This window comes from [Empedobacter] haloabium (assembly GCA_008011715.2).
GTDB classification, from domain to species: domain Bacteria; phylum Pseudomonadota; class Gammaproteobacteria; order Burkholderiales; family Burkholderiaceae_D; genus Rugamonas; species Rugamonas haloabia.
On record CP136508.1, the window covers coordinates 6,089,470 to 6,478,808 of the forward strand.

Below are 389,339 nucleotides of genomic sequence, written 5' to 3' on the forward strand. Positions count from 1 at the left end.
TTGTCCGCCCCGGTGCCGTTGGCCGAGATCAGCCGCATCAGCTGCTCGGTGTCCGTGATGCCGGCCTTGCGGATCGTGTCGAACGTGATCGTCTGCACCGGCAGCGCGCCCTCCTTCGCCACGCGCTTGATGCTGCTGCCCGTGATCTCCACGCGCGGCATCGGCTGGCTGGCCTGCGCCTCCTGCGCCATGGCCGTCACCGGACCGACCGCTCCCATCAGCGCAATCAGGTGCGCCAGCTTCTTTACTTGCACGGATCTCTCCCTTTCATGTGCGGTCCCCACCGTGGCTGGGGGCCAGTAGGGGCGCATGGCGGCGGCGATGTCCTGGCATTGCCCTGTCCTGCCGGGCGCCCGGCGAATTCAGGGTAGCGCGCGCTCAAGCACGCCACCTAATGAAAATTGCGGACGCTGCCATAACTTTATGGAATGCATCCGTTGCAATTGTCAGCGCGACATTTTAGCGGCCCGCTGGCGCGCAGCCATATCGATGTCGAGATAGCGCCAGTTGGTGAATTCGACGGGATGCCGTTTGTAGTTTTTTAGCCACGGTTGCCGGATGTCGGCGGAGATCGGGTGCGTCAGCAGCACCCAGGGGTTGTAGGCGTGGATCAGCTGCGCCATCTCGGTGTACAGGCGCTGGCGTTCCGGCCCATCCGCCAGCTTGCGCGCCTGCTCGTAGCGCAGGTTATAGGCCGGCAGGTTGAAGCGGGCGTAGTTGGCGCGACCCGCATTGGGGCCGTACAGCAGCTGGTAAAAATTGTCGCCGTCGGGGAAGTCGGCCACCCAGTTCGTCTCGAACATCATCACTTTGCCGAGGCGCGAGGCCTTGATGATTTCCGTCTTCTTGTCCGTGATGAATTCCACGCGCAAGCCCAGCGCGTTCAGGTTCTTGCGCCACAACTCGTCGCGCAGGCGTCCCACCATCGACGGTTCGCTGTGCATCCGCAACGTCAATGGCCGGCCGTCCGGCAGGGTGCGGAAGCCATCCCGGCCCTTGCGGTAGCCGTGGCGCTCCAGCAGCGCGCGCGCCAGGGCCAGGTTGTACGTGATCGGGCTGCGGTAGTGCGGGTCGTAGCCCAGCACATTGGGCGGCAACGGCGTCTGCGCCGGCAGCGCCAGCCCCTTTTTCAGCAACGCCACGTCCTCGGCGCTGTTGTAGCCCAGCGCGATGGCGCGGCGCAGCGCGATCTTGTCCGGCGTGTAGCCGCCGATGACGGGGTCCTCCATGTTCATCCACATGTAGTAGGTCTGCAGCACCGGGAATGGGTCGAGCACCATGCCGCGCCGCGCCAGCTCCGGTTTCAGGACGGGCGTGGCGGACGCCGGATCGAGCACCAGGTCGCGCATCGATTCGGGCACCTGCTCGATATAGTCGAATTCGCCGTTCAGGTAGCCCAGCACGCGTGACTGGTACTCCTCCATGATCTTCACGTCGACCCGGTCCACCAGCGGCAGCGGGCCACCATGTAAGCGCGCGTGGTATGCGCGGTTGGCCGCCAAGATGATGCGGTCGCTGCGCTTCCATTCCTGCATCACGAACGGCCCGCTGCCGACCGGGTGGTTGCCCAGCTGCGTGCCGTACTGCTCGGCCGCCTCGCGCGCGACGGCGCCCGTGGCGGGCAGCGCCAGATAGAACAGGAAGCTGGGATCGGGCGCCTTCAGCCGGATTTGCAAGGTGTAGCGGTCGATCGCCCGCAGGCCGGGAATCGCGGTGGCGTAATCGAACTGGTCGCGCCAGGCCTCGTCGCCCAGCAGCTTTCCCTCGAACAGGAACAGCCACGGCGACTTCAGCGCCGGGTCGTACAGGCGTTGCAGGCTGTAGACGTAATCCTCGGCCGTCACTTCACGGCGCTTGCCCCCGAACGCCGGATCGGGCGCGAACGTCATGCCCCGCTTCAGGCGGAACGTCCAGGTGGTGCCGGCCGCATCCACCGACGGCATGGCGACCAGCGCGTTCGCCTGCAATTTCACCGGCCGGGCCAGGTAGTCGTAGCGCAGCAGCGGGTCGAACAGGTTTTCCAGCAGCGACAGGCTGGCCAGGTCGGAGGCGACGGCCGGGTCCAGGCCCGTCTCGCCTGTCGACAGCAGCGCATGCAGCACTTTGGGTGGCGCCGCGACGGCGGCCGTGGCACAGGCCAGCGCCAGCGCGGCGATAAGGGAACGGGGCGATGTCATGGCGTAGGAGCATAAAGCAGCGGCCCGTCCCGCGCCAGCACGGCACGGCCCCGGCACGTTTCACTTTCCCCGCGCCGGCCGGGCTGTCCTCTATACTCTGCCTGGCCTGGGTTTCTTGGAAAATGCAATCATGTCTCTGAATTACATCTGGTCCGGCTTCTTCCTGGTCGGCTTTGCCGCCGCATTCGCGCAATGGCTGTTCCTGGGCGATACGGAAATCTTCAAGAAGGTCATCGACGGCACGTTCGACGCCGCGCGCATGGGCGTGATGGACATCGCCCTGCCGTTGGCCGGCGTGATGACGCTGTGGCTGGGCATCATGAACATCGGCGAAAAGGCCGGCGTGATCGGCTGGCTGGCCAAGGTCATCGCCCCCTTCTTCTCGCGCATCTTCCCGGAAGTGCCGAAGGACCACCCGGCCACGGGCCACATGGTGATGAATTTCTCGGCCAACCTGCTGGGCCTGGACAACGCCGCCACGCCGTTCGGCCTGAAGGCGATGGAGAGCCTGCAGACGCTCAATCCGAACAAGGACGAAGCCAGCAACGCGCAGATCATGTTCCTGGTGCTGCACACCTCCGGCCTGACCCTGATCCCATTGGCGATCATGGCGCAGCGCGCGATCCTGGGCGCGGCCGACCCGTCCGACATCTTCATTCCCTGCATGATCGCGACCTATGCCGCCACCCTGGCCGGCATCGTCGCCGTCTCGATCCGCCAGCGCATCAACCTGTTCGACAAGGTCGTGCTGGCGTGGCTGGGCGGCCTGACAGGCGCCATCGTGGCGTTGATCTGGTATTTCACCCAGTTCCTGTCGAAAGGCGAGATCGAGACCGTGTCGAAGGTCGTCAGCAACTTGATCCTGATGAGCGTCATCGCCATCTTCCTGATCAAGGCGCACCTGCGCAAGGTGAACGTGTACGAGGCCTTCATCGAAGGCGCCAAGGGCGGCATCCAGACCTCCTTGACGGTGATTCCATACCTGGTCGGCATGCTGGTCGCCATCAGCGTGTTCCGCAATGCGGGCGTGTTCGGCTTCATCGTCAGCGGCTTCGAATGGATATTTTCGAGCCTGGGCCTGCGCACCGACTTCGTGCCGGCACTGCCGACGGCGCTGATGAAACCCCTGTCCGGCAGCGGCTCGAAGGCCATGATGATCGACGCGATGACGACCTACGGACCGGATTCCTTCGTCGGCCGCCTGGCCTGCATCTTCCAGGGCTCGGCCGACACCACCTTCTACATCGTCGCGCTGTATTTCGGCTCGGTCGGCATCCGCCGCACCCGTTACGCGATCTCGTGCGGCCTGATCGCCGACCTGGCCGGCGTGGTCACGGCCATCGGCGTGGCTTACCTGTTCTTCGGTTAAGGAGCTTGATGTTGTTACGTCGTCTGCTTTGTACCGCCCTGCTTGCATGGGCGCCGTGCTCCCACGCGGAGCTGCCGGATCCAGTGGCCAAACTGGCGCTTGCGGCCGGCATTCCGGAAGACGCCATTGGCGCGGTCGTGCTGCGCGGCGACACGATCCTTGTCTCCAACGCGGCCGATACGGCGATGAATCCCGCCTCGACGATGAAAGTCGTCACCACGCTGGTCGGGCTGGAACAGCTGGGCCCAGCGTTCCGCGGCCGCACCGAATTGCGCAGCAACGGCAGCATCGCTGGCAACGTGCTGAAGGGCGACCTGATCCTGCGCGGCGGCGCCGACATGGATCTGACAGCGGACGCGCTGACGCACCTGCTGGAGCGCCTGCGCAACCTGGGCGTGCGCAAGGTCGCGGGCGACCTGGTGCTGGACCGCCAGCTGTTCCAGCCGGCCCGGCCCGACGCCGGGCTGCCGCCGTTCGACGAGGCGCCGGAGGCGTACTACAACGTCATCCCGGACGCACTGCTGCTGAACATGAACATGCTGTACGTGGAGCTGGCCGCCGACGGCCGCGCGCTGACGGCATCGATGCTGCCGCAGCTGGACAAGGTGGACGTCAAGCCCGCACTGACGCTGGTGGACGGCGACTGCGCCAAGTGGGACGCCGGCTGGCAGCCGCCCACGGTCGAGCGCCGCGGCGCCAGGCTGACGGTGGCCCTGCACGGCACCTTCCCGCGCAACTGCCGCAAGAACGTCGGCCTCAACGTGCTCGATCGGGACGACTACGCCGACCGCCTGGTGCGCGCCACGTGGCAGCGCCTGGGTGGCACGATCGCGGGCAAGACGCGCACCGTGGACCTGGCCACGTACACCTCCACGCTGGCCGCCAGCGCCGTCGCGCAGGGAGCGCTGGGCAGCGATACGCCGCCGCCCGCGACGCCGGAAGACCAGACGACCCTGCTGGCCGAACACGTCTCGCGCGCGCTGCCGGAACTGGTGCGCGACATGCTGAAAACCTCGGACAACGCACTGGCGCGCACGCTGTTCCTCAGCCTGGGCAGCCTGCAGCCCGACCCGCTGCTGGGCAGCCGCCCGCTGCCGGCCGGCGAACGGCTGGCGATGCTGATGGCCGCGCACGGCCCGGACAAGACCGTGCCCGCCACCACGGCGGCGCGCGCCGAGCAGGCGATTCGCCAGTGGCTGAAGGAACAGCAGATCGACGGCGACGGCATCGTGTTCGAGAATGGTTCCGGCCTGTCGCGCACGGAACGCATCCGCCCCGTGCAGCTGGCGGCGGTACTGCGTGCCGGCCAGACGTCACCGTGGCTGCCCGAATTCCAGGCCAGCCTGCCGATCGCCGCCATCGACGGCACGATGCGCAAGCGCCTGAAGGAGAGCCCGGCGGCAGGGCGCGCCCGCATCAAGACGGGCACGTTGAACGGCGTGGTCGCGGTGGCCGGTTACGTGCCGGACGCGAACGGCGAGGAATGCATCGTCGTCGCCATCGTCAACCATGAGCGGGCCGGCAATGGCGTCGGGCGGGGGATTGTCGATGCGTTGATCGACTGGACGGCCGGTAGCAGTGCCGGGAGCGCGATGTAGCAGATAGCCGCTTTCTCAAACCCCGGTGACAGGCACCTGTCTTCGGGTCTGCTCCTTACAATACCCGAATAAACCCTGCCCGCACCGCCACCCGGTCGCCGCAATCGAAGTGCCACCACTCGCTGTTAATGCCGACAAAGCCGGCACCGAACATCGCATCGCGCAGCAACTGCCGGTTGGCGACCTGCCGCGCCGTCAATTCGCCGCGCGCCAGCATTTCCGCTTCCAGCACCGGATGCGAGCGCTCGCTCATGTCGTCGAAGCCGGTGCCCATGTCCAGCTCGCGCCCGGCCTCATCGAGGATCGTCACGTCCACCGCCATGCCGTACGAGTGAATGGAGCCGCGGATCGGGTCGGCCAGGTACATGCGCAGGTCGGTGCCCGCCAGCGCGTCCCACAGCTGTTCCTGCACGCGGTGCGGGCGCAGCGCGTCCAGGATCAGCAGCGTATGGCCGGGCCGCGCGGCCGCCAGCCAGGCTACGGCGCGTTCGATGGCGGCGGCCGCGTCGCGGTGCAGCCAGGCGCAGTCGAGCGGCGAGTACAGGTCGCGCCCGACGAAGTTGTCGCGGCTGGCGTAGCGCAGGTCGACGGCGATGCCGGCGATCGTCGACAGGTGGCGGAACTCGGGACAAGCCGGCACCTGTTCGCTGGTCAGGGTGCGCGTGGTCATGATGGCGTGTCCAGGCAGGCCAGCGCCGCCGCGCCGATGGCATCGGCCAGCTGGCGCGCGCCATGCGACAGCGGCGCGTGGCCGGCGGTCAGCAGGTACAGCCGGATTGGAATGGCCGGTGCCAGTGGCCGACGCTGTATGCGGCCCGGCTGCGCGGCGGCGGCCGTGAACGGATCGACGACGGCCATGCCGCCGCCCGCCTCCACCAGCGAGCGCGCGATCTGGTAGGTTTGCACCACGGTGCGGAACACCGGATGCACGTCTTGCGCCTCGCAGGCGGCCAGCAGCAATTCGCCCAGCGGGTCGTTGTCGGCATAGCCCACCAGTTCTGCCTGCAGGCCGGACGGCGACAGCGGCGTCGCCAGCTCCTCGACGGTCCACGTACCGGCAGGCGCGATGACGGTCATCACACCCTGCGCCAGCGGCTCGGCCACGATGCCGGGATGGCGCGGGTCCTGCAGCGACAGCGCCAGGTCCGCTTCGCCCAGGCGCAGCATGTTGACAATTTCGCTGGTGTGGTGCGTCGCCAGCTCGCAGCGCGTGTCCGGAAACGCGCGGCGCCAGCGGTTCATCGCGGGCGGCAGCACGCTGCCGGCGATCGTTGGCGTGCAGACCAGCCGGATCGTTTCGAGCGCGCCTGTCTTCAGGCTCGCGGCGAGGCGGCGGATGCCCTGCAGGTCGCGGTGCAGCTTCTCCGTTTCAGCAAAGAGGCGGTGCGCTTCCGGCGTCGGATACAGCTTGCCGCGCACCCGTTCGAACAGCGGCATGCCCAGCTGCAGCTCGCAATGCTGCAGCACCTTGGTGACGGCGGGCTGCGAGATGTGCAGGACCTGGGCCGCGCCGCTGATGGTGCCGACCTGCATGATCGCGTGGAACACCTCGATATGACGCAGCCGCATGGCAGTCCTTCCGCTACTGCGCGGCCGCAGTGGCCGGCGCTGGCGCCGGCTGCGCGATCTTCGGTTTCGGTGCCGTCAGCACGTCCAGGATCGCGGCGCTTTCCGCGTCCGGCACGCCGTCGAAGTTGGCTTGGCGGTACTTGGTCTGGAACGCCACCAGCACGTTGTGCGTGGCCTGGTCGAACACGCCCGTCTGCGGCACCGCGTAGCCGTGCTGCGCCAGGCGCTTCTGGAACCATACCGCATCGGGGACGTTGTTCTCGTACTTGGTGCGCATCGCCGCCACCAGGCTGGCCTCCGGCCACGCCACCAGGCCTGCGTCCGCCAGCTGCTTCCACGGGAACAGCGGGCCCGGGTCCTGCTTGCGCTGCGGCGCGATGTCGGAGTGGCCCAGGATGTTCTCCGGCGCCACCTGGTGACGGGCGACGATATCCTTCAACAGCGGAACCAGCAGGTCGATCTGCGCCTGCGGGAACGGGTAATAGGTGCGCTTGCCGTCCGGCGTTTCCGTGAAACCGGGATTGACGATCTCGATGCCGATCGAGCTGTTGTTCAGGTTCGTGTAGTTCTTCCAGCTGGACAGGCCGGCGTGCCAGGCCGAATTCTTCTCGTCCACCAGGCCGTAGATCTTCGGCGTCGCGCCATCGGTCAGCAGGTAGTGCGCCGACACCTCCTTCTCCGTCAGCAGCATGATCGAGCGCTGCACATCCGCGACCGTGTAGTGCAGCACGACGAAGCGTACGCGGCTGTTCTGGCCTTTCGAGACCAGGCTGCGGTCGATCGTTGGCCCGCCCGGCGGTGGCGCCGTCGCGCAACCGGCCAGCAGCGCCAGCACGGCAAGGGTGGAAGCAAAGGGCAGTCGTTTCATCATCGGTGTCAATCAGTGGTGGGCCGGGCCGCCAGACGGGCCGCGGCGAGAATGGGGTTGGGCGGTGCGATGCGTCAGCGCCTGCGGGTCAGGCACGGCTGCGCGCATCGTTTCGTGAATCAGCGGATGCAGCGCGGCGGCACGGCCGGCCAGCACGATGGGACGTGGTCCGAAGCGCGCGACCAGGGCGCGCGCCAGCCGCGCCAGTTCCATGCCGGCGCCTTGCAGGATGGCGCGGGCCTCTTCGTCCACGTCGGCGCTGCGCGCCACGGCGAGGGCCAGCTGGCCGATCTCGCCGCGCTCGCGCCCGTAGATGAACTGGCGCGAATACGACCAGTCGCTGCCGCCCACGTGCTCGAACACGGCACGGGCCAGTGCCGAATGCTGCCAGGCGCCCGGCGTTTCGTCCTCGCGCCGCCAGATCAGGCGCATCGCCTCGCGCGCGATCCAGAAACCGCCGCCGCCATCGTCGAGCACGACGCCACGGCCGCCGGCCCGGTGCAAGGTGCCGTCCGGGTCGATGTAGGCGGCGATCGAGCCCGTGCCCGCATAGACGAGGTAGCCGGCGCCGGGCGCGAAACTGTCCAGGTAGGCGATTTCGATGTCGTTGCACAGGCTGATGGCATCGCCCGCCACGTCCAGCAGTTGCGCCAGCCAGTCCGTCAGCACGGCGCTGTCGCCGCCAAAGCCGGTCAGCCCGGCGCAGATGCGCGCAGGCCGGCCATGGGCCAGCACCTGCGCCGCCAGTGCGGCAAACACGGCCTGCAACCGCTCGCGCCCGGCCGGGCTGGCCATCTGCAGTGCCGACATGCCGGCCACGTGGCCGGCGGCGACGATGCCGCCGTCCGGCCGTGCCAGTGCCCAGCGGGTTTCGGTGCCGCCGGCGTCGATGCCCAGGCCCAGGTCGGAAGCGGAACGGTCCATAATCGTCGAGTGTACGGCCAATCGCCGGCGGCTGCCGGCGTCAGGTTGTCATCATGCTACAGCCTGGCGCTGGCGCGCGGGCTCTCGTTGCCCAGCCGGTCCACCGCCGTGACGACGACGGAGCGGGCGGGCACGCCGCCATCGTCGGCCAGCACCACTTCGCCACGGCTGGCCGCGGCCGTCGTGAAGCGCCATTCGTCGCCGTAGCGGGCCCAGATCGCGTACTGCACGGCGTTCTTCGGCGTGGTCAGGCTGACGGTCAGGCCGTTGGCGCCACGCTTCAGGGCCACCGTCGGCGCCGGCGGCGCCTGGTCGCCCAGCCAAGGCGAGGCGGGAATCAACGCGGCGCTCTGGTAACTGTTGCGTTTGAGCTTGTCGGCCAGGCCCGCGCGGTTCTGCATCAGTGCCGCCATGCTGAAGTGCACGTGGCCGTTGACGGTGGGGCGCATGCGCGTCACGTCGATCTGCTGCACGATCTCGTCGGCGCTGAACGGCTTCGTGCTGCCGTCCGCCGTCTTGCTGGTGAAGATGCCGGGCCAGACATGGCGCGCATGGGTGTTCTGCGCCAGCCAGTAATCCAGCAACACCGGGAAGGCCTGCGGCGCCTGCGCGATCGGCCAGTACAGCTGCGGCGCCAGGTAGTCGAGCCAGCCCTTCTGCAGCCAGGTCTCGGCGTCCGCATACAGCTTGTCGTACTGCGAGAAGCCGGCGATGCCGGGCGGGCGGCGGTCCGGCCGGCCGATGCCGAACGGGCTGATGCCGAACTTGACCCAGGCCTTTTCGCGGTGAATGCCGGTGTAGATGGCTTCGATCAGCTTATCGACGTTCTGGCGCCGCCAGCTGGGGCGATCCAGTTTGCCGCCGCCCTGCACATAACGCTGCCACGAAGGCTGGTCGGGGAACTCCACTTCCGGCTTCTGCCAGGCCGGCACGTCCAGCGCGGCGGCTTCCGCGCCGGTGGCGCTGGGCGCCTCGATCGGATACGGATAGAAATAATCGTCGATATGCACGCCGTCGATGTCGTAGCGGCGCACCACGTCGAGGATGACCTCCAGGGTGTGGCGCGACGCCGCTTCCTCGCCCGGGTCCATCCACAGGTATTTGCCGTATTTTTTTACGGCCTGCGGTTGGGTATTGGCGATATGTTCCTTCGCCAGCGGCGAACGGGCCGCCGAGTGGCGCGCGCGGTAGGGATTGAACCACGCGTGCAGCTCCAGGCCACGCAGGTGCGCCTGCGCCACCCAGAACTGCAACGGGTCCCACGCCGGTTGCGGCTCCTTGCCCTGCTTGCCGGTCAGGTATTCCGACCATGGCTCCAGGGGAGACGGATAGATCGCGTCCGCGCTGGGGCGCACCTGCAGCACGATGGCGTTCAGGTTCAGGGCCTTGGCGCGGTCCAGGATCGCCAGCGCCTCGGCCTGCTGCTTCGCCGGCGGCAGGTTGCTGCGGCTGGGCCAGTCGATATTGGCGACCGTGGAGACCCAGGCGGCGCGGAACTCGCGCGGCGCCGGCGGCGGCTGCTCGCCCGTGAAGTGGGGCGGCTCGTGGCTGACCACGGGCACGCCGGCCGCGCCGGGACCGGGCCGCGGCGGCGTCGTCGTGCATGCCGCCAGAATCGCCGCCAGCCCGCCGGCGGCACCCGCGGCCAGGGTCAGCCGCTTTTTCGCATTGAAAGCCAAAACCATACCTCGTCGTATCAAACCGCGCCCGCTGGCGCAGCGCGGTATTGTAATCGCTGCCTTTACCCCACCCCTGCCCTATTCGCGTCCGAACGCCGGATCGACCTTGATCAGCGCCGTCATGATGAAGGCCGGGATCGTGGCCAGGCAGACCCAGATGAAGAAATGCTGGTAGCCCAGCCACTGCTGCAGATAGCCGCTGGCCATCTGCGGCACCATCATCCCGAGGGCCATGAAGCCGGTGCAGATGGCGTAGTGGGCCGTCTTGTGCTCGCCGTCCGCCACCATGATCATGAACATCATGTACGAGGTAAAACCGAGGCCGTAGCCGAACTGCTCGACCGCCATCGCCACGGCGATGACGAGGATATTGTCCGGCAGCGCCGTGGACAGGTAGACGAACACCAGGTCCGGCGCGTGGATGATCAGCGCCATCGGCCACAGGCAGCGTTTCAGGCCATAGCGGGAAATCAGGACGCCGCCCAGCAGGCCCCCCACCGTCAGCGCGATGACGCCGACGGTGCCGTAGACGATGCCGACCTGGGTATTGTCCAGCCCCAGGCCGCCCTTCTCGGCCGGATCCAGTAAGAACGGCACCACCATTTTCAGCAACTGCGACTCGCCCAGGCGAAACAGCAGCAGGAAGCCGAGAATGGTGACGATGCCCTTCTTGCGGAAGAACGACACGAAGGTGGCGAAGAACTCGCCGGCGCCGCCGCCGGACGAGCGCACCGGGCCATCGGTGGCCGGGTGCGGCAGTACGAACAAGTGGTACACGGCCAGCACGGCAAAGACACTGGCCAGCAGCGCGAAGATGATGGCCCAGGCGAGATGGGCGTCGCCGGTCTGGCGGATCAGGAAGCCGGACAGGGCCACCAGCACGCCCTGCCCCGTGATGTTGGCGAGGCGGTAGAAGGTGCTGCGCACGCCGACAAACGCGGCCTGCTGCTTCTGCGCCAGCGCCAGCATGTAAAAGCCGTCGGCCGCGATGTCGTGCGTGGCGGAACTGAACGCCATCAGCCACAGCACCGCCAGGCTGGCCTGGAAGAATGCGGGCAGGTGCGTCGTGAACGCGACCAGGGCGAAGGCGACGGCGATCGCGGTCTGCAGCGTGACGACCCAGCGCCGCTTGGTGCCGAACATGTCGACGACGGGCGCCCACAGCGGCTTGATCACCCAGGGCAGGTACAACCAGGAAGTATAGAAGGCGATGTCGGCGTTGGAAAAGCCGGTGTTCTTGTACATCACCAGCGCCAGGGTCATCGCCGTGAAGTAGGGTATGCCCTGGCCGAAGTACAGGGTGGGAATCCAGGCCCAGGGGTTGCGCGGTGCCGCCGTGGCGGCACCCTTGATTGCTGCGTCCATCACATCCTTGTCTCGTTATCGTTGCCGCGGGATGCGCGCGGCCCCGCCGCGGCTTATCCGTCCACGGCCGCGCGCAGGCTGCCACCGGCACGCGCCAGCAGCGCCGCCGCCTGCTCCACCGGCACCTGACGCCGCAGGGCGACGATCGCCACCTTGACATGATGGCCACACGCCTCCAGCGTGGCGCGGGCCGCCGCTTCGTCCGCGCCCGTCGCATGCATCGTCAGGCGCAACGCGCGCGCGTACAGCTTGGCGTTGGTGGGTTTCAAGTCTACCATCAAGTTTCCATACACCTTGTGCAGGCGCACCATGATGGCGCTGGAAATGGTGTTCAGCGCGATTTTCTGCGACGTTCCCGCTTTCAGGCGCGTGCTGCCGGAGATGATCTCGGACCCGGTGTCCAGCGTGATGCCGATCGCCGCCTCGTTTGCCAGCGGCGAGCCGGCGTTGTTGGCGATGCCGATCGTCAGGGCGCCCGCCTTGCGGGCCGTGTGCAGCGCGCCCAGCACGTAGGGCGTGGCGCCGGACGCCGCCAGCAGCAGCACCACGTCGCGCTCGCCCGGCTGCGCGGCACCCATGTCGCGCCCGCCCTGGTCGTAGTCGTCCTCGGCGCCCTCCACGGCGACGAACATGGCGCTCTGGCCGCCGGCCAGCAGCGCGACGGCGCGTTCGTGCGGCCAGGAGAAGGTCGGGTACAGCTCGACGCTGTCCAGCACCCCGAGCCGGCCCGAGGTGCCGGCACCCACGTACAGCAGCCGTCCGCCCGCCTCGATGCGCGGCACGGCCGCCTCGACGGCGCGAGCGATGCGGGGCACGGCGTTGCGCACGGCCTGCACGGCATTGAACTGGTCGTCGACAAATGCGGCCACCAATTCCGGCACGGGGTACTGGTCCAGCAACGGATGTTGTGGACTGGGGGTTTCGGTTTTCAGCATCGGCATCTTCATCCGTTGATACGGATTCAGTGTAATACCGGAACCCCCATGCTTGCGTATGAAACGTACTGTGCGGGGCATTCCTGCAAGTTATGCCAGGTCAGCCGCGCCGCATTTCCGCCACAAAGTCGTAGTGATCGCTGCGGCAGTACGAGTGCGTCAGCTCCACCGCTTCGCCCGAGGCCAGGTAGGCGATGCGGGTGATGAACAGCACGGCCTGCCCTTCCGGCACGTCCAGCTGGCGCGCCAGCTCGGCCGACGCATTCATCGCGCGGATGTGCTGCAGGGCGCGCACCGGCGCTTTGCCGCTCTTTTCCAGAAACTGGTACAGCGAATCGCCGACGGCCTCCGGCTGCGGTACCACGCTGTAGGGCAGCACGCTGACCTCGTAGGCCATCGCCACGTCGTCGGCCAGGCGCAGGCGCTCCAGCCGGGCCACCTTGCTGTGCGGCGACAGCCCCAGGCTCATCTGCTCATCGGCGCTGGCCGTGACGATCTCGCGCTTCAGCCAGCGCGAACCGGGCTTGTAGCCGCGCTGCTGCAGCTGCTCGGAAAAGCTGGACAGGTTCGACAGCGGCTGCTCGATGCGCGGCGCGATGTAGTTGCCGGAACCGCGCCGGCGCACCACCAGGCCCTGCTCGACCAGCTGGTCGATGGCCTTGCGCGCCGTCACACGCGAGACGTTCAGCAACTCGGACAGCGTGCGTTCCGAGGGTAAGGCCTGGTCGACCTGGTAGCGGCCGGCCCGCACGTCGTCGGTCAGCTTGCGCGCGATCTGCATGTACAGCGGTGAATTGTCGGTGGTGTCTTGCTGGTCTTGCACGGTCATTACCCTTCTCCTGGAGGTGGTAGTGTACCGGCGTTGCAGAACGACCTGTCAAAAGCTGCAAATGAAAATTGACGCGGCCTGTATAACGGCGGCTCATGCGCGGGTCTGCGGCACGCGTACCAGCGTGCGTCGCAGCAGCCGATAACCCTGCCGCGTGCGGTAGCGCAGGCGGCAGACCAGCATGTCGCCGGGTGGCGTGCGCACGATCACGGTCACCGTGTCGCCGGCCACGCGCAGCAGTGCGCCACCGGGCGCCGGCAGGGCCAGGGCGGTGGCCATGGTTGTCACCAGTTCGCCCGGCACGGCGCTGGTGTGCAGCGCGGCGTGGCCCAAGCGGGTGCCGCGGCCGTCGAGCCGGATCAGGCGCACGGTGGCACCGTCGACATGCACGCTGGTGCGATCGCCGTTCGGGTGCAGCGCGACCGCGGCCGGCTGGCCACTCATCGGGCGCACGGCGCGCCGGACAACGGCGGCGCGACAGGTAATGGCAGGCGGGGCATGGCGGCTCTCGGGCAATGGGGTGACTATTGTAAAAATATCCACTGCCGGGTATTGGCGGATTTCGTAAGCAAATGTCGCGAAATTGTCGCGCTGTCGTGCATCACCGCAGGTTATGCCTCGCCCATCAGCATTCATTGGCAGCGTTGCACCGGTAGCGCGTAAGCTCGTCCACCATGTTTGAAACCATTCATTCTTCCAGCCAGCACGCGCTGGTCATCGGCGGCGGCGTGGTCGGCCTGACCAGCGCCTGGTGGCTGATGGAGGCGGGCTTTCGCGTCACCTTGCTGGAACGCGCGCCGGATGTCGGGCTGGGCGCCAGCTACCGCAATGGCGGGCAACTGAGCTACCGGTATGTATCGCCGCTGGCCGATGCCGGCGTGCCGCTGAAAGCCTTGCGGTGGCTGTTCCAGGCGGATGGACCGCTGCGCTTCCGCCCGGAGGCGGACTGGCGCCAATGGCGCTGGCTGGCGGCCTTCCTGGCCAACTGCAATGCCACCAGCAACCGGCGCACGACGTCGAAACTGCTGGAGCTGGGTGAACTGAGCCGGCGCAGGATGGCGCAGCTGGCCGTGCACGTGCCGTTATCCGAATTCGGCTGGCGCGAGGCCGGCAAGCTGGTCGTGTATCGCAGCCGGACGCTGTTCGACGCGGTCGTGGCGCGCCCCGATCCCGGCAACGCGCGCCGTGTCGTCAGCGCGGCCGAGATGGCGCGACTGGAGCCGGCGTTGGCGCAGCTGGCGCCGCAACTGGCCGGCGGCATCTATAACGCGGGCGAGGCAGTGGCCGACTGCCATGCCTTCTGCGTGGCGCTGGCCGCGCGGCTGCGCGAGCATCCCCGTTTCGAGGGCATCGTGCACGGGCGTGCCACCAGCCTGTTCGTGGAGGACGGCCACATCGCCGGCGTGGAGACGGATGAAGGCTGGCTGCAGGCCGACCAGTACGTGCTGGCGGCCGGCATCCACAGCCGCGACCTGGCGGCCAGCGCCGGCATCGGCCTGCCGCTGTATCCCTTGAAAGGCTACAGCCTGACGGCGCCGATCCGCCCCGGCGACGTGGCGCCCGCCATCAGCGTCACCGATTTCGAGCGCAAGACCTTATACGCCCGCATCGGCGACCAGCTGCGCGTGGCCGCGATGGTGGACCTGGTGGGCGACGACCCGGCGCTGGACGCCCGCCGCGTGACCGGCCTGACGCGCCTGGCGCGCGAATCGCTGCCCAAGGCGGCCGACTACACGCAGGTGGAAGCCTGGGCCGGCCTGCGCCCGGCCACGCCGAACAGTGCCCCGCTGCTGGGCCGCACCCGCCACGCCAACCTGTGGCTGAACGTGGGCCACGGCCCGCTCGGCTTCACGTTCGCCTGCGGCACCGCCTCCATCCTCGCCGACCTGATGCGCGGCGAGGCGCCACCGTTCGCCCTCGACTTCCTGGCCTGGAAATAGTTGCCCAGAAAATGGGGACAGACCCCATTTTTCCTGCATTCCCGGACTGTCCCGGATTTTTCCGACGCAGACACCCGCGACCGATATGGCGGATAATGTCGGCTTTACATTGTCCGACTTGCAAATGTCCAAATCGAAACCGCCCGCCGGCTGCCCCTGCGGCGGGCCCGCGCTGGCGACCTGCTGCGGCCCCTTTCTCGACGGCTGGCTGGACCCGGCCCGGCAACCGCCCACGGCCCAGGCGCTGATGCGCTCGCGCTATACGGCCTACACGCTGGGCAACGAGCCGTATCTGCTGGCGACGTGGCACCCCAGCACCCGGCCGACCGAGCGCATTATCGACCCCGAGGAGTCGTTGCAGTGGCTGGGACTTGAGGTAAAATCTGCTTTACGTTTACGTCAACGTAAAGTAGAACCGGCGAACCCGGACGAGGATTTCGTCGAATTCGTCGCCCGCTTCCGCGTCGCCGGCAAAGGCCAGCGCCTGCATGAAGTGAGCCGCTTCCTGCGTGAGCCGGACCCGGCCCTGGGTGGCGCCGCGCGCTGGTTCTATGTGGACGGAGAATTTCCAGAAAAAGCATAAAGGGGACCGAATGCCGCACATCGAAAGCAAACTCAATTCGCGCAGCGAAGACTTCAAGGCCAACGCGGCCGCCATGCAGGCGCTGGTCGACGACCTGCGCAGCAAGGTGGCCAAGGTCGCGCAGGGCGGCGGCGAAGCCGCCAGCGCGAAACACGTCGCCCGCGGCAAGCTGCTGCCGCGCGACCGCGTCCAGATGCTGCTCGATCCCGGCACCCCCTTCCTCGAATTTTCCCAGCTGGCCGCCTTCGACATGTACAAGGAAGCCAGCGGCATTGATGCGGCGCCGTCGGCCGGCATCATCACCGGCGTCGGCCGCGTGGCGGGCCAGGAATGCGTCATCGTCTGCAACGACGCCACCGTCAAGGGCGGCACCTACTACCCGATGACGGTCAAGAAGCACCTGCGCGCGCAGGAGATCGCCGAGCAGAACAACCTGCCGTGCATCTACCTGGTCGACTCGGGCGGCGCCAACCTGCCGAACCAGGACGACGTGTTCCCCGACCGCGACCACTTCGGCCGCATCTTCTACAACCAGGCCAACCTGTCGGCCAAGGGAATTCCGCAGATCGCCGTCGTGATGGGTTCCTGCACGGCCGGCGGCGCCTATGTGCCGGCGATGAGCGACGAGTCGATCATCGTCAAGGAGCAGGGCACCATCTTCCTGGGCGGCCCGCCGCTGGTGAAGGCGGCCACCGGTGAGGTGGTCAGCGCCGAGGACCTGGGCGGCGGCGACGTGCACACGCGCCTCTCCGGCGTGGTCGATCACCTGGCGCAAAACGACATGCATGCGCTGTCGCTGGCGCGCACCATCGTCTCGAACCTGAACCGCCAGAAGCCGCAGCAGGCGCCGGTGCGCGAAGTGGTCGAGCCGAAGTACGCGCCCGAAGAGCTGTACGGCGTGATCCCGGTCGATACGCGCAAGCCGTTCGACATCCGCGAGGTCATCGCCCGCATCGTCGACGGCAGCGAATTCGACGAGTTCAAGGCCCGCTACGGCACCACGCTGGTGTGCGGCTTCGCCCACATCTACGGCATGAAGGTCGGCATCATCGCCAACAACGGCATCCTGTTCTCCGAGTCCGCCTTGAAGGGCACGCACTTCATCGAGCTGTGCTGCCAGCGCAAGATCCCGCTCGTGTTCCTGCAAAATATCACCGGCTTCATGGTGGGCCGCAAGTACGAGAACGAGGGCATCGCCCGCAACGGCGCCAAGATGGTGACGGCCGTCGCCACGGCGGCCGTGCCGAAATTCACCGTCATCATCGGCGGCAGCTTCGGCGCCGGCAACTACGGCATGTGCGGCCGCGCCTACTCGCCGCGCTTCCTGTGGATGTGGCCCAACGCGCGCATCTCCGTCATGGGTGGCGAACAGGCCGCCTCCGTGCTGGCCACCGTCAAGCGCGACGGCATCGAAGCCAAGGGCGGCCAATGGTCGGCGGAGGAAGAGGCGGCGTTCAAGCAGCCCATCAAGGAGCAGTACGAGCACCAGGGCCACCCGTACTACGCCAGCGCGCGCCTGTGGGACGACGGCATCATCGATCCGGCCGACACCCGCATGGTGCTCGGCCTGGGCTTGTCGGCCGCGCTGAACGCGCCGATCCCGGACACGAAGTTCGGTGTCTTCCGCATGTAAAGGAACGATCATGCATTACGAAACCCTGAACATCGACATCGCCGAGCGCCTGGCCACCGTCACGCTGGACCGGCCGGACGTGCGCAACGCCTTCAACGAGCAGACCATCGCCGAGCTGACGGCCGCCTTCACGGCGCTGGGCCAGGTCGACTCGATCGGCGCCATCGTGCTGGCCGCGAACGGCACGGCCTTCTGCGCCGGCGCGGACCTGAACTGGATGAAGAAAATGGCCGGCTACTCGCACGACGAGAACCGCGCCGACGCCATGCAGCTGGCGAACATGCTGCGCGCGATCTACCTGTGCCCCAAGCCCGTCGTGGCGAAGGTGCAGGGCGACTGCTACGCCGGCGGCATGGGCCTGGTGGCCGCCTGCGATATCGCGGTGGCCGTCGAGGAAGCCCACTTCTGCCTGAGCGAAGTGAAGCTGGGCCTGATCCCGGCCACCATTTCACCGTATGTCATCAAGGCGATGGGAGAGAACGCGGCGCGCCGCTACTTCCTCACCGCCGAACGTTTCAATGCCAGGGAGGCATTGCGCATCGGCTTCGTGCACGAGGTGGCCACGGCCGCCGCGCTGGACGGCCAGGTCGACATCATCGCGAAAGCGCTGATGGCGAACAGCCCGAACGCCGTGCGCGAGGCGAAAACGCTGGTGCGCGACATCGCCGGCCAGTCCGTCACGGACGCGCTGGTGGCGGACACCGCCCAGCGCATCGCCAGCATCCGCGCATCGAGCGAAGGGCGCGAAGGCGTCCGTTCGTTCCTCGAGAAGCGCAAGCCCTCCTGGCTCGCCTGATTAGGAGTTCTTGTTGTCGAATCAAAGCAGCGATTGGGTGTCCCGCAGCCTCACCAGCGTGTGGCACCCGTGTACGCAAATGCAGCACCACGAGACCACGCCGCTGATCCCCGTCAGCCACGGACGCGGCGCGTGGCTGTACGACCATGACGGCCGCCGTTACCTGGACGGCATCAGCTCGTGGTGGGTCAACCTGTTCGGCCACGCCAATCCGCGCATCAACGCGGCCTTGCGCGACCAGCTGGACAAGCTGGAGCACGCGATGCTGGCCGGTTTTACGCACGAGCCGGTCATCGAGCTGTCCGAGCGGCTGGCCGCCCTGACAGGCCACCGCCTGGGTCACGCGTTCTATGCGTCGGACGGGGCATCGGCCGTCGAGATCGCGCTGAAGATGAGTTTTCACTCGTGGCGCAACCGCGGCCGCGCCGAGAAACAGGAATTCGTCTGCCTGCAGGGCAGCTACCACGGCGAAACCATCGGCGCGCTGGCCGTCACGGACGTCGCGCTGTTCAAGGACGCCTACGGCCCGCTGCTGCGCGCGGCGCAGACGGTGATGTCGCCCGATGCGCGCCAGGCCCGCGCGGATGAGACGGCGCAGGACGTGGCGCGCCGCGCCGCGCAAGAAGTCGAGCGCCTGTTCGAACAGAAGGCGGACAGGATCGCCGCCATCATCGTCGAGCCGCTGGTGCAGTGCGCCGCCGGCATGGCGATGCACGATCCGCTCTACCTGCAGCTGGTACGCGCGCTGTGCGACCGCTACGGCGTGCACCTGATCCTGGACGAAATCGCCGTCGGCTGCGGCCGCACCGGCACCTTCTTCGCCTGCGAGCAGGCCGGCATCTGGCCGGACTTCGTCACGCTGTCGAAAGGCATCAGCGGCGGCTACCTGCCGCTCTCGCTCGTGCTGACCACCGACGACGTGTACCAGGCCTTCTACAGCGCCGACGTGACGCGCGGCTTCCTGCACTCGCATTCGTACACCGGCAATCCGCTGGCCTGCCGCGCCGCGCTGGCCACGCTCGACATTTTTGCGCAAGACGACGTGCTGGCCGCCAACCGCACCAAGGCCGAGCGCATCACGGCCGCGCTGGCGCCGCTGCGCGAGCACGCGCGGGTGAAAAACTTCCGGCAGCAGGGCATGATCTGGGCCTTCGACGCGATCGACGTCGACAACACGTTCTCGCGCCGCTTCTTCGCCAACGCGACGCAGCAGGAACTGCTGCTGCGCCCCATCGGCGGCACGGGCTACCTGATGCCGCCCTACATCCTGTCGGACGACGACATCGACCTGCTCGCGGCCCGTACGCTGGCCGTGTTCGACCAGACCATCGCGAGCCAACCATGAAACTGCTGAACCAACTGGAAGCGCGCCTGCACGAGCTGCACGAGCAAAGCCTGATCCGTGTGCGCAAGACGGTCGAGACGCCATGCGGCCCGCGCGTGACGGTGGACGGGCGGCCCATGCTGGCCTTCTGCAGCAACGACTACCTGGGCCTGGCCGGCCATCCGGCCGTCGTCGCCGCCTTGCAGGAGGGCGCTGAGCGGTATGGCGCCGGCAGCGGCGCGTCGCACCTGATCAGCGGCCACACCAGCGCCCACGTCGCCCTGGAGGAGCGCCTGGCGGCATTCGTCGGCCCGTACCTGGTCGAGCCGCGCGCCCTGAGCTTCTGCACCGGCTATATGGCCAACCTGGCCGTCATCACGGGACTGGCGAACGTCGACAAGGACACGGCCATCTTCAGCGAAGCGCTGAACCATGCCTCGCTGATCGACGGCGCCCGCCTGGCCCGCACCACGGTCAAGGTCTATCCGCACGCGGACCTGGAGGCGCTGGCGGCGCTGCTGGAACAGAGCACCGCCGCCAATAAAATCGTCGTCACCGACAGCGTGTTCTCGATGGATGGCGACCTGGCACCGCTGCCGGCGCTGCTAGCGCTGTGCGAGCGGCACGAGGCCTGGCTGGTGGTGGACGACGCGCACGGCTTCGGCACGCTGGGCGAGAACGGCCGTGGCGCGCTGGCGCATTTCAAGCTGCGCTCGCCCAACCTGGTCTATATGGGCACGTTGGGCAAGGCCGCCGGTGTCGGCGGCGCTTTTGTCGCCGCCCACAAGACCGTGATCGAGACGCTGATCCAGCGCGCCCGGCCCTATATCTTCACGACGGCCGCGCCGCCGGCGCTGGCCCATGCGCTGCTGACGAGCCTGGACCTCATCGCGGGCGAGGAGGGCGACCGCCGTCGCGGCCAGCTGCACGCTTTGGTGGCACAATGGCGCGATGGCCTGCGCCTGCGCCGCTGGCAGCCGCTGGCGTCCGACACGGCGATCCAGCCGGTCGTCATCGGCCGCAACGACGAGACGATGCGCGTGGCCGCCGCCCTGTACGAGCAGGGCCTGTGGGTCGGCGGCATCCGTCCGCCCACCGTCCCGGCCGATACGGCACGGCTGCGCGTCACGTTCTCGGCCGCGCACACGGCGACCGAGGTGGCGCAGCTGATCGCCGCCCTGAATCAATTGGAGAACACCTGAGATGGCACTGGAAGATCCTGTGATCGCCCCTGACACCGGCATCGTCGCGGACTTGGCGCCGGCGGTCGCCACGGAACCGGCAACGGCGGCGGCGCCGGCCGGCATTCCGCCGCGCTTCGCCTGCTTCGTCACCGGCACCGATACGGAAATCGGCAAGACGCTGATCTCGTCCGCGCTGTTGCACGCGCTGGTGCAGCGCGGCGTGCGCGCTTGCGGCATGAAACCCATCGCGGCGGGCGCCGTGCTGCGCGACGGCCGCCTGCACAACGACGACTGCGACCAGCTGGAAGCGGCTGGCAACGTGCACCTGCCGCAGTCGATCACGACGCCGTTCCTACTGAAGGAACCGGCCGCGCCGCACATCGCCGCCGCGCTGGAAAACGTGGCGATCGACCCGGTGCCGATCCTGGCCGCCTACCTGGAAGTGGCCGCCGCCAGCGATGCGACGGTGGTCGAAGGCGTCGGCGGCTTCCGCGTGCCGCTGACCGACAGCTACGACACCGCCGACCTGGCCCAGCAGCTCGACCTGCCGGTGATCCTGGTCGTCGGCATGCGCCTGGGCTGCATCAACCACGCGCTGCTGACGGTGGAAGCGATCGCCGCGCGCGGCCTGAAGCTGGTCGGCTGGGTCGCCAACGCGCTGGAACCGGAGATGGCGTTCGGCGACGAGAACGTGGCCGCGCTGGCCGCTCGCATCCCCGCGCCGCTGCTGGGCCGCGTGCCGCGGCTGCGCGAACCGTCCGCGGCCGCCTGCGCCGGTCACCTCGATTTTTCGGGCCTGCCGAACTGGCCGGCCCACCGCAACAACCCGCAGTAACCAATGATTAAGGAAGAACACGATGTCCCTGCATGAACCGAAAACCGTCGCCCTGCACCGCCCGACCGCGGCCATCAAGCTGCCCGAAGCGGCCACCTGGCCACGCGAAGACGTGCTGGCGCTGTTCGAGCTGCCATTCAACGAACTGATGTTCCGCGCCCAGGAAGCCCATCGCGCCAACTTCCCGGCCGGCGACGTGGAACTGGCCACGCTGCTGTCGATCAAGACCGGCGGCTGCGAGGAAGACTGCGGCTACTGCCCGCAGGCGGCGCGCTACGACACCGGCGTCGAGGCCAAGAAGATCCTCGACACGGCCACCGTGCTGGAGGCGGCCAAGCAGGCCAAGGACAACGGCGCCACCCGCTTCTGCATGGGCGCCGCCTGGCGCAGCCCGAAGGACCGTGACATGGACAAGGTCGAGGAAATGGTGCGCGAGGTGAAAGCGCTGGGCCTGGAAACCTGCGCCACGCTGGGCATGCTGGAAGAGCAGCAGGCCGAACGCCTGAAGGCCGCGGGCCTGGACTACTACAACCACAACCTGGACACGGCGCCGGAGTTTTACAACAACGTCATCTCCACCCGTGAATACCAGGACCGCCTGGACACGCTGGGCCACGTGCGCAACGCCGGCCTGAAGGTGTGCTGCGGCGGCATCGTGGGCATGGGCGAGACGCGCGAGCAGCGCGCCGGCCTGATCGCCCAGTTGGCCAACCTGAACCCGTACCCGGAGTCGGTGCCGATCAACCACCTGGTGCAGGTGGAAGGCACGCCGCTGCACGGCATGGACCGCCTCGATCCGCTGGAATTCGTGCGCACGATCGCCGTGGCGCGCATCACGATGCCGAAGGCGCGCGTGCGCCTGTCCGCCGGCCGCCGCGAGCTGGGCGAAGCCGTACAGGCGATGTGCTTCCTGGCCGGCGCCAACTCGATCTTCTACGGCGACAAGCTGCTGACCACCGATAACCCGGAAGCCAACGACGACCGCGCCCTGCTGGAGAAACTGGGCCTGCCGACGCGCGCCGCCACGCTCGATTCGGTACAGAAGGAAGCCTGCGGCTGCTGAGCCGTATCGACCCCATAAAAAAGGCCCGAGAGCCAGAGGAGGAGGAGACATGTTCAAGAAGATCCTGATCGCCAACCGGGGCGAGATCGCCTGCCGCGTGGCCGCCACCGCCCGTCGCATGGGCATCAAGACGGTTGCCGTGTATTCGGAAGCGGATGCCAACGCCAAGCACGTCGCGGTGTGCGACGAGGCCGTGCTGCTGGGCGCGGCGCCGGCCAAGGAAAGCTACCTGTGCGGCGACAAGATCATCGCCGTCGCGCTGGCCACCGGCGCGGAAGCGATCCACCCGGGTTACGGCTTCCTGTCCGAGAACGCCGAGTTCGCGGAAGCGTGCGCCGAGGCGGGGCTGGTGTTCATCGGCCCGCCGGCATCGGCCATGCGCGCGATGGGCTCGAAGTCGGCGGCGAAGTCCTTGATGGAACAGGCCAAGGTGCCGCTGGTGCCGGGCTACCACGGCGACGAGCAGGACCCGGACTTCCTGCAGCAGCAGGCCGACCGCATCGGCTACCCGGTGCTGCTGAAGGCCTCGGCCGGCGGCGGCGGCAAGGGCATGCGCGTGGTCGAACATGCCGAGGGGTTCAAAGAAGCGCTGGCCTCGTGCAAGCGCGAAGCCATCAGCTCCTTCGGCGACGACAAGGTGCTGGCCGAAAAATACCTGCAGCGCCCGCGTCACATCGAGATCCAGGTGTTCGCGGACACGCACGGCGACTGCATCTACCTGTTCGAGCGCGACTGCTCGGTGCAGCGCCGCCACCAGAAGGTGCTGGAGGAAGCGCCGGCGCCGGGCATGACGGACGCGCGCCGCGCCGCGATGGGCGACGCCGCCGTGGCGGCCGCCAAGGCCGTCGGCTACGTCGGTGCCGGCACCGTCGAATTCATTGCAAACCAGGACGGCTCGTTCTACTTCATGGAGATGAACACGCGCCTGCAGGTCGAACACCCGGTCACGGAAATGATCACGGGGACCGACCTGGTGGAATGGCAGCTGCGCGTGGCGGCCGGCGAGCCGCTGCCGAAACAGCAGGACGAGCTGCGCATCCACGGCCACGCCATCGAGGCGCGCATCTACGCGGAAAACCCGGACAAGGGCTTCCTGCCGTCGATCGGCACCTTGCGCCACCTGGAGACCCCAAGCGCCGTCAATTTCGAACTGGGCGGCAGCGACACGCAGCCGGCCGCCGTGCGCGTCGATTCCGGCGTGCGCGAGGGCGACGCCATCTCGCCGTACTACGACCCGATGATCGCCAAGCTGATCGTGTGGGGCGCGGATCGCAAGCAGGCCCTGGCCCGCATGGCGCAGGCGCTGGCGCAGTACCAGATCGTCGGTCTGGCCGCCAACATCGCGTTCCTGAAGCGCCTGGTCGAGTCGGAGGCGTTTGCCAACGCCGACCTGGACACGGGCCTGATCGAACGCAACAAGGAAGCGCTGTTCCCGCCGGCCCGTTCGGTGCCGGTGGCCGCGCTGGCGCTGGCCGCCGTCGCGCTGATCGAGGAAGAAAAGGACCGCTCGGCCGCGCAGTCGGGCGGCAACAGCGGCGATCCGTGGGGCCAGGCGCTGGGCTGGCGCATGAACACGCGCTTCGTGCGCACGCTGTCGTTCACCGACGAACATGGCAAGGAGTACCGGCCCTGCTTCAAGTACCTGCCGCACGGCTGGGAACTGACGATCAAGGGCATCGACGTGGACGTCAGCCTGATGGCGCGCGGCGCCGTGGAGCTGTCGATCAAGCTGGGCGACACCTCGGTGCAGGGCTGCGTGCGGCGCGATGGCGACGCGTTCCACGTGTTCGTCGGTGGCGGCCACCACACACTGCACTACAACGACCCGCTGGCCCATGCGGGCGAGGTGGAGAGCGAGGGCGGCCGCCTGACGGCACCGATGCCGGGCAAGGTCGTGGCGGTGCTGGCCAAAGAGGGCCAGGACGTGAAAAAGGGCGAACCGCTCGTCATCATGGAAGCGATGAAGATGGAGCACACCATCGCCGCGCCGCACGACGGCACGGTGGACGAGGTGCTGTATGCGGTGGGCGACCAGGTGACGGACGGCGCGCCGCTGCTGGCGTTCCGCGCCGCCGCCTGACAGGGGACGCGCCATGCGTATCCTCCTGTACCGGGCCGACGGCAACACCGGGCCGTGGGCCGACGACTTCGCCCGGCACCTGCCGGACGCCACCTGCGTGGCGTGGACCGAAGGCGAAAAGCCGGCGCCGTGCGACTACGCCGTCGTGTGGGCGCCGCCGGAAACCATGCTGCGCGAACTGGCCGAAGTGAAGGCGATCTTCCTGATGGGCGCCGGCGCCGACGCCATCCTGCGCCATGGCGACGCGATCCCGCGCCACATCCCGATCGTGCGCCTGGGCGACGCCGGCATGGGCGTGCAGATGGCCGAGTACGTGGTGCATGCGGTGCTGCGCTACTTCCGCCGCTTCGACCAGTACGACGACCAGGCCGCCGTGGGCGAATGGCGCCCGCTGCCCGCCCACGACAAGGCCAGCTTTGCCGTCGGCGTCATGGGCGCCGGCGTGCTGGGCCAGCGCATCCTCGAGTGCTTGAAGCCGTTCGGCTTTCCGCTGCATGCGTGGAGCCGCAATCCCAAGCAGATCGAGGGCGTGACCAGCTTCGTTGGTAGCGACGGGCTGGATGCGTTCCTGCAGCGCACCAGGGTCGTCGTCTGCGTGCTGCCGCTGACCGAGGACACCAGCAATATCCTGAACCGCGCCAACCTGGCCAAGCTGCCGCCCGGGTCCTACGTGATCAACGTGGCGCGCGGCGCGCATCTGTCCGAACCGGACCTGTTGACGTTCATCCGCAGCGGCCATATCGCCGGCGCCACGCTGGACGTGTTCCGCAACGAACCGCTGCCGCTCCAGCACCCGTTCTGGCAGGAGCCGCGCATCACGATCACGCCGCACATCGCCGCGCTGACGCTGCGCGGCGAAAGCGTGCGGCAGATGGCGGAAAAAATCATGCAACTGGAGCAGGGGCTGCCCTGCGCCGATATCGTCAACCGGGACTTGGGATATTGATATGAGCTTGCCGCAGAAAGTAAAAATCGTCGAGGTGGGGCCGCGCGACGGCCTGCAGAACGAGAAGGAAAACGTCCCGGCCGACGTCAAGATCGAGCTGGTGAACCGGTTGACGGCGGCGGGCTTCGCCAACATCGAGGCGGCGTCGTTCGTGTCGCCCAAGTGGGTGCCGCAGATGGCGACCAGCGCCGAAGTCATGGCCGGCATCGCGCGCAAGCCCGGTGTCATCTATTCCGCACTGACGCCGAACATGCAGGGCTTCGAGGCGGCGCTGGCCGCCGGTGCCCACGAGGTGGTGATCTTCGGTGCCGCCTCCGAAGCGTTCTCGCAACGTAACATCAACTGCTCGATCGCCGAATCGATCACCCGTTTCGAGCCGGTGGCGAAGGCGGCCAAGGAGCACGGCCTGCGCCTGCGCGCCAGCGTCAGCACCGCCTTCGGCTGCCCGTACCAGGGCGAGGTGCCGCTGGAATCGGTGGCCTACGTGGTGGCGCGCATGCGCGACCTGGGCTGCGACGAGATCGACATCGCCGACACCATCGGCGTGGCCACGCCCCGCAAAGCCCAGGCGGTCATGCAGGCGGCGATCGGCGAGTTCCGCATCGATGGCCTGTCCGGCCACTTCCACGACACCTACGGCCAGGCGCTGGCCAATATCTATGCCGCGCTGGAACTGGGCATCACGATCTTCCACTCGTCGGTCTCGGGCCTGGGCGGCTGCCCGTATGCCAAGGGTGCGACGGGCAACGTGGCGACCGAGGACGTGGTCTACATGATGAACGGGCTGGGAATCGAGACGGGTATCGACCTGGATGCCGTGGTGGACGCGGGGGCGTTCATTTCGCAGTTCTTGGGGCGCAAGGGGGCGAGCCGGGCGGGGAATGCGCTGTTGGCGAAGCGGGCTGGCTAGGAACCCATGGTGTCAGGCACCTATCTGGGGGCCTCCCGGCCCCCAGATAGGTGCCTGACACCGGTGTTTCACGTGATGCGGATAAAAAAAACCCCGCAAGCCGAAACTCGCGGGGTTTTCTTTTGAATCTTGGTCGGAGTACAAGGATTCGAACCTTGGACCCTCTGGTCCCAAACCAGATGCGCTACCGGGCTGCGCTACACTCCGAAGAAGCAAGATAATACCGGCCGCCACCGATCCCGTCAACCCCATCCATAATTTATTTTGCGAAAGCGTGGATGCCAAATAAACAATGTGCGAAGATTGACACCTTTCGTTACGCCGGTTTCTCGCCATGCAGTCAACGTCTCCCTTCCTTGCCCCGCGCCGTCATGCGCTGTTCGCAGGGCTGGCCGTTTCCGTGCTGCTGCACGCGCTGCTGCTGTTCTACCTGCGGCTGCCAACCGCTACGCAGGCCGCGCCGGACACGCGCCAGTGGACGCAGCTGCTGACGGTGCGCCTGCTGCCGCCACCGGCACCGCCGCAGGCCGCCGCGCCGGCACCCGCGCCACCCACGCCGGAGCGGCCCACGCGACCACGCCGCGCGGCACCGGCCCCGGCGCCGATCACCGCCGCGCCCCGTTCCGCGCCAGCCGATGTCAGCGCGCCGCCCTCCGAGACGGCAACCGCCGAGGCGACACCGCAGGGGGCGCCCCAGGTGGACCTGAACGCCGCCCGCGCGACCGCACGCGCGCTGGCAAAAGACCTGCCGACATCGGATAACTGGGCGGCCGACAAGCTGGCCAGGCAAAAAGCACTGGAGGAAACCGAGAGCGAACGCCTGGGCAAGAACATCGCCCGCTCGGCCCGGCCGGACTGCCGCAACGGCCAGGGCGGCCTGCTGGCCCCGCTGATCTGGCTGATGGACAAGAAGGACAGCGGCTGCAAATTCTGACCACCTACCAAACAGGACACTCATGCTGACCATACTGGGCAAGGAAACCTCGATCAACGTGCGCAAGGTGCTGTGGACCTGCCGTCTGCTGGATCTGCCATGGCAGCTGGAGCCATGGGGCAGCGGCGTGCGCGACCCGCGCGTGCCGGAGTTCCTGGCCTTGAATCCGAACGCCCAGGTGCCCGTGCTGCGCGACGGCGACACGGTGCTGTGGGAATCGAACACGATCTGCCGCTATCTCGCCACGCGCGCGGGCGATACCCCGCTGCTGCCGGCCGACGCGCTGGCGCGGGCCCGCGTGGAGCAATGGATGGACTGGCAGGCCACGGAGCTGAACACCGCCTGGCGTCCGGCCTTCATGGCGCTGATGCGCGGCAGCGACAAGTTCGACAGCACGGCCGTCGCAGCCAGTGTGCAGGACTGGAACGACAAGATGCGCATCCTCGACGCCCAGCTGGCGCGCACCGGCGCCTACGTGACCGGGCCGCAGGTGTCGCTGGCGGACGTCGTCATCGCCTTGTCCGCCCACCGCTGGCGCATGACTCCGATCGAACATGCGTCGCTGCCGGCGGTCGAGGCGTACTTGCGCCGACTGGAAGGCGTGCCCGGCTTCGCCCAGTACTGCGGCCCGGACACGCCGTAGTCTCAGTCGCCCTTCAGCGCCAGCGCCCGCTCGTACAGGGCGTTTTTCTTGCGGCCCGTGATTTGCGCCGCCAGGCTGGCGGCCTGCTTGACGGAGCACTCGGCCAGCAGGATGTTCAGGATGCGCTCCGCTTCGGCGTCGCCGGCATCCGCCGCGGCCGGCGCGCCTTCCAGCAGCACGACGTATTCGCCCTTCTCCCGATGCGCATCGGCCTGCAGCCAGGCGGCGGCATCGGCCAGCGGGCAGCGGTGGATTTCCTCGAACAGCTTGGTGAGTTCGCGCGCGAACACCACCTGGCGCGTCGGTTCGAAGGCGGTGGCCAGCGCCTGGGCGCAGTCGACGATGCGGTGCGGTGCTTCATAGAAAACCAGCGTCGCGGTCACGCCGCGCAGGCCGTTCAACACCGTCTCGCGCTGCTTGCCCTTGGCGGGCAGGAAGCCGACGAAGTGGAACTGGTCGTTCACCAGTCCGCTGGCCGACAGCGCGGTGATGGCGGCCGAGGCGCCCGGCAGCGGCACCACGCGCAGGCCGGCGGCGATCACCGCGTCGACGATCTTCGCGCCCGGGTCGGAGACGCCCGGCGTGCCGGCATCCGACACCAGCGCGATGCGCTCGCCCGCCTGCAGCCGCCGCACCAGTACCTCGGCCGCCTCGCGCTCGTTGTGCATGTGCGCCGCCACCAGCGGCTTGTGGATGCCGAAGCGCTGCAGCAGGTGCGCCGTGTTGCGGGTGTCCTCGCAGGCGATCGCGTCCACCAGGGTCAACACGTGCAACGAGCGCAGGGTAATGTCGGTAACATTGCCGATAGGGGTGGCCACTACATACAATGTGGCCGTAGGATAGGTCTGGAGCGCCGTTTCGCCGAGCACGGGAAGCGTCGCGAGCACGCTGGAGTCTTGAACTGTCATTGGGGGTAGGATGCTGGCAAATAAGATAAAAACACTGGTTCTGGGCGTGACCGCCGCGCTGGCGCTGTCGGCCTGCAGCACGCCCTGCGACAGCCCGGGGGGATTGTGCGCGCCTATCGAGACGGTGGCAAGCCCGCCGCCGGTCGAGCGCACGCGCCTGCCGGACCGGCCGCCCGAGCCGCCGCCCGAGGAAGCGCAGGTCTACGCGGTGGCCATGCCGCCTGGCACCTCCACGGACGAAGCCACGCCCGCCGTGCCCGGCCAGGTCGTGCGCATTGGCCTGATGCTGCCGCTGCGTTCGGAAACGCTGGGCCAGGCCGCCGACGCGCTGCGCGCCGGCTTCATGGCCGCGTGGGAGCGCGACAAGACCGGCTTCGACGTGGCCGTCATCGAAACGGGCGACGCGCCCGACGAGGTGCTGCCGGCCTACCAGGCCGCGCTGGGCCAGAACGACATCGTCGTCGGCCCGCTGGCCCGCTCGGCCGTCACCGCCCTGGCGGCCAGTGCGCTGGTGACGAAGCCGACGATCGCGCTGAACCGCCCGGAAGGCCGTGACGACGCCAGCCTGCCCGCCAAGCTGCTGACCATCGGCCTGTCGATCGAGGACGAAGCGCGCCAGGTCGCCGACTGGGCCGCGCAGGACCACCCCGGCGGCGAGGCCTTGATCCTCTCCGGCGGCAAGGAATGGCAGCGCCGCATCGCCAACGCGTTCAACGCGCAGTGGCAGCGGCTGGGCCACGCGGCCAAGACGCTGGAGCTGAGCACGCCGAACGGCTACCTGAGCGATCCAGAATTGACGGCGCTGCGCGCGCGCCTGGCCAGCGAGCCGGTCGAGCTGCTGTTTGCCGCGCTGGACGCCGACCAGGCGCGCCAGCTGCGCACCGCCTTGAACGCGCCGCCGCTGGGCGATATTCCGCTGTATGGCACCTCGTCGCTCAATCCCGGCCGCGTCAACCTGCTGCAGGGCGCCGAGCTCGATGGCGTACGGCTGCTGGACCTGCCGTGGCAGGTCCAGCGCGACCATCCCGCCGTGATGACCTACCCGCGCCCCGAGCCGCGTGACGAGGCACGCCTGTCGGCGGACATGGAGCGGCTGTACGCGCTGGGCATCGACGCCTTCCGCGTGGCGCGCGAGATCGCCCTGAAACCCGGCCAGCCGCTGGTGCTGGACGGCGTGACAGGCCGGCTGGACATCGACTTCGGCAACGGCCCGGCGAAGTTCCGCCGCGTCGAGCCGGCCGCCGTCTACCGCAACGGCGTGGCCGTGCCGCTGCCGCCGGCAAGCAGCCAGCAGTAACCAGCAGCAGAGGCGTCCCATGCCGCGCACCGCGCAGCAGGACAAGGGCCAGCAGGGCGAGGACGCCGCCCTGGCCCACCTGCTGCGCCAGGGGCTGGCGCTGGTCGAGCGCAATTTCCGCTGCCAGGGCGGGGAGCTGGACCTCATCATGCGCGATGGCGCCTGCCTGGTCTTCGTCGAAGTGCGGCGGCGCCAGAGCCGCGGCTTCGGTGGCGCGGCCGCCAGCATCACGCCGGCCAAGCAGCGCCGCCTGGTGCACGCGGCCGAGACCTTCCTGCTGCGTTACCCGCGCGTGCCGCCCTGCCGCTTCGACGTGATCGCCATCGACGCAGGCCGCATCGAGTGGCTGCGCGACGTGCAATTTTCATAACACCGCCTCCCGTCGTTATCGCACAGGTGTAAGCAGATTTAACGGCGCTTGCGGGGCGGCTGGCCGCGCCGCACTATATAATCCAATGACTATGACTAATCAACGCATCCTCTCGCACTTCCACGAAAGTGCCGAAACCAAGATTCAGTCCGCAACCGTCCTGGCGCAACCGATTGCGCAGGCGATCGAACTGATGTTCGCAGCCCTCTCCAACGGCAACAAGATTCTCGCCTGCGGGAATGGCGGCTCGGCGGCCGACTCGCAGCACTTCGCTGCCGAGCTGGTTGGCCGTTTCGAGCGGGAGCGCTTCCCGCTGCCCGCGCTGGCCCTGACCACCGACACGTCGCTGCTGACGGCCGTCGCCAACGACTACAGCTACCGCGAGATCTTCAGCAAGCAGGTGCAGGCGTTCGGCCAGGCCGGCGACATCCTGCTGGCCATCTCCACCTCCGGCAATTCGGCCAACGTGATGGCCGCCATCGAAGCGGCGCTGGAACGCGAAATGCGCGTGGTGGCGCTGACGGGCAAGGGCGGCGGCGCCATCGGCAAGATGCTGACCGACGCGGACGTGCACATCTGCGTGCCGGCCGAGCGCACCGCGCGCATCCAGGAAGTGCACCTGACCTGTATCCATTGCATTTGCGACGGCATCGACGTCGCCCTGTTCGGAGGAGACGTGAATGAGTAAAGCCCTGCTGCGCCGCCTGCAACGTCCGGTCGCCGCCGCCCTGTTGGGCGGCATGATGATGAGCAGCCTGTCCGGCTGCGTGGCGCTGGTCGCCGGCGGTGCCGTCGCCGGCACGATGGCCGCGTCCGACCGCCGCACCTTCGGCGCGCAGACCGAGGACAAGGCCATCGCCGTCAAGGCCGATGTGCGCATCCGTAACGTGGTCGGCGATGCGGGGCACGTCAACGTCAACTCGTTCAACCGCAAGGCGCTCGTCACGGGTGAAGTGCGCGACGAGGCGATGAAGGCCGCCGTCGAGCGCGAGGTGAAGGGCATCGAGGGCGTGCAGTCGGTCGTCAACGAACTGGAGATCGCCGGCCCGGCCAGCTACACGTCCCGTTCCAACGACGCGCTGATCACGACCAAGGTCAAGGCCAGCCTGGTCGATGCGAAGGACATCTCGGCCAACTCGTTCAAGGTCGTCACCGAGCGCGGCATCGTCTACCTGATGGGCCGCGTGACGCAGCGCGAAGCCAACAAGGCCACCGAGATCGCGCGCGGCGTGGACGGCGTGACGAAAGTGGTGCGCGTGTTCGAGTACATCACGGAAGAAGAGTGGAAGCAGTACCAGCCGAATCCTGCCCCGCAGGGGTAAGCACCTCGAGGTAACACCATGACGACGTCTTCGAAAGCCTGGGTCAAGCCGGCCATCGCGGCAGCGCTGCTGGCCGCCGCCGGCTTCGCCGCCTACCAATCGCTGAACAGCGCGCCGACGGCGCCGCCGGTCACCTTCATCGATATCAAGGGCGGCCGCATCACGCCGGAAGAGCTGCGCGGCAAGGTCGTCATGGTCAATTTCTGGGCCACGTCCTGCACCACCTGCGTGGCCGAGATGCCGGAAATGGTCGACACGTACAACAAGTACAAGGGCCAGGGCCTGGAATTCATCGCCGTGGCGATGAAGTACGACCCGCCCAACTACGTTGTCAATTTCACGGAAACGCGCCAGCTGCCGTTCAAGGTCGCGCTGGACGTGACGGGCGAGGCCGCGAAGGCCTACGGCGACGTGTCGATGACGCCGACCACCTTCGTCATCGACAAGGACGGCAAGATCCTCAAGCGCTACGTGGGCAAGCCGGAGTTCGCGGCCTTGCACAAGCTGCTGGAGAAGGCGCTGCGGGGCTGACGCTTCAGCGCTTCTTTTCGTCCTCTTCCCTGGCTTTGCGCGCCCGATACCACTCGCGCGCGAGCGGCGACAGCGCGGCCATGATGCCCGCCACGATGATCGCCAGCCCCACGTACAGCATGGCTTACTGCGCCGGGTACAGCACCATCTGGGTGCAGCGGAACAGCGCGATCGTCTTGCCGTTGGCCTTGTTCGTCACTATCGCATCCCATACCTGCGTCGTTTTCCCCAGGTGGACCGCCTTGGCCGTGACGGCGATCGCGCCGTCGCGCGCCGTGCCCAGGTGGTTCGACTTCAGTTCGATCGTCGTGAAGTTCTGCGCGCCTTCCGGCAGGTGCGAGAAGCACGCGTAGCCGCAGGCCGTGTCGGCCAGCGTGACCACCGTGCCGGCATGCAGGTAGCCGTTCGGCGCCAGGTGGTGCTTGGCGATCTCCAGCTCCGCCGACAGCTCGCCCTGGCCGGTGGCAGTGATGCGGATGCCCAGGTGGTCCGGCAAGGTGCCGTTGGCGAAGGTGTTGAAGTACTCCGGGTTGAATTTGGTGTCTGCCATGATGGTTATTATTCGTTACTGAAAAATCCATCATAAACCAGATTCGCACGGGCGTTCTAATCGGCCCGGAAATTCTGCCCCAGCGACATCGGCTTGTTCAGCAGGATCGTTTGCGGGTTGCGGCAGATGATGACCAGCACGACAATCGTGGCGAGATACGGCAGCATCGACAGGAACTCGGACGGCACCGCCAGCCCCAGGCCCTGGCCGTGGAACTGCAGCACCGTGACGCCGCCGAACAGGTAGGCGCCCAGCACCACGCCGCGCGGCTTCCAGGTGGCGAACACCACCTGCGCCAGCGCGATCCAGCCACGCCCCGCGGTCATGCCCTCGGCCCACATCGGCGTCAATGCCAGCGACAGGTAGGCGCCGCCCAGCCCCGCCAGCGCGCCGCCGAACAACACACTGGCATAGCGCAGCCGCACCACCGGCATGCCGATCGCATGGGCGCTGTGCGGCGCCTCGCCGACCGCGCGGATCTGCAGGCCGATGCGGCTCTTCGCCAGCAGCCAGGCGACGATGGCCACCAGCGCCAGCGAGCCGTAGACGACGCCGTCGAAGCGGAACAGCAGCGGACCGACGAACGGCAGCTCCGACAAGATGGGCAGGTCCAGGCGCGGCAGCGGCGTGACGGTCTGGCCGACCAGGTCGCGCCCCAGGAAGGCCGACAGGCCGATACCGAACAAGGTCAGCGCCAGCCCCGTGGCGACCTGGTTGGTCTGCAAGGTCAGCACGAGAAACGCGAACACCAGCGCCAGCGCCATGCCGGCCGCCAGCGCGGCCAGCAAGCCCAGGCCCAGCGAGCCCGTATGCAGCGTCACCGAGAAGCCGGCCACCGCGCCCACCAGCATGATGCCCTCCAGCCCGAGATTGAGCACACCGGAGCGTTCGGCCACCAGTTCGCCGGTGGAGGCCAGCACCAGGGGCGTGGCGGCACCGGCGGTGCTGGCCAGGAAGGCGATGACGTAGTCGGAATTCATGCCGGGATCTCCGCAGGATTGGTGAGGGCGCGCTGGCGCGGCTTGAAGCGGTAGTGGATGAACAGGTCGGCCGCCAGCAGGTAGAACAGCAGCAGGCCCTGGAAGAGTCCTGTGATGGCCGATGGCAGCTGCAATTCGATCTGCGCGCTCTCGCCGCCGATGTACAGCAGCGACATCAGCAGGGACGCCAGCAGCACGCCGACCGGGTGCAGGCGCCCGACATAGGCGACGATGATGGCGGCGAAGCCGTAGCCGGGCGAGACGGACGGCTGCAGCTGGCCCAGCGGCCCGGCCACCTCGCCGACGCCGGCGATGCCGGCCAGCGCGCCGCTGACGAGGAACGCCAGCCACACGTTCTTCGGCGCCGAGAAGCCGGCATACAGCGCGGCCGCCGGCGCCATGCCGCCGATGCGCATGCGGTAGCCGGCAAAGGTGTGCTTGCAGAAGAACCACGCGCCCAGCACGCACAGCAGCGACAGCGGCAACGCGGCATTCACGCGCAATCCTTCGACCAGCAGCGGCAAGGTGGCGGATTCGCCGAACATCTTCGACTGCGGGAAGTTGTAGCCGGCCGGGTCGCGCAGCGGCCCGTGCACGAGGTAGGACAACAACAGGTAGGCGATATACACCAGCATCAGGCTGACCAGGATCTCGCTGGTGTTGAAGCGTGTGCGCAGCAGCGCCGGGATCGCGGCCCAGGCCATGCCGCCCAGCGCGCCGGCGACGAGCATCAGCGGCAGCACCCAGCGCGCCTCGACGCCATCGAAGTAGAGCGCCACGCAGCCGGCCGCGATGGCGCCCATCGTCAGCTGGCCGTCCGCGCCGATGTTGTGCACGTCCGCACGAAAGCCGATCGCCAGGCCCACGCCGCACAGGATCAGCGGTGTCGCCTTCAGCAGCAGTTCCCCTATGCCGTAGGCAGTGCTGGCTGGCTTGATGAAGTAGACGTAGAACGCATGCAACGGCTCCTGGCCGAGGAACAGAAACAGCAACGAGCCGGTGGCCAGCATCGCCAGCGCGGCCAGCAGCGGCGAGGCCAGCATCATGGCGCGCGACGGTTCGGGGCGGGATTCAAGCCGCGGCATGGGCTGCTCCTTCGGTTTGCGCGGCATCGGTGCGAGCGGCGGCGAAATCGCCGCTCATCCACCTGCCGATCTGGTTGACGGTCACGTCGGCCACCGGCACGGCGCGCGACAGGCGGCCTTGCGCCAGCACGGCGATGCGGTCGCACAGCATGAACAGCTCGTCGATCTCCTCGGAGACGACCAGGATCGCCACGCCCTGATCGCGCAGGTCGACGATGGCCTGGCGGATCAGCATGGCGGCGCCGATGTCGACGCCCCAGGTGGGCTGCGCCAGCACCATCACCTGCGGCGCCAGGCCGATCTCGCGGCCGACGATGAACTTCTGCAGGTTGCCGCCGGACAGGCTGGTGGCCGCCGCGCCGGCGCCACCGCATTTCACCTTGAAGCGCTCGATGACGCGGGCCGCGAAGGCGGCCACGGCACCGCGCCGCACCAGCCCATGGCGCAGCATGCCGCTGGACGGCGCGAGATACCCCGTCAGCAGCGCATTGTCCGCCAGCGACAGGTCCGGTACCGCGCCGCGGCCCAGCCGCTCTTCCGGCACGAAGCCCAGTCCCAGGCGGCGGCGCGCGGCGGCGCCCAGCCGGCCCACGCTGCGTCCCAGCAGGCGGATGCTGTCCGCCTGCGGCACCGGCGCTTCGCCGGAGATGGCTTTCAGTAGTTCCTGCTGGCCGTTGCCGGAAATGCCGGCCAGGCCGACGATCTCGCCGGCGTGCACGTCCAGCGTGATGTCCCGTAGATGCGTGCCGAACGGGTCGGGACTGGCGACGCTGAGGCCTGCCAGTGCCAGGCGCACTTCGCCGGGCGCGCGCGGCGCCACGGTGCAGGTCGGCAGGTCGCCGCCGATCATCAGTTCGGCCAGCGCGTGCGCCGTCTGCGTGCGCGGCGTGGCGGTGCCGGCGACGCGGCCGGCGCGCAGGATCGTTGCGCGGTCGCACAAGGCCTGGATCTCGTCGAGCTTGTGGCTGATGTAGAGAATGCTGACGCCTTCGGCCGCCAGCTGGCGCAGCGAGACGAACAGTTTCTGCACGGCGTCCGGCGTCAGCACCGACGTGGGCTCGTCCATGATCAACAGGCGCGGCGACTGCAGCAGGCAGCGCACGATCTCGACACGCTGGCGCTCACCGACCGACATGCTGTGCACGCGCCGCGCCGGGTCCAGCGGCAGGCCATAGCGCGCCGAGACCTCGCGGATGCGCGGCGCCAGCGCGGCCGGGGCGATCTTCTCGTCCAGCGCCAGCGCGATGTTTTCCGCCACCGTCAAGGTCTCGAACAGCGCGAAATGCTGGAACACCATGCCGATGCCGAGGCGGCGCGCCGCGGCCGGGGACGGGATGTCGACCTGGCGGCCTTCCCACAGGATCTCGCCCGCGTCAGGCTGCGTGACGCCGTAGATCATCTTCATCAGCGTGCTCTTGCCGGCGCCGTTCTCGCCCAGCACGGCGTGGATCTCGCCAGGCAGCACGGTCAGGTCGACGTCGGCGTTGGCCACCACGGACGGATATACCTTGGTGATGCCCAGCAGGCGCAGGCGGGGCTCGGGGGCCCGGGGGTCGGTCATGACGGCTCCTTCGTTCATCGAGGATGGGACGGCGGATCGTTGCCGGAAAAATGGGGTCTGTCCCCATTTTCTTGGCAATAGTGCCCGGCAGCGAACGAAGACTGAGCACGCAATTTGCATGCCACCGCAGATGGGCATTTTCGTATACATAATGCACCAATACTGTCGACAAAATCACCAGGAACGTGCACAGAGGAGCGCTATGACTCAATCCACATCCCCCCCGCGCGCGACGGTGCGCGGCAGTTCGGCGGTCGATCTGCGCATCCATGGCGCCGTCGTCAACGCCGTCATGAGCCACCGCCTGCCGCCCGGAACGCGTCTGGCCGAGGCGGAGCTGTGCGAGCTGTACCAGGTCAGCCGCACCACGGTGCGCAAGGCGTTGCAGCGCCTGGCGCACGACCATATCGTCGTGCTGCGGCCGAACCGTGGCGCCGTCGTCGCCTCGCCGTCGCCGCAGGAGGCACGTGACATTTTTACCACACGGCGGGCACTGGAACGCACGGTGCTGCCGCTGGTGATCGAGCACCGCACGCCCGCTTCGCTGAAGCGCATCCGCGCGGCGATCACGGCGGAAGAGCAAGCGCGCCACAGTGGCGACCGGGCCGCCTGGATCCGGCTGGGCGGCGAGTTTCACCTGCTGCTGGCGGAGCTGGCGGGCAACGCAGTGCTGCAGCGCTTCATGGTGGAACTGGTGTCGCGCTCGTCGCTGATCATCGCGCTGTATGAGAACCCGGGCGTGCCGATGTGCGGCAACGACGAGCACGAGCGCTTGCTGGCCCTGATCGAACAGGGTGACGTGGCGAACGCGGTGGCTCTGATCGACCACCACCTGGTGGAGATCGAAGGGCGCCTGCACCTGGGCGCCCCGGAACGCAAGCTGAGCCTGGCCGACGCACTGGCGGGTTACTGATGTGGAAAATTGCATACAAATCGCGCGCCGATTGTGTGCACAATGCACTGACCTCGTGCAAATTACGGTGCCGCGCCTGCCTGCCGGGCTGGTCCGCAAATTGCTACAGGTACGGGACATCGCCCTCACCACGACAACAAGGACAAGCATGAAGACACCACGCATCGCCGCCGGCCTGCTGCTGCTGGCCTCCTGCGCCGCCCACGCGGCCGACTGGAGCGACACGTCGCTGAGCTACCGCTACGGCAGCAAGTTCTCCGAGCCGTACAACGGCGCCGACATCGTCAAGCACGTCGTCAACTTCAGCCATGTCAGCGGCTACAAGTACGGCAAGAACTTCTTCAGCGTGGACTACCTGCTCTCGGACGAGAACGACCCTTCGGCGGTCGGTTCGCGCAGCGGGGCGCACGAGGCATACGCGGTGTATCGCCACACACTGGACCTGGGCAAGGTGACGGGCCAGGCGATGGCGTTCGGCCCCGTGCGCGGCGTGGGCGTGACGGCGGGCTTCGACATCAACAGCAAGACCGACGCCGGCTACAACTCGAAGAAGCGCATGCTGGTGCTGGGCCCCACGCTGATGTTCGACGTGCCCGGTTTCCTCGACGTCAGCCTGCTGGCGCTGCACGAATCGAACGCGCCCTACAACGGCTTTACGCAGACGGCCACCGACCGCTATCGCTATGACACGCATGCGATGCTGACGGCCGCCTGGGGTATCCCGTTCACGCTGGGCGTGCCGCTGTCGTTCGAGGGCTATGCCAACTACATCGGCACCAAGGGCAGGAACGAATTCGGCGGACCAACCGCCGTCGAGATCAACGTCGACATGCAGCTGATGTACGACCTCAGTGGCGTCGTGGGCGCGGCCAAGAACACGTTCAAGGTCGGCCTCGAATATCAGTACTGGAAAAACAAGTTCGGCAACCCGGCCCGCACGGTGCCGGGTGCCACCGCACGCACGCCGATGGTGCGCGCCGAGTATCACTTCTGATCCCCGACCCTGAAAGGACCGTCATGAACCGTCGCACCCTGTTTGCCCTGGCCGCGCTGGCCGCCTCGCTTGCCGTTGCCGCGCCCACCCATGCGGCCGATCCGCTGAAGGTCGCCTTTGTCTACATCGGCCCGGTCGGCGATGCCGGCTGGACTTATGCCCACGAACAGGGGCGTCTCGCCATGGAGAAGGCGCTGGCCGGCAAGGTGAAGTCGACCTATGTCGAAAACGTGCCGGAAGGGGCGGACTCGGAACGCGTGATCCGCAAGCTGGCGGCGGACGGCAACAAGCTGATTTTCACCACCTCGTTCGGCTACATGAACGCGACGGAGAAGGTGGCGCGGGCCTTCCCGAACGTCGTGTTCCAGCACGCGACCGGCTTCAAGACGGGCAAGAACATGGGCGTCTACGAGACGCGCATGTACGAAGGTGCCTACCTGCTGGGTGTCGTGGCGGGCAAGATGACGAAGTCGAACACGCTGGGCATGGTGGCCTCGTTCCCGGTGCCCGAGGTGATCCGCAACATCAACGCCTTCACCTTGGGCGCACAAAGCGTCAACCCGGCCATCAAGATGAAGGTCTTGTGGGTCAACAGCTGGTACGACCCGGCCAAGGAGCGCCAGGCGGCCGAGACGCTGATCGCGCAGGGCGCCGACGTGCTGACGCAAAACACCGACTCGCCGGCCACGCTGCAGGCCGCGCAGGAAAAGGGGAAGTATGCGTTTGGCTGGGATTCGGACATGCAGCGCTTCGCACCGAAGGCGCACCTGACCGCCAGCACCAACCAGTGGGGCGACTTCTATACGAAGACGGCGCAGGCCGTCATGGCGGGCACGTGGAAGACAGGCGAGACACGCGGCGGCCTGCAGGAGGGCATGGTGAAGATGTCGCCGTTGAATCCCGTTGTGCCGGCCGATGCGGCCAAGGTGTTCGAGGAGAAGAAGACGGCCCTGGCCAGCGGCAAGATGCGTCCGTTCCAGGGCCCATTGAAGGACCAGTCGGGCGCCGTCAAGGTGCCGGCAGGATCGGAGCTGCCGTTGAAGGACCTGCTGTCGATGAACTGGTACGTGCAGGGCGTCGAGGGCAAGATTCCGAAATGAGCCAGTTGACCGAACAGGACGAACGCCGGCTGCAAGAGGTCATCGCGCTGGCGCAACGCTCGCGCGACAGCGGCCACCACCCGTTCGCGGCGATGGTGGTCGGGGCCGACGGCCACGTCATCGCCGAGGCCATGAACGCGTCCAGCATGGACCGCACGGCACACGCGGAGATGAACGCGCTGCGGCTGGCGTCGTCGCAATACGGCCCGGCCGCGCTGGCCGGCGCTACCTTGTACAGCAGCGCGGAGCCGTGTGCGATGTGCGCCGGGGCCACCTACTGGGCCGGCGTCGGGCGCGTGGTGTATGCGTTGTCGGAAGCGCGGCTGCTGCGGCTGACGGGCAGCGACCCGGAAAACCCGACCCTGTCGCTGCCATGCCGGCAGGTGTTCGCCAGCGGCCAGCGGCCCACGCAGGTCATCGGGCCGCTGCACGAGGAAGAGGCCAGCGTGGCGCACGAGGGCTTCTGGCGCCATGGGTAGCGCCACGGCGAGCATCGGCGGACGCTAATCCCGCGCTGCCGACACGCGACGATCCCGTCCTTATCCCCAGGTGATCGGATCCTGCCCCGTCCGCTCCAGGTAGGCGTTCGCCTGCGAGAACGGCTTGCTGCCGAAGAAGCCGCGGTGCGCCGACAGCGGCGACGGGTGCGGCGACGTGATGACGTGGTGTTTGGTCGTGTCGATCAGCGCCTTCTTGGCAATGGCATAGCTGCCCCACAGGATGAACACCAGGTGCTCGCGCTCGCGCGACAAGGTGCTGATGGCACTGTCCGTAAACGTCTCCCAGCCCTTGCGCGCATGGGAACCGGCGCTGCCCGCACGCACCGTCAGCACGGCATTCAGCAGGAACACGCCCTGCTCGGCCCAGTCGGACAGGTCGGTACGGGTACGCTTCACGCCCAGGTCGCTTTCCAGTTCCTTGAACATGTTCTGCAGGCTGGGCTGCGGGCGGTTGCCTTCCGGGACGGAGAAACAAAAACCCATCGCGGCACCGGGCGTGTGGTACGGGTCCTGGCCCAGGATGACCACCTTGACCTTGTCGAACGGCGTCAGGTCGAAGGCGCGGAAGATGTCCTTGCCGGGCGGGCAGCAGTGGCCGGCGGCGTATTCTTCGCGGACGAATTGCGTCAGTTCGTTCCAGTAGGGCTGGTCGAACTGGGCTTGCAGTTGCTGTTTCCAGCTGGGCTCGATGCGGACGTTCATGGCGGTATCGGTTAAAGATCGGCGGCGCAGGATGAGCCCGTGTCCCACTTGGTGACTGACCCCGTGGTGGGACACGAACTCTGCTTTGTGATGGCGCGGCGATTATACGCGGCTAGTTTGCTGAGAACGTGCAGTCGGTGCCCTGGAATATCTGGCCGAGGTAGTGCTTCAGGTCGGCGGGCACGCTGGCGCCGTCGAACGTGATCGTGACGCCGTCGAGACCGTCGGCGTACGCGTTGTCGTCGGCCAGCACCAGCGTGAAGCTGTTTTCGCCCAGCGCGGCGCTCTGGATGCCGCCGTAGCCCGATGTCTCGGCATCGTTGATTTCGAGGAAGTACGTGGCGGGCTCATCGTCGTCGGGCTCCACGGAGCGCTGCAGGATGATGTATTCCTGCGGCTGGGTGCGGCTGTCGGCGAAGCCGACGATGTAGCTTTCGTCCGCTTCTTGCGCGGCGATGGAGGCGGCGCGGATGGTGAGGATGTTTTTCATGGGTCCAGGAGTGTCGGTCTGATCGGTGGCCAGGCAGTGCGCTGGCCAAGCGCGGACTTTACCTTACTTCCGGAACGGCGGTGCGGTTTTGCCGGCGCGATCGCGCCGGCGGCGGGATATGTTCCGCGGATAGGTCGCCGAATCCTTCAGCGACCTATCACAGACGGCTAAAGAGCGTCCCCTGATGACGGTACGCCTTACATTCGCATTATTTCATCGTATAGGTTTGTTGCACGGTATCGACAGCGTGATTGGCGGCGGCGTCCCAGTACGTAAAATTGTAGCGAACCACGTCGCCTGCCTTCAATCCGCTGGCCTCATATGTGTTAACGCCATTTTGAAGACGCATGCGCACGTTCATCGGGGAGCCGTTATTGACGGTGTAGTGCACGTCAGCCCATTCGCCTACGGTCGAGGTGAATTGGAGCGTGGTCGGAGAAAGCTGTGTCACATTTTGCGGGCCGGACTGGACAGGCGTGCCGGCGTCCCACACGATGTCATCGATCGCAAACTGGAAGGCGGCCGTTGGAATATTGTTGCCGTCACTGGAGAACATGAACAGATCCACGACCGACTGCAACGCGACCAATGGACCGGCCAGCGTCGACACCGGTATGGTAGCCGTCGCCCAGTCGCCATTGCGCACCAGCCCGAACGTGGTGGTGTTGGCCGGGAAATTCAGCCAGTTCACATTGGTGTACGTATCGGCCAGACCGATGTTGAAAGAGACATTCGCAGGGATCTTGATACGGAACTTCACGGTGCCGTTACGGAAATTCGTCAGATCACGGATCGAGCGTGACTGGATCGACGCGCCAAACCAATCACCTGGCTTGGTATAGCTCCATGCGAGGACGTTACTGCCTTCGTAGGGGGCCAGGGAGCCAGCGGCTATCGAGTTGTTGTTCCATACCCAGATGTCGGAGGTGGTGCCGGCTTCCAGCTTGGCATTGACGGCGGAGTTATCCGTGTAGACACCGAACTTGCCCACTTCGGGCACGGTCTGATTGCCCAGCTTGACTTCGCCCAGGCCATCCAGTTGATAAACCCGTACATAGTCGACATACATCGTGCTCGGCAAGGGTGCAGTGACTTGGCTTGGCGTGGCCGCGTCGGTGAAATTACCGCCGACGGCCAAATTCAGCAGCAGGTAGAACGGCGCCTTCAAAGCATCGGAATTGACCGGCAGTGGCTTGTCGTACAGGTCGTGTTCGACGCCATTGTCCTCTACCGTAAAACGCATCTCGGTATCGGTCCAATACAGCCGGTACTTCACAAAGCGATTGACCAGGGATGTGGCCGGGACATACCAGTTCTTGGTCTTCCAGGCTGTCGAGGCGGCGCACGTTTCGTTACCTGGCACACAAGCAGCCTGGTTCCAGGTGATGATATTGGCGCCGACAAAATGGTTTGCCGAAGCCGCCCCCGACTGTGACCATTCGGAGGCCTTGTGCCCCATTTCCATGATGTCGATTTCGCCTTTGCGTGGCCAGGCCTGTGCACTGGTACCCAGCATCCAGGCAGCGGGCCACAGGCCGGTGGTGAGGTCAGGTGTGCTCATGCGAACCTCCACCATGCCGTACTTTACCTGGACCTTGTTGTACGAATCGATTTTGCCCGACGTGAACTCGTTGCTGCCCTGGCGTTCGCGCCGGGCCTGGATTGCCAGTGCACGCGTGCCGCGTTCGAATGGCACATCGCTAATGGCCAGGTTCCTCGGGCTGTAGTATTCGAGCTCCGCATTTCCGTAGCCGCATAAGCCGATTTGGCAGCCATTGCCGTCATAGGGCGTCCAGATTTTTGTGTCCAGCACCGTGCCGTTGAATTCCTCAGACCAGATCAGTCCACCGATCCTTGGGTTGGTGACGCTTGCACTCGCTTGTACGGCACAGGCCAACAGCAGGCCTGGCAACAATGTTTTGAATGCTCTGCCCGACTCGTTAAAACGACCTTCGTTCATCTTGTCTCCTCGGTTGGAAGTGCTGCGGTGGCGACCGAGAGACAATGCCAGTTGTCAGCAATGTTTCGGTCTTATGGTTTATTTCATGAACGCTACATCAAAGCTGGAACACGACTATGGAAACGATTCCACAACGCCAAGGATAGGTAAAGATGTATGGGTTTGTCAAACCAATTCTGGGATGCGACAGCCTACCTACAGCTTATGGTCTTGGCTTACGGAATTGAAACTTGTCGGCTGAGACCCATACTTTGCGCTGGGCTTTTGCAGGGGATGGAAGATTGCCTGGAGAGGTACTGACGGGTTGTCGAAAAAACCTGGCTCGACGACGCGCGATAGGTAGAGGAAAACGGAAGGTCGGTTTCGGCGGATCGACCGGTTCGGGAAGTTCACCGAACCAATCGATACGCCGGAAATGTCCGTCTTGGGGCAGGGCCCTGGGGAAGGTAAGTGCTGTTTTCTTCAGGCTGTTCGAATCGAGGATGGTCTTACAGCTTCTGAATTTTTCTCGCCAAGTTCTAGCTGTTCACCGCTTCGAGCAGGTTATGCGCCTGCACGTCGGCGTGATACGAGCTGCGCACCATCGCGCCCACGGCGGCGTGGCCGAAGCCCATCTTGTATGCTTCTTCCTCGAACATCTTGAACACGTCCGGGTGCACGTAGCGGCGCACCGGCAGGTGGCTGTTCGACGGCGCCAGGTACTGGCCGATCGTCAGCATGTCGATGTCGTGCTCGCGCATGTCGCGCATGACCTGCAGGATTTCCTCGTCCGTCTCGCCCAGGCCGACCATCAGGCCCGACTTGGTCTTCACGTGCGGGTACATCGCCTTGAAGTCCTTCAGGAGCTTCAACGAATGCAGGTAGTCGGCGCCCGGGCGCGCTTCCTTGTACAGGCGCGGCACCGTTTCCAGGTTGTGGTTCATCACGTCCGGCAGGCCGTCCGCGAAGATGTTCAGCGCCTTTTCCAGGCGGCCGCGGAAATCCGGCACCAGCACTTCGATCTGCGTCTTCGGCGACAGCTCTTTCGTCTTCGTGATGCACTCGACGAAGTGGCCGGCGCCGCCATCACGCAGGTCGTCGCGGTCCACCGACGTGATGACCACGTACGACAGGCGCAGCTTGGCGATCGTGTTGGCCAGGTTGGCCGGTTCGTTCACGTCCAGCGGGTCCGGGCGGCCGTGGCCCACGTCGCAGAACGGGCAGCGGCGGGTGCACTTGTCGCCCATGATCATGAAGGTGGCCGTGCCCTTGCCGAAGCATTCGCCGATGTTCGGGCAGGAGGCTTCCTCGCACACGGTCACCAGCTTGTTCTCGCGCAGGATGTCCTTGATCTCGTAGAAGCGGCTCGAGGCCGACGCCGCCTTCACGCGGATCCACTCCGGCTTCTTCAGGCGCTCCACCTGCTCGACCGGCACGATCTTGATCGGGATGCGCGAGGTCTTGCTGGCGCCTTTTTGCTTCTCGCTGGGGTTGTAAGCGGGGGCGGTGCTGGAAGTGGTCTCGGTAGTCATGACAGTTGCCCTTGCGGGCTTTTCAGGTAAATTCGGTTAGGCGACGGCGGCTTCGGCGCCCACGTCGAGCAGCGCGACCAGTTCGTTGGCCAGCGCCCGCTGCACGTCGGCCAGCGGGGGCGCGACACCCATCGTGCGCATGTCGACCGTTTCCAGGCCGGCGTAGCCGCACGGGTTGATCCAGGTGAACGGCGCCAGGTCCATCGCCACGTTCAGCGACACGCCGTGGTAGGTGCAGCCGTTGCCGCGCACTTTCAGGCCCAGCGCGGCGATCTTGGCGCCCCGTTTCGGGCCGTCGGCGATATAGATGCCAGGCGCGCCTTCGACCCGTTCGCCGGCCAGATTATACGCCGCCAGCACATTGATGATGGCCTGCTCGATTTTATGGACGAACTGGCGCGCATACAGCTTGCCGCCGGGTTTGTTGCGGCGCAGGTCCATCAGCAGGTAGATGACGACTTGGCCGGGGCCGTGGTACGTCACCTCGCCGCCGCGGTCCGTCTGCACCACCGGGATCCGCGCCGCGCCCGCCAGCAAGTGGCCGCGATCGGCGCCCAGGCCCAGGGTGAATACGGGCGGGTGCTCGACGATCCACAGCTCGTCGGGCGTGTCGGCCGTGCGCGCATCCGTAAAGGCGCGCATCGCGGCGAAGGTCGGTTCGTAGTCGGCTTGACCGAGGTGGCGGATCACCGCCGGTTCGGGTCGGGTCGTGGACATGGGCAGCTTGCGTGGATCGAAGCCTGCCATTATACGCGCCGTCTCAGGCGCGTGCTCAAGAAGCAGGCAGCCGCCCGGGGCAGTACCGTTACAGCACCACCTTGACCATCGGGTGGCCCGACAGCTCGGCGTACAGCGCATCCAGCTGCTCGCGGCTGATCGCGCGCACGGTCACGGTCAGGCCCGTGTAGTTGCCGCTGGACGAAGGACGCGTCTCGACCTTGCCTTCATGGAAAGTCGGATCGTGCTTGACGATGACGTCGATGATCGTGGCGGTGAACGTTTCGTGCGTCGGACCCATCACCTTGATCGGGAAGTCGCTCGGGTATTCGATGAGGGACTCTTTGGGCGGAATAGCGGACATGATGTTTCCAATCGTAGATGAGGACAAGCGGCGCACTGCGCCAACCGGTATTGTAGCCAAAGGTGGGGATCGTTCAGGCAAAAAAAAGCCAGCCCGAAGGCTGGCCGAAAAACTATTCGTGATAACGGAATAGTCGGGACGCTGGTGCGGTCTCGAGAATGCCTGGGTTGCGGACCGTGTCGTCGGTCCTGTCGTACCCGTGTTCCCGTACGTCGTACTGTACGAAAGTGTAGGGGCGCCGGGCTACGGCTTTGTGACAAGCTGCACGAATCCCGCCCCGAATGGTCGAAAACCGGGGCCGGACGTATGCGCTCAGCGCTCGCGGATGCCGTCCTGGCGCGGCTGGCGCGGACCGCGGTGCTGGCCGCCGGGCTGCGCCGGCGCTTGCGGCTGCGGTTGGGCCTGCGGCTGCGCTGGCAGCGGTGCGACCGGCGCAGGGGGCGGCGGTGCGGGCCGTGGCGCGACCACTGGCGGCGGCGCGGCCGGCGGCGGCGCGGCCGGCGTGAACACCGCGCGCGGATTCGGTGCCGTGGCGATCGGTGGTGGCGCGGCCGGTGCCGGCTGGACCGGGCGCCCGTTCCAGCGCTGCTCGTTCTGCTGGCGGCGCGCGTCCATCAATTCGCGTCGGCGTTCCACCTGCTCTTCCAGCAGGCGGTGACGGCGCTCGGCCTGCTCGGCGGCCGGAGCGAACTGGCCTGGCGTCATCGTTGTGATCACGTGGCCCTGGGCGCGGTCGGCGATGCCGTCGCCGTTGCGGTCATGGCGCGGATCGACCAGGCCCTGGGCGCGGTCCGGGATGCCGTCGCGATTGCGGTCGGCGCGTGGATCGGCCAGGCCTTGCGCCGCGTCGGCGATGCCATCGCCGTTGCGGTCGCGCTGCAGGCGGTCGGCGACCCCGTCATGATTGCGGTCGCGCTCCGGCCAGCGCTCGGTCGTGATGATGCGGTCCGGGCGCGGCTGCAAGCCGTCGGCAATACCGTCGCGGTTGCGGTCCGGCGTCTGCAAGCGGTCGGCGACACCATCGCGATTGCGGTCCGGCCCTTGCACGCCATCGGCGATGCCGTCGTGGTTGCGGTCGCGCTGCAGGCGGTCGGCGACGCCGTCGCCATTGCGGTCGCCCGGCCGCGCCGTGACGCCCGGCGGCGTCACCGGCACGCCAGGGGGCAGGGTGCTGATCGTGTTCGGGAAGATCGTGGCGCGCGGCACGTTGTTGACAGCCACCGTGCGGCGCTGCTCGAAGCGGTCGCGCGGCACGATCGTCAGGCCGTCGCGGCGGCCGTCCGGCGCGTAGCGACCGCGCCGGTCGCTGTCGTGGAAGCGCCAGCCCAGCCGTTCCTCGTAGCGCGGCGAGACCGGGTAGTGCGGCACGTAGCGGTCGCGCGGCGTCAGCGGATACCAGCCCAGGCCGGGCGCGCGGCGGCGGTCGCGGAATTCGACAGCCCAGCCGGGACCGCCCACCCAGCCCACCAGCGCCGGCGCCCACACCGGCCGGCCGACGACGCGGCCTGGCGCCCAGCACCAGCGCCGGTTGACCAGCACCCAGCGGCCGTAATGGCTGGGCGCATAACCCCAGGGCGCATTGTCGATCCAGGTCCAGCCCCACGGCGACAGCCAGGTCCAGCGGCCGTCGCGGTAGGGCGCCCAGTCCGAGGCCACATTGCGCGGCGCCCACAGCGGGCCGTAGTCGCTGCTGACAGTCCAGCTGCCGTGGCGATCCAGCTCTTCGTATCCAGTAACGTCGGCGGGAACGTAGCGGGTGGCGATCGCCGCCTCGTCGCGGCGGTCGCGGTTCTGCGCCCAGGCGTCGAAATTGTCGGCCAGCGCCTGGCCCGTGGCGATATCGTCATCGCGCACGTCGGCGCGCTTGCCGGCGCGTAGCGTCAGCGCGGTGCCGCCGCCTTCGACGCGGGCGATCCCCTCCAGCGTGGACACCCGCGTGCTGTCGGGCACGCGCTCGGTCTCGACCTTGACGACGCCCGGCTCCGTCAGCAGCACGCGCGCGTGCGCGGTGGCCAGCTCGAAACCGCCCAGCAGGGCCGGATCGCGCAGGTGCACGCTGACGGCGCCGTGGTGCAGGCGCAGGCGCATCACGTCGTCGTCCAGTTGTTCGATTGCCAGGTCGCTGTCGCCGTCGAGCCGGATGGCGGCGGCCCCCACGCGCACTTCGGCGCGGGCACCGGCCGCCGTGATGACGTGGTGGTCCGAGCTGACGGGCCAGTTCAGCAGCGAGCCGGACTCGCTGCCGTCACCGGTGCGCACCGTCACCGCGCCCTCGGCGGCGGCGATACGGCCCACCCGGGCGGGCGGATCGGCCAGCGCAAAGGAAGAAGCGGCCACGAGGGCCGCCAGCAACAGGAAGTGCAGGGTCTTGCGGTTCATCGATGTCTCCGGAGCGTTATCCCGATTTAACGCTCGGCCGCGCCGCGCGCCGACAGCCGTTACAAATTGAAGCAGTTCAGGCCTGGCGCTTGACGAAGAACAGCGCCGTGCCGACCGCCATCAGCAGCCCGCCGAACACGCGGTTCTGCACCCGCAGGGCGCGCGGGTCGCGGAAATAGCCCTGCATCGTCGAGGCCAGCAGCGCGTAACCATGCATGACCGTCATGTCGATCGCCACCATCGTCACGGCCAGGATCAGCAGCTGGGGCAACACGGGCTCGCCCTGCGTGATGAACTGCGGCAGCACGGCCACCATGAAGATGATGCCTTTCGGATTCGTGGCGTTGGTGAGAAAGCCCGTCAGCACGCGGCGCCCCGTCGAGGGCAACGTTGCCTGCCTGGCCACGCCGACCTCGGCGCCACCGTCCACCTTGGCGCGCCATTGCGACAGGCCCAGCCAGATCAGGTACAGCGCGCCCACCGTCTTGACGACGTTGAACGCGAATTCGGACGCCAGCAGCAAGGAACCCACGCCGGCACCGGCAATGAACAGCACCAGCAACAGCCCCAGCTGGAGTCCCATGACCGTGGCGCTGGCCTTGCGCACGCCGTACGACAAGCCATGCGACATCGACAACACGGCACCGGAACCGGGCGAGATGGCGATGATGATGGCGGAGATGGCAAAACCGAGCCAGGTGGCAAAACTCATGGGGGATCCAGGCAAGAACAATGCATGTAGAGTAACGCAGATTGCAGCACAGCGCAGCGCCGCCGCCGGGTAAGGTAAGATTATCGGTTCAACCACTTCCCTAGAGAGAGCCACCGATGGCCGGAACCAGCCTGCTTGCCCTGATCGACGATATTGCCACCATTCTCGACGACGTCGCCGCCATGAGCAAGGTGGCCGCGAAAAAAACCGCCGGCGTGCTGGGCGACGACCTGGCGCTCAACGCCCAGCAGGTGGCCGGCGTCAAGGCCGACCGCGAATTGCCCGTCGTCTGGGCCGTGGCGGTGGGGTCGACCAAGAACAAGGCGATCCTCGTGCCCGCTGCGCTGGCCATCAGCGCCTTCGCGCCGTGGGGCGTAACGCCGCTGTTGATGATCGGCGGCGCCTACCTGTGCTTCGAGGGCTTTGAAAAGCTCGCGCACAAGTTCCTGCACAGCAAGGAAGAAGACGAGCAGCACCATGCCGAGCTGGTGGCCGCCGTGACCGATCCCGAGGTCGACCTGTGCGCGCTGGAGAAGGAAAAGATCAGCGGCGCCATCCGGACCGACTTCATTCTGTCCGCCGAGATCATCGTCATCGCGCTGGGCACCGTGTCGGCCGCGCCGTTCAGCCAGCAGGTGGCCGTGCTGGTCAGCATCGCCGCCATCATGACCGTCGGTGTGTACGGCATCGTGGCCGGCATCGTCAAGATGGACGATGCCGGTCTGTACCTGAGTCAGCGCGCCGGGGCCGGCATGGCGGCCGTGCGCGCGCTGGGCCGCTTCCTGCTGGCCGCGGCGCCCAAGCTGATGAAGCTGCTGTCGGTGCTGGGCACCGTGGCGATGTTCATGGTCGGCGGCGGTATCCTCACGCATGGCATTCCGCAGCTGCACGATGTCATCCACCACGCCGCCGAGTCGGCCCATGCGGTGGGGGGCGTCGGCCCGGCGCTGGGCTGGCTGACGCCGCACGTGGCCGACATCGTCGTCGGCGTGCTGACCGGTGCCATAGTGCTGGCAGCCGTTTCCGTGGTCACTAAAGTGTTGCGCAAATTCAAGGGCAAGGCTTAAATTTTTGCCATCATGCAACACGCGGCGCCGTGCCGCGATAGCAAGGAGATTTCATAAAGAACGTACAACGACCCACCGCCGCGTTTGTCGGCGCTGCCTGGCTGGCCATGCTGATCGGTGCCTTCGCCTATGTGGCGGGTGTGTTCAACGCCACGCTGGCGCCCAGCGAAAAGGGTTTTATGCGATGGCTTACACGCTGAGCCTGTTTGCCGCTGTCGCCGTGCAGAAAAACGTGCGCGACATCGCGGCCGCCGGCGGCCAGAAGGCCATGGAAGAGCCCGCCTGACCATGTAATGCCGAGCTCGTGTCCCACCGCGGTGACTGACCCCGCGGTGGGACACGAGCTCTACCGTAGTTGCCTCCCCGTGCGGCGTTCGCCGCAGCGTGTTTCCACTCCGTCATCCCCCGCCGTTGCAGCGGCGCGAAGCCCGCGCCGCATGTGTCTCCCATTCCTCCAATTTTGATCTAAATCAAGGTTTTTGGAGGTTGCCCTCCCTAAACTGATTCCTGTGGTGTATTGCCGCACAGAAATTACAGCAGTTCATAACATTCAGGACAGAGCGCCAACGAAGGCGCCGCCAGAACAACACAGGCTTAGGAGTAAACCCGATGCGCAAGAATTTGCCCGTCACCAACCAGGAAGTGGACCTCGATCCGGATCAGGCGATCGTCTCTAAAACGGATTTGGATGGCAATATCGTTTATGTGAACCCGTATTTCATCCAGGTCAGCGGTTTCACGGAAGAAGAACTGATCGGCGCCCCGCAGAACATCGTGCGCCATCCCGACATGCCGCCGCAGGCGTTCGCCGACCTGTGGACGTCGATCCGGGCCGGCACGCCGTGGACGGGTCTGGTCAAGAACCGCTGCAAGAACGGCGACTTCTACTGGGTGAAAGCCAATATCACGCCGATCAAGGAAGCCGGCCGCACCGTCGGCTACATGTCCGTGCGCACCCGCCCCGAACGCAGCCAGGTGAACGCGGCCATCGCCGCCTACCGCGCGCTGGCCGAGGGCAGCAAGGATATCGAGATCCGCAACGGCCAGATCATCCGCCGCGGCCTGCCGCACCTGCTGGGCCGGCTGTCGCACGTGTCGCTGGCGATGCGCATCTGGCTCTCGACCAGCGTCGTCAACACGCTGCTGCTGGGTGTCTGCGTTGCCAGCTTGTTCGCCGAGAGCACGACGGGCGCCGTCCGCTACGGCATCTTCGGCGCCACCTTCATTGGCCTGTTGATCAACGTCTTCCTGTGGTACACGCTGCGGGTCGGCATGCTGCAGCCGCTGGCGCGGGCCGTGGAAGGCGCGCGCCGCATCGCCGCCGGCGACCTGTCCGGCACGTTCGAGACGCACAGCACGGACGAAGCGGGCCAGCTGCTGCGCGCGCTGGAGCAGATGAACAACAACCTGATCGCGACCATCCGCGATGTGCGCGTCAACGTCGAGACGATGGCCGTCGCCACGCGCCAGATCGCCGCCGGCAACGCCGACCTGTCCGGCCGCACCGAGTCGCAGGCCGCCAGCCTGGAAGAGACGGCATCGTCGGTCGACGAGTTCTCCTCGACCGTGAAGGCCAATGCCGACAACTCGCTGCAGGCCAATACCCTGGCCATGGCCGCCTCCGACGTGGCGGTGCAGGGCGGCGCCATCGTCTCCGAAGTGATCACCACGATGGACGAGATCAACAACTCCTCCAAGCAGATCGTCGACATCATCGCGCTGATCGAGGGCATCGCCTTCCAGACCAATATCCTGGCGCTGAACGCGGCCGTCGAGGCGGCGCGCGCCGGTGAACAGGGCCGCGGCTTTGCCGTGGTGGCGGGCGAAGTGCGCAACCTGGCGCAGCGTTCGTCGGTGGCCGCCAAGGACATCAAGCACCTGATCGAAGTGTCGGTGTCGAAGGTCGGCACCGGCATGGAACGGGCCCACCGCGCCGGCGCGACGATGGAGCAGGTCGTCACGTCCGTCAAGCAGGTCACCAGCATCATGCAGGAGATCTCGATCGCCTCGCGCGAACAGAGCGCCGGCGTCGACCAGGTCAACAAGGCCATCGCCCACATGGACCAGGTGACGCAGCAAAACGCCGCCCTGGTCGAGGAAGCGGCGGCCGCCGCCAGCAGCCTGGCCGAGGAAGCCAACGGCCTGACGCAAGCGGTCAGCCTGTTCAACTTCGGCAAATCCAACGTGCGTGCCCCGGCACGCCGCCCCGCGGCCAGGGACGTGAAACGGCTGGCCGCCTGACCCACCCCAGAAACAGAAGAACGATCATGAACATCGCCACCGCCTCCCTGGTCCCCTCCGTGCAGTTCGACGCCAACGTCATCGAGAAACTGAGCATGTCCGGCCCGCGCTACACGTCGTATCCGACGGCGGACCGCTTCACGCCCGGCTTCGGCTACGGCAGCTTCCTGGAAGCGCAGGCGGGTCTGAAAATGCGCGGCGGGCGGCGGCCGCTGTCGCTCTACGTGCACGTGCCGTTCTGCGAGAACATCTGCTACTACTGCGCGTGCAACAAGATCGTCACCAAGGACCGCAGCAAGGCGGCCACGTACCTGTCGTACCTGAAGCAGGAGATCGACATGCAGGGCACGCTGTTCGACGGCATCAACCGCGTCGAGCAGCTGCACTTCGGCGGCGGCACGCCCACCTACTTCAGCGACCGCCAGATGGAAGACCTGATGGCGCACCTGCGCCGCAACTTCGACTTCGCGCCGGACGCCGAAGGCGAGTATTCGATCGAGATCGATCCGCGCACCGTGGACGCGGCGCGCGTGCAGTCGCTGCGCCGGCAGGGCTTCAATCGCCTGAGCCTGGGCGTGCAGGACTTCGATCCGGACGTGCAGAAGGCCGTCAACCGTATCCAGCCGGCCGAGGACACCATCGCCATCATGGCCGCCGCGCGCGACGCCGGCTTCCGCTCCATCAGCATCGACCTGATCTACGGCCTGCCGAAGCAGACGATGGCGACGATGGAGCAGACGTTGTCGAAGGTCATCGTCGCCAATCCCGACCGCATCGCGCTGTACAACTACGCGCACATGCCGCACCTGTTCAAGCCGCAGCGGCGCATCGCCGAAAGCGAGCTGCCGGCACCGGAGGTGAAGCTGGAGATGCTGGCGCTGTGCATCAGCCGCCTGACGGCTGCCGGCTACGTCTACATCGGCATGGACCATTTCGCCAAGCCGGAGGACGACCTGGCCGTGGCCCAGCGCCAGGGCCGGCTGCACCGCAACTTCCAGGGTTATTCGACGCACGCGGAAATGGACCTGGTCGCCGTCGGCGTCTCGGCCATCAGCGCCGTCAACGCCACCTACAGCCAGAACGAAAAGACGCTGGACGATTATTACGCCCGCCTGGACGAAGGCAAGCTGCCCGTGGCACGCGGTTATAAGCTGGACAGCGACGACCTGCTGCGCCGGATCATCATCCAGCGCCTGATGTGCAACTTCGAGCTGTCCACGAGATCCGTCGAACAGGGCTGGCCGATCCGCTTCGAGGACTACTTCGCGCGCGAGCTGGAACAGCTGCGCGAGTTCGTCGCCGACGGCCTGGTGACCATCGAGGACGGCTGGATCTCCGTCACCTTGAAAGGCCGCCTGACGATCCGCAATATCTGCATGCTGTTCGACCGCCATCTGCAGCAGGCGCGCGCGCAGGCGGCCGCCAGCGCGCAGCCGCAACCGCTGCGGTATTCGAAGACGATCTGATCATCATGTCCCTCAACCTGCTCCCCGTGTTCGTCGTCGGCCTGGCCGGCAGCGTGCATTGCATCGGCATGTGCGGCGGCATCGTCGGCGCGCTGAGCGCGGGCGCGCCACGGCGCACGATTCCGATCGTGCCGGCCAATGGCACGGCGGTGCTGGCGCTGGCCGACAGCGGCGTGGCGCGGGTGCTGGCCTACAACGCGGGCCGCATCGGCAGCTACATGGTCGCCGGCGCGCTGGCGGCGGGCCTGGTCAACGGTGCCGCCAGCCTGGCTCGCATCGCGGCATGGCAGGGCTTCGCCTACCTGCTGGCCAACCTCATGCTGATCGCGTTGGGCCTGTACCTGATGGACGCCTGGCGCGGCCTGGCCCACGTCGAGCAGGCCGGCAAGATGCTGTGGCGCCGTGTGCAACCCCTGATGCGGCCGCTGCTGCCGATGGACACGCTGCCGAAGGCCTTTGCGCTGGGTGGCCTGTGGGGCTGGGTGCCGTGCGGGATGGTGTACAGCGTGCTGCTGACGGCGCTGCTGTCCGGCTCCGCCGCCGGCGGCGCCGCCGTCATGCTGGTCTTTGGCCTGGGCACATTGCCGATGCTGCTGGCCCTCGGCCTAGCTGGTACGCGCCTGCGCGCGATGCTGCAGCAACGCCGCGTGCGTCTTGCCTGCGGCCTGCTGGTGCTGGCCTTCGGCCTGCTGGGCATCGCCCGCTACGCCGGCGGCCTGCAGCATGGCTGGCTGGACGCCCTGTGCGTGGGCGCAGCATGAACGCCGTACCGCAAATCCTAGCATGCTTCCACTGCGGCCTGCCGGTACCGGACGGCGCGCGCTGGCACGTGCCGATCGACGGCGTCGACCGCGCCATGTGCTGCCCCGGCTGCGAAGCGGTGGCCCGCACCATCGTCGACATCGGCCAGGCCAGCTACTACCGTGAACGCACGGGCTTTGCCGCCACCGCCGGCACGGCGGCGGACCTGGTGCCGCCCGAGCTGCGCCTGTACGACAGCGATCCCCGTTTCGCCGCCGACGAGAAAGAGCAGGTGGAAGCGGTGCTGCTGGTCGAAGGCATCCGCTGCGCCGCCTGCGTGTGGCTGATCGAACATCGCCTGCTGAAGATCGACGGCGTCACGGCCGCCAGCCTGAACGTCGCCACCGAACGGCTGACAGTGCGCTGGCGTGCCGGCGCCGTCAAACTGTCCGACCTGCTGCAGGCACTGCGCACGATCGGCTACGCGGCGTTCCCGTATGATGCGGCGCGCCACACGGAGCAGCTGCGCAAGAGCGGCCGCACCCTGGGCCGCCAGCTGTTCGTGGCCGGCTTGTCGATGATGCAGGTGATGATGTACGTGGCGCCGGCCTACATGGCCGACGACGGCACGCTCGACAACGACATGGCCGCGCTGATGCGCTGGGCCAGCCTGCTGCTGACCCTACCCGCCGTGGTCTATTCGGCGCAGCCGTTCTTTGCCGGCGCGTGGGCCAGCCTGCGCGCGCGCGTGCTGGGCATGGACGTGCCGGTCGCGCTGGGCATCGGCGCCGCCTTCCTCGGCAGCGTGGTCGCCACCTGGCGCGGCCAGGGCGACGTGTACTTCGATTCCGTCACGATGTTCATCTTCCTGCTGCTGGCCAGCCGCTACCTGGAGCTGCTGGCGCGGCGCAAGGCGGCCGGTGCACTGGAACGCATGCAGCATGCGCTGCCCGCGTCGGCCAGCAAGCTGACGGCCTGGCCAGCGCGCGATACCACGGTCGTGCCGGCAGCCGCGCTGGTGGCGGGCGACCATATCGCCGTCAAGCCGGGCGAGGCGTTCGCCGCGGACGGTGTCATCGCCGAGGGCCGCACCGCCGTCGACCTGGCGCTGCTGACGGGAGAGAGCGTGCCGCAGCCGAAGGACGTCGGCGACGCGGTGCCCGGTGGCGCCATCAATACCAGCAGCGCCGTTGTGCTGCGCGTGACGAAACCCGTGGCCGACAGCACCCTGTCGGGCTTATTGAAACTGGTGGAACGCGCGGGCGCGGCCAAGCCGCGGATCGCGCAGTGGGCCGACCGCGCCGCGTCACACTTCGTGCTGGCGCTGCTGCTGTTTGCCGTGGCCACGTTCGCATTCTGGAGCTGGCACGATCCGGCACGCGCCTGGCCCGTCGCCATCGCCGTGCTGGTGGTGTCGTGCCCGTGCGCGCTGTCGCTGGCCACGCCGTCCGCGCTGGCCGCCGCCACGGACAGCCTGCTGGCCAAGGGCATCCTCGTGGTACGCCCGCACGTGCTGGAGACGCTGCACCGCGCCACCCACATCGTGTTCGACAAGACCGGTACGCTGACCACCGGCCGCCCGGCCGTGCAGTCGGTCGAGGCCTTCAACGGCATGGATGGCGCGACCGCCGCGCAGCTTGCCGCGGCACTGGAAGCGGGCAGCCTGCACCCGATCGGCCGCGCCATCGCCACGCATGCGCAGGCGCTGCCGCAGCTCGTCACCGTGCATGCGGAGGAGCTGCTGGAGCTGCCGGGCCAGGGCCTGGAAGGCATGATCGCCGGTCAGCGTTACCGCCTTGGCAATGCGGCGTTCGCGGCCATGCTGGCGGGCGGTACGCCGCCGGAGAGCCATGCGCGCGCAGATGCCACGACCGTCTGGCTGGTGTCGCAAGGCCGCTGGCTGGCGTGCTTCGCGGTCAGCGACAGCTTGCGCCCGGATGCGCAGCAGACGGTGGACCGCTTCCGCGCAAAGGGCAAGCAGGTGGTACTGCTCAGCGGCGACCGCCAGGCGCTGGCGGACCAGGTGGCGCGCCAGCTCGGCATCGACATCGCGCTGGGCGACTGCCTGCCCGAGCGCAAGCTGGCCTATGTGCAGCAGCTGCAGGCCGCCGGCGCTGTCGTCGCGATGGTGGGCGACGGCATCAACGACGCGGCCGTGCTGAGCGCCGCCGACGTCTCGTTCGCGATGGGTTCGGGCGCGGCGCTGGCGCAGGTGCATGCGGACACCGTGCTGCTGCATGGTCAAATCGGCATGGTGGGCGAGACGGCGGCCAAGGCGTCCGCCACGATGCGGGTGATTCGCCAGAGACCTGGCCTGGGCCACCGTGTACAACATCGTCGCCATCCCCGCCGCCGCCTTCGGCCTGCTGGGGCCCTGGCTGGCCGGCGTGGGCATGGCCGCCAGCTCCGCCATCGTCATCGTCAACGCATTGCGCCTGCGCGCGAGGTAAGTCATGGAATCGTTATACCTGCTGGTCCCCTTGAGCATCGCACTGGTCTTCGGCGCGCTGTGGGTCTTTTTCAAAGCCTCCGACGACGGCCAGTTCGAGGACCTGGAAGGTCCGGCGCTGCGCATCCTGCACGACGACGACGACCCCCTTCGCTAGCGCATACTGCTCTAACCGGGGTCAGGTCTGGCAATCGGACAAATGTCCGATTGCCAGACCTGACCCCGGTTGCTGTGCCAGACCAGACCCCGGTTGCTGTGCCGCTCGATTCATCTTGTCTTCCTGCTCACCTAGTCATTTCGAACTAGGCCTTATGCCATAAGGCCTCCTGCGGCGCGCCCGCCACACTGGATCGTTCAATTAGCCACACAGTAGTACGTCCCGGCAATTTTTGATCCACATCAAAGTTTTTGCAGGTCCGCTTGCGTAACCTTGAGGCACATCTACCACAAGTGTTCTCGGGGTCCTCAAATGGAACAACAACTGAACTACAACTACAAGGTCGTGAAGCAGTTCGCGATTGCGACCGTAGTGTGGGGCATCATCGGCATGCTGGTCGGCGTCATCATCGCCGCCCAGCTGGCGTGGCCCGCACTGAACTTCGACATTCCCTGGCTGACCTACGGCCGCCTGCGCCCGCTGCACACCAATGGCGTCATCTTCGCGTTCGGCATCAGCGGCCTGTTCGCGACCTCGTATTACGTGGTGCAGCGCACCTGCCAGGTCCGCCTGTTCTCGGACAAGCTGGCCGCCTTCACCTTCTGGGGCTGGCAGGCCGTGATCCTGTCGGCCGTCATCACGCTGCCGATGGGCCTCACGCGCGGCAAGGAATACGCCGAGCTGGAATGGCCGATCACGATCCTGATCGCCATTGTCTGGATCGCCTACGCCATCGTCTTCTTCGGCACGATTATCAAGCGCAAGGTCAAGCACATCTACGTGGCCAACTGGTTCTTCGGCGGCTACATCCTGGCCGTGACGATCCTGCACGTGGTGAACGGCATGAGCATGCCAGCCACGCTGACGAAATCGTATTCGATGTACACCGGCGTACAGGACGCGATGATCCAGTGGTGGTACGGCCACAATGCCGTCGGCTTCATCCTGACGGCCGGCTACCTGGGCATGGTGTACTACTTCATCCCGAAACAGGCCGAGCGCCCCGTGTATTCGTATCGCCTGTCGATCGTGCACTTCTGGGCCCTGATCTTCACCTACATGTGGGCCGGTCCGCACCACCTGCACTACACCGCGCTGCCTGACTGGACGCAGTCGCTGGGCATGGTGTTCTCGCTGATCCTCCTGGCACCGTCGTGGGGCGGCATGATCAACGGCATCATGACCCTGTCCGGCGCCTGGCACAAACTGCGCACCGATCCGATCCTGAAGCTGATGATCGTCTCGCTGTCGTTCTACGGCATGGCCACGTTCGAAGGCCCGATGATGTCGATCAAGACCGTCAACTCGCTGTCGCACTACACCGACTGGGGCATCGCCCACGTCCACGGCGGCGCGCTGGGCTGGGTCGGCTTCATCACGATGGGTTCCATCTACTACCTGCTGCCGCGCCTGGCCGGCCGCGAAAAGATGTACAGCACCCGCCTGATCGACCTGCACTTCTGGGTCGCCACCATCGGCATCGTCCTGTACATCGCCGCGATGTGGATCGCCGGTGTCATGCAGGGCCTGATGTGGCGCGCGGTGAACCCGGACGGCACGCTGACCTACACGTTCGTGGAAAGCGTCAAGGCCACCTATCCGTACTACGTGGTGCGCTTCGTCGGCGGTGCGATGTACCTGAGCGGCATGATCATCATGGGCTACAACACCTACATGACCTTGCGCGGTCGCGAAACCCCGGTGGCCGTCATCCCGGAACTCAAGGCGGCGTAAGGAGAGATTGAAATGAAATTTTCGCATGAATGGATCGAGAAGAACCCCTGGCTGCTGATCGCCCTCGTCACGCTGGTCGTGTCGGTGGGCGGTGCTGTGGAAATCGTGCCGCTGTTCTTCCAGAAATCGACGACGGAGCCGGTGGCCGGCCTCACCCACTACACGCCGCTGCGCCTGGCGGGCCGCGACATCTACGTGCGCGAAGGCTGCTACGCCTGCCACTCGCAGATGGTGCGACCGTTCCGCGCCGAGACCGAGCGCTATGGCCACTATTCGGTGGCCGGCGAGTTCGTGTTCGACCGCCCGTTCCAGTGGGGCTCCAAACGCACGGGCCCGGACCTGGCGCGCGTGGGGGGCCGCTACAGCGACGAATGGCACCGCACCCACCTGCAGAACCCGCGTGACGTGGTGCCGGAATCGAACATGCCGGGCTACCCGTGGCTGGCCAAGACCAAGCTCGATGCGCAAGGCATCGTGCCGAAGCTGCGTGCGCTGCAGCGCCTGGGCGACGGCTACACGGAGGCGGAAATCGCCGCCGCGCCGGCCGAGCTGACGGACAAGACCGAAGAAGACGCGCTGATCGCCTACCTGCAGGGCCTCGGCACGCTGATCAAGTCGAGGAATTAATCATGGCGATCGAGCATATTTTTGACAGCGCCAGCAGCGTCATGACGGTGGTTTCGTTCATCACGTTTGCCGGCATCTGGGCCTGGGCCTGGTCCAAGCGCAAGCAGGCCGATTTTACGGAGGCCGCGCAGCTGCCGTTCGCGGACGAGGAGAAACAAGATGTCTGACTTCACCAACAACTTCTGGAACCTGTACATCGTCGTGCTGACGGTACTGGGCGTGCTCGGTTGCGCCGTGCTGCTGTACTCGCAGTCGAAGTACAAGGTCGCCAAGCACAATGGCCCCGTGGGCACCACCGGCCACGTGTGGGACGAGGACCTGACGGAACTGAACACGCCGATGCCGCGCTGGTGGATGTGGATGTTCTACCTGACGATCGTGTTCGGCATCGCCTACCTGTTCCTGTATCCCGGCCTGGGCTCGTACGCGGGCAAGCTGGGATGGAACTCGGCCAAGGAATACAAGACCGAACTGGCCAAGGCCGACAGCGAATACGGTCCCCTGTTCGAGAAGTACCGCCAGCAGGATTTGAAGGCCGTCGCCGCCGACCCGCAAGCCCACGCCATCGGTGAGCGCCTGTTCCTGACCTACTGCGCGCAGTGCCACGGCTCCGACGCGCGCGGCAACAAGGGCTTCCCGAACCTGACCGACAAGGACTGGCTGCACGGCGGCGCGCCCGAGACGATCAAGCAGACCATCATGAACGGCCGCCACGGCGTGATGCCGGCCATGGGCGCCGCGCTGGGGTCGGACAAGGACATCGAGAACGTCGCGCACTACGTGCTGAGCCTGTCGGGCAGCGCCGCGTCGGACCCGATCAAGAGCGTGTTCGGCAAGTCGAAATTCTCGGCCTGCATGGCCTGCCATGGCGCCGGCGGCGTCGGCAACCAGGCCATGGGCGCGCCGAACCTGGCGGATAAGACCTGGCTGTACGGCGGCAGCGCCGAGACCATCATGGAAACGATCCGCAAGGGCCGCGACAACACCATGCCCGCGTTTGGCGACTTCCTGGGCGAATCGAAGGTCCACGTGCTGTCCGCCTACGTGTGGAGCCTGTCGAACGAAACCAAGTAATCAGAGAGCACTGAAGGCCGTATCATGAACGCCCCCGAGCCCCAGGTCATCCGGATGTACGAAGCGCGGCAGGAGATCTATCCGCGCGAAGCCAAGGGACGCTATGCCAGCCTGCGCTGGTTGTGCGTCTGGCTCACACAGCTGGCCTTCTATGGCCTGCCATGGCTGACCTGGAACGGTCGCCAGGCCGTGCTGTTCGATCTCACGACGCGCAAGTTCTATCTGTTTGGCCTGGTGCTGTGGCCGCAGGACTTCATCTACCTGGCCGCCCTCCTGATCATCTGCGCGTGGCTGCTGTTCCTCGTCACCGCGGTGGCGGGGCGGGTATGGTGCGGCTTCGCCTGCCCGCAGACGGTCTACACGGAGATCTTCCTGTGGATCGAACGCAAGATCGAAGGGCCGCGCAGCGCCCGCATCGCCCTGGCCAAGCAGGGCCCGTCGCTGCAGAAGTTTTCCAAGAAGACGGCCAAGCACCTGGCCTGGGGCGCTGTCGCGCTGTGGACCGGTTTCACCTTCGTCGGCTACTTCACCCCGATCAAGGTGCTGGGCGCCGAGTCGTTCACGCTGGCGTTCGGCCCGTGGGAATGGTTCTGGGTGCTGTTCTACGCGCTGGCCACCTACGGCAACGCCGGCTGGCTGCGCGAGCAGGTGTGCAAGTACATGTGCCCGTACGCCCGCTTCCAGAGCTCGATGTTCGACCGCGACACCCTGATCGTGACGTATGACGCCAAGCGCGGCGAACCGCGCGGCAAGGTCGCCAAGGACACGGGCAAGAGCGTCAACGGCGGCTCCTGCATCGACTGCACGATGTGCGTGCAGGTGTGCCCGACCGGCATCGACATTCGCAACGGCCTGCAGTACGAATGCATCGGCTGCGCCGCCTGCGTGGACGCGTGCAACAGCGTGATGGACAAGGTCGAGCAGCCCCGTGGCCTGATCCGCTACAGCACCGACCGCGCGCTGGCCACCGGCATGTCGGCGCAGGACATCCGCCGCCGCGCCATGCGTCCGCGCGTGCTGATCTACACCGCCGGCCTGCTGCTGGTCGTGATTGCCGTCGGTACCTCGCTGGCACTGCGCACGCCATTGAAGATGGACGTGATCCGCGACCGCGGCTCGATGGGCCGCGAGGTCGACGGCGGCGCGATCGAGAACGTGTATCGCCTGCAGATCATGAACACCACCGAGCAATCGCACCGCTACCGCATCACGGCCGCCGGCATGCCGGGCCTGGCGCTGGCGACAAAGGACGAGGTGACGCTGGCCGGCACCGAGACGCGCGCCGTGCCGATCCGCCTGCGTGCCCCACACGGCGCCGGCGCGACCGGTTCGAACAAGATCACCGTGCAGCTGACGGCGCTGGACGACCCCGCCCTGACGGTCAAGGAAACCGCGGTCTTCATCGTGCCGCGCTAGGAGAATGCAATGGATACCGCACTGAAAATGAGCCCGCCCTGGTACACGCAACGCTGGCCATGGCTGCTGATGGCCGGTCCCGCGATCGTGCTGGCCGCCTGCGGCTACACGGGCTGGATCGCGTTCGCTCAGCAGGACGCCCTGGTCGTCGGCGACTATTACAAGAAGGGCAAGGCGATCAACCAGGACCTGCGGCGCGACCGTGCGGCCGCCGCGCTGGGCCTGTCGGTCGCCCTGCGCTTCGACGCCGCCGACGGCAAGCTGGCCGGCCGCCTCACGGCCCGGGAAGGCGGGACGGTGCACGGCCCGGTACTGCTGCACCTGGCCCATGCGACGCAACCGGACAAGGACATCCGTCTGCTGCTGCGGCCGGACGCGGACGGCGCCTTCAGCATCGGTCTGCCGATGCTCGAGCGCAGCCGCTGGGTGGTGCTGGTGGAAGACGACCGCAGGACGTGGCGGCTGGAGGGAACGTGGTTGTGGCCGATGGAGCGCGAGATCACGCTCAAAGCCGCTGAATAAAAAAACCCGGGACAGACCCGGGTTTTGAGGCAGATTTCCTGAAACAGTGGACTGTCCCGGGTTTCAGGCGCAGACCTCGGTCCCCGCGGTGATGGCCTTCAGCCGCGGCAGATCGAGCACCTGCAGTTCGCGGTTGCTGACAGTGAGCAGCCCCAGTTTCTTGAACTTGTTGAGCAGCCGGCTAATGCTCTCGATCGTCAGCCCCAGGTAGTTGCCGATGTCCTCGCGCGACATGCGCAACTGGAACGCCGTGGCCGAGTAACCGCGCGCCTCGTAGCGCGAGGCCAGGTTGACCAGGAAGGCGGCGAAGCGCTGCGTCGCCTGCATATTGCCGAGCAAAAGCATGACGCTCTGCTCACGCGTGATTTCCTGGCTCATCATGCGGTGGAAGTGGCGTAGCAAGGTCGGCATGTCGACCAGCAGCTGTTCCAGGCTGGAGAACGGGATCTCGCACACCTCGGAATCCTCCAGCGCCATCGCGCTGCAGTAGTGCTTGTCGGTGCTGATCGCGTCCATGCCCAGCAGTTCGCCGCCCATCTGGAAGCCGGTCACCTGCTCCTCGCCGCCGGCGTTGATCTGGTAGGTCTTGAAGTGGCCCAGGCGGATCGCGTACAGGCTCGTGAACGGATCGCCGATCCGGAACAGCACGTCGCCCTTGGCGACCTTGCGGCGGCGGCCGATGATCTTGTCCAGCTTGTCCATATCACCCATGTCGAGTCCCATCGGCAGACACAGCTGGTGCATGCTGCAGGTCGCGCAACGGGCTTTGAGCACGTCGATCGTCGTCCCGGGTAGCGTATAGGAAGGAACTGCTTGCATCATTTGTACATCCTCTGTCAATTGGCCCACAGTGTACTGTAACCAGATGGCGACAGGGCTGTTCCTTATTGGTTTGCTATGGCATTTCAGTCGGAATTGCGCCACAGCATTAGCAAGCTGTCCAGTTCCCATGCCATGACGATAAAATCTTACCCGTGTGGCCGCCCGAACAGTAGCAGGCTTATGATGCATGCATACTGCTAACCACCACCGGCATGCCGATGCGAGGGGGGATGAGACCGCTGGGTATCAAGGCCAAGGTCGCGCTGGCGACCACGCTGACGTCGATCGTCATGATCGCGCTCGTCACTGCGCTGCAGGCGCAGCGCATGCGTGACGATTTTACACGCGTGCTGTTCGCCCAGCAGGACGCCCTGGTCGCGCGCACCGCGCAGGAGCTGGACGACAAGCTGGTGATGCTGCGCGAGATCGTTGGCCAGTCGGTGCGCTACCAGCCGCGCGACCTGTGCAGCGATCCGGCCGGGCTGCGCGGCTTCTACGAGAACCGCGCGCTGCTGACATTGTTCGACGACGTGCTGGTCGTGAGCGCGCAGGGCATCATCATCGCCGATATTCCGGCACTGCCCAACCGCCCCGGCGTCAGCGTGGCCGACCGGGCCTATTTCCAGCGCGTGCTGGCCGAACGGCTGCCGCTGATCGCCGAACCGGTGATCGGTCGTGCCGGCAAGCGCCCGATCGTGCAAATGGTCGCGCCCGTGCTGGGTGACGATGCCCAGGTGCGCTGCGTCGTCATCGGCGTACTGCGGCTGTACAAGGACAATCTGCTGGGCCACCTGCGCACCGCGAAAGTGGGCCGTACCGGCTTCTTCTACGCGGTCACGCGCGACGCGCATCCGGTCTACGTGCTGCATCCCCAGGTGGATCGACTGATGAAGCCACGGCTGCCGGGCGGCGCGACCGCCATGACGCGGGCACTCAACGAGGGCTTCCAGGGTACCCTGATCAGCAACAACGTCGATGGCGTGCGCATGGTGACCAGCGTGCGGCAGCTCAAATCGGTGCCATGGGTCCTGGCCGCCGCGTTGCCGGAAGACGAGGCCTTCGCGCCGTTCGCCGGCATGCAGCTGCGCCTGGCATTGTGGGCCACGCTGGCCTCGCTGGCGGCGGCGGCGATCATCGCGCTGGTGACGTCGCGCCTGATGTCGCCGCTGGTGCGCCTGCGCGACAAGATCCATGCCCTGCGCAATGCGCCGCAGGACTACGCGCCGCTGCGGGTCAAGGCGCGCGACGAAATCGGCGAACTGACACTGTCGTTCAATGACCTGATGGCGCAGCGCCAGGCTGCCGATGCGCGTGCCCATGCCTTGCTGGTCGAGCTGGAAGCGCGCGCCGCCGAGCTGGAACGCGAGCGCGATCGGGCCGAGCGGGCCAACCGCGCCAAGAGCGATTTCGTCGCCAACATGAGCCACGAGATCCGCACGCCGATGAATGCCGTGCTGGGCATGGCCTACCTGCTGCAGAACACGTCGCTGACGGCGCAGCAGCGCAAGTACCTGAACATGATCCGTACGGCCGGCGATTCGCTGATGGGCATCCTGAACGACGTGCTGGACTTTTCCAAGATCGAGGCCGAGCGCATGGAATTGTCGCCGGTCGAATTCGACCTGGACGAATCGATGAGTACCCTGGCCACGACGATGACGATGAACGCCGGCGAGAAGGAGCTGGAACTGGCCATCGTGGTCGCGCCGGACGTGCCGCGCCTGCTGCGCGGCGACGCGCTGCGCCTGCAGCAGGTGCTTGTCAACCTGGCCGGCAATGCGATCAAGTTCACGCAGCAGGGCGAGGTGGTGGTGCAGGTCGACGTGGCGCAGCGCGACGAGAACCGCGCCGTGCTGCGCTTCGAAGTGCGCGACACCGGCATGGGCATGAGCACCGAGCAGCTCAGCCACCTGTTCCAGGCATTCACGCAGGCCGACGAGAGCATCACCCGGCGCTTCGGCGGCACGGGACTGGGCCTGGCGATCACGCGCCGCCTGATCGAACTGATGGGCGGCGCGATCCAGGTGCGCAGTGCGCCGGGCGAGGGCAGCCGCTTCTGGTTCGAGCTGCCGTTCGACCTCATGCCGCACCGCGAAGCGCCGCGCCAGCCCGCGCTCGGCCCATTATCCGTGCTGGTGGTCGAGGACAACCGCACCAACCGCGACATGATCGCGCAGCTGATCCAGGCCTGGGGCTGGCAGGCCGACCTGGCCGATTCCGGCCCGGCCGCGCTGGAGCTGTTCCAGCGCAGCATGCGCGGCCACCACCCCTACGACGTCGTGCTGGCCGACTGGCACATGACGGGCCGCGACGGCTTCGCAGCGGCGCACGCCATCCGCCAGGCCGCCGATGGCCGGCGCCAGCCCATCGTCGCGATGGTCAATGCGTTCGCGCGCGAGCGCCTGGAGGAGATCTCGAACACACCGGAGGCGGACGTGGTGCTGGTCAAGCCCATCACCAGCTCGACGTTGTTCGAGGCGCTGCACCAGGCGGTGGCCGCCAAGAGCGGTGACGAAGCGGCCTTGCCGGACGACGTGCGCGCCGACCGGCTGGCCGGCTATCACTTCCTGCTGGTGGAGGACAACCTGCTGAACCAGGCCGTCGCGCGCGGCTTGCTGGAGCAGGCGGGCGCCACCCTGGATGTGGTCGGCGACGGCCAGCAGGCCGTGGACGTGCTGGGCGCGGAGCCGGGCCGCTACGACGTCGTGCTGATGGACATGCAGATGCCGGTGATGGACGGTTTTACCGCCACGTCGATCCTGCGCAAGGAACTCAAGCTGCGGCTGCCCGTGATCGCGATGACGGCCGGCGTGCTGGCCTCGGAGCGGGACCGCTGCGTGGAGGCCGGCATCACCGATTTCATCGCCAAGCCGGTGGTGGTCGAGGAGATGATGGCCGTGATCGAGCGCCACCTGCCCGCCACGCGCCGCAGTACAACGGCGCCGGCACCGGTGGCGCCGCCGCCACCAGCCGATCCGGCCGAACCGGTATTCAATATGGACAGCCTGATGCGCGTGATGGGGCGCGACCCGAAAGGGCGCGCGCTGATGTGCCGCATGGTGCAGGGCGCGCTGGAAGGCGGCATGCAGCCAGTCGACGCTGCCGACCGTGCGCTGGCCGAGGGCCGGCCGCAGGACGCGTCGAAAATCTTCCACTCGCTGCGCGGCGCCATCGGCGTGCTGGGCGCCAAGCGCCTGATCCGCGCGACGATGGAGGCCGAGATGGCAATCGGCGAGCGGCCGGCTGGCGAGCTGGCGCCGTACTTCGCCGCGGTGCGGCAAGAGCTGGCCCTGGTGCTCGAGGCCGGGCGGGAGTGGCTGGAGCAGGCGGAGCCTTGTGCTTGACGGCTCTCGCTATTGGGGTCTGTCCCGCTTTTGGGGACTGACCCCGAAGTTTGCCCGCGCATCCCGATGGCCCACACAAACTTCAGGGTCAGTCCCCGAGGGGACAGACCCTAGCCGGTGCTAAGCCTTGTCGCGGTGGTTGAACAACGCCCCGGCCGCCAACCCCACCGCAAACGCCCCGTACACCAGCGCCAGCGACTTCTTCGACACCCGCTCCTCGTAGCCCGGCTTCAGGCGCTGCGGCGTCAGCTGATAGTCGACGAAGCACGCTGTCGCGGCGGCGGCCGCGGCGGCGGCGGCCGTGCCGGCGACCGACTTGCGATCCAGTACCTTGCCGGCCACCTGCTCGAAGATCGTGGCCCAGAACAGCGAGCTGGCATGGTGGATGCCATAGCCGACCAGCGTGTACTTCCAGGACGGCGCGTCGCGGCGAAATGCCTTGTCGCCCCACAGCCAGTGGCTGATCGCGTTCGCGCCGGCGAACATGCTGCCGCTCTCCTCGCGCGAGCGCAGGGCCAGCGCCGCCGTCGATGTCAGGCTGGCCAGCGCGCCCGGTACCATGCCCTTCACGACCACCTGCTTCCAATTGTCCATAGCGTTTTCCCCTGGTGTGCGGGAAGTGCTGGCGACAGCCTTGTCGCGACTTCCCTATACTGTGCATAACCCATCCGAAGAGGGCACCCAATGCTGATCCTGTTGACCGGCGCAACCGGTTTTCTTGGCTCCCACCTGGCACCGCTGCTGCTGGCGCAAGGCCATCGCGTGCTGAGCGCGGGACGGCGCCGCTGCGCCGATCCCCGCATCGGCTTCGTCCAGGCGGACTTTGCCCACGATAGCGAAAAAACGGATTGGGTGGCGCGCCTGTCCGGCGTCGATGTCGTCATCAATACCGTCGGCATCATCCGCGAGACGGCCGGACAGACGTTCGCGGCGCTGCATACCGGGACGCCGAAGGCGCTGTTCGCGGCCGCCGCCGAAGCCGGCGTGAAACTGGTGATCCAGGTCTCCGCGCTGGGCGCGGACGACGCGGCCGTTACACCTTACCATCGCAGCAAGAAGGCGGCCGACGATTTCCTGGCCACCTTGCCGCTGCGCTCGCGCATCGTGCAGCCCTCGCTGATCTACGGTCCCGAGGGCGCCAGCTCGAAGATGTTCCGCACCCTCGCCACGATGCCGTTCGCGCTGCAGTTCGGCAGCTCGCCGCAACCGGTGCAGCCGGTGCATATCGACGACGTGTGCCAGGCCATCGTGGCCCTGCTGGCCGAGCAGGGCGGGCCGCGCAGCGAACGGGTCGCGCTGGTGGGACCGGCGCCGTTGCCGTTCATCGGCTACCTGGGCGCGCTGCGCCGTGGCCTGGGGCTGGGACGCCTGCGTGTATGGCGCCTGCCGTCCTTCGTGGCCCGGCTGGCGGCGCAACTGGGCAGTGTCATCCCCGGTAGCCCGTTGACCCCGGACGCGCTGCAAATGCTCGACCGCGGCAACACGGCCGACCCGGCGCAGACGGTGCGCTTGCTGGGCCGGCCGCCCCGTCCTGTGGAAAAGTTCATCGATCGTCCCCAGGCGGTCCGGCTGGACGCGCAACTGGGCTGGCTGCTGCCGCTGCTGCGCCTGGCCATCGCCATCGTGTGGCTGTGGACCGCATACGTGTCCGCCTTCGTCTGGCCGGTGGAGGACAGCTACCGGCTGCTGGAACGCAGCGGCATCCCATCAGTTTTGACGCCGCTGATGCTGTACGGCGCCAGCGCCATGGACCTGCTGTTCGGCATCGGCACGCTGGCGCTGCCGCGTCGCCGGCGCCATTGGCTCTGGCTGGCGCAGGTCGCGCTGATCGGGTTTTACACGGTCGTCATCGCCGTCCGCCTGCCGGAATTCCTGTGGCATCCGTACGGCCCGCTCAGCAAGAACCTGCCGATGCTGGCCGCCATCTGGCTGCTGTACGAACTGGAAAAGCAACCCAAGGAGAACTGATGGAATACCTGATCGTCAAGTGGCTGCACATCCTGTCGTCCACCTTCCTGTTCGGCACCGGCATCGGTTCCGCCTGGTACCTGCTGTTCGCCGTCATCAGCCGCAACGTGGCGGCCATCGCCGTGGTCACGCGCATCGTGGTCATCGCCGACTGGCTGTTCACCGGCACCACGATGATCGCGCAGCCGGCCACCGGCTTCTACCTGATCCACCTGGCCGGCTACCCGATGCACAGCGCCTGGATCATGTATTCGATCGCGCTGTTCGTGCTGGCCGCGCTGTGCTGGTTCCCGGTGGTATGGCTGCAGATGCGGCTGCGCGACCTGTCCGCCGCCGCGGCCAGCGCCGGCACGCCGCTGCCGCCCGCCTTCTGGCGCTACTTCAAATGGTGGATCGTGCTGGGCGTTCCCGCGTTCTTCGCCTTCCTCGGCGTGTTCTACCTGATGGTGGCCAAGCCGATGTAATGGGGCATAACCCGGGGTCAGGTCTGTCATTCGGACATTTTGTCCGAATGACAGACCTGACCCCGGTTTGACCCCGGTTTATGGGTGCAGCTTCTCGCCGCGCGCCAGCATCTGCAGGAACTGCTCGAGGCGGCGCGTGCGCGTCTCCGCCTTCTTGGCCGTCTGCAGGCGGTGCAGGATCGCGTAGCGGTTGCGGCTGTCGAGCGTGGCGAAGAACTTTTTTGCGGCCGGGTTGGCGTCCAGCGCCGCCTGCAGTTCCGGAGGCACGGTGGCCTGGCTGACGGAGTCGTAGGCGGCATCCCAGCGCCCGTCCGCCTTGGCCCGTTCGATTTCCTTCAACCCGGCAGGGCGCATGCGGCCGCTGTCGATCAGCGCCTGCACCTTGTCGCGATTGACTTTCGACCAGATGCTGCGCGCCGTGCGCGGCGTGAATTTCTGCACCCACCAGCCGTCATCGATGCGGCGCTTGACGCCGTCGATCCAGCCATAGCACAACGCCACCTCCAGTGCCTCGGGATACTGCACCGTCGTCGCCCCGGCGCCGCGTTTGGCGATGCGCAGCCAGGCGCCGGGCGCGCGCGCATGCTCGCGCGCCAGCCAGGTTTCCCACGCGGCGGCATCGGCAAAGGTCAGTTCGGGCAGTTCCGCTTTCGGTGTCGTGGCCATCGAGCTTCCTCCGTTTTTGGCCCTATTCTAATGCGCTATCATCGCTTGGTCACCGTGGAGGAACCATGTCGCACCCGCTGCTCAACCTGCCGCCGCTGGACGCCCTGCGCGGCTTCGTGGCGACGGCCCGCCGCCTGAGCATCACGGCGGCAGCGCAGGACCTGTGCCTGACCCAATCGGCCGTCAGCCGACAGATCCAGGCGCTGGAAGAACGGCTTGGCACGCCGCTGCTGGTGCGCGGCAACCGCCAGGTAACTTTAACCGACGCCGGCCGCCAGCTGTTCGCGCTGGCCTCGCCCTGGCTGGACCAGCTGGCCGAGTTGACGGCCACGCTGCGCCCGGACGGCCGCGCGCAGCCGGTGACGATCTCCGCCAGCATCGGCGTGGTCTCGCTGTGGATTCTGCCCCGCCTCGGCCACTTGCAGGCGGCCCATCCGGATGTCGAGCTGCGTGTGGAGACCAGCAACCGCGTGATGGACCTGCAGCGGGAAGGCGTGGACCTGGCGATCCGCTACGCACCGGCCGGCGCCGTGCCGGCCGACGCGCTACGCCTGTTCGACGAGGAGATCGTGCCCGTCGCCAGCCCCACCCTGGCGGCCAGCGCATTTGCCGATGGCGCCGCGCTGGCGCGGCACGTGCTGCTGGAACTGCACGACCGCTCGCACCCGTTCCTGCAATGGACACCGTGGCTGCGGCAGCGCGGCCTGGAGACGGCGGCCCGCGCCACGCTGCGCTTCAACCAGTACGACCAGCTGATCCAGGCCGCGATCGAGGGCAATGGCGTCGCGCTGGGACGCCTGCCGCTGATCCTGCCCGCATTACGTGACGGCCGCCTCGTCGCCGACCTGCGCCAGCGCGCCGCCGGCGACGGTTACGGCTACTGGCTGCTGCAGGCCACCTCACCTGCGCGGCCAGAGGTCGCTACCGTGCGCGACTGGCTGCTGCGGCAGGTCGCGGACACCCAGGAAGCATTGCTGGCCATGCGCTGAGCTCCATGCGCGCGACGCATGGCTGCCATGCGGATTTGACGCTCGTGCCGTTTGTCCGGCGCCGTTATGCTCGGCGCAGGAGGAAATCGTCATGAAAAAAACCGTCTCGCCGCTCACCGTGGTCGTCTGCGGCGGCATCGTCATCGGCCTGGCCATGGGCGTGCGCCATGTGCAGGGCCTGTTCATGCTGCCGATGACGGCGGCGCGGGGCTGGGGCCGCGAGGAATTCGCGTTCGCGCTGGCCTTGCAAAACCTCGTCTGGGGCCTGGCGCAACCGCTGACCGGCATGCTGGCCGACCGCTGGGGCGCACGCCGCGTGCTCGCCGCCGGCTGCCTGGCGTACGGCGCCGGACTGGCGCTGATGGCGCATGCGGGCAGCGCCACGCAACTGGCCCTGTCCGGCGGCCTGCTGATCGGCCTGGCGCTGGCCGGGACCACGTTCGGCGTCGTGTACGGCGCCATCAGCCGTCTGGTGCCGGCCCAACGGCGCAGCTGGGCGCTGGGCATGGCCGGGGCGATCGGCGGCGTAGGCCAGTTTGCCATGGTACCGGCCGCGCAGGGCCTGATCGACGGCATCGGTTGGGCCGCGGCGCTGGGCGCGCTGGCGCTCGTGCTGGCCCTGGCGCTGCCATTGGCCGCGCCACTGGACGACCGCGCCGATCACGCCGACCGGGCCGCACAGTCGATGCGGCAGGCCATCGGCGAGGCGCTTTCGCACCGCGGCTTCTGGCTGCTCAACCTGGGTTTTCTCGCCTGTGGCTTCCAGCTGGCCTTCCTGGGCGCGCACTTTCCCGCCTATCTGCTGGACCGTGGTTTTACGGCCCAGACCGGGGTGGCCGCGCTGGCGATCGTCGCGCTGGCCAACGTGGCGGGCACCTATGCTTGGGGCCAGCTGGGCAGCCAGTACCGCCGCAAGCACCTGCTGGCCTACCTGTACCTGCTGCGCGCCGGCGCAATGCTGGCGTTCGTGCTGCTGCCGCTCGACAGCGCCAGCGTCTACCTGTTTGCCTTTGTCATGGGGTTGACCTGGCTGGGCACCGTGCCGCTGACGAACGGGCTGGTGTCGCAGGTGTTCGGCGTGCAGTACATCGGCACGCTGTTCGGCTTCGTGTTCGTGGGCCACCAGCTGGGCGGTTTTCTTGGCGTGTGGCTGGGCGGCCTCGTATTCGATGCCACGCGCTCGTATGACCTGGTCTGGCTGGCCTCCATCCTGGTCGGCCTGCTGGCGGCCGCGCTGCACTGGCCCATCGACGACCGCGCCTTGGCGCGCTTGCAGGTGGCATGACGATGGGCCCGCGCCGCGAACGGCTGCGCCTGATGGCCGTCGTGCTGGTGCTTTGCGCGCTATGTGGCTGGGCCACGCACGCGCTGCTGGCGCCGGCACATGCGCTGGCGTTCGCCAACGTGCTTACGCTGTGCCAACGCTAGTCTTGGCGACACCGCGGGCGATTTCGGCAAAGGCCTGCACGGCCGGCGCCGCGCGGCCCAGGTTGCGAAAGATGAGTCCCACGCGGCGGCGCACGGCCGGGCGCAAGGGCCGCAGCACGATGCGCGGATGCGTCTGCGCCAGCGCGTGCGGCAGCGCCAGCTCGGCCAGCACCGTGATGCCGTCGCCGTTGTCCACCAGATGCAGCACCGTTAGCATCTGCGACATGCGGTAGCGCACCTGCGGCGCCAGCGCCGCCGCCGCGAACAGCGGCTCGATCAGTGCCGAGCAACCCGCTTCCGGCATGATGAACGGATACTCGCTCAACTCCGCCAGGGTCACCGTGTCGCGCTGCGCCAGCGGATGGTCGCGCGGCAGCAGGGCGCTCAGTTCGTCCTCCACCAGCGGCACCGTATCGAAGCGGTCGTCCGGCAGCACGGCAAAGCCCACGTCGACGCGCCGGTCCGCCACCCACTGCAGCACGGCCGCGTCCGGCCCCTCGTCGATCTGCACTTCCACGCCGGGATAGCGGGCCCGGTAGGCCTGCAGGATGGCCGGCAGCAGTTTCAGCGACGACGTCGGACCGAAGGAGCCGATGCGCAGCAGCCCCTTGTGCAGCCCGCGCGCCACCGCGGCATCCTGGCGCATGGCTTCGGTCAGGCCGAGGATCTCGCGGGCGCGCAGCAACAGGCGCTGGCCCAGCTCCGTTACCGTGACGGCGGCTTGCTCGCGCTCGACCAGCTGGGCGTCGAGCTCCTGCTCGAGCGACTTGATCGCGTGCGACACGGCCGACTGGCTGATGCCGAGGCGTAGCGCGGCCGACGTGAAGCCGCGCATCTCCGCCACCATGACGAAAATTTCCAGCTGGGTGAAGGTCATGAGCTTTTCCTCATTTGTCCATGAGTTTGGATAAGCATTAATGTATGCCTACCGTAACCCTTCCGCAAGGTCCCCCGATGAAAACCGCCGCCCTACCGCTAGCTCCCGCCGCCGCCACGTCACCGCTGGTCTATATAAAGCTCGTCTTCGTCACGTTGTTCTGGGGCGGCACCTTCATTGCCGGCCGCATCGTCGCCCATGCGTTGCCCGTCATGACGGCGGCCGCGTTGCGCTTTGCCGTCGCCAGCGCCTTGCTGCTGCTGGTGGCATGGCAGCGCGAGGGCGGGCTGCCGCGGCTGTCGCGCCAGCAGGTGCTGGCCACCGCCGTGCTGGGACTGACCGGCATCTTCCTGTACAACCTGTGCTTCTTCGGCGCGCTGGGGCGCATGCCGGCCGGTCGCGCCGCACTGTTCATCGCCCTGAATCCCATCGTGACGGCGCTGGCGGCCGCGCTGCTGCTGCGCGAACGGCTCACGGCGGTGAAATGGGCGGGCATCGCGCTGGCGTTCGGCGGCGCGGCCATCGTCATCACGCGGGGCGACCCGGTCGCTGCGCTGCGCGACATCAGCCAGTCGGTCGGACTGGGCGAACTGCTGATGGTGTGCGCGATCAGCAGCTGGGCGGCCTATACGCTGGTGGGCCGCTCCGCGCTGAAGGGCCTGAGCCCGATCGCCGCCACCACGTATGCCTCGCTGTGGGGTCTGCTGTTCCTGACCATCGGCGCGGCGCGCGACTTCGCCACGGTCGAGTGGTCCGCCATCGGCTGGCAGGTGTGGACGGGCCTGTGCTACCTGGGTGCGTTCGGCACCGTGCTGGGCTTCGTCTGGTATTACGAGGGCGTGAAGGCCATCGGCGCCTCGCGCACGGCCGTGTTCAACAACCTGGTGCCGGTGTTCGGCATCAGCCTGGCGGCACTGCTGCTGGGCGAGCAGGTATTGGCATCGATGATCGCCGGCGGCGTGCTGGTGGCCGCCGGAGTGACACTCACCAATCGCTGACCGGCCTTACTTGGCAAGGATGACGATCGGCTGGTTCTTCTCGACCACGTAGGTGGCCAGCTCGGAAATGATGCCGTTACCGATGTTTTTCGCCGAGTGCACCGCGCCGGCTGGGATGTAGAGCGACTCGCCGGCCTGCAGGCGTACGGTCTTGCCGTCCATCTCGTACTCGATCGTCCCGCTCAGCACGTAGGCGATTTCCACGCCCGGGTGCGAATGCTTCGGGAACGACGCGCCAGGCGCGAAGTCGACCCGCACCTGGATCGCATCGCGCTCGCTGTCGAATGCGTGGCGCACGGTTTCCGTGCGCGCGATGCCTTTCGAATCGAACTTCGGTTGCGCCGCCGCGGGTTGCTGTGCCAGTGCGGGTGCGGCAAGCAGGGCCAGCGCGATGGCGCCGGTGGTGAGTCGAGCGATGGGTTTCATGAATTCTCCTGTGTTGAATAGGGTTGCTGCGATTTGCCGGCTGTTTACCGGCTGGTTTACACTGTCCGCCGTCCCGCCGCCGACCTTATGGAGCTCCAGCATTGAGCAGCACTGCACCACCGATCCGCCTTCTTCTCGTCGACGACCATCCGATGGTGCGGGCCGGCCTGGCCGATACGATTTCCAGCGAACCCGATATGTGCGTGGCGGGCGAGCGCGAGGACGGCACCGGCATCGTCGAAGCCTTCCGCAGTGCCCGGCCCGACGTCACGATCCTCGACATCGCGATGCCGCAGGTGGACGGGATCGAGGCGCTGGAAGCGCTGCGCGCGGAACATCCCAATGCCCGCGTGATCATGCTGACCACGCTGCGGGGCGATCACCAGATGCGCCGCGCGCTCGAACTGGGCGCCGCCGGCTTCCTGTTCAAGAGCACGGTGCGGCGCGACCTGCTCGACGCCATCCGGGCCGTCCATGCCGGTCGGCGCTGGATTCCCGCGGAAGTGGCCCAGACGCTGGTCGAGCACCTGGGCCAACCCGGCTTGTCCGAGCGCGAACTGGCCGTGCTGGCTTGTGCCGCGGGTGGCAACGGCAACAAGCAGATCGGCGTGCGGCTCGGCATCGCCGAGGACACGGTGAAGGCGCACATGCGCACGATCCTGGCGAAACTGGGTGCGCACGACCGCACCCACGCGGTTGCGATCGCCGTCAAGCGTGGCATCCTGACCTTGTAGTGGCAGGCTAAGCGTCAGCCCTTCAGGAAGGCCAGCAGGTCGTCGTTGACGCGGTCCTTGTGCGTGTCCGTCAGGCCGTGCGGCGCGCCGGGATAGACCAGCAGCTTGGCATGCTTGACGATCGCAGCGGACGCGCGGCCGGATGCATCGACCGGCACGATCTGGTCATCGTCGCCATGGATGATCAGGGTCGGCTTGTCGAACTTCTTCAAGTCGTCGCGGAAGTCGGTTTCCGAGAAGGCCTTGATCGAGTCGTAGGTGTTCTTGTGGCCGGCCATCATGCCCTGCATCCACCAGGCATCGATCAGGCCTTGCGAGACCTTGGCACCGCTGCGGTTGAAGCCGAAGAACGGGCCGCTGGCGATGTCCTTGTAGAGCTGCGAGCGGTTCGCCAGGGAGCCGGCGCGAATGCCGTCGAACACGTCGCGCGGCAGGCCGCCCGGATTGTCGGCAGTTTTCAGCATCAGCGGCGGCACGGCCGAGACCAGCACCAGGCCGGCGACGCGGCGCGTGCCATGCCGGCCGACGTAGCGGGCCACTTCGCCGCCGCCCGTCGAGAAGCCGACCAGTACCGCCTTGTGCAGGTCCAGCGCTTCGATCACCTGGGCCAGGTCGTCGGCATAGTGGTCCATGTCGTTGCCGTCCCAAGGCTGGGTCGAACGGCCGTGGCCGCGGCGGTCATGGGCGATGCAGCGGTAGCCGCGCTCGGCCAGGAAGATCATCTGCGATTCCCAGCTGTCCGAGTTGAGGGGCCAGCCGTGGCTGAAGACGACAGGTTGGCCGTTCTTCGGGCCCCAGTCCTTGTAGTACAGCACGACGCCGTCGCGCGTCGTCACGCTGCCGACGGCGCGCTGGGAGGCGGCCGGCGTAGCGGCGGTGGCGCCGAGCGACACGCCGGCGGCGGCGGCACCGGCGGCGGCCGTGGCAGCGCTCATCAGCACGTTGCGGCGGCGCTGATCCGGGTGGGTGGAATTGACCATGCGTTGTTCTCGCTTCTCTTCAGGTTATCGGTATTGGCATATCGGTCATGCCAACCGCAGCGTACCGAAGAGGGCCGTCGGCGCCATCGTCACGGCGGGCGCCGCCGCACTAGCTCGATCGAGCTAGCCGGATCTATGCCCGGCGGGCTTGCGGCCGGCGGCGCTGGCGCAAGCGCTGGAACAAGGCGGCCGAGCGCTGCCCCGCATAAGCGTGTTCCGCAGGGATGGCCAGATGCACCGAGGTGCCCTTGCCGGGAGCGGACAGCAGCGTGTATTGCGCCCCCAGGGCACGGGCGCGCTCGCCCATGCCGGCGATACCGTAATGGCCGGGCCGGCCTTCGCTCGACAACGCGGCCGGCATGCCGCAGCCGTCGTCGCGCACCAGCAAGGTCAGGCCGTCGCCACGGTAGTCGAGAATGAGCTCCACATGGCTGGCGCGGGCATGCCGCGCCGCATTGATCAGCGCTTCGCGCGCGATCGTCTGCACTTCGTCGCGCACGCGCGGCGTGATCGCGCGCGCCTCGCCGTGGATGCTGGCCGTGAAGCGCTGCTGCAGCAGCACCGCGCCGTACTGCGCCAGCGCCTGTCCCAGTTCCTCCGGCTCGCCGGGCGCGCGCAGGTCGGCGATGCGGTCGCGTCCTTCCGACATCAGCTCGTCGGCCAGGTCCAGCGTCTGCTCGATCCGGGTACGCTGTTCGGATCCGGGCGGCAGGCCGCGCGCCTGCTGGTCGAACAGCATGACCAGGCCCTGCACGCTTTGCAGGAAGGTGTCGTGCAGCCCGCGCGCGATGCGTTCGCGTTCAGCCAGGCGCTCCTGCATCAGGTCCTGCAGCCGCGCGGTAAGGCGGCGCACGCGCAGCACGTACAGGCCGCCCAGCAGCAGCCCTGCCGACAGCACCGTCAAGGCCGTGAACCAGCCGGTTTCCACGAAGCGCGGCGGCACCACCAGCGCCAGCGTGGCGCCGTCCTCGTTCCACACGCCGTCTTCGTTGGCGGCGATGACACGGAAGCGGTAGCTGCCCGGTCCCAGGTTGGTATAGACAGCCTCGCGGCGCGTGCCGGCCTCCTGCCAGCGCTCGTCGAAACCCTCCAGGCGGTAGCGAAAGCGCACCCGCTCCGGCATGGCCAGGCTGGGCGCCGTGTAGGCGATGCGCAGGTTGCGGCTGCCGACCGGCAGGCGCACCTCGTCCTGGGCCGGATAGCTGGCGTCGCCCGCGCGCACGGACAGCAGCTGCACCGGCGGCGCCAGGGCATTGCGGGCGATCCCCGCCGGGTCGAGGCTGGCCACCTCGCTGGCGGTGGCGAACCACAGGCGGCCGTCCGCGCTTTGCGTCAGCGAAGGCAAGGGGCGCAGCTGCTCGGCACTGCCGACCAAGCCATCCAGGGCATCGAAGCGCTCATACGGCAACGGCCGCGCGGGTTCGCGCAACAAGCGCTCGACATCGGGTGCGGCGACGCGGCCGATGCCGTCCGCACCGTGCAGCCACAATTCACCGGTGCGGGTGCGCACGAGACCTGAAATACCGCGCAGCGGTCGTTCTCCGGCCGGTGTCACGTGGTGCCAGCGCCGGCCGTCGAACCACGCCAGCCCGTTCTGCCCGCCGGCCCAGACCCGCGGGCCGTCCGGCAGCAGCACCTGGACATGCCCCAGCTGCAGGCCCTGTGCGGCACCGAACACGCGCACGCGCCCGGCTTCGATCAGCGCGATCCGATTGCGCTGGTAGCCAGCCCAGACCCGACCCGCATCGTCGGTCGCGAGGGACATCGCATACCCGTCCGGCAGGCCGGCCACGTCACCGTCCTTGCGCCAGCGGCTGCCGTCGATCCGGAACACGCCGGCGCCCGGCAGCGAAATCCACATGCGCCCGTTGTGGTCGACCGTCATGGCCTGGGTATCGCGATCGCCCAGGCCAGACGGATGTGGCAGTTGGGTCAGCGTGCCGGCCGCGCTCCGGCGCCAGCGCGCCTTGCGGTCGGCGAACCACAACGTGCCATCGGGTGCACGGTAGCTGCAGGTCAGCTCGAGCTGGCCCAAGGTCTCGCGTGCGCCGGCCACGGTGTAGCGCCGCAGCGCCTGGCGCCGGTCGCCGATGATGACGCCATCCCCGTCGCCGATCACGCCCGGCCGGTCGAATGGCGTTGCCACCGGCACGCCGTGGAGGCGGGTGCGGCGCAGGCGATCCAGGCCGGCCGAGGTGCCGACCCACAGGTTGCCCTCGCGGTCTTCGAACGCCGTCTGCGGCAGCGGCCCGCTCATGCCGTTCGCCTTGCTCAGCTGCAGTGCGCCGGCCGCGCTGCCGACATACGGCGGCTTGCGCAGCTCCAGCGCATTGACCTTCAGGATCCACATATTGCCGGCGCGGTCGAACAGCGCGCCATTGCCACCGAGTTCGGCGCGCGGCGCCGGATTGCCGGGCGGCGCATCGGCCAGCACGCGATAGTGCTTGTCGATGCCGTCCGATCCCCAGATGGTGCCGTCCGGCGCTTCGGCCATGGCCATCAGGTCGAGATAGGGCCATGCGCGCCGGTAGCCCAGCGCGCCGGGATCGCGCAGGTAGATCCCGCCCGCCACCGATACCCACTGCCGGCCGTCGCGGCCAAACAGCACCTGTCGGGTGCTCGCTTCGGGCAGGCCCTCGGCCCGGCCGACACGACGAAACCGCGCGGCGCCCGGCGCCAGGTGTCCGAGTCCGGTCGCTGTGGCGACCCAGACGCCGCCATCCGGGCCTTCCGTCATCGTCAGCACGGTGCCGGAAGGCAGCCCGTCCGCCGTCGTGAACAAGCGCATGCGGCCGCGGTCGAACATGCTGACACCGCCGAAGCGGTCGCCGACCCACAGGCGACCGTCGCGTGTCGCCAGCAGGGCCAGGGGGCTGGTCGACGGCAGGCGATGGCCCTGCACGCTGTCCATGCGCTGGAAATCGACGCCGTCGAAGCGGAACAGGCCGTTGGGCGAGCTGACCCACAGCCAGCCATCGGGCGTCTGGGTGAACTGGACGACATCGGCCGGCGCGCCGCGCTGGCCGTTCCAGGAAGTGTGGGCGTACTCGCCCAGTTGATGGGTGGCGGCGCTGGTCGGCAGGGACAGGGCGAGAAACGCCAGCAGCGCGGCGCGGCGCAGCAGGGGCAACGCCATCGTTACCGCCGCGCGCAAGGCTGGCGCGGGACCGCAGTGTTCATCGAGCCAGATTCAAGTGGTTGCCGATACCGGACGGGGAGGAGGCGCGCTGCCAGGGCAGCGCGAGAATTGCCGGGATTATAAAGGCGTGGGACAACACACGTACAGGCAGGCGCGTGCCGGCTTTACTTGGCCGCCACCGCCTCGACCTGGATGCGCAGCGCCACATCCATCGAGAAACCGTAGTCCTTGCCGGCCGTGAGGCCGAAGTCCGCGCGGTTGAAGGTGGCGGCGGCATCGGCGCCGCACAGCTCGCGCTTGAGCATCGGGTGCGGGATGCACTTGAACTTGTTCAGTTTCAGCGCGACCGGCTTCGTCACGCCATGCAGGGTCAGCTCGCCCAGCACCTCGGTCGGCGCGCCGGCGTTGAAGCCGGTCAGCTTGCCGCGGTAGTGGGCGGTGCCGCCGAAGCGGGCGACGTCGAAGAAGTCCTTGCCGCGTGCCCATTCGTTGAGGGCATCGTTGCCGAAGTCGATGCTGGCCAGATCGATGTCGATATCGACGTGGCCGCTGCCCGCTTCGCGGTCCAGCACGACCTTGCCGCTGTTCTTGTTGATCTTGCCGCGCCAGACCGAGATGCCCATGTGGTCGGCCTCGAAGCTGGGGAAGGTGTGGGTCGGATCGATGTCGTACGTCACGGGGGCGGCAAAGGCACTGGCGCTGGCGCTGGCCAGCATCAATGTGAACAGCAGGCTGTTTTTCATGCGGCGTCTCCGGGTCACAGGGGATGCAATACTGTGACCCGGGGTGGCGCCGGCTGTCAAGCCTTCAGCGCTGGTACTTCAGCGCGATCCGGAACGGGAATTCCTGCGTGCAGGGCTGGCCATGGCACAGGGCCGGCTTGTACTGCTCCACCACCAGCAGGTTGCTGAGCAGCTGCGTCATCTCCGGCGTGGCCGATTCGTAGATGCGCACCTCGATGGCCTTGCCGTCCGGGCCGACGATGACGCCGGCGTCGAATTTACCCTCCAGGTGCGTGCGGCCCTGCAGCTGCCCGACGGTGCGGAACAGCCGTTTCAGGCCGTGCTTCGGGTAGGGCGGCTCGTCGTCCGGCCCCATGCGCTCATAGTGCGCGCGCAGACGTGCTTTTTCCGCCTCGGTCAGTTCGGCATAGGTTTTCTCGAACGGCAGGAAGCCGGTGGCGGCGTCGCGCCGCAGGTGGCTACCTGTGGGCGCGTCGTCCTTCAATTTGTAGGCCTGCTGCGCGGGCGCGCTGCCAATCGCAAGCAGCAGTAGTGCCACGGCAACGGTGAGATAAGTGCGCACGCTCGATCCCCAAAAGCCTGTTTATACCGTAAGAGGGAGGGCGCAAAGCTCACCGATTGTCACGAGCCTGACATTTTTTCAGCTCCGCGCGCGCCGGTTCGACAGGTAGACGTTATCGGGCGCCAGCGCCACGCCGCCCGCAGCCGCCGCCTCCCACTGGCCGGTGCTGCACACGGCGGCGAAGTTCGAGTGAAACACCGTGCAAAACACACGATGGATCTCCTCGGCGCTGGCGCGGCCGCCGTCGTTCGCGTACGGCAGCGCGCCGGTGGCATCGGCCAGCACTTCGACCTTCAGGCCCCGGTGCGACGCTTCGTACACGGTGGCGGCATCGCAGTTGTGCGTCATGTAGCCGACGATCGTCAGCGTGTCGATCGCGTGCTGCTCCAGCCACTGCGCCAGGTCGGTGCCGGCAAACACGCTGGCCTTGGTCTTGTGGACCAGGTGGTCGCGCGGCAGCGCGGCGATTTCCTCGCGCAGCTGCCAGCCGGGAGAACCTTGCGCGAATACGGGCGAGGTGGCGGGGCCGCCGTGCTGCACGACGACGACCGGGATGCCGGCCGCATGGGCGGTGCGCATCGCCTGCACGATATTCGGCAGCGAGGTCGTGACAGGCGGGTATTCGATCGGCAGGTTGCCGGTGAAATATTCGTTCTGCACGTCGATGACGAGCAGGGCGCGGCGCGGGGCGGTGGACATCGTGATCTCCTTGATGGGTGGCAGTGACGTCATTGTGGCTCCGTGGCCGCGGCGCCGACAGTGGCCCGAAGGCCAGTCATCGCTATAATCGGGCCATGGACATTATCCGCATCGCCGTCGTCGCGTTCGACGGCATCACACCCTTCCACCTGTCGGTGCCGTGCCTGGTATTCGGCAGCGCTGACGCCGGCCTGGCGTCGTTCGACGTGACCGTGTGCGCAGCCAGCACCGGTTCCCTGCGCACCTCGGCCGGCTTCGCCATCGCGGTCGAAAGCGATTTACGAGCACTGGCCGATGCCGCCATCGTCGTGGTGCCGTCCTGGCACGACGACTATCGCCCGGCGCCACCGGCGCTGCTGGACGCGCTGCGGGCCGCGCACGGCCGTGGCGCCCGCATCGTCGGCCTGTGCCTGGGCGCCTTCGTGCTGGCCGAGGCGGGACTGCTGGACGGCCGCGGCGCCACCACGCACTGGGCCAGCGCGGCCGAACTGGCGCGGCGCCATCCGCGCGTGCGCGTCGATGCGGACGTGCTGTACGTCGACGGGGGCGGCGTGCTCACCTCCGCCGGCGTCGCCGCTGGGCTGGATTGCTCGCTGCACCTGCTGCGCCAGCTGGCCGGCGCCGAGGTGGCGAACCGGGTGGCGCGCCGCCTGCTGGTGGCGCCGCACCGCGCCGGCGGCCAGGCCCAGTTCATCGAGCGCCCGGTGCCGGCGGCAGGACAGGGCGGACGCTTCGCGCAGGTGCTGGAGTGGGTGCTGGCGCACCTGGCGCAGGAGCACAGCATCGACGCACTGGCCGAGCGGGCCGCCATGAGCCGGCGCAATTTCACGCGTCACTTCCGCCAGAGCACGGGCACGTCGTTCAAGCAATGGCTGCTGGGCCAGCGGCTGGCCCAGGCCCAGCTGCTGCTGGAAAGCGGGGACACGCCGGTCGAACTGGTGGCGCAAGCGGCCGGCTTCGGCTCGGCGCTGTCGCTGCGCCAGCATTTCCGCGCCGCGTTCCAGACCTCGCCGTCGCAGTACCGCAAGCAGTTCCGCGCAGCGGCCTGAGACTCACCAGCCGGTACCGGCGCAGTACTGCTGCACGTACTGCTGGTGCGACGGCAGTTGCGCCACCGTGCGCTCGATCGACGTCGCCATCGAGCCGAGGAAGTGGGCCAGCTCGTCGTCCCCCATCAGGTCCGCCGTTTGATGGTGCTGGCGCGGATGGATGCCCTGGCCCAGCATCACCTGGATCCAGCTGTTCTCGGCGAACAGCTCGTTGGGAATGCGGAACACGCGGCCGGTCTCGCGGAACAGGTCGATGCGGTGGCGCAGCGAGGCGGGGACCGGCATGCTGGCGGCGTCGCGCCAATATGGCGTGTCGCGCCGGTTCGTCACGTGATAGTGCAGGATGATGAAGTCGCGAATGTGGTGGATTTCCGTTTCCGCCTGCTTGTTGTATTCGTCGACGTCGGCCTGGCTGATGCCGTCGGTGGGGAACATCTGCATCAGGCGGATGATGCCGCGCTGGATCAAATGGATGCTGGTCGACTCGATCGGCTCCAAAAAGCCGCTGGCCAGGCCGATGGCGACGCAGTTGCCCTTCCAGGTCTGCTGGCGCTGGCCCGGCTTGAAGCGGATGATCCGCGGCGTCATCAGGGGTTCGCCTTCGACGTTGGCCTGCAAGGTGCGGATGGCCGTGTCGTCGTCCGTGTAGCGGCTCGAATAGACGATGCCGTTGCCGACGCGGTGCTGCAGCGGAATGCGCCACTGCCAGCCCGACTCGCGCGCGATCGAGCGCGTCAGCGGGATCGCGTCGCCCACCGATTTCGTTTGCAGCGCCGCCGCGCTGTCGTTGAACAGCCAGTGCGACCAGTCCTCGTAGCCGACGCCCATCGTCTCGCCGATCAGGAGGGCGCGAAAGCCCGTGCAGTCGATGAACAGGTCGCCTTCCAGCTCCACGCCGGAGTCGAGCCGCAGCGCGCGGATGTCGCCGCAGATCAGGTCCTTGCGCACTTCGGCGATCTTGCCTTCCACGCGCTGTACGCCGTAGCGCTCCGAAAAGCGCCGCAGGAATTTGGCGTAGCGGCCCGCGTCCATGTGGTAGGCGTAGTTCATGCCGTTTTTCGGCAGGTGGGCAAAGCGGTTGTGCAGCGATGCCTTCAGCTCCAGGCAGTAGTCGCCGTAGTCGCCGGCCAGGCCGCGCTCGCGGCCCTTGTGCCAGAAGTGCTGGAAGCCGGCCGTCCAGTGGTCCGTTCCCGTCGTGCCGAACGAGTGGATGTAATCCTCGCCCACGTTGCGCCAGTTCTCGAAGCTGATGCCAAGCTTGAACGTGGCCATCGTCTCGGCCATGAATTCGCGCTCGTCGATTTCGAGCAGGTGGTGGAAGTTCATCAGGGTGGGAATCGTCGCCTCGCCCACGCCAACGGTGCCGATCTCGTCGGATTCGATCAGCTTGATGTCGAGCAGCTTGCCCAGCGATTTCGACAATCCCGCCGCCACCATCCAGCCGGCCGTGCCGCCGCCGGCGATGACGACCTTGCGGATCGGGCGCTGCGCTCTGGTCTGTTCCACGATAGTCTCCTCTGCTTTTTTATATCAGCGGTTCATCCGCTTGAGTAATTGGGCGCGCAGCGCCCGCGTGGCATCCGCGTCCAGTGGCCCCAGCACGCGCCGGGCCGCCGGCGGGATATGCGCCGCGGTATGTTCGTCCGCGTCGAACACGTAATGGTCGAATAACTGGCGCCACGCGGCGCGCTGGGCGGGCGGCAGGTCGCGTACCGTCATGATGGCGTGCATCAGCGCGCTGGTCGGCGTGTCCATGTAGCCGGGCGACTGCCGCCACCAGTAGTTGACCAGCACATTGAAGCGTTCCAGCGCCTCGACGTGGTGCCACCACATGCTGGGAATGAACAGCGCGTCGCCCGGTTCCAGTTCCGCCACCTGGCCGTGCGGCAGCGCGTCGGCGAATCGCGGGAAACGCTCGAAATCGGGCTGGCGGAAGTCGACCAGGCTGATGGCCTGGCCGGCCGGCGTGAAATCGAGCGGGCCGATATACAGGTTCTCCAACTGCTCGGGCGGGAACAAGGTAAAGCGGCGGCGTCCGGCCGCCACGCAGGCCAGGTTGTCCGGCAGATCGTAGTGGGCGGCGATGCGGGTGCGGTTGCCGATCCAGATGCTGGCCAGCGCATCGCGGCCCTGCAGGTCGACGTCGTTTTCGGACCGGAACCCCGGCAGGCAGCTGTCGATCGTGGTCGAGCCCACGTAGATGGCAGGCGGGTGCTCGTCGTCGCGGTGCTCTTCCAATTCCGCCAGCACGCCATCGAGCCTCACGTTGGCGGGGAAAAAATTAAAGCCGGACAGGTCGTCGTTGTAGAAAAAGCGCCCGTCGATCTCGGGTCGGCCCAGCATCGCGACGACGTTCATGCCCTGGTAGAAGCGGCGCAGGTAGCTGGACGCGGCCTGCTGCGACGCGCGCGCTGCCCGCACCAGCGGCCAGTCGGCCACCAGGCCGCGCAGCACCAGCGGCTGCGTCGACTCCAGGATGCGCGGCGTCAGCTCGCCCGGGCGGACGCCATGCAGTTCAGCGACCGGCAGCATGGGCGCGGTTCTTGCGGCCGATCAGGGCACGGAACTGCGACAGCGAGGCGATCGCCATGTACACCGCTTGCAGGTGGCCGGCCTGGTGCAGGCGGGCCAGCGCGGCGCCGTCCAGCGCGGCCAGGCGTTCCTCGTGGATCGTGTAGAAGCCGGCCAGGCGGTTCTGCGAGCCGTCCTCGAGTTCGATGTCGAACGTAAAACCCTCCAGCAGCTCGTGCCGCAGCAGCGCTTCGACGAACGCCGGCAGGCTTTGCATGCCCTGGTGGATCGTCAGCAGCACGGAATTGATGCGCTCCAGGTATTCGGTGACGCCGCCGTGCGGCAGGAACACCGCTTCGCCCGTGCGGCCCACGCGCGGATGGTCGAGGTCCACGTGCACCATCAGCTCTTCGCCCTGGCGCCCGATCAGGAAGGGCTGCCGCTCGATCATCAGCGGCACCTCCGGCGCATCCCAACCGTCTTCACCCAGGAACAGGTTCTCGCCTTGCTGGAAGCCGAACAGCGCGACCGGTTCGAACGACGTGCCGTCGTCGCTCTTGCGGAACACGATCGGGTAGTAGGCCTGCAGCGTGCGGAACTCGGCCGGGAACGTGGTGGCGAACATCACGTTGTCGCCCAGCGCGGCGCGGCGCTCGGTGGCGATGTGCAGGTCCTTGTGCTGGACGTTATTGAGCAGTACGGGATTGGGCATGGTGTCTCGTGTGTTTTAGATTTTTTGCAGGCCGTGGCGGCGGATATGGTCGATCAGCGCGCGGTTGGACGGCAGGGCGCCCAACATCCGGCGCGTCAGGTCCGCCGCTTCACGGTAGTACTGCGCCGCGACGGTGGGGTCGGTGCGGCGCGTGCCGCCCGGTTCCGGCGTGAAGCCCATCCCGTACAGCACGTATTGCCAACTGGCGGACGGGAACACTTCCTCGATGCGGTGGAAATCCAGCCGCGACGGCGGCCGGTGGCGCCACAGCGCCAGCAATTCCTGCAACCGCACCGGTATCGAGCGCTCGTCGCGGTGGTCGTCCCAATAGGCGCCGGGCCGGCGGCTCAGCACGTAGTGCAGCTTGAGGAATTCGATGACCCTTTCCCAGCGATAGGTAAAGGCGTCATTGAAGCGGCGCGCGACGGCATCCATCGTCGCCCGTGTCGCGGGCAGGTCGTCGCTGACCAGGGCCGCGGACAACTCCACCAGCGCCAGCGCGGACGCTTCCAGCGGCTCGATAAAGCCGGCGGAGAGGCCGATCGCCACGCAGTTGCGGTGCCAGAACGTGCGCCGGTAGCCCGGCTGGAACGTCAGCTTGCGCGGGGTCGCGTCGGTCCCGAGGTAGGCGCACAGGTCCGCTGCCGCCTCGTCGTCGCTCGTGTGCGCGCTGGAGTAGACGTGACCGATACCACGCCGGGTCGGCAGGCCGATATCCCAGATCCAGCCGGCGCGCTGCGCGGTGGACGTGGTTTGCGAGGCGATCGGGCTGTCTTCGTTCAGGTAGGGCACTTGCACGGCCAGTGCGCTGTCGTTGAACAGCACGTGGCGCTGGTCCACCAGGCCGATGCCGTAGTGCTGCCCCAGCAGCAGCGACTGCATGCCCGTGCAGTCGATGAACAGGTCGCCCGCCAGCGCGCCGTGCGCACGCGTCTGCAAGGCGGCGATGTCGCCACTCTCGTCCGACGCGATGCCGGTGACGTGATCCGGCACGTAGTGGACGCCCAGGCGTTCCAGGCAGTGCTTGCGCAGGAAGACGCCGAATTTGCCGGCATCGAGGTGGTAGCCGTAGTTCGCGACGGCCGCGAACTCCGGCGTGGTCGCCTGCTTCGGCGCGCGCCCCTGCACGCACAAGTGCGGCTGGAAGCTGACCAGGTCCGCGAACGGGACGTGGGAGAATTCGCGCTGCCAGGGTCCGATCAGGTCCGTCTCGCCATAGCCTTGCGGCAGCACGAACGGGTGGAAGTAGTAATCCGCGTGCTCGCTGCCACGCCAGCCGTCGAAGCGCGAGCCCTGCTTGAACGCCGCATCGCACTCGCGGAAAAATGCCGTCTCGGAGACACCGATGCGCGCCAGCGTGTCGCGCATCGTCGGCCACGTGCCTTCTCCCACGCCGATCGGCGCGACGTCGGGCGACTCGATCAACGTCACCCGCAAGCCGTCCGGCGCGTGGCCGCGGTGGTCGGCGGCGATGACGCCGGCTGTCAGCCAGCCGGCGGAGCCGCCGCCAACGATGACGATGTGCCGGATCGGATGGGCCATGCGCAGTTCCCTGACGTGGAGTTATCGAAAAGTTTAACCGAAAAACTAATTCATGGACGAGGAAAATATACGCCGGGGACAGGTCGGTACGCCGCGCGGCCTGTCCCCTTGGGTTTCTGTCCCTCGGGTCAGAACTTGTAGCGCATCCCCACCATATAGCGCGGTCCCGTCTGCGTCGCGTTCACCAGCATGCTCTTGGTCCGGCCATGCTGGCGCGTCGTCTCGTTGGTCAGGTTGATGCCCTCGAACTGCAGCGACAGCTTCGGCGTGACGGCATAGCCGACGCTCAGGTCGAACTGGCCATAGCTTTCCGTGTACTGGGGGTTCGGCCCGGCCGCATCGAACGTCGAGGCCAGGAACTTGTCGCGCCAGTTGTAGGCCGCGCGCACCGTCCACTGCGCGTTCTCGAAGATCCCGATCACGTTGGCCGAGTCGGACAGGCCGACCAGCGCGAACTGCTCGCCGATGCCGGCGTTGTTGTAGCCCAGTCCCGAATCGACGTAGGTGTAGTTGGCCGAGATGCCGAAGCCGCTGTCCCCGAACATGTGCTGCACGTTCACCTCGAGGCCTTTCAGGTCGGCCTTCTTCTGGTTCGAGAACGTCGTGATGCGGAACCTCGCCGCCGGGTCGTTCGGCTGGCCGACGATCGTGCCCGTGGCGTTGCCGGAGGGGTCGTCCGCGCCGCGCGTCACGCCGTTCGCGCCAGCATGATTGCGCAGGATGTAGTTGCGGATGCACGTGGTGTCGGCGTTGCCGCAGCCATTGGCCAGGGCTTCGTTCCAGAACGCGCCGCCCACCGGCGTGTGCAGGTCGGCCAGCGTCACGTCCAGCTTCGACTGGCCCGCGTAGTTCTCCAGGTTCTTCTTGAAGAAGCCCAGCGCGAAGAAGTTCTGCTTGCCGTAGTACCACTCGTACGACAGGTCCAGGTTCTTCGACTTGACCGGCTTCAGCGCCGGGTTGCCTTGCGATCCCGTACCGCCATCGAGGCGCGACAGGTTGTCCAGCACGACGCCGCCGGCGATCTGGTCGTAGCGCGGCCGGCCGATCGTGTGGCCATACGACAGGCGCAGCTTCATGTCCTGACGCAGTTCCAGGTCCGAGTCGAGGCTGGGCAGCAGGTTGTGGTACTTGCCGGAGAGCGTCGTGAAACTGGGCGCGCCGAACTGCACTGGCAGCTCGTTCTGTGACACCCAGCTGATCGACACCGGCGTCGGCACCAGCGCGGTCGAGACGACCTCGGTCTTCTCGTAGCGCAGCCCCAGCGCAGTGCGCAGCGGCAGCCTGGTATCCCAGTCGGTATTGAACTGCAGGTACAGGCTCTTCGACTTTTCTTGCGTGCGCTGGTCGGTGTCCCAGCGATCCTTGACGGAGTACAGGTCCGGCCGGCCGGACGCCTTGATCGCCAGGTCGCGCACTTCGCCGAAGTTAAAGGTGTAGAAGTTGTTGAACAGGTTCGGATTGCCGCTGCCATCGATCTTGTCGAAATACTGGCGCACCGTTTCGGCGTGCCACACGCTGCTCGGGTAGTCGGCCGGGCTGGTGGCGCCACCCCAGGTGTCGCGCTGCATCGTCGAGAAGGCGGAGCGGTTGTCGACCTTGGTCGCGGACAGCCCGAAATTCAGTTCCGATGCCTCCAGCAGCTTCAGGCGGCCCTTGAACTGCGCCTGCGAGATCTCGCCCTTCATGTAGCCGTTGCGGAAGGCCGATCCCGTCACCTGCTGCGGCGCGCGGGTGAAGTCCGCACCCTCTATCGACAGCACCGGGAAGTCCTGGCTGAAGTCCGCCGTCGTGTTGCCGCGGCTGAAGGACGATGTGCCCAGCACATTGTCCGAACCCCACGGGCTGTCGGCCATCGATTCGGCGGTGGAGCGGTGCGCGTCCAGCTCCAGCTTCAGGTTGCTGTTGACCTTCCACGCGGCGTTGAAGCCCAGCGACTTGTTTTCGCTCTTCGTCGCAAAGTCGGCGCCGCCCATCGCGATATCGCTGTTGGCGGGGCTGATGATTTCCGTGTACACCAGCGGGCCGGCCGCGGGACCGTTGGTCCAGCTGCTGGCGGACGGGCCAAAATTGAACCAGGCCGACAGGTCCTGCCGACGCGTGTGGATCTTGTTTTCCGAGTAGGTGTAATCGAGCGTGGTGGTGAGGTCCTTGCGCGGCGCGAACTGGAACGTCAGCTGGCCGTTGGTGCGCTGGCGCTGCACCCCGGAGAAGGCGTAGTTCAGGTTCTGCGGCACCGAGTAGACGTCGGTCGGGCCGGGGCGGTTGGTGATGCGCTCCGAGCCGGGCGTGCCAGGCTGCGGGATCGTGCCCCAGTTGTTCTCGTCGCCACGGAACGGGCCCTTCCAGCCGCTGGAGACGGACGCCGTGTTGTAGCCCAGGTTGCGTTCCTGGTAGCTGGCGCTGACCGCGATGCCGAACATATTGTCGGCCCACGTGTTGCTGTAGATGCCCGAGATTTCCGGCGTCACCTTGTCGCCGGACTTGACGTCGCCCGGCAGGTTGGTCGACGACTTGTCGTACACGCCCTTGACGCCCACGCTGGCCTGGAAGCCGGGGCGGTCGAGCGGGCGCGCCGTCATCACGTTCAAGGTGGCGCCGATGCCGCCCGTGGGCGTGTCGGCACGGCTGGTTTTATAGACCTGGATCTGCGCGATGGCTTCGGAGGCCAGGTTGGCGAAGTCGAACGCGCGGCCATTCAGGTCGCCCAGGTTCGACGTCGGCATCTGGCGGCCGTTCAGCAGCACCATGTTGAAGTCGGGCCCGACGCCGCGCACGGTGACCTTGGAGCCTTCGCCGATGGAGCGGTCGATCGACACGCCGGAGATGCGCTGCAGCGATTCGGCCAGGTTCGTGTCCGGGAACTTGCCGATGTCCTCGGCCACGATACCGTCCACCACGCCGTCCGCATTGCGCTTCAGGTTGAGCGAGGACTGCATGCTGGCGCGCAGGCCCGTGACGACCACGGCCTGCAGCGGCGCCTCGCCGGACGCGCCGCTGGTCGTGACGGCGGCGGGTTCGCTGGCCTGCTGCGCCAGCGCCGGCCAGGCACAGGCGCTGGCCACGGCCAGCGCGATCAATTTTTGTTTTGCCTTGGGATGATGCATTTCGTCTCCTGTGTTCTTATCGCTGTGTTCTTGTCGAATCGCCGTGACACGTACCCGTTGTGCTTGCCTTGCCTCCCGCCTCTTTATGGAAACGTTTCCATTTCCTGCCGTCAAATCTTAGGTAGCCTGCTAAATAATGTCAATGGAATACTGGTGTTGCCGCAATCAGGGTTGATAGACCCGGACGTAATCGATTTCGAACCGCCAGGGCAGGCTGGCATCGACAACGTCGCCGCCCAGGTCGCCACCCACCGCGAGGTTCAACAACAGATACTGGGGGCTGTCGAACGGCCATTGCGCGTAGTCGCCGTTGCCCGAATTGACGCGCTCGGCGTAATCGCGGCCATCGACACCGATGCGGATGCGTTCACGTGTCCACGTCAGGTGATAGTCGTGGAACGCGCCGCAGGCATCGGGCACGGCGGTGCGATCGGTCTTGCCCGTCCCCATCGGCCAGTTGCTGGCGCCCGTGTAGACGCTGCCGAGGATTTCGCCGGGCCGGTGACCCACGTGTTCCATGATGTCGATCTCGCCGTCGACCGGCCATTGGCCTTTCGTCCCCAGCATCCAGATCGCCGGCCAGCTGCCCCGGCCGCAGGGCAGCTTGGCGCGCACCTCGACATAACCATACGTCCAGCTGGCCTTGCCGCGCGTAAGCAGCCGCGCCGATGTGTAGCGCTGGCCGCCGTAGTCGGCCTGACTCGCCAGGGCCTCGCGGCGCGCGGTGATGACCAGGCGCCCGCCCGTTACGCGGCTGTTCTCGAGCCGTGCCCGCGCGTAGTACTGCAGCTCGTTGTTATGCCAGCCGGTGCGGTTGCGTTCCGTGTCGTAGTCCCAGCGCGCCGGGTCGGGCACGCCGTCGACGTCGAATTCGTCGGCCCACACCAGGCGCCAGCCGGACGGCGGTGCCGCGAGTGCCGGCAGCGCCAGCGTGGACGCCACCAGGATCGAAAGCAGTCGGCCGGCTGAAGTCATCGATTTTCCCCGTCAATGTGGCCAATGGTAACGTTTCCATTTTGACGACGCAACCACGCTTTACGCGTTTTAGACAAACAAACAACAGTTCTGTGCGTGCCGCACCCAACGTTGGCCGCCGTGTCTGGCCCTGCGGCGCGGCGGCCGTTATGCTCAGGCCTGGAAACGACGAGAGCACACATGGCAACCATCAAGGACGTGGCCCGCCTGGCGGGCGTGGGACTCGGCACCGCGTCGCGGGCCATCAACGGCAGCGGCCCCGTGTCGCCTGCCACGCTGGAGAAGGTACAAAAGGCCATCGAGGCATTGGACTTCCGCCCCTCGCATGCGGCGCGGGCGCTGCTGTCCGGCTCGAGCAAGATGGTCGGCGTGTACATTCCCGCGCTGTCCGGCACCTTTTATACGCCGATCCTGCAGATCATCGACACGCAATTGCGCGCGGCCGGGCTGCACATGGTGGTGGCGTTCGGCGTCGGTCTGGGCGACGACCGCCGCCAGGCCATCGAGGGCATCGAGTTCCTGGTCGAACGGGGCTGCGACGGCCTGATCGTCATGACCAGCGCGCTGGGCGAGGACGATATCGCGGCGCTGGGCTCGCGCGTCGCGCGCCTGGTCGCATTGAACCATTCGTTCGCGTCGATCCCCGAGCAATGCTTTACCGTCGACCACGAGCTGGGCGGTCGCCTGGCCGCGCGCACCTTGCTGGAACACGGCCACCGGCAAATCGCCGTCATCGCCGGGCCGCAGGCGCTGCCGGACAACGTGGCCCGCATCGAAGGCTTCAAGGCCGAACTGGCGGCCCACGATATCGACCCGGCCGGCCTCTGGCTGCGCTGGAGCGACTTCTCGCCGGCCGGTGGCTGGGACTGCGCCCGCGCGCTGGTCGCCGATGGCCGCCCGTGCAGCGCGCTGTTCTGCGCCAACGACGAAATGGCCGTGGGCGCGCTGTCGTACTTCCAGGAGGCCGGCATCAGGGTGCCGCAGGACCTGTCGGTGCTGGGCTACGACGACACGCCCAGTGCGGAATTTTCGGCACCGCGCCTGTCGTCGGTGCGCATGCCGTGGCGGCAGATGACCCTGAACGGCATCAATGCGCTGCTGAACCTGTGCTATGACCTGGGGCGGCCGGTGGCGCGCGACTTTCCGGTCACCGTCACGCTGCGGGCATCGGTGGCGCGGCTGCCAAGCTGACGGGAGGACCCATGCCCACCACCCAGGACATCGTTCTGCTGGCAACCTACAACGCCAACATGAACCGCAAGCTGTACGACGCCGCCGCGCGCTTGCCGGCATCCGAACTGGACGCCGACCGTGGCGCGTTCTTCGGCTCGCTGCTGGGCACGATGAACCACCTAATTGCGGGGGACACGATCTGGCTGACGCGCTTCGCGCTGCATCCGGCCAACCTGGCGGCGCTGGCGCCGCTGCGGGGCGCCGCGGTGCCGACCGACCTGCGCCAGCGCTACGGCGACAACCTGCCGACGCTGCTGGCACACCGCACCCGGCTGGACGGCATCATCACGGCGCTGGCGGCCGAACTGCGTCCCGAGCACCTGGACGCCACGCTGGTCTACCGCAACGCCCGCGGCACCGAGTTCCGCAAGCATTTCGGCACCTTGCTGCTGCACTTCTTCAACCACCAGACCCACCACCGCGGCCAGGCCAGCACCTTGCTGACGCAGGCCGGCATCGACATCGGCGTCACCGACCTGCTGGAATTGATCGGCGACGTGGCCTGACGCCCTGCTACGGCCGCGCTCGTGTCCCGTTCCGGTGACTGACCCCGCGGTGGGACACGGGCTGGGCCCTCAGCGGCTGCGTGATGTGCCGCCGGCTGCCAGCCGCACGTTGGCGGCCGGGTTGACCGGCCAATAGCCCTCCAGCTGCAGTTCCTTCAGGCTGGCCTGCAGGAAGCTGCGGTCGATCCACGTGTCGACGTTGAATTTGCTGCGGATCAGGCGGAACTGGTAGGCGTGTTCCACCGCGTCGCGGTAGCGGTCCGTCAGGAACGGGTCGAACAAGGGGCTCAGGCGCACGCGCAGTGGCTGGCCGGCGTAGTCCTCGCGCCAGTGCTCGAACTTGACGGTGCCGGGGCGCGTCCACAACCGGAACACCTCGTCGCGATGGGCCTCGTCCGAACTCCAGTGCGCAACTCTGACGAGCGCCGTGACGAAGCGGCGGGTCTGCTCGGGATAGCGCGTGGCGAAATCGTCCGTGACCAGCATATGGCCCTGGCGCGTGAACACGGGCGAATCGCCCTTGCTGGTGTAGACGATCCTGGCGGCGCCCTTGTCGCGCAGTTTCAGCAGCTCGTAGCTGCCGAATACGGCGTCGATGTCCTTCGTCACCAGCGCGGCCTGCGCGGTGGCCGTGTCGAGGTTGACGACCTTCAGGTCCTTTTCCGACAGCCCGTGCGCGGCCAGCAGGCGGTCGATCGGCAGCTGCGCGTTGGTGCCCTTGAAGATGGCGACACGCTTGCCGCGCAGGTCGGCCACGGAGCGGATCGGCGAGTCCGGCGGTGCAGCCAGGTACAGGTTGCCGCGCGTGCCCGTGGCCAGGATCAGTCGTGTCTTCAGTCCCGCCGCCTTGCCGATGATGGACGGCAGGTCGCCCTGGAACGCGAAGTCCAGCTGGCGGTTGCTCAGCGCCTCGTTGACGGCCGGACCGGCACCCTTGAAGAAGTACCACTCGACCTTGATGTGGTCGCGCTTGAATTCCTGGTCGATCGCGCCCGTCGCATGGGCGATGGCGATGGTGGAGCCGCCGATCGTGGGCGGGCTGCCGTAAGCCGGCTGGGCGATGCCGACGCGGATCACGGTCGGCGCCGCAGCCAGCACCGTGCCGGTGAACAGGGCCAGGGTCAAGGTAAGGAAAAGGCGTCTGGTGTGCTTCATGAAGTCCTCGCTGATGATGTGAGGGAGACGTTGCAGCTTCCGTGCCAGCGAAATTCCCGTCCGCCGCGCGCCGGCTGCTGCGTTTGCAGCAGACCGTGCTGCCTGCCGCGCAGCTAGCGGGCAGCCCGCCCGCGCGGCCACTGCCAGCCCAGCTGCACGAGGAACACCAGCGCCAGCACGTGAAAACCAGCCAGCATGCCGAAGTGCTGGTTCAGCAGCCCGCCCGCCACGGCGCCGACCAGCCCCCCGCTCGGCCCTGCCAGCGAGAACATGCCGCCCGTGCGGCCCCGCCCCAGCTCCTGCGCCAGGCGGGCGAAGCGCGCCACGCTGGTGAGATGCTGCAGTCCCAGGCCCAAGCCCAGCAGCAGCGCGCCGGTCCACAGCGCGGCGGGGCCGAACGGGTTGGCCAGCAGCAGCTCCGCCGCCAGCAGCAACACCAGCGCCACGCGGTAGCGCACCGCCTCGCGCCAGCCGGCGATGACGCCGCCGGCGGCCAGCAACGTCAGCACGAACGCGGCGCCCTGCAAGGTGACGAGGCCGGCCGCCTGCTGCGTCGACATGCCGAAACGGCGCATTGCCACCAGGATGACGAACACGGTGAAGTACGACATCGCGACCTGGCCGAGGAATTCGACCTGCATCGTGCGGCGCAGGTCGGCCCGGCTGATGACCACGCGCAGCTGGTCGCGCAGGTGCGCCAGCAGGCCCAGGCCCTCGGCGCCCTGGCCCGGCGGGGCCGTCGACAGCACGCGCTGGCCGATCAACAGCGTGACGAACAGGCCGGCGGCCACGCTGCGGAACGTGTGCGCGTAGCCGGCCACGCCCACCAGCCAGGCGCCCAGCAGAGGACCCACAAAAAACATGCCGCAGCTTTGCGACGCGCGCTGCCAGCCCGCGCGGCTTGCGCCGATGCGCGGCAGCAGATGCAGGAATTCCGTCTGCGTGGTCACCATGCGAAACGGGTTGACGACGCCGAACAGCAGCACGCAGCCGATCAGCTGCCACGGCGTGGCCGCGTAACTGAAGCCGGCCAGGAACAGCAGCACGGCACCCAGGCAGCCCAGACGGAACAGGGGCCGGCTGCCGATGCGGTCGATCAGGGCGCCCAGCGGCAGCGACAACAGCAGCATGCCGACGAATTGCAGCCCGCCCACCAACCCGATCTGCCACGGCGTCGCATGCAGCGTGGCCGCATACAGCGGCAGCACGACCTTGGCGACGCCGTTCGAGGTTCCTGCCAGCACGCCCAGCAGCATGAAGCCGGTCAGGTAATGCGGCGGCAGCGGTTCGGCCAGCGCGGAAGTGGCGCCACTCATCAGCGCAGCGCGAAGCCGAGCGCCGCCAGCGCCTCCCTCAGCCGGTGCCGGCCTTTCAGGTCTTCCGGGGTGCGCAAGCGCGCCACCGAATGCTCGCTCCACAGGTTGGGCGGCAGCCCCTGCGAGGCGTAGAACGCCTGCATTGCAACGTCATAGCCGCCCACCTCGTCCTGCACCGGCGCCGGCGCATAGCGCTCGCGGTACAGCACCGAAGTTTGCGGCAGCCGCGGTTTTACGGATGCCGGCTTGGCCGCGTCGGGATAACCCACGCACAGGCCGAACACGGCATACACGCCGTCGCCGGGCGCGATGCCCAGCTCCGCCGCCACCGCCTCCGGCGCGTTGCGCAACGCGCCGATGTAGACGGTGCCCAAGCCCAGCGACTCGGCCGCGTTGACGACGTTCTGCGCCGCCAGCGCCGCATCGATGACGCCCATCAGGAACGTGTCCAGGTAGTCGATACCGGCCAGTTCGCGGCCACGCTCGGCAGCGATGCGGCGCAGCCGCGACAGGTCCACCAGCCAGGCCAGGAACAGCGGCGCCGTGCGCACCTGCTTCTGGTTGCCCACCAGTTCCGCGAAACGTGCCCGGCGCGCCGCATCCTCGATTGCCACCACGCTCCACACTTGCAGGTTCGACGAACTGGGCGCCGATTGCGCGGCTGCGACCAGCAGGTCCAGAGTGTCCGGCGGCAGCGCATCGGGGCGGTAGTCGCGCACGGAGCGGTGCGCGAACAAGGTTTCCAGCACGGGATTGACACGGTCGGCCGCCACGGCGGGCAGCGGCTGGCCCGCGCCATAGCGGGCCTTCAGCAGTTCAAACGGATCGGACATGTGCGGCTTTCAATGAAGGGTTACCAGGAAAATTGCCAGTCGGCGGCGCTGCGCGGTGGCTCGGGTGTGACCAGGCTGAGGCGCGGCTTGTCGGAGAACTCGGCCAGCACGTCGTCCTTGATGGCGGCGTAGGCGTAGCTGCCCCGGTCGCGCGGGTGCGGTAGCGGCACGTCGACGATGCGCTTGATGCGGCCCGGGCGCGGTTCCATGACGACGATGCGGTCACCCAGGTAGACCGCTTCGTCGACGTCGTGCGTGACGAGGATCGCCGTGATGCCCTCCTGCTCCCAGATGCGTTGCAGCTCCTGCTGCAGGTGGGCGCGCGTCAGTGCGTCGAGCGCGCCGAACGGCTCGTCCAGCAGCAGTACTTCCGGCCGGTTGACCAGCGCGCGGGCGATGGCCACGCGCTGCGACATGCCGCCCGAGAGCTGGTAGGGATACGCCGTCTCGAAGCCCTTCAGGCCGACCAGTTCGATGTGCTCCTGCACCGACCGGCGTTTCTCGGCCTCCGGCAAGGTCGCGTTCAGCAGGCCCAGGCTGACGTTCTGCTCCACCGTCAGCCATGGGAACAGGCGGTGTTCCTGGAACACGATGCCCCGTTCCAGGCTGGTGCCGACGACGCGGCGGCCATCCAGCAGGATCTCGCCCTGGTACTCGTTTTCCAGCCCGATCACGAGGCGCAGCAAGGTCGACTTGCCGCACCCGCTGGCGCCGACGATGCTGACGAATTCACCGGGCCGTATCGACAGCGAGATGTTTTCCAGGACGGGCAACGCCTGTCCCTTGACGCGGTACTGCTTGCTCAGATTGCTGATTTCCAGCGTGCCTGCATGTGCCATGCTTCGCTCCAAAACGATGATTGATCAATACTGTCCGGTGGACGTGCCGCGCCAGCGCAGCAGCCGCGCTTCGACGACCCCGGCCAGCCAGTTCAGCGTGAAACCGACCAGGCCGACCACGACGATGCCCAGCAGTACCTGGTCCATCCACAGGTGCTCGCGCCCGTCCGTCAGCAAGTTGCCGATGCCGATTCCCGAGGTCAGCAGGTATTCCGCGCCCAGGGTCGCCAGCCACGCATAGATCAACGCCAGATGAATGCCGTTGAAGATCGACGGCAGCGCGGCCGGCAGCACGACCCGGCGCAGCAGCTGCAGCGGTGTCAGCGCGAACACGCGGGCCACCTCGACCAGCTCGCGCGGCACACCGCGGATGCCCTCGAAGGTGTTCAGCACGACGGGAAAGAACGCGGCCAGCGCTAGGAACACCACCTTGGCCAGGTCGCCCAGGCCGAACCAGACCGAAATCAGCGGAATCCATGCCAGCAGCGAGACCTGCTTGACCGTGTGCAGCGTCGGACCGACCAGGTTTTCCAGCAGCCGCGACAATCCCAGCGCGATGCCGACGCCGAAGCCGGCCAGGCTGCCCAGGATGAAACCGGCCAGATCGCGTGCCAGCGAGGCGCCCAGCGCACGCCACAAGGTGCCGTCGCCGGACAGCCGCGCGGCCGTGTCCCAGACCTGGCTTGGTGCGACCAGCAGGGTCGAATCGCTCCAGCCGAACTGGAACGCGGTCCACCAGCCGGCCAGCAACAGCACGGGCAGCGCCGTGCCGCGCAACCGGCGGCGGGAAGTGTCATGCAAAGTCATGATGAAATCCTTTCAGAAGGCGTCGCGACGCCAGCGCAGCAGCCGCTGTTCGACCACCGTCAGCAGGCGGTCGAGCAGGTAGCCGACCGTGCCGACCACCACGACTGCCGCCAGCACGACGTCGAGCTGGTACAACTGGCGGCCGTAGACGATCATGAAGCCAAGGCCCTCGGACGACGCCAGCAGCTCCACCGCCACCAGCGCCAACCAGGCATGGGTCAGGCCATAGCGCACGCCGTTCCATACCTGCGGGAACGCGGCCGGGAACACCACCTTGGCCAACAGCTGCCAGCGCGTGAAGCGGTACACCCGCGCCACCTCGATAAAGCGGGTCGACACGCCGCGCAGGCCCTGGTAGGTGTTCAACGCCACCGGCACGAAGGCGGCCTTGGCGATCAGGGTGATCTTCAGCGCCTCGCCCAACCCCACCAGCAGCATCAACAACGGCAGCCAGCCGAGCGACGGCACCTGGGCGATGGCGCGAAAGCTGGGGTACAGGTAGTCGCGCACGGTGGGCGACAATCCCATCGCCACGCCCAGCGCCAGCCCGGCGGCGCCGCCGGCGGCGAAACCGGCCAGCACGCGGCCCAGGCTGACCCACAGGTTGTCGGGCAGCTCGCCGGTGCGCAGCAGGTCGACGAACGTTGTCGCGACCACCGCAGGCGGCGGCAGGATTTGCGGCGGCAGCCATTCGAAGGTGGCGGCGAGGTGCCACAGCAGCAGCACCGCCAGCGGCAGGGGCCAGGACAGCGCCAGGCGCGTCAACGCCGCATCACCGATCGACGGCAGCCGGGGCACGGCGAACGCCGGCAAGGTCGAGGTCTCGATTCGTGCGGTCATCGCATCCCTTTCAGTGGCCGGGGCCACGCCAGTGCAGCACGCGGCCCTCGATGGCCGCGGCCAGGCGGTTCAGCAGGAGGCCGACGGCGCCGATCAGCAGCATGCCGACGACGATCAGCTCGACGTGGAAGGTGGCCTTGCCGCGGATGACGACGCTGCCGACGCCCTGTGCCGAAGAGCCCAGCAGGTATTCGGCGCCGATCGTCGCCAGCCAGGCGTACAGCAGCGCCAGGTGCAGGCCGGTGGCGATCCGCGCAGACGCCGCCGGCAGGATCAGCCGGCCCGCCAGCTGGAGGCGGTTGAACCCCAGCACGCGGGCCACTTCCAGCTGTGCGCGCGTGACGCCGCGCACGCCCTCGAACGTGTTCAACGCGACCGGATAGAACGCCGACAGCGCGATGAACAGGATCTTGGCCGCCTCGCCGGTGCCCAGCCACGTCGACAGCAGCGGCAGCCAGGCGAACAGCGAAATCTGCTTGAGCGTGTGGAACGTGGGGCCGACGATGCGTTCGGCCCAGCGCGACACGCCCAGCAGCAGGCCAAACAGGATGCCGGCCGCGCTGCCGGCAGCAAAGCCGCTCAGGTCCCGAATCAGGCTGGCACGCAGCCCGGCCAGCAACTGGCCGCCGCTGACCACCTGCCAGGCCGCATCCAGCACGGCGCCGGGCGGCACGATCAGTTTCGTATTCACCAGGTCCAGCGCCGTCAGCGCATACCACAGCGCCAGCGCGGCCAGCGGCAGCACGACCGCGCGCCAATCTGCGTTCGATGTCATCTCGTCCTCCTCAGTAGGCGCGGCGCTGCCAGCCGTGCAGGCGCGCCTCGCTCCATGCCAGCAGGCGGTCCAGCGCGACGCCGACCGCGCCGATCACCAGCATGCCGACCACGACGATATCGAGCTGCAACAGCTGCCGGCCCCACACCATCAAGTAGCCGATCCCCTCGCTGGACGCCAGCAGCTCGACGAAGACCAGCGTCAGCCAGGCCTGCATGACCCCCTGGCGCAGGCCGCTGAAGATCCCGCTCGACGCGGCCGGCAGCACCAGCCGGCGCACCGTCTGCCCGAACGTGAAGCGGTACACGGCGCCCACTTCCAGCAGACTGCGCGGAATGCTGCGAATGGCATCGAAAGTGTTGACGGCCACCGGCACCACGACGGCGATCGCGATCGCGGCCACTTTCAGCGCCTCGCCGATGCCGGCAAAAATGATCAATAACGGCACCCAGCCGATCACGGGGAACTGCGCCACCAGCTGGAAGGTGGGATAGACATACGCCTGCACGGTGCGCGACACGCCCATGACCACGCCCAGGACAAACCCGGCGCCGCCGCCGATGAGCAGGCTCCAGCCCAGCCGCTGCAAGCTGATGGCGAGATTGGCGCTCAGGTCGCCGCTGTCCCACAGCTCGCGCAGCGACTGCCACACGAGGGCCGGCGGTGGCAGGATCTGCTCGGCCAGCCAGCGCCGCTCGACGGCGTACTGCCACAGCGCCAGCAACAGCAGCGGCAGGATCAGGCCCGCGGCCAGGTTGACCGACCCGGTCGCCAGCCGCGCGATGGCCGTGCGCCAGCGCGGTGCCGGCGCGGCCAGCGCCACTTCAGTGACATACGGCGCAGAGGACGAGACGGTGTTCATTGTTGCGCCAGTTTCGGCTTGCCGGCCGCGTTGAACTCGGGCCAATAGCCCTCCAGCTTGAGCTCCTTCAGCGCCGTGTTCAGGTATTGCGGTGCCAGCCAGCCGTTGATATCCACGTCCCGGCGGATCAGCTTGAACTCCCTGGCCTGCTGGATCGATTTCTTCAGGTTCTCGACGAAGTACTCGTCCAGCAGCGGCGACAGGCGCCACTTCAGCGGCACGTCGACAAAGGTCTTCTGGTATTCGTAGTAGCTGGTACCGGAGTTCGACCAAAGCTTGTACTGCGCCTCGCGGTTCTTCTCATCCGAGCTCCACGCCGCCACCTTGATCAGGGTCGTGACGACGCGCTGCACGATGTCCGGGTACTTGCGCTCGAACTCCTCCGAGACCCAGAAGACCCCCTGCGACGTCAGCTCCGGATCGGGACCGGTGGAGTAAATCAGCTTGCCCACGCCGCGTGCCTCCAGGTCGAACGGGGCGATGAAGCCGCCGTCGACGTCCTTGGTCGCGATGGCGGCGCGCAGCGTGTCGCCGTCCATGCTGACGGTCTTGAAATCGCGCTCCGTCAGCCCGTGCTTCTTCAGGATGCGGCCCAGCGCCAGCTGGCTGGCGGTGCCCTTGAAGACGGCCAGGCGCTTGCCTTTCAGGTCTTCCAGCGTGCGCGCCGGCGAATCGACCGGTCCCGTGATGTAGGCGGCGCCGAAGCGCGTGTACGGGAACAGGATCCTGGTGCGCAACCCCGTCGACCTGCCGATGATGATCGGCAGGTCGCCATGGTGGGCGAAGTCGGCCAGGCCGTTGGCCAGCTGCTCGTTGGTGGCGGGGCCGGCGCCCGGGTTGAAGGTCCACTGGATCTTGATGCCGTCCTTGGCGAACTCCTTTTCCAGCACGCCCTGCTGGTGCGCGGTGGCGATGACAGAGCCGCCCACGATGGGCCGGCCGCCGGTGCCGGCGCTGGAGTAGGAAATGCGGATCACCTTGGGTTTTTCTTGCGCGACGGCGGCCGGCACGGCAAATACCATGGCCGCGGCGGCCAGCAGGGCGGAGAGGGAGCGGAAGCGGGGTAGTGTCATCATGATGTCCAAGGGTCAGAAGCCGAACTGGAACTGCGCCAGCAATTCGTTGGCGCTGGGCTGGGCCGGGTTGTCGTACTGGTAGTGATTCAGGTTGATCTGGAACTTCGTCGTCTCGGCAAAGAACAGGTTGAAGCCGGCCGTGGCGATCTTGCTGCGGTCGTTCGGCAGAGCGCGGTTCGGATCGAACACGTCGTAGCGGGCGAACAGCTGGTAGGACTTGGGCCAGTAATCGTCGTACTTGGCCTGGGCGCGCGAGCTGGCGATCCACTGTTCGCCCCAGGTGTAGAAAGCGGTCACGTACTGGCCGCGCGATTTCACCTCCGGGCCGTTGTTCGCCACGCCGTCGCGTCCTTCCGCATACTCGTACGTGATGCCGAAGGGCGCATGGTTGTAGTAGATGTCGAAGCCGTAGCGGTCGCGCTTGACCTGACCGACGACGGCGCCGGCCGTCCCGGCCGTCACGTTCTTCTTGCCCTGGTAGGCGGAGACGCCCACCTTCAGCTCGCGCAGCAGGCTGAAATAGTCGACCGGCAGCGTGAACGCCACGCGCGCCAGGTAGTCCTTGCTGTTGTTGTCGTCCGTCTTGTTCGGGCCACTGCCGTTGACGACACCAAACGCGTATTCGATCAGCGGCGCCCGGTAGTTGAAGCCGTAGTCGACGTAGGGATCGAAGTCGCCGCGCACGATCAGGCCAATCTGGCGGTTGCCGACACCGAGGCCGCCCAGGAACTGCGCGCTGTTGATCACCGGGCGCAGTTCCTCGCCGATCTGGGCTTCCAGGCCGAACGGGATCTGCTGCTGGCCGAAGGTCAGCGTCAGGCGCGGGTCTTCCAGGCCGGTCAGCGTGGGCAGGGGGCTGTAGCGGATGTAGGCATCGGTTGCATTGAGCTGGCTGCCGTCCGTGGCCGGGCTGTTGCGCGCATAGGCGAACGCCAGCCGGTAGTCGAGGTTGCGGCCTTCCGAATAATCGCGATACAGGCTGCCGGCGAAGTTCAGCGTGGCCTGCGGGATGTCGAAGCTGCCGTGGCGGTCGGCCGCGCTGGCCGTGCTGCCAGTGCGCGTGGCCTGCTCCTGCGCGGTGGCGCGCACCTGCGCGCTGCCGCCGATGGTCGTGCCGCGCGTCGTCAGCGCGGTCTTGGTCTCGCGGTTGCGGCGCTGTTCGTATTTGTAGTTTTCCAGGTCGGTGCGCAGGCCGTCGATATCGCCCTTGGTGGCGATCTCCACTTTTTCCTCGGTGGCGCCGACAGGCGATGCCGCCGGCGCCTGCGTTGCCTTGACCTGGGCCTGCAGCGCGCTGACCACAACTTTTAATTCCTCGATCTGGCGCTGCAGCTCCGCGTTGCTTTGCCCGGCCGCGTGCGCCGCGCCGGCGATGCTCAAGAGGCCCGCGGCCAGGGCCGCGCTGCCGGTGTGCTTGGATGGATACTTCAAACAAGTGCTCCTGGTGTAATGGGCCGATGGGATGCTGTACCTTTCATTACGCACGTTCCATGCCACCCGTTTTCCCTGCGGTTTGGCCGTTTTCGGGCACGCGGCTGTCGCGGCGCCAGCACCGCCGCAACAGCTGGCGCCGCGATCTGCTGCAAAGCCAGCAGCGCTCCGATGCCTTATGCCGCCTTGGCCGCCTTGACGGCGTAGCGGTTCTGCGGCTTGTCCAGGCCCAGGTTCTCGCGCAGGGTAGTGCCTTCGTACTCGGTGCGGAACAGGCCGCGCCGCTGCAGCTCCGGAATCACCAGGTCGACGAAGTCCTCCAGCGACTCCGGCAGCACCGGCGGCATCACATTGAAGCCGTCCGCCGCGCCGTTCTCGAACCATTGCTGCATCTCGTCGGCGATCTTCTGCGGCGTGCCGACGACGACCCAGTGGCCGCGCGCGCCGGCCAGGTATTCGTACAGCTGGCGCACGGTGAACTTCTCACGCCGGGCCAGCTCGATGACGACGTGGTGGCGGCTGTTGCGACCCGCTTCCGGCGTCGGGTAGTAGGGCGGTGGCGCGTCCAGGTCCCACTGCGACAGGTCCTCGCCCGGCCAGAAGCGTTCGATGGTGGCCAGGCCAACGGACGGGTGGATCAGCTTCTGCAGCTCGGCCCATTTCGCTTCCGCCTCCTCCTGCGTGCGACCGATGACAGGGGAGATGCCGGGCAGGATCAGCAGCTGCTCGGGACGGCGGCCGTACTTCGCCAAGCGGCCCTTGACGTCGCGGTAGAACGCCTGGGCCTCCTCCAGGCTGGTCCAGGCGGTGAAGATCGCTTCGGCCGTCGCCGCGGCCAGTTCGCGGCCCGGTTCGGACGATCCGGCCTGCACGATCACCGGATGGCCCTGGGGCGAGCGCTCCAGGTTCAACGGTCCCGCCACCTTGTGGTACTTGCCGTGGTGGTTCAGGGCGTGCAGCTTGTCCGGATCGAAGTAGACGCCACTGTCCGGATCGCGCAGGAAGGCATCGTCCTCGAAGCTGTCCCACAGGCCCTTGACGACATCGAGGAACTCGTGCGCCTTCTCGTAGCGCACCTCCGGGTCGGGGTGTTTGTCGAGGCCGAAGTTGCCGTACACGCTGTCGTTCCCCGTCGTGACGACGTTCCACGCGGCGCGGCCCTTGCTGATATGGTCGAGCGAGGCGAACTTGCGCGCCAGCAGATACGGGTCTTCGTACGTGGTGGAGGCGGTGGCGACAAAACCGATGTGTTTGGTCACGACCGCCAGCGCGGACCACAAGGTGACGGGCTCGAAGTGCGAGATGCGGCCCTGGCGGCCGAACGACTCCTTGCTGCCCTGTTCCCATACGCCGGGGCTGTCGGCAACGAACACCTGGTCGAACTTGCCGCGCTCGGCCAGCTGCGCGACCGAAATGTAATGGTCGATATTGACGCCGGAATCGACCTGCGAACCGGGGTGGCGCCAGGCAGCGATGTGGTGGCCGGTGGCCATGATGAACGCGCCGAGACGCAGCTTGCGGTGAGCCATGGATATCTCCGATAAAGTAATTGCAGAGCCCGTGTCAACATCGGGGTCAGGCACAAAAACTGACACGAACTCGGCCGATGCAATGTCGAGCTCGTGTCAACTTTCGTGCCTGACCCCAAAGTTGACACGAGCCCGGCGGTGATCAGCGGGCGGTGGCCGCCAGCTTGGCTTCCACCGCCGTGCCCTTGAAGAAGTCGGGATTCGCTTCCGTGTACAGCTTGTACGGATTGGTGAAGACATAAGCCTTGAAGTCCGCTTCGCTGAGGATGCCCTGCTCGACCAGGCCGTAGGCTTCGGCCAGCGCGTCGGTCAGGTCGGGCACGTCCCAGTGGCCCACGTCGGACGAGTAGATCGCGTTGATCTTGGTGCCCAACGGATTGGCCTTGTCGTTGAAGGCGGTGGCGATCGTGCGGTCGTCCGATTCGGACCCGAAGAAGAAGCTGTCGACCCAGCGCGCCTTGATGTCTTCTGCCTTCTCGATGCCGGCGGCGGCGAAGTCATCGAGCTCGCTGCCCTGCGGCTGGCGCGCGTCGGCCGTGTAGTGCGCCCCCAGCGTGTCACGGATCAGGTCTTCGCCGGCGATCGAGCGGCCCTTGGTCAGCTCGGCGCCATAGCGCGCGAACAGGTCGCTCAACAGCGCGCGGTCGGTGGCGGCCGGGTCGTAGTTCTTCAAGCCTTCCAGGCTGCGCTTCTCCCAGCGGTCGACCAAGTGCGTGAACACGCGCGCGCCCCAGTCGGCGCCGCCCTCCAGCAGGCCCACGCGCAGCTGCGGAAAGCGCCTCGTCACGCCGCCGAAGAACAGCGCCTTTGCGAACGCCTCGGAACCGTCGGCGAAGTGGCCGATGTGGTTGTTCATGTAATTGCTGATCGAGCTGCGCCCGGTCCAGCCCTGGCTGCCGTAATGCGTCAGCACCGGTACGCCCAGCTCCACCGCCTTGGCCCAGAACGGGTCGTAGTCGTATTCGCTGTCGATGCCGTAGAAGTCCTGGTAGGAGATGTATTTCTGCAGCTCGGGATGCTGCTCGGCCGGGTACTTGTCGGCCAGCGCGCGGATCGGCCGGCGCACGCTGCCGGCGATATTGATGGCCTTCAGGCCCAGCGTCTTGATGGCGAATTCCAGCTCGGCGATGCCTTCCTCGGGCGTGTGCAGCGCGATGCCGGCGACAGGCGTCAGCCGGTCGCTGTACTTGCGATACAGGTCGGCGTGGTAGTGGTTGATGGCGCGCTGCAGTGCCGTGCGGTCGTCCTTGTCCCGTACCCCCAGCGGCGCCAGCACGTTGTTCGGGAACAGGATCGAATAGTCCGAGCCCTGCTCTTCCTGGCGCTCGTACAGCAGTTCCGGCAGGTGGTACGTGGCCACGTCCAATGTGTTCTTCGTCACGCGTGCCCACCACGGCGCGCGAATGGTGCGGTAATACTGGCGCTCTTCCGGCGTCTGCTCGTACCAGGTCTTGCCGTTGCCGATGCCGCCGCGGCCGATGCGCGTGGCCGAGGCCTTGCGCAGCGCGTCCACCAGCTTGACGCCGCCGTAGTTGGCGACGTAGTCCTCCAGGTCGGGCGTGTAGTCGTTGGTATGGACATCGGTATCGATGACCGGGTAGTCGAGCCGTTGCTTGACGGCGACGGATGGGGAGGCGTTCAGGCGGTTGAGGCGATCGTTCACGTTGTTCTCCAATGAGGGTGAAGGCGGTACAGGCGGGCACCTGCGGAACCGATCACTTCATTGCAGCATTCGTGCCATGCCAAAACCGGGCGAAAACGCCGTGGTGGCGGCAAAAACTGCTGGCTGCCGCGCAGCGCCTGCTGATTTGCAGGCAGCTGCGCAGCAGCCACCGCTCAGCGGGCGGCGTCGCCGCGGCGGTACTCGGCGCTGATGGTGTCGAAGCGCTGCTTCAGCGCCGGATCGAGCGTGAGGGAAGCGGCACGCAGCGTCTCGTGCAGCTGGCCGGGCCGGCTGGCACCGATGATGGCGGATGTCACGACCGGATTGGCCAGCACCCAGGCAACGGCCGCCGTCGTCAGGGGAATCCGTGCCTCGGCCGCCGCGGCGGCCAGCTGCCGCACCGTGTCGAACTCGCGCTCGTGCCAGTAGCGTTCCTGGTAGCGGTCGGCGGCACTGCCCAGGGTGAAGCGCGTGCCCTGGGCCGGACCGGCGGCCAGCGAGTGCTTGCCGGTCAACAGACCGCCGGCCAGCGGATTGTAGGGAATGACGCCCAGGCGGTCCTCGGCCGCCAGCGGCAGCAGCTCCCGTTCGATCTCGCGGAACAACAGGCTGTAACGGGGCTGCACGGACACCGGCCGCACCAGGTTGCGCGCCTCGGCGCGGCCCAGCAGGCGCGCCAGCCGGTAAGCCAGGAAGTTCGACACGCCGACGTAGCGCGCCCGCCCCGAGCGCACGATCGTGTCGAGCGCCTCCAGCGTCTCGTCCAGCGGGGTGGCCGGGTCGTCCGAGTGGAGCTGGTACAGGTCGACGTAGTCGGTGCCCAGGCGCCGCAGCGACGCGTCGATCGCATCGAGCAAGTGCTTGCGCGAGGCGCCCTGCTGCCACGACTGCGCACCGACCTTGCCGACGGCCTTGGTGGCGACGATGACGCTGTCGCGCCGGCCTTGCAGCCAGCGGCCGACGATTTCCTCCGTGCGGCCCACGGTCGACGTATCGCCACCGAGCGGATACACGTCGGCCGTGTCGAGGAAGGTGACGCCCGCGTCGAAGGCGTGGTCGAGGATGGCGCGCGACGTGGCTTCGTCGGCCTGCAGGCCGAACGTCATCGTGCCCAGGCACAGGCGCGACACGGTCAGGCCCGTGCCGCCCAGTCGGGTGGTTAGCATGGTGAATCCTTTCAGAGAGGGTTACAGCGCGACGGACATGCCGTGGAACGAGTGAATCTCGCCGCGGCCCGGTGCGGGTTCCGCGCCGATCAGGCCGAAGCGTTTCAAGTGCGTGCGCAGCACGTTGCGGCTCAGGCCCAGCACCTTCGCCGTCTGCACCTGGTTCTGCTCGCAGGCCGCGAACGCGGTGCGAATCAGTCGCTCCTCGACCGTGTCGAACAGCGCCGCCTCGCCGGTCTCGAGCAGCTCGCCCAGCAGCGTTTCCAGGCGCTCGAGCGGACTGGCCGCGACGGCGACCGGTAATGGCGCGGCATCGTACGACGGCGCGGCAGCGCGTCCCGCCGGCACGCGCCCGCCCATGCGCAGGTCGTCGGCCTCGATGCGGCCGTCGCGGCACACGATCAGGGCATAGTGGATGACGTTTTCCAGCTCGCGGATATTGCCGGGCCAGTCGTATGCCAGCAGCGCGTGTTCGGCGCGGACGGTCAGCGTCACGGCGGCCTGGTGCAGCCTGGCGCCGTAGGACTGGATGAAGTGGTGCGCCAGCGGCAGGATGTCGCCGGGCCGCTGGTACAGCGGCGGCAGGTGGACGGTGGCGACGCTCAAGCGGTAGTACAGGTCGGCGCGGAAGCGCTCCGCCGCGATGGCCCGGTGCAGGTCGACGTTGGTGGCCGCCACCAGGCGCACGTCGAGCGGGATGGGACGGCGCGACCCGAGCCGCACCACCTGCCGCTCCTGCAGCACGCGCAGCAGCTTCACCTGCAGCGCCGGCGACAGGTCGCCGATCTCGTCGAGGAACAGCGTGCCGCCGTTGGCGGCCTCGAACCAGCCGGCGCGGGCCTGGGTGGCGCCGGTAAAAGCACCGGTTTCATGGCCGAACAGCTCCGCATCGATCAGCGATTCACTGAAGGCGCCGCAATTGACGGCGATGAACGGCCCGCCACGGCCGCTCTGGGCATGCAGGTGGCGCGCAATCAGCTCCTTGCCGGTACCGGTCTCGCCAATCACCAGCACGGTCGCGTCGCTGTGCGCGATGCGCTCGACCTGTTCCAGCAGCGCCAGCGAACGGGGATCGTGGAACAGCAGCGCCTTGGCACGGATCGACAGCGCCATGCCGCTCGCATCGGGAAAAGTCAGGACCTTGTTCACGCTACCTCGCACTGAGTGGTTGACGGTGGAATCGGCCTTTACAGCTTGGCGATCGACACCTCGGTCGCCTTGACCAGGGCGACGACTTCGACACCGGGCGCGAGGCCCAGGTCCCGCACCGAACGGCTGGTGATCACGGACGTGACGATGCCGGCCGGCGTCTCGATGTCGACTTCCGAGACGACCGGACCGTCGATGATTTCCTTGACCTTGCCGCGGAACTGGTTGCGTACGTTGATGGCCTTGATGCTCATGGTAACTCCTGGGTGGTAGGGTTGGCTGGGACGGAACCGCGGGCGACAACGCTCCCCGCCATCGCGCGGACGGCACTGCCGCATGGCGGCACGAACAAGGCAGGGGAAGACGGTTGGGCAGTGGCGCGCTTGTGGCGCGCCGTGCGGGATCACATGGCTGCCCGACAGTGGCGGCAGCGCTGCATTCGCATGGGTGGAGTGGCTTGGTACGACATCATCTTGTGTCCCCTTGGCGATTCCGGTTGTGACAATTCACCAGCCAAGAGTAAAGAGTGCCTTGCAAAATAAGAACTAATCGTTTTGCCGATGTTTATATGATTATTGAATAAGACTGGGCCGCCAGAATGGCAAGCACGGCGGCGCGGCCGGCCGCCGTGTGGTCAGCGCACTACGTTATTGACCGCTTGCCAACGGCTTCAGCGCCGCCGTGATCGTCAGCACGGCCGGACCAAGCAGTACGACCAGCAGGGCCGGGAAGATGAAGAAGATCAGCGGGAACAGCAGCTTCGTTGCGATCTTGGCGGCTTGCTCCTCCACGATCTGGCGGCGCCGGGTGCGCAGCTGCTCCGATTGCACCCGCAGCGCCACGCCGATGCTGGTGCCGAAACGATCGGCCTGGATCAGCATTTTCACCAGCGCGTCGACGTCTTCCACGCCGGTGCGCAGTGCCAGGTTGCGCAGCGCCTTGTCCTTGGCGCTGCCGGCCCGCAGCTCGAGCGTGACCAGCTGCAGTTCCTCGGCCAGCACCGGGCTTTTCAGGCCGATTTCCGCGCCCACCCGGGCCAACGCGGCGTCCATCGCCAGGCCGGCCTCCACGCACACCGTCATCAGGTCCAGCGCATCGGGGAAGCTTTCGAAGATCTCGCGCTGGCGCAGGGCGACGCGGCGCTTCAGCAGGAAGTCCGGCAGGTAGTAGCCGCAGGCCGCCGCCAGCACCAGCCACAGGATCGTCATGCTGGCCGGGCGCGACGGGTCCTGGCGCAGCACGACGTACAACAGCAGCGGCAGGCCGACCGTCAGGGCCGTTTTCCCGGCATGGAACAGGCCAGGCGTGGAGGGCGCGCGCCAGCCGGCATTGATGAAGCGCAGCCGCACGGGCGAGCTTTCCCACCCTTCGGCCGGCACCGACAGCTTGGCCAACGGCTCGGCCCATTGCGCCAGGCGCGCCAGCCAGCTGCCATGACTGGGCTTGCGCGCCTCGCGCTCGTCCAATGCGGTCAGGCGGCCCTTGACGGGGTCGCGCGTCAACAGCAGCAGCGCCAGCGCGGCGATACCGAAGATCACGATGAACAGGGCCGCCAGGATCAACAGCTGGGAAATGGTCATGGTCATCACTCCTTATACGCGCAGGCGCACCAGCTTGCGGATGACCAGCACGCCCAGCACCATCATCGTGGCCGCGCCGCCCAGCAGCTTGCGGCCGGCGGGATCGGTCAACAGCACGCCCATCGTCTCCGGGCTGGCCAGGTACATCATGGCGCCGGCGCCGAACGGCAGCAGGCACAATACCCATGCCGACATGCGGCCCTCGGCCGACAGCACGCGCACCTGGCCCAAGAGCTTATGCCGGTCGCGCACGATCGCGCTGATCGATGCCAGCAGCTCCGTCAGGTTGCCGCCCGTCTCGCGCTGGATCAGCACCGCGACGACGAAGTACTGCAGGTCCATGCTGGGCACGCGCTGCGCCAGGTTGTTCAGCGCGTCCCCCATCGCCACACCGAAATTGACCTCGTCGAACGCCGCCTTGAATTCCTCGCCCAGCGGTGCGTCGATCTCGTCGCCCACCAGCTTCAACGCGGTGGGAAAGGCGTGGCCGGCGCGCATGGCGCGACTCATCATGTCCAGCGCTTCCGGCAGCTGGCGCTCGAACCTGGCCAGGCGCGCCGTCTTGGCGCGCGCCAGGTGCAGCAGCGGCAAGCCGCCGGCTGCGATCCCGGCCAGCAGCAGCATCAGGCCGGGCAGGTCCAGCCAGGCCCCCAGCAACAGTCCAAGCACGAACAGGCCGGCACAGATGCCCAGCAGGCGCGCCAGCATATAGCCGGCGCCGGCCTGCAGCAGCATGCGGTCAAGCTTGCGCGTGCCGGGCAGGCGGCGCAGCAGCACGTCGATATCGGGGTTGGCGCTGAGGCGGCGCTCCTTGACGATGGTGACGTCCGACGCCTTGGCCTCGCCGCCGATGACGCCACGCAGCCGGCGCGCCACCCGCTCCGCTTCCGGGCTGCGGTGCGTGCTCCAGCCGACGTAGATGCCCCATACCAGCAGCATGACGGCGGCGAAGATCAGCAGGATAAACAGCAGGAACGTCGTGTCCATCGCTGCCTCAACGGGGCTCGAAGATCTGCGCCGGCAAGTTGATGCCGAAGGTGCGCAGGCGCTCGGCAAACTTCGGCCGCACGCCGCTGGCGCTGAAGTGGCCCAGCACCGTGCCGTCGTCGGCTACGCCGGTCTGCTTGTAGGCGAAGATTTCCTGCATCGTGATGACCTCGCCCTCCATGCCCGTCACTTCCGAAATCGACAGCACCTTGCGCTTGCCGTCCGTCAGGCGCGAGACCTGTACGACGACGCCGACGGCGGAGCTGATCTGCTGGCGGATCGCGCGCGCCGGCAAGGTGGCGGCGGCCATCGTGACCATGTTCTCCAGGCGCGTCAGCGCGTCGCGCGGCGTGTTGGCGTGGATCGTCGCCATCGAGCCCTCGTGGCCCGTGTTCATCGCACCCAGCATGTCCATCGCCTCGGCGCCGCGCACCTCGCCCAGGATGATGCGGTCGGGCCGCATCCGCAGCGCGTTGCGCACCAGCGCGCGCTGCGTCACCTCGCCCTTGCCTTCGATGTTTTCCGGCCGGGTCTCCAGGCGCACCACGTGCGGCTGCTGCAGCTGCAGCTCGGCCGCGTCTTCCACCGTGACGATCCGCTCGCTCTGGTTGATGAAGCCGGAGATCACGTTCAGCATCGTCGTCTTGCCGCTGCCGGTGCCGCCGGAGATCAGGATGTTGACCTTGGCCTTGCCCAGGCCCTGCAGCACCTCGGCCATGTCCGCCGTCACGCTGCCATACGAAACCAGGTCGGCCAGGCGCAGCGGATCGGCCGAAAAGCGCCGGATCGACATCACCGGGCCGTCGATCGCCAGCGGCGGGATGATCGCGTTGACGCGCGAGCCGTCCGGCAGGCGCGCATCGACCATCGGGCTCGATTCGTCGATGCGGCGGCCCACGCGCGAGACGATCTTGTCGATGATCTTCATCAGGTGGGCGTCGTCGGTAAACGTCACGTCGGTCAGTTCCAGCTTGCCGCGCCGCTCGACGTAGACCTGCTTGTGCGTGTTGACGAGGATGTCGGAAACGGTCGGGTCTTCCAGCAGCGGCTCCAGGGGTCCGAAGCCCAGCATCTCGTTCTGGATGTCGCGCGTCAGCGTCTTGCGCTCGGCGTCGTTGATGACGACCATCTCTTCTTCCAGCAGCCGCTCGACCAGGAGGCGCAGCTCCTGGCGGATCTGGTCCGGCGTCAGGCGCTGCATGCTCTCCAGGTCGACGCGGTCCAGCAGCGCCTCGTGGATGCGGCTTTTGAGCTGGTGATAGGCGCGGTTGTCGATCGGGCCGCGCTGGGCGGTCGGGCGCGGCGTGCCGCTGGACAGGCGCTCGCGCAGGGAAGCAGATGGCATGTTCATCGTGGGTCTCGTTCGGTCAGGCGGCGCGGCGCTTGAACAGGCGGGTCATCAGGCTGGCCGCTTCCTGCGGCGCCGCTTCGCCCGTCAGGCCGCGCGCCATCTCCTGCAGGGCGGCGCTCAAGGGGCTGTCCGGCATCAGGCGCGTGACGGGCACGCCCTGGTTGACGGACTTCGCCGCCGCGTCGTAATGGTTCGGCATCGTGCGCAGGATCGTCGTGTCGAACGCCTCTTCCAGGTCGCGCAGGCGGATGTCGCTGTTCTTGTCGTGGCGGTTGACGATCAGCTCGACCTTGTCCTTGCCGTAGTCGAGGTTGCGGAACACCGTCAACAGGCGCTTGCCGTCGCGGATGTACGGCAGCGTCATCTGCAGCACCGGATAGATCGTGTCCGCATGATCGAGCGCGCGGATGCTGACCGGGTCCAGGCTGCGGCCCACGTCCAGCACGATGAAATCGTACTGGCGCCGCGCCAGCTTGACGATGGCGTCGATGTGCTCGGGCTTGACGTCGCTGGCGTGGGCCGGGTCGGACGGTGCCGCCAGCACGCTGTAGTTCGGCGTGACGGCCACCATGCTCGAGGCCAGGAACGACGGGTCGAGGCGGTGGATCTGCGAGGCTACGTCCGACAGGGTCGCCAGCGGCTTGATGTCGGAAACGAACAGCGAGGCGTCGCCGAACTGCAGGTTCATGTCGATCAGCGCGACGCGCTTGCTGCCGCCGGCCGACAGCGCGTAGGCCAGGTTGGTGGCCAGGAAGGTCGAGCCGCTGCCGCCCTTGCACGAAATGAAGGCCAGCACCTTGCCGTTGGCGCCGCCCTGGTTGCCCAGCTTCTCGGCGATGCGGTCGAGCGCCTGCGCCAGCGCCGCGGCGGACGGCGCGGAGGGCAGCACCTCGCGCACGCCGGCGCGCATGGCGCGCAGCAGGAACTCCTGCGACTGGTCGCCCGAGAGCACGATGAAGGCCATGCGCGGGAACAGGTGGCCGAGGCGTTCGAGCTGGTCCAGCTCACCGTCATCGACGCGCGGCTGGTCGACCACCAGCACATCCGGCACGGCGTCGTCGGCCAAGGTGGTCAGGCGCGACGGGCTGCCGGCGATCATGTCGACTTCGTCGGCACCGGGGCGGTTGCGCAAGGTGCGCGCCAGCTCGATCAGGTGGCGGTCGTCGCGGGACAGGACGGCGATTTTCACGGTGTTCTCCTTACTTCTTGCCGAACGTGGGGCTGTCCGCCTGCGCCGTCGGCGCCGCGTACGAGCGCTCGTAACGCGCCTGGGCGGCGACGGCCGCCACGCCGTCCATGCCGGTGGCGGCGTGTGGCTTGGGCGGGATGATCTGGCTGGCCATCAGGGCCTTCACGGTGTCGCCGGATGCAGTGCGGGTGGGCGCGGCGCAGCCGCCGAGCGTGGCCAGCAGGATGAGGACGAGGACACGGGTCATGGCTTGGTCTTTTTAGGATCGGATTGCTCGAAACCTTCATGGCTGCCGCCGATGAAGAACACGCCCCTCGTGGGCTGGATGTAATCGTCGGTCGGCAGGCGCGGCTTGTCCTGCAGCGGCTTGGCCAGGTGCGGCGTGACGATGAAGACCAGTTCCGTGCGGTCGTTCTGGAAGTCGCTGCTGCGGAACAGCGTGCCCAGCACCGGCACGTCACCCAGGAACGGGAAGCGCTTGATATTGCTGGTGACGTTGTTGCGGATCAGGCCACCGATGGCGAAGCTCTGGCCGTCCTGCAGCTGCACCGTGGTGGTGGCGCGGCGCGTGGTGAACGCCGGCAGGATCGCGGTGGCGGCGTTGGTGCCGCCCGTCGTCGCGATGCCGATGCCTTCGCGGTTCAGCTCCGACACCTCCGGCGCCACGCGCAGGTTGATGCGCCCGCCCGCCAGCACGGTGGGCGTGAATTTCACCGCGACGCCGTATTCCTTTTCCTCCAGCGTGATGGCACCACCGCTGGACAGCGAATTCTGCGCGACCGGAATGAAGATCTTGCCGCCGGCCAGGAAGCTCGCCTCCTGCCCGCTGATGGCCATCACCGTCGGCTCGGCCAGGATCTTGACCAGGCCATCGCGCTTCTCGCCGTCGATGGTGACGCGACCCACGCTGTTGGCCAGCACGCCCAGTGAGCCGCTGCCGCCCGACAGCAGGCTCGAGACGATGCCATAGGTGCCGCTGCTGCCCTGGCTGACGCGCGACAGGCTGGCGCCCAGCTGGTCCACCAGCGACTTCGAGATCTCGGCGATCTTTACCTCCAGCATGACCTGCTGGGGCGCGGCCACCTGCAGCATGTTCATTACCTTGGCCGCCGCCGCCGGCGCCGGTGCGGCCGCCGCCGCGGGCTGGCCGACGCCGCTCGCGGGTGGCGTGCCGGCACCCGCGCTCGCGGCCGCCGTGGCGCTGTCCTGGAACGACGTCGCCAGCGCCACCAGCTGGGCGGCGACGACGGAATCGCTGACCATGCCGGACAACACCACGGCATTGCCGGAGCTGCCCACGCGCAGGTCCTTCTCGGTCGGGAACAGCTGGGCGAACTGCTCGCGCAGCGCGGCCGTGTCGAGCTTGACCTCGATGTCGAACACCGTCGAGTGGCCTTCCTTGTTGGCGACGATCAGGTTGGTGGAACCGACGCTGCGCGCCACCAGCACGATCTCGCTGGCGTTGGGCACGACCACGTTGGCCACTTCCGGCGCGCCCACGGTCACTTGCGACGCGGGCGAGCAGAAACGCTTCAGCATGGATTTGCCGCGTACCAGTTCGAGCCGGCCGGTGGCGCCGCCTTTGAGGTCGATGCAGTCGCGCGCGGGGGCGGCGACGACGGTCGCGCAGGCGGTCGCCAGCGCACAGGCGAGGGCGGTTTTTGAAGTCAACAGCGTCATGGCGTGGCCTTGGAATTGAACGATTGCGGTGCGGCGTCAAGGCCGCGGATGACCATTACGCCCTCCTGGGCGCGTACTGCCGGTGCGGCAGGCCGGGCAGCCGGTGCGGCAATGGGCGGCGCGGCCGGTGCCGGCGCGGCCTTGACCGGCGGCAGGCCCAGGACCGACTCGCGCGTGGCGCCGGCGGTGTTGGCCGGCTGCGGATCGACCTGGTTGCGCAGCACCAGCGACAGCGAACCGATGCTGCGTGCCAGGTCCAGCTTTTCAACCTGGTCGGGCGTGAGCTCCAGCGTGACGGCATTGACCACCTTCGGCTTGGTGTCGTCACGGTTCGATTCCTGCGCCACCGCCAGCACGAGGATGCGCTCCAACACGATCTTCGAGATTGACTGCTCGCGCGTGGCCATGTCGCCGCCGCTGGCTTGCAGGTTGACCAGGATGTCGACGTAGTTGCCGGGCAGGGCGAAGCCGGCCACGCCGACGACGTCGTTGACGCGCACCGTCATCGCGCGCTTGCCGGCCGCGACCACGGCGGACAGGCCGCCGGTGGTGCCAGGCGGCGCCAGCTTGGCTTCCAGCACCGGTTCGCCGCGGCCGATGTCGCTGCGGGTAACGCGGTTCTCCAGCTGTTTCAGGTCGGAGACAGCGCCCGGCGGCAGGGAGCCGGCCGGCCAGTCGATCAGCTGCACATTGTCCTTGCTCAGGCGCGCGCCCTGGCCGATGTCGGTGGCGGCGATCGCCACCTTGGTGCCGGCCGCGGCACCCTGTTCGGTCATCCACTTGGCGGCCACCAGCACCGCGGCCAGCGCCAGGAACAGGGCCACGCCGATGATCAGCAGTGAGCGTGAGTTACGCATCAATCGTTCTCCATCCAGCCGCGTTCGCGGCGATCCACATCAAGACCGCCATGCTGGCTACCGGCGGCAAAGTAGTTGTCCCATGCCCAGTCCAGCGTGCGACGGCTCAGTTCTGGGGCGCGGTCCTCGTAGCGCGCCAGGTCGCGCAGCTGGCGCACCAGGTCGCGCGGGTGGCAGGCCAGCAGCGGCACGTTGCGCTGGCGGTGGCAGTCGAGCAGGTAGGCGAACGCGTCGGCGTCGAACGGCACGCCGGCCTGGGCGCAGGCCTGGCGGAACAGCACGCCGTATTCGTCGGTGGTCGCTGGTGGCACCTCGATCTTGTAGCCCAGCCGGCGCAGGAAGGCCCCGTCGGACAGGCGGTGCGGCACGAAGTTCGACGAGAACACCACGATCACGTCGAACGGCACCTGGAAGGTGTGACCGGTATGCAGCGTCAGGTAGTCGACGTTGCGGTCCATCGGCACGATCCAGCGGTTCATCAGCGCCTCGGGGGAGCAGCGCTGGCGCCCCAGGTCGTCGATGATGAAGATGCCGTTGTTCGACTTCAGGTGCGGCGGCGCCTGGTACAGGCGGGTGTGCGGGTCGAAGCGCAGGTCCAGCATGTCCAGCGTCAGCTCGCCGCCGGCCAGCGCGGCGGGACGGCGCACGCCACGCACCCAGCGCATGTCGGTGGCCGTGCCGCGGTCGAAGCCGGACGTGATCGTCACCGGTTCCGCGGCCGGCTGGTGCTGCACGGTGTCGAAGAACGGAATCACTTCGCCGTCCACCATCAGGGCGTACGGCACGGCGATGGCGCCGGACAGCAGGTCGCGCAGGCGTTCGGCGAGATACGTCTTGCCGCTGCCGGCCAGGCCGTGCAGAAACAGCGCGCGGCCGGAATTCATCGCCGCGCCCAGCTGCGCCAGCACGCGCGGGTTGACGACGGTGCCGTCGAACACCTCGCCCATGCGCGTGCGCGTGACGTGCACGTTGGCCACGCTCTGCGCCTGCACCTGCGTGGTGTAGGCCGCCAGCGTGACGGGCGCCGGGCCGGCGTAGGCATTGCGTGCCAGCGCCGTGGCGGCACGCAGGCGGCCCGATTCCGTCAGCAGATAGTTGATGTCGGCATCGGTGCCGCTGCTGCCCAGGCGCACCAGGTCGCACAGCTTCTCGGCGCGCAGGAAGGCGATCAGCGGATCGATCACGCTGACATTGAGTTTCAGGTGCGAGGCCAGTTCCGGCAGGCGCATCTGGCCGCGCTGGTACAGCACCTTGGCCACCAGTTCGGCCAGGAACAGGAAGGGCAAGCCCGTGTCCTCGACGGTACGCGGCGCGCGGGTGTCGGCCGGCGCGGTAAAGATGTCGTTCACAGCGGCAGCTCCCCGACCAGGTGCAGCCAGGCGACGCAGGCGCCCGTGCCACCGGCGATCGCCACGGCATAAGGCAGGCGGCCGCTGGCTGCGGCGGGCAGCGCGATGCCGTCGCTCAGCTGCGTCAGGCCGGCGTGCAGCATGGTCTGGTAGGTATTGTTCAATACGCGGCGCAGGCTGCCCTGCCAGGCGGCCACGGCCAGCGCCAGCACGCCGCCGGCAAGCAAGGTGGCGATGCCCACGGTGAGAATCTGGCCGGCGCCAACGAAGGCACCCACCATGGCCAGCAGCTTGACGTCGCCGGCGCCCATCAGGCGCAACGCGTACATGGGCATCAGGAAGGCCAGGCCGAGGGCCCAGCCGCCCAGCGAAGACAGCAGTCCCAGGCTGCCCATCGGCGTGCCGAACAGGCCCTCTCCGGCCGGCAGCAGCGCATGCAGGGCCAGCGCCAGCACGGCGCCCGGAAACACGATGGCATTCGGAATGCGGCGCGCGCGCAGGTCGTGCCAGACCGCGAGGGCCAGCAGTACGCACAGCAGCAGCAGGGGGAGCAGTGTCACGGGGAACTCCGGAAAAATAAAAATCCGGAACGGGCGGGCCCGGTTCCGGATTGGGGCGCGCCGTTGAGGGCGCGCCGCTGGGACCTTAGGCGGTCGGGGCGGTGCCGGCGATTGCCTTCTTCAGGTTTTCGAAGATTTTGTTGATGTCGCCGCCCAGCGCCTTCACAGCGACGCCGATCACTGCCGCGATCAGGGATGCGATCAGTGCATATTCGATAGCGGTCACGCCGTCTTCTTCGCGGATAAAGTTTTTGATGAAGTTCATTGAGGTCCTTTGTGTTGGGTGGTGAGTCGATTGGCTATGCGCTCGTCCATGCGGCCAGTACCGCGATGAAGCCGACGACAACGACCAGGAGACTCAGCACCACGTGCGGCATCGTCGAACTTCCCGTGCGTTCGTACTGCTGCTGATCCGGGAAATCTTCTTTGTCGTACACGTGCGCTCCTGTTCTTGTCGCGCCGCATGAAGGAATGCGCAGCGCATGAACAGCATCGTACGCACCGGCCCCGTCTTGCACATCCGTCAAAGCTCCCCTTTTGCCTGGGACCTTGTGCCCGTGCGGCATGGGACATATGTCCTACGCCAGAGCCCGTGTCCCGTTTTGGTGACTGACACCGCGGTGGGACACGGGCCCGGCTGTATCACGTGCCGAGGTTGTGACGGGTGGCGTAGACGTACAGTTCCAGACGGTTCGCCACGTTCAGTTTTTGATAGATCGCCGTCAGGTGGTTGCGCAGCGTGCGCTCGGAGATGAAGGCGCGTTCGGCCAGCTCCTTGTTCAGCGCGCCCTTGCCCTGCACGATCATGCCGATCACTTCGCGTTCGCGCGCCGTCAGCGCCGCGATGCGCTGCGCTTCCGGGTCGGCCTTCGGCACCGGCGCGACGATCTGGCCCAGCAGCGCCTGCATCAGCGACTGGTCCAGCCACAGCTCGCCGCCATGCACCTTGCGCACCGCGGCCAGCACGTCCTCCGTGGCCGCTTCCTTGCTGACGACACCGCGCGCACCCAGCTTGACGGCGGCCGTCAGGGTGGCCTGGTCGCGGTTGGCGGACAGGATCACGGCGCGCGTGACGCCGTTCGACAGCAGCGTCGGCAGGATTTCCAGCGAGCTGCTGCCTTTCAAATCCAGGTCGAGCAGGATCACGTCCGGTTTCAAGGTGGCGCACAGGCTGGTGGCTTCTTCCGGCGTGCTGGCGCTGCCGACCAGGGTCAGCGCCGGGGCCTCGGCCTGGATCAGGCGCTCGAGGCCCCACAGCATGGTCTTGTGGTCGTCCACCAGCATGATGCGGATCGTCATGGTCTCTCTATTTTCGAATCAGATGGGAATACGGATGCGCAGCAGGGTCTGCTGCGCGGTCGGTTGCACGGCGAGCGAGCCGCCCAGCGCCTGCACCCGTTCGGCGATCGACAGCGGCAGGAACGATGCCGCCGCGCCGCGCCCGTCGGTGGGATTGGCGACGTCGATCGCCAGCAGGCCGGCGTCCTGCGCCAGCCGCACGTCGGCCGTGCGCGCGCGGGTGTGCTTGCGGATATTGCTGATGCCCTCGGTGACGATCTGGAACACCTCGGCCGCCATGCGGTCGCTGATCGTCAGCACGCCCTCGTGCGCCACCGCCACGTCCAGGTCATAGAACGAGCGCACCTGCGCGGCCTGGCGGCGCAGCGCGATCAGCAGTTCCGGTTCTTCCTGGCGGCCGTTGCGGAAGCTCTTGGCAAACTGGCGCATGTCGCCGATCACTTCCGTGCACATCGACAGCAGCCGGTCCAGGTCCGCCGCGACCACGTTGTCGTCGCCGGCCTGCTGGCGGATCGCGGCCACCGCGTGGCGCAGGCCGATATACGGCTGGATTGTGCTGTCGTGCAAGTCACGGGCGATCTTCTGGCGCTCGCGCAAGGCGGCGTCGGAGGCCAGCCGGTCCAACAGGTCGATCGTCTCGATGACGGGGAAGGCCTGCTGCACGATATGGTTCAGGAAAGTGGCATCGGGCCGGCGCAGCCGCTCGCCCGATGTGACGAAGATGCGGCCGGCACCCTTGCGCAGCGGCAGCGCGGCGCTGATGAACCAGCCGGTATCGAGCAAGTCGGCGATGCCGCTGCAGCCGGCCGGGTCGATATCGCGCCATGCGCCGTCGGCCGTCACCACCTGGGCACTGACGATATCGTACGGCACCAGTGCGCGCGTGACCCCGCGGTACAGCACGGTGACCCCGGGTGCGAAATCGAGCAGCGGCTGGACGGTCGCGTCCGACACGTTGTTGTGGCTGATCGCCCGACCCGTGGCCGGATGGTGCACCGTATTCAAGACCCAGCGCCCGTTGGCGTCCTGCATCAGCAGCACGCAGGTGGCGCCGCCGTAGAACAGCAGGATTTTCTCCATCAGCGAATCGAGCGTGTGCTGCACGCCGAAGCGTGGATTGGACAGCCGGCTGACGTCGCGCAGCAGCGCCAGCCGGCGGCGCTGGTCGACGGCGAGCCCGCCCCAGAACGCGATCATGTAGCCCAGCGCCAGCACGAACGTGATGCGCAACAACAGCAGCTGGACGTTTTCCAGGCCGTGCGCCGCCAATACCGCGGCGGCGAGCGTGGCCGCCGAGCCCAGCGTCATCCGCGCCCCCGCGTCAAAGCCGCGCCGGAACGACGTGGCCAGGATGGCAAAGAAGAAGAACGTGAAGAACGGGCTGCGCGCACCACCTGTGGCGAACGTCATCAAGCCATACCAGCCCACGTCCACCCAGTAGATGACGGGGCCGTGCCAGAAGCCGGCGCGCGAGCGCGCCACGCTCAGCAAGACAACGCTGTGCAAGGCATACACGTCGAACACCAGCCAGGCCCATGGACTGAACAGGCGCACCCCATCGCGCGCCACATACAAGGTCAGCAGCGCCGAAATCGCCAGCAGCAGGCGCATGCCGAACACCATCGTGGCCTCGGCATCGGGGGTCGTGGGCAACGCGCGCGTCGGCACGATGGCTTGAAACCAACGCATCGTTGTTCCAGACCGACACCGGCGGTAGATCGCAGTTGCAGCGCGTTTTAAAAGCATACAGCAAGGTTTGTTGCCATGTAGAATGTCAACATCTTACTGCATGTCCTGTACAAAACGCTCTAATGTTGTCTTAACGATGATACCTTCGGTTACCCGCCGTCAGTCCGGCGCCACAGTCGTCGAAATGGCGATCGTTGCCCCCGTGTTCCTCCTGGTACTGCTGGCGCTGGTCGAACTGAGCCTGATGTTTTTCACAACGTTGACGATGCAATACGCCGTGCGGGAAGGCGCCCGCTACGCGGTGACGGGACAGACCAATCTCGACCCCAACACGGGCAGCCAGCAGCGTTACGCGGCCGTCATCGCCAAGATGAAGGACAGCTCGCTGGGCATGTACGACAAGCTCAAGCCGACCATTTCCGTCAACGGCACGTCCTACTCGAGCAGCGACTACAGCAACGGCATGTTCGGCGCCCCCGGCAGCATCATCGTCATCACGCTCGACTGCAGCTGGACGGTGACCACGCCGCTGCTGGGGCGGTTTTTCAGCGACGGCAAGTACAAATTCGCCGTCGCCGCCACCATGCGCAACGAGTTCTTCCCATGATGAAGCGCCAGCGCGGCATTGCCGCCGTCGAATTCGCCCTGCTGCTGCCTTTCCTGCTGTTCCTGCTGTTCGGCGTGATCGACGGCGCCCGCGCGCTGCAGGCCAACATCATCGTCGTCAACCTGAGCCGTGAAGGCGCCAACCTGGTCTCCCGCGGCAATATCCAGCTGGAGACGAACAGCCAGGACATCATTTATGCGCTCATGGCCAGCGCGCCGCCGCTGAACGTGAACCAGCGCGGCATGATGATCATCACCCGCGTGATGGGCGTCAAGACGAGCAGCGGCACGCGCAGCGTGGTGCTGGACCAGTACCGCTGGGACGATCCGGCCCGCGGCCTCGGCTACGGCACCAGCAAGTATGCGCCCGCCAGCCGGGTGTACCAGTGCGGCGGCTGGACGGGGCCCCGCTGCAGCGCCATCAATGCGACCGCGCGGCCCGGCGTCAATATCATGAGCGGCCAGCTCGACGACGGCGAAGTGATCCACGTCGTCGAAACGTTTTACAAGTACGACATGCTGCTGACGGGCTTCTCGATCGGCGCGCTGGCCTTGCCCACCCTCGGGCCCGACCTGTATTCGATGACGATCTTCTGATGATGCGAGCCAACCTACACCGCCAGCGCGGCGCCGTTGCGATCATGGTGGCCATTGCGCTGCTGCTGTTGCTGTCCGTGGTCGGGCTCGTGCTCGATGCGGGGCTGGGTTATATGGTCAAGGCACGCTTGAATGCCGCGGTCGATTCGGCGGCGGTGGCCGCCGCCCGCGCGGTCACTAACGGTAACGACAAGGCGGCCCAGGAACGCAGCGCGCAGACGGCGGCAGCGGAATTCTTTGCCGCGAATATTCCGGATGGTTACCTGCTGTCGCATCCCAAGCTGCTCTCCACCAATGTGCAGTTCAACGGAGGTACGGTGACGATTGATGTGCGGGCGGAGGCGCCGATGAAGGTGTCGCTGATGGGCGTGTTGGGCTTTACTGACATGACGCCGACGGCCAGTGCGCAGACGATTCGTCGGGATCTGGATATGGTTTTCGTAGTCGATGATTCTGGCTCGCTGTGGACAATGGGACAGGAGGTCCGTGCTGCGGCCAAAAGCTTCCTTAACAAATTCAACGTGACGCAGGATCGGGTTGGCCTAGTCCACTTCGGCAGTGGCGCGGAGGTCGACAATCCCATTAACACATCGGCGCGAGGCTTCGATCGCATGTCCATGTTCAGCAAGATCGATGGGTACACATTCGGAGGGACCACCTCCGCCGTGGAGGGCATGTGGCACGCTCGCGATCAGCTGAAAAAAATCCCGGACAACGCGCGATCGAGCTTACGTGTCATTGTGTTTTTCTCGGATGGCGTGCCGAACGGATTTGGAGCGTATTTTCCGTTCTATTATCCGAGTGGCTGCCCGTACCCCGGCGTTATAACGTGGCAACCTGACCACGCTAGACCGACCGGTCTTTATTGGCTCAATGAAAGTACCGCCAACCCCATAGGCGGTGGTTGCGAAGTGATATCGCAGAATTACTGGGCAATCAAAAACCTGCCGGACTGGTACAACGCACACAATCCGCAAAGCAAACCTAACGACCCTGCCGGCCTGGAGTTCCGTATCGTCACCGACAAGCCACGGTCCGTTACCTCTTCTTTGACTCAAGTGAACGTTGGTCGCGCGGCTCGCAATCTTGCCGAGGCGGTTGCGGAAAAAGCGCGCGAGGAAGGCACTTACGTCTTCACCTTAGGGATGGGCAGCGAACTGAAAAAGACCGTGGACGGCGAAATCGGCGAAAACGTCCTGAAATGCATGGCCAACGTCGCCGACGGCCCGGCGCGCTGCTACAACCCGAACAAGCCGGTCGGCATGTACTGCTACGCCGCGACCGAAGCCGATCTGACGCCGTGCTTCTCGCGCCTCGCCTCGGCCATCCTGCGCATCTCGAAATAAGCACCGGCGCGCCTGCTCCGTCGCGCTTTGCATAGACTGGCCCTCCAATCAACGAGGAGGCCCTATGCAGCCAGCAGCCCAGCGGAGCCAGCCATGAAAGCCGCCATCGTCAACGCCCCCGGCGGCCTCGAGCGCATCGCACTGCGCGACTTGCCCGACCCCGGCCAGCCCGGCCCCGGCCAGGTTCGCGTGGCCGTGCACGCCACGTCCCTGAACTACCACGACTTACTGGTCGCCAATGGCGCCATCCCGACCCGCGACGGCCGCGTGCTGATGTCGGACGGCGCCGGTGTCGTCGAGGCGGTCGGCAGCGGCGTGACGGAATTCCGGCCGGGCGACCATGTCGTCTCCTGTTTCTTTCCGCAATGGGCCGACGGCGCGGCGCACGATCTCGTCGGCAACTTCGCCGGCACGCCGGGCGACGGCATCGACGGCTTTGCCGTCCAGTTCGCCGTGCGGCCAGCCAGCGCGTTCACCCTGGCACCGCGGGGCTGGAGCCATGCCGAGGCCGCCACGATCACCACGGCCGGGCTGACGGCCTGGCGCGCGCTGATCGCGGATGGCCGCCTGAAGGCGGGCGACACCGTGCTGACCCTGGGCACCGGCGGCGTCTCGATCGCCGCGCTGCAGATCGCCAAGATGATGGGGGCAATCGTCATCGTCACGTCGTCGTCGAACGACAAGCTGGAGCGCGCCCGCGCGTTGGGCGCGGATCACTGCATCAACTACCGCCAGCAGCCGGACTGGGGCCGCCACGTGCGCGAACTGACGGGCGGCAAGGGCGCCGACCACATCGTCGAGGTCGGTGGTCCGGGCACGCTGGCGCAATCGATCGAGGCGGTCCGCGTGGGCGGCCATATCTCGCTGATCGGTGTGCTGACGGGCCGCCAGGGCGACGTGCCGACCTCCGTGCTGATGGCGCGCCAGGCCCGGCTGCAAGGCCTGATCGTTGGCAGCCGGCGCCAGCAGCAGGACTACGTGGCCGCGCTGACGCAGGCCGGCCTGCGTCCCGTGATCGACCGCACGTTCACGCTGGACCGGCTGGCCGACGCGTTCCGGCTGCAGCAGGCCGGCAGCCACTTCGGCAAAATTTGCGTGGCCTGGTAAGCCGTGCATTGTTGCGGGTTTGCTACATAAACCTTCCCGGTTACAACTTTATCGCCCGGCTCGCGCCGTTCCGGCGTCCGGCCGAACAGTGGCACGACCGTGCTTTTCGTTCGCTCAGCAGGTAGGCGCTGGCAATCGCCAAACTGCGCGTGGAAACGTTTGACTGATCAATAATGTGAGCGAAACGCCCTGGAACGTCGAATAAAGTTCGTTTCTTGCGTGCCGCGCGTCCGCGCAGGCGGCGCTGGCACGTGGTCCTGTCACAAGCCTGTCATATCGATTTCGATATCGAAAATCCGAAAAATTTGATTGGAATGGTAATAGCCGCGTCAATACCATGGGGCACTAGTCGGGCCCTGGCCGCGACGACCAGCATTCAAACCAATCAAAAAACATCGGAGACAGGATGAAAACGACCGACATCGGGCGGCATGACGCAACTCGACCATTGAAAATGAAGCTGACGGTCGCCGCCCTGGCAGGCGCAGGCCTGCTCAGCAGTGCTTCCATCTGGGCGCAGGATGCCCAGGCCGTGGCCGACAAGGAAGCGGCGGCCCCCGCGCCGATGAACGCGGTGGTCGTCACCGGCGTGCGCCGCGCGGCGCAAAGCGCCCAGGCCATCAAGAAAAATTCCGACGAGGTGATCGACTCCATCGTGGCCGAGGAAGCCGGTAAATTCCCGGACAAGAACGTGGCCGAGATCCTGGGCCGCGTCACCGGCGTGCAGATCCGCCGTTCCGGCGGCGAGGCGAGCGACGTCATCATCCGCGGCCTGCCAGGCCTGACCACCTTGCTGAACGGCCGCGAAATCTACACGTCCAACAACCGCAACCTGCACCTGGCCGACATCCCGACGACCATGCTGCAGCGTATCGACGTCTACAAGACGCAGGGCGCCGAGATGGTCGAAGGCGGCACCGCCGGGGTGATCGACGTGCGCACGGCGCGTCCGTTCGACTTCAAGGGTTTTTCCAGCAGCGTAGCGGGCCGCGTGGAGAATCGCGACAAGTCCAAGACCAACGATCCGAACGTGTCCGGCATGCTGTCGAACCGCTGGAAGGGCAGCTACGGCGAATTCGGCGCGCTGCTGGGCTTGTCGTACCAAAAGGGCCATTACCAGGACGAGATCACGTGGAACTCGCCGCCGTCGCAAACGGTGCCGAGCGACCCGAGCATCACCGGCCCCGTCGACCTGGGCCACTCCAGCGTGCAAGGCGTGCGCGAACGCTACTCCGCCAACTGGGCCCTGCAATGGCGTCCCGTGCGCGAGGTGGAACTGTACGCCGAAGGCTGGTCGACCCGCATCGACCACGACCGCCAGTCGCAGTTCTTCATCGGCACCTTGATGCTGCCGGCCTACCAGACGCAGTACACGCTGTTCCCCGGCACGAAGCAGATCGACACGGCCACCTCCACCGGCGACCTGTTCGCGCTCAGCTCCAACCAGGCCCCGCGCGACGATTCCGAAAGCCACCAGGGCGCCATCGGCGCGCGCTGGGACGTGACGCCGGCCCTGCGCGTGACCAGCGAATTCTCGCGCGTCTCCAGTCACTGGCAGCAGGAGTTCCCCATCATGGAGATGAACGCACACCCGCGCACGATCGTGGGCTCGACCTATGTCAACGGCGGCGCCCGCTTCGACTACCCGGGCTACAACATGATGGACCCGAACAATTACACGCTGGGCGCCCTGATCGACAACTGGCAGGAGTCGCGCGGCCAGTCGAATGACTGGCGGGCCGATGCCACCTACAATTTCGGCGACGAAAACCTGTTCCGCGAAGCGAGCGTCGGCATCCGCGTCGCCCAGCGCAAGGCCGCCTACCAGCACGAGAGCCAGAATTTCGTGCCGAATCCCGGTAACCTGCCGGCCGTCAGTTCGGTGCCCGGACTGGTTTGTCCGTCGATGCCGTTTGCCGGCGACTATGGCATGAACCGCTGGCTGGTCGTCTGCGATGAATACCAGCACGCCAATATCGATGCGGTCCGCAAGATGTACGGTCGCGACGGCAAGACCGCGCCGGACCCATACTCGATGTACACCAACAGCGAAGACACCACCGCGTTCTACGGCAAGACCCGCTTCGGCTTCGACGCGGGCAGCGTCAAGTTCGACGGCACGGCCGGCGTGCGTGTGGTCAAGACGAAACTGGACGTCAACGGCTTCAGCCTGATCGACAACCAGCAGGTGGCCGTCAATCGCAAGACGTCGGACACCGACGTCCTGCCCAGCCTGACCCTGAAAGCCTTCCTGACCGACAACCTGATCGGCCGCTTCAACGCCAGCAAATCGATCCAGCGCCCGGCCTTCGGCGATTTCAATCCTGGCATCTCGCTGGGAGCGACGCCCGACGGCCTGGGCATCTACGGCGGCAACGGCGGCAACCCGGACCTGAAGCCGATCACCGGCAAGAACGCCGACGTGGCGCTGGAGTGGTATTTCGCGCCGACCGGCAGCCTGACGGCCACCGTGTTCAAGCACAAGTTCGAGAACTATGTGGTGCGTTCGCTGGCGCTGGAAACCATCGGCGGCCGCCAGTACCGCATGGACCGTCCGCGCAACCTGAACGACGGCCAGCTGGAAGGCGTGGAGATCGGCTACCGCCAGTTCTACGACTTCCTGCCGGGCTGGTTGGGCGGATTCGGCCTGGAAGCGAACTACACGTACATGAAAGGCCACCTGGTCGATGGCGGCAAGGAAGTGCCGTTCCAGGGCATGTCGAAGAACGCCTACAACATCAACGTGCTGTACGAGCGCGGAGCGTGGTCCGGCCGTCTGGCGTACAACTACCGCAGCAAGTTCGTCGACACGTTCAACTACCGCACCATCGCCGCGCCGATCGGCCCGATCGACCTGATCGTCGATCCGATCGAGACGGTGGACGCGTCGATCTCGTACAAGATCAACGACAACATGGGCATCACCTTGGACGTGGAGAACCTGAACGACCGCACCTACAACGACTACCACGGCATCCCCAGCAACCCACGCGACATCCGCCGCTACGATCGGGTGATCGGGTTGTCGCTGCGGTGGAAGATGTAAGTCGTTTTTCCCGCTGCAAGACGCGCGCCGCTGGCGCGCGTTTTTTTTTGGCGCGGCGATTTTATCGAAAAAGCCACTCAGCCGTTAGCCAGGCTAGGAATCCGGCCTGACCCGGCCTATTGTGAATAAAACGAGCAAGCGATAACAAGCACAAACGGGGGGATGCGATGAAACGACTACTTCGGTATTCGAAAGGCGCCGTGCTGCCTGCGTGCGGCGCGCTGTTGGCCCTCGCGGGCTGTGGCCGCGCCGAAAGCGAACCTGCGCCACCGCCCGCGGCCCCCCTCCCCATCGAAACTTCCGGCCCGAGCGGCGGGCCATCGGACGTGGCCGGCGAATGGGCGACAAGGCGCACCGACCGCTGGTTGACGCCCGAGCTGGACAGCTTCAAGCGCACGCTCGACAGCGTCGACGACAAAGTCGAGCTGACCGGCGACGAAGTCGATTGAACGCCCTGCCAGTCCCAACTTCCATCGGAGGAAGCCATGACCTGCAAATCGCTTGCCGTTCGTCTTGTCTGCGCGTTGAGCATGCTGCTGGCATGCGCCGCCGCGCCGGCGACCGTGTGTCGCAATCCCTACATCGATGGCATGGAGACGGTCATCGACCGCACCAAGACGCTGCTGGGACCCGATACCACCGACATCCGCCGCATCAGGCTGTTCATCTCGTCCGACGAGGGCGTGCCGTTCGTGCAGTCGAATTTTCGTTCGGCCAATCCCGACAAGCCTGGCGAGTTCTCGGACTATCCCACCAAGATACGCGACAAGGGAGTGGACAGCATCGAAAGCGCGCTGCTCAACATCATATTCTGGGGCACGCCGCCGGACAACGCCGATGCCATCGTCCGCGAAGCGCTCGATCATGCCGAGATCTTCGTCGACAGCAAGGCGTTCGACCAGAGCGGCCGCCTGCATCTCACGGTCGAACGTGACATCAAGGTCAGGCTGGCGGCCAAAGGCCAGCCGGTGACGACGGGGGAACTCAAGCTGCTGCACCTGAAGAAGCCGCCACCCGCGCTGACGGAGGTGATCAGCGGCTGCTGCGTGCGGGGACGACCGCCCGGCCACGGCACGCGCATCATGGCCAGCCTGAAGGAGCGGCCGTTCAAGACCGACGATTTCACCTTCTTTTCGATGGTCGTGGATTCGGGGACGACCGCCACCATCATGGCGCTGCCGGCGCTGCGCAGCGCGACGGACCGGATCGGTACCCTGCCCGAACGCTGGGCCGATCGCCTGGACACGGCGCTGACCAGATCGGCCGGCAAGAACCTGGTGGTGATGGGCCATATCGAAGGCAAGGACGTGGTGGTCACGAACGCCAGGCAGGAAGTTCTGTACTCGATTCCCATCGCGCAGTTGCGCGCCAAGGCGCGCGAGCACAACGTCGACCTGCTGCTGCTCGGCTGCGACACGGCCGCGTTCATCGAGCGTGAAACAGCGGGCCTGGGCATCGCGGGCCTGTTCAATACCGCGGCGGCCGCACGCAAGCTGGAAGCGGCCCTGACAAACAGCAGCAGCGTCGCCGATGTCGTGACCAACATGGCCTCGACGGATTTCGTCTTCGTCGCCTATGAGGAAAAGGGTGGCTACGGCTATGCCGGCGCCAGCGTCTTCGCCAAGGTCGCCGGCGAAAGCCATACGGCGCGGATTTTCCGGCTGCTCGCCTTGCGCAAGAAAGGACAATGACATGGGCACACATCGCGGCGCGCCTCCCATCAACGAAGTGGCCAGCTTCCTGCTGCAGTACGACCCGCAGGCCGCCGACCAGTTGCGGGCGCAAGGACCGCAGTTCAACGAACTGCTGCAATTCGGCGTGGCGGCCGGCGTCGACGACCGCCCGGCCGTATCGGCCGAGATGATCGCGCGCTGCGAGATCCTGAAGGTCGCGCTGACCAGTGCGCACGAGCGCTCCACGCAGCGGTCGCGCTTTCTGCAAGCGAAGCTGGTACTGGTCAGGCAGCGGCGCTTCCAGGCGCTGGTCGCCACGTCGGCGGGGTCGGCAATCGCATCGGTTTCCGCCATCGTCGGCGGCGACCTGGTGACCGTGATCGCCAGCCTGCTGGCATTGGTCGCCAGTATCCTGAACGGCATGGTCGAGACGCTGGTGCTGGGCAGGAAAGGCGACGAGGCGGAGGTGGCCAACCTGGTCAAATCGCTCGAGAGCACCGGGCTGTTTGCCGAAGTGACGGTGCGCTATCTCGCGGCGGTCAAGGAAGGCAATTATCCGGAAGCGGAGACGGCGGCGCTGATCAAGGAGGCCAATCACCAATTTGCCCAACTGGTGGAAACACTGGCCACGGCCGCCGCCTATTTTCCCGCATCGGCCGAGCAGGCCCCGGTGGCGCAGCCCGCCGTCAGCCTCGGCTAGCGGAGCGGCGCCCGTCGGCCTCTTGCCCGCTGCGTTCAGCCATGCGCCCGGCGCCGCCGCCCGAGCGCCAGCATGCCCGCGAGACCCACGGCCAGCATCCCGAACGATGCCGGTTCCGGCACGGCCGTGATGGTGGCCGTCGTGGCCGGGGTCCAGTCCCACGTATAGTCGTAGCGGAAGCCGAAGCTACTCTGGTAGAACGATTTATGGCTCTCGCCCGTCACGATGGACTGCATGGTGAAGTCGAAGCCGTTGTTGTTGATGTAGCGCGCGGAAAACGTCGGCAACGCGCCCGGCGTCCAGGTGAAGATGTCGACGCAATGAATGATGTTGCAGCTGCCGGAGTACGCGATGCGGTTCGAGTCGAGCGCAAGCAGTTCGTCCAGCGAATATGAGCCGTTGTGGTCGAGGTCGTCCACGGTAAAGGTGACGTGCAAGGTGCGGTCCGGCTCGAACACACCGTCATGCACGGCCTGGAAGCCGCGGTAGGTGATTTCGTAGCTTTGCGGTGCCGCATGGGCGGTGGCGGCAGCGGCGGCAAGCACGGCCGCGCTCATCAGTTTTTTCAGCATAGCATCCTCAATTTACGTTAATAAACAAGAACTTCAGGCTATCGTGGAGACTGGCGAGCGCGAGATTAGCACGACCATTGGTTGCCTGAACGATACCGAATGTATGTTTTTTGTAACCGCATTGCCGAGCTTTATTGACTATTGCCGGGATAAATCGGCCTTGGCAGCATGTCGCGCTGACGCGCCCTGCGGTGACGGCAATGCCACAGCTGTTGACCCGACAACAAGTGTCGCGCTGCCGCAACGGCGCCGCCCGTCAACGCCGCTGCAACAGGTCCAGGCTCCTGAGCCGACGCCAGCACGAAACGCCGCCACGTCATATCATGACCGCCTGACCATCGCCAGGAGTGTTCATGTACCGTCTGCACTGCTTCGCCCAATCCGGCAACGCCTTCAAGGTGGCGTTCATGCTGCGAGCCCTCGAGCTGCCGTTCGAGGCCGTCCACGTGGCCTTTCTCGACGGCGCCACGGCCGATCCGGCCTGGCGTGACGCGCACAACGAAATGGGCGAGGCGCCCGTCCTGGAGGATGGCGAACTGCGGCTGACGCAGTCCGGTGCCATCCTCACCTACCTGGCCAAAAAACATGGCCACTTCGGCGGCGTGACGGAGGCCGAGCAGCTGGAAGTGCTGCGCTGGCTGCTGTTCGACAACCACAAATTCACCAGCTACTACGCGACCTACCGCTTCATGAAAGCGCTGGGCAAGCACCGGCCCGATCCCGTCATCCTGAAGTTCCTGCTGAGCCGCATCGAAGGCGCCTTCAATATCGTCGACAAGCACCTGGCCAGCAGCGCCTACATCGTCGGCGACAGCCCGACCATCGCGGACTTCTCGCTGAGCGGCTACCATTTCTTCCCGCAGGAAGAGAGCGGCATCGACGTGGCCGGGCGCTGGCCGCACATCGGCGCCTGGCTCGAACGCCTCAAGGCCCTGCCGGGCTGGGCCTCGCCCTACGATGTGATGCCGGGCGAACGCCTGCCGCCGCGCTGGCCGGACGCCTGACCAGCGCTTCCTCGGCGCCTGCTCTGCGCCGCGCAGCGGCGTTTCGCTCCACCCGGCAGCGGTTTCGTCGCATGTCTCCCCCGGTTGGCACCGCCCGCCCGATGATGCGTCATCGCGATGGGCGATGCACGAGAGGAGAGCAGCGATGAATCTGTTTGTGAATCTGCTGGCGGGCGCACTGCTGGCGGGCGCCGGGATGGCCCAGGCGGCCGACATGACCGTCGGCATTGAAGGATTGAAGAACGCCAACGGGCAAGTGCTGGTGGCCGTGTTCGACCGCGCCGCCGATTTTCTCAAGCAGCCGGTGCGCGTGGCAGCGGTTACTGCCCAGCAGGGCAAAGTGCGGGTTTCCATTGCCGGGCTGCCGGCGGGCGACTATGCCCTCAGCGTGTTCCAGGACGAAAACGGCAACGGCAAGCTCGACAAGAACGTGATCGGCATGCCCGTCGAGCCCTACGGTTTCAGCAACGACGCCGCCGGCAGTTTCGGCCCGCCCAGCTTCCTGGACGCGGTGGTGCACCTGGCCGACACCGGTGGCTCGGCCACCATCACGCTGCGCTGACGGAGGCCGAGCATGGACAGGCGGAACTTCCTGCAAGGCGTCGCCGCGGGCGCCACGCTGACGGCGTTGCCCATTCTGGCACGCGCGGACGAGACCAAAGATGCCTACCGGGCGCACCTGCCGGGCACGCCGCGGCTGGCGCCGCTGGCCGGTTGTGCGAGCGAGCGGCTGGGCGGCGTGGCGGCGCTCGAAGGGCGCTGGCCCGCCGAGCTGCGCGGCACCTTTTATCGCAACGGCCCGGCCCGCTTCGAGCTGGGCGGCGAGCGCTATCGCCACTGGTTCGATGGCGACGGCATGGCGCACGCCTGGCACATCGATGGCGGGACCGTGCGCCACGAAGCGCGCTTCGTGCGTACGCAAAAATATGAGCAGGAAACGGCCGCCGGCCGGTTTCTCTACCCGGCCTTCGATACCCGCATCGCCCGCCGTCCCGTGGGCAACAACGACAGCGTCAACCCGGCCAACACGAACCTGGTGCCGCACGGCGGCAAGCTGTACGCGCTGTGGGAAGGGGGCTCGGCAACGGAACTGGACCCGGACGGCCTGGCCACGCGCGGCATCAAGCGCTGGCGCGACGACCTGGCTGCCATGCCGTTTTCCGCCCACCCGAAGATCACGCCGGACGGCACGCTGTGGAACTTCGGCATCGTGCACGGCGCGAACAAGCTGCTGCTGTGGCGCATCGACGCCGATGGCAGCCTGGGCAAATTCGGCATGCTCGACGTGCCCCAGCTGCCGATCGTGCACGACTTCGTCGTCACGGCCCGCTATATGGTGTTCCTGGTGCCGCCGTGGGATGTGCGCATGACGCGCGACAGCACGATCCTGGGCGCGCACACGTGGAATGGTGCGCGGCCGTTGCGCGTGGTCGTGGTCGACCGGACCGATTTCACGCTGCGCCGCATCGTCGAGATGCCGGCTGGCATGACGCTACACCTGGGCAATGGCTGGGACGAGGGCGACGTCATCCGCCTGGACGCCTGCCTGGCGGCCGACGACAGCGCCTTGCGCGCCCTGGGCAACGTGATGCGGGGCGAGCAAACCCAGGCGGCGGTAATGCGCTCGGTGCTGGTCACGATCGACCTGGCCCGGGGCGTAGCACGCAGCGAATCGCTGCTCGACGGGACGGAGTTTCCCCGCGTCGCCCCCGCCGACGTGGGCCAGCGCTACCGCGAGCTGTTCGTGACGACGCGTCCCGACACGGCGCAATTCGGCATGACCGGCATCGCCCGCATCGAGGTCGAGAGCGGCAAGGTCGACCGCTTCGACTATGGCGCGGACTGGATCGTGGAAGAGCACGTGCCCGTGCCCAAGGCGTCGGGCCGGGGCGTGTGGCTGGTCGGCGCCGCCTACGACGTGCGCCAGCGCCAGACCGTGCTGGCCGTGTTCGACGGCGCCCGGCTGGCGCACGGTCCGGTGGCGCGCGCCCGGCTGGCGTATGCGGCACCGCTGTGCTTTCATGGGAATTTTCTTCGTACCTGACGCGGCGCCAGCGTTCTTACAGCGGCGAGGCGTGTGCGCTGACATCCTGGCCGGCGCCGCGCGCCTACCATGATGGCGAGCGTGAGTGCAGGGAGCGCACACGCGTGTCCAGCCAAGGAGACCATCATGACGCAGCAATCGAACAACGGACGAACGATCCTGACAGGCGGCCTGCGCAACGATCCGCAAACCCAGGCCGACCCGCAGGCCCCCAATCGCGATCGCTACGGCGACCAGGAGACCGGCGCCACCTCGGGCGAGGTGGGCGACGGCCGCAGCGAACAGCAAGTCGCGCGCAGCGGCAGCCAGGCCACGCAGCACAGCAAGGGAGGCAGCCTGCAGCAGGACAGCGAGCGGGCGGTGCGCGGCGATAACCCGCGCAGCGATGCGCGCGACGGCGTCAAGCGCGCCGGCCGCGGCTGACGCGAGAAATCAGCCGTGCCCCGTCACGGCTGCGCCGGCTCCGTACTGTCCTCCGGCGACCAGATGTACTTGATCATCTGCCAGGCCGCGGTCGGCACGCCATCGACCTTTCCGGGCTTGAACGTGCATCGCGCAAAGCCGGCGCGCGTGGCCTCGTCCAGGTCGGCATGACCGCTGGATTGGACGATCCTCGTCTTCTGCACGGTGCCATCCGCGCCGATCAGGATCGCCAGCATGACCGCGCCGGACCGGTGCTCGGCTTGTGCCGCGGCAGGCTTGACCGGCATCGCACAGGTGCGGGGATCGAACCTGTCGTTGGCCGATGGCACCTCCGTTGCGAACGCACGCAGCGCCATTGTGGCCAGTGCCAACACCAGTGCCGTCCGCAGCTTGCCACGTGGGCTTCTTGTCCAGTGCATACTTTCCTTTCCGATCGACATAATGGCCGTCGTCCATGTGCGCCGGCTGCCATGATCATCGCAGAAGATCGCTCCTGCCGTAAGCTCTGCCGGCGGGCAGGGATGCCCGCCGCCGGCATCTTCACTTGATCGCGAACCGCACGCTGACCGGCTGCTGCTTCGGCAGCGCGACGCGGGCCACGACCTTGTTGCCCGCTTCGAGCTTGACGTCGTCCTTGGCCACCAGCGTGTTGGCGGCGCCCGGGATCAGTGCGATCTCCGACTTGCGCGTGCCCTTCAGCACTGTCAGCGTGCCGCTGGCGCCGGCCGTCGGCACGTCGTGGTCATGGTCGGCCACGTAGATCGTCGTCTTGCCGTCCTTGTTGACCAGCTCGAACGACAGCTCGCCCGCGCTGCGGACGATACCGCCATGCTTGGCGGCCGTCTCGTGCGCGCCTGCGGGTGCGCCGGCGGCGATTGCCAGGCCCAGGGCCATCATTGCTGCGAAGTTCTTCATTGCTTGCTCCATCCAGTCGAAGTGATGCGGCGGCTTTTGGGCGCCGCCGCCCGGCCCATGATCAATAACTTTCCGCGTCGCTGCGCGCCAGCACGGCCTGTAGCGGCTTGCGCCCCACCAGCCAGACAATCAGCGGCGTCAGCAGCGAATCCAGCAAGGTCGAGCTGACCAGGCCGCCGAAAATGACGACCGCCACCGGGTGCAGCAGTTCCTTGCCTGGCGCATCAGCCGCCAGCAGCAGCGGCAGCAGCGCGAACGCGGCCACCAGCGCCGTCATCAGCACGGGCGTCAGCCGCTCCAGCGAGCCGCGCACGATCATCGGCCAGCCGAACGACTCGCCCTCGAACTTGCACAGGTTGATGTAGTGGCTGATCTTCAGGATGCCGTTGCGCGTGGCGATACCGGCCAGCGTGATGAAACCGACCATCGAGGCGACCGACAGCGACACGCCGGCCAGCCACATCGCGACCACGCTGCCAACCAGCGCGAACGGGATGTTGGCCATGATGACGACGGCCAGCACGGCCGAGCGGTAGCGCGTGTACAGCACCAGGAAGACCAACACCAGGGATGCGAGCGACAGCCCGGCGATCAGCCGCTGCGCCTGCTCCTGCGCCTGGAACTGGCCTTCGATGCTGACGAAGTAGCCGCCCGGCAGCCGCGTGGCCGCCACCGCGCCGCGCACGTCGCCGATGATGCGCGACATGCTCGAGCCGTCGGTATTGGCGTACACGACGATGCGGCGCCGGCCGTTCTCGCGGCCGATCTGGTTCGGACCGTCGCCTTCCTCGACGGTGGCCAGCGACGCCAGCGGCAGCCGGCCCGCCGGCGTGTCCAGCATCAGCCGTTCCAGATCCTGCGGCGTGCGCCGCGCATCCGCCAGGCGCACCACCAGGTCATAGCGGCGCGCGCCGTCGATCACCTGCGTCACCTTGGTCCCCTCGGACATGGCTTCGAGCGCTGCCAGCACCTGGCCGGCCGACAAGCCGGCCTGCGCGGCCTTGCGGTAATCCACGCGCACCTTGACCTGCGGGATCAGCACCTGCCGTTCGACGGACAGGTCGACCAGTCCCGGCACCGTTGCCAGACGCGTGCGCAACGTGTCGGCCAGGCCGCGCAGGGTGTCGAGATCGTCGCCATAGATTTTCAGGGCGACCTGCGCCCGCACCCCCGACAGCAGGTGATCGAGCCGGTGCGAAATCGGCTGGCCGATGGCGATCGAGGCCGGAATGACGGACAACTGCGCGCGGATCGCCGCCATGACTTCCTCGCGCGTGCGCTCGGACGGTTTCAAGTCGACGTCGATCTCGGACGAGTGCACGCCCTCGGCATGCTCGTCCAGCTCGGCGCGCCCCGTGCGGCGGCCTACCTTGACCACTTCCGGTACCTGCTTGACCAGGGTTTCGGCCAGGGCGCCCATCCGGTTCGCTTCGGCCAGCGCGGTGCCCGGCGCGAACGTCATGCCCATCACCAGCGAGCCTTCGTTGAACGGCGGCAGGAACGCGCGTGGGAAGAACGGCACCGAGGCGGCCGCGGCCACCACCGCCACCACGGCGATGGCCAGCGCGGCGCGGGCCCGCGGCAGCGACCAGTGCAACAGGCGCTCGTCATGCCGCTTGAGCCAGCGCACCAGCGGACTGTCACCATGCCGCAAGCGCTTCATGCGTGGCAGCAGGTACAGCGACAGCACGGGCGTGACCGTCATCGACACCAGCATCGACGCCAGGATCGACGTGATGTAGGCAATGCCCAGCGGCGCGAACAGCCGGCCCTCGATGCCGGGCAGCGCGAACAGCGGCACGAACACCAGCACCACGATCACCGTCGCGTAGACGATGCCGGAACGCACCTCGACCGACGCTTGCCAGATCGTCTCCAGCACGGACGTGCCCTCGGGCCGTTGCCGCAGCCGCCTGAGGATGTTTTCGACATCGACGACGGCATCGTCGACCAGCTCGCCGATCGCGATCGCCAGCCCGCCCAGGGTCATCACGTTGATCGACTGCCCCAGCAGGTGAAACGCCAGCGCCGTGACGGCCAGCGACAGGGGGATCGCCACCAGCGAAATGACCGTGCTGCGCGCACTCAGCAGGAACGCGAACAGCACGACGGCGACGAGGATGGCGCCATCGCGCAATGCCTCGACCACGTTGCCGATCGACGATTCGATGAAGTCGGCCTGCCGGAACAACACGACGGGGGCCGCCAGGCCGGCGGGCAGGCCCTGGCGCAGCTCGGACAATGCCGTCTCGATCTGGCGCGTCAGCTGCATGGTGTCGCCGCTGGGCTGCTTCTGCACGCTGACGATGACGGCCGGGCGCCCGTTCATGCCCGCGTCGCCGCGCTTGAAGGCGGCCGCGTAGCGCACCTGCGCCACCTGTTCCAGCAGCACGGGAACGCTGTTGCGGAACGCCACCGGCAGGCCGCGCGCATCCTCCAGCCGGGTGGTGCGGCCCAGGTTGCGGATCAGGTACTCGCGGCTGTTCAGGTCGATGAAGCCGCCGCTGCTGTTGGCGGCAAAGCCCCGCAGCGCGGTCGTCAGCTGGTCCAGCGTGATGCCGACTTGCGCCATGCGCACCGGGTCCGGTTCGACGCGCAACTGCCGCACCTCGCCGCCGATCGGGATCGCCTGCGACACGCCGGGAATCGACAACAGGCGCGGGCGCAGCACGAAGTCGGCATACTCGCGCGCCTTCATCGGGTCCGTTTTCGCCAGGTCGATCGGCAGCGCGATCAACATCAGCTCCCCCATGATCGACGAGACCGGCCCCATGACCGGATTGACGCCGGTCGGCAACTGCTCGCGCGCCAGCGCCAGCCGCTCGGCCACCAGCTGGCGGTTGCGGTACACGTCGGTGCCCCAGTCGAATTCCGCATAGACGATCGACAGGCCGACGCCGGACACCGACCGTACCCGCGTCACCCCGGGCATGCCGTTCAGGCCCGTCTCCAGCGGGAACGACACGAGTTGCTCGACTTCTTCGGGCGCCATGCCGCCTGCCTCCGTCAGCACCGTGACGACCGGCTTGTTCAGGTCGGGAAAGACGTCGATCGGCGTACGCTGCGCCATCAGCGCGCCATACACCATCAGCAGCGCGGCGGCGGCCAGCACCAGCAGGCGGTTGTTCAGGCTGAATCGTACGATTGAGTTGAACATGGCGTTACCGGATCTGGTTGATCAGCGCCGCGCCGGACACCACCACCCGGTTTTCCGGCGACAGGCCGCGCGTGACCACGATCGTGTGCGCGTCCAGCGGCCGCGCTTCGACCGGCTGGGCGATGAAACGCATGGCGCCGGACTTGATCCACACCACCGTCTCGTTGGCCGGATTGCGCACCAGCGCCTCGGCCGGCAGGGCGATGCCCTGGACGGTCGTCTTCAGGCGGGCCAGCACGGACACCGGCTGGCCCACCGCCAGCGGCAGTGTTGCGCCGCTGGCGCGGAACGTGACGGGCAGGGCGCCGTCGCGCAGGCTGCGCCCGGCGCCGACCAAGGTCAGTTTGGCCTCCGGCGCCGCCGGCAGGCTGGCCGTGGCGATGCGGCTGGCCAGCGCCACGTCGGGCGTGCTGGCCTCGACCAGCGCGCGGGCCGGATCGACAACGTCGAACAGCACGTCGCGCGCCTCGACGATCTGGCCGGCCAGCACCTGCGCGCTGGCGATCACGCCATCGGCTGGCGCCAGGATCGCTTCAGTCCCTTGCACCGAGCGGCGCACGGCCTGCAGCCGGCCGACGATGCTGGCCAGCTCGGCACGCGCGGCCTCGATGTCCTTCGCGGGCACGGTGCCCTCCAGCAGCTGCAGGCGTTTGACGCGGCCCTCGGCCGCCACGCGCATGGCGCGCAGGTCGGCCAGGGTGGCTTCCTGGTTGCCACGTTCGATGGCGCTGGCGACCGGTGTCAGCCGGGCCAGCACTTGTCCCTTGCGCACGGCCTGGCCGGGCGTGGGCAAGCCCTGCGGGCCCGGCGCGATGCGGCCGGCAAACGGTGCCTGCACGCGGCCCCCCGCGTTCGGGTCGATGACGACGCGGCCGTTCAGTTCGACCGTTTGCGGGTGGTGACCCTGCACGGCCTTGACGGTGCGGATGACCATACGGCGCTGGGCCAGCTTGGGCACGTTGACGCTGCCGTCCGGCAGGCGGGACAGGCCGCTGGCGGGGGACGTTGCCTGGCCGTCCAGGTGCTCGCCGTTCGGGCCGTGCGCGCCGGGCGAGGCGTGAACGGCCTGCATGACGAGGAGGCCGAGGACGATCATTCGAGTGCGCGCGCTCATGCCCGCGCCTCCCGCTTCGCTGGGCGACGTGCGCGCAGCACCATTGCGGCCGGGATGCCGACGATCGGCAGCGCGGCAAGCCACCACCAGCGCTGGTCATGGCCGTGCTCGTGCGCGGCGATGGCGGGGACGTCGAGCGTGCCTTCCAGCAGGTCGCTGTCGCCGCCAGCGGTGAACGTGAACAGCAGGGCGTGCTTGCCCGGCTTGGACAGCGCCTGCAGGAGTTGTGCGTCGTCGATCGCATAGTCGCCAACGTCGGCATGGAAAGTGGCGCGCGCTTTCAGCTTGCCGTACTCGACTTCCAGCGTGCCGCCCAGCACGGGCTCATTGGTGTCGTAACGGTCGATCAACACGGACAATTCGCCGCCGGACAGGTGACCGACCAGCTCGAACAGTTCGCTGAAGGTTTCGATGCGCGGCACAGTGCCGACGTCGGTCGTCGCGGCAGGACCGTCGAGATGTTCGCCGTTGGGACCGTGGGCGCCGGGCGCGGCGTGCGCGGGCAACACGGTCGCCAGCGCCAGCAGCAGGGAGAGCAAGGTTGTCATGGCACGACTCCTGAGGCTTGGTTCAATTGGGAATGGGCGCGGGCCACGGCGATGCGTTGCTGGCGCACGGCCACCTCGGCTTCATGGCCCAGTGCGCGCGAGCGCAGCAGGTCGGTCAGCGGTTTTTCGCCCAGGCGGAAGGCCTGCTCGAACAAGGCGGTGTGCTCGCGCATCAGCGCGGCGCGGGCGCTGGCCGCTTCCAGGGCGGCGCGGGCATGGTCCAGCTGCTCGCGGGCCACGGCAAGCGCCGTGTCCACGCTCGCCTGCGCCAGCGCCAGCTCGGCCGAGGCGGTCGCCAGCTGGGTACCGGCCCATGCCTCGGCCGGGCGGTTGCGCAGCGTGCCGGACAGCGGGATCTGCAGCGCGATACCGACGCTGCGCTCGGCGCCGGGCATCACGCCGTCGCGCTCGCGCCGCAGCGACAAGGCGACGGTCGGCGCAGCCTGCCGGCTGGCCGACGCCAGCTCGACCGCGGCCCGCGCCCGCGCCTCCGCCGCCTGTGCCGCCCGCAGCTGGGCATGGTCCGCGTCGCCGCGTTCGGCCGGCAGGGGTTCCGGCTGCAGGTCAGGCAGGGCGGCGGCGCCGGTCAGCTGGCGAAACCGGCCCAGCGTCTCGGCGGCACGGCCGCGCGCCAGCGCCAGGTCGGCACTGGCGGCCAGCACCTCCTGCCGCGCCAACAAGGCGTCGCTGCGCGCCAGGTCGCCGGCCTTGACGCGGCGGTCGACGTCGGCGGCCAGCTCTTCCAGGTGGTGCAGGTGGTCGGTCTGTTCCGCCAGCACGGCGCGCGCGCCGGCCGCCTCCCACAAGCGGGACCGCACCTCGCCAGCAACGGCAAGACGGGCCTGTGCCAGTTGTGCATCGAGCTCTTCGCCGGCACGCGCGGCGAACTGGCGCCGCGCGCCGTGCTGGGCGGGCAGCACGACCGGCGCGCTCAGCGACAGCTCGGTTTCACGGCGGTTGCGCTGCTCGGTCCAGCGGTCGGAACGTTCAGAGACGCCGAGGCTGGGCGCCTCCGCCAGCCAGGACGCGGCAACGTCACGCGCCGCGGCGGTTTCATGCTGCCGGGCGAGCAGCGTCTGCGCCAGCGGCGAGCGCTGCCAGGCGGCATCGACCAGCGCGTGCAGTGTCGGGGTCGGCGCGCTTTGCGCGCTCGACAGGATCGGCAGCATGCAGGCAGCAGCCGCCATATAAACGGGGAAGCGTAGGATACGCATCGATACTCCAACGGTGAGTTAACTCATCGCCGAGGGATGCGCACGGGCGCGGCCAGGCCGCGCGGATCGGTGTGCGGGGTCGCCCTCGGCAGCTCAGCCGAGGGACGACGCGGGAGGCCGGTGTGGACAGTCCAGCAAGGGGTCCGGCGTCAGGGCCAGCCCGTCCGGATGGACAATGGAAACCAGTTGTGCCGGCGTGCACGCTTGCAGCGGCACGGCAAAGGCGGCGGGCTGCCCGGCGCAGGTGTGGTCCTGCACGTGCTGGGCCGATTCGTCGGAGTCGTCGTAGTGGATCGAACCATCGTCCTCGTGGTGATGCTGGACGTGTTCGTCATGCGCGATCTCGTGCGCCAGCGTGGTCTCGCCGGCCAGCACGTGCTCCCACTGCGCCGCGAAGCTTTGCAGCGGCAGGCACAGCATCAGCAGGATACAGAGGAGGTGGCGCACGGAGATGAAGAACTTGCTGGAATTGACCGATTATAGCAGCGTCGTTTTCGGTGCTACGCAGCCACCGTAGTGCGCGAACAGAACGTCGAGCATGCTGGTCGCGGACGACACGTTGGTGCGGCTAGCGCTGGCCTGACCATGTAAGCTGTTTCAGGCCACGTACCTTGCGAGCGATACTCGACAAGGCGAGACTGGACATCGCAGGAAGGGCCGCGTTGTACCCGCCTATGCTGCATAACAATATGTACGCGCTCGCACGACCGAAGGAAGGTGTGGCGTCCGGTAGACGCATGATGCAACGCGACTCTTGCAATCTTGTAGATCAACGAAAGGCCATACGTGAGAATTTCAGACACATTGCGTACCTGGGCACGCAAGATCAAGCACGACGGCGTTACCCTGTGGTTCGCCTGCAAGGACCCCGGAACTCCCCTGGCTGTCAAGGCGCTTTGCGCGCTGGTCGTGGCCTATGCCCTCAGTCCCATCGACCTCATTCCGGACTTTATTCCTGTGCTGGGCTACCTGGACGACGTGATCCTGCTCCCAGGCATGATCTGGCTGGCGGTCAGACTCATCCCAACAGAAGTCATTGCTCGATGCCGGATCGAGACCGACAAATGGATGGCCACGAACGGCCGGAAACCGCGGACGCCATGGGGGATCGTGTTCGTTGTGACCGTGTGGATCATTGGGGCCTGGGCGTTGTGGGTCTATGTCCTGGCATCGCACTTCTAGCAGCGGTACTGCCGGCCGCTGAGTAGGCTTCTGCCGTGGTCAAATGAAAGGGTCTGCGAGGAATATGTCATTGAATCGCCCCGGCTTTCGTGGAGGCCGGTTCATGTGAGTCAGGCTGGGATAGCCTGACTGCTCAACTGCGCATAAGAGTTTGCCTCAACTTCGGCTGGCGCTATATAGCCGAGCGGTTCGATGTGATGGTTAAACCAGGACACCCCATCAACCGTCAGATCGAAAAACTATGAGGTGACTGCGAGCGAAAAGGGCGGCTTTTCTGCCGCCCTCATCAGTAATCGTCTCTTCGGTGTAAAAGCCAGGTGCTCTCTCTATCCATCTTGCCGAACGGCGGTATTGGCTTCATACGGAAACAATCCATACCGTCCGCTATGTGGGTTTTTGCTGAACATCTGAACCTGCTCTAGGGTCTTAATTGTATCGGGAGGATCCGTATTTTCAACGACAATTACCTGCTGATCCTCCGGGAGCGATAGCAGATAGTCATAGAACTGTTCCTTCAGGTCGGTACCTCGTAAGTCATCCTCTTTTCCATCTGGCTCTCGGTAAGCCAGAAGTGGGGAGTCAAGGATGGCAAATCCTGGGTGTGGTGTCCCGTTGGATCGACAGTATGAAAGCAAGCCCAAGGTGAAAGCCGCATGTGTGATGGCGCGAAGGCCCTTTCCACGGGCACCGCGTGGCTTCCCGGCGATCACCAGGTCACGAGCTTTAGGGTCAAAAAAGACTTGTCCCGCTTCCGGGAAATGCCAGTCGGTGAGAATTTCCTCAACACTCTTCGCGAATCCAGCGGCTGCAGCGGTCGAGACGTCTCCGCTACCTGCCTGAGCCTTGTCTCCGCCCTCTTGGGCACCTTCAAGACTTGCCCGTCTGCGCTCCATATCTTGGACCGTCGCGTAAAGTGCCAGCCCTTCACGTACTTCAGCCCGCTTATCGCTAAAATCGGAATATGTCGCTCGCAGCTTTGCGAGCTTCGGTGACAGTAGGCCGTCCACTGACTCGGATAGCTGCTCCAACTCCTGCATGATAGTCGGCATTCTTCGGTCGAAGTTCGCTCCCTCGCGCAACAAATCCCGCATCGTCAATGCCAGTTCCGCACGTAACACTTCGATCTTGTTAATCTCTTGCCTGGCAGCCTCAACAACCGCCTCTGTATTTCCTTCACAGGCAGTATTACTACGACCGTGTGATGGCTCTGAACCACAGAGCGGGCAAATGTTCATCTCCAAAACACCGAATAGAGTGCCGCCTTCCTCGATAGCCTGAAGACGTTCAATGTCCGAGACATAGTGCTGATCTAACAGGCTAAAGCGTTCTATGAGGCCTTCAATTTCGTTTCGACGATCGCGCCCCTCTTCGAGTTTTTTTCGCAACTCACGGCGCCGTTTCGCAGCCTCTTGGAACGCCACCTCAGTTGAGTTTAACTGCTGAGCATGCTGGTTTAAGGACGCTTCGATCTTCTGAAGTTGAGTAGCAAGCTCATCGGGCTGTTTTGCAACTTCCTTGAGCCGGTCTCTATAGTCATCGAGCAGCTGATCGAGGAGTTGTATCTGCGCTTCACGCGAAAGCTCCTCAGGCCCACGAGCGGCCGTGCTGACCAGTGCAGAATCGTCAACACCGGTTAGCAATAACTTGAACGTCGACGTATTGGCTGTATCGGCGGTGTAGTTGCCGTCTAAAAGAGGCGAGCGCTGCTGCGTGATCTCGGTTTCGGTGACGATCATTAGCCTGGCGATATTTCGAAAGCTAAGACTGTTCGTCTCATTCCGCGCGTTTTTGCGCACCCGCTTACCAGTGAGGCCAGATTGGTCGAGCAGGAAAGAAGAGAGATTGGAAGCGTTGCGGTCACTATGAACTTCCGACAGTACTTGGGCTTCGACTTCGACACCGGGGGGCACCTCATGTAACCCCGTATACAAAAGGAAGCTACCGCCATCAGCGCTTCGGCTGATTGTGAACGTATCCCCCGCCAGCGTTTCTATGCCGAGTAAAATGCGGTCATAACCCTGTCGCTCGGTAATCTCGCGCAAAGGTGGCTTTCCGCCCAGCATGAAGTCGATTGTCTCGACAATAAATGACTTGCCGGTGTCCGACGCTCCATACAGAACATTCAAACCGGGCCCGAACTTCACAGTTGCAGGTAGCTTCTGGGGTCCAAAAAAACCCAGAAAGCGTAGCCGGAGGCCTTTGATTTCCTTTGTCACTGCTTGCCTCCCGTGCTTGGCTCAATGTGTTGAAATTCTTCAACCCAATCGTCGAAGAAGCGACGCATTACCGCACGAAACTCCTGGTCCGAATGGTGTCCGAATGTTGCGACAAGCCATGAAGCACGCTCCTTCAATGCACGTAGATAGCGGCCAGACAGAGTGTCCAAGAACATCACAGCATTCTCCCCGGCGCTGTACTTGAACCCATCTGGCGCCGCCTGTCGTTGTACCAAGTCCCGCGTCATCATTAGCAGCAAAGCATCCTCTACCAACCCGCGTCTTACCAACAGCTCTGCGGAACGGTGTGGCGTAGGTGGATGAAGACTTTCAGGTCCTCCGACGTCACCGGTGTGAACCAGAAGAAAGTCGAGAGCAACCAAGCGCTGCAAATCGTAGGTTTGGGGGAAGGCAGCACCCAGTAGAGCAACAGCCCGAATACCGGCCTCCAAAGGACCGTTGAACGTGGCGGGACGCTTATCTTGCCTTAGGATTGAGTCCATTGCAGTCGATCCTCATTCGCAAGCTGTTGACACATGCCGTCCCGATCCTTGGGCTTCGTGCAGGTGATTAAGGGGTTCGCCGTAATCTGAAGTTCACGAGCAGCCTTGGTAACCGCACACACTCGTGCATAACCGTCCTGATGAGTTGCGTCATGTGTATCGACGACGCCGTCATAAATGTCGTCTTGCAGCGACTCGAATGTTCCCGCAGGAACGGAGTCACGGGCGAACACTCGAAGTGACTCTGCGTGATAAAACGCCTCACGCTGGCGATGGAAATGATCCCTCAACTTCGGTGCCGATGCCAGTGCCGATGGATCCGAAACCGGCTGACCAATATGTTCAGCATAAGCATTGAGTAGTTGGGTGACGTAGCGACTCTCGTCAGTCTTAATCACTGCGGGCGGCTTCGCAGCATCAGGGCGAGCCTTCAGTCCGCCGCCAAAACGAGCCGCATGAACCGGCGATGCTCGATGTTCCTCAACGAGCTGTAGCGATGTTTTGGCGTCAAAAATCGAGAAGTCAAATGCATTTACATACGCAAGGAGCGATGCGTCGAGCACCACTTCTTGGGTCTTCGTGATTTCCTTTCGGACGTACTTCTCCCAGTTCGCATTAAGCTCATCACGAAGCTTCGAAGCATCTGAAAGAAGGGCAGCGAGAGATGTGCCTACCCCCTTCGGTGCTACGAAGTAGTAACGCCTCGGCGGTGTGTATTCTTTTTTGAACGAGTACCAAACGATCTTACCAATCTCTACCCAAACGTTCGTAGGTCGAAGTGCATTGTCATAATGCTTGCACTGGTAATTATCCCAGACACCTTGCAATTTTTTCGCATCGGTAAAACCGGCGATGTCCACACCTCGATCACCAGAACCGGTGAACCGCTGTACTTTAATATATTGCTGTTTCAAGCAGAAATGCGCCCATTCCTGTACAAAGTCTTCCCACTGATCAGGTGAGTACAGGAGAAGTTGCTGCTGTGGTGGAATCACCGGACCATGCACCACAGTTGCTGCGGTCACTGATGACAATGGTGCAGGCTCAGGGATGTCGGTCCAGTCTGTACTCATGCTATGGCAGGCTCACATGAGCTGCTGAAAATACCCTTGTAAGACCTATGCGCTGCTACTTTCTTAGCAGGAACTTTCTCAGTATCAAGGGCACATCCAGACCGCATGTGATTACGAATTATTAACTTCATTACCATAAACGAAATTTCTCCTCACGGCAACAAATGTGAAAACGCGATTCTAAACCGGCTGAAGGAAAAGGACGAAACCCAACCAAACCTTGGGTAAGAAGTCACCTTGTCGGCTCAGATCCCTGAGTCGACAAGGTGGGGCAGCACTTCGGTTTGGGGTATCGAAGGAAGCTAGCCAAACCTAAGTGTCAAACTTTATTGTTTAGTGTCAGACTTTATTGTTTTGTGTCTGACTTTATTGTTCGTCCACAACAGTCACACCGGCCTGAAGCGGATTACTCCACCGTCACCGACTTCGCCAGATTGCGCGGCTTATCGACGTCCGTGCCCCGCGCCAGCGCGGTGTGATACGCCAGCAACTGCAGTGCGACGACGTGCAGGATCGGCGACAGGCAACCGTAGTGCTCCGGCAGGCGGATGACGTGCAGGCCGTCGCCCGACGTGATGCGCGAGTCGACGTCCGTGAAGACGTACAGCTGGCCGCCTCGGGCGCGCACTTCCTGCATGTTCGACTTCAGCTTTTCCAGCAGCGCGTCGTTCGGGGCGATTGTGACGACCGGCATTTCTTCCGTCACCAGCGCCAGCGGGCCGTGCTTCAGTTCGCCCGCCGGGTAGGCTTCCGCGTGGATGTACGAGATTTCCTTCAGCTTCAGCGCGCCTTCCAGCGCGATCGGGTAATGCATGCCGCGGCCCAGGAACAGGGCGTTTTCCTTGCGGGCGAATTCCTCGGCCCAGGCGATGATCTGCGGCTCCAGCGCCAGCACGGCGGAGATCGCCGACGGCAGGTGGCGCATCGCCTTCATGTGGCCCGCTTCCTCCTCGTCGGACAGGCGGCCGTTGACCTGCGCCAGCGACAACGTCAGCAGGAACAGCGCCGCCAGCTGCGTGGTAAAGGCCTTGGTGGACGCCACGCCCACTTCGACGCCGGCACGGGTGATATACGCCAGCTTGCATTCGCGCACCATCGCGCTGGTGGCGACGTTGCAGATCGTCAGCGTGTGCTCCATGCCCAGCGAGCGGGCGTGTTTCAGCGCGGCGATGGTGTCGGCCGTTTCGCCCGATTGCGAGATCGTCACGACCAGCGTGTTCGGGTGCGGCACGCTGTCGCGATAGCGGTATTCGCTGGCGATTTCCACGCTGACGGGAATCTTGGCGATCGATTCGATCCAGTACTTCGCCGTCAGGCCCGCGTAATAACTCGTGCCGCAGGCCAGCACCAGCACGCGATCAATATCCTTGAAAACCCGATGGGCCCCGTCGCCGAACAGTTCCGGCATGATGCCGGTGACGCCTTCCAAGGTGTCGCCGACCACGCGCGGCTGCTCGAAGATTTCCTTCTGCATGAAGTGGCGGTACGGGCCCAGCTCGGCCGCGCCGGTGTGCGCGTGCACCGTTTTCACCTCGCGCTCGACCTGGCGGCCGTTGACGTCGACGATCCAGGTGCGGCCCAGTTGCAGGTCGACCACGTCGCCTTCTTCCAGGTAGATGATCTGGTCGGTCGTGCCGGCCAGCGCCATCGCGTCGGACGCGACAAAGTTCTCGCCCTTGCCCAGGCCGACGATCAGCGGCGAGCCCTGGCGCGCCGCCACCACGCGGTGCGGTTCCTCGCGGCTGAACACGGCGATCGCATAGGCACCATGCAGACGCTTCACCGCCTGCTGGACGGTGTCGAACAGGTCGCCGTTATACATGTGCTCGACCAGGTGGGCGATCACTTCCGTGTCGGTCTGGCTCTGGAATACGTAACCCAGCTGCTGCAGCTCGGCGCGCAGCTCGTCATGGTTTTCGATGATGCCGTTGTGCACCAGCGCGATGCGGGCGTTATCGGCGTTGGGCGAGAAGTGCGGGTGGGCGTTGTGCGACGCCGGCGCGCCGTGGGTGGCCCAGCGCGTGTGGGCGATGCCGGTGAAACCTTGCATGTTGACTTCCTGGACCTGCTTTTCCAGGTCGGCCACGCGCGACGTGCTGCGCGAGCGCTGCAGCTTGCCGTCCACGTGCAGCGCAACGCCGCACGAGTCGTAGCCGCGGTATTCGAGACGCTTCAGGCCTTCGATCAGGATCGGGGTGATGTTCCGTTGCGCTACCGCGCCGACAATGCCGCACATATAGGACCTCATCAATTGAATGTTGTGATGCCGTCATCGTAGTGCACCCGCCTGGAAATAAGCTTTCTTGTTTAGTCTATATATGAAAGAATATTTCATGTCGTTTTGATGGCGAAATATTCTTTCATTTATGCCGGTAAAAATTTATGGATCAATCACCGCTACTGGATGACGTCGACCGCCGCATCCTGAATGCCCTGCAGCAGAACGCCGCGCTGACCAATGCTGAGCTGGCGCAACTGGTGCACGTGTCCGCGCCCACCTGCCTGCGCCGCGTCAAGCAACTGCGCGACAGCGGCGTGATCGAGCGCGAGGTGGCCATCGTCGCGCCCGCCAAAGTGGGTACGCAGCTGACCGCCATCGTCGAGATCACGCTGGACGTGCAGGCGGCCGACCGCATGGCCGAGTTCGAAGCGCACGTGGCGGCCGAGCCCGCCGTGCTGCAGTGCTACCGGGTCTCGCCCGGCCCGGATTTCGTGCTGATCGTCCAGGTGACGGACATGCCGGCCTATCATGCGCTGGCACACCGGCTGTTCACCAGCCACGTCAACGTGCGCAACGTGAAGGCGTATTTCTCCACGCACCGCAGCAAGTTCGAGACGCGCATTCCCGTGTAAAGGCCGGGTTATCCCGCGTTACGCACAGCCCATGCACAACTAACCCACAGCTTGCGCACAGGGATTTCGCAGGCTTGTACACGGGCTTATCCACCAGCTTGCCCTGGCTTATCCGCTACTTATACCGGGGTTATACGGCCTTGCTAACAAGCTTTTGCACATTGTTATACACAGCCCTGGGACAGTAGTTCGACAGCCCTGCGGCCCGACTGCGTTTGCTGCCCGTAAAACCGTGCACGGATCGCCACCGCCGCGCGCTGCATCATTTGGCCATCCGGCCACGCCCGCAGCCGCCATACCGGTCTGCGGCCACAGCCTCCCCATGCGTGCCCGGGCTGCCGGTAAACCAGGCAGGGCAAGGCCCGGCGGCCTTGCCGGCCTGGCTATCCACACCTTATGCCGGTGATTTTCCACAGCCTTGTGCACCGGCGCCACAACGCCTGCGCCGGGCGATAAGCCATCCATACACGCCTGTCCACCACTTCTCCAGCCGTTATCAACCTGGTTGCCAACACAGTTATCCCCACCACGGGCGCCACAGGCTGTTCAAGAAGCGGTCCAGTTCACAGTTGAGGTTCTGCACTGTTTACCCACGGGTTATCCGGCGGCTTACCCACAAAGTTCTCCACAAGCAGGGAGATTGGCGGGCGGCTAAAATGGCGCATGAACTACCTGGCCCATATCACCCTGGCCCGCCACAGCGACCGCGCGATGGTGGGCGCCATGCTGGGCGACTTCGTCAAGGCAAACGACGTCGACAACTATCCACCGGAGATCGCGCGCGAGATCACGCTGCACCGGCTGATCGACAGCTATACGGACAGCCATCCCGCAGTGGTGGCGTCACGGGAATTGTTCGGCGCGGGCCGGCGCCGCTACGCCGGCATCGTGCTGGACGTCTTTTACGATTACCTGCTGAGCCGAGACTGGGCGCTATATTGCGCGGTGCCGCGCGAGGCACTGATCGCCCGGTTCTACGGGGCGCTGACGCGGCACGAGGCCACGCTGCCGGCGCGGCTGCGCGAGATGCTGCCGTACCTGATCGAGCAGGACTGGCTGGGTGGATATGCGTCGTTCGAAGGGGTGGCGCATACGGTGGCGCGGGTGTCGCGGCGCCTGAGCCGCAACGGCCACCTGCTGCGCGAAGGTATCGACGACCTGATCGTGCATCGTGACACCATCGCGCGTGGCTTCGACCGGTTCTTCCCGGAGCTGGTCGCCTTTGCGACGGCACGCCGGGCCGAACTGGCCGCTGTGGACAAGCTGTCTACTTATCCACTTACTTCTTTGTCTTGACGGGGCGCTGCCAGCTATCGATCGTCATCTGCTTGGGACGCGAGATCGTCAGCTTGCCCGCCGGCGCGTTTTTCGTCAGCGTCGTGCCGGCGCCGATCGTCGCGCCGGCGCCCACGGTAACGGGTGCCACCAGCTGGCTGTCGCTGCCGATGAAGGCGTCGTCCTCGATGATCGTGCGGAACTTGTTGGCACCGTCGTAGTTGCAGGTGATCGTGCCGGCGCCGATGTTGACGCGCGACCCGACCGTGGCGTCACCCACGTAGGCCAGGTGATTGGCCTTGCTGTGCGCGGCGACCTGGCTGTTCTTGATCTCGACAAAGTTGCCGACGTGAACATCCTCGCCCAGCTCCGTGCCGGGGCGCAGGCGCGCGTACGGGCCGATGACCGATGCCGGGCCGACGACGGCCTGTTCGATATGACAGAACGGCTTGATCTGGGCGCCGGCGGCGATCTTCGCGTTGACCAGCACGCTGTGCGCGCCGATCGTGACGCCGTCGGCCAGCTCGACTTTGCCTTCGAACACGCAGCCGACGTCGATCGTCACGTCGCGCCCGCACACCAGCTCGCCGCGAATATCGATGCGGGCCGGGTCCATCACCGTCACGCCTTTTTCCAGCAGCGCGCGGGCCAGGTTGGCCTGGTGGATGCGCTCGAGCTGGGCCAGCTGCACCTTGCTGTTGACGCCCAGTACTTCCCATTCGCCCGACGGATGGGCGGAGACGACCTCGACGCCATCGGCCACGGCCTGCGCGACGATGTCGGTCAGGTAATACTCGCCTTGCGCATTATTGTTCTGCAGCTTGCCCAGCCAGGCCTTCAGGCGCGCCGTCGGGATGCACATGATGCCGGAGTTGATCTCGCGGATCTGGCGTTCCTCGTCGTTGGCATCCTTTTCCTCGACGATGCGGACGATCCGGCCATCCTGCCGCACGATGCGGCCCAGGCCGAACGGATCGTCCTGCACCACGGTGAGAATGCCCAGCTTGTCCTGGCCCGCGGCGTCCACCAGCGCGCGCAGCGAGGCCGCCGTCGTCAGCGGCACGTCGCCGTACAGCACCAGGGTGGGGGCGACGTCGTCCAGCACGGGCAGCGCCTGCATGACGGCATGCCCCGTGCCCAGCTGCGGTTCCTGCAGCGCGGCGGAAATGTCGATGCCGCCTTGCGCCTTGTGGCTGTCCAGAGCAGCGAGCACCGCGGCGCCGCCATGCCCATAGATGACACATAATTTGGCCGGAGCAAGGCTGCGCGCGGTATCGATGACGTGCGACAGCAAGGGCTTGCCGGCCAGGGGATGCAGCACTTTGGGCAGAGCCGATTGCATGCGTTTGCCCATGCCGGCAGCGAGGATGACAACGTTCATATGGCCGTATTCGAGAGTTATAAATATGCAAAAGTTTAGCACGCAGACAATTCGCACGTGGAGCATCCTGGCCGTCCTGGTCCTGCTGGCCGCGTGCAGTTCGCTGAAGCTGGCCTACAACAACGGCGATACGCTGCTGTATTGGTGGCTCGACAACTATGTCGACTTCGAGGACGACCAGCGTGCCGAGGTCAAGAAGGACATCGACAACCTGTTCCGCTGGCACCGCAAGACCCAGCTGCAGGACTACATCCACGTGCTGCAAAAGGCCCAGCGCCAGTTGCAGGGCAACCCGACCCCGGCCGACCTGCTGGCCGACTACAACGACGTGCGGGCCCGCACCCAGGCGCTCTTGCTGAAGGCCGCGCCGGACATCGCCGACCTGGCGCTGTCGCTCAAGCCCGAACAGCTGGAACAGATGGAAAAGAAATTCGCCAAGAACAATGCGGAGTTTCGCAAGAAGAACATGAAAGGCGACAAGGACGACCAGAACAAGTACCGCTACAAGAAATCGATGGAGCAGTTCGAACTGTGGTTCGGCAACTTCAGCGGCGAACAGAAGGACATCATCCGCCAGGCCTCGGACGCGCGTCCGCTCGACAACAATATCTGGCTGGACGAGCGCATGCGCCGCCAGCGCAACGTGCTGGCGCTGGCGCGCCGGATCGTCGAGGAAAAGCCACCGCGCGAGCAGGCCATCGCGCAGATCCAGGCGCTGATCCGGGACACCTTCAGCCGCCTCGACAATTCCGAACGCAAGCCATTCTTCGACGCCTACACCAACAGCACGATCGAATTGGTGCACACGGTGATCCGCATCGCCACGCCGGAACAGAAGGCCCACGCGCACAAGCGCATGCAGGGCTGGATCCAGGACTTCTCGGCGCTGGCGGCCGAAGCCAAGTAAGCCGCTACCCAGCACGCCGCACGGCGCACATCGCAAATCGGGACAGGCAGAGGGCCGCCGGCACGCATGCTATAGTGCCGGGTCCCATCCGTTTCCTGAAGTCATGCAGAAGAAGAAGCCCGCCAAAGTCCCCGTCCACGGTCCCCAGCACAGCAAGCAGGTACGCATCATCGGCGGCGACTGGAAACGCACGCCGCTGCCCGTGCTGGAAGCGCTGGGCCTGCGGCCGACGCCCGACCGGGTGCGCGAGACCGTCTTCAACTGGCTGCGCCACCTGCAGGGCGACTGGAACGGGGCCCAGGTGCTGGACCTGTTTGCCGGCAGCGGCGCGCTGGGCTTCGAAGCGGCCAGCCGCGGCGCCCAGCTCGTCACGATGGTCGACGCCAACACGGCCATCGTGCGCCAGCTGGAAGCCATCAAGGACAAGCTGAAGGCGGCCAATGTCACGATCCAGCGCGGCGATGCGCTGGCCATGGCGCAGGCGCTGGCCGCGCGCGGCCAGCGTTACGACGTCATCTTCCTGGACCCGCCCTACCAGCAGGACCTGCTGGCGCGCACCCTGCCGCTGTGCCTGCCGCTGCTGAAGGAGGACGGCCTGGTCTACGCCGAGGCCGAGCTGGCGCTGACGGGCGACGACGCGCCGGACTGGCTGGCAGGCTGGGAGGTGGTGCGTTGCGACAAAGCCGGCATGGTGCACTTCCACCTGCTGCGCCGGCGCCCGGCCTGAGGCGGTTCGTCCTTCGAGCCCTGCCTGAATTTAGGGCATAATGCGCGTCTGATTGGTGCATAACGCAGGGAGCCGCAATGGTTGTAGCCGTTTATCCGGGAACGTTCGATCCGCTGACCCGTGGTCACGAGGATCTGGTGCGCCGCGCGTCGGGGCTGTTCGACAAGCTGGTCGTCGGCGTGGCCGACAGCCAGAACAAGCATCCGTTCTTCTCCCTCGAGGAACGCCTCGAGATCGCCAACGAGGTGCTGGGCCATTATCCGAACGTCAAGGTGGAAGGCTTTTCCGGCCTGCTGAAGGACTTCGTGCGCGACCATGACGCGCGCGTGATCGTGCGCGGCCTGCGCGCCGTGTCCGACTTCGAATACGAGTTCCAGATGGCGGGCATGAACCGCTACCTGCTGCCCGATGTCGAGACGCTGTTCCTGACCCCGTCCGACCAGTACCAGTTCATCTCGGGCACGATCGTGCGCGAGATCGCCCAGCTGGGCGGCGACGTGTCGAAATTCGTGTTCCCTTCGGTGGACCGCTGGCTGCAGAAGAAGATCGCGGCCAACAAGACTGCATAAGTAGAGTATTGCCATGGCTTTGATGATTACCGACGACTGCATCAATTGCGACGTCTGCGAGCCCGAGTGCCCGAACGACGCGATCTACATGGGTCCGGAGATTTACGAGATCGACCCGAACAAATGCACCGAATGCGTCGGCCATTTCGACGAGCCGCAGTGCCAACAGGTCTGCCCGGTCGCGTGCATTCCGTTCAACCCTGCCTGGCGCGAGTCGAAAGACGAGCTGCACGCCAAGTACGAGCGCCTGCAGGCCACCAAGGCCGCCTGACCGCCCGGGTCCATCCCGGCGCCATGGCGCCGCATTGCTTGCTATCCTCGGCCGCTCCACAAGCTTACGGAGCGCCGCATGAAGGACGACCCGACCGAGCCCGGCCCGGACCTGGAACTGCCGGAAGCGGTCAACGAAAACCTCGAAACCATCAGCGAATTCTATGCGCGCCACAAGCAGGAGATTTCGCCGGCACAAACCGCCATCGAGAAGCTGAGCCTGTTTTTCGGACGGCCGGCCTACCTGGTCGGCATCGTCGTGTTCGCGCTGTTGTGGATCGGCGCCAACGTCTTCGCGGAAGAACTGGGCTGGGAGGTGTTCGACGAACCGCCGTTCTTCTGGCTGCAAGGCATCATTACGCTGAACGCCTTTCTCACCACCACGACCGTGTTGATCCGCCAGAACCGCATGGCGCGCCTGGCCGACCAACACACCCACCTGGACCTGCAGGTCAGCCTGCTGACGGAAAAAAAGACCAGCAAGATCATCAGCCTGCTGGAAGAGCTGCGCCGCGACATGCCGCAGGTGGCGGACAAGCCCGATCCCGAGGCCGAAGCGCTGGACAAGCCGGCCGATCCGCAGGCCGTGCTGGGCGCCATCGAAAACCAGAACCGGGGCGATCACTGACCAAGCGCGGGCAACCCTGAACGGAACGAGGGTGGTATATTGCAATGTCATGCCTCAACGCATTTTTTTGAACTGACGCCGGAGCCCGTATGTCCTTCCCCCGCAGAAAATTCCTTACCGCCGCCGCTGTCCTGCTGGCGACGGCCCTCAGCCATTCCGCATTTGCGGCCGACGTGGCCGGCATCCGTTTCGACGACACCGCCACGGTCGGTGGCCAGGTGCTGAAGCTGAACGGCGCCGGCGTGCGCACGAAGATCGTGTTCAAGGTCTATGCGCTGGGGCTGTACCTGCCCGAGAAGAAAACCGCGGTGGCCGACGTGCTGGCCACGCAGGGCGCGCGCCGCATCCAGATCGTCAGCATGCGCGACCTGACGTCCGACGAATTCGGCGATGCCTTCATGAAAGGCCTGAACAGCAATACCGACCAGGCCGAACGCACGCGCTTCCTGCCGCAGACCAAGACCTTTGGCGAGATGTTCGCGTCGCTTTCCGGCCTGAAGAAAGGCGACGTGCTGCTGGTGGACTGGGTGCCGGGCACGGGCACCGTGTGCACGCTCAATGGCAGGAAGATCGGGGAAACGGTGCAGGACGTGGCGTTCTACAACGCCATCCTGCGCATCTGGCTGGGAGAGAACCCGGCCGACAATTCACTGAAGGGGAAACTGCTCGGCGGTCATTGAGCCCGAGCGGATTTGCTGCAGCGCGGCACTCAGCCGCGCGAAGCCAGCGCACGCAGTTCGGCGGCGTTGCTCGGGGAACCGTCGGCGGCATTGATCAAGCCGTTGAGCAGGGCCGTATCGCGCATCTGGCGACGCTGCAGGCGTTGTTCCTTCGACAGCTTCGGCTTGACCAGCAGCAGAGCGGCCAGCGCCAGCCCGCGCAGCAGGGGCCTGAACAGGACGATGAAGCCGACCGCCAGCAGGGCGACCAGCACGAATTGCAGCGCGTCGCCCAGCGAAAACTGGGTCAGGCTTTGGGCTGCGGTGATCAAGGTGGACATACTTTTTTACTTACGTTTAGAATCTGACGTTACTATAGTGCAGCGCAACATATCAATCCAATTCTGATTTCCAATACTCACCATCACTATTCTGAATAACACACCATGAGTTTCCTGACGCTGGACCTGAACCTGCTGCGCGTATTCGATGCCGTGATGACGGAGCAGAACCTGACACGGGCCGCCGGCCACCTGGCGATGACGCAACCGGCCGTGTCGAATGCGATCAAGCGGCTGCGCGAAAGCCTGGGCGACGAATTGCTGATCCGCACGGCCTACGGCGTCAAGCCGACGCCGCGCGCCGAAGCGCTGTGGCCGGCCGTGCGCAGCGCGCTGGCGTCGCTGGAGGCGGCCGTGGCACCCGGCACGTTCGATGTCTCGAAGGCCCACGCGACGTTCCGGCTGGCGATGGCGGATGCGACGGCCGCGATGTGGCTGCCGGCGCTGATGCGTTCGATCGAACGGGACGCGCCGGGCATCAACGTGCGCATGGTGCCGCTGACCACGCGCGAGCCGCGGCCGATGCTGCTGCGCGGCGATATCGACCTGGCGGTGGGCTTCTTCCCGGGTGTCGCGGCCCAGCTGTCATATGAAACGGCCACGCCGATCCGCCACGAGCGGCTGTACTCGGGCACATATGTGTGTGTGATGCGGCGTAACCATCCGCTGGCGAAGGAAGAGCTGACCCTGGACAGCTATTGCGCCGCGAATCACCTGCTGGTCAGTTTTTCCGGCCGCGCCCACGGCCTGGTCGACGAGGCGCTGGCGCAATTGCAGCGCGAGCGCCGCATCCTGCTGACGGTGAACCAGTTCTTCACGGCCGGCCGCGTCGTCGCCAATTCCGACCTGATCACGGTGCTGCCGAAGCACCTGATCGCCTCGACCGGCATGACCGACGCGCTGCTCTACAAGGACCTGCCGTTCCAGCTGCCGGCGGTCCACCTGGACATGCTGTGGCACGAACGCGATGCCCGCAGCCCGGCCCACAAATGGCTGCGCGGTCACCTGGAAGGGATGAATGCGGTAGTGCAACGCACGGCGCCAGGGACGGCGCCGCGCAGCGATACGTACTGACGCCGGCGCTGCCGGCTTGTTCGACCCTTACTTGATCGGCAGCTTGCTGGTGTTCTTGACTTCTTCCATCACGGCGTACGTGTGGGTCTCCCGTACGCCCTTCTGCAGCAGCGTCTTGCCGAGGAATTCCCGGTAGGCCGCCATGTCCTTCACGCGCGCCTTGACGAGGTAGTCGAAGCCGCCGGCCACCATATGGCATTCGAGCACCTCCGGAATCACTTGTACGCTATGCTTGAAGGCGTCGAACACTTCCGGCGTGGTGCGGTCCAGCACGACCTCGATGAACACCAGCAGCGACACGTCGAGCAGCTGCGGATTGAGCTGGGCCGTGTAGCCCATGATGTACCCTGACTCATGCAATTTGCGCACCCGTTCCAGGCACGCCGCCGGCGACAGGTTGACGCGCGCGGCCAGCTCCACATTGCTGATCCGGCCATCGCTTTGCAGCTCCATCAGGATCTTTTTACTGATCTTGTCCAACATCGCTATCCCCTAATTAATTTTATTTGGTTAAATTCTCTCACCAAAAACTATCTATTGCTAGTCCCTGGCATTACCAGAATTAATCCAGAAGATTCCCCGATACAATCGAATCATTCGCGTTTAACGCTTGGCACGCTCTGCAGACCCCGGTCTCGGAGCGTGTTTTGTTACGTACGCTCAACACTTTGCTTTGATTGAACACTTGCCATGAATGCACCGATCGCTCCCTTTGCCGCCCTGCAGGCCGAAATCCTGCGCGACCCCAGCCCGCTGCGCGCGGCCGTGACCGCCGCCTACCGGCGCGACGAACCGGCGGCCGTGCAATGGCTGCTGGGCCAGGTCCGCGACGGCGGTCCCGACACGACGGAACAGGCGCAGGCGCTGGCCCGCCGGCTGGTGACGGCGGTGCGCGAGAAGCGCACGCGTGCCTCCGGCGTGGATGCGCTGATGCACCAGTTCTCGTTGTCGTCGGAGGAAGGCGTCGCACTGATGTGCCTGGCCGAAGCGCTGCTGCGCATTCCGGACAGCGCCACCGCCGACCGCCTGATCGCCGACAAGATCAGCAAGGGCGACTGGCGCAAGCACCTGGGCGAATCGCCTTCGCTGTTCGTCAACGCGGCCACCTGGGGCCTGCTCGTCACCGGCAAGCTGGTCAGCTCGAGCAGCGAGGAAAAGCTGGGCTCGGCCATCACGCGGCTGATCGCCAAGGGCGGCGAACCGCTGATCCGCAAGGGCGTCGACCTGGCCATGCGCATGCTGGGCAACCAGTTCGTGACGGGGCAAACCATCGAGGAAGCGATCAGGAACGGCCGCGACAACGAGGCGCGCGGCTATCGTTATTCGTACGACATGCTGGGCGAGGCGGCGCTGACGGAACATGACGCGGCCAACTACTACCGCTCGTACGAGACGGCGATCCATGCGATCGGCAAGGCGTCCAATGGCCGCGGCATCCGCAACGGCCCCGGCATTTCCGTCAAACTGTCGGCACTGCACCCCCGTTACAGCCGCGCCCAGCGCGACCGCGTGATGACGGAACTGCTGCCGCGCCTGCGTGCGCTGGTGCTGCTGGCCAAGCAGTACAACATCGGCCTGAACATCGACGCCGAAGAAGCGGACCGCCTGGAGCTGTCGCTGGACCTGATGGAAGCGATGGCGCACGACCCGGAACTGGCCGGCTTCGACGGCATCGGCTTTGTCGTCCAGGCTTATCAGAAACGTTGTCCGTTCGTGATCGACTACCTGGTCGACCTGGCGCGCCGCTCCGGCCGCAAGTTCATGGTGCGGCTGGTCAAGGGGGCCTACTGGGACGCGGAAATCAAGCGCGCCCAGGTGGAAGGCATGCCCGGCTATCCCGTCTACACGCGCAAGGTCTACACGGACGTGTCCTACCTGACCTGTGCCCAGCGCCTGCTCGCCGCGACCGACGTCATTTATCCCCAGTTCGCCACGCACAACGCGCAGACGCTGTCGACGATCTACACCTGGGCCAAGCAGGGCGGCATCGACAACTACGAATTCCAGTGCCTGCACGGCATGGGCGAGACGCTGTACGACCAGGTCGTCGGCGAAAACAACCTGGGCAAGGCCTGCCGGATCTACGCGCCGGTCGGCACGCACGAGACCCTGCTGGCCTACCTGGTACGCCGGCTGCTGGAAAACGGCGCCAACTCGTCGTTTGTCAGCCAGATCGTGGACGAAAGCATCCCGGTCGAGCGCCTGATCGAGAACCCGCTGGCCATTGCGCGCCAGCTGCAGGGCCAGCCGCACCCGGCCATTCCGCTGCCGCGCGACCTGTTCGGCGCCGAGCGCCGGAACTCCGCCGGCATCGACCTGTCCAACGAAGAGACGCTGCGCGAAGTCTCGGCTGCGCTGGCCATGCCGCGCACGTGGACCGCTGCGCCACTGCTGGCTGGCACGGCCGCGTCCGGCCAGGCCGCGGCGCCCGTGACCAATCCAGCGCAGCGGGGCGATATCGTCGGCCACGTGACGGAAGCGACCGCGGAAGACGTGGAACGCGCGCTGGCCGACGCGGCGGCGTATGCCATGGACTGGCAGACGGTGGCGCCCTCGGTGCGTGCCGACGCATTGCTGCGTGCGGCCGACCTGTACGAGCAGCACCTGCTGGAACTGATGGCGCTGGCCATCCGCGAGGCGGGCAAGTCGCTGCCGAACGCCATTGCCGAGGTACGGGAGGCGGTGGACTTCCTGCGCTATTACGCCGAGCAGGTACGGCACGAGAAAAACGTGCTGGCGCTGGGTCCTGTCACCTGCATCAGCCCGTGGAACTTCCCGCTGGCGATCTTTACGGGCCAGGTGGCGGCCGCGCTGGCGGCCGGCAATGTCGTGCTGGCCAAGCCGGCCGAACAGACACCGCTGATCGCCCACCGTGCCGTCACCTTGCTGCACGAGGCCGGCGTACCGCGTGCGGCACTGCAATTCCTGCCGGGTCGCGGCGAAGTGGTCGGCGCCGGCCTGTGCAATGACGCCCGCGTCAAAGGCGTCATCTTCACGGGCTCGACGGAAGTGGCGCAGTTGATCAACCGGACGCTGGCCAAACGCGCCGTGGCCGAGCACTGCGACATTCCGCTGATCGCGGAGACGGGTGGCCAGAACGCGATGATCGTCGATTCCTCGTCGCTGCCGGAGCAAGTGGTGCAGGATGCGATCTCGTCCGCGTTCGACAGCGCCGGCCAGCGTTGCTCGGCGCTGCGCGTGCTGTTCCTGCAGGAGGATATCGCCGACAAGACGATCCGCATGCTGAAGGGTGCGATGGGCGAACTGAACATCGGCAGCCCGGACCGCCTGGTCACCGACATCGGTCCCGTCATCGACACGGAAGCGCAGCAGAACCTGCTATCGCACATCGAACACACCAAGCGCTCGGCCGTGGCGCACTTCTCGCTTGGCATCCCGGCAGGCGCGGCCGGCACCTTCGTGCCGCCCACGGTGCTGGAAATCCGTTCGCTGGACGAGCTGACGAAAGAAGTGTTCGGCCCGGTCATGCACGTGATCCGCTATCGCCGCGACGAGCTGCCGAAGGTCGTCGCGGCGATCAACGCCAGCGGCTTCGGCCTGACCCTGGGCGTGCACTCGCGCATCGACGAGACGATCGACTACATCGTCTCGCGCGCTCACGTCGGCAACATCTACGTCAACCGCAACATCGTCGGCGCGGTCGTCGGTGTGCAGCCGTTCGGCGGCGAAGGCAAGTCCGGCACGGGTCCGAAGGCAGGCGGGCCGTTGTACCTGAAGCGGCTGCAGCGCGCGGCGGCACCGGTCGAGGTGCATGCGCGCCAGTCGTCGCCGAGCCTGGACGCCCTGGCCGTGTGGGCCAAGAGCAAGGGCAAGCCGCAGGTGGCCACGCTGGCCGAGCAGTACGCCTGCACGACGCCGCTGGGCACGGAAATCCTGCTGCCGGGTCCGACCGGCGAGCGCAACACCTTGCGCTACGAAGCGCGCGGCGCCGTGGCCTGCTTCGCGGCCAGTCAGGACGTGCTGCTGAACCAGCTGGCCGCCGTGCTGGCGACCGGCAACGTCGCCATTGTCGTGCCGCAGACGCCGGCCGTCGTCCCTGGCGACCTGCCCGATGCGGTGCGCGACCGCGTGCGGGTCGTGGCCGACCTGGCCACATTGAAAGACAGCTTCCAGATCGCGCTGGTGGACGCCACCTTGACGGCAACGCTGCGCGTGCCGCTGGCCGAGCGCGACGGCGCGCTGGTCAGCCTGATCGACACGATGGAGCAGGGCGCGATCCCGCTGTGGCGCCTGATCGCCGAGCGCGCGTTGTGCGTCAACACGACGGCGGCAGGCGGCAACGCCAGCCTGATGACGCTGGGCGCATAAGCTTCTCAGCAGCAACATCCATGGCGCGGCTCTCCGCGCCATTTTTTTTGCCTGCTCAGTTCGCACGGCAGCGCCCGTGTCAACGTCGGGGTCAAGCACGATTGCTGACACGAGCTCGAGCGCAGCCTCCAGATGAGCCTGTGTCGATCGCCGTGCCAGGCACCAGGGCGGACACCGGCTGGTCCGTTTAAACGCCGTAGCGGGCCAATCAGCGCCTTGGCGACGCTATTGTCGAGCCTTTGTCCCACTCCGGGGTCTGACCCCGAAATGAGACACAGGCACAACCATGGGTGGCGCCCTCCTGCCTACAGACGAGGCTGTGTGAGGTTTGGTGCCTGACCCCAGGGTGCGCCACTGGCTGAGCCGTAGAGGGCCGTCAGGGGCCTGTAAACGCGTCCAGGGGGCATTCAGGAGAGGTTGTGGAGAACTTCGGCGTTGTCCACAGTCGACGATACGTACGCCTTGCAGAACTCTTCCAGGATGCCGAACGCGTAGCGCGAGGCCACCGTTTTTACGAAATGCATGAAATCGGTGGCGGCGTCTTCGTTCGCGTTATCGGAAATTGTGCGGATGACCGCGAACGGGATGTTCAGCTCGAAACACACCTGCGCCACCGCGGCGCCTTCCATTTCCACCGCCAGCAGATCCGGCAGGCGCTCTTTCAACGTTGCAATCCTTACGCTGTCGTTGATGAACTGATCGCCGCTCCCAATGGTGCCGCGGTGCAGCTTGATGCTGGCCGGCTCGCTTGCAAGAAAACGCCGGGCAGCGCCAGCCAGCTGATCCGACAAGCGCAAGTCGCTGGGCAACCGTGTCAGTCCCGTCAGCGGCACCTCGAAACGGGGAAACAGCGGGGAAGCGTCCATATCGTGTTGCACCAGCGCTTCCGCCACGACGACGTCGCCCACGCGGACGGTAACGTCGGCGCTGCCGGCCACGCCCGTAAAGATGATGTGGGTAACCTCGAACTTCTCCACAAGCATTGCTGCCGTCATGGCGCCGGCGACCTTGCCGATTCGCGACAGTACCGCGACGGTATCGATATTCCACAGCTTGCCAATCGTGTATTCACGCATGCCATGTGTCAGCGTGACCGCGTCCTGCATGACGTCGATCAGCCCCTCCTGCTCTTCCGCCAGCGCGGAAATGATGCCCAACCGTATTTTTTTGTCCGAAATCGTCGAAGTCATGGGAGTCCCGGGCTGTTTGCGCCACCTGTGCTGCTGGTTTTAATTGAATAAAAGTATTTATATAAGCTGGTAGTAGATAGTAAACGTGGCAGAGACTGTGGATAAAGCTGTTAACATCCACAGAATCAGGTGTTTACGCGCCGTAAAACCTGCTGGACAAGCATTGTATCGATGCAGGAGTAGTTCTGGACAAAAAATCCGGTCTGGCACAACTGCCTTGTTTACGCACATTCGATCCTGTGGATATGCAGGACGTTATCCACAGAAGAGCTGGCAAAACAGCAAGTTTTGCCCCGTTTTCCAGCAAAATCTCGCTCTCACTCCCTGCTTGCCATCCCACCATCCCGATTTTCATCGGTGTGCCGACAAAAAAAAGCGTCGACAGGATGTTCGGCGCGCCGCCTTCTTCATGACTTGCTGCCAGCCAGAAGTTCGCTCACGAAAGTGCGCGGCAGGGCCGGAACGGCCTGTGCCAGCCGCGCGACAGGGTCGTCGGTTACTGGAATAAGTATGTATATAAAATAGTGGTAGTTGTTAACAGAACGATGTTTCTGTGGATAAGTACCGTAACTGGCATAAAATCAAGCGTTTACAAGCTGCACAACCGGGCGCGTAAACCCTGTATGGCGGAGGAACTGTTTTGGGACAAAAAAACGGTTGTGCACTGCCGTCCGGTTTACGCACAAATGGTACCTGTGGATATCCAAGGGCTTGTCCACAGGTCGGACTCCACAGGAGAGTGTATGGATTTGCGGTCGTTGTTCTCTTACCCCATCATCCAGGGCCCGATGGCGGGCGGTTGCAACACCCCGGCGCTGGTCGCGGCCGTGTCGAATGCCGGTGCGCTGGGCTCCTTGGCCGGCTCGCTGCTGACGCCGGAAAAGCTGCGGCACCAGGTCAATGACATTCGTGCGCTGACCAACCGGCCGTTTCTCGTCAATTTGTTCGTGCAGCGCACGCCCCATCCAACCAAGGAAGAAGTGGCGCGTGCCGTCGAATTGCTGCGTCCAGTCTGGAGTTCGCTGGGCTGGCCAGACCTGGCGTTGCCGTTCCGCTGGTGCGAGGACTTCGTGGCCCAGTTCGATACACTGGTGGCGCTGAAACCGGCTGCCGCCAGCTTTACGTTCGACATCCTGTCACCGCAGCAGGTCCAGCGCCTGCATGAGGCCGGCATTGTCGTGATCGGTACCGCCACCCGGGTCGACGAAGCGCTTGCCTGGCAGGAGGTGGGCGCCGACGCCGTCATCGCATCCGGCATCGAGGCGGGCGGCCATCGCGGTACCTTTATCGGCGACCAGCGCGACGCGACCTTGGGTGCTGTCGAGCTGTTGCAAGGCGTCGTCGCGGCCGTGCGGATACCGGTGATCTCGGCTGGCAACATCATGACCGGGGCCGACATCGGCGCGCGGCTGGCGCTGGGCGCGACGGCGGTCCAGATGGGCACGGCGTTTCTCGTTACCGACGAATCCGGCATCCATCCCGCCTACAAACACCGGCTGCAACACGCGGGCAATGCGCCGACCCGGCTGACGCGGGCGTTCTCGGGACGCTATGCGCGCGGCCTGGAAAATCGTTTCATGCAACAGATGGCCGACGTCGAGGACCAGGTGCCGCCGTATCCGGTGCAAAATGCCCTGACGGGACCGATTCGTTTCGAAGCCGCCAAGCGGGGCGATTCGGAGCTGATGTCGCTGTGGTGCGGCACGGGCGTGGGGCGGGCGCGGCGCATGTCCGCTGGCCGGCTGGTCGAGACGCTGGTGGCGGAGATGCAACAACCTTGACGAGGAGCGGCCTTTGGAATCGGCAGGACAGTTCGATTACATCATTGTCGGTGCCGGAACAGCCGGCTGCGTGCTGGCCAATCGCCTGACGCAGGATGCCCACGTCGAGGTACTGTTGATCGAAGCGGGCGGGCGCGACGATTACGTGTGGATCCATATTCCCGTCGGCTACTTGCACTGCATCGACAACCCGCGCACCGACTGGCTGTTCCGCACCGAGCCGGACGCCGGCCTGGGCGGGCGCAGCCTGATCTACCCGCGCGGAAAAGTGCTGGGCGGCAGTTCGTCCATCAACGGCATGATCTATATGCGCGGGCAGGCCCGCGATTACGATCACTGGGCCGACGTGACCGGGGACCCCAGCTGGCGCTGGCAGGAGGTGCTGCCGCTGTTTCGCCAGAGCGAGGATCACTATCGCGGTGCGTCCGATTATCATGGCGCGGGCGGCGAATGGCGCGTCGAAAAGCAGCGCCTGTCCTGGGAGATCCTGGACGCGTTCCGCCAGGCCGCGGCCGAGACCGGCATTCCCGCCACTGACGACTTCAACCGGGGCGACAACCTGGGCTGCGGTTATTTCGAAGTCAACCAGCGCCGCGGCATCCGCTGGAACACGGCCAAGGCCTTCCTGCGCCCCGCCACCCGGCGGCCGAACCTGACCTTGATGACGGGCTGCCACGTGGAACGGCTGCTGCTGGAGCGGGGCGACGGTGGCCTCGTCTGCCGCGGCGTGCAGTTCACCGGCGGCGGCACGCGCTGGACGGCGCATGCACGGCGCGAAACGCTGCTGTGCGCGGGCGCGATCGGCTCGCCCCAGTTGCTGCAGCTGTCCGGCATCGGCCCGGCCGCCGACCTGCAACGGGCCGGGGTAACGCCGCTCGTCGACGCACCCGGTGTCGGCGAGAACTTGCAGGATCACTTGCAGCTGCGCATGGTGTTTCGCATCCAGGGCGCGAAAACCTTGAACGCGATGACGCGCAACTGGTTTGGCAAGCTGCGCATCGGCCTGGAATATGCGTTGTTCCAGAGCGGGCCCATGTCGATGGCGCCCTCGCAGCTGGGGGCGTTTGCCCGCTCGCACGCGCACGAACCCACGCCCAACCTGCAATATCACGTGCAGCCGTTGTCGCTGGAACGCTTCGGCGAACCGCTGCACACGTTTCCCGCGTTCACCGCCAGCGTCTGCAACCTGCGGCCGACCTCACGTGGCCACGTGCGCATTGCGTCGGCCGATTCATATGCGCCGCCGAAGATCACGCCGATGTACCTCAGCACGCCTGAAGACCGCCGCGTCGCCTGCGCCGCACTGGGTTTGACGCGCCGCATCGCGGCCGCCCCCGCCTTGGCGAAATATAGGCCGGAGGAGTTCAAGCCGGGCATCCATTACCGTACCGACGAAGAGCTGGCAGAGGCGGCCGGGTCGATCGGCACGACGATTTTTCACCCCGTCGGCACCTGCCGGATGGGCCGCGCCGGCGATCCGCTGGCCGTGCTCGACAGCCAGTTGCGGGTGCGCCATGTAGCCAGGCTGCGGGTCGTGGACGCGTCGGTGATGCCGACGATCACCTCCGGCAATACCAACGCGCCCGTCATCATGATCGCCGAGAAAGCGGCCCGATGGCTCCGCTCGGAAAATGGTGCAGGACAGCATTTTCAGGCTGTTTCACCTTAGTCAGCCAAAAGTTTATGGTAGTTATACGGTATTGTGACGAAAAATTGTTCTGTGTATGATCAAAAAAAAATTTAGCAAGATGTAAAGGTTCCGTCCGATCGTACAACGGTCCGGAGGGGAGGTCGGAAGAATATCGGGGAGACACGATGTCGGACTTCATCTTGGAAACAAGAAGCTTGACCAAGGAATTCAAGGGCTTCACGGCCGTCAACGACGTGAACCTGAAGGTCCAGCGTGGGCATATCCACGCACTGATCGGCCCCAACGGCGCCGGCAAGACCACCTGCTTCAACCTGCTGACGAAATTCCTCGTGCCCACGTCCGGGCAGATCCTGTTCAATGGCCGCGACATCACGTCCGCCCGGCCCGCCCAGATCGCGCGCATGGGCATCATCCGCTCGTTCCAGATCTCGGCCGTCTTCCCGCACCTGACGGTGCTGCAAAACGTGCGCATCGGCCTGCAGCGCCAGCTGGGCACCACCTTCCACTTCTGGCGCAGCGAACGCTCGCTCGACACCTTGAACGGGCGCGCCATGCAGCTGCTGGCCGAAGTGGACCTGACGTCGTTCGCGGACACGATCACGGCCGACATGCCGTACGGCCGCAAGCGCGCGCTGGAGATCGCCACGACCTTGGCGATGGAGCCGGAACTGATGCTGCTCGACGAGCCCACCCAGGGCATGGGCCACGAGGACGTGCACCGGGTGACGGAACTGATCAAGAAGGTGTCGCAAGGGCGCACTATCCTGATGGTGGAGCACAATATGAGCGTCGTGTCCGGTATCTGCGACAAGATTTCGGTACTGCAGCGCGGCGCGATGCTGGCCGAGGGCAGCTATGCCGACGTCTCGAAAAATCCACAGGTGATGGAGGCTTATATGGGCACCGAAGCGAGCGAACTGGCGGGAGCGCACTGATGACGGCCACCATCCATTCCGCCCAGCGCGGCACCAGCCACCCCGCCGCCGGCATGCCGCCGCCCGCGCCGGGCGCCGCCGCGGCCAGCGTGGCGCTCGAGCTCAGCCACCTGCAAGCTTGGTACGGCGAATCGCACATCCTGCACGACGTCAACATCTCGGTGCGCCAGGGCGAGGTCGTCACGCTGCTGGGCCGCAACGGCGCCGGCCGCACGACGACCTTGCGCGCCATCATGGGCCTGACCGGCGCGCGCAAGGGTTCCATCAAGGTCAACGGCAAGGAGGCGATCGGCCTGCCGACCCACCAGGTGGCGCACCTGGGCATCGGTTACTGCCCGGAGGAGCGCGGCATCTTCTCGTCGCTGTCGACCGAGGAAAACCTGATGCTGCCGCCGGTGCTCAAGACCGGCAACAAGGGCATGAGCATCGACGAGATCTACGAGATGTTCCCGAACCTGAAGGAACGCCGCCACAGCCAGGGCACGCGCCTTTCCGGCGGCGAACAGCAGATGCTGGCCGTGGCCCGCATCCTGCGCACGGGCGCCCGCCTGCTGCTGCTCGACGAGATTTCCGAGGGCCTGGCGCCGGTTATCGTGCAGGGCCTGGCGCGCATGATCCGCACCTTGAAGGCCAAGGGCTACACGATCGTCATGGTCGAGCAGAACTTCCGCTTTGCCGCACCGCTGGCGGACCGGTTTTACGTGATGGAGCACGGCCAGATCGTCGAGACGTTTGCCGCCGCCGAGCTGGAAGCCAAGATGCCGGTGTTGACCGAGCTCTTGGGCGTGTAAGCCACAAGCCACAGCTGCACAACAGTAGAGCAGGGAAGATGCGCACGCCGCCGCTGGCGGCGCTGCGTTTTAACAAAGTAACGGACGCCGCCGTGCCGACCGGCCGCGGCAGTACCTACCAACGGAGACAAGACTATGAAACGCACAGCTATCGCCACTGCCGCCTTTGCCCTCTGCGCAATGGGCCTCGCCTTCCCGGCCCACGCCCAGGTCTCGGGCGACACGATCAAGATCGGTTTCATCACCGACATGAACGGCCTGTACACCGATATCGACGGTGCCGGCGGCGCCGAGGCGATCAAGATGGCCATCGCCGACGCCGGCGTCGTCATCGCCGGCAAGAAGGTGGAGTTCATTTCCGCCGACCACCAGAACAAGGCCGACATTGCCGCCTCCAAGGCGCGCGAATGGTTCGACCAGCAAGGCGTGGACATGCTGATCGGCGGTACCAACTCCGGCGCCAACCTGGCCATGGCCAAGGTGGCGGCCGACAAGAAGAAAATCTTCATCTCGATCGGCGCCGGCTCCTCGCGCCTGACCAACGAGGAATGCACGCCCTACACGATCCACTACGCCTACGATACCGTGGCGCTGGCGCGCGGCACCGGCGCCGCCATCGTCAAGCAGGGCGGCAAGAACTGGTACTTCATGACGGCCGACTATGCGTTCGGCCACTCGCTGGAGAAGGACACGGCGGACGTCGTCAAGGCGGGCGGCGGCAAGGTGCTGGGCGCCGTCAAGCATCCCTTGTCCGCCTCCGACTTCTCGTCCTTCCTGCTGCAGGCGCAGGGGTCGAAGGCGCAGATCCTGGGCCTGGCCAACGCGGGTGGCGACGCGATCAACTCCATCAAGGCGGCCAACGAATTCGGCGTCACGAAAAGCATGAAACTGGCCGGCCTGCTGATCTTCATCAACGACATTCACTCGCTGGGCCTGAACGCAACGCAGGGCATGTACCTGACGGATGGCTGGTACTGGGACGCCAACGCCGACACGCGCGCCTGGTCGAAGCGCTATTTCGCCAAGATGAAGAAGGAGCCATCGATGCTGCAGGCCGCCGATTACTCGGCCGCGTCGAACTACCTGAAGGCCGTCAAGGCGGTGGGCACCGACGATTCCGACAAGGTCATGGCCTACCTGAAGAAAACCCCGATCAACGACATGTTCGCCAAGAACGGCGTGATCCGCCCGGACGGCCGCATGGTGCACGACATGTACCTGATGGAAGTGAAAAAGCCGTCGGAATCGAAATACCCTTGGGACTACTACAAGCTGGTCGCGACGATCCCGGGCGAGCAGGCCTACATGACGAAGGCCGAGTCCAAGTGCGCGCTGTGGAAATGACGGGCTGATGCCCGGATGGCCGGGGCGATCCGCCCGGCCGTTCCTGGCGCGGTCGTCGTTTCATGGCCGCGCGTGCCGCTCCACCAACCCACTTCCTTGAGCCATGGAACTATTCGGATATCCCTTGCCTGTCGTGATGAGCCAGCTGACCCTGGGGCTCGTCAACGGCTCGTTCTACGCCATGCTGTCGCTCGGCCTGGCTGTCATCTTCGGCCTGCTCAACGTCATCAATTTCTCCCATGGCGCGATGTACATGATGGGGGCGTTTGTCGCCTGGATGGGCATGACCTACCTGGGCCTGTCGTACTGGATGATGCTGCTGGCCGCGCCGCTGGTCGTGGGGGCGCTGGGCATCGTCATCGAGAAAACCATGCTGCGCTGGCTGTACAAGCTGGACCACCTGTACGGCCTGCTGCTGACGTTCGGCATCACCTTGCTGGTCGAAGGCGTGTTCCGCTCGTTCTACGGCGTGTCCGGCCAGCCGTTCGAGACGCCCGAGCTGCTGCAAGGCGCCTCCGACCTGGGCTTCATGATCCTGCCGAACTACCGCGGCTGGGTGGTGGTCGCCTCGCTGCTGGTGTGCTTCTCCACCTGGTACGTTATCGAGCGCACCAAGCTGGGCGCCTACCTGCGTGCCGGCACGGAAAACCCGAAGTTGGTCGAGGCCTTCGGTGTCAACGTGCCGCTGATGGTGACGTTGACGTATGGCTTCGGCGTGGCGCTGGCCGGCTTCGCCGGGGTGCTGGCGGCACCGATCATCCAGGTCTCGCCGCTGATGGGCTCGAACCTGATCATCGTCGTGTTTGCCGTCGTCGTCATCGGTGGCATGGGTTCCATCATGGGCTCGATCGTCACCGGGTTGGGGCTGGGCGTCATCGAAGGGCTGACGCGGGTGTTCTACCCGGAGTTCTCGTCCACGGTCGTGTTCCTCGTGATGGTCATCGTGCTGCTGCTGCGTCCCGCCGGCCTGTTCGGCAAGGAAAAATAAGAGGTCATCCATGAATAAACAAATCGGTTACGGGTTGGCGCTGGCCGTCGCGCTGGCGGCGCCGTTCGTCGGCTATCCCGTCTTCCTGATGAAGCTGCTGTGCTTTGCCTTGTTTGCCTGCGCGTTCAACCTGCTGATCGGTTATACGGGCCTGCTGTCGTTCGGCCACGCGGCCTTCTTCGGCTCGGCCGGCTACGTGGCCGGCAATGCGTTGAAGAACTGGGGCCTGCCCCTCGAGCTGGCGGTGCTGGCCGGGGTGGTGGCCGCGGCGCTGGTGGGCCTCGTGATGGGCGCGCTGGCGATCCGCCGCGCCGGCATCTACTTCTCGATGATCACCCTGGCGCTGGCGCAGATGGTGTACTTCGGCGGCCTGCGCTTCACCGACTTCACGGGCGGGGAGGACGGCCTGCAAGGCGTGCCGCGGGGTAAACTGCTGGGCACGCTGGATCTGTCGAGCGACCTGACCTTGTACTTTGTCGTCCTGGCCGTGGCGGTGTTCGCGTTCGCGCTGATCGTCCGGACCGTGCATTCGCCCTTCGGCCAAGTGCTCAAAGCCATCAAGGAAAACGAGCCGCGTGCCATCTCGCTGGGCTACGACGTCGAGAAATACAAGCTGGTGGCGTTCGTGCTGTCGGCCGCGCTGGCCGGGCTGGCGGGTGCCTTGAAGACGGTCGTGCTGGGCTTCGAGACGCTGACGGACTTGCACTGGACGATGTCGGGCCTGGTGATCCTGATGACCTTGGTCGGCGGCATGGGCACGCTGGCCGGTCCCTTGCTGGGCGCCATCGTCATCATTGCGCTGGAAAACAAGCTGGGCGACTTCGGCACCATGCTTGCCAACGGCACAGGCATCGAGTGGTTCGGTACACTGGGCGAAGCGGTCAGCATGGTGACCGGCCTGATCTTCGTGGCGTGCGTGCTGCTGTTCCGGCGCGGCATTGTCGGCGAAATCGTGGCGCACTTCGGCAGGCGAAAACCAGCCTGAATCCAGACGCCGGCGCAGCCGGCGTTTTTTTTCGGCAGCATTGCAGGCGACTAGCCTCGATTAACAATAAAAGGAAGAGACTTATGCAGACACCATCGAAAACCGTCATCGCGCTGGCCGTCGGGCTGGCGCTGTCCGCCTGTGGCGACCACCACCGCGACGAGGATCCGACCGCCGTCAACCAGAAGCCGGCTTACCTGGGCACGGTGACCAGCACGAGCTACGACGGCACGTCGGACGACCTGCTGACGGCCGGGCTGGGCACGACCGGCCTGGCGGCCGCCACGCCGCCGGTCTACAACGATCCCGCCAATCCGACGGCGCGCGAGCTGCGCCGCAACGCCATCTTTGCCAACTACCGCGCCGTGCTCGACATCTCGGCCAACAGCGGCTACGGCAGCTTGTACGGGCCGAACGTCAACGCGGCCGGTGGTGTCACCAATGGCAGTGGCATGGTGGCCGGCACGGAATACCTGGCCTATGCCGATGACGGCAGCGGCAGGCAAAACGTCACATTGATGGTGCAGGTCCCGAACAGCTTCGACCCGGCCAACCCGTGCATCGTGACGGGCACGTCCAGCGGCTCGCGCGGCATCTATGGAGCGATCGGCAGCGCCGGCGAGTGGGGGCTGAAGAACAACTGCGCCGTCGCGTATGCGGACAAGGGCAGCGGCACCGGTCTGTACACGTTTGACGACGACAGTGTCAACACACAGAACGGCGTGCGCGCCACGCGCGCGGCAGCTGGCAAGAACGCCACCTTCGCGCCCGAGCTGACGGACGCGCAGCGCACCGCGTTCGCGCAACAGTATCCGGGCCGGGTCGCGTTCAAGCACGCGCACTCGCAGCAGAACCCTGAAAAAGACTGGGGCAAGATCACGTTACAGGCGGTCGAGTTCGCCTTTTACGTGCTGAACGAACGCTATGGCGTGCAGACCAGCGACGGCGGCCGCACGGTGCGCTTCACGCCCGCCAACACGCTGACGATCGCGTCCAGCATCTCCAACGGCGCCGGGTCGGCGCTGCTGGCGGCCGAGCAGGATAGCAAGGGGCTGATCGATGCGGTGGCCGCCACCGAGCCGCAGGTCCAGCCGGACAAGAACACCGGCTACACGGTCCGCCAGGGCGGTGCCAATGTGCCGGCGCAGGGCAAGGCGCTGCTGGACTATTCCAGCTACGCGGCGTTGTACCAGCCTTGCATCGCCGGCGGCGCGGGCCGCTGCGCGTCGCTGGTACAGAAAGGGCTGCTGAACGGCACCGACCTGGTGGCGCGCCAGAACGATGCCAAGGCGCGCTTGAAAGCCTACGGCTGGACGGCGGACGCCGACCCGCTGCAGGGCCTGCATGCGCTGACCAATGTGCTGGTGGCCGTCACGTACGTCAATGCTTACGGCAAGTTTTCCGTCACCGACAAGGTGTGCGGTTTCAACTGGGCACCGGTCGATGCCAGCGGCAATCCGATCGTGTTCTCGGCGGCGCAAAAGGCATCCAGCTTCGCGACGCAGAATGGCATCGTCGGCACGCCGATCTACGAAGACTCGGTGGGAGGCGCCAAGGCGTACAACCTGGGCGTGTCGCCATCGAGCGGCATTGAGGACCAGTCGCTGGACGGCTTCCTGTGCCTGCGCGGCCTGGCGACGGGCCTCGATCCCGTGACGGGCAATGCGCTGACCGGCGAGGCGGCGGCGTTGAGCGCGCGCGTGAAAGCCGGCATGGCGGAAGTGCAGGCGACGGGTAACCTGAAGGGCAAGCCGGCGATCATCGTGTCCGGCCGGTCCGATGCGCTGATTCCCGTCAATCACGCCTCGCGCGCCTATCTGGGCCTGAACGCGGCGGTGGAGGGCGCCAACAGCAAGCTGCGCTATATCGAGGTGACGAACGCCAACCACTTCGATTCGTTTGCCAATGCGCTGCCGAACGTGATCGTGCCGCTGCATGTCTACCTGTTCCGCGCGCTGGACGCCGTGTATGCCAACCTGAAGAACAGCGCGACGGCGCTGCCGCCCTCGCAGCTGGTACGCACCACCACGCGCGGCGACAACAGCGTGCCGATCACGGTGCAGAATGTGCCGCCGATCTCGGCCGCGCCGGGCATCAACGCCATCACCGTCAGCGGCACGACGGTCACCATCCCCGACTAAGGCGACGGCCGGGCCGGTTCAGTAGGCGGCCCGGTAGATCGCCCATGCATCCGCGCGCGTCACGTCGCGCGGATTATTGCCCAACAATCTCGTCTGCAGCATCGCGTCGTCGGCCAGCCGGTCGAGATCGCTTTCCGTCACCCCGACTTCCCGCAGCGTCCGCTCGATCCCCGTGGCGACGGCAAATTGCTCCATGGCCGCCACCAATGCCATCGCCCGCGCCTCGGTGCTGCCACCTACGGCCGGGATGGCAACCTCCGCCAACTCCGCATAGGCCGCCATCGCGGCCGGCAAATTAAAGCGCAGTACGTGCGGCAGGACCAGTGCGTTCGACAGCCCGTGCGGCACGTGGAACGTGCCGCCGATGGGATAAGCCAGCGCGTGGACGGCCGCGACGGGCGCATTGGAAAACGCCTGGCCGGCAAGCAGGGCGCCCAGCAGCATGCCCTGGCGTGCCGCCAGGTCGTGGCCGTCGCGGCAGGCCGCCAGCAGGTTGGTGCACAGCAGCTGCAGCGCTTGCCGCGCCAGGTGGTCGGACAGCGGATTTTTCTTATGGCGGCTGGTATAGGCTTCGATCGCGTGCACCATCGCATCGATGCCCGTCGCGGCCGTGACGCGCGGCGGCAGGCCCACCGTCAAGGTGGCGTCCAGGATGGCAATGTCGGCATACAGCTGCTGGGCGACCACGCCCATCTTGGTGGTCGCGCCCGTGGTGACGATGGCGATATTGGTGACCTCCGAGCCGGTGCCGGCCGTGGTCGGCACCTGTACCAGCGGCAGGCGCTCGCCTCGCACATTGTCGATGCCGTACATTTGCGGCAGCGGCTGGTCGCTCGCAGCCAGCACGGCAATCAGCTTGGCGACGTCCATCGAGCTGCCGCCGCCCAGGCCGATGACAAGGTCGGTGCCGTGGGCACGGGCGACGTCGGCGGCGGCCAGCACGACGGCTTCCGGTGGGTCGGCCACGACGTCCGCGTACACGTGGACGACCAAGCCGGCGGCTTCGAGGCTGCGCAGTGGAGCGACCGTCAGGCCGGTGGCAAGGAAGCCTGGATCGGTAACGAGCAGCGCGCGCCGGGCAGCAGGGAAGCGGTGCCGGACGTGCTGGCCGAGTTGGCCGGCGGCGCCCAGTGCGCAAACGATCTGGCCGACGGTGCTGAAGACGAAGTCCTTCATACGCTCTCCCTGTGGTCGTGATGGCCAGCTTACCAGAACCCGCTGTCCGGTTCTTCCGTACAATGTCGAGCTCGTTCAGGGGAGACACGATGCTCGATTACGCGATGTTGGGAGTGGCGGCGTTTGCCGCCGGCTTGGTGGATGCGGTGGTGGGGGGAGGCGGATTGATCCAGATTCCCGTGCTGTTCTCCGTGTTCGGCAACACGGCGCCCGCCACGCTGCTGGGTACCAGCAAGCTGGCCGGCATCTTCGGTACCGCGGCCGCCGCGGTGAACTACGCCCGACGCGTGTCGATCGCCTGGTCGACGGCGGCACCGGCCGCGGTGGCGGCCTTCCTGTTCGCCTTTTGCGGCGCCTACACCGTGACGCACATCCCGGCCGACTTCATGCGCACCTTGCTGCCCATCGTGCTGCTGGCTGTGGCCGTCTACACGTTCCGCCGCAAGGATTTCGGCAGCGTGCACGCGCCGCTGCATACCGGGCGGCGCGAACAGGTGTTTGCCGTGCTGAGCGGCGCCGGTATCGGCTTCTATGACGGCTTCTTCGGTCCCGGCACCGGCAGCTTCCTGGTGTTCCTGTTTGTGCGCGTGTTCGGCTTTGACTTCCTCGGTGCGTCGGCCGTGGCGAAGGTGGTGAATGTGGCGTGCAACCTGTCGGCGCTGATGTGGTTCGGCTACAGCGGTCACCTGCTGTGGCAGCTGGGGCTGATGATGGCCGTGTGTCAGGTGGCCGGGTCGCTGATCGGCACGAAGCTGGCGATGCGTCACGGCAGCGGTTTCGTGCGCCGCGTGTTCCTGGTGGTGGTCTCGGTCCTGATCGTCAAGACGGGCTGGGATGCTTGGCAGCGGTGGTGACGTTCCACGTGGAACAGAGGACAACCCGGCGTTAGCCGGGTTTTTTTTGTTCCACGTGAAACCAAAAACATTCCACCGGACGCTGTTCCACGTGAAACATCGCAGTGAAATTTCTGCTTAAAAAATTCGCAGCACTGAAAAAACTCTATAATTCTAGTTCAATCCCTTCGAATCATTCCCTCACCATGTTATTTCCTACTGAATTCGACGTCATCGTCGTGGGCGGCGGCCATGCCGGTACCGAAGCCGCCCTGGCCTCCGCACGCATGGGCCAGAAGACGCTGTTGTTGACGCATAACATCGAAACCCTGGGCCAGATGTCCTGCAATCCCTCCATTGGCGGCATCGGCAAGGGCCACCTGGTCAAGGAAGTGGACGCCATGGGCGGCGCCATGGCCATTGCCACGGACGAGTCCGGCATCCAGTTCCGCATCCTGAATTCCTCGAAAGGCCCGGCCGTGCGCGCCACGCGTGCCCAGGCCGACCGCATCCTGTACAAGCAGGCCATCCGTTCGCGCCTGGAAAACCAGCCGAACCTGTGGCTGTTCCAGCAGGCCGTGGACGACCTGATGGTGGAGGGCGACCGTGTCGTCGGCGCCGTCACGCAGATCGGTCTGAAGTTCCTGGCTCGTGCCGTCGTGCTGACGGCCGGCACCTTCCTGGACGGGAAGATCCACGTGGGGCTGCAGAACTACTCGGCCGGCCGTGCCGGCGACCCGCCAGCGCTGTCGCTGTCGAGCCGTTTGAAGGAGTTGAAGCTGCCGCAGGGGCGCCTGAAAACGGGCACGCCACCGCGCATCGACGGCCGCAGCATCGACTTCAGCCAGATGACGGAACAGCCCGGCGACCTCGACCCGGTGCCGGTGTTTTCCGTCATGGGCAACACGGCCATGCACCCCAAGCAGCTGCCATGCTGGGTGACCCACACCAACCAGCAGACGCACGACATCATCCGTGGCGGCTTGGACCGCAGCCCGATGTACACCGGCGTCATCGAGGGCGTCGGCCCCCGCTATTGCCCGTCGATCGAGGACAAGATCCATCGCTTCTCCAGCAAGGAATCGCACCAGATCTTCCTGGAGCCGGAAGGCCTGACCACGCACGAGTTCTACCCGAACGGCATCTCGACCAGCCTGCCATTTGACGTGCAGATCGCCCTGGTGCGCTCGATGAAAGGCCTGGAAAACGCGCACATCCTGCGCCCCGGCTACGCCATCGAATACGACTATTTCGACCCGCGCGGCCTGAAGGCATCGCTGGAAACCAAGGCCATTGCGGGCCTGTATTTCGCCGGCCAGATCAACGGCACGACCGGCTACGAAGAGGCTGCCGCGCAGGGCATGCTGGCCGGGATCAATGCGGCGCTGCAAACGCAGGGCAAGGAAGCCTGGGTGCCAGCGCGCTCGGAAGCCTACCTGGGCGTGCTGGTGGACGACCTCGTCACGCAGGGCGTGCAGGAGCCGTACCGGATGTTTACCAGCCGCGCCGAATACCGCCTGTCGCTGCGCGAAGACAACGCCGACATGCGCCTGACCGAGATCGGCCGCCAGCTGGGCGTCGTCGGTGACGCCCAGTGGGAAGCCTTCGACCGCAAGCGCGAAGCCGTCGCACGCGAGCTGGAACGCCTGAAATCGACGTGGGTGAACCCCCGCATCCTCGCCGCGGCCGAGTCCGAGCGGGTGATCGGCCAGGCGATCGAGCGCGAGTATTCGCTGGCCGACCTGCTGCGCCGTCCGAACGTCGACTACGACCAGCTGGTCACGTTGACCGGTACGGAAGGCCAGAACCTGGGCGGCCCCGGCGTGACCGACCCGGCGGTACAGGAACAGGTGGAAATCCAGCTGAAGTATTCCGGCTATATCGAGCGCCAGCTGAAGGAAGTGGAGCGCCACGAGCATTATGAAAACCTGAAGTTGCCCGAAGGTTTTAACTATCTGGATATCGCGGCGCTGTCCGTCGAGGTACGTCAGAAGCTGGCCAAGCACCGTCCGGAAACCCTGGGCCAGGCTTCGCGTATCTCCGGCGTGACGCCGGCGGCGATCTCGCTGCTCCTGGTGCACCTGAAGAAGGCCGGCTATGGCGGCTTCGTCAACCTGAAAGACGAGGCTGCTTGATGGCCCTGTTCGAGCGCGCCACCCTGGCGCAACTGCTGAAAAATGGCCTCCAGGGCCTGCAATTGGACCTGTCGCAGGCCCAACAGGATCAGTTGCTGGACTATCTGGCCCTGCTGCACAAGTGGAACCATGTCTACAACCTGACCTCCGTGCGCGATCCGGTGCAAATGATGACCTTGCACCTGCTCGATTCGCTGGCCGCCGTGCCGGCTTTCGTCGCTGCCACCAATGTGCTGGACGTGGGGGCGGGCGGTGGCTTGCCCGGGATCGTGCTGGCCATTGCCCGGCCGGACATGAACGTGTCGATGATCGACACGGTACACAAGAAAACCGCGTTCCTGACGCAGGTGAAGGTCGAGCTGGGTCTTGCCAACGTCACCGTCTACACGAAAAAAGTGCAGGACCTGCACGTGAAGCAGCCGTTCGACGTGATTACCAGCCGCGCCTTTGCCGACCTCAGCGATTTTATCGAGTGGTCCCGGCACCTGCTGGCCGAGGACGGGCGATTCATCGCGTTGAAAGGCACGGCGCCGGAGGACGAACGGGCGCGACTGCAGGAGCGGCTGCAGGGCGACTGGAAAGTGCAGGATTTGCAGGCTTTACGGGTGCCGGGGCTGGACGCGGAGCGGCACCTGGTTTTCGTGCAGCGGGCGGAAACAGTATAAATCGTTTATATCGTATAAACAGTATAAATCGTTTATACCGTATAAATAGTATAAACAGAATAAACAATATAAATAGTTTAGTCCAATACGACGCATCAACAAGAAAACTACATGGCGAAAATCTTTTGCGTAGCAAACCAGAAGGGCGGCGTCGGCAAGACCACCACCACGGTCAACCTGTCGGCCGGCCTGGCCAAGCTGAACCAGCGCGTGCTGCTGGTCGACCTGGACCCGCAGGGCAATGCCACGATGGGCGCCGGCATCAACAAGGCCGGCCTGGCGGCATCCACCTATGAAGTCATGCTCGGCACGGCCGACGTGGCCACGGCGCGTCAGCGCTCGGAAGCAGGGCGCTTCGACGTGCTGCCGTCCAACCGCGAGCTGGCCGGCGCCGAAGTGGAGATGGTGGAACTGGAACGGCGCGAGTCGCGCCTGAAGGACGCGCTGGCCCTGGTCGACAAGGACTACGACTTCATCCTGATCGATTGCCCGCCGGCGCTGTCGATGCTGACCCTGAACGGCCTGTGCGCCGCGCATGGCGTCATCATCCCGATGCAGTGCGAGTATTACGCGCTGGAAGGGCTGTCCGACCTGGTCAACACGATCAAGAAGGTACATGCGAACCTGAACCCGGACCTGAAGATCATCGGCCTCTTGCGCGTGATGTTCGATCCGCGCATGACGCTGTCGCAGCAGGTCTCGGCCCAGCTGGAGCAGCACTTCGGCGACAAGGTTTTCAAGACCATCATCCCGCGCAACGTACGGCTGGCCGAGGCGCCATCTTATGGCATGCCGGGCGTGACGTTCGATCCCAGCTCGAAGGGGGCCCAGGCCTACATCGCCTTCGGGGCGGAGATGGTCAAGCGGATCAAGAAGATGTAAAACCCTGGGGACAGGCACCTGTCCCCGGTGTTAATAACTACAACGATTATTCACATGGCAACCAAAAAACTCAAAGGCCTGGGGCGCGGCCTCGACGCGCTGCTGGGCGGCGGCGATCCCGCCGATCCGGCCGACCAGGGCGGCAAACCCTCCGAACTCGCTGTTGCTCAGTTGCAACCCGGCAAATACCAGCCGCGCACGCGGATGGACGAGGGCAGCCTGAACGAACTGGCCGCGTCGATCAAGACGCAGGGCATCATGCAGCCGATCCTGGTACGGCCGGTCGGTACCGGCAAGGACGGCAAGACGACGTACGAGATCATCGCCGGCGAACGACGTTTCCGTGCGGCACAAATTGCTGGACTGGAAAACGTTCCCGTGCTGGTGCGCGACGTGGACGACACGGCCGCCGCCGCGATGGCGCTGATCGAGAACATCCAGCGCGAAGACCTCAATCCGCTGGAAGAAGCCCAGGGCATTCACCGCCTGATCACGGATTTCAGTTTTACGCATGAGCAAGCCGCCCATGCGGTGGGACGCTCGCGCAGCGCCGTCTCGAACCTGCTGCGCCTGATGAACCTGGCCGCACCCGTGCAGACGATGCTGATGGCCGGCGACATCGACATGGGTCACGCCCGGGCGCTGCTGGCCGTCGACGCGGCCGCCCAGATCACGCTGGCCAATGTTGTCGTAGCGAAACGCCTATCCGTGCGTGAAACGGAAAAGCTCGTCAACCGCACCATCGAGGAGCAGACCGCCAAGCCAGACACCAAGGCGCGGGAAAAGTCCGGCGATATCAAGCGCTTGGAAGAAGAACTGTCCGATACACTGGCGACCCCGGTGGTGTTCAAGATCGGCGCCAAGGGACGTGGCCAGATGATCATCGACTTTGCCGACCTGGACATCCTGGACGGCGTCATTGCCCGCCTGCGGGGCTGAGTGTTTACTCTAAAAACACTTTTATTCCCGTGAAGTTCTGCCATTGTCCGGGCCGCCACTGTCCCGATATCGGGCGAGGCACCGGACGGTGGCGTACGCCTTGCACAAAGTCCGGGCAGCGAAGTTGTCGCGCCAGCATCGGATTTGTATCCAAAGCAGCGCGATTGTGGCAAGATTGAGGCTTTGGCAGCGCTTAAGGCTCCGTTAAGGCATTCATGCAGGGTTGTCGCCGCACCAAGCTGGTGCGACAAGATTCTGCCGGTGTTGCAATGTTGTCCCCTTTGCTCTGATGCGGTGCAGCATGTTTGACGTGCTTCATGTTAGCGACCTATAATCCCGTGTCTTTGGGTCTACAAGCTACGTTAAGAAGGTCGGCAAGTGAGTGATTCTGCACAAAGTATCGCCCGGCCGGTGTACCGCATCGTGGCCCTGCAATTCACAATCGCCGTCCTTTTCGCCGCCCTCGTCGCGTATTTCGCCGGGGTGGAGAAAGGCTGGTCCGCCGCCATGGGCGGTGCGATCGCGGTGATCGGCAGCGGGGTGTACGCGCTGATCGTCGCGAGCGGGAGCAGGGACGCCAAAGCGGCGTTACGGCGGCATGAGCTCGCCGAGATGGTGAAGTTATTCATTACAGCAGTGCTGTTTATTGCGGCGCTGGTGCTGTTTCAGTCGGCCGCTAATGTTTGGCTGATCTTGGGTTTTGCAGTGGCGACCTTGGCGTACTGGTTTTCACTGCTCGCAGTTTAATCGCCGGTTTAGACCTTCCGTGATCGGAAGGTTCGGACAACAATTCTAAATTCAATATCACTAACTATGACCACTGAACACGGGGGGCACGCAGCCCCGGCAAACGCCACCGAATACATCCAGCACCACCTTTCCCACCTGCAAACCGCCGACGGCATGTTCAATCTGGACACGTTCTGGATCTCGCTGATCCTGGGCTTCGTGTTCCTGGGCGTGTTCTACATGGCGTCCAAGCGCGCCACCGCCGGCGTGCCGGGCAAGCTGCAGAACTTCGTCGAATGGATCATGGAACTGGTCAACGACACGGTCAACAGCGCCTTCCATGCGAAAAGCGCCGTGATCGCGCCGCTGGCGATCACGATTTTCGTCTGGGTCTGGCTGATGAACGCGATGGACTTCCTGCCGGTGGACCTGCTGCCGAAAATCCTGGAATTCTTCGGCGTGTACAAGCTGCGCGTGGTCCCGACCGCCGACGTGAACCACACCTTCGGCATGGCCTTCGGCGTGTTCCTGTGCATTATCGGCTTCTCGATCAAGGCCAAGGGCGCGGGCGGCTACATGAAGGAACTGTTCACGGCACCGTTCCACGCGCACGGCATCGCCGCCATTTTCCTGGCACCGGTGAACTTCATCTTCCAGATGCTGGAACTGTTCGCCAAGCCAATTTCGCTGTCGCTGCGACTGTTCGGCAATATGTATGCCGGCGAACTGATTTTCATCCTGATCGCGCTGCTGCCATGGTGGGCACAGTGGCTGCTGGGTGGTCCATGGGCAATCTTCCACATCCTGATTGTGACCCTGCAGGCTTTCGTCTTTATGGCCCTGACGGTCGTGTACCTTAGCCTCGCGGTTGAGAAGCACTAATTCGCAATATTGTTTTCACTTTTTCGGTATCTGTAGTTTTTTTAAATCTTAGGAGAAATCTCAAATGCAAGCTCTGATCGCACAAGTACAAAGCATGACCGTTCTGGCCGTCGCAATCATCATTGGTCTGGCAGCCATCGGCACCGCATTGGGCTTCGCAATCCTGGGTGGCAAGTTCCTGGAAGCGTCGGCACGTCAGCCTGAACTGATGCCACAACTGCAAACCAAACTGTTCGTGATCGCCGGTCTGCTGGACGCGATCTCGATGATCGGCGTTGGTGTGTCGCTGCTGTTCACGTTCAACAACCCGTTCCTGACCGCCCTGACCGCCGCCGTAGCTCAGTAATAACGCTCCAACCGGGGAAACTTTTTAGGAGCAAGGTATGAACATCAATGCGTCTCTCATCGGTCAGATGATCACCTTCGCGGTGCTCGTCTGGTTCTCGATGAAATTCGTCTTCCCGGCGCTCAATAGCGCGCTGGATGAGCGTGCCAAGCGTATTGCGGACGGTCTGGCTGCGGCCGACCAGGGCCAGGCCTCGATGGCGGCCGCTGAAAAGCGCGCCGCGGAAGCCCTGGCCTCCGCCCGTGACGAAGCTGCCCAGCGCGTCGCGGACGCTGAAAAGCGTGCTCAGCTGATCGCTGAAGAGATCAAGGCCAACGCCAAGGCCGAAGCGGACCGCATCATCGCGACCGCCAAGGCCGAAGCCGACCAGCAAGTCACCCAGGCCCGCGAGCAACTGCGTGCCCAGGTCGCCGACCTGGCTGTGAAGGGCGCCGAGCAAATCCTGAAGCGCGAAGTCAACGCGTCGGCCCACGCCGACCTGCTGAACCGCCTTGCGACCGAGCTGTAATCATGGCTGAACTCGCAACCGTCGCCCGTCCTTACGCGGAAGCCCTCTTCCGCGTAGCCCAGGCTGGCAACCTCGCGCAGTGGTCCGATCTGGTGTCCGAACTGGCCCAGATCGGTGCCCATCCCGAGGTGCTGGCATATGCCCGCAACCCTAAAGTGTCCGACAGCGATGTGGCGTCGGTCATCCAGGGCCTGCTGAAATCGCCGCTTAACGCGGAAGCGAACAACTTCCTCTCGATGCTGATCGAAAACGGCCGCATCGAACTGCTGCCGGAAATCGGCGTGCAATTCCACGAGCTGAAAAACAGCGTGGAAGGCGCGGCGGATGCCGACATCACCAGCGCATTCGATATGGACGCTGCCCAGACGGCAGGCCTGGTCGCCACGCTGGAAAAGAAATTCGGCCGCAAGCTCAACCCAAGCGTCACGGTGGATCCATCGCTGATCGGTGGCGTACGCGTGGTGGTCGGCGACGAAGTGCTGGACACTTCGGTACGCGCCAAGCTGCAACAGCTGCGTGTCGCGCTGGTGTCGTAAGACATTTGCGTAGCCGCCGCCCGCTTCGGCAGACCCTTATACCCTCGCGCAAGCTGAGAGAAAACAATTAGGAGTTAGTATGCAACTCAACCCATCTGAAATCAGCGAGCTGATCAAGAGCCGGATCCAAGGCATTGATGGCGGCGCTGAAGTGCGCAATCAAGGCACCGTTATCTCGGTTGCCGACGGTATCTGCCGCATCCACGGTCTGTCCGAAGTGATGCAAGGCGAGATGCTGGAATTCCCTGGCAACACCTTCGGTCTGGCGATGAACCTGGAGCGCGACTCCGTCGGCGCCGTTATCCTGGGTTCCTACGAGCACATCTCGGAAGGCGACACGGTCAAGTGCACCGGCCGCATCCTGGAAGTGCCGGTCGGTCCGGAACTGCGCGGCCGCGTCGTCAACGCCCTGGGCCAGCCGATCGACGGCAAGGGCCCGGTCGTCACGCAGCTGACCTCGCCAATCGAGAAGATCGCACCGGGCGTTATCGCCCGTGAGTCCGTGTCGCAGCCAATGCAGACCGGCCTGAAGTCGATCGACGCGATGGTGCCGATCGGCCGTGGCCAGCGTGAGCTGATCATTGGCGACCGCCAGACCGGTAAATCGGCTGTCGCAGTCGACGCGATCATCAACCAGAAGGGCCAGGGCATGACGTGTATCTACGTCGCCATCGGCCAGAAGGCATCGACCATCAAGAACATCGTGCGTTCGCTGGAACAGCACGGCGCGATGGAATACACGATCGTCGTCGCCGCTTCCGCTTCGGAATCGGCCGCCATGCAGTACATCTCGGCCTACTCGGGCTGCACGATGGGCGAATACTTCCGCGACCGCGGCGAAGACGCCCTGATCGTGTACGACGACCTGTCCAAGCAAGCTGTCGCCTACCGTCAAATTTCCCTGCTGCTGCGCCGCCCACCAGGCCGCGAAGCGTACCCAGGCGACGTGTTCTACCTGCACAGCCGTCTGCTGGAACGCGCAGCCCGCGTGAACGCCGACTACGTCGAAGCCTTCACCAACGGCGCCGTCAAGGGCAAGACCGGTTCGCTGACGGCCCTGCCGATCATCGAAACGCAAGCGGGCGACGTCTCGGCATTCGTGCCGACCAACGTGATCTCGATTACCGACGGCCAGATCTTCCTGGAAACGTCGCTGTTCAACGCCGGTATCCGTCCTGCGATTAACGCCGGTATCTCGGTGTCGCGCGTCGGTGGCGCTGCCCAGACCAAGGTCATCAAGGGCCTGTCCGGCGGTATCCGTACCGACCTGGCACAGTACCGTGAACTGGCTGCGTTCGCGCAGTTCGCTTCGGACCTGGACGAATCGACCCGCAAGCAGCTCGAGCGCGGTGCCCGCGTGACGGAACTGCTGAAGCAGGCGCAGTACTCGCCACTGTCGATCTCCACGATGGCTGCATCGCTGTTCGCCGTCAACAAGGGCTTCCTGGACGATGTGCCGGTCAAGTCGGTGCTGGCGTTCGAAGCAGGCATGCACGCTTACCTGAAGACCAAGCAAGCCGCTCTGCTGTCCAAGATCGAAGAAACCAAGCAACTGGACAAGGATGGCGAAGCTGCGCTGTCCGCCGCCATTGCTGATTTCAAGAAATCGGGCGCATTTTAAGCGTGCTGGCGGCCCCCGACGGGGCCGCCTTCCGACGCAGAAGGAGTAAGGACTCATGGCAGTAGGCAAAGAGATACGTGGCAAGATCAAGAGCGTAGAAAATACGAAGAAGATCACGAAGGCGATGGAAATGGTCGCCGCATCGAAAATGCGCAAGGCGCAGGATCGCATGCGCGCCGCCCGTCCCTACGCGGACAAGATTCGTGTGATCGCGACGAACCTGGCAAGCGCCAATCCGGAATACACGCACCCGTTCCTGGCCGAAGCCCAGGGGACGCAAGCGAAAGCCGTGGGGTTCATCATCGTCACGACCGACAAGGGTCTGTGCGGTGGCCTGAACACCAACGTGCTGCGCCAGGTGACGGCGAAAACCCGTGAACTGGAAGCGGCCGGCAACAAGATCGAAGCCGTGGCGATCGGCAACAAGGGTTTGGGTTTCCTGAACCGCGTCGGCGTGCCCGTGGTGGCGCAGGCGACCCAGATCGGCGATACGCCGCACCTGGACAAGCTGATCGGCCCTGTGAAAGTAATGCTGGAGAAGTTCCAGGAAGGTAAGCTGGACGCCGTCTACCTGTGCTACACCAAGTTCATCAACACGATGAAGCAGGAACCGGTCGTCGAGCAGCTGCTGCCGCTGACGGCGGACAAGCGCGCTACCGACAAGTCGGCCCACCAGTGGGACTACATCTACGAGCCGGACGCAGCGACCGTCATCGACGAACTGCTGGAACGCTACGTGGAAGCGCTGGTGTACCAGTCCGTCGCGGAAAACCTGGCGTCCGAGCAATCGGCGCGGATGGTGGCGATGAAGGCCGCCAGCGACAACGCCGGTAACGTCATTGGCGAGCTGAAGCTGGTCTACAACAAGACCCGCCAGGCAGCAATTACCAAAGAACTCTCTGAAATCGTGTCCGGTGCGGCCGCGGTTTAAACGAATTTAACTATATTTGAAGGAACGAACATGGCTGATGGCAAAATCGTTCAGTGTATCGGCGCTGTGGTGGACGTTGAGTTCCCGCGCAACGCGATGCCTAAGGTTTTTGACGCGCTGAAAATGGAAGGCTCCGAGCTGACCCTGGAAGTTCAACAGCAGCTGGGCGACGGCGTGGTCCGTACCATTGCGCTGGGCTCTTCCGACGGCCTGCGTCGCGGCATGACCATCCAGAACACCGGCAAGCCGATCATGGTGCCGGTCGGTAAAGGCACCCTGGGTCGCATCATGGACGTGCTGGGCAACCCGATCGACGAGCGCGGCCCTGTTTCGCAAGAACAGATCGCCTCGATCCACCGCGTGGCACCGGCTTACGACGAGCTGTCGCCGTCGCAAGACCTGCTGGAAACCGGCATCAAGGTGATCGACCTGGTGTGCCCGTTCGCCAAGGGCGGTAAAGTCGGCCTGTTCGGCGGCGCCGGCGTCGGCAAGACCGTCAACATGATGGAACTGATCAACAACATCGCCAAGGCGCACTCGGGTCTGTCCGTGTTTGCCGGCGTGGGTGAGCGTACCCGTGAAGGTAACGACTTCTACCACGAGATGGCCGATGCGAAGGTCGTCGACCTGGAAAACCTGGGCAACTCCAAAGTGGCCATGGTCTACGGTCAGATGAACGAGCCGCCAGGCAACCGTCTGCGCGTCGCGCTGACCGGCCTGACGATCGCCGAATCGTTCCGTGACGAAGGCAAGGACGTTCTGTTCTTCGTCGATAACATCTACCGCTTCACGCTGGCCGGTACGGAAGTGTCCGCACTGCTGGGCCGTATGCCTTCCGCCGTGGGCTACCAGCCGACGCTGGCCGAGGAAATGGGCCGCCTGCAAGAGCGCATCACGTCGACCAAGACCGGTTCGATCACGTCGATCCAGGCCGTCTACGTCCCTGCGGATGACTTGACCGACCCGTCGCCAGCGACGACCTTCGGTCACCTGGACTCCACCGTCGTTCTGTCGCGTGACATCGCTTCGCTGGGTATCTACCCGGCCGTGGACCCGCTGGACTCGACCTCGCGCCAGCTGGACCCGCTGGTCGTCGGCCAGGAGCACTACGACACGGCGCGCGCCGTGCAGGGCACGCTGCAGCGCTACAAGGAACTGCGCGACATCATCGCGATTCTGGGCATGGACGAACTGGCACCGGAAGACAAACTGCTGGTCGCTCGCGCTCGTAAGATGCAGCGTTTCCTGTCGCAGCCGTTCCACGTCGCTGAAGTGTTCACCGGCTCGCCAGGCAAGTACGTTTCGCTGAAGGACACGATCAAGGGCTTCAAGATGATCGCTTCCGGCGAACTGGATCACCTGCCGGAGCAGGCGTTCTACATGGTCGGCACGATCGAAGAAGCCATCGAAAAAGCCAAGAAGCTGGGCTAATCGAGATGGCCCCACGTGACGCACGTGGGGCCGTTCAACCTTAGGATTGACAATGGCAAATACTATTCACGTCGACGTGGTCTCGGCAGAAGAGCTGATCTTCTCCGGCGAAGCCACGTTCGTCGCGTTGCCGGGCGAACAGGGCGAGCTGGGTATCTACCCGAAGCACACGCCGCTGATCACCCGTATCCGTCCGGGCGCGGTACGCATCCAGGTGCAAGGCAAGTCGGAAGAGGAGTTTGTCTTCGTTGCCGGCGGCCTGCTGGAAGTGCAGCCGAACGCCGTGACGGTACTGGCCGACACCGCGATCCGTGGCGCCGACCTGGATGAAGCCAAGGCACAAGCCGCCAAAAAACTGGCGGAAGAGAACCTGGCCAACAACAAGACCGGCATCGACTACGCGAAAGCCCAGGCGGAACTGGCAGCGGCCATCGGCCAGCTGGCAGCGATCGCCAAACTGCGCCAGACCAAGCACTGATCTGGACGCATCCCTAAAAAGGCAGCCTCGGCTGCCTTTTTTTGTGTCTGATGTTCTGCCACAATGCAGCAAAGCTGATCTCGTCTACAGTGCCTGCTCAACGAGTCGAGACAGAACATACTACGTATAGGAACGATTATGTCGAGCAGTTACTTCTTTTGCCAAGCGGAAAAAAATGAACAAAATTCTGCCTTTTTGGATTCCTTGGAAAATTATGCCGACCAATTTAAGCGGCAAGTCTTTGTAATTGATAGACCTTTAGGAGACACCAAATATAACTATGATTTTAAGGACGGTTTTGTTCTTCTGATTCCTGACTTTAAAATTACATTTTTAAATTTTGGTGGCGATCCGGACGATTTTAGCGACTATTTCGCAGATTTTGTAGAAGATGTTGGCTCGATCTCAGACAAGTTTAGGTATAAGTCTTTGATCGGTCGTCCTAGAGAGTGGAAAGATAGACTACTTCATATCCAAGAATATTCTTTGGAGTTGGATGACGTCGCCAAATTTCTTGAGCCGATAAAAATTACGGATGGCATGGAAAAAAAGCGGGTGGAGCTGCTTATTTCCCTCCTTACAGGCAGTATCAATGATATTGAGAAGGTTAAGGGTGATCTTCCAAATAATATACTTGATAAGGTAAAGCAAAAAATATTGCTTTTTGATGGTGATCAAACCAGATTCGTCTACCAGAAGTTGGATAAGTCGCCGATCACAATACAAGGGCTTTCAGGAACAGGGAAAACTGAACTGCTGCTACATAAGCTAAAGGAGCTGTATGTATCTCAGCAAAACTCCAGAATCATGTTCACGTGCCACAATCACGTCCTATCTGACACGTTGAGAAAGCGCATTCCTGACTTCTTCACTTTTATGAAAGTGGAGGAACAAATTAAGTGGGAAGAGCGACTCTGGTGTGTCAGTGCATGGGGCTCACAAAATAACGAAAATTCTGGCGCTTACAGTTTTATAACCAATTTTTATGAAATTTCGTTCCATCGATTTAGTGGTTCGATGACTTTTGCCCGTGCTTGTCAAATCGCGCTTACAGAAATCGAGAGCTCTTCTAATAAGGGTAGTTTTGCTTTTGATTATATGTTGGTTGACGAAAGCCAAGACTTTCCGAGCGAGTTTCTGCAGCTTTGTCAGAAGGTAACGAAGAATACAGTATATATCGCAGGGGATATTTTCCAGAGCATCTTTGATTCAGAAAAGATTGATGAAATATCGTCCGATTTTTTGTTGAGTAAGTGCTATCGGACTGATCCTCGTACATTGATGTTTTCACACGCCCTTGGAATGGGCCTCTTTGAAGCCAAAAAGCTTAATTGGCTCGAGGATTCCGAATGGGCCAACTGTGGCTATATCGTTAATCGACCAGCTCCCGGAGTTCTGCAACTTACGCGTGAACCTCTACGCCGTTTTGAGGATATTGATCCGGCGAAACTTAGCAGTGTAGAGCTAGTGTCTCTACAAAAAGACGAGGAAGTTGAATCAGCAGTAATGTCGATTTTAAGATCGATTCGGGCCGAGAACCCTACAGTTCTCGCGGACGATATTGGTATCGTGTTTCTCGGAACTGGTAAGAGAGTCTATGCTATCGCAGACTTTTTGGCCTTCCACATACCACGAGAGTTTGACTGGCAGGTAAATAAAGCATATGAGACAAAGCAGAAGTTAAAAGATGCTATCTTCATTACTAACAAGAATAATGTCAAGGGCCTAGAGTTTCCGTTTGTTATCTGTGTGAGCGAGTATATCGGTGACAGCTACACTCAACGCAACTCCCTCTATATGACAATGACGCGATCGTTCATCAAATCGTACCTTATACTGTCGAGTGAGCTAAATGTAGAGCTTTTGCCAATTTTACGTAGAGGCCTGAAAACTATCGAGGATAATGGTGCAATGCTTATTAAGGAGCCCAGCCCTCCTGAAAAGGAGCGTATTCGCACAACGATCGCCGGCGCCAAAAAGAATGTGTCGTTTTATGATTTTGTCTATGGTATTTTTGAAGAGTTGGGAATTCCTGCAGCGTATAGAAAGCAGGTTTTCGACGCGACTAGAATTATGCTGAATGAGGTTTTCGATCACGAAACGGTATCTGATACGGTTCGCTACACATATAATCGAATCACTGGGGTGAAAATGTGAAGGTATTCCACTTCGGTCTGGATAAGCGCCAGGTTGATCTATTGTTCTCGCCATTAAGGACAAAAGTCGACGTGATACGTCTGCTTATGAACACCATAAAGATCATGTTGGTTGGGGATAAGCTTCCAACGGAACGAACCGCAGGGATGCTTACACTACGGGTTTCGTCAATGAACCGGCTAATTTTTTCCGCAGTGGACAAGATTTTTTCCATCAGTTTTCCGTTCACTACTTTACAACAAGAGGATTGTCTGCGGTTTGAATCAGATTACTGTGACGACATCGATCACCGCATTACCTCAGAAATACTCGCGCTCGTCAATAGTAGACATTATACCGATTTTACTGATATATTCGGTTTTGCTGACGCAGTAATAGAGGCGGGTGAGGATCATGAAGATTTATGGGGCTTAGTGCGAGAACTGATGATGTTCGAGGATAATTATTTGCGCTATGACCATGACCCCATCAGAGCAGACGGCAAGAGGCATCCCCTGCATCATCTTGATATCAGTTATACCTCGTCCGGTACATTCAAGCTGGGTTTGGCTGGTCGAGTCACTCCAGAGGTGTTCGTCGATATTCTTGACGTGGAGTCTGATTGTCATTTCCTCGATACGAAATGTGGGGATTTTCGATGACCAGTGTTTGCAGAGTGATCGGCGGACTATTGGTTTCGCTGGCATGTTCAAACGGTCAAGCTGAGCAATCAATGCGAATCATGGACCTCAGCCTTGCGTTTGACGAGTTCTACACGCGTACCGAGCTGATGTCGCTACCGGCCCGAGTCGAGGAATTCCGTCGCAGCATCGGCGCGCGCTTTCCCCAGTTTTACGGCGACGAGCGTATTCAATACTCCCATGCCGAGCAGGACGAACGCATCGGCACGGCCATCGTCAAATACCCGGCCATGCGCGATACCTACCTGCAGAAGGCGCGCACGTTCGGTTCCCGGCTGACCGGCTACGTCAACTCGTTCCAGGCCCGTTTTCCCGACTACCGTTACGATGGCGAGATCTGGCTGCTGCACTCGCTGGGCGAGATGGACGGCGGCACGCGCACCCTGGCCAGCAAGGATTACCTGATCTTCGGTGCCGACGGCCTGGCGCGCTTTCACGCCGGCGGCGACGATGGCGCCTTCTTCCACCATGAGCTGTTTCATACTTACCACGAGCCGGCGCTGGCAGCGTGCCCGGAAACCGTCGTGTGGAAATCGTTGTGGACGGAAGGCCTGGCCGTCTACGTGTCGCAACAGATGCACCCCGAGGCCAACGACAAGGAACTGCTGACGGATTTCCCCGCGGGTACGGTGGCGAAAACCAGGGCGGCGCTGCCGGCTGCATGGGAGCAGCTGGACAAGGTGCTCAACAGCAGCGATCGCCAGGTCAATGCCAGCCTGTTCCAGCTGAGCAGCCGCGACAAGACCTTGCCGCAGCGGCGTGGGTATTACCTGGGCTACCTGGTGGCGCAGGAAGCGGCCAAGTCGCGCGACGTGGCCGAGCTGGCGAAACTGGGCTGTGGGCCGGCACGGGAGCTGGTGACGGCGACGGTACGCAAGCTCAAGAGTGGAGTATCGCACTAACGCTCGATCCGCCGGGGTCTGTCCCCCTGGGGACTGACCCAGAAGTTACCATGGTTCGTGGCTTTGCAAGCAAACTTCGGGGTCAGTCCCATAGGGACAGACCCCAGCTGCACAGGTGTTTTCTACTGGCACAGCCCGAACGCCTTGCGCTCGGGGAACCAGCGATAGGTAAAGGTACGCAGCGGATACTTGTCGCCGCCGATGACCAGCGCCGGCGGCGTCAGGTCGAACCGCTCCGGCAGTTTCGATTGCACACGCAGCCGCGCGCGCCATTGCGTATGGTCCGAATTCGCCACCGCGATCAGCAGTTTCGGCACCCCTTCGATCGAATCGACGATCTCCGGCCGCGTGTCCGTGCCGCGCGAATAGAACGTCACCACCTCCGCGCGGGCGATGCGTTCCCCCTTCGGCTGCGTGACGGGGTAGCTCAGCGTGGCAAAGCGGGCCTGGGTTCCACGCGGCAGCAAATAGACCAGGCCGAACTCGGCGCCGCCGTCCGGTAACGTCACCGGGCTGGTTGCCGTGACCGTGATGCCGTCCGGCAGGTCGAAGCGCGACGTTTCCACGTACTCGCTGCAAGCCGGCGTTTTCGCCATGTACAGCTGGACAGGCTGGTAATCACTGCAGGCGCACAGCGCCAGCAGCAGGGGAGTGAGAAGCGCGAAACGGCGCATGGCAAGGTGATCCCTCAACGAAAGAGCGCCAGTGTAGCGCAGCGCCACGGCTTGCAACAGGTGTGCCGCGCGCAGCCCGATGTCGCGGCCCGGCAACGCAGGTTGATGTTGTGTTACGGAAAAACCGACACTCGTCGGGTTTCTTTTGCTCAACTAACCGACTCGCGCTATCCTGCCAGCAGCGGCCCCAAATCCTGCCGTGCCCGTCGTCGTGTGCCCCATCCCCGCCATTTGTTCCTCTTCGTGCCGCTCCGTTGCCGGACCCTCGCGCGATGCGAACGTTCCCCCTATCGCAGAGGCATCACATGGCAGTCACTACCGTATCCGTCTCGTTCGCCAACGGCTTTTTTGGCAACGCATCGAAATCGAATGAATCGTCGTCGACGTCCTACCTGACGTCGCTGGGCTGGTCGAACCTGCAGTTCCAGCAGGCGACGAATAACGGGCAATTTGGCGGCAGCCAGGGCAACGACTACTCGGGCACGATCATCGTCACGGACGCCCTGGGCGTGGTGCACCGGATCAACGGCGTCATCAACTGGCGCGCGCCGAGCGGCGACGTCTCGACGATCGTATTCTATGCCACCGGCGCGCCGGAAACGCTGGCCAAGGCGGGCGGCGGCACGGTCACCGTGGATCCATGGACGGGTGCCAACAACGATCCGCACAGCTATATCGGCCTGACGTTCAACGGCCAGTCGCTGACGATCGGCAACGACGGCACCGTGTCCGGCAATGCCGCCACGCAAGGCCTGCTGGCATCACTGAACACCTACCTGAACAACCAGCCGCACCTGACGGTGGGCGACGCCGTCGTCAACGAGGCGGCCGGCACGGCCACCGTCACCATCACCCTGGACAAGGTGACTGCGGACACCGTCACGGTCAAATACGCGACGCAGAACGGCACGGCCAGCGCCGGCACCGACTACACGGCCGCCAGCGGCACGCTGACCTTCCTGCCGGGCGAAACCAGCAAGACCATCCAGGTACCGATCCTGGACAACGGCACGGTGGACGGCGTGCGCACGGCCAACGTCGTGCTGAGCGACAGCACGTTTGCCGCCATTACCGACAACACCGGCGTCGTCACGATCAACGACAACGACGGCGCGCCCTATGTCGGCAACGTGGTGGCGGAGGACGCGTCGGCGCTGGGCGCCAACCCGGTCGACAGCACCGTCGTCGAAGGCGGCTCGTTGGTGTACACCGTCATCATGAGTCGCACCGGCGGCGGTGAGTTTGCGCTCACCCTCGGCGGCAGCGCCGCGTCGGCCGATCGCGCCGCGCTGAGCTTCAGCGACGGCGTGACATGGAAGAACGGCAATCCGGCCAGCGGCATCGTCGTGATCCCGGCCAGCGTCGGCAGTTTTAAAGTGACCGTTGCCGCGGTGGACGACAGCGAGATCGAAAACGCCGAGACGGTCGTGCTGACGGTGGGGGGCGTCAGCGCCACCGGCACGATTACCGACAACGACAGCCAGAGCGTCACCAGCGTCACCGCCGAGGACGCCCTGAACGTCAATGCCAACCCGGTCGACAGCACGGTGGTCGAAGGCATGGCCCTGCGCTACACGGTGGCCCTGAACGGCGCCAGCCCGGTGCCGACCGAACACGCGCTGACCCTGGGCGGCACCGCCAGCGGCAGCGACCTGGCCAGCCTGACCTTCACCAATGGCGTCGCCTGGAAAAACGGCGCCGCCAGCAGCGGCATCGTTGTCGTGCCGGCCGGCGTGACCGGCTTCCAGGCGCTGCTGACGACCAGCGACGATACCGTCATCGAAACCAGTGAAACCGTCACGCTGACGGTGGCCGGCGTGACCGGCACGGGTACCATCACGGACAACGACAGCCAGAGCGTGACGACCGTCGTGGCCGAGGACAGCGGCCACCTGGGGCAGCAGCCGGTGGACAGCGCCGTTGTCGAAGGCGTCGCGCTGGTCTACACGGTGGCCCTGAACGGTCCCAGCCCGACGGCGGTCGAGCACGTGCTGACGGTGGGCGGCACGGCCGCGCCGGCCGACCTGGGCGCCCTGGTGTTCAGCGGCGGCGTCGCCTGGAAAAACAGCGATCCTGGCACCGGCATCGTCATCGTGCCGGCCAATGTGACCGGCTTCACGGTCACGCTGCCGACGGTGGACGACGTGGCGCTGGAAAGCGCCGAAAGTGTCGTGCTCACGGTCGGCGGCGTCGCCGCCACCGGCACGCTTACCGACAACGACAGCCAGAGTGTGGTTACCGTGGTGGCCGAGGATGCGGGCCATCCGAACGCGTTTCCGCTCGATACGACCGTGGTCGAAGGCGGCACATTGCTGTACACGGTGACGCTGAACATGGCCAGCGGCAGTGCCAGCGAGTACTCGCTGGCGCAGTCCGGCACCGCGCTGGCGGGCGACCTGGGCGCCATCACGTTCAGCAATGGCGTGACCTGGAAGAACGGCGACCCGACCGGCGGCATCGTTGTCGTACCGGCCAGTGTCACGAGCTTCACGATCGCTGTCGCCACCGTGGACGACAGCGTCATCGAGGCGGCCGAAACGCTGGTGCTGACGGTGGGTGGCGTGATGGCGACGGGGACGATCACGGACAACGACGTGCTGGCGGTCACCAGCGTCAGCGCGCGCGATGCCGCCAATCTGGGTGCCAACCCGGCCGATCGTACCGTGGTGGAAGGCAACACCCTGGTGTACACGGTCGCGCTGAACGGCGTCGGCGTGGCGCCGACCGAATTCGCCCTGGGCACGGCCGGCACGGCCAGCGCCGCCGACCTGGGCAGCTTCAGCTTCAGCGACGGCGTGGGCTGGAAAAATGGCGATCCGGCCACCCACACGCTCGTGGTGCCGGCGGGCGTGGCGACCTTCACCATCACGGTGGCCACGGTGGACGACGCGCTGGTCGAGCAGGCCGAAAGCCTGGTGCTGTCCGTCGGCGGCGTGGCCGGCACCGGCACCATCGACGACAACGACGTGGCTTCCACGCCGCCCACCCCGACCCCACCCGCGCCCACGCCCACGCCGCCCACGCCACCGGCCCCGCCGGTGCTGAACACGGCGCTCGACCCCACGTCCGACGATGGCTCGAGCAACACCGATGCCGTCACCAGCGTGCTGGCACCGGAATTCACGGTGGCGGCCGGTACCCTGCTGACACCAGGCGGCAGCGTGCGCCTGCTGGCGCCGTCCGGTGCCGTGGTCGGCACGACAGCCGTTACCGCCCAGGACATCGCCAGCGGCAAGATCAACGTCGGCACGGGCCAGCTGGACGACGGCGTCTACACGTTCACGGCCCAGGTGCTGGATGCGACCGGCAAGGTGGTCGGCTCGGCCCCCGTGTCGGTCACGATCGTGACGGACGTCGATGGCGTGATGCCGTCGGTGGAACTGGCCGCCAACGGTGGCGACTACAATCATGATGGCGTGCTGGACTGGCAACAGCACACGGTGGCGCAGATGCCGCTGAAATCGCTGGCGGACTTCGCATCGGGCAAGGACGCGGCGGCGTCATCGTTTGGCGCCATCCTGTCCGGCTCGCTCAGCAGTGCCGACGGTGCCGTCGCGCTGACCAGCGGCGCGCAGCTGAAGGACCTCAGCATCACGGCGCAGCCGGCGCCGCTGGCGCAGAACTTCCGCGCCGTCTCGCCCGTCTTCAACTTCTCGGTGACGGCGGAAGAGGGCGTAGCCGGCCTGCCGGACGCGGATGTCAGCCGGGCCGGCCTGCAGACCCGCGTCGTCATCGAACTGGCCAAGTTCGGCGTCCTGGCCAACGACTTCCAGAAATTCGATACCGCTACGCAAACCTGGTACAGCTTCCTGGACGACCAGGACTTGAACACCTGGGACGACGGCGCCACGCTGCTGGACGTGAATGGCGACGGCCGCGTCGATCGTATCGTGCTCACCTTGACGGACGGTGCCAAAGGCGACGAAGATGGCCTCGTCAACGGGACCATTGTCGACCCGGGCCTGCTCGCGTTCGATACGACCCCGGTCGGCCAGGTGTACAGCGTCAAGCTGGCCGGTGGTGACCGCTACTACACCGCGGACGCCGGCGAGGCGGCGCAAAAGGCCGCGCTGGCCGGCAGCGTGTTCGAAGGCGTGCGCTTCGACGCGATGGCCGCGGCCGAAGGCGGCCGGCACCTGAGCGCGTATTACCAGCCGTTCACGCAGGACTACACGTATGCGGCCAGCGGCCAGAGCCTGCCATACGCTTGCTACGGCGCCGTGGCGGGCGCGGCCGGGTTCGACGCGGCGGCAGCCGGCAGCGGCAAGGGCGTGGATTTCCACCTGTACCAGGATGCCCGCGGCAACACGCAGCTGGTCACGGTGGCCGAGGCGGCAACCCTGGGCCTGGCGGCACAAGGATTTACCGACCGCGGCGCGAAGTTCAGCGCCACGACGGAACATGCCTTCACGTTTGACGCGGAGGGCTACCTGATCGCCAACCAGGACAACGCTTCCGTCCAGGCGCTGGTGCAACAGCTGGCCGCCACGTATGGCTCCACCACGGCGGCGGGCTTTGTCGATGCCGTCGAACAGAATTACCTGCAACAGGTGCAGCTGGTCGGGGTCGCGCATGGCGCGGCGGCCACCGCTGCGGATCTCAACGCCGTCTACGGCACGCATTTCACGTTGTGAGGTTGCATGACAAAACGACATCGTTACATCCGTTTGACGGCCGCGCTGGCGGCCGGCTGGCTGGCGCTGGGCACGGCGTCGGCGGCCAATAGCGACACGCCCGTCAACTACGCCGGCGCCCACCTGGGCGCCAACACCTTGCGCGACTGGCATGCCCGCGTGGACTTCGGTTTCGGCACGGCCCTCGACGGCCAAGCCGAGCTGAAGCGCGGGGTGCACGGCGGCCTGCAGTTCGGCCGTCAGGCCGGCCATGGCCGCTATGAGGTCGAGTACGAGCGCGGCCGCATCCGCGTGGAGCGCCTGACCCTGGCACCGCTGAGCGAGCAGGTGGCCGGCAGCGGCCATTACGAGGCCCTGTTTGCCAACGTCTATCGCACCGACCGGCTCGGCACTGCGCTGGACAGTTTTATTGGTGGCGGGATCGGCTGGGGCCGTGTCAAGCTGCCGCAACTGAACCTGGGCGAGACCTGCGCCTGCTTCGGTCCCGCGTCGAAAAGCGGCTTTGCCTGGCAGCTGCGGGCCGGTCTGGCCTACCGCCTGACCGCGGTGGACAGCATCGCCCTGCAATACACCTGGCTGAATCTGCCGAAACCGGCGCGAGCCGGTGAGCCCTCGGTGCAGTACGAGCGCCGCCGCTTTGGCGCCCTGACGCTGGGTTATCTACGCCAGTTTTGATTTTCATCAGTCCTGTTGCTTGAAGCCTACAAGACGATGCCGGCTGCCCCATTCGAGGGCAGCCACTAGACACAGTCTTTGATTGCCGTACGGCAACGTAGTATGCTGTCTTCAGCGGCCTCATCCGCTATCCCGCCACGTCGTTCGCGTCCTTTCCCATCCGTTGTCCTGTCGCCTGAACGTGGGGCGCCTGTGTTTTCGCTAATATCCCGTTACGAGGTTCGCCTTGGCTGTCACCACTGTCTCCGTATCGTTTGCCGACGGCTTTTTCGGCACCGCGTCGAAATCGAACGAAGCGTCCGGCGCCTCGAAGATGTCGACACTGGGCTGGAGCAATGTGCAGTTCCAGCAGAGCAGCAGCAATGGCGCGTTCAGCGGTACGCAAGGCACGATCCTGATCACGGACGCGGCCGGCGTCACCCACCGCATCGACAGCACCATTGCCTGGCGCGCGCCCAATGGCACGCCCTCGACGATGGTGTTCTATGCCACCGGCTCGACCATGTACACGCTGGCAACGAGCGGTGGCGGGTTCGTCGTGGTCGATCCGTACACGGGCGGCACCGACCCGAACAGCTTCCTGGGGCTGACGTTCAACAACCAGACGCTGACGATCACGAACGGCATCGTCTCCGGCAACGCCTCGACCACCGGCCTGATGGCCGAACTGAACACCTACCTGAGTGCGCAACCGCAGCTGTCGATCGGCGACACGGTCGTGGACGAGAGCGCCGGCGTGGTCAGCGTGACCGTCACGCTGAACCAGGCGTCCAGCGACACGGTAACCGTTCGATACACGACCGTCGACGGCAGCGCCACGGCGCCGGCGGACTACACGAGCACGACCGGCACATTGACGTTCACACCTGGCCAGACCAGCAAGACCATCCAGATTCCCGTTCTCGACAACGCGATCCACGACGGCGCGCGCACCGTCAGTGTCGTGTTGAGCGACAGCATCCTGGCTGCCATCGTCGACAATACGGCGGTCGTCACGATCAACGAGAACGATCCGGTACCCACCGTGGCGGCCGTGCAGGCCGGCGCCAGCGTGACCGAAGGCGGCCAGCTGGGTTATACCGTGACCCTCAGCGGCAGCGGTGGCGAGTATGCCGTCTCCCTGGGCGGCAGCGCCGCCACGGCCGATTATGCGTCGCTGACGTTCAGCCATGGCGTCGCCTGGCGCAGCGGCGACCCGGCCACCGGCATCGTGGTGGTGCCGCGCACCGTGTCGAGCTTCCAGATCGGCCTGGCGACTGTGGACGACAGCACCGTCGAGCCGGCGGAAACGGTCGTGCTGACGCTGGGCGGAGCGAGCGCGACGGGCACCATCGACGATAACGATGTGGCGTTGCCGCCGCCACCGCCACCGCCGCCACCACCTCCGCCGCCGCCACCGCCGCCGGCGCCACCTGTAACGCCACCGCCAGCACCGGCGCCTCCTGTAACGCCACCGCCAGCACCGCCCGTGCCGCCACCGCCAGCGCCACCTGTAACGCCACCGCCAGCACCGCCCGTGCCGCCGCCGCCAGCGCCACCTGTGACGCCACCGCCCGTGATGCCGCCGGCACCTCCCGTCACGCCCGTGCCGCCACCCACGCCCGTGTTGCAGGCGGCGCTCGACCCGGCTTCGGACACGGGCAGCAGCAACAGCGATGCGGTTACCAGCGTGCTGACGCCGCAGTTCGTCGTCACCGGCGGCGCGCTGCTGGCGCAGGGGCACAGCGTGCGCCTGCTGACGGCCGATGGCCAGCTGGTCGGTACGACCGCGCTGACGGCGGCCGACGTGGCCGCAGGCCGCGTCAACGTGGCCACGCTGGCGCTGGACGACGGCACGTACACGGTGCAAGCCCAGCTGCTCGACAGCGGCGGCCACGTGCTGACGCAGGCGCCGGGCAGGGTCACGATCGTCACCGACCTGGACGGCATCGCGCCATCGGTCGAGCGCGCCGCGCACGACGGCGACAGCAACCATGACGGCGTGGCTGACTGGCAACAGCACGGCGTGGCGCAACTGCCGCTGGCGTCGGCGGCGGCGTTTGCGCTGGGCAAGGATGCGCCGGCCGCGACGTTTGGCGCCATCCTGGCGGGCTCCGTGTCGGCACCGGGTAGCGCCGTCGCGCTGACGGCAGGCGCCCAGTTGCGCGACCTGGCCGTCACGGAAGCCGTTGCGCCCCTGGCGCCGACCTACCGCGCCGCGTCACCGCAATTCCACTTCACCGTCACGGCGCAGGAAGGGCAGGTGCTGGCCGACCTGGACCCGAGCCGGGCCGGCTTGCAGACCCGCGTCGTCATCGAACTGGCGCCGGGTGGTGCTGTCGCCAACGATTTCATCAAGTTCGACCGGACCAGCCAAAGCTGGTACAGCTTCCGCGACGATGGCCGCCTGGACACGCTGGACGATGGCGCCACCTTGCTGGACACCAATGGCGACGGCCGTGTCGACCGTGTCGTGATCACGCTGACGGATGGCGCCCGTGGGGACGAGGACGGCATCGCCAACGGCACCATCGTCGATCCCGGCATGCTGGTGTACGACCTGGCGCCCGCCGCGCACGTCTACAGCATTCTGCTGGTCAATGGCGACCGTTACTACACCGCCAACGCGGCCGAAGCGGCCCAGCGCGCGGCCGGGATCGGCAACGTCTTCGAAGGCGCGCGCTTCGACGTCACGCCGGGCGGCCAGCACGTCGGGGCGTGGTACCAGCCGTTCACGCAGGATTATGCGTTTGCCGCGGCTGGTCAGGCGCAGCCCTATGCCTGCTATGCGCCCGTGGCCGGTGCCGCCGGCTTCGGCGCGGCGGCAGCCGGCAGCGGCATCGGCAAGGACATTCACCTGTACCAGAACCTGCGCGGCAATACCCAGCTGCTGACGGATGCGGACGCGGCGATATTAGGGCTGGCTGCCCAGGGTTATCGCGACCGCGGCGCTGTCTTCAGCGCCAGCACCGACCACGCTTTTTCGTTCGACGCGGAAGGCTATTTGATCGCCAATCGCGACAATGGCGCCGTCCAGGCGCTGGTGCGGCAGTTAGCGACGCAATATGATTCGACCACGGCGGCCGGTTTCATCGATGCGGTCGAGCAGGATTATTTCCAGCAGGCGCAATTGGTGGGTGTGGCGAACGGTGCCACGGCCACCGTCGGCGATGTGAATGCGGTGTTCGGAACGCAATTTGTCTAGCCATTAATAAAGAGTATCGATCCGGGCGCATGAGTTGCGCGCCGGTGCGCCGATAACGGTGCTAGGCTGAGAGCTCCACAATGAAGGAGCCGACATGATTCACCATCTGGGTATTGTGGTCAGCGATTTTGTGCGCAGCAAGGCGTTATATGACGCTTGCCTGGCACCATTGGGTATCCATCGTACCGAAACCGATATGGACTGGGCCATTTATGCGCCCGGGAACGGTCATCCTTTCCTGTGGCTGGGTTCCGAACTGCCCACTTACTGGTCTGCCGGCAAGCAGGCCGGCAATGCTCCCATTCACCTGGCTTTTTGCGCGCCCGACCGCGCCGCGGTCGATGCTTTTTATCGCGCCGCGATGGAACTGGGCGCCGAGGATCACGGCCCGCCGGGTATCCGCGTCAGCTATGCCAATTTCTACAGCGCGTACATCCTGGATTACGACGGCAATAACATCGAGGCCACGCTGCGGGAGGACTGACCTGCCAATTACTGGCGTCTTCACGCCAAGTTCTGGTGTAACGAAGGCGTGCAAGCCGCAGGCGTCAGGGCCGAGGGTCTGTCCCTTCGGGACTGACCCTGGTTTATCCAGTTGAAGAGCCGTGATAGGAACCGGGGACAGTCCCCCAGATGCGACCGCTGACTCGGCGTCCCCGAGTTAATGCTCAGCGAGAATAAACGGCACCGGCATGCGCCGTACCGTTTGCACTTGGCAATCCGCCGGCATGAATGCCGCCTGCACCACCGCCAAGGCCTCTTCCGGTCGGGAATTGCCACACATAAATATATCGACCGCCGCAAAGCGCTGTTCCGGCCACGTATGAATCGAGATATGCGATTCGGCCAGCAGGACGACGCCCGTAATACCCTGGCCGACACCGAAGGCATGAAAATGGCTGTGCAGGATGGTCGCCCCCGCAGCCGTCGCGGCGGTGCGCAGCAAGGCCTCGATATGCGTGCAGTCCATTAATTTGTCCGGCTCCACGCCCGATAAATCGGCCAGCAGATGGGTGCCCTCGGCGCGAAACGTCAAGGGCCGTGTCATTTATGCCCGCCGCTACCGCCCCAGCTGCCGCCGCCCGTATGCGACGACCAGCTGCTGCCACCGGAACCGGAGGAGCTGCTGCCGCCAACCATGCCCACCCAGCTGGCGATAATGGAAAAGACCAGCACGATCACGCCATAAAACAAAAACTTCATGCGTCGCCATCCATCGAATCGAGAAAGAGTGCCGGCAGATACAAGGCGGCCGCGCCGATCACGGTATAGATGAACGTGGCGCGGAAATTGAACAGCAGCGGAATGGCGTTGCAGATCACCATGATAATGATGAGCCAGCGGGCCGTGTCGCGGTGGCCCGATTTCGCCGCGGCGGCTGTTCGCCTTTTATTCGCCTGGGCCAGTTTCGGCGTCGCCAGGCCGAACCAGGCATTGAGCTGGTCGCGCGACACGTCGGTCGACTTCGACCAGGTCAGTTCCTGCGCGGTGCTTTCGGCCGCCAGGGTGGCATTGCCCCGCTCGTACTCGACCACGTGGGTCACATCGCCGGCCTGCACGCGCCAGTTGAAGGCGCCGACGGCGAAGGTCACGGTGGCGTCGTATTCGTCCAGCTTGTCATAACGGACACTGCCCAGCTTGGCGCCCGTTTCCTGCAGCTGTGGCCAGTCGTCCAGCACGACCGCTTTCGACCACTCGCCATCCGATTCGACCAGCCACTGGAAACCGGCGCGCGGGCCGTACAGCAGGTATTCGGTCCACTCATAGCCTTCGTCATCGCGGCGGCGCATGACGCCGATGATCGTCAGCTTCTGGTTACCCAGCTTGCCTTCGGCGCCCAGCTCCAGCGTCGTGCGGACCGCCTTGACGCGCTCACCCGCGCGCAGCACCTCGACTTGCGGACTGGTGGCGTCCAGCTGGGTGTTGCAAGCGCGGCAAATCAGCGTGTTGGTCAGGCCCGGCAGGTACTGGATCTGGCTGCCGCAGGATGGGCATGCCAGCGCCGTCAGCTTGCCGCGGTAGCGCCCGGCCGCCTGTTCGATGGCCGTGTCGTCGCGCAGCAGCTGGCATTGCAAGGCCTGCAAGGTGACGGCCTTGCCGACGTACAGCTGCGGCGTGTCGCCATCCGAATAGTCCAGTGTCGCGAACGTGGTGCCGGCACGCAGGTCGGCCACCCGCGCCTGCCAACCTTCACCCACGATAAAAGGCAGCTCGCCCTGGCCGCCCACGCATTGGGCGGTGCGCACGTCCGCCGCCACATAACGGGTGGCGTCGATGGTGACGATGCGTCCGGGTGCCAGGCTGTCGAAGGCCGGCAGTGCGGTGCCGGGCTGGCGCGCCAGTGTGATCGTGTACTGGCCCGAAGCGTCGCCGAGCCAGCCGCTGCTGCCGTCGTCGAACAGCAGGTGCCATTCGGACCACATGCCGGCGTCATAACGCAGCTGCAGGCGGCCCACCACCGTGAACGGCCGCTGGCCCCACGTGCCGCTGGTGCCCAGCTGGATCGGCGAATAGTCTTCCAGCACCTCGGCGATCTTGCCCAGGTTGCGCACGGCGCCGGCGTCCTTCAGCACGCCGGCGCGGCAGAATTCGCACACGGCCATCACGGACGCGTGCGAGCGGAAGCGCACGGGCGCGCCGCAGCTGGGGCAATTCACCGTCAACAAACCGAACCCTGGCCGCTCAACCGATCAGCTTTTTCAGCAGTTCGGCCTTGGCGCTGTCGTAGTCGGCGGCCGAGATCAGGCCCTTGTCCAGCAGGCCTTTGAGTTTCTCCAGGCGGGTCTCGATCGCTTCCTCGGCCGGTGCCACCGCCTGCGGCGCGGCCGGCGTCAGCGAGGCGCCTACGGCCTGGCCCATCGCCTGGCCGATCGTCACGCCGGCTCCCAGGCCCGCGCCGATGCCGGCGATGCCGCCTTCGTTCTGCGCCGCCAGCGGGATCGCGGTGGCGGTCTGGTAGCGCGTAAAGCCCGTCATCTTGTCGTTCGACAGGCCGCCCTTCATGCCGGCGGCGATGCGCTCGTCCAGCGCCGCCTGCAGCTCTTCCGGCAGGCTGACGCTGGCGACATTGAACTCGTCCAGCGCGATGCCGTAGCGGGCGAACGCATCGGCCAGGTCGCCCTTGACCTCCTGCGCCATCAGCGCCTGGTTGGCGGCCATGTCGAGGAAGGCCACGTTGGCGCCGCCCAGCGAGCTGGCCATGGTCGAGAGCAGGATGCCGCGCAATTGGTCCTCCACCTCATCGCGCGTATAGCGCGCGCGGGTGCCGCTGATCTCGGTGAAAAACTTGCGGGCGTCGGCCACGCGATACGAATACATGCCGAAGGCGCGCACGCGGATCATGTCGAAATCCTTGTCGCGGATCGTGATCGGCTGCGGCGTGCCCCATTTGCGGCCGGTCTGCACGCGCGTGCTGAAGAAGTACACGTCCGACTTGAACGGCGCGTCGAACAGCTTGTCCCAGTTCTTCAGGTTGGTCAGCACGGGCAAGGTCTGGGTGGTCAGCTTGTGCGTGCCGGGGCCGAACACGTCGGCGATCTGGCCCTCGTTGACGAACACCGCCACCTGCGATTCGCGCACCACCAGCACGCCGCCGTTCTGGATCTCGAAATCCTGCATCGGGTAGCGCCAGGCCAGCACGCCTTCCTCGTCCTCGTTCCATTGCAGGACGTCGATAAACTGCTTTTTGATAAAGCTGCCGATACTCATGCTTGCCTCCGCGCGCGAAAAATTAGGAAATGCAGGCGGCGTTGATGCCGCCGATGGCCAGCGAGATGGCGCCCAGCAGGCCGCCGAACGCGCTGTTGCCGGACTCGATCTGGTCCTTGGCCATCTTCAGGGTGCGTGTCGTCACCGCATAGGCCAGCGCCTGCACGATCATCGCCCCGAACGCCCATGCCGCGAACGCCTGGTAGTTCGGCGTGTGCAGCAGGCCCGAGGCGATCGTCAGCGAAAAGCCCAGCAGGGCGCCGCCCAGCGACAGCGCGGCCGCGTGATTGCCCTCGCGGATCAGCGCCACTTCGTCATAGGGCGTCATCCACGTGTAGGCGCGGAAGAACACGGCCAGCAGCACGGCGGCCAGCACCAGATGGATCAGGTAATTTGCGACGGCGTACACGATAGTCGGAATTGAGATTGCCAGAAGGTAAAGAGTTTAAGCCATAATTCCGCCGATGACCAAAAAAATCCTGATCCTTTCCGTCTTTGTCGTGGCGTCGTGCGGCCTGGCCTACGAGCTGATCGCCGGCGCGCTGGCCAGCTACCTGCTGGGCGACTCGATCCTGCAGTTCTCGACCATCATCGGCTGCTACCTGTTCGCGATGGGCGTCGGCGCCCATCTGTCGCAGTACGTGAAGGACGAGCACGTGCTGGACCGCTTCGTCGACATCGAACTGGCCGTCGGCCTGGTCGGCGGCATCTCGGCCGCGCTGCTGTTCATCACGTTCGCCTGGGCCGCCGCACCGTTTCGCACGATGCTGTACGTGATCGTGTTCCTGGTCGGCGCCTTCGTCGGCATGGAGGTGCCGCTGGTGATGCGGGCGCTGAACGCGCGCCAGACCGGGTTTTCGGAACTGGTCAGCCGGGTGCTGACGTTCGACTACCTGGGCGCCCTGGCCGTCTCGCTGCTGTTCCCGCTGGTGCTGGCGCCGCACCTGGGGCTGGTGCGCACGGGCTTCCTGTTCGGCATGCTCAATATCGGCGTGGCGCTGTGGACCATCCATGTATTTCGCGCCGAGCTGACGGCGGTCATGGCCCGGGTACTGCGCGCCAGCGCCGTGCTGGTGCTGCTGCTGTTCGGCTTTGCCGGTGCCGACCGCCTGACGCAATGGGGCGAGCACGGCCTGTTCGGCGACGAGATCGTGTACGCGACCAGCACGCCGTACCAGCGCCTCGTCATCACCCGCTGGAAGGACGACCTGCGCCTGTACATCAACGGCAACCTGCAGTTCTCGTCGCGCGACGAATACCGTTACCACGAGGCGTTGGTGCACCCGGCCATGGCCGCGCTGCCGTGGGCGAAGCGGGTGCTGGTGCTGGGCGGCGGCGACGGCCTTGCATTGCGCGAGGTGCTGCGCTACCGGCACGTGCAGCACGTGACGCTGGTGGACCTGGACCCGGCGATGACGGCCGCGTTCAAGAACCGCGCCGAGCTGCGCCAGCTCAATCGCGACAGTTTTCACGATCCGCGCGTCACCGTGGTGAACGCCGACGCGGCCATCTGGCTGCAGCAGCAGGAGGGCGCGATGTTCGACGCTGTCATCGTCGATTTTCCCGATCCGTCCAGCTTCGCGCTGGGCAAGCTGTACTCGGTGCCGTTCTATGGGCTGTTGAAAAGACACCTGGCCGCCAATGGGCTGATGGTCGTGCAATCGACCTCGCCGTTCTTCGCCCCGCACGCCTACTGGACGGTGGACGCGACGCTGCGCGAAGTGGGCTTGCGCACCTACCCGTACCATGCCTACGTGCCGTCGTTCGGCGAGTGGGGATTTATCCTGGCCTCGCCCCAGCTGGACTACAGGCCGCCGACGTCGTACCCGCTGCCGCTGCGCTTCCTGAACGGTGACACCACCCGCGAGATGTTCGCGTTCCCGCCCGATATGCCCCGGCTGGCGCTGCCGCCGAACCGCCTCAACACGCAGTCGCTGGTGCACGAGTTCGAGCAGGACTGGCACCGTACGATCCGCTGATGGACCGGCGCAGCTTCCTGTTCACAGCCGCCGCCGGCGGTGCCGCCATCGCCAGCGGCGCGATCTATCGCCGCTGGCATGAAATCACGCCCACCGTGCACGCGCCGGGCCGCGCACTGGGACACCACCTGCGCGACCGCGGCAGCGTGCCGCCGCCCGCGCAGGTGATCGAGACCGATATCGCGATCGTGGGCGCGGGCATGGCGGGGCTGACGGCCGCCTGGCAACTGCGCCGCGACGGCCACGCCGATTTTCTCGTCATCGACGGTCCCGAACCCTTCGGCAACGCGGCCGGCGGCCGCGATGGCGAGCTCGCGTTCCCGACCGGTGCGCACTATTTGCCGGTGCCGTCGCGCGAGTGCGCGCACGTGCGCGCCATCCTGGCCGACCTGGGCATCCTGCAGCGCAATGCGGACGCCGACAAGCCGTATTACGACGAGCGCTACCTGCTGCATGCGCCGGAAGAGCGCTTGCTGGTGAATGGCCACTGGCACGAAGGCATCGTGCCGCGCGCCGGTGTGCCGGCGGCGGAGCTGGCCGAGCATGCGCGCTTTTTCGCGGAAGTCGAACGCTTGCGTGGCCTGCACGGCGCCGACGGCCGCCGCGTGTTCGCGCTGCCCAGCAGCGCGTCGTCCCTGGACCCCGCCTGGCTGGCACTGGACCGCCTGACCTTGCGCGACTGGTTCGAACAACACGGCTACCGCTCGCCCACCCTGTACTGGTACCTCGACTACTGCTGCCGCGACGACTACGGCGCCACGGCGGCCACCGTGTCCGCCTGGGCCGGCCTGCATTATTTTTGCGCGCGGGGAGGGGAGGCGGCCAACGCGGCATCGGGGGCGTGGTTGACGTGGCCGGGCGGTCTGCAACCGCTGGCCAGCGCGCTGGCCGAGCGGTCCGGCGCGCGCCGCTTGAGTGGCGCCGCGGTATCGATCCGCGAGGTGGACGGCAAGGTGGAGATCCTGTGCTGCGCGCTGGAGGGCGGCCGGCCGCGCAGCTACCTGGTGCGCGCCCGCAAGGCCATCTGCGCGATGCCGCTGTTCGTGGCCAGCCGCGTGGTCGAGAACATCGCGGCCTATGGTTTCGATCCGCGCCAGCATCTGCCGGCCACGGCGCCCTGGCTGGTGGCGAATTTCATGCTGCGCGGTTTTCCCGATGAACGACCGGAGGCGCCGCTGTGCTGGGACAACGTGGTGCACCGGAGCGAAGGTGGCCCCAACCTGGGCTATGTCGTGTCCACGCACCAGGATATCCGCGTAACGCCGCCCGAACGCACCGTGTTCACGACCTACGCCGCGCTGTCGCACCTGGAGCCGCTGGCCGCGCGCCGCTGGCTGCAGGCAGCCGCGCCGGACGAGCTGCTGGCCCTGGCCGCCGCCGACCTGCATGCGGCCTACGGCAGCGCCATCGACCTGCAAGTCGAGCGCGTCGACATCACCTTGCGCGCGCACGCGATGGCGATCCCGCGGCCGGGCTTTCGCAGCAACGCCGGGCTGGCGGCGCTGCGCGCGCATGACGGGCCGGTGCTGTTCGCGCATGCGGACTTGTCCGGGTTTTCCGTGTTCGAGGAGGCGTCGTGGTGGGGCGTGCAGGCGGCGCGGCGGGCGCAGGACAAGACGGGCGCGTGAGACGGATCATCAGGCATCCGCCTGGACCAGTTTCGCGTACCAGTCGGCATACGGCGTGTTCTTCACCAGCCGCCGGTTGTAATCCGGCGCGCCATCGCTCCACCATACCGGGCCGCGTTCGCCCAGCCCATGCTTGGCCGCATCGACAGCATCGCGCGCGGCCCGTTCCGCCATGGCGTCGCCGGCTTTCCTGGCGGCGCCGACCTGCCGGCGCGCCGTCATGAGCTGGTCCACAAGGCGTTGGCGCTCCTCAGGCGGCAACGCAGGATTGCTCATGCGCCAAAGGCGGCCGGCGACGACGAAGTAACGGCCGTCCGGCGTGCTGGGGTATTTGTCGGGGGCGGTCATGCAGCCACTATACGCAAAAAGATGCCGTCGTGATAACGTAAGCGTGTTTTCGTCTACTGGAGCGGTATTCATGATCAAGCGCGCTATCCCTGCCATCGCCACCTTGCTGGTGCTGGCCGGCTGCCACCACGGTGCCCTGCAAAACGAGGCCCAGTCCTGCGAACGTCTGGCCGACTGGAGCGACCGCAAGGCCTGCCTGGACAAGGTCAAGACCCAGGAACGCGAGTGGGACAAGCGCAAGGACTGACGCGATGTGAAAAAAGAGCGGCCGGTCGTCGATCCGGGCCGGCGCCGTTCGTCGTGCTGGCAGAGGGGCGTCCTCGTACCTTGATGAAGGAGTCGTCATGAGCAGCAATACCGTCACCTTGCACCGCGTCCTGAAATCCACCCCCGACCGCGTCTACCGCGCCTTCACCACGCCGGCCGCGTGGGCCAAGTGGCTGCCGCCGCATGGCTTCGTCGGCACCGTGCACGAGATGGACGCCCGGGTGGGCGGACGTTATCGCATGTCGTTCACCAACTTCACGACGGGGCACAGCCACAGCTTCGGCGGCGAATACCTGGAGCTGGAGCCGGGCCGGCGCTTGCGCTACACGGCCGAATTCGAGGATCCGAATCTGCCGGGACGGATGCAGACGACCGTCAGCTTGCGCGAGGTGTTCTGCGGGGTCGAGGTGCACATCGTCCAGGAAGGCATCCCGGCCGCGATTCCGGCCGAGGCCTGTTATCTCGGCTGGCAGGAGTCGCTGCAGTTGCTGGCGCAGCTGGTCGAGGCGGCCGTGGAAGGCTAGCGCGGCGCCGGCACGGTCAGCCCGTGATTTCGACCACGCGCCCGTTCAGCGGCTGTACGGGGCGGGCATTCATCGGGTACAGCTTGCGGAACGCGGCCAGCTGGCCTTTGGAGATCTCGACAGGCTGCTGCAGGATCTGCCAGTGCACGCCTTCGCTGCAGGGCGGCGTCGTCAGGGAACCCATGTAGGCATAGTAGGCGTGCCGTGCCGGCAGCAGCGCGCCCAGGTCGAACGCGCCCGCGACGGCGTGCTTGTCGCCGGCGTGCGGCGGCAGGTCGGCGAACAGCGGCTGCAATGCCGGATTTTCCTTGCCTTGCTTGAACAGGACGGCGACAACGGCCAGCTCGCCGGCGTCGTTGCGGTGCACCAGGTGCGCCACCAGCGGATAGTGTTTGCCGTTCACCGTCTCCTCGCTGGGCGTATGGAAGTGGAACTGCACCACGTGGTAGTCGCCGCTGGGCAGGTGCACGGTACCGCCTTCTGGCAGGTTGACCTGCACGGTATGGCCATTGTTGACGATTTCGGCATGGCTGGCCGCATAGTGGAAGTCGATCGGGGCCGCCGCGCCATGCTTGACGGCGTGGAGGTCGACCGGCGACTGTGCCTTGCCCAGCTTGCACGTGGCGAAGTCCGGCTCCAGGTCGCCCCAGTGGGAGGTGCCGGCCTTGCCCCGGTAGTCCCAATGCGGCGCGGGGTGATCGGCAGCCTGGCTGCTTGCCATGGCCGCCAGCGCGGCAGCCGCCAATAGGAATTTCGTTTTCATCGATAACCTTGTCTGAAAGAGGACGCTCGCGTAGTTTCTGGGTGGCGAGAACCTGTTCAGGTTAGCAATAGCGCCGTTCGGATTTCGTTAGCGGACGATGAGGCGAAACTTAAGGCGGCTCAGTGCGTTACCTTCAGCCCCACGATGCCGGCAAATACCAGCCCCATGAACAGCAGCCGCGCCAGCGACAGGTGTTCGGCAAACACCAGCAAGCCGACCAAGGTGACGCCGACGGCGCCGATGCCGGTCCAGACGGCGTACGCCACGCCCAGCGGCAGCGCGCGCAAGGCGCTGGCCAGCAGCCAGATGCTGCCCAGCGCCGTCACGAGGGCAAGCATGCTGGGCAGCAGGCGCGTGCCGCCCTGCGACGCCTTCAAGGCGAAGGCCATGCCCACTTCCAGCGCGCCGGCCGCCAGCACCAGCACCCAGGCAACGAGGCTAGACATGGGCCGGCTCCGCCGTGCGTACCAGGCCGCGTCGTACCGCCGGGCGCGCGCCGACCTTGTCCAGCCATGCCGCCACCGCAGGCCAGGCGCCGATGTCCAGCCCCAGCTCGTCGTGGGTGACGAGCCACGTCCAGCAGGCGATATCGGCCACCGTGTAGGCGTCGCCGGCGACAAACGGCGTGACGGCCAGCCGCCGCTCGATGACGTCGTACAGCCGCCGCGCCTCCTTGGTATAACGCGCCAGCGCCTGCTCGTTCGGCGTCGGCGACGCATGGCGGAACCACCACAGCTGGCCCAGCATCGGACCGATGCTGGCCGCCTGCAGGAACAGCCATTGCAGCACGGTGTCGCGGCCGGCGGTATCGGCCGGGATCAGGCCGTCGTGCCGCGTGGCCAGGTGAAACAGGATGGCGTTCGATTCGAACAGCGTGCTGCCATCGTGATCGTTCACCAGCACCGGAATCTTGCCGTTCGGGTTCAGGCGCAGGAACGCGGGCGTGTGTTGCTCGCCCGCGCCCAGGTCGACGCTCTGCACGCGATATGGCAGTTCCAGCTTTTCCAGGGCGATGGCGATCTTGCGGCCGTTCGGGGTGTCGGCCAGGTAAGCGGTGTACATGATGTGTCCTCCTTGGCTGCCACGGTAGCTTGTGCAAGAATGGTCAACAATTCCATTTATCCGCACATCACACGTGCGTTTTTGCACAAGCATGGACTGGGACGACTACCGCTATTTCGTGGCCGTGGCCGACGCCGGCTCGCTGTCGGCCGCCGCGCGCCGGCTGCAGCAGAGCCACTCGACGATCCTGCGCCGGCTCGACAAGCTGGAAGCCGCGCTGGCCGTGCGCCTGTTCGAGCGCTTCCAGACCGGCTACGTGTTGACGGGCGCCGGCGACGAGCTGCTGGCGCTGCTGGCACCGTTGGCGCAGCAACTGGCGGACGTGGAACGTCAGGTCGGCGGGCGCGACGCGCAACTGGCCGGCACCATCCGCCTCACGACCACGGACACCTTGCTGCAAGCGCTGCTGCTGCCGGCGCTGGCCGACTTTCGCCGCGCCTATCCCGGCATCGCGCTGCAGGTCACCGTCAACAACAGTTTTTTGAACCTGACGCGGCGCGAGGCGGACGTCGCCCTTCGCCCCACCAACACGCCGCCGGACAACCTGGTCGGCCGCAAGCTGGGCCGGGTCCGGACGGCGCCTTACAGCACAGTGCCGCGTGAGCCGGCCGACGACTGGGCTGCCTACGACTGGATCGCGCCGGACGAGGCACTGGCCCACCTGGCACAGGCGCGCTGGCTGCGCGAGCACGTGCCGCCCGAGCGCTGGGTGTTCAGCGCCGACACCCTGGTCGGCATGGCCGCCGCGGTGGAGGCGGGCATCGGTGCCGGCATGCTGCTGTGCCTTCTGGCCGATGCGCGGCCGAACCTGGTCCGCCTGGCGCCGCCTCCGCCTGAGCTGGACACGGACGTGTGGCTGCTGACGCACCCGGACCTGCGCCGTGTCAGCCGCATCCGCGCGCTGACGGAGTTCCTGGCCAACGCACTGGCCGCGCATCCTGCGCTGTCCTGACGGGCAGCATGCTAAGGTGGCCCCATTCCACCAACGAGGAGACATCATGTCGATGATCGGTTTGTACCTGGCCTTGCCCCAGGCCGAACTGGACGCGCTGCGCGCCGAGCCGGAAGAGATCGAGCAATTCCTGGCGGGGCCGCGCGGCGACGACGCCTGCAGCGCCGACAAGAGCTGGCACGGCATCCATTACCTGTTGACCGGATCGACGGTGCCGACCGCCGACGTGCTGTCCAACGTCATCTTCGGCAAGGGGCCGCTGGGTACGCGCGACCTGGGCTACGGTCCGCCGCTGGCCACCGACGCGGCCGACGTGCGCGCCATCGCGGCCGCGCTGGAACAGGTCCCGGATGACGCCTTGCGCGCGCGCTTCGACCCTGCGGCGATGGACGAGGTCTACCCGGGCTTCTGGGACGACGACGACGCGCTGGAGGCCATCATCGACTCGCTCGACGAGCTGCGCGCGTTCTACCGCGACGCCGCCGCGAACGGCGACGCCGTTATTGCCTGGTTCGCGTGAGGCGGGGCCTATGTATGCCAAAACCGTATAGGCTTTGCCGAAAGAGTCATATTTCAGGCTAGACAAGCATCGCTACACTGGCGCGGTTTCCATCTTCAAGCCCGCCATGAAAATCACCAAGCTGACCTTGTACCGCGTGCCGCCACGCTGGATGTTCCTCAAGATCGAGACCGACGAGGGCATCACCGGCTGGGGTGAACCCGTGATCGAAGGGCGCGCCCGCACCGTCGAGGCGGCGGTGCAGGAGCTGTCCGAGTACCTGGTGGGCCAGGACCCGCTGCGCATCAACGACCTGTGGCAGGTGATGTACCGGGGCGGCTTCTATCGCGGCGGTGCCATCCTGATGAGCGCCATCGCCGGCATCGACCAGGCCCTGTGGGACATCAAGGGCAAGGCGCTGGGCGTGCCGGTCTACCAGCTGCTGGGCGGCCTGGTGCGCGACCGGATGAAGATGTACAGCTGGGTCGGCGGCGACCGCCCGGCCGACGTCATCGCCGGCATCCACACGCTGCGCGAGATCGGCATCCACACTTTTAAAATGAACGGCACCGAGGAGCTGGGCATCGTCGATTCGGCCAAGGCCGTCGATGCGGCCGTGGCGCGCGTGGCGCAGATCCGCGACACCTTCGGCTACGACATCGAGTTCGGCCTGGACTTCCACGGCCGCGTGTCGGCGCCGATGGCGAAGGTGCTGCTGCGCGAGCTGGAGCCGTACCGCCCCCTGTTCGTCGAGGAACCGGTGCTGGCCGAGCAGGCCGAGTACTATCCGCGCCTGGCCGCGGGCACCGCGATCCCGCTGGCGGCGGGCGAACGGATGTACTCGCGCTTCGAATTCAAGCACGTGTTCCAGGCCGGCGGCATCGCCATCGTGCAGCCCGACCTGTCGCATGCCGGCGGCATCACGGAGTGCGTCAAGATCGCCGCGATGGCCGAAGCGTACGACGTGGCGCTGGCGCCCCATTGCCCGCTCGGTCCCGTCGCGCTGGCGGCCTGCCTGCAGGTGGATTTCGTGTCGCACAACGCCGTGCTGCAGGAACAGAGCATGGGCATCCACTACAACCGTGGCGCCGAGCTGCTGGATTACGTGATCAACAAGGAAGATTTTCAGATCGTCGACGGCTATTTCGCCCCGCTGCCCAAGCCGGGCCTGGGCGTCATCGTCGACGAGGAACGCGTGATCGCCGCCAGCCAGGGCGTCACGGACTGGCGCAACCCGCTGTGGCGCCACCCGGACGGCAGCGTGGCCGAATGGTGACGCCCGTCCTGATCGGCATCGACTGGGGCAGCACCAGCCTGCGCGCCTTCCTGATCGGCGCCGACGGCAGCGTGCTGCGGGAGCATGCCGCCGCCAAGGGCGCCTCCACCCTGCACGGCCATCCCGCCTTCGTGGCCGCGCTGGACGAGGTCGCGGGCGCCTGGCGCCGCGCCCAGCCACCGCTGCCGCTGCTGGCCTGCGGCATGGTCGGCAGCCAGCACGGCTGGCTGGAGGTGCCGTACGTGCGCGCGCCCGCCGGCGCGACCGAGCTGGCTGGCGGCCTGGCGCAGCCAGGCGACACGGCCCTGCGCATCGTGCCGGGTGTGCTGTGCAACGACGGCCTGCTGCCGCCGGACCTGATGCGCGGCGAGGAAACCCAGATTGTCGGCGCGCTGGCCCAGCATCCGCAATTGGCCGATAGCTGCGTGATCCTGCCCGGCACGCACTCGAAATGGACGCATGTGGCGCAAGGCCGCATCGGCCGCTTCGCGACGCACATGACCGGCGAGTTGTATGCGGTGCTGCGCCAGCATTCGGTGCTGGGCCGCCTGATGCCGCCGGAGGTGACACCTGATATGGATGCCTTCCTTGCCGGCGTGACGGCCGCGCGCGACCACGGCGAACTGGGCCTGCCGCACCAGCTGTTCGCCGTGCGCAGCCTGGGCGTGACGGCGCGGCTGCGTCCTGGCGCGCTGCCGGACTACCTGTCCGGTCTCCTGATCGGCCACGAGCTGCGCGCCGGCCTGGCATGGCGCGCCGGCCACGGCCTGCGCGAACTGCCCCTGGCGCTGGTCGGCGCGGCACCGTTGTGCGAGCGCTACCAGCTGGCGCTGGCCCACTGTGGCCAGGCGGCCGATCTCGTCCTCGACAACACGGCGCCAGCCGGCCTGCTGGCCCTGGCCCGCGCCGCCCGACTCCTCTCGTGACCACCATGCACACCGACCTGACCACCGCCTTCCAGACCGCCTTCGCCAGCCTGCCCCTCGTCGCCATCCTGCGCGGCCTGCGCCCCGACGAGGCGCTGGGCGTCGGTACCGCGCTGTACGACGCCGGCTTCCGGCTGATCGAAGTGCCGATGAACTCTCCCGAGCCGCTCGCGTCGATCGCGCTGCTGGCGCGAAGCCTGCCGCGCGATTGCCTGGTCGGCGCCGGTACCGTGCTGTCGACCGACGTCGTGGCGCAGGTGCAGGGCGCCGGCGGCCAGCTGATCGTGATGCCGCACGCCGACGTGGAAGTGATTCGCGCCGCCAAGGCGGCCGGCATGATCTGCGTGCCGGGCGTGGCCACGCCAACCGAAGCCTTCGCCGCAGCCCGCGCCGGCGCCGACGCACTGAAACTGTTCCCGGCCGAACTGATCACACCCACGATCGTGCGCGCCATGCGCGCGGTGCTGCCGCCCACGCTGCCGCTGCTGCCGGTGGGCGGCATCACCCCGGAAAACATGGACGAATACCGCGCCGCCGGCGTGGCCGGCTTCGGCCTGGGCTCGGCGCTGTTCCGGCCCGGCATGGATGCCGCGACCGTCGCTGCCAACGCGCGCCGCTTCGCCGCCGCCTGGCATTGACAGGAACCCGCCCGACAACAACAGGCCATCGCGCCACCCTCATCGGAGACAACAATATGAAACAGCTCTTTTCCCGCCACGCGGTGGCCGCCGCCTGCGCGCTGGCCTTCGGCAGCGCCTGCGCCGAGACCCTGCTCAGCATCGACGCCCGCGCCCCCACGGCGCAACCGGTCACCGGTCACCTGCGGCTGGGCACCGCCGTGGCGCCATCGGGCCAGCGCCTGGGCGCGAACAACCAGTACCTGACCCTGGACGGCCAGCCGTGGATGCCGGTGATGGGCGAGTTCCACTACAGCCGCAGCCCGGCCGATACGTGGGAAGCGGAGCTGCGCAAGATGAAGACGGCCGGCATCACCGTCGTCGCCAGCTACGTCATGTGGAACCACCACGAGGAGCACGAGGGCAAGTTCATCTGGCAGGACAACCGCGACCTGCGCCGCTTCATCGAGCTGTGCGCCAAGGTAGGCCTGAAGGCCGTGGTGCGCGTGGGCCCGTGGGTGCACGCAGAAGTGCGCTACGGCGGCATCCCCGACTGGGTCGTGACGAGCATGCGCACGCGCGGCGACGATCCGGAATACCTGCGCCACGTGGCGCGCTTCTACGACGAGATCGGCCGCCAGCTGCGCGGCCAGTTGTGGAAGGACGGCGGCCCCGTGATCGGCATCCAGCTGGAGAACGAGTACAACCTGTCCGGCCCGGAGCAGGGCGCGCAGCATATCGCCACCCTGAAGAAGCTGGCCCTGAAGGCCGGCCTGGACGTGCCGTTCTACACCGTCACGGGCTGGGACGGCGCCGTGTATCCGTCCGGCGAAGTGACGCCCGTGTTCGGCGGCTATCCGGACGAGCCGTGGGCCACCAGCACGAGCGAATTGCCGCCCAAGGAGACGTACGCGTTCCGCTTCGACAGCCGCGTCAGCGGCGACCTGGGCGCGCAGACTGCCGCGCAGGCGCCCGGCACGGCCGAAACCGACATCGCCCTGACGCCGTTCCTCGGTGCCGAATACGGTGCCGGCCTGCCGTTCATGTACCGCCGCCGGCCGGTCGTCTCGCCCGACGACATCGCCTCGATGTTGCCCGTGCAGCTGGGTTCGGGCGTCAACCTGATGGGCTACTACATGTTCCACGGCGGCCGCAATCCGGTCGGCGCCAGCACGCTGGAAGAGAGCACGGCCACCGGCGGTTACAACGACACCACCGCCATCAACTACGACTTCCAGGCGCCCTTGGGTCCGGACGGCCAAGAGCGTGCCGTGCTGACAAAACTGCGCCCGTTCCACTACTTCATGCACGATTTCGGCCGCCGCCTGGCGCCGATGACGGTGCGGCGCCCCGAGCTCACGCCGGCCAGTCCGGCCGACCTGAAAACAGCCCGCGTGTCGCTGCGCGCGGCCGGCGACAGCGCCTTCCTGTTCGTGAACAACCACGTGCGCCAGTATCCGATGCCGGCGCAGCAGGACGTGCGCTTTGCGGTGAAGCTGCCCGGCGGCGTGGTCGAGTTCCCGCGCCAGGGCATCGACATCGCCAGCGGCGCCTACTTCATCTGGCCCGTCAATTTCGACCTGGACGGTACCCGGCTGCGCTATGCGACGGCGCAGCCGGTGACGCGCCTGGACCTGGGCGCGGCCGGCGTCACCTATGTGTTCGCGGCCAGCGCCGGCGTGCCGGTCGAGCTGCTGATCGATACGCCGAGCGGCACCGATGTCGAGGCGGCGAACGCGCAGCGCACGCCCGACGGCGTGCTGCTGCAAGGGATCACGGCGGGCACCGGCAAGGCCGTCACCGTGCACCGCCAGGGCGGGCGCGACGTCCACGTGCTGGTGCTGACGCCGGAACAGGCGCAGCAACTGGCCGTGGGCGAGTTCGCCGGCCAGCGCCGCCTGGTACTGAGCGCGCAGCAGGCCTGGTTCGACGACGGCGCGTTGCAGCTGCGCTCCACCGGTTCGAACCGCTTCCGCATGGCCGTGTATCCGGCGCTGGCCAAGGCGCCGGCCGGCGTGCGCGCCGCCGGCAGCGACGGCGTGTTCCAGGCCTTCGAAGCGCAACTGCCCGAGCGCAAGCCGACCGTCAGCGTGACGGCGCTGCGCGCGGCCCAGCCGGCACCCGCCATCCTGCAGGGCGGCTTGGCCAAGGCCGCCCTGCAGCCGATCCCCGAGGCGTGGCGCACGGCCGCCAAATGGCGCATCGACGTGCCGCCGGATGCGCTGGAAGGCCTGGACGACGCCTTGCTGCAGCTGGACTTCACGGGTGACGTCGGCCGCCTGCTGGCCGGCACGCGCATGGTGGACGACTGGTACTACAGCGGCTACCCGTGGCAAATCGGGCTGAAGGGCCTCCTGGCGGCGCAGGGCAAGGCGCCGCTGTCGCTGGCCGTGCTGCCGCTGCGCGCCGACGCGCCCGTGTACATCCCGCGCGAGGGCCGGCCCGATTTCCGCGGCGAGCCGCAAATCGCCCGCGTCGACAAGATCGGCATCGTGCCCGTGTACCGGCTGGCGATCAAGCCGTGATATCCCAATCAGCCCAATAAGAATTCAAACCCGGAGACTGTAATGAGCAACCAAGCAACCCTGTCTGGCCGCCGCCGCGCGATCGCCGCCGCTGCCGCCGCCCTCTGCACCCTGCCCGCCTGGGCGCAAACGGCCGATACCCCCGCCGAACCGCAGCAGGTCGTCGTGACCGGCATGCGCGCCAGCCTGGCCAAGGCGCAGGATTTGAAGCGCAACGCCGACCAGGTGGTAGATTCGATCGTGGCGGACGACATCGGCAAGCTGCCGGACGCGAACGTGGCCGAGGCGCTGCAGCGCATTACCGGCGTGCAGATCTCGCGCAGCCGCGGCGAAGGCGACCGTGTGCAGATCCGCGGCCTGTCGCAGACGCAGACCCTGTTGAACGGCCGTTCCATCTTCACCGCCGGCAAGGAGCGCGGCCTGTCGTTCCAGGACGTGCCGGCCGAGCTGCTGGCCGGCGCCGACGTCTACAAGACCCCGACGGCCGACCAGGTCGAAGGCGGCATCGGCGGCGTGATCGACCTGCGCATGCGCAAGCCGTTCGACTTCGCCGGCCGCAAGGTGGCCGCCACCATCAAGGCGACCGATGCGGACTATGCCGACCAGCGCAACGGCGAAGGCTCGCTCCTCGTCAGCAACCGCTGGAAGACGGGCGCCGGCGACGTCGGTGCGCTGCTCAGCGTGGCGCACCAGAAGCGCAACTACCGCGCCGACGTGCAGGAACTGGGTTCGCCCGCCCAGCTGGCGGACGGCTCCGGCACCTTTGCGCCGATCGGCGCCTGGTATTCGTACGAGCTGGGCGAACGCGAACGCACCGGCGTCAGCGCCACGCTGCAATGGCGCCCTACGCGCCAGCTCGAGTTCTACCTCGACACCAACTACACCAAGCTCGATACCACCACCGACACCTATGGCTTCTACGGCACGCCGTACTGGCCGAACTACAACGCCGCCACCAACGCGGGCGCGATGTGGCCGAAGGGCGCCGTCACGACCGACGCCGACGGCCGCTTCCAGAAGGGCAGCTTTTTTGGCGCCGACCTGACGACGTCCGGCTACATCGGCGACAACAACACCAAGACGCGCCAGCTGGCCCTGGGCGGCAGCTGGAAGGCCGATGGCTGGGTCGTCAAGTCGGAGCTGGGCCACACCAAAAGCGATTTCGCGCGCCAGTACCAGGAAGTGCGGCTGGGCGCCAACTCGACGTCGTTCGCCTATGACTTGACGACCAAGGTGCCGTCGGCGTATCCGGAACTGGCCAACCCCGACGACCTGGTCAATCCATCGAAGTATTGGGCCAGCAAGGCGCTGTACTTCCGCCAGAAGAACGAAGGCAAGGAAACCGTGTGGCGCCTGGACGGCGAGCGCAGCCTGGACAGCAATCTTGTGCCGCGCCTGCGTGCCGGCGTGCGCCTGGCCAACCGCGACGCCAGCAGCAGCGAGATCAACACGATCCACGACATCTGGAACGCGGCCGGCACCGGCGCCGTGGGCGGCGCGCTGCCTGGCCTGGCCAGCCAGATCGGCACCATTCCCTACAACGAACTGCTGCACCGCGAGGGCGGCGGCACCTGGCCGACGCAGTGGCTGTCGATCGCCAACCTCGACTGGCTGCGCGACCCGCAAACCAGCCGCGCCGCGCTGGGCCTGACGGTGCCCGACTTCGATGTCGCGCAAACCTTCGACTTCAGCGAGAAGACCCGCGCCATTTACGGCATGGCCGATTTCGAAAGCGAAGTGCTGGGCAAGGCCGTTTCCGGCAATGTCGGCGTGCGCTATGTCAAAACCCGCACGCAGCGCGGCTATGCGGTGATGGAAAACGGCGCCTACGTCCCGCGCCAAAGCGGCACCAGCGACGACGATGTCCTCCCGAGCCTGAACGTGCGCATGGCGCTGAACGACAAGCTGGTGGCGCGTGTCGCCGCCTCGAAGGTCGTCACCCGGCCGAACTTCGACCAGCTGACGCCGAGCCTGTCGCTGAACGCCAACGACCGCACCGCCTACATGGGCAACCCGGACCTGCGGCCGCTGACCGCCAAGCAGCTCGACACCACGCTGGAGTACTACATCAGCCAGAGCGATTACGTGTTCGGCGCCGCGTTCTACAAGAAAGTGGACGGTTTCATCCAGACCGCGCCCAGCACTTTGCAGTACGCCGGCACCACCTATGACGTGTCGAGGCCGACCAACGGCAAGGACGGCACGATCAAGGGCATCGAACTGGGCTACCAGGGCTTCTTCACCCACCTGCCGGGCGCGCTGCGCGGCCTGGGGCTGCAGGCCAACTTCACCTATGTCGACAGCAAGGCGCCGGGCCCGATCGGCGGCCAGGAGACGTCGCTGGAAGGCCTGTCGCGCACCAGCTACAACATCGTTGCCATGTACGACTACCAGGACTTCGGCGTGCGCCTGGCCTACAACTACCGCGGCCGCTACCTGTCCGGCACCAAGAACTACTACGTCAACAATGGCAACACGCTGGCGCAGACGCCGCTGTATACGGACGGCTACGGCATGGTGGACGGCTACATGAGCTATGCGGTCAACAAGGCCGTCAAGCTGGCGTTCGAGGTCAACAACCTGACCCGCACGTCGCGCCGCAGCAGCTATGGCGCCACCGGCCTGCCGTTCGGCCGCTACGTGGACGACCGCCGCTTCGCCCTCAGCCTGCACGTGGACCTGTGATGGCGCCAACGCTGCCCGAAGGCGAGGCGCTGCGGCTGGCGTTGCCGCACCGGGCGGCGCTGGGCGATGGGCTGCTGTGGCAGCCCGGCGCCGCACGCTGGTGGTGGAGCGACGTGCCCGCCGCCACCTTGTATGCCTGGACGGACGGCGCGCCGGCGGCACATGCCTGCCGCCTGCCCGACCGCGCCGGCAGCCTGGCGTTCTGCCGCTCCGGGCGCATGCTGGTGGGGCTGGCCAAGTGGTTGTGCTACGCGGCGGCGCCCGCCGGTACCTTGCCGGCGCGCCTGCCGCTCAGCCCTGTGGTGGCCGTGGATCCGGCCGAGCCGCGCACCCGCGTGGGCGACGGCCGCACAGACCGCGCCGGCAATTTCGTGTTCGGCACGCGCATGGACGGCGCCGAGCCACGCGCCATCGGCAGTTTTTACCAGTTCTCGCAGCGGCATGGCCTGCGCCGGCTGGCCCTGCCGGCGACCACGCTGGCCGGCAGCATCTGCTTCAGTCCCGATGGCCGCACACTGTACTTCGGCGACGCGCAGGCGCGTGCCATCCTGCAGTGCGATTACGACGCGACCGACGCCCAGGTGGCCGGCGTGCGCCCGTTCGCGCAGCTGCGCGACGATGCCGCGCGGCCGCATGGCGCGGTCGTCGACAGCGAAGGGTGCCTGTGGAACGCGGAGTGGGGCGGCGGCCGGCTGACCCGCTATGACCCGGACGGCATCATCCTGCGCAGCCACCGGCTGCCGGTCGACTATCCGACCCGGCCCGCGTTCGGCGGCGCCGCGCTGGACCACCTGCTGGTCGGCAGCGCCGGACCGCGCGTCGCCGGCAAGCCGACCGCCGCGCAGGCCGGCAGCCTGTTCCGGCTGGCCGTACCCGGCGTGCGCGGCCTCGCCGACACCTTATTCAACGACGACTGACATGCTCAAACCTTTTATGCGCGCGGCCGCGGCCGCGTTTTGCCTTCTCGCGCTGCAGGCCAGCGCCGCCACCCCCTTCCTGGCCGGCGGCGACGTTTCCGTGCTGCCGCTGATGGAGCGCCATGGCGCCCGCTATGTTGACCGCCAGGGCCGGCCGGACGACGCCTTGAAAATCCTGCGCGCCAGCGGTCACAACGTCGTGCGCCTGCGCCTGTACGAAGCGCCCGGGCCGGGCAACGGCAACGAGGGCTACCACTGGCCGGCCGGGTCGATGGACCTGCCCGACCTGCTGGCGCTGGCGAAACGCAGCGCCGCGCTGGGCATGCAGATCCAGCTGACGTTCCACTACAGCGACTTCTGGACCAATTCGAAAACGCAGAACGTGCCGGCGGCATGGCGCGCGCAGTTGGACCAGCTGCCCGACGAGCAGGTCCGTTTCGCGCGCCTGTGCCAGCTGGTGTTCGAGCGCACCCGCGACGTCATGCGCGCGCTGCAGGCGCAGGGCACGGTGCCGCAATTCGTCTCCATCGGCAACGAGATCGAAGGGGGGATGCTGTATCCGTACGGTGCCATGACGGAACGGAACTGGCCGCGCCTGGGCGCGCTGCTGCAGGCCGGTTATGAGGGCGTCAAGGCGGTCGCGCCGGCCTCGAAGGTGATCCTGCACCTGGACGACGCCGGCAACCTGGCAAAGTACCGCAACTACTTCGACCGCCTGCAGGCGCTCGGCGTGCAGTACGACGTGATCGGCGCGTCCTACTACCCGTTCTGGACCAGGAAGACGGTACAGCAGGTGGTGGCGTTCAGCCGCGCCGTCACGGCGCGCTACGACAAGGACCTGTTCATCATGGAAGCGGGTTTCAACTGGACGCCGTTCCTGCCGAACGGCTATCCCGGCCAGTTGAGTGACAACGGCCCGTACCCGGCGGCGATGAGTTCTCCGCAAGGCCAGCGCGCGTTCATGGACGAGCTGCTGGGCAGCCTGCGCAAGACGGAACGCGTGCTGGGCGTGCTGTACTGGGACCCCGTGATGATCGCCACGCCGGGCATCGGCTGGGCCGTGCGCGACGCGGACGGGGTGGCGGGACCGAACGTGGTCGCCAACACGACCCTGTTCGATTTCGACGGCCGCGCCTTGCCGGTGCTGGACGGCTGGAAGGCCCATACGGAGCAGAAGTGAGGGCGGCGCGCAGGTGACGTGCGCGCGGCCCGCCAACAATAACAAGAGGAAGAGCACATGGTCGACAGACTGAAAGACAAGGTAGCCATCGTCACGGGCTCCACGCAAGGCATCGGCAAGGCGGTGGCGCGATTGTTCCTGGCCGAGGGCGCGAAGGTCGTCTTGAACAGCCATCGCGACGATGAGCACGCGGCGGCGGCGCGCGAGCAGCTGGGTGGGCCGAACACGCTGTTCGTGGCGGCCGACATCGCCGACAGGGCGGCGGTGGCGGCGATGACGAAGCGGGTGCTGACGCACTTCGGCCGCATCGACGTCATCGTCAACAACGCCGGCATGAACGTGTTTACCGACCCGCTGCACACCACGGCCGAGGAATGGCAGCGCTGCTTCGCGGTGGACCTGGAAGGCGCCTGGAACGTCATCCGCAGCGCCTTGCCGGCGTTGCTGGAGCAGGGGACGGGCAGCATCGTCAACATCGCCTCGGTGCACGGCCATAAGATCATCCCGGGCTGCTTTCCGTACCCGGTCGCCAAGCATGCGCTGCTGGGCCTGACCAAGTCGCTGGGCATCGAGTACGCCGCGCGCGGCATCCGCGTCAATTCGATCTCGCCGGGCCTGATCATGACGGACAATATCCGCGCCTGGCTCGATGGTTGCCCCGATCCGCAAGCGGAGGAAGCGCGCCAGGCCGCGCTGCTGCCGCCGCGGCGCATCGGCACGCCGGAGGAGGTGGCCTATACGGCGCTGTTCCTGGCCAGCGACGAAGCGCGCTTCATCAACGCGACGGACATCCTGATTGACGGGGGCAGGTCGCAGCTCTATCATGAATGAGCCTTTGCCCTGACAGATCGCATGCCCGACATTCACTCCGACCGCTTCGTACGCTCTCACCTGAAGATGCGCCAGCTGGTCCTGCTGGTGGAGTTGGGCAGGCACGGATCGATCCTCCACGCCGCGCAGGCGGCCAACCTGACGCAGCCCGCCGCCTCGAAACTGCTGGCGGAGCTGGAGTACTCCCTGAATGTGCAGCTGTTCGAACGCCTGCCGCGCGGCGTGCAGCCCACCTGGTATGGCGAGGTGATGATCCGCCGCGCCGGCGCCGCGCTGGCGGAGATGGATGCCGGCTACCAGGAAGTGATGGAACTGCTGGCAGGGATCGCCGGTACGGTGGCCGTGGGCGCCGTGCTGACGCCGTCGGCCAGCCTGCTGCCGGACGCGATCAAGCTGCTGAAAACCCGGCATGAGCGGGTCAAGGTGTCCGTCACCGTCGATACCAGCAAGCTGCTGACGGAAAAGCTGCGCGCCGGCGAGCTCGACCTGGTGATCGGGCGCGTGCTCGACTCCGAGTCGGCCGCCGAGCTGCAGTTCGAACCCGTCACCGACGAGCCGCACAGCCTGATCGCCGGCGCCGGCCACCCGCTGGCCGGCCGCGCCACGCTCGCCCTGGAGGAACTGGCCAATGAACCGTGGATCATGCCGCCGGCCGGCAGCATCCTGCGCGACCGGCTGACGGCGCTGTTCCTGTCGCACGGGCTGGAACCGCCGGCCGAAACGGTGGAGTCGCTGGCGCTGCCCGTCATCGCCAACCTGCTGATCGGCAGCCGCATGATCGTCGCGCTGCCGGAAGAACTGGTGCGGCCCTACCTGGACATGGGCCTGTTGACGATCCTGCCGTACGACCTGGGCCTGCGCATGGACCTGTATGGTATCGTCACACGCAAGCAGCACCGCCTGGCCCCCGGCGCGCAAGCCATGCTGGCGGCCCTGCGCGAGGTGGCGGCGCTGCGCTATCCCCGGTGACTCGCGCCAGGAGACCGCGCTTTGAAGGCCAGCAAACGATTCCGCACCCCCGCCCAACCGAACCTGAAGGATGCCGACGCCGGCGCCGCGCCGCTGTGTGCGGCGGACGATCCGAAACGCGACAAGGCCGAGGCCAAGCGGCTGCACCGGCGGATCGCGGCGCTGCAGGAAATGCTGTACGCGGAACGGGACCGCAAGGTGCTGGTCGTGCTGCAGGGCGTCGACTGCGCCGGCAAGGACGGTACCGTGCACCAGCTGTTCCGCAAGATCAATCCGATGGGGTTGCGCCCGGTACGCTTCGACGCGCCCACGTCGATCGAGACGGCACGTGACTACCTGTGGCGGGTGCACCGGCAGGTGCCGCGCAAGGGTGAGATCGCCGTGTTCAACCGCAGCCACTATGAGGACGTGCTGCATCCCCTGGTGTACGGCCAGCTCGACGGCGAAGCGCTGGCGCAGCGCTATGCCCACATCCGCGACTTCGAGCGGATGCTGGCCGAGACGGGCACCGTGATCCTGAAGATCTTCCTGCACATCTCGAACGAGGAGCAGCGCAAGCGCCTGCAGGCGCGCATCGACGACCCGGACAAGCACTGGAAGTTCGATCCCGAGGATTTGAAACACCGCGAGCGCTGGGACGACTACCGGCACGCCTACGAGCGGGCCATCGCCGAAACGGACGCGCCGCACGCGCCGTGGTACATCGTGCCGGCCGATTCGAAGCCGCACCGCGACCTGGCGGTGGCGACCTTGCTGGTGGAGGCGCTGGAAGCGATGGACTTGAAGTGGCCGGCCGGGGATGCCAAGCTGGCGAAGTTGAAAGTACGCTGACCCCGAAGTTTTCAGGCTTGGGGTCTGTCCCCAACGGGGACTGACCCCGGTTTTTATCACACGGCATGCGAATCGAATAAAACCGGGGTCAGTCCCTTGCAGGGAGCGCAGCAGGGGTTTCGAAGAGCACAGCTCTTCGCCTGCGTAGCGGTGCTCGCCTGCAGGCGAGCACCAAACCCCAACCCTGACGCTTTGCCTGCAAATACGCGCTCGATATGGCATAGTGGTTGTCTAATTTCTCACAAACGACCGAATCGCGGAGAACGACCATGCAACTGAAAGACCCGACCCTGCTGCGCCAGCAAGCGTATATCGACGGCGCCTGGCTCGATGCCGACAACGGCGAAACCCACCCCGTCACCAACCCGGCCACGGGCGAGCACCTGGGCACGATCCCGATGATGGGTACGGCCGAGACGCGCCGCGCCATCGAGGCGGCCAACGCGGCCTGGCCGGCCTGGCGCAAGAAAACCGCCAAGGAGCGCGCGGCGGTGCTGCGCAAATGGTACGACCTGATCATGGCCAATGCCGATGACCTGGCCCTCCTGATGACGACCGAGCAGGGCAAGCCACTGGCCGAAGCCAAGGGTGAAGTGGTGTTCGGTGCCAGCTTCATCGAGTGGTTTGCCGAGGAAGCCAAGCGCGTACACGGCGATACGCTGGCCTCGCCCTGGCCGGACCGGCGCCTGATCGTGACCAAGGAGCCGATCGGCGTGTGCGCCGCCATCACGCCATGGAACTTCCCGTTGGCGATGATCACCCGCAAGGTCGGCCCGGCCCTGGCGGCGGGCTGCCCGATGGTGCTCAAGCCGGCCGAATCGACGCCGTTCTCGGCGCTGGCGCTGGCCGCGCTGGCCGAGCAGGCCGGCGTGCCGAAGGGCGTGTTCTCCGTCGTCACCGGGTCGCCGAAGGAGATCGGTGCCGAGATGTGCGCCAACCCGATCGTGCGCAAGCTGACCTTTACCGGCTCCACGGCCGTCGGCCGCATCCTGATGCAGCAGTGCGCGCCGACGATCAAGAAGCTCTCGCTCGAACTGGGCGGCAACGCCCCGTTCATCGTGTTCGACGACGCCGACCTGGACGCGGCGGTGGAAGGCGCGATCGCCTCGAAATACCGCAACGCCGGCCAGACCTGCGTGTGCGCCAACCGCATCTACGTGCAGGACGGCGTGTATGACGTGTTTGCCGAGAAGTTCACGGCCGCCGTCAACAAGCTCAAAGTGGGCAACGGCGTCGAGCAGGGCGTCACGCAAGGCCCGCTGATCGACGAAAAGGCCGTGCAGAAGGTCGAGCAGCACGTGGCCGACGCGCTCGCCAAGGGCGGGCGCCTGCTGACGGGCGGCCATCGCCATGCGCTGGGCCACAGCTTCTTCGAGCCGACCGTCATCGCCGACGTCAACAACGACATGATCGTCGCCACCGAGGAAACGTTCGGCCCGCTGGCGCCGCTGTTCCGGTTCAAGACGGACGACGAGGCGGTGGCGCTGGCCAACAGCACCGAGTTCGGCCTGGCCGCCTACTTCTACTCGCGCGACATCGGCCGCATCTGGCGCGTTTCCGAAGGCCTGGAGTCGGGCATGGTGGGTGTCAACACGGGCCTGATCTCGAACGAGATCGCGCCGTTCGGCGGCGTCAAGCAGTCTGGCCTGGGCCGCGAGGGCTCCAAGTACGGCATCGACGACTACCTGGTCATCAAGTACGTCTGCCTCGGCGGCATCTGATCGCCACCGGCGCATGGAACACCGGTGTCAGGCACCTATCTGCGGGTCGGAGACGCGCAGACAGCTGCCTGACACCAGGGGTCTCGCATGCGCTTACTGCACCCCCATCAACCGCTCCGTCATCCGCTTCACCGCCCGCATCTGCCGCCCCGTCTTGATGGCGTAATTGGCGTCGTCATAGCTGAACCAGTCCCAGCACGAGTTCGGATTCGCCCATGGATACACGGGCGCCGCCTGCGGATACAGCACGACGATGCGGTTGGTGTCGGCCCAGGCGTTGTAGCCGGCGTTGTGCGTGTGCGCTTCGCCCACCAGCGCCGCGGTCTGCTTGCAGCCGTGGAAGGCCACGTGCAGCTTGCAGCCGGCCGCGTTCCCCTCGCAGCCGGGCGGCACGTACAGGATGCCCGTCGTCGCCATGCCATGGCGGCGTGGCGAGTCGATGAATTCCTCCTGGTCGAATTCGATGAAGCGCCCGGCCGGCGGCGCCGTCGAGCGCGGGTTCAGGCTGCCGTAGATCCAGTTCAGCAGTTCGCCTGCGCCGTCCACCCCGCAGTTGCTGATGTACGGCGCGCCCAGCTTGGCGCAGCCGTTGCCGAAACCATCCGTCGGAATCGCGTGCTCGGCGTGGATATCGCTGCGGTAGCGGATCTGTTCGGCCGGCAGGTAGTGTCGGTAATAGGCCGCCAGGTCGTCCATGACGGCGGTGGGCACGACCGTGTCGGCACGGCCCGAGAACAGCCAGATGCGCTGGCGCGCCAGGTTCGCCGTGGCGTCGATATGGCCGCGCTGGGCGTAGGTGGCCGTCGTCTCGACCAGACTGGCCACGCCGGTGCCGCCGTTGCTGACACTGCACCAGGGCAGGCCGCTGGTACAGCTGCACACCATGGTGGCCACGTTGACGCTGCCGCGTGAGCAGTTGTACGGCCCGCCGGCGATGATGCCGGCGCCGACGATGCTGGCCGAATAGGCCACGTCGAACTGGACGGCCATGAAGCCGCCGGAGGACAGGCCGGACACCGAGAGCTGTTCCGCTTTCAGCGCCGGCAGGCTGGCCGCCTGCGCATACGTGGGCCGCAGCGCGGGCGGCAGCAGCAGGGTGGCCGCCAGCATGGCCAGCGCAACGATGGTGCGAACGATGAGCTTGCGGGGAGAAGAGCGAAGCATGGCGGGCCCCTTCACGACAGGAGTTCACTGCGCCGTTCACGGCGCAGTGACATACAATGATCTTTCCCGATCACTTTGTCGAGCGAACCATGACTTTTTCCTTTCGTGTTGCGTGTTTGTCGTTGCTTGGCCTGCTGTCCAGTGCGCCAGTCTTGGCCCAGCAGAGCGCGAAACCGGCCGCGCCGGCCTTGACCGCCCGCCCAGCCAGCTGCCCGGCGCTGCTGCGGCAGTCCTTCAAGCGGCTGCAGGACGATGTCCCGCAAGACCTGTGCCAGTACGCCGGCAAGGTCGTCCTCGTCGTCAACACGGCCAGCTACTGCGGCTTCACCAGCCAGTACGAGGGCCTGGAAGGGCTGTATGCCAAATATGCCGACAAGGGCCTGGTCGTGCTGGGCTTCCCGTCCAACGACTTCGGCAAGCAGGAGCCCGGCAGCAGCAAGGAGATCGCCGACTTCTGCTTCAACACCTATGGCGTGAAGTTTCCGATGTTCGCCAAGTCGGTCGTCTCCGGCGCCGCGCCGAACCCGCTGTACGCCGACCTGATCAAGGCAACCGGCAAGGCGCCGGCATGGAATTTCCACAAATACCTGATCGGCCGCGACGGCAAGGTCATCGAAAGTTTCCCGAGCAAGGTCAAGCCGACCGACAAGGAACTGGTCGGCGCCGTCGAGAAGGCGCTGGCCGGTTGATCACGCCGGGACGAGCGTGAAACCCTCGTCCAGCCAGCCCGTCACGCCGCCCGTCATGATCTTGACGGGCCGGCCCAGCCGCGCCAGCCGGATGGCGGCGCGGGCGGCGCCGTTGCAGTGCGGCCCGGCGCAATACGTGACGAACACCGTGTCGGCCGGGTAGTCCGCCAGCTTGGCCGCGACGATCTTGCGCTGCGCCAGGTCCACCGCGCCGGGCACGTGGCCGCGCGCGTAGCTGTCGGTGCCGCGCACGTCCAGCAGCACGAAATCCTGTTCCGGCGTGCCCAGCACGCTGTGCACGTCCCAGCAATCCGTCTCGAAGCGCAGGGCGCGTTCGAAATGGGCCAATGCCGTGGCGCTGTCCGCCGCGGCCACTTCCGTCACGATCGACATGGTTGCTCCTGTGGTCAATGAGCTTGCATTGTCGGGCCGGCAGGCGCCGGGCGGCAGTGGCGCGAATGCCAAGCTGCGTTAAGATGACGCCATGCAGACTCCCCATCGCGTCGTCGCGCTGGCCTATGACGGCCTGTGCACCTTCGAATTCGGCTGTACCGTCGAGCTGTTCGCGCTCGAGCGCCCGGAACTGGGCGTCGATTGGTACGACTTTCGCGTGGCGGCCATCGAGCGTGGCCCGATCCGCGCGGCCGGCGGCATCACCGTGCAGGCCCGTTACGCGCCCGGCTGGATCCGCCAGGCCGACACCATCGTGATTCCCGGCTGGCGCGATGCGGACGAGGAACCGCCGGCCGCGCTGCTGGCGCTGATTCGCGCGGCGCACCGGCGCGGCGCGCGCCTGTGTTCGATCTGCTCCGGCGTGTTCGTGCTGGCGGCGGCCGGGGTACTGGACGGCCAGCGCGCCACCACGCATTGGCGCTATGCCGAGCGGCTGGCCCGGCGCTACCCGCGCGTGCAGGTCGCGGCGGACGCGCTGTACATCGACAACGGCCAGGTCATCACGTCGGCCGGCTCGGCGGCCGGGCTGGACATGCTGCTGCACCTGGTGCGGCGCGATCACGGCGCCCGCGTCGGCAACCTGGTGGCGCAGCGCCTCGTGGTGCCGCCGCACCGCGCCGGCGGCCAGGCCCAGTTCGTGCCCCGTCCCATGCCGGCGGACGAGGCGGGCCGGCTGGCCCAGCTGATGGACTGGCTGCGCCGTCATCCCGCTGGCCCGCACACGGTGGCGTCGATGGCCGAGCGCGCCGCGATGAGCGCGCGCACCTTGCAGCGCCAGTTCCAGCAGGCGACGGGCCTGGGACCGGTCGAATGGCTGGTGCGCGAGCGCATCGCCATCGCCAAGGATCTACTGGAAACGCCGCTGCCGCTGGCGCAGGTGGCCGAGCGCGCCGGTTTCGGCTCGGAGGAGTCGCTGCGCCACCATTTCCGGCGGTTGGTCGCGACCAGCCCTGGCGCTTACCGAAAAGCATTCCTTGTTGCGAGCGCTTCCGTTGACTAAGCTGGATGCTCCAACAACTGACTGGAGGAGACCAGCATGCCCTACGTCGACGGCTTTATCGTACCGGTACCGAAAGCCCAACTGGAGGCCTACCGCGCGCTGGCGCAGAAGGCGGGAACGATCTGGCGCGAGCATGGCGCCCTGGAATTCCGTGAATGCATGGGCGACGACGTCCCGCCTGGCCAGCTGACGTCCTTCCCGCAGGCCGTGCAGCTGAAGGACGACGAGGTGGTGTTCTTCTCGTGGATCGTCTACGACTCGCGCGAGGCGCGCGACCGCATCAACAAGATGGTCATGGAAGACCCGCGCATGGCGGACATGATGAGCAGTATGCCGTTCGACGGCAAGCGCATGATCATGGGCGGGTTCACGCCGTTCGTCAGCCTGTAGCGCCGACGAGTTCCGCGCGCAGCGCGCCGCGCAAGGCATTGCACACCACGATCTCCTCGGCCCGCGCCAGCATGGCCGGGGTGATCACGGCTTCGCGCGCGCTCCAGGCTTCCAGCACGACGGCGCGCATCACGCCGGGCAGCAGGCCGCACGCCAGCGGCGGCGTCAGCCATTGGCCGTCCAGCCGGATGAACAGGTTGCTGCGCCCACCCTCGGTGAGTTCGCCCCGCTCGTTGCAGAACAGCTGGTCGAATGCGCCTTGCGCCTCGGCGGCCTTCCATGCCGCGTCGTAGCCGGCCCGCCAGCTGGTCTTGTGGCGCAGGAACAGGTCGTCCGCTGTCGTCGGCTGCGCCGCCAGCAGCACGCGCACGGGCTGCGCCAGCGGCGCCAGCACGCCCGTTTGCACGGCAAAGGCACCGGCCGCGTTCAAGGCCAGGCGCAGACGGTGCGGCGTGGCCGGCGGCAGGGCGTCGCAGGCAATGGTCACGTAGGCGCGCGCCGCCGCCTCGTCCCAGGCGAAGCCGAAATAACGGGCCGACTGCGCCAGCCGGTGCAGGTGGCGCTCCAGGTGACGCGCGCCGTCCTCACGGGTGGCGTGCATCGTCTCGAACAGCTCGAAATCGTTGCTCAGCCCCGTCAGGAAGCGGGCCTTCAGGCGGCACTCGGCGAATTCGTCCGCCGCCACGCTGTCGTGGACGATGCCGGCACCGACACCCAGCTCGCCGCGGCGCACGCCGCCAGCCTCCGGCTGCAGCGCCAAGGTGCGGATCGGCACGTTCAGGCAGAAGTCGCCGAGCGGGCGGTCTGGCGGTGCCGGATCGAACCAGCCGATCGCCCCCGTGTACAGCCCGCGCGGCGCCGGTTCCAGTTCGGCGATGATTTCCATCGTGCGCCGCTTCGGTGCGCCCGTGATCGAGCCACAGGGGTACAGCGCCGTGAAGATGTCCGCCAGGGTGGCGTCCGGGCGCAGGCTGGCCTGCACGGTGGACGTCATCTGCAGCACGCTGGCATAGCGCTGCACGTCGAACAGCTTCGGCACCTGCACGGAACCGGTGACGGCGACGCGGCCGATATCGTTGCGCAGCAGGTCGACGATCATCAGGTTTTCCGCCCGGTTCTTCGGGTCGGCGGCCAGGTCGGCGGCGCGGCGCGCGTTGTCGGCGTCCGCGTCGGGGCCCGGTGGCGCGGCCGGCGCCGTGCCCTTCATCGGCCGCGCCGTCAGCGTACCCGCATCGTGGCGCACGAACAGTTCGGGCGACAGCGACAGCACGGCGCCGCCGTCCGGCAATGCGATCAGGGCGCCGTACGGCACGGGCTGGCGCGCGCGCAGGCGCTGGTACAGCGCGGCGGGCGAGCCAAAGGCGTCGAAACGCAGGCGGTAGGTGTAGTTGACCTGGTAGGTGTCGCCGGCCGCGATGTAGGCGCGGATGCGGTCGATTGCCTCGGTGAACTGCGTTGCGCTCACGTTGGCCGTGATGCCGGCGATGCCGGCGGGTGCCGTGTCGCCCGCCGTGCGTTGCCGCAGCCATGCCGCCACCTCTTCCTGCGCCAGGAATTCACATTGGCGGAACAGCAGCACCTGGGCCAGCGGCACGGGCGTCGGCCGTGCCGGCAGGCCGACGATGAGGTGGCCCAGTTCATAGCTGCACAGCGTGACGGCATGCTCGCCCCGTTGCAGCGCGGCCTGCAGGTCGGCCAGCAAGGCCGGCCAGTCGTCCGGCGTGGCGCAGGTCAGCGTGCCGGCATGACGGGTGAACAGGCGGGAGTGAGGGCCCGCGCTGGCGTCATCGAGCAGGGCAAAGCATTCGGAACTCATGTGTGACCACGTTTGGAAAAGTAAATACCGCACAACAGCAGGGCGCCGCCGGCCAGCTGCAGCGGGCCAAGCCGCTCGCCGAAGATCGCCAGCGCGGCCACGGCCGCCGTCAGCGGCTGCACCAGCAGGCTGACCGACGCCAGCGACGCCGGCAGGTGCGCGAACGCGTAGGCTATCACGGTCTGGCCGCCGATCTGCGCGACCAGCGCGAGGCCCAGCAGCGGCAGCCAGCCCGCCACGCTCGCCGGCCAGAACGGCCCGGGCATCCACAGCGCGAACGGCAGCAGCACGACGGCCGTGACGCTGGTGCTCCAGGCCATCAGGCGCGCCGTCGAGTAGCTGGTGCGGGCGTCCTTGACCGCCAGCTGGTAAGCGGCATAAAAGCTCGTCGACAGCAGGCCCAGGCCGTCGCCCAGCAGGTGCGTGCCGCCGCTCGAGGCGGAAGGACCGATCAGTACGACGGCGCCGACCAGTGCCAGCGCCATGCCGGCCAGGAAGCCGCGCGAGAAGCGTTCGCCGTGGGCGAGCCATAGCCACAGGGCGATGAACAACGGTGCCAGGTTCGACAGCAGGGTGGCGTTGGCCACCGAAGTGTAGTGCAGCGCCAGGTGCCAGACGCCCAGATCGATGCCGAAGAACAGGCCGGACCAGGCAACGATGGGGGACAGTTCCGTGCGCAGCCCGGCCACGCGGTCGGTCCGCGCCGTGACCAGCGCCCAGGCCCACAGCACGGGCGCGGCCAGCGCCATGCGCCAGAACGCCGAGGCGATCGGATTCACGTCGGACAGGCGCATCAGGATGCCGGCGAAACCGATGGCGACGCCACCGGCCAGCAGGGCGGCAAACGCCCCGGCGTTAAAAGACTTCATCGGCAGGGTATATCAGTGCAGCAGCAGGGCGATCTGCACGGCCGCTTCCTCGCCGGGCGCCAGCTGGAAGCCGCTCTTCGCGTAACGGTGCCAGCGCCCCAGCACGTAGCTGACCAGCAGGTCGGCGCGCGCGGCGACGTCCGCTTCGTGCGCCTGGCCCTCGGCCGCCGCCAGGCGCAAGGCCTGCTTCAGGGCCAGCTCGACGCGGTCATAGAACTGGTTCATGCGCTGCTGCAGGCGCTCGTCTTCGTTGACGAGAGCGTCGCCGATCAGCACGCGCGTCATGCCCGGATTGCTGGCGGCGAAGCGCAGCAGCATGGTCAGGATGTCGCGCGCCTGCGCCAGGCCGTCCTGCTGGCGCTCGGCGATCTGGTTGATGAGGCCAAATACGCTCTGCTCGATGAAGTCGATCAGCCCTTCGAACATCTGCGCCTTGCTGGCGAAATGGCGGTACAGTGCCGCTTCGGACACCTCCAGCTTGCGCGCCAGCGCGGCGGTGGTGATTTTTTCGCCCTTCGGGTGTTCCAGCATCGCGGCCAGGGCCTGAAGGATTTGCAGCTTGCGTTGGCCGGGCGGGGTGCTTGCCATGTTGTCTCTTCAAAAAACGCGGTTCTCGGTTTGCTTCAACGGCCTTGCAGGCGGGACAACCGCGCCGGCAGGCTCCTGACGGATTTTACTTTGACATCGACCCAGCCGGGGCGCGTCAGCCGTTTCGGCGGATGGGCGGTGCCGATCGGGTCGCCCACCTTCAGGTACTGCGTGACCCAGACGGTGCGCATGCCCAGCGCATGGGCCGTGCGCAGGTTGGCCAGCGTATCCTCGACGAGGATGCAACGCCGCGCCGTTGCGCGCTGGTGGCGCATGACCTTGCGCAGCAACAGCTTCGACGGCTTCGGCCGCAACTGGCCGTGCACCCGCATCGATTCGATCGCGATGTGGTGCGCGAAGTGGCGCTGGATGCCCAGGTGGCGCAAAACCTGCGTCGAATAGCGGTGCGGCGCGTTGGTCAGCAGGATTTTGCGCCCCGGCAGCCGGCGCAGCAAGCTGCCGAGGCCTTTTTCGTGGCGAATCATCGACAGCAGGTCCGCCATCTCGTGCGTCTCGCGCAAGAAATGGTCGGCGCGCACGCCGTGGTGGCGGATCAGCCCCAGTAGCGTGGCGCCATAGCGCTTCCAGTACAGCGTGCGCGCGGCGTTGACGGCGTCGATGCCGGCCGGCGTGACGCCGTCGCCCAACACGCGTGCGATATACGTGTTCATGTTCGCCATGATCGCGGGGAAGATGGCGTGCGACGCGTTGTGCAGTGTGTTGTCGAGGTCGAACAGCCAGACCGGGGCGGAAGGTTTAATATTCACGTCTCTTCAATTCGGAAGGTCAGCATGCGACGCCAGATTATAGTGATGTTTACCGGCCTGCTCTGGTTTCTGGCCGGCCTGGCGCCGCTGCCGGTGGCCGCTCTCGAGGCGGCGCCGGTCGCCAACCGTGGCGCGCTGTTCCGCGTCGAGCAGGGTGGCCACGTAGCCTGGCTGTTCGGCACCATCCACGTGGGCGCGCCCGGGTTCTATCCGTTCGAGCCGCGCCTGATGGCGGCCCTGCGCGAGGCCAGCGTGCTGGCGCTGGAGGTCGATCCGCTCGGTCCGCAGGACGAGATCGCGCGCGCCGTGCGCGAACACGGCCTGTACCAGAACGGCCGCGGCCCGGCCAGCGCGGAACTGCCGGCCGCCTACCGGCCGCGCCTGGACCGCCTGCTGCGCCAGTACGGCATCGGCGCGGCGACGGTGGCGTCGATGAAACCGTGGATGGTTGCCAGCCTGCTGGCGGTGCGCGAATTCGAGAAGCAGGGCTACCAGGCCGACCTGGCGGTCGACACGTGGCTGTCGCAACAGGCCCACGCGCGCGGCCAGAAGGTCGTCGCGCTGGAATCGGTGGCGGGCCAGATGGCCCTGTTCGGGCGCATGCCGGCGGCCGAGCAGGCGCTGTTCCTGCGCGAGAGCATCGACGCGATCGAGGACAAGGAGCAGGCGGACGACGCCCGCGCCATCCTGAGCGCCTGGACGCAGGCGGATCAGGCCGCGCTGGACCGGATTGCCGCCAAGACGGCAGCCGACACCACGTTCTCCGGCCGCTTCGTCAGCCAGGTGCTGCTGGCCGAACGCAACCCGGCGCTGGCGGACGGCATCGAACAACTGCTGAAGAAGGAGCGGCGCAGCGTGGCGGCGATCGGCGTATTGCACCTGGTGGGAACGGGCAGCGTGCCGGAACTGTTGCGCGCAAAGGGACTGCGGGTGGAACGAATCTATTGAATGCGCGGGAGGGTGCTGCAGGAAGAAATGGTGCCCTTGACGTGGATTGAACACGTGGCCTCTCCCTTACCAAGGGAGTGCTCTACCACTGAGCTACAAGGGCACTGGATAAAACAAAGCGGCGCGGTTGTTTCTGCGCCGCCAAATTTTTTAGTGAGACCGGATCATAGTGCCAAATGCCTGTTCGGTCAACACTTCCAGCAGCAAACTGTGTTCAATCCGCCCATCGATGATGTGGACCGTGTTGACGCCGGACTTGGCGGCGTCCAGCGCGGACGAGATTTTCGGCAGCATGCCGCCGGAGATCGTGCCGTCGGCGAACATCTCGTCGATCTCGCGCGCCGACAGGTCGGTGACCAGGTTGCCGTTCTTGTCCTGCACGCCGGCGATATTGGTCATCATGATCAGCTTTTCGGCTTTCAGGATCTCGGCGATCTTGCCGGCGACGACGTCGGCATTGATGTTGTAGGCCTGGCCGTCCTGGCCGAAGCCGATCGGCGAGATGATCGGGATGAAGGCGTCGTCCTGCAGCGCCTTGACGACGGCCGGGTTGATGGCGTCGATTTCGCCGACGAAGCCGATGTCCAGGTACTGGCCGGGGTTCTGCTTGTCCGGCATCGCCATCTTGCGCGCGCGGATCAGGCCACCGTCCTTGCCCGTCAGGCCCACGGCCTGGCCGCCGTAATGGTTGATCAGCATGACGATGTCCTGCTGCACCTCGCCGCCCAGCACCCACTCGACCACTTCCATCGTCTCTTCGTCGGTGATGCGCATGCCCTGCACGAAGGTGCCTTGCTTGCCGATCTTTTTCAGCGCGTTGTCGATCTGCGGACCGCCGCCGTGCACCACGACCGGATTCATGCCCACCAGTTTCAGCAGGATCACGTCGCGCGCGAAGCCGTGCTTCAGGCGCTCATCCGTCATCGCGTTGCCGCCGTATTTGATGACGATCGTCTTGCCATGGAAATTACGGATGTATGGCAGAGCCTCGGCCAGGATCTGTGCCTTGATCTGCGGCGAAACCGCGGTCAGGTCGTCTGCTGGCATGTCCAGGCTCAAGTTGGTCAGTTGGGTCATGGCGGGTCCGGTAAAAAGATTGTGGCGATTTTACAGCGAAGCGCGGGCTCCGGCACGGGGTCTTGCACCCGCCGAGTTGTACGGCTTGATGGCGTGCCCCCGCATTATAGGGCCAAATATTGTATTTTCGACGCCGTTCCGCTAGGCTCGACCCATGAGCACCTGCGAGCGCTGCGGCGCCACTTTTCACTGCGCGATGGCCGATCCGGGGCCGGACGGCAAGGCCGATCCGAGCCCCTGCTGGTGCACGGCGCTGCCGCCGGCAGTGCCGGTGCCGGGCGCGGACAGCGCGGTCGGCTGCTGGTGCCCGGCCTGCCTGAAGGCGCACATCGCGGCGCAGGAGCCAGGGAAGTCTAGCCCGCCCGCACGGTGCTGAAGAAGCGCATCATCTCCCGGCTCGCGTCCGGTCCCTTGCCATCCGTATAACTGCCGGCCGCGCTGCCGCCCGACCAGGCATGGCCGGCGCCATGGATGACCCAGTGCTCGGCCAGCGGCGAGCCGTCGTGCAGCCAGTGCTTGATGCGGGTGTAGGCATACCCGTCCGGCACCCGGCCGGCCAGGCGGGACGGCCGCGCGGTGCCACCCAGCGGATGGCTGCGCAGCCCCTGCGCCAGCAGTTCCTCGCCGTTGGCGGGATGGACGGTGGTGTCCTGGTCGCCGTGGAAGACGATCATCGGCAGGCCGGCGCTGGCGGTCTGGCTGGCACCGAAGGCGCCGCGCTGCATGGCGGCCAGGGCGGACGGCAAATCGCGCGCCGCCGCATACGGCAGGCCCGAATGCACGCCGACAGCGCAGAACAATTCCGGATACAAGGTGCCGACGATGATGGCCATGGCGCCGCCGGCCGACATGCCGGCGATGTAGACCTGGTTGCGCGCGACCGGGTAGTGATCGAGCACGCGCTGCGTCATGCCGGCGATGATGGAAGGCTCGCCCTGGCCGTGGCGCTGGTCGAGCGCATTGAACCAGTTCCAGCAGCGCGAGTTGTTCGCGTCCGGCGACTGGGCCGGATACAGCACGAAGCACTTGCGCTCCTCGGCCACGGCGTTCATCTGCGTGCCGGCGGCGAAATCGTCCGGGTCCTGCGCGCAGCCGTGCAGCATGACGACCAGCGGCAGGCGCTGGCCTTTCCATGTCGAGGGAATGTACAGCTTGTAGCGGCGCGCGCCCGCGTCGTTTTCATACACGCCATTGAGGAAGCGCGCGCCCGGTTGCAGGGGCGGCGCCATTGCTGGCGGCGCGTCGAAGATCGCTTCCGGCAGCTCGAAAGCCGCGGGGAAATCGAAGGCCCCGTCGGGGAAGGCATGGCGGCCGAAGAGGGCTTCCGCCGTCTTTCGTACCTGGGTAAACCAGAGTTGACCGTGTTTCATGAGGACCTCGGAGGCTGGTGGATCGTCTATGACGGCAGCCGATGCCTGCTTTCGCATCGGTCTGCGGCCGCGCTGTCTGCACTTTTCTAAATGCGTGCTGCGTGACTGCGTCTCCTCGGCGCTCCGTGTGTTCCACGGGCCTTGTTTTGGTCCAGTATAGCCAGATTCGCCACGGACCGGCGCAAACCTGGATCGGCTAGAATGCACGTTGATTGATTTGATTGTTGTCAATACCACCACACATGAATTCTGCTCTTCCGCCGCCATCGCCGCCCGCTCTGGCATCGCCCGTGCCGTCGCCCTGCGTCAGCCTGTGCAAGATGAATCGCGATACGGGTTATTGCGAGGGCTGCATGCGCACGATTGAGGAAATCGTCGCGTGGGCCAACGCCAGCGACGACTACAAGCGCGCCGTCTGGGCCCAGCTGCGCCAGCGCGAGCAGACTATCGACTTCGACTGATCCACCTCCCATGGCGCACTATCGACCCGAACGGAATGTGTCGGGACCCACCTACGGCAACGGCTTCAAGGTTGTCGCCACGCTCTTGACGATCGCGCTGGCGGCGTACGCTGTCAGCGTCGCGCTGCGCTTCCCGCTGCCGACGTTTTCGTTCGGCGTGCAGGCGCTGCTGGCGGGCGCTGGCGCCATGCTGGCCGTCAGCCTGTACTGGTTCCTGCGCGCGACCACGACGATCGACGCCGAAGGCATCCGCCAGACCGGCGTCGTCGATCGCAAGGTGCGTTGGGACGAAGTGCGCGGCGCGAAGATGATCGGCATTCCTTATATGTCCTGGCTGTTCCCGCCGCGGATGATCGTGCGAACCGGCACCGCGTTCACCACGTTCAACGCGGGTACCCAGGAAGTGCTGGTGGAATTTGCCAGGATCTCGCTGGCGTTCCAGATGAAAAAATGATGACCTTACCCGACTCCATCCGCGTGTTCGAACGCGGCTGGCTCTCCGCCAACAACATCCTCTTGATCGGCCCGGACGACACGGCGCTGGTCGACAGCGGCTACGTCACGCACGCCGCGCAGACCGTCGAACTGGTGCGCCATGCGCTGCACGGCCGCCACCTGGACCGCCTGTACACGACGCACCTGCACTCGGACCACTGCGGCGGCAACGCGGCGCTGCAGGCGCACTACGGCTGCGCCACCTTCGTGCCGGCCGAAGAAGGCGACAAGGTGCGCCGCTGGGACGAGGACGCGCTGACCTTCAAGGCCACCGGCCAGCAATGCCCGCGCTTCACGATCGCCGGCACCGTGGCGCCGGGCGATGTGCTGACCCTGGGCGGGCATACCTGGCACGTGCTGGGCGCGCCGGGTCACCATGCCCACTCGCTGATCTGGTACTGCCCCGAGCAGCAGGTACTGATCTCGGCGGACGCGCTGTGGCACAACGGCTTCGGCGTGATCTTCCCGGAACTGGAAGGCGATGCCGGCTTCGCCGAGGCGGCGGCCACCTTGGACGTCATCGCCGGGCTGGACGTGCGGCTGGTGATCCCGGGCCACGGCGCGGTGTTCGACGACGTCGGCCCGGCACTGCAACGGGCGCGCCGGCGCCTGGATTTCCTGTCGTCGAAGCCGGCCAACAACGCCGAATACGGCGTCAAGGTGCTGCTCAAATTCCTGCTGCTGGAACGGCAGAGGATCGCCGTGGCCGACGTGGCGCCGCTGCTGGCGTCGATCCCGGTGGTGGTGGAGTCGAACCGGCGCTACCTGCACAAGAGCGATGAGGAGCTGGCCGCGTGGACGATCAAGCAGCTGGTGCGCGGGCTGGCGGCGAAGGTCGATGGCGAGTACCTGGTTAACGCGTGAGGCTTGGGGTCTGTCCCCGGTAAGTGGTGGCTGGGGCGCTTGCCTGCGGCAGTATTAGGGGAGCGCAGCAGGGAATTCGAGGAGCACTGCTCCTCGCCTGCGCAGCGGTAGCCGCTTGCAAGCGGCTACCATGACCCCGGTTTTTCGAGTTGCGGCATAAAAACCGGGGTTAGTCCCCTGACGCCGCCGCAGGCAAGCGCTGATGTTCTCACTTACCGGGGACAGACCCCAAGCCGCCCAACCGCCAGCGATAGAGTTTTACGTCTAGAATCCGCACGACCGTACTTTTTCAGGTCTATAATCGGCCGGATCGTTCCCAACAACCCTTTTTGCGCGAGTCGACCATGGCCCTGCCTCAAGTGCTGCAAAACCTGTCCCTTCCCGTTATCGCGTCGCCGATGTTCATCGCCAGCGGTCCCGCCCTGGTGGCGGCGCAGTGCAAGGCTGGCATCGTCGGCTCCTTCCCGGCGCTGAACGCCCGCCCGGCCGAGCTGCTCGACACGTGGCTGACGGACCTGCAGGCCGAGCTGGCCGACTTCCAGCGTGCCAATCCGGACAAGAAGGTCGGCCCGATCGCGGTCAACCAGATCGTGCACCAGTCGAATGACCGCTTGGCGCATGACGTGGAAGTGTGCGTGAAGCACCAGGTGCCGATCATCATCTCGTCGCTGCGCGCGCCACCGAAGGAGATGCTGGACGCGATCCACAGCTACGGCGGCATCGTGCTGCACGACGTGGTGTCGATCCGCCACGCCCAGAAGGCGCTGGAAGCCGGGGTCGATGGCCTGATCCTGGTGGCGGCCGGCGCCGGCGGCCATGCCGGCACCCTGTCGCCGTTCGCCCTGGTCGGCGAAGTGCGCAAGTTCTTCGACGGCCCGATCGCGCTGTCCGGCTCGATCGCCACCGGCGACGCGATCCTGGCCGCCCAGGCGATGGGCGCGGACTTCGCTTACATCGGCTCGCGCTGGCTGGCCACGCAGGAATCGAATGTCAGCGACGGCTACCGCGAAGCGATCGTCGAGTCGAGCGCGGCGGACATCGTCTACACCAACCTGTTCACGGGCGTGCACGGCAACTACCTGAAGAAATCGATCGTCGCGGCGGGCCTGGACCCGGAAGCGCTGCCCGAATCGGACAAGAGCAAGATGAGCTTCGGCTCCGGCAGCGCCAAGGCCTGGCGCGACATCTGGGGCGCCGGCCAGGGCGTCGGCCTGATGGACGACGTGCCGACGGTGGCGGAGATGGTGGAACGCCTGAAGAGCGAGTACGCGGCGGCGCGGGCGCGCCTGGCGTTGTAAGAAGTTGGGGTCTGTCCCGCTTTTTTGGGACTGACCCCGAAGTTGGTTCGCGTTTCGACGGATTCGGCAAAACTTCAGGGTCAGTCCCAAAGGGACAGACCCTCACTCCGCTTACTTCGCCGGCACCGGCGCCAGCGTTTCATGCTGCGCCGCGGCGCGCGACGGTGCCTTGTGCACCATGGTATAGGCGTAGTCGACACCCATGCCGTACGCGCCCGAGTGTTCCTTGACGATGGCCATCACGGCGTCGTAGCTGTCGCGGTGCGCCCAGTCGCGCTGCCATTCCAGCATCACCTGCTGCCACGTCACCGGCACCACGCCGGCCTGGATCATGCGCTGCATGGCATAGTCGTGGGCTTCCTTCGACGTGCCGCCCGAGGCGTCGGCCACCATATAGATCTCGTAGTCGCCCTCGGCCATCGCGCACAGCGCGAAGGTGTTGTTGCACACTTCGGTCCACAGGCCGGACACGATCACCTTCTTCTTGCCGTTTTTCGCCAGCGCGTCGCGCACCTTCTGGTCGTCCCACGAATTCATCGACGTGCGTTCCAGGATCGGCTGGCCCGGGAACACGTCCAGCAGTTCCGGATAGGTATTGCCGGAGAAGCTCTGCGTCTCGACGGTCGTGATGGTGGTGGGGATGTTGAACACCTTGGCCGCTTTTGCCAGCGCGACGGTGTTGTTCTTCAGGACCTGGCGGTCGATCGACTGCACGCCGAAGGCCATCTGCGGCTGGTGGTCGATGAAGATGATCTGGCTGTTGTGCGGGGTCAGGACTTCCAGTTTCGGGTTACTCATGTTTGCACCTCGTGGGTTGTACGGTATGCAAAAATGGTAAGTGTTCCATCGCCCGCCGCCCATTGGGCTTAGGGAGCGCGCCGGCCTCCCCCATCCAGGGGTAACCGGCATCCTTGCTCAAGCGCCGGACAAATCCTCGCCGCGCAGCGCCCACAGTCCCGGCAGGTTGCGCCAGTAGCCATAGGCATCCATGCCGAAGCCGACCACGAAGCGGTCCGGGATCGTCAGCCCGACGATGTCCGCGTGGATCGGCTTGGCCTTGCGGATCGCCTTGTCCGCGAACACGGCGATGATGACGTCCTTCGCCCCCATGTCCAGCAGGCGCTGCTTGACGTGCGCCAGCGTCTCGCCCTCGTCGAGGATGTCGTCGACGACGATGACGGTGCGGCCGGCCACGTTCGAGCGCGGCACCACCTTCCACACCACTTCGCCGCCACGGTCCTCGTCGCCATAGCGGCTGACGTGGATGTAGTCGAATTCGAGCGGGAAGGTCAGCTGCGGCAGCAGGTGGCCCGTGAACACGACGGCGCCGCCCATCACGCCCAGCACGAGCGGGAATTCGTCTTCGGCGCCGAAGCGTTCGTTCAGCGTGCGTGCCACCTGGCGCACGGCGCCCTGGACGGCCGCTGCGTCAAAAATCTCTTCCGCGTTGTCGAGCAGGGCGCGGGCCCGCTGGTGATGAAATTCGTACATGATGGTTCGACGGCTGGGTGAATGACCTTCGCATTATCCGCGATTCCGGGCGCGACGGTCGCGCACGACACTAGCAGCTTGGGAGTTTCGTTATTGTTTTAATATCGCCGCCATTCAGGTAGCATTTCGGGCACGTCTGTCACGTTGATTTCTGCTCGTTGTCTTTTTGCCGGAAAGGCCGCCATGAGTATGAACCTGCTTAGCCGTACCGCCGTTCTCGGCGCCTGCCTGCTGGCGGGTACCGCCCAAGCCCTGCCGCGCTATACGCTGACCGACCTGGCGTCGCTGACGCCGGAGCTGGCGAACGTGCACTGGAATACCCTCAACAACGCTGGCGAGATGATGGGGTCGCACGGCACCGCCGGCACGCTGTTCTACCGCTGGGGCACCATCGAGCCGCTGCGGCTCACCGGCGCCCCTGCCGACATCAACAACGATGGCGACGCCATCTTCCAGTTCCATAACACGGGTGGCGAATACCGCTCCTACCTGCGCACCCGTTTCGGCAGGATCAGCCAGATACCGAACAGCGCGCAGGGCGACGTCATGTCCTCGCCGTGGGGCATCAACGACGCCCGCGCGGTCATCGGCTCCGGTTACCGCAACGGCGCGCAGCAGGCCTTGTTGTACGCGAACGGCGTGACGACCAACCTGGGCACGCTGGGCGGCAACCAGGCGACGGCGCTGGACCTGAACAACGCAGGTGCCGTCGTCGGCTGGTCCGAGACGGTGCCAGGGGACTACCAGCGCAGCCCGTTCCTCTACCAGAACGGCACCATGCGCCTGTTGACAGTGCCCGGTCCCGGCAGCGAAGCCGAAGGCATCAACGACCTGGGCCAGGTCATCATCAACCAGCGCTTCCGCCACGCCTGGATCTGGCAGGACAACCAGCTGACGACGGTGCAGATGCCGGGCGCCGAGGTGACGCAGGCGCGCGAGATCAACAACCTGGGCCAGGTCGTGGGTTCGTCGCTGAGCATGCAGGGCATCCACCCGTGGATCTACGAGGATGGCGAGATCGCCTACCTGCGCGACCGCATCGACGGCAGCGATTATTCCGTCGACCTGGTGTACGACCTGAACGACAATGGCCAGATCCTGGCCCAGGCCCGGCGCGCCGACGGCACCTTTACCAGCGTGCTGCTGACCCCCGCCATTCCCGAACCGGGCACGTGGGCGATGCTGGCCGGCGGCCTGGGCCTGATCGCCCTGTGGCGCCGGCGCTTGCCTGCAGCCGATCAACGGTAGTCGCGCGCGTCGTCGATCACCTTGCCGTCGTTGGGCAGGCTGCCGCGCGCGACCAGGCGTACCTCGCCGCGCAACTTCGTCACCTCGCGAATGGTGGTGACTATGGCATCGGCCGGGCCGGCAGGGTCGTCCACCTCGCAATGCAAGGTCATGGTCTCGTCGGCGATCGTGCCCGTCACGACCAGGCGCACCTTGCCGAGTTGCGGGTGGCGCCGCGCCACCTCGTGCACCTGCGACGGGTGCACGAACATGCCGCGCACTTTCGTCGTCTGGTCGGCCCGTCCCAGCCAGCCGCGGATACGCGTGTTGGTGCGCCCGCACGGCGACGGCGGCACATCCGTCAGCACGGCCGACAGGTCGCCGGTGGCAAAACGGACCAGCGGGTAGTCCGGATTGAACACCGTCAGCACCACTTCGCCCACCTCGCCCTCGGGCACCGGCTCGCCGGAGCCGGGCCGCACGATTTCCAGGATGATTTCCTCGTCCAGCACCATGCCGGGATTGAGCTTGCCGTCCGTGCGCGTCTCGTACGCGATGGCGCCGGCGTCGGCCGACGCGTAGGCCTGACAGACGTGCGCGATGCCGTGGTCGACGAACCACTGGCGCAGCGAATCCGGCAGCGCCTCGGCGCTCAGCAGCGCGTGCCGCACGCTGCCGATGTCGGCGCCCATCTCGCGCGCCTTTTCCATGATCAGTTTCAGGAACGACGGTGTGCCCACATAGGTGTCTGGCCGCAGCTCGGCCATCGCCTGCACCTGCAATTCGGTCTGGCCGCTGCCGGCCGGGATCACGGTGCAGCCGATCAGCGCCGCCGCCGATTCCACCATGAAGGCGGCCGGCGTGAAGTGATAGGAAAAGCAGTTCTGCAGCAGGCCGCCGGGGCGCACGCCGGCCGCATACAAGGGCCGGGCAAAGCGCCACCAGTCCGGTGCGCGCCCTTCCGCATCGAAGATGGGCCCGGGTGACATGTAAATGCGGCGCAGCTGCCGTGCCGGCGTGCTGGTCAGGCCACCGAACGGCTGGTTCTGCTGCTGCAGGGCCTTCAGGTCGGCCTTGCGGGTGACGGGCAGGCGCGCCAGCGCGGCACGTGTGGCGATGCCGGCAGGGTCGACGTCGCCCAGGATGCGCGCCCAGCCCGGCGCCGTGCGCGCCTGCGCGATCAGGCCGGGCAGGCGCGCCATCAGGTCGGCCTCGCGCTCGGCCGGGGCGCGCGTTTCGCGGCGGTCCAGGGTCATGGCGTGCCTCCGATCTCGCGCTGCAGTTTTTTTGTCAGCTTGGCGAAAATCAGTTCGTAGGCGCGCCGCAGCAGGCTGGCCGCCTCGGCGTCCGACACGGCCTTGAAGTCGTCGATCATGACCCATTTGGCCCGCGCGAGAAAGGGCGCCGGCACGAAGCCGGGGCGGTCGGTCAGCGCCAGGAAGGCGTCGTCTTCGACCTTCAGGCTGAGGCGGCGCGCCTGCTCGTCGTTGTCGGTGGCGGCAAACATCTTGCCGCCCACGCAGTAGACCAGCACGCCGCTCCATTTGATCTCTTCCGTGACGCCCGGGAACGAGCGGCACAGCTGTTTGGCTTTGTTCAGGTTCATGGTTCAGGCCAGCCAGCGCTTGCGCCGGCGGTAGAATTTCTGGTCGCGGAAGCTCTTGCGCTCCGCACCGGCGACGCCCAGGTAGAACTCCTTGACGTCCTCGTTGTTGGCCAGGTCGGCGGCCGCGCCTTCCATCACCACGCGGCCGTTTTCCAGGATGTAGCCGAAGTCGGCGTAGCGCAACGCCACCATGGTGTTCTGCTCGGCCAGCAGGAACGACACGTTCTCGCGCGCGTTCAGGTCCTTGACGATGTCGAAGATCTCTTCGACGATCTGCGGCGCGATGCCCATCGACGGCTCGTCCAGCAGGATCATCGAGGGCTTGGCCATCAAGGCCCGGCCGATGGCGCACATCTGTTGCTCGCCGCCGGACGTGTAGCCGGCCTGGCTGGCGCGGCGCTCCTTCAGGCGCGGGAAGTAGTGATAGACCTTGTCGAGCGAGTCGCGCAGCTCGGCGCGCGAGGCCTTGCGCGTGTAGGCGCCCGTCAGCAGGTTTTCTTCGATGGTGAGATGGCCGAAGCAATGCCTTCCTTCCATCACCTGGGACAGGCCGCGCCGCACCAGCTCATTGGGCGTGAGCTGGTCGATGCGCTCGCCCTGGAAACGCACTTCTCCCTTTGTCACGTCGCCCCGCTCGCCGCGCAGCAGGGTCGAGATGGTCTTCAGCGTGGTGGACTTGCCGGCCCCGTTCGCGCCCAGCAGCGCGACGATCTTGCCCTGCGGGACCTGCAAGGACACACCCTTGAGCACGAGGATCACATGGTCGTAGATCACCTCGATATTGTTGACGGACAGGTAGCTCATACGCTCGCTTTCATCCGCTTACTTCAGGCAGGCCGGCGTGAGTTTCTTCTCGGCCGCGTACTTGGTGGACGATTCGTCCACCAGCCGCTTCACCAGCGCGCGGTCGCCCACGATCCAGTTCGGCGTGATGGCCACCCATTTCTTGCCGTCCCATTGCTGTACCTTGACGGCGCCGGAGCCCTCGTGGTCCTCGCAGCTGGTCTTCACGGTCGGGAACATGTTGACGGCGCCGATGGCCTTCTGGCGCGCCGCGTCGATGTTCAGGTTTTCCAGGCCCCAGCGCAGCTGCTCGCCGGTGACGGGTTTGCCCTTGCCGAACTTCTCCTGCGCGGCGCGCATCGCCTCGACGAACAGGATGCCGGCCGTGACGCCGCGCATGTGGTAGACGGAACCGATGCGGCCCTTGTCGGCCAGGTTGCCCTTGCCGGCGCCGTAGACGGTCTGGCGGATGTTGTCCAGCACCGGGTAGTTGCCGGGGGTGTTGAACGACATCGCCGTGTAGCCCTTGGCGGCGTCGCCGGATGGCACGGTGTCCTCTTCCGAGCCGGCCCACCACACGCCGAGGATTTTCTCGCGCGGGAAGCCGTTGCGCTGCGCCGTCTTGATGGCGACGGAGTTCATCACGCCCCAGCCCCACAGGATCACGTGGTCGGGCCGCGCCTGGCGGATCTGCAGCCACTGCGCCTGCTGCTCGCTGCCCGGCGGCGCCACGGGAATCTTCACGAGCTCGAAGCCCTGCTGCTGGGCCAGCGCCTCCAGCACCGGCAGCGGCTCCTTGCCGAACGCGGAGTCGTGGTACAGGTGCACGATCTTCTTGCCCTTCAAACTGCCACCGTTCTTGTCAGCCAGGTACTTGACCATCGCGGCGGCCTGGCTCCAGTAGCTGGAGATCAGCGGGAACACATAGGGGAAGACTTTACCGTTGGCGGCATCGGAGCGGCCATAGCCCAGCATCGTCATCGGAATCTTGTCCTGCGGGATGCGGTCCAGGATGCCGTAGGCGATGCCGGTGGACAGCGGCTCGACCAGGGTGGCACCGCCCTGGCTGGTCTTCAGCCGCTCATAACACTCGACGCCGCGCGATGGGTTGTATTCCGTCTCGCATTCCTCCCACGTGACCTTGACGCCATTCACGCCGCCATTGGCGTTGACGAGGTTGAAGTAGTCGATGATGCCGCCGTAGAAGCCGGCGCCGCCGGATGCATAGGGGCCGACGCGGTACGACGGCAGCGCGACGAACTGCTGGGCCAGCGCCGTGGCACCGCTGGCGGCCAGCACGGCACCGAGCACGAGGGATTTGAACGTCATGGTGGTCTCCTTTGGATTGTTATGGCGCCTAATGCGGGAATGGCCACAGGCGCAGCTTCTCTTTACCGATTTGCCACAAACGCGCCAGACCGTGCGGTTCCACGATCAGGAAAAAGATGATCAGGGCGCCGAACACCATCAGCTCCAGGTTCGAGGCCACGCTGGTCGGCAGGCCCAGGCCGTGCGCGACGATGTTCAGGCCCACCGGCAGCAGCACGATGAACGCGGCACCGAGGAAGGAGCCGAGGATCGAGCCGACGCCACCGATGATGATCATGAACAGGATGCGGAACGACAGATCCAGGCTGTATGCCTCCGGTTCCACCGTGCCGAGATAGGCGAACGCGTACAGTGCGCCGGCCACGCCGCAATAGAACGAGCTGACCGCGAACGCCAGCAGCTTGGTGCGCATCAGGCGGATGCCGATGACTTCGGCCGCCACGTCCATGTCGCGCACCGCCATCCAGGAGCGGCCCACGTTCGAGCGCACCATGTTCTTCGCCAGCAGCGCCATCAGCGCCACGATCAGCAGCACCAGCACGTACTTGCGCTGCGGCGTGTCGAAGGCGTAGCCGAGGATGACGATCTTCTGCGCCGTGATCACGCCGGAGGCGCTGCCGCCCGTCAGCGCAGGGATCTTGGTCAGGCACCAGACCACGAAGAATTGCGTCGCCAGGGTGGACGCGGCGAGGTAAAAGCCGCGGATGCGCAGCGACGGCAAGCCGAACGCGATGCCGACCATGGCGGCGCACAAGCCGCCCAGCACGAAGGCGACGAGGATCGGCAGGCCGGGGAAGCGGTAGACGAAATTCCACGAGGCGAATGCGCCCACGGCCATGAACGCGGCCGTGCCGAGCGACAGCTGGCCGGCGTAGCCCGTCAGGATGTTCAGGCCCAGCGCCGCCAGGGCGAAGATCAGGAACGGGATCAGGATCGCCGACAGCAGATACGGCGTGGCGACGAAGGGCAGTACCAGCACGGCCAGCGTCAACGTCGCCAGCAGTGCGATGCGGTCCTGGCGGATCGGCAAGATCTGGCCGTCGGCCTCGTACGTGGTCTTGAACTGGCCGGCTTCACGATAGAACATGTCAGATCCTCCGGATGATTTTTTCGCCGAACAGCCCTTCCGGCCGCACCAGCAGGAACAGCAGCGCCAGCACGTAGGGGAACCAGCCCTCGATGCCGCCGCCGACCAGGGGACCGATGTACACCTCGGCCAGCTTTTCCGAGGCGCCGATGATCAGGCCACCGACGATGGCGCCCGGAACGGAGGTAAAACCGCCCAGTATCAGCACCGGCAGGGCTTTCAGGGCGATGAACGTCAGCGCGAACTGCACGCCGTTGCGGGCGCCCCACAACAGGCCCGCCACCAGCGCGACGACGCCGGCGACAGCCCACAGGATGGCCCAGATGCGCTGCAGCGGAATGCCGACGGCCAGCGCGGCCTGGTGGTCGTCCGCCACGGCGCGCAACGCGCGGCCCACCTTGGTCTTGGCGAACAGCACGGCCAGCAGCAGCACCAGCACGCCGCAGACGGCGGCCGCCATCACGTCGAACTGCGAGACGACGATGTTGAAACGGTCCAGCACCGATTGCAGCGGCACGTCCTCGATCGGCAGCGCCAGCTGGTGCACCTGCGAGTCCCAGATCAGCTGGGCCAGGCCCTCGAGGAAGAAGGCCAGGCCGATGGTGGCCATGAACAGCGTGATCTCGGGCTGGTTCACCAATGGCCGCAGCACCACCCGCTCGATGCACAGCCCCAGGATCACCATCGCCGCGATGGTGGCGGGGATGGCCAGCCACAGTGGCATGCCGAAGCGGTCCATCAGGCCCACGCACGTCAGCGCGGCAAAGAACACCATCGCGCCCTGGGCGAAATTGAACACGCCCGAGGCTTTGTAGATCAGCACGAAACCGATGGCGACCAGCGCGTACATGACGCCCGACAGCAGGCCGCCGATCAGGACTTCAAAGAAAAAGTTAATGTCCATGCGCGGCTCCCAAATAGGCGGAGATCACTTCCGGATTGGCGCGCACCTCGTCCGGCGTACCGTCGCCGATCTTGCGGCCGTAGTCGAGCACGACGACGCGGTCGGAGATGTCCATGACGACGCCCATGTCGTGCTCGATCAGCACGATGGTCGTGCCGAACTGGTCGTTCACGTCGAGAATGAAACGGCACATGTCCTGCTTTTCCTCCACGTTCATGCCGGCCATCGGCTCGTCCAGCAGCAGGATGTCGGGCTCGGCCGCCAGGGCCCGGCCCAGCTCCACGCGCTTTTGCAGGCCGTACGGCAGGCGCCCCACCGGGGTCTTGCGGATGTGCTGGATCTCGAGGAAGTCGATGATCTCCTCGGCCTTGTGGCGATGCGCGATCTCCTCGCGCCGCGCCGGCCCCCAGTACAGTGCCTGCAGCAGGAAGTTCGAGCGCATCTTGAGGTTACGGCCCGTCATGATGTTGTCCAGCACCGTCATGCCCTTGAACAGCGCGATGTTCTGGAACGTACGGGCGATGCCGGATTTCGCCGCCGCGTAGCAGTCCATGTTCCTGCGGTGTTCGCCGCGGTAGACGATCTCGCCCTGCTGCGGGCGGTACACGCCGTTGATCACATTGAGCATGGAGCTCTTGCCGGCGCCGTTCGGGCCGATGATGGCGCGGATCTCGTGCTGGCGCACGTCGAACGAGATGTCGGTCAGCGCCTTCACGCCGCCGAACGACAGCGAGATATGGCGCAGGTCGAGGATCACCGGGCCGGTCTGGCGCCCCGCCTCGAAGTGGGCGCCGGGTTCGTTCATCTGCATGGGTTCTCCTTCGCTCATGCGGCGTGGGCGGTGACGACCGGGAAGGTGCGGCAGTCGGCGATGCGCAGGTCGGCCGAGACGGTGCCGCTGCGCCCGTCCTCGAATTTGACCTGGGTGCTGATGTACTGCGAGGCCTTGCCCGCGTACAGCGCGTCGATCAGCACCGCGTACTTCTCCGCGATGAACTTGCGGCGCACCTTGCGCGTGCGCGTCAGCTCGTCGTCGTCCGGGTCCAGCTCCTTGTGCAGCACGAGGAAGCGGTGCACCTGCGTCTGCCCCATCAGCGCTTCGCTGGCCAGGTCCGCGTTGACCTTCTCGACGCATTCCTGCATCAGCGCATAGGTTTGCGGATGCGCGGCCAGGTCGGTATAGCCCGCATAGGCAATGCCGCGCCGCTCGGCCCAGTTGCCCACCGCTTCCATGTCGATGTTGAGGAACGCGCAGACGGTGTCGCGGCCATGGCCGAACGCGACGGCCTCCTTGATGAAGGGGAAGAACTTCAGCTTGTTCTCGACGTAGTTGGGCGCGAAGATGGCGCCGTGGTTCATGCGCCCCACGTCGGCCGCGCGGTCGATGATGCGCAGGTGACCATCGTTGTCGAACACGCCGGCGTCGCCGGTATGGAAGTAGCCTTCGGCGTCGATCGCTTCGGCCGTCGCTTCCGGGCGCTGGTAGTAGCCGTCCATCAGCGTGGGCGACTTGACCAGCACTTCACCGTTGTCGGCCAGGCGCACGTCCACACCCGGCGCCGGCTTGCCCACGCTGTCGAACTTGATCTGGCCGTCCGGCTGCAGGCAGATGTAGGCGCAAGTCTCGGTCGAGCCATAAAACTGTTTCAAGTTGACGCCGATCGAGCGGTAGAAGCGGAACAGGTCAGGCCCGATGGCGGCGCCGGCCGTGTAGGCCACCTTCACGCGCGAAAAACCGAGCACGTTTTTCAGTGGGCCGTACACCAGCACCTGGCCCAGGGCATACGCAACGCGATCGGACCAGGGCACGGGCCGGCCGTCCAGCAGCTCGGCGCCGCAGCGCCGCGCCACCGCCATGAAGTGGTGGAACAGGCGGCGTTTCAAGGCGCCCGCGTCCTCCATCCGGATCATCACCTGCGTCAGCATGTTCTCGAACACGCGCGGCGGGGCGAAATAATAGGTCGGGCCGATCTCGCGCAGGTCCGTCATCACCGTCTCGCCCGATTCTGGGCAGTTGACGGTGAAGCCGGCAACCAGCGCCTGGGCAAACGAGAACAGGCAGTCGCCCACCCACGCCATCGGCAGGTAGGAGAGCACGTTTTCCTGATCCGTCAGGCCCTCGAACGCGACGCCGCCCGTGCCGGCCGCCAGCAGCGCGGCATGGGTCTGGCACACGCCCTTCGGTTTGCCGGTGGTGCCGGAGGTGTACAGGATCACGGCGTTGTCGCCTGGCTGGCCCGCCTCGATGGCGGCGTCATAACAGCCGGGGTTGGCGCGGTCCCAGGTCCGGCCCGCTTCCTGCAGCCGCGCGAACGACAGCAGCTCGGGCTGGCGGTAGTGGCGTAGACCCCGTTCGTCGTCGTAGGCGATGTGGGCAATCGCCGGATACTGCGCCTTCAGTTCCAGCAGCTTGTCGACCTGTTCCTGGTCCTCGACGACGGCGAAGCGGATGCCGGCGTCCGCCAGCACGTAGGCCATGTCGGCGGCGGGCGCGTCCTGGTACAAGGGCACGGCCACGCCGCCCAGGCATTGCGCGGCCAGCATGGCCCAGTACAGGCGCGGCCGGTTGTCGCCGACGATGGCCAGGTGCATGCCGCGCCCGAAGCCCAGCGCGGCCAGGCCGCAGGCGAGGGCGCGCACCTCGTCGTTGACCTGCTGCCACGTCCACGTCTGCCAGATGCCCAGATGTTTTTCGCGGTAGGCGCTCTGGTGTGGCCGCTCGCGCCCGTGCTCCAGCAGGCGGCGCGGGAACGTCGTTGCTTGCATCAGTGTCTCCCTGCCCTCGCGGGGGCATATGGTTTTTAGTCTGTTTTAGTTCTGATCCAGCACGCTTTTGTGTGATGATATTAACTTGCGATCCTGGGCCAGGTTGTCTTTTCGACGACAATTGGCCGGACTTTTTGTGGTGCGACGCAACAATGGAAACCAGACAACCCAGCCTGAAGGAAGCCCTGCGCAGCGCCATCTGGGCCCGCACCCTGACGCCCGAGCAGATGGCGCGCGTGGAGGCAACCACCTTCGAAGTGTTCGTGCCGAAAGGGGGTTTTGTCTGCCGCAAGGGCGAAGTGGTGGACAATTGGGTCGGCATCATCGCCGGCATGGTCAAGATGAACAACTTCTCGCCATCCGGGAAGAGCGTGACATTTACGGGCGTGCCGCCGGGCGGCTGGTTCGGCGAAGGCTCGCTGTTGAAAGACGAGCACCGCAAATACGATGCGATGGCGTTGCGCGACAGCCGCATCGCGCGCATGCCGGCCGAGACCTTTCACTGGCTGTTGGAGTCGAGCCTGCCGTTCACCCGCTTTCTCCTGATGCAGCTGAACGAGCGGCTGGGCCAGTTCATCGGCATGGTCGAGAACGAGCGCCTGCTGGACCCGGACACGCGCGTGGCACGCTGCCTGGCCTCGCTGTTCAACTCGCACCTGTATCCCGGCATCGAGCGCCTGGTGCAGATCTCGCAGGAAGAGGTGGGTTTGCTGTCCGGCGCTTCGCGCGGCCGCGCCAACCAGGCACTACAAGTGCTGGAGCGCCAGGGCCTGCTGCGGGTGGACTATGGCGGCATCCGCATCCTCGACCTGGAAGGCTTGCGGCGCTTCCAGGCGGGCTGACGCGCAGCCGGACGCTGCGGGCCGGCCATGTTTTGCCAAGAGAATATTTTTTTGCCGGCAAGATCGCCCGCTGGCGCGCTCCTGCACCGCCGCTGACCCGGCTTTTACAGTCGATCGTCCGCAGTGTTAGTGCCCTAACAAAGTATCGTCCCTGGCCGGTTTAGCCTTCGGTTTAGCCTAGTATGCAAACACGGTTGAATCTTGGGAGTCGTTATGGCACGGATGATTGGACAGGACTGGAACCTGCGTTCCCGGTTGCTGGCGCACAAGGCGCCGCTGCAGCCTCGCAATACCCTTGCGCCAAAATTGTTGATTGCCGCCGGCGCATTGGCCGCCGCGTATCTCGTCGTGCGCAGCAAAACCCGGCAGGCCGAGGCGGACAATCCGCCGGCCGGCCAATTCGTCGAGATCGATGGCGTCAAGCTGCATTACCTCGAGCGGGGCGCCGGCCCCGTCGTGGTGCTGCTGCACGGCAACGGCGCGTCGTCGCTCGACTTCGAATTGTCGGGCCTGGTCGACATGCTGGCGCAACACCATCGCGTGATCGCGTTCGACCGCCCTGGCTTCGGCTACAGCGAGCGACCCCGCAGCACGATCTGGACGCCGTCCGAACAGGCGGCACTGCTGGGCAGCGCACTGCGCCAGCTGGGCGCCGAGCCGGCCTATGTGGTGGGGCACTCGTGGGGGGCACTGGTCGCGCTGGCGATGGCGACCGAGACGCCACGCCTCGTCAAGGGGCTGGTCCTGCTGGGCGGCTACTACTACCCCAGTCCGCGCCTGGACGTGGCGCTGCTGGCCGGCCCGGCCGTGCCGGTGGTGGGCGACCTGATGCGCTTCACGGTGTCGCCGCTGCTGGGCCGGCTGGGCTGGTCGTCCTTCGTCAAGCGGCTGTTTAGCCCGCGCGAGCCGGCCGCCAGCTTTGCGCGCTGGCCCAAGTGGCTGTCGCTGCGACCGTCGCAACTGCGCGCCGCGGGGGCCGAGTCAGCGCTGATGATTCCGGCCGCCGCCAAGCTGCGCCACCGCTATGCCGAGATCACGGTACCCGTGACGATTTTCTCCGGCGCCGGCGACAAGATGGTGAACCCGGCCCACAACGCCGAGCGGCTGCACCGCGAACTGCTGCAAAGCCAGCTGCACACGGTGCAGGATGCAGGCCACATGCTGCACTACGTGGCGCAGGACGAGATCGTGCGCGCCGTGCGCGACATGGTGGAAAACCGGCCGCGCATGGATTTCCAGCAGACCTCGCATCATGACGGCGCGTTGACCGAGAGCGAGGCGCCGCGCGTGCTGCACTAGCCTACCGGAGCCGGATGGGGCGGGGCACGGTATCATAGTGCCTCGACCAGATCACCACCGCGACCATGTCCCGACCGCCTTCGCCCGTACCTGCCGACCACCCCATTCCCGCCCGCCTGGAGGCCCTGCGCCAGGCCATGCGCCGCCACGGCGTCGATGCCTGCATCGTGCCGTCGTCCGACCCGCACCTGTCCGAATACTTGCCGCCGCGCTGGCAGGGGCGCGAGTGGCTGTCCGGCTTTACCGGCTCGGTCGGCACCTTCATCGCCACGCAGGACTTCGCCGGCGTGTGGACCGATGGCCGCTACTGGACCCAGGCCGAGGACGAGCTGGCCGGCAGCGGCATCGAGTTGATGAAGATTTCGTCCGGCGCCAGCACGCAATATATCGACTGGCTGGCCGCGACGCTGCAGCCGGGCCAGGTGATCGCGGTGGACGGCGGCGTGCTGGGCCTGGCCATCGCGCGCCAACTGCGCCAGGCACTCGACGCGCGCGGCGTGGCGCTGCGCACCGACCTCGATCTGCTCGACGAGGTCTGGACCGGCCGGCCCGGCCTGCCGGACGCCCCGGTCTACGAACACCAGCCGCCCCATGCGGCGACCGCGCGCGCCGACAAGCTGATCGCGCTGCGCGCGGCGATGGCGCAGCACGGCGCCGAGCGCCACCTGATCTCGACCCTGGACGATATCGCCTACCTGTTCAACCTGCGCGGCGCGGACGTGTCGTACAACCCGATCTTCGTGTCGCATGCAGTGGTCACACCGGAGCGCGCGACGCTGTTCGTGGCCGACGACAAGGTGCCGGAGGCCGTGCGCGCGGCCCTGGCGGCCGATGGTGTGGACGTGGCGCCGTATGCCGGGCTGGCCGCTGCGCTGGCCGAGCTGGCGCCGAACGTGACCTTGCTGCTGGACCCGCGCCGCGTCACCCACGGCACGCGCCAGGCCGTGCCGCATCACGTGACTGTGGTGGAAGCCATCAACCCCACCACGTTCGCCAAGTCGCGCAAGACGGAGGAGGAGGCGGCGCACGTGCGCGCGACGATGGAGCAGGACGGCGCGGCGCTGTGCGAGTTCTTCGCCTGGCTGGAGGAGGCGCTGGCGCGCCGCGCGGAAGAAGCACTGGACGAGGTGGCGATCGACCGTCACATCACGGCGGCGCGGGCGCGCCGGCCCGGCTTCGTCAGCCCCAGCTTCGGCACCATCGCGGGCTTCCGTTCCAACGGCGCCATCATGCATTACCGCGCCACGCCGGCCCACTGCGCGCGCATCGAGGGCGACGGCCTGCTGCTGATCGACTCGGGCGGCCAGTACGTAGGCGGCACCACCGACATCACCCGCGTGGTGCCGGTGGGCGCCATCACGGTCGAGCACCGGCGCGACTTCACGCTGGTGCTGAAGGGGATGATGGCGCTGTCCGCCACGCGCTTCCCGCGCGGTACGCGTGCGCCGATGCTGGACGCGATCGCGCGCGCGCCGATCTGGGCCGCCGGCATCGACTTCGGCCATGGCACCGGCCATGGGGTGGGCTACTTCCTGAACGTGCACGAGGGCCCGCAGTCGATCTCGCCGTCCGCCATGCCGGAACCGCACACGGCGATGGAGCCCGGCATGATCACGTCGATCGAGCCGGGCATCTACCGCCCCGGCAAATGGGGCATCCGCATCGAGAACCTGGTGCTGAACGTGCCGGCCGAGGCCACCGAATTCGGCGACTTCCTCGCCTTCGAGACCCTGACCTTGTGCCCCATCGATACGCGCTGCATCGACCGCACCTTGCTGCGTGCCGACGAAATCGCATGGCTGAACGATTACCACGCCACCGTGCTGCGGCGCCTGCGCCCGCACGTGCAGGGCGCCGCCCTGGCGTGGCTGGAAGAAAGGACGACACCATTATGAGCAACCGCTCCACCCGCGCGTCGAATGCCGTCGACCGGCTGAAGGAACGCAGCGGCAACCCGGGCTGGTCGATGTCGCGCACCGGCAGCGGCCATTTCTTCCTGTCCGAGGGGCCGGGCCAGCCACCGTTGTGCCCACCGATGGAACTGGATGAATTCGTCGCCTTCGTCAACGCGCAGGGGCCGCAGAAGCCGCAGCGCATCAGCAAGCTCGATGTGGCGTTCGAGAAGCAGCTGACGAAAAAAGCGCCGAAGGCCTGAGCGCCATGTCCACCGCGGACTTCCTGGGCGCATACTGGTCTTCCAGCGAGCTGCTGACCAATGGCGTCATCCTGCTCAACCTGATCGGCGCGCTGCTGTTGGGCATGCTGGTGGGCTACGAGCGCGCGTACCACGGCCGCGCCGCCGGCATGCGCACCTATGGCCTGGTGTGCATGGCCTCGGCCGCGCTGACGGTGGTCGGCGGCTATCCCGACTCCTGGTTCGGCGGCCACACGGCGGCCGCCGTGGTGGGCACCGATCCGACCCGCGTCATCCAGGGCATCGTCACCGGCATCGGCTTCCTGGGCGCCGGCGTGATCATGCGCGAGGGGTTCAACATCAGCGGCCTGACGACGGCCGCGTCGATCTGGGCCTCGTCCGTCATCGGCATCCTGGTCGGCGTGGGTTTTTATATGGCCGCGATGGGCCTGGCGTTGCTGTGCGCGATGGTGATGATCTACCTGTCGAAGATCGAGGCGCTGCTGCCGTCGCGCCATGCGATCGCCATCACGATGCGCTTCAAGGTCGGCTACGAGCCGGCCGAGGAACGATTGCGCGCGCTGGCGCTGACGCGCGGCTACGAGATCGCCGGCGGCTCGCTGATGATCAGCCAGGACGAGGGAAAAATGGAATGGCGCTTCGTCGCGCTGGCGCTGGGCAAGCGCAGCGGCGCCCCGTTGGCGCAACTGGCCGCCGAGATGGCCCGTTTCGAGGGCATCGACAGCTTCGCGCTGACGCACGCCCGCAACTGACTTGGAGAGAGCATGCTGGTCACGGCACAAGACGTACTGGATTTCTGGTTCCTGCCCATAGGCGTCAAGGGCCACAACACGCAGCGCGCGGAATGGTTCCGCAAGGACGACGCGTTCGACCGCGAGATCTTCCGCCTGTTCGGCGACATCGTCGAGGACGGCCTGGCGGGCGGCCTGCGCCAGTGGGACGACGAAGGCACGCAAGGCGTGCTGGCGCGCATCCTGGTGCTGGACCAGTTCACCCGCAATATCTACCGCGGCACGCCGAAAGCCTTTGCCGGCGACGCGCTGGCGCTGGAAGCGGCACTGGCCCTGGACAACTCCGGCGCCAGCCAGACCTTGCCGCCGGTGCAGCGCGCCTTTGCCTACCTGCCGCTCGAGCACGCCGAAAACCTGTCGTTGCAGGAGCGCTCCGTGATCCTGTTCGACAAGCTCAGTGCGTCCGCCAGCGGCTTCGACACCATGCTGGACTATGCGAAACGGCATTACGAGGTCATCCGCAAGTTCGGCCGCTTCCCGCACCGTAACGCCATCCTGGGCCGTGCGTCGACGCCGGAAGAGCTGGAGTACCTGCAGCAGCCGGGATCGGGCTTCTGATGCGACGCCTGACGATTGTCGGCGCCGGCCACGTGGGCCGCGTGCTGGGCCGGCTGTTCCACCAGCGTGGCGTGTTCGCCGTGCAGGACGTGCTGGCGCGCTCGCCCGCATCCGCCGCGCGCGGCGTGGCGTTCATCGGTGCCGGTACGGCGACGGACGGGTACGGCGCGCTGCGCCCGGCCGACTGCTACCTGCTGGCCGTGACGGACGACCAGATCGGCGCCGCCTGTGCCGCCCTGGCGGCGGCCGTGCCGTTGCAAGGGGCGCTCGTGTTCCACTGCAGCGGCGCGCTGGCGTCCGACGCGTTGCACGCCGCGCGCGACCAGGGCGCGCTGGTGGCCAGCGCCCATCCGATCCGGAGTTTTGCCGATCCAGAAGGCGTCGCGGCCGCTTTTGACGGCACCTTTGCCGGCATCGAGGGCGACGCGGCCGCGCTGGCCGTGCTGACGCCGGCGCTGGATGCCATCGGCGCGCGGCCGGTGCCGATCGACGCGGCCGCCAAGACGGTGTATCACGCGGCGGCCGTCTTCGCCAGCAACTACCTGGTGACGGTGCTGGACGCCGCCCTGCGTGCCTACCAGGCCGCCGGCATCCCGGAAGCGGTGGCGCGCGAGCTGGCCCGGCCGCTGGCGCAGGAGAGCCTGTCGAATGTGTTCCGGCTGGGGGCGGCGCCGGCGCTGAGCGGACCCATTGCCCGCGGCGACATGGCGACGGTGGCACGCCAGCAGGCGGCCGTCGATGCCTGGGATGCCTCGACCGGTGCCTTGTACCAGGCACTGGTGGCGCCGACGGTCGCGCTGGCCGCGCGCAAGCAGGGCGCGGCGGCCAATTAAGGCCGCGCTATCTTATTGGCTAGACGGCGCTGCAATTTTGGGCAGGTAATCTTGTCAGGACACCCTGCGTTTACAGGCGTTTCGTTGCGCGACAGCAAAAATGATCCCGTTGTGATCGACAAATTTGGCTCGAAGCAATAAGCTAGGCTTCTCTTACTCCAACACAACACTTTTTTCATCATCGGCGCGATGCCCAATCTGCGCCGGACAGGGGATCGTAATGCTATTTCTGAAATCCACGACCGTGACCAAGGCGCCCGGCATCTATGAAGTCGACATCGCCGCCAAGCCGCCCGGCAAGACCTACGGCGTCTACATGGCGACCGACCCGGACAATCCGCCGACCGCCGTGCTGGAGGCGCTGCAAGCCGCCGGCTTCCAGCAGACGCACAGCTCCGGCTACACGCACAAGGACCGCGGCAAGGTGCTGGACCTGCACTTCCAGAAGGACGGCACCGACCTGTTCAAGGGCTGGAAAGCGGACGAGTGCGAAGCCAATATGGCGCTGATCAACAAGGTGTTCGGCGACGTCGGCATCACCGTCACGCCGCGCGTGATGTCGCTGGCCGAAGCGTACGCTTAACGCGCGGTAGCAGGAACCCAAGGGGACAGGCAGCTGTCTCGGGGCCTTCAAGGCCCCGGGACAGCTGCCTGTCCCCGTTGCTTTCAGGGCCGCGAACGACGCTGCTGTGCCGTTCTTACGCGACCTCGATGTGATACAGCGCCCACGGGCAGCTGTTGAAACGCTCGGCGGGCGTCCTGGTTGCCATGTCCGGCACGCGGTCCGCGTCGTAGATGGCCCACAGCGGCCCCAGGCCGCCCAGCGCCATCGGCTGGCCGTCCAGGTGGGTGGCCACCAGGTAGCGCCGCGTGCGGGCCTGCTCGGCCGTGATCACGGCCGCGTAGCCGTCCACGGCGCGCAGCGCCAGGCGGGTGGCCGGCGCCAGGGTGGCGCCAGCGGCTTTCAGCACGTCCGTCAGCAACGGTCCTTTCAAGGTGTGCGGCTTGCCGTCGTATTCGAGCGTTGGCCGGATCGTCACGGCCGGCAGGGCGGTCAAGGCCGCGTAGTCGAACACGTACGCCTTGTCGAAGGACAGCTTTTGCTTGTGCATCATCTGGTCCGCGACAGGGTCGAACGGCCCGCGGTTGGCCTTGGCGATGGCGCCGGTCACGGTCAGCAGGGCGGGGCCGCGCGCGATCGCGGGCGCGGCGGCCGCTGGCAGCGCGGGCAGGGTGCCCGCACCCGCCAGGGCGGCCATAAAGGTGCGTTTCTTCATCGGAAATCCCATCGTTCTTGTGGTTCGCTATGATAGCGCGATGGACCTGTTCGACAGCCCCGACACCCTGCAGCCCATTCCCATCGACGATGGCGAACTGGCGTTCCTGCCGCAGCTGCCGCTGCCCTGGCCCAACGCCGAAATCCTGCGGCGCTTGCTGGACGAAATCGCCTGGAAGGAAGAGACGATTTTTGTCTGGGGCAAGGCGCAGAAGCAGCCGCGCCTGTCGGCCTGGTATGGCGAGGCGGCCTACACGTATTCCGGCCGCCTGTTCCGCCCGCTGCCATGGACGCCGCTGCTGCATGCACTGCGGGACATCGTCGAGCGCGTCACGGGCCGGCGCTTCAACAGCGTGCTGCTGAACTGCTACCGCAACGAGCGCGACAGCGTGGGCATGCACAGCGACGACGAGCCGGAACTGGGGCCGGCCCCGGCGATCGCGTCGCTCAGCTTCGGCGCCACCCGCACCTTCATCCTCAAGCACAAGACCCTCCCCAAGACGCTCAAGCTCGACCTGACGGACGGCAGCCTGCTGCTGATGGCTGGCGCCTTGCAACGGCACTGGAAGCACGGCATCAACAAGGAAACCAGGCCGCGCGGCGTGCGCGTCAACCTGACTTTCCGCCAGATTGCGTGAACGGCTGCAGGTAGGCGGCCGGGATGTCGATACGCGCCATGCCGCCGACGATCAGCAGGCTCGACACGGTGCCCACCGCCGCACAGCGCCGCACGATGCGGCCCCGGTGCGCGGCAGGCAGCCGCCGCGCGACCGCGCTGCCGAGGTGGACGGCGATCGCCACCACGGCCAGAAAATAATACGGCACGAAAAACGCGGCGGCCGGCCACGCATGCATGCCGGCCGCCGCGAAATAAATGTTCGTGTCGGTGCCGGCATACCGCCCGGCCAGCACGGCAGTCGTATGGACCGCCAGGAAGAACAGCAAATACAGCCCGGACAGCCGCGCCAGGCGTTGCCCCGGCGCGCGTGACGACCATGCCAGCGGCGCGCCCGTGACCAGCTGGACCGCCACGCACCCCAGCAGCAGTGCCTCGACCGGCGGCCAGCGGTAGACGACGCGCAGCGCTTCCATGACGGCAAGGTGAGCGGGGGCACCGGCCAGCACGGCCAGGTGCTGGAACAGGTGCGCAAGCACGAACAAGGCAAGGATGCTGCCCGACAGGCGGTGCAGGGTACGGCGCGCGATCATGGAGGCGGTCCGGTAATGACGAATACCGCCCAGCATAGGCGGGCCGCCGCGGCCCGTCTTGAACGATTGCGACAGGCGCTTATGTGCGCCCGCTAACACAACAATGAGCGGACTCAACCACACCAGATGGGGTGACAAATAGTCATTTCAATAGCGATTACAACTACTAACAATTATTACGCAAATAGACCTTTCATAAATCAAATCAGGTGTTATCTTGGCGTCGTCGCAGTTCAACCGATGAACAGCGATCCCTGGCAGTTCAACCATTTGCTGAGAGATCACAACATGAAAAAGACCATCCTGGCCGTACTGGCTTCCGTTAGCGCCCTGGGCGCCGTGTCCGCGCATGCCGCCGATGGCGTGCCTTACATGGGTGTGGGCGTCATCGCCTCCGAACACCGCTACGATACCGGCTTCCCGACCGCCGGCGTCACCGTCAGCGACGACAAGAAAACGGAATGGGGCGGCAAAGTGTTCGCCGGCTACCAGATCAACCCGATGTGGGCGGTCGAGGGCGGCTATACCAACTTCGGTAAAGGCGACGCGGACTACACCGTGGGTGCCGTGCGCGGCAGCGCCGAAACCAAGGCCGAATCGTTCTACATCGCTGGCAAGGCCACCTACCCGGTCGCCGAAAAGGTCAACGTGTTCGGCAAGCTGGGCGTGGCCCACAACCGCAACGAAGTGTCTGGCAGCATCCTGGGCGTGAGCGGCAAGGACGAGTTCAGCAAGAACAGCGTCTACGCGGCCGTGGGTGCCGACTATGCGATCAACGAGAAAGTATCGATGTCGCTGGAATACGAGCACTATGGCAAGACCGGCGTCGACTTCGGCCGTCGCAAGGGTGGCGTCTCGCTGAACGCGCGCTACAACTTCTGATGCCGTCTCCCAGACCTGCTGCGCAGCCGGTTTGAAACGCAAAAGGACCCGCGAGGGTCCTTTTTTTACGTCTACCGACCAGCCCGTGTCCCACCGTGGGGTCAGTCACCGCGGTAGGACACGAGCCCAGCCTTAAACAGGCCGAGATCAGGTCGTCAGTGGCTTGTAGCGGATACGCTTCGGCTTGGCGCCTTCTTCGCCCAGGCGCTTTTTCTTGTCCGCTTCGTATTCCTGGTAGTTACCGTCGAAGAAGGTAACCTGCGAATTGCCTTCGAAGGCCAGGATGTGCGTCGCGATACGGTCCAGGAACCAGCGATCGTGCGAGATGACCATGACGGAACCGGCGAATTCCAGCAGCGCGTCTTCCAGCGCGCGCAGGGTTTCGACGTCCAGGTCGTTCGACGGTTCGTCCAGCAGCAGTACGTTGCCGCCCTTGAGCAGCGTCTTGGCCAGGTGCAGGCGGCCGCGTTCACCGCCGGACAGGTTGCCGACGATCTTCTGCTGGTCGCCGCCCTTGAAGTTGAAGCGGCCGAGATACGCACGCGACGGCATCTCGAAGCGGCCGACCGACAGCATGTCCGCGCCGCCCGACACGTCCTCGAACACGGTCTTGTTGTTGGCCAGCTCGTCGCGGCTCTGGTCCACCAGCGAGATTTTCGCCGTCTGGCCAATGACGACTTCGCCGCTGTCCGGCTTGTCGATGCCCGCAATCATCTTGAACAGGGTCGACTTACCGGCACCGTTCGGGCCGATGATGCCGACGATCGCGCCCGGCGGCACGGTGAACGACAGGTTGTCGATCAGCAGGCGGTCGCCGAAGGCTTTCGACACGTTCTTGAATTCGATGACTTCATTGCCCAGGCGCTCGGCGACCGGAATGAAGATCTCCTGCGTCTCGTTGCGCTTCTGGTATTCGTATTCGGACAGTTCGTTGAAGCGGGCCAGGCGAGCCTTCGACTTGGCTTGACGCGCCTTCGGATTCTGGCGTGCCCACTCCAGTTCCTTCTGCAGCGCCTTCTGGCGCGCCGATTCGGTCGCTTCTTCCTGCTTCAGGCGGGCCTGCTTCTGGTCCAGCCAGGAGCTGTAGTTGCCCTTCCAGGGGATGCCATGGCCGCGGTCCAGTTCCAGGATCCATTCGGCGGCGTTGTCGAGGAAATAGCGGTCGTGGGTGATGCCGACCACGGTGCCAGGGAAGCGCAGCAGGAACTGCTCCAGCCATTCGACCGATTCGGCATCCAGGTGGTTGGTCGGCTCGTCCAGCAGCAGCATGTCCGGCTTCGACAGCAGCAGCTTGCACAGCGCCACGCGGCGCTTCTCACCGCCGGACAGCACGCCGATCTTGGCATCCCACGGCGGCAGGCGCAGCGCATCGGCGGCCATTTCCAGCTGCAGGTTCAGGTTGCCGCCGTCCGAGGCGGAGATGATCGCCTCCAGGCGCGCCTGCTCGGCGGCCAGCGCGTCGAAGTCGGCATCCTCTTCCGCGTAGGCGGCATAGACGGCGTCCAGCTTGGCTTGTGCCTCGAAGGCTTCGCCCAGGCCCGACTCCACTTCCTGGCGCACGGTCTTCTCCGGGTCCAGCTGCGGTTCCTGCGGCAGGTAACCGATGTTCAGGCCCGGCATCGGGCGTGCTTCACCCTGGATGTCCGTGTCGATGCCCGCCATGATTTTCAGCAACGTCGACTTACCGGAGCCGTTCAGGCCCAGCACGCCGATCTTCGCGCCCGGGAAGAAGGACAGCGAAATATCCTTGAGGATCTGGCGCTTGGGCGGGACGATTTTGCCCACGCGGTTCATGGTATAGACGTAATTTGCCATTTAGAAATAACTCGATGAGATGAAGATGGAAATACAGAAGGTCAACAAGGATACGCCAAACGGGCACGGGGGGCTAGGGAAACGACCGGGCGCGCTGGTCGGTGGCTTGCGCCCGATCGGTTCGGACGCATGAGAACGCTTGCATAATGAAGCGTAGGGCATTACGCTGCTATCAATGATAGCGAAGAGGGGGGAAGCCATGGCCCAGTTACTGGTACGCGATATCGACGAGGCGGTGGTCGATGCCTTGAAACGCACCGCCGCCGGCAATGGCCGCAGCGCGGAGGCGGAACACCGCGAAATCCTGCGCGGCGCGTTGACGGTGCGCCCGAAAAAGCGTTCGTTCAAGGAAGTGCTGGCGGCGATGCCGTATTTCGAGGATGACGCACTGTTCGACGTGCGCTGAGCGCCATGTATCTGCTCGATACCAACGTCATTTCGGAGTATCGCAAGGGCGCGCACGCCGATCGCGGCGTGCAGGCGTTTTTCGCCGGTGTGCAAAGTGAGGAGTTGTTCCTGCCGGCCCAGGTGGTCGGCGAAATCCAGGCCGGCATTGCCCGGCTGCGCCGGCAGGAAGACGAACTGGCCGCCCAGCGCGCCCGGCTGTACGAAAGCTGGCTGGACGAACTGCTCGAGACGTTTGGCGCCCGGGTGCTGGAATTCGATACCGAGGCGGCGCGCGTGTGGGGCACCTTGCTCGGCAATGACAAGCACGATCCGCACCCGATCGACAAGCAGATCGCCGCGATCGCGCTGGTGCACGACCTGGTCGTCGTCACGCGCGACCACGGCACGGCCTTCAAAACCTTGCGCCCGGTACGGGCGCTCGACCCGTTCAGCGTCGGCGTACCGGCCGGCTGACAGTGGCGCTCAGGCCGCCGCCGTGCGCCGGCTGACCCACAAGCCTTCCATCACGTACAGCGCCAGCGCGCTCCAGATGATCACGAAGCCGGCCAGGCGCGCCGCCGAGAACGTTTCGCCGAACACCGTCAGGCCCAGCAGCATCTGGATCGTGGGGCCGATATATTGCAGCATGCCCAGTACGGACAATGGAATGCGCCGCGCCCCCGCCGCGAACAGCAGCAGGGGGATCGCCGTGATCGGGCCGGCGGCCGCGAGCAGCCAGCGCGTGCTGTCGCTCGGGGTGTTCAGGAAGGCATTGTCGCCATGCAGCGTCAGCCAGCCGACATAGATTGCCGCCAGCGGGAACAGCAGCAGCGTCTCGAACGACAGCCCTTCCAGCGCCGCCAGCGCGGCGGTCTTGCGCAGCAGGCCGTAGGCGCCGAAGGTCGCCGCCAGCAGCAAGGCGATCCACGGCAGCTGGCCGGCCTGCCACGTCAGCCACAGCACGCCGGTGGCGGCCACGCCGATGGCGGCCCACTGGCCCGGGCGCAGGCGCTCCTTCAGCACGAGCAGGCCCAGCAGCACGTTGACGAGCGGATTGATGAAGTAACCCAGGCTGGCGTCGATCACGTGGCCGTTGTTGACGGCCCAGATGTAGATGAACCAGTTGGCCGACAGCAGCAGGGCGGACAGGATGAACGTGCCCACCACGCGTGGCCGGCGCAGCACGTCCGGCAGCCACTGCCACTGGCGCCGCACCGTCAGCACGGCGCACAGGAACAGCAGCGACCACACCATGCGATGGGCCAGGATCTGCATCGGCGGCACCTCGTGCAGCGCCTTGAAATACAGCGGGAACAGGCCCCAGATCAGGAATGCCAGCGCGGCATAGGCGACGCCGCGGTTCATGCGTACGCTCCAGCGCGCTGCGCGCCGCCAGAAGAACCGTGTGAATAATATTGCATTGTTTACTCTCGTGAATCGGGGAAAATACCATAATGGCGGCGGGCCTGCAGGCGAGCCCCCTGGAGCGGCCCGCACGAAAGGCGGGCTCTGCTTGCATTTCCGGCACGGTTGACCTATTGTGCAATGCGCCAAAACTCACTTTGGGTGCACCTTTGACAGATAAAAAAAGCAGTATCGCCGCGCTGACCCTGGCCGCGGTGGGGATCGTCTATGGCGATATCGGGACGAGCCCTCTCTACACGCTGAAAACCATCTTCGATCCGGAACACGGCCTGGCCCTGAACCAGGCCAACCTGCTCGGCATCGTCTCGCTGATCTTCTGGGGCCTGACGCTGATCGTCTCGCTGAAATACGTTACCCTCGTGCTGCGTGCGGACAACCGCGGCGAGGGCGGCATCATGGCCCTGATGGCGTTGGTACTGAACTCCGTCAGCAAGCGCTCGGCATGGCATTTCCCGCTGCTCGTCATCGGCGTGCTGGGCGCCACGATGTTCTATGGCGACAGCGTCGTCACGCCCGCGATCTCCGTGCTGGGTGCCATCGAGGGCCTGGAAGTGGCCGCGCCGGGGCTGGAACGCTATGTCGTGCCGCTGACGATCGTCGTGCTGGTATCGCTGTACGCGCTGCAGCGCCACGGCACGGCCGGCATCGGCCGCTGGTTCGGCCCGGTCATGGTGCTGTGGTTCGCCGCGCTGGCCGTCATGGGCGTCATCAATATCGTGCAGGAGCCGGCCATCCTGGCGGCCCTGAATCCGCTGCATGCGATCACCTTCCTGTACCAGAACGGATTCATCGCGTTCGTGGCGCTGGGCGCCGTCGTGCTGGCATTGACCGGGGCCGAGGCGCTGTACGCCGACATGGGCCACTTCGGCAAGAAGCCGATCCGCATGGCCTGGTTCATGATCTGCTTCCCCGCGCTGGCACTGAATTATTTTGGCCAGGGTGCCCTCCTGATCCGCAATCCCGAGGCCATCTCGAACCCGTTCTTCCAGCAGCTGGGCAGTTGGAGCGTGTATCCGCTGGTGGTACTGTCGACGATGGCCGCCGTGATCGCGTCGCAGGCCACGATCTCGGGCACGTTCTCGATGACCAAGCAGGCCATCGCGCTGGGCCTGCTGCCGCGCATGCGCGTGCTGCACACCTCCGAACACCAGATCGGCCAGATCTACATCCCGGCCGTCAACTGGCTGCAGCTGGCCGTCGTGCTGGTGGCCGTCGTCGGCTTCGGCTCGTCGGACCGCCTGGCCGGCGCCTACGGCATCGCCGTCACGGCGACCATGCTGGCCACGACCATCCTGACGTTCTTCGTCACGCGCTACCGCTGGCACCTGCCGCTGGCGGTGTGCCTGGGCGCCACGGGCTTCTTCCTGATCATGGATATCGCGCTGTTCTCGGCCAGCACCTTGAAGCTGTTCCATGGCGGCTGGATGCCGCTGGCACTGGGCACGGCGCTGTTTACGATCATGATGACGTGGCGCACCGGCCGCCATCTGGTGTTCAGCAACCTGGAAAAGCACGCGATCCCGCTGGAGGATTTCCTGTCGTCGCTGTTCGTGGCGCCGCCGGTGCGCGTGCCCGGCACGGCCATCTTCCTGCGCGGCGAAAGCGATGGCGTGCCGCATGCGATGCTGCACAACCTGTCGCACAACAAGGTGCTGCACGAGCGCGTCGTGTTCCTGACGGTGCATATCCTGGAGGAGCCCTACGTGGCGCGCGCCGACCAGGTGCGCATCGCCGACCTGGGGCACCAGTGCTTCCAGGTCAACGTCAGCTACGGCTTCAAGGACGAACCGGACATCCCCGCCATCCTGACCCTGTGCGGCGAATTGGGGCTGCCGTTCGAGATGATGGAGACGTCGTTCTTCATCGCGCGCCAGACGGTGATCTCGGCGCCAGGCGAAGGCATGGCGTCGTGGCGCGAGCACCTGTTCGTCGCGATGTCACGCAACGCGCGCGCCGCCGCCGACTATTACCAGATCCCGCCCAACCGGGTGATCGAGCTGGGTACACAGGTGGAGATCTGACGACTGTACGCGACAAATTTGTAACCAAATTGTTGCAAATGTGCATTGGGCGTTCCGCTCCGTTACACTCGGCGGCTGGACGCGCTGGCCCGGCCATGCGCGCATCTCAATCCATCACAGTGAGCCCAATGAAATCGATCTTCCAGCTTGTTGCATCCCTGACCTGCGCGCTGGCGCTGACCGCTTGTGGCGGCGGCGGCAGCGACAGCCCCGCCCCGACCGCGCCCGTGCAGCCGGCGTTCAGCAAGACCGACACGGTGGTCGGCACCGGCATCGAAGCTGCCGCTGGCGACAGCGTCACCGTCAACTACACGGGCTGGCTGTATTCGGCGACGGCGGCGGGCAACAAGGGTAACCAGATTGATACCAGCACGGGCCGCGGTCCGCTCACGTTCACGCTGGGCAGCGGCGCAGTCATCAAGGGCTGGGACCAGGGCGTGCCGGGCATGAAGGTCGGCGGCAAGCGTACGCTGGTCATTCCGGCCGACCTGGCATATGGTGCGCAAGGCCGGGGTTCGATCCCGGGTAACGCGGCGCTGATCTTCGACGTCGAAATGGTAGCCATCAAGCGCTGATCCGCGCCGGCACCGAAAAACGGCGGCCCGAGGGCCGCCGTTTTTTTTATTCGCGCAGCAGCAGGCGCCAGCCGATGCGTACGTGGGCGGCGCGCATCACGCGGCCCGTAGCGCGTCGACCATGATGCGGCCGTCCAGCAGGTTCAAGGTGCGCGAGGCCTGCGCGGCGTGGCTGGGCGAGTGCGTCACCATGACCACCGTCGTGCCTTCGGCGTTAATCGTGCGCAGCAGGCGCATCACCTCGTCGCCATGGGCCGTGTCCAGGTTGCCGGTCGGTTCGTCGGCCAGCAGGATCGCCGGTCCCGCCACCAGCGCGCGGGCGATCGCCACGCGCTGCTGCTGGCCACCGGAGAGCTGCGATGGCCGGTGTTTGGCGCGGTGCGCCACGCCCAGCTTGTCCAGCATCGCCGCCACGCGGGCGCGCCGCTCGCGCACCACCATGCCGGTGTATTCCAGCGCCAGCTCCACGTTCTCGAATACCGACAGCTCCTCGATCAGGTTGAAACTCTGGAAGATGAAGCCGATGCGGCCGCGCCGCAGTTCGTTCAGCTGCGCCTCGCTCCAGCCGGCCACGTTGCGCCCCTCGAACCAGTAGTCGCCGCTGGTGGGCACGTCCAGCAGGCCCAGGAGGCTGAGCAGGGTGGACTTGCCGCAGCCGGAGGGACCGGTGATGGCGACGTATTCGCCCGCGTCGATTTCCAGGTCGATGCGGTCGAGGGCCGTGGTCCGCACCTCGCCGGCCACGTGGATCTTGCTGACGCCTGAGAGTTTGAGCATTGCCGTTCCTTTTGTTCGAGTGGGAAGATTACTGCGAAATCCGCAGCCGGGTCGATTTTCCGAAGCCGCCGTAGCTTGAAACGATCACCCGCTCGCCCGCGCGCAAGCCGTCCAGCACCTCGACCTGGGCGTTGTTGCGCCGGCCGGTGCGGATCGCCCGGCGTTCGGCGTGGCTGGCATCGGTCAGCACGAAGGCCCAGGCGCCGCCGGTGTCGTTGACGAAGGCGCCGTTCGGCAGCAGCAGCGCCGGCGCCGGTTCGCCCAGCGTGATCTGCGCATCGACGCTCTGGCCGGGACTCAGCACCTCCGGCTGGCCCTGCGTGAACAGCAGTTCGGCCGTGAAGCGGCCGTCCTTGATCTGCGGGTAGACGGTGCCGACCCTGACCGGGTAGCGGCGGCCGTCCTGGATCACGCTGCCCTGTCGGCCCACGGTCACGCGGCTCAAGTAGAACTCGTCGATGGGCGCAAGGAGCTTGAAGCGCGCCGGATCGTCGATGCGGCCCACGTTCTTGCCGGTGACGATCGATTCGCCCACCTGCAGCCGAAAATCCGTCAGGCGTCCCGCCACGGGCGCGCGCACGGCCAGCGCGTCGACGGTGGCTTGCACCAGCTGCAGGCCGGCGCGCAGGCCACCGATGGCTTCCTCCAGCTGGCCCAGCGCATTGCCGCGCACCTTGTCCTCGGCCAGGTTGCTGGCCTGTTCCAGCGCCAGCGCGCGCTGGGCCTTGTCGCGCCGGTCGCAGGTCTCCTCCAGTGCGGCGGCGGAGATAAAACCTTGCGTGGCCAGGCGCCGCTGACGGGCGCAGCTTTTGTCGGCCTGCTCCAGCGCGAAGGCGAGGTCGTCCAGGCGGCGCTGGCGCTGGCTGCGGTCGTTCTGCTCGGCGACGCGCAAGGTGGACAGGTTGGAGATCTGCTGTGCCAGCTCGGACTGGCGCGCGAGGAGCTCCAGGTTGCGCTGCGGGTTCGAGATGCGGAACAGCAGGTCACCTTGTTTCACCAGCTCGCCGTCGCGCGCGTACACCTCCTCGATGCGGCCCGATTCGACCGAGTCGAGGATGACGGCGCGCAGCGGCGCGGCGCTGGCGCGCACGGCGATATCGTCACGGAAGATGCCCCGTTCGACGCTGGCGATGCGCAGGTCGCGGCCTTCGACCTGCAGGCCGCTGGGCAGCCAGTACCACAGCGCCAAGGCTCCCGCCGCCGCAAGCATCACTGCGGCGGCGGCCAGCGCAAGGGTGCGGCCCCGCTTGCGGGGCACGATGGTGTCCATGGCGGCGCCGGCGGCGGGGCGGAGGGTGTGCGGTGTCATGCCGGTACTTCAGCAAGCGATGTGCCAGGCTTGAAAACGCCGTGCCGGCGTGGCTTTGCGGCGTGGGTTGTCCACTACCGGACAAGTCGCGCTGTCCGCTTCCGGACAGCGGATTAGGCCGTCGCCCCCGGGCCCAAACGCTGCTGCTAGAATGGTCCGATCGCTACTGACCGCACCGTCCATGACTGCTCGCATCCTGATCCTCGACGACGACGCCGACGTCGCCTGCGCTGCGCGCCTGCTGCTGCGCCGGCGCCATCCGGACGTGACGGTGCTGGACGATCCGGCCGACCTGCCTGCGCTGCTCGCACGCGCCGTGCCGGACGTGGTGCTGCTGGACTTCAATTTCACTCCGGGCCGCACCGATGGCGCCGAAGGCCTGGCGGCGCTGGACCTGCTGCGCCGCCAGCCGCGCGCGCCGGCCGTGATCGCGCTGACGGCGTACGCCGACGTGCCGCTGGCGGTGGAAGCGCTGAAGCGCGGCGCCGCCGATTTCCTGACCAAGCCGTGGGACAACGCGCGCCTGCTGGCGGCCGTGGAGGGCGCGCTGGCCCGGCGCACACCCGCGCCGGCGGCCGCCGCCACGTCCGCGCTGATGGGCGACTCGGCGCCGATGCAGGCCGTGCGCGCGATGATCGCCAGCGTGGCGCCGACCGAGGCGAACGTGCTGGTGCTGGGCGAGAACGGCGTCGGCAAGGAACTGGTGGCGCGTGCGATCCACCAGGCCTCGCGCCGCGCGGCGCACACGTTCCTGGCCGTGGACATGGGCACCTTGCCGGAAGCGACGTTCGAGAGCGAGTTGTTCGGCCACCGGCGCGGCGCGTTTACCGATGCGAAGAGCGACCGGCCGGGCCGTTTCCAGGCCGCGCGCGGCGGTACCCTGTTCCTCGACGAGATCGGCAACATGCCGCTGGCGGGCCAGGCCAAGCTGCTGACGGCGCTGGAGCGGCGCGAGGTGACGCCGCTGGGGGCGGACCGGCCCGAAAGCGTGGACGTGCGCATCGTCAGCGCGACCAACCTGGACGAGGCGCGGCTGTTCGATCCGGCCGTGTTCCGGCCCGACCTGCTGTTCCGGTTGAACACCATCGTGATCCGCGTACCGCCGCTGCGCGAGCGCCGCGCCGACATTCCCGCGCTGCTGCGCCACTACCTGTCGCATTACGAAGCCCAGTACGGGCGACCTGCCCGGGCACTGGCGCCGGCCGCGCTGGCCGCCTTGCAGGCGCATGCCTGGCCCGGCAATGTGCGGGCGCTGCGCCACGCCTGCGAACGGGCCGTGATCCTGGCCGGTGGCGCCGACTACCAGGTGGACGACTTCGGCCTGCTGGCACCGGCCGCGCCGACGCCCACGGCGGCGCCGGCGGCGACCCTCAACACGCTGGAGCGCGACGCCATCGCCGCCGCGCTGACGCAGGCCCAGGGCAATATCAGCCATGCCGCCAAGATGCTGGGCGTCAGCCGCGCCGCGTTGTACCGCAAGCTGGACAAGCATGGCATCTGAGCGGGCGCTGAAGGCGGGCGCCGGCATTGCCGCCGCCGCGCTGGCGCCGCTGGGCGCTGTCGCCGCGTGCGTGGCCGACTCGCCGCGGCTGCTGGTGCTGTGCGCGCTGGGTGGCACGATCGCGGCGGTGGTGCTGTGGCGTCTGTTGGCGCGGCTGACGGTGCGGCAGCCATTGCCCGAAGCGGTGCTACCGTCCCGCGCCGGCACGGACGACGCGCTGCTGGCGCTGGAAGCACGGCTGGAACACGCGCCAATGGCGCTGTTTCGTGTCGATGGCCTGGCGGGGGAGGGGAGCGTTGCGCCGTTGAATGGCAACGCGCGCCGGCTGCTGGCGCCGGGCCGCGCCAGCGAACCGGAACGCCTGTGCGCGCTGCTGGCGGCGCAGCCGGCCGACCAGCGCACCTTGATCGGCTTCGATACCGAGCGGGGCCTGGAGCGCGCGCTGGTCGCTGTCTCGGCGCTGACGGTGCAGGGGTGCGGCCAGCGCCTGGTCGCGCTGCTGCCGGTGGAAAGCCAGCTGGAAGCGGAAGCGCTGAACGCCTGGCGCCAGCTGGTGCACGTGCTGACGCACGAGATCATGAATTCGCTGACGCCAGTCGCATCACTGTCGCGCACGGCGCGCGAGATGCTGCACGACGTGGCCTTGCCGCCGGAGGTGGGTGGCGACATCGGCACGGCACTGGATGCCATCGCGCGGCGCTCGGCCAGCCTGGTCGATTTCGTGGCCAGCTATCGCAGCCTGTCGACGTTGCCGCGGCCGCGTCCGGAACGGGTACGTCTGGTGGACCTGTTCGCCCGGCTGGAGGCGCTGGTCGGGCCGGATTGGCAGGCGCGCGGCGGCAGCGTGCGCTTTGCCGTCGAACCGGCGTCGCTGGAAGTGCTGGTCGATCCCGGCCAGCTGGAGCAGGCGCTGATCAATCTGTTGAAAAACGCCGCCGAGGCGACTGCCCAGGTGGCGCAGCCGCGCGTGGAGGCCGTCGCCCGGCTGGGGCGCGGCGGGCGCCTGCGCATCGAAGTGTCGGACAACGGTCCCGGCGTGCCGGACGACACGGCCCCGCACATTTTTACACCGTTCTTCTCGACGAAAAAACAGGGTCGCGGCATCGGCCTGGCCATGGTGCGCCAGCTGGTGCATGGCAACGGCGGCACGGTGCGGCATGCCCGCTCGGTGACGAGCGGCGCCCGCTTCATCGTCAGCTTTTAATCGAACCCGAAATTTTGGGCGGCAACCGTTGCTGGCTTAGCGCAGCATGTCGATATGCAGGATGCCGTCCTCGTCGTACGGCGCGCTGACGGTCTCGAAGCCGAAGCCCTGGTAGAACTTTTCCAGCCGCTGCTGTGCGCCGATGCGGATGCGGTGGCCCGGGTGCAGGCTTTCCGCGCGCAAGATGCCTTCGGCCACGAGCTGGCGGCCGATCCCGGTGCCGCGCGAGGCAGCCGGGGTCAGGATGCGGCCCAGCGACATCTCGTCGTATTTCGCCCCCGGCGCCAGGCAGCGCAGGTAGGCCGCCAGCGTGCGTTCGCCGTCCTGGGTGCGCCACGCCATCAGGTGGTGCGCGGCCTCGTCGTAGCCATCCAGGTCCGGGTACAGGCAGGTCTGCTCCAGCACGAACACGTTCTGCCGCTGGCGCAGCACCTCATACAAATCCCTGCGCGGGATGCTTTCAAAATCCAGCCACTGCCATTCGATCATCGTTCTCTCGCACTCAAACAAGAAACAGGCCCCGACCGCAGCGCGATCGGGGCCTGTTCCGGGGTGCGACGATTATACGATGGTCAGGGTGACGTCGATATTGCCGCGGGTGGCGTTCGAGTAGGGGCAGACGATGTGCGCAGCCTGCACCAGCTTCTCGGCCGTGTCACGGTCCAGGCCGGGCAGCGAGATCTTCAGTTCCACTTCGATGCCGAAGCCCGTTTCGATCGGGCCGATGCCAACCGTCGCGTCGATCGACGTATCGGCAGGCACGGCGATCTTGTCGCGGCCGCCGACGAATTTCAGCGCGCCGATGAAGCAGGCCGAGTAGCCGGCCGCGAACAGCTGCTCCGGATTGGTGCCGACCGCGCCGTTACCGCCCAGTTCCTTCGGCGTGGTCAGCTTGACGTCCAGCACGCCGTTGTCGGACACGGAACGGCCCTCGCGGCCACCGGTGGATTTGGCTTGTGCACGGTACAGGACTTGTTGCAGCGACATGATGTGATCCTTTCTGTTTGGTAACTAACGATTGAATAGCGCACTATTTTCTGCGGCTTCCGATACAGTGCGTGCGCCCATGGACACCACTATACATAGCACGCGATTGAATTGCAAGCGATTTTAATACCCGTACCGCTACAACGCCGTTTCAAAGCCTTCCAGCACGTTGACGATATTCACGCCCAGCTCGCGCAGCGGACTGCCGCCCTCGAACACGAAGCAGGTCGGCAGGTTCAGCCAGGCGATGCGTTCGCCCAGCCGCAGGTAGTCGCCACCCTGCAGGCCGAAGCCGCCATGCGGCTCGCCCTGGAACGTGTTGCCGCCCAGGGCGACGACCAGCGCGTCCGGCCGGTACATGGACAGGCGCACGCAGGCCGTCTCCAGCGCCGTGAACCACGCCTGCGGATTGGACGTGCCTGCTGGCAGCACCAGGTTGACGTTGTAGCCGAGGCCGGCCCCGCTGCCCGTCTCGTCGGCATGGCCGCAATAAAACGGGTAGGTGCTGCGCGGTTCCGCGTGCAGCGAGATGCACAGCACGTCGGCGCGCTCGTAGAACATCGACTGGGTGCCGTTGCCGTGGTGGTAGTCGACGTCGAGGATGGCGACGCGCTGCAGGCCGTCGTCCAGCAGGTGCTGGGCCGCCAATGCCGCGTTGTTCAGGTAGCAGGCGCCGCCGTAGTAATCCGGGCCGGCATGGTGGCCGGGCGGGCGCGTCAGCGCGAAGCTGCCCCGTTCGCCCACGCGCAGCGCATGCGCCGCGTTGACGGCGCAGTCGGCCCCGGTCTTGGCGGCCGTCCAGGTGCCGGCCGTCAGCGGCGTGACGGTGTCGATCGAATACAGGCCGAGGCGGGCGCCGAAGTCGTCCGGTTCGATATCCGCGCGCATGCCGCGCACGGGAAAGTGCGACGCGAACGCGTCGCGCGCGGCATTGCCTGGCGCCTGCGCCAGCCATTCGGCCCACGCGGTGCGCAGGAAGTGCAGGTAGCGCGGGTGGTGCACCCGCTCCAGCGACATCAGCGGCACGCCATGTGGCGTGACGATGCGGCCCAGGCCGCGCCGGCCCAGTTCGGCCAGCACCCCATCGACGCGGTCGGGCGTGTCGCGCGCCGGCCCCGGCGCGCCACGCACGAGCTCGTGTCGCACCCGATGCTGGGCGTGCTGTTCGTTATAAAAGGTGAGCACGCGTGCCCCGCGTCACGGATGGTCGTGACACAGGTTGCTGTTGCGGTAGGCCGCCACGTAGTCGTCAAAGTTACTCTGCGGCGCCGCTTCCAGCTCGGCCTGCTCGGCCAGCGACTGCTGCGCCAGGCGCTCGAAATACGCCGCTTCCTCGCTGGTCGGCGGGTTGGCGCGGAAGTAGGCGGCATGGCGCTCGCTCTGGCGCAGGCCGAAGGCGGCAAACGAGCGGCCGTTGGCCTCCAGCTCGCGCAGCACGGCGACCGACGGCGTACGGTCCGGGTCATTCAACTTTTCCGCCTGCCGCGCCAGCGCGTCGACGTGGATGCTGTCGCCGCGCAGGCTGTCGAGCAGTTCGGCGGCCGGGCGGATGCGCGCCAGCAGATCGTGACCCCAGTCCGGCAGCGGCACTTCCTTGCCGTCGCGCGTCAGGGTCAGGCCCGGCTTGCGGCCTTCCTTGACGGTGCGGGCGAAGTTGCGCGCCAGGACTTCACCGCAGAGTTCCGTGATCGTCGGGCTGTCTTCCAGCGCACAGAACAGCAGGAACGCGTCCAGGAAGCGGCCGGCCTCCTCGCCGATGCCGACCGGGCTGAACGGGTCGACGTCCATACAGCGTACTTCGATGTACTGCACGCCGCGATTGCACAGCGCCTGGATCGGACGTTCGCCGGTGCGGATGACGCGCTTGGGCCGGATCGTCGAGTAATACTCGTTCTCGATCTGGATGACGTTGGTCGACAACTGCTGCCACTCGCCGGCCGCGTTTTTCGTGCCGATCTTCTGGTACGGCTCGTAGGGCTGGTTGACGGCGCGCGTCAGGGTGGCGACATAGCTGTCCAGGCTGTTCTCGTGGGGGCTGAGGCCGGACTGGGCGTCGTTCTGGTAGCCCAGGTCGCTCATGCGCAGGCTGGTCGCGTAGGGCAGGTACAGCGTGTCCGCCGACAGCGTGTCCAGCTTGTGCGGGCGGCCGCGCAGGAAGCTGCTGTTCAGGGCTGGCGAGGCGCCGAACAGGTACATCAGCAGCCAGCTGTGGCGGCGGAAGTTGCGGATGGTGGCCAGATACGCTTCCGACTGGTAGGCCATCGGCGACTTGGTGCTGCCTTCATCCTCGGCCAGAACGCGCCACAGGCGCTCGTCCAGCGAATAGTTATAGTGGATGCCGGCGATGCACTGCATGGCCTTGCCATAGCGCAGCGCCAGGCCGCGGCGGTAGACGTGTTTCAGCATGCCCAGGTTCGACTTGCCGTACCAGGCGATCTCGATGTCTTCCTCGGCCGGCAGGTGACAGGGCATCGACTGGCTCCACAGCAGTTCGTTGCCCAGCTTGCTGTAGGCGAAGCGGTGGATGCCGTCGAGCTTGTGCAAGGTCGTGGCGATGTCCGACTCGGCCGGCGTGATGAACTCGGCCAGCGTTTCCGCGTAATCGGTCGTGATCTCCGGATGCGTCAGCGCGGAGCCCCAGCCGACCGGGTGCGGCGTGTGCGCCAGTTCGCCGTTCGGCTGCACCCGCAGCGTCTCCCGCTCGATGCCACGCAAGCCGCCGCGCAGGACGGCGCGGTGCGGTTCACTGGCAAGCAGGGCCAGGCGGCGCGTCAATTGACTGGACAATTTGCTATTCCTTTCTTGTGCATCTGACCAAAGAGTTGGTGCGAGAGTAACCGAAATCGGAAAAACGCGCGTGGTGCCCCCTATGTTGCTTATTTTTTGATAATAAACACGGGCAGGCACAAGGGTCCGGCAGGCATGGTTGGGATTCTAGCAAAGGCCCGCCGGGCGGGTCGGGGCGGTGGCTAACTCAGGCCGATATGACGCGTCCGCCGGTCACGCGGGCGATGCCGGCCAGGTCATGCCAGCTCTGTACTTCGCCATAACCTTGCGTCGTCAGCAGCGCCTGTACGGCGACGGACTGGTCGTAGCCATGCTCCATCAGCAGCCAGCCACCTGGCGTGAGATGGCCAGGCGCGCCGGACACGATGCGACGCAGCGCCGCCAGGCCGTCGGCATGGTCGGTCAACGCGCCGGCCGGCTCGAAGCGCAAGTCTCCCTCGGCCAGGTGGCGGTCGCCGCTGGCGATGTAGGGCGGATTGGAGACGATCAGGTCGAACGTGGCGCCAGCGGCCGCGCTGAACCAGTCGCTGTGCAGGAACCGGACGGTGACGCCGTTGGCGGCCGCATTGCGCTGTGCCACGGCCAGCGCGTCGGGACTGACGTCCAGCGCGGTCACGAGCGCGTCGGGCCGGGTGTGCGCCAGCGCGACGGCAATGGCGCCGCTGCCGGTGCCCATGTCCAGCACGCGGCCCTGCGGCGGCAGGCGCTCCAGCGCCAGCTCCACCAGCAACTCGGTTTCCGGGCGGGGGATCAGCACGGCCGGGGTCGTTTCGAAGTCGAGCCCGTAAAACTCGCGTTTGCCGACGATGTACGCGATCGGCTCGCCATCGAGCCGACGTTGCAGCAGGGCGGACAGGCGCGCGGCCTCGTCGGCTGTCAACGCTCGTTCCGACTGCGTGATCAGCCCGGTGCGCGACAGCCCCAGCGCATGGCACAGCAGGATGCGGTTGTCGACGGGATCGAGCGCGCCCAGGCGCTGCAGCGAGGCGACGGTGGCGCCGGGCGAAACCAGCTGGCTCATCGCTGGCGACGCACCAGTACCCACAGCATCGTGGCCGTCAGGATGACGAACCAGATGGCCGACCACTGCGGGATCGACAGGCCAAGGAAGCCCTCGGTGGCGTTCTCGCACAGGCCGTCGGCCTGGAACACCCACGGCAGGTAGGTCGCCGTCGGCAGTTTGTTCAGGAAGGTTTCAACCGGATCGATGCCGCACGAGAAGCCCGGGTGGGCCAGCACGTACAGGTGCTTGCCCACGAAGCCGAGCCCCGCCAGGCCGGCCACGAGGCCGATGCCGGCGCCGACCTTCGGCTTGCGGCTGAACGCACCGATCAGGCAGCCGATGGCGATGGCCAGGAACAGGTAGCGCTGGATCACGCACAGCGGGCAGGGCAGCAGGTCCACCACGTGCTGCAGGTACAGCGCCACGGCGATCAGCAGGAAGCAAATGGCGGCGGTCGTCAGGAGAATGGTGCGCGAGTTCATCGTTTATAGAAATTATCAGTGGATCGGCCGCGCCAATTCTCGCACAAAGCGGCGCCCGGGCCTTAGCCGGCCCTTAACGCCGCCAACAGCCGAGCCCGTGTCCCACCGCGGGGTCAGTCACCAAAGTGAGACACGACCTCGACAGGACGATGGCCGAGGCTGTGTCTACTGTGGGGTTACACCCCGACAAAGACACGGACTCAACTGCAGCGAATGGCCGAGATCGTGTCGATGTCGGGGTGTAACCCCATGGTGGACACGGGCTGGGCTTTAGTCGCCCAGCGCGGCCAGCAGCTCGGCCTGGTGCTCGGCGGCCAGCGCCGTGGTCAGCTCGGTCAGGTCGCCGTCCATGATCATGTCCAGCTTGTACAGGGTGAGGTTGATGCGGTGGTCGGTCATCCGGCCTTGTGGGAAGTTGTAAGTGCGAATGCGCTCGCTGCGGTCGCCGCTGCCGATCAGGCTCTTGCGGGTGGCCGCTTCCTTCGACTGCTGCTCGCGCAGCTGCACGTCCTTGATGCGCGCCGCCAGGACCTTCATGGCCGACGCCTTGTTCTTGTGCTGCGAGCGGTCATCCTGGCATTCGACGACGATACCGCTGGGCAGGTGTGTGATGCGCACGGCCGAATCGGTCTTGTTGATGTGCTGGCCGCCGGCGCCAGACGCGCGGAACGTGTCGATGCGCAGGTCGGCCGGGTTGATGTGCACGTCTTCGACTTCATCCGCTTCCGGCATCACCGCCACCGTGCAGGCGGACGTGTGGATGCGGCCCTGCGTTTCCGTGGCCGGGACGCGCTGCACGCGGTGCCCGCCCGACTCGAACTTCAGTTTCGAATACGCGCCATTGCCGACGATGCGGGCGATCACCTCGCGATAGCCGCCCAGGTCGCTCTCGGATGCGCTGACGATCTCGACTTGCCAGCGGCTGCGCTCGGCAAAACGGGTGTACATGCGCAGCAGGTCGCCGGCGAACAGCGCCGACTCGTCGCCGCCCGTGCCGGCGCGGATTTCCAGGAAGATGTTGCGCTCGTCGTTGGCGTCCTTCGGCAGCAGCATCTTCTGCAGCTCCAGTTCCAGCTCGGCCAGGCGCGTCTTGCCCGTCTCGATTTCCTCCTGGGCGAACTCCTTCATGTCCGGATCGGCCAGCATCTGCTGGGCCTCGGCGATGTCGCCTTGCGCCTGCTGGTAGCTTTTATACAGCGCCACCAACGGGCCCAGTTCGGCGTGCTCGCGCGTCATCTTGCGGTAGTTGTCCATATTCGCCGTGGCGCCTTCGGACATCAACAACTCGTCCAGTTCGACGAGGCGATTGGCAAGCTGGTCCAGCTTGGACAACATGGATGGTTTCATAATCTCGAAATCGAAAGAGGGAACAACGACAGCCGCGCGGGGCGGCACACGGGCGGGGCGGGGCCGCTAACGGCGGCCGCGGAACAGCTGGGGCAGCAGTTCGGCCAGCTGGGCGCGGTCTTCGCCCTGGGCGCGGTGCAAGGCCTGCTGCGGGCCATGCATGAACTTGGCCGTCAGGCCTTTGGACAGTGCTTCCAGCACGGCATCGACGTCCTCGCCCTTGGCCAGCAGCTTGCGGGCACGCTCGAGCTCGGCCAGGCGGATCGCCTCGCCGTTTTCCTGCAGGCCCTGGATGACGGGCACGACGGCGCGGTCGTCGACCCAGTGCATGAACGACTGCACGCGCGTTTCGATGATGGCCTCGGCCTGTGCGACGGCGGCCTGGCGGTTCTCGATGCCGGTCTGCACCACATCGGCCAGGTCGTCCACCGTGTACAGGAACACGTCGTTCAGGCGCGCCACTTCCGGCTCGATATCGCGCGGCACGGCCAGGTCGACCATGAACATGGGCTTGTGGCGACGCGCCTTGATGGCGCGCTCGACCATGCCCAGGCCGATCAGCGGCAGGGACGACGCCGTCGACGAAATCAGGATGTCATATTGGTGCAGCTGGTGCTGCAGGTCGGCCAGGCGCATGGCCTTGCCGTTGAAACGGTGTGCCAGCGCTTCGCCGCGCTCGAGCGTGCGGTTGGCCACCGTGATCGACTTCGGCGTCTGCGCCGCGAAGTGCGTGGCGCACAGCTCGATCATTTCGCCGGCGCCGATGAACAGCACGTTCTGCTGGCTGATCTTGTCGAAGATGCGCTGCGACAGCCGCACGGCCGCGGCCGCCATCGACACGCTGTGCGCACCGATCTCGGTGGTGCTGCGCACTTCCTTGGCGACCGAGAAACTGCGCTGGAACAGCTGGTGCAGGTAGGTGCCCAGGCCGCCCGCCTCGTCGGCGGTGCGGATCGCGTCCTTGATCTGGCCCAGGATCTGGGTTTCGCCCAGCACCATCGAGTCCAGCCCGGATGCCACGCGGAACGTGTGGCGCACGGCCTCGTGTTGCGGCAGCATGTACAGGTGCGGACGCAGTTCGCTGTAGTTCAGCTTGTGGAAATCGGCCAGGAAATGGGCACCGGCGTCGAGTGGATTGTCTGCCGCGCTGGCCGCATACAGCTCCGTGCGGTTGCAGGTGGACAGAATCGCGGCCTCGTCGCTGCCGCGCGTGTCCAGGCGCTGGAACCAGTTGCGCGCCGCCGCCACCGCCGTCGCCAGCTGATCCGGCGCGAACGCCAGCCGTTCGCGCAGGGCGACCGGAGCTGTGGTGTGGTTGAGGCCGACGGCAAGCAGTTGCATTTCTTGAAAAATCAAGGACGTAGGTGGACATTATACCGTGATGTGCCCGACCGATCTTTTTTCTGTCCCTCTGGAAAGGCTAGGACAAATCGTCCCAGCCCCCGCCAGATCGGGTCAGCCGCCCAGCTTTTCCAGGCGGTAGCCGTAGCTGTAGACCGGTACCAGGCGGAAACCGTTCTCGGGCTTGAGCTGCAGTTTGTTGCGTACGCGGGACACGTGGGTGTCCATCGTGCGCGACGGCACGTCGGTCTCGCGGATCCATACGGCCTCATGAATATAGGCACGCGACAGCGGGCGGCCGATATTGCGGAAAAACAGCAGCGCCAGGTAAAACTCCTTGTGCGTCACGTCCAGCACATTGCCGTCCATCAGCAGGCGTCCAGGCCGGGTTTCAAACACATATTGGCCGAACTGCAACTGTTCGGCGCCGTTCTGCGTGGGGAAGGCGCGCCGCAACAGTGCCTGCACCCGTGCCACCATTTCGCTGCGGCGCAGCGGCTTGATCATGTAGTCGTCCGCACCGGCGTCGAGGCCGGCCACGATGTCGTCCTCGCCGGAACTGCTGGTCATGAACAGCACTGGCGCTTTTTCGTTCAGCTTTTCGCGGGCCTTGCGCATCAGCTCCGCGCCACCCATATCGCTTACCTGCCAGTCAAAGATCAGCATGTCGTATTCCTCCTTGCGGAGCTGGCTCAGCAGGTCTTTACCGGTCTGGAAACCATGGCAGACATGGCCTGCCGAAGTCAGGACCTGGCAGATCAGGTCGGACTGGCTACGGTCATTATCTAAAACGACGATTTTCATCTTAATCGACAAGTTAACGCGAGTGGGTAAGGCTTAGTCACAGGAATATAACAGGGATTGACAAAAATAGTTACTAAACAAACCAATTATTTCTAGAAAGTATTATGAACAGGACCTGTGCGGACCCACTTTCCTAATACACGGTACACTCAAAAAGCTTCACTTTCAATCAACTTTTACAGCTGGAAATTAAGCGGGGAGGGGGTCACGTGGACAGCGGATGGGAACTTCTGCCGGGGTCGCCGGAGGATGTCGCCGAGGTCAGGGAACGCTGCCGCCGCATGGTGCGACGCCGGGCCGCCGTGTCGGCCGGGGTCTCCGCCGTGCCGTTGCCGGGCCTCGATATTTTGTCGGATTTGAAACTGTTTACGCAGCTGATCGAGGACGTCAACCGCGAATTCGGGCTTACGGCCGAACAGGTGGACAAGCTGCAGCCGCACTACCGGCTGATTGCTTACCAGGCGGCTGTCAGCGTCGGCGGCTCGCTGGTCGGGCGCCTGATCACGCGCGATCTGTTGCTGAAGGTGGTGCAGAAATCGGGCAAGAAGCTGGTGGCCAAGCAGGCGTCGAAAATCGTGCCGCTGGCGGGCCAGGCGGCGGCGGCCGCGATCGGCTTTTTCGCGTTCCGCCAGATCGGCTACCAGCACGTCGAGGCGTGCGCGAAGGTGGCACAGGAACTGCTGGCCGCCAAACGCTGAGCTCGTGTCAACATCGGGGTCAGGCACCAACACTGACACGAGCTGGGCACTGGTGAAATGAAAACGGCCGAGCCCGTGGCCCACTCCGGTGACTGACGGGATGGGACACGGACTCGGCCGTGGACTGGGCTGCGCGTCGGGAGCTCAGGCGTCCGGCAGGACGACGTTGACGTCGAGCACTTCCAGGTTGCCCTGGCGGTCCAGCGAGATCTTGATGTCGTCGGCGTTGACCTTGGTGTACTTGGAGATGACCTCGATCAGCTCCTTGTGCAGCGCGGGCAGGAAGTCCGGACCCGTGCGGCCGTTGCGCTCGCGCGCGATGATGATTTGCAGACGCTCTTTCGCGGCCGTGGCCGTTTTGGGCTTGCTCTGGAACAGGAAGGATAGCAGGGCCATTTACTTTGCTCCAAAGATACGCTTGAGGAGACCCGGTTTCTCGTAATCGGTAAACCGCAGCGGCTTTTGCTCGCCCAGGAAGCGGGCGACCACGTCTTCATAGGCCTCGGCCACGTCCGTCCCCTTGAAGTGGATGGCCGGGTTGCCCTGGTTCGAAGCGTGCAGCACCTGTTCCGATTCCGGAATGATGCCGATCAGGGGGATGCGCAGGATTTCCTGCACGTCCGTGTAGCTCAGCATTTCTCCCGCCTCGACGCGTTTGGGCGAGTAGCGGGTGATCAGCAGATGTTCCTTGACGGGCTCGCCGCCGGACTGGGCGCGGCGCGACTTGGCCTGGATGATGCCGAGGATGCGGTCGGAATCGCGTACCGACGACACTTCCGGGTTCGTCACGATCAGCGCCTCGTCGGCAAACGTCAGCGCCATCAGCGCGCCGTGCTCGATGCCGGCCGGCGAATCGCAGATGATGAACTCGAAGCCCATGTTGATCAGTTCGGCCAGCACGGCCTCCACGCCGTCCTCGGACAGCGCATCCTTGTCGCGCGTCTGCGAGGCGGGCAGGATGAACAGGTTGTCGCAGTGCTTGTCCTTGATCAGGGCCTGGTGCAGCGATGCTTCCTTGTTGATCACGTTGATCAGGTCATACACGACGCGGCGCTCGCAGCCCATGATCAGGTCCAGGTTACGCAGCCCCACGTCGAAGTCGATGACGACCGTCTTGTGGCCGCGCATGGCGAGGCCGGTGGAAAAGCTGGCGCTGGACGTCGTTTTGCCGACACCGCCCTTGCCGGACGTTACAACAATAATTCTTGCCACAAGTAATCCTTTAGAGTGAACTGCGCTGGTTGGACGTTGTCAATGCATCACGCGCGCGTTGCCGAATTAACGGATTGTATATCCAGTTTGTCACCGTTGAGCCTGATTTGTGCGGGCTGGCGGGCCTGTTCGGCGGGGAATCCGTCCTCGAACGTCCGGTAAACACCCGCGATCGACACCAGTTCCGGCGCCATCGCCAGAGCGAAGATGCGGGCATTCGCATCGCCCGACGCGCCGGCCAGGGCGCGGCCGTTGAGGGTGTTGTAAACATGGATACTGCCGTCGGCGATGATCTCGGCGCCGTTGTTGACGACGGCCATGACGATCAGGTCGCCACCGCGCGCGTAGATGCGCTGGCCGGCCCGCACGGGCGTGTCGATGATCAAGGTCGCGGCCTTGTCCGCACCATTCGCGCCGGGTGTCAGCGCGGGGGCGGGCGGCGGCGCGACCGGTTCCGGCGCCGGTGCGGCGGGAACGGGCGCGACGGCCGGGGTGTCGTCGCGCTTGCCCGTGTCCAACGACAGGCCGTGCGCGGCGATTTCCTCGATCATGTCCGGCCGCGCATTGCGCACGGCGACGGGATTCAGACGGTATTTCTTCAGCAGCGCGATGGTGCTGGCCCAGTCGATGCGCTCGCAGCCGGGCGCCAGGTCGCCGACATCGATGACGGCGAGGTCGCCTTCGAAGAAATCGGGCACGCCACCCGTCATGCCCTTCAGCGCCGCATCGAGCGCGATGCCGTCGGACGTATGCAGGATCGCTGACACGGCGACGACGGTGGAAATCTTGATTTCGATGGGCTTTTGAAACGGGCTTTTTGACATGACGATAGTAAATGGTCGGGCATTTCCGGGCCCGAGCATTTTACTGTCAAAAACCAAATCTTGGGAGACGAACGCGGCCCGTTTCCCCAGTATTTACGCGGCTTCCAGCCTCAGCTGGCGAGCCGCCGCCACCATCGCGCGCAATGCCGCGGACGTCTCCTGCCAGCCGCGCGTTTTCAAGCCGCAGTCCGGATTGACCCATAGTTGCCGTGACGGAATAACTGCCTGGGCGCGGCGCAGCAGCGCGGCGATCTCGCGGCTGTCCGGCACACGCGGCGAATGGATGTCGTAGATTCCCGGGCCGATGTCGTTCGGGTAGCGGAAGCTGCCGAAGCCGTCCAGCAGCGCCATCGCCGAGCGGCTCGTCTCGATCGTGATCACGTCCGCATCGAGCGCGGCGATCTGCGGCAGGATGTCGTTGAACTCCGCGTAGCACATATGGGTGTGGATCTGCGTGGCCGGGCCCGCCGCGCCGGCCGTGAGGCGGAACGCCCGCACGGCCCAGTCCAGGTACGCCGCGTGCCGCGCGCGGCGCAGCGGCAGGCCTTCGCGCAAGGCGGGCTCGTCGATCTGGATGACGGCGATGCCGGCCCGTTCCAGGTCGGCCACCTCGTCGCGCATGGCCAACGCGATCTGCGTGGCAGTCACATCGCGCGGCTGGTCGTCGCGCACGAACGACCACTGCAGGATCGTGACCGGCCCCGTCAGCATGCCCTTCACGGGACGGTCCGTCAGCCCTTGCGCATAGACCGACCACGCGACCGTCATCGGCGCCGGCCGGTGCACGTCGCCCCAGATGATGGGCGGCTTGACGCAGCGCGAGCCGTACGACTGGACCCAGCCGTGCAGCGTGAACCCAAAGCCTTCCAGCTGCTCGCCGAAGTACTCGACCATGTCGTTGCGCTCGGCTTCGCCATGCACCAGCACGTCCAGGCCCAGCATTTCCTGCTGGCCGATCGCGTGGGCGATCTCGGCGCGCATGGCCGTCTCGTAAGCGGCGGCGTCCAGCTCGCCCCGGCGGAAGGCGGCACGCGCCGTCCGGATCGTGTCGGTTTGGGGGAACGAACCGATCGTCGTGGTGGGAAACGCCGGCAGGTTCAGGCGCTGCTGTTGCAGCGCGCGCCGTTCGGCGAACGGGACGGGGCGCTGGTCCGCGTTGGCGGGCAGCGTCGCCACGCGCTCGGCCACCGCGGCGTTGTGCACGCGCGGGCTGGCACGACGGCTGGCGACCGTTGCGCGCGCTTGCGCCAACGCCGCCTGCACGCCCGCGGCGTGGGGGGTGACGATGGCGGCGCGCAGCAGGGCCAGCTCGCCCAGCTTTTCCTCGGCAAACGCCAGCCAGCTTTTCAGCTCGCTATCGAGTTGCGTTTCGCCGGCCAGGCCGTACGGCACGTGCAGCAGTGAGCAGGAGGTCGACAGCCAGAGGTCGCCGTGCCGCTTGTCCAGCACGGGCGCCAGCCGGGCCAGCGCGAGATCCAGATCGGTGCGCCAGATATTGCGGCCGTCGACGATGCCGACCGACAGCACTTTATGGGCCGGCAGCCAGTCCGCCACGTTGACGAGCTCATGCGCCGCACGTACCCCATCGACATGCAGGCCGGTAACCGGCAGCCGGCATGCCAGGCTCAGGTTTTCCTCCAGCGGGGAAAAATACGTGGCCAGCAGCAATGGCGCGCCAGCCTGGTTCAGCTGCCAATACGCGTTTTCGAAGGCGCCGCGCCACGGCGCCGGCAGGTCCAGGCCAAGGATGGGCTCGTCCAGTTGGACCCAGGCCACGCCCATCTGCTTCAGCCGTGCCAGGATTTCGCCATACACCGGCAGCAGCCGGTCCAGCAGCGCCAGGCGGTCGTCCAGCCCCTTGCCCAGCCACAGGAAGGTCAGCGGGCCCAGCAATGACACCTTGACGGCATGACCGAGCGTCTGCGCCTCGGCCACCTCGTCGAACAGCCGCTCGCTGGACAGGGTAAAGCACGTGTCGGCATCGAATTCCGGCACGAGGTAGTGGTAGTTGGTGTCGAACCACTTCATCATCGCCAGGGCCGGGCTGGCCGCGTGGGCGCTGCCGCAGGTGCATTCGTCGCGCCCGCTGCGGCCACGCGCCATGATGCAGTAGCGCTGCAGCGGCGTTTCGGCGGCGCCGAAGGCAAAGCGGGCCGGCTCGCAGCCCAGCAGCTGGATGTGGTTGGCCACGTGGTCGTACAGCGCGAAGTCGCCGACGGTCACGTAGTCCAGGCCCGCCTCACGCTGGGCCGCCCAGTGGCGCGCCCGCAGGTCGGCGGCTGTTCGCTCCAGCTGGGTCGCGGACAGTTCGTCGCGCCAATACGCTTCCAGCGCGAATTTCAGTTCGCGCGCGGCGCCGATGCGGGGAAAGCCGGGGACGTGGAGAGCAATTTGTTTCATTTGTCATGCCATTTAAATATTGGTGCAGTAGAGTGTGCGACAATCATTTGGATAAGCCAAACGAAAGATTTTGCGCGTTCCCATGAAAATTATTCATCCAGCCGTCGGCTGAACTTCGGAAAGGTCATGTTGGAGATCCGTCATTTGCGCACGCTTGCCGCGCTGCGTTCCGCCGGCAGCCTGGTGCGCGCCGCCGAATTGTTGAACCTGACGCAGTCCGCGCTGTCGCACCAGGTCAAGCTGCTGGAAGACCGCTATGGCGGCCCGCTGTTCGAGCGCAAGACCGTGCCGATCGGCTTTACCGCCATCGGCGCGCGCCTGCTGCGCCTGGCGGACATGATGCTGCCCGAAATCGAGCAGGCCGAGCGCGACGTCGCCCGCCTGATGCAGGGCGACCAGGGCCAGTTGCGCGTGGCGCTGGAGTGCCACACGTGCTTCGACTGGCTGATGCCTGTCATGGACGAGTTCCGGGCGCGCTGGCCGGAGGTGGAGATCGACCTGGTGTCGGGCTTCCACAGCGAGCCGGCCGAGCTGCTGCGCACCGGTGCGGCCGACCTCGTCATCGGCTCGGACTACAGCGCCGATTACGCCACCTTCCCCCTGTTCCGCTTCGAGATCCTGACGGTGATGGCGCAAAAGCACCGGCTCGCGACCCACCGGCGCCTGCACGCCGCCGATTTCGAAGGCGAGACCTTGATCACCTATCCGGTGCCGGAACAGCGCATCGACCTGATCCGCGAGATGCTGCGCCCGGCCGGCGTCGCGTTCCAGCGCCGCACGGCCGAGCTGACGGTGGCGATCCTGCAGCTGGTGGCCAGCCGGCGCGGCTTGGCCGCGTTGCCGAACTGGGCCATCAAGAACTACGTCGACTACGACTACGTCATCGCCCGGCCATTGGGCGAGCACGGTTTGTGGAGCGACCTGTACGTGTCCGTGCCGGCCGCGTTGCGGCAGAAGGCGTATGTCGCCGACTTCGTCAAGGTCATCCGCGAGCAATGCGCGGCCACGCTGGACGGGATCAAATTGCTGTCCTGACAAAGTTTGATCAATATCAAATGCTCGTGCTCAGCAGGCATTTACGATGAAGATCCTTGCGCCATATCAGCCGCCCGAAAGGATTGCCATGTTCACGCTGCCTGCCGAACTGTTCTACGTTACCCGCACCATGCTGGAAAGCCAGCTGGCCCATGGCAATGCACTGGCCCGCACGGCGTTCGACAGCGGGGCCAGCCTGTTCGACGTCAACGTCAACCTGGCGCGCGACCAGCTGGCGGCTGCCACGGCCGCGTCAAACCAGCTGCTGTTCGTGCGCGATCCGCAAGATTTGATCGGCCTGGCCGCTGTCCAGTCGCATCAGGCGCTCAACCGTGCCCATGCCTACGGGCGCGGCATGGCGGGCGTGGCCAGCGACCTCAACACGATGCTGGGCGAATTGGGCAAGGACTTCGCTGGAACGTTGTCCCGCACTTCGATAGAATGAAGCGTAGTAGCGCTTCGACAACCCTGCTGACATAACCGGTCAGCGCACTGGAGAATGAAATGGATGATGTAGTTATCGTTGCCGCAGCCCGCACCGCGGTCGGCAAGTTCGGCGGCAGCCTTGCGAAGATCCCGGCAGCGGAGCTGGGTGCCCACGTCATCAAGGGCCTGATGGCCCAGACCGGCATCGACCCGAACCTGATCAGCGAAGTGATCATGGGCCAGGTGCTGACGGCCGGCGCGGGTCAGAACCCGGGGCGCCAGGCGCTGATCAAGGCGGGCCTGCCGGACAGCATCCCCGGCTTCACGATCAACAAGGTGTGCGGCAGCGGCCTGAAGGCCACCCACCTGGCGGCCCAGGCCATCAAGTGCGGCGACGCCGGCATCATCATCGCAGGCGGCCAGGAAAACATGAGCGCCTCCCCGCACGTGCTGCCCAATTCGCGCGACGGCTTCCGCATGGGCGACGCGAAACTGGTGGACACGATGGTGGTGGACGGCCTGTTCGACGTCTACAACCAGTACCTGATGGGGGTCACCGCTGAAAACGTTGCCAAGAAGTATGACATCTCGCGCAGCCAGCAGGACGAGTTCGCGCTGCAGTCACAGCTGAAGGCGGAAACGGCGCAGAAGGAAGGCAAGTTCAAGGACGAGATCCTGCCGCTGGAAGTGCCGCAGAAGAAGGGCTCCTTCACGTTCGATACGGACGAGTACATCAAGGCCGGCGCCACGCTGGAAGGCCTGTCCGGCCTGCGCCCGGCATTCGACAAGGAAGGCTCCGTCACCGCCGGTAACGCGTCGGGCATCAACGATGGCGCGGCCGCTGTCGTCATGATGTCGGCCACGCAGGCGCGCGAGCTGGGCCTGAAGCCCATGGCACGCATCAAGTCGTACGCGTCGTCCGGCCTGGACCCGGCGTTCATGGGCATGGGCCCCGTGTCGGCCAGCCGCCTGGCGCTGAAAAAAGCCGGCTGGACGCCGGACCAGCTGGACCTGATGGAAATCAACGAGGCATTTGCCGCGCAGGCCTGCGCCGTCAACCGCGAAATGGGCTGGGATACCAGCAAGATCAACGTCAATGGCGGCGCCATCGCGATCGGTCACCCGATCGGTGCCTCCGGCTGCCGCATCCTGGTCACGCTGCTGCACGAGATGGTGCGGCGCGATGCGAAGAAAGGCCTGGCCTCGCTGTGCATCGGCGGCGGCATGGGCGTGGCGCTGGCGGTCGAGCGCGACTGAAGCACGCGGCTGGCACTGCGCTGATAGCTTCATTTAGCAGTAGCGGCCGCTCCAAGGCGGGGCGGCCGTCGTGAGAACGCAAACTAAGAGGGGAAGACATATGGCACGAGTTGCATTGGTAACAGGCGGCATGGGTGGTCTTGGCGAAGCGATCGGCATCAAGCTATTGGCACTGGGCTACAAGGTGGTCACCACGTATTCCCCTTCCAACACGAAATACCAGGCCTGGCTGGACCAGATGAAGGAAGCCGGCTACCAGTTCTCCGCCTATCCATGCGACGTGTCCGATTACGATTCGGCGCAGACCTGCGTGGCGGCGATCGAACGGGACATCGGCCCGGTGGACGTGCTGGTCAACAACGCGGGCATCACCCGCGACATGACATTCAAGAAGATGGACAAGGTCAATTGGGACGCCGTCATGCGCACCAACCTGGACTCCGTGTTCAACATGACGAAACCGGTCACCGACGGCATGGTCGAGCGCGGCTGGGGCCGCATCATCAACATCTCGTCCGTCAACGGCCAGAAGGGCGCGTTCGGCCAGACCAACTACTCGGCCGCGAAAGCGGGCGTGCACGGCTTCACGAAGGCGCTGGCGCTGGAAGTGGCACGCAAGGGCGTGACCGTCAACACCATCTCGCCGGGCTATATCGGCACCAAGATGGTCACGGAAATCCCGCAGGAAGTGCTGGACACCAAGATCATCCCGCAAATCCCGATGGGCCGCCTGGGTAAAACCAGACGAAGTGGCCGGCCTGGTCGCCTACCTGGCCTCGGACGAAGCGGCCTTCGTCACCGGCGCCAACATCGCCATCAACGGCGGCCAGCACATGTCGTAACCCGGCGTTTTAATAGCCAACACACCGCCGCGAGGCGGTGTTTTTGTTTTAGGACCGAGATGACGACCTTACCCACTGGCGGCCTGGCGCTGTCCCAGCTCGACGAACAACTGCTGCCGCCCGGCGTAAAAGGCCTGGCGCTGACCGCGCCGCTGCGCCAGCACATGATCGGCGTGCAGCGCTGGAACGTGCTGGCGGGCGACACGGGATTTCCCGTCGCGCTGCTGAAGACCTCCAGCCTGCGGCACAACCTGGACTGGATGCGCGCGTTCTGCGAACGCCATGGCGCGCTGCTGGCGCCGCACGGCAAGACGACGATGAGCCCGCAGCTGTTCGATGCCCAGCTGGCCAATGGCGCCTGGGGTATCACGCTGGCCACGGCCAGCCAGGTGCAGGTGGCGGCGCGCTTCGGCGTGCGCCGCGTGTTGCTGGCCAATGAGCTGGTGGCAGCCAGCGACATCCGCGTGCTGCTGCACCTGCTGCGCGACGATCCCGCGTTTGAACTGTTCGTGCTGGCCGATTCGCTGGAAGGCGTGCGGCGCCTGGCGGACGCGGTGGCCGCCAGCGGCTTGCGCCGGCCCTTGCCGCTGCTGGTGGAACTGGGCTTGCAGGGCAAGCGCGCCGGCTGTCGCAGCAGCGACGAAGCGATGGCGGTGGCGCGCGCGATCGCGGCGGCGCCCGGCCTGCAACTGGCCGGCATCGAGGGTTATGAGGGCTTGCTGGTGACGACCGACCGCGCGGCCGACCTGGAACGGGTCGACGCGTTCCTGCAAGCGATGGTGGCGCTGGTACGCCAGTGCGACGCCGAAGCCCTGTTCGCGGGAGCGCAGATCCTGCTGTCGGCCGGCGGCTCGGCGTATTTCGACCGGGTGGCGCAGTGTTTTGCCGGCGTGACGGGCACGTCGCGCCCGGTGCTGCCGATCGTACGCAGCGGCTGCTATCTGACCAACGATCACGGTCATTATTTCGAACTGACGCGCGAGCTGGACGAGCGCGCCGGCGGCGCTCCCGGCCTGGTGCCGGCGCTGGAAGTGTGGAGCAGCGTGCTGTCGCGGCCCGAGCCCACCTTGGCGATCCTGGGCATGGGCAAGCGCGACGCCTCGCATGACCTGGGCCTGCCGCGCGCACTGCTGCGCCATCGCATCGGGGAGGCAGGGCCGGTGGCACTGGACGACGGCTGGCGCATCGAGAAGATGAACGACCAGCATGCCTACCTGCGTCTGCCGGAAAACGAGGTGGACAAGCTGCGCGTGGGCGACCTGGTCGGCTGCGGCATCTCGCACCCGTGCACCACGTTCGACAAGTGGTCCTTGCTGCTGCTGGTGGAGGACGACTATCGCGTCACCGGCGCCGTCAACACCTTCTTCTGACTGGCACGACAAAACCGTTACAATCGGTGCTCCGAATTTCTGCGAGCGCGCCATGTCCGATCCGTCCTCCTACCTGTTCCCACCCGTGACCCCGCTGCAGAGCGGCACCCTGGCGGTGGACGAGCTGCACACGATCTACTGGGAGGAAGTCGGCAACCCGCAGGGCATCCCCGTGCTGTTCCTGCACGGTGGCCCGGGCGCGGGCATCTCGCCGCAGCACCGGCGCTTCTTCGACCCGCGCCACTACCGCGTGATCCTGTTCGACCAGCGCGGCGCAGGCAAGTCGCAGCCGCTGGGCGAGACCCGCAATAACACGACCCAATTGCTGATCGAGGACATCGAACGCCTGCGCGCCATGTTCGGCATCGAGCAGTGGCTGGTGTTCGGCGGCTCGTGGGGCTCGACGCTGGCGCTGGCCTACGGCCAGGCGCATCCGGAGCGCTGCCTGGGCTTCGTCCTGCGCGGCATCTTCCTGTGCACGGCGCTGGAGATCGATTGGTTCATGGACGGCGCCCAGTGGTTCCACCCCGAGATCCACGAGGAGTTCGCGCAGGCCGTGCCCTACGAGGAACGGGGCGACCTGCTGCAGGCCTACTACAAGCGCATCATGGACCCGGACCCGGAGGTGTACTGGCCGGCCGTGCGCGCCTGGAGCCGCTTCGAGGGGCGCCGCGTGTTCCTGATGCCGCAACCGGAAGAACCGGCCTGCGACACCGTCGACCTGGGCCTGGGCCGGCTGGAAGCGCACTACATGGCCAACCTCGGCTTCTTCGAGGACGACCAGCTGCTGCGCGACGTCGACCGCATCGCCCACCTGCCGGCCGTGATCGTGCAAGGCCGCTACGACGTGATTTGCCCGCCGTTCTCGGCCTGGCGCCTGCACAAGCGCTGGCCCGGCTCGAAGGTGGTGATGGTGCCGGACGCGGGCCACGCGGCCATGGAAACAGGCATCAGCCGCGAGCTGGTGGCGGCGACGGAGCAGTTCCGCCGCCAGGGCCGTTTCGGCTGACGCAGGGCCGTTTGGCGGGCCCCGTGCGCGGCCTGCTACACTGTTGAACCGGGAACACTCAATACACGCGCACAACAAAGTGATGAACATTCAGCTGGGCGATATCGGCCACATCATTCAACTGGCCATTGCGCCCGTTTTCCTGCTGACCGGCGTCTGCACCAACCTGCAGGTGCTGATCAACCGGCTGGCCCGCATCATCGACCGTTCGCGCGTGCTGGAGGACCGGCTCGACATCGCCTACAACGACAGCTACCTGAACGAGCTGGACGTGCTGTACCGCCGTTCGCACCTGATTAACTACGCCATCACCTTGTCCACCGCGTGCGGCTTGTTCGTCTGTCTCGTCATCGCCCTGCTGTTCATCGGCGATACGACCAATTTCACGCTGGAGAAATACATCGCGGGCCTGTTCGTGGCCGCCGTGTTCAGCCTGATTTCCAGCTTCGGCTTCCTGCTGCGCGAGATCTTCATCGCCTCCGCCGCCATGCGGTCCCAGCGCCACGTGCGCCGGGCCCCGAAAACCAACGAGTAAGCGCTTCTTTCATGCACGACTATCAACGTCCCCCAACCTTGCACCGCTACGGCCCGCGCAGCGAACTGGAACTGGCCCTGAGCCAGGGCCAGTTCGTGCTGCGGCCTGAAAACGGCTTTCTCACCTTGTCGTTCTCGCGCGCCTGGAGCCACGACATGTTCGACCATTTCGGCGCCGACTGCTGCCTGGTGATCCACAACACGGAAGAATTCGGCGAGCGCATCCACCGCGCCGTGCAGCGCACGCTGCCGAACTGGGCCGGCATCGATGGCGCCGTCGAATACGGTACCCGCGCAGCCCTGGGCGCCGCGTTCACGATGGGCGCGCAGGATGCGGCCGAACAGGAATGGAAGTTCGCCTGGCGGCCGATGCACAGCCAGGCCAGCATGAATCCGGTCGTGATCCGGATCGGCAGCCTGGAACAGTTTGCCGAGCTGCGCGGGTCGGACTGGTATCCCTCGTAATCAGGGCGCGGTGGCGCCGGCCACATGGCTGCGCGCCAGCTCCGTGGCCGGTCCCGGCACCTTGCTGGTGCCGCCCTTGTCGAGACGGGCCAGCACGGCGCCCATCATGCGTTCGATGTCGCCGCGGATGATGTTGGTGCCCAGGATGCCGGGCACGTAGAAGTTGGGCATCATGCGCCCCGTGTAGATGACGCGCGTGCCGCCCGTTTCGGGCACCGGCACCAGCTCCCAGCGCGATTCGTAGTGCTTCATGTCGCCCGAGATCAGGTCGATGTCGATCGAGGACATCGGCTGCTCCGTCGCGCGTACGATCAGGTGGATGGAGCGCGACATGAACAGGAAGCGCGCCGTGCCGAACTGCTCGATGATCACCTCATTGCCGTTACGCGACAGCACCCGGCACGACACCAGGTCGGGCACGAATTCCTCCATGCGGTCGTAGCCCGTCAGGATGCGCCAGACGGTGGGCAAGGGCGCCTGCACGGTGCCGTTGGCGTCCACCTCGTACATGTGCAAGGCGTCCTGCGTGATGCGCTTGACCGAGACCTGCAGCTTCGGCACGTCGGTGCGAGGCGTCTGCGCGAGCGTCAGCGCAGGTGCCGTGCAACCGAGGAGAAGTAACAACAGGAATCGTTTCATTCTTCCAGCGTAAGGTAACTGGTGGCAGAATACAAGCGCGGCACGCGGCCACCGTTAGGCAGCGCACAAACATCAAAACCACCCTTCATGTCCAAGTTTTCCCACCTGCTGGCCCCGCTCGACCTCGGCTTTACCACCTTGCGCAACCGTGTCGTCATGGGTTCCATGCACACCGGATTAGAGGATCGCTTCTACAACTACGGCAAGCTGGCCGCGTTTTATCGCGAGCGGGCGCGCGGCGGCGTGGGCCTGATCGTGACGGGCGGTATCTCGCCCAACCGGCAAGGCTGGTTGCTGCCGTTCGGCGGCACGCTCAATTTCGCCGGCGACGTGTTCAATCACCGCAAGGTCACGCGCGCCGTGCACGAGGAGGGCGGCAAGATCCTGCTGCAGATCCTGCATGCGGGGCGCTATGGCTACCAGCCGTTCGTCGTGTCGGCGTCGAGCAAGAAGTCGCCGATCTCGCCGTTCAAGCCGAAGGCGCTGACGGAATCCGGCATCGAAGCGACGATGCGCGCCTATGTGCGCACGGCACGCCTGGCAAGGAAGGCCGGCTACGACGGCATCGAGGTGATGGGCAGCGAAGGCTACCTGCTGAACCAGTTCCTGTGCGCCCGTACCAACCTGCGCACGGACCGCTGGGGCGGCGCCATCGAGAACCGCATGCGCCTGCCCGTCGAGATCGTGCGGCGCGTGCGCGCGGCCGTCGGCAACGATTTCATTATCATGTACCGCCATTCGCTGCTGGACCTGGTCGAGGGCGGCAACACGTGGGAGGAAGTCGTGACCGTCGCGCGCGCGCTGGAGCAGGCCGGGGTGACGATCCTGAACACCGGCATCGGCTGGCACGAGGCACGCGTGCCGACCATCGTCACTTCGGTGCCGCGCGCGGCGTTCGCCCAGGTGGCGGGCCGGCTGCGGCGCGAAGTCGGCATTCCCGTGGTCGCGTCGAACCGCATCAATATGCCGGCCGAGGCAGAGAACATCATCGCGCGCGGCGACGCGGACATGGTGTCGATGGCGCGGCCGTTCCTGGCCGACCCGGAGTTCGTCAACAAGGCGGCGCAAGGCCGCGTCGACGAGATCAACACCTGCATCGCCTGCAACCAGGCCTGCCTCGACCACACGTTCTCGAACCAGCGCGCCTCCTGCCTCGTCAATCCGCGCGCCTGCCGCGAGACGGAGCTGGTGTATCGCAAGACGACCGCGCGGCGCAAGGTGGCCGTGGTGGGCGCGGGGCCGGCGGGCTTGTCGGCGGCCACCGTCGCGGCCGAACGCGGCCACGACGTCACCTTGTTCGACGCGGCCGACAGCATCGGCGGCCAGTTCAAGGTGGCCATGCAGGTGCCGGGCAAGGAGGAGTTCGCGGAAACCATCCGCTATTTCGGCCGCAAGCTGCAGCTGACGGGCGTGAATGTGCAACTGGGCCGCCGCGTGACGCGTGCCGACCTGGCCGGCTACGACGACGTCATCGTCGCCACCGGCATCAAGGTGCGCATGCCGGCCATCGACGGCATCGGCCATCCGAAGGTGCTGAGCTACCTGGACGTGCTGCAGCACAAGAAGCCCGTCGGCGCCCGGGTCGCCATCGTCGGTGCCGGCGGCATCGGCTTCGACATGGGCGAATACCTGCTGCACGACACCCGTCACCCGTTGCCGCTGCCACTGGAGACCTGGACGGCCGAGTGGGGCGTCGACCTGCACGCCAGCACGGGCGGCGGGCTGGTGCCGCCGGCCACGCCGGCGCCGGTGCGCCAGCTGTACCTGCTGCAGCGCAAGACCACGAAGCCAGGTGCCGGCCTGGGCAAGACGTCCGGCTGGGTGCACCGCGCCGTGCTGGCGAGAAATGGCGTTGTCATGATGGCGGGTGTCACGTACAAGAAGATCGACGACCAGGGCCTGCACATCGAGGTGGGCGGCGAGGAGCGCCTGCTGGCGGTGGACAACGTGGTTATCTGCGCCGGCCAGGACAGCCAGACCGAGCTGATGCCAAAGGAAGGCGAAGCGGCCAACGGCGGCCCGCGCTACCACAAGATCGGCGGCGCCGCGCTGGCAGCCGAACTGGACGCAAAGCGCGCGATCCGCGAAGGCGCGGAACTGGCCGCCAGCCTGTAAAACCCGCCCCAACAGCCGAGCCCGTGTCCCACCTCGGTGTCAGTCACTCCCACCTCGGTGTCAGTCACCATTGTGAGACACGGGCTGAGCCGTCACAGGATGCTTACAGCAGAGGCTGTGTCCCGTTTTGGTGACTGACCCCGCGGTGGGACACGAACTGGGCTGTAGTGGTGGGCTCAGTGGCCGCCGCTGTGCGGTTCCTGGAACGTTGCCAGCACGTAGCCCGTCATGCCGTTGGCCAGTTCCTCCTCGCCCACGTAGACCTTGCCGATCCGGTCCTGGCGCAGCAGTTCGGCTTCCTCGTCGCTGTGCGTGCGCACGACGATGCGGATGTCCGGGTTCAGGGTGCGGGCGACTTCCACCATGCTGCGCACGTGGAACGTATCCGGCGTGGCGATCACCAGCATGCGCGCCTTGGCGATGTGGGCCTGGATCAGCACCGCCGGTTCGCCCGCGTTGCCGGCGACGGCCGCCACGCCGGCATGGCGCAGCTGGTCGACCTTCTCCCGGTTCTGCTCCGCCACCACGTAGTGAATGCCGTGCTTGTTGAGCGTTTCGGCGATGCGCCGGCCCACGCGGCCGTAGCCCACCAGCACGACCTGGCCGGCCAGCTTGGTCGCGGCCGTCGTCATCGGCAGCTCGGCCAGCGGGTCGGCCGGGCGGTCGAATTTGGCCGCCAGCATGCGGTTCTTGCCCAGCCAGCGTTCCAGCGGCCCGGTGGCGGCAAAGATCAGCGGGTTCAACGTGATCGACAGGATCGCGCCCGCCAGGATCAGGCTTTGCCCTTCCTGCGGCATCAGTTTGAGCGAAATGCCCAGTGCGGCCAGGATGAACGAGAACTCGCCGATCTGCGCCAGGCTGGCCGACACCAGCAGCGCCGAGCGGGCCGGATAGCGCAGCAGCACGACCAGCAGGAACGCGGCCAGCGATTTGCCGAGCACGATGATGGCCAGCACCGCCAGCACGCGCAGCGGCTGTTCGACCAGGATGGCCGGCTCGAACAGCATGCCGACCGAGACGAAAAACAGCACGGCAAACGCGTCGCGCAGCGGCAGCGATTCCTGCGCCGCGCGGTGCGCCAGTGCCGACTCGCGCAGCACCATGCCGGCGAAGAACGCGCCCAGTGCGAAGGAGATGCCGAACAGCGCCGTGGAAGCGTAGGCGATGCCGACCGCCGCCGCGATGACGCACAACGTGAACAGCTCGCGCGAGCCGGTGCGCGCCACCTGCCACAGGATCCATGGGAACAGCTTGCGCCCGACCACCAGCATGAAACCGACGAAGAGCGCCACCTGGCCCAGGGTGACGGCCAGGGTTTTGAGCAGGCTCGCTTCCGGATCGGCACCGGTGGCGTCGCCGCCCAGCGAGGGCGCGAGGGCCGGCAGCAGCACCAGCACCAGCACCGTGACGAGGTCCTCGACCACCAGCCAGCCGACGGCGATGCGGCCGTTGAACGATTCCAGCACGCCCCGTTCTTCCAGCGCGCGCAGCAGCACGACGGTGCTGGCCACGGACAGCGCCAGCCCGAACACCAGGCCGCCGCCGAGACTCCAGCCCCACCAATGCGCCAATCCCATGCCCATCGCCGTCGCCGCGCCGATCTGCAGGATCGCCCCGGGCAGCGCGACTTTGCGCACCTCCCATAAATCGTCCAGCGAGAAGTGTAGGCCGACGCCGAACATCATCAGCATCACGCCGATCTCGGCCAACTGCCCCGCCAGGTGGGCATCCGCGATGAATCCGGGGGTGGTGGGGCCGAGCAGAATACCCGCGGCCAGGTAGCCGACCAGTGCCGGCAGCTTGAGGCGGTTGGCGATGAAGCCGAGGACGAGACCGCAGCCGAGGGCCGCGGCAATGGTGGTGATCAGGCTGACGTCATGGTGCATGCAGGGCGGGTTCCTTCCGGCGTCGGTGGCGGCATGGCGGTTGCCATCCCGTCACCGAGTATAAACGCAGAAGGAAAACCGCCCCGCAGGCCTGGACGGGTTACAGCTTCTCGACGACGATGCTGCCGATCGAGTAACCGGCGCCGAACGAGCAGATGACGCCATGGGCGCCCTGCGGCAGGTCGTCCTGGTGCTTGTGGAAGGCGATGATGGAGCCGGCCGACGACGTGTTGGCGTAGGTATCCAGGATGACGGGCGCTTCCTCGGCCGTCGCGTCGCGCCCCAGGATCATGCGCACGATCAGCTGGTTCATGTTCAGGTTGGCCTGGTGCAGCCAGTAGCGGGCAACCTGCGGCAGTTCCAGGCCGGCGTTGGCGATGGCGTTCTTGATCGTCTCGGCCGCCATCGGGCACACATCCTTGAACACCTTGCGGCCCTGCTGCTTGAACAGCTTGTCGGGCTGGCCGATGCCGGCTTCGTCGCCGCGATTGAGGAAGCCGAAGTTGTTGCGGATATTGTTCGAGAACGACGTCTTCAGCTTCATGTCGAGGATCTTGAACTGGTGCTTCGACACGGCCGTGTCGGCCGCCTCGACGACGATCGCCGTGCAGGCGTCGCCGAAGATGAAGTGGCTGTCGCGGTCGCGGTAGTCCAGGTGGCCGCTGGTGATTTCCGGGTTCAGCACGAGCACGGCGCGCGCCTGGCCCGTCTGCACGGCGGTGGCCGCCGTCTGGATGCCGAACGTGGCGGACGAGCAGGCCACGTTCATGTCGAAACCGAAGCCCTCGATGCCCAGCGCCTGCTGCACCTCGACGGCCATGGCCGGGTAGGCGCGCTGCATGTTCGAGCAGGCCACCAGCACCATGTCGATGTCGGCCGCCGTGCGGCCGGCGCGGTCCAGCGCCTGCTGCGCCGCCGCCACGCACATCTCCGCCTGCAGCGACAGTTCCTCGTTGTCGCGCTCGGGGTAGTGCGGCGCCATCCGCTTCGGATCCAGCACGCCTTCCTTGTTCATCACGTAGCGCGACTTGATGCCGGACGCCTTCTCGATGAACGCCGCGCTGGACGGCTCCAGCGCCGTCACGGTGCCGGCCGCGATGGCCGCCGCGTTCTCCGCGTTGAACAGCTCGACATAGGCATTGAAGCTGTCGACCAGTTCTTCGTTCGAGATCGAATAGGGAGGAGTGTACAGACCGGTTCCGCTGATGACGGCTTGTTTCATTGTTAAGCTTTCGTATTCGTTAATAAGCTGAAAAAAAGCAGGAAGGCCGTTTTGACAGGCCACCGTGGCAACGGCTGACCAGTCGAAACGGCCTTACTGACAGCCGCGGCTGCCAAAAAAACTAGCAAAATGCACAGGCTCGGATTTTACATCAACCTGGATGCAAAAACGGCGCCATTGCTGGCGCCGCGATCAATTCCGATGATGCCGATTACTTGTGCTTGACGGGCACGCCCGCCTGCACGATCTGCGAGTCCGGCTTGGCCAGCTGGACGGGCAGGCCCTTCAGGTGGTTCAGCGCCTGGCGCAGCTGGAAGTCGTCCGGCGTGCCGTACTCCAGCGGCTTGCGCTTCTTCTCCAGCGCCAGGATGCGCATCTGCTCTTCCAGTTCGTCGCGCTTGTCCCGTGCCGCTTCCGCCTCGCGGTCGTTGGACAGGTGCTTCTCCAGGTCCGCCTCGCGCATGCGCAGGGCGTTCAGGCCGTCGCCATCCGGGTATTCGTTGACGTTCAGGTCCGGCACGATGCCCTTGGCCTGGATCGAGCGGCCGTGCGGCGTGTAGTAGCGCGCCGTGGTCAGCTTCAGCGCCGTGTCGGCCGTCAGCTGGCGGATCGTCTGTACCGAGCCCTTGCCGAACGTCTGGCTGCCGATGATCGTGGCGCGCTTGTAGTCCTGCAGCGCGCCGGCGACGATCTCCGAGGCCGACGCGGAGCCCGTGTTGACCAGCACCGCGAGCGGCACGCGCTTGACGGCTTCCGGCAGGCGCGCCAGCGCGTCCGTATCGCTGCGCAGCGAGTAGTACTCGGGCCGCGCGTAGTAGATCTCTTTCATGTCCGGCAGCTGGCCGTTGGTGGAGACGACCGGCGTGTCCTTCGGCAGGAAGGCGGCGGCGACGCCGATGGCGCCCTGCAGCACGCCGCCCGGATCGTTGCGCAGGTCCAGCACCAGGCCTTTCAGATGCGGGTCTTGCCGGTACAGTTCCGTGATCTTGGCGGCCAGGTCGTCCACCGTCGGTTCCTGGAACTGCGCCACGCGCAGCCAGCCGTAGCCGGGTTCCACGATCTTGCCCTTGACGCTCTTCTGGTGGATCTCCTCGCGCACCAGGCTGAAGGTCAGCGGTTGCGGCTCGTCCTTGCGCAGCACCGTCAACGTCACCTTGCTGTGCGGTTCGCCGCGCATGCGCTTGACCGATTCGTCCAGCGACAGCCCTTTCAACGGCGTCTGGTCGAGGCGCGTGATCAGGTCACCGGCCTTGATGCCGGCCCGGTAGGCGGGCGAATCCTCGATGGGGGAGACGATCTTGATGTAGCCGTCGTCGCTCTGGGCGATCTCGATGCCGAGGCCGACGAACTTGCCCTGCGAGCCCTCGCGCAGCTCGGCATAGGCCTTCTTGTCCAGGTAGGCGGAGTGCGGGTCGAGCGAAGCGACCATGCCGGAAATGGCTTCGGTCAGCAGCTTCTTGTCGTCCACCTGTTCGACGTAATCGGACTTGATCAGGCCATACACGTCCGCCAGCTGGCGCAGCTCTTCCAGCGGCAAGGCCGGCTCGGCGCGCTGCGCCAGTGCGGAGAACTGTAAGGAAACGGCAACGCCGGCCACGACACCCAGGGCGACCAGCCCGGAATTCTTCAGTTTCTTGCCCATGTATCACCTTCTGATGCGAGGGCGGCCACTCGGCCGCCATGCGATTCAGTATAAACCCGATTTTCCAAGGTCGTGCTGGCTGATCCTTGAAAAGCGCGGCCTTTACCACGCTTTACATGCAACCCTGCCGGATTGCTCACGTTACAGCCAGCGACAACTTGTATGGCCTGCGTTAATGAGCGTAAGTAAATGTAAGAAAGGCGGAAGTGGTCCGGCCAGCGTCCTACACTGGGCTTGTATTTCTCTCTACCCTGAAGTGGTTTTGGCCTGCGCCCACGGCGCAGGCTTTTTTTTTGCCCGCGCCGGGAAAAGTATCGAAAAGTAAAAAACGGCGGGTTGGCGACGCCCGGGCGCAAGGCCGCGCTTACAATGCAAGCGCGGCAATACCGTCCGCCGTGCGATTCCAAACCTCATGAACCATTTGACTCCCTTCGCCTGCGCCGCCCTGCTGGGACTGGCCGGCACCGCCCTGGCCCAGACCGACCCGGCGTCCGACAAGCCCGCCACCACCACGACCACCCCCGACAAGCCCGCTGACAAGGTCATCCCCCAGGTGACGATCACCGGCGGGCGCCAGACGGAAATGGACGTGCGCCGCAATTCAACGGCGGCAAAGCAGATCTACGGCCGCGAGGAACTGGACCGTAACGGCGACTCCAACCTGGGCGACGTGCTGAAACGCCTGCCCGGCGTGACCATCGGCGGCCGGCCGGGCCGCGGCGGCGACGTGCGCATGCGCGGCCTGGGCAGCGGCTACACGCAGGTGCTGGTCAACGGCGAGCGTCCACCGGCCGGCTTCTCGATGGAGTCGATCTCGCCCGACCAGGTCGAGCGCATCGAGGTGATGCGCGGCCCGGTGGCGGAGCACAGCACGCGGGCGATCGCCGGTACGATCAACGTGGTGCTGCGCGAGGATTACGTCCAGCGCGACAACCAGCTGAAGGTGTCCGATTCGCTCGAATCGGGGCGCCACTCGCCCGAGCTGTCGATCACGGTGCCAGGCAAGTCGGGGGCGTTCAGCTATTCGCTGAACGGCTCCATCCGGCAGAACCGCCAGCACGATGAAGGGCGCACGCGCAACCTCGACACGCTGGGTGACGGCAGCGTCACGAAGGATCAGCTGGTCACGGACGAAAGCTCCGGTACCGGCAAGGCGATCCACCTGGCGCCGCGCCTGTCCTATAAATTCGACAACGGCGACACGCTCAACTTCCAGCCGTTCCTGATGCATAACACGCGCGACAGCGGCTCGTCGTCGACCTTGGTGCAGACGGCAGGGAGCGTCGCGCCCGAGTACAACTTCGCCGAGCAGCAGTCGCACAACGACAGCACGTTCTTCCGCGGCTTCGGCAACTGGCTGCACAAGATGGACGGCAACGCCAAGCTGGACGTGAAATTCGGCTTCGGTGCCGGCAAGATGGACAGCGACTCGCTGCGCCGCCAGTACGACACGGCCGGCACCCTGCTGGATCGCTTCACCGATACCGACAAGACGCGCGACCGCAGCATCAACACGGGCGGCAAGTACACGCGGCCGCTGGGCGCGGGCCACCTGCTGGCGGCGGGCTGGGACCTGGAAGCGAGCCATCGCGAGCAGACCCGCGTCTCGCTCGACAAGAACGGCAATGCGCAGTTCGCCGACTCGGGCGACAACCTGACCGCCGACACCCGTCGCATCGCCCTGTTCGCGCAGGACGAGTGGGACGTCACGCCGCAATTCGGCATGTACGTGGGCCTGCGCTGGGAAGGCATCCGCACCACCAGCGACCGCAGCGCCGGCACCGTCAAGAACACCAGCAGCGTGTTCTCGCCGCTGCTGCACGGCGTCTGGCGCATCCCCGGTTCCGAGAAGGACCAGCTGCGCGCCAGCCTGACCAAGAGCTACAAGTCGCCCAACGTGCAGGACCTGATCGCGGCGCCATTCCTGTCGCGCCTGAACAGCGCCACGCGGCCCGACCGCAGCGGCAACCCGGACCTGAAGCCGGAACTGGCCACGGGTCTCGATCTCGCGTACGAGCACTACATCGGCCGCGGCGGCATCGTCAGCGCGGGCGGTTTCATTCGCGATATCGACAACCTGATCCGCCGCCAGCTGAGCTTGCGCGACACCGAGCTCGGTCCGCGCTGGCTGTCCACACCGGCCAACATCGGCCACGCCCGCACCAGCGGCATCGAGCTGGAAGCAAAGTTCAAGCTGAACGAACTGATCGCCGACGCGCCCGATATCGACGTGCGCAGCAACTACAGCCGCTTCTGGTCGCGCGTGGACGGCATTCCCGGGCCGGACAACCGCCTCGACCAGCAGGCGAAGCAGACGGCCAACCTGGGCCTGGACTACCGCCTGAAAGCGGTGCCGTTGACGGTGGGTGGCAGCTACAACTGGACCCCCAGGATCCGCACGCAGACCAGCACCTGTCTCTTATACAGAGCAGGTGGTGGAGACGGGCCAGAAGCGCGCGCTGGACGTGTACGCGCTGTGGAAGTTCGACGCCCGCACCCAGCTGCGCATCGCGGCCTCGAACGCGCTGGCCGAGGATGCGCCGGGCAGCAACCTGGTGTACGCTAACGGGCTGACATCGCGGGCGGAAACGGTCAACCCGACGTTCGTGGTGTGGAGCGCGCGGCTGGAGACAAAATTTTAAGCCGGTCTGAATAAACGAATTTGAAAGCGGTAACGTGAAACGACACCTCATTTCCCTCTCCCTGATCGCGGCCTTTGCCGCCACGGCGGCCCACGCGGCGGACAGCGCCGCCATCTCCGGCATCGACACGCAGTACATCGACCCGAGCGTGCGCGCGCAGGACGACTTCTTCGTGCACCTGAACGGCAAGTGGCTCAAGACGGCCGAGATCCCGGCCGACAAATCGAGCTGGGGCTCGTTCGCCAAGCTGCGCGACGACACGCTGCCGCAACTGCGCGACATCGTCGAGGAACTGCAGAAGAAGAAGGGCCTGAAGGGCGAAGAGCAGAAGATCGCCGACCTGTACACGAGCTACATGGACGAAGCGAAGCTGGACCAGCTGGGCGCCAGGCCGCTGGCCGGCGAGCTGGCGCGCATTGCCGCCATCAAGGACAAGAAGGCGCTGCCCGGCCTGATCGCGCACCTGACGCGCATCGGCGCGCCCACGCCGTACGCCGTGCGCGTCTCGCAGGACGCCCGCGAGTCGACCCGCTACGCCGCCTACATGGCGCAGAGCGGCCTGGGTCTGCCGGACCGCGACTACTACCTGAAAAAGGACGACGCCAAGCTGGCGGACGCCCTGGCCAAATACGAGCAGCACGTGGCCAAGGTGCTGACCCTGGCCGGCAGCAAGGACGGTGCCGCGCAGGCGAAAGCCATCGTCGCGCTGGAAACCGCGCTGGCCGAGGCGCAGTGGACCAAGGTCGAGAACCGCGACCCCGTCAAGCGCTACAACAAGATCGCCATCGACAAGCTGGCCGAGCTGGCGCCGGGCTACGACTGGAAGGCCGCGCTGGCTGCCTCCGGCATCGCCGGCAAGACCGATTACGTGATCGTCATGCAGCCCAGCTACCTGCAGGGCTTCGACAAGCTGGTGGCCGCGACCGACCTGGCCACCTGGAAGTCGTACCTGACCTGGCACCTGCTGCGTGACGCCTCGCCCTACCTGTCGAAACCGTTCGCCGACGCGCACTTCGCCTTCTACGGCACGGTGCTGACGGGCGTGACGGAACAGCCGCCGCGCTGGAAGCGCGGCGTCGGCGTCCTCGAGGCGGCGATCGGCGAAGGCCTGGGCAAGCTGTACGTGGCCAAGCACTTCCCGGCCGAGCGCAAGGCGCGCATGGAAAAGCTGGTGCAGAACCTGCTGCTGGCCTACAAGCAGAGCATCGACACGCTGGACTGGATGAGCCCCGAGACGAAAAAGGAAGCGCAGGCCAAGCTGGCCAAGTTCACGCCGAAGATCGGCTATCCGGACAAATGGCGCGACTACGGCAAGCTGAAGATGAACGCCGGCGACCTGCTGGGCAACCTGCGCCGCGCGGCCGAATTCGACTACGCCCGCAACGTGGCGAAACTGGGCCAGCCGATCGACCGCAGCGAGTGGGGCATGACGCCGCAGACGGTCAACGCCTACTATCGCTCGACAGCCAACGAGATCGTGTTCCCGGCCGCGATCCTGCAGCCGCCGTTCTTCGACGCGCGCGCCGACGATGCCGTCAACTATGGCGCCATCGGCGCCGTGATCGGCCACGAGATCAGTCACGGCTTCGACGATTCGGGCAGCCAGTCCGATGGCGACGGCAACCTGCGCGACTGGTGGACGGCGCAGGACCGCGCCAACTTCAAGGCCAAGACCGACGCGCTGGTCAAGCAGTACGACGCCTACAGCCCGCTGCCGGGCTACCACGTCAACGGCAAGCTGACCCTGGGCGAGAACATCGCCGACAACTCCGGCCTGGCGATCGCGTACAAGGCCTATAAATTGTCGCTGAACGGCCAGCCTGCGCCGGTGATCGACAACCTGACGGGCGAGCAGCGCTTCTACATGGGCTTCGGTCAGGTGTGGCGCTCGAAGATGCGCGAGGCGCAGCAGATCGTGCAAGTGAAAACCGACCCGCACTCGCCGGGCCAGTTCCGCGCCAACGGCACGGTCGTCAACCAGCCCGGCTTCTACGAAGCGTTCGGCGTGAAGGAAGGCGACAAGCTGTACGTGAAGCCGGAAGAACGCGTGATCATCTGGTAAAGCCAGCGAGTCAAAAAGGCCACAAGCGTGGCCTTTTTGTTATGCGGCCATTGGGCCGTGTGCTATTGTCGGTTGCCGGCGCTGACCGGTCATACCACTGTCATATATAAGAGGGAAATATCTTGAAACGACATCTGTTGAGTGCATTAACGCTGAGCCTGCTGGCCGGCGTCTGCGGCATTGCCGGCGCGGCCGACAAGGCCCCCGCGAGCAAGGTCGCAACCGGCGCGCTGGCGTCCGGCATTGCAGTCGAGTATATCGACCCATCCGTGCGGGCACAGGACGATTTCTTCGTCCACACCAACGGCAAATGGCTGAAGACGACGGAAATCCCGGCCGACAAATCGAGCTGGGGCTCGTTCGCCAAGCTGCGCGAGGACATCCAGCCGCAGCTGCGCGCCATCATCGAGCGCGCGGCGGCGAACGCCGCTGCCGGCAAGGGCGATGCGGACCAGCAGCGCATCGGCGACTTCTACGCCAGCTTCATGGACGAGGCCCGCGTCGAACAACTGGGCGTCACGCCGATCAAGGATGAACTGGCGATGATCGCCGCCATCGCCGACAAGAAGGAACTGCCCAAGCTGATCGCGCAGTTCAACCGCTACGGCGTAACGGCCCCGATGGGCTTCGCCATCCACCAGGACAACAAGGATTCGACCAAGTACGTGGCCGACTTCTTCCAGAGCGGCCTGGGCCTGCCGGACCGCGACTACTACCTGAAGAAGGACGACACCAAGCTGGCCGAAGCGCTGGCGAAATACGAGCAGCACGTCGCCAAGATGCTGACCCTGGCCGGCGACGCCAAGGCCGCGGACAACGCCAAGGCCATCGTGGCCTTCGAGACCGAGCTGGCCAGGATCCAGTGGACCAAGGTCGAACTGCGCGACCCGGTCAAGGCGTACAACAAGTACGACATCGCCAAGGTCGGCGAACTGATGCCCGGCTTCGACTGGAACGCCTACCTGGCCGCCACCGGCGTGCAGGGCAAGGTCACGTACGTGATCGTCAGCCAGCCGACCTACTTCCAGGCGCTGGACAAGCTGCTGACGGCGACGTCGCTGGACACGCTGAAGGCGTACGCCCAGTGGCACATGGTGCGTGAAGCGGCACCTTATCTGTCGAAGCAGTTCGTCGATACCAACTTCGAGTTCTACGGCACCGTGCTGTCGGGCGTGACGGAAAACCGCCCGCGCTGGAAGCGCGCCGTCAGCGCCACCGAAGCGGCCGTGGGCGAGAGCATCGGCAAGGTCTACGTGGCCGAGCACTTCCCGCCGGAGTACAAGGCACGCATGGAAAAGCTGGTCAACAACCTGCTGGTCGCGTTCAAGCAGAGCATCAACACGCTGGACTGGATGACGCCGGCCACCAAGAAGGAAGCGCAAGGCAAGCTGGCCAAGTTCACCACCAAGATCGGCTACCCGAACAAGTGGCTGGACTACTCGAAGCTGACGGTCAAGCGCGACGACCTGCTGGGCAACGTGCAGCGCGCCACCGAATTCAACTACAACAAGGAGTTGAACAAGCTGGGCAAACCGATCGACCGCGACGAGTGGCTGATGACGCCGCAGACGGTCAACGCCTACTACAACCCGGAAATGAACGAGATCGTCTTCCCGGCCTCGATCCTGCAGCCGCCGTTCTTCGATCCAAAGGCGGACGACGCGGTCAACTATGGCGCCATCGGCGGCGTGATCGGCCACGAGATCAGCCACGGCTTCGACGACCAGGGCGCCCAGTACGACGGCGACGGCAACCTGCGCGACTGGTGGAGCGCGGCCGACCACAAGAACTTCAAGGCCAAGACCGGCCAGCTGGTGGCGCAGTACAGCGCCTACAGCCCGCTGCCGGGCTACAACGTCAACGGCGAGCTGACCCTGGGCGAGAACATCGGCGACAACTCCGGCCTGGCCGTGGCGTACAAGGCCTACAAGCTGTCGCTGAAGGGCAAGAAGGCCCCGGTGATCGACGGCCTGACGGGCGACCAGCGCTTCTATATGGGCTGGTCGCAGGTGTGGCGCATGAAGATGCGCGAGCCGGCGCTGATCCAGCAGATCAAGACCGACCCGCACTCGCCAGGCCAGTTCCGCGCCAACGGCACGATGCGCAACCAGCCGGGCTTCTACGAAGCCTTCAAGGTCAAGGACGGCGACAAGATGTACCTGCCGCCGAAAGAGCGCGTGATCATCTGGTAAAAAGCTTGGGGTCTGTCCCCGCATGGGGACTGACCCCGGTTCTTATCCGCGACCTCGGCTGCTCCCCGGTTTCAGCAATTCGCTCCAGCCATAAAAAAACCGCTCGAAAGAGCGGTTTTTTTATCCCAGCCGATCAGCTCAGCCCTTGGGCGGCTCCGCCGCCGGCGCGGCAGCCGGCGCCGCCGCATCGCCCGCCGCGGCGGCCGCTGGCGCCGCCGGCACCTCCGGCTCCTTGAACTTGGCACCCGACTGGTTCGCCATGAACACGACCGCACGCGCCACCTCGACATCGTCCAGCTCCGGATTGCCGCCCTTGGCCGGCATCGCCCGGATACCCTCGATGGCATGCTTGACGATGGTGTCGTAACCCTGCGCGATGCGCGCGCCCCAGGCCCCGGCATCGCCCGTTTTCGGCGCCCCGGCCACGCCAGCACCATGGCAGGCCTGGCAGGTCGACGTATAGATGGCTTCCCCGGTCTGCAGCACTTTCGGTCCGCTGGCATCCTTCAGGGTAAAGCCTTCGTCAGCAACTGGCTTCAGGCGCGAAGCGATGGCTTCCGGCGACTGCGCGGTCGAGCCGGCGCCTGCCAGCCTTTGCTGCGTGACGTATTGAACGAGGAGAATGATGCCGAGGATAACGACGAGGAAGAAGCCGATGACTGCGGCGATCAGCTGTTTCGGAGTGCGGATGGCGGATTGATGTTCGTGATGTGCGTCGCTCATAATTTCCTTAGTACAAGTTGCTGAGCCGGTGGCCAGTGTTAATCTTATGACATCAGGGATGGCTGACTTCTCGCCGAAAAGCAACCGATTATAGACTCAAACTATACAGCTTGGAACGTAATTGAAGGATAGGCAAGACGCCCTATTGACGGGGTGTTGCGCGAGGTGCACCGGGGCAATTTTGCTGTCCCGACGGGCACGGCAGGAAAAGTTGTGCTTTGTGATAGACGTGCGGCAGGAAAGCCGGTATCCTTCGGTTCTCTCTCGTGCGGCTGTAGCTCAGTGGATAGAGTATTGGCCTCCGAAGCCAAGGGTCGCTGGTTCGATCCCAGCCAGCCGCACCATTTTCCCCACAAGATCAAACGCTCGGGCGCTGCAACAGCTAGCATTGCTTCGCGGTCGTGCGTATCGGCTGGTGCATCGTAGGCCAGCACTGCGCCGCGACCGGTGACGGCCCCGCATCGAAAATCCTGTTCCTCTGCATTGCTGTTAGCGCATGCCATAGACGACGCTGTCGTCCGGCGGTCTTCTCGCATGTCGGTAGCAGTTATCCGATATTGCGGCCATGCGCGTGCGGTCTTTCCCTGCAATTTGCGGGCTTCCGGGCATCACTTGCTGCTTTAGGCGGACATAGGTAGCTGGTCGGTACAGCATGCTCTGCCCGCCATTGTTGAAGAACCATGTCAGCTCGTAGCGCTCTTGGAGGTCCCTCCGCGCAGAAGAGGCTGGCGCCGTCTGCGAAAACCTAGGCTGGCTTCAAATTATTGCTTTTAGAGGGCAAAGCCGTTAAGCAAAGGCGTCCAAAAGCCTGTTTGGGGCAAAAAATATATACCTATGCTTCGGAAAGAACATTACAATATTGATAAGTTCCTATGCGATCTTCACTCCGATAGCACTGGCCCGATTGAGAGACGGCCTTTGATGGTGGGCCGACTCCGCAAGTATTTCAGCAAGCGGGAAGGCCTGCCACATAGCTCTTTCTTGTAGCACCGGCGCACATAGGGGCTGGCCCGCCTACGTGGCAATCTGGCTCAGCATCGCAGTGGCAGGCGGTGCACTGTCACGGGAGAACGGTGCTCGAGGCTGATGACCATAGATCGAATCACGTTCTATCAACCAAAATTGAATACTGATGAGTGCATCTCACTGTGGCTTCATAAGAAAGATCGGATACGCATTAATTTTAATAACGTTCCAGTCACATGCTTCGAACGCAACGTTGGATGCATCCTGTTACCCTGTGTACCGCAATGCCGGCGCTATTCAAGGCGATGTCAACTGCAAGTCTCAAGCCCTGGATGGCGGTGTAGCCGAAATTTACACATGTTCGAACCGTCTGGAAGGCGCTATTGTTGACACTTCTGATGGTATAGCGGTCGGCACGCCATATTGGTGTGTTGGTGATTTCGCCGCGCGTCTTTGCGGCAGTGATGGGATTTCAATCGCCAATCAGGCCTATTTTAATATTCAGAGACGCGGTGGGAATAAATTTCCTGATGCACCTCCTACCTGCACGCAAATCAATCCCACGACCCTTGCCTGTGGCTCCCTGAATGTAGGGCGGCTCAATAACACCTCACATAATTGTCCGAAAGGCAGCTATTATTCTTATATTTCCGGCTGCACGGAATTTAACTATATATTCCCGAAGCCAGGCAGTACACCCATCGGACCGGATATTTCATCGTCAGTCGGCCGTTTTTGTGAAACCGCGCCCAAGCGGCCACAAATGTGTGTTGGCAATCCAATTGACGTGGCGACCGGAAACAAGCGAACTGTCGAAGTGGATTTTGTCGGGCCAGGGCCGTTCCCTTTGAAAATGGAACGCTACTACAACAGCTCCCCAACCTATGCGGTGGGCCTTGAGAATACGTTCGGGACGGTATGGAGGTCTGCTTACTCAGCGCGAATTTATGCAAGAAACTCGATAGTTTCGATTGTCCGACCTGATGGCACGATAAATATTTTCAGAAAAAACGGAGTTGCTTGGCAGGGAGATGCCGATATCAACGACCGGCTGACGGAGAATCTGGGTGCAGCTGGCGCCAGACTTGGATGGCGTTATGAAAACGCTCAGGATGGCTCTGCCGAATATTTCGATGCCGACGGCCGGATCACATCAATTGTTTCTCGATCAGGTTATACGATAAAATTCAAGTATAGCACTGTTGCGACACCGCGTGAGATAGCGCCTGGAGTCAACTACTTGATAGAGGCAACGGATCAGTTTGGACGGGCTATCACCTTCAAGTGGAATAGTGATGGATATATAGAGTCAATGACTGATCCGATGGCAAATGTTTACCGGTACGTCTATGACGGAAGCATGCTCAAGGCCGTTAGCTATCCAACCCGTCCTGATCAGCAACCGATGGTTCGAACGTATGTTTATAACGAACCTGAACACACCAGCGGCGAGAATGTGCCGACGCTTCTCACCGGCATTATTGACGAGAATGCCGTTCGATTCGCTACTTATGATTATGATACTAATGGTCGCGCAATCGGCACCAAACATGCCGGAGATGTCGAAAAATTTCAGGTGGCATATGATAAAAACCGGGCGGTAGTTATCGACCCGCTTGGCAGCGTGCGGACCTATAGTTTTACGCCGATCGTCGGCTTTCCCAGACTTGGCGCCACCGACCAGCCAGCGGGCTCTGGATGCGCCGCCGCTGCAATGCAAATCGGATACGATCAAAACGGCAATCCCAAATCAGAAACCGATTTCAACGCTAATAAATCGACTTACGTGTTCGATCCGGCCAGGAATCTCGAGAAGTCCCGGACCGAAGCGGCAGGAACACCGAAAGCCCGAACGATCTCGACCGAATGGCACCCGCAATATCGTCTACCAATTCGAATCGCGGAACCGAAGCGGTTGACGACTTTCAGCTATCTACCTAATGGCAATCTCGAATATAAAACCATTTATCCGACTAGTGACCCGGCCGGTGCGCTTGGCCTGAATGTCAAACCAAGTGGCGAGCCGATTAAGTTCTCCTATACCTACTATGATAACGGGCTGCCCAAGTCGGCGGTCGCGCCCCGGTTTGAAGGCGATGGCCCCATCAATGAGACCTACACATGGGAGCAGGGGAACCTCGCCACGATCACAAATGCCGTGGGACACGTGACTACGTTCGGCAACTACAACGCTAACGGACTGCCGCAGACCATCAAGTTACCCAACGGTGTGGAACGCAAGCTTACTTATTTCCCGCGTGGCCAGGTTGAAACCAGCACCGACATTGTAGGCCTCCGCTCGCGCACCACGCGCTACGACTACGAGCTGACTGGGAAGCTGAAGAGAATCACTTTTCCCGATGGCGCGACGGTCACGTATGGCTATGACGACGCGCAGCGGCTGAAGTCGATCACCGATTCGGTAGGGAATAGTGTGATCTACGAGATGGATGACGCGGGAAACCGCCTGTCCGAGAGCGTCAACGATGCCCGAGGTGTACTCAAGCAGCGAATTTCCCGGGAGTACGATGCGCTTGGCCGCCTCAAGGCTGTCACTGGAGCGGTGCAATGAGTACGTTCGCTGATACAAAAGGCCTGCTGAACTCAGAACTGCGCATGACCATCGCCGCTATGCGCACTGCGCTTGCCGCCGCGCTCATTGTGCTTGCGCCATTGAACGCATGGTCGCAGGCTCAGAATTCGACGTCGTACTTTGAATACGATGCGCAAGGCAATCGCAAGAAATTCACCGATCCACTCAATAGTGTTACGGACTATCACGTTGATGCCCTCAACCGGTTGAAACAAACGATCGGCCCGGTTCCAGTTGCCGGCGAAGCTCGTCCCATTATCACTACCGACCACGATGCGCTCGACTATCCGTCGTTTGTGGAAGACCCACGTAGCAAACGCACTTTGTACAGTGTGGACGGTTTTGGCAATCAGACGGTTGTTACATCGCCCGATACGGCGAAGACTACACGTATTCCCGATCTGAGCCAGAATCTGACGGTTTCAGAAACGGACGCCCGTGGCCAGACCGCGACTTACGCCTATGACGATATTGGACGGCCCAAGTCAGTAACGTTCACGACAGGCGCCCCTATCGTATTCGAATACGACGGCGGCCCTGGCGGCCCAGTCAATGCCAAGGGGCAGTTGTCAAAAATGACCGATGAGTCGGGCATTACGACCTATGGCTACAACGACTTTGGTGAACTGGAAAGTAAAACTCAAACCGTGACTGTAGCCGGCAAATCGCTGTCGCATACGGTCAAGTACCGCTATGGGGAAATCGGCCCGGCGAACGGCCATCTCAGCCAGACAATTTATCCCAGCGGGACTCGTCTAGTGATCGGCTTCGACAGCGCCGGCCGTCCGCAGAACCTGTCAATCAATCCGATGAATGGCAGCGGTACCGGAACCGATACATCGAAGGTGGTAAATGTCGTGCTTTACACGGCGTACAATGCCAGCAGCCACGTGGCTGGCTGGACGTGGGGCAACAGCACGTCGACCGTGCCGAACGGTTACTCACGCTCGTTCGACCTCGACGGCCGCATCGACGGCTATACGCTGGGTAACGCCAACATAGCCGGGGCATGGCGTCAGATTGGCTATGACGCAGCAGGCCGCATTAAAACTTACAGGCATGCGACCAACAATACCGTGGTCAAGGCCGCCGCGCTGGACCAGGCATTTGACTATGATGCGCTGGGCAGGCTGACATGGTTTACCTCTGCAACGAGCACCCAGACATACAAGTATGATCCGAATGGGAATCGGATCAGGCTAACGATAGGCAGCTCGACCTACACCAATACCATCGACCCTGCCAGCAACAGGCTGATGGGGACGACAGGACCGGCTCCTGCACGGACCATGCGGTATGACGAAGCCGGCAATCTGCTCAGCGACGGCGTTACCAGTTATACGTACTCTCCGCGCGGGCGCATGGCCACCTCGACGGTGGGCAACACGGTGACAAGCTATCGTTACAACGGCTTGGGTCAGCGCGTGTGGCAAAAGAGCAGTAGTGAGACAGTCAACCCGGCTGGAATTTACGTCTATGACGAAGCCGGAAACTTGCTCGGCGAATACGATACCGCCACGGGCAAACCAGCGCGCGAGATCATCTATCATCAGGGCATCCCGGTTGCGGTGCTGTCGTACCGCGCCACCGGCACTGCCCCCAACCAAGTGTGGAGTACGGAGGTCGGCTACATCTTCACCGACCATCTGAATACCCCACGGGTGATTGCTCGGGCCAGCGACAACAAGGTTGTCTGGCGTTGGGACGACGCGGATCCGTTCGGTGTCGCGCCACCGAACGAAAACCCGAGCGGACTGGGTACGTTTACGTTTAATATGCGTATGCCGGGGCAGTATTATGATCGGGCTACCAATCTGTTTTACAACTACTTCAGGGATTATGAGCCACAGACTGCGGTATATCCAAAGCGATCCGATTGGACTTGCTGGTGGCATTAATACTTATGCTTATGCATCTGGCAATCCGTTGGGTTATACAGATCCGGACGGCCTATCCCCAGTTGGAGTAGCAATTGGTGTCGGCGTTAGGGTCATTGGAGGTCGCGCTGCAGTTGGTGCAATTGGTGCTGCGGCGCGACGTTACGGACCAGTAGCGCGGATCGCGGCCTGTGCTTTGGCTGGTGTGTGCATCCTCCAGGATAAGACGCCAAACGAAGGCGAGCCCGGCTCTTGTCATGTAAATCCGGGCAGCGGCCAAGAGCGGCAGTATGGTAACGACGGGTTGCCCGATTACGATATTGACTGGGATCATAATCACGGCCAAGGAGTACCCCATGGCCATAACTGGGGGCGCAATCCTGACGGCAGTCCCAAACGCGGCCCGGGAGTTCCCGTTTCGCCTTGGCCCCAAGGCCGAAGACCCGGAGGTTAAAATGGAAAAACTAAGCACTTTAGGCTTGCACGACGCGGAATTAGTTGGGCTCGCAATCGATCGCGCTGGTGCGTGCGTGACCCTCCATTTCAAGTTAGAAAATGGCATGCTACGTCAAGCCAGCATTCAAGGATTAAGGGCTTTCCGTGGTGCAGACTTGACGGTACAGAATATTGTCAGCAGAGTGTTGCGTGCCTCACAAGATGAAATTTCACGCGAAGATCAGAATCGCTGGCTCACCTGGGTCACAAGTTTGTCTGACACTTCCTCACGGTTGAGCAATCAATGCAGATCCGAATGGATCGATGCCTTTGCTGCGGGGACTTTGGAGATGGTGGTATTCGAACCTTCAGCGGGCGCAGAAATCGCCGCGGTCTGTGATCGCTTTGACGTGTCCTAAAGCTGCGGCGCGGGGTGTCGACGATCTCGGTTTTTGGATGAGATGTTCAGAGACAAGGATGAAACGGTTTCGTTGATGTTGTTACACGTTGTCCCTTTGCTGCGATATCTCGCCTATAAGGTCAGGCAGTAAGTGGGGGCACGGGGGCTGTGCCGACAACCATACACGAACGGAGCGGTAGTGCAAGTTGACTTCGGCCTGCGTCAGCGTAGGTTGGCGTCGGTCGTGCCCTGCTCGTACCCTGTCGTCTCTTGCCCGCATCCATCGTCTCTTATCCGTACGCTAGCCGCAACTCATTTAGGCACTATAAAAATCGATAACGGCACGCGAAGCCGCGCACCGCAGCCCCCAATCGGCAGGGTAGCCACACCGCCCCGGATGACTTACGATAAGCCGATGCACACAATGGATGCCGCCATGGAAGTCCCCTATTTTCGCAAGACGTTGCTGGTCGAGGATCAGGGACTGACGCGCCAGGCCATGAAGACGCTGCTGGTGCAGTGCGATCCGCGCCTGGAAATCGACGAGGCGCGCGACTTCGACAGCGCCGTGGCGCTGCTGGCGGCGCGGCAGTATGACCTGATGTTCCTCGATTACCAGCTGGGGGCCGGCCAGTCCGGCCTCGACGTGTTGCGCTGGACTGCGGAGCACGAGATCCCCGTGCAGGTCGTCATGCTGTCCGGACAGGACGACCGGGAGACCGTCATGGAGTGCATTCGCGCCGGGGCCAGCGGCTTTATTTCCAAAGCCAGCGAAGACGGCGACGCGACGTTCCGCGCTGCCCTGAACACGATCCTGGCGGGCCAGATTTATCTGCCCAACACCGCGCTGGGCAAGGGCGGCTTCAGCCCGCAGCCGCCGAAGCGCTCCACGTTCGGCGGCGTCGCCCTTTCGCCGCGCCTGACGGAGACGCTGGGCTATATCTGCCAGGGCCTGTCGAACAAGGCGATCGCCCGCAAGATGGGTGTGTCCGACAACACCATCAAGGAATACAGCGGCGACCTGCTGGAGAAATTCGGCGTTCGGCGTCGTACCGAGCTAATCGTGGAGATGGCCCGCCGGGGCCTCGTCATTCCACGCAATTGATCCGCTGCCGCTCGGCCGCCAGGCGCGCGATCGCCTGCTTCAGGCGCTCGGGCTGGACAGGCTTCGACAGCACTTCGTCCACCGACTCTCCCAAGGCCGTGCGAGCCACCTCGGCCTCGCCGCTGACGACCAGCACCGGCGGCAGCGCGTCGCCGCGTGCGGCCGCCGGCAGCACGATATCGAGCACGTCGCGCGCCGTCGCGCCGTTCGGGAAACGGTAATCGGTGATGATCAGGTCAGGCATGCGTTCCAGCTCCTCGGCCAGCGCCCGCAGCGTGGCCAGGTCGCTGGCCGTGTCCACCAGCATGCCCCACTGCGTGAGCAGTGCTTCCATGGCCGCCAGGACCAGGCGATCGTCCTCGACCAGCACGACGTAGCGGCCGGCCACGTCGTTAGCCTCTTCCGGTTCCTCCCTGCTGGCAGAGGCTCCCGATGCCGTGCCGTTCGGGACGTCGAGCGAGAAGTGGGTGCCGCGCCCTGGTTCCGAGGTGAACTCCAGCCGGTGCTCGGGCAGCAGCGAAATCATCGCGTTGACGATGGACAGGCCCAGGCCGAGGCCCTTGTCGCGGTCCCGTTCCGGGTTGTCGAGCTGCACGAACGGCTCGAACACGCGCTGCCACTGCTGGGGCGGGATGCCGATGCCATTGTCGACCACGTCCAGGCGCACGCGCGTGTGCAGCCCGACGGCCCCGACCAGCACGACGGCCGGATGGCCAGGCTCCCGGCGTGCGTACTTGATGCCGTTGCTGACGAGGTTTTTCAGGATGCGGCACAACATCTGGCGGTCGCTCCGGACGATGGCCGTGCGCCGGGTGCGGCGCCCGCAGCGCAGCTCCACCCCGCAGCTGGCAGCGTATGGCGTCAGGTCGGTCACCACTTCGCGCAGCACGTCGGCCACGTCGAAGTCCGACAGTGCGGGCGTCACGACACCCGCTTCCAGCCGCGACAGGTCCAATACCCCGTTGAAGGTGGTGGACATCGCGCGGGCCGAGCGGCTGGCGAGGTCGGACAGCCGGGCGGCCTCCGCGGTGTCGCTGCGCGCCAGCGCCTGCGCCATCGCTTCCAGCGCCAGGCTCAGGCCGAACATCGGCTGGCGCAGGTCGTGCGCGGCCGAGGCCAGGAACCGGGCGTTCGCATGGCTCGCGCGCAGCGCCTGGTTGCGCTGCTCGTCCTTCAGCTGGATCAGCGCATTGGCCTTGACCTGGTTGGCTTCCTTTTCGGCTGCCAGCTGCGCGGCGTGCTGCCGCAATGCCGTGTTGGCCGATCGCAGCTCGCGCGCCTGCAGGAACTGGCTGCGTGCCGTGTGCTCGAACTTGATGCAGATGCCGACGCCGATCGCGGCCACGTTCACGAAGAAGAACATGGCGCGGCCGAATTCCTGCGGCGCCATCAGCGACCAGGACGTCCAGGCCGGCGCGCCATACTGCAGCGCGACGACCACGGCACCCAGCGCCAGCGTCGAATACAGCACCGGCCGCGCGCGCATGTGCAGGAAGCCGTACTGGTAGATCATGACGAGATAGATCGACATGAAGTAGCCGTTGTACGAGATCGCGTCCGGCGTGATGACGCAGATCGCCAGCATGCCGGCCGAGGTGATGCCGACGCCGACGAACATCGCGGCATGGGCATGGCGGTCGTCACTGAACGATGGCCGCAGGGTCCATAGGAACAGGGCCGCCAGGCCGACGCTGGCGACGAGCCGGCAGGCCACCACGGGCAGCAGCGGGAACGTGGGGTCGGCCACGTAGTGACCATAGTCCCAGCCGACCAGCGCGACGACCATCAACAGGGCCAGGAGCGCGGCGGCACGGCGGAACGGTGCGAAACGCCGCCCATGGTCACGCAGGAATTCCGTTTCCAGAAGCGGCGACGCAAACGGCAGCGGCAGTGCGAAGGTGTCGGCAAGGCTGCGCAACGCGCGGCGGCAGCGCCAGTACAGCGCATGCCAGGCAGGCCTTGCGCGCTTACTGCCTGCCGGGTCCGACACGAGCATGTCCTTCCTCCATCAGGGGTACGACGAACGATGACGATAGCATAATGACCATCCCATGCGGTTGCGGCGATGCGACGGGCATCAGGCGTGCACCAGCAGCGGGTACGTCACCAGCAGGAAGCGCAACGCGTTGACGAGGAAATGCGTCAGGATCGCCGCTTCGATGCGGCCGCTGCGCCAGGCCGCCAGGCCATAGCCGACGCCGGCCAAGGTCGCCAGCACGATCATCGCGACGCCGCCACCGGCATGCGCGATCCCGAACAGCACCGATGCGACGCCGATGGCGACGGCGGGACCATGGCGCTTGCCGGCCAGTGCGTTCAGCAGTCCGCCCTGGATCACGCCGCGGAAGAACGCTTCCTCGGCCACGCACGTAAACAGCAGGTTCGTGACAAGGAACACCGGCGTAAATGGCGGCAGCTTCGGATCGACCGCGACGGTGCCGCTCAGGAGCGCGCCCGCCAGCACGACGACGGGCGTGGCCAGCATGAGCGGCCATGCCGGCCGCAGCGCGCGCCAGTCGGCGCGGCGCCGGGCCGGCGCGCAGAAGTACGCGCACAACAGGATGCCGACGGCAGCCTTGTCCACGTTCAGGTACTGCGTCACGGATGCCGCTCCCGGGCTGACCTGCACGCCTTGCAGCAGCAGTGGATTGGCGAAGCCCGGAACCTTGTGCAACGCCAGACCCAGGGCCAGTACGATGACGGCCGCCAGCAGCAGCGGCCGCGCGACGCTGGAGGTGCTGTGCTGGCGCAGGTGGCACAACACCGCGAGCAGCACCAATGCCATGACGCCGGGGAGTGCGACGAAGCCGCCCAACCAGGCGGCCCCAAGGGCCATGACCAGGCATACCGGCCACGCGGCCACGCCGCGCCATGGCGGACACCAGAGCGCGATCACCGCCAGGGCCAGCAGCCAATACGTGGCGGCGATCGAACCCGCCAGCTCACCCATGACGGTCTCGCCGGCGAGGAAGACAGCACGCGGGCCACGATGGCGCGGCGCAATATAGCAGGACGCAAGTCATGGGCAATGGCGGGAGAAGCGGTGACGGGATGGGCTGGCGGCGTGGCGCCAGCCTGGATAGTGCCTATGGTAGCGCCTCGCTGTAAAAATTGCCATATTTCTAAAATTTCCGCCCTGATATCGACGTCGGCAAGGTTGTTGCTGTAACGAAAAATTACCGATGGTGCGGCGCCACATGAGCCAGCCACTATGCGCGCTGCTGTTGTTTTTCGGTCAATTTCAGATTGGCTAGAGGCGGAACAACAACATTATTCGTCGAGGATACATTTCTGCTACACATTCCCGCCGACCTCGCGTTAAGCTGACCTCGCTACCGAGACTTGATCGAAGCAAGCTTGACCTGTCGCTGACGGAGGAAAGCGGCTGCGCGCTAGAATTTCTCCATGTCGCCAGGGCAACTGGGCCTTCCTATGCCTCGCTGTGTTGCCAAAAAGCCTAATGTTCGCAGCCGGTCGCTTGTTTTACTGGTAGTCGTTTTCGGCGCATACGATAATTCCAGCGACCAAGATTGAGATGATTCAATTATTGCTATACAGTTAGCATAATCGCAAAACTTTAATCTCGAAACGGAACCCGATATGGATAACGCCAAAGTCGTTGCAGTGGTAGGGCTCGGATACGTAGGACTGCCGCTGGCAGTGGAGTTCGGTAAGAAGCGCACGACTATTGGTTTCGACCTGTCGGAGGCCAAAGTCGAGAATTACCAGCGCTTCGTCGATCCTACCGGCGAAGTGTCGACCGAGGACCTGCGCGCCGCCACCCACCTGACCGTCTCCACCGATCCCGCCGTGCTGGCCCAGGCCGACTACATCGTCGTGGCCGTGCCGACCCCGGTGGACATCGCCCACAATCCCGATTTCGGCCCGCTGATCGGCGCCTCGACCAGCGTCGGCAAGCACATGAAGCGCGGCGCCATCGTCGTCTACGAGTCCACCGTCTACCCTGGCGCGACCGAGGAGGTGTGCATCCCGATCCTGGAAAAGCACTCCGGCCTGAAGTGGAAAGAGGACTTCCACATCGGGTTCTCGCCCGAGCGCATCAACCCCGGCGACAAGCAGCACACGCTGACGACGATCCTGAAAGTGGTGTCCGGCGACGACGCGCCCACGCTGGACGCGATCGCGCAGCTGTACGAATCGATCGTCACGGCGGGCGTCTATCGCGCCTCCAGCGTCAAGGTGGCCGAGGCGGCGAAGGTCATCGAGAACACCCAGCGCGACCTGAACATCGCGTTGATGAACGAGCTGGCGATCATCTTCGACAAGATCGGCATCGACACGCTGGAAGTGCTGCAGGCCGCCGGCACCAAATGGAACTTCCTGCCGTTCCGGCCGGGCCTGGTCGGCGGTCACTGCATTGGCGTCGACCCGTACTACCTGACCCACAAGGCCGAGATGATCGGCTACCACCCGCAGGTGATCCTGGCGGGCCGCCGCATCAACGACGGCATGGCCAAGTTCGTGGCCGAGAAGACGGTCAAGCAGCTGATCGCCGCCGGTTGCCACATCAAGGGTGCCAAAGTCAACGTGCTGGGCCTGACGTTCAAGGAAAACTGCCCCGACCTGCGCAACTCGAAGGTGGCCGACGTGGTCGCCGAGCTGCAGTCCTTCGGCCTGGACGTGCACGTGCACGACCCGGTGGCCGAAGCGGAAGACGCGATGCACGAATACGGCATCCGCCTGGAGAGCTGGAGCGAGCTGCCGCAGGCCGACGCACTGGTGGCGGCCGTGTCGCACAAGGAGTTGCTGGCGTTGTCGCTGACCGACTTCACCGAAAAGCTGGTGCCGGGCGGCTGCTTCATCGACGTCAAATCGCAATTCAACATGGCCGGTCTGCAGGAAGCCGGCTTTTCCGTCTGGCGCCTGTAAGGCGTCCGCCGCGGGAGGCCTGGCCTCCCGTGCTTCCGGCAAGTCGCCGGACATAAAAACACTGGAGGCATGCAAGCTGTGGGCAAGTTCGAGGAAGTGCAGGCGCATCTGCGCGAGCGGCAATATCGCTGGCTGGTAACGGGTGCCGCGGGCTTTATCGGCTCGAACCTGGTGGAGGCCTTGCTCAAGCTCGGCCAGCGTGTCACGGGCCTGGACAACTTCGCCACCGGCCACCGGCACAACCTGGACCAGGTACGTGACGCGGTCGGCGCGCGCTGGTCCGGCTTCGATTTCATCGAAGGGGACATCCGCGACCTGGCGACATGCGCGCGCGCCTGTGCCGGTGCCGACTTCGTGCTGCACGAAGCCGCGCTGGGTTCGGTCACGCGCTCGCTGGAAGATCCGCTGCGCACGCACGAGACCAACGTCACGGGCTTCCTGAACATGCTGGTCGCGGCACGCGACGCCAAGGTGCGCCGCTTCGTCTACGCGGCGTCGAGCTCCACCTACGGCGACCATCCCGGCCTGCCGAAGATCGAGGACCGCATCGGCAAGCCGCTGTCGCCGTATGCCGTGACGAAGTACGCCAACGAGCTGTATGCGGACGTGTTCGCGCGCAGCTACGGCATCGAGTCCATCGGCCTGCGCTACTTCAACGTGTTCGGGCCGCGCCAGGACCCCAACGGCGCCTATGCCGCCGTGATCCCGCAGTGGGTTGCCGCGATGATCGGCGACCGGCCGGTGTTCATCAACGGCGACGGCGAGACCAGCCGCGACTTCTGCTTCATCGACAACGTCGTGCAGGCCAACATCCTGGCCGCGACGGCGCCGCACGGCGCCAACCAGGTCTACAACGTGGCGGCGGGCGAGCGTACCAGTCTCAATGAGTTGTACCGCATGATGCGCGCGCTGCTGCAGGACCGCTGCGCGCACCTGCGCGGCAAGGAACCGCATTACAAGGACTTCAGGGCCGGCGACGTGCGCCATTCGCAGGCCGATATCACCAGGGCGCGGGAGTTGCTGGGCTATGCGCCGACGCATCGTATCGACGCCGGGCTCAGGGAAGCAATGGAATGGTACGTGCTGCACCTGGCTGACGCCAGCTAAAACGATTGCCGGGGGGAAGCGGCGTGGGGACGCCGCCGCTCACCGGCAGACAAAAAGAATGTCCAGCCCTGGGGGGTGAAAATGCTGCGAATATCCAACCACTACATCTCCAAAGTAGTGTTCAGTTTGCTGTTCCTGGAAGTTCTGATCTTGATCGGCTCGTTCTATGCGGGCGCCGGCCTGCGCTTTTTCGATGGCGAGGCGTTCGCGCTGCCCAAGCTCGATCACTTCTTCATGTCCGCCTGCGTGTTCGCGGCCGCGATCGTATTCAGCATGAGCGCGCTGGGTATGTACCAGATCAATTTCAAGGCCGGCATGCGCATGCCGTTCTTCCTGCAGCTGATGCCCTCGTTCGCGATGGCCTTCGGCATCCTGACCCTGGTGTTCTACATCGCGCCGGACCTGCACTTCGGCCGCGGCATCCTGGCGCTGGTGTTCACCATCTCCGGCACCGGCATCGTATTGGCGCGGCTGATGGTGCTGAAGACCTCCGAGTCGAGCATCCTGGAGTCGCGCCTGATCTTCATCGGCTGCGGCACGCTGGCGAAGGAATGCGGCGAGCTGGCCCAGCGCGCCGGCAACTATCGCAAATACCACATCGCCGGCTACGTGCCGGTACCGTCGGAAGACGTGTGCGTGCCGGAAGACCGCCTGCTGAAACTCGAGCCGGGCCGCTCGCTGGTGCAGCTGGCCAACCAGCATCGCGTCAGCGAGGTCGTGGTCTCGGTGCAGAACCGCCGCGGCGGTACCTTCCCCATCAAGGAACTCCTGGAATGCAAGCTGTACGGCATCCACGTGACCGACTCCACCACGTTCTTCGAACGCGAGACGTGCCAGATCCGCATCGACTCCGTGCAACCGAGCTGGCTGGTGTTCGGCGGCGGCTTCGACCAGAGCTTCGTGCGCGCGTTCATGAAGCGCAGCTTCGACGTGGCCGTCAGCCTGCTGCTCCTGTTGGTCTCGCTGCCGGTGATGCTGCTGACCGCCCTGGCCATCTACATCGAGGACCGCGCGCCGATCTTCTACTCGCAGGAGCGGGTGGGCAAGGACGGCAACGTGTTCCGCGTGCTGAAGTTCCGCAGCATGTTCACCAATGCGGAGAAGGGCGGCACGCCGCAGTGGGCGGCGAAAAACGATCCGCGCATCACCCGCGTGGGCAACATTATCCGCAAGCTGCGCATCGACGAGCTGCCGCAGGTGATCAATGTGCTCAAGGGCGAGATGAGCTTTGTCGGTCCGCGCCCGGAGCGCCCCTACTTCGTCGACCAGCTGACCGAGCGGGTGCCGTACTACAACGTCCGCCACAGCATCAAGCCCGGCATCACGGGCTGGGCGCAGGTGCGTTACGGCTACGGCGACTCGGTCGAGGACGCGGTACAGAAGCTGCAGTATGACCTGTACTACGTCAAGAACAACAGCCTGTTCCTCGACGTGCTGGTGTTGATCGACACCTTCAAGGTCGTCGTGTTCCGGGGCGGCAGGTAAGTCGCAGGTGCGTTCCTGATGCCGATCGGTACCGCGATCTTCAGCTACGCCAGCGCCGCGCTGGCGTTTGCATTATTGTGCCTGCTGTTGCTGACGCGTTGGCGCGGCCGCCCGCACGCACTGGCCGTGGCCGGCGCCAGCGCCGCGATGGTGCTGTGGGGCGGCGCGATGATCTGGCTGGCGCTGGGCGGCCGTCCCGTGCTGCTGGCCAGCGGCGCCGAATGGCTGCGTGACGGCGCCTGGACGGCCGTGCTGCTTGCGTTGCTGGGGCATCTGGGCAGCGCGCCGGGCGAACGCCGGCGCAGCCGCGCCGTGCCGATCGTGGCGGCGCTGTACGCGCTGCTGCTGACGGTCAGCGCGGGCGAGCGCTGGCTGCCGGCCGCGCTGGTGTTTCACGTGACGGTCGTCGGACGCGTCGGCCTGGCGGTGCTGGGCATGCTGCTGGTCGAGCAGCTGTACCGCAACAAGGCGGTGGAGGAGCGCTGGGCCATCAAGTTCGCCTGCCTGGGCATCGGCGGCATCTTCGTCTACGATTTTTACATGTACAGCGACATGCTGCTGTTCCGCGAGATGAACGCGGAGCTGTGGGCGGCGCGTGGCATCGTCAACGCGCTGACGATGCCGCTGATCGCCGTGTCGCTGGCGCGCAGTGCCGCCTGGTCCGGGCAGATCGCCGTATCGCGCCGCATGCTGTTCCATTCCGCCGCGCTGATCGGCTCCGCCGTCTATCTGCTGGCGATGAGTTCCGCCGCCTATTACTTGCGGTTTGTCGGCGGTGCCTGGGGCTCGCTGATGCAGCTGGCCTTCCTGTTCGGTGCCAGCCTGCTGCTGGCCGGCATCCTGTTCTCGGGCAGCTTCCGCGCCTGGCTGCGTGTCTTCATCAGCAAGCATTTTTACCGCTATAACTACGACTACCGCGAGGAGTGGCTGCGTTTCACGCGCACGCTGTCGCAGCAGGGCCCCGGACTCGGTGAGCGCAGCATCCAGGCGCTGGCGGCGCTGGTCGAAAGCCCCGGCGGCGCGCTGTGGCTGCGCCGCGGGACGGAGGACAACGCCCGCTTCGAGCCGGCCGCGCACTGGGAGACGGTGCCGGGCAGCGCGACGGAACCGGCCGACTCGCCATTCTGCCGCTTCATCGAACAAAAACAATGGGTGGTCGACCTGACGGCCTCCGGCGCCGCGCATGCCGATGCGGCCCTGCCGGCATTGCCCGAGTGGCTGCGCACGTTCCCGCGCGCGTGGCTGGTCGTGCCGCTGATGCAGCATGGCCGCCTGGCCGGACTGGTGGTGCTGCAGCAGCCGCGCAGCGCGGTCGCGCTGAACTGGGAGGTGCTGGACCTGTTGAAGGTGGCCGGCACCCAGGCGGCCAGCTACCTGGCGCAGCAGGAGGCCGACAATGCGCTGATGCTGGCGCGCCAGTTCGACTCGTTCAACCGGCTGTCGACGTTTGTCGTGCATGACTTGAAAAACCTGGTGGCGCAGCTGTCGCTGCTGACGGCCAACGCGGAAAAGCACCGCGACAATCCCGAGTTCCAGCGCGACATGCACGAGACGGTAAACTACTCCGTGCAGAAGATGAAACTGATGCTGCAAAAGCTGAGCCGCAGCGCCACACCGGAACGTGCCGTGCCGCTGGCATTGGAGCATCTGCTGCAGCAGGCCGTGGCCTTGAAGGCCGCGTTCGAGCCGCGCCCCGTGCTGCAGATCGAGCGGCCGGGCCTCTACGTGCTGGCCGATGCCGAGCGCCTGGCGCGCGTGCTGGGCCACCTGATCCAGAATGCCATCGAGGCGACGCCGCGCGACGGCCGCGTCACGGTGCGCCTGTGCGGTGATGGCGACGGCGCCTGCGTGGAGATCAGCGACACCGGCCAGGGCATGAGCGAGCAGTTCGTGCGCGAGCGCCTGTTCAAGCCGTTCGACTCGACCAAGTCGGCCGGCATGGGCATCGGCGCCTTCGAAAGCCGCGAATACATCCACGAGCTGGGCGGCCGCCTGGATGTGCGCAGCGAACCAAGCCAGGGCACCACGTTCACGGTGCGCCTGCCCGTGCACCGCGCGGACGCCATCGAACGAGCCGCCTGAAAAAACACCGCAAGAGGACTGTTGTGACGCAAACCAAACCGAAGCTGCTGATTATCGAGGACGACCCGGGGCTGCAGAAGCAGCTGCGCTGGAGCCTGGATGCGTACGACGTCGTGGTCGCGGGCGACCGCGAGGCCGCGCTGGCGCAGCTGCGCCGCCACGAACCGGCGGTCGTGACGATGGACCTGGGCCTGCCGCCCGATCCGGACGGGGCCACCGAAGGCCTGGCCACCTTGCAGCAGATGCTGGCGCTGGCGCCGGACACCAAGGTCATCGTCCTGACGGGCAACCAGGACCGCAGCCATGCCGTCAACGCGATCGCCATGGGCGCCTACGATTTCCACCAGAAGCCGTGCGAACCGGAGCTGCTGAACCTCGTGATCCAGCGCGCCTTCGTGCTGCACGGGCTGCAGCAGGAACACCGCCGCCTGCAGCAAAGCCAGGCCGACTCGCCGCTGGCCGGCATCATCAGCCGCGACCCGGTGCTGATGAAGGTGTGCCGCAACGTCGAGAAGGTCGCGCCCAGCTCCGCCACCGTGATGGTGCTGGGCGAAAGCGGCACCGGCAAGGAAGTCATCGCGCGCGCGCTGCACCAACTGAGCCCCCGCGCCAAGGAACGCTTCATGGCGATCAACTGCGCCGCCATTCCGGAAACGCTGCTGGAAAGCGAATTGTTCGGCTACGAGAAGGGCGCGTTTACCGGCGCCGTCAAGCAGACCAAGGGCAAGGTGGAGCTGGCCCATGGCGGCACCTTCTTCCTGGACGAGGTGGGCGACCTGCCGCTGCCGTTGCAGGCGAAGCTGCTGCGCTTCCTGCAGGAGCGTGTCATCGAGCGGGTCGGCGGCCACGAGGAGATTCCGGTCGACGTGCGCATCATCTGCGCCACGCACCAGAACCTGAAGGCGCTGGCCAGCACGGGGCGCTTCCGCGAAGACCTGTACTACCGCCTGTCCGAGATCGTGCTGACGATCCCGCCGCTGCGCGAGCGCAGCGGCGATGCCGTGCTGCTGGCGCAGCACTTCAAGAACCGCTTCTGTGGCCAGGAAGGCCGGCCGGCGCTGCATTTCAGCCCCGACGCGCTGGCGCAGATCGCCCGCCATGACTGGCCCGGCAATGTGCGCGAGATGGAAAACTGCATCAAGCGCGCCGTCATCATGGCGGACGGTCCCGCCATCACGGCCGACGACCTGGGCCTGGGCCTGGCCGATGGCGAGGAAGAGCCGTTCAACCTGCGCCAGGTGCGCGAGGAGGCCGAGTACAAGGCCATCGTCAAGGCACTGGCGCGGGTGGACGGCAATATCGTCAAGGCTTCCGAGCTGCTGGGCGTGAGCCGTCCGACGTTGTACGACCTGATGGAGCGGCACGCGATCCGGACCAGCCTGCAGGCGGTCTGATGCGCCTGCTGCTGGGCGCGTATGCCCTGCTGCTGGTGTACGGCAGCCTGTATCCATTTGCCTGGGGCGAACCGCCGCCATCCCTGCTGGCATTCCTGGCCATGCCATGGCCGGGGCACCTGGACAAGGGCGACGTCGTGCAGAACCTGCTGGTCTACATGCCGTTTGGCCTGATGGTCGTGGTGGCGCGCGGGCCGCGCCAGCCGTTCGCCGTCGCACTGGCGCTGGCTGCGCTGGCCGGCAGCGCGATCAGCTTCGGTGTCGAGGTGGTGCAGCAGTACCTGCCGGCGCGGGTACCGTCGCTGGTGGACGTGGCGATGAACTTCACGGGCAGTGTCATCGGCGCCATGCTGGGCGCGCTGGTGCGGCGCGATACGGTGGCGGGCGCCAATCTGCTGCGCTGGCGCGACGCCTGGTTCCGCCCCGGCCCCCTGGTCAACACCGGATTGATCGTGCTGGGCCTGTGGTTCCTGTCGCAGACCAGCCCACTGGTGCCGTCGCTCGACATCGCGCAGTTGCGCCATGCGCTGGGCAATCTGTACCGCTCCGGCACCGATCCAGGAGCGTTCAGCGCCGGCAAACTGTTCGTGCTGCTGTGTTACCAGGCCGGCCTGGGGCTGCTGCTGTGCGCCCTGCTGCAGCCGGGCCGGCCGTTCATCCGCCTGTATTGTGCGCTGACGGCGGCCGTGTGGCTGGGCAAGTTGCTGGTGGCGGGACGCGTGCTGTCGGTCGAACTGATCCTGGCAAGCGTGCTGGCCGTGCCGCTGTTGCTGGCCATGCGCGGTGCCTCGCTGCGGCTGCTGGCTGCCGGTGCCGTAACGCTGCTGGCGGCTGGCCTGACGCTGTATGAGCTGTTGCCGTCCAGTGCTCCACCGTATGCCTACGGTTTCAACTGGGTGCCGTTCGAGGGGCAGATGAATGGCCTGAACGGCTTCGAGAACATCCTGGAGTTTCTGTGGCCGACGATGGCGATGGCCTGCCTGGCGCGCCTGGCCGTGCCGTTTCACCGGCAGGACGCGTGCGCGGTCGTCGGCGGCATGGCCGTGGTGCTGTGGGTGTTCGTGCTGGAGTGGTTGCAGTTGTCGATTCCCGGGCGTTTTGGCGACATCACGCAGGTGACGTTGGCAGGACTCGGGTGGATCGTGCCGTGGTGCGTGCCTTTGCACTCAGCGAGGAGCTGGGGTCGGACCCACCGGGTCTGACCCCGGAACTTCCACCGGCTCCACCTTGCCATCCCACTTGCCCGCATCGACCAGCATCTTGCGCAACCCGTTCAACGGGAAGCCCAGCTGATAGGCCTTTTTGGCATGCTGCACGGCCAGCGGGTAGTTCTTCGCGTGGGCGTAGGCGATGCCGGCGTTGTAGTTGACGGAGGCGTTCTCCGGCGCCAGCTCGGCCGCCTTTTTCAACAGCGGCAGCGCGCGTTCGGTCTGGCCCAGCTGGTACAGGTACTGGCCATAGGCGGCCCAGGCCGTGCCGTCGTCGGCCTTGAAGCGCACCGCACGTTCGAAGTAGCACTCGACGGCGTAGCGGGCACCCGGCAGCTGCGGCGTCTTCTGCCGCAGCGCCACCCGCGCCATCGTCGCCAGCGCCTTGGTGTGGTTCGGGAATGCGCGCAGGGTGTAGTCGAGGTCTGCGCCCAAGGTGCCCGTGTTGCCCTTCAGGCCCTGCTGCACGTCTTCCGTGAAGTGGGCCATCTCGACCAGATACAGTTGATCGGGATCGGGCGTGCGGTAGTCGAACGGGCCGAACGCATTGGCGAGGTCGCCGCAGAACGGCTTGGCAAGCGCAGGGCCGGCGCACAGCGCCAGCAGCAGGGCCGCAGTAAATCGGAGGGTCAGCATGCTTCGCTCGTTCCTTTCAGCCCGTTCGGTACGGTGACCGTCACCTGTTCCAGCAAGCGCGCCAGTTCGGCCGTGCGGGCGCGGCGCGAGTTGGCGGCGATCGCATCAGAGGACGCCAGCGGCGCCTGGCCGGCTTCCGCCAATTGCAGGAAGCGCAGCAGGCCGGCCTGGATACCGTCCTTGTCGTCCAGCGGCGCGATCGTGTCGATGCCGGCCTGGCGCAGCGCGCTGGCGGTGTCGCCGGTGGCGTCCGTCAGCGCCAGGATCGGGCGACGCGCGCGCAGGTATTCGTACAGTTTCGCCGGAATCTGGTGGTTGCAGTTGGTGGCCTGCAGCACCAGCAGGCCGTCGGCGTTGAGCATTTCCGCCAGCGCGTCGCGATACGCCACGTGCGGCGCCAGGCTGACGATGTCGCCGATGCCATGTTTCGCGATCAGGCCGCCCAGGTAGTCGTCGTGCGCGGTGGCCCGCAGCACGATGCGCAGGCGCGCGGCCGTCACCGTGCCGGCGGCCCGCAGCGCGGCGAGCACCTCGAACAGCGGAATCGGGTCGCGTTCGGACGGGTAGATCACGCCGCTGTGGACCAGGGTGAACGGCCGGCCCGCCAGCGGTACGGCGGGCTGCAACAGGGCGGCGGCGTTGGCGAAGTTCTCCTCGTCGTAGCCGTTCTCGATCAGCGCGAAGCGGCTGGCCGGAATATGCGGGAAGCGCCGCGTGTAGGTGACGATGGCACCCGGCGTGGTGCAGACGGCCAGGGTGCAGTGTTTGATCGTCTGCGCCTCGAGCCAGCGGTAGACGCGGCGCGTCAGCGGGTCGTTCGGGTAGTCGACGTCCGTCATCGGGTCGCGCAGGTCGGCGATCCACGGCAATCCCGTCAGGCGGTGCAGCACCAGGCCGATCACCTTGGCGCTGGCGATCGGGTAGGTGGTCCAGATGACTTGCGGGCGGTGCCGCCGGATCAGGCGCAGGCCGGCGGGAATGGCGCCCAGGCACCAGGACACCCAGCGGTCCGGCAGCGCCATCCAGCCCAGATAACGGCCGCGCAGCGACAGGTGGCGCGACGTGTCCAGCGCGAACGCGCGGTGCACGATGGCCTCCGGTGGAATCTCCGCCAGCTGGTCGCCGCCGCTGTTGGCATAGGCGCGCGGATGGGCCGACAGCACCAACGGCTGCCAGCCGTGCTGCGGCAGGTATTGCGAGAATTTCAGCGTGCGCTGGATGCCGCTGCTGCCGCGCATCGGCGGATAGTGGTAAGCCACCATCAGTACGCGGCCCTTGAAGTCGGTCACCATGAGCGCACCCATGCGGCAGTCCAGCCGGCGACCTGGTCGCGCCACTCGCGCCGCGAGAACGTGTGATCGGCCGCCGCCAGCGTCTGGCGCTGCACGCGTGGGTCGGCCAGCAGCTTTTGCCACGGGCGCGAAGCCTTAACCATGTCGAGAAACTCCTGCGCCGTCAGGTCGGCGCCGCTGGTGATCAACAGGATCGGGCCCCTGAAGCCCTGCCAGCCCGCCAGCATGCGTTCGCGCAGGCCGGGGGCAGGCACCGCCGGCGTCGGCACCTGCATTGCCGGCGCTGCGCCGCCACGGGCGCTGCGTACCAGCCCAACGAGGGAACCAAGCGAGCCGCGCACGTCGAAGCGGCCGCTGACGAGTTTCTTCCAGAATGCCGGCTGCAGCAGCCGCGCAACGTAATAGTGTTTCAGCGTGGCGCGCGCCAGGCCGTCGCTGGTGCGCGCCCACGGGTTGGCCAGCACCAGGCCCGCCACGCGGCGGTCGTGCCGGGCATAGAACAGCGCCGCGCTGGCGGCGTCGCACAGGCCCCACAGCACCACTTCCTGCATGCCCGGCACGGCGGCGATAAAGCGGTCGATCGCGGTGCGCAGATCCAGGTCGACGGCCTCGAACGTGCGCGGATCGCCGCCGCTGTCACCCATGCCCCGGTAGTCGAAGCGCATGGCCGGAATGCCGGCGGCGGCCAGGCTGCGCGCCAGCAGCGCGAACTGGCGGTGGCTGCCGGCCCGGTATTGCGGGCCGCCCACGACGATCAGCACCCCGCGCCGGGCCAGCGCGCCGGGCCCGATGGGGCTCAGTACGGCCGTCAGCCAGTCGCCGTCGCAGGGAAAGCACAGCGCTTGTTCGTCAGGCTGCATGGATCGTCCCCGTCAGCGCGGCGATGGTGGCGTCCAGCAGCGCCGGGCACTCGGCGATTTCCTGCGTGGCCCAGAATTGCGGTCCTGCGACGGCCTGCGTGCGCACGTGCGCGCCCTGCCGGCACCAGGCCTCGGCGACGCGGGCGGCGGCCGGCGGCAAGGGCCGGGCGGCATCGGCCACCAGCTCGAACCAGTGGACCGGGCATGCCGGTGGTGGCAGCCTGGTGGCATCGAGGTGGTCGAGCGCCTGTGCCAGCGCGGGCGCCAGCGTGTAGCCGGCGATTTCCAGCGGCTGGCCGGCCGCCAGCACCTCGCGCAGCGCAGCGGTGCCGCCGTTGTCGCCGCCTTCCGTCAGCATCTGGCTGGCCACTTTCAGGCGCAGGAACTGCGTCAGCGCCTGGCTGCCGTTGAGGACGGGTTGCCACAGCAGCAGTGCAGGGGGCGCGTTGCCGTGGCGGGCGTGGTCGAGCGCGAGCAGGGCACCCAGGCGCAGGCCCCACAGCGCGACGGCCTGGCCGCTGCGCTCGTGGAGCCAGGCGGCGCCGCGTGCCACGTCGTCCAGCCAGCCCTCCCACGTGGCGTCGGCGAAGTCGCCGGCGCTGTCGCCGCAGCCATGCAGGTCGATCTGCAGCACGGCATGGCCACGCTGCGCCAGTGCGCGCGCCTGCAACGCGACCATGCGGCGCGCCTTGTTCATCTCTTCGGCAAAGGGGTGCAGGAACAACCAGGCGCCGCGGCAGGGGCCAAGCGGCGCGTGGTACAGGCAGAAGCGCGCCGCCGCGCCGGTATCCAGGAAGAAGGGCTGGGGTGGCGATGCGGCGGCGTGCATGATGTGACGCGGCTTACGCCGTCAGTTTGTGCTTGACGAAGGCCGTCAGGCTGCCCAGCGTGGCAAAGGTTTCGGCGCTGATCTCGTCGTCGTCGACACTGAAGCCGAAATGCTCCTCCAGCGCGCCGATCAGCTGGACCACGGCCATCGAATCGAGTTCGGGGATGCTGCCCAGCAGGGCCGAATGCTCGTCCAGCGACTGGCCGGCCGGGCCCAGTGCCAGCACGTCGATGACGATGGTTTTGACTTCTTCCAGATACATATTGACTACTCCGTTGATGGGGTTTCCTGCCGCACCGGAAGAGCTGCCGGCAAGGGCGCCGGCGCGGTGGAAGGCGCGACGGCGGCGCGCAGGCGGCCCAGCAAGGCGGTACGGTCGTTCACGCTGGCGTGCAGCTGCTGCAGCACCGGCCAGCGGTAATGGTTGACATGGTACATGGTCCGGATTTCATCGGTCCAGCGGGTATGCCAATCCATCACCTTGCCATAGAACTCCAGGCGGGCGTGCTGCGCTTGCGCAAACAACTGCTGGCAGCATTCCTCGCGCATCAGCAGCGTGGGCGACAGGCTGGCCGGCACGCTTTCGTCGTAGGTGGTCTTGAGCACGATCAGGGCGCCGCCGCCTTCGATGCACAGGTCCATCGCCACCAGCTGCTGGTCGAACCAGTAGCGGTACACGGCCGCCGCGCCGCGCCGGGCGAAGCCGGCCAGCATCGCCGTATAGAAGCGGCCCTGCGCGTTGTCAGGATGGATCGCGGTGCCCAGTTGGGCCTTCCAGCCGGCGCTTTCCAGGCGGCCGTAGTCGGCGACCGCCGCCGCCATCTGCTCCGGCAGGCGGTCGACCTGCATGCGCGTGACGACGCCTTCTTTGGCCAGCCGCGCGCGCTGCTTTTTCAGGTTGCTGCGCAGGTTCTTGCCGCGCGCGTTCCAGTAGTCCTCGAAGCTGCCCCGGATCGTCACGTGCGCGGTGCGGATGTAGTCGACGGTGCGCAAGGTCGCGCTGTCGGCGGGGCGGGGTTCGAGCTGCGGGTCGCGCTGCGTCAGCCCGACCATCAGTGCCGCACCGGGCAGCGCCCGCGTCAGGCCCGCCAGCAGTTCGCCCAGCGTCAGGCCGGGACGGTGCAGCCACAGGCCGATCGGCGCCTGCGAAGGCTGGAACGCCTCCCACACGCCGCGCCCGCGCGGCACCAGGAAGCCCATCGCCTTGACGCTGGCGCCATCGGTGCCGATGACGAGGCGTTCGCGCCCGTCGCAGAACTGTTCCAGCAGCGGGCGCACGAATTCCGGCTCCAGCAGCGGCGAAGCGAGCGTGTCGCGATTGAGAATGCGCCAGGCATCCGCGTGCGCCGCGAACTGTGCGGCCGGCAGGACGGTCCATTTCATCATGACGCTCCCGGCGCGCCACGGCACGCGTGCCGATGCACCTGTTCGATCATCCAGGCCAGTTCGTCCTCGCGCAGCTCCTGGTGGCAGGGGAACTGCAGCACCCGGCGCGACAGATCGACGCTGGTGGGGCACACGGTCGCATCGACGCCCGGCCACAGGTATTCGCCGAAGCGGATCACCGGCACGCCGTCCTGCTTCAGGGCGCGGAACAGCGCCTGCGGCTCGTCGCACAGCAGCGGGAACACCCACGGATAGACGCCATCCGGCAGTCTATCGAACAGCGGGCGGCAGCCGGGCAGGCCGGCCAGCGCCGCCTCCAGGCGCAGGTAGTTGCGGCGCCGCAGCGCGCCCATGCGCCGGCGCGACACGATTTTCACCATCAGGCGCGCAAACAGCGACGAGCGTTTGGTCAGCCAGGCCGGATCGAAGCCGAAGCCGCCATCGGACGATCCCGGCGCCAGCGCCGGTCCCGTGCCGTGGCGGCTGGCCTTGATGCGGCCCCACAGCGCGTTCTTCGCCATCATCGGCAGCGCCAGCAGGGCGCGCAGCACGGGCAGGCGGCCGTAGGCAAAGCCGTCTTCCACGGTGCTCAGCACCACCTTGGCCTCGAAGCCCAGGCCGGCCGACTGCAGCCGCACGGCGTCGAGCGGATGACGGCTCGAGACCAGGCAACCGCCTTCGTACACGGGGAAGAACTTCATGCTGCTGGCGATCGCATAGTCGCCGAAGGAGCCCAGCGGGCGGCCCCGGTGCTCGCCCAGGAACGAGTGGGCGCAATCCTCCAGCAGCCGGATGCCGCGCGCATCGCACAGCGCGCGCAGGGCGGGCAGCGGCTGGTGAAAGCCGAAGTAATTGGTCGCCATCAGCACGCGGGTGCGGCCGTCGATCTTGCTCGCGATATCGTCCAGGTCGACGCTGGTGTCGGGATGGATGCGGTAGAACACCGGCGTGGCACCGGCCCAGATGACGGGCTCGATCATCGACGCGCAGTGATAGGACGGCACCAGCACGGCATCGCCGGCACCCACGCCCATCTCGCGCAGCGCCAGCGCGATGGCCACGCGGCCGCTGGTGACGAAGCGGACCGCGCCCGCGTCGAGGATCGACGGCACGGCCGGCGCACCCAGGTGGCGCAGCGAAGCCAATGCCGCCAGCGACAGGCGCGGCGACACGGGCAGGCGGGAGCGGGGGAAGGCGGGCGGCACGGCCTCATGCGGGACGGCGTGCGGCTTCACATCTGAAAAGCTCATATTTCCCATACGCGGCTCTTGGTTCCAATACCGGTCTCGCTTGCGCCCAATTGCCCCAGTATAACCTGCGGTATCGCAAAGATCTTGCTGAAAAAGCATTACGGTCGAGTGCGCCGGAATTGTGTTGTTTATTTGATATATCCGGCCTGGTTTTCCGCTCTGGCCTTGCCAAAAAACAGAAATTGATAAGTTGTAAAATGTTAATATCCGGCCGTAGCCCCCGGCCGTACCGGCCCCGTTTTGCAGGACATGGACATGAGCGACCTGATACACGAATTCGTCTACCGTTCGGCACGCCGGACCCCCGCTGCCGAGGCCCTCGTCCATGGCACGCGCCGGCTCGACTATGCCGCGCTGGCGCGCCTGGTCGGCCAGGCTGCCGGCGCGTTGCTTGCCAGCGGCCTGGAACGGTCCGAGCGCGTGGCCGTCTACATGGAAAAGAACGTCGAGAACGTGGCCGCGATGTTTGGCGCCGCCGCCGCCGGCGGCGTGTTCGTCCCCGTCAATCCCTTGCTGAAGCCCGAACAGGTCGCCTACATCCTGGCCGACTGCAATGTGCGCGTGCTGGTGACGACGGCCGACCGCCTCAAGCTGCTGCTGGCCGTGCTGCCGGAGTGCCGCGACCTGCGTCTCGTCATCGCGGTCGGCGCCAACGGCGAGCTGCCGGCGCTGCATGGCGTCGAGGTACTGTCGTGGGACGACACGCTGGCGCTGGCCGAGCGCAACACGCGCGCCCCCCACCGCGCCATCGACGGCGACATGGCCGCGATCCTGTACACCTCGGGCAGCACCGGCAAGCCGAAAGGCGTGGTGCTGTCGCACCGGAACATGGTGGCCGGCGCCAACAGCGTCGCCAGCTACCTGGACAACACGCCGGAAGACCGCATCCTGGCCGTGCTGCCGCTCAGCTTCGACTATGGCCTGTCACAGCTGACGACGGCGTTTTCGGTGGGCGCGACGGCGGTGCTGATCAACCACCTGCTGCCGCGCGACGTGCTGAACGCCGTGGTGGCCGAACGCATCACGGGCCTGGCGGCGGTGCCGCCGCTGTGGATCCAGCTGGCGCCATTGAACTGGCCGGCCGACTGCACGCTGCGCTATCTGACCAATTCCGGCGGCGCCATGCAGCGCCCCACGCTGGACGCATTGCGGCGCGCACTGCCCAACGCGCGGCCGTTCCTGATGTACGGCCTGACCGAGGCGTTCCGCTCCACCTACCTGCCGCCGGAGGAACTGGAGCGCCGGCCCGACTCGATGGGCAAGGCGATCCCGAACGCGGAAGTCATGGTGCTGCGCCCGGATGGCAGCGAATGCGCGGCCGGCGAGCCGGGCGAGCTGGTACACCGTGGCGCGCTGGTCTCGCTGGGCTACTGGAACGATCCGGCCAAGACGGCCGAGCGCTTCAAGCCGATCGTGTCGCGCCAGTACGGCCTGCCGCTGACGGAGCTGGCCGTGTGGTCCGGCGACACGGTGCGCAAGGACGAGGAAGGCTTCCTGTACTTCATCAGCCGCAACGACGAGATGATCAAGACCTCCGGCTACCGCGTCAGCCCGACCGAGGTGGAGGAGGTGGTCTATGCACGCGAGCAGGTGGCCGAGGCGGCCGCGCTGGGCGTCAGCCACCCGACGCTGGGCCAGGCCATCGTCGTCATCGCCTGTCCGCGCGAAGGCACGGCGCTGACGGCGTCCGACCTGCTGGCGGCGTGCAAGCCGCACCTGCCGGCCTATATGCTGCCGCAAAAGGTGATCATCGCCGACGCCAGCCTGCCCCGTAATCCGAACGGCAAGATCGACCGCAAGCTGCTGTCGACCCAGTATGCCGACGTGTTCGTGGAGACGCCATGAACGCGCCCGCACCCAAGCTGCCGCCACAGCACGCGCCGCTGACGCAGTTCGCGGTCGCGCACGACTGCCTGCTGGTGGGGGGCGTGCCGCTGACCCGCCTGGCCCAGCGCGTGGGGCAGACGCCGTTCTACGCCTACGACCGCGCCGCCATCACGGCGCGCGTGGCCGAGTTGCGCCGCGCGCTGCCGGCCGACGTGCACCTGCACTATGCGATGAAAGCCAATCCGATGCCCGCCGTCGTGCAGCACCTGGCGACCCTGGTCGACGGCATCGACGTGGCCTCCGGCGGCGAACTGCGCGTGGCCCTCGATACGCCGATGGCGCCCGGCCATATCAGCTTTGCGGGACCCGGCAAGAGCGACGCCGACCTGGCGTGCGCGATCGCGGCCGGCATCGTGCTGAACCTGGAGTCGGAAGGCGAGATGGAACGCGCCGCCGTCATCGGGGAACGGCTCGGCATCGCGCCGCAGGTCAACGTGCGCGTCAATCCGGATTTCGAACTGAAATCGTCCGGCATGAAGATGGGCGGCGGTCCCAAGCAGTTCGGTGTCGATGCCGAGCGCGTGCCCGCGCTGCTGCGCCGGATCGGCGAGCTGGGGCTGGATTTCCACGGCTTTCACATCTTCAGCGGGTCGCAGAATCTGAAAGTGGCGGCGCTGCAGGAAGCGCACGAGAAAACGTTCGCGCTGGCGTTGCGCCTGGCGGCCGACGCGCCCCGCCCGCCGCGTATCCTGAACATCGGCGGCGGCTTCGGCATTCCCTACTTCCCCGGCGAGGAGCGGCTGGACTTGCCTGTCGTGGGCGCCAACCTCGCCCGCATCCTGGACGAGGTGCGTCCGCAACTGCAGTGCGCCCAGGTCGTCATCGAACTGGGGCGCTACCTGGTCGGCGAGGCCGGCGTCTACGTCTGCCGCGTGGTGGACCGCAAGGAGTCGCGCGGCCACGTGTACCTCGTCACGGATGGCGGGCTGCATCATCACCTGTCTGCCTCCGGCAATTTCGGCCAGGTGATTCGCAAGAATTATCCGGTCGTGATCGGCAACCGCGTCCACGGCGGCGCGCGCGAAAAGGCCTCCGTCGTGGGACCGCTGTGCACCCCGCTGGACCTGCTGGCCGACCAGATGGAACTGGCCCGGGCCGAGCCGGGCGACCTGGTCGCGGTGCTGCAGTCCGGCGCCTACGGCATGACAGCCAGCCCGGCCGGCTTCCTCAGCCATCCGGCGGCGCTGGAAATCCTGGTGTGACAGTCTAGAAAAACTACAAGGGGTGGACGATGGGCGGACTATGCGGATGGTTGGGTCACGGCGTCGCCGACCCCGGCGTGATCGACAGGATGGCGGCGCCGCTGGCGCGCTTCGACGGCACACCGATCGAGAGCATGCACGGCCACTTGGCCGGCGTGGCCGTGGCGGCGCGCTCCGGCAGCGCCGACGTGCACCGGCGCGACGGCCTGATGGTCGCGCTGTGGGGCCACCCCGTCTTGACGACGCCCGACCTGGCGCGTCAGGCCGCGTCCAATGGCGTCGCCGCCACGCTGGCGGCGCACTGGCACGATGGCCGCATGGGCGCCGAGCAGCTGTGCGCCGCGCTGGGCGGCCCGTTCGCCCTGTGCATCCTGGACGAGCACCGCGGCGAAGCCGTGCTGGCCGTCGACCGCCTTGGCATCCATCCGCTGACGTGGCAGCTGGCCGGTGAGACACTGCTGTTCGCCTCCTCCGCCGATGCGCTGAACCGCCACCCGCTGGCGCGCGCCGAGGTCGATGCGCAGGGCCTGTACAACTACGTCTACTTCCACATGGTGCCCAGCCCCGGCACCGCGTACCAGGACCAGCAACGCCTGCTGCCGGGCGAATTCCTGCACTACCGCCAGGGCCGGGTCGAAACGCGGCCTTACTGGCAGATCGCGTTCCACGAAGATGGCAAGCGCTCCTTCGAGGACCTGCGCGACGACTTCCTGGCGCACCTGCGCAGCAGCGTGCGCCAGGCCAGCGCGGGCGCCAAGATCGGCGCCTTCCTCAGCGGCGGCACCGACAGCTCGACGATCGCCGGCATCCTGTGCGACGTCAACGGCGCGGGTGCCGACACCTACTCGATCGGCTTCGAGGCGCAAGGCTACGACGAGATGGAATACGCGCGCATCGCCTCGCGCCATTTCGGCACCAAGCATCATGAGTACTACGTGACGCCCGACGACGTAGTCGCCGCCATCCCGCAGGTGGCCGCCGTGTGCGACCAGCCGTTCGGCAACGCGTCGGCCGTTCCGGCCTTCTACTGCGCGCGCATGGCCCGCGCCGACGGCGTCACGCGCATGCTGGGCGGCGACGGTGGCGATGAACTCTTTGGCGGCAACGAGCGCTATGCCAAGCAGCACGTGTTCGCGCTGTACGAACGGGTGCCGCAGCTGTTCCGCAAGGCGCTGCTGGAGCCGGCCGTGTTCAACTTCCCCGGCGGCGAGCGGGTGCGGCTGCTGCGCAAGGCGCGCAGCTATATCGAGCAGGCCTCGGTGGCGATGCCGGCGCGCCTGGAAACCTACAACCTGCTGGGCCGCTACGGCCCGCAGCAGGTGTTTACCGACGACTTCCTGGCCGGCGCCGACATCGGCCAGCCGCTCGCGTCGCTGGCGCGCACGTACGGCCGCAGCGAGGCAAAAAGCCTGATCAACCGCATGCTGGCGCTGGACCTGAAGGTGACGTTGGCCGACAACGACCTGCCGAAGGTCATGAAGGCCTGCGAGCTGGCCGGCGTCGAGGTGGCGTTCCCGTTCCTGAACGACGCCATGGTCCAGTTCTCGGCTGGCCTGACGCCGCAGCAGAAGCTGAACGGCACCCAGCTGCGCTGGTTCTTCAAGGAGGCCTTGAAAGGCTTCCTGCCGATGGAGATCATCACCAAGCAGAAGCACGGCTTCGGGCTGCCGTTCGGCGTCTGGCTGCAGCGGCACAAGGCGTTGCAGCAGCTGGCCAGCGACAGCCTGCACGACCTGAAAAAGCGTGGCATCGTGCGCGGCGCCTTTATTGAACAATTAACGGGCCAGCACCTGACCGAACACGCGGGCTACCACGGCACCATGGTGTGGGTCTTGATGATGCTGGAGCAGTGGTTCCGCCAGCGCGAGGCGCTGCGGTGAGCGTCGCCGTCGTCATCCCGTACTTCCAGCGCCAGCCCGGCATCCTGGCCCGTGCGCTGGCCTCGGTGCTGGCGCAACGGACCGACGAACCGATCGACATCATCGTCGTCGACGACGAATCGCCGGTGCCGGCGCGCGCCGAGGTGGCGACACTGCCGGCACAGCAGCAGGCACGCGTGCGCATCGTCGAACAGCGCAACGGCGGCCCGGCCGCGGCGCGCAACAAGGCGCTGGACAACGTGGCACCAGGCACCGAATACGTCGCCTTCATCGATTCGGACGACACCTGGGCGCCGGACCACATCGCCCACGCCCTGCGGGCGCTGCGCGCCGGTCACGATTTTTATTTTTCCGATTTCTACCAGTTGCACCAGAGCGTCAGCGCGTTCGAGCGCGCCGGCCGCATCGACCCTGCGCGTCACGCGCTGCTGCCGGGCGAGACGCAGCTGCACCGCTACCAGGCCGACATGCAGGGCCAGATCCTGGGCGGCAACGTGATCGGCACGTCGACGGTGGTGTACCGCTACGCGTCCTTCCGCAGCCTGCGCTTTCGCGAGGAGTTCGTGTACGCGGGCGAGGACTACCTGTTCTGGCTCGACCTGGCGCGCATGACGGACCGCATCGCGTTCTCGTCGGCGCGCGAGGTCGTGTACGGCCCAGGGGTGAACATCTTTGCCGGCTCCGGCTGGGGCACGGAGAAATCGCTGATCCGCCTGCATTACGAGATGAAGTACAAGAAGGCGATCGCCCGGCTGTATCCGCTGACGGTGCAGCAGGCCGAGGACAACCGCCGCGCCGTGCAGCAGCTGCGGCGCAGCTTCGTCGCGGACGTCGTCCATCGCGTGGCGCACCGCAAGCCATTCATGGCCGTGCTGCTCAAGCAGCTGAAAGTCGATGCGCAGAGCGTGCTGTTCTTCGTGCCCTTGGCCGTCGGGCTGGTCTTGCAGCGCAAGCGGGCGGCATGATGCGTGTCCTCGTCAGCATCCTGAACTGGAACGGCGCCGCGCAGACGGTCGAGTGCGTGCGCGACCTGCTGCGCCAGCAGTTGCCGGAGGGCGCCCGCGCCGACATCCTTGTCATCGACAACGGCTCGGCAGCGGCCGACGCGCAGGCGCTGGGCGACGGCCTGGCGGGGCTGCCGGTGCGGCTGCGGCGCGAGAGCGTCAACCACGGCTTCGCGGGTGGCCACAACCTGGCCGTCGCGGACGCGCTGGCGCAAGGGTACGACTTCCTCTGGCTGGTCAACAATGACGCCGTCATGGGCGACGAACACGTGCTGGCGCGCCTGCTGGCGTTGATGGTGGCCGATCCGCGCTGCGGCGCCGCGTCGCCGCTGCTGGCGATCCTGGACCAGCCCGAAAAAATCTACTTCTGCGGGAACTTCCATGACTGGCCCTCGGGCACGACGCGGCGCGCGCGCGACGTCGACGAAGCCCGGCGGCTGGCGCCCGCGCGCCTGGCACAACAGTGGGTGCCCGGCACGGCGATGCTGCTGCGCCTGGACGCGCTGCGCACGGCGGGTGCGCTGGACGAACGCATGTTTGCCTACTACGAGGACGACGAATTGTGCGCCCGCCTGGCCGCCGCCGGCTGGCACAGTGCCGTCGCCTACGACGCCCGCGTGCTGCACGCGATGCCCAAGCGCGAGACGGACCGGCCGCCGTATTACTTCTACCTGATGGCCCGCAACCACCTGATCTTCTGGCACGGCAGCACGCCGGCCGCGCACCGCCGCGCGCTGGGGTTGAAGCTGCTGGACCGGGCGCTGTACGACGTCAACCGGCTGCGCTACCGCGGCTATCCGCAGCACGCGGAAGCGGCGCTGCTGGGCGTGGAGGACTTCCTGCGCCGCCGCCATGGCCGGCCGCAACTGGCGCGGCGTGCGGCGTTGCCGCTGCGCTGGCTGCGGGCACTGTTGTGGCTGCCCCACCGGCGCGTGCTGCGCCGGCTCGACGGCAACGCCTGACGAGCGTTGTTTCTGCGTCAAGGCGGCCCCGGCTATTGATCCGCACGTCGCGGCATGTCACTATCTTATTGTTAATTTTTTAACGGGTGATTCCATGTCCATTCGACTGTCCCAGGCCGCCGCGGCCGTCGCCAGCGCCGCGCTGCTGGCCGCTTCCCTGACCGGCTGCAAGTCCGACTCGGCCGAGTCCTTCCTGGCCGAGGCCAGGCAGTACCAGCAGAAGGGCGACAACAAGGCGGCCGTCATCCAGCTCAAGAATGCCCTGGAAAAGAACCCGGACGACGCCGAGGCGCGCCTGCTGCTGGCGCAGCTGTCGCTGGAGATGGACGACCCGCTGACGGCGGACAAGGAAGTGCGCCGCGCCATTGCGCTGAAGGTCGACGAAGCGAAGACGACGCCCGTGCTGGCGCGTGCGCTGGCCCAGCAGGGCAAGTACCAGGACCTGTTGGACGCGACCGAGAAGGTGACCCAGACCGCCGACGTGCTGGCGCTGCGCGGCAGTGCCTATCTGGGCCTGGGCAAGGGCGAGGAAGCGAAAGGCGCCTTCGACGCCGCGCTGGCCAAACAGGCCCGGCACGCCGACGCACTGGCCGGGCTGTCGCGCTACGCCGCGATGCAGAAGGACTGGACGCTGGCCCAGCAGCTGGTCGACCGGGCCATCGCGGCGGACGGCAAGAACGTCCACGCCTGGCAGCTGAAGGGCGACCTGCAGCGCGCGCAGAACAAGCCGCAGGAGGCAATGGCCGCCTACCAGCAGGTGCTGAAGCTGAAACCGGGACACCGTACGGCGCACCTGGAGCAGGCCGAACTGAACATCGCCGCCGGCAAGTACGACGCGGCGCAGGCCGACATCGACGCCGCCCGCCAGAACGGCGCCAACGGCGGCCTGATTGCCTATAACCAGGCGCTGCTCGACTTCTCGCGCGACAAGATGAAGGATGCGCAGACCAACCTGCTGAAGGTCATGCAGGCGGCGCCGAACCACATGCCCAGCGTGCTGCTGTCCGGTGCCGTGGCGCTGAACCTGGGCCAGCTGGAGCAGGCCGAAAAACACCTGCGCAAATATGTCGAATGGAACCCGACCAATGTGTACGCGCGCAAGATGCTGGTCAGCACGCTGTTGAAGGCGCGCCAGCCAGCCGAGGCCGAAACGTTCCTGGCACCCGTGCTGAAGGACGGCAAGGCGGACGCGTCCGTGCTCGAACTGGCGGGCGAAGCGGCCATGCTGCTGCAGCAGCCTGCCAAGGCCAGCAAGTATTTCGAACAGGCTATCGCGCAGGATCCGAAACGGGGTTCCGTGCACGTGGCGCTGGGCCTGGCCAAGCTGGCGCAGGGCGACCGCGCCGGCGGCGCGGCCGAGCTGGAAACGGCCATGAAGCTGGCGCCGGCCTCGCTCGACGCCGGCGCCACGCTGGTGCGCGTGCAGACCAGCACGGGCGACTACGACAAGGCCTTGGCCAGCATCGCGCTGCTGGAAAAGGCCCATCCGAATTCGCCGGTGCTGCACAACCTGAAAGGTGGGGCCTACCTGGGCAAGAAGGACGTCAAGGCGGCCCGCGCCAGCTTCGGCGCCGCCCTGGCCGCCGACGCGACCTATTTCCCCGCCGCCGCGAATCTGGCCCAGCTCGACCTGCAGGACAAGAACCCGGCCGCCGCCAAGCAGCGTTTCGAGACCATCCTGCAGAAGGACGACAAGAACGCCGAGGCCATGGCTGCGCTGGCGGAAATCGCGCTGACCGAAGGCGACAAGCCCAAGGCGACCGCCTGGCTGGAAAAGGCCGTGGCGGGCCAGCCGGACGCGCTGGCACCCGCGCTGAAGTTGAGTGAGCACTACGTCAACCTGGGCACGCCGCAAAAGGCGCTGACCTTGCTGGGCAAGCATGCGCTGGCCAATCCGGCCAATCCGCAGCTGCTGGACGTGCAAGGACGGGCCCAGCTGGCCAACAAGGATGTGCCGGGCGCCATCGAGACGTTCAGCAAGCTGGTCAGCGTCGAACCGAAGTCGGGCGCGGCCCATCTGCGCCTGGCCACGGCGGAGATGCAGCGCAAGAACCCGGCCGCCGCCGGCGAAGCGCTGAAGAAGGCTATCGCCGTCGAGCCCGGCTTCATGCAGGCCTACCTGGCCCAGGCCGAGCTGGCCGCCGGCCAGCGCAATTACGACGCGGCGCTGGCCACCGTGCGCCAGGTCCAGCAGCGTTTCCCGCAATCGCCCGTTGGGCAGCTGCTGGAAGGCGATCTGTGGATGCAGCAAAACAAGCCGGCCCAGGCGCTGAAGCCGTATGAGGCGGCCTTTGCCATTGCGCCGACCGCCACCATGTTGATGAAGGTGGGCAAGGCCTTGCAAGCGGGCGGCAAGTCGGCCGAGGCCGACCGCCGCGTGGCCGAATGGCGCCGCCGGCACCCGGACGAGCCGCTGTCGGCCATGTTCGCGGCCGAAAACCATATCGCCGCGAAGCAATACCGGCAGGCGATCACGGAATTGGAAGCGGTGCTGAAGAAGGTGCCGGACAACCTGGTGGCCCTGAACAACCTGGCCTGGGCCTACCAGCAGGAAAAAGACGCGCGCGCATTGCCGACGGCCGAGAAAGCCTACCAGCTGGCCGGCAAGAATCCGATGGTGATGGATACCTTGGGCTGGCTGCTGGTGGAGCAGGGCAACACCGCCCGCGGCTTGCCGCTGCTGCAGGAGGCGGCCAAGCTGGCGCCGGACGCGGGCGATATCCGCCTGCATCTGGCCCAGGGCTTTCATAAGGCCGGGGATAAAACCAACGCGCGCAAGGAACTCGAGTATTTAACGAAGGGTAAATTCAATGCCCAACAGGAAGAAGCTCGTTCTTTAATGAAACTACTTTGATTGATATTGCGGAAAATCAAACTGCGATTAGGCAATTTCCGTGTATCGTAGGAAATCAGATATTTTCAAGGTATAACATTTTTTAGCAGATTTTTACTTAAAAATAGGTTAATCTCTGCAATATTGTCTTCACTAAAGCGTGAAAGAAACGCCCACATGGTGCATTCGGCAAGCCGCTACAGCTCATTCCGATTGCTCACCGACCGGCTGCTCGGCAAACGCGACATTCTGATTCCGTATTTTCAGTTTGTCCAGGTTCCCGCCGATGAGTACGAGGGTGAGCTGATGCGCCAGATACAACGCCTGCGGTATGAGGTGTACTGTGTGGAACGTAACTTTCTTGACTGTGAAGAATACAAAGATCAACTCGAAACAGACGAGTACGATCGCTACTCTGCTCACTTTGCTGCTTTTAATGACGAACGCGAGATCATAGGAACTGTCCGCCTCGTGCAGCCGGCCGAACACATGCTGTATCCGTTCGAAAGCCACTGCACGGTCTTTGATGATTTTCGCTTTCCACCACGCGAGAAAGCTGGGGAGATTTCCCGCTTGGTGGTTCGTAAGACGTACCGGCGCCGCCGCGGCGATTCCATGGAAGGGGTATCCAGGGAGTTCGTGCAAGGAGGCAGCGCCACGCCATCGCCGCGCTTACGCGAGCAGCGCGGCAACAGTCCACTGCTACTACTGGGCCTGTACAAGGAAATGTACCGGCACAGTCGCCGTAACGGTATCCGTTACTGGTATGCAGCCATGGAACGCTCGCTGGCCCGGTCCCTGGACAGGATGGGCTTCAAGTTTGTGCCCATCGGGCCGGCGACAGATTATTACGGGCCAGTAACGCCCCATATCGTCGACCTGGATGAGCTGAGCGCCAGGTTGCACAGTGAGAATCCTTTTTTGGCCGCGTGGTTTGACGACGAGCCGATTCCGCTGTGGGTCAAGATGAAAACCCTGGTCGTCAGTACGTTGATCGGTGCGCCTCGGGGGAAATAAGCAGACCTCGAGGGGCACATCGCCTGAAGAGTGAGGAATGATAGCCACCCAAAATTTGTCGCGTCTGCCGGTTCGCTCCCCAGAGCCCCGCAGCGCCACCCCGACCAGCTTTGATTTTTCCCATGCCCCGCAGGTATTTCGCACCTATTGCGGCGGCGCCCTGAACGGCGTGCCGCCCGATATCTCGCGGCTGCGCTATGAGGTGTACTGCCTCGAGTGTGCATTCCTGCACCCGGATGCGTACGGGGAAGGGCTCGAGCATGACCATTACGACGGCCAGGCCACGCATTTCGCGGCCTATACGGCCGAGGACCGCCTGGTGGGCGCCGTGCGCCTGGTCCAGCCGAAGAACGGTGACTGCTACCCGTTCCAGCGGCATTGCCAGCCATTCGAGGGTTACCAACTGCCGCCGGCCGAGGAATCGGCCGAGATCTCGCGGCTGGTCGTGCGCAAGGGGCACCGCCGCCGTCGCGCCGACTCGCTGCAGGGCGTGCCCGGCCGCGGGACGGACGCGCCGCCCAGCCGGCCCGGCAACGAGCACTGGCGCAGCGGCGAAGACCGCCGGGGCGAGGAACGCGATTCGCCGATGCTGCTGTTCGGCCTGTATCGCGAGATGTACCGGCACAGCCTGCAAAGCGGCATCCGCTACTGGTATGCGGCGATGGAGCGCTCGCTGGCCCGCTCTTTGCAACGGCTGGGCTTTGCCTTCCAGGCCATCGGTCCGCAAAGCGACTATTACGGCGCCGTCACGCCGTGCTTGCTGGATTTGCGGGCACTGGAGCGCCGGCTGACCGAGGCCAACCCGGCGCTGGCGGCCTGGTTCATGGAAAAGCCGTTCGTGCGAACGGTGTAAGCCGTGCTCAGGCCGGCACATCTTTGCTGATATCGATCAGCTTGGTCACGTGGTTGCGGAAGCTGTGCACGACGATGTGCGGCGACTGCGGCACGGGCAGCCCGGCCAGCAGGTCCGTCATCATCGACACGGCCAGCGCGGCCACCGTAAAGCTGCCGACGGCCAGCTGGGAGGCGGGGCAGGGCCGGCCGTCTTCCATGATCGTCAGCGCCCGGCGCACCTGTTCCACCACTTGGGGGTCCAGGTGCGCCCCGATCCGGGCCATGATCTTGCCGAACACGTTCGAGTAGCTGGCGTCGCCTTCCGTCGTCGCCTGCGCCACGTCGTGCGCGATGATTTCCGTCAGCGAGCCGCTGGCGTCGGCCGGGAAATACAGCACGCCGGCCCCCTGGCCGATCGACAGCGCCGTGAAGATCGGGCGCTGCAGCCCCTTCGCGGCCGTGTGCAGGCTGAGGATGGCTTCCAGGTCGAGGAAATCGATCGTGTCGAAGATGATGTCGACCTTGCCGACCAGCTCGGCCGCATTGGCCTTGTCGAGGTTGGCGACGATCGCCTCGACTTCCGCTTCCGGATTGATGCGCAGGATGTGCTTTTTCAGCGCCTCCGCCTTGGGGGTGCCGATATCGTCGAAGTCGAAGAACTGGCGGTTCAGGTTGTGCGCGTCGACCGTGTCGCCGTCGATCAGCACGAACTTGCGAAAGCCCATGCGCGCCGCGCAAATGGCCGTCGAGCTGCCCAATCCATTCCCTGCAATCAATAAACTCGTCTCGCGGATGCGTGCCTGGGTTGCTGGGCTGACATATCCTTCGTTGCGGGTTACAAAGGTGTCGTAATTAAATGCCGTAGCCATCGGATCTCCTCCTGGTCTATTTTTTCCTAGAATAAAGCATTCCGAGAAATTTGTCGGCAATCTTTACAGTCCATATTCGGAGAATTCCCACAAGTGTGGCTTCAATGGCGTAATGCACTTGTTTTGGCCACTGAACTCTCTCCATTGTAATAAATCATAATTCACAGCAACACCCCCGTTGCGTAGGGTGTCGGAAAACTTTACACCCTGCGCCGGCGCAAACAATGGGCAGCTGGTCAGCGTTAAACATGTCTTTGATTTGGATAGGAAATTTCTGATTGAACAGTGACTGGCATAGCGATTGCTTTAACGAAGCAGACGCTACACAAACGAAGCGCCACTCAACGATTGGAGATCGACAATGTCTATCAAAAAAATGATTCTGGCAGCATCTCTCGGACTCGCGGCGCTGAGCGCTTCCGCAACGCCGCTGGATTCGCTGACGGGGAATATGAACATCAAGCTGCAGGGCTTGACGACCGAAGCCAACACCTTCGCCGGCACCAACGAGTCGACCTGGGGCGTTGGCAGCATCACGCAGATCACCGGCACCGGTGGCCAGGCCTGGAACATGGGCGTCAGCGACGGCAGCTACCTGTACTACATGATCTACGGTATCGCCGACCAGAACATCGTCAACAACTCGACGGGCTCGCTGGACCTGTACAACGTCGGCGCAACCGGCGGCGCCGGCGACGGCAAGATCCACCTGGATATCTACCGCAGCAACGTCAACATCCTGGAACTGACGAGCGATTTCAACGCGCAAGTGGGCGATCGCACGGGCTACAACATGCACTCGCTGCTGTCCGGCCTGGGCCCGGCCTACCTGACCGTGGAATTCGGCACCGGCAAGCAGACCACCAATGTGGCCGGCGGCATCAACCCTGGTGCCGACGAAACGCTGGCAACGCTGGTGCAGGTCGTCACTTCCGCCACGCTGCCGGCGGCCGGCACGGGGCAGTTCTTTGCTGACGTGACCGGTGGCACCGCTGCGGCCCAGTGGGATTCGAACGGCCTGTTCGGTCACGACCTGGACGGCAAGTTCACGCTGAGCACGAACGGCGCCTCGCAAGGCTCGGGCGTTTGCACCGACGAAGAAGTGCTGGGCAGCCCGGGCAATCCGGCCACCTGCTTCACCGGCTTCATCAACGACCCGATCCGCGCGATCCGCGTACCGGAACCTGGCTCGCTGGCCCTGGTGGGCCTGGGGCTGGTTGGCCTGGCTGGGCTGCGTCGTCGCATGGCCTGAGCATCATTGGCCGAATGAAGAGCGCCCGGCTTGCCGGGCGTTTTTTTTGGGCACCGGCAGCGCATGCCACGCCTGCCGATACAGCGCCGCGATGCGCTGCACGTAAGCCTGCGTCTCCCGATAAGGCGGCACCCCGCCATGGCGCTCGACCGCGCCTTCGCCTGCGTTGTAGGCGGCCGCGACCAGTTGCACCTCCCCGTTGAAGCGCATCAGCAGCCAGCGCAGGTAGGCCAGGCCGCCGCGCACGTTCGCTTCCGGGTCGAAGGAATTGCGCACCCGAAAGCGCTGGGCGGTGGCGGGAATCAGCTGCATCAGGCCCTGCGCGTTGCGCGGCGAGACCGCATCGGGCCGAAAACCGGACTCGACGGCAATGACGGCCATCGCCAGCCGCGGATCGACACCATACTGCGGCGCCAGGCGGTCGACCAGCCGGCGCACGGGCGTGCTGCCGGCCGGATATGCCGGTTCGGGCGGCGGGATCAGGCCGATGTCCGGCGCGGCTGGCGCAACGGCGGCCGGCGGCGTCAGGCAGGCGGGCAGAACGGCGTCCGGCCGAGCCGGCAGCAACGCCAGCAGATGGCCGGCCTGCGCGTGGCCCTGCTCGGCGGCCAGCGCGAACAGGCGCCAGGCGGCGCCGTCGTCGCGCGGCATGCCGCGGCCATTGGCGGCCATCCAGCCCAGCGCATACTGTGCGTCGGCCGCACCCAGCACGGCTGCCCGGCAATACAGCGCCACGGCCCGGTGCAAGTCACGCGGCACGCCTTCGCCGTGTTCGTACTGCACGGCATCGGCGATCAGGTCCGCCGCGGTTTGCGCCCGCGCCGGCACGGCGGCCAATGCCATGCACAGCAACGCAATACGGGGCAAATGGGCAACGGGACGCATGACATCGACCTTTCGAGCTGCCGGGGGCTGCCCGGCAGTTTCATTGTAGTGAGCGTTCTCGCCAGCTCAGGCGGCTTCTTGCCGGGCTTTGCGCGGGGACAAAAAGGCTTTATGGAACAGATGGCGGGCCAGCAAGAATGGCGGCATGCGCAACCAGTTGGCACGCAGGTACAGCAGGCCGCGCGCTGTGGCGCTGAACCAGTCGCCGCAACTGTCGTGCCGGGGCAGCAGGGCGCGGCGCAACAGCGCATCCATTAGGCGCAGTTGCCAGCGGGGCGGCGCGGCTGGCGCGATCGCGGCAACCACGACGGCCGGCACTTCGGTGCCCAGCAACATGGTCGTGTAGCGCAGCGCATAGAACAGCGGCCGGGCCAGCTCCAGCTCGTGCGCGCGTGGCACCAGCCGGGCCCAGAAACGCGCGTCGCCGCCGAAGTGCGCCAGCAGCCGCTGCAGGTCCACCAGGTCGCGCAGGCCGTTGTTGAACTCGCCATCCGTAAACAGGTGGACGGCGCTGTGCAGCACCATGTCCACCGGGGCCAGCACGCGCAGCGTCGGGTCCTCCGCCACGGCCACGGCCGCCGCGCGCAACAGCGCCGAGTCGGGCCGGGCCGCCGCCGTGCGCGGCAGGATCGCGTGATGCACGTCGATCATCGATTCGCGCCGCGTGTGCTGCATCGGCGGCAGCTCGTGCATCCACTCGCGGTAGTAGCGCTGGTCGTAGGCGTCGTGGTGCGTGCCGGCCCAGCCGGCCAGCATCAGCGCCGCTTCCGCTTCGGGCAGCCGCTCCTCCGGTACCAGGATGTCGATGTCGGAAAACAGCCGGCCCTGGGCGGACGGCAGGCCGGCCGCGCAATAGGCCGCGCCCTTCAGCAGGATCGTCGGCAGACCCGACTCGCGCAATGCCTGCCGTACCAGCCGGATCTCCCAGCGTACGGCCTGGCGGTGGCGCCGCGCCAGCACCTGGGCCCACGCCAATTGCTCGCGCGCCGGGGCGGGGATGCCCGCCAATACGCCGTGTTCCTCCAGGATATACCCGAGGGTGGCCAGCAGGTTGGCCGCGGTAGCCTGGCGCAGCAGCAGGTCCCAGTCGGCCTCGCCCAGCGCCACGGTGGCGGCGGGTGCGCGCAGGGCGTGCAGCAGCAGCGGAGCCAGCGTGCTCATCGGGATGCCGCCAGCGCGTCGAAATAGGCCAGGGCCTCGTCCAGCACGCTGTAGCTGAAGCGCAGTCCGGCGCTCTGCTCCACTAGCCCGGCCAGCGCCGTGAAGCCGTCGGCGCCCAGCAGGCTGTAGTTGAAGCAGTTGCCGGCCAGTTGCATGAACGTCTCGGCCTTGGCCAGCGGCACCGCCTGCAAGGGCGCGCCTGCTTCGTAGCGGGGAAACACGACCCAGGCCGGGCGTGCCGTTTCCGTTGCGCGCGCGACGCTGGCGGCGGGCGCCCTGACGTGCGCGACCGTGCCCTTGACGGTGTCCGTGACGGGATGGCTCATCACGCTGTCCGGCAGGTACGCCCGGATGACGTCGATCGAGCCGTTCTTCAGGCTGATGGGCCGGGGCAACGGCACGAGCTGGCCGTCCTCCAGGCGCAGCAGGGTGAGCTCGTCGGACAGCAGGCGCCAGCCGGCGCGACCGACCAGGGCTGCACACAGAGTGCTCTTGCCGGAGCCGGGCGGGGCCGGCAGGATCGCGGCACGGCCACCTTTTTCGATGACGGCCGCGTGCACGATCAGGTAGCGGTTGGCACGGCTCGATACGCACCAGTTCAAGCCCCATTCGAACATGGGAAACGCCTGGTCCAGCGGCAGCGGCTTGAACAGCGAGCGGCCGTCGTACAGCAAGGTGACTTGCGGCCCCAGCCAGCGGCGCAGGGTGCGTGGCCGGGTCAATTGCAGGTGAAAGTCGGCGAAGCCATCGGCGGGCCGCAGCGGATAGTCGGCATACAGCAGGTGGATGCCGTCCGCCACGCTGGGAATGGCAGAGCGCAGGCACGTCGTGAAGCGGCCCGTGCCCAGGCGCAGGCCGGCTCCGGCCAGCTGGCGGCCCAGTTCCTCGCGGGACAGTTGACCGACCGTCAGCATCGCTCGATCAGATCCAGCCCCGCCAGCGTTTCCAGCACGGTGGCCAGCTCGGGCGCGGCCAGTTCGTCCGGCGCGATGTCGCCGTCGCGCAAGGCCAGCAGCAGCTGCATCGCATGCTCGGTCAACAAGTGGGTATCGCCGGAGAGATCGTTGTAGAGCACGCAGCCGTCCTCCCAGCCGCGGTGCAGCAGCGTCTGGCCAGGAACGATACGCCACTGCAAGGCCATCACTCCATCGTGCGCTGCAGGTAATTGGCGATCTGCGCGGCGTTCCAGCGCACGCCAGCGGTCGGCGTGTAATAGCCCTTGTTCTGGTATTCGGACCAGATCTTCTGCAGCATCGGCACCGTCTGGAAGGTCGAGATGCCGGCACGCACGTTCAGGTAGCAGGCCATCAGCAGCTTGCCGATATTGTTCGTGTCCCACGACTTGCCCTGGATGATGGCCAGTTGGGTCGCGCTGCCATAGCTTTTCGACGCGGTCGCATTGCAGGCGAACACCCGGGCAAACAAGGCGTCCTTGCTGCAGCCGGTCGGCCAGCTGTGGCTGGCCCAGTAGCGCGCATTGCGGCCGCCACACACGGGTTTCGGACCGCGGAAGCTCTGCAAGCCGCCGGACAGGAAGCCGGACGGCGTGGTGCACACCTCGCTTGCCATGCCGGGCTGGCTCTGCAGCGTCAGCAGCACGCCGGATGCCGCCACGCCGGCGCGCGTGAAGCGACGCCGCGCCGCGCCGCGGGGCGTCAGGGTTGCCGGGTCGGTCGGCCCGGGGTCGGCATCAGGCTGGTGTTCGGTGGCCACGTCGGGTTCCTTAAAAGTGAGCGAAGGAGGGCGCTTCCTTCATGGAATCTACAAGGACAGTAAGCAAATCCTGTACCCGTATCTTCCACGTCCCGCGCTGACTTTACAAATCAATGACTTATCACAAGCAGGTAAGACCAGTGGGTGCGCGAGCCTTGATGCCGCGCAAGCGCTGTAAGAAATTTCGACAGTCCCTAGAAGAAGCTCTCCGGCACGACCAGCACGTCACCCGGGCGCATTGCCACGTTGGCCGAGATATCGCCTTCCTTGATCAGGTCGTTCAGGCGCACGCGGAATTGCTGCTGCTTGCCGTCCACCGTGCGGATCACCGTGGCCTTGTTGCCGGCTGCGAATTCCGTTACACCGCCCACGGCGATCAGCACGTCCATCAGCGACATGCCGCGCCGGTACGGCAACGCCTGCGGTCTCGCAGCCTGGCCGATCACGCGGATCTGTTCGCTGTAGATGCCCGTGAAGCCCGTGACGATGACAGTAACGACGGGCTGCTGAATGAATTTCGCCAGCGCCTTCTCGATGTCGCGCGCCAGCGCCGTCGGTGTCTTGCCGGCCGCTTCGAGGTCTTCGACCAGCGGTGTCGTGATCTTGCCGTCGGGCCGTACCGGCACGCTTTGCGACACTTCCGGATTGCGCCACACGATGATGTTGACGTTGTCGCCGGGGCCGATCAAGTAGTCGGAGGGAGTCATGGGGCCGGCATCGACCAGCGGCGGCGGCGCCGAGGCGCAGCCGGACAACGCCAGGGCGCCCAGCATGGCCGCGCCGAGCGCGAGCCGTTTGACCAGCGTGTACAGTCGATTCACGAGCATCTCCAGATCAGGACGGCACTTCCGGCCGCGACGGTTTCCCGCGCCACCTTATTGTTGTGTAATTGTCAGCTGATTATTTTATACGAGTTGCAACAGGCCGCAATCCCGGGATTGTGTTTATTTTGTAATGGCACTTTGTTGCAACAGCTGCTGCACATAGCGCGCCGGGATGGCATACGATATTCCGCTGGGGCTGCTGAGGGCGCCTTCCTTCTGGGCCTTCAGCGCCGTCATGTTGAGCACGCCATACACGAGGCCGCTGTCCGGATCGTAGACGGGACTGCCGCTGTTGCCCGGATAGGCGGTTCCGTCCAGCTGGAAGATGGCAAAGGGCTGGCGCTGCAACTGCGTGATGGCGCGCGCATCGAGCCGCCGCGCGCTGACGGATGGCAGCATGACGGGCGTGATGGCGGACAGCGTGGCGCGGTGGGTGACCGGTGTCAGGCCCAGCGCCATGCCCAGCGGGAACCCGGTGAACGCCAGTGCCTGGCCTTCCGCCGCGCTGTCGGCCGTATCCAGCCGTAACGGAGGCAGGGGTGTCCCGGACAGGCGCAGCAGGGCGATGTCGTGCTCGCGGTCGACCGCGGCGACGGTCGTGGGACGGAAGTCGAACCGGTTTCCGTGACCGATGACGATGCCCAGCACTTCCATGCTGGCGACATCGAGGTCGGGCAGGGCATGGGCATTGGTGATCACGCTGAGGCCGTCACCGACCACGAACCCGGTCGCCACGAAGACGATGGCCGGGCTGCGGGTGCGCAGCATCGTGCCGATGCCGACGACGGATGGCTTGACGGCGGCGATCGTTTCGGGCAGCGCGGCTTGCGCAACCGGCCCGGTCAATGTAACTGTCAGGCAAGTTGCGACGCCAATGCGCAGCGCTCGGCACATACGGAAGAGTCGGCTCATCGGTTCAAGATAGCAGATCGGCGCTCAATGGAAAGACCGCCGCGGTTGTTCGCAATCGGAAATCTTCAATACTGTCTGTCACAACTTTGTAACGTGGGCATGTCTGCAACAGAAACAGAAAATTAATATCAACCGGCAACGGGTTCTACTGTATGATAGTTGCGTTTGATGCATTTTAAGCAATATTCAGGCCGGCATCTGTCGTCCCGTTTCACGTCCTGAAGAGCTTACCTAACGGCGAGTTTACAAGATGGCAGAACTGATGGCATTGCTCTTGACCTTCCTCAAGGCAATAGGTAAGTACCGCTGGTATGCGGTGGCAATCAGCTGGCTGGTTGCCATCACGGGCTGGTTCGTCGTCTATCGCATGCCGAACGACTACCAGGCATCGGCGCGGGTGTATGTCGATACCCAGAGCATCCTGAAACCATTGCTGTCCAGTATGACGACGCTGCCGAATACGGAGCAGCAGGTCACATTCATGCGCCGTACCTTGATCAGCCGGCCGAACGTCGAGCGCCTGATCCGCATGGTCGACCTCGACATCAAGACCCGCTCCGTCAAGGAGCACGAAAAGCTCGTCGATGACCTGATGAAGGACATCAAGGTCATCGGCACCGAGCGCGACGACATCTATACGATCTCCTACAGCAATCCGAACCCCAAGCTGGGCAAGGACATCGTACAGTCCTTGCTGACGATCTTTGTCGAAGGCAGCTTCGGCGGCAAGAAGCAGGACTCCGAAAAGGCCGTGCAGTTCATCGACGACCAGATCCGGATGTACGAGGAAAAGCTGGCCGCCGGCGAGAATGCGCTGAAGGATTTCAAGATCCGCCACATGGGCATGCTGCCGCGCCAGGGTAGCGATTACACGTCGGCATATGGCGAACTGAACGAGAAATTAAACCAGGCCCGGCTGGAGCTGCTGGAGGCTGAGCAGGCGCGTAACGCCATCAAGCGGCAGATCGCCGGCGAGGACATGGCACCGGTCACGGAAACCGCCGAAAAAGCCATCGTCAACCCCGAGATCGACGGGCGCATCAGCACCATCCAGAAGCAGCTCGACCAGTTGCGCCTGCAATTTACCGAAGAGCATCCAGACATCGTCTCGGCCAAGCGCCTGATCGGCCAGCTGGAAGCACGCAAGAAGGAAGAGGCCAAGAAAAATCGCAGCACCGACCCGGGCGCCAACTACAGCCCGATGTTGCAGCAGATGAACGTGCAGCTGTCGGTGGAGGAAGCGCGCATTGCCTCGTTGAAGGCACGCGTGGGTGAATACAGCGGCCGGCTGGCGGCGATGCGGGCGCAAAGCAACCAGGCCCCGGAAGTGGAGGCGCAACTGGCCCAGCTGAACCGCGACTACGCCGTCAACAAGGACAACTACGAGAAGCTGGTGCAGCGGCGCGAGGCGGCCAAGCTGTCCGGCGACCTGTCCACGGCGACCGACATGATGACGTTCCGCGTCATCGACCCGCCGGCGGTGCCCAGCACGCCGGCCGGCCCGGACCGGCCGCGCCTGTACTCGCTGGTGCTGGCCGTCGCCATGGTGGCCGGCCTCGGCACGGCGCTGCTGCTGAGCCAGATTCGTCCCACCTTCCTCAGCCAGCACAGCCTGCGCGAGACGACGGGCCTGCCGATCCTGGGCAGCATCGGCATGAACTGGACGGAGCAGCAGAAAGTGCGTCGCCGGCGCCGGCTGTACGCGTTCGGCGTGGCCGTGGCGTCGCTGTTCACGGCCTATGGCGGCGTGCTGGCTTTTACCGTGTTCCGGCAAGCGTGAGCCGGGGAAAGTACAGGGATCACCGTGAGCATCATTGAAAAAGCGGCCGGCCGCATGGCCCGGCAACCCGCCGTCACCTTCACGCCGGTGGCGCCCGATGGCGACGTCGCCATCGAGGTGATGCCAGTCGTCACCCCCGTCATCGCTCCCGTCGCCGCTCCCGTCATGGAACCGGCGCCACAGCCGGCGCCCGCCGCGCCCGTGGTGCCGCCGCCGGCCGAGCCGGCGCCGCCCGCCCGCCGCGGCCGCACCGTGGAGCTGGACCTGGCGCGCATGAGCGAGGCCGGCCTGGTGACGGCAGCCGGCGGCCGTACGTCCCTGGTGGAAGATTTTCGCATCATCAAGCGCCCGCTGATCAAGCGCGCCTTCGCGCCACGCAAGCCGGGCGGCAATCCCGGCAACCTGATCATGATCACCAGCTCGCTGCCGGGCGAGGGAAAAACGTTCTGCTCGATCAACCTGGCGATGAGCATCGCGATGGAGCTGGACCACACGGTGCTGCTGGTCGATGCCGACGTGGCGCGGCCGTCCGTGCTGCGCACGCTGGGGCTGCCGTCGCAGCGCGGCCTGATGGACATCCTGCTGGACGAGCACCTGGACATGTCCGAGGTCATGCTGCGCACCAACGTCAACACGCTGTCGATCCTGCCGGCCGGCACGTCGAACCCGCGCGCGACGGAGCTGCTGGCCAGCCAGGCCATGACGTCGCTGGTACACGAGATCGCCCACCGCTATCCGGACCGGATCGTCATCTTCGACTCGCCGCCGCTGCTGCTGACGAGCGAAGCGCGCGTGCTGGCCAGCCACATGGGGCAGATCGGCGTCGTGGTGGAATCGGAAAAAACCACGCAGCACGCCGTCAAGGAAGCGATGCGCCAGCTGGAAGGCTGCAGCAACGTCAACCTGATCTACAACAAGTCCCGTGAGCTGGGCAGCAGCAACAAATACGACTACCACTATGGCTGATCGGCGCCGCCAGCGCTGTGCCCCCGCCGCCGCGTTGCCATTGCTTGGCCCGGCGGTGGCGGCGTTGCTGCTGGCACCCGGCGCGCGCGCCGCATGGCAGGTCTCGCCCACGGTCGAATTGCGCGAATCGTGGTCCGACAACGTCAGCCTGCGGCGCGACGGCCAGAAGGACAGCCAGTTCATCACGTCCATCACGCCCGGTATCGCGGTGACGAACCAGACGCCGCGGCTGCAGGTCTCGGCCGCCTACCGCCTGAACGTGTATGACTATTCGGATGGCCGGGTGGCCGGCACCGACCGCATGAACAGCGCGCTGAACGCGACAGCCAAGGGCAAGCTGATCGACGACCTGCTGTTTTTCGATGCCCAGGCCGGCATCGCGCAGCAGCCCGTCTCCGCCTTCGGGCCGGTGGCCAGCGGCAGCGAGTACAGCACCAACAACAGGAGCGAGGTGCGCACCTATCAGGTGTCGCCTTACCTGGTGCACCGCTTCGGTGCCACCGCGTCGGCCGAGCTGCGCTATGCGCACGACATGGTGGACAGCGACGACTCCGGTTACGGCCGCAGCACGTCCGACACGGCCAGCCTGAACCTGTCCAGCGGCCCGGCCTTCCGTACCGTGGGCTGGGGCCTGACCCTGCGCCGCCAGCGGCTGCAGGACAGCATCGCACCCGGCACGAGCAGCACCATGGCGTTGGCGTCGCTGCGCTATGTGGTGACCCCGACGTTCAGCCTGACGGCGACCGGCGGCTACGACAAGTTCGATTACGCGGGCATGGGCGGCAGCACGCAGGGCGCATCGTGGTCCGGCGGCTTCGCCTGGAATCCCAGCACGCGCACGAGCTTGCAAATGTCCGCCGGCAAGCGCTATTACGGCAACAGCTACTTTCTGGCCGCCACGCACCGCAGCCGCAGCACGGTATGGAACATCGGCTACAGCGACAACGTGACGACCAGCCGGGAAAACTTCCTGCTGCCGTCGGCCGTCAGCACGGCGGACATGCTCAATGGCCTGTTCCGTGCCAGCTACCCGGATGCGGCGATGCGCGCGCTGGTGGTGGAAGCGTACATTCGCGCGTTCAACCTGCCGCGCTCGCTGCCGGACAGCGTCAACTACTTCAGCAACCGCCATGTCCTGCAGCGCCAGCTGAACGCGTCGATGGCGTGGCGCTCGGCGCGCACGACCGCCCTGTTCACGCTGTTCCGTACGCGGCGCGAGGCGCTGTCGCTGGTGCAGTACGACAGCTCGCTGCTGGGCAGCAGCCAGCAGAACCTGAACGACAACACCAGCCAGACGGGCGGCGCCCTGATGCTGGACTACCGCCTCAATTCGCGCACCAGCGCCAGCCTGTCGGCCAACGTGGCGAAAACCACGTCCAGCAAGCTGGGCCTGGGCGAGACCAACCGGCAGCTGCGCGCCATGGTGTCGCGCAGCTTCCAGTCCAACCTGTCCGGCTCGCTGGAAGTGCGGCGCAACCATGGCGGCCTGGCGCTGGAAGGCAGCTCGTATAGCGAGAATGCCGTGGCGGCATCTCTTTCGATGAAGTTTTAAGCGGAACGTCCCATGTATGAGAGTTACTACGGGCTGAGCGACAAGCCCTTCCGACTGCGCCCCGACCCCCACTTCTTCTTCGGCAGCAAGGGGCACAAGCGCGCCATGGCCTACCTGGAGTACGGCCTGTCGCAAGGCGAGGGGTTCATCGTCATCACCGGCGAGATCGGCGCCGGCAAGACCACCTTGGTACGCCACCTGTTCCGCCAGCTGCAATCCGACCGCATCGTGGCGGCCCACATCGTCAACACCCACGTGGATGCGGACGACATCCTGCGCGGCGTCGTGGCCGGCTTCGGCCTGCCGTTCGAGGAAAGTGCCAGCAAAACCACCTTGCTGGCGCGGCTGGAGGCATTCCTGCGTTCCTGCGACCAGCAGGGCAAGCGGGCGCTGCTGGTGGTTGACGAAGCGCAGAACCTGACGCCGCGGGTGGTGGAAGAATTGCGCATGCTGTCCAACTTCCAGACCGATGACAAATCGCTGTTGCAGACCTTCCTGCTGGGGCAGCCAGAGTTCCGCGCGACACTGCACAGCCCCGGCATGCAGCAGTTGCGCCAGCGCGTCATCGCCACCTACCACCTGGGGCCGATGGACGCGCTGGAAACCCAGGCCTATATCGAACACCGCCTGCTGACGGTCGGCTGGAAGGGCGACCCGTCGTTCACACCGGCGGCGCACGCGGCGATCTACCAGTTCACGGGAGGCATTCCGCGCAAGACCAACCACCTGTGCGACCGTCTGCTGCTGATGGGCTTCCTGGAGGAGATGCATGCGTTCGGCGAGGCCGACATCGAGACCGTCATCCGCGACATCGACCAGGAATTCCAGCCGCCGCCCGCCGCCGCTGCGGCCGTGCCGTTCGCCGGCGCCAGTGACGGCGTCGATCCCGAGCATGCGGTGTTCGATAACCAGTATCCGTCCGTGCTGGACGAGCGCATGCTGCGGCTGGAGAAATCGATGGGCTCGGTCCTGTCGATCCTGAAGAAGATCGTGCGCACGCCTGCCACTCAACCCATCGACAGCCACGAATGACCATGACCTCACCAGACAACAAGGTTCACCGCATCCTGTGCGTCGTCGGCGCACGGCCGAACTTCATGAAGATGGCGCCCATCATGGCCGCGCTGTCCGCGCTGGGTCCGCGCGTCGAGCCCAAACTGGTGCACACGGGCCAGCACTACGACGTGGCGATGAACCACCAGTACTTCCAGGCGCTGGGCATTCCCGATCCGGACATCAACCTGGAAGTGGGCAGCGGCAGCCACGCGCAGCAGACGGCCGAGGTGATGCGCCGCTTCGAGCCGGCGCTGGACGAGGTGGCACCGGCCGCCGTGCTGGTCGTCGGCGACGTCAACTCGACCATCGCCTGCGCGCTGGTGGCGGCCAAGAAGGGCGTGCCCGTCATCCACGTGGAAGCGGGCCTGCGCAGCTTCGATCGCGCCATGCCGGAGGAAATCAACCGCGTGCTGACGGACCAATTGTCCGACCTGTTGTTCACGACCGAGGAAAGCGGCCGCGCCAACCTGCTCAAGGAAGGCATCGCGGACGAGCGCATCCACTTCGTCGGCAACGTCATGATCGACACGCTGCGCCTGAACCTGCCGCGCGCCGTGCCGGCCGCGCGCATCGCGGCGGACGCCGGGCGTACCGGCTTTGCCGACAACGGCTACGCGGTGCTGACCCTGCACCGGCCGTCCAACGTCGACGATGCCGCCATGCTGCAAAGGCTGCTGGAAACGGCCGCGCAAATCAGCCTGCGTACGCCAGTGATCTTCCCGCTGCATCCGCGCACGCGCGCGACCATCGAGCGTTTCGGCCTGGCCCACCTGCTGGACCGGCCGCAGATGCTGCTGCCGCCGCAGGGCTACCTGGAGATGCTGGGCCTGATGCAGGATGCGAAAGTGGTGTTGACCGATTCCGGCGGCATCCAGGAAGAGACGACCGCGCTGGGCACGCCCTGCATCACGCTGCGCCACAACACCGAGCGCCCGATCACGGTGGACGAGGGCACCAACACGATCGCCGGCAACGAGCCGGCACGCATCCTGGCCGCGTACGAGGAAGTCATGACGGGCGGCGGCAAGGCCGGCCGGGTGCCGCACTTCTGGGACGGCCGCGCCGCCGAGCGCATCGCCGCCATCGTCAACGACTGGCTGCCGCGCGACTAAAAGGAGCGACCATGAACGGGCCCGTGCCGCATCTGGCAGCGCAGACGATCCGCAACGCGATGACGATCGACGTCGAGGATTATTTCCAGGTCTCGGCGTTCGCGCCGCAGATCGCCCGCGACAGCTGGCCGCTGCGCGAGTGCCGCGTCGAGGCGAATGTCGACCGCATCCTGGCGATCCTCGACGAGGGCGGCGCCAAGGCGACCTTCTTCACCCTGGGCTGGATCGCCGAGCGCTATCCGGCGCTGGTGCGGCGCATCGTCGCCGCCGGCCACGAGCTGGCCAGCCACGGTTATGGCCACCTGCGCGCCACCGACCAGACCCGCGCCGAGTTCATGGACGACATCGTGCGCAGCAAGGCGATCCTGGAGGACATCGGCGGCCAGCGCGTGCTGGGCTACCGCGCCCCCAGCTTCTCGATTGGCCCCGTCAACCTGTGGGCGCTGACGTCGCTGCACGATGCCGGCTACCAGTACAGCTCCAGCATCTACCCGATCGCGCACGACCACTACGGCATGCCGGACGCGCCACGCTTCCCGTTCTACCCGCACGGCACCGACGGCCTGCTGGAGATCCCGATCACCACGGTGCGCCTGTTCGAGCGCAACCTGCCGGCGGGCGGCGGCGGCTACTTCCGCCTGTTGCCATACGCGCTGTCGCGCTCCCTGATGCGGCGCGTGAACCATGACGACGGCCAGCCCACCATCTTTTATTTTCACCCGTGGGAACTGGACCCCGGTCAGCCGCGTCCGCAGGGCATCGGCCTGAAAAGCCGCTTCCGCCATTACGTCAATCTGGGCCGCATGGAGCAGCGCATCCGCGCGCTGACGCGCGACTTCGCCTGGGACCGGATGGATCGCATCTTCCTGGGGCGGCCATGAATGCCATCATCGAATCGGCGATGCAACGCGCGCAGACGACCGCGATGCCGCAACCCGGCCCTGTCACGGTAAGGCTGCTGCGCGACGACGCGGTCGACCGTGCCCGCTGGGACGCATTCGTGCAGGCCTGCCCCCAGGCGACCTTCTTCCACCGCGCCGGCTGGCAGCGCGTGATCGAAGGCGCCTTCGGCCATCGGACCTGGTTTTACCTCGCCGAGCAGGACGGCGTGATCCGCGGCGTGCTGCCCCTGGCGCAGATCAAGAGCCGGCTGTTCGGCCATTCCCTGATCGCGCTGCCGTTCTGCGTGTACGGCGGCGTGGCGGCCGATTCCGACGCGGCGCGCGGCCAGCTCGACGACGCGGCGCTGGCGCTGGCACGCAGCCTGGGCGTGGGACACCTGGAATACCGCAACTACAGCCCCGCGCACCCGGGCGAACCGGCCTGGCAGGGCAAGGATTTATACGTCACGTTCCGCAAGGCGATCGTGGCGGACGACGAAGCGAACTTGAACGCCATTCCGCGCAAGCAGCGCGCAATGGTCCGCAAGGGCATCAAGTGCGGTCTGGCGGGGGAGGTGGACGACAACGTCGAGCGCTTCTTCACGGCCTATGCGCACAGCGTGCATCGCCTCGGAACGCCGGTATTCCCGAAAAAATACTTCGCGCTGCTGAAGGAAGTGTTCGGCCCCGACTGCGAGGTGCGCGTGATCGTGCGCGAGCGCGAGATCGTCGCCGGCGTGCTCAGTTTCTTCTTCCGCGACGAGGTGCTGCCGTACTACGGCGGCGGCATGCCGGTGGCGCGCGAAGTGGCCGGCAACGACTTCATGTACTGGAACCTGATGCAGGCGGCCGCGGCGCGCGGCTGTCGCGTGTTCGACTTCGGTCGCAGCAAGCGCGGCACCGGCGCATTCGACTTCAAGAAGAACTGGGGTTTCGAGGCGCAGCCGCTGCCGTACGAATACCACCTGATCAAGGCGGAGTCGATCCCGGACGTCAATCCACTGAACCCGAAATACCAGCTGTTCATCCGCGTGTGGCAGAAGATGCCGCTGGCGCTGGCCAACGCGCTCGGGCCGTACATCGTCAAGGATCTGGGGTAATACCGTGGACGACCTGCTGCTGCTGGTGCATCGCATCCCGTACCCGCCGAACAAGGGCGACAAGATCCGCTCGTGGCATCTGCTGCGGCATCTGGCGCGGCGCTACCGGGTGCATCTTGCCACGTTCGTCGACGACAAGGACGACTGGCAATACGTCGACCACGTGCGCAAGCTGTGCGCCTCCAGCCACTTCGCACCGCTCAACCCGCGCATGGCGCGTGTGCGCAGCCTGCGCGCGCTGCTGGCCAATCGCGCGCTGTCGCTGGACTACTACAGCGACCGCGGCACCCGAAAATGGGTGTGCCAGACCATGCGCGACCGGCCCATCGAGCGCATCGTCGTGTTCTCGTCGCCGATGGCGCAGTACGCCCAGCCTTACGAGCAGGCGCGCCGCATCGTCGACCTGTGCGACGTCGATTCCGAAAAATGGCGCCAGTATGCGCAGCAGAAGCCCTGGCCAGTCAACCTGCCGTATGCCTGGGAAGCCAGCCGGCTGCTGCGCTACGAGCGCAAGGTGGCCGCGTGCAGCGATGCGGCGCTGTTCGTTTCGCAGCCGGAAGCAGAGCTGTTCCGTTCCCTGGCACCGGAAAGCGCCGCGCACATCGGCTGGTTCGGCAACGGTGTCGATACCGGCTACTTCGCGGCGGACGGCGTTTATCAAAATCCGTATGCCGACGGCGACCAGGTGCTGGTGTTCTGCGGCGCGATGGATTACTGGCCCAACATCGATGCGGTGCAATGGTTCGCGCGCGAGGTGCTGCCCGTCGTGCTGGCACGGGTGCCGGGCGCGCGCTTCGTCATCGTCGGCGCCCGCCCGGCGCCGGAAGTGCAGGCGCTGGCCGCGCTGCCCGGCGTGACCGTCACCGGCACCGTGCCGGACGTGCGGCCCTACGTCGCGCATGCCGCCTTGTCGGTGGCGCCGCTGCGGGTGGCGCGCGGCATCCAGAACAAGGTGCTGGAGGCGATGGCGATGGCCAAGACCGTCGTGCTGACGCCGCAGGCGCTGGAAGGCATCGACGCGCAGCCGGGCCGCGACGTGGTCGTGGCCGAACATGCAGTCGACTTTGCCGACGCCGTCGTCGCGCAACTGGCGCGAACCGGCGCCATCGGCGAGGCCGCGCGCGCCCGCGTCGAAGCGGCCTACGGCTGGGATGCCCGGCTGGCGGCGCTGGATGCATTGCTGGAAGCGCCGTCGAATCGTCACGGCAGTACCGCCCCGGCCGCCGCCGGCCCCGTTCTTCCGACCTGGAACCAGGCATGAACACACTGACCAGCGCCGTTGCCGTCGATAGCGCGCCCGCCCCGGCGCCGGCTCGTGATGTCCAGGGAGCCGGCAAGGCACGTTGGCTGGCCGTCGGGGCGGCGGCGCTGCTGCCATTCGTCCTGTACTTCGGCACGGCGGCGTCGATCGCGGCCATCTGGGAGCGCTCGGCCACGTTCGCGCATGGCTACGTGATCCTGCCGATCAGTATCTGGCTGATCTGGCAGCGGCGCGCGGTGCTGGCGCAGCTGCCGGTGCGGCCCTTCCTGCCCGCGCTGGCCGCGCTGGCCTTGTGCGGCGCGGCCTGGATGTTGGGATTGCTGGGCGACGTGGCGATCGTGCGGCAGTACGCGTTTGCCGCCATGATCCCGCTGGCGGTGCTGGCGGTAGCCGGCATCGCGGTCGTGCGGGCGATCGCGTTCCCGCTGGCGTTCATCCTGTTCGGCGTGCCGGTCGGCGAAGGCCTGATCGATCCGCTGATCCAGATTACCGCCAGCTTCACGGTGGATGCGCTGCGCGCGACCGGCATTCCCGTGCTGCGCGAGGGGAACAACTTCAGCATTCCCACCGGCGACTGGTCGGTCGTGGAGGCATGCAGCGGGCTGCGCTACCTGATCTCGTCGTTCACCCTGGGCTGCCTGTACGCCTACCTGACTTACCGCAGCACGTGGCGCCGCCTCGTGTTCGCGCTGGTGGCGCTGGCGCTGCCCGTGCTGGCCAATGGCCTGCGCGCTTACATGATCGTCATGATCGGTCATACCAGCGGCATGACGATGGCGGTCGGCGTCGACCACCTGATCTACGGTTGGGTGTTCTTCGGCGTTGTGATGCTGCTGCTGTTCTGGGTCGGCAGCTTCTGGCGCGAGGACCGCAAGGCCGAGCCATCCGCGCGCTACGCGCCGCCGGGCACGCGCTCCGCTTCGGCCGCGCGCGTGGCCGCCGCCGCCTGCGGCGTGGCCGCGTGCATCGGCGTCTGGTCCGCGTACGGCTGGTACCTGGACCGCGGCAACGCCGCCCCGGTACCGGCCAACCTGGCGAGCTACCAGGCCAAGGCGCCTGTCACGCCACCATTCACGGCCTGGACGCCGGCTTATGCGCCCGCCAGCGCGAGCGTCGATAAGTACTACGACGTGGGCGCTGCCACCGTCGGCGTGGCCGTACGCTACTACCGCGACGGCGGGCCGGAACGCCTGATCAGTTCCACCAACCGGCTGACGGCAGCACACACGCCGTGGCACGAAACGTCGAGTGCCGTGCGGGCCGAGCGCATCCATGGCAACACGCTGCAGGTGCGCGAGAGCACCGTGACGGGCGCCGATGGCCGCTTCGTGGTCTGGCAGTGGTACTGGATCGGCGGCGCCACCACGGCCAGTAACTATGTCGGCAAGGCGCTGCAGGTGAAGCAGAAATTCACGACGGGCAGCGACGACGGCGCCTCCGTCATGGTGTTCGCGCCGTATGACGAAGACCCGGCCACGGCGCGGCCCGCGCTGCGCGCGTTCCTGCAGTCCGAACTGGGCGCGCTCGACGCGGCGCTGGCCGCCAACCGCAGGCAGTAAAACCATGAACGACACGCCACTCATCGTCCACCTGATCTACCGGCTCGACTTCGGCGGCCTGGAGTCGCTGATGGTCGAACGCATCAACCGCATGCCGGCCGAGCGCTACCGCCACGCGGTCGTCTGCCTGACCGACTACAACCCAGCCTTCGCGCAGAAGATCACGCGCGCCGGCGTGACGATCCACGCCCTGCACAAGCAGCCCGGCCTGTCGCTGGCGACGCACGCGGCGCTGTGGCGGCTGCTGCGCGAACTGCGGCCGGCGGTGCTGCACTCGTACAACCTGTCGGCCATCGAATACGCGCCGGTGGCCCTGGCCGCGGGCGTGCCGGTGCGCGTCAACGGCGCCCATGGCCGCGATGCCGACGACCCGGAAGGCAAGAACCGCAAGCACAACTTGCTGCGCCGCCTGATGGTGCCGTTCTATCACTGCTGCTATGCCAACTCGGCGGCGATGGAAGACTGGAACCGGGACATCATCGGCGTCCCGGCCCGCAAGAGCCGGATGCTGGCCAACGGCATCGATGCCGAGCGCTTCCGGCCGCGTGCGCACGGCGAGGCCATTGTCGCCAGCGCCCAGCCGTTCGGTCCAGGCCATGTCGTCATCGGCACCGTCGGCCGCATCCAGGCCGTGAAGGACCACGCCACCCTGGTCGAGGCGTTCGCGCTGCTGCGGCAACGGCTGCCGCGCCACACGGCGCTGCTGCGCCTGGCCATCGTCGGCGACGGTCCGCTGCTGCAGCGCCTGCGCGACCGGGTGGCGGCGCTGGAGCTGACCGACGTGGTCTGGTTGCCGGGCGCACGTACCGACGTGGCGGACATCCTGCGCGGCTTCGACATCTTCGCCATGTCGTCGATCGCCGAAGGCACACCCGGCTCCGCGCTGGAGGCGATGGCCACCGCGCTGCCGGTGGTGGGTACGCGCGTGGGTGGCATCCCGGAGGTGATCGCCAACGGCAGCACGGGCTTCCTGGTGCCGCCGTCGGATGCCGCCGCGCTGGCGGCGGCGCTGGAGCAATATGTGCTGTCGCCGGAACTGGCCGCACAGCACGGCGCCGCCGGGCGCGAGCGGGTGCTGCGCAAATACAGCATGGCCGCGATGGTGGCCGCGTACCAGGACATGTACGACAGCCTGTGCGAACGCAAGATCAAGACCAAAAAAGGGGCGGTGCCATCATGTGTGGAATAGTCGGATTGCTGGACACGCGCGGCAAGCGCGACATCGACGAGGCGCTGCTGCGCCGGATGAACGACACCCAATACCATCGTGGCCCGGACGAGGGCGACATCTACCGCGAGCCCGGCGTCGGCTTCGGCCACCGCCGCCTGTCGGTGATCGACATCGCCTCGGGTCAGCAGCCGCTCGGCAACGAAGACGGCAGCGTGATGGTCTGCTACAACGGCGAGATCTACAACTACCGCGAGCTGACGGCCGAACTGAAAGCGCTGGGCCATACCTTCCGCACCAACAGCGACACGGAAGTGATCGTGCATGCGTGGGAAGAGTGGGGCGAGGCCTGCGTCGAACGCTTCCGCGGCATGTTCGCCTTCGGCCTGTGGGACCGCAACCGGCAGGTGATGTTCCTGGCGCGCGACCACATGGGCGTCAAGCCGATGTTCTACGCGATGCTGCCCGATGGCCTGTTCGCGTTCAGCTCCGAACTGAAGGCGCTGCGCTCGCTGCCTGGCCTGCCGCGCGACATCGACCCGCGCGCCGTGGAGGATTATTTCGCCTACGGCTACGTGCCCGAACCGAAGACGATCTATCGGCATGCGTTCAAGCTCTCGCCCGGGTTCCGCCTGCTGCAAAAGGTGGGCGAACCGCTGGCGCAGCCGCGCCAGTACTGGGACGTGCCGTTCAAGCTGCACCATGCGATGACGGAAAGCGACGCGCAGGGCGAGCTGGTGGAACGGTTGCGCGACTCGGTGCGCAGCCAGCTGGTGGCCGAGGTGCCGCTGGGGGCGTTTCTGTCCGGCGGCGTGGATTCCAGCGCCGTCGTCGCCACGATGGCGGGATTGACCAAGGGCGCCGTCAACACCTGCTCGATCGCGTTCCGCGACAAGGCCTACGACGAATCGGCCTACGCCGCCCAGGTGGCGCAGCAATACCATACCGACCACCATGTCGAGACGGTGGACACGGACGACTTCGCGCTGCTGGACACCCTGTCGGACCTGTACGACGAGCCGTATGCCGACAGCTCGGCCATTCCCACTTATCGGGTATGCCAGCTGGCGCGCCAGCGCGTGACGGTGGCGCTGTCCGGTGACGGTGGCGACGAGAACCTGGCCGGCTACCGCCGCTACCGCTATGCGATGGCCGAGGAAAGCGTGCGCGGACGGATCCCGATGGCGCTGCGCAAGCCGCTGTTCGGCACCCTCGGCAAATACTATCCGAAGGCCGACTGGGCGCCGCGCGTGTTTCGCGCCAAGACCACGTTCGAGGCGCTGTCGCGCGACCTGGTCGAGGGCTACTTCCACGGCGTGTCGATCATGACGGACGCGATGCGCCGCCAGCTCTTTTCCGACAGCTTCCGCGCCGGCCTGCAGGGCTATCGGGCCATCGACGTGATGCGCGGCCATGCCAACCGTGCGCCGACGGACGACCCGCTGTCGATGATCCAGTACCTCGACATGAAGACCTACCTGCCGGGCGACATCCTGACGAAGGTCGACCGCGCCAGCATGGCGCACGCGTTGGAGGTGCGGGTGCCGCTGCTGGACCACCAGCTGGTCGAGTGGATTTCCGGCCTGCCACCCGAGATGAAGCTCAAGGGCAGCGAAGGCAAGTACATCTTCAAGAAGAGCATGGAAAAGTACCTGCCGCACGACATTCTGTACCGCCGCAAGCAGGGCTTCGCGGTGCCGCTGGCGGCCTGGTTCCGCGGCCCGCTGCGCGAGCGCGTGCGCGCCTCGCTGCTGGGGCCCAACCTGGCCGCCACCGGCATGTTCAACACGGCATTCCTGGCCGAGATGGTCGAGCAGCACCAGTCCGGCCGGCGCGACTACAGCGCCCCGATCTGGACGCTGCTGATGTTCGAGGCGTTTCTGAAAAAAGAACTGCAAGGCTGATCCGATGGGTACTTCCGACTTCCTCGCCACCGCCGCGCCGGCCCAGAGGGCGCTGCGCATCCTGCACGTGCTGGATCACTCGATCCCGCTGCACAGCGGCTATACCTTCCGTACCCGTTCCATCCTGCAGCAGCAGCGCGCGCTGGGCTGGGAGACCCATCACATCACCAGCCCGAAACAGGGCGACGCGCCGGACGGCCAGGAGCTCGTCGATGGCCTGCGCTTCCACCGTACGGCGCCGGCGCAGGGGCCGTTGGCACGCATGCCGGTGTTGAACCAGCTGGCCGTGATCGACCGCCTTGCGACCCGGCTGCTGCAGGTCGCGCAGGAAGTGCGCCCCGACATCCTGCATGCGCATTCGCCGGCGCTGAACGCCGTGGCCGCGCTGCGCGTCGGCCGCAAGCTGGGCATCCCCGTCGTTTACGAAATCCGCGCGTTCTGGGAGGACGCGGCGGTCGATCACGGCACCAGCAAGGAATGGGGCGTGCGTTACCGGCTGACGCGGGCGATGGAAACGTGGGCGCTCAAGCGCGTCGATGCCGCCACCACGATCTGCGAAGGGCTGCGCGCCGAGATCGTCGGCCGCGGCATCCCCGCGCGCAAGGTCGAGGTGATCCCGAACGCTGTCGATGTCGGCGATTTCAGCGTGGATGGCGTACGCGATACCGCACTGGCATGCGGGCTTGGCCTGGAAGGCAAGACGGTGCTGGGCTTCATCGGCTCGTTTTACGCCTACGAGGGGCTGAACGTGCTGCTGGACGCGCTGCCGGCAATGCGCGCCAGGCGGCCCGACCTTCGCGTGCTGCTGGTCGGCGGCGGCCCGCAGGATGCGGCGCTGCGCCAGCAGGCCGAGGCGCTGGGCGTGGCCGATGCCGTCGTGTTCACCGGCCGCGTGCCGCACAGCGAGGTGCAGCGCTACTACGACCTGGTCGACGTGCTGTGCTACCCGCGCCTGAAAATGCGCCTGACCGACCTGGTGACGCCCTTGAAACCGCTGGAAGCGATGGCGCAGGGCCGGCTGCTGGCGGCGTCCGACGTGGGTGGCCACCGCGAGCTGATCGAGGACGGCCGCACCGGCGTACTGTTTGCCGCTGGCGACCCGGCCGCGCTGGCGACAAAGGTGCTGGCGCTGCTTGACGCCCCTGCGAGCTGGCCGCAGTTGCGCGCCCAGGGTCGCCGCTTCGTCGAGGAACAGCGCAACTGGGCCGCCAGCGTGAGCCGCTACCGCAAGGTGTATGGCAGCCTGGTGCCTGCGCGGGAGCGGCCATGAGCGACGTGGCTTCCAGCGCCACGCTGCGGGTGGGTCTGGTGGGGCCGCTGCCGCCGCCGTCCGGCGGCATGGCCAACCAGACCTTGCAGCTGGCCGCGCTGCTGCGCGGCGAGGGCATCGAGGTCGAGACGGTGCAGGTCAACGCGCCATACCGTCCGGCCTGGGCCGGCCGCATCAAGGGCCTGCGTGCCGTGTTCCGCCTGCTGCCCTACCTGGCCAGCCTGTGGCGCACGGCGGGAACAGTGCAGGTGTTCCACGTGATGGCCAATTCCGGCTGGTCGTGGCATTTGTTCGCGGCGCCGGCGATCTGGATCGCCCGGCTGCGCGGCACGCCCGTGGTCATCAACTACCGGGGCGGCGAAGCCGAGAGCTTCCTGCGCCGCGCGCAGGGCTGGGTGCGGCCCAGCCTGACCCGCGCCGATGCCGTCATCGTGCCCTCCGGCTTCCTGGAACACGTGTTCGGCAAATTCGGCTTCGCCACGCAAATAGTGCCCAACATCGTCAACCTGGAGCGCTTTTCGGTCGCGCCGAACGGACCGGGGGACAAGAAGGGCCTGCGCCTGCTGGTGGCGCGCAACCTGGAGCCGATCTACGACAACGCGACGGCCCTGCGCGCGCTGGCGCTGATCCGCGCGCACGATCCGCACGCCACGCTCGTCATTGCCGGCTCCGGCCCGCTGCGCGCGGAACTGGAAACGCTGACGGCGCAATTGGGGCTGACGGAGGCGGTGACGTTTACCGGGCGCGTCGACAATGCCGGCATGGCCGCGTTGTACCAGGACGCCGACGTCATGCTCAACTGCAGCCTGGTCGACAATACGCCGAACTCGGTGCTGGAATCGCTGGCGTGCGGCGTGCCCGTCGTCAGCACGGATGTCGGCGGCGTGCCCTACCTGGTCGAACACGGCCGCACGGCGCTGCTGGTGCCACCGCAAGCGCCGCAGGCCATGGCGGAAGCGGTGCTGCGCCTTGCCGCCGAGCCGGCACTGGCCGCATCCCTGCGCGACGCGGGCCTGCGCCAGGTGCAGCAATATACGTGGCACAGCGTGCGCCCGCGCCTGCTGGCGGTGTACCGCGCCGTGATGCAAGCGCGCGCCAGCGCATCGCCGGTGAGGCAGCCATGAACACGGTCGAACGCTACCGTCCGGCGCCCTACACGGCCCTTGTCACCAAGCTGCTGTTCCCGCTGCACGAGCGGGTCAAGCAGCACAGCAGCGTGGCCGTGCGCAAGCAACTGGAGGCGTCGCAGTACTGGCCGGAAGAACGCCTGCGCGACCTGCAACTGGTGCGGCTGCGCCGCCTGCTGGCGCGCGCGCAGGACAAGGTGCCGTACTTCCGCGACCTGTTCCAGCAGCTGGGATTCGACCCTGCCGGCGTGCAGTCGCTGGACGACCTGGCCCGGCTGCCGCTGATGGACAAGGCGGTCATCCGCGCCAACGTGGACCGCCTGAAGGCGCAGGATGCCGTCGGCCTGGCGCGGTTCAATACGGGCGGCTCCAGCGGCGAGCCGCTGATTTTCTATATCGGCAAGGAGCGCGTCAGCCATGACGTGGCGGCCAAGTGGCGCGCCACGCGCTGGTGGAACGTCGATATCGGCGATCCGGAAATCGTCGTGTGGGGTTCGCCCATCGAGCTGGGCGCGCAGGATCGCGTACGGGCGCTGCGCGACCGCCTGCTGCGCACGCATCTGCTGCCGGCGTTCGAGATGTCCGCCCCGAAGCTGGACAGTTTTGTCGCCCGTATCCGCGCGCACCGGCCGCGCATGCTGTTCGGCTACCCGTCCGCGCTGTCGCACATCGCCCGCCATGCCCAGGCCAAGGGCCAGCGTATGGACGACCTGGGCATTCGAGTCGCGTTCGTCACCTCCGAGCGGCTGTACGACGAGCAGCGCGCCCAGATCGCCGAGACCTTCGGCTGCCCGGTCGCGAACGGCTACGGCGGTCGCGACGCCGGCTTCATCGCCCACCAGTGTCCGCACGGCGGCATGCACATCACGGCCGAGGACATCATCGTCGAGATCATCGACGGTGCCGGCCGGCCGGTGCCGCGTGGGCAATCGGGCGAGATCGTCGTCACGCACCTGGCCACCGGCGACTTCCCGTTCATCCGCTACCGCACCGGCGACATCGGCGTGCTGGGCAAGGAGCCCTGCGGTTGCGGCCGCGGCCTGCCGCTGCTGCAGGAGATCCAGGGTCGCAGCACCGACTTCCTGGTCGCCCAGGACGGCACCGTCATGCATGGACTGGCGCTGGTGTATATCCTGCGTGACCTGCCGCAGGTCAAGGCATTCAAGATCACCCAGGAGAGCCTGGCACTGACTCACGTGCAGGTCGTGCTGGATGCGCCGCTGGATGCGGCGCTGCGCGCGCACATCGAGAAGGGTTTCAGGGCGCGCCTGGGCGCGGGCGTCGCGGTGCAGGTCGAGCAGGTCGATGCCATCGCGCCGGAGAAGTCCGGCAAGTTCCGCTATGTCGTCAGCAAGGTGGCGGCGGGGAGAGCGGCCGCATGAGGGACGTGATCGTCACGTTGCTGGTGTTCGCATCGCTGCCGTATATCTTCAAGCGGCCGTCGTTCGGCATGGTGATGTGGATCTGGATCAGCGTGATGAACCCGCACTCGCAGGGCTGGGGCTTCGCGCGCGACTTTCCGTTCGCCGCGATCATCGCCGTCGTCACGGTGGCGGCGATGCTGACGAATGCGAAGCGCACCTACCGGTTGCCGCTGACGCCCGTGACGGCCACGTTCCTGTTGTTCGTCGTGTGGATGTGCCTCACCTCGGTCTTCGCCATCCATCCCGAGCAGATCGGCACGCAGCTGGTCAAGGTCCTGAAAATCATGGGCATGACCATCGTCGTGCTGATGCTGGTGCGTAAGCGCCTGCACGTCGAGTGGCTGATCTGGACGGTGGTGGTCTCGATCGGCTATTACGGCACCAAGGGCGGCATCTTCACGATCCGTAGCGGCGGCCAGTACCGCGTGTGGGGCCCGATCGGCACCTTCATCGACGGTAACAACGAGATCGCGCTGGCACTCGTGATGACGATCCCGCTGATGTACTACCTGTACGGCCTGTTGACGCACAAGTGGGCCAGGCGGGCCATGGTGGCGTCGATGTTCCTGTGCGCGCTGGCGTCGCTGGCGTCCTATTCGCGCGGCGCCGCCATCGCGATGGGCATGATGCTGGTGTTCTTCTGGTTGAAGAGCAACCATAAGGCCGTCATCGGCGTGCTGCTGCTGTGCTGCGTGCCGTTCGCGCTGGTGTTCATGCCGGAGCAGTGGCATGCCCGCATCGACACGATCGACGAATACCAGCAGGACGAATCGGCGATGGGCCGCATCAACGCCTGGAAGATGGCCTACAACCTGGCCAACGACCGCCTGATGGGCGGCGGTTTCGAGATCTACGACCCGGAAGTGTTCGAGCGCTATGCGCCGGTGCCGGAGGACGTGCACGCGGCGCACAGCATCTACTTCCAGGTACTGGGCGAGCATGGCTGGATCGGGCTGGGCATCTACCTGATGCTGGGCTTCCTGACCTGGCGCACGGGCTCCTGGATCGTGCGCGCGGCCGGACCGCATGCCGAGCTGGCGTGGGCCGCCAACCTGGCCAGGATGATCCAGGTCAGCCTGCTGGGCTTCATGGTGGGCGGCGCCTTCCTCAGCCTGGTGTATTTCGACGTGCCGTATTATCTGATGGCGGCGATGGTGGCGACGCGTATGATCGTCGAGCGCGAGAAAAAGGCGCTGGCGCCCCAGCTGGCCGCGCAGCCCACCGTACAGGACGAACTTGATGAAGACCTCGAACATGATCCGGTCCGCTGAGCAGCACGGTGCCGCCGGCGCGCCGCTGCTGGAAAAGAGCCTGCTGTCGCTGCTGTCGCCCGGCGGGCGGCGCGGCCTGTCGATCCTGATCTATCACCGCGTACTGCCCCGCAAGGATCCGCTGTTCCCGGGCGAAGTCGATCGGGCCGAGTTCTCCGATCAGATGGCCGCGCTGGCGTCGCGCTTCAACGTGCTGCCGCTGCTCGACGCGGTGCGGATGGCCAAGGCCGGCACCTTGCCGCCCCGGGCCGCCGCGATCACGTTCGATGACGGCTACGCCGACAATGCCGAGGTGGCGCTGCCGGTGCTGCAGCAGCACGGCCTGCACGCGACGTTTTTCGTGGCGACGGGCTTCCTGAACGGCGGCCGCATGTGGAACGACAGCGTCATCGAACTGGTACGCGCGGCGCCGGACGGCGTGCTCGATGCCTCGGCCCTCGGGCTGGGCCGTCACCCGCTGCATACGCTGGCCGAGCGCCAGCGCGCCATTCCCGCGCTGATCGGCCAGCTGAAATACCTGCCGATGGCCGAGCGGCTGGCGCAGGTGCAACGGCTGGCCGACCTGGCCGGCTGCGCGCTGCCGGGCGACCTGATGATGACGAGCGCCCAGGTACGCAAGCTGCACGCGGCCGGCATGGGGATCGGTGCGCATACCGTCAACCACCCGATCCTGGCGCGCCTGCCGGACGCCCAGGCACGCGAGGAGATCGCCCAGGGCAAGCTGGCGCTGGAAGACATCATCGGCGCCCACGTCAGCCTGTTCGCCTACCCGAACGGCAAGCCGGGCGAGGACTACCTGCCGCAGCACGTGGCGATGGCGCGCGACCTGCGTTTCGAGGGCGCCGTGTCGACGTCCTGGGGCGCCAGCCGGGGCAAGCCCGACCCGTTCCAGCTGCCCCGCTTCACCCCATGGGACCGCGGCCGTCTGCGGTTCATCCTGCGCCTGGCGCGCAATCTGACCAACAGCGCCCAGCTGGCATGAAGATTCGAGAGCAAGCATGTCGTTAAAGAAGGACGTCCTGCATGGACTGAAGTGGATGGCCGGCGCGAAGTTCGCCAGCCAGATCATCACGTGGGCCATCACGATCATCGTCATGCGCCTGCTGGCGCCGGCCGACTACGGGCTGATGGCGATGGCGACCGTGTTCCTGGCCTGGTGCGCGATGTTCATCGAGATGGGCCTGGCGCCCGCGCTGGTGCAGGCCAAGGAAGTCAGCACCCAGGAGTTGCGCCAGGCGTACGGTATCTTCGTGCTGGTCAATCTCGCCATGGTACTGGTACTGGTCGCGGGCGCGCCGTTGATGGCGACCTTCTTTGGCGACGCCCAGCTGACACTCGTGATCCGCGTGCTGGCGTTGCAGTTCGTGCTGGCGCCATTCGGCCTCGTCTCCGAAGTGCTGCTGCAGCGCGGCCTGAACTTCCGCGCGCGTTCCCTGCTGGACCTGAGCACGGCGGTGATCACCAGCGTGGCCACCTTGCTGCTGGCCTGGACCGGCCACGGCGTCTGGGCGCTGGTATGGGGCACCTTGGGCGGCGCGCTGTGGCGCACGGTGGCCGTCAACGTCGTCGCGCGCTTTCCCTACCTGCCGCTGTTTTCCTGGGACGGCATGCGCGCCCTGCTGACGTTCGGCGGCAAGGTGTCCGCCTCGCGCTTCCTGTGGTTCTTTTTCACCCAGGCCGACACCGTCATCATCGGCCGCATGCTGGGCGGCCAGGTCCTGGGCGTGTACTCCGTCGCGCTGCACCTGGCCAGCCTGCCGGTGCAGCGGGTGTCGTCGATCCTGAACCAGGTCGCGTTTCCCGCGCTGGCACGCTACCAGCACGACCGCGCCGCCATCGCGCGCCAGTTGCTCAAGGCATTCGAACTGGTCAGCCTGGTGGCGTTTCCGGTCCTGTGGGGCATGGCCAGCACGGCCAGCGACATCGTGCTGGTATTCCTGGGCGAGCATTGGCAGGGCGCGATCCTGCCGCTGCGCGTTCTGGCACTGATCATGCCCTTCCGTACCGTCGTGCAGTTCCTCCCGGCGGTAACCGATGCCGTCGGCCGGCCCGGCATCGCACTGCAGAACGGCATCGTCGCCTGCACCGTGATGCCGCTGGCGTTCTATGTCGGCACGCATTGGGGTATTTTTGGCGTGGCGCTGGCCTGGGCCCTGGCCTATCCCGTGGTCCTGCTGATCAACCTGCAGCGCATGCTGGGCGTGATCGGCCTGGGGCTGGCCGAGGTGGCGGCGCGCATGCTGCCGGCGATGCTGGCGGCGGGTGCGATGTACGCGGCCGTGATGGCCACGCACGGCACGCTGGAGCAGATCGCGGACCGGCGTGTCGCGCTGGCGATCCAGGTCGGCGTGGGCGCGCTGGTGTATGCCGTGGCCAGTTGCCTGGTCAACCGCACGGCCGTGCTGGAAGTATGGCGCATGGTGCGCCGCAAGGGACAGCCGGCCTGACCATGCCGCGTGTAACGATCGCGCCGCAAGGCTGGCAGTTCGACGCGGCCGAAGGGGAAACGCTGCTGCGCGCGGCCGAGCGGGCCGGCATCCGCCTGCCCAGTTCCTGCCGCAACGGCACCTGCCGCACCTGTTATTGCGCCAGCGACGGCGGGACGGTGCGTTATACGGTCGAGTGGCCGGGGCTGTCGCTGGACGAAAAGCGGGCGCACGACGTGCTGCCGTGCGTGGCGGTCGCGCTGGCCGACATCACGTTGACGATTCCGGCCGCACGGCGCATCGAGGGGACGGGTTAGTCCGGTGTGTCCGGCTTGCGCAGCCGGGCCAGCAGCGCCTCGGTCTGGTCGTTCAGCGGCAGGCCGTGGCGCCGCAGCAGCTGCACGTGCAGCACCAGGTTTTCCAGCACCAGCTTGGCGGCGACGGCCAGCAGCGTCAGGCGCCGGTCTTCGTCGCTGAACGATTCCATCGCGTCGGCCATCTCGCACAGGTGCTTGGCGACGATGCCGCGCAGGTCATGCTCGTCGAACGGCAGGTCGGCGAAATCGATGGGGTCTTCCTGCTCCACTTCCTGCATCAGCAGTTCCAGCTCCCGCGGGGTGATCGACATCTGTGGCTCCAGTGACTCTTATGTGGCCATTCTAGGCCAAAGCCTGCCGCGACCGCGCTAGAATTGTCCGATCGGCACCCGCGGACACCATGGCCACGATCGTCTTCACCCAACAGCTGGCGCGCTTCCTGCCCGTCCCGCAACTGGCGACGGATGCCACGACCTTGCGCTCCGCGCTGGACAACGTATTCGCCGCCAACAGCCGCCTGCGCGGTTACGTGTTGGACGACCAGGACCGGCTGCGCGACAACGTCGTCATCTTCATCGACGGCCGGCGCACGCGCGAGCGCGTCCGGCTGGACGATCCGCTCAGGCCCGATTCCACCATCCACATCCTGCAGGCCCTATCAGGAGGCTGACATGACCGAACGTGCATTGCTGGCGACCCGCAAGGGCCTGTTCGAGCTGACCTGGCAGGACGGCGCCTGGCAGCTGGCGTCACCGCACTTCCCGGGCGATCCGGTATCGGCCGTGCTGCACGATCCGCGCGACGGCAGCACCTACGCGGCCCTCCATCTCGGCCATTTCGGCGCCAAGCTGCACCGCCGCGACGCCGGCAGCGCCACCTGGACGGAAGTGGGCGTCCCCGTCTATCCGGCCAAGCCGGAAGGCAGCGACGATGCGATCGACTGGTCGCTGAAAATGATCTGGACCCTGGCCGCCGGCGGTGCCGACCAACCCGGCGTGCTGTGGGCCGGAACGCTGCCGGGCGGCCTGTTTCGCTCGTCCGACCGCGGCGCCAGCTGGCAACTGGTGGAAAGCCTGTGGAACGTACCCGAGCGCACGCAATGGTTCGGTGGCGGCTACGACTCGCCCGGCATCCACAGCATTTGCGTGGACCCGCGCGACAGCGCCAGCGTGCTGGTGGCCGTCTCCTGCGGCGGCGTATGGCTGACCAGTGACGGCGGCGCCACCTGGCGGCTGCGCACCAAGGGCATGGCGGCCGGCTATATGCCGCCCGAGCTGATGGAGCAGGGCGCCGCCCAGGACCCGCACCGTATCGTGCGCTGCGCCGCGCAGCCCGACGTGCTGTGGTGCCAGCATCATAGCGGCATCTGGCGCTCCACCGACAACGCCGCGACCTGGGAGCAGGTGGCCGCGCCGCTGTCCTCGTTCGGCTTTGCCGTGGCGGCCCATCCGCACGATGGCGGCAGCGCGTGGTTCGTCCCCGCCACGGCCGACGAGCAGCGCGTGCCGGTTGACGCGGCGCTTGCCGTCAACCGCACCGATGACGGTGGCGCCACATTTGAAACGTTACGGTCCGGCTTGCCGCAACAGCACTGCTATGACCTGGTGTACCGGCACGCGCTCGCCGTGGACAGGACCGGCAGCACGCTGTTGATGGGCTCGACCACGGGGTCGGTATGGACTTCAGGCAATGGCGGCAAGACCTGGCAAACGGTGACTGCGCATCTGCCACCCATTTATGCAACAGTGCTGACGGAATACGATTGACGACGGATTTCTTGCTGGAAAATAATGGCTTTTTACATTATGTCGTGAGCGTGCCGTGGCAATTCTTTCCGATATCACCACCACTCCTCTCTCCGGCCTGACCCACATCGATGCGTTGCTCGATACCGGGCCGGACTGGAATTACCTGACCGGGAATCCGGCGAACACGCTGTATTACACGTTCAATACCCAGCACGCCTCGGCAACCGCCAACGCCGAGATCACGGGAGGGGTCCAGGCCTTCAGTGCCAGCCAGCAGACGTATGCCCGCGGCGCGATGGCTTACCTCAGCAAGGTGACGGGCATCCAGTTTGTCGAGACGTCGCTGGCGACGGCGGCCCAGGTGCACTTCGTCAACGCCAACGTCCTGGATGCGGGGGCGGCCGGTGAGACCAGCTGGAAGGCCAGCTATACAGCGGACGGCAACGGCATCCTGAACAATTACGATGCGGACGCGATCATTTATCTCGACAACGCGCAATATGCCGCGGACAACGCCGATCTCGCGCCCGCCGGCTACGGGTATGAAACGCTGCTGCACGAGCTGGGCCACATGCTGGGCCTGAAACATCCGTTCGAAGGCAGCATCCGATTGCCCGAGCAGTACGACACGACGGCGTACACGCTGATGTCGTACACGTACGACAATTACATCCGCTCCGAGTTCAGCGAGTTCGACATCGACGCGCTGGACTGGCTCTACGGTGGAGACGGCCTGCGCGGCTCGAACGGCCTCAATTCCACGGGCGGCATCCGGCTTACCGGCGACTATGGCGACAACACGATCAACGGCGGCGCCCGTCCGGACATACTGCAGGGCGGCTTCGGCAACGACGTGCTGACGGCTTTCGGCGGCGACGATGCCCTGGTGGGCGGTGCCGGCAACGATGTCCTGGCGGCGGGGGCGGGCAGCGACCTGGTGCTGTACGGCGGGCTGCGCAGCGACTACACGATTACCCGGCAGGGCTCGGCGTATGTCGTCAACGACCTGCTGGGCTGGGACGGCACCGACACGCTGACCGATGTCGAGCGCATCCGGTTTGCCGACAAGACCGTCTCCTTTGCCACCGATGCGCTTGGCAGCGCGGCCTACCGGCTGTATCAGGCAGCGTTCAACCGGGCGCCGGACGAGCCCGGGCTGGGCTTCTGGATCGACAAGCTGGAGCACGGCTGGTCGCTGACCAGCGTCGCCGCCGGCTTCATGAACAGCTTGGAGTTTGCCTCGACCTATGGCAGCAACAATCCGGCCAACGACGTCTTCGTCACCCGGCTGTACAATAACGTCCTGCACCGAGAACCGGAGGCAGCCGGCTTTGCCCATTGGATGACGCAGCTGGCCAATGGCGTCAGCAAGGCCGAGGTGCTGATCGGCTTCAGCGAAAGTGCCGAGAACCAGGCGGCGCTAATTGGTGTCCTCAGCAAGGGCTTCGATTACGTGCCTTACACGGCCGCCTGAGCCAGCCCGGTATTGCCCCAGTAGGCCAGGAACATGTCTACGGCCGTCGCGACGACGGCTGCCTGCTGCGCGTCGTCCAGTGCCGGCTGTCCCATCGCCACCTGGGGCCAGAACGCAAACGTCTTCAGCTGCCCTTGCAGCAGCGTGGCCATGAATGCGGGGTCGCCCGCCTTCAGCTGGCCGTCCGCCTGGGCCGCGCGCAAGAATGCCGCCGCTCCTTCTTCCTTCTCGCTGAGCTTCGCCACCATGCTGTGCGCCCGCGCGGGCGTATGGATCGCCTCGGCGATGGCGACGCGCGCCAGGTCCAGGAAATAAGGGTCGCGCAGCAGGGCCATCTTGTGCGTCAGCAGGGCAACGAGCTGGTCGCGCAGCGGCGTGTCCGGACGGTAGGCGATCGCGTCCACCGCCGCGCTGCACTGCCACAGCTCCTGCAGGATCTGGGCGAACAGGTCGTCCTTGCTGGGGAAATGATTGTAGACGGTACGCTTCGAGACGCCGGCCGTGGCCGCGATGCGGTCCATGCTGGTCGCTTCGAAGCCGTTGACGCGGAACTCGGCGATCGCCGCCTGCACGATGTCGGCGCGCTTGCGGTCTGTCAGGCGCTGTGAAATAGGTGGGGACATGCGGATATTTTACACCGACCGGTTTACTTTCTCGGAAATTGAAACTACACTGTGTAGTGTAATTTTAACGATGAGGCTTCCATGACGACGACCGCCGCGCACACCTCCCCGCAGATCCAGGATGGCCGCTTCCGCAATCCGGCACGCATGCACCGTGCGGGCCTGCGCAAGACGCTGGGGATCATGTGGAAAATGCTGACCGAAAAGCCGGCGGACAGCGTACCGGCGGCGCCGCTTCCCGTGCAGGCGCTCAGCCGTGCCGACCTGGACGCGGCGCCGGCCGACACCGTCTTCCGGCTGGGGCATTCGACGGTCCTGCTGAAGCTGGGCGCGCGTTATTGGTTGACGGACCCGGTCTTTGCGGAGCGGGCGTCGCCGTTGCGGTGGCTGGGCCCGAAGCGCTTCCACCAGCCGCCGCTGGCGCTGGATGAGCTGCCGCCGCTGGCCGGCGTGATCCTGTCACATGATCATTACGACCACCTGGACCGCGCCGCCGTGCTGGCGCTGGCGGCCAAAGCCGACCATTTCGTCGCGCCGCTGGGCGTGGGCGACCTGCTGGTGAAGTGGGGCGTGCCGGCCGCGAAGGTCCACCAGCTGGACTGGTGGCGGGGCATCGCGTTGGGCGACGTGGAGCTGACCTGCACGCCGGCGCAGCATTTTTCCGGCCGCGGCCTGCGGGACGGCAACAGCACCCTGTGGTGCTCGTGGGTGATCCGGCACGGCGAGCGCAAGGTGTTCTTCAGCGGCGACTCGGGCTACTTCCGCGGCTTCAAGGCGATCGGCGACCGATTCGGGCCGTTCGACCTGACGATGGTGGAGACGGGCGCCTACGATCCGCAATGGCCGGACATCCACATGCAGCCGGAAGAGACCATGCAGGCCCACATCGACCTGCGCGGTGCCGTGCTGATGCCGATCCATAACGGTACGTTCGACCTGGCGTTCCATCCATGGCACGAGCCGTTCGACCGCATCGCCGCGCTGGCCGAGCAACGCGGCCAGCGGCTGGCCACACCCGTTATCGGCGCGCCGCTGTCGATCGCCGCGCCGCAAGCGGACCAGCAATGGTGGCGCCAGGCGTAGACGTTCTTACACCCAAAACCGCAGAGCCGGGGTCAGACCCGACGGGTCTGACCCCGGTTCCTGGTCTTGGGTTAACGACGCGAGCGGCATTGGAGGCTGTCCCGATTGCGACTTACCGATTCGATTTCGGCGTCGCCAATAAAAAAGCCAGCCCGAGGCTGGCTTTGCAAGAGCGGACGATGCCGGCTTATTTCATCCACAAGCGCATCGCATCCCAGGCGCGGCCGAAGATCGAGGCCTGCTCGACGGATTCCAGCGCCACGACCGGCAGTTCCAGCATCGGCTTGCCGTCCACGACCATTTTCAGCTTGCCCACGTTGGTGCCTTCGCCCAGCGGCGCCACCAGCGGGTCCTTGCGTTCCAGCACAGGCTTCATCTTGCCGGCCACGCCCTTCGGCACCGTGACCATCACGTCCTGGCGGAAGCCGATCTTGACGTTGTTCTTCGCGCCCTTCCACACCTGCGGCGTATCGACCGCCTGTCCCTTCGCATACAGCTTGACGGTATCGAAGTTCTGGAAGCCCCAGTTCAGCAGCTTCTGGCTTTCGGCGGTGCGGGTTGCGTCCGAGTTGGTACCCATTACCACCGAGATCAGGCGGCGGTCGAGGTTGCCGCTGGGGCGGTGCGCGGACGCGACCATGCAATAGCCGGCCGATTCGGTGTGACCGGTCTTCATGCCGTCCACGCTCGGGTCCAGCCACAGCAGGCGGTTGCGGTTCTGCTGCGTGATCTTGTTGTAGGTGAAGCTCTTGATGGAGTCGATCTTGTAGAACTGCGGGAAGTCCTGGATCACGTGCTTGGCCAGGATCGACAGGTCGCGCGCCGTCGTGTAATTGTCCGGGCTCGGCAGGCCGTGCGGGTTGGCGAACTTGGAGTTCGTCATGCCCAGGCGCTGCGCCTCGCGGTTCATCAGGGTGACGAACGTGCCTTCGTCGCCAGCCACCGCCTCGGCCAGTGCCACCGCGGCGTCATTGCCCGACTGGATCATCAGGCCGTGCAGCAGGTCGTTGATGGAAACCGGAACGGCCGGGTCGATGAACATCTTCGAGCTGGAGGAATCGACCTTCCAGGCACGGGTGGACACGTTGACCATCTGGTTCAGTTCCAGCTTCTTGTCGCGCAGGGCCATGAAGGTCAGGTAGGCCGTCATGATCTTGGTCAGCGAGGCCGGCTCGACACGCATGTTCGGGTCCTGCGCGGCGATCACCTGGCCGCTGGTGGCGTCGAGCAGCAGCCAGGACTTGGCGGCGATGGTCGGTGCGGGAACGGTCTGGGCGGCGGCGGAAGAGAGAATCAGGACGCTGGACACCAGCGCCGCGAGCAGTTTTTTCATTGATCTGGAATCGTAAAAGAGGTGCAAAAAAAACGGCGGAAACGACGAAACGCGCGGCTGTGGCGCCGCGCGGCCGGGACATTATAGGCGCTCAGGCGTCCTCGGGGTCGTCCTTTTGCTGCTGCTTGCCCAGCCACAGGGCGATCACCCAGTTCTTGATGTGACCGAGCTTGCGGTGGAAGAAATGGTCCGCGCCCGGGATCACGACGACCGGCACGTCCTGCGGACGGGCCCAGTCGAACACGGCCTGGACGGGGATCGTGTCGTCGTTTTCGCCGTGGATCAGGATCGTGTCCGGCGCGATGTCGGCCATCTGCCACTTGCCCGCCGCGCTGCCGACGAGGGCCAGGCGCTCGGCCGGCGTGCCGCGCGCGGCCAGGCGCTGCGCCAGCTGCGACTGCACGTAGGTGCCGAACGAGAAGCCCGCCAGCGCGACCGGCAGGTCGGGGAATTTTTCCGTCATGTGCGCGTACAGCAGCTCCATGTCGTCGGTCTCGCCGTGGCCGCGGTCGTGCGTGCCCTCGGACTGGCCGACGCCGCGGAAGTTGATGCGGGCCACCACGTAGTCCAGCGCGACGAAGGCGCGCGCCAAGGTCTGCGTGACCTTGTTTTCCATGGTGCCGCCGTACAGCGGATGCGGATGGGCGACCAGGGCGATGCCACGCGGCTTCTTGCCGTCCAGCGGCATGTCGATCAGGCCTTCCATCAGGCCCGCGTGGCCCTGCATCGTGAAGTGCTTGGTATTCTTGTTCATCACTTGATCTTCAGCCTTTCCACGGGCTTGCCGTTGACGAGGTGACTGTCGATGATCTCGTCGATATCGGACGTGTCGACGTAGGTGTACCAGGTGCCTTCCGGGTACACGACCAGCACCGGGCCGTGCTCGCAGCGGTCCAGGCAGCCGGCCTGGTTGATGCGCACGTTGCCGGCGCCGTTGATGTCCAGTTGCTTGCAGCGTTTCTTGGCGTGTTTCTGCGCCTGCTCGGCGCCACGCGGGCCGCAGCTCTCGCGGCCGTCATCACGGGTGTTCATGCAAAAGAACACGTGATGCTTGAAATAGGGAGTGTCGCTCATGCTTGCCTCGTTGTTGTGGTAGGGCCGGCGCGTCGGCGGCGCAGGCGTAATGATACCCGCTCAGGCGCGATTGAGTTTATGGGACGGCAGCCACAGGAACCACAGCGCGAAGAAGGGCCAGAGCAGGGAAAGGAACTGGGCGGCGCCGTTGAAGTTCAAGAATTTGCCTTGTACCCAGGTCTGCATGGTGGCGCTGAAGTACGGGTTCACGGGGGTGCTGTTGACAACAATGATGCTGAGGATCAGGGTCGCGATGCCGAGCCGGCGCTGCGCTGCCTGGGGCGCGAACGCCAGCCCGGCCACCATGATGCCGCCGATCAGGAAGCCGCCCTGCGCGCCTGGCGTGATCCACACGAAGGCATTTTCCGGCGCGAACAGCAGGGCCGAGGCGAGCGTCTTGGCCGTGATGGCCCCGGCCAGCAGCCCGGCCGCCAACAGGGCGCGCGGCGCGGTCCGGCGCATCAGGCACATCAGGGTCAGCGCCGCGCCCACCATGCTGCAGGCCGTGACGATCGTTTCGGACAACCAGTATTGCTCGACGCTCAGGTCGGGTTCCGGCCGCACGTACGACAGCAGGTCGATGTCCGCCTCCATCAGGCGGCTCAGCCAGTCCGACAGGATGGGCAGCACCTGGCCCTGACCGAACAGGAAGGACGAAGGGTAGAGCTGCGCCAGTGGCCATAGCGCCACCAGCACGAGGCCCTGGCTGGCGTGCTGGGCGAACCAGCGCTGGCGCAGGCGGTACAGGTGGCTGGTGTCGAGCAGCTTGCGCGCTGTAAGCACGCCGATCAGCCCTCCCAGCGCGCAGCCGGCGCTGTTGGTATAGAAGTCCAGGTTGGACGAGACGCGGCTGGGCAGGTAGGTCTGGATCGCTTCCATCGCGCCCGACACCAGCATGCCGGTCAGCGCGGCCAGCAGGAAGGCCAGGATGCCGCGAATGCGCGGGTGCAGCGCGTAGGCGACCAGCGTGCCGAACGGGATATAGCCGATGACGTTGATCGAGGCATCGAACTTGGTCCAGTAGCGCGGCATCGCCGTGTGCTCCAGGAACAGCAGCGGCGACAAGCCCTGGTTGTGCCAGCCGGAGAAGGGAAACAGGCTGGCATAGACGATCAGCAGCAGGTACGCGAGCAGGGTGGCGCGCGCCACGGGCGAGCCGCGATGGGCGCGCGCGGGCTCCGGCACACCGGGGGCCGGCTGCTGCTCCTGTGTCCCGTCCACCGTCATGCTTACTGGGCCGGCAGCGTGGCCAACCAGGCGAGGATATCGGCGGCGACGGCATCCGACGCGGCGGCCAGCGCGCGCGCGCCGCCGGGCGCATCGGCACTGCTGGCCGGCAGCGTGCGGGTAAAGGTGCGCTGGTCCACCAGGCGGTGCGAGCGGAACACGGAAGCGCGCAGCGTGATCGTCGCGCTGCTCTGCGTCACGCTGTCGAAGTTCTGCGAGAACTCGTCCGCCTCCAGGCGCAGCAGCGGCACGCCGCCGCTGGCATCGGTCGTGGACAGCACCTTGATCCCCCCTTGGGCGATGCGCGCCTTCAGGCGTTGCGACAACAGCTGCAGCGGGGTGGCGCTCCACTGGTTGTAGGCGTAAGGGCGCGACTGCTGGGCGTCCGCATACAGCAGGCGGTAGAACATGCGCTGGTTGTCCAGCATGGCGGGGCCGGTGACGTCGGCCACGACCAGCGCCGGGAACGCGCTCGTGGCCGGCGCCGCCTGTGTCGCGGCGGGCGTGCCGATGGGGCCGAAATCGTAGCTGGTCTGGTTCGGCCCCTTGCTGCTGGCGCAGCCGGCGATGAGGGCCGCACAGGCCACGATGCCGGCCAGGCGCGGCGTAAAGGGATGAGTCATCGGATCGTCCTTGTCATTGAGCCGGTGCCGCGAAGCCGGGTTCGCCCGGGCCCGGCGTGGGGGCCGGCGCGCCGAACAGGATGCTTTGCGGGCGGTCGTTCAGGGTGTTCATCGTGCGGCGCACGGCGCGCATCGACGAGCGGGTTTCGTCGGTCAGCGCCGTGATGCTCGGCAGCGTATCGAGTTCCGCGCCGGTGGCGACCGATTCGACCGACATCGCGGTGCGGTCGACCGCGCCGGTGATGCGCGTGATGGCGCCGTCCGGGCCCTGCAGGCTTTGCGACAGGCGCGTGACGTCCTGGGCCAGCGTGTCGACGGAGCGGAACGCGCTTTCCGCCTTGTTGGCCAGCGCCGGCAGCCGGTCGATGGTGGGACCGAGGCGCTGCGGGATCGCCCGGTACTCCTGCGCCGCCGCGCTGACGTCGGAGAAGGCGGCCAGGATGGTCTTCTGGTTTTCCTCGCTGAGCAGCTTGTTGACCTGGTTCGACACCTCTTCCACCTTCGTGATCAGCGCCTTGCCGCGCTTTTCCAGTTCGTCCAGCAGGCCCGGATGCAGCGGGATGCGGCTCGGGTTGTCCTGGTTGGTCGCCAGGCGCGGCGAGCCGACCGACTTGTCGTCCAGCTGGATATAGGCGATGCCCGTGACGCCCTGGTAGCCCAGCGTGGCGAAGGTGGTCTTCGTGATCGGCGTGGCGGGGTCGATGCTCAGGTGAATCAGGATCTGGCCCGTGGTCTGCGGGTCGAAATCGATCGCGTCCACCTTGCCCACCTCCAGCCCGCGGTAGCGCACCGCCGCCTGCGGATTCAGGCCCGGCACGGACAGGTTGGTGGCCAGCAGATAGGGCGCGTATTCGACGCGGTCGCGGTTGAACCAGATTCCGAACAGGACGGCCGCGACCAGCAGGGTCAGCGTGAAGATGCCGGTCATGAACGCATGTGCGCGGTTTTCCATGCTTGCTCCTTATTGGAGTGCCTCGAGGGCCCGCTTGCCGCGGTCGCCCAGGAAGAACTCCTTGATAAACGGGTGGTCGACTTCGATCACGTCCCTGGTCGGGCCCACGGCGATCACGTGCTTTTCCGCCAGCACGGCGATGCGGGTGGACAGCGCGAACAGCGAGTCCAGGTCGTGCGTCACCATCACCACCGTCAGTCCCAGTTCCCGGTGCAGGGATTTGATCAGCGAGACAAAGCTTTCGGACCGGTCCGGATCGAGGCCCGCCGTGGGCTCGTCCAGGAACAGCAGCTTCGGTTCCAGCGCCAGGGCGCGTGCCAGGGCGACGCGCTTGATCATCCCGCCGGACAGGTCGGACGGCATCTTGTTGGCATGCTCGGGGCCCAGCCCGACCATGTTCATCTTCAGCAGCACGGCGTCGCGCACCAAGTCGTGCGGCAGCACGCGCAGTTCGCGCATCGGCTGGGCGATGTTCTCGAACACCGTCAGCGCCGAATACAGCGCGCCCTGCTGGAACAGCATGCCCCAGTGGTTGCGCAGCAGCTGCAGCTGGGTCGAGGTGGCCTGCGTGATGTCCTCGCCGAAGATGCGCACACAGCCTTTGCTTGGACGCTCCAATCCCAGCATCTGGCGCAGCAGCACGGTCTTGCCGGTGCCGGAGCCACCCACGATCGACATGATTTCGCCCTGCTCGATCGTCAGATCGAGGTCGTTGTGGATGACGGTGCGGCCAAACTTCGTCTGCAGGCCGTGGATCTCGACGACCGGCACGCTGCCGTCGAGCGTCAGCTCGCCCGGCGCCTCGGAGCAGCTGCGTTGCTCGTCATCGTGTGCGTCGACCTGGTCGCTCATCAGAAGCCCACTCCATTGAAGACGATGGCAAACACCGCGTCGGCCAGGATGACGACGGTGATGGCGGTCACCACGGAGGTCGTCGTGCCGCGCCCCAGGCTTTCCGTGTTGGGCTGGATGCGCAGGCCGAAGTGGCACGACACCAGCGCGATCAGCATGCCGAACACGGCGCCTTTGCCCAGGCCGATCATGTAGTTCGCCAGCGGCACGGCATCCGGCAGCTTCTGGATGAAGTAGCGCGCGGACAGATTCAATTCGATCTTGGCCGACACCATGCCGCCGATCAGGGCCATGCAGTCGGTCCAGATGACGAGCAGCGGCATCGAGATCGCCAGCGCGACCACTTTTGGCAGCACGAGGCGGAAGCCATGCGAGATGCCCATCACCAGCATCGCGTCCAATTCTTCCGTGACGCGCATGACGCCCAGCTGCGCCGTGATCGACGAGCCGGAGCGCCCGGCCACGAGGATGGCCGCCAGCAGCGGCCCCAGTTCGCGGATGATGCTCATGCCGAGCAGGTTGACGAGGTAGATGTCGCCGCCGAAGTTGCGCAGCTGCTGCGCCGACAGGTAAGAGAGCACCACACCGATCAGGAAGCCCACCAGCGCGGTGATGCCCAGTGCCTGGAAGCCGGCGTGGAAGATATTGGCCGAGATTTCCTTCCACGGTCCGCGGATCGGGCTTTTCAGGAAGCGCCAGGTATCCTGCGTGACCTGGCCGATCAGTTTCACGAAGCCCTGCAGGTGTTCGGCGAAATGCAGGATGCCGGCACCCAGTGTCGTCACCCAGTCCATGTGGTGGGTGCGGGTGCGCGGCAGTTCCAGCTTGCCGGTGGCCTCCAGGCGCTTGAAGAACTCCTCCTGGCCAGGGGCGAGCTTCAGGGAGGCGGGCCGTTGATAGCCCCAGGCCTGCCAGAACAGCTGGGCGCCGATGTGGTCCATGCTGTCGATCGCCGTCAGGTCCCATTGCGCATTGCCGGCCTTGTGGGCCTGGTCAAGGCGGGCCGACAGGGCCTTGATCACCTTGCGGTGCGCCAGCGCGTGTACCTGCCACGTGCCGTCGGCGGTCACCGTGCCACCCGCGGCGCCGCCGGGTTGGAAAGTTAAGCTTGGCTCTTGTGCAATGGGCATGTCGCCAGTGTAAGTGAGATTCGTTTCGTTCGCTACGGGGCCCGCCTCAACAGTGTGTCGGACGACGCTGACAGCCGTCCAGGCCGGGTGTCATGCCGCCAGGTGACGCGCCTGGCGTTGCGGCGCCGCCGTCGTCGTGACCTTCTGGCGTACGCCGTGGCCATCACGCGCCAGCAGCTGCGCCGCCTCGTCGACAGCCATGCCGCGCTGTTGCAGCCAGCGCCCGACCAGCGCGGCCAGGCGGTCCAGGGCGATGCGGTGGGTGGCGTCCGTGTTCGCGTACAGCCAGTCGGAGAAGGCCATGAAGCTGTCGAACGGGCGCTCGCCCAGCAGCACGTGGATCGTGTGGTTGAAGCGGCCCGAGTTGGCGACCAGGTCCCAGTAGCGGGCAAAGCGCACCAGGCGCTGCATGGTGGGAAAGTCGATGTCGCGGTTGGCCAGGATCGTGTAGGGCGGGTGCGGGTCGAACACGAGGCCGAATTCCTGGGTGTGGCGGATGATCGGCGTGCCGCGCAGCCGCTTCAGGATGCCGAACTGGATCTCGTGCGGGCCGAGCGCCCACAGCTTGTCGAAGCCGGCGGCGAAGCTGTCGACCGTTTCGCCGGGCAGGCCGGCGATCAGGTCCACGTGCATGTGCACGTGCGAGTGTTCGCACAGCCAGCGGATGTTGTCGGCGGCCTTCTGGTTGTCCTGCTTGCGGCTGATGTTGGCCTGCACGACCGGATTGAAGCTCTGGATGCCGATCTCGAACTGCAGCGCACCCGGCGGGAACTTGGCGATGCCTTCCTTCAGTGCGTCCGGCAGGTGGTCCGGTACCAGCTCGAAGTGGGCGTAGACGGGATCGTCCGGCTGGGCGGCCAGCTTGTCGAGGAAGAACTGCATGATCTTCAAGCTGGTCTTGATGTTCAGGTTGAAGGTACGGTCGACGAACTTGAACAGCCGCGCGCCGCGCGCGTACAGGGCGTCCATCTCCGCCAGGAAGCCGTCGATATTGAACGGCCATGCCGTCTTGTCCAGCGCGGACAGGCAGAACTCGCACTTGAACGGGCAGCCGCGCGAGGCTTCCACGTATAGGGTGCGGTGGGCAATGTCCTCGTCACTATATAAAGAGTAAGGCAGGGCGATGTCCGCCATGGGTGGCTGCACGCCTGCGTGCACCTTCATCAGGGGCTTGGGACCGTGCAGGATCTCGCCGCACAATTTCGGGAACGTGACGTCGCCCCAGCCGGTCACCACGTAGTCGGCCAGCTGCACGATGGCCTGCTCGCCGCTTTCATGGGACACCTCGGGGCCGCCCAGCACGACGACGATCTGCGGCGCAACGCGCTTGAGCATCGCGACGAGCTTCGCCGTCTCCTCCACGTTCCATATATAAACGCCAAAACCGACGATCCGCGGATCGTGCGCCAGGATGCGTTCGACCAGTTCCGTCGTTTTCGCGCCGATGACGAACTCCTGGATACGGGTCTGCTCCTTGAGTTCGCCCATATTGGCCAGCAGGTAGCGCAGGCCCAGCGAGGCGTGGGTGTAGCGGGCATTCAGGGTGGAGAGCAGGATCGTCATGGCGGCAGCGGAAGGTAAAGCGCGAAATCACGCATTTTACCCCTTGCGTGGCCGCTGGCGTTTC

Annotated in this window: 359 protein-coding genes, 3 tRNA genes and 3 pseudogenes (1 of these 365 running past the window's edge); 198 read left to right on the plus strand and 167 right to left on the minus strand. The window is 66.0% G+C overall.

The features are described from left to right. Both E7V67_026500 and E7V67_026505 read right to left on the minus strand, forming a co-directional pair. Positions 1–254: the start of a TonB-dependent receptor gene (locus E7V67_026500; GenBank protein WUR13196.1), read on the minus strand. 2,515 nt of this gene lie to the left of the window's left edge; the window shows 254 of its 2,769 coding nt (coding positions 1–254); the start codon lies at positions 252–254; its stop codon lies off the left edge, out of view. Between the two features lie 192 nt (positions 255–446). Beyond that, positions 447–2,177, minus strand: coding sequence for an ABC transporter substrate-binding protein (locus tag E7V67_026505; protein ID WUR13197.1), 1,731 nt, complete (start codon positions 2,175–2,177; stop codon positions 447–449). Positions 2,178–2,307: 130 nt separating this feature from the next. On the opposite strand from E7V67_026505, the gene E7V67_026510 reads away from it, so the two are divergent. Both E7V67_026510 and E7V67_026515 read left to right on the plus strand, forming a co-directional pair. Next, positions 2,308–3,546: a nucleoside recognition domain-containing protein gene (locus E7V67_026510; protein WUR13198.1), complete on the plus strand. Its 1,239-nt coding sequence runs from the start codon at positions 2,308–2,310 to the stop codon at positions 3,544–3,546. 83 nt (positions 3,547–3,629) lie between these two features. Then, a complete protein-coding gene (locus E7V67_026515; protein ID WUR13199.1) occupies positions 3,630–5,144 on the plus strand; it encodes a D-alanyl-D-alanine carboxypeptidase in 1,515 nt (504 codons plus the stop codon). Between the two features lie 55 nt (positions 5,145–5,199). Here E7V67_026515 and E7V67_026520 read toward each other — a convergent pair whose 3' ends face one another. From E7V67_026520 to E7V67_026560, 9 genes are all read right to left on the minus strand, one after another. Then, positions 5,200–5,814 carry a M15 family metallopeptidase gene (locus E7V67_026520; GenBank protein ID WUR13200.1) on the minus strand — a complete coding sequence of 205 codons (615 nt, stop codon included), beginning with the start codon at positions 5,812–5,814 and terminating at the stop codon, positions 5,200–5,202. Beyond that, on the minus strand, positions 5,811–6,713 hold the full coding sequence (locus tag E7V67_026525; GenBank protein ID WUR13201.1) for a LysR substrate-binding domain-containing protein: 903 nt from the start codon (positions 6,711–6,713) through the stop codon (positions 5,811–5,813). Before E7V67_026525 ends, E7V67_026520 begins: the two co-directional genes overlap by 4 nt. A 13-nt stretch (positions 6,714–6,726) precedes the next feature. Then, complete coding sequence (locus E7V67_026530; protein WUR16351.1) at positions 6,727–7,581, minus strand: N-acetylmuramoyl-L-alanine amidase; 855 nt, start codon at positions 7,579–7,581, stop codon at positions 6,727–6,729. A gap of 12 nt (positions 7,582–7,593) precedes the next feature. Then, positions 7,594–8,505, minus strand: coding sequence for a BadF/BadG/BcrA/BcrD ATPase family protein (locus tag E7V67_026535; protein WUR13202.1), 912 nt, complete (start codon positions 8,503–8,505; stop codon positions 7,594–7,596). A 56-nt stretch (positions 8,506–8,561) separates the two neighbouring features. Next, complete coding sequence (locus E7V67_026540; protein ID WUR13203.1) at positions 8,562–10,190, minus strand: family 10 glycosylhydrolase; 1,629 nt, start codon at positions 10,188–10,190, stop codon at positions 8,562–8,564. Between the two features lie 72 nt (positions 10,191–10,262). Then, a complete protein-coding gene (locus E7V67_026545) occupies positions 10,263–11,549 on the minus strand; it encodes an MFS transporter (protein WUR13204.1) in 1,287 nt (428 codons plus the stop codon). Positions 11,550–11,602: 53 nt separating this feature from the next. Beyond that, positions 11,603–12,484, minus strand: a complete 882-nt coding sequence (locus tag E7V67_026550) for an N-acetylmuramic acid 6-phosphate etherase (protein ID WUR13205.1) — start codon at positions 12,482–12,484, stop codon at positions 11,603–11,605. Between the two features lie 100 nt (positions 12,485–12,584). Then, positions 12,585–13,313, minus strand: a complete 729-nt coding sequence (locus E7V67_026555; protein ID WUR13206.1) for a GntR family transcriptional regulator — start codon at positions 13,311–13,313, stop codon at positions 12,585–12,587. Between the two features lie 93 nt (positions 13,314–13,406). Continuing rightward, positions 13,407–13,757, minus strand: a complete 351-nt coding sequence (locus tag E7V67_026560) for a hypothetical protein (GenBank protein ID WUR13207.1) — start codon at positions 13,755–13,757, stop codon at positions 13,407–13,409. A 230-nt stretch (positions 13,758–13,987) separates the two neighbouring features. Here E7V67_026560 and E7V67_026565 point away from each other — a divergent pair, with 230 nt between their 5' ends. The 11 genes from E7V67_026565 to E7V67_026615 all read left to right on the plus strand — a co-directional run bounded on the left by E7V67_026565 (position 13,988) and on the right by E7V67_026615 (position 26,607). Continuing rightward, positions 13,988–15,253, plus strand: a complete 1,266-nt coding sequence (locus E7V67_026565; GenBank protein WUR13208.1) for a D-amino acid dehydrogenase — start codon at positions 13,988–13,990, stop codon at positions 15,251–15,253. 124 nt (positions 15,254–15,377) lie between these two features. Further along, positions 15,378–15,836 carry a YchJ family metal-binding protein gene (locus E7V67_026570; protein WUR13209.1) on the plus strand — a complete coding sequence of 153 codons (459 nt, stop codon included), beginning with the start codon at positions 15,378–15,380 and terminating at the stop codon, positions 15,834–15,836. 10 nt (positions 15,837–15,846) lie between these two features. Next, positions 15,847–17,469, plus strand: coding sequence for a carboxyl transferase domain-containing protein (locus E7V67_026575; protein ID WUR13210.1), 1,623 nt, complete (start codon positions 15,847–15,849; stop codon positions 17,467–17,469). A gap of 10 nt (positions 17,470–17,479) precedes the next feature. Then, positions 17,480–18,265, plus strand: a complete 786-nt coding sequence (locus E7V67_026580; GenBank protein WUR13211.1) for an enoyl-CoA hydratase/isomerase family protein — start codon at positions 17,480–17,482, stop codon at positions 18,263–18,265. A gap of 10 nt (positions 18,266–18,275) precedes the next feature. After that, positions 18,276–19,610, plus strand: coding sequence for an adenosylmethionine--8-amino-7-oxononanoate transaminase (gene bioA, locus E7V67_026585; GenBank protein ID WUR13212.1), 1,335 nt, complete (start codon positions 18,276–18,278; stop codon positions 19,608–19,610). Further along, positions 19,607–20,791 (plus strand): 8-amino-7-oxononanoate synthase, encoded by a 1,185-nt coding sequence (bioF, locus tag E7V67_026590; GenBank protein WUR13213.1) that lies wholly within the window; start codon positions 19,607–19,609, stop codon positions 20,789–20,791. The genes bioA and bioF overlap by 4 nt, the downstream gene beginning before the upstream one ends. A 1-nt stretch (position 20,792) precedes the next feature. Beyond that, on the plus strand, positions 20,793–21,608 hold the full coding sequence (gene bioD / locus E7V67_026595; GenBank protein WUR13214.1) for a dethiobiotin synthase: 816 nt from the start codon (positions 20,793–20,795) through the stop codon (positions 21,606–21,608). A gap of 22 nt (positions 21,609–21,630) precedes the next feature. After that, positions 21,631–22,671, plus strand: coding sequence for a biotin synthase BioB (gene bioB, locus E7V67_026600; GenBank protein ID WUR13215.1), 1,041 nt, complete (start codon positions 21,631–21,633; stop codon positions 22,669–22,671). Between the two features lie 49 nt (positions 22,672–22,720). Further along, positions 22,721–24,751 carry an acetyl/propionyl/methylcrotonyl-CoA carboxylase subunit alpha gene (locus E7V67_026605; GenBank protein ID WUR13216.1) on the plus strand — a complete coding sequence of 677 codons (2,031 nt, stop codon included), beginning with the start codon at positions 22,721–22,723 and terminating at the stop codon, positions 24,749–24,751. A gap of 13 nt (positions 24,752–24,764) precedes the next feature. Next, on the plus strand, positions 24,765–25,697 hold the full coding sequence (locus E7V67_026610; GenBank protein ID WUR13217.1) for a glyoxylate/hydroxypyruvate reductase A: 933 nt from the start codon (positions 24,765–24,767) through the stop codon (positions 25,695–25,697). A 1-nt stretch (position 25,698) separates the two neighbouring features. Beyond that, positions 25,699–26,607 carry a hydroxymethylglutaryl-CoA lyase gene (locus E7V67_026615; GenBank protein ID WUR13218.1) on the plus strand — a complete coding sequence of 303 codons (909 nt, stop codon included), beginning with the start codon at positions 25,699–25,701 and terminating at the stop codon, positions 26,605–26,607. 130 nt (positions 26,608–26,737) lie between these two features. On the opposite strand, the gene E7V67_026620 is transcribed toward E7V67_026615, so the two are convergent. Further along, positions 26,738–26,814: transfer RNA gene (locus E7V67_026620), tRNA-Pro, on the minus strand. A gap of 127 nt (positions 26,815–26,941) precedes the next feature. Between E7V67_026620 and E7V67_026625 the strand changes: the two genes are divergently transcribed. Further along, entirely contained in the window at positions 26,942–27,541 is a 600-nt protein-coding gene (locus E7V67_026625) for a hypothetical protein (protein WUR13219.1), read from the plus strand. 22 nt (positions 27,542–27,563) lie between these two features. Next, positions 27,564–28,184 (plus strand): glutathione S-transferase family protein, encoded by a 621-nt coding sequence (locus E7V67_026630; protein WUR13220.1) that lies wholly within the window; start codon positions 27,564–27,566, stop codon positions 28,182–28,184. A gap of 2 nt (positions 28,185–28,186) precedes the next feature. Here the strand turns inward: E7V67_026630 and rsmI are convergent, their stop codons facing one another. Then, complete coding sequence (gene rsmI / locus E7V67_026635) at positions 28,187–29,092, minus strand: 16S rRNA (cytidine(1402)-2'-O)-methyltransferase (protein WUR13221.1); 906 nt, start codon at positions 29,090–29,092, stop codon at positions 28,187–28,189. Between the two features lie 46 nt (positions 29,093–29,138). Here rsmI and E7V67_026640 point away from each other — a divergent pair, with 46 nt between their 5' ends. The 5 genes from E7V67_026640 (at position 29,139) to E7V67_026660 (ending at position 32,612) form a co-directional block, all read left to right on the plus strand. Beyond that, positions 29,139–30,389 (plus strand): penicillin-binding protein activator, encoded by a 1,251-nt coding sequence (locus E7V67_026640; protein ID WUR13222.1) that lies wholly within the window; start codon positions 29,139–29,141, stop codon positions 30,387–30,389. A gap of 19 nt (positions 30,390–30,408) precedes the next feature. Next, entirely contained in the window at positions 30,409–30,759 is a 351-nt protein-coding gene (locus tag E7V67_026645; GenBank protein WUR13223.1) for a YraN family protein, read from the plus strand. Positions 30,760–30,850: 91 nt separating this feature from the next. Next, on the plus strand, positions 30,851–31,447 hold the full coding sequence (locus tag E7V67_026650) for a phosphoheptose isomerase (protein WUR13224.1): 597 nt from the start codon (positions 30,851–30,853) through the stop codon (positions 31,445–31,447). Then, positions 31,440–32,081, plus strand: coding sequence for a BON domain-containing protein (locus tag E7V67_026655; protein WUR13225.1), 642 nt, complete (start codon positions 31,440–31,442; stop codon positions 32,079–32,081). Before E7V67_026650 ends, E7V67_026655 begins: the two co-directional genes overlap by 8 nt. A gap of 18 nt (positions 32,082–32,099) precedes the next feature. Continuing rightward, a complete protein-coding gene (locus tag E7V67_026660; protein ID WUR13226.1) occupies positions 32,100–32,612 on the plus strand; it encodes a TlpA disulfide reductase family protein in 513 nt (170 codons plus the stop codon). A 124-nt stretch (positions 32,613–32,736) separates the two neighbouring features. Here the strand turns inward: E7V67_026660 and E7V67_026665 are convergent, their stop codons facing one another. The 4 genes from E7V67_026665 to E7V67_026680 are packed head-to-tail and all read right to left on the minus strand — an operon-like array spanning position 32,737 to position 36,788. After that, the gene (locus E7V67_026665; GenBank protein WUR13227.1) at positions 32,737–33,162 is read right to left on the minus strand and encodes a PaaI family thioesterase; all 426 of its coding nucleotides are present in this window, start codon (positions 33,160–33,162) and stop codon (positions 32,737–32,739) included. Between the two features lie 56 nt (positions 33,163–33,218). Next, a complete protein-coding gene (locus E7V67_026670; GenBank protein ID WUR13228.1) occupies positions 33,219–34,142 on the minus strand; it encodes an ABC transporter permease in 924 nt (307 codons plus the stop codon). Then, the gene (locus E7V67_026675) at positions 34,139–35,227 is read right to left on the minus strand and encodes an ABC transporter permease (protein WUR13229.1); all 1,089 of its coding nucleotides are present in this window, start codon (positions 35,225–35,227) and stop codon (positions 34,139–34,141) included. Before E7V67_026675 ends, E7V67_026670 begins: the two co-directional genes overlap by 4 nt. Then, positions 35,214–36,788, minus strand: coding sequence for an ABC transporter ATP-binding protein (locus E7V67_026680; protein WUR13230.1), 1,575 nt, complete (start codon positions 36,786–36,788; stop codon positions 35,214–35,216). Before E7V67_026680 ends, E7V67_026675 begins: the two co-directional genes overlap by 14 nt. A 202-nt stretch (positions 36,789–36,990) precedes the next feature. Between E7V67_026680 and E7V67_026685 the strand changes: the two genes are divergently transcribed. The 4 genes from E7V67_026685 (at position 36,991) to E7V67_026700 (ending at position 40,274) form a co-directional block, all read left to right on the plus strand. Beyond that, positions 36,991–37,701, plus strand: a complete 711-nt coding sequence (locus tag E7V67_026685) for a GntR family transcriptional regulator (GenBank protein WUR13231.1) — start codon at positions 36,991–36,993, stop codon at positions 37,699–37,701. Positions 37,702–37,849: 148 nt separating this feature from the next. Then, positions 37,850–38,695 carry an outer envelope protein gene (locus E7V67_026690; GenBank protein ID WUR13232.1) on the plus strand — a complete coding sequence of 282 codons (846 nt, stop codon included), beginning with the start codon at positions 37,850–37,852 and terminating at the stop codon, positions 38,693–38,695. A 23-nt stretch (positions 38,696–38,718) separates the two neighbouring features. Continuing rightward, positions 38,719–39,795, plus strand: a complete 1,077-nt coding sequence (locus E7V67_026695; protein ID WUR13233.1) for a BMP family ABC transporter substrate-binding protein — start codon at positions 38,719–38,721, stop codon at positions 39,793–39,795. Continuing rightward, a complete protein-coding gene (locus E7V67_026700) occupies positions 39,792–40,274 on the plus strand; it encodes a nucleoside deaminase (protein ID WUR13234.1) in 483 nt (160 codons plus the stop codon). The genes E7V67_026695 and E7V67_026700 overlap by 4 nt, the downstream gene beginning before the upstream one ends. 60 nt (positions 40,275–40,334) lie before the next feature. On the opposite strand, the gene ung is transcribed toward E7V67_026700, so the two are convergent. From ung to E7V67_026740, 8 genes are all read right to left on the minus strand, one after another. Next, on the minus strand, positions 40,335–40,997 hold the full coding sequence (gene ung, locus E7V67_026705) for a uracil-DNA glycosylase (GenBank protein ID WUR13235.1): 663 nt from the start codon (positions 40,995–40,997) through the stop codon (positions 40,335–40,337). A gap of 112 nt (positions 40,998–41,109) precedes the next feature. Further along, complete coding sequence (locus E7V67_026710; GenBank protein WUR13236.1) at positions 41,110–41,487, minus strand: Imm10 family immunity protein; 378 nt, start codon at positions 41,485–41,487, stop codon at positions 41,110–41,112. Between the two features lie 208 nt (positions 41,488–41,695). Beyond that, a complete protein-coding gene (locus E7V67_026715) occupies positions 41,696–43,447 on the minus strand; it encodes a glycoside hydrolase family 16 protein (GenBank protein ID WUR13237.1) in 1,752 nt (583 codons plus the stop codon). Between the two features lie 518 nt (positions 43,448–43,965). Continuing rightward, entirely contained in the window at positions 43,966–44,958 is a 993-nt protein-coding gene (gene lipA / locus E7V67_026720) for a lipoyl synthase (GenBank protein WUR13238.1), read from the minus strand. 36 nt (positions 44,959–44,994) lie between these two features. Then, complete coding sequence (gene lipB, locus E7V67_026725; protein WUR13239.1) at positions 44,995–45,675, minus strand: lipoyl(octanoyl) transferase LipB; 681 nt, start codon at positions 45,673–45,675, stop codon at positions 44,995–44,997. A gap of 88 nt (positions 45,676–45,763) precedes the next feature. Then, positions 45,764–46,051 carry a DUF493 family protein gene (locus E7V67_026730; GenBank protein WUR16352.1) on the minus strand — a complete coding sequence of 96 codons (288 nt, stop codon included), beginning with the start codon at positions 46,049–46,051 and terminating at the stop codon, positions 45,764–45,766. Between the two features lie 300 nt (positions 46,052–46,351). Continuing rightward, positions 46,352–48,418, minus strand: a complete 2,067-nt coding sequence (locus tag E7V67_026735; protein WUR13240.1) for a DUF6600 domain-containing protein — start codon at positions 48,416–48,418, stop codon at positions 46,352–46,354. Positions 48,419–48,494: 76 nt separating this feature from the next. Further along, positions 48,495–49,130: a LysE family transporter gene (locus tag E7V67_026740; GenBank protein WUR13241.1), complete on the minus strand. Its 636-nt coding sequence runs from the start codon at positions 49,128–49,130 to the stop codon at positions 48,495–48,497. Between the two features lie 116 nt (positions 49,131–49,246). Here E7V67_026740 and E7V67_026745 point away from each other — a divergent pair, with 116 nt between their 5' ends. The 13 genes and pseudogenes from E7V67_026745 (at position 49,247) to E7V67_026805 (ending at position 62,624) form a co-directional block, all read left to right on the plus strand. Next, the gene (locus tag E7V67_026745) at positions 49,247–50,197 is read left to right on the plus strand and encodes a DUF808 domain-containing protein (GenBank protein ID WUR13242.1); all 951 of its coding nucleotides are present in this window, start codon (positions 49,247–49,249) and stop codon (positions 50,195–50,197) included. A 107-nt stretch (positions 50,198–50,304) separates the two neighbouring features. Then, positions 50,305–50,378 (plus strand): annotated as a pseudogene (locus E7V67_026750) (hypothetical protein). A 428-nt stretch (positions 50,379–50,806) separates the two neighbouring features. Continuing rightward, positions 50,807–52,438, plus strand: a complete 1,632-nt coding sequence (locus tag E7V67_026755) for a methyl-accepting chemotaxis protein (protein ID WUR13243.1) — start codon at positions 50,807–50,809, stop codon at positions 52,436–52,438. Positions 52,439–52,464: 26 nt separating this feature from the next. Next, positions 52,465–53,904: an oxygen-independent coproporphyrinogen III oxidase gene (gene hemN, locus E7V67_026760; protein ID WUR13244.1), complete on the plus strand. Its 1,440-nt coding sequence runs from the start codon at positions 52,465–52,467 to the stop codon at positions 53,902–53,904. 2 nt (positions 53,905–53,906) lie between these two features. After that, positions 53,907–54,665 (plus strand): sulfite exporter TauE/SafE family protein, encoded by a 759-nt coding sequence (locus E7V67_026765; GenBank protein ID WUR16353.1) that lies wholly within the window; start codon positions 53,907–53,909, stop codon positions 54,663–54,665. Beyond that, positions 54,662–56,890: pseudogene (locus E7V67_026770) on the plus strand (heavy metal translocating P-type ATPase). Before E7V67_026765 ends, E7V67_026770 begins: the two are co-directional and overlap by 4 nt. A 208-nt stretch (positions 56,891–57,098) precedes the next feature. Beyond that, on the plus strand, positions 57,099–57,251 hold the full coding sequence (ccoS, locus tag E7V67_026775) for a cbb3-type cytochrome oxidase assembly protein CcoS (GenBank protein WUR16354.1): 153 nt from the start codon (positions 57,099–57,101) through the stop codon (positions 57,249–57,251). A 312-nt stretch (positions 57,252–57,563) separates the two neighbouring features. Then, on the plus strand, positions 57,564–58,985 hold the full coding sequence (gene ccoN / locus E7V67_026780) for a cytochrome-c oxidase, cbb3-type subunit I (protein ID WUR13245.1): 1,422 nt from the start codon (positions 57,564–57,566) through the stop codon (positions 58,983–58,985). Between the two features lie 12 nt (positions 58,986–58,997). Beyond that, positions 58,998–59,612 (plus strand): cytochrome-c oxidase, cbb3-type subunit II, encoded by a 615-nt coding sequence (gene ccoO, locus E7V67_026785; GenBank protein ID WUR13246.1) that lies wholly within the window; start codon positions 58,998–59,000, stop codon positions 59,610–59,612. 2 nt (positions 59,613–59,614) lie between these two features. Next, the gene (locus E7V67_026790) at positions 59,615–59,779 is read left to right on the plus strand and encodes a cbb3-type cytochrome c oxidase subunit 3 (protein WUR13247.1); all 165 of its coding nucleotides are present in this window, start codon (positions 59,615–59,617) and stop codon (positions 59,777–59,779) included. Then, a complete protein-coding gene (gene ccoP, locus E7V67_026795; GenBank protein ID WUR13248.1) occupies positions 59,772–60,686 on the plus strand; it encodes a cytochrome-c oxidase, cbb3-type subunit III in 915 nt (304 codons plus the stop codon). Before E7V67_026790 ends, ccoP begins: the two co-directional genes overlap by 8 nt. Before the next feature lie 24 nt (positions 60,687–60,710). Beyond that, positions 60,711–62,102: a cytochrome c oxidase accessory protein CcoG gene (ccoG, locus tag E7V67_026800; protein WUR13249.1), complete on the plus strand. Its 1,392-nt coding sequence runs from the start codon at positions 60,711–60,713 to the stop codon at positions 62,100–62,102. Between the two features lie 9 nt (positions 62,103–62,111). Then, the gene (locus E7V67_026805; protein WUR13250.1) at positions 62,112–62,624 is read left to right on the plus strand and encodes a FixH family protein; all 513 of its coding nucleotides are present in this window, start codon (positions 62,112–62,114) and stop codon (positions 62,622–62,624) included. A 63-nt stretch (positions 62,625–62,687) separates the two neighbouring features. Here the strand turns inward: E7V67_026805 and fnr are convergent, their stop codons facing one another. Continuing rightward, positions 62,688–63,446 (minus strand): fumarate/nitrate reduction transcriptional regulator Fnr, encoded by a 759-nt coding sequence (gene fnr, locus E7V67_026810; protein WUR13251.1) that lies wholly within the window; start codon positions 63,444–63,446, stop codon positions 62,688–62,690. 230 nt (positions 63,447–63,676) lie between these two features. Here fnr and E7V67_026815 point away from each other — a divergent pair, with 230 nt between their 5' ends. Then, entirely contained in the window at positions 63,677–66,790 is a 3,114-nt protein-coding gene (locus E7V67_026815; protein WUR13252.1) for a response regulator, read from the plus strand. 120 nt (positions 66,791–66,910) lie between these two features. On the opposite strand, the gene E7V67_026820 is transcribed toward E7V67_026815, so the two are convergent. Continuing rightward, positions 66,911–67,384: a hypothetical protein gene (locus tag E7V67_026820; protein WUR13253.1), complete on the minus strand. Its 474-nt coding sequence runs from the start codon at positions 67,382–67,384 to the stop codon at positions 66,911–66,913. Positions 67,385–67,474: 90 nt separating this feature from the next. Here E7V67_026820 and E7V67_026825 point away from each other — a divergent pair, with 90 nt between their 5' ends. Then, positions 67,475–68,758, plus strand: coding sequence for an SDR family oxidoreductase (locus E7V67_026825; GenBank protein ID WUR13254.1), 1,284 nt, complete (start codon positions 67,475–67,477; stop codon positions 68,756–68,758). Then, entirely contained in the window at positions 68,758–69,222 is a 465-nt protein-coding gene (locus E7V67_026830) for a DUF2269 domain-containing protein (GenBank protein WUR13255.1), read from the plus strand. The genes E7V67_026825 and E7V67_026830 overlap by 1 nt, the downstream gene beginning before the upstream one ends. Positions 69,223–69,300: 78 nt before the next feature. Here E7V67_026830 and E7V67_026835 read toward each other — a convergent pair whose 3' ends face one another. Then, a complete protein-coding gene (locus tag E7V67_026835) occupies positions 69,301–69,888 on the minus strand; it encodes a YdeI/OmpD-associated family protein (GenBank protein WUR13256.1) in 588 nt (195 codons plus the stop codon). A 65-nt stretch (positions 69,889–69,953) separates the two neighbouring features. On the opposite strand from E7V67_026835, the gene E7V67_026840 reads away from it, so the two are divergent. The 3 genes from E7V67_026840 to E7V67_026850 all read left to right on the plus strand — a co-directional run bounded on the left by E7V67_026840 (position 69,954) and on the right by E7V67_026850 (position 72,305). Next, on the plus strand, positions 69,954–70,877 hold the full coding sequence (locus E7V67_026840; protein ID WUR13257.1) for a LysR substrate-binding domain-containing protein: 924 nt from the start codon (positions 69,954–69,956) through the stop codon (positions 70,875–70,877). 91 nt (positions 70,878–70,968) lie between these two features. After that, on the plus strand, positions 70,969–72,162 hold the full coding sequence (locus E7V67_026845; protein WUR13258.1) for an MFS transporter: 1,194 nt from the start codon (positions 70,969–70,971) through the stop codon (positions 72,160–72,162). Continuing rightward, on the plus strand, positions 72,159–72,305 hold the full coding sequence (locus E7V67_026850) for a hypothetical protein (protein ID WUR13259.1): 147 nt from the start codon (positions 72,159–72,161) through the stop codon (positions 72,303–72,305). The genes E7V67_026845 and E7V67_026850 overlap by 4 nt, the downstream gene beginning before the upstream one ends. Here the strand turns inward: E7V67_026850 and E7V67_026855 are convergent. Further along, positions 72,286–73,182 carry a LysR family transcriptional regulator gene (locus tag E7V67_026855; protein ID WUR13260.1) on the minus strand — a complete coding sequence of 299 codons (897 nt, stop codon included), beginning with the start codon at positions 73,180–73,182 and terminating at the stop codon, positions 72,286–72,288. The genes E7V67_026850 and E7V67_026855 overlap by 20 nt on opposite strands. A gap of 77 nt (positions 73,183–73,259) precedes the next feature. Here E7V67_026855 and E7V67_026860 point away from each other — a divergent pair, with 77 nt between their 5' ends. Beyond that, a complete protein-coding gene (locus E7V67_026860; GenBank protein ID WUR13261.1) occupies positions 73,260–74,180 on the plus strand; it encodes a DMT family transporter in 921 nt (306 codons plus the stop codon). A gap of 6 nt (positions 74,181–74,186) precedes the next feature. Here E7V67_026860 and E7V67_026865 read toward each other — a convergent pair whose 3' ends face one another. After that, a complete protein-coding gene (locus E7V67_026865) occupies positions 74,187–74,606 on the minus strand; it encodes a cupin domain-containing protein (GenBank protein WUR13262.1) in 420 nt (139 codons plus the stop codon). Between the two features lie 101 nt (positions 74,607–74,707). On the opposite strand from E7V67_026865, the gene E7V67_026870 reads away from it, so the two are divergent. Continuing rightward, complete coding sequence (locus E7V67_026870; GenBank protein ID WUR13263.1) at positions 74,708–75,340, plus strand: response regulator transcription factor; 633 nt, start codon at positions 74,708–74,710, stop codon at positions 75,338–75,340. Between the two features lie 14 nt (positions 75,341–75,354). Here E7V67_026870 and E7V67_026875 read toward each other — a convergent pair whose 3' ends face one another. The 5 genes from E7V67_026875 to E7V67_026895 form a co-directional block, all read right to left on the minus strand. Further along, on the minus strand, positions 75,355–76,320 hold the full coding sequence (locus E7V67_026875; protein WUR13264.1) for an alpha/beta hydrolase: 966 nt from the start codon (positions 76,318–76,320) through the stop codon (positions 75,355–75,357). Positions 76,321–76,453: 133 nt separating this feature from the next. Further along, positions 76,454–79,456: a triple tyrosine motif-containing protein gene (locus tag E7V67_026880; protein ID WUR13265.1), complete on the minus strand. Its 3,003-nt coding sequence runs from the start codon at positions 79,454–79,456 to the stop codon at positions 76,454–76,456. 167 nt (positions 79,457–79,623) lie between these two features. Then, on the minus strand, positions 79,624–80,202 hold the full coding sequence (locus tag E7V67_026885) for a YceI family protein (GenBank protein WUR13266.1): 579 nt from the start codon (positions 80,200–80,202) through the stop codon (positions 79,624–79,626). Between the two features lie 64 nt (positions 80,203–80,266). Continuing rightward, entirely contained in the window at positions 80,267–80,764 is a 498-nt protein-coding gene (locus tag E7V67_026890) for a hypothetical protein (GenBank protein ID WUR13267.1), read from the minus strand. Between the two features lie 78 nt (positions 80,765–80,842). Further along, positions 80,843–81,463 carry a cysteine hydrolase family protein gene (locus tag E7V67_026895; protein ID WUR16355.1) on the minus strand — a complete coding sequence of 207 codons (621 nt, stop codon included), beginning with the start codon at positions 81,461–81,463 and terminating at the stop codon, positions 80,843–80,845. A 95-nt stretch (positions 81,464–81,558) separates the two neighbouring features. On the opposite strand from E7V67_026895, the gene E7V67_026900 reads away from it, so the two are divergent. Beyond that, the gene (locus E7V67_026900) at positions 81,559–82,512 is read left to right on the plus strand and encodes a helix-turn-helix domain-containing protein (GenBank protein ID WUR13268.1); all 954 of its coding nucleotides are present in this window, start codon (positions 81,559–81,561) and stop codon (positions 82,510–82,512) included. Between the two features lie 3 nt (positions 82,513–82,515). Here the strand turns inward: E7V67_026900 and E7V67_026905 are convergent, their stop codons facing one another. The 6 genes from E7V67_026905 to E7V67_026930 all read right to left on the minus strand — a co-directional run bounded on the left by E7V67_026905 (position 82,516) and on the right by E7V67_026930 (position 91,356). Beyond that, complete coding sequence (locus E7V67_026905) at positions 82,516–84,018, minus strand: tryptophan halogenase family protein (GenBank protein WUR13269.1); 1,503 nt, start codon at positions 84,016–84,018, stop codon at positions 82,516–82,518. 24 nt (positions 84,019–84,042) lie between these two features. Continuing rightward, positions 84,043–85,044 carry a cupin-like domain-containing protein gene (locus E7V67_026910; GenBank protein WUR13270.1) on the minus strand — a complete coding sequence of 334 codons (1,002 nt, stop codon included), beginning with the start codon at positions 85,042–85,044 and terminating at the stop codon, positions 84,043–84,045. Continuing rightward, positions 85,028–85,735, minus strand: a complete 708-nt coding sequence (locus tag E7V67_026915) for a SapC family protein (GenBank protein ID WUR13271.1) — start codon at positions 85,733–85,735, stop codon at positions 85,028–85,030. Before E7V67_026915 ends, E7V67_026910 begins: the two co-directional genes overlap by 17 nt. Before the next feature lie 15 nt (positions 85,736–85,750). Further along, on the minus strand, positions 85,751–87,277 hold the full coding sequence (locus tag E7V67_026920; protein ID WUR13272.1) for a tryptophan halogenase family protein: 1,527 nt from the start codon (positions 87,275–87,277) through the stop codon (positions 85,751–85,753). A 128-nt stretch (positions 87,278–87,405) separates the two neighbouring features. After that, positions 87,406–90,381 carry a TonB-dependent receptor gene (locus E7V67_026925; GenBank protein WUR13273.1) on the minus strand — a complete coding sequence of 992 codons (2,976 nt, stop codon included), beginning with the start codon at positions 90,379–90,381 and terminating at the stop codon, positions 87,406–87,408. A gap of 165 nt (positions 90,382–90,546) precedes the next feature. Next, entirely contained in the window at positions 90,547–91,356 is an 810-nt protein-coding gene (locus E7V67_026930; GenBank protein WUR13274.1) for a glycoside hydrolase family 16 protein, read from the minus strand. A gap of 180 nt (positions 91,357–91,536) precedes the next feature. Between E7V67_026930 and E7V67_026935 the strand changes: the two genes are divergently transcribed. Both E7V67_026935 and E7V67_026940 read left to right on the plus strand, forming a co-directional pair. Further along, positions 91,537–92,547, plus strand: coding sequence for a LacI family DNA-binding transcriptional regulator (locus tag E7V67_026935; protein WUR13275.1), 1,011 nt, complete (start codon positions 91,537–91,539; stop codon positions 92,545–92,547). An 11-nt stretch (positions 92,548–92,558) separates the two neighbouring features. Continuing rightward, positions 92,559–93,095, plus strand: a complete 537-nt coding sequence (locus E7V67_026940; protein WUR13276.1) for a DinB family protein — start codon at positions 92,559–92,561, stop codon at positions 93,093–93,095. Positions 93,096–93,164: 69 nt separating this feature from the next. Here E7V67_026940 and E7V67_026945 read toward each other — a convergent pair whose 3' ends face one another. From E7V67_026945 to E7V67_027080, 28 genes are all read right to left on the minus strand, one after another. Next, complete coding sequence (locus tag E7V67_026945) at positions 93,165–94,250, minus strand: ABC transporter substrate-binding protein (protein ID WUR13277.1); 1,086 nt, start codon at positions 94,248–94,250, stop codon at positions 93,165–93,167. A gap of 113 nt (positions 94,251–94,363) precedes the next feature. Continuing rightward, on the minus strand, positions 94,364–95,566 hold the full coding sequence (locus E7V67_026950) for an MFS transporter (GenBank protein WUR13278.1): 1,203 nt from the start codon (positions 95,564–95,566) through the stop codon (positions 94,364–94,366). Next, complete coding sequence (locus E7V67_026955) at positions 95,566–96,399, minus strand: NADPH-dependent oxidoreductase (GenBank protein WUR13279.1); 834 nt, start codon at positions 96,397–96,399, stop codon at positions 95,566–95,568. The genes E7V67_026950 and E7V67_026955 overlap by 1 nt, the downstream gene beginning before the upstream one ends. 20 nt (positions 96,400–96,419) lie before the next feature. Next, the gene (locus tag E7V67_026960) at positions 96,420–97,238 is read right to left on the minus strand and encodes an ABC transporter ATP-binding protein (protein ID WUR13280.1); all 819 of its coding nucleotides are present in this window, start codon (positions 97,236–97,238) and stop codon (positions 96,420–96,422) included. 24 nt (positions 97,239–97,262) lie between these two features. Beyond that, complete coding sequence (locus E7V67_026965) at positions 97,263–98,045, minus strand: ABC transporter permease (GenBank protein ID WUR13281.1); 783 nt, start codon at positions 98,043–98,045, stop codon at positions 97,263–97,265. Between the two features lie 12 nt (positions 98,046–98,057). After that, entirely contained in the window at positions 98,058–98,885 is an 828-nt protein-coding gene (locus tag E7V67_026970; protein ID WUR13282.1) for an ABC transporter permease, read from the minus strand. Between the two features lie 10 nt (positions 98,886–98,895). Next, positions 98,896–99,660: an ABC transporter permease gene (locus E7V67_026975; protein WUR13283.1), complete on the minus strand. Its 765-nt coding sequence runs from the start codon at positions 99,658–99,660 to the stop codon at positions 98,896–98,898. Between the two features lie 10 nt (positions 99,661–99,670). Further along, entirely contained in the window at positions 99,671–100,522 is an 852-nt protein-coding gene (locus E7V67_026980) for an ABC transporter permease (protein WUR13284.1), read from the minus strand. After that, positions 100,519–101,598, minus strand: coding sequence for an ABC transporter substrate-binding protein (locus E7V67_026985; GenBank protein ID WUR13285.1), 1,080 nt, complete (start codon positions 101,596–101,598; stop codon positions 100,519–100,521). The genes E7V67_026980 and E7V67_026985 overlap by 4 nt, the downstream gene beginning before the upstream one ends. Positions 101,599–101,610: 12 nt before the next feature. Then, on the minus strand, positions 101,611–103,029 hold the full coding sequence (locus E7V67_026990; GenBank protein ID WUR13286.1) for a hypothetical protein: 1,419 nt from the start codon (positions 103,027–103,029) through the stop codon (positions 101,611–101,613). A 176-nt stretch (positions 103,030–103,205) separates the two neighbouring features. Beyond that, on the minus strand, positions 103,206–104,558 hold the full coding sequence (locus tag E7V67_026995) for an LLM class flavin-dependent oxidoreductase (GenBank protein ID WUR13287.1): 1,353 nt from the start codon (positions 104,556–104,558) through the stop codon (positions 103,206–103,208). Between the two features lie 142 nt (positions 104,559–104,700). After that, positions 104,701–106,221, minus strand: coding sequence for an amidohydrolase family protein (locus E7V67_027000; GenBank protein ID WUR13288.1), 1,521 nt, complete (start codon positions 106,219–106,221; stop codon positions 104,701–104,703). Positions 106,222–106,394: 173 nt separating this feature from the next. Then, positions 106,395–107,387, minus strand: a complete 993-nt coding sequence (locus E7V67_027005) for an aldo/keto reductase (GenBank protein WUR13289.1) — start codon at positions 107,385–107,387, stop codon at positions 106,395–106,397. Between the two features lie 21 nt (positions 107,388–107,408). Continuing rightward, positions 107,409–108,536 (minus strand): sigma-54 dependent transcriptional regulator, encoded by a 1,128-nt coding sequence (locus tag E7V67_027010; protein ID WUR13290.1) that lies wholly within the window; start codon positions 108,534–108,536, stop codon positions 107,409–107,411. A 38-nt stretch (positions 108,537–108,574) separates the two neighbouring features. Next, positions 108,575–108,790, minus strand: a complete 216-nt coding sequence (locus E7V67_027015; GenBank protein WUR13291.1) for a TOBE domain-containing protein — start codon at positions 108,788–108,790, stop codon at positions 108,575–108,577. Positions 108,791–109,183: 393 nt separating this feature from the next. Beyond that, positions 109,184–110,116 (minus strand): type II secretion system F family protein, encoded by a 933-nt coding sequence (locus tag E7V67_027020; protein WUR13292.1) that lies wholly within the window; start codon positions 110,114–110,116, stop codon positions 109,184–109,186. 12 nt (positions 110,117–110,128) lie between these two features. Next, a complete protein-coding gene (locus tag E7V67_027025; protein ID WUR13293.1) occupies positions 110,129–111,103 on the minus strand; it encodes a type II secretion system F family protein in 975 nt (324 codons plus the stop codon). Positions 111,104–111,110: 7 nt separating this feature from the next. Further along, complete coding sequence (locus E7V67_027030; protein WUR13294.1) at positions 111,111–112,454, minus strand: CpaF family protein; 1,344 nt, start codon at positions 112,452–112,454, stop codon at positions 111,111–111,113. Positions 112,455–112,470: 16 nt separating this feature from the next. Next, positions 112,471–113,643, minus strand: a complete 1,173-nt coding sequence (locus E7V67_027035; protein ID WUR13295.1) for an AAA family ATPase — start codon at positions 113,641–113,643, stop codon at positions 112,471–112,473. A 10-nt stretch (positions 113,644–113,653) separates the two neighbouring features. Continuing rightward, positions 113,654–113,890 carry a hypothetical protein gene (locus E7V67_027040; GenBank protein ID WUR13296.1) on the minus strand — a complete coding sequence of 79 codons (237 nt, stop codon included), beginning with the start codon at positions 113,888–113,890 and terminating at the stop codon, positions 113,654–113,656. Next, positions 113,887–115,323, minus strand: coding sequence for a type II and III secretion system protein family protein (locus E7V67_027045; GenBank protein WUR13297.1), 1,437 nt, complete (start codon positions 115,321–115,323; stop codon positions 113,887–113,889). Before E7V67_027045 ends, E7V67_027040 begins: the two co-directional genes overlap by 4 nt. Further along, entirely contained in the window at positions 115,320–116,180 is an 861-nt protein-coding gene (cpaB, locus tag E7V67_027050) for a Flp pilus assembly protein CpaB (protein WUR13298.1), read from the minus strand. Before cpaB ends, E7V67_027045 begins: the two co-directional genes overlap by 4 nt. Continuing rightward, complete coding sequence (locus E7V67_027055; GenBank protein WUR13299.1) at positions 116,180–117,529, minus strand: ATP-binding protein; 1,350 nt, start codon at positions 117,527–117,529, stop codon at positions 116,180–116,182. The genes cpaB and E7V67_027055 overlap by 1 nt, the downstream gene beginning before the upstream one ends. Further along, positions 117,526–118,089: a prepilin peptidase gene (locus E7V67_027060; protein ID WUR13300.1), complete on the minus strand. Its 564-nt coding sequence runs from the start codon at positions 118,087–118,089 to the stop codon at positions 117,526–117,528. Before E7V67_027060 ends, E7V67_027055 begins: the two co-directional genes overlap by 4 nt. A gap of 85 nt (positions 118,090–118,174) precedes the next feature. Continuing rightward, the gene (locus tag E7V67_027065; GenBank protein ID WUR13301.1) at positions 118,175–118,354 is read right to left on the minus strand and encodes a Flp family type IVb pilin; all 180 of its coding nucleotides are present in this window, start codon (positions 118,352–118,354) and stop codon (positions 118,175–118,177) included. A gap of 34 nt (positions 118,355–118,388) precedes the next feature. After that, positions 118,389–118,526, minus strand: a complete 138-nt coding sequence (locus E7V67_027070) for a hypothetical protein (protein WUR13302.1) — start codon at positions 118,524–118,526, stop codon at positions 118,389–118,391. 205 nt (positions 118,527–118,731) lie between these two features. Further along, entirely contained in the window at positions 118,732–119,388 is a 657-nt protein-coding gene (locus tag E7V67_027075; protein ID WUR13303.1) for a response regulator transcription factor, read from the minus strand. Between the two features lie 18 nt (positions 119,389–119,406). After that, positions 119,407–121,077 carry a histidine kinase gene (locus tag E7V67_027080; GenBank protein WUR13304.1) on the minus strand — a complete coding sequence of 557 codons (1,671 nt, stop codon included), beginning with the start codon at positions 121,075–121,077 and terminating at the stop codon, positions 119,407–119,409. A 136-nt stretch (positions 121,078–121,213) separates the two neighbouring features. Between E7V67_027080 and E7V67_027085 the strand changes: the two genes are divergently transcribed. From E7V67_027085 to E7V67_027120, 8 genes are all read left to right on the plus strand, one after another. Continuing rightward, a complete protein-coding gene (locus E7V67_027085; GenBank protein ID WUR13305.1) occupies positions 121,214–121,684 on the plus strand; it encodes a pilus assembly protein in 471 nt (156 codons plus the stop codon). Beyond that, positions 121,681–122,280 (plus strand): TadE/TadG family type IV pilus assembly protein, encoded by a 600-nt coding sequence (locus tag E7V67_027090; GenBank protein ID WUR13306.1) that lies wholly within the window; start codon positions 121,681–121,683, stop codon positions 122,278–122,280. Before E7V67_027085 ends, E7V67_027090 begins: the two co-directional genes overlap by 4 nt. Next, positions 122,280–123,626: a vWA domain-containing protein gene (locus tag E7V67_027095; protein WUR13307.1), complete on the plus strand. Its 1,347-nt coding sequence runs from the start codon at positions 122,280–122,282 to the stop codon at positions 123,624–123,626. Before E7V67_027090 ends, E7V67_027095 begins: the two co-directional genes overlap by 1 nt. Positions 123,627–123,719: 93 nt before the next feature. Continuing rightward, complete coding sequence (locus E7V67_027100; protein ID WUR13308.1) at positions 123,720–124,733, plus strand: NAD(P)-dependent alcohol dehydrogenase; 1,014 nt, start codon at positions 123,720–123,722, stop codon at positions 124,731–124,733. Between the two features lie 406 nt (positions 124,734–125,139). Then, positions 125,140–127,779, plus strand: coding sequence for a TonB-dependent receptor (locus tag E7V67_027105; protein WUR13309.1), 2,640 nt, complete (start codon positions 125,140–125,142; stop codon positions 127,777–127,779). A gap of 167 nt (positions 127,780–127,946) precedes the next feature. Continuing rightward, a complete protein-coding gene (locus E7V67_027110) occupies positions 127,947–128,228 on the plus strand; it encodes a hypothetical protein (GenBank protein WUR13310.1) in 282 nt (93 codons plus the stop codon). A gap of 36 nt (positions 128,229–128,264) precedes the next feature. Continuing rightward, positions 128,265–129,470 (plus strand): hypothetical protein, encoded by a 1,206-nt coding sequence (locus E7V67_027115; GenBank protein ID WUR13311.1) that lies wholly within the window; start codon positions 128,265–128,267, stop codon positions 129,468–129,470. A 1-nt stretch (position 129,471) separates the two neighbouring features. After that, the gene (locus E7V67_027120; GenBank protein WUR13312.1) at positions 129,472–130,152 is read left to right on the plus strand and encodes a hypothetical protein; all 681 of its coding nucleotides are present in this window, start codon (positions 129,472–129,474) and stop codon (positions 130,150–130,152) included. A gap of 35 nt (positions 130,153–130,187) precedes the next feature. Here E7V67_027120 and E7V67_027125 read toward each other — a convergent pair whose 3' ends face one another. Beyond that, complete coding sequence (locus tag E7V67_027125; GenBank protein WUR13313.1) at positions 130,188–130,724, minus strand: VPLPA-CTERM sorting domain-containing protein; 537 nt, start codon at positions 130,722–130,724, stop codon at positions 130,188–130,190. 353 nt (positions 130,725–131,077) lie between these two features. On the opposite strand from E7V67_027125, the gene E7V67_027130 reads away from it, so the two are divergent. From E7V67_027130 to E7V67_027145, 4 genes are all read left to right on the plus strand, one after another. Beyond that, a complete protein-coding gene (locus E7V67_027130) occupies positions 131,078–131,728 on the plus strand; it encodes a glutathione S-transferase (protein ID WUR13314.1) in 651 nt (216 codons plus the stop codon). 145 nt (positions 131,729–131,873) lie between these two features. Next, positions 131,874–132,290: a DUF2141 domain-containing protein gene (locus tag E7V67_027135; GenBank protein ID WUR13315.1), complete on the plus strand. Its 417-nt coding sequence runs from the start codon at positions 131,874–131,876 to the stop codon at positions 132,288–132,290. Between the two features lie 12 nt (positions 132,291–132,302). Continuing rightward, a complete protein-coding gene (locus tag E7V67_027140; GenBank protein ID WUR13316.1) occupies positions 132,303–133,772 on the plus strand; it encodes a carotenoid oxygenase family protein in 1,470 nt (489 codons plus the stop codon). A 126-nt stretch (positions 133,773–133,898) separates the two neighbouring features. After that, the gene (locus E7V67_027145) at positions 133,899–134,195 is read left to right on the plus strand and encodes a hypothetical protein (protein ID WUR13317.1); all 297 of its coding nucleotides are present in this window, start codon (positions 133,899–133,901) and stop codon (positions 134,193–134,195) included. A gap of 23 nt (positions 134,196–134,218) precedes the next feature. Here E7V67_027145 and E7V67_027150 read toward each other — a convergent pair whose 3' ends face one another. The 7 genes from E7V67_027150 to E7V67_027180 all read right to left on the minus strand — a co-directional run bounded on the left by E7V67_027150 (position 134,219) and on the right by E7V67_027180 (position 141,590). Continuing rightward, a complete protein-coding gene (locus E7V67_027150; GenBank protein WUR13318.1) occupies positions 134,219–134,614 on the minus strand; it encodes an energy transducer TonB in 396 nt (131 codons plus the stop codon). 121 nt (positions 134,615–134,735) lie between these two features. Then, positions 134,736–135,110: a hypothetical protein gene (locus E7V67_027155; protein WUR13319.1), complete on the minus strand. Its 375-nt coding sequence runs from the start codon at positions 135,108–135,110 to the stop codon at positions 134,736–134,738. Positions 135,111–135,171: 61 nt separating this feature from the next. Next, on the minus strand, positions 135,172–138,267 hold the full coding sequence (locus E7V67_027160; protein WUR13320.1) for an efflux RND transporter permease subunit: 3,096 nt from the start codon (positions 138,265–138,267) through the stop codon (positions 135,172–135,174). Positions 138,268–138,271: 4 nt separating this feature from the next. Further along, positions 138,272–139,381: an HlyD family efflux transporter periplasmic adaptor subunit gene (locus tag E7V67_027165; protein ID WUR13321.1), complete on the minus strand. Its 1,110-nt coding sequence runs from the start codon at positions 139,379–139,381 to the stop codon at positions 138,272–138,274. After that, positions 139,378–139,929, minus strand: a complete 552-nt coding sequence (locus tag E7V67_027170) for a hypothetical protein (protein ID WUR13322.1) — start codon at positions 139,927–139,929, stop codon at positions 139,378–139,380. The genes E7V67_027165 and E7V67_027170 overlap by 4 nt, the downstream gene beginning before the upstream one ends. Continuing rightward, positions 139,926–141,143, minus strand: coding sequence for a TolC family protein (locus E7V67_027175; GenBank protein WUR13323.1), 1,218 nt, complete (start codon positions 141,141–141,143; stop codon positions 139,926–139,928). The genes E7V67_027170 and E7V67_027175 overlap by 4 nt, the downstream gene beginning before the upstream one ends. Before the next feature lie 93 nt (positions 141,144–141,236). After that, positions 141,237–141,590, minus strand: coding sequence for a hypothetical protein (locus E7V67_027180; GenBank protein ID WUR13324.1), 354 nt, complete (start codon positions 141,588–141,590; stop codon positions 141,237–141,239). 339 nt (positions 141,591–141,929) lie between these two features. On the opposite strand from E7V67_027180, the gene E7V67_027185 reads away from it, so the two are divergent. Then, a complete protein-coding gene (locus E7V67_027185) occupies positions 141,930–142,325 on the plus strand; it encodes a YkvA family protein (GenBank protein WUR13325.1) in 396 nt (131 codons plus the stop codon). Positions 142,326–142,651: 326 nt separating this feature from the next. On the opposite strand, the gene E7V67_027190 is transcribed toward E7V67_027185, so the two are convergent. The 4 genes from E7V67_027190 to glmS all read right to left on the minus strand — a co-directional run bounded on the left by E7V67_027190 (position 142,652) and on the right by glmS (position 148,353). Beyond that, complete coding sequence (locus E7V67_027190) at positions 142,652–144,541, minus strand: AAA family ATPase (GenBank protein ID WUR13326.1); 1,890 nt, start codon at positions 144,539–144,541, stop codon at positions 142,652–142,654. Beyond that, a complete protein-coding gene (locus E7V67_027195) occupies positions 144,538–145,044 on the minus strand; it encodes an ABC-three component system middle component 2 (protein ID WUR13327.1) in 507 nt (168 codons plus the stop codon). The genes E7V67_027190 and E7V67_027195 overlap by 4 nt, the downstream gene beginning before the upstream one ends. Beyond that, entirely contained in the window at positions 145,029–146,117 is a 1,089-nt protein-coding gene (locus E7V67_027200) for an ABC-three component system protein (protein WUR13328.1), read from the minus strand. The genes E7V67_027195 and E7V67_027200 overlap by 16 nt, the downstream gene beginning before the upstream one ends. Positions 146,118–146,523: 406 nt before the next feature. Beyond that, positions 146,524–148,353 (minus strand): glutamine--fructose-6-phosphate transaminase (isomerizing), encoded by a 1,830-nt coding sequence (gene glmS, locus E7V67_027205; GenBank protein ID WUR13329.1) that lies wholly within the window; start codon positions 148,351–148,353, stop codon positions 146,524–146,526. A gap of 146 nt (positions 148,354–148,499) precedes the next feature. On the opposite strand from glmS, the gene E7V67_027210 reads away from it, so the two are divergent. Together E7V67_027210 and E7V67_027215 are read left to right on the plus strand one after the other, a co-directional pair. Then, on the plus strand, positions 148,500–148,970 hold the full coding sequence (locus E7V67_027210; GenBank protein WUR13330.1) for an Lrp/AsnC family transcriptional regulator: 471 nt from the start codon (positions 148,500–148,502) through the stop codon (positions 148,968–148,970). A gap of 663 nt (positions 148,971–149,633) precedes the next feature. Beyond that, positions 149,634–150,266: an ACP phosphodiesterase gene (locus E7V67_027215; GenBank protein WUR13331.1), complete on the plus strand. Its 633-nt coding sequence runs from the start codon at positions 149,634–149,636 to the stop codon at positions 150,264–150,266. Here the strand turns inward: E7V67_027215 and glmU are convergent. After that, entirely contained in the window at positions 150,250–151,626 is a 1,377-nt protein-coding gene (gene glmU, locus E7V67_027220) for a bifunctional UDP-N-acetylglucosamine diphosphorylase/glucosamine-1-phosphate N-acetyltransferase GlmU (GenBank protein WUR13332.1), read from the minus strand. The genes E7V67_027215 and glmU overlap by 17 nt on opposite strands. A gap of 25 nt (positions 151,627–151,651) precedes the next feature. On the opposite strand from glmU, the gene E7V67_027225 reads away from it, so the two are divergent. The 6 genes from E7V67_027225 to E7V67_027250 all read left to right on the plus strand — a co-directional run bounded on the left by E7V67_027225 (position 151,652) and on the right by E7V67_027250 (position 155,407). Continuing rightward, positions 151,652–152,533, plus strand: coding sequence for a DUF6279 family lipoprotein (locus E7V67_027225; GenBank protein ID WUR13333.1), 882 nt, complete (start codon positions 151,652–151,654; stop codon positions 152,531–152,533). A gap of 103 nt (positions 152,534–152,636) precedes the next feature. Then, positions 152,637–153,260 (plus strand): 16S rRNA (guanine(966)-N(2))-methyltransferase RsmD, encoded by a 624-nt coding sequence (gene rsmD, locus E7V67_027230; protein ID WUR13334.1) that lies wholly within the window; start codon positions 152,637–152,639, stop codon positions 153,258–153,260. 77 nt (positions 153,261–153,337) lie between these two features. After that, positions 153,338–153,829 carry a pantetheine-phosphate adenylyltransferase gene (coaD, locus tag E7V67_027235; GenBank protein WUR13335.1) on the plus strand — a complete coding sequence of 164 codons (492 nt, stop codon included), beginning with the start codon at positions 153,338–153,340 and terminating at the stop codon, positions 153,827–153,829. A gap of 13 nt (positions 153,830–153,842) precedes the next feature. Then, on the plus strand, positions 153,843–154,100 hold the full coding sequence (locus tag E7V67_027240; protein WUR13336.1) for a YfhL family 4Fe-4S dicluster ferredoxin: 258 nt from the start codon (positions 153,843–153,845) through the stop codon (positions 154,098–154,100). A 78-nt stretch (positions 154,101–154,178) separates the two neighbouring features. Beyond that, entirely contained in the window at positions 154,179–154,727 is a 549-nt protein-coding gene (locus E7V67_027245; GenBank protein WUR13337.1) for a DUF1003 domain-containing protein, read from the plus strand. Positions 154,728–154,816: 89 nt separating this feature from the next. Beyond that, on the plus strand, positions 154,817–155,407 hold the full coding sequence (locus E7V67_027250) for a chalcone isomerase family protein (GenBank protein ID WUR13338.1): 591 nt from the start codon (positions 154,817–154,819) through the stop codon (positions 155,405–155,407). A 29-nt stretch (positions 155,408–155,436) separates the two neighbouring features. Here E7V67_027250 and E7V67_027255 read toward each other — a convergent pair whose 3' ends face one another. Further along, positions 155,437–155,727, minus strand: coding sequence for a hypothetical protein (locus tag E7V67_027255; GenBank protein WUR13339.1), 291 nt, complete (start codon positions 155,725–155,727; stop codon positions 155,437–155,439). Between the two features lie 105 nt (positions 155,728–155,832). Between E7V67_027255 and E7V67_027260 the strand changes: the two genes are divergently transcribed. Continuing rightward, on the plus strand, positions 155,833–156,801 hold the full coding sequence (locus E7V67_027260; protein WUR13340.1) for a LysR family transcriptional regulator: 969 nt from the start codon (positions 155,833–155,835) through the stop codon (positions 156,799–156,801). Positions 156,802–156,828: 27 nt separating this feature from the next. Here E7V67_027260 and E7V67_027265 read toward each other — a convergent pair whose 3' ends face one another. Beyond that, on the minus strand, positions 156,829–157,284 hold the full coding sequence (locus tag E7V67_027265) for an Lrp/AsnC ligand binding domain-containing protein (protein WUR13341.1): 456 nt from the start codon (positions 157,282–157,284) through the stop codon (positions 156,829–156,831). 207 nt (positions 157,285–157,491) lie between these two features. Here E7V67_027265 and putA point away from each other — a divergent pair, with 207 nt between their 5' ends. Continuing rightward, a complete protein-coding gene (putA, locus tag E7V67_027270) occupies positions 157,492–161,130 on the plus strand; it encodes a trifunctional transcriptional regulator/proline dehydrogenase/L-glutamate gamma-semialdehyde dehydrogenase (GenBank protein ID WUR13342.1) in 3,639 nt (1,212 codons plus the stop codon). Positions 161,131–161,537: 407 nt separating this feature from the next. Here putA and E7V67_027275 read toward each other — a convergent pair whose 3' ends face one another. Continuing rightward, positions 161,538–162,320 carry a 5'-methylthioadenosine/adenosylhomocysteine nucleosidase gene (locus tag E7V67_027275; protein ID WUR13343.1) on the minus strand — a complete coding sequence of 261 codons (783 nt, stop codon included), beginning with the start codon at positions 162,318–162,320 and terminating at the stop codon, positions 161,538–161,540. Positions 162,321–163,063: 743 nt separating this feature from the next. Between E7V67_027275 and E7V67_027280 the strand changes: the two genes are divergently transcribed. The 8 genes from E7V67_027280 (at position 163,064) to E7V67_027315 (ending at position 172,936) form a co-directional block, all read left to right on the plus strand. Beyond that, positions 163,064–164,101, plus strand: coding sequence for a nitronate monooxygenase (locus tag E7V67_027280; protein WUR13344.1), 1,038 nt, complete (start codon positions 163,064–163,066; stop codon positions 164,099–164,101). 13 nt (positions 164,102–164,114) lie between these two features. After that, positions 164,115–165,770, plus strand: a complete 1,656-nt coding sequence (locus tag E7V67_027285) for a GMC family oxidoreductase N-terminal domain-containing protein (protein ID WUR13345.1) — start codon at positions 164,115–164,117, stop codon at positions 165,768–165,770. 146 nt (positions 165,771–165,916) lie between these two features. Further along, on the plus strand, positions 165,917–166,687 hold the full coding sequence (locus tag E7V67_027290; protein ID WUR13346.1) for an ABC transporter ATP-binding protein: 771 nt from the start codon (positions 165,917–165,919) through the stop codon (positions 166,685–166,687). A gap of 53 nt (positions 166,688–166,740) precedes the next feature. Further along, positions 166,741–167,478 (plus strand): ABC transporter ATP-binding protein, encoded by a 738-nt coding sequence (locus tag E7V67_027295; GenBank protein WUR16356.1) that lies wholly within the window; start codon positions 166,741–166,743, stop codon positions 167,476–167,478. A gap of 135 nt (positions 167,479–167,613) precedes the next feature. Beyond that, positions 167,614–168,822 (plus strand): ABC transporter substrate-binding protein, encoded by a 1,209-nt coding sequence (locus E7V67_027300; protein WUR13347.1) that lies wholly within the window; start codon positions 167,614–167,616, stop codon positions 168,820–168,822. A gap of 103 nt (positions 168,823–168,925) precedes the next feature. Beyond that, positions 168,926–169,810, plus strand: a complete 885-nt coding sequence (locus tag E7V67_027305) for a branched-chain amino acid ABC transporter permease (GenBank protein WUR13348.1) — start codon at positions 168,926–168,928, stop codon at positions 169,808–169,810. Positions 169,811–169,820: 10 nt separating this feature from the next. Then, positions 169,821–170,795: a branched-chain amino acid ABC transporter permease gene (locus E7V67_027310; protein ID WUR13349.1), complete on the plus strand. Its 975-nt coding sequence runs from the start codon at positions 169,821–169,823 to the stop codon at positions 170,793–170,795. 83 nt (positions 170,796–170,878) lie between these two features. Beyond that, positions 170,879–172,936: a 3-hydroxybutyrate oligomer hydrolase family protein gene (locus tag E7V67_027315; protein WUR13350.1), complete on the plus strand. Its 2,058-nt coding sequence runs from the start codon at positions 170,879–170,881 to the stop codon at positions 172,934–172,936. An 18-nt stretch (positions 172,937–172,954) separates the two neighbouring features. Here E7V67_027315 and E7V67_027320 read toward each other — a convergent pair whose 3' ends face one another. After that, the gene (locus tag E7V67_027320) at positions 172,955–174,112 is read right to left on the minus strand and encodes an iron-containing alcohol dehydrogenase (protein WUR13351.1); all 1,158 of its coding nucleotides are present in this window, start codon (positions 174,110–174,112) and stop codon (positions 172,955–172,957) included. Positions 174,113–174,201: 89 nt separating this feature from the next. On the opposite strand from E7V67_027320, the gene E7V67_027325 reads away from it, so the two are divergent. From E7V67_027325 to E7V67_027405, 17 genes are all read left to right on the plus strand, one after another. Then, positions 174,202–174,966 (plus strand): TSUP family transporter, encoded by a 765-nt coding sequence (locus E7V67_027325; GenBank protein ID WUR13352.1) that lies wholly within the window; start codon positions 174,202–174,204, stop codon positions 174,964–174,966. A gap of 185 nt (positions 174,967–175,151) precedes the next feature. After that, on the plus strand, positions 175,152–177,080 hold the full coding sequence (mnmG, locus tag E7V67_027330; GenBank protein WUR13353.1) for a tRNA uridine-5-carboxymethylaminomethyl(34) synthesis enzyme MnmG: 1,929 nt from the start codon (positions 175,152–175,154) through the stop codon (positions 177,078–177,080). Next, positions 177,080–177,745: a 16S rRNA (guanine(527)-N(7))-methyltransferase RsmG gene (rsmG, locus tag E7V67_027335; GenBank protein ID WUR16357.1), complete on the plus strand. Its 666-nt coding sequence runs from the start codon at positions 177,080–177,082 to the stop codon at positions 177,743–177,745. The genes mnmG and rsmG overlap by 1 nt, the downstream gene beginning before the upstream one ends. A gap of 111 nt (positions 177,746–177,856) precedes the next feature. After that, on the plus strand, positions 177,857–178,627 hold the full coding sequence (locus E7V67_027340; protein WUR13354.1) for a ParA family protein: 771 nt from the start codon (positions 177,857–177,859) through the stop codon (positions 178,625–178,627). Between the two features lie 54 nt (positions 178,628–178,681). Continuing rightward, positions 178,682–179,566 carry a ParB/RepB/Spo0J family partition protein gene (locus tag E7V67_027345; protein ID WUR13355.1) on the plus strand — a complete coding sequence of 295 codons (885 nt, stop codon included), beginning with the start codon at positions 178,682–178,684 and terminating at the stop codon, positions 179,564–179,566. Between the two features lie 378 nt (positions 179,567–179,944). Beyond that, positions 179,945–180,313 (plus strand): ATP synthase subunit I, encoded by a 369-nt coding sequence (locus tag E7V67_027350; GenBank protein WUR13356.1) that lies wholly within the window; start codon positions 179,945–179,947, stop codon positions 180,311–180,313. Positions 180,314–180,379: 66 nt separating this feature from the next. Then, the gene (gene atpB, locus E7V67_027355; GenBank protein WUR13357.1) at positions 180,380–181,177 is read left to right on the plus strand and encodes a F0F1 ATP synthase subunit A; all 798 of its coding nucleotides are present in this window, start codon (positions 180,380–180,382) and stop codon (positions 181,175–181,177) included. 64 nt (positions 181,178–181,241) lie between these two features. Continuing rightward, positions 181,242–181,523, plus strand: coding sequence for a F0F1 ATP synthase subunit C (gene atpE, locus E7V67_027360; protein WUR13358.1), 282 nt, complete (start codon positions 181,242–181,244; stop codon positions 181,521–181,523). Positions 181,524–181,560: 37 nt separating this feature from the next. Next, complete coding sequence (locus tag E7V67_027365) at positions 181,561–182,031, plus strand: F0F1 ATP synthase subunit B (protein ID WUR13359.1); 471 nt, start codon at positions 181,561–181,563, stop codon at positions 182,029–182,031. Positions 182,032–182,033: 2 nt separating this feature from the next. Further along, entirely contained in the window at positions 182,034–182,567 is a 534-nt protein-coding gene (locus E7V67_027370) for a F0F1 ATP synthase subunit delta (GenBank protein ID WUR13360.1), read from the plus strand. Positions 182,568–182,646: 79 nt separating this feature from the next. Next, a complete protein-coding gene (atpA, locus tag E7V67_027375; GenBank protein WUR13361.1) occupies positions 182,647–184,188 on the plus strand; it encodes a F0F1 ATP synthase subunit alpha in 1,542 nt (513 codons plus the stop codon). A 55-nt stretch (positions 184,189–184,243) separates the two neighbouring features. Continuing rightward, entirely contained in the window at positions 184,244–185,119 is an 876-nt protein-coding gene (atpG, locus tag E7V67_027380; protein ID WUR13362.1) for a F0F1 ATP synthase subunit gamma, read from the plus strand. A gap of 30 nt (positions 185,120–185,149) precedes the next feature. Continuing rightward, positions 185,150–186,550: a F0F1 ATP synthase subunit beta gene (atpD, locus tag E7V67_027385; GenBank protein ID WUR13363.1), complete on the plus strand. Its 1,401-nt coding sequence runs from the start codon at positions 185,150–185,152 to the stop codon at positions 186,548–186,550. A gap of 52 nt (positions 186,551–186,602) precedes the next feature. Beyond that, positions 186,603–187,028: a F0F1 ATP synthase subunit epsilon gene (locus E7V67_027390; protein ID WUR13364.1), complete on the plus strand. Its 426-nt coding sequence runs from the start codon at positions 186,603–186,605 to the stop codon at positions 187,026–187,028. Between the two features lie 138 nt (positions 187,029–187,166). Beyond that, positions 187,167–189,185 (plus strand): AAA family ATPase, encoded by a 2,019-nt coding sequence (locus tag E7V67_027395; protein ID WUR13365.1) that lies wholly within the window; start codon positions 187,167–187,169, stop codon positions 189,183–189,185. Then, the gene (locus E7V67_027400; GenBank protein WUR13366.1) at positions 189,182–189,826 is read left to right on the plus strand and encodes a hypothetical protein; all 645 of its coding nucleotides are present in this window, start codon (positions 189,182–189,184) and stop codon (positions 189,824–189,826) included. Before E7V67_027395 ends, E7V67_027400 begins: the two co-directional genes overlap by 4 nt. 80 nt (positions 189,827–189,906) lie before the next feature. Further along, positions 189,907–190,767, plus strand: coding sequence for a hypothetical protein (locus E7V67_027405; GenBank protein WUR13367.1), 861 nt, complete (start codon positions 189,907–189,909; stop codon positions 190,765–190,767). 122 nt (positions 190,768–190,889) lie between these two features. Here E7V67_027405 and E7V67_027410 read toward each other — a convergent pair whose 3' ends face one another. Beyond that, positions 190,890–191,441, minus strand: coding sequence for a hypothetical protein (locus E7V67_027410; GenBank protein WUR13368.1), 552 nt, complete (start codon positions 191,439–191,441; stop codon positions 190,890–190,892). 305 nt (positions 191,442–191,746) lie between these two features. Between E7V67_027410 and E7V67_027415 the strand changes: the two genes are divergently transcribed. From E7V67_027415 to E7V67_027430, 4 genes are all read left to right on the plus strand, one after another. Further along, complete coding sequence (locus E7V67_027415; protein WUR13369.1) at positions 191,747–196,075, plus strand: Calx-beta domain-containing protein; 4,329 nt, start codon at positions 191,747–191,749, stop codon at positions 196,073–196,075. A gap of 6 nt (positions 196,076–196,081) precedes the next feature. Next, positions 196,082–196,750, plus strand: a complete 669-nt coding sequence (locus E7V67_027420) for a hypothetical protein (protein WUR13370.1) — start codon at positions 196,082–196,084, stop codon at positions 196,748–196,750. 226 nt (positions 196,751–196,976) lie between these two features. Then, positions 196,977–199,934, plus strand: a complete 2,958-nt coding sequence (locus E7V67_027425; GenBank protein ID WUR13371.1) for a Calx-beta domain-containing protein — start codon at positions 196,977–196,979, stop codon at positions 199,932–199,934. Between the two features lie 94 nt (positions 199,935–200,028). Beyond that, complete coding sequence (locus E7V67_027430; protein WUR13372.1) at positions 200,029–200,418, plus strand: VOC family protein; 390 nt, start codon at positions 200,029–200,031, stop codon at positions 200,416–200,418. Positions 200,419–200,595: 177 nt separating this feature from the next. Here E7V67_027430 and speD read toward each other — a convergent pair whose 3' ends face one another. From speD to E7V67_027455, 5 genes are read right to left on the minus strand one after another with little or no spacing between them, the layout of a single operon-like run. Next, positions 200,596–200,982, minus strand: a complete 387-nt coding sequence (gene speD, locus E7V67_027435; GenBank protein ID WUR13373.1) for an adenosylmethionine decarboxylase — start codon at positions 200,980–200,982, stop codon at positions 200,596–200,598. Then, positions 200,979–201,137 (minus strand): hypothetical protein, encoded by a 159-nt coding sequence (locus E7V67_027440; protein WUR13374.1) that lies wholly within the window; start codon positions 201,135–201,137, stop codon positions 200,979–200,981. Before E7V67_027440 ends, speD begins: the two co-directional genes overlap by 4 nt. After that, a complete protein-coding gene (locus E7V67_027445; protein ID WUR16358.1) occupies positions 201,134–202,591 on the minus strand; it encodes a DUF4178 domain-containing protein in 1,458 nt (485 codons plus the stop codon). Before E7V67_027445 ends, E7V67_027440 begins: the two co-directional genes overlap by 4 nt. 25 nt (positions 202,592–202,616) lie before the next feature. Then, positions 202,617–203,642, minus strand: coding sequence for an SPFH domain-containing protein (locus tag E7V67_027450; GenBank protein WUR13375.1), 1,026 nt, complete (start codon positions 203,640–203,642; stop codon positions 202,617–202,619). 22 nt (positions 203,643–203,664) lie between these two features. Further along, positions 203,665–204,051 (minus strand): DUF350 domain-containing protein, encoded by a 387-nt coding sequence (locus E7V67_027455; GenBank protein WUR13376.1) that lies wholly within the window; start codon positions 204,049–204,051, stop codon positions 203,665–203,667. Between the two features lie 55 nt (positions 204,052–204,106). Here E7V67_027455 and E7V67_027460 point away from each other — a divergent pair, with 55 nt between their 5' ends. Together E7V67_027460 and E7V67_027465 are read left to right on the plus strand one after the other, a co-directional pair. Further along, entirely contained in the window at positions 204,107–205,621 is a 1,515-nt protein-coding gene (locus E7V67_027460) for a polyamine aminopropyltransferase (protein WUR13377.1), read from the plus strand. Next, entirely contained in the window at positions 205,621–207,249 is a 1,629-nt protein-coding gene (locus E7V67_027465; protein ID WUR13378.1) for an NAD(P)-binding protein, read from the plus strand. The genes E7V67_027460 and E7V67_027465 overlap by 1 nt, the downstream gene beginning before the upstream one ends. Before the next feature lie 9 nt (positions 207,250–207,258). Here the strand turns inward: E7V67_027465 and E7V67_027470 are convergent, their stop codons facing one another. Further along, complete coding sequence (locus E7V67_027470; GenBank protein WUR13379.1) at positions 207,259–207,597, minus strand: hypothetical protein; 339 nt, start codon at positions 207,595–207,597, stop codon at positions 207,259–207,261. A 70-nt stretch (positions 207,598–207,667) separates the two neighbouring features. Between E7V67_027470 and E7V67_027475 the strand changes: the two genes are divergently transcribed. After that, positions 207,668–207,844 (plus strand): hypothetical protein, encoded by a 177-nt coding sequence (locus E7V67_027475; protein ID WUR13380.1) that lies wholly within the window; start codon positions 207,668–207,670, stop codon positions 207,842–207,844. A 97-nt stretch (positions 207,845–207,941) separates the two neighbouring features. Then, positions 207,942–208,388, plus strand: coding sequence for an SRPBCC family protein (locus E7V67_027480; GenBank protein WUR13381.1), 447 nt, complete (start codon positions 207,942–207,944; stop codon positions 208,386–208,388). 16 nt (positions 208,389–208,404) lie between these two features. On the opposite strand, the gene E7V67_027485 is transcribed toward E7V67_027480, so the two are convergent. The 3 genes from E7V67_027485 to E7V67_027495 form a co-directional block, all read right to left on the minus strand. After that, positions 208,405–209,151 carry a carbonic anhydrase family protein gene (locus E7V67_027485; GenBank protein WUR13382.1) on the minus strand — a complete coding sequence of 249 codons (747 nt, stop codon included), beginning with the start codon at positions 209,149–209,151 and terminating at the stop codon, positions 208,405–208,407. A 119-nt stretch (positions 209,152–209,270) separates the two neighbouring features. After that, positions 209,271–209,597, minus strand: a complete 327-nt coding sequence (locus tag E7V67_027490) for a multidrug efflux SMR transporter (protein ID WUR13383.1) — start codon at positions 209,595–209,597, stop codon at positions 209,271–209,273. Further along, positions 209,590–210,213, minus strand: coding sequence for a glutathione S-transferase N-terminal domain-containing protein (locus E7V67_027495; protein ID WUR13384.1), 624 nt, complete (start codon positions 210,211–210,213; stop codon positions 209,590–209,592). Before E7V67_027495 ends, E7V67_027490 begins: the two co-directional genes overlap by 8 nt. A 91-nt stretch (positions 210,214–210,304) precedes the next feature. Between E7V67_027495 and E7V67_027500 the strand changes: the two genes are divergently transcribed. The 13 genes from E7V67_027500 to gabD all read left to right on the plus strand — a co-directional run bounded on the left by E7V67_027500 (position 210,305) and on the right by gabD (position 226,142). After that, positions 210,305–211,165, plus strand: a complete 861-nt coding sequence (locus E7V67_027500; GenBank protein WUR13385.1) for a LysR family transcriptional regulator — start codon at positions 210,305–210,307, stop codon at positions 211,163–211,165. Positions 211,166–211,211: 46 nt separating this feature from the next. Further along, the gene (locus E7V67_027505; protein WUR13386.1) at positions 211,212–211,685 is read left to right on the plus strand and encodes a YfbM family protein; all 474 of its coding nucleotides are present in this window, start codon (positions 211,212–211,214) and stop codon (positions 211,683–211,685) included. Between the two features lie 106 nt (positions 211,686–211,791). After that, complete coding sequence (dgoD, locus tag E7V67_027510) at positions 211,792–212,940, plus strand: galactonate dehydratase (protein WUR13387.1); 1,149 nt, start codon at positions 211,792–211,794, stop codon at positions 212,938–212,940. Next, positions 212,934–213,866, plus strand: a complete 933-nt coding sequence (locus E7V67_027515; protein ID WUR13388.1) for a 2-dehydro-3-deoxygalactonokinase — start codon at positions 212,934–212,936, stop codon at positions 213,864–213,866. The genes dgoD and E7V67_027515 overlap by 7 nt, the downstream gene beginning before the upstream one ends. A gap of 5 nt (positions 213,867–213,871) precedes the next feature. Further along, positions 213,872–214,504, plus strand: a complete 633-nt coding sequence (locus tag E7V67_027520) for a 2-dehydro-3-deoxy-6-phosphogalactonate aldolase (protein WUR13389.1) — start codon at positions 213,872–213,874, stop codon at positions 214,502–214,504. A 56-nt stretch (positions 214,505–214,560) separates the two neighbouring features. Next, positions 214,561–217,008 carry a beta-galactosidase gene (locus E7V67_027525; protein ID WUR13390.1) on the plus strand — a complete coding sequence of 816 codons (2,448 nt, stop codon included), beginning with the start codon at positions 214,561–214,563 and terminating at the stop codon, positions 217,006–217,008. A 42-nt stretch (positions 217,009–217,050) separates the two neighbouring features. Continuing rightward, on the plus strand, positions 217,051–219,693 hold the full coding sequence (locus E7V67_027530) for a TonB-dependent receptor (protein WUR13391.1): 2,643 nt from the start codon (positions 217,051–217,053) through the stop codon (positions 219,691–219,693). Next, on the plus strand, positions 219,693–220,610 hold the full coding sequence (locus E7V67_027535; protein ID WUR13392.1) for an SMP-30/gluconolactonase/LRE family protein: 918 nt from the start codon (positions 219,693–219,695) through the stop codon (positions 220,608–220,610). Before E7V67_027530 ends, E7V67_027535 begins: the two co-directional genes overlap by 1 nt. A gap of 1 nt (position 220,611) precedes the next feature. Continuing rightward, a complete protein-coding gene (locus E7V67_027540; GenBank protein ID WUR13393.1) occupies positions 220,612–221,790 on the plus strand; it encodes a glycosyl hydrolase 53 family protein in 1,179 nt (392 codons plus the stop codon). A 57-nt stretch (positions 221,791–221,847) separates the two neighbouring features. Next, the gene (locus tag E7V67_027545; GenBank protein ID WUR13394.1) at positions 221,848–222,621 is read left to right on the plus strand and encodes an SDR family oxidoreductase; all 774 of its coding nucleotides are present in this window, start codon (positions 221,848–221,850) and stop codon (positions 222,619–222,621) included. A 21-nt stretch (positions 222,622–222,642) separates the two neighbouring features. Then, positions 222,643–223,590: a LysR substrate-binding domain-containing protein gene (locus tag E7V67_027550; protein ID WUR13395.1), complete on the plus strand. Its 948-nt coding sequence runs from the start codon at positions 222,643–222,645 to the stop codon at positions 223,588–223,590. Between the two features lie 21 nt (positions 223,591–223,611). Next, complete coding sequence (locus E7V67_027555) at positions 223,612–224,421, plus strand: polyphosphate kinase 2 family protein (protein ID WUR13396.1); 810 nt, start codon at positions 223,612–223,614, stop codon at positions 224,419–224,421. Between the two features lie 269 nt (positions 224,422–224,690). Beyond that, complete coding sequence (gabD, locus tag E7V67_027560; GenBank protein ID WUR13397.1) at positions 224,691–226,142, plus strand: NADP-dependent succinate-semialdehyde dehydrogenase; 1,452 nt, start codon at positions 224,691–224,693, stop codon at positions 226,140–226,142. A 93-nt stretch (positions 226,143–226,235) separates the two neighbouring features. Here the strand turns inward: gabD and E7V67_027565 are convergent, their stop codons facing one another. Then, complete coding sequence (locus tag E7V67_027565; GenBank protein ID WUR13398.1) at positions 226,236–227,306, minus strand: PHB depolymerase family esterase; 1,071 nt, start codon at positions 227,304–227,306, stop codon at positions 226,236–226,238. An 89-nt stretch (positions 227,307–227,395) separates the two neighbouring features. Between E7V67_027565 and E7V67_027570 the strand changes: the two genes are divergently transcribed. Then, a complete protein-coding gene (locus tag E7V67_027570) occupies positions 227,396–227,995 on the plus strand; it encodes a glutathione peroxidase (protein ID WUR13399.1) in 600 nt (199 codons plus the stop codon). Here E7V67_027570 and E7V67_027575 read toward each other — a convergent pair whose 3' ends face one another. Continuing rightward, positions 227,996–228,388, minus strand: coding sequence for a rhodanese-like domain-containing protein (locus E7V67_027575; protein ID WUR13400.1), 393 nt, complete (start codon positions 228,386–228,388; stop codon positions 227,996–227,998). A gap of 91 nt (positions 228,389–228,479) precedes the next feature. Between E7V67_027575 and ftrA the strand changes: the two genes are divergently transcribed. Further along, complete coding sequence (ftrA, locus tag E7V67_027580; GenBank protein WUR13401.1) at positions 228,480–229,448, plus strand: transcriptional regulator FtrA; 969 nt, start codon at positions 228,480–228,482, stop codon at positions 229,446–229,448. Between the two features lie 36 nt (positions 229,449–229,484). Next, on the plus strand, positions 229,485–229,838 hold the full coding sequence (locus E7V67_027585; protein ID WUR13402.1) for a DUF1428 domain-containing protein: 354 nt from the start codon (positions 229,485–229,487) through the stop codon (positions 229,836–229,838). Here the strand turns inward: E7V67_027585 and pabB are convergent. From pabB to E7V67_027605, 4 genes are read right to left on the minus strand one after another with little or no spacing between them, the layout of a single operon-like run. After that, entirely contained in the window at positions 229,828–231,654 is a 1,827-nt protein-coding gene (gene pabB / locus E7V67_027590; GenBank protein ID WUR13403.1) for an aminodeoxychorismate synthase component I, read from the minus strand. The genes E7V67_027585 and pabB overlap by 11 nt on opposite strands. Beyond that, complete coding sequence (locus E7V67_027595) at positions 231,651–232,523, minus strand: DMT family transporter (protein WUR13404.1); 873 nt, start codon at positions 232,521–232,523, stop codon at positions 231,651–231,653. Before E7V67_027595 ends, pabB begins: the two co-directional genes overlap by 4 nt. A 12-nt stretch (positions 232,524–232,535) precedes the next feature. Beyond that, positions 232,536–233,111 (minus strand): nucleoid occlusion factor SlmA, encoded by a 576-nt coding sequence (gene slmA, locus E7V67_027600; GenBank protein ID WUR13405.1) that lies wholly within the window; start codon positions 233,109–233,111, stop codon positions 232,536–232,538. A gap of 35 nt (positions 233,112–233,146) precedes the next feature. Beyond that, the gene (locus E7V67_027605; protein WUR13406.1) at positions 233,147–233,878 is read right to left on the minus strand and encodes a pyrimidine 5'-nucleotidase; all 732 of its coding nucleotides are present in this window, start codon (positions 233,876–233,878) and stop codon (positions 233,147–233,149) included. Between the two features lie 24 nt (positions 233,879–233,902). Between E7V67_027605 and E7V67_027610 the strand changes: the two genes are divergently transcribed. Then, a complete protein-coding gene (locus E7V67_027610) occupies positions 233,903–234,826 on the plus strand; it encodes a TraB/GumN family protein (GenBank protein WUR13407.1) in 924 nt (307 codons plus the stop codon). A gap of 28 nt (positions 234,827–234,854) precedes the next feature. On the opposite strand, the gene E7V67_027615 is transcribed toward E7V67_027610, so the two are convergent. Continuing rightward, positions 234,855–234,929: transfer RNA gene (locus E7V67_027615), tRNA-Thr, on the minus strand. 47 nt (positions 234,930–234,976) lie between these two features. Then, positions 234,977–235,903: an acetylglutamate kinase gene (gene argB, locus E7V67_027620; GenBank protein WUR13408.1), complete on the minus strand. Its 927-nt coding sequence runs from the start codon at positions 235,901–235,903 to the stop codon at positions 234,977–234,979. A 154-nt stretch (positions 235,904–236,057) separates the two neighbouring features. Between argB and E7V67_027625 the strand changes: the two genes are divergently transcribed. Then, positions 236,058–236,279 carry a cysteine-rich CWC family protein gene (locus tag E7V67_027625; protein ID WUR13409.1) on the plus strand — a complete coding sequence of 74 codons (222 nt, stop codon included), beginning with the start codon at positions 236,058–236,060 and terminating at the stop codon, positions 236,277–236,279. Here E7V67_027625 and E7V67_027630 read toward each other — a convergent pair. Continuing rightward, positions 236,257–237,273, minus strand: coding sequence for a PHB depolymerase family esterase (locus tag E7V67_027630; GenBank protein WUR13410.1), 1,017 nt, complete (start codon positions 237,271–237,273; stop codon positions 236,257–236,259). The two genes, E7V67_027625 and E7V67_027630, sit on opposite strands and share 23 nt — an antisense overlap. Before the next feature lie 242 nt (positions 237,274–237,515). Between E7V67_027630 and E7V67_027635 the strand changes: the two genes are divergently transcribed. The 4 genes from E7V67_027635 to E7V67_027650 all read left to right on the plus strand — a co-directional run bounded on the left by E7V67_027635 (position 237,516) and on the right by E7V67_027650 (position 240,391). Continuing rightward, on the plus strand, positions 237,516–237,734 hold the full coding sequence (locus E7V67_027635) for a DUF1289 domain-containing protein (GenBank protein ID WUR13411.1): 219 nt from the start codon (positions 237,516–237,518) through the stop codon (positions 237,732–237,734). Between the two features lie 37 nt (positions 237,735–237,771). Then, on the plus strand, positions 237,772–238,188 hold the full coding sequence (locus E7V67_027640; protein ID WUR13412.1) for a hypothetical protein: 417 nt from the start codon (positions 237,772–237,774) through the stop codon (positions 238,186–238,188). Beyond that, entirely contained in the window at positions 238,185–239,093 is a 909-nt protein-coding gene (locus E7V67_027645; protein WUR13413.1) for an MBL fold metallo-hydrolase, read from the plus strand. The genes E7V67_027640 and E7V67_027645 overlap by 4 nt, the downstream gene beginning before the upstream one ends. Positions 239,094–239,437: 344 nt before the next feature. Continuing rightward, positions 239,438–240,391: a nitronate monooxygenase family protein gene (locus tag E7V67_027650; protein ID WUR13414.1), complete on the plus strand. Its 954-nt coding sequence runs from the start codon at positions 239,438–239,440 to the stop codon at positions 240,389–240,391. Positions 240,392–240,502: 111 nt separating this feature from the next. On the opposite strand, the gene E7V67_027655 is transcribed toward E7V67_027650, so the two are convergent. Both E7V67_027655 and E7V67_027660 read right to left on the minus strand, forming a co-directional pair. Then, positions 240,503–241,189, minus strand: coding sequence for a hydrolase (locus E7V67_027655; GenBank protein ID WUR13415.1), 687 nt, complete (start codon positions 241,187–241,189; stop codon positions 240,503–240,505). A 117-nt stretch (positions 241,190–241,306) separates the two neighbouring features. Next, entirely contained in the window at positions 241,307–241,882 is a 576-nt protein-coding gene (locus tag E7V67_027660) for a hypoxanthine-guanine phosphoribosyltransferase (GenBank protein WUR13416.1), read from the minus strand. Between the two features lie 183 nt (positions 241,883–242,065). Between E7V67_027660 and E7V67_027665 the strand changes: the two genes are divergently transcribed. Further along, complete coding sequence (locus E7V67_027665) at positions 242,066–243,130, plus strand: PEP-CTERM sorting domain-containing protein (protein WUR13417.1); 1,065 nt, start codon at positions 242,066–242,068, stop codon at positions 243,128–243,130. Here the strand turns inward: E7V67_027665 and E7V67_027670 are convergent. The 8 genes from E7V67_027670 to E7V67_027705 are packed head-to-tail and all read right to left on the minus strand — an operon-like array spanning position 243,121 to position 251,584. Beyond that, the gene (locus tag E7V67_027670) at positions 243,121–244,365 is read right to left on the minus strand and encodes an AMP-binding protein (GenBank protein WUR13418.1); all 1,245 of its coding nucleotides are present in this window, start codon (positions 244,363–244,365) and stop codon (positions 243,121–243,123) included. The genes E7V67_027665 and E7V67_027670 overlap by 10 nt on opposite strands. Continuing rightward, positions 244,362–244,715 (minus strand): MmcQ/YjbR family DNA-binding protein, encoded by a 354-nt coding sequence (locus E7V67_027675; GenBank protein WUR13419.1) that lies wholly within the window; start codon positions 244,713–244,715, stop codon positions 244,362–244,364. Before E7V67_027675 ends, E7V67_027670 begins: the two co-directional genes overlap by 4 nt. Before the next feature lie 3 nt (positions 244,716–244,718). Beyond that, positions 244,719–245,519: an ABC transporter ATP-binding protein gene (locus tag E7V67_027680; GenBank protein ID WUR13420.1), complete on the minus strand. Its 801-nt coding sequence runs from the start codon at positions 245,517–245,519 to the stop codon at positions 244,719–244,721. 18 nt (positions 245,520–245,537) lie between these two features. Continuing rightward, positions 245,538–246,827: an ABC transporter substrate-binding protein gene (locus E7V67_027685; protein WUR13421.1), complete on the minus strand. Its 1,290-nt coding sequence runs from the start codon at positions 246,825–246,827 to the stop codon at positions 245,538–245,540. Between the two features lie 28 nt (positions 246,828–246,855). After that, a complete protein-coding gene (locus E7V67_027690) occupies positions 246,856–247,914 on the minus strand; it encodes a branched-chain amino acid ABC transporter permease (GenBank protein WUR13422.1) in 1,059 nt (352 codons plus the stop codon). A gap of 1 nt (position 247,915) precedes the next feature. Then, a complete protein-coding gene (locus E7V67_027695; protein ID WUR16359.1) occupies positions 247,916–248,812 on the minus strand; it encodes a branched-chain amino acid ABC transporter permease in 897 nt (298 codons plus the stop codon). After that, positions 248,808–249,629 (minus strand): ABC transporter ATP-binding protein, encoded by an 822-nt coding sequence (locus E7V67_027700; GenBank protein WUR13423.1) that lies wholly within the window; start codon positions 249,627–249,629, stop codon positions 248,808–248,810. Before E7V67_027700 ends, E7V67_027695 begins: the two co-directional genes overlap by 5 nt. Positions 249,630–249,643: 14 nt before the next feature. Next, a complete protein-coding gene (locus tag E7V67_027705; protein WUR13424.1) occupies positions 249,644–251,584 on the minus strand; it encodes an AMP-binding protein in 1,941 nt (646 codons plus the stop codon). A 152-nt stretch (positions 251,585–251,736) separates the two neighbouring features. Between E7V67_027705 and E7V67_027710 the strand changes: the two genes are divergently transcribed. The 8 genes from E7V67_027710 (at position 251,737) to E7V67_027745 (ending at position 258,645) form a co-directional block, all read left to right on the plus strand. After that, positions 251,737–252,426: a Crp/Fnr family transcriptional regulator gene (locus E7V67_027710; GenBank protein WUR13425.1), complete on the plus strand. Its 690-nt coding sequence runs from the start codon at positions 251,737–251,739 to the stop codon at positions 252,424–252,426. Between the two features lie 213 nt (positions 252,427–252,639). After that, a complete protein-coding gene (locus tag E7V67_027715; GenBank protein ID WUR13426.1) occupies positions 252,640–253,725 on the plus strand; it encodes an alpha/beta hydrolase in 1,086 nt (361 codons plus the stop codon). A 65-nt stretch (positions 253,726–253,790) separates the two neighbouring features. Next, the gene (locus tag E7V67_027720) at positions 253,791–255,620 is read left to right on the plus strand and encodes an aminopeptidase P family protein (GenBank protein ID WUR13427.1); all 1,830 of its coding nucleotides are present in this window, start codon (positions 253,791–253,793) and stop codon (positions 255,618–255,620) included. Beyond that, positions 255,617–255,880: a hypothetical protein gene (locus E7V67_027725; GenBank protein ID WUR13428.1), complete on the plus strand. Its 264-nt coding sequence runs from the start codon at positions 255,617–255,619 to the stop codon at positions 255,878–255,880. Before E7V67_027720 ends, E7V67_027725 begins: the two co-directional genes overlap by 4 nt. Positions 255,881–255,885: 5 nt before the next feature. Beyond that, on the plus strand, positions 255,886–256,632 hold the full coding sequence (locus E7V67_027730; GenBank protein WUR13429.1) for an MgtC/SapB family protein: 747 nt from the start codon (positions 255,886–255,888) through the stop codon (positions 256,630–256,632). A gap of 12 nt (positions 256,633–256,644) precedes the next feature. Beyond that, complete coding sequence (locus E7V67_027735; protein ID WUR13430.1) at positions 256,645–257,229, plus strand: DUF924 family protein; 585 nt, start codon at positions 256,645–256,647, stop codon at positions 257,227–257,229. After that, positions 257,229–258,062 carry a DUF2520 domain-containing protein gene (locus E7V67_027740; GenBank protein WUR13431.1) on the plus strand — a complete coding sequence of 278 codons (834 nt, stop codon included), beginning with the start codon at positions 257,229–257,231 and terminating at the stop codon, positions 258,060–258,062. The genes E7V67_027735 and E7V67_027740 overlap by 1 nt, the downstream gene beginning before the upstream one ends. Before the next feature lie 220 nt (positions 258,063–258,282). Continuing rightward, positions 258,283–258,645, plus strand: a complete 363-nt coding sequence (locus tag E7V67_027745) for a hypothetical protein (GenBank protein ID WUR13432.1) — start codon at positions 258,283–258,285, stop codon at positions 258,643–258,645. Positions 258,646–258,760: 115 nt separating this feature from the next. Here E7V67_027745 and E7V67_027750 read toward each other — a convergent pair whose 3' ends face one another. Beyond that, entirely contained in the window at positions 258,761–259,339 is a 579-nt protein-coding gene (locus E7V67_027750; protein ID WUR13433.1) for a molybdopterin-dependent oxidoreductase, read from the minus strand. Positions 259,340–259,379: 40 nt separating this feature from the next. On the opposite strand from E7V67_027750, the gene E7V67_027755 reads away from it, so the two are divergent. Beyond that, positions 259,380–259,976, plus strand: a complete 597-nt coding sequence (locus E7V67_027755) for an alpha-ketoglutarate-dependent dioxygenase AlkB (protein WUR13434.1) — start codon at positions 259,380–259,382, stop codon at positions 259,974–259,976. On the opposite strand, the gene E7V67_027760 is transcribed toward E7V67_027755, so the two are convergent. Continuing rightward, positions 259,948–260,547, minus strand: coding sequence for a hypothetical protein (locus E7V67_027760; protein WUR13435.1), 600 nt, complete (start codon positions 260,545–260,547; stop codon positions 259,948–259,950). The genes E7V67_027755 and E7V67_027760 overlap by 29 nt on opposite strands. 288 nt (positions 260,548–260,835) lie before the next feature. Between E7V67_027760 and E7V67_027765 the strand changes: the two genes are divergently transcribed. After that, a complete protein-coding gene (locus E7V67_027765; protein WUR13436.1) occupies positions 260,836–261,429 on the plus strand; it encodes an outer membrane beta-barrel protein in 594 nt (197 codons plus the stop codon). Positions 261,430–261,576: 147 nt separating this feature from the next. On the opposite strand, the gene ettA is transcribed toward E7V67_027765, so the two are convergent. Next, the gene (ettA, locus tag E7V67_027770; protein WUR13437.1) at positions 261,577–263,244 is read right to left on the minus strand and encodes an energy-dependent translational throttle protein EttA; all 1,668 of its coding nucleotides are present in this window, start codon (positions 263,242–263,244) and stop codon (positions 261,577–261,579) included. A gap of 199 nt (positions 263,245–263,443) precedes the next feature. Here ettA and E7V67_027775 point away from each other — a divergent pair, with 199 nt between their 5' ends. Beyond that, a complete protein-coding gene (locus E7V67_027775) occupies positions 263,444–263,650 on the plus strand; it encodes a DNA-binding protein (GenBank protein ID WUR13438.1) in 207 nt (68 codons plus the stop codon). Positions 263,651–263,655: 5 nt separating this feature from the next. Further along, a complete protein-coding gene (locus E7V67_027780; protein WUR13439.1) occupies positions 263,656–264,105 on the plus strand; it encodes a type II toxin-antitoxin system VapC family toxin in 450 nt (149 codons plus the stop codon). Positions 264,106–264,114: 9 nt separating this feature from the next. On the opposite strand, the gene rarD is transcribed toward E7V67_027780, so the two are convergent. Next, entirely contained in the window at positions 264,115–264,996 is an 882-nt protein-coding gene (gene rarD, locus E7V67_027785) for an EamA family transporter RarD (protein WUR13440.1), read from the minus strand. Between the two features lie 209 nt (positions 264,997–265,205). Here rarD and E7V67_027790 point away from each other — a divergent pair, with 209 nt between their 5' ends. Both E7V67_027790 and E7V67_027795 read left to right on the plus strand, forming a co-directional pair. Then, positions 265,206–267,077 (plus strand): potassium transporter Kup, encoded by a 1,872-nt coding sequence (locus E7V67_027790; GenBank protein WUR13441.1) that lies wholly within the window; start codon positions 265,206–265,208, stop codon positions 267,075–267,077. Between the two features lie 128 nt (positions 267,078–267,205). Further along, positions 267,206–267,652, plus strand: a complete 447-nt coding sequence (locus E7V67_027795; protein ID WUR13442.1) for an FKBP-type peptidyl-prolyl cis-trans isomerase — start codon at positions 267,206–267,208, stop codon at positions 267,650–267,652. A 96-nt stretch (positions 267,653–267,748) separates the two neighbouring features. On the opposite strand, the gene E7V67_027800 is transcribed toward E7V67_027795, so the two are convergent. Then, positions 267,749–268,429, minus strand: a complete 681-nt coding sequence (locus tag E7V67_027800) for an ABC transporter ATP-binding protein (protein ID WUR13443.1) — start codon at positions 268,427–268,429, stop codon at positions 267,749–267,751. 28 nt (positions 268,430–268,457) lie between these two features. Continuing rightward, a complete protein-coding gene (locus E7V67_027805; GenBank protein WUR13444.1) occupies positions 268,458–269,738 on the minus strand; it encodes an HlyD family efflux transporter periplasmic adaptor subunit in 1,281 nt (426 codons plus the stop codon). Positions 269,739–269,919: 181 nt separating this feature from the next. Here E7V67_027805 and E7V67_027810 point away from each other — a divergent pair, with 181 nt between their 5' ends. Both E7V67_027810 and E7V67_027815 read left to right on the plus strand, forming a co-directional pair. Then, entirely contained in the window at positions 269,920–271,239 is a 1,320-nt protein-coding gene (locus E7V67_027810; protein ID WUR13445.1) for a sigma-54 dependent transcriptional regulator, read from the plus strand. Next, positions 271,229–272,443 (plus strand): ATP-binding protein, encoded by a 1,215-nt coding sequence (locus E7V67_027815; protein ID WUR13446.1) that lies wholly within the window; start codon positions 271,229–271,231, stop codon positions 272,441–272,443. The genes E7V67_027810 and E7V67_027815 overlap by 11 nt, the downstream gene beginning before the upstream one ends. Positions 272,444–272,479: 36 nt before the next feature. Here the strand turns inward: E7V67_027815 and E7V67_027820 are convergent, their stop codons facing one another. From E7V67_027820 to E7V67_027860, 9 genes are all read right to left on the minus strand, one after another. Then, positions 272,480–272,932 carry a GNAT family N-acetyltransferase gene (locus tag E7V67_027820; GenBank protein ID WUR13447.1) on the minus strand — a complete coding sequence of 151 codons (453 nt, stop codon included), beginning with the start codon at positions 272,930–272,932 and terminating at the stop codon, positions 272,480–272,482. A gap of 72 nt (positions 272,933–273,004) precedes the next feature. Next, positions 273,005–273,430, minus strand: coding sequence for an organic hydroperoxide resistance protein (locus E7V67_027825; GenBank protein ID WUR13448.1), 426 nt, complete (start codon positions 273,428–273,430; stop codon positions 273,005–273,007). Between the two features lie 138 nt (positions 273,431–273,568). Then, on the minus strand, positions 273,569–274,615 hold the full coding sequence (locus E7V67_027830) for a histone deacetylase family protein (GenBank protein ID WUR13449.1): 1,047 nt from the start codon (positions 274,613–274,615) through the stop codon (positions 273,569–273,571). A 12-nt stretch (positions 274,616–274,627) separates the two neighbouring features. Beyond that, positions 274,628–276,217 carry a glutamate--cysteine ligase gene (gshA, locus tag E7V67_027835; protein ID WUR13450.1) on the minus strand — a complete coding sequence of 530 codons (1,590 nt, stop codon included), beginning with the start codon at positions 276,215–276,217 and terminating at the stop codon, positions 274,628–274,630. A gap of 187 nt (positions 276,218–276,404) precedes the next feature. Then, positions 276,405–277,238, minus strand: a complete 834-nt coding sequence (prmC, locus tag E7V67_027840; GenBank protein ID WUR13451.1) for a peptide chain release factor N(5)-glutamine methyltransferase — start codon at positions 277,236–277,238, stop codon at positions 276,405–276,407. Further along, positions 277,235–277,702 carry a disulfide bond formation protein B gene (locus tag E7V67_027845; protein ID WUR13452.1) on the minus strand — a complete coding sequence of 156 codons (468 nt, stop codon included), beginning with the start codon at positions 277,700–277,702 and terminating at the stop codon, positions 277,235–277,237. The genes prmC and E7V67_027845 overlap by 4 nt, the downstream gene beginning before the upstream one ends. A gap of 270 nt (positions 277,703–277,972) precedes the next feature. After that, positions 277,973–279,049: a peptide chain release factor 1 gene (gene prfA / locus E7V67_027850; protein ID WUR13453.1), complete on the minus strand. Its 1,077-nt coding sequence runs from the start codon at positions 279,047–279,049 to the stop codon at positions 277,973–277,975. Between the two features lie 66 nt (positions 279,050–279,115). After that, positions 279,116–280,390 (minus strand): glutamyl-tRNA reductase, encoded by a 1,275-nt coding sequence (gene hemA, locus E7V67_027855; GenBank protein ID WUR13454.1) that lies wholly within the window; start codon positions 280,388–280,390, stop codon positions 279,116–279,118. 114 nt (positions 280,391–280,504) lie between these two features. Then, the gene (locus tag E7V67_027860) at positions 280,505–281,194 is read right to left on the minus strand and encodes a response regulator transcription factor (protein ID WUR13455.1); all 690 of its coding nucleotides are present in this window, start codon (positions 281,192–281,194) and stop codon (positions 280,505–280,507) included. Positions 281,195–281,475: 281 nt separating this feature from the next. Between E7V67_027860 and E7V67_027865 the strand changes: the two genes are divergently transcribed. Further along, entirely contained in the window at positions 281,476–281,892 is a 417-nt protein-coding gene (locus tag E7V67_027865; protein WUR13456.1) for a hypothetical protein, read from the plus strand. A gap of 144 nt (positions 281,893–282,036) precedes the next feature. Here E7V67_027865 and minE read toward each other — a convergent pair whose 3' ends face one another. From minE to metE, 4 genes are all read right to left on the minus strand, one after another. After that, the gene (minE, locus tag E7V67_027870; GenBank protein WUR13457.1) at positions 282,037–282,288 is read right to left on the minus strand and encodes a cell division topological specificity factor MinE; all 252 of its coding nucleotides are present in this window, start codon (positions 282,286–282,288) and stop codon (positions 282,037–282,039) included. Further along, positions 282,289–283,104 carry a septum site-determining protein MinD gene (gene minD, locus E7V67_027875; protein WUR13458.1) on the minus strand — a complete coding sequence of 272 codons (816 nt, stop codon included), beginning with the start codon at positions 283,102–283,104 and terminating at the stop codon, positions 282,289–282,291. Positions 283,105–283,151: 47 nt separating this feature from the next. Continuing rightward, a complete protein-coding gene (minC, locus tag E7V67_027880; GenBank protein WUR16360.1) occupies positions 283,152–283,928 on the minus strand; it encodes a septum site-determining protein MinC in 777 nt (258 codons plus the stop codon). 93 nt (positions 283,929–284,021) lie between these two features. Then, positions 284,022–286,328 (minus strand): 5-methyltetrahydropteroyltriglutamate--homocysteine S-methyltransferase, encoded by a 2,307-nt coding sequence (gene metE / locus E7V67_027885; GenBank protein WUR13459.1) that lies wholly within the window; start codon positions 286,326–286,328, stop codon positions 284,022–284,024. A 126-nt stretch (positions 286,329–286,454) separates the two neighbouring features. Between metE and E7V67_027890 the strand changes: the two genes are divergently transcribed. The 8 genes and pseudogenes from E7V67_027890 (at position 286,455) to E7V67_027925 (ending at position 293,266) form a co-directional block, all read left to right on the plus strand. Beyond that, positions 286,455–287,363 (plus strand): LysR substrate-binding domain-containing protein, encoded by a 909-nt coding sequence (locus E7V67_027890; GenBank protein WUR13460.1) that lies wholly within the window; start codon positions 286,455–286,457, stop codon positions 287,361–287,363. A gap of 88 nt (positions 287,364–287,451) precedes the next feature. Next, on the plus strand, positions 287,452–287,808 hold the full coding sequence (locus tag E7V67_027895; GenBank protein ID WUR13461.1) for a phasin family protein: 357 nt from the start codon (positions 287,452–287,454) through the stop codon (positions 287,806–287,808). Positions 287,809–287,867: 59 nt separating this feature from the next. After that, complete coding sequence (locus E7V67_027900; protein WUR13462.1) at positions 287,868–289,046, plus strand: acetyl-CoA C-acetyltransferase; 1,179 nt, start codon at positions 287,868–287,870, stop codon at positions 289,044–289,046. A 100-nt stretch (positions 289,047–289,146) separates the two neighbouring features. Next, positions 289,147–289,888, plus strand: a pseudogene (gene phbB / locus E7V67_027905) (acetoacetyl-CoA reductase). A gap of 164 nt (positions 289,889–290,052) precedes the next feature. Then, positions 290,053–291,258 (plus strand): amino acid deaminase, encoded by a 1,206-nt coding sequence (locus E7V67_027910; protein WUR16361.1) that lies wholly within the window; start codon positions 290,053–290,055, stop codon positions 291,256–291,258. A 52-nt stretch (positions 291,259–291,310) separates the two neighbouring features. After that, complete coding sequence (gene pip / locus E7V67_027915) at positions 291,311–292,267, plus strand: prolyl aminopeptidase (protein ID WUR13463.1); 957 nt, start codon at positions 291,311–291,313, stop codon at positions 292,265–292,267. Positions 292,268–292,349: 82 nt separating this feature from the next. Continuing rightward, positions 292,350–292,802 (plus strand): DUF2721 domain-containing protein, encoded by a 453-nt coding sequence (locus tag E7V67_027920; GenBank protein WUR13464.1) that lies wholly within the window; start codon positions 292,350–292,352, stop codon positions 292,800–292,802. 11 nt (positions 292,803–292,813) lie between these two features. Continuing rightward, positions 292,814–293,266 carry a hypothetical protein gene (locus E7V67_027925; protein ID WUR13465.1) on the plus strand — a complete coding sequence of 151 codons (453 nt, stop codon included), beginning with the start codon at positions 292,814–292,816 and terminating at the stop codon, positions 293,264–293,266. Here E7V67_027925 and E7V67_027930 read toward each other — a convergent pair whose 3' ends face one another. Then, positions 293,267–293,905, minus strand: coding sequence for an SRPBCC family protein (locus tag E7V67_027930; protein ID WUR13466.1), 639 nt, complete (start codon positions 293,903–293,905; stop codon positions 293,267–293,269). An 87-nt stretch (positions 293,906–293,992) separates the two neighbouring features. On the opposite strand from E7V67_027930, the gene E7V67_027935 reads away from it, so the two are divergent. Beyond that, positions 293,993–296,020 (plus strand): NADPH-dependent 2,4-dienoyl-CoA reductase, encoded by a 2,028-nt coding sequence (locus tag E7V67_027935; GenBank protein WUR13467.1) that lies wholly within the window; start codon positions 293,993–293,995, stop codon positions 296,018–296,020. A gap of 176 nt (positions 296,021–296,196) precedes the next feature. On the opposite strand, the gene ybaL is transcribed toward E7V67_027935, so the two are convergent. The 3 genes from ybaL to E7V67_027950 form a co-directional block, all read right to left on the minus strand. After that, positions 296,197–297,906: a YbaL family putative K(+) efflux transporter gene (ybaL, locus tag E7V67_027940; protein WUR13468.1), complete on the minus strand. Its 1,710-nt coding sequence runs from the start codon at positions 297,904–297,906 to the stop codon at positions 296,197–296,199. A 100-nt stretch (positions 297,907–298,006) separates the two neighbouring features. Continuing rightward, positions 298,007–299,128 (minus strand): beta-ketoacyl-ACP synthase III, encoded by a 1,122-nt coding sequence (locus E7V67_027945; protein ID WUR13469.1) that lies wholly within the window; start codon positions 299,126–299,128, stop codon positions 298,007–298,009. 211 nt (positions 299,129–299,339) lie between these two features. Beyond that, positions 299,340–300,770: a S41 family peptidase gene (locus tag E7V67_027950; protein ID WUR13470.1), complete on the minus strand. Its 1,431-nt coding sequence runs from the start codon at positions 300,768–300,770 to the stop codon at positions 299,340–299,342. A 412-nt stretch (positions 300,771–301,182) separates the two neighbouring features. Here E7V67_027950 and E7V67_027955 point away from each other — a divergent pair, with 412 nt between their 5' ends. The 3 genes from E7V67_027955 (at position 301,183) to E7V67_027965 (ending at position 307,666) form a co-directional block, all read left to right on the plus strand. Then, positions 301,183–303,336 carry a TonB-dependent receptor gene (locus E7V67_027955; protein WUR13471.1) on the plus strand — a complete coding sequence of 718 codons (2,154 nt, stop codon included), beginning with the start codon at positions 301,183–301,185 and terminating at the stop codon, positions 303,334–303,336. A gap of 110 nt (positions 303,337–303,446) precedes the next feature. After that, positions 303,447–305,474, plus strand: coding sequence for a M13-type metalloendopeptidase (locus E7V67_027960; GenBank protein WUR13472.1), 2,028 nt, complete (start codon positions 303,447–303,449; stop codon positions 305,472–305,474). 122 nt (positions 305,475–305,596) lie between these two features. Further along, positions 305,597–307,666, plus strand: coding sequence for a M13-type metalloendopeptidase (locus tag E7V67_027965; protein ID WUR13473.1), 2,070 nt, complete (start codon positions 305,597–305,599; stop codon positions 307,664–307,666). Positions 307,667–307,804: 138 nt separating this feature from the next. On the opposite strand, the gene E7V67_027970 is transcribed toward E7V67_027965, so the two are convergent. Continuing rightward, positions 307,805–308,389: a c-type cytochrome gene (locus E7V67_027970; GenBank protein WUR13474.1), complete on the minus strand. Its 585-nt coding sequence runs from the start codon at positions 308,387–308,389 to the stop codon at positions 307,805–307,807. Between the two features lie 268 nt (positions 308,390–308,657). On the opposite strand from E7V67_027970, the gene E7V67_027975 reads away from it, so the two are divergent. The 5 genes from E7V67_027975 (at position 308,658) to E7V67_027995 (ending at position 315,765) form a co-directional block, all read left to right on the plus strand. Further along, positions 308,658–308,733 (plus strand) — tRNA-Arg (locus E7V67_027975). 896 nt (positions 308,734–309,629) lie between these two features. Then, positions 309,630–311,927 (plus strand): DUF6531 domain-containing protein, encoded by a 2,298-nt coding sequence (locus tag E7V67_027980; protein WUR13475.1) that lies wholly within the window; start codon positions 309,630–309,632, stop codon positions 311,925–311,927. Next, positions 311,924–313,846, plus strand: a complete 1,923-nt coding sequence (locus E7V67_027985; protein ID WUR13476.1) for an RHS repeat protein — start codon at positions 311,924–311,926, stop codon at positions 313,844–313,846. The genes E7V67_027980 and E7V67_027985 overlap by 4 nt, the downstream gene beginning before the upstream one ends. A 335-nt stretch (positions 313,847–314,181) precedes the next feature. Then, the gene (locus E7V67_027990; GenBank protein ID WUR13477.1) at positions 314,182–314,679 is read left to right on the plus strand and encodes a hypothetical protein; all 498 of its coding nucleotides are present in this window, start codon (positions 314,182–314,184) and stop codon (positions 314,677–314,679) included. A 417-nt stretch (positions 314,680–315,096) separates the two neighbouring features. Beyond that, a complete protein-coding gene (locus E7V67_027995) occupies positions 315,097–315,765 on the plus strand; it encodes a response regulator transcription factor (GenBank protein ID WUR13478.1) in 669 nt (222 codons plus the stop codon). Here the strand turns inward: E7V67_027995 and E7V67_028000 are convergent. Both E7V67_028000 and E7V67_028005 read right to left on the minus strand, forming a co-directional pair. Beyond that, the gene (locus E7V67_028000; protein WUR13479.1) at positions 315,749–317,761 is read right to left on the minus strand and encodes a hybrid sensor histidine kinase/response regulator; all 2,013 of its coding nucleotides are present in this window, start codon (positions 317,759–317,761) and stop codon (positions 315,749–315,751) included. The two genes, E7V67_027995 and E7V67_028000, sit on opposite strands and share 17 nt — an antisense overlap. Before the next feature lie 81 nt (positions 317,762–317,842). After that, a complete protein-coding gene (locus E7V67_028005; protein WUR13480.1) occupies positions 317,843–318,715 on the minus strand; it encodes a CPBP family intramembrane glutamic endopeptidase in 873 nt (290 codons plus the stop codon). A 650-nt stretch (positions 318,716–319,365) separates the two neighbouring features. On the opposite strand from E7V67_028005, the gene E7V67_028010 reads away from it, so the two are divergent. The 6 genes from E7V67_028010 to E7V67_028035 all read left to right on the plus strand — a co-directional run bounded on the left by E7V67_028010 (position 319,366) and on the right by E7V67_028035 (position 327,925). Continuing rightward, positions 319,366–320,655 (plus strand): nucleotide sugar dehydrogenase, encoded by a 1,290-nt coding sequence (locus E7V67_028010; protein WUR13481.1) that lies wholly within the window; start codon positions 319,366–319,368, stop codon positions 320,653–320,655. Positions 320,656–320,724: 69 nt separating this feature from the next. After that, positions 320,725–321,762, plus strand: a complete 1,038-nt coding sequence (locus tag E7V67_028015; protein WUR13482.1) for an SDR family oxidoreductase — start codon at positions 320,725–320,727, stop codon at positions 321,760–321,762. 81 nt (positions 321,763–321,843) lie between these two features. Then, on the plus strand, positions 321,844–323,247 hold the full coding sequence (locus E7V67_028020; GenBank protein ID WUR13483.1) for a TIGR03013 family PEP-CTERM/XrtA system glycosyltransferase: 1,404 nt from the start codon (positions 321,844–321,846) through the stop codon (positions 323,245–323,247). Between the two features lie 18 nt (positions 323,248–323,265). Continuing rightward, on the plus strand, positions 323,266–325,329 hold the full coding sequence (gene prsK / locus E7V67_028025) for a PEP-CTERM system histidine kinase PrsK (GenBank protein ID WUR13484.1): 2,064 nt from the start codon (positions 323,266–323,268) through the stop codon (positions 325,327–325,329). 23 nt (positions 325,330–325,352) lie between these two features. Then, positions 325,353–326,723 carry a PEP-CTERM-box response regulator transcription factor gene (prsR, locus tag E7V67_028030; protein ID WUR13485.1) on the plus strand — a complete coding sequence of 457 codons (1,371 nt, stop codon included), beginning with the start codon at positions 325,353–325,355 and terminating at the stop codon, positions 326,721–326,723. Then, complete coding sequence (locus tag E7V67_028035; protein ID WUR13486.1) at positions 326,723–327,925, plus strand: VanZ family protein; 1,203 nt, start codon at positions 326,723–326,725, stop codon at positions 327,923–327,925. Before prsR ends, E7V67_028035 begins: the two co-directional genes overlap by 1 nt. Here E7V67_028035 and E7V67_028040 read toward each other — a convergent pair. From E7V67_028040 to E7V67_028070, 7 genes are read right to left on the minus strand one after another with little or no spacing between them, the layout of a single operon-like run. Then, entirely contained in the window at positions 327,890–328,567 is a 678-nt protein-coding gene (locus E7V67_028040; GenBank protein ID WUR13487.1) for a tetratricopeptide repeat protein, read from the minus strand. The two genes, E7V67_028035 and E7V67_028040, sit on opposite strands and share 36 nt — an antisense overlap. Continuing rightward, on the minus strand, positions 328,561–329,871 hold the full coding sequence (locus E7V67_028045; GenBank protein ID WUR13488.1) for a glycosyltransferase: 1,311 nt from the start codon (positions 329,869–329,871) through the stop codon (positions 328,561–328,563). The genes E7V67_028040 and E7V67_028045 overlap by 7 nt, the downstream gene beginning before the upstream one ends. Next, entirely contained in the window at positions 329,853–330,719 is an 867-nt protein-coding gene (locus E7V67_028050; GenBank protein WUR13489.1) for a hydrolase 1, exosortase A system-associated, read from the minus strand. Before E7V67_028050 ends, E7V67_028045 begins: the two co-directional genes overlap by 19 nt. Next, positions 330,709–331,548, minus strand: coding sequence for a hydrolase 2, exosortase A system-associated (locus E7V67_028055; protein WUR13490.1), 840 nt, complete (start codon positions 331,546–331,548; stop codon positions 330,709–330,711). The genes E7V67_028050 and E7V67_028055 overlap by 11 nt, the downstream gene beginning before the upstream one ends. A 13-nt stretch (positions 331,549–331,561) precedes the next feature. After that, positions 331,562–331,810: an acyl carrier protein gene (locus tag E7V67_028060; protein ID WUR13491.1), complete on the minus strand. Its 249-nt coding sequence runs from the start codon at positions 331,808–331,810 to the stop codon at positions 331,562–331,564. 5 nt (positions 331,811–331,815) lie between these two features. Next, positions 331,816–332,934 carry a GNAT family N-acetyltransferase gene (locus E7V67_028065; protein WUR13492.1) on the minus strand — a complete coding sequence of 373 codons (1,119 nt, stop codon included), beginning with the start codon at positions 332,932–332,934 and terminating at the stop codon, positions 331,816–331,818. Further along, positions 332,931–334,184, minus strand: coding sequence for an aminotransferase class I/II-fold pyridoxal phosphate-dependent enzyme (locus tag E7V67_028070; protein ID WUR13493.1), 1,254 nt, complete (start codon positions 334,182–334,184; stop codon positions 332,931–332,933). The genes E7V67_028065 and E7V67_028070 overlap by 4 nt, the downstream gene beginning before the upstream one ends. Positions 334,185–334,439: 255 nt before the next feature. Here E7V67_028070 and E7V67_028075 point away from each other — a divergent pair, with 255 nt between their 5' ends. The 8 genes from E7V67_028075 to E7V67_028110 all read left to right on the plus strand — a co-directional run bounded on the left by E7V67_028075 (position 334,440) and on the right by E7V67_028110 (position 345,822). Further along, the gene (locus E7V67_028075; GenBank protein ID WUR13494.1) at positions 334,440–336,029 is read left to right on the plus strand and encodes an acyl-CoA ligase (AMP-forming), exosortase A system-associated; all 1,590 of its coding nucleotides are present in this window, start codon (positions 334,440–334,442) and stop codon (positions 336,027–336,029) included. Further along, positions 336,026–337,273 (plus strand): pyridoxal-dependent decarboxylase, exosortase A system-associated, encoded by a 1,248-nt coding sequence (locus tag E7V67_028080; GenBank protein WUR13495.1) that lies wholly within the window; start codon positions 336,026–336,028, stop codon positions 337,271–337,273. Before E7V67_028075 ends, E7V67_028080 begins: the two co-directional genes overlap by 4 nt. A gap of 29 nt (positions 337,274–337,302) precedes the next feature. Beyond that, positions 337,303–339,153 (plus strand): asparagine synthase-related protein, encoded by a 1,851-nt coding sequence (locus tag E7V67_028085; GenBank protein ID WUR13496.1) that lies wholly within the window; start codon positions 337,303–337,305, stop codon positions 339,151–339,153. Continuing rightward, positions 339,150–340,118 (plus strand): glycosyltransferase family 2 protein, encoded by a 969-nt coding sequence (locus tag E7V67_028090; protein WUR13497.1) that lies wholly within the window; start codon positions 339,150–339,152, stop codon positions 340,116–340,118. The genes E7V67_028085 and E7V67_028090 overlap by 4 nt, the downstream gene beginning before the upstream one ends. After that, positions 340,115–341,119: a glycosyltransferase family 2 protein gene (locus tag E7V67_028095; GenBank protein ID WUR13498.1), complete on the plus strand. Its 1,005-nt coding sequence runs from the start codon at positions 340,115–340,117 to the stop codon at positions 341,117–341,119. Before E7V67_028090 ends, E7V67_028095 begins: the two co-directional genes overlap by 4 nt. Before the next feature lie 94 nt (positions 341,120–341,213). Then, the gene (gene prsT, locus E7V67_028100) at positions 341,214–343,973 is read left to right on the plus strand and encodes a PEP-CTERM system TPR-repeat protein PrsT (GenBank protein WUR13499.1); all 2,760 of its coding nucleotides are present in this window, start codon (positions 341,214–341,216) and stop codon (positions 343,971–343,973) included. A gap of 156 nt (positions 343,974–344,129) precedes the next feature. Next, the gene (locus tag E7V67_028105) at positions 344,130–344,969 is read left to right on the plus strand and encodes a PEP-CTERM/exosortase system-associated acyltransferase (protein WUR13500.1); all 840 of its coding nucleotides are present in this window, start codon (positions 344,130–344,132) and stop codon (positions 344,967–344,969) included. Between the two features lie 37 nt (positions 344,970–345,006). Further along, on the plus strand, positions 345,007–345,822 hold the full coding sequence (locus tag E7V67_028110) for a PEP-CTERM/exosortase system-associated acyltransferase (protein WUR13501.1): 816 nt from the start codon (positions 345,007–345,009) through the stop codon (positions 345,820–345,822). A 7-nt stretch (positions 345,823–345,829) separates the two neighbouring features. Here the strand turns inward: E7V67_028110 and E7V67_028115 are convergent, their stop codons facing one another. Then, on the minus strand, positions 345,830–346,672 hold the full coding sequence (locus E7V67_028115; protein ID WUR13502.1) for a ThiF family adenylyltransferase: 843 nt from the start codon (positions 346,670–346,672) through the stop codon (positions 345,830–345,832). A gap of 361 nt (positions 346,673–347,033) precedes the next feature. Between E7V67_028115 and E7V67_028120 the strand changes: the two genes are divergently transcribed. After that, the gene (locus E7V67_028120) at positions 347,034–347,924 is read left to right on the plus strand and encodes a PEP-CTERM sorting domain-containing protein (protein ID WUR13503.1); all 891 of its coding nucleotides are present in this window, start codon (positions 347,034–347,036) and stop codon (positions 347,922–347,924) included. Positions 347,925–347,927: 3 nt separating this feature from the next. Here E7V67_028120 and E7V67_028125 read toward each other — a convergent pair whose 3' ends face one another. From E7V67_028125 to E7V67_028155, 7 genes are all read right to left on the minus strand, one after another. Beyond that, positions 347,928–348,767, minus strand: a complete 840-nt coding sequence (locus tag E7V67_028125) for a transglycosylase SLT domain-containing protein (GenBank protein WUR13504.1) — start codon at positions 348,765–348,767, stop codon at positions 347,928–347,930. Between the two features lie 108 nt (positions 348,768–348,875). Next, positions 348,876–349,970 (minus strand): nucleotidyltransferase family protein, encoded by a 1,095-nt coding sequence (locus E7V67_028130; GenBank protein WUR13505.1) that lies wholly within the window; start codon positions 349,968–349,970, stop codon positions 348,876–348,878. Then, complete coding sequence (locus E7V67_028135; protein ID WUR13506.1) at positions 349,967–350,884, minus strand: HprK-related kinase A; 918 nt, start codon at positions 350,882–350,884, stop codon at positions 349,967–349,969. The genes E7V67_028130 and E7V67_028135 overlap by 4 nt, the downstream gene beginning before the upstream one ends. Then, entirely contained in the window at positions 350,878–351,111 is a 234-nt protein-coding gene (locus E7V67_028140) for an HPr-rel-A system PqqD family peptide chaperone (GenBank protein WUR13507.1), read from the minus strand. The genes E7V67_028135 and E7V67_028140 overlap by 7 nt, the downstream gene beginning before the upstream one ends. Beyond that, a complete protein-coding gene (locus E7V67_028145; protein WUR13508.1) occupies positions 351,111–351,683 on the minus strand; it encodes a hypothetical protein in 573 nt (190 codons plus the stop codon). Before E7V67_028145 ends, E7V67_028140 begins: the two co-directional genes overlap by 1 nt. Before the next feature lie 194 nt (positions 351,684–351,877). Then, a complete protein-coding gene (locus E7V67_028150; protein WUR13509.1) occupies positions 351,878–352,510 on the minus strand; it encodes a polysaccharide export protein in 633 nt (210 codons plus the stop codon). Positions 352,511–352,627: 117 nt separating this feature from the next. Continuing rightward, entirely contained in the window at positions 352,628–353,353 is a 726-nt protein-coding gene (locus E7V67_028155; protein WUR13510.1) for a serine protease, read from the minus strand. A 328-nt stretch (positions 353,354–353,681) separates the two neighbouring features. Between E7V67_028155 and E7V67_028160 the strand changes: the two genes are divergently transcribed. From E7V67_028160 to E7V67_028245, 18 genes are read left to right on the plus strand one after another with little or no spacing between them, the layout of a single operon-like run. Then, the gene (locus E7V67_028160) at positions 353,682–355,199 is read left to right on the plus strand and encodes a chain length-determining protein (protein WUR13511.1); all 1,518 of its coding nucleotides are present in this window, start codon (positions 353,682–353,684) and stop codon (positions 355,197–355,199) included. Positions 355,200–355,223: 24 nt separating this feature from the next. After that, on the plus strand, positions 355,224–356,165 hold the full coding sequence (locus tag E7V67_028165; protein WUR13512.1) for an XrtA-associated tyrosine autokinase: 942 nt from the start codon (positions 355,224–355,226) through the stop codon (positions 356,163–356,165). Further along, a complete protein-coding gene (locus tag E7V67_028170; GenBank protein ID WUR13513.1) occupies positions 356,158–357,717 on the plus strand; it encodes a TIGR03016 family PEP-CTERM system-associated outer membrane protein in 1,560 nt (519 codons plus the stop codon). The genes E7V67_028165 and E7V67_028170 overlap by 8 nt, the downstream gene beginning before the upstream one ends. Before the next feature lie 12 nt (positions 357,718–357,729). After that, a complete protein-coding gene (locus E7V67_028175; GenBank protein ID WUR13514.1) occupies positions 357,730–358,749 on the plus strand; it encodes an XrtA-associated ATPase in 1,020 nt (339 codons plus the stop codon). Next, positions 358,746–359,885 (plus strand): UDP-N-acetylglucosamine 2-epimerase (non-hydrolyzing), encoded by a 1,140-nt coding sequence (gene wecB, locus E7V67_028180; GenBank protein WUR13515.1) that lies wholly within the window; start codon positions 358,746–358,748, stop codon positions 359,883–359,885. The genes E7V67_028175 and wecB overlap by 4 nt, the downstream gene beginning before the upstream one ends. Before the next feature lie 11 nt (positions 359,886–359,896). After that, complete coding sequence (locus E7V67_028185; GenBank protein ID WUR13516.1) at positions 359,897–360,766, plus strand: DUF3473 domain-containing protein; 870 nt, start codon at positions 359,897–359,899, stop codon at positions 360,764–360,766. Continuing rightward, the gene (locus E7V67_028190) at positions 360,763–361,866 is read left to right on the plus strand and encodes a FemAB family PEP-CTERM system-associated protein (protein WUR13517.1); all 1,104 of its coding nucleotides are present in this window, start codon (positions 360,763–360,765) and stop codon (positions 361,864–361,866) included. The genes E7V67_028185 and E7V67_028190 overlap by 4 nt, the downstream gene beginning before the upstream one ends. A gap of 4 nt (positions 361,867–361,870) precedes the next feature. Then, positions 361,871–363,127, plus strand: a complete 1,257-nt coding sequence (locus tag E7V67_028195) for a TIGR03087 family PEP-CTERM/XrtA system glycosyltransferase (protein ID WUR13518.1) — start codon at positions 361,871–361,873, stop codon at positions 363,125–363,127. Next, entirely contained in the window at positions 363,124–364,686 is a 1,563-nt protein-coding gene (xrtA, locus tag E7V67_028200; protein WUR13519.1) for an exosortase A, read from the plus strand. Before E7V67_028195 ends, xrtA begins: the two co-directional genes overlap by 4 nt. A 4-nt stretch (positions 364,687–364,690) precedes the next feature. After that, on the plus strand, positions 364,691–365,875 hold the full coding sequence (locus tag E7V67_028205; GenBank protein ID WUR13520.1) for a TIGR03088 family PEP-CTERM/XrtA system glycosyltransferase: 1,185 nt from the start codon (positions 364,691–364,693) through the stop codon (positions 365,873–365,875). Next, entirely contained in the window at positions 365,863–367,758 is a 1,896-nt protein-coding gene (locus tag E7V67_028210; GenBank protein ID WUR13521.1) for an amidotransferase 1, exosortase A system-associated, read from the plus strand. The genes E7V67_028205 and E7V67_028210 overlap by 13 nt, the downstream gene beginning before the upstream one ends. 52 nt (positions 367,759–367,810) lie before the next feature. After that, positions 367,811–369,028: a glycosyltransferase, exosortase A system-associated gene (locus E7V67_028215; GenBank protein WUR16362.1), complete on the plus strand. Its 1,218-nt coding sequence runs from the start codon at positions 367,811–367,813 to the stop codon at positions 369,026–369,028. Continuing rightward, positions 369,025–370,152 carry a glycosyltransferase family 4 protein gene (locus E7V67_028220; protein WUR13522.1) on the plus strand — a complete coding sequence of 376 codons (1,128 nt, stop codon included), beginning with the start codon at positions 369,025–369,027 and terminating at the stop codon, positions 370,150–370,152. Before E7V67_028215 ends, E7V67_028220 begins: the two co-directional genes overlap by 4 nt. Further along, the gene (locus E7V67_028225) at positions 370,149–371,537 is read left to right on the plus strand and encodes an AMP-binding protein (protein WUR13523.1); all 1,389 of its coding nucleotides are present in this window, start codon (positions 370,149–370,151) and stop codon (positions 371,535–371,537) included. The genes E7V67_028220 and E7V67_028225 overlap by 4 nt, the downstream gene beginning before the upstream one ends. Continuing rightward, complete coding sequence (locus E7V67_028230; protein ID WUR13524.1) at positions 371,534–372,850, plus strand: putative O-glycosylation ligase, exosortase A system-associated; 1,317 nt, start codon at positions 371,534–371,536, stop codon at positions 372,848–372,850. Before E7V67_028225 ends, E7V67_028230 begins: the two co-directional genes overlap by 4 nt. Further along, positions 372,819–373,832 (plus strand): polysaccharide deacetylase family protein, encoded by a 1,014-nt coding sequence (locus E7V67_028235; protein WUR13525.1) that lies wholly within the window; start codon positions 372,819–372,821, stop codon positions 373,830–373,832. The genes E7V67_028230 and E7V67_028235 overlap by 32 nt, the downstream gene beginning before the upstream one ends. 16 nt (positions 373,833–373,848) lie before the next feature. Further along, on the plus strand, positions 373,849–375,297 hold the full coding sequence (locus E7V67_028240; GenBank protein ID WUR13526.1) for a lipopolysaccharide biosynthesis protein: 1,449 nt from the start codon (positions 373,849–373,851) through the stop codon (positions 375,295–375,297). Positions 375,298–375,299: 2 nt separating this feature from the next. After that, entirely contained in the window at positions 375,300–375,593 is a 294-nt protein-coding gene (locus E7V67_028245) for a 2Fe-2S iron-sulfur cluster-binding protein (GenBank protein ID WUR13527.1), read from the plus strand. Here E7V67_028245 and E7V67_028250 read toward each other — a convergent pair. Further along, the gene (locus E7V67_028250) at positions 375,590–375,904 is read right to left on the minus strand and encodes a hypothetical protein (protein WUR13528.1); all 315 of its coding nucleotides are present in this window, start codon (positions 375,902–375,904) and stop codon (positions 375,590–375,592) included. The two genes, E7V67_028245 and E7V67_028250, sit on opposite strands and share 4 nt — an antisense overlap. 89 nt (positions 375,905–375,993) lie before the next feature. On the opposite strand from E7V67_028250, the gene E7V67_028255 reads away from it, so the two are divergent. From E7V67_028255 to E7V67_028265, 3 genes are read left to right on the plus strand one after another with little or no spacing between them, the layout of a single operon-like run. Next, the gene (locus E7V67_028255) at positions 375,994–376,263 is read left to right on the plus strand and encodes a MoaD/ThiS family protein (protein ID WUR13529.1); all 270 of its coding nucleotides are present in this window, start codon (positions 375,994–375,996) and stop codon (positions 376,261–376,263) included. 1 nt (position 376,264) lies between these two features. After that, a complete protein-coding gene (locus E7V67_028260) occupies positions 376,265–377,359 on the plus strand; it encodes an exo-alpha-sialidase (protein WUR13530.1) in 1,095 nt (364 codons plus the stop codon). A gap of 55 nt (positions 377,360–377,414) precedes the next feature. Continuing rightward, a complete protein-coding gene (locus E7V67_028265) occupies positions 377,415–378,815 on the plus strand; it encodes a DUF4214 domain-containing protein (GenBank protein WUR13531.1) in 1,401 nt (466 codons plus the stop codon). Here E7V67_028265 and E7V67_028270 read toward each other — a convergent pair. Then, a complete protein-coding gene (locus E7V67_028270; protein WUR13532.1) occupies positions 378,800–379,438 on the minus strand; it encodes a TetR/AcrR family transcriptional regulator in 639 nt (212 codons plus the stop codon). The genes E7V67_028265 and E7V67_028270 overlap by 16 nt on opposite strands. An 81-nt stretch (positions 379,439–379,519) precedes the next feature. Here E7V67_028270 and E7V67_028275 point away from each other — a divergent pair, with 81 nt between their 5' ends. Then, a complete protein-coding gene (locus tag E7V67_028275; GenBank protein ID WUR13533.1) occupies positions 379,520–380,521 on the plus strand; it encodes an MBL fold metallo-hydrolase in 1,002 nt (333 codons plus the stop codon). 187 nt (positions 380,522–380,708) lie between these two features. On the opposite strand, the gene E7V67_028280 is transcribed toward E7V67_028275, so the two are convergent. The 9 genes from E7V67_028280 to E7V67_028320 form a co-directional block, all read right to left on the minus strand. Next, positions 380,709–381,854, minus strand: coding sequence for a D-alanyl-D-alanine carboxypeptidase family protein (locus tag E7V67_028280; protein ID WUR13534.1), 1,146 nt, complete (start codon positions 381,852–381,854; stop codon positions 380,709–380,711). 91 nt (positions 381,855–381,945) lie between these two features. Further along, complete coding sequence (locus tag E7V67_028285; protein WUR13535.1) at positions 381,946–382,608, minus strand: alpha/beta family hydrolase; 663 nt, start codon at positions 382,606–382,608, stop codon at positions 381,946–381,948. Next, the gene (locus E7V67_028290; protein ID WUR13536.1) at positions 382,608–382,928 is read right to left on the minus strand and encodes a ferredoxin; all 321 of its coding nucleotides are present in this window, start codon (positions 382,926–382,928) and stop codon (positions 382,608–382,610) included. The genes E7V67_028285 and E7V67_028290 overlap by 1 nt, the downstream gene beginning before the upstream one ends. 60 nt (positions 382,929–382,988) lie before the next feature. Then, a complete protein-coding gene (locus E7V67_028295) occupies positions 382,989–384,155 on the minus strand; it encodes a VanZ family protein (protein ID WUR13537.1) in 1,167 nt (388 codons plus the stop codon). Between the two features lie 2 nt (positions 384,156–384,157). Next, positions 384,158–384,778 carry an ABC-type transport auxiliary lipoprotein family protein gene (locus E7V67_028300; protein WUR13538.1) on the minus strand — a complete coding sequence of 207 codons (621 nt, stop codon included), beginning with the start codon at positions 384,776–384,778 and terminating at the stop codon, positions 384,158–384,160. A 13-nt stretch (positions 384,779–384,791) separates the two neighbouring features. Then, positions 384,792–385,730, minus strand: coding sequence for an MlaD family protein (locus E7V67_028305; protein ID WUR13539.1), 939 nt, complete (start codon positions 385,728–385,730; stop codon positions 384,792–384,794). Positions 385,731–385,739: 9 nt separating this feature from the next. Continuing rightward, positions 385,740–386,582: an ATP-binding cassette domain-containing protein gene (locus E7V67_028310; GenBank protein WUR13540.1), complete on the minus strand. Its 843-nt coding sequence runs from the start codon at positions 386,580–386,582 to the stop codon at positions 385,740–385,742. Beyond that, a complete protein-coding gene (locus E7V67_028315) occupies positions 386,582–387,712 on the minus strand; it encodes an ABC transporter permease (GenBank protein ID WUR13541.1) in 1,131 nt (376 codons plus the stop codon). Before E7V67_028315 ends, E7V67_028310 begins: the two co-directional genes overlap by 1 nt. A gap of 90 nt (positions 387,713–387,802) precedes the next feature. After that, positions 387,803–389,275, minus strand: a complete 1,473-nt coding sequence (locus tag E7V67_028320) for a DUF4080 domain-containing protein (protein WUR13542.1) — start codon at positions 389,273–389,275, stop codon at positions 387,803–387,805. Between the last annotated feature and the right edge of the window lie 64 nt (positions 389,276–389,339).

Bases quoted from the DNA above. Each gene is read 5' to 3' on its own strand.
- E7V67_027750 (WUR13433.1), bottom strand. From the start codon at position 259,339: ATGAAGAAACGCACCTTTATGGCCGCCCTGGCGGGTGCGGGCACCCTG.
- E7V67_027685 (WUR13421.1), bottom strand. From the start codon at position 246,827: ATGACGTTCAAATCCCTCGTGCTCGGTGCCGTGCTGGCCGCCAGCGGT.
- E7V67_028170 (WUR13513.1), top strand. From the start codon at position 356,158: ATGGCTGATCGGCGCCGCCAGCGCTGTGCCCCCGCCGCCGCGTTGCCA.
- E7V67_028270 (WUR13532.1), bottom strand. From the start codon at position 379,438: ATGTCCCCACCTATTTCACAGCGCCTGACAGACCGCAAGCGCGCCGAC.
- rsmI (WUR13221.1), bottom strand. From the start codon at position 29,092: ATGACAGTTCAAGACTCCAGCGTGCTCGCGACGCTTCCCGTGCTCGGC.
- E7V67_026855 (WUR13260.1), bottom strand. From the start codon at position 73,182: ATGACCTTCACCCAGCTGGAAATTTTCGTCATGGTGGCGGAGATGCGC.
- E7V67_027520 (WUR13389.1), top strand. From the start codon at position 213,872: ATGCACACCGACCTGACCACCGCCTTCCAGACCGCCTTCGCCAGCCTG.
- E7V67_026930 (WUR13274.1), bottom strand. From the start codon at position 91,356: ATGACTTCAGCCGGCCGACTGCTTTCGATCCTGGTGGCGTCCACGCTG.
- E7V67_027660 (WUR13416.1), bottom strand. From the start codon at position 241,882: ATGTACGAATTTCATCACCAGCGGGCCCGCGCCCTGCTCGACAACGCG.
- E7V67_027495 (WUR13384.1), bottom strand. From the start codon at position 210,213: ATGTACACCGCTTACCTGGCCGACACCCCGAACGGCCGCAAGATCGCC.
- E7V67_028060 (WUR13491.1), bottom strand. From the start codon at position 331,810: ATGTATCTGGAAGAAGTCAAAACCATCGTCATCGACGTGCTGGCACTG.
- ccoS (WUR16354.1), top strand. From the start codon at position 57,099: ATGGAATCGTTATACCTGCTGGTCCCCTTGAGCATCGCACTGGTCTTC.
- E7V67_027705 (WUR13424.1), bottom strand. From the start codon at position 251,584: ATGCAAGCAACGACGTTCCCGCGCCGCCTGCTGGAGCACGGGCGCGAG.
- hemN (WUR13244.1), top strand. From the start codon at position 52,465: ATGAACATCGCCACCGCCTCCCTGGTCCCCTCCGTGCAGTTCGACGCC.
- E7V67_026985 (WUR13285.1), bottom strand. From the start codon at position 101,598: ATGATGACACTACCCCGCTTCCGCTCCCTCTCCGCCCTGCTGGCCGCC.
- wecB (WUR13515.1), top strand. From the start codon at position 358,746: ATGACCATGACCTCACCAGACAACAAGGTTCACCGCATCCTGTGCGTC.
- minC (WUR16360.1), bottom strand. From the start codon at position 283,928: ATGTCAAAAAGCCCGTTTCAAAAGCCCATCGAAATCAAGATTTCCACC.
- E7V67_026915 (WUR13271.1), bottom strand. From the start codon at position 85,735: ATGCCCAATCCCGTACTGCTCAATAACGTCCAGCACAAGGACCTGCAC.
- E7V67_027320 (WUR13351.1), bottom strand. From the start codon at position 174,112: ATGAAGGACTTCGTCTTCAGCACCGTCGGCCAGATCGTTTGCGCACTG.
- E7V67_028285 (WUR13535.1), bottom strand. From the start codon at position 382,608: ATGAACAAGAATACCAAGCACTTCACGATGCAGGGCCACGCGGGCCTG.
- E7V67_028000 (WUR13479.1), bottom strand. From the start codon at position 317,761: ATGCTCGTGTCGGACCCGGCAGGCAGTAAGCGCGCAAGGCCTGCCTGG.
- E7V67_027610 (WUR13407.1), top strand. From the start codon at position 233,903: ATGCGACGCCAGATTATAGTGATGTTTACCGGCCTGCTCTGGTTTCTG.
- E7V67_026630 (WUR13220.1), top strand. From the start codon at position 27,564: ATGCTGACCATACTGGGCAAGGAAACCTCGATCAACGTGCGCAAGGTG.
- E7V67_027040 (WUR13296.1), bottom strand. From the start codon at position 113,890: ATGACCCGTGTCCTCGTCCTCATCCTGCTGGCCACGCTCGGCGGCTGC.
- E7V67_027545 (WUR13394.1), top strand. From the start codon at position 221,848: ATGGTCGACAGACTGAAAGACAAGGTAGCCATCGTCACGGGCTCCACG.
- E7V67_026605 (WUR13216.1), top strand. From the start codon at position 22,721: ATGTTCAAGAAGATCCTGATCGCCAACCGGGGCGAGATCGCCTGCCGC.
- speD (WUR13373.1), bottom strand. From the start codon at position 200,982: ATGACACGGCCCTTGACGTTTCGCGCCGAGGGCACCCATCTGCTGGCC.
- atpD (WUR13363.1), top strand. From the start codon at position 185,150: ATGGCTGATGGCAAAATCGTTCAGTGTATCGGCGCTGTGGTGGACGTT.
- atpA (WUR13361.1), top strand. From the start codon at position 182,647: ATGCAACTCAACCCATCTGAAATCAGCGAGCTGATCAAGAGCCGGATC.
- E7V67_028130 (WUR13505.1), bottom strand. From the start codon at position 349,970: ATGAGCACGCTGGCTCCGCTGCTGCTGCACGCCCTGCGCGCACCCGCC.
- E7V67_027265 (WUR13341.1), bottom strand. From the start codon at position 157,284: ATGTTGGACAAGATCAGTAAAAAGATCCTGATGGAGCTGCAAAGCGAT.
- E7V67_027225 (WUR13333.1), top strand. From the start codon at position 151,652: ATGCAAAAGTTTAGCACGCAGACAATTCGCACGTGGAGCATCCTGGCC.
- prmC (WUR13451.1), bottom strand. From the start codon at position 277,238: ATGAGCCAGCTGGTTTCGCCCGGCGCCACCGTCGCCTCGCTGCAGCGC.
- ccoG (WUR13249.1), top strand. From the start codon at position 60,711: ATGAACGCCCCCGAGCCCCAGGTCATCCGGATGTACGAAGCGCGGCAG.
- E7V67_027440 (WUR13374.1), bottom strand. From the start codon at position 201,137: ATGAAGTTTTTGTTTTATGGCGTGATCGTGCTGGTCTTTTCCATTATC.
- E7V67_027815 (WUR13446.1), top strand. From the start codon at position 271,229: ATGGCATCTGAGCGGGCGCTGAAGGCGGGCGCCGGCATTGCCGCCGCC.
- E7V67_027500 (WUR13385.1), top strand. From the start codon at position 210,305: ATGGACTGGGACGACTACCGCTATTTCGTGGCCGTGGCCGACGCCGGC.
- E7V67_027730 (WUR13429.1), top strand. From the start codon at position 255,886: ATGTCCACCGCGGACTTCCTGGGCGCATACTGGTCTTCCAGCGAGCTG.
- E7V67_027595 (WUR13404.1), bottom strand. From the start codon at position 232,523: ATGAAGTCTTTTAACGCCGGGGCGTTTGCCGCCCTGCTGGCCGGTGGC.
- E7V67_027780 (WUR13439.1), top strand. From the start codon at position 263,656: ATGTATCTGCTCGATACCAACGTCATTTCGGAGTATCGCAAGGGCGCG.
- pip (WUR13463.1), top strand. From the start codon at position 291,311: ATGTCCGATCCGTCCTCCTACCTGTTCCCACCCGTGACCCCGCTGCAG.
- E7V67_026660 (WUR13226.1), top strand. From the start codon at position 32,100: ATGACGACGTCTTCGAAAGCCTGGGTCAAGCCGGCCATCGCGGCAGCG.
- E7V67_027075 (WUR13303.1), bottom strand. From the start codon at position 119,388: ATGACGATCCGCATCATGCTGGTGGACGACCACAAGACCATGCTGTGG.
- E7V67_026885 (WUR13266.1), bottom strand. From the start codon at position 80,202: ATGAAAAACAGCCTGCTGTTCACATTGATGCTGGCCAGCGCCAGCGCC.
- E7V67_027155 (WUR13319.1), bottom strand. From the start codon at position 135,110: ATGAAGAACTTCGCAGCAATGATGGCCCTGGGCCTGGCAATCGCCGCC.
- E7V67_026805 (WUR13250.1), top strand. From the start codon at position 62,112: ATGGATACCGCACTGAAAATGAGCCCGCCCTGGTACACGCAACGCTGG.
- E7V67_026830 (WUR13255.1), top strand. From the start codon at position 68,758: ATGGAATACCTGATCGTCAAGTGGCTGCACATCCTGTCGTCCACCTTC.
- E7V67_027950 (WUR13470.1), bottom strand. From the start codon at position 300,770: ATGGGCAAGAAACTGAAGAATTCCGGGCTGGTCGCCCTGGGTGTCGTG.
- ftrA (WUR13401.1), top strand. From the start codon at position 228,480: ATGCAGACTCCCCATCGCGTCGTCGCGCTGGCCTATGACGGCCTGTGC.
- E7V67_026525 (WUR13201.1), bottom strand. From the start codon at position 6,713: ATGCGGCTGCGTCATATCGAGGTGTTCCACGCGATCATGCAGGTCGGC.
- E7V67_026840 (WUR13257.1), top strand. From the start codon at position 69,954: ATGTCGCACCCGCTGCTCAACCTGCCGCCGCTGGACGCCCTGCGCGGC.
- E7V67_027260 (WUR13340.1), top strand. From the start codon at position 155,833: ATGAGTTTCCTGACGCTGGACCTGAACCTGCTGCGCGTATTCGATGCC.
- E7V67_028040 (WUR13487.1), bottom strand. From the start codon at position 328,567: ATGCTGACCCTCCGATTTACTGCGGCCCTGCTGCTGGCGCTGTGCGCC.
- E7V67_026710 (WUR13236.1), bottom strand. From the start codon at position 41,487: ATGAAAAACATCCTCACCATCCGCGCCGCCTCCATCGCCGCGCAAGAA.
- E7V67_026675 (WUR13229.1), bottom strand. From the start codon at position 35,227: ATGCCGCGGCTTGAATCCCGCCCCGAACCGTCGCGCGCCATGATGCTG.
- E7V67_027670 (WUR13418.1), bottom strand. From the start codon at position 244,365: ATGACCCTGGACCGCCGCGAAACGCGCGCCCCGGCCGAGCGCGAGGCC.
- E7V67_027135 (WUR13315.1), top strand. From the start codon at position 131,874: ATGAATCTGTTTGTGAATCTGCTGGCGGGCGCACTGCTGGCGGGCGCC.
- ccoP (WUR13248.1), top strand. From the start codon at position 59,772: ATGTCTGACTTCACCAACAACTTCTGGAACCTGTACATCGTCGTGCTG.
- rsmD (WUR13334.1), top strand. From the start codon at position 152,637: ATGCAGAAGAAGAAGCCCGCCAAAGTCCCCGTCCACGGTCCCCAGCAC.
- E7V67_027390 (WUR13364.1), top strand. From the start codon at position 186,603: ATGGCAAATACTATTCACGTCGACGTGGTCTCGGCAGAAGAGCTGATC.
- E7V67_027665 (WUR13417.1), top strand. From the start codon at position 242,066: ATGAGTATGAACCTGCTTAGCCGTACCGCCGTTCTCGGCGCCTGCCTG.
- E7V67_026740 (WUR13241.1), bottom strand. From the start codon at position 49,130: ATGAGTTTTGCCACCTGGCTCGGTTTTGCCATCTCCGCCATCATCATC.
- dgoD (WUR13387.1), top strand. From the start codon at position 211,792: ATGAAAATCACCAAGCTGACCTTGTACCGCGTGCCGCCACGCTGGATG.
- E7V67_027675 (WUR13419.1), bottom strand. From the start codon at position 244,715: ATGAACCTGAACAAAGCCAAACAGCTGTGCCGCTCGTTCCCGGGCGTC.
- E7V67_027525 (WUR13390.1), top strand. From the start codon at position 214,561: ATGAAACAGCTCTTTTCCCGCCACGCGGTGGCCGCCGCCTGCGCGCTG.
- E7V67_027415 (WUR13369.1), top strand. From the start codon at position 191,747: ATGGCAGTCACTACCGTATCCGTCTCGTTCGCCAACGGCTTTTTTGGC.
- E7V67_026900 (WUR13268.1), top strand. From the start codon at position 81,559: ATGGACATTATCCGCATCGCCGTCGTCGCGTTCGACGGCATCACACCC.
- E7V67_026520 (WUR13200.1), bottom strand. From the start codon at position 5,814: ATGACCACGCGCACCCTGACCAGCGAACAGGTGCCGGCTTGTCCCGAG.
- E7V67_027765 (WUR13436.1), top strand. From the start codon at position 260,836: ATGAAAAAGACCATCCTGGCCGTACTGGCTTCCGTTAGCGCCCTGGGC.
- E7V67_027410 (WUR13368.1), bottom strand. From the start codon at position 191,441: ATGCGCCGTTTCGCGCTTCTCACTCCCCTGCTGCTGGCGCTGTGCGCC.
- E7V67_027160 (WUR13320.1), bottom strand. From the start codon at position 138,267: ATGTTCAACTCAATCGTACGATTCAGCCTGAACAACCGCCTGCTGGTG.
- E7V67_026755 (WUR13243.1), top strand. From the start codon at position 50,807: ATGCGCAAGAATTTGCCCGTCACCAACCAGGAAGTGGACCTCGATCCG.
- E7V67_026825 (WUR13254.1), top strand. From the start codon at position 67,475: ATGCTGATCCTGTTGACCGGCGCAACCGGTTTTCTTGGCTCCCACCTG.
- E7V67_028320 (WUR13542.1), bottom strand. From the start codon at position 389,275: ATGACGATCCTGCTCTCCACCCTGAATGCCCGCTACACCCACGCCTCG.
- E7V67_026655 (WUR13225.1), top strand. From the start codon at position 31,440: ATGAGTAAAGCCCTGCTGCGCCGCCTGCAACGTCCGGTCGCCGCCGCC.
- E7V67_028095 (WUR13498.1), top strand. From the start codon at position 340,115: ATGATGCGTGTCCTCGTCAGCATCCTGAACTGGAACGGCGCCGCGCAG.
- E7V67_026650 (WUR13224.1), top strand. From the start codon at position 30,851: ATGACTAATCAACGCATCCTCTCGCACTTCCACGAAAGTGCCGAAACC.
- E7V67_028140 (WUR13507.1), bottom strand. From the start codon at position 351,111: ATGGCCTTGCAGTGGCGTATCGTTCCTGGCCAGACGCTGCTGCACCGC.
- E7V67_027895 (WUR13461.1), top strand. From the start codon at position 287,452: ATGTTCACGCTGCCTGCCGAACTGTTCTACGTTACCCGCACCATGCTG.
- E7V67_026735 (WUR13240.1), bottom strand. From the start codon at position 48,418: ATGAACCGCAAGACCCTGCACTTCCTGTTGCTGGCGGCCCTCGTGGCC.
- E7V67_026995 (WUR13287.1), bottom strand. From the start codon at position 104,558: ATGGCTCACCGCAAGCTGCGTCTCGGCGCGTTCATCATGGCCACCGGC.
- E7V67_026955 (WUR13279.1), bottom strand. From the start codon at position 96,399: ATGTCCGATCCGTTTGAACTGCTGAAGGCCCGCTATGGCGCGGGCCAG.
- E7V67_028075 (WUR13494.1), top strand. From the start codon at position 334,440: ATGAGCGACCTGATACACGAATTCGTCTACCGTTCGGCACGCCGGACC.
- ung (WUR13235.1), bottom strand. From the start codon at position 40,997: ATGAACGTCCGCATCGAGCCCAGCTGGAAACAGCAACTGCAAGCCCAG.
- E7V67_028150 (WUR13509.1), bottom strand. From the start codon at position 352,510: ATGCTCGTGAATCGACTGTACACGCTGGTCAAACGGCTCGCGCTCGGC.
- E7V67_027065 (WUR13301.1), bottom strand. From the start codon at position 118,354: ATGAACTTCATCAAAAACTTTATCCGCGAAGAAGACGGCGTGACCGCT.
- slmA (WUR13405.1), bottom strand. From the start codon at position 233,111: ATGGCAAGCACCCCGCCCGGCCAACGCAAGCTGCAAATCCTTCAGGCC.
- E7V67_026505 (WUR13197.1), bottom strand. From the start codon at position 2,177: ATGACATCGCCCCGTTCCCTTATCGCCGCGCTGGCGCTGGCCTGTGCC.
- E7V67_026880 (WUR13265.1), bottom strand. From the start codon at position 79,456: ATGGCGTTGCCCCTGCTGCGCCGCGCCGCGCTGCTGGCGTTTCTCGCC.
- hemA (WUR13454.1), bottom strand. From the start codon at position 280,390: ATGCAACTGCTTGCCGTCGGCCTCAACCACACCACAGCTCCGGTCGCC.
- E7V67_028185 (WUR13516.1), top strand. From the start codon at position 359,897: ATGAACGGGCCCGTGCCGCATCTGGCAGCGCAGACGATCCGCAACGCG.
- E7V67_028235 (WUR13525.1), top strand. From the start codon at position 372,819: ATGAAGACCTCGAACATGATCCGGTCCGCTGAGCAGCACGGTGCCGCC.
- E7V67_027200 (WUR13328.1), bottom strand. From the start codon at position 146,117: ATGAGTACAGACTGGACCGACATCCCTGAGCCTGCACCATTGTCATCA.
- E7V67_027935 (WUR13467.1), top strand. From the start codon at position 293,993: ATGTCCAAGTTTTCCCACCTGCTGGCCCCGCTCGACCTCGGCTTTACC.
- bioB (WUR13215.1), top strand. From the start codon at position 21,631: ATGTCCCTGCATGAACCGAAAACCGTCGCCCTGCACCGCCCGACCGCG.
- E7V67_028020 (WUR13483.1), top strand. From the start codon at position 321,844: ATGCTGCGAATATCCAACCACTACATCTCCAAAGTAGTGTTCAGTTTG.
- E7V67_026980 (WUR13284.1), bottom strand. From the start codon at position 100,522: ATGAACACCGTCTCGTCCTCTGCGCCGTATGTCACTGAAGTGGCGCTG.
- E7V67_026820 (WUR13253.1), bottom strand. From the start codon at position 67,384: ATGGACAATTGGAAGCAGGTGGTCGTGAAGGGCATGGTACCGGGCGCG.
- E7V67_027115 (WUR13311.1), top strand. From the start codon at position 128,265: ATGACCTGCAAATCGCTTGCCGTTCGTCTTGTCTGCGCGTTGAGCATG.
- E7V67_027255 (WUR13339.1), bottom strand. From the start codon at position 155,727: ATGTCCACCTTGATCACCGCAGCCCAAAGCCTGACCCAGTTTTCGCTG.
- E7V67_028015 (WUR13482.1), top strand. From the start codon at position 320,725: ATGCAAGCTGTGGGCAAGTTCGAGGAAGTGCAGGCGCATCTGCGCGAG.
- E7V67_027460 (WUR13377.1), top strand. From the start codon at position 204,107: ATGACCAAAAAAATCCTGATCCTTTCCGTCTTTGTCGTGGCGTCGTGC.
- E7V67_027120 (WUR13312.1), top strand. From the start codon at position 129,472: ATGGGCACACATCGCGGCGCGCCTCCCATCAACGAAGTGGCCAGCTTC.
- E7V67_027805 (WUR13444.1), bottom strand. From the start codon at position 269,738: ATGACACCGCACACCCTCCGCCCCGCCGCCGGCGCCGCCATGGACACC.
- E7V67_028125 (WUR13504.1), bottom strand. From the start codon at position 348,767: ATGGCATTGGCCGCCGTGCCGGCGCGGGCGCAAACCGCGGCGGACCTG.
- E7V67_027020 (WUR13292.1), bottom strand. From the start codon at position 110,116: ATGACCATTTCCCAGCTGTTGATCCTGGCGGCCCTGTTCATCGTGATC.
- fnr (WUR13251.1), bottom strand. From the start codon at position 63,446: ATGATGCAAGCAGTTCCTTCCTATACGCTACCCGGGACGACGATCGAC.
- E7V67_028220 (WUR13522.1), top strand. From the start codon at position 369,025: ATGAGCGACGTGGCTTCCAGCGCCACGCTGCGGGTGGGTCTGGTGGGG.
- E7V67_028115 (WUR13502.1), bottom strand. From the start codon at position 346,672: ATGGCTACGGCATTTAATTACGACACCTTTGTAACCCGCAACGAAGGA.
- E7V67_026850 (WUR13259.1), top strand. From the start codon at position 72,159: ATGACGATGGGCCCGCGCCGCGAACGGCTGCGCCTGATGGCCGTCGTG.
- E7V67_027045 (WUR13297.1), bottom strand. From the start codon at position 115,323: ATGACGCTGTTGACTTCAAAAACCGCCCTCGCCTGTGCGCTGGCGACC.
- E7V67_027845 (WUR13452.1), bottom strand. From the start codon at position 277,702: ATGAACTCGCGCACCATTCTCCTGACGACCGCCGCCATTTGCTTCCTG.
- E7V67_027735 (WUR13430.1), top strand. From the start codon at position 256,645: ATGCTGGTCACGGCACAAGACGTACTGGATTTCTGGTTCCTGCCCATA.
- E7V67_026745 (WUR13242.1), top strand. From the start codon at position 49,247: ATGGCCGGAACCAGCCTGCTTGCCCTGATCGACGATATTGCCACCATT.
- E7V67_026965 (WUR13281.1), bottom strand. From the start codon at position 98,045: ATGACTTTGCATGACACTTCCCGCCGCCGGTTGCGCGGCACGGCGCTG.
- E7V67_027655 (WUR13415.1), bottom strand. From the start codon at position 241,189: ATGAGTAACCCGAAACTGGAAGTCCTGACCCCGCACAACAGCCAGATC.
- cpaB (WUR13298.1), bottom strand. From the start codon at position 116,180: ATGCGTAACTCACGCTCACTGCTGATCATCGGCGTGGCCCTGTTCCTG.
- xrtA (WUR13519.1), top strand. From the start codon at position 363,124: ATGAACACACTGACCAGCGCCGTTGCCGTCGATAGCGCGCCCGCCCCG.
- E7V67_027315 (WUR13350.1), top strand. From the start codon at position 170,879: ATGCAGACACCATCGAAAACCGTCATCGCGCTGGCCGTCGGGCTGGCG.
- E7V67_028175 (WUR13514.1), top strand. From the start codon at position 357,730: ATGTATGAGAGTTACTACGGGCTGAGCGACAAGCCCTTCCGACTGCGC.
- E7V67_027085 (WUR13305.1), top strand. From the start codon at position 121,214: ATGATACCTTCGGTTACCCGCCGTCAGTCCGGCGCCACAGTCGTCGAA.
- E7V67_027575 (WUR13400.1), bottom strand. From the start codon at position 228,388: ATGTCGATCGTGACGGAAGTGGCCGCGGCGGACAGCGCCACGGCATTG.
- E7V67_026535 (WUR13202.1), bottom strand. From the start codon at position 8,505: ATGGACCGTTCCGCTTCCGACCTGGGCCTGGGCATCGACGCCGGCGGC.
- E7V67_027280 (WUR13344.1), top strand. From the start codon at position 163,064: ATGGATTTGCGGTCGTTGTTCTCTTACCCCATCATCCAGGGCCCGATG.
- E7V67_027920 (WUR13464.1), top strand. From the start codon at position 292,350: ATGAACATTCAGCTGGGCGATATCGGCCACATCATTCAACTGGCCATT.
- E7V67_027530 (WUR13391.1), top strand. From the start codon at position 217,051: ATGAGCAACCAAGCAACCCTGTCTGGCCGCCGCCGCGCGATCGCCGCC.
- atpG (WUR13362.1), top strand. From the start codon at position 184,244: ATGGCAGTAGGCAAAGAGATACGTGGCAAGATCAAGAGCGTAGAAAAT.
- E7V67_028290 (WUR13536.1), bottom strand. From the start codon at position 382,928: ATGAGCGACACTCCCTATTTCAAGCATCACGTGTTCTTTTGCATGAAC.
- E7V67_027465 (WUR13378.1), top strand. From the start codon at position 205,621: ATGGACCGGCGCAGCTTCCTGTTCACAGCCGCCGCCGGCGGTGCCGCC.
- E7V67_027345 (WUR13355.1), top strand. From the start codon at position 178,682: ATGGCAACCAAAAAACTCAAAGGCCTGGGGCGCGGCCTCGACGCGCTG.
- E7V67_026560 (WUR13207.1), bottom strand. From the start codon at position 13,757: ATGAGTGGCCAGCCGGCCGCGGTCGCGCTGCACCCGAACGGCGATCGC.
- E7V67_027395 (WUR13365.1), top strand. From the start codon at position 187,167: ATGTCGAGCAGTTACTTCTTTTGCCAAGCGGAAAAAAATGAACAAAAT.
- E7V67_028055 (WUR13490.1), bottom strand. From the start codon at position 331,548: ATGCACGCCGCCGCATCGCCACCCCAGCCCTTCTTCCTGGATACCGGC.
- E7V67_027725 (WUR13428.1), top strand. From the start codon at position 255,617: ATGAGCAACCGCTCCACCCGCGCGTCGAATGCCGTCGACCGGCTGAAG.
- lipB (WUR13239.1), bottom strand. From the start codon at position 45,675: ATGTCCACGACCCGACCCGAACCGGCGGTGATCCGCCACCTCGGTCAA.
- E7V67_027550 (WUR13395.1), top strand. From the start codon at position 222,643: ATGCCCGACATTCACTCCGACCGCTTCGTACGCTCTCACCTGAAGATG.
- E7V67_026550 (WUR13205.1), bottom strand. From the start codon at position 12,484: ATGCTGAAAACCGAAACCCCCAGTCCACAACATCCGTTGCTGGACCAG.
- E7V67_027890 (WUR13460.1), top strand. From the start codon at position 286,455: ATGTTGGAGATCCGTCATTTGCGCACGCTTGCCGCGCTGCGTTCCGCC.
- E7V67_027195 (WUR13327.1), bottom strand. From the start codon at position 145,044: ATGGACTCAATCCTAAGGCAAGATAAGCGTCCCGCCACGTTCAACGGT.
- E7V67_026580 (WUR13211.1), top strand. From the start codon at position 17,480: ATGCATTACGAAACCCTGAACATCGACATCGCCGAGCGCCTGGCCACC.
- E7V67_028080 (WUR13495.1), top strand. From the start codon at position 336,026: ATGAACGCGCCCGCACCCAAGCTGCCGCCACAGCACGCGCCGCTGACG.
- E7V67_027485 (WUR13382.1), bottom strand. From the start codon at position 209,151: ATGAAAACGAAATTCCTATTGGCGGCTGCCGCGCTGGCGGCCATGGCA.
- metE (WUR13459.1), bottom strand. From the start codon at position 286,328: ATGAAACAAATTGCTCTCCACGTCCCCGGCTTTCCCCGCATCGGCGCC.
- E7V67_027630 (WUR13410.1), bottom strand. From the start codon at position 237,273: ATGAAACACGGTCAACTCTGGTTTACCCAGGTACGAAAGACGGCGGAA.
- E7V67_027125 (WUR13313.1), bottom strand. From the start codon at position 130,724: ATGCTGAAAAAACTGATGAGCGCGGCCGTGCTTGCCGCCGCTGCCGCC.
- E7V67_028045 (WUR13488.1), bottom strand. From the start codon at position 329,871: ATGGGTGCGCTCATGGTGACCGACTTCAAGGGCCGCGTACTGATGGTG.
- E7V67_026910 (WUR13270.1), bottom strand. From the start codon at position 85,044: ATGCTGCCGGTCGCTGAACTGCATGGCGTCCGCCCGGGCGAGCTGACG.
- E7V67_027095 (WUR13307.1), top strand. From the start codon at position 122,280: ATGATGCGAGCCAACCTACACCGCCAGCGCGGCGCCGTTGCGATCATG.
- argB (WUR13408.1), bottom strand. From the start codon at position 235,903: ATGACCCAACTGACCAACTTGAGCCTGGACATGCCAGCAGACGACCTG.
- E7V67_026975 (WUR13283.1), bottom strand. From the start codon at position 99,660: ATGACATCGAACGCAGATTGGCGCGCGGTCGTGCTGCCGCTGGCCGCG.
- E7V67_027945 (WUR13469.1), bottom strand. From the start codon at position 299,128: ATGAAACAAGCCGTCATCAGCGGAACCGGTCTGTACACTCCTCCCTAT.
- minE (WUR13457.1), bottom strand. From the start codon at position 282,288: ATGGCCCTGCTATCCTTCCTGTTCCAGAGCAAGCCCAAAACGGCCACG.
- ccoO (WUR13246.1), top strand. From the start codon at position 58,998: ATGAAATTTTCGCATGAATGGATCGAGAAGAACCCCTGGCTGCTGATC.
- rarD (WUR13440.1), bottom strand. From the start codon at position 264,996: ATGAACCGCGGCGTCGCCTATGCCGCGCTGGCATTCCTGATCTGGGGC.
- E7V67_027710 (WUR13425.1), top strand. From the start codon at position 251,737: ATGGAAACCAGACAACCCAGCCTGAAGGAAGCCCTGCGCAGCGCCATC.
- glmS (WUR13329.1), bottom strand. From the start codon at position 148,353: ATGTGCGGCATTGTCGGCGCGGTAGCGCAACGGAACATCACCCCGATC.
- E7V67_027475 (WUR13380.1), top strand. From the start codon at position 207,668: ATGATCAAGCGCGCTATCCCTGCCATCGCCACCTTGCTGGTGCTGGCC.
- E7V67_028295 (WUR13537.1), bottom strand. From the start codon at position 384,155: ATGACGGTGGACGGGACACAGGAGCAGCAGCCGGCCCCCGGTGTGCCG.
- E7V67_028005 (WUR13480.1), bottom strand. From the start codon at position 318,715: ATGGGTGAGCTGGCGGGTTCGATCGCCGCCACGTATTGGCTGCTGGCC.
- pabB (WUR13403.1), bottom strand. From the start codon at position 231,654: ATGAGTTCCGAATGCTTTGCCCTGCTCGATGACGCCAGCGCGGGCCCT.
- gabD (WUR13397.1), top strand. From the start codon at position 224,691: ATGCAACTGAAAGACCCGACCCTGCTGCGCCAGCAAGCGTATATCGAC.
- E7V67_027370 (WUR13360.1), top strand. From the start codon at position 182,034: ATGGCTGAACTCGCAACCGTCGCCCGTCCTTACGCGGAAGCCCTCTTC.
- E7V67_027240 (WUR13336.1), top strand. From the start codon at position 153,843: ATGGCTTTGATGATTACCGACGACTGCATCAATTGCGACGTCTGCGAG.
- E7V67_028250 (WUR13528.1), bottom strand. From the start codon at position 375,904: ATGTCGATCACCCCGCGGGAGCTGGAACTGCTGATGCAGGAAGTGGAG.
- E7V67_026790 (WUR13247.1), top strand. From the start codon at position 59,615: ATGGCGATCGAGCATATTTTTGACAGCGCCAGCAGCGTCATGACGGTG.
- E7V67_026670 (WUR13228.1), bottom strand. From the start codon at position 34,142: ATGAATTCCGACTACGTCATCGCCTTCCTGGCCAGCACCGCCGGTGCC.
- ettA (WUR13437.1), bottom strand. From the start codon at position 263,244: ATGGCAAATTACGTCTATACCATGAACCGCGTGGGCAAAATCGTCCCG.
- E7V67_026510 (WUR13198.1), top strand. From the start codon at position 2,308: ATGTCTCTGAATTACATCTGGTCCGGCTTCTTCCTGGTCGGCTTTGCC.
- coaD (WUR13335.1), top strand. From the start codon at position 153,338: ATGGTTGTAGCCGTTTATCCGGGAACGTTCGATCCGCTGACCCGTGGT.
- E7V67_027090 (WUR13306.1), top strand. From the start codon at position 121,681: ATGATGAAGCGCCAGCGCGGCATTGCCGCCGTCGAATTCGCCCTGCTG.
- E7V67_028105 (WUR13500.1), top strand. From the start codon at position 344,130: ATGGTGCATTCGGCAAGCCGCTACAGCTCATTCCGATTGCTCACCGAC.
- E7V67_026845 (WUR13258.1), top strand. From the start codon at position 70,969: ATGAAAAAAACCGTCTCGCCGCTCACCGTGGTCGTCTGCGGCGGCATC.
- E7V67_027720 (WUR13427.1), top strand. From the start codon at position 253,791: ATGTCCCGACCGCCTTCGCCCGTACCTGCCGACCACCCCATTCCCGCC.
- E7V67_027795 (WUR13442.1), top strand. From the start codon at position 267,206: ATGAAATCGATCTTCCAGCTTGTTGCATCCCTGACCTGCGCGCTGGCG.
- E7V67_027800 (WUR13443.1), bottom strand. From the start codon at position 268,429: ATGCTCAAACTCTCAGGCGTCAGCAAGATCCACGTGGCCGGCGAGGTG.
- E7V67_028300 (WUR13538.1), bottom strand. From the start codon at position 384,778: ATGACTCATCCCTTTACGCCGCGCCTGGCCGGCATCGTGGCCTGTGCG.
- E7V67_028160 (WUR13511.1), top strand. From the start codon at position 353,682: ATGGCATTGCTCTTGACCTTCCTCAAGGCAATAGGTAAGTACCGCTGG.
- atpE (WUR13358.1), top strand. From the start codon at position 181,242: ATGCAAGCTCTGATCGCACAAGTACAAAGCATGACCGTTCTGGCCGTC.
- E7V67_026540 (WUR13203.1), bottom strand. From the start codon at position 10,190: ATGGTTTTGGCTTTCAATGCGAAAAAGCGGCTGACCCTGGCCGCGGGT.
- E7V67_027480 (WUR13381.1), top strand. From the start codon at position 207,942: ATGAGCAGCAATACCGTCACCTTGCACCGCGTCCTGAAATCCACCCCC.
- E7V67_027505 (WUR13386.1), top strand. From the start codon at position 211,212: ATGTCGATGATCGGTTTGTACCTGGCCTTGCCCCAGGCCGAACTGGAC.
- E7V67_026570 (WUR13209.1), top strand. From the start codon at position 15,378: ATGTCCAAATCGAAACCGCCCGCCGGCTGCCCCTGCGGCGGGCCCGCG.
- E7V67_027305 (WUR13348.1), top strand. From the start codon at position 168,926: ATGGAACTATTCGGATATCCCTTGCCTGTCGTGATGAGCCAGCTGACC.
- E7V67_026545 (WUR13204.1), bottom strand. From the start codon at position 11,549: ATGGACGCAGCAATCAAGGGTGCCGCCACGGCGGCACCGCGCAACCCC.
- E7V67_028310 (WUR13540.1), bottom strand. From the start codon at position 386,582: ATGAGCGACCAGGTCGACGCACACGATGACGAGCAACGCAGCTGCTCC.
- prsK (WUR13484.1), top strand. From the start codon at position 323,266: ATGCCGATCGGTACCGCGATCTTCAGCTACGCCAGCGCCGCGCTGGCG.
- prfA (WUR13453.1), bottom strand. From the start codon at position 279,049: ATGAAACCATCCATGTTGTCCAAGCTGGACCAGCTTGCCAATCGCCTC.
- E7V67_027430 (WUR13372.1), top strand. From the start codon at position 200,029: ATGATTCACCATCTGGGTATTGTGGTCAGCGATTTTGTGCGCAGCAAG.
- E7V67_027540 (WUR13393.1), top strand. From the start codon at position 220,612: ATGCTCAAACCTTTTATGCGCGCGGCCGCGGCCGCGTTTTGCCTTCTC.
- E7V67_027990 (WUR13477.1), top strand. From the start codon at position 314,182: ATGGCCATAACTGGGGGCGCAATCCTGACGGCAGTCCCAAACGCGGCC.
- E7V67_027680 (WUR13420.1), bottom strand. From the start codon at position 245,519: ATGAGCTACCTGTCCGTCAACAATATCGAGGTGATCTACGACCATGTG.
- E7V67_027970 (WUR13474.1), bottom strand. From the start codon at position 308,389: ATGAGCGACGCACATCACGAACATCAATCCGCCATCCGCACTCCGAAA.
- E7V67_028305 (WUR13539.1), bottom strand. From the start codon at position 385,730: ATGGAAAACCGCGCACATGCGTTCATGACCGGCATCTTCACGCTGACC.
- E7V67_026860 (WUR13261.1), top strand. From the start codon at position 73,260: ATGAAAACCGCCGCCCTACCGCTAGCTCCCGCCGCCGCCACGTCACCG.
- prsT (WUR13499.1), top strand. From the start codon at position 341,214: ATGTCCATTCGACTGTCCCAGGCCGCCGCGGCCGTCGCCAGCGCCGCG.
- E7V67_027210 (WUR13330.1), top strand. From the start codon at position 148,500: ATGGATCAATCACCGCTACTGGATGACGTCGACCGCCGCATCCTGAAT.
- E7V67_027650 (WUR13414.1), top strand. From the start codon at position 239,438: ATGGCCCTGCCTCAAGTGCTGCAAAACCTGTCCCTTCCCGTTATCGCG.
- ccoN (WUR13245.1), top strand. From the start codon at position 57,564: ATGGAACAACAACTGAACTACAACTACAAGGTCGTGAAGCAGTTCGCG.
- E7V67_027250 (WUR13338.1), top strand. From the start codon at position 154,817: ATGTCCTTCCCCCGCAGAAAATTCCTTACCGCCGCCGCTGTCCTGCTG.
- E7V67_027030 (WUR13294.1), bottom strand. From the start codon at position 112,454: ATGAACATGCCATCTGCTTCCCTGCGCGAGCGCCTGTCCAGCGGCACG.
- E7V67_027005 (WUR13289.1), bottom strand. From the start codon at position 107,387: ATGCTAACCACCCGACTGGGCGGCACGGGCCTGACCGTGTCGCGCCTG.
- E7V67_027585 (WUR13402.1), top strand. From the start codon at position 229,485: ATGCCCTACGTCGACGGCTTTATCGTACCGGTACCGAAAGCCCAACTG.
- bioD (WUR13214.1), top strand. From the start codon at position 20,793: ATGGCACTGGAAGATCCTGTGATCGCCCCTGACACCGGCATCGTCGCG.
- E7V67_027625 (WUR13409.1), top strand. From the start codon at position 236,058: ATGAGCACCTGCGAGCGCTGCGGCGCCACTTTTCACTGCGCGATGGCC.
- E7V67_026665 (WUR13227.1), bottom strand. From the start codon at position 33,162: ATGGCAGACACCAAATTCAACCCGGAGTACTTCAACACCTTCGCCAAC.
- E7V67_026715 (WUR13237.1), bottom strand. From the start codon at position 43,447: ATGAACGAAGGTCGTTTTAACGAGTCGGGCAGAGCATTCAAAACATTG.
- E7V67_026695 (WUR13233.1), top strand. From the start codon at position 38,719: ATGAACCGTCGCACCCTGTTTGCCCTGGCCGCGCTGGCCGCCTCGCTT.
- E7V67_027865 (WUR13456.1), top strand. From the start codon at position 281,476: ATGGTGCGACGCCGGGCCGCCGTGTCGGCCGGGGTCTCCGCCGTGCCG.
- E7V67_027825 (WUR13448.1), bottom strand. From the start codon at position 273,430: ATGTCGCTGCAACAAGTCCTGTACCGTGCACAAGCCAAATCCACCGGT.
- atpB (WUR13357.1), top strand. From the start codon at position 180,380: ATGACCACTGAACACGGGGGGCACGCAGCCCCGGCAAACGCCACCGAA.
- E7V67_028230 (WUR13524.1), top strand. From the start codon at position 371,534: ATGAGGGACGTGATCGTCACGTTGCTGGTGTTCGCATCGCTGCCGTAT.
- E7V67_027145 (WUR13317.1), top strand. From the start codon at position 133,899: ATGACGCAGCAATCGAACAACGGACGAACGATCCTGACAGGCGGCCTG.
- E7V67_026610 (WUR13217.1), top strand. From the start codon at position 24,765: ATGCGTATCCTCCTGTACCGGGCCGACGGCAACACCGGGCCGTGGGCC.
- E7V67_027860 (WUR13455.1), bottom strand. From the start codon at position 281,194: ATGAAAATCGTCGTTTTAGATAATGACCGTAGCCAGTCCGACCTGATC.
- E7V67_026865 (WUR13262.1), bottom strand. From the start codon at position 74,606: ATGAAACCCATCGCTCGACTCACCACCGGCGCCATCGCGCTGGCCCTG.
- E7V67_028085 (WUR13496.1), top strand. From the start codon at position 337,303: ATGGGCGGACTATGCGGATGGTTGGGTCACGGCGTCGCCGACCCCGGC.
- E7V67_027635 (WUR13411.1), top strand. From the start codon at position 237,516: ATGAATTCTGCTCTTCCGCCGCCATCGCCGCCCGCTCTGGCATCGCCC.
- E7V67_026940 (WUR13276.1), top strand. From the start codon at position 92,559: ATGCCCACCACCCAGGACATCGTTCTGCTGGCAACCTACAACGCCAAC.
- E7V67_026530 (WUR16351.1), bottom strand. From the start codon at position 7,581: ATGAAACGACTGCCCTTTGCTTCCACCCTTGCCGTGCTGGCGCTGCTG.
- E7V67_026960 (WUR13280.1), bottom strand. From the start codon at position 97,238: ATGGCACATGCAGGCACGCTGGAAATCAGCAATCTGAGCAAGCAGTAC.
- E7V67_027110 (WUR13310.1), top strand. From the start codon at position 127,947: ATGAAACGACTACTTCGGTATTCGAAAGGCGCCGTGCTGCCTGCGTGC.
- E7V67_027985 (WUR13476.1), top strand. From the start codon at position 311,924: ATGAGTACGTTCGCTGATACAAAAGGCCTGCTGAACTCAGAACTGCGC.
- E7V67_027470 (WUR13379.1), bottom strand. From the start codon at position 207,597: ATGACCGCCCCCGACAAATACCCCAGCACGCCGGACGGCCGTTACTTC.
- E7V67_027405 (WUR13367.1), top strand. From the start codon at position 189,907: ATGGACCTCAGCCTTGCGTTTGACGAGTTCTACACGCGTACCGAGCTG.
- E7V67_028255 (WUR13529.1), top strand. From the start codon at position 375,994: ATGGCCACGATCGTCTTCACCCAACAGCTGGCGCGCTTCCTGCCCGTC.
- E7V67_026680 (WUR13230.1), bottom strand. From the start codon at position 36,788: ATGACCGACCCCCGGGCCCCCGAGCCCCGCCTGCGCCTGCTGGGCATC.
- E7V67_027025 (WUR13293.1), bottom strand. From the start codon at position 111,103: ATGGACACGACGTTCCTGCTGTTTATCCTGCTGATCTTCGCCGCCGTC.
- glmU (WUR13332.1), bottom strand. From the start codon at position 151,626: ATGAACGTTGTCATCCTCGCTGCCGGCATGGGCAAACGCATGCAATCG.
- E7V67_028120 (WUR13503.1), top strand. From the start codon at position 347,034: ATGTCTATCAAAAAAATGATTCTGGCAGCATCTCTCGGACTCGCGGCG.
- E7V67_027365 (WUR13359.1), top strand. From the start codon at position 181,561: ATGAACATCAATGCGTCTCTCATCGGTCAGATGATCACCTTCGCGGTG.
- E7V67_027310 (WUR13349.1), top strand. From the start codon at position 169,821: ATGAATAAACAAATCGGTTACGGGTTGGCGCTGGCCGTCGCGCTGGCG.
- E7V67_026685 (WUR13231.1), top strand. From the start codon at position 36,991: ATGACTCAATCCACATCCCCCCCGCGCGCGACGGTGCGCGGCAGTTCG.
- E7V67_027490 (WUR13383.1), bottom strand. From the start codon at position 209,597: ATGTCTAGCCTCGTTGCCTGGGTGCTGGTGCTGGCGGCCGGCGCGCTG.
- E7V67_027300 (WUR13347.1), top strand. From the start codon at position 167,614: ATGAAACGCACAGCTATCGCCACTGCCGCCTTTGCCCTCTGCGCAATG.
- E7V67_027900 (WUR13462.1), top strand. From the start codon at position 287,868: ATGGATGATGTAGTTATCGTTGCCGCAGCCCGCACCGCGGTCGGCAAG.
- E7V67_028135 (WUR13506.1), bottom strand. From the start codon at position 350,884: ATGCTGACGGTCGGTCAACTGTCCCGCGAGGAACTGGGCCGCCAGCTG.
- E7V67_027100 (WUR13308.1), top strand. From the start codon at position 123,720: ATGAAAGCCGCCATCGTCAACGCCCCCGGCGGCCTCGAGCGCATCGCA.
- E7V67_026565 (WUR13208.1), top strand. From the start codon at position 13,988: ATGTTTGAAACCATTCATTCTTCCAGCCAGCACGCGCTGGTCATCGGC.
- E7V67_027325 (WUR13352.1), top strand. From the start codon at position 174,202: ATGCTCGATTACGCGATGTTGGGAGTGGCGGCGTTTGCCGCCGGCTTG.
- E7V67_027130 (WUR13314.1), top strand. From the start codon at position 131,078: ATGTACCGTCTGCACTGCTTCGCCCAATCCGGCAACGCCTTCAAGGTG.
- E7V67_026950 (WUR13278.1), bottom strand. From the start codon at position 95,566: ATGAGTGGCGCCACTTCCGCGCTGGCCGAACCGCTGCCGCCGCATTAC.
- E7V67_026700 (WUR13234.1), top strand. From the start codon at position 39,792: ATGAGCCAGTTGACCGAACAGGACGAACGCCGGCTGCAAGAGGTCATC.
- E7V67_027420 (WUR13370.1), top strand. From the start codon at position 196,082: ATGACAAAACGACATCGTTACATCCGTTTGACGGCCGCGCTGGCGGCC.
- E7V67_027290 (WUR13346.1), top strand. From the start codon at position 165,917: ATGTCGGACTTCATCTTGGAAACAAGAAGCTTGACCAAGGAATTCAAG.
- E7V67_027515 (WUR13388.1), top strand. From the start codon at position 212,934: ATGGTGACGCCCGTCCTGATCGGCATCGACTGGGGCAGCACCAGCCTG.
- E7V67_026815 (WUR13252.1), top strand. From the start codon at position 63,677: ATGAGACCGCTGGGTATCAAGGCCAAGGTCGCGCTGGCGACCACGCTG.
- E7V67_027810 (WUR13445.1), top strand. From the start codon at position 269,920: ATGACTGCTCGCATCCTGATCCTCGACGACGACGCCGACGTCGCCTGC.
- E7V67_027570 (WUR13399.1), top strand. From the start codon at position 227,396: ATGACTTTTTCCTTTCGTGTTGCGTGTTTGTCGTTGCTTGGCCTGCTG.
- E7V67_027755 (WUR13434.1), top strand. From the start codon at position 259,380: ATGGACCTGTTCGACAGCCCCGACACCCTGCAGCCCATTCCCATCGAC.
- E7V67_028210 (WUR13521.1), top strand. From the start codon at position 365,863: ATGTGTGGAATAGTCGGATTGCTGGACACGCGCGGCAAGCGCGACATC.
- E7V67_028010 (WUR13481.1), top strand. From the start codon at position 319,366: ATGGATAACGCCAAAGTCGTTGCAGTGGTAGGGCTCGGATACGTAGGA.
- E7V67_028110 (WUR13501.1), top strand. From the start codon at position 345,007: ATGATAGCCACCCAAAATTTGTCGCGTCTGCCGGTTCGCTCCCCAGAG.
- E7V67_028280 (WUR13534.1), bottom strand. From the start codon at position 381,854: ATGAAAAAACTGCTCGCGGCGCTGGTGTCCAGCGTCCTGATTCTCTCT.
- ybaL (WUR13468.1), bottom strand. From the start codon at position 297,906: ATGCACCATGACGTCAGCCTGATCACCACCATTGCCGCGGCCCTCGGC.
- E7V67_027925 (WUR13465.1), top strand. From the start codon at position 292,814: ATGCACGACTATCAACGTCCCCCAACCTTGCACCGCTACGGCCCGCGC.
- E7V67_027760 (WUR13435.1), bottom strand. From the start codon at position 260,547: ATGATCGCGCGCCGTACCCTGCACCGCCTGTCGGGCAGCATCCTTGCC.
- E7V67_028225 (WUR13523.1), top strand. From the start codon at position 370,149: ATGAACACGGTCGAACGCTACCGTCCGGCGCCCTACACGGCCCTTGTC.
- E7V67_027175 (WUR13323.1), bottom strand. From the start codon at position 141,143: ATGCGTATCCTACGCTTCCCCGTTTATATGGCGGCTGCTGCCTGCATG.
- bioF (WUR13213.1), top strand. From the start codon at position 19,607: ATGAAACTGCTGAACCAACTGGAAGCGCGCCTGCACGAGCTGCACGAG.
- E7V67_026925 (WUR13273.1), bottom strand. From the start codon at position 90,381: ATGCATCATCCCAAGGCAAAACAAAAATTGATCGCGCTGGCCGTGGCC.
- E7V67_026875 (WUR13264.1), bottom strand. From the start codon at position 76,320: ATGGTCAATTCCACCCACCCGGATCAGCGCCGCCGCAACGTGCTGATG.
- E7V67_028245 (WUR13527.1), top strand. From the start codon at position 375,300: ATGCCGCGTGTAACGATCGCGCCGCAAGGCTGGCAGTTCGACGCGGCC.
- E7V67_027820 (WUR13447.1), bottom strand. From the start codon at position 272,932: ATGATCGAATGGCAGTGGCTGGATTTTGAAAGCATCCCGCGCAGGGAT.
- E7V67_027080 (WUR13304.1), bottom strand. From the start codon at position 121,077: ATGCGTTGGTTTCAAGCCATCGTGCCGACGCGCGCGTTGCCCACGACC.
- E7V67_027745 (WUR13432.1), top strand. From the start codon at position 258,283: ATGCTATTTCTGAAATCCACGACCGTGACCAAGGCGCCCGGCATCTAT.
- mnmG (WUR13353.1), top strand. From the start codon at position 175,152: ATGTTATTTCCTACTGAATTCGACGTCATCGTCGTGGGCGGCGGCCAT.
- E7V67_027295 (WUR16356.1), top strand. From the start codon at position 166,741: ATGCCGCCGCCCGCGCCGGGCGCCGCCGCGGCCAGCGTGGCGCTCGAG.
- E7V67_027245 (WUR13337.1), top strand. From the start codon at position 154,179: ATGAAGGACGACCCGACCGAGCCCGGCCCGGACCTGGAACTGCCGGAA.
- E7V67_027995 (WUR13478.1), top strand. From the start codon at position 315,097: ATGGAAGTCCCCTATTTTCGCAAGACGTTGCTGGTCGAGGATCAGGGA.
- E7V67_028065 (WUR13492.1), bottom strand. From the start codon at position 332,934: ATGATGAAATGGACCGTCCTGCCGGCCGCACAGTTCGCGGCGCACGCG.
- E7V67_028240 (WUR13526.1), top strand. From the start codon at position 373,849: ATGTCGTTAAAGAAGGACGTCCTGCATGGACTGAAGTGGATGGCCGGC.
- E7V67_027775 (WUR13438.1), top strand. From the start codon at position 263,444: ATGGCCCAGTTACTGGTACGCGATATCGACGAGGCGGTGGTCGATGCC.
- E7V67_026615 (WUR13218.1), top strand. From the start codon at position 25,699: ATGAGCTTGCCGCAGAAAGTAAAAATCGTCGAGGTGGGGCCGCGCGAC.
- E7V67_027930 (WUR13466.1), bottom strand. From the start codon at position 293,905: ATGAAACGATTCCTGTTGTTACTTCTCCTCGGTTGCACGGCACCTGCG.
- E7V67_026895 (WUR16355.1), bottom strand. From the start codon at position 81,463: ATGTCCACCGCCCCGCGCCGCGCCCTGCTCGTCATCGACGTGCAGAAC.
- E7V67_026835 (WUR13256.1), bottom strand. From the start codon at position 69,888: ATGGCCACGACACCGAAAGCGGAACTGCCCGAACTGACCTTTGCCGAT.
- E7V67_027715 (WUR13426.1), top strand. From the start codon at position 252,640: ATGGCACGGATGATTGGACAGGACTGGAACCTGCGTTCCCGGTTGCTG.
- E7V67_027910 (WUR16361.1), top strand. From the start codon at position 290,053: ATGATCGGCGTGCAGCGCTGGAACGTGCTGGCGGGCGACACGGGATTT.
- E7V67_027340 (WUR13354.1), top strand. From the start codon at position 177,857: ATGGCGAAAATCTTTTGCGTAGCAAACCAGAAGGGCGGCGTCGGCAAG.
- E7V67_027165 (WUR13321.1), bottom strand. From the start codon at position 139,381: ATGAGCGCGCGCACTCGAATGATCGTCCTCGGCCTCCTCGTCATGCAG.
- E7V67_027105 (WUR13309.1), top strand. From the start codon at position 125,140: ATGAAAACGACCGACATCGGGCGGCATGACGCAACTCGACCATTGAAA.
- E7V67_026625 (WUR13219.1), top strand. From the start codon at position 26,942: ATGCAGTCAACGTCTCCCTTCCTTGCCCCGCGCCGTCATGCGCTGTTC.
- E7V67_026920 (WUR13272.1), bottom strand. From the start codon at position 87,277: ATGGCCCATCCGATCCGGCACATCGTCATCGTTGGCGGCGGCTCCGCC.
- E7V67_027215 (WUR13331.1), top strand. From the start codon at position 149,634: ATGAACTACCTGGCCCATATCACCCTGGCCCGCCACAGCGACCGCGCG.
- E7V67_028035 (WUR13486.1), top strand. From the start codon at position 326,723: ATGCGCCTGCTGCTGGGCGCGTATGCCCTGCTGCTGGTGTACGGCAGC.
- E7V67_027535 (WUR13392.1), top strand. From the start codon at position 219,693: ATGGCGCCAACGCTGCCCGAAGGCGAGGCGCTGCGGCTGGCGTTGCCG.
- E7V67_028260 (WUR13530.1), top strand. From the start codon at position 376,265: ATGACCGAACGTGCATTGCTGGCGACCCGCAAGGGCCTGTTCGAGCTG.
- E7V67_026690 (WUR13232.1), top strand. From the start codon at position 37,850: ATGAAGACACCACGCATCGCCGCCGGCCTGCTGCTGCTGGCCTCCTGC.
- E7V67_028205 (WUR13520.1), top strand. From the start codon at position 364,691: ATGAACGACACGCCACTCATCGTCCACCTGATCTACCGGCTCGACTTC.
- E7V67_026970 (WUR13282.1), bottom strand. From the start codon at position 98,885: ATGACCGCACGAATCGAGACCTCGACCTTGCCGGCGTTCGCCGTGCCC.
- E7V67_027170 (WUR13322.1), bottom strand. From the start codon at position 139,929: ATGACAACCTTGCTCTCCCTGCTGCTGGCGCTGGCGACCGTGTTGCCC.
- E7V67_027450 (WUR13375.1), bottom strand. From the start codon at position 203,642: ATGAGTATCGGCAGCTTTATCAAAAAGCAGTTTATCGACGTCCTGCAA.
- E7V67_026645 (WUR13223.1), top strand. From the start codon at position 30,409: ATGCCGCGCACCGCGCAGCAGGACAAGGGCCAGCAGGGCGAGGACGCC.
- E7V67_028315 (WUR13541.1), bottom strand. From the start codon at position 387,712: ATGCCCATTGCACAAGAGCCAAGCTTAACTTTCCAACCCGGCGGCGCC.
- E7V67_027015 (WUR13291.1), bottom strand. From the start codon at position 108,790: ATGAGCATCAAGGCCATCAACGTACGCAACCAGTTCCGCGGCAAGGTC.
- rsmG (WUR16357.1), top strand. From the start codon at position 177,080: ATGGCCCTGTTCGAGCGCGCCACCCTGGCGCAACTGCTGAAAAATGGC.
- E7V67_027140 (WUR13316.1), top strand. From the start codon at position 132,303: ATGGACAGGCGGAACTTCCTGCAAGGCGTCGCCGCGGGCGCCACGCTG.
- putA (WUR13342.1), top strand. From the start codon at position 157,492: ATGAATGCACCGATCGCTCCCTTTGCCGCCCTGCAGGCCGAAATCCTG.
- E7V67_028275 (WUR13533.1), top strand. From the start codon at position 379,520: ATGACGACGACCGCCGCGCACACCTCCCCGCAGATCCAGGATGGCCGC.
- E7V67_026575 (WUR13210.1), top strand. From the start codon at position 15,847: ATGCCGCACATCGAAAGCAAACTCAATTCGCGCAGCGAAGACTTCAAG.
- E7V67_027150 (WUR13318.1), bottom strand. From the start codon at position 134,614: ATGCACTGGACAAGAAGCCCACGTGGCAAGCTGCGGACGGCACTGGTG.
- E7V67_027955 (WUR13471.1), top strand. From the start codon at position 301,183: ATGAACCATTTGACTCCCTTCGCCTGCGCCGCCCTGCTGGGACTGGCC.
- E7V67_026935 (WUR13275.1), top strand. From the start codon at position 91,537: ATGGCAACCATCAAGGACGTGGCCCGCCTGGCGGGCGTGGGACTCGGC.
- E7V67_026555 (WUR13206.1), bottom strand. From the start codon at position 13,313: ATGACCGTGCAAGACCAGCAAGACACCACCGACAATTCACCGCTGTAC.
- E7V67_027645 (WUR13413.1), top strand. From the start codon at position 238,185: ATGATGACCTTACCCGACTCCATCCGCGTGTTCGAACGCGGCTGGCTC.
- E7V67_027700 (WUR13423.1), bottom strand. From the start codon at position 249,629: ATGCAGATGAACGAACCCGGCGCCCACTTCGAGGCGGGGCGCCAGACC.
- E7V67_027690 (WUR13422.1), bottom strand. From the start codon at position 247,914: ATGTTCTATCGTGAAGCCGGCCAGTTCAAGACCACGTACGAGGCCGAC.
- E7V67_027275 (WUR13343.1), bottom strand. From the start codon at position 162,320: ATGACTTCGACGATTTCGGACAAAAAAATACGGTTGGGCATCATTTCC.
- E7V67_028190 (WUR13517.1), top strand. From the start codon at position 360,763: ATGAATGCCATCATCGAATCGGCGATGCAACGCGCGCAGACGACCGCG.
- E7V67_027740 (WUR13431.1), top strand. From the start codon at position 257,229: ATGCGACGCCTGACGATTGTCGGCGCCGGCCACGTGGGCCGCGTGCTG.
- E7V67_026945 (WUR13277.1), bottom strand. From the start codon at position 94,250: ATGAAGCACACCAGACGCCTTTTCCTTACCTTGACCCTGGCCCTGTTC.
- lipA (WUR13238.1), bottom strand. From the start codon at position 44,958: ATGACTACCGAGACCACTTCCAGCACCGCCCCCGCTTACAACCCCAGC.
- E7V67_027565 (WUR13398.1), bottom strand. From the start codon at position 227,306: ATGCTTCGCTCTTCTCCCCGCAAGCTCATCGTTCGCACCATCGTTGCG.
- E7V67_028070 (WUR13493.1), bottom strand. From the start codon at position 334,184: ATGAGCTTTTCAGATGTGAAGCCGCACGCCGTCCCGCATGAGGCCGTG.
- E7V67_028050 (WUR13489.1), bottom strand. From the start codon at position 330,719: ATGCAGCCTGACGAACAAGCGCTGTGCTTTCCCTGCGACGGCGACTGG.